Genomic DNA, 376,058 nt, shown 5'->3' with positions numbered 1-376,058 from the left:
TTCAGTTTCCATACACGGGGAATGTCCTTTGTTGATATATCATTCCTGAAAAAATCAAATATTAAGGATGATATCCTTACTTATAGAAGGAAGAAAACAGGGCAAGAGCTAAGTATCAAAATTAACACTTCCTTAAGAAAAATCATTAACAAATATGCTCGAATAACGGGAGATAGCCCATATATATTTCCTATAATCAGAAGTCAAGAGAAGAGTGCATATAATCAGTATCTGTTAGCATTAAGCAGACAAAACAGGTGTTTGAAACAAATTCAAAAACTGGCTGATATAAAAAGACGAATAACCTCACATGTGGCTCGACATACATGGGCAACAATAGCTAAAGAAGAGAACTTACCCATCTGGACTATTTCGGAAGGACTGGGGCACTCATCTGTTAAGACTACTTATATCTATCTAGCCTCTATCAATCACACACGATTGGACGAAGCAAATGAAATCGTATCCCGTGCTGTGGGCTTCTAAACGTTCAATACACTATATCCCAAAACACCAAATTTTACAAAGACATATTAAAAATATAACATTCCTGTTTCAACAAAAGTCATGGGAGATAGCCTTCTATTCCTAAATAGAAGATAATAAAAGAGATCTATTATAACCTATCCTATTATAAGTAATAAAAAACGAAAATTTGGAAGTAAATCAAAGAATTTCCCTTGATTCTAGAATAAACAGCATCACTTACTAAGTGATGTTGTTTGCTGTTAAAGATAATATCTTTTTTTTATAAATCACCAAACATTATTGATTGTTTTTTAATGCTTTACAACTCATCAAGTTTCAAATAGTCTAAAATTGAAGTCGTTTACTTTTTTTTTGTCACTACGCATTAAAAGTTTAATAAATTAAGAATCAACAAGATGAGCGCTTCACACGAAAGGTAATTTTGTAACATCATCAAATCCTTTAAGAATGCCATTATCAACAAGTTAAAAAAAAAAAAGTAAACACAGTACTTCAATTTAACATTTAATGGGATATGATTATGTAATTAGCTAACACTCAACTTGTCTTTTTTCAAAGCGTCACTTAGGAAGTGAGCCCTAAAATCTGATCTAGTGAAATCTGTACAAAAAGAGCAAGCCTATCCTATCTGATTGATTTTTAGAGCTATTCTCTAATAGATATATTCATGGTAATTAACTATATGACAGCCTTAAATTTTGACTTGATGAAAAACATTTTAACTTTTACCATATTGCGAATCAGTTATACATGCCTGAATGTCCTAACAAGAGCTAAAAGAACTATTGATTGATATACTAACTAAACACTGTATTGCGGATTTGGATTATAAAATACACTCATACCATAGAATATAATAAGAGAAGGTTTTACTATAAATTTAAAAGAATAATTAGACAATGATAAATATGCAATTGGCCATTTGTATTATCTCTCAGTTATATTTTATGCAAAATGGAAGGATCCAATTTAATTTATAAATCATCTTTCAATATATTTTTCTAACGAATCACACTTAACTTATGTTAAGCACATGAAAAGTATTTTCAAACTTAAACATGAGCCTATAAATACTCAAAACAATTATTAACCTATTAATTTCTAAATTACTAATTCTAACCTTAAGTTATTAACAAGATGAATGACAGATTAATTTTTACGGTGAAGAAGGGTGTATTTTTTGCGTTTCTTACGCTATTTGCTACAATGTTTCTCATAAACTGTAGCGATGAATATAAATCCCCTTCAGTACAAGTTGACCCTCCAATAAAAGGTGTCGAAACGAAGATTACATCCTATTTTCCAGACAGTGGAGGTGTTGCAACCAGAATTGTCTTATTTGGCGAAAATTTTGGCACAGACACTTCGTATATAAAAGTAAGCGTAAATGGCAGCGATGCGAGAGTAATTGGCTCTGATGGAAAATCTATTTTAGCTGTGGTTCCGGCTCGGGCAGATACCGGACTTGTTAAAGTATCTATAGGGAAAGGAGATGATGTAAAAACTTTCACTTACGAAAATGAATTTAAATACCATTTCAGGCGCAATGTAAGTACTACTTTTGGTGTTCAGGGAAAAGAAGGAACAAATGATGGGCCATACAGAAGTGCCGAGCTCAGACGACCTTGGTTTGTGCTAACCGACAATGATGGCGCCATATATTCAATAGACGAAGGTAGAGGAATAAATCAGGACGGGGGATTACGTAGAGCATACGATGGGCAAGTTACTACACTAAAACGGAACTTTGAAGGTCCTATGCAATCTCCGGCTGCAATGGCCTTCAATCTGGCACAAGACACATTATATCTGGTAAACAATTTGTGGAATGCTAATAATATGAAAACTGATGCAGCAGTAGCTGTATTAACGAGAGCTTCAGGATTCTCTGAGATTAGAGCCTATATTAGAACCACTTACAGTAGATGCACAGCTATAGCCGTACATCCGACTAATGGAGACATATTCTTCAATAGTAGAGAAGATGGCTACATATATAGATATAATAAAAAAACACAAGAACATGAGCCTCAGTTCCGGGTAAATAATTCCAGTGGATTTGATCTAAAACTATTATTTAGTAGGGATGGAAAAAACATGTTTATATCTATACACGATAGACATTGTATCTACAAAGCTGATTATAATGAAAGTACACGCAAGTTAGAAAATCCAACTTTATGGATTGGCGCATGGGATCAATCTGGATTTAAGAATGGACAAGGAATTAATGCCCGTTTAAAGAATCCAGGACAACCTGCTCAAGATGATAAAGGAAACTTATATGTTGCTGATAAGCACAATCATTGTATAAGAATGATAACTCCTGAAGGCATTGTTTCCACATATGCAGGAATACCTGAAAAATCAGGATATGCAGACGGTGACCCTTTAGAAAGTCAGTTTAAAGAACCAGAAGGTGTATGCTTCGGCCCTGATATGGCATTATATGTAGCCGATAGAGGCAATAATGTTATAAGACGTGTATTGGTTGAATAATGCAAGAGTAACTTTAATGAAAATAAAACAGAATATGAAAAATATACAAAAAGCAATATTCCTATTAGCTTTTCTTATCATAAATGTTTGTGCTACCTACGGACAAATACAACAGCAAAAAGAAGTAACAGGAACAGTAAAGGATGCTCAGGGAGATGCTATAATAGGGGCAACTATTACAATTAAAGATCAACCTGGATTGGGGACAATCACTGATATTGATGGGAACTTTAAAATAAAAGCAGGAACATACGAAATCTTAAGTATTTCATACCTAGGCTATGAAACAGCAGAAATTCCTGTGGTTGAGATAAAAGATCATTTACAAGTTGTTTTGAATGAACAAACTCAAAGATTAGCAGAGGTAGCTGTTACGGCGGCTGGTATAAAACAGAATAAAGTCAACTTGACCGGAGCTGTAACTGTCGTAGATGTAAACACTATGAGAGTACCAACATCTAGTATTACCAATGCACTTGTAGGAAATGTTCCTGGTATTATTGGTCGTCAGACAACAGGCGAACCTGGTTCTAATAATACCGAATTCTGGGTGCGTGGAATTAGTACTTTTGGAGCAAACTCTTCTGCTCTAGTTTTAGTCGATGGGATCGAGCGTTCTCTTAATGAATTGAATGTAGAAGACATCGAATCTTTCTCTATCCTTAAAGACGCGTCATCTACAGCCATCTATGGGTCTAGAGGTGCTAATGGTGTAATTATAGTTACGACTAAAAGAGGAAAATCAGGAAAAGTAAATATCAATGTCAAAGCAGAATATGGTTACCAAACCCGTTCTCGTACACCGAAGTACACAGACGGATATACATATGCCACAATGGCCAATGAGGCTGTACTTAGTAGATACCAGGATCCAGTATACTCTGAACAGGATCTTATTTCTATCCAAAACGGCTTAGATAACGACATAATGCCTAATGTTGATTGGTCTGACATTCTACTAAAAGATGGAGCATCTAATTATCGTGGGACTTTCTCTTTAAGTGGAGGAGCAAATGTAGCCAGATACTATGTATCCGGAAGCTATTACAACGAGCAAGGAATGTATAGAGCCGACAAAAAATTGAATAAATATGATACAAATGCAACTTATGAACGGTTCAACTATAGGGCAAATGTTGATATGGACATCACTAAAACTACATTATTAAAAATTGGAGTTGGAGGGTTTCTAATCAATCAAAATAAACCACAGATTGATTCTGATGCTATTTGGGGATCCCTATCTAGACTTACACCTCTAACAGTACCAAGGATATATTCTGATGGAAGAATTCCAACCTATAGAAGTAATGACAACTATATACAATGGAGTCCTGAAACTCAAATTAACAGAGCTGGCTACAGAACAATCTGGGAGAATAAGATGGAAACAAACGTTACCCTTGAACAAGATCTATCGTTTATCACATCAGGCCTTAATTTTACAGGTACGTTTTCCTTTGACTCCAAGAACAATAATACTATATCAAGAGCAAAGACTCCCGAGACATGGTACGCTTTGGGACGTTTAGGAACAGGAGAATTAGATCTTATAAAAATGACAGATGAGTCAATTATGGCTCAATCAGGATATTCTGAAGGAGATAAACGTTACTATACCGAGGCAAGACTATCCTATGCAAACCTCTTTAACGAGCAACATAGAGTTTCGGGGCTACTAATGTATTTCCAACAAGAAGAAAGTAGAACCGGAAATATTGTTTACACAGACACAAGATCTGCTATACCTTTCAGAAACATGGCGCTATCAGGTCGTGCAACCTATTCTTTCAAAGATAGATACTTAGCTGAGTTCAACTTTGGTTATACAGGTTCTGAAAACTTTGAAAAAGGCTCTCGTTTTGGCTTTTTCCCTGCATTCTCCGGAGCATGGATAATATCAGAAGAACCTCTTGTTAAAAACAATTTCCAAAATTGGTTGGATATGTTTAAAATAAGATATTCGTATGGGGAAACAGGTAATGATAAACTTGCGAATATGAGTGACTCAGACTATTATACTAAGAGATTCCCATATATGTCTTTCCTGGGAACATCTACATCGTACAATTGGGGTGAACTCGGGAGTAATTTTATACAAGGATATAGAATTACAACAATGGGTTCCCCTAACTTAACATGGGAAATGTCAAAGAAACATAATCGAGGACTAGATGTTGTATTATTTAACAATAAAATAGACCTTACACTTGATTACTTCAAAGACAGTCGATCCAAAATATTTATGGAGCGCAACCAAATGCCATACTCTACTGGATTACAAGACCTTAGACCATATGCAAATTTAGGTAAAATGGAAAATGAAGGTTTTGATGGTGTTCTCGCTTACTCTGATAAGATTGGAAATGTGAACTTTACCTTAAGAGGAAATATCACATATTCTAAAACAGATGTCATCGATAGAGATGAAGCAGAAAATGAGCTACCATATCGTATGCAAAAAGGATATAGATTAAATCAAACAAGAGGTCTTATAGCTTTAGGACTTTTCAAAGATCAAGAGGACATTGACACCAGCCCTGCGCAGACATTTGGTGGCACTGTACTCCCTGGAGATATCAAATATAAAGATGTAAATGGAGATGGTATAGTCAATGAAGATGATGAGGTGCCTTTTGGATATACAACTGTACCTGGAATGGTTTATGGTTTCGGATTAAGTCTTACTTGGAAAAATTGGGATATGAATATTCTATTCCAAGGAACAGGCAAATCGGATTTTTTCATTGGCGGAAGTAACATTTACCCTTTCAGAGATGGGAAAATGGGAAATATCATGTCTAATGTAGTAAATCCAGAAGATAGATGGATATCAAGAGAAATATCGGGAGACCCTTCTACCGAACGCCAAGATGCTCTATTACCTCGTCTATCCTATGGAGGAAATGAGAATAACTATAGAAACTCAACTCATTGGCTAAGAGATGGTAGCTATTTACGTCTTAAAAACCTTGAATTTGGATACACAATCCCTCGAAAAATAGTTAATGGATTATTTGCCGAAAGAGCCCGCATCGGATTTATTGGCTATAATATGCTTGTATTTAGCAAATTTAAATGGTGGGATCCGGAGATAGGAAGTAGCGATGGTGCAAAATACCCTATATCAAAAACATTTTCAGTGAATCTTACAATTGACTTCTAAACTAATAAAACATGAAAAAGAAATATATAAAATTCTTACTATCTATCGTAGTAATTACTTCTTCTATTATTCCCTTTAGCAGTTGTAGCGACTATCTGGATGTAGATAAATACTTTGATGATATACAAAACATAGACTCTGCTTTCACCAGAAGAGTATATGCTGAGGGTTTTCTTTCCAATATCTATGATATTCTTTATGTAGAAATGGCTGACATTCCCACAGGATCTGTAGGACAAGGGGGTTATTTACTTTTTGCATCAGATGATATAATCCGAAATAGCAGAGACGGGATTTGCCAAAAGTATCAAAATGGAGAATACAGTTCAGAAAATACTCTCGAAGAAGATAAATGGAAAAGGCTTTATGAACCTGTAAGAAAAGCGACAACATTTATTAAATACATTGATAATTGTAAAGAATTAACAATGAATGAACGCGCTGACCTTAAAGCTCAAGGCTATTTTATAAGAGGTTACGCCTATTGGACATTGCTTCGTCAATATGGTCCGCTACCGATGATTCCAGAAGAGGGCTTCGAGATAGACATGTCTTATGACGAGCTTTCTGTTCAAAGAAATACGTTTGACGAATGTGTTGATATAATAGAGAAGGATTTTATAATTGCAGCGCAAACCCTTCCTATGTCAAGAACAGCAACGAATATTGGACGTCCTACTAAAGGAGCAGCTCTTGCTGCTAGAGCAAGGTTGCTCAACCTGGCAGCAAGCCCTCTTTTTAATGGTAATAAAGATTTATTCTCACTTAAAAACTATGATGGGGTTCAATTAATTAATCAGGAATATGACGAGAAAAAATGGGCTAAGGCTGCGGCTGCAGCCAAATCGGTTATTGACCTAGGTGTCTATGAGCTATATACTTTCCCTTATACTACAGGTACTACTATAGCACCTCCTTACCACGAAGAATATTCAAACAAACCTTTCCCTGAAGGTTGGCAAGATATTGACCCATATGCATCATACAAGTACTTGTTCGATGGGAATGCGTATCCTTCTAAGCATAAAGAAATAATATTTCATCGTCCTAATAGAGCAAATTTAAATGATTTAACGATCTATAGTATGCCATATTCACTCGGAGGAGACAATACCATCGCTGTTACACAAAAGCAAGTAGATGCATATTATCTGAATGATGGACGCACTATAGATGAAGGTAAGTCTGATGGGTATTATAAAGAATCTGGATTTACATCATCTGCTGCGGAATATGCATATCTTCCTTCCAATGTTTCTCTTCGATATGCAAATAGAGAGCCTCGATTCTATGCTTCCATAGCATATAATGGATGTATTTGGGAGTGCCTGAGTGCATCGGAGGATGATAAGCGGAATAAACAAATATTCTATTATAAAGGGTCTGAGACAGATGGTAAAGATTTTGCTCGTATCTATAATTATCCAGTGACAGGTTATAGTTTGAAAAAATATTATAATCCACAAGATTCAAGAACTACCGGAGGCTCTATGGAAAGAAAATTTGAGCCTGCTATCAGATATGCTGAAATACTAATGTTGTATGCAGAAGCATTAAATGAACTAACTACGTCTCATACTGTTGCATCGTATTCCGAAGATGAAATGATCTTAACCCGTTCCGTTGAAGAATTAAGAACTACCATGAAACCAATAAGAATGAGAGTCGGTTTACCTGATTATAAGGATAATATTTATAAAGATCAACAGATTTTTAGAGCTACACTAAAAAAAGAAAGACAGATAGAACTATTTGCTGAAGGCAAACGCTACTATGATCTAAGAAGATGGAAAGATGCAGAAGTAGAAGAAAATTTACCTATTATGGGATGTAATGTAGAAATGCCAAATACAGGTATAGAACAAAGAGAAGCTTTCCATGTAGCTAAACCTGTTGCTTCATTTCCTAAAATATTCCTGAAAGAAAGTATGTATTTATGGCCGATCCCTAAATATGAATTAAGAAGGAATAAAAGATTAACTCAAAATCCAGGGTGGTAATAATAAAACTAAGCCGAAATGAAAAAAATTATAACAAAAATATTCTTGATACTATTCGTTGCAATCATTGCTCCTATGACCTCCTGCAACGATGAGCTTGACTATGAACTTTTTACCAAAAACGTATATCTGACCACTAATGGCTGGGAGGAACTGAGGGTAAAAATACAAGAAGGGACCAATACTGTAACAATTCCTCTATCAGTTTCTATTAATGGAACAACAGGAAACGATCAAGAAGTGAAGGTATCTTTGAAATATGATATGGATACTCTTGATAAATATAATTTCGAGAAGTACAGAGAACAACCAGAGCTTTACTATACTGCATTACCTGAGAATGTATATTCTTTCGGTGAAGATCACCTTGTCATAAAATCTGGAGAAATAAAAGCAATTACATATCTCACTATTGATTTAAATAAGGTTGATGACAAGTATGCAGATTATGTATTACCATTAAGTATAGAATCTACTTCTGGATATAGTATAGCTAAAAGTGCATATAGTAAAGTTTTATATCATCTAAATCTTGAGAATTCCTTTTCAGGAAATTATTCAGGGACTATAGATATTTTTAAAACTAAAAGCAATGGGGATAATGACAAGGATAGTAAACTCTCTATAAATAATAAAAGCTTTTATGCTATATCAGATAGAGTATGCTATTTTTATGCTGGTCAGTTTGACCGGAGCAGTGCTGTCAGAGACGATTTCATTATTACGATAAATCTAGACGATGACAACCTTGTTACTTTACACAGTCCTAATACAGAGTTGGATGTAAAACTTGAAAGTTATACCTACAAAGTTGACATAGAACCTAATTTGAATGATAAGAGATACGAAACGCATAATATCTCAATTAATCTGAAATACACTTATAAAGACCTTACCGACCTTGACAAACCGATTATGAGGGCAGAGGGAACTGTAGCTACAGTTAAGCAAATATTAAAGGAAAATACTGTAAATTAAAAAACACGATTGATGTATGTAAGCGTAGGGAATTATGCTAGCTACAAAATTATTGAAGCCTAAAAATATAAAGGTATAGTATAATAATAGAGTGTATAGTTATAAAGCTACCTCCCAAAAGTTAAATTTAATTTTTGGGAGGTAGCTTTATAAAATATAAGATTATCTGATATTATGAGGTCTTTGAATAACTCTCTTTGAAATATAAAACATCTATCACTTCTTCACAATATTATATCAGATATTCAAATTATTGGGTTATGTCAGACAAAACAAAATATTTTCACCTAGCTCAATAAAAACCTTACGCATTACAAGATATTGTGCAATAACTCTAATTGCCTTTATCCTAGGAGCCAAAGCCTATTTTCATAGTCCAACGTGGAAAGGAGGATAATTACAGGTGGTGTTGCCATAGGAATCCTAATGATTTTCATTACTATCATAATTGCCTCTGCGGCTACGATATTTGAAAAAATACTACAGAATGCATTAAATATAAAAGCTGAAAATGATTTAACAATTTAAAATGAAAGAGAATTGGCGATTATAATCAACATAGATGTGATGCTCGCAAAACATAAAATGAGCGTTACAGAACTAACCGAAAAAGTAGGAATCACTATGGCTAACATTTCCATATTGAAAAATGGAAAAGCAAAAGATCATATTAAGAAAGAGTAGAGATAGTTATTTCTTTTTAAACTCAATCAATTCAATTGCGCTTCATTATACTCAATTATTGCAATTCGGATGCCCTCAGAGGGAAGATTGGGAGGAGTAATTACATTTAAGTTTCTGTTTGCAAGTTCATAATCTAAATCATCGACTTCAAACGCTAAATGGGGTACTTTTTGTACCAAATAGGGAATAGGGCTATCTTCTTCAAATCTCATCCATTCAATGCCATATGGACTTGTAGGAAAACCTGAATGATAAAATTTCAGATGAACCAAATATTTTTCATCAGGTTTCTTCTCTGTTGTAGGTATTCCAAGATGATGATATCTCCGCCTCCACTCTACAATACATAAAGGTAATTCTTCATCTAATCTAAAATCTCTCATATTTTGTTCATTAATTAAAACCTAATTGAGATAAAACCTTCCTCTCCTCATCATTCGCATTTACAATCGAATACGCTAGAGATTCTCTTCTTAGAGGATAATTATTCCTCAGCTGTTTAAAATTAGCAGGGTTAGCTTTTAAACGAATAAAATCACTCTTTGGCGAATATGTTGCTAACAGCGCTGAGTAGATTCTATTAGAAGAGAACTTGAAATCATTCAGGTCAATTATTGAATTCTCCGGCTCTGAAGCTTTAACTAAAGCAATTGGTGTTTTGCCCAGGGAATAAAATTCTGCGACTGATTCCAACGACATACGCGTAGCATTCGCTTTACCATCGGCGGAGTAACCCGCAATATGAGGTGTAGCAATGTCTACCATATTCATATATTCCAGATCAATACTTGGCTCATTCTCCCAGCAATCGATCACCGCACCTGAGATTTTACCCTCTTGCAAAGCTTTCTTTATAGCCGTTGTGTCTACAATAGCTCCTCTAGCAGAATTTATTACGATTGGTTGCTTAGCTAATGTGGAAAAAAAATCATTATCTGCTAAATGAAATGTTTTATCTTCTTCTTCCTTAATAAGAGGAGTGTGAAATGTGATAATATCAGCCTCTTTCTTGATCGTATCTAGAGATACAAAATGACTTTCTCCCTCTAGCCGCTGACGTGGAGGATCATTCAGCAAAACTTTCATTCCGAGTATCTCACATGCTTTAGCTACTTTCTTCCCTACATTTCCTACTCCGACGATACCTATTGTTTTATCTTGCAGATCAAAACCTTTTTGTTGAGCCAGAACAATCAGAGAAGAAACAATATATTGTTGTACCGATCCTGAGTTACAACCTGGGGCGTTGTGCCATACAATCCCATTGGTATCACAATAGGCTGTATCTATATGATCATAGCCAATGGTAGCCGAACAAATCAGTTTTACATTCGACCCCGCGAGATTTGTTTCTCCAAAATGAGCTACTGTACGGACGATTAGAGTATCTGCGTCTTTTATTGCATCTTTGGTAAAGTCTGCTCCATCCAGATAAGTAACATCTCCAAAATGTTCTGCAATTCCTTTCAGGTAAGGTATATTTCTATCTGCTACTATTCTCATCTATTCCTATTTTTGTCATTTCAACTAATCTTTTCAAGACTATAAAAATAACAAATCTCTCCATCATAAGACAGAGAGATTCGCTATAATATTGTTTAGACCGAAAAAGACGTTTATTATTGTCTTCCTCTAAGTTCTTTATCGAACGTATAGATACCAAAGCCGTTGTCTTTGATCATTCTCAAAGCTTCAATATAGCCTTGTGCTGTAGATTCTTCTTCTACTTGTTCATTTACAAACCATTGAAGCATGCTTTCTGTAGCATAATCCTTCTCTTCTCTTGCAAGAGTAACAAGATCGTTGATCTTAGCTGTAACAATTTGCTCATGTTTTAATGTATCTTCGAATGCAGCTAGTGGAGATGCCCATGACTGAGTTACTTCACCAATAGCTTTCAATTCTACTTTACCTCCTCTTTCTACAACATATTCAAAAATTTTCATTGCATGTCCTTGCTCTTCGTCAAATTGAGCTTTGAACCAATGTGAGATACCTGGTTTTCCTTCAGCTGCAAAATGTGCAGACATTGATAGATAAAGATATGCTGACCATAATTCAGCATTGATTTGTGCGTTTAACGCAGCTTCCATTTTTTTACTTAACATAACGATTTTATTTTTTGATGATAATAGTTTAATCCGTTTTCAGATCTATATGCAATATTACAAATTTATTACAACCTCTTCAAGAAATATCGATATTTGTTAATACGATATTGACAACAGCTATTAAACTTACCATCCAATTATTACTTCTATTTAAGAGAACAATTTATAAATAAAGCTTGTTCATCTTAAATGTATCAATTAAGAATTTTAAGTTATCGTAAATACTTTATCTTTGCAATGGCTTAAAACACAACTTCGATTATCAATGAAGCAATACTGGAAAATTCTCAAGAAATATAAAGTCAGTTTACTCATAAGTCCTCTTCTTGTGCTGATCACCGTTGTATGCGAAACAATACAACCTTGGTTTATGGCAAGGATTATCGACGAAGGAGTCATGCTGAAAAATCTTTCTCTCATTACTGAGCTGGGTCTATACATGGTTGGTATCTCCATACTCGGACTTATCATCAGCATCCTCAACATATATGTATCCTCTCAGACTGCAATAGGTTTCGGTACCGACCTTAGAGGCACTTTATTTAAGAAAATACAGGAATTATCTTTCGCTGAGATAGACCGCTTCAACTCTGCATCTTTAATAACAAGGCTGACCAATGATATAAGCAGAATACAACAAGTCATATTAATGGGGATGCGCCTCATGTTGCGATCGCCTCTGACATTGATAATAGCTACAGTATTTGTTTTCAAGATAAATACAGACATGGCTGTTATCTTAATGGCTGCTATTCCAATACTAGGAGTGAGCGTTTTCTTGATATTACGCAAAGGTGTTCCTTTATTTATGAAGGTACAACAAAAGATAGACCAGCTCAATGCTGTTGTAAGAGAAAACCTTATCAATATACGAGTTGTGAAATCATTTGTACGCGAAGACTTCGAGGCTAAAAAATTTGAAAAGAGTAGTGATGAGCTTCGCGATATGGTGATAAAAGCATCGAATGTAGTGGTGACCGTATTTCCTGTCATGCAGCTTATCATGAACCTTTCTATCATCGTTATATTCTGGGCTGGAGGTATAAAGGTTATGAATAGCCAATTGCAAATAGGAGAACTCGTTTCTTTTGTCAACTATCTTACACAAATCCTGATGGCTCTTATGCTCCTTTCGATGGTAATAATGAATATTGCCCGTGCATCAGCTTCATCCGAACGGATTATTGAAGTATTGGATACAAATTCAAGTATCACCAACCCTGAAAACAAAACGACTAACAACTATCGAATAACTAAAGGAGATGTTACCTTTCGCGACGTATATTTCAGATACAATGGAGGAGAAAATGATGTGCTTAAGGATATCGACTTCGAAACCAAGCAGGGTGAGACGATTGCTGTTGTAGGAGCTACCGGTGCAGCCAAAAGTTCAATGCTACAACTTATACCGCGTCTGTACGATGTCACGGCAGGAGCAGTTCTGATAGATGGCATTAATGTGAAAGATTATACACTAGACGAGTTACATGCCAATGTAGGAATGGTTTTGCAGAAAAACGAATTATTTACAGGTACAATCATCGATAATCTTAGATGGGGAAAACCTGATGCCAGCATGGAAGAAATAGAAGAAGCCACAAAAGCAGCACAAGCCCATGATTTTATTATGTCTTTTTCGGATGGATACAATACAATGCTCGGACGTGGAGGCATCAACGTATCGGGAGGTCAAAAACAGCGTCTTTGTATTGCCAGAGCTTTATTGCGAAAACCTAAGATTCTGATTCTGGATGACAGTACAAGTGCAGTAGATTCAGAAACCGAACTGAAAATAAGGGAAAGTCTCAGCCGGCTGTTAAAAGATACAACAGTATTCATCATTACACAGCGAATAAACACAATGCAATCGGCTGACAAGGTCATTGTCTTGGAAGATGGAGAAATAGATGCAATGGGAGCTCCGTCTGAACTAATAGAACATTCAGAAGTGTACAAAGAAATCTATAACTCGCAACAAATAGCATTATAAGTATGGCTCACGGAGATCAATATAAACAGGATGGTAAAGCAACTGAAGGAAGAAAGACTTTCTTCAGACTGATATCGTATCTCGCTTGCGACAAAAAGCTATTAACAGTTATAGGCTTTCTTATCATTATAGGGATAGCATCCAATCTACTTGGTTCGTATATGATACGTCCTATCATTAATGATTATATTATCCCGGGTGATTTTACGGGCTTGGTCAAGACTCTCATTATCTTAGCTGCGATCTATATTATCGGAGCCGCTGCTGTATACATACAATACCGACTATTAAATAAGATAGGACAGCGTACCGTTATGCGTATGCGTACAGACCTTTTCAACAAGATGGAAAGACTTCCTCTTAAATATTTTGACACACACCAACATGGAGACTTAATGAGCCGATATACGAACGATATAGATCAGGTCAGCAATGCATTAACAGACAGTTTATCTGACTTGTTAACTAGTGCTTTGATGTTGATCGGAATATTAAGCTTGATGATTTATATCAGTCCTATTCTGACCCTTGTTACTCTCATTACAGTTCCGCTGATGTTTCTTTCCGCAAAAACAGTGGTCAAGCAAAGTAAAAAATACTTCAAGGCTCAACAGGAGACATTAGGACGAACGAATGGTTATATAGAAGAAATGATCAGTGGCCAGAAAGTCGTTAAAGTGTTCGGTCACGAAAAACAAATAGAAGAAGATTTTGATGTACTAAATCAAGACCTGAAGAATAAATCATTGAAGGCTCAGTTCTACTCAGGGCTGATGATGCCTCTTATGCAAAACCTCAACACTCTCAATTATGTTTTGGTTACAATCGTTGGAGGTTTGCTGGCTATTTTCAGAGGATTCGACGTCGGGGGATTAGCTGCCTTCTTACAATATTCAAGACAGTTTGGCCGTCCTATCAATGAGATAGCAAGTCTTTACAATAGCATACAAGCTGCCATTGCCGGTGCCGAACGTATATTTCAGGTCATTGACGAAGATACTGAGCCCAAAGATTCTCCGGAAGCAATCGTTATTAACGGTGTTAAAGGTGATCTGAAAATGACAGATGTTTATTTTGGCTATAAACCCGAAAAACTAATTCTAAAAGGAATTTCCTTACATGCAATCCCGGGTGCAAAAATAGCGCTGGTAGGGGAAACCGGAGCCGGGAAGACGACTATACTGAATATGCTTCCTCGCTTCTTTGATATCCGTTCGGGAGAAATATCCATAGATGGAGTTCCTATACAGAACATAAAAAGAGACAGCCTGCGAAAGACAATGGCTATTGTACTGCAAGAGACTCATCTGTTTACAGGAACTGTAGCCGAAAATATCCGATTTGGACGATTAGATGCTACCGACGAAGAAGTTATTCAAGCAGCCAAACTTACTGCTGCACATTCTTTTATCAGACGTTTACCGAAAGGATATGAAACTCAGCTCGAAAATGATGGAGCCAATCTCAGTCAGGGGCAACGCCAATTGCTTAATATTGCAAGGGCTGCTATTGCTGATCCGGCTATACTTCTGCTCGACGAGGCAACAAGTAATATTGATACCCGCAGTGAGTTGCTGATACAAAAAGGTTTAGATAAACTAATGAAAGGGCGCACAAGCATTATCATAGCACATCGCCTATCCACAATTAGAAATGCTGATAAAATATTGGTAATGGATCATGGGCAGATCATTGAGCAAGGAACTCACCAAGAATTATTAGAATTGAAAGGAAAATATAACTCCTTGTACCAACAACAATTCGAAGAGTTCTAATTTCGTATTTCATATAATTAACTATCCATTATATTTTTCTTGAGAAAAGAAATATACTTTTAGTGCGTTTTTCTCAAAACTAAACTATAATGGAAACAAAAAACAGAGTCCCATTTAGCGCCCTTGGGGTAGTCTTAGCCATCGGAATTGTTTTTGGAGATATTGGTACATCTCCTTTGTACGTAATGCGAGCTATCCTCAACGGATTACCAGTGGGACAACTTAACAACCCTGACTACATTTTAGGAGCAGTTTCCTGTGTCATCTGGACTTTGACAATTCAAACTACACTCAAATACGTTATTATCACCTTAAGAGCCGACAATAAAGGAGAAGGGGGTATTCTTTCTCTTTATGCGTTGATACGGCAGAAGTATCGCTGGGCATATATATTGGCCGGAATAGGCGCAGCAACCTTATTGGCTGACGGCATTATAACCCCCGCCATGACAGTCATGTCTGCAGTGGAAGGCTTAAACACCATTGCACCCAATATACCTGTTGTTCCTGTCACTATAATCATTATCCTTTTTCTATTTCTTGTACAGCCCTTTGGTACAAGTTCCCTAGGAAAATATTTCGGTCCCTTAATGATTATCTGGTTCTCAATGATGGCCACTGTTGGAATAAGCCAAATAATAACAGACTACAGTGTTTTCAGAGCTTTTAGTCCTGTGTATGCCATCCAGTTTTTAAAAGAAGTACCGCAAGCTATGATAATATTAGGGGCGATATTTCTTTGTACGACGGGAGCTGAAGCTCTATATTCAGATCTTGGACATTGCGGACTGAAGAATATCCGTGTATCATGGATATTTGTAAAGACCACTCTAATAATCAATTATTTGGGACAATCCGCTTGGGTTATAAACAGTCCAAATGTTACACCAGATGTTAATCCTTTCTTTGCTATGATGCCCGAATGGTTTAGTTTGGCTGGGGTTCTTATGGCTACCACTGCGGCAATTATAGCCAGTCAGGCATTAATAAGCGGTTCTTATACCGTAATAAGTGAGGCTATCTCTCTGAATCTATGGCCTAATGTAAAGATACGCTATACATCAAATATTAAAGGACAAATATTTATTCCTTCTATAAACTTTTTAATGATGATTTTATGTATAGTCATTATCCTTACGATGCAATCATCAATGAAACTGGAAGCAGCTTATGGCCTTGCTATCACATTAAGTATGCTGATGACAAGCGTGCTATTATTCTTATACTTTATGAAGAACAACAAGCCTCTTTGGTATAGCATACCGCTTACTTTGTTTTTTATCACTATTGAATTTAGTTTCTTCTTAGCTAATATGGAGAAATTTGCACACGGAGGATTTGTTCCTATTATAATAGCCGGCATCTTGGTTCTTCTTATGTATTCGTGGTATAATGGTAGAAGAATAAAACGACATTATACAGTCTACGATCAGGTAGACGAACACTATATCAATCAAATTCTAAAGATAAGCGAAGATACAACTGTTCCAAAAGCAGCAACACACCTAGTATATATTGTCAAGGCAAACAATAAAAATTTCTTGGAGAGTAAAATAGCATATTCTTTATTTAAAAGAACGCCTAAACGAGCCGACACCTACTGGTTTGTACGGATAAAGAGGACAGATGAACCTTATGAATTTAGATACGAAACGACAGAATACGCTCCTCAAAAAATATTCCGAATAAATATATATGCAGGTTTTAAGCTAGGCATACATACTGATAAATATGTAAACCTCATAACAAATGAGCTGGAACGACAAGGCTTAGTTGACCTATCAAGTCGCTATCCATCGATGCAGAGTGCTGCAGATAAAAGAGGTGATTTCAAATTTATAGTAGTTGACCGCATTTTCAGGAATGTGCATATGAATCCTTCTCGCCAGATTATTTTCGGTTGCTACAATGTAATAAAGAAGCTGACAACTTCCGATACTCAAATGTATGATATCGATCCATCTTTAGCCGTTGTTGAGACTGTTCCGTTAAAACAAATTGACCATACCGAAGAACAATTAAAAGAATTGCTTCTACAGTCGGAAGAAGCCTCAAATACGTAGTCCGTCCAAAAGTTTTACATATAACTCTATCGCCTCTCTTATTTCGCTCAACAATATATATTCGTCAGCAGTATGTGAACGAGCTGAATCTCCGGGTCCCATCTTCAGAGTAGGGAAAGGCATGAATGCCTGATCGGACAAGGTAGGAGAGCCATAGGGTTCTTTACCTATCATGATAGCACGTTGTACGAAAGGGTTTTCTATAGCTATTCTTGACGAGTTCAGTCGGAAAGATCTAGGCACAACTTCACATCTAGTATGCTTATCTATTATCTCGAACAGCTCCTGATTGCTGTATAGTTCATTGCTTCTCACGTCTACCACAAATTCGCATCTATCGGGGACTACATTATGCTGAGTACCTGAATTAATCATCGTAACAGACATCTTTACAGATCCTAGCAAATCGCTTACTTTCGGGAATTGATATGACTTGAACCACTCAATATCTTGCAAGGCATTGTAAATAGCATTCTCTCCTTCGTCACGAGCAGCATGTCCTGCCCTACCCTTTGCAATACAATCCAACACCATCAAACCTTTTTCTGCTATTGCCGGATGCATTTGTGTCGGTTCTCCCACAATACCAAACGTAATTGGAGGCAGTAAAGGAACTGCAGCTTCTGCTCCGTTTTTCCCTGAAACTTCTTCTTCGCAAGAAGCTAAAAAGACAAGATTATAATCCTGTTTCTTTGAACTTAGGATAAAGAATGTATGTAATAGGCAAACAAGACTTGCGCCTGCATCGTTACTCCCCAGTCCATAAAGTGTATCTTCTTCTACTTCGGGACAGAAAGGGTCTTTAGTCCACCCAGAAACCGGTTTTACGGTATCCATATGCGAGTTCAGAAGAATAGTGGGTTTCACTTCATCAAAATCCTTATTCTGAATCCAGAGATTATTCCCCAACCGTTGCGGCTCAAATCCCATTTTTCGCATTTGATTGGCTATTAATTTTGCCACAGGGTCTTCCTCTCTGCTAAAAGAAGGAGTGCTTATCATCTCCTTTAGTAAGTCAACTGCATTGTAATATAGTGCGTCGATATCGTGTTCCATCATTTCCCATTTTAACAAAAAAGTAACAAAGGTGACATTCTTGTCCATCAATTATCAGCCTCGGTTTCTTTTAATCTTCTTTATCTATAGATAATTTATTAATGCATTGCCAAAATCAGCTCGCCTATTTTCAGGTCAAGAGGAGTTGTTATTTTTATATTGGTTACCTCTCCCTTTACCAAGTGAACATGCACTCCGTCAGCCTCTACTACCGAAGCATCATCAGTAAAAGTATTATTAAATTCTACCTCATAGGCTTTCTTTAAGACTGCTGTTTTAAAGACTTGAGGAGTTTGAACTAATCGTATTTTGGAGCGATCGATAATTTTACTTCCCTCCTCGTCTATCATCTCACGCAAGCTATCTGTTGAATCAATCACCGGAATTGCTGCATCAAAGTCTGCCAAGGCATCAAAGCAACGAGCGATCATTTCTTTAGAGGCAAAAGGTCTTACACCATCTTGAACAGCTACAACTCCATCCTCAACCAAAGCCAAACCATTCTTTACCGAATGAAAGCGGGTTTCTCCTCCATCGGCTATCTGATGAGGTATATTGAACTTATATTCTACACATAACTGCTTCCAATAATCTTGATGCGAAGGGGGCAGAACAAGGATTATACGTATATCCTCATCGAAAGAATGAAAAGCTTCAAGTGTATGCATCAAAACAGGTTTACCGCTTATAGGAATAAATTGCTTTGGTAAGTCACTTCCCATGCGCAGCCCTTTACCTCCGGCTACAATGACAACATTATTCCTGCTCATTCTATCTTATCTAATATTTTCTGAATCTCAACATTTGTCTTTTGCAATTTATCTTTGCAAAATTTGATCAGATTGGCTGCTTTTTTCACTTCCTCCAACAAGACGTCCACATCCAGATCTTCGTTCTCGATGCGAGACATAATATCCTGCAATTCTTGCATTGCTTCGCCATATGATTGCTCTTTCTTTGCCATAATCTAAAATAATTTACTGATCCAATATACTGCAGCCCCAAGTACTGCAACAACTACCAATGCTGCCGTTATTTTCTCCATCGTATTATATTCCTTTGTCAACACAATATGAGCTTTGTTCTCTTTGTCGATATAATAAGACTTTCTTTTCCCTGTATTTACATAAGCCAATCCATCATTAAAGTCACTCGCTTTGATGTATTGTAGAGGGATAACTTGTTCATTATTCTTGTTTATAAATCCCCATCGTCCACTTTTCTGAGCTACAGCCAAGCCTTCCTTGAAATTGCGTAAATCATCATACTCGAAAGGGATGACAATCTCACCTCGTTCGTTTATACATCCATATTTTCTTTCATGTCTTACAACCAAAAGCCCCTCGTTAAAAACTTCCTCAACGAACTCGTAGGGTGAAGAAAAAACCTCTTCTCCTGATTTGTTCAATACAATTAACTTTCCCTCTTTTTCTACACAGATCAGTCCATTCCTACATTCGCCGACAATAGTATATTCCATAGGAATAACTATGTTTCCTAAAGCATCTACACAACCCCATTTGTTTTCTTTGCAGACCTGCCCCAGTCCTTCATTAAATGCTAGGACATCATCATATTCGAGAGGTACAACAACTTCTCCTTTTGTATTAATAAATCCGGCTTTATCATTCTTTACCACTCCACATAATCCTTCGCTAAACCAAAGAACATCATCATAGATATAAGGAATAACCTGTTCTCCTTTTTTATTAATGAATCCCCACTGTCCATCTTTTACCACAGTGGCAAAACCATCCATAAAAACATCTGCATCAGTATAATCTCCACTGAGCACTACATCCCCTGATTTATTAATAAACGCTCCTGAATCTTGCTTCTTGACAAATGCCAAACCTTCGCTAAAAGGGTAGGTCAGGTCGTATTCACATGGAATTACCAATTCCCCTTTCTTGTTGGCATAGCCCATCCCTTTTCGGGTTGCAACTTGTACCATTCCGTCACGGAAGTTGAATGGCAAGACATATTTTATCGGTTTTATTTCTGTATTCATTAATTTTATCTTATTGTACTATCGATTCTATATTTCCATCGGCAAAGTAAGTTGTTATTTTGTCTCCACTTTTCAGAAGAGAGTATTCTTTTATTACTTTACCATCTTTCATTGTCAAAGTATAACCTTTCTTTAATATATTTTCAGGAGAAGAAAATGCTAGTTGTTTTTCATACATATCCAATCTGACAGATTCTTCTTTATAGTGTTGTTGCACATTTTTTTTCAGTCCATCTTCAATAGCAAGTATGGCTGTCAACGAGTTTTTCACATTTTGATCCAATCGACGTCTTATGCTATCTTCTAACTGGATAAATTTATCGTTATTGGCTTTCATAATCCGCTGCATACTTTTACTCAATGTAGCATTTACAGATGACAGAACATTTTCCTGTTCTTTATACCACCCCCGAAGGAAGAAAGTATTTTTAGTTTCAAAAACGCTCACCTTCACAGTCTCGTCCTGCAATCGCTGTTGAACTAACGAGACTATATCCTGGGCAATATAGGACAATTCGGTCTCCGCTTCAAGTATATTGTTTATAAGGAATTCTGCTACAGCCGTTGGAGTTTTTGCTCTGGTGTGAGCAACGATATCAAGAACTGTATCGTCTCTTTCGTGCCCTATTCCAGTAATAATAGGAAGAGGAAATTGAGCACAACTGGCAGCCAGAAGGTATGAGTCGAAACTACTTAAATCGGATGTTGCTCCTCCTCCTCTGATAATAACAACTGCATCGAAACAATCCTGGTGTTCATATATTCTTTCCAGAGCTGCAATGATAGAACTCTCCGATCTTTCACCTTGCATGATAGCAGGAAACAGCTTCGTGTAGAATACAAAACCATATGAGTTCCTATTGAGTTGATCTAGAAAATCTTCATAACCTGCGGCTGTGGGAGAAGATATGACAGCAATACGATTCGTAGGCACCGGAAGTTCCAATTCTTTGTTTAGATAGAGGACTCCCTCATCCTCGAGTTGTTTTATTATGGCGGCTCTGTTCAACGCTTGATCTCCTAGCGTGTAGCTTGGGTCAATATCGTGAACTGTAAGACTAAATCCATATAATTCATGAAACTCAACGCTAACCTGCACCAGTACTTTCAGACCGGAAGCAAAAGGTTGTTTTGTCGCATTTTCGAAATAGGCTCTTAGTATATAGTAAGTATTTGCCCATATCATCCCCCGCGAACGGGCTATGAGATTCTTACCTCTTGAATCTTTCTCTATAAATTCTAAGTAGCAATGTCCATTCTGATTTACACGTACATCGCTCGTCTCAGCCCGTACCCAGAACATATCCGGAAGGGTGTCTGTTAGGACACCCTTTATCAGATTATTTAGTTCATATAGTGAGATGGCTGAGTTGTTCATCTTACTTCTATTTCTCTGCTATTATTTATTTCTGCAACCGTTATTTTTTCTTTTTATCTACTAAGCTTTGGGCTATTTCCATTGCCTTTTTCATATCGGGCAAGCCATAGCCATAGTCTTCATTAAATTCTTCGTACAGATCCGATGATTGTCTTACTACTTGTAAGACTTCTTTATTTGTCAATGTAGGGAATGCCTGCCACAGACAAGCTACCATGCCGCACATGATAGGTGAAGAGAAAGAAGTTCCACTGCTTCTACTTACAATTCCTTTATCGTTCACTACCGTAGCACCAACGCCAAGTGCCATTACATCGGGTTTTACCCTCAAATCGGCGGTCATTCCTCGTGAGCTAAATGTAGCAACTACTGAGTCTCTTTGCACAGCACCCATTGTCAACACATCAACCGCATCGGAAGGAGGTGTTATTTTTCTCCATTCAGAATTTCCCGAATTACCTGCACTGATAACGAGCAACATTCCTTTATCTGCAGCTTTATTTGCAGCTTTGGTTATGTGAGCCGTTTTGCCATCCAAATCTTTATGTTCATAACTTCCTGCAGGCTTATCAAAATTACTATACCCCAACGAAGTATTCACTACATCTACCCCAACACTGTCTGCGTATTCGATTGCCGCCGCCCAATAATCTTCTTCAACCGGAAATTCAGAGCGAGTATCTTCGGATGTAAGCAACCAAAAGTTTGCATGTGGAGCTGTTCCTACAAATTGCATCGGTTTATTTGCTCCAATACATGACAATACTTGTAAACCGTGCTGTCCTGCATTCTCGAACAGATTCTCAAATTTGTAGATAAAGCCTTTCGATCCTTTTACATTTACATTATCCAGCATCTCTACTTGAGGGAAATGATTAAAACCTCCATCAATAACAGCAATATCTATTCCTTCCCCTTTGAAACCTGCATCATGTAAATGATGTGCATTATTTAATTTTATATTAACATCACCTTTTCCATAATAATTTCCGAAAGCTATTTCTTCTTTTGCCGGATACTGTATTATACTATCTGGTTTTTGTACTTCTTTCATTTTGCCTTTCCATACCAAAACGGCATCTTCTACAAAAGGTAATTCTTTGTATTTTTCTACCATTGCACTATCTTCGCAATGAACACAAACCGATTGTAACCATTTACTTTTAGCGATGACAACTCCGCCTAAGTCTTCAATAGTTTTTATATAATCTTGAGAAATAGGAAGATCCGATTCATCAATCTTTATTCCTTGTCTTTCTCGCCTTTCAATAGCTTTCTTTGTTAAGAACTTCTCCGGTTTCTTTATCGAATAAAAAGTTTTACCCTTATCTTTTAATAAAAGACGAAACTGATAATTATAGTCTTGCGAAGAGACAAACTGTGCCACTAAAAAGAGGCTTAGGATTAAAGCTATTTTCTTCATATCGTTATGTGTTTATATAAAAACAAAGATAATAATTATTAGTTGTGGCTCTACTAAATCATTTTCAGAATAAGCATTTTTGTAAAAATTCACATCAAAAGAAAAATCTTTATCCTTTTAACAATTATATTCTGATATATTCCCCTCTTCTATTATAAAAAAAGAGGATTAATTCTTCATTAATCCTCTTTTTCTTTTTGCTACAAATTTCTATATTTCAATACAAACTGTAATTCCTTTAAACATCACGTTTCTCTACTTTTATTTTTAAAACATCATTGGACCCCGTCCGCGACCGCCAGGAGCACCACCTGGATGTCCTCCAGGGCCTCTCATACCAGGACCTCTTTCCATATCTGTACTTTTCGCTCCTCCTTTGAAGGATTGGAAACGAATCGTTAAGCCTACCATAAAGTAACTAGAGATTGTATTATAAGTATTATAACTTATGCTTCGGGCATTTGCCGAACGTGATATATTACTTCTTTCTTGTAAAATATCATACATCCTGAATTTCAAGGTTGCCGGCAGAGCATTCGATTTTAATTTAATATTAAATTCTTTTGCCAACTCGGCATTCCATATCCATGAATTTTGCTGATAACCATCTTCGTAACCCGAATTAGAAGAATAATTAAGATCACTTGACAAGATAAAATTATAAGGAAGATACCATGTAAAATCTCCATAGCCTCCGAAGTCATAAATTGCTTTATCATTCTTTGTGGAGTATGAGTTCTTTGCATCCTCGTAAGAAATATTACCTCCTATATTAAATTCGAACTTGTCGCTTGTAAATTTCAACCTCAAATTTTCTGAAATTCGATAAACATTGGCTGTGTTCTTCACAGATTCTTCGCTTCCTATCGCATATAGAAGGGTATTGTCACGAGTATAGTTTAAAAAACTGTGTGAGTTAATTGAGAAGTTTCTATTCTTTAACGGAGTATTATACATAAACATTACACGCCCCGTCATATTACCATCCATATTCTCATAATACGTATTACGGCTGTTACCTTCTCCCATTTTTTGTATCGATACAATATCATTCATCAAATAAGTAAAATTAGCAAAAGCCATAATCGTTGAAGCCTTCTCCGGATTGTATTTTTGATAACGAAGATTCATACGATGCTCGAAACTTGGTTTCAAGTTAGGATTACCCCAGGTTGTATCTGTTGCATTCTGGCTAATAATCCCATCAAACAATTGGTTTGTTGAAGCTTGTTTAGTCCTCCCACTATATCTGAGTCTCAGATTATGACGTTTATCCCATAAATAGTTAAACTCTAGCTTAGGTGCGAAGTTCATAAAATTACGAGCTTTATCTTTATCTTCTGCCAAATTTGGTTGCACCACAGTCGTTTGCGAGCGAGATGGTTCTAGTCCCATCCCTATTGTATAATTGTATTTCTCTCTACGTGCCTGAAAGTTTAACGATATATTTTGATTCAAGAAACTGTTCTTCGTATTTCTTGTATAGTCTTCAGCTAATTCTGTATAGTCCTTCGTATCCTCACTATAATTATAAGTTACCTTATCAGTCTCTGACTGTGTATTTCTTATATCATAAGCCAATTCCAAGAAATTATTCTTCCCTATAGGTTCCAAGTATGAAACACGAGCTCTCCAGTTATAACTATTGTTTTTCTGTTTATACGTCTGATCTTGAACAGACAAAGAGTCTAAGTTATAATAGTCATTTTCGGCATACTCCAACCCATTATTGTCTCCATCCGAAAGGCCTCCGGATAGTTCTAATGTCAATGATCGACCTTTATTATTCAGTTTCCTATTGATTAGCAAATTCCCATCAAATCCAAAAGTTTCACCTTCAGACATACGACTCCCTATTGACTTAAAGTTATTAGTAGTAAGGGAGCTGCTTTTTCTTTCTTTATCACTAGTTGTCAATGAGTTCGATTTTTTATACGACAAACTAGGTCTAAAAATCACATTCGTCAAACTATCTGGTGTCCATTCAAAACGGAATCGGGTATTAAAGTTTTTATTATTTGAATGCTCAACCGTAGAGCCTTCTTCCGACATATCCTGATCTAGATACTGAGTACTACTAGTCGTTTCCAATACATTATCTGGCTCATTATATTGGATATCCCCATCAAACTTCAACTTATCGGATGGTTCCATGGCAAGATTCACACCACCCATAATAGTCTCTGTCACTCCTCTATTTCCTCCCCAACGAGGACCACCCATACCTCCGGCATTAGCATTGTTATTATTATTAAAATTCCCCAGTGCCGAAATTCTATTATCATCTCTGGCTACATTGATAAAACCATTAGCCTCATATCTGTCTTTATTTCCATATCCTCCCAAAACGCTTCCCATGATTCCTTCCTTCATTCCGGGACGTGCTATCAAATTTATCACCGTCTGCTCTTCACCATCGTCAAACCCTGTCAATTGAGCCATATCCGACTTTTTATCAAGCACTTGCAATTTATCGATCATCTTAGCCGGTAAATTTTCAGAAGCAATCTTAGGATCGTTGCTAAAGAACTCTTTCCCATCAACAAGAATTTTAGTTATATCTTTCCCATTAATGGTTATTTTTCCTTCAGAATCAATCTCTGCCCCCGGAATTTTCTTTATCAAATCAGCCAGCACGGCAGTTTCTTGCACTTTGTATGCTGCCGCATTATACTCTGCGGTATCTCCTTTAATTACTATCTCAGGCGCCTTGGCCTCTACTATAGTTTCGGATAAAAAGATTCCATCTTCTTTCAATAAAATTTCTCCTAAAGCTGCATTTTTTCGCGTATCAACATCGAAGAAGCGATCGAGATACCCCAAAAAGGAAACATGCACGACATAGCTTCCTCCTTTAACAGCAATAGAGAATTTACCTTTGTCGTCTGTTACGCCTCCTGCGACATAAGCACTATCTTGTGCATTTAGTACCCGAATACTCGCAAGTTCGATACTTTCTTTACTTGCATCATCTATTACAGTACCCGTTATATTTCGGGTTTGAGACTGTGCATTCACTCCAAACATAATGCACAAAAAGAAAAGCAGAATATATTTCCGTTCCATTATTAATTTTTTGCCTAAAAAAACACTATTTACCTAATTGAAAAGATGAGACTCGAAAAAAGAGAAAAGGTTTAACTAAAATCACTTTTTTTATGAAATATTTTATTTACACTCCGTTTTTAGCTTCGAAAAGATTAAATCATAGCGAAATACTCCTTGACAAAAAAGCATTATATTTGTATCTTTAAAAGAACAATAAAAAGAGAGGTGTAATACTCTATCCTATATGGCAAAAAGAACTGTACAAAAAAAGAAAACTTCAAATACTGTATCTTCGTTTATCGAAATCATAAAAAAAGAACGAACAAAATTCTTACTGGGTGTCTGCCTTGCCTTTTTTGGCGCATATATCCTTTTGGGAGAGATATCTTTCTTTTTTACGGGAGCAGCTGATCAGAGCAAAGTCGCCAATCGATATTTCCTGGATTTAATTTCTCAGAAACAAGAAATCAGCAACTGGACTGGAGTAGCCGGAGCTTTTATTGCTGAAAAGTTTATAAACGGATGGTTTGGTATCTTCTCGATGCTGATTCCTATCTACTTTATACTGATGGGGCTTAAACTCATGAGAGTTATTAACATTTCAGCTATTCGCTCATTCCTTTTATCCATGTTTGCGATGATATGGGGATCGATTACCAGTGCATTCATACTGTCAAGACTATTTGGAGACAGTCACATCATATGGGGAGGAGCTCATGGACAGGCAATAGAAGGTTTATTAGAAGCCACACTTGGCATTCCGGGCGTTGTAATGGTTATCGTACTACTACTCATCATTTTCCTTGTTATCACCAAAAAGACATCGATGGAGTTCTTTCGTAATCTATTCAAAAACCCAATCAAATCTAAATCCCCAGATGTAGAATTTGAGGTGGAAGAGTACCCTGAAGAAGTGGAAGAAATAAAAGATGACAAGAAAGGCTTATTTAGTTTCTTAAAAAAGAAGAAAAAAGAAGGAGATGAAGCACAACAACCTGTAGAGGATAAGGAAACAGAGGATGACGGTTTCGAGCCAATAGAACCAATCCAACGGAAGCCTAAAGGAGCCATCCTCCACATGGAAGAGGACTTTGAGATAGTCGTTCCCGAAGATGAAGAGTTTATTCAACCGACAAAAACTGCTTCCCAAACAAATTCTTCGGAGGCAAACAACATTTCTGATACAGAAGAAGATATTTTACCCGAAGATGAAGAAATGGAGGAATATGATCCGACTAAAGATTTATCCAACTTTCACTTCCCTTCTATGGAACTTCTCAAAGTATATGATACTACCGGGAAAGGGGTTGATATGGATGAACAGAATGCCAATAAGAGTAAGATTATAAACACACTTCTAAATTACGGCATTGAGATCACATCCATTAAAGCTACCGTAGGACCGACAATTACTCTGTATGAGATAGTTCCAAAAGCAGGTGTAAGAATTTCTAAAATCAGAAATCTAGAAGATGACATTGCTCTTAGCCTTTCTGCTTTAGGCATACGTATTATTGCTCCCATGCCGGGTAAAGGAACAATCGGAATTGAAGTACCGAACAAAGAGCCTCAGATAGTTTCGATGCAATCTGTTATTGCTTCTCGCAAATTTCAAGAGAATACGTTCGATCTTCCTGTAGCGTTAGGTAAAACAATTACGAACGAGATCTTTATGTTCGACCTTTGCAAGATGCCTCACTTGCTTGTAGCAGGGGCAACCGGACAAGGAAAATCGGTAGGACTGAATGCTATTATCACATCGCTTTTGTACAAGAAACATCCCGCTGAAATGAAAATGGTATTGGTAGACCCTAAGATGGTTGAGTTTAATATCTATTCGCGCATAGAAAAGCATTATCTAGCAAAACTACCAGATGCCGAAAAAGCAATTATTACGGATGTATCCAAAGTAACACAGACGCTGAACTCTCTTACCAAGGAAATGGATGACCGTTATGAATTATTAATGAATGCTGGTGTTAGAAACATCAAAGAATATAACGAAAAGTTCAAAAAACGCAGGTTGAATCCATTGAAAGGACATCGCTTCCTTCCTTATCTGGTTATCATCATCGATGAGTTTGGTGACCTAATAATGACTGCCGGAAAAGAAATTGAAATGCCTATTGCTCGTATTGCTCAAAAGGCACGTGCCGTTGGTATGCATATGGTGATTGCGACACAACGTCCGACAACGAATATTATTACGGGAACAATTAAAGCGAACTTCCCTGCACGTATGGCTTTCCGCGTAACATCGCAGATAGACTCACGCACCATCCTAGATATGTCGGGAGCGAATCAGCTCATCGGACGAGGAGACTTACTTTTCTCACAAGGTAGTGACTTAGTCCGTATACAATGTGCGTTTGTCGATACTCCTGAGGTAGAAGGTATCGCTCAATATATTGGAAACCAGCAAGGTTATTCTCATGCATTCGAATTACCAGAATATGTTCCTGAGGGTGGAGAAGACAAAGTCGGTGGCATAGATCTTAACGACCGAGATCCTTTGTTCGACGAAGCAGCTCGCTTGATCGTAGTACATCAACAAGGCTCAACCTCACTTATTCAACGTAAATTTTCAATAGGATACAACCGTGCAGGACGGTTGATGGATCAGCTGGAAGCGGCCGGTATCGTGGGTCCTACTCAAGGGAGTAAAGCCAGAGAAGTTTATATCGCAGACGAATATAGCTTGGAGCAAAAATTAAGCTCTTTATAAAAAAACGATCCTTCCTATTTTCTAAATAAGCGAATTATAAGATTATATGCAGCATCTTCGTATTAATTACGTCTATACAATAAGTATTGCATATTATTAATAACAAAACTTTATAAAGTATTACCAATTATGTTTAACAAAAAATTATTCTTTGCATTGATGGCCATTAGTGCCCTTTCATTCTCTTTCATTAGTTGTAGCAACGACGATAATGAAGATAATGGTAAAAATTATTCTATTCCTTTGACTTACAAAAAGACAGAGGTTGTCGAGTTTAAAATGTATGTAGGCTCAGAAACAGGAGGAAAAGAAGTATCAACAGAGAATATTGATCCTAAAAAATTCTGGGATGGATATACTCCTGAAGATGATGATTTCTTTTTTGGTCGTGAGATCCTTTTTAAAGACAATAATAGCCTTTCTTTAAAGATAGAAGATGTAAATCGCACTCTACCTTATAAATTTGAAGACAATGGTGCTCTTTTCGTATATAACGAAAACGCGGAAAGACCTCAAGATGAAAAGTTCTTGCTTGGATATGGAAACACCCATAAGATAATAGCCTATGGACATTGTTCTAGGTTTAATAAGATTACAGGAGATGGATCCGCAGCAGGTTCGGGAATAGACGATGACGGAGAGCATACTTCTCTAAATGATTTCATTGGCAATGAAGAAGGCGACATATTTGGGTCTTTAGCAGAAATGAAACATAAAGAAGATACTATTATGTGGTATAACTTCAAAGTTATTTATACCAAATAATACGATTATTTTAAATATTAAAAAGCTGCTTTTCCTTTATGGTTAAGCAGCTTTTTTGTTGATTGTAAATAAATAATTCTAAGCCTCCTCTTATCCTCCCTCTCAATTAATTATTTTATATTTGTATCTAAAAGTAAAAAAAATGAAGATCATTACTTCTATTCCTTATCTATCGTTTATTTTATCAATAATGATCTTTGTTTCTTGTGGAAATAATAATCAAAAAGATTCTTCAGAAACACAAGAATTCCAATCAACTATAGAAGCTCAAGATCTTGTTCAAGTAAAAATTGACAGTTTTAAATACGAATATACTAAACAGAAATTTCAGTTAATCATAGACAGTTTCCCTCAATTAAGTGGAATAAATGGTATAATAGAACATCCAGACAGCGCATATTTTAAACATCCTGTATTTGTAAATGAATACACTTTTGGGAGTGAAGTGGGACAAGATGAATTTTATCTTTTATATGCTTACTTTCTAAGGCAAAAGAATGGAGATAAATATAACAAGGAAAGAGATACTCTCATAAACATATACAGAAAACTTAACGAATTTTACCAAGAACTTAATAGAGGTGGCACCTATTTTGGTCATATGTACGAAAGAATAGTCGGGTATGCCGAATATGATATATATTGCTTACCTCAAAAAAAAGGGAATATCTCTATCGGTAATTTTGTAAGGCAAAAGGAAGACTTCATTTCATCTTTTGATAAAGAGATAAACAACAAAATAGAAGAATTATCCGATCAAGGAGAAAGCATAAATAAGGAGGAATTGCAAGAATACGTTAAAGACCTGAACAATATGCTTACAAATGAGTTCTATTTATCCAAAGCTGATGATTTTAAAAAGAAACATTATAATTATTAAACCCTTAGCTAAAATAAGTGTCTAAAAGGAAACAAGCATAACAAAATATGAAAACAAAACTGACATTAATAACATTTCTTGTTGCATGTACATCTATTCTTTCGGCTCAGAATGCCCGAACTATACTAGACAATGCGTCCGAAGCATATCAGAAAGCGGGAGGGATCATTGCTACTTTCACACTGGAGAGCAGAGATACTAAGGCGAAAGATACATATAGCTATGATGGTACAGCACATATGAAAGAAGATAAATTTAAGATAGAGATCCCTGATGCTATCACATGGTTTGATGGAGCTACTCAATGGGTATATATAAAAGATACGGATGAAGTAAATATTAGCAGTCCGACAGGCGAAGAATTGCAATCTATTAGCCCATCTGTATTATTCAATATCTATAAAAAAGGTTTCAATTTATCTTATAAAGGAGAAAAAAGAAGTGCAGGAAAGCTTGTTCACGAAATAGAGCTTACCCCTCAAAAGAAAACTGGAGATTTCACTAAGATTGTTGTGCAAATCAACAAGGCAAATAATATATTTCACAGAATCACTCTTACCGATAAAAATGGATTAGAAAACACCCTTACCATTGTGAAATACCAGACAAGAAACGCTCTTGCTGATGACACTTTCAAATTCAACAAAGTAGACTATCCATCGGCTGAAATCATAGATCTTCGATGAATAGATTCTGTTTATCATTCCATAAAAAATATGAAAGGCACATGCTTTGAATCGATAAACAAGTTTTATATCTTTGTCTAAGAAATAAGTAAAATATATAATCAAGATACATTATGAATGAAAAAGTACGCTGCTTAATTATCGGTTCAGGACCTGCCGGATATACTGCTGCAATCTATGCTTCAAGAGCAAATCTTTCACCGGTTCTATACGAAGGAATTCAACCAGGTGGACAATTAACAACAACTACAGAGGTGGAAAACTTTCCTGGTTATCCTGAAGGTATTACAGGAACAGAGCTAATGGAAGATCTAAAAAAACAAGCTACTCGTTTTGGAGCCGACATCCGCTTTGGAACAGTTACAGCTGTTGATCTTAATTGCTATCCTAAGAAAATAGTTATTGACGGAGAAAAAACAATTGAATCTGACACTGTTATTATAGCAACAGGTGCTAGTGCAAAATATCTTGGACTTCCTGATGAAGCAAAATATGCAGGAATGGGAGTTTCTGCATGCGCCACATGCGACGGTTTCTTCTATCGCAAAAAGAGAGTTGCTGTAGTTGGAGGAGGAGATACTGCTTGCGAAGAAGCTATTTATTTAGCAGGGCTTGCAGAAAAAGTTTATCTGATCGTTCGTAAACCATTCTTGCGTGCATCAAAAGTAATGCAGGACAGAACTATGCAGAACCCTAAAATTGAAATACTTTTCGAATGTAATGCTGTTGGCTTGTTTGGAGAAAATGGAGTAGAAGGAGCTCATATCGTAAGACATATGGGTACAGATAAAGAAGAAAAATTTGACATCAACATTGATGGTTTCTTCCTTGCTATTGGTCATAGCCCTAATACGAAGATATTCGAAGGTCAATTAAACCTAGACTCAGTTGGATATATCATTACTGAGCCAGGAACGCCAAAGACTTGGATTGAAGGGGTATTTGCAGCAGGAGACGTTGCAGACCCTCACTATCGTCAGGCTATTACAGCTGCAGGAAGTGGTTGTCAAGCAGCCATAGAAGCTGAAAGATATTTGAGCGAAAGAGGATTATAATATAATCAAATTTAGACTTAAAAAGGTTCATACAGATATTGTATGAACCTTTTTTATTATTTTAGCACAAACCTTAAATCGGCATGGACTGGAAGAATCTTTTTTATTTTCAGAAAGGTGACAGAATAGCAATCTGCATATCACTTTGCTTAATCGTTATATTAGGAGGTTTGCTTATGTTCTCAAAGCCTCGTAAGGAAAGTAATTCAGCAATCAAAACAAATGAAGAATTCGACCAATTCTTATCTCAACTAAAAAATACAGATTCCATTGATACTAACCATAAAAAAGCGTACAATAGAAACAACAATTACACCTATATTCCTAAACTTTCTAAAGGGGAAACAATAGAAATAAACAATGCTGATACTACTCAACTAAAAAGAATACCCGGCATAGGTACTTCGTATGCAAATAGAATAATAAAATACAGAAATCTATTGGGAGGGTTCACGTCGCTAGATCAACTAAACGAAGTATGGGGTGTTGATATAGAGTTATTCAATAAAATCAGACCATATCTAAGCATCAATCCCTCTGTGTCGAAAATAAAAATAAATTCTGCCAGCATTAAGGAATTAGTAAAGCATCCCTATTTAAATTACGAACAAGCCAAGGTTATTGCAGACATGCGAGATCGGAAAGGGAAAATAGAATCAACAAACAGGTTAAGTTTACTGGATGAATTTACTCAACAAGATCTAATGCGTTTGACCCCCTATTTAGAATTCGATTAGATATAATATTCCGCCAGATCGACCAATCCCGCACGCATAGCATATTTAACCGCTTCGTGCACATTGTTCACTTCCAGCTTTCTGAAGATATTCTTTCGATGAGTTATTACTGTATGAAAGCTCAAATTCCGTGAAGCTGCAATTTCTTTAGTTGTTCTCCCAAGAGCAATTTCCTTAAGGATAGCTTTCTCTCTTGCTGTCAATCCTTTATCTACATCTTCTTTTACAGTTTTCTGAGGTTGCAGCAATTGATTAGACACACGCCCACAAATAAATCGTTCATCTCTGAATAAGTGAATCACACCTATATTTATCTCGTCCAAATCACAAGCCTTTAGTACAATACTGTACAACTCACTACTAATAACTATTCGGTGCAAGAAATCATAGCTCAATTCATCCGAGAACAGATACCAGCGCGATTGAGGGAAGCGATACCCCAGATTCAATAATTCATCCACACTCGTAAAATCAGATAATGTATAATCTAACACAACGGCAGAAGTTGGGTTCGCAATTAACAGTTTTACAAGTTCCGACTTATTTTCAACAGAAAGGACTGAAGACGCTTTTTTACTCATATTAATAAGCGTCTCCATCCCTATTCTGGTTATATCCTGATTATCGAAAAGAATAATATCTTTCATCCAGTACTTTATAGATCTACCTTTAAAGATAGTTATTTCTTATTGAAAAACTTAGAAAAGAAAAGCATTTGATAATCTATAGCATCATTCCAATAGCCATGAGTATGTCCTCCCGGACGGGTTACATATTCATGACCGATATTACGATACAACAGTTCTTTATGTAATTCTTCATTTACTTGGTAAAAGAAATCCTGCACACCACAATCTATAATTATAGCTAAGGTATTTGGCTCTATCTCATCTAAAATATTTATAACAGTATGACTTTCCCAAATCTCTTTATTTTCTTTATAAATACCGAGCCAATCTTTCATATTCCAGTTATTGGGGAAAGGACGTATATCTACTCCCCCACTTAAAGAACCACAAGCGCCAAAGACATCTGGATGATTAAAGCCTAACCACAGACCACCATGTCCTCCCATACTAAAACCTGTAACAGCACGCCCTTTAGGTGATGCTACAGTTCTATAATTATCATCTATATAACTAGTAAGCTCTGACGACACATAAGTTTCAAATTGCATTTTAGGATCAACCGGACTATCCCAATACCAACTATTCTGCCCATCAGGACATACGAAAATCATTTGCCATCTATTAGCTTCCTCTGCTAATGTCTTCTTAGTAACTTTCAGCCAAGTGTCATATGTTCCTCCATGCCCATGCAAAAGGTATAATACCGGATACTTCACATCCGAAGCTTCATCATAGCCTTCGGGAAGGACTACAAGATTCTTTATTCCTCTGTTCATCTTTGCACTGAACACTTCAATGGTATCTACTCGCTGAGCAAATGCAGTAGTTATAGAAAAGATGCTAAAGAGTAGAAATAAGATTACTATTTGTTTTCTCATGTTATTATATTATAAGGTTATTATTTTTTTGTTCCAAATGATTTCTTTACCCAACGAGGAACAATTAAAGCTCCTACAAAGAGATAATTATAATATGTAAGTAAGCGCCATAAAAGAATAATAAGAGGAACTGCACTGGCAATAGGAATAAATTCGCTCAGATATTGTTTAAATATAAATTCACTAAAACCACTTCCTCCCGGTGTTGGGCTAACCACCATAACAATCCACATGATAAATTGACGAGCAAAAATCAACAGATTATCATGCACCTCAAAAAATGCCATAAATATAGCATTAACCACTAGATAACGTGAACACCAAGATAAAATAGTGGCGATAACCAAAGGTAGCCAAAAGGAGAAAGATTTCCCTCTTATTTCGCGAGAACTTAGTATTATATCATCTCCAACCTTTACTGCTCCTCTATGCCAACGGCGTAAAAATGGCAATCTAAAAACCTTTATCAACAACCACCTTATCACCTGAGGCCTGATAAATAAGCCTATTATTAAGAAGGTACACAACAACATTTTTATGATATAGGCAACGATAAACAAGGTAAGAACACCCGTTCCAAAAGCGGATGTATCTGAGAACAATGTATCGAAAGGAATAAAAAGCAGCAGAATAGGAAAAGTGACAACAAAGAACATTTCATCAAGCAACAATGTCACAAAAACCATTGCAGAGCTTCGACCTACAGGAATGCCTTCTTTTGCAAGGAATAAGACAGCCATGCTTGACCCTCCTACAGAAGAAGGAGTTATTGCTGTACCAAATTCGGCTAGAAGTGTTACTTTAATACATTGTTTCCACGAAAGCTTTTTCTCAGTCAGGTAACGATAACGAATAATGAAACCAATATCCCGCCCCAACATAAAACAGAAAGCAATAAAAATCCAAAATACAGTGGCGCCAGTTACAGTTATCTGCTTCAACGCATTGAGATCGAACTCACGAGAAAACATATAAGCAATCACCCCTAATCCAATTAAGGTAGGGGCTATAATTTTCCAGATACTAAATCGTTGAGACTCTTTTTCCATTTACTAAATTAACATTCGTACAAAAATAAGAAAACATTTTATCATTCTATTTTCTTTCATTCAATAAAGCCTCAAGGCTATTTTCTTTTTATTACATTTGTGTGAACAAGCTTTCATCCGATTATATGCATGAATAAGCACCAACTACAAATTATAAAAACACATATTATCTCTCTCTTCGATAAATACAAGAAAAGTAAATTAAAATATCGAACAGGGATTCCTGTTTTTTTCATCTTACTTATCTGGTATATATTCAGCCTCCCTTCACCACTTTTCAATGTTCCTTATAGTACAGTTGTCTCCGACAAACACGGAGACTTACTCGGAGCCAGAATAGCAGATGATCAGCAATGGCGCTTCCCCGAAAACGATTCTATCCCCGACAAATACAAGATTTGCCTCATGGAGTTTGAGGATAAACACTTTTATAAACATTGGGGAGTTAATCCTTTAGCAATAGGACGAGCCATCAAGCAAAATGTAAGCAAGGGCTCTATCGTCAGTGGGGCAAGTACAGTTACAATGCAAGTTATCCGTATGTCTCGCAACCAAGACAGAACTTTTGGTGAGAAATTCATTGAAATGATCCTTGCTACGCGCCTTGAGTTTTCTTTATCCAAAAACGAGATACTTTCTTTATATGCATCACATGCCCCTATGGGAGGAAATGTTGTAGGCATTGAAGCTGCGTCGTGGCGTTATTTTGGGCATAGCCCTGCCACGTTATCGTGGGCAGAAGCTGCGACATTAGCCGTACTGCCAAACTCCCCTTCTCTCATGCACTTTGGGCGAAACAGGAACAAACTGCTAAATAAAAGAAATAGACTCTTAAAGAGACTTCAGGAAGAGAATATTCTCAATGAGGTAGATTATGAGTTGGCAATTTCAGAACCTCTTCCTCCCCACCCCTACGCTTTACCGCAAACAGCACCTCACTTAGTTACACGTATATATCAAGAAAACGGAGGAAAGCACATTACAACTACTATCGATAAAATTCAGCAGGAACGAACAGAAACAATCCTTAATAGATGGAATGCCGAATTTGCACAAAATGGGATAAATAACATAGCAGCCTTAATTTTCGACATCCAGAAGAATGAGGTTGTCGCTTATTGTGGAAATGTACACTTCGATAAAAATCTATCAGGCAATCAGGTCGATGTCATACAAGCACCTCGAAGTACCGGCAGTATCTTGAAGCCTTTTTTATATTGCGCTATGTTACAAGAAGGACAACTACTCCCCGAGCAATTATTACCCGACATTCCAGTCAATTTAAGCGGTTTTGCTCCAAAAAACTACAGTCTTCAATATGATGGAGCAGTACATGCATCCGAAGCTCTTGCACGCTCTCTAAATGTTCCATTTGTTGTTTCCCTCCGTCAATACAGTGTCCCCAAATTTTACAATATCTTAAAAAAGGCTGGACTCACCTCTTTAAACAGACCAGCCGAAAGCTATGGACTTTCGCTCGTGTTAGGTGGAGCAGAAGGGAAATTATGGGATATCAGCTATATGTATTTACAGATGGCTCAACAGCTAAACTTCTTCAACGAAGAGGGACGATACTTCGAAATAGAGCCTCCTTCCTACATTGCAAATGAGAATAATAATAAAAAAGGAGATAGGATATATTCTCCGCTATTTTCAGCAGGCGCAATATGGCAAACCTTCGATGCTCTAACTAATGTTAACAGACCTGAAGAAATTGATTGGAAATCTATCCCTTCAATGCAAAAGATTGCTTGGAAAACAGGTACTAGTTTTGGTTTCAGAGATGGATGGGCTGTAGGACTAAATTCAAGATATGTTGTAGGTGTATGGGTTGGGAATTCGGACGGAGAAGGACGTCCGGGTTTAACAGGCGCTCGCACAGCAGGAATGGTTATGTTTGATATATTTAATGCATTACCACGAGGAAGGTGGTTTCAAAAACCGGAAGAAGATCTGATAGCTACTGAAATATGCCGTGATAGCGGACACCTCAGAGGAATTAATTGTCCAGAATCATCGATTGATACTACATGGATTATGAGAAAAGGATTAGAAGGACAAGCTTGTTCATATCATAAGCTAGTACACCTATCCGAAGACCGAGCATATCAAGTTTATGAAAACTGTGCCGGGAAAAGAGGCATTATTCATACTTCATGGTTCATACTCCCTCCTACTTGGGAATGGTATTACAAGGCTCATCACTCTGATTACAAAACCCTTCCGCCATATTCTCCCGAATGTAAAAAGGAATTGACGATCAAACCCATGGAGTTTATTTATCCATATTACAATGCTGTCATAAATTTACCTAAACAGTTGGATGGCTCACCCGGTAAAGTTGTATTCGAGTTAGCACATCGTACTCCACATCATCGTGTATTTTGGCATCTGGATAATAAATACATTGGCGAGACTAAGGACTTTCATAAAAAGGATTACTCTCCTGCAAAGGGAGAGCATAAACTTACCGTTGTAGACGAAAGTGGAAATAGTATATCTATAAAATTCTATGTAAAATAAATTCATCAATTAGCTCGTTATAGGCGAATTACACTGTTTAACTAAATTTAACTATCCTTCTTTTAAATTCTAATGCAACGTTTTACCTAAACATACATCTTATATATACAAGTGAAAACTTACTTGTGTATGGCTTCCCAATTTTAACACAAACAACACAAACAAAACTCACAACAACGCACACACATTCAAAACCACAATGAAGCTAGCCCTTCTCTCTGAAGGGCATTTTATTAGCTATAAAACAAAAAAGTATCCTATTTTCATAGGATACTTTTTCTTTATATACAGATTCTATTATTATTCCTCTGTCTTTGGAGCTTCTTCAGTTGCTGGAGCTTTGGTTTCTACAACCTCTTCTGCTTTAGCTTCTACTTCCTCTGCTTTAGCTTTTTTTGCTGTTTCTTTAGCTTCTACAGGAGCCTCTACATCTTTTTTCTTAGATCTACGAGTTCTTCCCTTAGCTGCAGCTTTCTTCTCTTTCAACATATTCTCGTTGTAGTCTACCAACTCGATAAAACACATTGCAGCATTGTCTCCAAGACGATTACCAGTTTTGATAATACGAGTATATCCACCTGGACGATCTGCTACTTTTTGAGATACATTCTGGAACAATTCAGTTACAGCAACCTTGTTTTGCAAAGTTTGGAAAACCAAACGTCTTGAATGAGTTGTATCCTCTTTTGATTTTGTGATGATTGGCTCTACAACCTTCTTCAACGCTTTTGCCTTAGCAACCGTCGTGAAGATACGTTTGTTAGGACTAAGAATCAAAGATGCACACATGTTCGACAACATAGCATTTCTATGTGCACTCTTACGCCCTAAGTGATTAATTTTTTTATTATGTCTCATGTCGCTTACTAATCTTTATCTAATTTATATTTAGAAATATCCATTCCGAAAGATAAGCTCAAGCCATCTAATAATTCGTCAAGCTCAGTAAGAGATTTCTTACCAAAGTTTCTGAATTTAAGAAGGTCGTTCTTATTGAACTGAACTAATTCTCCTAAAGTTTCTACTTCTGCTGATTTCAAACAGTTAAGAGCACGAACTGATAGACTCATATCTGCCAGTTTAGTCTTCAACAGTTGACGCATGTGTAGAATTTCTTCGTCGAATTCTTCATTTCCATCAGACTCATTTTGTTCAAGAAGTATTTTCTCATCCGAGAACAACATGAAGTGATGTATAAGAATCTTAGCGGCTTCTTTCAAAGCTTCTTTTGGATGAATAGACCCATCGGTCGCTATTTCTATAACAAGTTTCTCATAGTCCGTTTTTTGTTCTACACGATAGTTTTCTATCGCATATTTCACATTACGGATCGGAGTATAAATAGAATCAATAGCTATAACATTAACATCGTCGGACAGATTGCGATTTTCATCAGCAGGAACATACCCACGGCCTTTGTTAATATTCAACTCGATTTGGAAGCTTGCATTCTTATCTAGATGACAAATTTCAAGATCTGGGTTCAATACTTCAAATCCTGATAGGTGTTTTCCTATATCTCCGGCTTTGAAAACTTCAGTGCCTGAGACAGTAATACTTACCTTCTCATTCTCGATCTCTTCTACGATTTGCTTAAAACGAACTTGTTTCAAGTTCAGTATGATGTTTGTAACATCTTCTATAACACCTGGTACTGTGGCAAATTCATGCTCAACACCATCGATCTTTATAGAAGTGATAGCAAAACCTTCTAGAGATGAAAGAAGAATACGGCGTAAAGCATTACCTACAGTAATACCATATCCTGGTTCTAACGGACGAAATTCGAACTTTCCGAAGAAATCATCCGCTTCTAACATCAATACTTTATCCGGTTTTTGAAATGCTAATATAGCCATGAATTTAATTAATTTTTAGAATACAACTCTACGATCAACTGTTCTTTAATATTTTCTGGGATATCTGCTCTTTCAGGGATATGAAGATATTTACCTGTCATAGCTGATTGATCCCACTCGATCCAAGGGTATTTGCTGTGATTGAAACCAGACAATGCTTCGCTAACAACTTCTAAAGATTTAGATTTTTCGCGAACTCCAATTAGTTGTCCAGGTTTTACTGAATATGAAGGTATGTTTACAACCTTTCCATCTACAACAATATGACGATGAGAAACAAGCTGACGAGCTGCTGCTCTTGTAGGAGCGATACCTAAACGGTAAACAACATTATCTAATCTTGATTCTAACATTTGTAACAACACTTCACCTGTAATTCCACGTGAAGACAATGCTTTGTCAAACATGTTGCGGAATTGTCTTTCAAGCACACCATAAGTGTATTTTGCTTTTTGCTTTTCACGCAATTGAATTCCATACTCAGATGATTTTTTCTTTCTTCCGTTACCATGTTGTCCCGGAGGATAATTCTTTTTAGAAAGAACTTTATCAGGTCCGAATATTGGCTCTCCGAATTTACGGGCGATTTTTGATTTTGGTCCAGTATATCTTGCCATTTTCTTTTCTAATTAATAATTGACGAAAGCTTAAATTGTGCAGCCGCGATTACAGAGAGGGTATACTTGTAATCAAAATCACAATCTTAGATTTCAATTTTCTAATTTAATTAAACTCTTCTGTGTTTTGGAGGACGACAGCCATTATGAGGTAGTGGCGTAACATCTACAATTTCGCTTACTTCAATTCCTGCTGCATGTATAGTACGGATAGCAGACTCACGTCCGTTTCCTGGTCCTTTCACATACACTTTTACTTTTCTTAGTCCTAGATCGAATGCAACTTTAGCGCAATCAGATGCTGCCATTTGAGCTGCATATGGGGTATTCTTTTTTGAACTTCTGAAACCCATTTTCCCTGCTGATGACCAGCTAATAACCTGGCCGTCATTATTCGTCAATGAAATAATGATGTTGTTAAAAGAAGAATGTATGTGAGCTTCGCCGATAGCGTCCACTTTTACATTTCTTTTTTTAGCTGCGACTGTTTTTTTTGCCATATCAAATTTTAATTATTTTGTAGCTTTTTTCTTGTTAGCAACAGTTTTCTTTCTTCCCTTACGTGTACGGGCATTATTCTTAGTGCTTTGACCTCTCAAAGGTAATCCTACACGGTGGCGGATACCTCTATAACAACCAATATCCATCAAACGTTTGATGTTTAGTTGTACTTCAGAACGTAGATCTCCTTCAACTTTAAATTCTGCTGCGATTATTTCACGCACGCTAGCTGCTTGATCATCAGTCCAGTCTTTCACTTTGATGTCTCTGTCAACGCCTGCTTTTTCTAGTATTGTATTAGCAGCACTACGTCCGATACCATATATATAAGTTAAAGCAATCTCGCCTCTCTTATTTTGTGGTAAATCGACCCCAACTATTCTTATTGCCATATATTATTTAGATTAATTTGCAAAATTAATAAATTATCCTTGACGTTGCTTGAACTTAGGATTTTTTTTGTTAATTACATATAAGCGACCTTTTCTTCTTACAATTTTGCAATCGGCAGTACGCTTCTTCAATGATGCTCTTACTTTCATATCTTTGTTTTTTTATTTGTATCTGAATGAAATTCGTCCCTTACTTAAATCATAAGGAGACATTTCTACACGTACCCTATCTCCTGGAAGGATCTTAATATAATGCATACGCATCTTTCCTGAGATATGTGCTGTAATTTCGTGTCCGTTTTCTAACTCTACACGAAACATTGCATTTGATAGTGCTTCTATGATTACTCCGTCTTGTTCTATTGCTGCTTGTTTAGCCATATAATTTTAATGATTTAGATTGCTTTATCTCCTAAAATAGCTTCTACATATTCGAAGGTTGATAAAATATCTGCTTTCCCTTCACGAATAGCTACTGTATGCTCGAAATGAGCTGATGGTTTACGATCTCTAGTTCTTACTGTCCATCCATCACTTTCGAAAACTACATTTTTGCTTCCCATGTTAATCATAGGTTCTATAGCAATACACATTCCCTTCTTTAACAAAGGGCCTGTTCCGCGTTTTCCATAGTTAGGTACTTCTGGCGATTCGTGCATCTTACGGCCAATACCATGACCCACTAATTCACGAACAACTGAATAACCACGTTTTTCACAATAAGTTTGAACTGCATCGCCAATATCACCAACACGATTTCCTGCTATAGCTTTCTCTATTCCTAAGTACAAAGATTCCTTTGTTGTTCTAAGCAAACTCTTAACCTCTTCTGAAACCTCACCTACACAAAATGTATATGCTGAGTCTCCACAAAAGCCATTTTTTTCGGTACCGCAATCAACAGAGATGATATCGCCATCCTTCAATACATAGTCTGAAGGAAAACCATGAACCACATTTTCATTAACCGAGATACACAGTGAATAAGGGAATCCATTATATCCTAAAAAAGATGGAATGGCTCCATGATCACGAATAAACTCTTCGGCTATTTTATCCAAAGATAATGTTGTAATTCCGGGCTTAATATGTTTAGCAAGCTCACCTTGTGTCATTCCCACAAGGCGATTTGCTTCACGCATCAATTCGATTTCTTCGTCTGTCTTTAGAAATATCATTTTTCTATTCTTTCTTAATAAGCAGCTATTGAACCTGAACGGCCTTTAATTCTTCCTGATTTTAGTAAACCATCATAATGTCTCATCAACAAGTGACTCTCGATTTGTTGTAACGTATCAAGAACAACTCCGACAAGAATTAGCAACGATGTACCTCCAAAGAATTGAGAGAACTCACGGCTTACACCGAAATAACTCGCAAATGCAGGAAGGATAGCAACTAGCGCCAAGAACAATGACCCTGGAAATGTTATACGCGACATAATAGAATCAATGTAATCTGCTGTTTTCTTCCCTGGTTTGATACCCGGAATAAAACCATTATTACGCTTCAATTCATCCGCCATTTGTACAGGGTTAATAGTCACCGCAGTATAGAACCAAGTGAAAGCTATAATCAAGATTGCAAATACAACATTATAAGCAACACTAGTATGATCCATAAAAGATCCCCAGAATCCACTTTGATCTGTAGAGAATCCTGCTATTGTAATTGGAACGAACATAATTGCCTGAGCAAAAATGATCGGCATCACGTTAGCAGCATTTACTTTTAATGGTATATACTGACGAGCACCTCCGTATTGTTTATTCCCTACAACTCTTTTTGCATATTGCACAGGAATTCTACGAGTACCTTGAACTAATAGGATTGCACCACATACAATAAGTAATAGCACTACTATTTCTAATAGGAACATGATCAGACCTCCTGCCGGATTATCAAGACGAGAGTTGAACTCTCCAATAAGGGCTAGAGGTAGACGAGCTATGATACCTACAAGAATAATAAATGAAATACCATTACCTATACCTTTATCTGTTATGCGCTCTCCTAACCATAAGACAAACATACTACCCCCTGCAAGTATTATTGTAGAAGGTACTAAAAATTGCCATGTAGTAGGAGCTGCCGGTCCAAGAGCACCTAACAAATAGGCAGGTCCTTGGAATAGCAAAATAGCTACTGTTAGATAACGTGTATATTGGTTCATCTTAGTACGTCCACTCTCTCCTTCTCTTTGCAGTTTTTGGAAGTAAGGTAATGCCATACCAAGAAGCTGCATCACAATGGATGCAGATATATATGGCATGATACCTAATGCAAAGATGGAAGCGTTAGCAAACGCACCTCCCGAGAACATATCCAAAATACCAAGTAGACCTCCGGCAGCCATAGAGTGCAAATTCTCTAGTTCTGCAGGATTTACTCCTGGTAGGATAATATGAACTCCGAAGCGATAGATCACTACGAAAAAGAAGGTTGTGAGAATCCTTTTTCTCAGATCCTCAATCTTCCATATATTTTCTAGTGTTTTTACTAATCCCATCTTACTTCAGTTTTGTTACTGTTCCACCTGCAGCTTGAATAGCAGCCTCTGCTGTTTTAGAAAAAGCATGAGCTTCTACATCAATCTTACTAGTAACAGCTCCGTTTCCAAGAATCTTAACTAGCTGATTTGTTGAAACAAATCCAGCATCAACCAATGTTTGATGGTCAATCTTTGTTAATTGTTTAGCATCAGCTAAGCGTTGCAAAACATCAAGATTAATACCTTTAAACTCGATACGGTTGATATTCTTGAATCCGAATTTAGGAAGACGACGTTGAATTGGCATCTGTCCTCCTTCAAATCCGATTTTCTTTGAATAACCAGATCTGGATTTAGCTCCTTTATGACCTCTTGTAGAAGTACCACCTAGACCAGAACCTGGACCACGTCCTATTCTTTTTCTTGTCTTAGTAGAACCTTCTGCTGGTCTCAAATTTGATAAACTCATATTTTTATATTTTTTTATCTTACTAAACTAAATTTACTCTACAATAGTAACCAAATGGTTTACTTTGTTGATCATCCCTCTGATAGCAGGTGTATCTTCGTGTTCTACAACACGATTCAATTTCTTAAGACCTAGAGCATCTAAGGTTCTCTTTTGATCTATCGGACTTTTGATTCTGCTTTTTACTTGTTTAACTTTAATTTTTGCCATAATAATTTTCTTTGCAAATTAACCTTTAAACACTTTTTCTAATGAAACACCTCTGTTTTGAGCAACAGTATAAGGGTCTCTCAACTCGCCTAAAGCTTCTATTGTAGCTTTAACCAAGTTATGAGGGTTAGATGATCCTTTAGATTTAGCTAATACATCTGTAATACCTACACTCTCAAGTACAGCACGCATCGCACCCCCTGCTTTTACTCCTGTACCCGGAGCAGCTGGACGGATCATTACTTCTGACCCTGAGAAGCGAGCTTCTTGTTCGTGAGGTACTGTTCCTTTTAACACTGGAACTTTGATAAGGTTTTTCTTTGCAGCTTCAACTCCTTTAGCAATGGCTGTAGTAACCTCACCGGCTTTTCCTAGCCCCCAGCCTACTATACCATCTTCGTTACCAACAACTACGATAGCAGCAAAGCTGAAAGTACGACCTCCTTTTGTTACTTTAGTAACACGGTTGATAGCAACAAGTCTATCTTTTAATTCGATGTCGTTAGTCGTTTTTATTTTATTGTTAACTCCTGCCATTTCTATTAAAATTTAAGTCCACCTTTACGGGCAGCATCTGCCAATTCTTTAATTCTACCATGGTATAGGAAACCATTACGGTCGAAAACCACAGCTGTAACACCAGCTTCTTGAGCCGCTTTAGCAATAAGTTCTCCAACTTTTGCAGCAATCTCTTTCTTAGGAGCTTTTTCGGTCATCTTTAGAGAAGAAGCAGCTGCTAATGTTTTGCCAGTAATATCATCTATTACTTGAGCATAGATTTGCTTATTGCTTCTGAACACAGTCAAACGAGGACGCTCTGCTGTTCCGGAAATATTTCCGCGAACACGCTTTTTTATCTTATATCTTCTATCTGTCTTTGTTAACATGATTTCTACAGTTTAAGAATTATTTACCTGCGGCCTTACCTGATTTGCGACGAATAACTTCTCCAACAAAGCGAATACCTTTACCTTTATATGGCTCAGGTTTACGGAATGAGCGAATTTTTGCACAAATTTGACCTAACAGTTGTTTATCACAAGATTCGAGAATAATTAGCGGAGCCTTATTTCTTTCTGATTTAGTTTCCAACTTCACTTCTGAAGGTAACATCATATGAATATTATGAGTAAAACCTAAAGAAAGTTCAAGTAGTTGTCCTTCGTTAGAAGCACGGTAACCAACTCCAATTAATTCTAATTCTTTGCGGTATCCTTCAGATACTCCTACAACCATATTGTTTATCAATGATCTGTATAGACCATGTAAAGCGCGGTGGTTCTTTTCATCTGATGGGCGTGTTACTGATAATACGCCATCTTCAACAGAGACTTTGATATCAGGATTAACTTCTTGCGATAGTTCTCCTTTTGGTCCTTTCACTGTAACTACGTTATCCTTGCCAACAGTAATTGTTACTCCGGCAGGAAGATTTATGGGTAATTTACCTATTCTTGACATATCTTACTATCCTCCCTCTTAATTAATAAACATAACATAATACTTCGCCACCAACTTTAAGTTCGCGAGCTTCTTTATCTGTCATTACACCTTTAGAGGTAGATAATACAGCTATACCTAGTCCGTTAAGGACACGAGGCATGTCTTTATACCCTACATATTTACGAAGACCTGGAGAAGAAACACGAATTAATTTCTTAATTGCATTTACTTTGTTTACAGGATCGTATTTCAAGGCAATTTTGATTGAGCCTTGAGGTCCTTCTTCTACAAACTTAAAGTTAAGAATGTAGCCTTTTTCAAAGAGAATTTTAGTGATCTCTTTTTTTAGATTTGACGCCGGAATTTCAACAACTCGGTGGTTAGCCATAATGGCATTTCTCACACGCGTCAAATAATCTGCTATTGGATCTGTCATGATTAAATTGATTTAAATTAATCCCGCCAATCGGGACAATATTTAAAATACTATACTAGAATAATTTCTTACCAACTTGCTTTTTTAACTCCAGGGATAAGTCCTTTAGATGCCATTTCTCTGAATTGGATACGAGAAATTCCAAATTGGCGAATAAAGCCTTTTGGACGACCTGTTAAGCTACAACGATTGTGTAGACGTACAGGTGAAGCATTCTTAGGTAGAGCTTGTAGAGCTTCATAATCGCCTTCCGCTTTTAATTGCTCTCTTTTTGCTGCATATTTAGCAACAAGTTTAGCTCTTTTTACCTCACGAGCCTTCATTGATTCTTTTGCCATCTTCTATTAGTCTTTTTTAGCGTTCTTAAATGGTAATCCGAACTCTTTTAATAGAGCATAACCTTCTTCATCTGTTTTTGCAGAAGTTACAAAGGTAATATTCATTCCCAAAATACGGCTAATGTTGTCGATATTTATTTCAGGGAAGATAATTTGTTCTTCGATACCTAGTGTATAGTTTCCTCTTCCGTCAAGTTTGCTTTCAATTCCCTTGAAGTCACGGATACGAGGTAATGCTACACGAACAAGTCTTTCTAAAAACTCATACATTTTGTCGTGACGTAAAGTAACCATCACACCGATAGGCATTTTTTTACGTAACTTAAAGTTTGAGATATCTTTTTTAGAATATGTTGCTACTGCTTTTTGACCTGTGATTGTTGTAATTTCGTTGATTGCTGTTTCGATAATTTTCTTATCAGCAACAGCAATTCCAAGACCTTGGTTAATAACAATCTTTTTCAATACAGGAACTTGCATTGGAGATTTATAACCGAATTCTTTCATCAAAGAAGCTACAATACGGTCTTTATAGTCATTTCTAAGAGTTGTTGTATTGCTCATTATTTAATTTCCTCCCCTGATTTTTTAGAATAACGTACTAACTTTCCTTCAACTTCTTTACGTCCTATACGAGTAGGTTTTCCTGTTTTAGGATCTACTACGTTAAGATTAGAAATATGAATTGGAGCTTCTTTCTTTTCTATCCCACCTTGAGGATTTTTAGCGTTAGGCTTAGTATGTTTCGATACCATGTTCAGACCTTCAACAATAGCGCGTTGTTTTTCTACTAGAACTCTCAACACACGTCCTGTCTTACCTTTATCGACACCGGTATTCACATAAACTATATCGCCTTTTTTGATATGTAATTTACTCATTGCTTTTTAGTTTTTTGAATTATAGTACCTCTGGTGCCAATGAAACGATCTTCATGTTTGTCGCACGAAGTTCACGAGCAACTGGTCCGAATATACGGCTTCCTCTAAGATCACCTGATGCATTTAATAACACACAAGCGTTATCGTCGAAACGAATATAAGAACCATCTGCACGACGGATTTCTTTTTTAGTTCTTACGATAATAGCTTTAGTTACAGCACCTTTTTTAATATCGCTCGAAGGGATCACATTCTTGATAGCAACCACAATCACATCCCCTACCGACGCATAGCGTCTTCTTGTTCCGCCCAATACGCGGATACATAAGCATTCTCTAGCTCCACTGTTATCAGCAACTACTAGTCTTGATTCTTGTTGTATCATAATTATTTAGCCCTTTCGATTATTTCTACTAATCTCCATCTTTTAGTTTTACTCAACGGACGAGTCTCCATAATACGTACTGTATCACCGATATTGCACTCGTTCTTTTCGTCGTGAGCATGATATTTCTTCGTTTTGTTAACGAATTTTCCGTACATAGGGTGTTTTTCTTTCCATTTTACAGCAACTGTAATTGTCTTGTCCATTTTGTTGCTGAAAACGACCCCGATTCTTTCTTTTCTTAAATTTCTCGTTTCCATCAGCTCTTATTTATTATTTAGTTCTCTTTGACGTAACTCTGTTAGAAAACGAGCAATATCGCGACGTTTTTCTTTGATTTTGTTAGAGTTATCGATCGGAGATACACTGTGGTTTAATACCATTTGATTTAATGCTATTCTTTCAGCATCTACTCTTTCTTTCAATTCTTTATCTGAAAGTTCTCTTACTTCTGCAATTTTCATACTTCTTAAGCGTTTTGAGTTAAGTCATAATCTCTGCGAACTACAAATTTTGTAGTTACAGGAAGCTTTTGAGCTGCAAGGCGTAAAGCTTCTTTTGCTACATCATAAGATACACCTTCGATTTCGAATAGTATTCTACCTGGTGTTACTGGAGCTACGAAACCTTCTGGAGATCCCTTACCTTTACCCATACGTACTTCGGCAGGCTTTTTAGTAATTGGTTTATCTGGGAAGATTCTTACCCAAACCTGTCCTTGACGTTGCATGTAACGGGTTACTGCAATACGAGCCGCTTCAATTTGACGTCCTGTAATCCATTTGTTTTCAAGAGTCTTGATTCCAAATGAACCGAAAGCCAATTCATGCCCTCTTTGGGCATTTCCTTTCATGCGACCTTTTTGCTGTCTTCTGAATTTTGTTTTCTTCGGTTGTAACATTTTAGTTCAAACGTTTTTAATTACTTTCTCTTATTTCTCTTGAAACCTTTTCCATCTCCGCCGCGACGGTCTCCTCTATTTCCTGCATTATTATCTCTTGCAGAAGTATTGAAGGAAGGAGCAAGGTCTTTCTTACCGTAAACTTCTCCACGGCAAATCCATACTTTAATTCCAATCAAACCAACTTTTGTTAGTGCTTCGGCATGTGCATAGTCAATATCAGCACGGAATGTATGAAGCGGAGTACGTCCTTCTTTATACATTTCTGAACGAGCCATTTCTGCTCCATTCAAACGTCCAGATACTTGAATTTTGATACCTTCAGCACCCATTCTCATTGTTGATGCAATTGCCATTTTAACAGCACGACGGTAAGCAATTTTGCCTTCTACCTGGCGAGCTACATTATTAGCTACAATAACAGCATCTAACTCTGGTTTTTTAATTTCAAAGATGTTGATTTGAATATCTTTGTCTGTAATTTTCTTAAGTTCCTCTTTCAACTTATCTACTTCTTGTCCGCCTTTACCAATAATGATACCCGGACGCGCAGTACATACTGTGATAGTTACAAGTTTAAGAGTTCTTTCAATAATAATGCGTGATACACTTGCTTTAGCCAAACGAGCATTCAAGTATTTACGGATTTTGCTATCTTCTAGCAAAGTGCTTCCGTAATTTTTACCGCCATACCAATTAGAATCCCATCCTCTGATGATTCCTAAACGATTTGCTATTGGATTTACTTTTTGTCCCATCTGCTAATTAATTTTGATTTTCTTTATTAAGTGTATCTACTTGGATAGTTACATGGTTTGAACGCTTACGAATTCTGTAACCTCTTCCTTGTGGAGCAGTACGCATTCTTTTCAGCATTGCACCACCGTCTACATTTATTATTGACACATATAGCTCTCCGCTTTCTGCTTTACGTTCGTTTTTAGCTTCCCAGTTTGCGATAGCTGAACGTAATAATTTTTCGATTCTAGCAGCAGCTTCTTTATTTGAGTATTTCAATACACCAAGCGCTCTGAATACTTCTACTCCACGAATCATATCTGCCACAAGGCGCATTTTTCGAGGAGAAGTCGGTACATTGTTCAACTTGGCCAAAGAAATAGCTTGTTTAGCTTCTTTTCTTTTTTCAGCTGTTATTCTTTTTCTAGCACCCATTTTTTAATGTTTTCTTTTTGTTAATTTAATGGCTTCTGCTCCAATTATCTTTTCTTGTTACCACCGTGTCCACGGAATGTACGAGTAAGAGCAAATTCTCCTAGTTTATGTCCAACCATATTCTCTGTAACATATACAGGAATGAATTTATTCCCGTTGTGAACAGCAATAGTATGACCTACGAAGTCAGGTGATATCATTGAAGCCCTTGCCCATGTTTTAACTACAGCTTTTTTACCTGACTCATTCATAGCCAAGACTTTTTTCTCAAGCTTAACATTAATATACGGGCCTTTTTTTAATGAACGACTCATAATATTTATTCTTTATTAATCAGGTTATTATTTTTTTCTTCTTTCAATTATATACTTAGAAGAGTGTTTTTTAGGCGCTCTTGTCTTAAGACCCTTAGCATATAATCCAGTACGTGAACGTGGGTGACCTCCAGAAGCGCGACCTTCACCACCACCCATTGGGTGATCGACTGGGTTCATCACTACTCCTCGGTTGTGAGGACGACGGCCTAACCAGCGAGAACGACCTGCTTTACCTGATTTTTCAAGTCCGTGGTCTGAGTTACCTACGCTACCGATAGTAGCTTTACAAGTAGAAAGAATCTTACGTGTTTCTCCTGAAGGCATTTTGATAATTGCGTAGTTACCTTCGCGAGAAGTCAACTGAGCAAATGCGCCTGCCGAACGAACCATTTTAGATCCTTGACCTGGACGTAATTCGATATTATGAATAACTGTACCGATTGGAATTTTTGCCAAAGGCAAACAGTTCCCTACTTCAGGAGCAGCCTCAGCTCCCGACATCACTACCTGACCTACTTCCAAACCTTGAGGAGCTATAATATAAGTTTTCGCTCCATCAGCGTAATATAACAAGGCAATACGAGCCGAACGATTCGGGTCGTATTCAATTGTTTTTACAGTAGCCGGAATTCCGTCTTTTGTTCTCTTAAAGTCAATCAATCTGTAACTTCTCTTATGACCGCCTCCGAGATAACGCATTGTCATCTTACCGGTGTTATTACGGCCACCAGATGATTTCTTACCGACTACAAGAGATTTTTCTGGTACACTTGCAGTGATCTCTTCGAATGTACCAATAATTTTGTGTCTCTGCCCCGGTGTAGTGGGCTTTAATTTTCTTACTGCCATTTTTTATTTAGATATTACTAAAAAAGTCTATACTATCACCTTCTTTCAAGGTTACTATTGCTTTCTTATAAGCAGAAGTTTTGCCGCTAATTACACCTGCTTTAGTGTAACGGCTTTTACGGTTACCAGAATACTTCATCGTATTTACTGATTCAACTTTAACACCGTAAAGTTCTTCTACAGCTTTCTTAATCTCCACCTTGTTTGCACTTGGAGCAACACGAAATCCATAGCGATTTGGAAATTTCTCTGAAATCGCTGTTTGTTTTTCTGTTAGTATTGGTTTAATTAAAATTCCCATATTCTATACCTCCTTATGCGTTTAAAAGGTTATCGATAACAGCTACCGATGACTCAGCCAATACTAAACTTGTACAGTTAAGAATTGAATAAGTATTTACATCAGAAGCCCTTACAACTTGCACTCTCTCTAAATTTCGAGCCGACAAATATACGTTTTTATTTTGATCTGGCAAAACTAGAAGTACCTTTTTATCAGCTACTTGTAAATTCTTAGCTAATGCTACGAAATCTTTAGTTTTTGGAGCGTCAAAAGTCAAATCTTCTATTACAACGATTTGACCATCTTTAGCTTTCATCGAAAGAGCCGATTTACGTGCTAATTGTTTAACTTTCTTATTTAATTTGAATCCGTAGTCTCTTGGTTGAGGACCAAATACGCGAGCTCCACCTACTAATACTGGAGATTTGATATCACCACGACGTGCACCACCACCGCCTTTTTGACGGATAAGTTTACGTGTACTACCAGATAGCTCACTTCTTTCTTTAGTCTTATGAGTACCTTGACGTTGGTTTGCCAAGTATTGTTTTACATCTAACCAAAGAACGTGTTCATTAGGCTCAATTCCATAAATAGCATCATTTAATGCTACTTTCTTTCCGGTATCTTTACCGTTTTTATCTAATACACTCAGTTCCATTACTTCTCTCAATTAATATTCAACTAATACGATTGAACCTTTACCTCCAGGAACTGATCCTTTTACTAATAAAAGGTTGTGTTCTGGAATAACTTTTATTATCTCAAGGTTTTGAACAGTTGTACGAACATTACCCATCTGACCAGCCATTCTTGTTCCTTTAAACACCTTCGCAGGGTATGAACAAGCTCCGATAGAACCTGGAGCACGAAGACGGTTGTGCTGACCTAATGTAGCCTGACCTACTCCGGCAAATCCATGGCGTTTAACAACACCTTGAAAACCTTTACCTTTTGATGTTCCGATCACGTCTACATAACCTTCACCTTCGAAGATATCTACTGTCAATACATCGCCTAATTTATGGTCTCCTAAACCTTTGAACTCGGCCAAGTGTCTTTGTAGTGCTACTCCTGCTTTTTTGAAGTGACCAATTTGAGGTTTGTTAGTATGCTTTTCTTTTGCTTCTTTAAAGCCTAACTGCAAAGCCTCATAACCGTCTTTTTCAACAGTTTTTACTTGAGTAACCACACAAGGACCAACTTCGATAACAGTGCATGGTACATTTTTACCATCGGCACTGAAAACGGATGTCATTCCGATTTTTTTTCCTAATAATCCTGGCATTTCTCTAAATTATTTATTTAAACTAATGTAAATTTTATCAAACTTTAATTTCTACTTCAACTCCGCTTGGCAACTCTAATTTCATAAGAGCGTCTACAGTTTTAGCTGTTGAGCTATAAATATCGATCAGTCTTTTATAAGAAGATAGCTCGAATTGCTCACGAGATTTCTTGTTTACGAAAGTTGAACGATTTACAGTGAAAATACGTTTGTGTGTAGGTAATGGAATTGGTCCACTAACTACAGCTCCTGTAGCTTTTACTGTTTTAACGATTTTCTCAGCAGACTTGTCTACAAGCATGTAATCGTAAGATTTCAGTTTAATTCTAATCTTTTGACTCATTGTCTTTTTTTAATTAATAATTGATATTTCTATTTAAATATTGATAAGGCTACGATTAAGAGTCATTTACTAATCGTAGCCTACAATTTTATTTTATCAAATCAACACGACCTTTAACTTCAGTCAACACTTGGCGTGCGATAGAAGGTGATACCTCTTCGTAGTGAGAGAATGTCATTGCTGATGTTGCTCTACCTGAAGTAATTGTACGTAATGCTGTCACATAACCGAACATTTCAGCTAGAGGCACTTTTGCTTTCACAATACGTGCTCCTGAACGGCTAGATTCCATACCTTCAACTTGTCCACGACGTTTGTTCAAGTCTCCGATAACATCACCCATACTTTCTTCCGGTGTTACAACTTCCAATTTCATGATTGGCTCAAGCAATACTGGATGTGCTTTTTCTGAAGCGCTCTTGAAAGCGAACTTAGCAGCAAGCTCAAATGATAATTGGTCAGAGTCTACCGGGTGATAGGATCCGTCAACAAGTACTACTTTTAGCTTATCTAGAGCATAACCTGCAAGAACACCATTCTTCATTGCAACCTCGAATCCTTTTTGAACTGAAGGGATAAATTCTTTTGGAACGTTACCTCCCTTAACTTCATCTACGAATTGCAAGCCGCCTTCGAAGTCTGCATCTGCCGGACCAACTTTAACGATGATATCAGCAAATTTACCACGACCTCCTGATTGTTTTTTGTATACTTCGCGCAACTCAACAGTATCTGTGATTGCCTCTTTGTATGACACTTGAGGACGACCTTGATTAGCTTCTACTTTAAATTCACGTTTCAAACGGTCGATAATGATCTCTAAGTGAAGCTCACCCATACCTTCGATAACAGTTTGACCTGTTTCGTCGTTAGTACTTACACGGAATGTTGGATCTTCTTCAGCTAGCTTAGCAAGACCTGTAGAAAGCTTATCTATATCTTTTTGAGTTTGAGGCTCAATTGCGATACCAATTACCGGTTCTGGGAAGTCCATTGATTCAAGAACAATAGGATTGTTCTCATCACACAATGTGTCTCCTGTACGAATATCTTTGAAACCTACTCCGGCACCTATATCACCACATCCGATAACTTCTTTCGGATTTTGTTTATTTGAGTGCATTTGGAATAGACGAGAAATACGTTCTTTCTTATCTGAACGAGTATTGTACACATAAGATCCAGCAGGAAGCTCTCCTGAATAAACACGGAAGAAACATAGACGTCCTACATAAGGGTCAGTTGCAATCTTAAACGCTAGAGCACAAAGTGGCTCTTCTGGGCTTGGATGGCGAACGATCTCTTCTCCTGTTCTTGGATCTGTACCTGTAATAGCCTCTGTATCGATAGGACTAGGCAAGTATCTACAAACAGCATCAAGAAGTGGCTGAACACCTTTATTTTTGAATGAAGACCCACAAAGCATTGGGTTAATTTGCATACTTAAAGCTCCCTTACGTAAAGCTACAAGAATTTCATCTTCTGTAATAGCAGAAGGATCATCAAAGAATTTCTCCATCAATGCCTCGTCGCATTCTGCAACCATTTCTAGCATTTTCTCTCTCCATTCATTTGCTTCTTCTAGTACATCTGCAGGAATATCACCTAGGTCATAATCTGCACCCATTGTTTCGTCATGCCAATACATAGCTTTCATACTAACCAAGTCTACAATCCCCCTAAAGCCTTCTTCTGCTCCAATTGGGATTTGAATAGGACAAGGATTAGCACCAAGCACATCTTTTACCTGACGAACAACTTCAAAGAAGTTTGCTCCTGAACGGTCCATTTTGTTCACGTAACAAATACGAGGAACATTATATTTATCAGCTTGACGCCATACTGTTTCCGATTGAGGTTCTACACCACCAACCGCACAAAATGTAGCAATGGCTCCATCAAGAATACGCAACGAACGCTCAACCTCTACTGTAAAGTCAACGTGTCCTGGAGTATCTATCAAGTTGATCTTGAAAAGCTCATTATTGTACTTCCATTGAGCTGTTGTCGCTGCAGACGTAATAGTAATACCACGTTCTTGCTCTTGCGCCATCCAGTCCATAGTAGCACTACCATCATGAGTCTCTCCGATTTTATGAGTAAGACCTGTATAGAATAGAATACGTTCAGATGTCGTTGTTTTACCAGCATCAATGTGAGCCATGATGCCTATATTTCTTGTATTTTTTAATGTTTCACTAACTTTTGCCATCGATTTTTTCTCCTAATTTTCTCTTAGCTTATTTTAAAATCTGAAGTGAGCGAATGCACGGTTAGCCTCAGCCATTCTATGCATATCTTCTTTCTTCTTAAATGCTCCTCCTTGACCGTTAAAAGCATCTGCAATCTCTGCAGCCAATTTATCAGCCATAGTTTTACCGCCTCTTTTACGTGCAAATAAGATAAGATTCTTCATTGACACTGATTCTTTACGATCTGGGCGTATTTCTGTTGGAACTTGAAATGTTGCACCACCTACACGGCGAGACTTCACTTCAACTTGAGGGGTTACGTTATCTAATGCTGCTTTCCATATTTCTAAAGCAGATTTTTCTTCGTTTGGCAGTTTCTTCTTAACAATTTCTAATGCTTCATAGAAAATACCGAATGAGATGGATTTTTTACCATCATACATTAAGTGGTTAACAAATCTTGTAACCTTTACATCACCGAAAACAGGATCTGGAAGAATCTGTCTTTTCTTTGGTTTTGTTTTTCTCATTTTGTTCTTGAAAAATTTTGTTCTTGTTTTTGGTTGCCATTCTGCTGTCTTCAACAGTTCCGCCGAACTATTTACTCAACCTATGTATAGCCTATCCAATAAACTTAAACCGTTTTAATACTTAATTAAAAAATCTCGGTTTGGGTTTCGGGGATTATTTTTTCTTACCACCCTTAGCTGCAGCTGCTGCCGCTTGACCCGGTTTAGGACGTTTAGCTCCGTATTTAGAGCGACGTTGCGTACGACCATTTACTCCTGCAGTATCCAATGTACCACGAACAATGTGATAACGAACACCTGGAAGGTCTTTAACACGACCACCTCTAACAAGTACAATAGAGTGCTCCTGCAAGTTATGTCCTTCTCCAGGAATATAAGCATTTACCTCTTTTGAGTTTGTTAAACGCACACGTGCTACCTTACGCATCGCTGAATTAGGTTTTTTAGGAGTAGTCGTATACACACGAATACACACACCTCTACGTTGAGGACATGCATCTAGTGCACGAGATTTACTCTTTTCAACCAAAACAGTCCGTCCTTTTCTTACTAATTGTTGAATTGTAGGCATCTTGTTTTACTTTAAAACTTTAATTTCAATTTAAATAATATTTTCACACTCGAAAAACGCCTGAAACGGAAACTACATTAATGTAAATCAAAGACTTAACATCAAGAAGTTTCTTTTCCACGCATCATTCGGGTTGCAAATGTAGACATAATCAATAAGATACACAAATAATTAGAAAAAAAAATAAGGATTCAAACCTTCAGACAACCAATTAGAACAGGACGTAAACTTCAAAAAAAAACGCAATGGATAAAACCATTGCGCTTAATGTAAAATTATAATTGTTCGTTAGAAAGAAAAATCAACTCCTACAGCAAACACTTTATTTGTTCTTAAAAAAACGTCTTTTCCTGAAAGATAAGTCTCTGTAGTTGGTATTTTTGCATAATTAGTATTTTCTTTACTCCAATCTGAATATGTAGTCCAAAAATACCCAATATTCAACATTACATTCTCTGACACATTCACAGCTCCTCCAAGTCCAATAGAATAGGAATTTATAGAAAAACTAAGATCAGTTAAATAATCATCCGTCACTCCATAACGCGTCATTTGCGCGCCAGCACTAACTAAAAACAAACGATTTATCCGATATTCCAATCCTGCTAAATACTCATTCGTTCCCCCGTCAAGCAATTTCTGTTTATCGTTCGCCATTTGCGCTTCTTTATCAAAGAAATGATGGTAACCTACGCTAGCAAGCAATTGAGGTGTAATTTGATAAGATGCTCCGATAGAGAAAAGAGCAGGAATATCATGAGGTGTATTCACTCCATCCTTAAACTGATCTAAGCCTCCATCTTTTCCATTTATAGTTTTGCTTTCAACATCAAGGGATGTTTTAAACTCATATTTAGCACCAATATTCAATCCTTTATAATTAAAGTTTAATCCTAATATAGGAGCAACACCCCAACCCGATTGTTTATTATCAATCTCTCTATCCGCCACCAAATCTACCAAAGCTGGTTGACCTATAGTTGTAAAGAAATCTACTGCTGACAACATATCTCCATTAGGATTTAACTGCGGATGTTTAGGGTTAATTTTAATATTTTTCAAATAGCCTTCGTAGCCATTATTCACAATATTGAGACGAAAACCAGCATAAGCTGAGAACATATCATTGATAGCATAACTACCACCAAGCTGCAATCCATAAATGAAAGATGAACCTGTCATATAAGCATCAACAGAATAATTAGACGTCTCCAACCCCATACCATTAGTCATAGCAACAGGCAACACCGCCACCATAGATTCAAATGAAGCTAGACCTCTATTAAAAGTAGCTTTACCACCGCCTCCGGTTACTGCAAAATTTCCAGACAAAACCCATTTACCTGTTTTATATGCAGCCTGGAGACTTGGAACTAGCGGAGCAGAAGCTTTCCCTTCATACAATTTTGTAGCATCTCCACCAAAACTAGCAAAGGGAACAAATGTAGATGTTATAGTTCTTGTTTGAAATGCACTCTGATTTGAAAAAGAAAAATGCAAACCATCTTTCAATTTCACCAATCCTGCAGGGTTGGTATAAGCAGCATCTATTTGTGTAGAAGCATCACGTGCTACCATTCTAATAAAATGCGCACTTTGATTTGTGTTGGTCAAGATTCCTCCTGCCGATACAAAAGAAACCTTACATAAAGTTAATAATGCGATTAACGCAATTCTATTCATTTTCATTCTTTGTATACTTTTTATAAATGTGGGCACAAATATACAAGGAATAACTTAGTTTCAAAAGAAACTATAGCAAAAATAAACTTTTACTGACCTGATTATCAATTATTTGTTGTCTATGCAACATTATTTATTAAACTCAAAACCTCACAACTAGATGCCATCTATTTGATAATCAAAACTTATATCCCATAAGTAAAGAAAAATTTTTATTGCGATAATGCGTACTATTCAACAATTTATTTAATTCATTATTTTTATCTGCTATATTAGCAAACCCAAAATTAAAACTGATTTCGAAAATCAGCCTTTCAAATTCCAGAGCAGCTCCATACCTCAATCCATAATCAATTTTCTTCATCCGATTATCACCGAAGGTATCACCTCTATCCGCACCAGCTTCGCTTTTCTCTATCAAGGAAGTGCTTCCTCCCAGGCCATAAGCAAAATAAGGTCCCGCATTGAAAACAAGCTTCATATCAGACACTGTTTCCATCTTATAGGCTGCTAACAAAGGCACCTCAATATACTTCATTGTAAAATGCTGCTTCCAACTAGGTATATCTTCTGAATAACTTGAAGAACCTTTTAAGCGAATTCCTTTAACCGAAAAATATGGACCAGACTGTAAATAAAAACTTTCTGTGACAGCATAATCGACAGATAAACCAATCTGATATCCCGCTTTTATTTTCTTAGCTCCTATATTCTTTGCTGCTGCACTGGAAAAATTAAATCCTCCTTTTACCCCAAATTGCCAAATAGGTTCATCTTGCGCCGAAGCTTTTGAAACAAATAATACTAAAAGAAATAAAAACTTTATTTTACGGATATGATTCATCATTACTATCTTTAAGTTAATATGCAAACTTTAATTTATATTTTACAAGAATACTTCTTTTTATCTATTTAAACAATTAAAGGTCTGTAAGCTGCTTCAACCAAACTGAAGCCACAGCATCACTAGGCATACGCAAATCTCCCCTAGGAGAAAGATTTATAGATCCTACTTTCGGGCCATCAGGTAAACACGAACGTTTAAACTGCTGAGAAAAAAAACGAGATACAAATACCTTCAACCATTTTAGAATCTCTCCCCTTGAATACTCTCCTTTAAAAGCATGCTGAGCCAGATAAAGTATTTTTTTAGGAGAGAAACCAAATCGCAACATATAATATATAAAGAAATCGTGCAACAAATATGGGCCTACTAAATCTTCTGTTATCTGAGACATATTACCTCCTTCTGCCGGCAGAAGTTCCGGACTAACGGGAGTAGCAACAACATCTGCCAAAACTCTCTGAACAACACCTTCCATCTGAGTAGCCCCAACCCATGACACTAACGTTTTCACTAAAGTCTTAGGAACCCCTACGTTTACAGCATACATAGACATATGATCTCCATTGTAAGTACACCAACCTAAGGCTAGCTCAGACAAGTCTCCCGTTCCTATAACCAACGCATTAACCTTATTTGCATAATCCATCAATATCTGCGTTCTTTCGCGAGCCTGAGAATTTTCATATGTTACATCGTGTATATTTTCGTCGTGGTCTATATCTGCAAAATGCTGTAGAGTTGCCTCTCTTATCGAAATTTCTTTCACAGTAACACCTAAAGCCTGCATCAACTTAATGGCATTCGCATATGTACGATCAGTAGTTCCAAATCCAGGCATGGTTATACCATAAATGCCCTTACGATCAAGACCTAACTTATCGAAAGTCTTAACCAAAACGAGCAAGGCCAAAGTTGAATCTAGCCCTCCAGAAACCCCAATTACAGCATTTTTAATCCTTGTATGCAACATCCGTTTAGCCAACCCTCCACTTTGCAATGAAAATATTTCTTCGCAATGAGCATTCAAGCTTTCATCCCCTTGGGGAATAAATGGTGTCGGAGAGATATATCGTTTTAAAAGAAAGTCACAATCCTTATCCTCTACGGACTCCGATTTCATAATAATATTACGATAGGCTATTTCGTTTATCCTATAATATTCTTGCAAAGAGAAAGATTTATTTCTTAAACGTTCATTTCTTAAGCGTTCAATATCTATATCTGCTGTTATCACAGTATTATCAAAAGAAAAACGTTCTCCTTCTGACAAGATCACTCCATTTTCAGCGATCAGAGTTTCTCCCGAAAAGACAAGATCTGTCGACGACTCTCCATTTCCGGCAGAGGCATAAACATAACCAGACAGACAACGAGCTGACTGATGACTCACAAGGCTTTTTCTGTAATGATGCTTCCCTGCTATCTCATTACTTGCAGAGAGATTAAATATTACATCTGTCCCGTTCAGAGCATATAAACTGGAAGGAGGAATCGCACTCCACAAATCTTCACAAATCTCTATTGAAAACTTAAAATCATTCACATCAAAGATAAGATCTGAGCCTACAGGAACAACTTGCCCACAAATACTAACCTCCGACTCTTTGAGCTCCGAAACTGAAGAAAACCACCTTTTTTCGTAGAATTCATTATAGTTAGGCAAAAAGGTTTTTGGTACAATTCCGTGTATGCAACCATCTTTTAGCACTACTGCAACATTGTATAACTTGTTAGATATTTCTAAAGGCAGTCCTACTACAGCCAAAACTGAAAGCTTCTTTGTTTCTTCAACAATTCTCATCAAAGAAGTCTTAGCCTCGTCTAACAACAATCTGTTAAGAAAAAGATCAGCACAGGTATAACCCGTTATACAGAGTTCGGGAAATACAATAGCTACAACATCATCTTTCTCAGCTTTGTGTAGTATATTTAATATTTCAGTTGTATTATAATCGCAATCAGCCACTCTCATTGCTGGTGATGCTGCAGCAAAACGGACAAATCCATAGTTATTCATAACCAATATATTTTTGCAAACTTACGAAAGATTTTTATGTTATATAACAATTCTATTTGAATTAAAAATCGATAACTTTGATTAAAAATAAAATAAACAACAGAATATGGAACTCCAATTTAATCTGACTCAAATTCTAAGTGCATTTGTTGTACTGTTTGTACTGATAGACGTATCCGGTTCAATCCCTATTTTTCTCAATTTTAAAGGAGAGGGTAAAGATGTAAACCCTTTGCAGGCAGCTGTATATTCTTTTATCATCATGACAGCTTTTCTATTTGTTGGGAAATGGGTTTTAGAGTTATTCAATGTAGACGTATCATCTTTTGCGGTTGCCGGAGCATTAGTCATATTCATCATTTCTGTTGAGATGATATTTGGAGTTGAAGTTTTCAAGAATGATGCACCCGGAGGATCAAGAACCTTAGTACCTATTGTATTCCCCTTGATTGCCGGCCCAGGCACATTTACAGTTTTATTATCTATGCGGGCCGAATATGCTGTAGTAAATATTATTACAGCTCTATTTCTAAACATGATTATCGTCTATCTGGTACTTAAGTACCTAAATGCTGTAGAAAAGCTATTGGGACTGGGAGGTGTTTATGTACTACGAAAATTCTTTGGAGTTATAGTTATGGCTATTGCAGTTAAGCTATTCACCGAAAATTTCAACACCCTGCTTGACAGTTTAAAATAAGGAGATAATTTATATACAAAAAGAGGCTAATATTTCTATTAGCCTCTTTTCTTTATATTAAGAATATCTTAAATTCTATTCCTTATACTCGTTCGGGTTATCCGGAATAATCTTTAACAATTTAATATTGAACCAAAGAGTTGTATAACCCGGAATACTCTGAACTCCGGTATAATAATCATATTTCCCTGCTGCTCCATAAGCCAAACGGTAAGGAATACAAACCTCTACAGCATCACCTACTTTCATATTTGTAAGCATAGTAATCCACCCGTCAATAACCCCCGTGAAGGTTCCACTTGCATCCATTCCCGAAATACGAAAACCTCTACCCGTTGTTGCATTATCTTTTTCTGTTGAATCGAAAACAACTTTAGTACCATCTTCCAAGTAGTACCAACCTTCGTATCTAGCAACAACGCTATCTGAAGAATACGGGCTTCCGGTCTCTGTGATTTTTAGAGAAGGGGTTTCATCTTTTTCGAAAAAGTCTGTATTTTTCCAGTACACAGAACCATTTCCACTCAGAGAAGCTCTTGATTTATATTCTGGATTTGCAGCAGCCTTTCTTGCTAACTCTTCATTATAAGCTTTCCATTCTTCATCTACTTCGTCATCGTCTTTGGAACATGCTCCAAATACTAACAATGTACAGAATAGAACCGCTAGAGCAAATAAATTTTTATTCATGTGATTAAATCGTTTTCAACAAATTCTTCATACTTACTTTATCAGATATAATATCTGATAGTTTATCTATAGCAACACGCTCTTGCTCCATTGTATCACGATAGCGGATAGTCACCGTATTATCTTCCAATGTCTGATGATCCACTGTTACACAGTAAGGCGTACCAATAGCATCCTGACGACGATAACGTTTACCTATACTATCTTTTTCATCATATTGACATTTAAAATCAAACTTCAATTGATCTATAATTTCGCGTGCTTTCTCAGGAAGTCCATCTTTCTTCACTAATGGAAGAACACCTAGCTTTATAGGAGCCAAAGCAGCAGGCAATTTTAATACCACTCTAGATTCTCCTCCATCCAGTTCCTCTTCGCAATAAGCTGCTGACATTATAGACAAGAACATACGATCTACGCCGATAGATGTCTCTACAACGTAAGGAACATATGATTTATTGAGTTCGGGATCGAAATATTGTATTTTTTTACCAGAAAACTTCTCATGACTACTCAAGTCAAAATCGGTACGAGAATGAATTCCTTCTACTTCTTTAAAGCCAAAAGGCATTTCAAATTCCACATCTGTCGCAGCATTTGCATAGTGAGCCAATTTATCATGATCGTGGAAACGGTATTTATGATCTCCAAAACCAAGAGCCTTATGCCATCTCATACGAGTTTCTTTCCACTTCTCGAACCAATCTAGCTCTTCTCCCGGACGAACAAAAAATTGCATTTCCATTTGTTCAAACTCACGCATACGGAACACAAACTGACGCGCAACAATCTCGTTACGGAAAGCTTTACCTATTTGTGCAATACCAAAAGGAATTTTCATTCTACCTGTTTTTTGCACATTAAGGAAGTTCACAAAGATACCTTGTGCTGTTTCGGGACGAAGATAAACTTTCATAGCCCCATCGGCAGTAGATCCCATTTCGGTAGAGAACATTAGATTGAACTGACGAACATCAGTCCAGTTACGCGTCCCACTGATAGGGTCAACTATTTCGCAATCAACAATAATCTGGCGCAATTCCTCAAGGTTATTATCATTCAGTGCTTTTGCAAATCGCTCATGCACTTCATCACGTTTCTTCTTGTTTTCCAAAACGCGCGGATTTGTTTGACGGAACATTGCTTCATCGAAACTATCTCCAAAACGTTTTGCTGCTTTTTCTACTTCTTTATCTATTTTCTCATCAATCTTTGCCAGATAATCCTCAACCAGAACATCGGCACGATAACGCTTCTTACTGTCTTTATTATCAATCAACGGATCATTAAAGGCATCAACGTGTCCTGATGCTTTCCAAATAGTAGGATGCATAAATATAGCAGAGTCGATACCGACTACATTTTCATGCAACAACACCATGCTGTCCCACCAGTATTTTTTTATATTGTTTTTAAGCTCCACCCCCATTTGTCCATAGTCGTAAACAGCGCTTAAGCCATCATAAATTTCGCTAGACTGAAAAACAAAGCCATACTCTTTACAGTGTGAAACTATTTTCTTAAAAACATCTTCTGACATATACCTTCAATTATTTTTTAACGTTCTGTTTATATGCATTTTGAATAACGCACACAAAGTAAACATTTTTTTTTGACATAAAAGTTGAATATTGTTAACGAATTCTGGCTATTTCATACTCTATATTAAAAAAACTATCTTCGTGAATCTAAAATACAATATACGGATGAAGTATTTCTATCTCATATTTCTGTCTTTAATCTCACTTTGCGGCATTGCCCAAACGACAGGACAGAAATCTGGGAAAACGATACAAGGAAAAGTTCTTTACAATGAGACAAAAGAACCTATCCCTTTTGCTTCGGTGAGACTCCTTACCGAAACAGATAGTCTTTATACACAAGGCACATCTACCACAGAAGATGGAACCTTTCGTCTTACCATAGCTAAAAAAAATAAATACATCTTGGAAGTATCTTTTATTGGATATAAAAGTTTTTTTAAGAATATTAACACCAATGACAAGGAAATCAGCTATTCATTAGGTGACATTCTGCTAGAAGAAGCCCCTATCGAACTTGAAGCTACTGTTGTTGAAGGAAAGGTTCCAGACATACAGGTAAAGGGGGACACGATCCAATACAATGCCGGAGCATTCAAAACAGAAGAACATGAGCTATTACAAGACTTAATAAAAAAAATACCGGGGATAGAGATTGAGGCGAATGGGAATATAAAGGCGAATGGAAAACCAATTCAAAAAATATTGGTAGATGGTAACGAGTTCTTTGGGGAAGATATTGCTTTCGCTCTGAACAATTTACCAGCAAACATGATCAAAAACCTTCAGTTATTTAAAGAACAGTCTGAAGAAGCGAAAACAAGTGGAGTAAAAGATCAGGATCCGCCTCAGGTATTGAATCTAGTTATCAAGGAAGAATTCAAAAAGTCGGTTTTCGGGAATGCTGAAGCTGGATATGGTAGCAACGACCGCTATCAAGGAAACTTTAGTTTGAATAGAATGCATGGCGACAACCAATACTCTTTGATAGGGCAAGGAGGAAATGCTCCTAGGAATGGAGGCATGATGGGAAACGGCGATAATGTAAATAAAGACGTCGGAGCTAACTTTAATGTAAACCCTTCGGATAAAATTAAAATAAACGGAAGTGTGGATTACACCTACAATAAAAGCAGGAACGAGAACAAAAATGAATCTTACACTTCATTGATAGACAGATACAGTTTTGGAAGTAGCAACTATAAAGATAAAAGCAACTCAGGAAATGCTCGGGTAAACTTAGATTGGAAGCCCGATTCGTTAACCACTATTTTTATAAGAAGTAGTTTCGGGCTAAGTAATAACATATCCGAGTCTTATTCTTCCGACTCTTCTTACGTAACAAATATGAATCCTACAACAGGGTTTTCATCATCCTCTACAGAGAATAAAAATTTCAACAACAATAATTACTTTATGATTAGTAGAAAATTAAATTCGAAAGGCAGAAGTATACGACTAAGCATAAATAACTCTATAAGGAATGGGAACTCGGACGGAAACAACTATTCTAGAACGACCTATCCGGACACCATACCTGACAGAATTATAGACAACATATCTACAACTAAAAACAAGTCGACAAGTTACGGTGCTTCTATCAGCTATGTAGAACCTCTGGGAAAAGACAACCTACTACAATTTCAATACTCATATAGGACGAGTAAGTCGGAAAGGGACAATGATGCCAGAAGAAAAAACGAAAACGGAGAATATACAATAGTAGATAGCACCTATACACGTGTAAGCAAAAGCACCTTCAGAGCACATAACGTAAATGTAAGATTTCAATCAACAAAAGAAAAATATAATTATTCCATAGGATTCAACATTGACCCTACATATTCAAATAATATAATAAATCTAGGAGATTCTATAATAGAGGATATTACACAAAATACAATTAATTTCTCGCCAGCTATTCAGTTCGGATTGCAGCCAAACGAAAATACAAGATGGATTTTTGATTACTCCGGCAGTACTTCTCAGCCAAGTTCTCGTCAGCTTTCAGGAGATACTATTGTCCACAATTCATTATCACGATCGGTAGGGAACCCAAACTTAAAGACAAGTTATAGTAATCGCATAGGAGCTTATTTTATGAAATCAGATTACGAATCAGGGCGCTATATAAACCTTTCGTTCAACCTAAGCTATACATTCAACAACATTGCCGACTATACAATTATTGACAAAAACGGGAATAGGTTTAGCACATACAAGAATGTAGATGGCAATATGAATGCCTTTCTGTATGCAACATACAACACCCCTTTGAAGAATAAAAAGTTCCAAATCTCATTCGATCCAAACATATATTACAATAAGAGTATAGGATATACAAATGGAGAGAAATCCGTTATTCAAACTATTTCTTTCACTCCAAGCAGCTATATTCGGTTCAACTCTGACAAATTTGAATCATCTTTACGCGTATCTGTAGGACAAAACATCTCATTTAATAATTTATCAGAAAAAGAGAGATCAAGCAATACCCGATATAGCTTCAGCAATAACATAAAATGGAAACTTCCTTATGACTTCACTGTATCAAACAATGTTAACTGGATCTTATTATCAGGATATGGAGAAGGATCTAAAAACAGTGAGTTATTATGGAGCGCCTCTATCGAAAAGCTTGTTCTAAAGAAACAAGGTACATTAAGAGCTCAGTTTGTAGATATCCTTGATGACAAGAACAATGAGATGAGAATGATAAACGGAAGCGACTACAACTATTCCTGGTCTAACAATATAGACCGATATTTCATGCTAAGCTTTTCTTACCGGTTCAAGACTAAAGGAAGTGAAAACACAAGCGATGACGACTACATGTACTAAATACAAAAAGTCAAACATTAGAATATTTTACATATTTTAGTACACAACAAGCGCAGAAAAGCTTACTTTTAAATAATTATTCCTATATTGCCGCTTCATTTTTAACATATATATAAAACTAATATCATGTCAAACAATTCTGCTAAAATTAAATTTTATAGTGGAGAGGATATTCCACTGGAATTACACAAAGTTCGTGTTGTACAAAAATTACACTTAGTTCCCATCGAACGCCGCCTAGAAGCCCTAAATGAAGCTGGCTATAACACATTCAGGCTCGACACTAAAGATGTGTTTCTAGATATGTTAACTGACAGCGGAACAAATGCTCTTAGCGACAGACAAATGGGAGCAATGATGATCGCTGACGATGCCTATGCCGGCTCTCAAAGTTTTGTCAGATATCAAAAAGCAGTAGAAGATGTTTTAGGCAAGAAGTACCTTCTTCCTGTACATCAAGGACGTGCAGCAGAAAACATTATAGCGAATGCTTATGTGCGCAAAGGAAGTATTGTTCCGATGAACTACCACTTCACAACAGCAATGGCACATATTACCCAATATGGAGGAAAAATTGATGAACTTTTGTACGATGAGGCTTATGTCATAAACAGCACTCACCCGTTCAAAGGGAACATGAACCTTGAAAAATTAGAGAAGTGTATTAACAAACATGGCCCTGCTAATATTCCATATATCCGAATGGAAGCATCTACCAACCTGATTGGAGGGCAGCCATTCTCTATCGAAAACTTAAGAGGAGTACGCGCTATAGCTGACAAATACAATATTCGCCTTGTGTTGGATGCCAGTCTGCTTGGAGAAAATGCATGGCTTGTAAAACAACGTGAAGAAGAGTTTAAGGAAGCTTCAATGAAAGAAATCATCCAGACTATGACAGGTTTGGCCGATTTAGTGTATTTCTCGGCTCGTAAACTAAGTTCTTCTCGTGGAGGAGGGATATGCACCAACGACTATACAATCTATAAGGAATTACAACCACTTATTCCTCTTTTCGAAGGGTTCCTTACTTATGGAGGAATGTCTGTTCGCGAAATTGAGGCTATTGCTGTAGGCTTATACGAAACATTAGATGAAGGTATGATTTGCCAGAGTCCTATGTTCATTGAATATCTAGTTAATTCATTAGTAAAAAAAGGTATCCCTATGGTTACCCCGGCAGGAGTATTAGGTGCGCATGTTAACGCAATGGAGATTTGCTCACACATTCCTCAATCGGAATACCCTGCAGGTTCGCTTGCTGCTGCATTCTTCTTAATCTCCGGAGTCAGAGGTATGGAGCGAGGATCTGTTTCTAACCAACGGGATGAGTACGGAAATGAAACATATGCAGACATGGAACTTCTTCGTCTGGCTATTCCTCGTAGAGTATTTACTCTTTCTCAGATAAAGTATGTGGAAGATCGCATGACATGGCTATATGAAAATCGTCACCTCATCGGTGGATTGAGATTCGTGGACGAGCCACCGGTATTACGTTTCTTTATGGGAGGATTGGAACCTGTTAGCGATTGGCCACAGCAATTGATGGCTAAATTTAAAGAAGACTTTGGCGATAGCCTTTAATTACATTTAGACATATACAAAAGGATTCCTTAAATAGGAATCCTTTTCTTTTTATAAAGAATTAAAGAATCGAAATATTAACAACTTAAAAACTCTAATTTCTTAAATGTACCACAGACAAAGACAATATACCTATATCAAATTACCAAATCCTATTTCATATTTAAAATTAGGCGGGAAAGGGGGGGGGTATTAGTTGTCTCTCCATATTTTGATAAAATTACTTACCCTTACCTATATTATCATAAGTATTGCCAGAAAAAAAATAGGGAACCTTATTTGGTTCCCTATTTTACTTTATTTAGGTCTAGAATTCATTAATTCTCTACATATCCTGGATTTTGAACTAAATTAGGATTTAATTCTCTTTGTGTTTTTGGAATAGGATACCATTCTAAGTGTTCACTTGTTATTGGCTTGTGATCCCACCAGCTTTCTGTTAAGAATTTACCAAAACGAATCAAATCTGTTCTACGTTTTCCTTCGAAGATAAATTCACGTCCTCTTTCCTCAAGCAATTCATCCAATGTCAATGTTGCAGTTGTATATTTCTCTGTTTCCCAATCTGCATCAGAGAAAGCACGTTTACGACAATCGTTGATCAATTGTACTGCCTCAGCAGTCGCTTTTCCTCCATTTTTACGCATTAAAGCTTCAGCTTTAGCAAAATAGATTTCAGTCAAACGATAAAGCACCCAGTCATTACTCCAATAGCTAGCATCATTTTCTGCACCTGGACGATATTTATTAAAGCGTGCACCACTATTTTCTTCACCTGTAGTCATAGATGATTCTGTTTTTCCTTCGCTAAATCTTTGGATTTCTTTTACGAATACCAGTGGTTTCCTATATATTCATCTGTTCCAAGAACAGGTTTAGTTGGATCGTTATAATAGTATTGAGGGCCTATTAACATCCATTCTTTCTTTCTTAAATCGTTATCTGCAAATTTATCATAAGCAGAAGGGATAACTACAACTCCGTCATTACCATTAGAAGTTCCCCCATAGATGTATTTTTGATTAAAATGATAAAAATCGCCACTCCATCCGCATCTATCATTTGTGTCTTGATAATCATATGATAGGACAAGAATATGCTCATAAGCATCTTGTGTATTCGTATTATAGTACGTTGTCAAAATGTCTTTATCTAACTTCATTACATCTTTCTGTGCACCACCTTTTCCTTGCATCAAAAGATCACAATATTTAATACAGTCATCCCAGCGAGCTTGACCATACCATTTTTCTGCATTTAGATATAACTCAACAAGCATAGCATAACCTGCAGCCTTTGTGAAACGTCCAATATTCAAGCCTTTAGCTGAAAGCAATGGAAGATCATCTATAACTGCTAATATTTCAGACTCAACAAACTCAAATACTTCTTTATGAGATTTTGTTTCTGGAAAAGAAGGTTGCACCGTTGTCGAAATAGGAAGATTTCCCCAAAGATCCAAAGCTTTCAAATAATAATAAGCTCTATTAGCTTTTAACTCAGCGATAAAAGCTGCACGCTCTTCTTCTGTAATACCCAGTTCTTCTACACTTCTTGACGATAAGTTCTCAATACCTGAGTTACAAAATCCTAATCCCATAAAAGTAAGATTCCAACAGTCTTTTATTGTATTGTGAGAATAACTCCATGTGTGATAGTGGAATTGAATCCATTTGGCATCATCATAACCGTGACGTCCTTTTTGAGGCCAAGCCAGCTGATCGGCAGACAATTCATTCAGTTTCCAATAGTTTTCTCTTGAGGTTTGCCCGAATACAGCACGGCTATGTGTATAAGGTCGCAGAACAACAGACATTGTTTCTTCTCTATTCTTATAGAAATTATCTGTTACAATTTCATTATAAACTGTCGGATTTAGATCTGTACATGAAACAGCAACAAACAGACAATATATAACTAAAGAGATTCCTGTCGTAAATATATTTTTAATTTTCATCTTTTCTTGATTTTTAGAATTTAACATTTAACCCAAACATAAATGTTCTAGTGACTGGAATACGGTTTCTATCTTCTAGACTAGGATCTAGTCCTTCTGCTTTCATTTCCGGATCGTATCCTGTGTAGTTTGTTATAGTTAGCAAGTCACGTACTGTAGCATACAATCTGAATGTAGGTATAGTCGGATTTTTATGTTTAAATGTGTATCCTACAGTTATATTATCTATCTTTAGATAGTCTCCATCTTCAAGATAATAATCAGAATACTGGTAAGAAGCATTAACTCCTTCTGTCAACACATTACTGAAAACATTATCTCCACTCTCCAGAGTCTTAAGGTTTCCATATGTCATATTCATACGATTAAAATCTGGAATCCTAGTCGAGATTTGAAGCTTATAGTAAAATCGAAATTTTTGTAATCAATCATATTGGTCAGGCTTAAGTGATGCTTAGGAACTCCATTACCAATATAGCCCAAATCTTCTTCTGTAATTTGCTTAGGCGAAACTTTAGAGCCATCTTTCTTATAGAAAAGCCATTCCCCATTTTCATCAAACCCTGCAAATTTTCTTCCATAAAACTGTCCTAGCTCTCCGCCTTCATACATTCTGATAGCTTTTCCTAGAGCTCCGTACCCACCTATATCACCTTCGTCTTTATAAGAAGTTCCTCCTTTATATTTAGTCAGTTTATTAGAGAATAAATGGCTGTAAGTAAAGAATGCTTTCCAACGTAAATCTTTTGTATTAACAGGAATTGCTTGCAGAGTTACCTCTATCCCTGTATTTTCTGTTTCCCCAATATTAAGAGTACTGCTTGAATGTACATTAGAAGGAGAAGGGACAGCTACACCCCCAATGATAAGGTCTGAAGACCCTCTTTTATAAAAATCTATTGCTCCAGTCAGTCTGTTATTTAGAACCCCAAAGTCTAAACCAAGATTCCATTCTTTTTTTGTTTCCCACTTTAGGTCTGGGTTAGGGTTTTTACCAGGTCCGTAAGTTTGAGTCCAAGTTCCATCCGGCTTCAAGTAATATCCTCCGGAACCAACAGTTACAAGGTATTCGTAACGTTTATTTGGAGCCTGTCCAGTTTCTCCATATCCAACGCGTAATTTCATATTAGAGATAGCAGGAACGGCTTTCATAAACTCTTCATTTGTTATATTCCAAGCCAAAGATGCAGAAGGGAAATTTCCCCATCTGTGATTTGCTCCAAATTTTGTAGAGCCTTCTCTACGTAAAGACACTTGTGCGATGTATCGACTATCGAAAACATAATTCAAACGACCGAAGAAAGCAATTAATTTGTCCTCTTCTTTCTTACTCTCCATCCCCATATATTCTGTACCTTTATTTAGCCCAGAACCCGATTGTAAAGAATTTTCACCTACTGCATCACTAATAAAACCAGTATTCCAAGCATTGAAAGATTCTTCTTTGTTATATCGATAAGAGTAACCTACTACAGCATCTATTCTATGAGTATCTGCAAATGTCTTAAGATAGCTTACTGTAGGTTCTGCAAAAGCAACGAACTTTTTCTCTTCACCTCTATACGCATATCCTCCTCCATTATATCTATTAACAGAAACTCTATTTGCCTTATTGTAGTATCTACCATCTGTAAACTCGTTAGAAACAACACCTCCAGTTATAGCAAATCGTAAATCTTTAATAGGTTCTAAAGTCAACCTTGCATCTAAAGATGTGTATTGTTGATCCCTTTTCATATATTGTTGCTCGTTGCAAGCTACAACGTTTTCGGGATAGCTGTCGTGTTCCCAAAATGTACCATCTTCGTTTCTAATAGGGGCAGTAGGGTTAAACTTCAATGCTGTCTCCCAAACACGATTATCTGAGTTCAATCTATCCAAATTAGAATATGTTGCCGCAAGGTTTGTTTGCAAAGTAAGCATTTCATTAAGCCCTTTAGTAATTAGAGACACTCTACCTCCATAATCTTTACGTGCATCTGACTTAGCTATACTTTCAGAATCGCTATAAAAAAGAGAAGCTCTATAGGTTGTTGAACCTGCACCTCCACTCAACGAAAGATTGTGGCTCTGAGACATATTATTTGTATTCAATAATTCTCCATACCAATCAGTATCTGCTCCCAAATCTACGATTGCTGAAGGGTTACTTATTTTGTCTTTCATAGCAAGATATTCTTTGGCATTCAGGAAGTCTAGTTTTCTTCCTTGGGCATAATGACTAACATAAGCATTATATTCTATACTTGTCTTCCCTGCTGCTCCTTGTTTAGTAGTTATTATAATAACCCCTCCACTAGCTCTAGATCCATAGATAGCCGCAGCGGAACCATCCTTCAACACCTCAATAGAAGCGATATCTTCTGGTCTTACTAGCTCTAAGCTTCCCCCAGGGATACCATCAATAATGAAGAGAGGATCATTAGATCCTTCCAAAGAGGATACTCCTCTCAATTGGACTGTAGCTGTCCGGTTTGGGCTCCCCCCCAACTCTGGTGATGCTAAGACCTGCAACTTGTCCTTCAAGAAGAGAGCGAACATCTTGTCCACCTCCTAGGTTGAAGTCTTCAGGTTTTACCGTTGCAATAGCTGTAGCTACGTCCGTTTTTTTCATACTTCCGTACCCAACAACAACTACTTCTTCTAATGCTTTAGTATCCTCTTGCAATACAACATTGAATACTGTTTTACCAGCCACACTTTCTTCATACATGCTAAAGCCTGTATATGTAATCTGCAATGTTGCACCACTCGCTACCGACAAAGAGAATGCTCCATCCAAATCTGTAACTGTTCCATTAAAGGTGCCTTTTTCTTTTATACTAGCACCAATTAACGCTTCTCCATTAGAATCTTTTACCGTCCCTGAAACGGCAATTTTCTGTGCATACAAACTTGTTGACATCACACAAAATAGTGCGAGCATGACTGTCTTACAAAGCTTGCTTAAGTTCTTTAAATGTAATCATGTGATAATTGTTTAAAATAAAGGTTAGTTATTTTTTGAACGATTAGGTTATTTGACAAAATAATTAATTACAGAGTATTAGTCTCCGAGGCATACTCCACTCAATATTAAGACTTTAAGGCTTTTACAAACACATAATAAATCATTTCTTCGGTTTTTACGCCAAATTCCAGTAAATATTACTTTACTAAAGACTCGCGAAGATAATAATTTTTAAATGAAAGAAGAGTTAAGTGTAAAAAATTGTAATAATTGTAAAATTAAGGTGGCGGAAGATAGAAAGCATGCTGCACCCCTGATGTACAAATATTATAAATAAGCCTAAAAGCTTTAAATGAGATATTTTCCTTTCAGAAAGCTGCCTTTTATGTAATAAATGACATCCTTTTTCCCAATAAAATACTCCTAACATTGTAAGTGAACTAAATTTAAGCAGAATCTAATATTTTTGTTGATTGGAATGAAATTGATAAGATAATTTCTCATTATTACCATAGTCAATATCCTTCTTATCTTTGAAGATTCCCCCAGTCCTTCAGAAATAGTCCAAATTAATAAATTTTCCTCTTTGGTTATTGTACAACATGTGTGTCAAGCTACATCTGTGCTTATTCTTCTCTTTATATTGGCTAATGTTTGGATATGCTTCAATATCTATTCTGTTTGCTCAATGCTAGCAGATATTGATTATAGGCATTCTTATCTTGATTCCTTATTATTTTTACTGGAAATAGGTATGGGCTATCATCTGTAATTTTAGCATATTTGAGGATGATTTTTTAAGGCAGTATTAATTTTTATATTTAATTCTTGCTCTGTTTTTCGTCTCCTATAGGTAAAAATATCATTCTTTATATTTGTTTTTTTAAGGTATGCCACAACAAATGACATGCCTCTTGCATGAGAACTGAACAGAAAGAGATCACGTGCCTGCTGCAGCTGTTCTTGTTTGGATAAGCCTTGAGAGAACTAAATAGACTTTGTTTCAAAAAGCTGAGTAAAATCTAAAGAATGGATCTGGCTCATTTCTTCTTTAGAAAGAGCACGTTTGAGAGTTGACTTGGCACCAGTGTAAACCTCTCCGAAAGGGTTATCCAATATTGGGATCAATAGTTTATCAGCAATAGCCTTATTATAAATAGCTCTAAGATTACGCATATAAAAAGAAATGCTATTGATACTTAGCCCTTGATGAGAGAGTAGCCTTTCAAAGTTTTCTATAAAGCCAGGTGTAATTTGGTCTAATGAAAAATCATGTCCCTGATTAAATTAGAAATTAAAGGATTTAGATTATGAAACCTTATGCTCTTACCTTATCTTTACACTTGAATTTCAAATAAAAGATGAAAGCTCTTTTTCTTGTGTTCATCAGTCTATTTTCTTTGAATCTTTTTTCTCAAACAATAAGAGGAAAAGTTCAAGATCTTTCAGCAACACCTCTGGAAGGAGCTACGATATACATCAACGAGAAGAGACAAGGACTAATAACAGACAAGAATGGAATATTTCAACTACACTTGGAAGAAGGCAGTTACAACCTTACATTCTTACTTCCCGAACACAAAAAGGTATGTAAAAAAATATATGTAACCAATAGTGATACACTATCATTAGAAGTCATACTAGAGGAGCAAAGCCTATACACCAAAGCATCCTTGAACTCTACAAATATTAGAAAGAACATTCTCTCCGAATCTAAAAAGTATCTATCTTCTCCTTCTTATTATTCAGCGACTTCTTATATCAGAGGACAATTAAAGCTTAATGAAGTTGCTGATTTTTTGGATAAAATAAGAATGAAGGTAGAAAAAAAGAGACTTTCTGATTTAAAAAATTCAGTTATAGAACAGGAGATTTATGCGCAAATAGAAAATATAGCAACAGATTCTTGCCATGTTACAATTGTGGAGCACAATGGAAAAATATCCAAGAACTGGAGCAATTATGGCGTTATCGAGTTTCTGAGTTCATCGTTGTTCCAGAACAGATTCAATGGGAAAATATCGCCTCTGAATGGAGGTTCTTCTTTTTACAATTATATATACAAGGGTTCGTACCTTGATAACAAAGAAGAAATTCATAAAATTGAGATAAAATCAAAAATTAAAGATTCTGAGTTGATCAATGGATATCTATATTTTAATGACTCTTGGGACCTATATAGTGCTGACCTGAAAGTCGCCAACAGAGGTATTGACCAAAAGGTACAAATCATATATCATGAAGTATATGAGGGTAGTCGATTGCCTATCACTGTATCTACAATTAGCTTCTTAGACCTCTTAGGCACAAAGGCCAATGCTAAATATACAGCATCATTAACCTATCAGCCTCAGCATAGATCAAGCAATCTTCCTATTCTCTCAAACGAAAAAGAGATTAACACTCTTGAAGAAAAAAATCTTTTTTGGGAATCTATCAGAACCACCCCTTTAGTAGGAGACATAAACCATGTTTCCATTCCTCAAACAGAAAAATACAAACCTTCAAATTATTGGCTAGGCAAAGTTTTATTTGGTAGTTACATGCTTGGGAATGACACTTCAAGATGGAATATAAGATACGGAGGAGTAAAGATGATATTCCGCGATTATAATTACGTTGATGGATTCTGGCTAGGACAGAGGTTAGAGATTGAAGGAAATATTGATAAAAACAAAAAATTAAAAATAACTCCTTACCTTTATTATCTGACTGCACGCCATCGTCTGGCCGGAGGTAGTGATATTGCATTACAATACGACCCCAAGAGGAGAGGAACACTCTCCCTATCACTAGGATCCAGATCCGCTGATTTCAACAGTTTATCTATCACAAGATACCAGAACTACTTCACTTCACTCTTCTTTGGCGAAAATGGCAATTTCTTTTATCAAAAAGATTATGCAACCATTAGCAATATATTAAACCTGAATAAAAAGCTTAGGATGTCAGTTTCTTTGGGAGTAGAGAAAAGATCTGGCTTATCAAACAATACCGATTTTACTCTGATCAGCAGAAACAAGATCAAACCCAACATCTATCCTGACGACCGTTTCGACCAAACCTTTTATTCTGTAGGGTTCTCCTACTCTCCTTCTAAAGAATATAATACATCAGACGCATTGGAGATATACAAAAAAGGGATTAGCCCGATCTTCAATATAGAGTATCAAGAGGGATTTTCATCGTGGCAAACAAATAACTCAAAGTACAGAAAATTAAAGGGAGGAGTGATCTATAATTTTCCTATCGATTATTTTAATGAAATCGATCTAAAACTAGAAGGAGGTGTATTCATTGACAATAGGAATACACACTTTGCCGACTTCCAACACTTTGGGGCATCGGACATGCTAGTAAACTTAAATTCATTATTTGACTCTTTTCTTTTATTAGAGAATTACGAACTGCAAACTAACAGATATTGGTTTAACGCTTTCTTTAATTATTCAGGAAAATATTTCTTACTGAAAAGGATTCCGTTTCTACAAGGAATGCCTTTTTCCGAAAACGTACACATTAAAACCTTGTTCACCCCAGATGTAGATTTATATACTGAATTAGGGTACTCTATATCATTCACTCGCTATATTGGCATAGGAGGTTTTGTTTCTCTAAATAACATACAAGGGAAAAAGGCCGGTATAAGACTATCGCTAAATTTGAGATCTTTAGGGCTATAAAAGAAGACAGACCTATGTAAAATACATAAGTCTGTCTTTCTTATCGCTTGAGGGTAGAATATTATTTGACTCCTAGCTTCTTTGCAATTGCTTTTGGAAGTGCATCTTTATGAATCACAATACTCATTGTTTTATATTTAACAAATGATTCGGATGCATACCAAATTCCTTTATAAGCACCTGTTTCTCCCCATGAATTTTTGACCATGTAGTATTTTCCTCCGTTTTGATCTTTGGCAATACCATAAATTTGCATTCCATGATCGTCTGTTGTTTCTTGATTATCGAAAGCAATTTGACGCATTTTCTGAGTGATTACTTTTTCTTTTACAGGACCTGCCTCTGCTTTACTTTTCAGGCGATTATTTTTTTCTCCCTGAGGTAATCCCAACCAATGAGCTTGATCAGATCCTACATTCTCAGGAGCTTCATCATCTGGCATTACGGCAATACCATTACGAGTAAATCCAACTTCGCTTACATCTGAAGCCCATGCTACAGTATATCCATTATTAATTGCATTATCAAACACTTCCATCAGTTCGTCGATAGGTAAGTTATAAGACAAAGACCAACGCCAGTTGTCTGGTATTTCAAGAGCAAATGGTGCATAAAAAGGATGATGAGTATAAGAAGTCAACGAGATATAATCACTGCTTTTCAAGCCTAAAGATTCAGCCAAAGACTGAGGTGTATATTTCTTCCCTTGATATTCAAATTCTGCGGGAACATCTCCGAAATAAGCATCTAACAAACCATTTAGACCATTAACCCAAGCTGTAGACAAACGTCTACTCTTCTTTTCGCTGATCCCTTTTACATAACCTGAAATACCGGCTTCTAACTCTCCATGATTATTCAATTTTTCGCCATAATTCAGACCTGTATAAAGATCCATAGGTATTACACCATAAGTATCTAATGTTTCTACAACATCTGCAAAAGAACCTCCTTGGGCAAAGTTTATATTACCACTTGTTCTTACATATTTATCTGCTTTATCCGCATAGTTACGACGTACTACATACATAGCCGATAAATCATGTTCTCCTTTACCCATTCTGATAATCTCCGACTCCAAAAAAGCGAGACCCGAATAACTCCAGCATGTTCCACTGCTGCCTTGATTTTTAATAGATGTAATCGGGTTTTCCTTTACTACCGAAAACTGATAACCTTGGGCATTTCCCATTATTGCCATCAACACTAAAGCTGACAATACAAATAATTTTCTCATATACACGTTACGTTTTTATAGGTATTAATTAGTTTATTAAGTTTCTTCTTTTTATTTCTTCTTCAGCTCTGGATAAGCAACACGCATGTGACGCATACTTACCAGCTTTTCACAAAATACTTCTTTCACATTTTCTACATCCCTGAATGTTATCGGCGCATTTCTTAGCAAACCATCATTTACCTGCGAATCAATAAGCCTATTCACTAGCTCGGTTATAGCCTCCTTACTATTATCTTTCAGACTTCTTGAGGCTGCTTCTACTGTATCTGCCATCATCAAGATCGCAGTTTCTTTCGAGAAAGGATTTGGCCCCGGATAAGTAAAATCCGCAACATCAACCTCTTCTCCTGGATGTTTGTTTACATATGAATTATAAAAGTACTTAGCTTTACCTTGTCCGTGATGCGTCTCAATAAAATCAATGATTTGTTGAGGTAGATTATGCTTCTTCGCAATTCTTACCCCCTCTGTCACGTGATCGATAATTATACGGGCACTTTCTTTCTCGGTTAGTCCGGCATGAGGATTCATTCCCTCCGATTGATTCTCTGTAAAGAATATTGGATTCACCATTTTACCTATATCATGATATAATGCACCTGTACGGACTAAAGTAGCATTAGCTCCTATACGAAGAGCTGCAGAAACAACCAATGTGGATACTTGCATCGAGTGCTGAAAAGTTCCAGGAGCGACTTCTGACAATTGTTGTAACAAGGGTCTGTTAGTGTTTGATAACTCTATCATACTTACTTCGGATATAAAACCAAATACCTTTTCACATACATACACCAATAAGTAGGCGAATGTTACAAACACAAAATTTATACAGAAGTAAATATATAAACGGGCATTATCTTTGACTAAAGACAAGTCTCCTTCTGTACACAATATCCATGCTGTGTAAGAAACGATATAAGTGAGAAGTATAAGTAATGAACAATATACCAATTGTGATCTTTCGGATAAATTTCTCAAACTGAAAATACACATATAGCCTACCAATAATTGGATCACTATAAATTGAGCCATTTGCGTAAGGGGTAGCATCATAGAACAGATGAGTACCGTTATAATATGAGTCGTCATCGCCGTACGCGAATCTATAAACGTGCGTATTAGAATAGTCGGAATAGCAAACGGTATAAGGTAGACTAAGCTAAACATCTTGGCGTCTGTTATAATTCCTGTTATGACAGGGAAAACAACAACCATAAGTAATATAAAGATCAGATTCTTCGGATTGTCATACTCCTTTCTCCGATAAAACAAGAGATATACCATCAATGCCATAATGAAGAGCGAAATCATGATCAACTCTCCAAAAATCAAAATCCCAGGACTTGATTTCGTTCCAACCTTACCTGCAATTTCTTTACTGTATGAGTCTAGGATGTTTTTCGTCCGTGCATCGACAATTTCTCCTCGATCAATTATTTTTTCTCCTGACTGGACCTCGCCTTCGTACAAAGCAATCTGTTTTAACATTTCTTCCCGCTCATTCGCAGATGTTTTTTCGTCATAGAGAATATTTACAGTTAAATAGTCATTCAGATTTAAAGTTTTCAGCATATCTACTTTAAGATAGGAAGGTACATCTCCCAGTATCTTGTCATAAGCTTGCTTGGGTGTATAAAACGAAGCTAAATGCCTTGTTGTAGCAATATTATTTTCATTCTTTAGCTGAATTTGCTTTTTGCTTTGCCTCTGTATTTTTTCATATTCTTCAGCAGACAAGACGCCTGCTTTATAGACCTCCGATAGCTTCTTATTCACATAAGATATATATTCAGTAGGTACACTCATTGCTCTGGAATTAAGCGTAAACTGAGTAGAAGACTTTTGTGCAATATCTTCGTCAACCAAGTAATAAGGCAGATAAGATTGCATTATGCTATCTTTTTCTTCCTTAAGTTGTTCATCCGATTTATGAATATGAAAATTGAAAGGAGCTGTTAACAAACCATATTGCCATGGTTTATTCTCTGTATAAGTGTATTTATATTTACCCTCCCGAGGCAGAAAATATACTATAATCAGAATAACTGCTATAAAAAATACGGGGGTAGGGATTTTAAAATCACTCCCAACAATCTTATTTATTTGTGCCATAGCGCTATGGGTTTAGAATACAAATCTACAAGATTATTTTAGATTTGAAGAAAAATATATTAATAAAAGGGGAAAGGTCAAAGTTTAAGAATATTCATAACTTTAGCTACAACACCCCCATTAGAACGGACATAGTTACCGGCATGCTTACCTGCAACATTTAATATATGCCCATAATCGAGGAATTCATCCATCAAACCTCTGAATGCTTGATAGTCGGAGATAGAATATCCTCCACCCTCTTCTATTAAATGCTGAGCTTCTCTGAATTTTTTAAAATTAGGTCCAAATATAACAGGAATATCATAAACTGCGGCTTCTAAAACATTGTGAATACCGACACCAAAACCTCCTCCAACATATGCAATTTGTCCGTAACGATAAAGAGACGATAGCAATCCAAAATTATCGATGATAATACAATCATAGTCGGCAACAGCCTCTGGAATTACTTGCGAATAACGAATATAAGGACGCTCTAGAAGACCTTCAATATATTTTAGATGAGCCTCATCTATCTCATGCGGTGCAATAATGAGTTTTACATCGGTAGTAATATTAAAGTAAGGAATAATAACATCCTCATCTTTAGGCCATGTACTACCTGCTACTATTATTTTTTCGTTTTCACTTTGAGCCTTTTGTGCAAAATACTGAGCTATTTTCAGATCTTTCGCCTGCTTTTGAATATCCAACACCCTGTCGAAACGAGTATCACCACATACTTCCACATTTGTTACATTGATACTCTTTAATAACTCTCTAGAGTTTTCATCCTGCACGCATATGCACTCATATGATCGTAACAGCTTTCTCATATTCCATCCATACCATTTGAAGAAAACCTGAGAAGGACGAAAAACAGCAGAGACCATATAAACAGGAATATTCCGCTTATGCAACGTGGTTACAAAGTTGTACCAGAATTCATATTTTATAAATACAACCTTTTTCGGCTGAATCAATTTCAAGAATTTCTTTACATTCCTTTTTTTATCAAAAGGGAGGTAACATACAATATCTGCAACAGCATAATCTTTACGAACTTCGTACCCCGAAGGAGAAAAGAAAGTGAGCAAAACCTTATATTCTGGATGCTCTCTCTTTATTTCCTCTATTATAGGACGTCCTTGCTCAAACTCGCCTAAAGAGGCTGCATGAAACCAAATATAATCGGCTTTAGGATCAACTTGCTCTCTTAATATTTTATAAGTTTGCTTATGTCCGACGATCATTTTCCTCGCCTTCTTATGAAATGGCGATATGATTCGGACAATAAAAGCGTATAAATAGATTCCTAAATTGTAAAGAATCATAGTTTATTAAGATTTTATTTCTTCAATAGCTTTATGCAGACGTTTAATAGTTTCTTCTTTTCCTATTACTGCAGTTATATCAAACATGTGAGGTCCTTTAGATTCTCCCACGATAGCCAAACGGAAGGCATTCATAATATTTCCCAAATGATAGCCTTTAGCTTCTATCCATTCTTTAATAATCGTTTCCTGATTGTGCGATGAAAAATCGTCAATACCTTGAATAACTTCTGCCAATTCATTCATTTGAGCAGGAGATTCTTCTTTCCAACGTTTTTTCACTACTTTCTCATCATAAGAAGTTGGAGCTTGAAAGAAGAAATATGATTGTTCCCAAAGTTCTTTTACAAAATTTACCCTTTCTTTTACTAGAGCTACCACAGATTCAATATAATTTACAGAAACATCAATCCCTTTTTCTTCCAGAATAGGGTAAAACATCTTTGCCAACTCAGCGTTAGGTGCCATTTGCAGGTATTGATGGTTAAACCATTTCCCTTTTTCGTAATCGAATTTAGCACCACTTTTACTACATTTTTCAAGAGAGAATAAGTCAATCAGTTCTTCTTTTGAGATAATTTCCTGATCATTACCTGGGTTCCATCCCAACAAAGCAAGGAAATTAATAACAGCCTCGGGCAAATAACCACTTTCTCTATAACCAGATGAAATTTCTCCAGTTTTCGGATCTTTCCATTCTAAAGGGAATACAGGGAAACCAAGGCGATCTCCATCACGTTTGCTTAGCTTTCCATTTCCTTCAGGTTTCAGCAGTAATGGCAAGTGTGCAAATTGAGGCATCGTATCTTCCCAACCGAAAGCACGATAGAGTAAAACATGCAAAGGCGCAGACGGCAACCATTCTTCACCACGTATAACGTGTGTTATTTCCATCAAATGGTCGTCTACTATATTGGCTAAGTGATATGTTGGCAAATTATCAGCTGATTTATACAACACTTTATCATCAAGTACCGATGAATTATATTTCACCTCTCCTCTGATTATGTCATTTACTACAACTTCTTGATTTGACTCGATCATAAAACGAACAACATACTGATTTCCTGCATCAATCAGAGATTGTACTTCTTCTTTAGACAGCGTCAGAGAGTTGCGCATCTCGCCTCTGGTAGAAGCATCATATTGAAAGTTGGAAATAGTTGAACGTTTATTCTCTAGTTCTTCCGGAGTATCAAAAGCTATATACGCTTTCCCCTCCGCAAGTAATATGTCTACATATTTCTTATAGATTTCTTTTCTGTCAGATTGTCTGTATGATTCAAAAGGGCCTCCTATGTGAGTACCTTCATCAAACTCCAAGCCTAACCATGTCAGAGCCTCTATAATATATTCTTCAGCTCCCGGCACAAATCGCTGAGAGTCGGTATCTTCGATTCGGAGTACAAAAGCTCCATTATTTTTCTTAGCAAAGAGGTAATTGTATAATGCTGTACGTACACCTCCTATGTGTAAAGGTCCTGTAGGACTAGGAGCAAAGCGTACTCTAACTTTTTGAGACATATTATTTTCGATTAAAACAAGGCTACAAAAGTATATAAAATATTGCAAGATGTAAACATAAGCTGCCAATAAAAGAGTAATCCCTGGTCTTTTAAGTCATACTCATTCGATTCAAAACAAACAATATGTATAAAAAAAGAGGAGACACTTTGTGTCTCCTCTTTCTACTCTTCAATAGAGGTAAAGTTTATTTCTTTTCTGTATTCCATCCTAATACTTCCACTTTAGGGCTTACTCCATTTTGAGGAGTGTACTCTACTGTGATAGTTTTTGAATAACCCGGAGCTACAGAAATATAGTTATCGCTATAGAATGCAGGTAATATACGTTCCCCCGTTTTGGAGTCAACCAAAGCAATTCGATTAAAGAATGCCAGTGTATTTCCTTTAGGATTAGTTATAGTTACTTCCATTTTACCTTTAGACACTTCTTTTGAAGCAACTTTTATATCAGCTTTTTGCATTTTGTTTAAACCACTATACTTACCTTCAGCATTTGGATACCAATAGAAGTTCTCGCTCAGTAGTTCTCCATGTCTATCCAGTAACTCTAAAGATAGGAAGCCCCCATCCTCTTTTAGTTTTTCTTCCAACATTGGCAGAGGAATTATTTTCTTGGCATCAGATGCATTTATATAAGCAATCTCTTGAATAAGTAACGTTTCTTTTCCTTCGCAGTCATAGAACTTAGCGACCAACATCAAGTCATTTAGTGCATCGAAACTATTATTTACAATCATAGTGCGTTTAGTTACCGGATTGCACATAATATGTACCATTTCGCTACCTTTTCTCAGTCCGAATAAGCATGCATTTGGATCTAGATAATAGTCATACATCTGACCACGCATCGAAGTCCAAGGATTCTGAGTTTTCCAGATGATAGAACCAGTATACCAGTCCCACATATGAGAGCTGAATCCTTCCATCAATGCTCTGTATTGGTCATAGTTTACTAACTGGGCTTTCATTGCAAAGTCTTTTACATCTTTTGGTTCTCCGTAAGGAACAATGTGTCCTTCATAGCCAACCCCAGTATAAGTATGATAAGTCCATACAGGATCTACTTCTTCTTTAAACTTAACATTAGGATTGTAGCGAGGAGCCACTAAATTTTCTTTAGGGATAAAGCGAAGCAATGATTCATAATCACCTACACCGACAGAACCTACCTCTGAATTGAACGGCCATGTCTGTTTCTCCCAGAACGATTCTAGTGGCTGGATAGTATAAGGGCCATCACCATTACCTCCAAGGAAGTTATAAGACCAATCGTCTGAATTAGAATAATCTATAAACCAACGTGTACCATCTAGTTTAGGAAGAATTTCGTCTCGTAACGGAATCAGAATCTCATACGGAGGCATGATTTCATTACCTCCACACCACATAGCTAAAGATGGATAGTTACGAATCATTTTTATCATATCTGTAGCAGACTCTAAAACAAGATCATGATTGTCCGGATATTTGCGTCTCGTCCATTGATCTTCTGCTTTCAACGGATCTAACCAACGCCCATTACAGTCGCCTGAGAACCAGAAATCTTGAATCACAAGCATTCCGTATTTATCGCAGGCCTCGTAAAACTCAGGGCGCTCAGTCAATGCTCCTCCCCAAATACGGATAAGGTTAAGATTCATATCTCTATGGTAACGAATTTCGGCATCATAACGTTCATTCGTGAAGCGCAACATTGCATCCGAAATAATCCAGTTACCTCCTTTAATGAAAATACGCTGTCCGTTTACATATATTTCTTTACTGCGTGTATGATCATTCCATTTAGTCTGTATTTCGCGAACACCAAACTGCACAGACTCATGATCTAATACTTTATTGCTACCATTCTCTACAAATTCGATTTTAATATTATACAGATTTTGGTCTCCATATCCTGAAGGCCACCAAAGCTTAGGATTAGATATTTGATAGTCATCCAGAGAAACCTCTACTGTAGATTTGGCATCTAGTGTTACTTGTTTAGAGACTTGCTTCCCTCCTATTTCGTAACGAAGCGTTCCTGTGAGCTTGCTGTCGCTCACATTTTCCAACTCCGCAGAAACTTTCAACACAGCATCGTCTTGCTCTCCCGCAGGTTTTCTCTGTCCCGGAACAAGAGTTACAATATGAGGATTCTTAAGATTTACGTTTCCTGTTTTTTCAATATAAACCTTATCCCAGATTCCTGTGTTACGGTCGCGAATTGGTTGAATCCAGTCCCATCCGGCAACATACTGATGACTTACGTTTTTAGCAATACGTCCATCTCCGCCTTGACCTCCGTTAGGCTCACCCACAGGGTCGGGAGGAAACACAATTACAGCCAGACGATTTTTCCCGTTTTTAGCCAATAAGTTTGTAATATTGAACGTTTTGCGAAGAAACATCCCTTCATACTTTTCCTTATTTACCTTTTGACCATTCAGATAAATATCACAGCTATAGTTAATACCTCTAAAAGTTAACCATATTTGTTCTCCATCTTGAGGAGCTTTCTCCTGAAATTCTTTAACGAACCAATAGGTATAATAATCTCTCCCCGTTTCGTAAATATCGGGAATTTCTTCATTATTCATTCCGTAGAAAGGATCAGGAATTTCCTTATTAGCCAACTGGGTAGTTAATACTGTTCCCGGAACTACTGCATTTTGCCATTTAGAAACAGAGTAAGAGGAAGAAGAGATCTTCTCTCCTCCTTCTTTAAGCTTTGTAGATGGCATGCATTTCCATCCTGAATTAAGCTCATAGCGATCTTGCGCATTAAGCAAGCCTATGCTAAACAGACATATAATAGTTAAGAATAAAATTCTATTCATACTTTATTATTTATTTTCTACTTGTAAAACGTCTACACTCGTACCCCATGTTTCGGAAGGAGTATTCCCCATTTCGAATTCGAGAAGTCCTCCGCCTTCTATATCCTTGAAGTCGATGTAATATTTATCGTAAACTTTTCCATTAAGAGTTACACTCTGAATATATTTATTTTCTACACTGTTGTTCTTAGCAACTACTCTAAATATCTTCCCATTTTTCACTTTTACAATAGCTTCATCCAGAATAGGACTACCAAAGATATATTTACCTCCGGCAGGCTCTACCTGATAGAATCCCATAGCAGACAAAACATACCATGCTGACATCTGACCTACATCCTCATTACCAGAAAGTCCGGCTGGCTGATCGTGATACAATTCTGACATTACTCGACGAGCAAGATCTGCCGATTTCCAAGGTTGTCCAACATACGGATACATATATACAACATGGTGGCTCGGTTCGTTACCATGAGCATATTGCCCGATCAAACCACTAATATCAGGAGATGCATGTTCACCCAAAGAACCTTCGACAACAAATAGAGAATCTAACTTTTGGACAAAAGCCTCTTTGCTACCAAACAGATTCATAAGCCCTTGTATATCGTGAGGCACTAACCATGTATATTGCCAAGCATTACCTTCTGTATAATCATTATCGCGATGTACTGATTCGAAAGGATTGAAGTTTGGTCTGAATTGACCTTCAGAAGAAAGACCACGAACAAATCCTGTTTCTTTATCAAAGTAATGGGTATATGCCTTACTGCGTTTCATGAAATAATCATAATCTTCAGTTTTATTCATTTGTTTTGCTACTTGAGCTAAAGCCCAATCTGCTATGGCATACTCCATACATTTAGAAAGCCCTTCACCTTCTTTGTCATATGGGATATATCCATATTCTTTGAAATACTTAAGACCTCTTTCGTCAAGCATAGCCGATGTTTTCATCGCTTCGTATGCCAATTCTTTGTCGAAACCGTCATATCCTTTCAAGATAGCATCAGCAACTACAGATATACCAGGATTACCCACCATACAGTCTGTTTCACAGCCGACCAAATGCCATACAGGCAACTTACCTTGTTCCTTATAGATTGTAAGCATTGTATTTATCATATCACTCATCTTCTCCGGGTGTATAATAGTCATCAAAGGATGAGCAGCACGATAAGTATCCCACAAAGAGAATGTTGTATAATTCGTAAACGCTCCTTGCTTATGCATTTGTCCATCAGCACCTCTATAATCCATATTTACATCACAGAATTCGGACGGAGCAATCATAGTATGATACAATGCTGTATAGAAAGTACGTTTTACACTATCATCATTAGTTGTAATCTGAATTTTGTTCAATTCTTCATTCCAAGCTTTATCAGCATCGGCAATAGTTTGATTGAAGTCCCAACCTGACAATTCAGCTTGCATATTCAGTTTTGCATTTTCTATACTCACCGGAGATAAAGCTACTTTGATGTAAATTTCTTCTTTGTCTTTTGTATCAAACAAAGCTTGTCCATATACTCCTTTAGCTTTTAGTTCCTTTACATCCTTAATATCTTTTGCTTCTTCTCCTTCCGACAATAAGAATTTCTTCATCGGTTTTGAGAATTGAGCTGTAAAGAATATTTTCTGATCATTTGCCCAACCTTTAGAATAACGATATCCTGAAATTGTTGAGTCATTTTCGTACACAAGATATGTCTCAGTTGGGTCATCCCAATTGAGTTTACTCTTCAAATCAACGACTACTTTCGATTCAGAAGACTCTGGGAAGATGTATTTATGGAAACCTACTCTTTTAGTTGCTGTTAATTCCACATCTACATTATATCTATCCAGGTGCACTGCATAATATCCGGCCTTTACTGTTTCTGTATCTCTATTAAAAAGAGAATACATACCTGAATTAGCATCGCTTATTACCCCTTTACCTAATTTCACATCTCCTACAACAGGCATAAATGCGATGTCGCATAGATCACCAATACCTGTTCCACTTAAGTGCATATGAGTGAAGCCCCATATAGTAGAGTCTGAAATATGATAACCGGAAACCCAGTCCCAGCCTTCAGTTATATTTGTTGGTCCAAGTTGCACTAATCCAAAAGGCACATTTGCACCCACAAAAACATGTCCATGATCGCCTGTCCCAATATACGGATCAACATATTGTGTCAAATTCTGTAATTGGACATTCTCTCCTGCATTCTTTGTACAAGCAGAAAACAAAACAACTGCCGAAATAACAACACCTAATATTGTTCTAAGATTCATCTTTTAAACTTTATATATTTATTATTTAATACTATTCAACAAGTCTACTTTGCCCTCATCGACCAACTTTAAAATAAGTTCCCCAAAAAGAGTATTTTGCCAAGCGAACCATTCTCTCGTAAACTTCGTAGCATCATCTTTATAGAAAGATTCGTGCATAAAACCTGTTCCGGCATCTGTATCCATTAGCATTTTAACACAAGCCTTTATTTCTTCATCATCCTGGCTTGTAAATGCTTTCATCATTATACTCATAGGCCAGATCATATTCAGACTTACATGCGATACATGCGGTCCTCCAATACCTTCACCCGCTGTTCCTTTAAAGAAATATGGATTATCTTCGCTCCAAACAAATCGTCTTGTATTTTGATAGATTGGGTCGTTCGCGTCAATGTCTCCTAAGTATGGCATTGCCAAAAGACTAGGCACATTGGCATCATCCATCAGATTTACTCCTCCAAAGCCATCAACTTCAAAAGCATAAATAGTTCCATGTTTAGGATGATTAACTGTTGCATATTTCTTCAATGCTGTTTCTACTTCTTGTGCCAGATCTGTACATTCTTTAGCTAAGCCTGATTTATTGTTTACTGCATTTAGTATTTCGGCAGCTTTTCTTAGCGAAGTCACAGCAAAGAAGTTAGATGGGATCAAGAATTGATAGATTGAAGCATCATCTGAAGGGCGAAAAGTAGAAGCAATAAGCCCCACTGGCTTAACAGGATTCCCCCAGCCATCATTAACTACTGTATCTGAGGCCTTGGGAGTTTCTCTTTGAAATTTGTATGGACCTAAACTATCTTTACGCTGCTGTTCTTTGAATGTTTTCAGGACATTCTCAATTGCCTGAAGCCATTCTTCGTCGAAGACACTTGAGTCACCTGTCGTTTTCCAATAATGATATGCTAAACGTATAGGATAACATAGTGAGTCGATCTCCCATTTACGTTCGTGCAATTCAGGTTTCATATCTGTCAAGTCTGTTTGCCACTGATGATCAGGATTAGGATCGTGAGGATCAAGGAATGCGTTTGCATAAGGGTCGATGATGATACACTTAAACTGACGACGTATTACGCCAGCCAACATGCTTTTCAGCTGAGGATCTTTGTTTGCCAGTTGTACATAAGGCCATACTTGCGCACCGGAATCTCGCAACCACATTGCATGTATATCACCCGTATAAACAACTGTATCATCTTTCCCGTCTGTTTTTCGATGACGCACAGTTGTATCCAACGTATTAGGGAAACAGTTTTCGAACATCCATGCTAACTTAGCATTAGTCAGTAATTTTTTCACTCTAACTATCTCATTCTCCACCGATTGAGACTTAAAGAGTCTTACTGATTCTTTAGGACGTTGACTCTTAAATTTAGAAGACGTATTCTTTACCACTGTATTATCTTGTAAAGAAACAATTTCAGGTCTATTATTAAATGCCGATATAGAAATCGCAGAGAATAGGCATAGGCTTACAATGCCCGTTCGTAAATACTTAATATTTGCCATATTTAAATTTGTAGTTGATTTTTTATTTCGAGGACAATAGATCAATCATCCTTTTACACATAAAGAGAATGGAACAGGATATATATATATCCCGCCACACTTCTTTTCATATACAGTCTTACCTAACGACCTTCTTCCAGCACTCAAACCTATAATTAATACTGATAGAAGTATATTTAGCTTGCAAGATATAAACTTTATCTTGCTTAATTGTAAGATCTTTTATTAATTCCTTCAATATAGTTGATAAAAGCAGTATTTACCATTCTATTTCCTCCCGGAGTTGGATAATTCCCGGAAAAATACCAATCTCCAGTATGACCGGGAGTAGCTTTGTGTAAATTTTCAATGCTTTGAAACACCAATTCGATTTCAGCCTTAGTTCCTGGAGGCGTTAACATTTCAGCCATCTTTGATGATATTTCTTCATCCGAGAATGGTGCATATATTTCTTTCACATAATTGACAATCTCCTCTTTTGGTTTATCTTTTTGAGCTACAGACTTTTTGTAAACATCTTCGATTACATAGTCCATTCCTCGCTCTTTCAATAATTCTATTGCTGCTCTGAATGCTGCAAACTCATTCATTCGCGACATATCGATACCATAACAGTCCGGATAACGAATCTGAGGTGATGAAGAAACGATTACTATTTTCTTAGGATGAAGACGATCGAGTATCTTAATAATACTTTGCTTAAGAGTTGTCCCTCTTACGATACTATCATCAATTACAACCAAGTTATCTTTTCCTGGAACGACCGAATCGTAGGTTATATCATAAACGTGGGCTGCAAGATCATCTCTACTATTTCCTTGAGCAATAAAGGTCCTAAGCTTAATATCTTTAATTACTATTTTTTCGGTACGTACTCGCATGGATAGAATTTTCTTCAATTCTTCCTGAGTAATAGAAGTCCCTTTCGTCGTAATTTTTCTTAGCTTCACCTCATTCATATACATATTGAAAGCCTCAGACATTCCAAAGAATGCGACTTCAGCAGTATTAGGAATAAAAGAAAAAACCGTATTTTGAATATCTGAGTCTATCTTCTCAAGAATTTGAGGCAACAAGAGTTTACCTAATTCCTTTCTTTCTTTGTAAATATCTGCATCTGATCCTCGAGAGAAGTATATACGTTCAAACGAGCATTGATTGATTTCTTTGGGCTCTCGAATTTGAGAGAATTGCACCTCCCCACTCTTCTTTACAATAATTGCCTGCCCTGGATTCAATTCTTTCACATCCGCAACATCTAGGTTCAGAGCAGTTTGTATAACCGGACGCTCAGAAGCAACAACTACTATCTCATCATCATGATAGTAAAATGCAGGACGAATTCCCCACGGATCTCTGTACACGAAACCATCGCCACAGCCTATCAGGCCACCTATAGCAAACCCTCCATCCCATTTTTCACTCGCTTTATTTAGCAAAAAATGTACATCAAGCGTCTGTTCTATAAGTTCATTCAATTCTTTTCCTTTAACCTTTCTGTCTTTTCCGTATTTATCATACTGATACTGTATCTCTCTATCAAGATAATGCCCTAAAGATTCTAACAACACAAATGTATCTGCATGATCGCGAGGATGTTGACCTTGAGCAACCAGATCATCAAACAACTCATCAACATTGGTCATATTAAAGTTTCCGGCAAGAGCCAATGTTCTGGATCGCCAGTTACTTCTTCTCAAAAAAGGATGAACATAAGAAATTCCAGTTTTTCCTGTAGTGCTATATCTTAAATGTCCGAGAAACAATTCTCCTGCAAAAGGCAAATTTTCAGCGGCAAAAACGGGATCATTTAATTGTTCTGGAGTATACTTTTGGTAGTTTTTATATACGTTCGAAAATATTTCAGGGATAGCGCTCGACCCTGTAGCTCTTTCTCTAAAAATAAAATCGCTCCCAGCTGGAGAGTCTAATTTCACAACAGCTAGCCCTGCTCCCTCCTGACCTCGGTTATGTTGTTTTTCCATCAAGAGATATAGTTTATTAAGACCATATTGCCATGTTCCATATTTCTCTTGATAATAACTTAATGGCTTAAGGAGACGTATCATAACGATACCACATTCATGTTTCAAAGGCTCTGTCATAGTGCAATCTTCTTTTTAAAGATGTATTTGGGAGAACAAAGATAACATGATTTTTTCAGTCATCATAAAAGCTTAGCCCCTAAAATAAAAAATCAAAAAAAACATTCCTCTATCCTATTTAAAGTGTATATTTGTAACATACACTATAAGAGGTGACCTTAAACGAGTAAAGACTGATTTTACAATTTACACACAAAATACACATTCTTCTACTACAAAGGTTCTCTTTATTTGAATTTGACACACAATTAAACACGCACACTCATGAAACTAAAAGCTTTCAACATTGGTGTATCTTATCTCTGTATGCTATTACTATGCACACAGTTAGATGCACAAGTCACGATCGGATCGGGATACTATCCTATACAAGGAAGTTTATTAGATCTTAAAGAACAGAACACTCTTAACGAAAATTCCAAAAGAGGACTTCTTTTACCCCGTGTTGCTCTCAAGGACATTGTAAAAATGGATCCATGCATTAGCTCCGATGAAGCAACAACAGAGCTTAAAAATAGCCATATAGGGCTAACTGTTTATAATGTAACAGATAGTCTTATTGTAGGTCTATGCCCTGGAGCATATGTATGGGAAGGAACTCATTGGACCAGACTTCCTGAACCTTGTGGCCCACCACCTGCTCCTCTCAATAGCTCTAACTGCTATATAGTGGCTTCTGGAAGTGAGTCCGAAGAAATTCCTGCTAGCAGAGCCTATATTGCATCCGAAAGCAGAGCAGACTTAACACCCCTAGACAGAAGCCATAAAGTATCATTACAAGTTCTTTGGCAAGACACCCCTAGCTTGATAGATAAGGTAGAACTTATAGGAGGAGACAAAGGTTATAATTCAACCTTCAAAGTAAAGACGAATAGTGGTAAAGATGGAAATGCTCTTATCGCACTACATGTTGGTCCAAACGGAAATAACAGCGATCCCATTACTTGGTCGTGGCATATATGGGTTACGGATTATGATCCAAACTCCGTTTCTCCTGACAACTACGGACCAAACACAGTAAATAATAGCACTGTTTACAAACATAAAAACGGGGACAAAGATTATGTCTTTATGGATAGGAATCTTGGGGCAACTAATACATCTTCATCTGATATAAACTCCATGGGAATGACCTATCAATGGGGAAGAAAAGATCCTTTTACGTCAGCCAACGGCAACTGGACGCAAAACGTTCGCACATTATACTCTTACCCGGACAACACCCCTTTAGAGGAAATCAACGAAGTTCTTCCTGGAGGAGGGACCCAACCTTCGGGGAATGGGATAAAACACGCTATTCCTCCTTCCGGATCATCAAACCTTGGTATATCAATACAAAATCCAATGACTTTTTACCACGGATCATACATCAAAGGGAATAATTTATTATTTGACTGGTATTCAGGCGATGATATAGGATCTATTAGCGACAATGAATTATGGGGTACAGCTTCAGAAAAATCAATTTTTGACCCTTGTCCTGCCGGGTGGAGAGTTCCAGCGTATAATGGGGACAATTCGCCATGGCATCCTTACAAAACCGAAGATGACGGCTGGGGATGGGGCGGAGGCAACGTCGCTGGCTTTAGCATTATCTCAGGAAAAGGATTCAGCTTTGACGGGAATACTTCAAGGACTCAACTTGGCTACTATCCTGCAGGCTTGAGCCGTGCTGCCCGTTCATACTTTGTTGGTGGAGGAGTGGGCGACAACGATAGCCACCCTAGCACTGTTGGCGGGGGTTTTTATATCATCGGATATGAGAATGAGAGAATTGAAGCACACTATTGGACTTCTACTTTCTCTGACAACACTAAGGCTAAACTAATGAATCTTGGCGTAGGAATAATGGGCAATTCTGAAGTAAATGAAGTTCTATCTCCTAAAGCAACAGGCGCTTCCGTTCGTTGTGTAAAAGAATAAAAAGTCTACATGTATACAAAAAAAAGAGCAACTTAAAGAAGTTGCTCTTTTTATTATATATATAATAAAAAGTTATTCCCACTCTATAGTTGCTGGTGGCTTAGACGAGATATCATAAACTACGCGGTTTACACCTTTTACTTTATTAATTATCTCATTCGACACCTTAGCCAAGAATTCATATGGAAGATGAGCCCAATCAGCAGTCATCGCATCTTTTGAAGTCACAGCACGCAAAGCAACTGTATTTTCATAAGTGCGTTCATCACCCATCACTCCTACCGAACGAATAGGAAGTAAAATAGCTCCGGCTTGCCACACTTCATTATAAAGTCCATATTCGCGAAGCATTTTGATATAAATATCATCTGCATTTTGAATAATCTCAACTTTCTCAGGAGTAATATCCCCTAATATTCTGATACCAAGACCTGGACCTGGGAACGGATGACGTTGAATCAAGTGCTCTCTCATTCCTAATTCAAGACCTACCCTGCGAACTTCATCCTTAAATAACAAACGCAAAGGTTCTACAAGTTTAAGATTCATTTTCTCAGGAAGGCCTCCTACATTATGATGAGATTTAATTACATGCCCTGTAATAGAAAGAGACTCTATTATATCAGGGTATATAGTTCCTTGCCCTAACCACTTAATATCTTTTAGCTTATGAGCCTCTTCGTCAAATACATCGATAAACCCTTTACCTATTATCTTACGTTTTTGCTCCGGATCAGTAACACCAGCTAAAGCTTTATAAAAACGATCTTTAGCATCTACACCTATCACATTCAATCCAAGATGTTCGTAATCTTTAAGAACATTCTCAAATTCATTTTTACGCAACAATCCATGATCAACAAAAACACAAGTAAGATTCTTACCTATAGCTCTGTTTAGCAATACGGCTGTAACAGAAGAATCTACTCCTCCCGAAAGAGCTAAAATTACTTTATCATCACCTAGCTGCTCTTTCAACTCAGCCACTGTTGTGTCAATAAATGAAGCAGGAGACCAATCTCTCTTCATTTTACAAATATTCAAAAAGTTGCCCAACAATTTTATACCATCTGTTGAGTGAAATACTTCAGGATGATATTGAACAGCCCAAGTTTGCTCTCCATTTATTCTATAAGCTGCTACCGATACATCTTCGGTGCTAGCTATTATCTCAAAATTTTCCGGTAATTGAGTAATTGTATCTCCATGAGACATCCATACTTGCGAACCTGCTTCTATTCCATCGTAAAGAGCTGCAGAAGCATCTATTGTCTTCAAGTGAGCACGTCCATACTCTCTTGAATTACCTTTTTCCACTTTCCCACCCGAAGAGTATGCAAGATATTGAGCTCCGTAACAAATACCCAACACTGGATAACTACCTCTAATTTTACTAATATCCGGTTTGAATGCATCAGCATCATTTACAGAGAAAGGACTTCCCGAAAGGATAACTCCTTTTACCGATTCATCACCATACGGAAATTTGTTATAAGGAACAATCTCGCAGTAAACATTGAGATCTCTAATTCTGCGACCAATAAGTTGAGTGGTTTGCGATCCGAAATCAAGGATAATAATTTTTTCTTGCATATAAGTGGCAATAAATGAGTACTATATTTTGAAGGGACAAAGATACATCATTTTTCCGAAAATTAATTTACCAAAACACCCTTTTCCTTCTTAAAAACACCCCTTAATTCTATCAATTTGCAAACTGAGGCTATTTCACTTATCTTTGGCCCGTTATTTAATTAAAAAAGAAAGAAATATGGAAGAAACTCCTAATTGCCCTGCATGTAGTATGGGAAATACTTATTTTGACGGCACGATGTTTATTTGCCCAGATTGTTTTCACGAATGGACTGGCGAAGCTGATGCCAGCACTGAAGATACTACACCTAGAGACAGTAATGGAGCCGAATTATTAGATGGTGATGCTGTAACAGTCATTAAAGATCTAAAAGTAAAAGGTTCGTCTATGGTTATAAAACGAGGCACAAAGGTAAAAAGCATTCGTCTGACAGAGGAACCGACAGAAGTTGATTGCAAAATTGACGGATCAAGCATTGTTTTGAAAACATGTTTCCTTAAGAAATAAAAAAGAATATAAAATATTGAGATGAGGTGTTTAGAACTTTAACGTTGTAAACACCTCCTTTTTTCAGAATTGTCTGTAACTTTGCAGCATTATGCAGTACGACCTTTTTAAACAAAATAAATATAAATTTTTCAGTATCGGTAGTGGAAGTAGTGGCAATTGCAGCTACCTGGGGACAGACGAATACGGCATTCTCATAGATGCAGGGGTCGGCATTCGCACTATAAAAAAAGCTCTACGCGAATATGATGTCTCTTTCGAGAAAATAATTGCAGTTATTATAACTCACGACCATGCTGACCATATCAAAACAGTTGGTTATTTTGGTGACAAGTGCAACATCCCTATTTACACAACACAGGCCGTACACGAAGGGATACAACGCAATAGAGTTGTACAGGCTGACTTATTCCAAGCAAAAAGGGTGATTGAAAAAGAGAATCCCTTTTTGATCAAAGATTTTAGAATTACAGCCTTCGAAGTTCCTCACGACAGCATCGATAATGTCGGTTATCACATAGAGCTTGACAATCAAATATTTGTATACATTACTGATGTAGGTCGCATCACTGACACTATCAAACGGTATGCATCACAAGCACACCATCTTGTTATAGAAGCCAACTACGATGATTACATGTTACAAGCAGGTCGTTACCCATACTATTTGAAGCAACGCATCGCTAACGGAATGGGGCATCTAAGCAATCGCTATTCAGCAGAATTCATTGCAAGCATTTATAATGAAAACCTTCAAAACATCTGGCTTTGCCACCTTAGCCAGGACAACAACCATCCTGAGCTGGCTTACAAAACCGTAGAGCAAGCTTTAGCCGCAAACGGTGTTGTTGCTGGGAAAAATGTAAAACTAGAGACCCTTAGCAGATATAAGGTGTCAGGGCTAAGAGAATTCTAGTTCTTATTAGCCTTTATAAAAAATCAACACACCATTTGTCGAATTGCCTTACTGTTGCAATTCCGAACTTAGAAAAACTTTTTCTTACATCATCTACACTTTTTTCCTCTCCTAAACGAGTTTTAGAAAAGAAACAATCAGCAAAGCATATTATCTGCTCTTCTATACTAATAGGTATCATATCTCGATGAGGTAAAGGCAACTTTTGTTTTACAATCTCATCCAGAGTTAATCCTGTTCCGGTATGGCGTTCACATACCAACCCATGCTTAGGGTAGCCATACTTATCCAAAAGTTCACGTCCTAAATAACCATGACATATATAAGGCGCTATTCCGTAACAATGTATAGACGGGGCATTGGTCAGAAAAATTCCTATATCGTGCAACATAGCCGCCTCTTCCACAAACTCCCGATCGGCATTCAATTCCGGATGATTATCTACCATCTCAAGAGCCTTGTCTCTAACATCCTTACTATGCTGAACAAGTATGTTATACAAATCTGAATCTTTTTTATAACTTCTCTCTATTATATCTAATGTATCTATCATTTTATTCCTTTTTGTTCGATAAAATATGTAAGTTTGTATAGGTTTCTCTACTAAAAAAACAGCTAATAAATGAAAAAGTTTTATACATCTCTCATCTTTTTTTATTTAATATCCACTACTTTTCTTTTGGGGCAAGATTTAAAACTGGGAGCTGACAGGTTAGATCAGCTACTCCCATTGCTCCAAGAAAAGAAAATCGGACTTGTTGTTAATCAAACCTCTTGTTTATCCTCCGGAGTTCACTTATTAGATACCCTATTGACTCACGAAGTTAATGTTATAAAAATATTTGCGCCAGAGCATGGCTTTAGAGGAGATGCTGATGCAGGAGAGAAAATTACTGATGGGAAAGATAGCAAAACCGGCATTCCGGTCATATCTCTTTATAGTAAAAACTACAAACCTAGACCAGATCAAATAGAAGATTTGGACATTATTATTTTCGACATTCAGGATGTAGGCACCCGCTTCTACACTTACATAAGTACAATGCACTATGTTATGGAAGCTTGTGCCGAGAATGACAAATCATGTATTATACTAGACAGACCAAATCCCAATGACTATATAGACGGCCCTATATTAGACCTTAAATACAGGTCATTCGTAGGAATGCATCCTATACCTGTTGTACATGGTCTCACTATTGGAGAACTAGCTAGAATGATCAATGGCGAACTATGGCTGAAGGACAAAAAGCAATGCAATCTTCAAGTAGTTACAATGACAGGATGGGTACACGGGCAAGAATATATTTTGCCTATAAAACCTTCCCCTAACCTACCAAATCAACAAGCTATCAAACTATACCCTTCATTATGCTTCTTTGAGGCGACAAACGTTAGTGTAGGAAGAGGAACTAATTTTCCATTTCAGGTTATTGGTGCGCCGGAAAGGAAATATGGAGATTTCTCATTTATACCTGTCTCCACTCCGGGAGCTAAGAACCCTCTTAACATGAATAAAAAATGTTATGGAATAGATTTAAGATCGTACAAGACGAAGCCAGAGATTAATCTTGACTTCTTGCTCTCATTTTACCAAAAGTCAGAAAAGGGTGCTGCTTTTTTCTCCAATCCTAAGTTTATGGATCTATTATCCGGAAGCAACAGTCTAAGATTACTCATCTCAAAGAACAAATCTGCAGAAGAAATTAAGCAAACTTGGCAAGAAGATATTGCTAAGTACAAAACTATACGAGAGAGATATTTGTTGTACCCTGATAATAAATAAATAGTATGGCTGACGATAATACACAACATAATTGTCCTCTCTGTGGCAGACCGATGAATGAGGGCGAGAAATTTTGTTCAAACTGTAAAGAGATTGCAGATACTGCTTACCCTGAAGAATTACTTTCTGATGCAAATTTAACAGAAGATCAGATAAAAGAACATATTACAGAAGAAGAACAAATTGAGGAGAATAACCTTTCTAAAGAGGAAGAAAAAAACAAGGAAAACGATGAAGCGCAAGTAAACGCAGAAGCCGACAAGAAGCCCGCAAAAAGCAATAAGGGAACACTTATCTTTTTATTTGTAGGTATCATAGTTCTGGTAATTGTTGGCGGAGTGAGTTCTTATCTGCGTGTTCAAAACAGAAATACTGAAGAAACAGAAATTAATTATTGGCAACAATGTTTGGAAGAAAACACACCTCTATCCTTCTCTAAATACCTAGCTCAATATCCCGAAGGAAAATACAGCGAGCAAGCATACGCAAACATTTTTGCACTAAAAGAAGAGGAGCGTAAGAAATGGAATGAACTTAGAAAAGCAAAGAATACAGAAGCGCTAATCTCTTTCCTGAAAGATCACCCAAACACTCCTTACGAAAGAGAAATTCGCAATTCTATCGACTCATTGACTTGGCTACGAGCAACGGAGACAGATACTAAAGAAGCATATCTTGCCTATATAGAGAATGCTAGACTGGGACATTACTCGGGAGAACATATAAATATCGCACAAGAGAAGTATGCTTATCTCGATCAACTAAAACCGATAGAAGGAGAGGAACTTAAGGAGGTAAAATTAGTTTTGACTAACTTCTTCAAAGCCCTATCTACGACAAACACAAAGGATATTCAAAGCCTTTCCGATACTGTATTAACTCAATTTTACGGATCGAAGCATATAGATAGCAAAGCAATAGGAGACTCTATAAAAGCAAGTTTTAAAAAGAATAAAATTAGAAGCGTTTCATACACGTTACTTATAGATTCTTTAAATATCATAAAAGACAACAAAGAAATATATTTCATAAAAGCTCCTGTCGAAACAACTACTACATTTACCAATAGAAAACAAAAGAAGGAGAGCGAGAAATACAATCTGACTATTCAACTAACCAAAGAGAAACGAATACAATCAGTCGAACAAGACAGTAAAAACAATAAATAATCACATAAAATTATAATATAATGAGCAATAGAATAACATCTTTATTTGGAATAAAATATCCTATCATTTCTGGAGGTATGGTTTGGTGTAGTGGTTGGAAGCTGGCTTCTGCAGTAAGTAATGCTGGAGGCCTAGGACTTATAGGTGCGGGATCGATGCACCCCGAAACATTGCGTGAACATATTCAAAAATGTAAAGCTGCCACAAATAAGCCATTCGGAGTAAATGTACCATTGATGTATCCTGAAATTGAAACGATTATGGATATCATCATTTCCGAAGGGGTAAAAATCGTATTTACTTCAGCCGGAAATCCTAAACTTTGGACAAAAAAGCTTCAAGACAATGGTATAACAGTAGCACACGTTGTTTCAAGTTCGAAATTCGCCTTAAAATGCCAAGAAGCCGGAGTTGATGCAGTTGTTGCTGAAGGATTCGAAGCCGGCGGTCACAACGGCAAAGAAGAAACTACAACAATGGTGCTTATACCACAAGTAAGAAAAGCGATTACCATCCCACTTATTGCTGCAGGAGGGATTGGCACTGGAGAAGGTATGCTTGCAGCCATGGCCCTAGGTGCAGAAGGTGTTCAAATGGGCACTAGATTTGCTCTGACTCAGGAAAGTTCGGCATCACAAGAGTTTAAAGACCTATGTATAAATCTCAAAGAGGGAGATACCATATTATCACTCAAAAAACTTAGTCCAACACGCTTGATCAAAAATGAGTTTTACAATGAAGTACAAGCCGCTGAAGACAAAGGAGCATCAGTAGAAGAGATGAGAGCTTTACTTGGACGAGGTCGCTCTAAGAAGGGTATTTTTGAAGGAGATCTTGTAAATGGAGAACTAGAAATTGGTCAAATAAGTTCTCTTATCGACAGCCTTCCTAGTGCAGAAAAGGTTGTAGAAGAGATCGTTGCAGAATACAACATTCGTATAGAAAATATCTTATCCACAAAACCTCTATTTTAGTAGTATAACGTGATAAAGGTAAGCTACATTTATATTCTACTGCTTCTCTGTACGTTTTGTGCGTGCAGTACGAAGCAAGAAAAACAGTCCTATGATTTTAAGCAAATCAAGGAAAAAGGAGAACTCACAATCATAACCATGAATACCTCTACTTCTTACTTCATATACAAGGAAGAAGCAATGGGGTATGATTTTGATCTAGCTCAGGATTTTTGTGAGCATCATAATCTCAAATTGAATGTAAAAGTAGCAGAAAATACAACAAGGCTCCTCGAAATGCTAAAGCAAGGCGAAGGAGACCTTGTTGCTTATGCTGTTCCTATACAAAACGAACTAAAAGATTCGATTACATACTGTGGTGAGGAACAGATAACTCATCAGGTTCTTGTACAAAAAGCAAACAAAGGGGATACTATTGTAAAAGACGTAACAGAACTGATAGGCAAGGAAGTGTATGTTGAGAAAGGCACCAAATACCATCAACGTCTTTTAAACCTTAATGCGGAGCTAGGTGGAGGAATAAACATCCATCCTGTCAGTGAAGACACAATCACAAGTGAAGATCTAATAGAAAAAGTATCTTCCGGCGAAATCAATTTTACAGTGGGAGATGCATACATTGCCCGATTGAATAAAACGTATTACCGCAATATAGATATATCTCTCGCAATCAGCTTCGAACAGCGCACCTCCTGGGCAGTTCGAAAAGACACACCCGAACTCGCAAAAGCACTAGACGAGTGGTTTTCATCAAAAGATAATACTCCAAACTATAGAGCCATTACTAAAAAATATTTTGAGCTTAGTAAACAGCCTTTTGGTGGAGAGTATGAGATTCCTCTAAATTTACCCAAAGGAGCAGTGTCTCCCTATGATGAATTTTTCAAAAAACATGCGGAAGGGACTAAATATGAATGGCAGCTTTTGGCAGCTATCAGTTATCATGAATCTCGTTTCAAAAACAACCTAACCTCTTGGGCAGGCGCAGCTGGCATTATGGGGCTAATGCCACGAACAGCAAAATCTATAGGATTGAGTAGTGATGATCGTATGAATCCAGATCTTAGCATTGGTGCAGGAGTTGTATTACTCGATCGACTGAATAAAATATTTTCGAAAATAGAGAACATTGAAGAAAGAAAAAAATTCATTCTTGGAGCATACAATGGAGGGAATGGGCATATAAGTGACGCTCAGGCATTAGCACGGAAATATGGAGCAAACCCTCATGTTTGGGAAAACAATGTAGAAAAGTATGTAGAGCTAAAAAGCAATCCTGAGTATTACAATGATCCTGTTTGCAAAAATGGTTACTTAAGGGGAGGAGAAACTGTGCGCTACGTAAGGAGCGTCCTTGCGACAACCGAACGCTTTAAAAGAATAAATAATAAGTAATTTTCCTAGATAAGTAAAAGGGATCTGCTCTACAGTTTGAGTTGATACTAAAAAAACAAGTCCCTCCAAAATTTGGAAGGACCAGCTAAATCATATTGTATTTAATATTACCTTTTCATTTTAGGCATTTTTCCGCCTTTCATCTGAGTCATCATCTTCATCATCTTGCGAGTCTCATCAAATTGTTTGATAAGTTTATTTACTTCTTGGATAGATGTTCCACTCCCACTTGCAATGCGTTGACGACGACTACCATTCAATATCTCAGGATTAGTTCTTTCCGCCGGAGTCATTGAATAGATGATAGCCTCGATACTCTTGAATGCATCATCGTCAATATCAAGATCTTTGATTGCTTTACCAACACCTGGGATCATAGAAGCAAGTTCTTTTAGGTTACCCATCTTTTTGATCTGCTGGATTTGTCCGATAAAATCATTAAAGTCGAACTGGTTTTTAGCAATCTTCTTCTGCAAGCGACGAGCTTCCTCTTCGTCATATTGCTCTTGAGCTCTTTCTACGAGGGAAACGATATCACCCATTCCCAAAATACGGTCGGCCATACGTTCCGGATGGAACACATCTAAAGCATCCATCTTCTCGCCCGTACCTACAAACTTGATTGGTTTATCTACAACCGAACGGATAGAAAGTGCAGCTCCACCACGAGTATCTCCATCCAATTTAGTCAAGACTACTCCGTTAAAATCTAATCTTTCGTTAAATTCTTTAGCAGTATTTACCGCATCCTGACCAGTCATAGAGTCTACAACGAATAAAATCTCATCCGGTTTCACAGCATCTTTTATCGCTGTAATTTCCTTCATCATTTCTTCGTCTATAGCCAAACGTCCGGCTGTATCTATAATGACAAGGTCATTTCCTTTTTGTTTTGCTTCTTTAATTGCATTTTGAGCAATTTCAACAGGATTCTTGTTATCCTCTTCCCAATATACAGGAACTCCGATTTGCTCTCCTAATATTTTCAACTGCTCCACAGCAGCAGGACGATACACGTCTCCTGCAACCAAAAGCGGATTTTTACCTTTTTTTGATTTTAGCAAATTTGCTAATTTACCAGAGAAAGTTGTTTTACCCGAACCCTGAAGTCCCGACATAAGGATAATAGCAGGGGAACCTTTCAAGTTAATATCGGATGCTGTACCTCCCATTAAAGCAGCTAGTTCATCGTGAACTATTTTCACCATCAACTGCTGAGGCTTAACGGCTGTAAGTACGTTTTGTCCTAGTGCTTTTTCTTTTACTGTTTCTGTAAACTGTTTTGCTGTTTTATAGTTTACGTCGGCATCTAACAAGGCACGACGCACCTCCTTCAACGTTTCTGCAACATTAATCTCGGTGATTTGACCCTCACCTTTCAGTATCTTGAACGATCGTTCTAATCTATTACTAAGACTTTCAAACATATTATATTATCCTTTTTATTTTCTTTTTATATGGGTCACAAAGATATAAACTTTTCATAGAAAGAGAAAAACTCATAGTTGTTTTCTTATTATTGTTTTACTGAACATTAACTTCTTATAAGTATGCTCATTCTACAAGTCTTAAATTATAGAAATAGGATAAGATTATTTATCACGATTAACCTCCCGTTGCTCTTTTAGTCTGGCAGATTGGCGAATAACCAAATAAACACCGAATATTATCAATATTATTCCCAGAAATGTATAACCTGTAAAAGCCTCTGAGAAATACAACACCCCGATAAATACAGCAACTAACGGCTCCATTGAGCCTAATATAGACGTAATGGTTGACCCTATATATTTAATAGCCAAAACAAGAGTCAAGTCTGATATGACTGTAGAAAGAACAGCCAAGGCTGATAAACGGGCAAAGGCCGAAACACTTGGAATAGGCTGTATACCCTCTGTCATTAATGCATAACCCAGAAACATGATGGAACTAAAAAATAAAATATAAAAAGTCAATGGTTCTGCCTGCATTTGCTGACCTGTCTTTGTTTGATTAACCCCTACAATATAGAGAGCATAAGTTAAAATGGTCAATGAAGCCGTTATCAGTCCGACTAAATGGATATTTCCCGTATCGGACCAACATAAGAAAACAACTCCTATTAACGAAATAACAGCTGCAATAAACAGTATCCATGAGCCTCTCTCTTTAAAGAAGACTACCATTATAATACTCACTAAAACAGGGTATAAAAAATGTATCGTCGTAACAATTCCACTAGGTACCCATTCGTAAGAATGAATAAGTAGCAAAGATGTAGCAGCATATAACATCCCCAAGAAAACCAATGGGATAAATTGCTGTTTAGCGATCTTGAAACTTTGCTTTCTGTACAGACAAATTGCACCCATCACAATAGATGAGATCAGAAAACGATAAAACAAAATAGATCCTATCCCCAATCCTTCTTCCATCAACGGAATAGAAAACAAAGCTATCATACCGAATGTAGCGGATGAAATAATAGCAAGTGTAATTCCTTTAATATTCTTCATTTTACTTCTTCCTTTTTCGGGCACAAAAATAACAAAAAGACAGCAAAACTTATCATAAAAAGCAGACACCCTTCTAGAAGACTCTTCAAAAAGCTGATCGAACCTACAATCTATATACAATTGACATCACCTATAATAATCGACGCATCTATATAAATTATCATTTTTCTAAATAAAAACACAGATTATATTTAATCTCACGCATAAAAGTCAGATCCTTTTAGTTATTTAATAAATAAACCTATAAATTTGCTATTACATTAAAGCAAGAGACAATGACAGATCATTTAAAAGAAATTGTATATTCAAAAGATTCAATAGAGTTTGTTACTGTAGCCGTTCAATATTGTGCTTTTCTCGAAAACACAGGGACAGTTACAGAGTTTGATTTCACAGACAAGTTGACCAAACTACTACCTTTATTATACTTAAAAGCTTCCCTTATTCCCGAAACGGATACTGTGAATGATGAAGAACCAGAAATAACCGTTACGGAGGAAGACTATCATTACATTTCATCCAAGCTATACAATATTTTTTCAAGTAATGATACTTATCTGGAGGTGTTTTTACAAGATATGAAATATAGCGAAACACCAATTTCCGCCAGTATAAGTGAAGATCTAGCAGATATATATCAAGATTTGAAAAACTTTATCACAATATTTGAAAGGGGCATAACAGAAAACATGAATGATGCTTTATATGTATGCAACGAAAACTTCAAAACATACTGGGGGCAAAAGCTAGTCAATGTACTGAGAGCATTACATTCTCTAAAATACTCAGAAGGAAATGCCAATCTTGACGACGAAAATGATTATTCTGAAGAAACGGAAGAACTATGGTAAGTACAATATCAAAGGAAGAATTAGCTGTACTACCTCAAGAAGTTTTTCCGGGTAGAATTATTGTTATACAAAGCGAAAGTGAAGCTGAAAAAGCGGTATCTTATTTAGAACAATTTAAAGAGATAGGCTTCGACACCGAGACACGCCCTGCCTTCAGAAAAGGAGTTTCTAACCAAATTGCACTAATGCAATTATCAACAGAAGATACCTGCTTCTTATTCAGACTGAATCATATAGGTTTGCCAAATTGTCTGGCAAACATACTCATCAATCCGGGAATTAAAAAAATAGGACTTTCTCTCAAAGATGATTTTTCAGCCATTCACAAACGGCAAGCCCTGGTACCATTAAGCTTTATCGATTTACAACCTTTTGTAAAACAATATGGCATCGAAGATAATGGACTACAGCGTATCTATGGCATACTTTTTGGAAAAAGAATATCTAAAGGACAACGCTTATCAAATTGGGAAGCCGATACACTTTCTGAAGCACAGAAAATGTATGCGGCCATTGATGCATGGGCATGTCTGAAAATATTTAACGAACTAAAGTATAGAGAAAAAGTAAACCTATAAGATATGGCATTTATAGATTATTATAGCATATTGGGGGTGCAGAAGACTGCAAGCGCCGATGATATTAAAAAGGCTTATCGAAAACTAGCCCGAAAATATCACCCCGACGTCAATCCTGATAATGAAGAAGCAAAGAGAAAGTTTCAACAAGTAAATGAGGCTAATGAAGTTCTTTCCGATCCTGAAAAAAGAAAAAAATACGACGAGTATGGGGAGAATTGGAAACATGCTGAAGAATACGAAAAAGCCAAACAGCAACAAGCTCAGAATGGAGGCTTTGCTGACTATGGTAATTTCGGGGGCTTTAGTGGTGGTTCGTATAGCTTTAATGGAGACGAAGAAGGCTTTTCCGACTTCTTTGAATCCTTATTCGGTGGAGGGCGAGCATCGTCCGGACGTCGCAGCAGAGGATATAGAGGACAAGACTTCACTTCTGAATTACATCTTGACCTAAGAGATGCATACGAAACACATAAACGAACAATCACCGTCAACGGAAAAAACCTTCGTATCACTATTCCTGCTGGGATCGCCGATGGGCAGGTTATCAAGTTGGCTGGACAGGGAGGTACAGGAGCAAATGGAGGCCCTAACGGAGATTTGTATATAACCTTTGTTATAGCAGACGACCCTAAATTCAAACGTGTTGGGGACGATCTGTACAGTACAGCAAACATAAATCTGTACACAGCTGTACTAGGAGGAGAAGAGACTATTGATACTTACACAGGAAAAGTAAAGCTTAAGATTACGGCTGGTACTCAAAGCGGAACCAAAGTCAGATTGAAAGGAAAAGGATTTCCTGTCTATAAGCAAGATGGGAAGTATGGCGATCTGATCATTACTTACAATGTAGGAATACCTACCAGCTTAACGGCAGAACAAAGAGAGTTGTTCGAAAAGTTATCAAAGTCTTAATTTAAAATTTACGATTATGAATACAGAATTGATAATAATACGCGAATATTGCACAAGAAGTCAAATAGATTTTGATTTCATTGAACAACTCGAAAATGAAGGACTGATCGAATTAACCATAGTTGATAATGAACAGTATATTGACATTGCTCAGCTTAGTAGATTAGAGCAATACGTACGTTGGTATTACGATCTATCAATCAATGTAGAAGGGATAGATGTTATCAGAAATTTACTGGATAAGATAGATGACATGCAACAAGAAATTCAGCAACTAAAACAGATGTTACGCCTTATTGAATAAACTTATAATTATGAAAAACACCTTTAAACTACTACTGATTACTGTTGTTTTACTTTCATTGAATGCTTGCAAACAAGCTGAACCAACCACTCTGAAAGTTATGAGTTTCAACATATGGATGGGTGGAGGTAAATCAATACAAGAAACTGCGAATGTATTCGTTACTAGCGGCGCTGACATAATAGGAATACAAGAAGCCTGGGGCCACGAAAAGGATGTAGCTATCCATATAGCAGACAGCCTTGGCTGGCACTCTTATAATCGATCCAGAAGCGAAGTCATTATCAGTAGATACCCAATTATAGATACTTCCGCGAGCAAGAATGGTGTAAAAATCAAAATAGACGACAAGCGTTTTGTCTGGATTTTTAATCATCATTTAATGTATTGCCCCTACGAGCCCTACCAACTCAACGGCATAGAGTACTGTGGTGCCCCTCTACTCACCACTAGCGAAGAGGCTGTAGCATCAGCAACAGCAAGTAGAGGTGAAGCTGTGCATACTAGCATAAACGATATCCTGCAAGTACAAAAAGAAGGTTATCCTATTTTTGTTACCGGAGATTTCAATGAACCTTCTTTCCTAGACTGGACAGATAAAGCAGCTGAAGCCGGATTGCACAAAATGGCTGTTCTATGGCCATCAGCAAAGGCATTCCATGATAAGGCAGGTTTTAATGATTCATATCGCACGAAATATCCCGAGGAAGTTAAATATCCCGGTTATACATGGACTTCCATCCCTCCTGCTTCCAATCAGCAAGAAATCATGGATCGAATAGATTTTGTCTTATTCTGGGGAAATAAGAATATAGAATTAACTGACTCTCAAATTATAGGAGAGGAAAGTCCAAATAGTGATATTAGAATAAAGAATTACCCTTCGGATCATAGAGCTGTGCTTAGCACATTCTTGCTAAAATAGGAGTAATTAAGAGACCTAAATATAAGAAAACGACTGTCGAGTAAACTCAGACAGTCGTTTTTTATTATTTCATCCAACTATAAACAATGATGTCGCCCGCATCTACACCTATAGTTGAGCTATAGGTATCAGCAGGAAGTAAAGAGCCATCTTTCATTACTCGTTCTACTTTAGCATCTAAATCTATCGTCAGCATCATTTTATTGTGAATATCCCGATTCACTACAACAAGGAACTCCCTATCTCCATTTTCCAAATGGGAAACGATTGCCCCTTCCGAACCTTCACTTTTCAAAGATTTAACAACAGAAGGTAGGGTCTCCAATCTTGTAGTTCCAGAAGGGATTACCTCACCGGTATGTTTTACAGAAAGGACTTTAGCACCTAAAAACACAGGGCTCAATCCTTGTATCTCTTGGTTAAGAGTCTTCACATCATCATAAACCTCTGTACGCTTACCATCTCTTGTTATAGGGCCATGATGGAAATCGAAACTATCTGTTTCGGGTGTCCAATAAGTAAAATACTGCAATCCTTGCGCTCCGTATGCCAAATTGCTATACATCTGGAAACGCATATGAGCCAACACCGGTATTGGATACGTCCAATGAGCAACAGCAAGAGAAAAAGCCCAGAATGGTTTATTTACTTCTTGACTCTTCTTTAAGAAAACTTCCAGATTTTCATGGAAGTTGTCACGCACCATTGTTGTTCCTTTTTCTTTATCCTCATAGATTATAGGATAATTGTCAAATGACAGAATAGGCAGATTTACTTCTTTATCAAATCGATCTACATATTCCGAGTAACTCCCAACCTTGATCGCATTAGGATCAACATAGATAGGAAATAAATTCAAGTAACAAGGATGAGTAGTATCTACCGATTCAATTCTCCTCGCCCATTTTGCCAACATTTCGAACTGATCAGCATTTGGTTCATCCATCAAGAAGTAACCACCGGTTGCAGGGTGATTCATAAAGCGTTTTACTGTTTCTTCTGGCTCTGAGGATAATTCCGGTGTTCTAATAATCAGTTTCACCCCTACTTCCTCTGCCAAGTCAAGAGCATTTTCCATCATATCATTATCAGTATAATGATGCGAAAAACTATGGGTAAACCCACAATCTCTAAGTTCGCGAAAACGCTCCAGAGTCATTTCTGCATTAGGAAGACTATACCAGGCTAGAATCGTCATTTCTCCTTTAGACGGCAAAGACTTTGCTTCAGTTTCCTTCTTTTCTTTCACATCAGGTTTTTCCCTATTACAAGATGTAATAAGCAAAATCAAACAAATTAAGTACAATAGTTTCTTCATAGTTAAATATTATTTGGGCATTGATAATAGAGAGACTAGCTTATACATTAGCAGATCTCTTTCGATAGGTGGGCATATTTTTCAGAATGAGGCAAAATCTATACCTTTGCCCCACTAAATTAAAGAAAATATATGAGAAATTATAAAGTTCTATTTGTTTGTTTGGGAAATATATGTCGCTCTCCAGCCGGAGAAGGAATTCTGAAACGAATGATTAAAGAGCAGAAGTTAGACAACTATATATCAGTAGATTCAGCAGGGACTTCGGGCTATCACGATGGAGAACTCCCCGACTCTCGCATGCGTCACCATGGGTCTCGTAGAGGTTATAAATTCGACTCTATATCACGGCGTTTCACCAGAAACGACTTTGACGACTTCGATGTCATTCTGGCCATGGACGACAGCAATTATCACAATATAATGCGACTGGCTCCAGATCTGGATTCAGAAAGAAAAGTATATCGAATGGTTGAGTTTTCCCAAAAGTACAATCACGACCATATCCCCGATCCTTACTATTCTGGAGCAGATGGCTTCGAATTGGTACTTGATTTACTTGAGGATGCTTGCGAAGGCTTACTAAACAGAATAAAAGAAGGTGAATTGTAATCAATTCACCTTATCTATTGCACCACCTTCAAAGAAGTTAATTATATTTTTTGCAACCTCCCGCTCCATTTCTATCCTAGCCTGGTAAGTGCTAGTGCCAGCATGAGGACAAACTATAGCATTGTCCAACTCCAGCAATTCGGGTAGTATTTTAGGCTCATTTTCAAAAACATCTAAGCCAGCCGCCCATATTTCACCCGACTTTAAGGCTTCGGCAAGCGCTTTTTCGTCCACCAGCTGACCACGTGCGGTATTAATAAGAATAGCAGAATTCTTCATTTTCTCAAATTCTTTGTGCCCCATAAGATGATATGTCTCTGCTGTAGCCGGAGCATTCAATGAGATAATATCAGATTCTTTCAGCAAGGTGTCGAAGTCCACATAGCGTGCATTATACCTACGTTCTATATCTTCAGACAATCTATGTCTGTTATGATACAAAACTTTCATTCCGGATGCTACTGCTCTGCGGGCAACAGCCTGCCCTATTCTACCCATACCATAGATTCCCAGTGTTTGACCATATAAAGGCATCCCTAAATCGCCAAATATTCCCCAGTCGAGTCGCACTCCATTATGCAGCTTATGATTATAATAAGCAACCTTTCGTGCTGTTGCCGATATCAGGGCAAAACAGAGTTCGGCAGTTGGTTCCAAAACCGATTGGGGGGCGTTGGTCACTATAATTCCTCTTTTTGAAGCATAATCAACATCAATATTATTATACCCGACCCCGTAATTAGAAATCAGTTTCAGATTTTTGCCTGCATCGATAATCTCTGCATTTGTCTGAAAAGAGAAGTTAGGAACCAATACATCAACATCTACGATACGTTCCAATATTTCCTCTTTCGAAAATATTTTTTCTTCGGGATAGATTACTTCAAATTTACCTTCCAAGGAAGAAAAGCCTTCTCTTTTGAAGTTATGTCCCATTAATATTTTTTTCATAACAACTGTTTTAGTTTACAAGACGCTCTCTTACTATATCTAACAACAATTCAGGCTCATCTGTTGTAATATAATCAAAGTTTTTTTCAATAAACCAAATCATATCTTCTTTCTCGTTTATAGTCCAAGCATTTAGATGAATGTTCTCTTCTTGAAACTTTGATATCCATTCCGGATGCTTTTTATAATGTACATCTTGATAGTCGAGGTATTTTACACCATACTGCAATATAGAATCGGGATACATTACTGGCAGTTCATTTTTCCAGCGCCCTAGATAAGCTACCGGGATAGTCGTCTCTGATATAAGATACTCAAGAGCTTCCAGATCACCAACCAAAAACTCGACAAGAGTTTCAGCACGTAATTCTTTCACTAACTTCAGAACCTGCTGCGCATTCTCCTTTGCTCTAGGCGTATAATGAGGTGTTTTTATATCAATTATCAATTTGGTTCCTACTTGCTTTTTAGCCTCCAAAATACAATCTCGAAGAGTAGGGATTCTCTCTCCATTTGCTAACGGGACAGTAATCAAATCGGTGTATTTCATCGAGTCTATCGCCATACCCCTGACTCTTATATCATGAAAAACTATTAAAGAGTCCTCCTTCGTTAGTTGCACATCAATTTCCGATCCATGACATTTCAAGGCTATCGCTGCCTTTAATGAGGCTATCGAGTTCTGGGGATATCCTGTATTCTTCCAAGCTCCCCGATGAGCGATAACAGGATTGTCGTGATAGTTCGCCTCTAGACTATTTTTCTTCTGCGATGTACAAGATATTACAATAAAAAAAATAAATATATAAAATAAAGTGTCTTTCATATTCAAGTATTTAGATATTAAGATAGAAGGTCTTACAAGATACCTCTCTCCATTAGAATCAGTTTAACCTTTGCCCAGTCAACATAAGGTCTCTCCGACTCCGGATCATCACTTATCAATGGGCAACCCAAATTTGCGTCATCTATATACAGATGTCCATAAGCCTTGGGAGAGGAAGTCCAGAAACGTTGCGTTGGGTTTTTCTGAACCCCATATAAAGGGATCTCATTCTCTTCGAACCATTGAACAGCTTCTGTCAATACATTCTCCTCTACAATTACCTCTTGTCCGTCAACCTTTTTTTTCTTCTTGCGGTCGCTACGCATAGTGAATAAAATCAGGCGATGCCCTTTATCTACAAGTTCTTTAAGCACTGGAATAGCTCCAATATCTTTCCCTATCTTAGGAAATTCGTGAGACACGCATGTCCCGTCAAAGTCAATACATATATCCATCTTATCTTCGATGATTTTTTACAGGTCAAATACTATAAAACAAAAACTCAGACACGCCGCGCCTGAGTTTTATTTACCTAATAATCAGATAATTATAATTATTTATCTTCTTCTACTCCTTTAATATCATTCTCGATGCCGCTAACTCCATCTTTAAAGTTCTTAACGCCTTTACCAATACCTTTCATTAGTTCCGGTATTTTCTTTCCTCCGAACAATAATAAAACGATAATAGCTATAATGATAATCTCTGGGGTACCTAAATTCCCTAAAAATAAAAGTGTGTTCATCTGGTCTGTTTTTTATTAATTATTTTATGCTGCTAAAATAGTCAGAATAAAATTATTCTCAGTATTTTTCACATATTTTTATATTTTGTTATAACATAATTGCATGATTAGTTGACAATTGTTGTTTAGTAAACGAAATTATTTTCTTATTGTACAACAAATAAGGTAGATTTGCAGTAGAATAATCAAATAAGAAGATTGAAGAAAGATAATTCATCATATAACCAGATTATCAAGTCAACATCCATATTTGGAGGTTCGCAAGTGGTGGTAATACTTATAGGCGTAATCCGTACTAAGGTTATCGCTCTGTTGCTTGGTCCCATAGGGGTCGGTTTGTTGGGGATATACCAGTCCATAATCGACATGGTTCGCACAAGCAGTATGCTTGGAATGGATACTTCCTCCGTAAAGGAAATAGCCGAAGCTAATAGCCAAGAAGATGATACAATTTTGAATAAGGCTATCGTCAGCTTCAACAAATGGATTTTCTTTTCAATCCTGCTCTCTACCGCCTTATGCATTCTGTTCTGTATTCCTATTAGCGGATGGCTATTCGAAGACGACAGTTACGCCATCTACATTGCTTTGCTATCTGTTGCGACTGCTCTCTTTATTCTGACAACGGGAAGATCTGTCATACTTCAGGGCATGAGAAAAATACCTGAATTGGCCAAGTCTACAATCTGGGGTAGTCTATTAGGACTCATTATCACCCTTCCCCTCTATTACATATGGCGAATAGACGCTATTGTTCCGGCATTAATTCTTAATGCTCTGATAGGTTTTGTTTTCGTCGAATTCTACTACCGAAGGCTTAAGATTAAAAATATTCCTATATCTAACAAGGAAGCTTTCAGGAGAGGGCTATCCAGTCTGAAATTGGGGTTATATATTGTCACTGCCGGTTTTTTAGGTACATTAAGCATGTTTCTGATACGCGCTTTCATCTCTCGATATATAGACTTGGATGCGGCAGGGCTTTTTCAGTCTTCGTGGGTGATAACGAATGTTTACCTCGGGCTTATTCTCAAATCGATGGGTGCTGATTTTTTTCCTCGTCTATCTGCAATATCGGGCAACGATAGCAAAGCCAGATCGCTCGTCAATGAGCAAACTTATATCATCTTAGTGATTGCTAGCCCTATCATAATCGGTCTTCTACTATTTTCTGACTTTGCTCTTTCCGTACTCTATTCGTCCGAGTTTATATACGCAAGCACTATCTTGAAATGGCAGATATTGGGAACTTATTTCAAGGTTTTAAGCTGGCCCATTGCATTCATTTTATTGGCAAAAGGTAAGGGGAAACTCTTCCTCATTTCCGAAGTTATATTTTATGCTGCGTATCTACTGGCAGCCTATTTACTCTATCCATCGTATGGATTAGATGCTACAGGTATTGGATATTTCATAGCCTATTGCGTCTATTTACCAACTGTGTATTTTATGGTGAGGAAAGTATCTTCCTTCAGCTGGGATAGCAATATCATCAGAATGGGGATAGTCAACCTATGTGCTATTATCTGCGTATTTGTAATATCTGTATACTACAAACAGTTTCAGACTTTGGGAGGAGGAGCAATTCTTATATTATCACTTATATATGCCTATATAAATCTAAAAAAGGTCTTCACATTGGAAGACCTTAAAAAGTGGTTTATAAAAAAGTAGATTTATCTTATTTCTTATTTATTCTTGCTTCTTCCATTTCCTTTACACGAGGAATCACAAGATTGTCTTCGATAAAGGTATGTGCCTCCAACTCTTCTTCTGACATATACAACTCCATGAGGATATTTACCATCAACATCTGATCTGTTGTACCCGACACATATTTCATCAAAATCTGCTTCAAGTCACTCATTTTAGCCTCAATGTCATTGTGACGTTCTTCAAATATATTGATCGAATACTGATCGGGACATGTCTTCTCCATCAATGTACGGACATACGGAAAAACCACATCATCTTCATATTCCATATGCTCTGCCACTTCCTTTGTATAATTATCGAAGAAATCGAAAACGATATGCTGCAGTCCTTTATCACTGCTGGCAAAGACAAGCTCAAGCTTACGTCTGATATTCGGCAATCTTTTTTCCAGAAAATAGCTATGCGAATTCTTCAAATATTGAAGAAAAGGTTCCAGTGGAAGAGTTGCAAACGTTTCGTGTATATTGGTTATCGACCTGTTTGATTGGTAGTTTGCCAAAAAGAGGAAACAGTCTGTGTCAAAATTATTTTCTTTACATACTGCATCTACACTCTTTTCTCCAAACCCTAATGATATTTTCAGGCGATTTAACAACAGTAAAAGGCGATAGTCGGCATCAATGAGCTCCGACATCTTCATGTTCTTTTTGAATACTATAGTAACATTCTTCATAATATTACTTTTATTTATTCATCCTGATATTTGATATCAGAAATGTCTATAAGTTTATTTATTATTGCGTAAATAGTAAGTCCGGAGATACTGTGCACCTTCAATTTTCGGGTCATATTTCTCCTGTGCGTGATAACTGTATGTATCGAGATATTATGATGATCGGCAATTTCTTTATTACTCATCCCTTTAACTACACTTACCAAGATTTCTTTCTCTCTGTCGCTCAGCTCTTCCTGATCTGTCTGCGTGCTTTGATTCTTGTTCAGGCAAGCATTAAGAGTTTCTTCTATCTTAGATTCTGAGTCATTTATCCGTATCACGGCATCATAGCTACGGTAAAATTGCTCGTCGATCAGATTATATACTAACGCTATGATTGCTATATTTTTGTCGAGATTCAATTGTTGGCGAATATCTTGTCTGGAAGCATGTCCGAGAAGCATCGGATTAATAAGGAGGGCATCAGGCTGCAATCGTTCCAGCTGATGACTTATATCATCCATTTCTTTCAGCTCTACAACCTTACTCACGCTAGACAATTCAGATAAGGCATACACCAGTCCTTTCCGGATGATGTATGATATTTCGGCAACTGCCAATACTTTTTTGCTATTTGTCATTTTTCTAATAGCTTATTATCTAGAATCATTCTTTATTAGCCACAAATTTCGCGATAAAATATTTCATATACAAATCATTGACTATAAAGTATTAGAAACGTAATAAGATTAAAACAGTTAGTTATAATTGGTGAGAAGTATTCGTTTTAATTTTTCTTTCTTTTCGGGAGTTATCTTCAACTCTTTTGTCATATAATTATCTATACTTCCATATTTCTCTTTTATACAAGAGAGCCCATATTTAAGAAAGGAAATATCGGTTTGCGTAAGTATTGTAAAAGCCTCTTGACGCGATTCGGAGAGGCTGTCGGCATTTTTCACTGATTTTATTCTGTCTATTCCTATATGAGAAGCCATGTAATCTTCCTCTATAACATCTGTAGGAATATCAAGCGCCTTGAGTAGGAAATAAGTCGCCAACCCCGACTGATCTTTACCTAAGAAGCAATAATACACGATCGGATAGTTAGCCTCATCGCAAAAATAGTCGAAAAGTTCTGCATACTCTTTGGTGAAATTAGTCACCATATCCTTATAAGTATCTTGCGTATATATCACAGCGTCTCCTCTCAAGAACTGCCCATCCAACACCTTCTGAGCCATCGCATTATATCCATTGGTAGAAACAGGAAGGCGTACTTGGTTTACATCTTCAATTTTTAAAGGACGTACATTCTTCACATCTTTTGATCTCAAATCGATAACCGTTTTAATCGCAAGCTTTTCTAACTCTTCACTGTCATGATTCGTCATTCGGGTAAAGCTTCCCGAACGGAATATTTTTCCCCAGCGAATGCGGTGCTTATCAGAAGACACATATCCCCCAAGATCTCTAAAGTTTTGAATACTATCAAATTCAAAAAAACGATTAGATACTGTGGGAGAAATAGTATTACCTATTTTCAGACGAAAGAATTTACGCGTTTCATTATTTTCAGGAGTATTTTCTATTACGGCAATATAATCATTCGATTTAGCTGTGTAAACTACATTCGAGGAAAATATACTATCATTCTCGGACATGAATATTTCAACCAAAGCATTATCCTCCTCCGGAAACATTTCCCATTTCAGAAGATAATTACCCTTAGCATCCTGTTCGCATAAAACCGTTATAGAAGATGTTTGTTTCGAACAATTACAGAATAATATTAAAATAAAAATGCAAGTAATAAATTGAATCCTCATATTTCATTCTCTCTTTTTTATCCCGCTATTAATTAAACATACAAGTTACATCTGCTTTTTGATATTACATCCCCTTTTTGCAAAGTTTTACCTTTTTTTAGACTTTACAATCAATTTCTATACAATAAGGATTGGGAACGCTCTTCAAAAAAAAACTGCGAATTCACATAGAACACGCAGCATAGAATATAATTATCTGTATTTATCGCACAATGACCTTTTTGGCTACCTTTCCTGCTTTCAGTATGTACAATCCCTTATTAAGATCTAAAGAACATCTATTATCAACACATTTCTTCAGATTTACACTTGTAACCTTTACGCCTAAAAGATTATATACATCTAGATAGTTGGTTGTTTTAAGTACATTCTCCAACTCTATTTCCGTATCTTCATTTATCGTAACCTTTAGTGTCAGAACCGTATCATCAGTCTCAGCAAAAGATGTATTGATAGGAAAATCCGCATTCTCCGCACTAACGACAGAAGCAGATCCTATAAGCAATAAGGAAAGTAATATGCTCTTACATCTAATCATATCTATAGTTCTAACAGTCACAAATATAGATATTAAAGCTTATAAAAAAACAAAAAAAACAAAAAAAACGGGGAGTTTCACAATTTTTCACGCAAACCTTCGTTAGCTAAAATTGTGTTAGGAAAAATTACCTTTGCTTCGTCTAAAAGAATATTATTATCTGTATATCGAGCCGAAAAATGACCTAACATCAACTTCTTTACATTCGCCAACTTTGCGATCTCAGCAGCTTGCTTTGCAGTTGAATGACCGGTAGTTTTTGCCCTCGAAGCATCCTCTTGAGTAAACGTTGCCTCATGATAAAGCAAATCGACTCCTTCAATAATGGGAATTATTTTTTCGGAATAAGCGGTATCTGAACAATAGGCATACGAACGCGACGGCGTAGCTGGTCTTGTCAGTCTTGCATTCGGGACAATTGCTCCATCCTCAGTAACAAAATCTGCCCCTTGTTTAATTTTAGCCAACTCTTTTATCGGGATGTTATAAAACTTAATCATCTCAGCAACTAGATGGGCTTCTTTCTCCTGCTCCCTAAATAAAAAGCCGGCACAAGGTACTCGATGACGCAACGGAATTGTTTTGACCTGAACAGACTTATCTTCATATATCACCTCACTATTGACCGGATCAAAAGTTTCGATCTTCACCTCAAATGGATTATCCTTACAGAAAAAGTCTAATTGTGGACGTAATATTTCTTCCAATCCCGCAACTGAATGGATAAACAAATCTCCAGTTCTGCCAAGCAAGGCCAGCGTAGATATCAACCCAAGCAGTCCAAAACAATGATCGCCATGCAAATGAGAGATAAATATCCGATTAAGTCTGCCGAAACGAAGTCTACTGTGCCGCATCTGAAGCTGCGTACCCTCTCCACAGTCAACCATAAAGAGCTTTTCTCTTACGTTCACTACCTGCGACGAAGGGTTATGCTGAATTGTAGGTGTTGCCGATCCACAGCCCAGAATATCAACTTCAAATTTTTCCATTATAGATTTATTCGATGTGTATCAGTTTATGAATCTGCAAACTAAGTCTCCATTCCGGATTACTCTTGATGAGTTCTATACAATAGCTTACATTCTCCATGTTTATTTTATCCCCATCAAAAATAGGACTTAAAAAATAGTTATCTGCTTTAGGAAATATAGAGATATTCGGCACTTCATCGCCCACAGTAATAGGCATACGAATTTCATTCACTGCAGGTATACGTTCTTTTATCGTTTCATAATGCTGCTTAGGGCTACAAGAGATATAGTCAATCAACGAAGGCACCCTCCTTGTTCCATTCGTTTCTATTGCCTGCTTATAACCTCGCTCTTTGAAGAATGCCAGATATTCGTCTTTCAACTGAATGGTTGGCTCTCCTCCTGTCCAAATAATCCATTTGCAAGGATAACGCTCTATAACCTCCAAAATCTCCTCTAAGGTCATTTCATCTCCATTCGCAAAATCTGTATCGCAAAAAGAGCATGATAGATTGCATTTTGTCAACCGTATAAATATAGATGGTTCTCCGCTACGTCCACCCTCTCCCTGAAGAGAGTAAAAAATCTCATTTACTGTCAGCTTCATATATGGCGGTTGTTTTAGGAGTTTCAGACACCTCTACAGCATACACTTCGGATATTTCTTTTTTAAATAAATCATACAAGTATTTAGCCATATTTTCCGCAGTAGGATTGAATGGAAAAATATCATTCAGATGCCTGTGATCTAATTCTCTATCTATATATTGTTTTATAGAATCAAGTTCTCTATAATCTTTTACAAACCCAACAGCATTTAATTGCTCCGATTTCAGATGCACTGTTACAACATAGTTATGTCCGTGCAGTCGGGAGCAAGGATGATCTTGCGACAACCCTTCTAATATATGCGACGCTGAAAATGCAAATTGTTTACTTATCTTATACATGTTTAGCTTACTTCTTTATTTTTCACTTACCCACCTATATAACCAACAAGTAGGGATATTGTTGGTTGCCATTACTTCAAAAAGTCATCAAAATATCTGGTGATATGCTCGTGAAGATGAATTCTGTCTCTTCCTATCATGTTATGTTCTTGCCCTGGATAAATAAATAAGTCGGGGTGAGTTCCTTTTTTTATTGCCGAAGCTATAAAGCTCAAGTTGTGCTGCATAACTACTACCGGATCTTCATCTCCATGAATCAGCAAAAGTCTGCCTTTCAGATCACCCGCTCTGTCCACCATACTTGTTTCTTTATACCCTTCTGGATTCTCCTGAGGTGAATCCATATAACGCTCACCATACATTATCTCATAGTATTTCCAGTCCGTAACCGGACCTCCGGCAACTCCCACTTTGAATGTCTCCGGATGACGAAGCATCAGATTCAGCGTCATAAAACCACCATAACTCCATCCATGAACACCAATCCTTTCTGTATCTACAAATGGCAAGGTTTTCAGGTATTCTACACCCGACATCTGATCTTGTGTTTCTACTACTCCCAATTGACGGTGTGTAATATTCTCAAATTCAAGACCTCTGTACAAAGTACCTCTGTTATCAAGAGTGAATACTATATAACCTTTTTGAGCCATGAAGATATCCCAGCCTCGCGCTTGTGCCATCCATGAGTTATCCACCATCTGAGAATGAGGACCTCCATAAACATAAACAATCACCGGATATTTTTCGTTCGGATCAAATTTTGTAGGCTTCACCATACGATAATAAAGATCAGTTTCTCCATCATTTGCTTTCACCGAACCAAGTGTAATTTCGGGAAGAACAACATTGCCATAAGGATTCTTTGCTGTATGCGACACATAAGTTTTATTCGATTTAGTCTCTGTCACAGCAACTTTACCCGGATTATGCTGAGATGTATACATATCCGATATGTATTTACCACTTGCACTCAATGCTGCATAATGCACTCCTTCTTCTTTCGATAGCTGCTCTCTTTTTCCGCTTTTCAGATTAAGTTTATAGATTTGCTTCTCTACCGGGCTTACTTCTGTTGACAAATAGAACAAATTCTCTCCCTTTTCATCAAACCCTATAATTGATGTTACATCCCATTGCCCCGAAGTTACTTGTTTCAGTAAATTCCCATCCGTATCATATAGGTATAGATGGTTAAACCCATCTCTTTCGCTCAGCCAAAGAAATTTATTTTTATCGTTTTTCAAGAAGAAAACCGGATTTTCGGGTTCAACGTATTTCGGATGTGTTTCGGTAAATAGAGTCTTCTCCAATTTACCCGTTTCTACATTATAACGATTCACGACACAAGTATCTTGCCCTCTATTCAGTTCTGCAATATAAACACTCTTCTCATCCGGGCTCCAAGCTATATTTGTAAGAAATTTTTCTTTAGGAGTTCCGGTTTTCAGATATACAGTTTTCTTTGTCGAAACATTATATACTCCCACTGTCACATGATGGCTTTTCATACCCGCCATAGGGTATTTCTGGTTTTTCAGTTTTGCAACTCTGGCAGACACATCAACCAGTGGATAATCTGTCACCATACTTTCGTCCATTCGGTAGAAGGCAAGACTTTGCCCTGACGGAGACCAAAATGTTCCTTTCTTTATACCAAATTCGTTTCGGTGAACCGACTGTCCATAAACAATTTCTTTATTTTCATCCTCGGATACAGCAAACTCCTCACCTTTGGCTGTTTGGATATACAGATTATTATCTTTTGTATATGCTACAACTTTATTTTCGGCGGCAAAATCCAAGTTATCCATTTTTGGCAGAATATTAAATTCTGCTGTTTTATTCTTTGCTTTAAAATCGTACAGGTATATGTTTTTATTCCCGTAAATCAGTAATTCGCTAGATTCTGCTGACACAGGATATACCTTTGTCATACTTTTCAAACCTTGATCTTCAGACAATCCCAGATTAGCATTTATTTCAACCAGCCTCAAAAACACTTCTGATTTCTGTTTCTCTGAGATAGGAACTGTCATTATACAGTCTCCTTTGACAAAGGTAAGTTTGTCACCATACCACGCTAACTGTCGTGGCATCTCGGCACGATACTTGCTGAATGTTTTACCTCCTGGAATTAAATCTTCGAGGGTTAAAGAAATATCTTGACTAAATGTTTTCATTGGCATCAAAGCACTGAATACGATAAGAATAGAATATATAAATCTCATTTTTGATAGATAATTTATTTTAGCGCACAAAGATAACGATTTTAGGTCGGGTAGTTTTACTAAATATTGATTAATTAGTAATTTGCAATTTATTTTGCAACAACAGATAAAGACAGGAAATACATAAATTAATTTTTTTTAAAACAATTTCATTTTTTTAAACGTTTAAAAATAAAACGTATATTTGCACGTTATATAATATAACTGTGATAGTTTTTATCTTAAAATAACGGATACAACGATGACAAAACATCCTTTAATTTCAGTTTTGACACTATTTTTCCTCTCTATAATCTTATTTGCTTCATGCAATAGGACTTCTGATTCGTTTCAAATTTCAGGAAAACTAGAGAATGTGATAGGAAACTACTTCTTTATATCTTACGAAAAAGGAGATTCTGTGTTTTTAGACACAGTGGCTATAGACCAAAAAGGAGAGTTTTCTTACAAAAAAGAAATAGACCATCTTACTGTCTTATCTTTATATTTCAACGACAACACCAGAAACACATTCGTTTTAGCCGACAAAGGTTGGAATGTTAAAATAAAAGGCGACCTACTCTTTTCAGATTTACTTGAAATAAAAGGAGGAGACGTGAATGATAACATTACAGAGTTTAAGAACAAGAATAAAGAGCTATTAAGTTCCCGCGCAAAGATCTTAAACGCCACCGAGAAAAGGATTAACGACAACGATAGTATAATCCCAAAAGATTATGTCGCTGATTTAAAAAACATCAATTTTGAATTATCGAATGTAGCTGAGGCGTATATCCAAAGTCATCCTGACCAAATAGCCAGTGCAATGCTATTGAATATCTTCTTCAAGGATGAAACATCCATTCCTCGCTTGGAAGAGAATTTGGCTCTATTACGGGGAAAGGCTGCAGACTTTTCTATTACGCATGAATTAAATGAATACGTCAAAAAAATAAAAAGTTCCTCTGCAGGAGCGACAGCTCCTCTCTTTTCTTTAAAAAACAACAAAGGAGAAACAGTTAATATCTCGACCTTTAGAGGAAAGTATGTTCTACTGACATTTGCTTCTACGACGTGCAGCGTCTGCATAGATGAAAAGAAAGACGCAGTAAGCGTATATGAGCAACTAAAAAAAGAAAAACGAAATATAGAATTCATCACAATAGTAAAAGATATAGAACAGGAACCTTTATCTAAAGCAATTACGGATTCTGTAAAATGGGATCTTCTGCCGGTCGAAGGCGGATGGGCTGCTAAACCTTTTGTAGAATACAATATCAACGAAATGCCATACAACATTTTAATATCACCTTCAAATCAAATTTTGGAAAGAGATATTCACATATTGGCATTACCAAAGAAAATGGAGGAACTTTCAAAATAAAATACAAACTAATATATAGTAGAGAAAAGCAAAACTTAAGCTAATCTCTACCCAATACAGATTTACACATACAGAATGCTAGTAAAAGTTTTTGGAGCTGCTGTACAAGGAATAACTGCGACACAAATAACAATAGAAGTCAATTGTTCCAAAGGCATAAAATTTATGCTTGTCGGGCTTCCTGACGCTTCTGTAAAAGAAAGTCACGAAAGAATAATATCTGCTCTACAGGAGAACGGCTATAAATTCCCTCGCCAGCAAGTTGTTATAAACATGTCCCCGGCAGACATACGTAAAGAAGGAACAGCCTACGATCTTCCGCTAGCTATAGGCATTCTGGCTGCATCCGAAAGTATTACTCCCGACAAACTATCTGACTATATGATTATGGGAGAACTTTCTTTAGACGGAAGTATTCTGCCCATCAAAGGTGTACTCCCCATAGCAATAAAAGCACGGGAGCTCGGCTTTAAAGGCATTATTCTTCCAAGCAAGAATGCAAAAGAAGCAGCAGTTGTCAACAACCTCGATGTATATGGAGTTGAAAACATAAGCGAAGTTATAGATTTCTTCAATTCAAAGGCAGAACTAACTCCCACTATTGTAAATACAAGAGAAGAATTCAGCAAAGCTCAGAACTCTTTCGAATTTGACTTTTCGGATGTTAAAGGACAAGAAAATGTAAAACGGGCTCTTGAAGTAGCAGCCGCAGGGGGGCATAATCTCATTATGATAGGCCCTCCCGGAGCTGGGAAATCGATGATGGCCAAACGAATTCCTTCTATACTGCCACCTTTTACGCTTCACGAAGCTCTGGAAACGACTAAGATACACAGCGTTGCTGGAAAGATAGGTTCTGAAACATCTCTGATGACTCAGCGTCCGTTCCGCAACCCTCACCATACTATTTCAGATGTTGCATTGGTTGGAGGAGGGGCATTTCCTCAACCCGGAGAAATAAGTCTATCCCACAATGGAGTTCTTTTCCTGGACGAACTTCCTGAATTTAGCCGAAGTGTTTTGGAAGTAATGAGGCAACCTTTGGAAGACCGACGAATAACAATTTCCCGCTCGAAGTTCTCTGTCGAATATCCAGCAAGTTTTATGCTCGTTTCATCGATGAACCCATGCCCTTGCGGATACTACAATCATCCTACCAAGGAGTGCGTTTGTCCTCATGGAGCAGTACAACGATACCTGAACAAAATATCAGGCCCTCTGCTCGATCGTATAGATATACACATCGAAATTGTTCCGGTGCCTTTCGAAAAGATTTCAGATAAACAACCTGCAGAATCAAGCCTTGCTATCCGAGAGAGAGTGATTAAGGCTAGAGAGATTCAAGAGAAACGCTTCGAAAATGAAGAAGGTATATATTGTAATGCTCAGATGACTCCGAAATTATTAGCTAAATATGCAACACCGGATGATGCAGGTCTTAGCTTGTTAAAGACAGCAATGGACAGATTCAACCTCTCGGCAAGAGCATATGATCGCATATTGAAAGTAGCGAGAACAATAGCTGATTTAGACAATTCTGAAAAATTAATGCCAAAACATTTGGCAGAAGCAATAAATTATCGAAATTTGGATAGGGAAACCTGGACTAATCATTAGAATATTAATAAAAATAGCATACACCATGACTTTTACTGAGTTAAGCAACAGCATATTCGACAAAACAATAGCGGATTACCACATATCGGATAACGTTGACACACCTATCAACAACCCTTATCCAGAAAAAACTATTGAGTATTATCTATATCTAAAAAATTGGATCGACACAGTACAGTGGCATTTCGAGGACATCATCCGCGATCCGGAAATTGACCCTGTCGATGCCTTGACATTGAAAAGAAGAATAGACAAATCAAATCAAGATAGAACTGACTTGGTAGAACTTATAGACAGTTATTTCCTCGATAAATACAAAGACGTGGAGGTACAGCCTTTGGCTAAGATAAACACAGAGAGTCCGGCATGGGCTATCGATCGCCTCTCCATCTTGGCTCTTAAGATTTATCACATGCGACAAGAAGCAGAGAGGACAAACACTTCTAAAGAACACCAAGAACAGTCCGCTAAAAAATTAAAAGTATTATTAACACAACGCGAAGACTTATCTACAGCTATAGAAGAATTATTACAGGATATAGAAAGCGGTAGAAAATACATGAAAGTTTATAAACAAATGAAAATGTACAACGACCCTAATTTGAACCCTGTTCTATATGGAAAGTCTTCAAACTAAACACACTACACTTAACTATGTCAAAGGTTCTAGTAATACGCCTCTCCTCTTTCGGAGATGTTGCCATGCTTGTACCAGTAATTTTCTCGGTTGCGGCTAAATACCCGCAAGACCGGTTTTCGGTAATGACTCGCAAAGCGTTTGCGCCTCTCTTCGAAAACCTAGGTTTTAATGTTAATGTCATTCCTCTTGATGTCAAGAAAAAACACAAGGGAATACGAGGCTTCTTTAAAGTTATAAGACGAATCTCTACTATGGGCTTTTCTCATGTAGCTGATGAACACAATGTTTTACGCTCTAAAGGGATCAGATACTTTATGAAAATGAGCGGACGAAAAGTTGCTTATATTGATAAAGGAAGGAAAGAAAAAGAGAATATTATTGCAACAAAAAATTTAGCAGTGCCACTAAAAAGTACAGTCCAACGTTATCAGGAAGTTTTTGATAAATTAGGCTTCCCTGCTGAAATGGTCTTTAATAATTATTTCGATTTTATCCCCAGAGACTTCTCTAGCTTAAGATCTATTGTTACAGAAAAAAGAGGGAGATGGATCGGTATAGCTCCTTTTTCCAAGCATAAGGGGAAAATATATCCTATGGATAAAATGGAACAAGTCGTAGCCAGCCTTAGCAAAGAGCAAGATACGACAATAATACTTTTGGGTTCGGGTAAAGAAGAACAAAGAATATTATCTGCATGGGCAGAGAAATACCCGAATATCATCAATCCTACAGGAAAACTTAACCTAGAAAAAGAGCTACTACTTATTTCGTACATGGACGTTGTTCTATCTATGGATTCGGCCAATATGCACTTAGCATCTTTAGTCCAAGTACCTGTTGTATCTATTTGGGGAGCAACACATCCTAACCTAGGGTTCTTTGGGTTCAGACAGGACATGAAAAATGCAGTTCAAATAGATTTGGAATGTCGCCCTTGTGCCGTTTTTGGTGAGCTCCCTTGCCAAAGAGGAGATTATGCATGTTTAGAAAGAATAACTCCCGATTCAATCATACAAAGAATAAACAATGTCTTAGACAAAAAGAATTAATGAAAATAGCCATACTTTCACCTTTTTACCCATACAGGGGGGGGCTTGCTCAACTCAATGCTCGCCTATACACCGAACTGTCGAAGCGTAACGAGGTGAAGGCTTTTACATTTACAACTCTTTATCCGAACTTCTTATTTCCGGGAAAAACTCAGTATGTTTCGGAAGGCGATTCAGCTACAGTTATCGATAGCGATCGCGTACTTAATAGTGTAAACCCTTTTTCGTACATAAGTACAGCGAGAAAAATCAACAAATACGCTCCTGATATTCTGATTATTCCCTATTGGATGTCTTTCCTCTCTCCTGCGTTTGGTTCGGTTTGTTTATTTCTGAACAAGAAAATAAAAATAGTATCGCTTGTTCATAATGCCATATCGCATGAGCGTACGCTACTGGAAAAGCCTTTAGCTAAATTCTTTTTCAACAGATGCGATGCTTTTATTGTGATGAGTGAACCTGTAAAACAAGATCTACTCACTTTGAAAAAAGGTGCAAATGTAGTTCTTCAACCGCATCCTATATATGACCATTACGCCGAACGTACAGACAAACAATCGGCTTGTAGTAAATTAGGAGTTAAAACAGATAAGAAGAATTTGCTATTCTTTGGACTGATTCGCGATTACAAAGGACTAGACATCCTCATTGAAGCAATGTCTGAACTAGACGACAGCTATCAGCTAATTATTTCGGGCGAGAGCTATGGCAGCTTCGACAAATACACCGAATTGATAAACAGATCTCCTCTAAAAGATAATATTGTAGTCTTTGAACAATATATTCCAGACGAGATGGTAACAACACTCTTTTCGGCAGCAGACCTACTAGTCCTCCCATACCGATCAGCAACGCAGAGTGGAGTAGTAGCATTAGCCTATCAGCTGGAACTGCCAATGGTTTCTACCAACGTTGGTGCTTTAGGCAGTACAATCAAATCATCAGAGACAGGCCTTGTCGTTTCGAACATCTCACCCAAGGGTATTGCTGATGGAATCAAAGACTTCTTCGAGTCAAACAACCTTGCATTATACAAGACTAACTTAAAAAAAGAAAAAGAACGACTGTCATGGAATAACTTTGCAGTTTCCATCGAATCGTTCTTTTCTAAACTCTAAACCTCTACCTTACGGAGTAACGCCTATCTCAACAAATCGGGCTGCTGCATTCAGAAAGTGAGCTGTAATCCAAAATACCGTCCAACTCTCCGAATAACCTCCACGAAGTTTATGCACATTCGACATATCTCCATGTTGGGCAAAATTTGTTTGTTGTAACTGTTCCCCTTGACTTCCAAAAGGATCTGTTAACTGAAAACAGCTACGATACATAACAGATGCAACTTGCTTTAATCGTTCATCCTTTAGATGCATTCCCATTTTATACACTTCGGGTGCAAACAAGACTCCATATACATCTATATGTTGATTTTGCGGCGAAACAACAGTCCACCCCGTCGTTTTAAAATTATAATCAGCCATACGACCTGCCGGTAGCGGGATATCCCATATTACCAAATAACTCAGGCATACATCCATTGCATGTTTTGCCCAATCTAAATATTTCTTATCGCCAAAACGTTCGTACAATTCCAAAAAGCCTTGAAAAGCAGCCCACGAACCTTCTTTGTCTTCACAGGTTGCATCAAGAGTCCCCCCCCAATAACAACCACTCATAGTCAGGTGTCTCTCAGCAAATTCTTCTCCTGCTTTTATTGCTGCTTTTTGATATGTCTCATTATTAAATAACTTTGAGGCTATAGCCAATGGCGCTATATAAAAACCTTCGGCTGTAGAATAAGGATTCCAGTCCGGATTTAAAATTCTTTCACTCTGCTTGTCACAAATTACTTGAAGAAATTCTTCCCATTTCTTTGTATTATACTTCCCATTTTTATGGGCAGTTTCTATTGCTTTAGCAAAATTATACATTGCCTGTCCGCACGAAACATGATCTCCTCCATGATACTTCTTTTCTTTTACATTAAAACCAACGGGGAAAGTCCCATCCTCATTTATAGGATAAGTAGTCAAGTAATCTAAAGAAGCTTGAACTCGCTGCTGAATAGCACTATCCTCTAATTTATCTTCCAATACCTGCAGAGCAAAACCCGGAGAATCAGCCTGACCGCACCATCCCATTACAATATCTTTCAGGCGACTTAAGTCATACATACCAAAGCCTACGGCCCCATCATCTTCAATCCAACGACTCTTGGCAAACTTATATTTACTTTCGATTATATCTTGAAAATCAGTAAATCTATTGGCATCATAAGGTTTATATAGATCAAGGCTCGTATAAAGAGGTTGCTGAAAACCGCTTCCTTCTCTCTCGATAGGATACAATTCGATAAAAAATTCTTTTTCTATTATTCTTCCCGGCTCAATATTAAGGTAAGTATCTGTGTAGCGCATAGGCGTCTTCTGAAGTGCTTTTGCAACACTATGCTGATTATTATAGCCTATAGGACCTGAATATAAAACAAACTCGGTGTGCCCATCCTTAGCTTCAACTCCCATCGACCACCATTGATCACTCAACACTGCACCACGCACAGGGCTAGGAGTTGTATGCACCGCAGCAGCAAGTTTATCAGTAGCATTTTCAAGCATTACAAAAGGCATTGGGTAACGATGGTCTTCAAATATGGCAAACTCTCCCTCTTGCCCCGTATACACCGGTATAATGTTCGGGTTAACCTTTGCTCCCATCGAGTTTCCATAATATAATACTCCCGGAATCAGAGGTTTTAACTCACTTCCTTTCATCTTAAAACGAACAGATAAGGTAGCGTGTCGTAAAGTATCTTTTCCTAACCATTCGAAACGACGAATACATTGTATAAGTCCATTTTCCGTTTCTCTATATGAATCTCGGAGTAGCATATCTCCTTCGGGAAAAGAGATTTTCCCTTTTAGGACAGTCCATTCACCAGACTGAATTTGCTCTGTAGGGTTGGCATGAGACCAATTGGTCATCCAGTCGTTTTCCCATCCCGAAGCGATAGACCAAAGACCTTCTTCGGACGCACTGATAATTAACTGATTGTCTATAGAAAATTCAGGACGATTATTTTTAATCGAAAACTGAGAGAAGACTAATAGATAGCAAAAAGTAAAGAAGGATACAATAATTATTCTTTTCATCATTTAAGGTTATAGTGTAATAATATATAAGGCATTGATATTGATTTAGCATACAATGGTTGCTAATTTAAGAATTATTTTAATCGAATACATATTTATATGCTTTAATGGCTATATTTGTAAACCATAAAACCATTACATATTTACCATCAGACAAGTAAAAATTAATTAAGAACGCAGTTTATAAATCATTGAATGATAGAACAAATAATAATATTAGAGCATATAGATCCAGTCGTTTTTTTCGGCGTAAACAATTCTAATATTCAATTACTAAAGACTCTTTTCCCTAAACTTCGTATCGTAGCACGAGGAAACGCAATAAAGGTGACCGGGAACGCAGAAGATGTCCCATTATTTGAAGAAAAAATAGGAGAGCTTGAAAAGTTTTCAACCGAGCGAAACAAACTTACAGAAGAGGATATTATAGATATAGTAAAAGGGAAATCGCCAAATGTTGTAAAACAAGAAAATCTTATCATATACGGAGTCAATGGCAAATCAATCTTTGCCCGTACTCCTAACCAACAAAAGTTAGTAGATGATTTCAACAAAAATGATATGGTTTTTGGGATTGGTCCTGCCGGATCGGGAAAAACATACACAGCTATAGCATTGGCCGTAAAGGCTCTAAAAAGCAAACAGGTAAAGAAGATTATACTCAGTCGCCCTGCTGTAGAAGCCGGAGAAAAACTCGGATTCCTTCCGGGAGACATGAAAGACAAAATAGATCCTTATCTTCAACCCCTGTATGATGCCTTGGAAGACATGATTGCTCCTGCAAGATTGAAAGACTATATCGAAAACAAAGTTATTCAGATAGCTCCACTTGCCTTTATGCGGGGACGAACATTGAGTGACGCAGTCATCATTCTTGACGAAGCTCAGAATACGACTGTACATCAAATCAAGATGTTCCTTACAAGGCTCGGAATGAATGCTAAAATGATCATTACGGGTGATATTACACAGATAGACCTCCCCCCTTCGCAAGAGTCGGGACTAAAACATGCCTTACGCGTCTTGAAAGGAGTAAAAGGAATATCGCATGTAGAATTTGACAAGGCTGACATTGTCCGACACAAGCTTGTACAAAGTATCGTAGAAGCATACGAGAAAGAAGACAAACGAGTAAAAAAAATAAAACTAGAAAAAGAGCCGAAGTAAAATTCGGCTTTTATTTTTCTTAAATCACACACCTATTCCGATCAATAAGACTCCTATCCCTGAATCTTTCCTGTTATTTTATCGCATATTACCTCCATTTTTGTATTTTTGCTATTTAACGAGTAATTAACTATGAAATATTACAGTACAAACAAGCAAGCTCCTCTGGCAAATTTGCAGGAGGCTGTCGTGAAAGGATTAGCTCCCGACAAAGGGCTCTATATGCCGGAAGAGATAAAAGAATTGCCTCAATCATTCTTTGACAGTATTGCGGATATGTCTTTTCAGAAAATTGCATACACCGTTGCTAAAGCTTTCTTTGGTGATGACATAGAGAACAACACCTTAAAAGAGATCGTATACGACACCCTAAACTTTGACACACCGGTTGTGCATGTTGCAGACAATATATATAGCCTCGAACTATTTCATGGTCCTACTCTAGCTTTCAAAGATGTAGGTGGTAGATTCATGGCTCGCCTTTTGAGCTATTTCATTAAAAAGCAAGGACAAAAAGATGTAAAAGTTCTTGTCGCAACATCGGGTGATACGGGGAGTGCTGTTGCAAATGGCTTCCTTGGTGTAGACGGCATACATGTATATGTACTGTACCCAAAAGGGAAAGTCAGCCATATACAAGAAAGCCAGTTTACAACTTTAGGGCAAAACATTACAGCACTGGAAGTAGATGGTACTTTCGACGACTGTCAGGCATTAGTAAAGAAAGCTTTTCTTGATCAGAAATTGACCTCTAAACTAAACCTAACTTCGGCAAACTCAATTAATGTAGCTCGCTTCTTACCGCAATCGCTTTATTACTTCTATGCTTACGCTCAATTAGCCAAACTAGGGAAAGCGAAGAATGTAGTATTCTCTGTACCTAGCGGAAACTTTGGCAATATCACAGCCGGGCTTATCGCGAAGAAAATGGGGCTACCTATCAAACGATTTATTGCTGCAAATAATAGCAACAATATATTTTTCGAGTTCCTTCAAACGAATGAATATAATCCTCGTCCATCCATACAAACTATTGCAAACGCAATGGATGTTGGTGACCCTAGTAATTTTGCAAGAGTTATGGACCTTTACAAAAACTCTCTAGATGAAATCAAAAAGGATATTTCAAGCAAATGGTATACTGACGAAGCAATCAAAGAAGTAGTTAAGGATACATATAACAAGACTAATTACCTTCTAGATCCACATGGGGCATGTGGGTATCAAGCTTTAGTAGAAGATTTGAAAAAGGATGAAATTGGTATTTTTCTGGAGACTGCACATCCTGCCAAGTTTACCGAAACGGTAGAAGACATAATAAAAGAACCTGTATCAATCCCAGAGAGGTTACAAGCCTTTATGAAAGGGGAAAAATTGAGTATAGAACTAAGTAAGGAGTTTGATGATTTTAAGAATTTCTTATTAAGCTAAATAAAGAAAGCCCGAACTATTCGGGCTTTCTTTATTATTTTATCGTCGTTATCAAAATTTATAACCTAGAGAAAGAGAAGCTGTTCTCACCTTAACATTTTCATATCTTGAGATATCTTGCAATCCAAAATCATAGTTAAATCCAAGGCTCACTCGTTGATATTCCACAAGAAGACCTAATCCAAGTCCCCAGTCAAATCGATGAAATCCTTTTTCGTGGCGCCCTTTGATATCATTTTCGAATGTATATAGGACTCTCTTAAATCCGGGAACATTTTTCACAAAGTCATTCAAGTGTACAGGATTTTGCACTCCCTCTATATGAACCCAATCTCCCATTTCCATTCTACCTCCTACTCCATAGGCAGCATAAGGTCCTCCATGAATAGCAATATTCACATCTCTGGACACTTCAAACTTATAGCCTACATGCAAAGGAATCTGTATATACATAGCTTTAGCTACTGCATCAGGAACAGTAAATAACATTCCTGTTGTTTCGTTGTTATCTTCATATTCGAACTTCATTTTCTTATTATAAAATTCTACTCCTGAAGACAAATAAACATTTTTGTTTATTGCATAATCGATAACAATACCTGCATTAAATCCAACCTGATTCCCATTATATTCTACATAATCGGTAAAATCGGATAAGTTTAAGCCTGCTTTCACCCCTACTGTTACTTTTGGTCTAGAGTTACCATAGTAGTAGTTATTGTCATAGTAATTTAATTGTGCATTAGCTAAGAGTCCAAAAGAAAGAGATAGCAATAATAAGCTGACTCTGATTATACTTTTCATATTCGTTTTTGTTAAAGTTTAAGTGTAGAAATACTTATTTGTGTTATAAAAACTTGATGCAAAGATATATAAATTTATTCATTTTTAGCATTATTGGCTTATTTTTACTCAAATAGTCAATCATAAAAAAAGAAAAGCCTGAATAGTCAAGCTTTTCTTATATCTTATTTTATGCTATCAGAACTTATATCCCACTGTAAGGTATGCGTTCATATTGCGTATTTTCGCATTGTTATCCTTAGAGATATTTATAAGCCCCAGGTCATATCCTAATCCTACTCCGATTTTCCCAAATTCAGCACCAACACCTAAGCCTAAGCCAAAATCGAATCTGCCTGCACCATGCTTCCCAAAGAAATCATATTCACTTTTAGCTGGATCTATATCTATCAACACTATTCCTGTAGGATTGTCTTCTATTTTTGTTTTTCCTTTTCCTCCTATACCGTAAGCAATATATGGACCTGCATGCATATTCAGTTTTACATTTTCCGATATATCAAATTTATAACCTACATGCACTGGAAGTTGAAGATACATCGCATTCATTGTTAATCTCATACCAACCTCTGCACTTACAACATCTTCCAGATAACTAAGTTTTGCTCCTTTAGTTGTAAACTCTAGCCCAGACAATAAGAACACATCTGGAGCAAGAGTATATTCAACAGTTACACCCACATTAAAACCTACTTTAGCATCAGTATCCTCTGCTCCGCTTCCACTAAAGTTAGAAAGATTCACACCTGCTTTTACTCCAAAAGTTGGAGATGTTTCCTGAGCGTTAACACCTACTCCTATTAGCAAAGCAACAGCTAAAAAGCTAATTTTTAAAATTGTTTTCATATGTGTAATTTTTTAAATCGGATAAGTTTAATCCAGCTTTCACCCCCACTATTACTCTTGATCTAGAGTTCCCATAGTAGTAGTTATTGTCATAGTAATTTAATTGTGCATTAGCTAAGAGTCCAAAAGAAAGAGATAGCAATAATAAGCTGACTCTGATTACATTTTTCATATTCGTTTTTGTTAAAGTTTAAGTATAGAAATACTTATTTGTGTTACAAAAACTTAAAGCAAAGATATATAAATTTATTCATTTTTAGCATTATTGGCTTATTTTCACTTAAATAGTCAATCATAAAAATAAGAAAAGCCTGAATAGTCAAGCTTTTCTTATATCTTATTTATGCTATCAGAACTTATATCCCACTGTAAGATATGCGTTCATATTGCGTATTTTCGCATTGTTATCCTTAGAGATATTTATAAGTCCCAGATCATACCCTAATCCTACTCCGATTTTTCCAAATTCAGCACCAACACCTAAGCCTAAGCCAAAATCGAATTTTTTCATTCTCTTTTCACTAAAAGAAAGATAGCCTTCTTCAATACCAGTTGCATCAGAATCGAAACAGGAAGATATTTCTTCTATTTTAGCTTTCCCTTTTCCTCCTATATCATATGCAATATATGGTCCTAAATGAAGATTCAATTTCATACCTTCCGATACATACAACTTATATCCTATATGCAAAGGTAACTGAAGATACTTCGGATTCATTGTTAATGTTGCGTCAACAGCTACACTTCCATAAGCTTCTACAAATCTAAGTTTTGCTCCTTTAGTTGTAAATTCCAGCCCAGACAGTAAAAATACATCCTGATTAAGAGCATAATCGACAGTTACTCCTACATTAAATCCGATTTTAGCATCAGATCCCTCTATACCTTTCCCGCTATAGTTAGATAAATTCACACCTGCTTTCACGCCAAATGTCAATGGTTTTTCTTGAGCATTTGCGACTACACCTATCAGCAAAGCAACTGCTAAAAAGCTAATTTTTAAAATTGTTTTCATATGTGTAATTTTTAAAGTTAGTATTCTACTTAACACTACTTTATTAAAGTTTCATTAATAATATCGGAGGCGACATCTTTCTTCGATTTCAATTCAAAATCTTTTCGAACACCATTTTTATTTATTATCGACACCTTATTTGTGTCATATTGAAATCCTGCACCTGAGTCGTTCAACGAATTGAGTACAATATAGTCTAAATTTTTCTTTTCTATCTTCTTTATTGCATTTGCTTCTTCATTATTTGTCTCTAATGCAAAACCGACAAGCAATTGTCCTTCTTTTTTCATTTTGCCCAAAGAAGCTGCAATATCTTTGTTTGGCACAAGAGTTAAGCTTAAATCTCCTTTTTCTCTTTTTACCTTTTCATTATATTGCTCTGCAGGACGATAATCTGCTACTGCTGCACAAAGGATCGCAGCATCTGTAGTTGGGAATTCCTCTACCGAAGCTTGATACATTTCTTCAGCCGATTCTACATCTATTCTCTTTATGTTCGGATGTGCTGTTTTTAACGAAACCGGACCTACTACCAATATAACCTCAGCCCCTCTGCTTGCACACTCTTCGGCAAGAGCAAAACCCATTTTGCCGGAAGAATAATTACCTATAAAGCGAACAGGGTCTATTTTTTCGTGAGTAGGGCCCGCAGTGATTAGAATCTTCTTCCCTGCCAAAGTCTGTTTCTCTGCAAAGAACTCTTTGACTACTTTCAATATGTTTTCAGGCTCCTCCATTCTTCCTTTTCCTATCAAATGACTAGCCAATTCTCCTGCTGCCGGTTCTATAATTATATTACCATAAGAGCGAAGCAAATCTAAATTTCGATGAGTAGACGGATGAGCAAACATATCTAAGTCCATTGCCGGAGCAATCATCACGGGAGCTTTCATCGACATATAAGTCGTTATTAACATATTGTCTGCCACTCCATTTGCCATTTTACCCAACGAAGAGGCTGTTGCAGGAGCAATCAACATCAGATCCGCCCATTGCCCTAAATCAACATGACTATGCCATGTGCCATCATTTGCTGTAAAAAACTCACTTACAACAGGCTTACCTGTCAATGCCGAAAGTGTTACAGGAGTTATAAATTCTTTACCTGAGGGTGTCATCACAATCTGCACCTCTGCTCCTGACTTTATCAACAAACGGGCTAATGAAGCTGCTTTATATGCCGCTATACTCCCTGAAATTCCTAATACTATATGTTTCCCTTGCAGTGTCATACTTTAATATTTTGAACAAATATACAGCTAAACAGCATACAGCCGAAGAAAAATCCTCAAAATCTTCTTTCTTTCATTTTAACTAAAAAGTAACAGAAGTAACAGATTCTGTTGTATTTATTCAAAGTTACATTTTAAATAGTGCTATACTCATCTATTTATAGATAAAGATTGAAATCTGTTATTTTTCATATCATATATCTACCTTTTAAGGTTTTAAATAAGACATTCTTAATTCTTTTCCCTACTTTTGCCTAGCAAAAAAATAAAACAAACATTTTTTAATATACTATAAACGATTTATGACTGAGATTATAAGACAAAAATTAAACGACTCGCCAGCTGCCAGATGGACAGTATTGGTGATAGTTGCATTCACCATGTTCTGTGCCTATTATATCAATGATGTGATGGCACCTCTAATGGGAGAGCTTGGCTCTGAATTCGGATGGACTTCCCAAGATTTTGGAATATTCAATTTCTCATACGGCTGGCTCAATGTATTCCTATTCATGCTCATTTTCAGCGGTATCATTCTGGATAAAATTGGACCTCGCCTTACCGGAATCGGAGCATGTATACTTATGGTTATCGGGTGTTTAATAAAATACTATGCCGTATCTACCGACACTTTCGAAGGAGAGGTTTTCGGCATCAAGATGCAGGTTTTTATCGCTTGTGTGGGTTTCGCTATTTTTGCTTTAGGACTCGAAACTATTGGTATCACAGTTACGAAAATTATTGCACGTTGGTTTAACGGTTACGAAACAGCATTGGCAATGGGACTTCAAGTTGCTATTGCACGTTTAGGCTCCGCACTTGCTATTGGAACAACGCTACCTTTAGCAAAATCATTGGGTAGCCTTTCTGCTCCAATACTGATTGGACTAATGGCCATCTGTATAGGCTTAATCGCTTTCATCTTCTTCTGTACAATGGATAAAAAACTTGACGCGTCTATTGGAATAGAAGCAGCAAGTAGTGAAGATTCGTTCAAAGTATCGGATATCTTATCCATTGCGAAAAACAAAGGCTTCTGGCTAATTGCTATCCTGTGTGTACTTTTCTATTCGGCAGTATTCCCTTTCTTAAAATTCGGTACATCGCTTATGATCAATAAGTTTGGCATGGCTGAAGATTGGGCAGGAACAATTCCGGCAATGCTTCCATTCGGAACAGTATTATTAACTCCAATTTTCGGAGGTATTTACGATAAGAAAGGAAAAGGAGCTACCATCATGCTTATTGGTGCAGCATTGCTTACAATAGTACACTTATTATTCTCCATCCAAGCTATAAATGTTTGGTGGATGGCAGCCATATTGATGGTATTGCTAGGAATTGCCTTTTCACTTGTGCCTTCTGCAATGTGGCCAACTGTTCCAAAAATCATTCCTCAAAACCAGTTAGGAACAGCTTACGGTATGATCTTCTGGGTACAAAACATTGGGCTTAGTGGCGTTCCATTCCTTATCGGTTGGATATTGGATAAATACTGTATAGTGGGAGAAGTAATAGGCGACGGCGGTAAGGTCACAACGCTTTACGATTATACCATCCCGATGCTGATTTTTGCCTGTTTTGGTGTATTAGCTGTACTTACGGCCTTTCTACTGAAACGAGAAGATAAAATAAAAGGATACGGTATAGAGCAGCCGAACTTAAAAAAATAACAGATTAAATACAAAGTCCGGATTTCTGCTAGTAAGAGTCCGGACTTTTTTAATAAAATACTTAGACAATAAGACAGATAATGACAGAAGGAGTTGACACAGTAAAAAAAGGACATCCAAAAGGAATATATCTACTTTTCGTCACCGAAATGTGGGAGCGATTCAGTTACTATGGCATGAGGGCACTATTCGTGCTTTATATGACAAAAGCACTGTTTTTCGACAAAGCATACAGTTCGCAGATATATGGTAGCTACACCGGGCTGGTTTACCTTACTCCACTTATCGGAGGATATGTTGCCGATCGCTATTGGGGAAACCGCCGCTCCATCATGGCGGGCGCTCTACTGATGGCTATAGGTCAATTTTTCATGTTCCTTTCGGGAACATTCTTCGAGGATGTACAACTGGCAACAACCCTCATGTTTACGGGTCTAGGCTTTTTAATATTCGGGAACGGTTTCTTCAAACCTAACATTTCTACCATGGTAGGTCAATTGTACTTGCCAGACGATAAACGAAAAGATTCGGCTTATACCATCTTCTATATGGGCGTAAACACAGGTTCCTTCATTGCTCCTTTGATCTGTGGTTTTGTTGGCGATACGGGACATCCTGCCGATTTCAGATGGGGTTTCCTAGCTGCTTGCATCGGAATGATACTCGGTCTGATCGTATTCTCAGTATTTAAAGACAAATATTTGCAAACTCCTAGCGGAGAGGCTATCGGTGTTATCCCTAGCAGTAAAGACGAAAAACGCAATCGGGTAGAAGCAGAACAATTAGACGATAGCAACAATGAACAACAAACGCAATCGAAAACAAAAATTGGCTTCATTTGGGGAGTAGTTCTTGCATCATTGTTTGCGCTACTACATTTTGTAGCTGATATGGACATTATCAGTTCTATTGTTTTCTCGTTAGCTGTTGCAGCTCCGGGTTATGTTATTTCCGACCCATCTTTGACCAAGATTGAACGGTCACGCATCTGGGTAATATATATTATTGCATTTTTTGTTATTTTCTTCTGGTCAGCCTTCGAACAAGCAGGAGCATCTTTGACATACTTTGCCGAAGAACAGACCAATAGAGATATTAACTTTTTCAATTTCTTCCATTGGACAATCCCTACTTCTTATTTCCAATCGGTAAATGCCGTGTTCATTATCCTTTTTGCTCCTCTATTTGTAGCTATGTGGACAAGACTAAGCAAGAAAGGGAAAGAACCTGCTTCACCATACAAACAATCGATAGGTTTATTTTTACTGGCAATGGGCTATCTAGTTATCGCTTTCGGAGTTAAAGGTTTAGAGCCGGGGGTAAAAGTGAGTATGCTATGGCTACTAAGCTTATACATGATACATACTTTCGGAGAATTATGTCTATCACCCATAGGTTTATCGATGGTAAACAAACTAGCTCCGGTACGTTTTGCCTCCCTTCTTATGGCTATCTGGTATCTGAGTACCGCCGCTGCCAATATTTTTGCAGGAACATTGAGCAGTTATTATCCACAGCCAATAGTAGAACTGGCTTCTGTACTATCAGCCGAGAAAGAATACTCACTAACCCTACTTCCTGAAGATTTTAACGAATCGGTAACCGAAAAAGAAGGGACAAAAGTAATTCCTTTCGATAGAATCATATTTTCTAAAATAGAAGACAAATCGGTAAAGACTCAGCTTCAAAACAGTCTGGAAAAACAGCAGCTCGAAAACCCGAAATCGTTTATGGGATACACTATCTCGTCGCTCTACGATTTCTTCATGCTATTCGTCTTCATGGCAGGAATTGCTTCTATCATTTTATTCTTCCTTTCTAAGAGATTGCTAAAAATGATGCACGGTGTAAGGTAAAATAAAAAATACAGAGGATGAAAAAACAAGGTTTTGCTCCTATCGTAAACGAGAATTCAACAGTTCTTATACTTGGCACTATCCCTAGTCTTGAATCACTACGCAAGCAGGAACGATACGGACATAAATATAACCAGTTTTGGAAGATTCTTTTCACATTATTTGGCAAGCCACTCCCTGACAATTACAGTGAAAAGAACGCTCTTTTAATCGAGAACAATATTGCCATATGGGATGTTCTTGACTCCTGTGAAGGAGAAGGGAGTTTAGACTCTAACATAAGAAACGAGAAACCGAACGACTTTGAAACATTCTTCAAAGAATATCCTCGGATAAAACATATATTCTTTACTGGTCAAAAGGCAGCACAGTTATACAAAAAACATATTGGGTTCAATAGCGATAAGACATATACAACATTACCTTCGCCAAGCCCGGCAAATGCCAGAATGACTTTAGAGAAGAAAACGGAAGAATGGAAAGTTATTTTACAAGCAGTTAAAAATCAACAATGAGTCCCCTTGCCTTTTAAATATAGTTTTACTTAATTTGATCTTGAAAAGTATTATTATCTTTGTCTTAACCGAAAATATCGATACACTATATGGCTCTAAAACAACAGTTACAACTCAAACAGCAACAGAAATTATCACCGTTGCAAATGCAGGTTATAAAACTAACCGAGTTGCCTGTCATTGAATTAGAAGAACGTATAAAACAAGAACTGGAAGATAATCCCGCTTTAGAAGAAGGTTTAGAACCCCTAGAGGGCTCTTCTGAATACGATGACGACTTTTCTCCCGAAGAGGATACTAATATAAGTCAGGAAGATATTGCTCTGGGCGATTACATGAATGATGAAGATATACCCGATTATCAGATTCGCAGCGGAAATAAACAAGCATCCGGAGTACAAGAAGAAATACCTTTTTCTGTAGCATCTTCTTTACACGAATTTTTACTAGAGCAACTCGGTGTTTGTTCTTTGAACGAAAAAGACAAAAAAATAGGAGAATATATCATCGGGAATATTGATGAGAGTGGCTACCTAGACCGATCTCTGCCTGCAATATCGGACGATCTTATTTTCCAACAAAATATAGACGTATCTGTTCCCAAACTGGAAGAGGTACTCCTTGTTATCCAAGATTTCGAACCAGCCGGAATAGGCGCTCGTAATCTGCAAGAATGCCTGCTGCTTCAACTTAAGAGAAAAAATATTTCGACTACTGTAAGTAATGCAATAGAGATTATTTCAAATTATTTTGACGAATTTTCCAAAAGACATTACGACAAAATAATGAAGCAAGTGGGTTTAGACGAAGCTCAGCTCAAAGACGTAATACAGGAAATTACGACACTGAATCCAAAACCGGGAAACAGCTGGGGCGACTCGCTGTCAACCACCCTCAATACGATTATTCCCGACTTCATTGTAGAATCATATAATGGAGAATTATTTTTAAGCCTCAACAATAGAAATGTTCCTGACCTTAGAGTTAGTCGCGAATACGCAGATCTACTGAAAGGATATGCCGGAAATAAGAGCAGTATGTCTTCGGACAGTAAGAATGCGGCAATATTCGTCAAACAGAAACTAGATTCTGCACGCTGGTTCATTGATGCAATCAAGCAACGTCAAGACACCCTTCAGCGAACAATGCAGGCAATATTGGATATGCAATATGACTTTTTCCTTACCGGAGATGAAGCACAATTGCGCCCCATGATATTGAAAGATGTTGCCGAACGTACCGGATATGATATTTCCACAATATCGAGAGTTAGCAACAGTAAATACGTACAAACCAATTTTGGCATATATCCATTAAAATATTTCTTCTCAGAATCGATGCAAACAGATAGTGGTGAAGAAATCTCATCCCGAGAGGTAAAAGCCATTCTCAAAGAATGTATCGACAACGAGGACAAAAGAAAACCTTTGACTGATGACAAGCTTTCCGATATACTAAAGGAAAAAGGATATATTATTGCTCGCAGGACGGTAGCCAAATACAGAGAACAACTGAATATCCCCGTTGCCCGTCTAAGAAAAGAAATATAATGGAAGAATTACAAGATATAAACCCCTATAAAGAAGTCGAAATCTCTGCTCAACAAGAAGGAAATCCGGCTGTAACAGAAGAGCCTATTCTGGCTAAAATAATTTCAGTCCTACTTCACCCTTTTCTTATGGGCGTATATGGAGTCTCACTCCTGTTCATTTATACAGATTTCAACATCTTGTTTGCCGGACAATTCTTTCGCTTCCTATCGCCGGTTTTCTTCCTTACCTGCTTTATCCCGATGAGTAGTATATACCTGCTAAAGCGAGCCGGATTGATAAAAGATTTTAGTCTATCAGAGAGGCAAGATCGCTTCACGCCCTATCTGGTCGCATTCTTTTCCTACTGTTTGCTTATATACTATTTCTATACAGCAAAGCTGTTTATTTGGTTTCTTGCCATATTAGTTGCCCCTGTTTTATTGATCGCTATTGGCGGAATTATCAACTCTTTCTGGAAGATTAGCGCTCATATGATGGGAATTGGCGGGCTAATTGGTGCCACTTTATCAGTTTGCTACAATATTAAAGGGGCTAACCCATATGTTTTGTTCATCATTTTGTTTATCTTAGCAGGGTGTTTAGGAGTAGCCCGCTTGATACTTAAGCGAAACACTCCGGCTCAGGTATATATAGGATTCCTAGTAGGAGCAATAGTCTCATACATATGCGTTTGGGGTGGAACTTACTGGGGGATATATTTAATCATGAGAAACCTATAACTAAAACCAATTATAATTAAAGATTATGAACTTTCCTGAAAACCTAAAGTATTCAAAAGATCACGAATGGATCAAAGTAGATGGTGATACTGCTCTTGTTGGTATTACTGAGTTTGCACAAAGCGAGTTGGGCGAGATCGTTTATGTAGATGTAACTACAGAAGGCGAAACGATCAACCAAGACGAAGTTTTTGGTAGTATCGAAGCTGTAAAAACAGTATCGGATCTAATGATGCCTGCTTCGGGTGAAGTATTAGAAGTAAATGCTGAATTAGAAGACAAACCGGAGCTAATCAACGAAGACCCATACGGAAAAGGATGGATTATCAAAGTTGCATTAAGCGATGCTTCTGAACTAGACTCTCTACTTTCTGCTGAAGAATATAGAAAACTAATAGGAAAATAACAGATAAGAATGAAACCGATTGTAAGTATCATAATGGGAAGTACCTCTGACCTTCCTGTAATGGAAAAAGCAGCTAAATTCTTCGATGAGATGGAGATCCCTTTCGAGATAAATGCTTTATCCGCACACCGCACACCCGAAAGAGTAGAAGTCTTTGCTAAAGGTGCGCACGACAGAGGAATAAAAGTGATCATAGCTGCTGCCGGAATGGCTGCACACCTACCAGGTGTAATTGCATCTATGACTACAATTCCGGTAATAGGAGTTCCTATAGATGCTTCTCTCGACGGAATGGATGCTCTTTTGGCCATCGTACAAATGCCTCCGGGAATACCTGTGGCAACGGTTGGCATCAACGGATCACTCAACGCCGCTATTCTTGCACTGCAAATGATTGCTACCGGAGACGAAGATCTTCAGCAAAAGCTTAGTGCATACAAAGAATCGCTAAAAAGCAAAATTGAGAAAGCCAACGAAGATTTAGCCAAAGTGCAATACAAGTACAAAACAAACTAAAGCTGGCTTTAGTAAGCAATAGCGGACTTGGATAGCAATCTATTCCAAGTCCGTTTTTTTATTATATAAAACAAAAAATAGTATCTTTGCCCCATCAAAAAAGAAGAAACATCTATGAATTCCGAAGAAATACGTTCGATATTAGCTCACGAAGCCGAAGCAATAATGAATATCCCTATCACCGATGCTTACAGCAAAGCTATAGACCTGATAGTAGAGCAAGTACACGCAAAAAGGGGAAAGCTTGTGACTAGTGGCATGGGGAAGGCAGGGCAAGTAGCTCAAAATATGGCTACCACGTTCAGTTCGAGCGGAACTCCGGCTATTTTCCTGCACCCAAGTGAAGCTCAACACGGCGATTTAGGAATTTTACAAGAAAATGATGTTATCCTTGCAATTTCCAACTCAGGTAAAACAAGAGAGATAATAGAACTCAACACCCTTGCTAAAAACCTGATCCCTAATATCCAGTTTATTGTTATCACCAGCGATCCGGAAAGCTTGTTGGCTCACAATGCTGACATATGTATTCTTACCGGAAATCCGGCTGAGGTTTGTGCACTGGGCTTAACACCAACTACTTCTACGACTGTGATGACTGTTATCGGAGATATTTTAGTAGTAGGAACAATGAAAAAAATAAATTTCTCGGCTGCAGATTACACCAAGCGTCACCATGGTGGCTATCTGGGTGATAAATCGAGAGAAATGAGTAATGGAAAGTAAGAATGGGCTATACACATTACCCTGTGGCGCATTATTCATCGTATTTATTTTCATTTCCCTGTAAAAAGGTCTTATTATTTTGGAATAATCTTTTTTTGTAGTAATTATGTATAAATCTTTCTCAATATATTAAAGCAAAAGATTTCCAATACACAAATTATGCATTTAAAGACTTTATCCGCAATATGTACTATCATTCTCCTCATTGCTTCTTGTAGTAATTCTGCAAAAACGAATTTATCAGAACATCAAACAGAAGCTGAAAGCAACAACGAGCAAAATTCGACACCTCTTTTCAATAAGACCTGCTGTGCAGAAGATATATTCAAGCTAAATTTAACCCAAATTCAGATAGATTCGATTTTTACTCAATAGAGAAAGAGTTTGTCAATGATTCTATTTTTGGAGGTGTAACTCAAACGCTCTTGAATGATTTTTTCAGCAACATTGATAAAAACACTTTTGTCCATAATTTAGAGTATTCTAAGGAGTACGAATTCGATAGATATCCAACCAACTACAAAAGCGATATTAATTGCATAGATGAAATATCGTTACAATTCTTTGAAGATCAATGCGAATATCGTTTAAATATCACAAACAGCTTTTATGTAATAGATTTTGGATGCTCCGAACATACTACCATTTACACTTTCAAGATTACTGATAACCAGATAGAACTAATTGACCGTATCATGGCAGGATAAACCCCTAAAAAAGCTTAGTTCTGTATCACTAGATAGAATTTACTTAATATAAATCCTATCTCCTATTCTGTTTTTATTAATATCTCAACAAGAATGCAATAAGACTACTAATCACCAGCATTTTCCTATCGTTTTTTGAACAACTTTCCGTAACTTTGAGGCAACTTAGTTGTTATATAGAAAACAAAAACAAATTAAAGATGAAGGATACTTTAGTAAGAACAGATTTCAATTTCAAAGGTCAAACAAATGTTTACCACGGCAAAGTAAGAGACGTTTATTCTATAGGACAAGACCTACTAGTGATGATAGCAACAGATCGAATTTCGGCATTCGATGTTGTTCTACCACAGGGAATACCTTACAAAGGACAAGTATTGAATCAAATAGCAGCTAAGTTCTTAGATGCAACATCCGACATCATCCCTAACTGGAAACTAGCAACTCCAGACCCTATGGTTACAGTAGGTGTACGTTGCGAAACATACAGAGTAGAGATGGTTATTCGTGGCTACCTTACAGGAAGCGCATGGAGAGAATACAAAGCCGGAGCAAGAACTCTTTGCGGAGTACCTCTTCCTGAGGGCATGAAGGAAAATGAGAAATTCCCAACTCCTATCATTACGCCTACAACAAAAGAAGATGAAGGTCACGATGAAAATATTTCTAAAGAAGAAATAATTGCTCAAGGATTGGTTAGCAAAGAAGAATACGAGCAATTGGAACAATATACTTATGCACTATTCCAACGCGGGACAGAAATGGCTGCTCAAAAAGGATTGATTCTGGTAGACACAAAATACGAGTTTGGAAAAAATAATGGCAAAATCTACTTGATAGACGAAATCCATACACCAGACTCATCCCGTTATTTCTATGCTGACACTTACCAAGAGCTGTTCGAAAAAGGAGAAGAACAAAGACAACTATCAAAAGAATTTGTTCGCAAATGGCTTATGGAAAATGGATTTCAAGGAAAAGAAGGACAACAGGTTCCTGAAATGACTGAGGAATATTGCAATAGTGTATCAGATCGCTATATTGAACTATATGAGAAGATCGTTGGTGAGAAGTTTGTAAAAGCAGACATCAGTAATGTTCCACAACGCATCGAAAACAATATTAACGAATACTTAAATAAGATAGGGTAACATTAAATGCCAAATCTATACATAATATCAGGCTGTAATGGTGCGGGGAAAACGACCGCATCATACGCCATGTTTCCTAAACTATTAGACTGTAAGGAATTTATCAATGCAGACGAGATAGCGAAGGGGCTCTCTCCTTTTCAGCCCGAATCGGTTTCTATCGAGGCAGGACGTCTTATGATCATGCGCATGAACGAAATGCTCAGGATGAAAGAAGACTTTGCCATAGAAACAACATTGGCTACAAAGTCCTATGCAAACTTTATCAGACGTGCGCAAGAAGAGGGATACTTTGTTACACTGATCTACTTTTGGCTGGAATCTCCTGAATTAGCCATCAAACGTGTTGAACAAAGGGTTCGTTTTGGAGGACATCACGTAAAAGACGAAGTGGTAGTAAGACGTTACTTTGCTGGAATGAGAAACTTATTTTCGCTGTTCATCCCCATCTCCGATTATTGGATAATGGTCGACAATTCAACCGATCCTTTTCGCGTGATAGCAGAAGGGAACAGAACAAAAATTATCGATATTCAGGACGAAGACATATTCTTCTACATTAAAAATGTATGACCCAGCAAGAATTATCTATAAGAGAGAAACTTTTGATGGGAATACAAATTTCCTATAACAATTTATTAGAGAGAAAACAAGCTGAAAATGGAGAACTGTATTTTTCCAAAAATGGAAAAGTGATAGCAGTACAAGCTCGTCAGCTGAAACCAATAGATATAAATAACTTCCATATAAAATGACTTACGACGCTGAAAAGATAGTCCCTTATTCCGATTCTGAAAAGAAAGGTGTTCAGGTAGAACGTATGTTCGATTCTATTGCAGAACATTACGATACATTAAACCATACCTTATCGATGGGAATTGACAAAGGATGGAGAAAGAAGGGCTTGTCGATACTAAAAAAACAAAACCCAAAAACGATTCTTGATATTGCAACAGGGACAGGAGATCTTGCTATCCAAGCTTATGACATACTCAAGCCTGAATCTGTTTTAGGCATCGATATTTCGGAGGGAATGATGGAAGTGGGAAGAAAAAAGGTAGCAAAGGTCGGTCTTACATCTATTATTTCGTTCGAAAAGCAAGATTGCATGGCTCTTGATTTGGCAGACAACTCATTCGATGCTGCAATGGTGGCTTTTGGTGTTCGCAATTTTGAGAATCTAGATAAAGGATTGCAAGAAATCTTACGAATACTTAAACCCGGAGGAGAGTTAATGATTTTAGAATTAAGTACGCCCAATCATTTCCCCATGAAACAAGGCTATTGGTTATACTCTAAACTCTTTATTCCTACAATTGGACGCCTTATATCCAAAGACAAAACTGCTTATACATACTTACCTAAATCTATTGAGGCTTTTATCCAAGGAAAGGATATGGTAAATACTCTCCTAAAGAATGGCTTTAAATCAGCATATTACAAAAGTTATACTTTCGGCATATGCAGTATGTATTTAGCGAAGAAACAAGGATAAACTAGCTCTGACACAGAGCAATTGCACAATAAACTCTTTTCTTAGAGGATAAAAACATATTTGTTTTATCCCTATTTCACATTCTTTTATAGAATATTATGTATATTTGCGCCTAAATGAAATCAAAAGGAAGAAAAAACTTTCAAATACACATTATTTAAATACAAATTTATTTCATAACTACAAAAATTATAATCATGACTAAAAAATTATTCTTTGCTACGGCATTGGTAGCAATCATGTGCGCATTTTCACTTCCTGCAAACGCACAATTCGGAAAAGCATTAAAAAAAGTAGGTAAATCTGTCGCAAAATCGGTTGGTGATGCTGCTGGAGATATGGCTGCAGATGTTGCTGCTAACAAAGTATCTGTAAAGATCGTTGAGTTTATGGATAAAAACAACACTATCGCTGGCGAAGATTCTGAATATTACACAAGATTAGCCGGACTAGTAGGAACAGATTATATTTCTGTTGATGGACTAAACCTGAACTACAAAGTGTATGAAAATCCAGAAGCTAACATTATTGCAACTGCTGACGGAAGTATCCGTATTTACTCAGGAATGATGGATCTACTTAGCGACGAAGAGCTAGTTGCTGTTATTGCTACTCAAATAGGACATATTGCAAATAAAGATGTTCGCGATGCTTTGATGAAAGTAGCTTCTGAAGACAATGCTACAAAAGCAGGCGGAGCTCAACTTGAGAAATTATTATCTTTCTCTGGAGATAAAATAGGCTCTGTTATTAACGAACTATTGCAAGTACCATACACAGATGATCAAAATAAGAAAGCAGACCTTTATGCTTACGAACTATTAAAACAAAATGGAGCGGATTCAGAAGGATTAGTATCTGCTTTAAGAAAGTTTGCTGAATTAGAATCTACAGATGCTGAGGCTGCTGAAGCCGACGGAGAAGTTAGTGCAGCTGCAAAATTCATCGGAGTTAATTCAAACAACTCTATGCGTGCATCTCTTATCTCTTCTAAATATTAAATTTAGATTAACTTATTATAGGAACGAGCAGCGGAATAAGTTTCGCTGCTCGTTTTCATTTCGGGGCTGATAAACAATTATTAACCCTTTTCTGAATACGCATTTAAACATAATCACAGCAACTTTGTTTATCTTTGACATACTTCAAACCATCTTTTATGATAAACTTTAAGCAAATAACATTATCTGACAAAAAAGAGATTGATGCTGCTTTAGCAGGTAATACATACCGAGCCTGCGATTTTTCGTTTGCAAACCTTTACACATGGAATGCCCGTTTCAAAACCATGTATGCAATAGAACATAGAACCATCTTTCTACGCTTTCAGGATATAGACGGACAGCTTTATTACATGATGCCTATTGGAAAAATGCCTTTAAAAAACGCTTTTGACCTTATCATGCAAGATGCCGTCGAGAATAAAACTCCTTTTCAGATGAAGTGTATCACCACAAGCATGTGGGAGTATATACAAGCTGAAATGCCGGGAAAATTCCGTTATCTGCCAGATAAGAACAATTACGAATATATATACACTTCCGAAAAGCTAATAAAACTATCGGGTAAAAAACTCCAAAGCAAACGTAATCATATCAACCGCTTCAAAGCAGACAATCCCGATTGGGTATACTTTCCTCTTACATCACGCGCAGATCTGGATGAATGTTCCAGAATGCTTGACGAATGGGAAGAAGTAAGCATATCAAAAGTTGACTTCTCGAAAAGGTATGACTATATAGCTACGAAAATGATGTTGGAGCAGTTTGAAGAACTCCAGTTGCAAGGAGGAGCCATAAGAGTAAATGGACAAATTGTAGCATTTACAATAGGCGAACCTCTTACCGAAGATACATTCGTTGTACACGTTGAGAAAGCCTTTGGCGAAATAAATGGAGCTTATACAATAATCAATCAGCAGTTTATTGAACATACTGCCTCTGAATTTACCTATATCAATCGAGAAGAAGATATGGGTATTGAAAACCTGAGAAAAGCGAAAATGTCTTACTATCCTGATATTTTATTAGAGGAAGGTATTTTAATCCCAATGAAATAATAAATATGATCCAATTTGCCAACGAAAACACAGCTTCATTAGTCCGCCAGATGTGGAAAATCTCATTTGGTGATACTGATGAGTATCTAGATATTCTTTTCTCCTATAAATATGAAAATGAGAATACTTTAATTTATTTTGAAGGAGACAAGGCTGTCGCTTCGTTGCAAATGCTGCCCTATACTGTCAATTTTTATAGAACGCAAATTCCATTTGCATATTTAGCCGGCTTATGTACATTGCCTGAGTATAGAAACAGAGGCTATATGACTCAGCTCATCCATGAAGCACATAAGGTATTGGAAGAAAGGAATATTCCTCTTGCAATTCTCATTCCGGCAGAAGACTCTCTATATGATTATTATAGAAGGTTCAATTATGAGCAGGTCTTCGAAAAAGACGATTACATCATTCCCTTGAAAGAGATTGTAGATACCTACGAAAATGAGGACGATGCTTATGTTGCTTTTGACTCATTATTTCGTTATAAAGATTTTTGTGTTCAAAAAAGCAAGACCGATTTCAGAGCAATCATCGAAGATTATAAATTAGACAACTTCCCTGATAAGACAAATCTGTCGGGCATGGCTCGTATCACCGATCCGTGGTTATTACTAAATATCTATGCCAAAGACAATCTGCAAAAAGAGTTCAGAATTAAGGTAATAGATAAAGAAAACAATAAGGCAGAAACCTACGACATTTGTAGAGGAAATGTTGAACTAATACTAACTTCGGATAAAGAAGCTGATATTGAAGTGGACTCTCTTTTATTATGTCGCCTCCTTTTTGGATTCAAGATAGACGAACTAGATCCATCTTTTTCTTATTTCTTCGATAAGCATCACCCTATAATGAACCTAATGCTAGAGTAAAGTTCTCGTAAATACAAGAACTATATTCTTTGAGTAACTCTAAAAATAAATTATCTTTGGCTATTAATTTTCTGATTTAGCTTCTAGTATGGAAAATTTCACAATAAAAGATATCATTGACATCCTGCTCGTTGCGGCAGTGATGTATAAGATCTATCGAATGGTGTCTAAATCAGGAACTGCTGTTATTTTCAACGGGGTCTTAGCTTTCATTATTTTATGGGTTCTTATTTCGCAGGTACTTCAAATGCGTTTGATGGGAGCTATATTAGACAAATTTGCCAGCTTTGGCATCTTCGTTCTTATCATTATCTTTCAGGATGACATAAAACGTTTTTTGATTTCATTAGGGTCAAACCAGACTTTTCGTTTCTTTGCCCGGCTTTTCAAATCAAAAGACACTCGAGATTTAACCGATGCAGATGTTACCTCTGTTGTTTTAGCATGTATGAATATGGCTAAAACCCACACAGGTGCACTTATCGTTATCGAACAAGAAATGAAGCTCGGGCAGTTTATGGATACCGGAGATATTATCGATGCTGATATCAGCACTCGATTAATAGAAAATATATTCTTCAAGAATTCCCCTCTACACGATGGGGCGATGATCATCGGAAATAAGAAAATAAAAGCAGCCGGATGTATTCTTCCCATATCTCAGAACCAAGACCTTCCCAAATTTTTTGGTTTGAGACACAGAGCAGCATTAGGAGTCTCTCAAGAAACAGATGCAAAAGTGATTGTAGTATCCGAAGAAAGAGGTAAAATATCTTTTGTTAGCGATGGAAATATTGAAGCAAACATTACTCCCGAAAGATTGCAAGAGCTACTGACAAAGTCAATGAATAATAAAAAATAAAACCTCAGCTAAAATGCTAAGGTTTTTTCTTTATATGAAAGGGGATCATTCCCCACTAAATAAGACTTCCATAAACTCTTTTCCTTTCAACAGTCCATACGCCCCCTTTGGAGACTCAAATTCATCATATACCTTTACAGTATCAGCCTCTCCATTCGAACGATAAATCAAGAAAGGGATAGGTTTATTTGTATGAGTTCGTATAGCACAAGGTGTTGGATGATCGGGCAGAATTGCAATCGTTACTGGTTCTTCCCAATCTTTTGTTGCTTCGTAAATGTATCTTACTACACGATTATCCAAATATTCTATTGTTTTTGTTTTCAATTCGTAGTCGCCTTCATGCCCAGCCTCGTCACTAGCTTCAATATGCAAGTAGACAAAATCATCATTCCTTAGAGCTTCTATAGCAGCCTCGGCTTTTCCTTCATAGTTGGTATCGTAAAGACCTGTTGCTCCCTCTACATGGATAAGTTTAAGCCCTGCATAAACACCTATCCCCATAATCAAGTCAACTGCTGAAATTACCGATCCACTTTTTATTCCAAATAGCGTTTGCAGAGTATCCATCTGAGGACGATAGCCCGGAGACCAAGGCCAAATACTATTAGCAGGATCTTTCCCCTCTGTTATGCGCTTCTTGTTTACGGGATGATCTTTTAATAATTCCTGAGACTTTAAGATCAGTGCATTTAAATAGTTAGCAGTTTCCTCTGCCTCACCAAGCTCAGCCTTAATCATCACGTCCTTAAAAGGAGTCCCCACAACATCATGCGGAGCTGTGCAGTCGAGGCGTTTATCGCCATTTTTTAATTTTAACAAATGTCGATAGGATACACCGGGATAGAAACTTACTTTTCCATCATTCAATTCCTTATCCAAGAAAAGAATCAGTTCAGCCGCCTCTTCATTAGAAATATGCCCAGCCGAGTGATTTTTTATTTTACCATCTTCGATACAGATAAGGTTACACCTCATCGCCATTTCGTCAGGTAAAATATCAACTCCCATACTAGCCGCTTCTAAAGCTCCCCTGCCCTCAAATACTTTTGGCACATCATAGCCCAAAACCGATAAGTTAGCGATTTCGCTTCCGGGCTTGAAACCAACAGGGATCGTATCTAATTCTCCGCTTTTACCTTTAGCAGCCAACATATCTATATAAGGCTTCTTTGCTGCCTGCAAAGGTGTTTTATTCCCTAATGCAGCAATAGGTTCGTCTGCAGCCCCATCGGCAAGAATTACTATTGTTTTCATTTTGTTTTGTTTTTATCTCTGCTTAGTATAATCCTCTCCTATAATAAAGGATTATCTAACGTTTGCAATACTTATAATATCAGAGAATACTCCTGCAGCCGTTACACTAGCTCCTGCACCATATCCTTTTATAATCATCGGATATTCATTGTATCTCTCTGTTGTTATTTGTATTATATTATTGCTCCCTTCCAAGTCATAAAACGGATGGCTTTGACCAACTTCCTGAAGTCCGACTTCACATTGCCCGTTTTCGTATTTAGCCACAAAACGCAGATGCTTATGCTCTTGTTCTAATTTTGTACGTTGAGCCTCAAATCCTGCATCAAGCTTATCTATATTTGCCCAAAACTCTTCGATTGTTCCATCAAAATATTTCTGAGGAACAAATAGGTTTTTCTTCACATCAGACTGCTCTACTTCATAACCAGCTTCACGCGTAAGAATAACAAGTTTACGCACTACATCCATCCCACTCAGGTCGATACGAGGATCGGGTTCCGCAAAGCCATTTTCTTTAGCTAAATGAATCGCTTTACTGAAAGGTATTTCTGCGTTGATTGTATTGAATATAAAGTTCAGAGTTCCTGACAATACAGCCTCTATCTTCACAATCTTATCTCCCGAGTTAACCAGAGAATTCATCGTATTGATAACCGGCAATCCTGCCCCAACATTTGTTTCGAACAAGAATTTTATATTACGTTCTCGAGCTGTATTCTTCAATTTTATATACTTATCATAGCTGGAAGATGCCGCAATCTTATTTGCCGTAACGACAGATATATTCTTAGATAAAATATCTTCATAGATAGTTGCAATAGACTCACTTGCAGTACAGTCTACAAATACAGCGTTAAAGATATTCATATTAATTATAGCTTCTTTCAGTATTTCAGGAGAGCTATCAATTCCGTTTTCTTCCAATTCATCTCTATAGTTATCCAGATTGATCCCTTCCCTTGTCAATAAGGCTTTGCATCCTCTGGCAATACCTACTACATTTAACTTCAGAGCATATTGTTCCATCAACTTCGGTTGTTGTTGCCTGATTTGCTCTATTAGGTTACTACCCACTGTCCCTATACCAACAATGAAAAGATTCAATACCTTATAATCGGACAAGAAGAATGAGTCGTGTATAGAGTTTAGTGCCTTACGTAAGTATTTATTCTTAATTACAAATGAGATATTTACCTCCGAAGCACCTTGAGCACAAGCGATCACACTAATACCACTCTTACCCAATGTCTCAAATAGTTTTCCGGCAATACCCGGAGTATATTTCATGTTTTCGCCAACGATAGCGACTGTAGCCAAGTCTGTTTCTAAAAGAACACGATTGATACTTCCCAGTGCAATTTCTTTTTCAAACTCTTCCTCAAGTACCTGTACTGCCAAATCCGCATCTACGGTACGAATACCAATAGAAGTACTATTTTCGGATGAAGCCTGAGATACTAAGAATACACTAATGCCATTCTTTGCCAGTGTTTTAAAAATACGGAAATTGACACCAATGACGCCAACCATTCCAAGTCCTTGCACTGTTATCAAACACGAATCGGAAATAGACGATATACCCTTGATTAGAGCTTTACTCTTTTTAGGGTTTCCGTTATGCGAAATAAAAGTACCCGGAGCATCGGGTTTGAATGTGTTCTTTATCCGAATTGGAATATTCTTGTGATAGACAGGAAATATTGTTGGTGGATAAATTACTTTAGCACCGAAGTTACAAAGCTCTGTTGCCTCCGTAAAACTCATATTCTCTATCACGTGAGCATTATTGATCACCTTAGGATCTGCTGACATAAAACCATCCACGTCAGACCATATTTCGAGGATATTGGCATCCAATGCCGAAGCAAAAATAGCCGCTGTATAGTCTGATCCTCCACGACCAAGATTAGTTATCTCGCCTGTTGTCTTACATGTAGAAATAAACCCTGCAACCAACACTTTTCGCGATGAATTGGCAAAGGCTTCTGCAATAAGTTTATGGGATAGATCCATGTCCGGAGTGTGTTTTCCGAAAGCAGAATCAGTCTTTATCAGTTGGGTAGCATTCAATACTTCGAAATCAGATAATGCATAACTAATAATCAGTAATGACAAGCGCTCTCCATAGCTAACTATTTTATCAGACGTTTTAGGAGAAAGATCATTGATTAGGAAAACACCCTTAAAGATGTTTCTTAACTCGTCTAACAATCGGTTTACCTCCTTACTCAGCTCTTCGCGTTTAGGCTCAGGAATATCAAGCTTAGCAACAACCGTTTCGTGCTGCTCCACAATCTCATTAAATTCCCGTTCGTAAGAGTAATCACCTGATGCTGCCATCTGAGAGGTCAGTAGAAGCTTGTCGGTTATCCCTTTAAAGGCTGAAACTACAACAACAGTAGGTTCCTCAACGGAACCTATTATTTTATTTACATTGGCTATGTTAGTAGCGGAACCGACTGAAGTTCCGCCAAATTTCATTACTTTCATTCGTGTTATTATCCTTTCTTTTTATTTCTGTCTCAATCTGTCAAACTTATCACTATCTATTATAGTCTTAAAGCGACTTTCGTCCCATTTAATATCAGGTACTTGTTTAGTTACAGATTGAGTTGTTTTAATACGAGTTCGTTTCTCAGGGAATGCTCCTGTTGAAATATGACTAATGGCCGCAGCCAACAATGGTTCAGATTTATCACCCAATGGTTTGAAGCCCCCTTTCCAAGGAGAGGCTAATGGCACACTTACCCTTTCTCCTGTTGTAGTATTCGTCCCTGTGACCATCTCAAAAGACTCTTCCCATTCAGAGATTTCATATTGAGGCTCTAGACCATGGATATAGTTCCCTTCTCCTTTAGAGTTTGTCAATCGGGAAACTAATGGCTGAAGCTGCCATAAGATACGTTTATCATCCGACTTCACAGTTATCGAAGCTTTATCTTTTCCGACTGTAGTCAACCCAATATGATACAGATCTTTTATATAAGGTCTTAGCCCATGAATGACAGCCTCACTCGCCGAAGCACTATTTTCTGTAGCTATTACATATAAACGCTGCAAATCCAAACTTGGGATATCAATATTTGTTTCATAAAGTTTATTTATGAAATACTCGTTAAACCCATCTTGTCCATATTTATTTACAAGAGAATCTTGAAAATAAGGATTGTACTCTTCTTTTAGAAACACCTTTCTCGTCGTTCTCTGAGGAACCAAAGCACTTGCTAAAGCGATTGCAGATGATAAATATCCTCCTGGATTATACCTCAGATCAAGGATAAATTCACTAGCTCCTTTATTCTTCAAATCTTGAATACTTTGAAGTAATTCTATATCATATTTGAATTGCTCTTTAAGAGTTGTTGCATCCTCAATTCCTCTCTCAAAGGCATTGTAAACCAAATATCCGATGTTTACTCCATTTTCGGTAAGTAGTTTACTTAATATCACTGGTGAATTATCCGATGCGTTAGCAGCTATCTCTTTCAGTTTTCTTCGTTCTCCTGATTCATTGTCATAGATAGAGAAAATCAAAGGATTCTCGTCCAATATATTTAAATAGTTTTTACCTGTAATTGCAATTTCATTTACTCGATAAATTATCTGCCCTCTCTTTAAGCCTTTTGCTTCTGCATCCGAGCCTTCCTTTACCGATGTCACAAAAAGACCTACAGATGAATATTCTACATCCATAGTGGCGAAATACATACCCGGAATATATGTAAAACCTAGATATCCAGAAGCTTCACTCTTCGTATTCTTTGATTTATCTTCCTCTATCCAAGAAAACTGATCTCCTTCAACTTTACCATAGTCAAACAATATACTTTTGAAAAAGTCCTCTGGGTTATCAGTATAATCTGGTGAAGGATTTAGCTTATCATTCCATAGATAAACTCTTTTCATCTGATCGTATATCCATTCATTCGTTATCTGGGTATCAGTCTTATCCTCCGGTATTATTACTTCAACATCTTCTTTATCTTCACATGCTGTAAATATAAATGAGACTGAAAACACAAGTATCAATAGATAAAGTAAAGATTTTATATTCATTATGTTTATTTATTAGAGTGCATATTATATCAAAAGATTGGCTATTGATATCTTATTAAGCGGTATACAAATATATATATTAATTGGTTTTTATAAAACCAGTTCTCCTTTTCCTTGTCTTACTATTTCTGGTTCATCTCCGGTACAATCCACAACGGTCGAACCCTCTACACCGCCATAACCACCATCTATTACAACGTCTACGACATCTCTGTATTTTTCATAGATCAATTCCGGGTCGGTAGTATATTCTATTACCTCATCATCATCTTTCACCGAGGTAGTTAATATAGGATTACCCAAACGATGAACAAGTTCTCTGATTATATTATTGTCAGGAACACGAATACCTACAGTCTTCTTGTTCTTATATATTTTTGGCAGAGACGATGTTGTATTCAGAATAAAAGTAAATGGTCCCGGCAAGTTCTTCTTCATCAGCTTAAACGTCGCATTGTCTACTCTCGCATATTCGCTGATATTACTCAGATCGTAACATATAATGGACAGATTGCTTTTGGCCGGATTAATATCCTTCATCCGGCATATTGATTCTACTGCACGTACGTTTAAGGCATCACAACCTATAGCATATACCGTATCGGTTGGATATATGATAAGTCCCCCATCCTGCAAAATATTTACAAGCTTGTCGATTTCCTTGGGATTCGGATTTTCTTCGTATAGTTTTATAAGCATACTTTCTGTTTTAGCTTATTCTTTTAGAAAATCAAAATTAATGATTTAAATGAAAGAACGGCTCATAAATAATTAATTATGAGCCGCTCCTTTAAATTATTGTAAGATTTATCTTATTTCTTCTGAATATAATCTTCAACAACGGCTTGAGTCAGTCCCATATTGGAGAAACCTCCATCGTGGAATAGGTTTTGCATCGTTACCATACGCGTAAGGTCTGAGAACATTACGATACAGTAGTCTGCACAAGATTCAGCACTTGCGTTTCCTAGAGGAGACATTTTTTCTGCAAAATCGAAGAATGCATCCATTCCCCCAATACCTTGTCCCGCTGTAGTCAATGTAGGAGATTGAGAAATTGTATTTACACGCACTTTCTTGTCACGTCCGTAAACGTATCCAAAGCTACGACCAATAGACTCAAGCAATGCTTTAGCATCTGCCATATCGTTGTAACCTGTAAATGTACGTTGTGCTGCAATATGAGTCAGAGCAAGAATAGAACCACCTTCAGCAATAGCATCAAGTTTCTTTGCAACTTGCATCATCTTATGAAAAGATAGAGCAGAAACGTCTAATGTTTTGTCATAAAATCCGTAATCAAGGCCATCATATGGTTTTCCTTTGCGCACGTTTGGAGACATACCAATAGAGTGAAGAACGAAATCAATTTTACCACCCAAGATTTCCATCGATTGAGTAAATACTTGCTCAAGATCTTCTACACTTGTTGCATCTGCAGCAATAACCTTAGTGTTTAGTTTTTCGCTCAAAGCATTTGTTTCTCCCATTCTTACAGCCATAGGAGTATTTGACAGTGTAATTATAGCTCCTTGTTCTACTGCTTTTTCTGCTACTTTCCAGGCAATTGATTTATCGTTCAAAGCACCGAATACAATACCTCTTTTACCTTTTAATAAATTGTTACTCATATTTTCATTATTTAAATGATTATTAGCACTATAAAGGAACAAGCACATTTTGTAAAGCTTGTCTACCGCACAAAATTAGCAAAAATGTGCAATAATAGATATAAAAACGAGAAAAAAGCGCATATAATCGCCAAAAAGAGGCTATAAACTTGCGACTGCACCTTCTGCTTGCACCGGCATTTCGGCTTCCATTACGCTAAAGGTATCCTCTATTGTTTTATACTTATCGTGCTTTAGATCATAATCTTTCTCGCTTTGCTTAATCACAAGTACACTTTTTCCTCCGGCATTGAAAGCATAAGTTTCCCCATAGAATTTACTCAGGCGTTTAGACAATTGGTATTTGTGTCCTACACACTCATACCGACCAAACTTCCCATACGCTCTATCTTCTTTAGCTAGTTCAAAGTCTTCTAAATTATTAAAATAACTATCCAGTAAAACTTCTGGAGCGACCTCTTCGCTATAGAAAGAAACAAGAAAAATGGTTTCCTTGTCGAATCGTTCCTGACACTGAATAGAAATGAGTTTCATCTAACTGTTCTGTTTCAGCCTTCCAATAGGATGCATAACTGAAAGATATTCCTTCGTAATTTAGAATTTTATCCGGCTGTTTCTTACATGAAACTGACAGACAGATTAGCAAAATGCTTCCTGCAATAAGTGTTAGGTTGTGTAGTTTCTTCATAATCAAGTTGTGTTTAAACAAAAGGAGAGTCACTCTATTTAAGAACTAAGCAACCCTCCTTTCTATATTTGAGTTAATTCGTCTATTCTATTTATTCCATACTCGAGGAGCAGGAACTGGTTTAAGAGGCTCTCGATTTTTTAGATCTTTCATCACTTCTTCTATAGCGCGATCTAGCTGTTGATCCTCCCCATTCCATTCTTTTATCGGGTCATTATCGACTACAATGTCCGGATCTACTCCATGATTTTCAACTATCCATTGTCCCGTTTTAGCATCATAGCTAGTAAAGAAAGGCACACGAATATCAGTTCCGTCGATAAATGGCATCGACCCCGAAATACCAACAATACCTCCCCAAGTCCGTGTCCCGATCAACTTTCCTAAGCCTAATGCACGGAATCCCCAAGGGAATAAATCTCCGTCCGAAGCAGAATATTTATTTATCAGACATACTTTCGGACCAACTTGCACTGCATCCGGGACTGTTCCTATACGGTTAGATCCACGTCTCATTGTCAGGCGATAAGGTTCGCGAGCAAGGCGTTCCAAAATCATAGGAGAAACATTTCCGCCTCCATTTGCGCGATCGTCTACAATAAGACCTTCTTTATCTAACTGAGGATAGAAAAGACGAGCAAATTCATTCAACCCATCAGGTCCCATATCAGGTATATAAATATAACCGATCTTGCCATTAGAAGCCTCGTCCACTTTCTTGATATTATTCTGAACCCATTCGTTATGATAAAGTGAATATTCTTCAACTATAGGACTAATCACAATCTTGCGCGCTCCCGAAAGATCAGCCTTACTGTTTAGCATAATCTCGGTAGGGACTTCAGCCTTTCCTACTAAAAGAGAATACATATCTTTTACACTATTGGTAGGCACACCGTCGATAGCAACAATGAATTCTCCAACTTTTGCTTCAATACCAGGCTCTGTTAGTGGCGAACGTAGTTTTTTATTCCATGAAGCGCCTTGAAGAATTTTCTCTATACGGAAGAATCCACTTTTATCGCGAGAAATCTCTGCCCCTAATAAACCTGTATTAATGCGCTTCGCTCGATCTACTTCTCCCGGATTAACATAGGCATGACCACAATTCAATTCGCCAATCATCTCTCCTATTATGTAATTAAGGTCCAAACGGTTTTTCACATAAGGAAGAAAAGCTTCATATTTTGTTTTGACTGCATTCCAATCTACTCCATGCATATTTTCTACATAGAAACCATCGCGATAGACACGCCATGCTTCATTAAATATCTGCGCCCATTCTTGAGGATAATCAGTCGTTATCTTCATATTAGAAAGGTTTACTTCCTTGCTAAGATCTGCTTTTCCTGTAGGGATATTCGTTACAAATAACTGTCTGCCTTTAGAGAATAATGCTTTCTTGTAATGGAATCCCACAAACATAGAAGCCCCTTCGGCAACAGTCTCTTCTTTTTGAGCTTTTAAGTCGTACACAAAAGTAGAGCCTGATCTATTGTAATAGACTTTTGAACCATCAGAATAAAAGTTCCAATAATAAGAAGCAGGAAGAGGAAGTTTAACAATACGATCTGCTATACCGTCGAAATCTATTTTAACCGTGTTGCCTTCTTCTTTTTTCTTCTCACCTTCCTTTTTAGGCTCTTCTTTTTTGTCCGCATCCTCTACTTTTACCTCAGCATCCTCTTCCAAAAACGGAGATGGAGTGTCTTTAGACAACAAGGCCAGGTAAACGCCGTTTGATGCCTGATAGATATGATTCCATTCTTTCGATCCGTACATTGGATTAAAGTCACGTGCAGAAGTAAAGATCAAATATTTCCCATCCTTGCTGAAAGCCGGACTATATGATTCGTACCATTTGTCTGTTACAGCATATTCTTTCTTTGCTGCAATATCAAATACATATACTACATTAAATTCATTCGACTCCATACGGCTATAAGTCAACCATTTGCTATCGGGAGAAAAAGTTACTCCACGTGGTTCTCCTGCCGGATCTTGCAGCAAAGTTGTTTTAGACTTAGAGGCAACATCAAGCAAATTTATCCTATTCTCTCTATCGGTATAAACTATTGATTTAGAATTGGGGCTCCATTCGAAAGAACGGATATAAGTATCGTTATTCTTTGTTAATTGAATAGGCTCTCCTCCTGTTGCATCTTGCATATAAAGCTCGGTCTCTCCTGTTACATCAGAAATATAAGCAATATATTTTCCATTAGGAGACCACGATGCTTCACGATCATGCGCTCCTGGCGAACGGGTTATATTTTTAGTCACACCTTTATCTGCTGGTATATTAAAAACTTCCCCGCGTGTTGTTATAGCTAGGCGTTCTCCATCAGGAGATAAGCTAGCGGCAGAAACATATTTATTCCCATCTTTAATCTCGCTACGTGCATAAATATTGTCCGAAGATAGACTAATGGATACCTTTACAGCTTGCTTGGTTGCTGCATCTAATTTATAGATATATCCTCCTTTTTCGAAAACAATCGTATTGCCATTATGACTAGGAAACTTCACATCATAATCGGTAAAATTCGTTACTTTACTTGTCTGTTTTGTCTTGGTATCGTAAACAAAGATATTCATTGTACGATCGCGGTCTGAGATAAAATAAATTTCATCACCAATCCACATTGGCATAATGTCCTGAGCATCGTTATACGTAATATTTTCTACCTTCTGCGCACTTGAGTCGTATATCCAAACGTCATCAGCCATTCCTCCTTTATAGTATTTCCATGTACGGAACTCACGCATCACCCTATTATATGCAAGCTTTTTCCCATCTGGCGAATAACTACAAAATCCACCTTCAGGCAATGGAATAACTTTAGACAAACCTCCCTCATTATTAACCAAATACAGTTTTCCTGTAAAGCCATCACCTATACGGTTACGGTATACAATATCATTACCATCGGGAGTCCACCCCATAACAATATTGTTTGGTCCCATACGATCGCCAATATCATCACGGCTGTTGGTTGGAGTATAGGTTATACGAAGAGGTTCTCCTCCGCTGGAGGGGATAGTATAAACCTCCGTATTTCCATCATATTGTCCGGTGAAAGCTATAGTTTTACCATCTGGTGAAAATTTAGGGAACATCTCATATCCTACATGCGAAGTCAATCGCTTAGCCTCACCCCCATTAATAGAGATTTTGTATAAGTCGCCAGCATAAGCAAAAACAATCTCCTGCCCATTGACAGAAGGGAAACGCAATAGCCGAGCTTCCTGCTGTGCTTTTATTCCTGAAAAAGCTCCTGCCAAAGCAAGAAAAAACAGAACCACTTTTTTCATACTTAATCTTATTTTATTGTTTTTTGAGTTAAATATAGAAAATAAAGATAAGTCATTATCCTCAATGATAAATAAGAAGAGACTTAAATAAGAAATTTTATTTTGGTACAATAGAGATGTCGGCTTTGATTTATGCTAAAATGATTTAATTATATGATTTTACAAAGCCAATAAAATGGAAGATGTTTAAAAAAAACATCTTCCATCAGTATATTTGGATATATAATTGTATAATCAAGTATTATTAAATCTAATTGAATATGAAAATATTAAAAACAATATTTGTATTCATATCCGCCATCCTTTCAACTGGCTGTTTCAATTCTTCTACACCAACTATAGAAGATAAAATAGAAGCCTTTTATTTCAATGTGAAAAAATATGGAGCAAAAGGGGATGGTTTTACCGACGATACTCAAGCCATACAAAAAGCAATAAATGTAGCAGCAAAGGACGGAGGAACTGTATTTTTCCCAAAGGGCATATACAACATCTCAGGTCCCATAATTGATTCGGTGAACGGATATGAGTGTATGTCTCAACTATACATTCCTCATGTAGCAATAGACAACTCCAAGAATATCATTTTCAGAGGAGAATTTGCTCCTGAGTTTGAAATGCAAGCTATTACCTATATGAATCCTTCTCGAAATGGGGCAATTCTTTATTCATCTCTCATTTCCGATAATCCTCAACATGCTGTTATTGCTATGCAAAAAGGACCTGAAGGAGATTGGACTCAATGGAATTATTTAACCCCAAGTTTTAAAGATATTGGCATTAGAACTTGCACTATGACAGATTCAATTCCTCTCATAAATAGCTTAAACGCTATTAATTTAAGTCTAGCGACAAAATGTCTTTTAGACAATGTTCTTATTGATACCAACTGCCCCCTAAGCGTTTCAATCAACCCTGAACCTGCAAAGAGCATTGGTCTTATTACCCCTAGAGTCAATAACCATGCATTAATTTCCATTGGGTTAGTCAGGGTATCCGGGTATGCGTGCGGTATAAAGTTCAGTGAACATTTTGTAGGAAAAGACGTCCAAGTTGTGGGTTGCCACATAGGGATGTTATCAGAATCTTGCCACCACAGCAGTTCAATTCAAACTCTAGAAATAGAATGTTGTAATTATCCGATTGTCTTTGATGCTGGGCACAATCTTTTTGTAGCTAATTATAACACCGAACACTTTACTGAAGATAAGTGGTTTAAAATCAAACAAGATATAACCTTTAAGGGAGAATATTATTATCCTGCAAAAATCGTCATAGGACTCTGTCATCCAGTTGTCTCTTATATCGGATATGATTTCAATTCTTTTAGCACCAATGATTGGAGTCGAGTTGTTCTTCTTGAGAAAATATCAACTAAGCTATAATACAAGAAGGGCAGAGATCGATCTCTGCCCTTTTACCCCTATATAAAGAAAGACATTAATATCTGTAATGTTCTGGTTTGAAAGGCCCCTCTACCGGCACTCCTAAATAATCGGCTTGCTCTTGAGTCAACTTACTCAACTTCACACCTATTCTCTCTAGATGCAGACGAGCAACTTCTTCATCTAAATGCTTAGGCAAACGGTATACACCAACAGCATAATCGCGTTCCCATAACTCTATCTGAGCCAATGTCTGATTTGTAAATGAATTACTCATCACAAATGAAGGGTGACCTGTCGCGCATCCTAGATTTACTAAACGACCTTCTGCCAACAAGAAGATAGCATGCCCATCAGGGAAGATATATTTATCTACCTGAGGCTTGATGTTCACATGTTGAATACTTGGGAAATTTACCAGTTTTTCAACCTGAATCTCATTATCAAAGTGACCAATATTACACACGATCGCTTGATCTTTCATCCGGGCCATATGCTCTATTGTGATAATATCTTTATTACCTGTAGTAGTAACGAAAATATTTCCTTCCTTAACAGCTTCTTCCATTGTTGTTACTTCAAAACCTTCCATCGCTGCTTGCAAAGCACAGATTGGGTCTATTTCCGTAACAATTACTCTTGCTCCGTACGAACGCATCGAATGTGCACAACCCTTACCCACGTCTCCGTATCCGGCAATAACTGCAACTTTACCTGCAATCATCACATCGGTTGCACGTTTGATTCCATCAGCCAAAGACTCGCGACAACCATACAAGTTATCAAACTTAGATTTAGTAACCGAATCATTTACATTTATGGCAGGGATTAACAATTCTCCACGTTCCATCATCTGATACAAACGATGAACACCTGTAGTTGTCTCTTCCGAAACTCCCTTCCACTCTGCTACTGTACGATGCCAGCGATTATTATCTTCTTTCAAGATACGAGAAATGGTATCTAATATCACTTGCTCTTCGTGACTAGAAGCTTTCTTATCTAAGAAATTGGCATCCTCTTCTGCTTTATACCCCCAATGAATAAGCAAAGTAGCATCTCCACCATCATCTACAATCAGATTTGGACCTTTTCCCCCAGGAAAAGAAAGAGCTTGCTCTGTACACCACCAATATTCTTCCAGGGTTTCGCCCTTCCACGCGAAAACAGGAATACCCGAAGCGGCAATAGCTGCTGCTGCATGATCTTGCGTAGAAAAAATATTACAGCTACACCAACGTATATCTGCTCCTAGTTCTTTCAGTGTTTCTATCAATACTGCTGTCTGGATCGTCATATGTAAAGACCCCATTATACGAGCACCCTTCAACGGTTTCGAATTTCCGTATTTTTCACGAAGTGCCATTAGTCCTGGCATTTCGTGTTCTGCTATTTCGATCTCTTTTCTACCAAAATCAGCTAAACTTATATCTGCTACCAAATAAGGTAGATTGGGTTTTAATTCTTTTGACATCAATTTATTATTATTTCTATTTAAATATATTTTTCTCCGTATTTCAGTTTCACGTCTGTGACAAACTGTTTAATACGTTGCTCTTCATCCTTCTTACAAACAAGAAGAACTCCGTCTGCCTCTGCGACGATATAACCTTCCAACCCCTGTATAACAGCTAGCTTTCCGGTAGGAAGTGTTACTATATTTTCTGAACTATCAAAAAACATAGATTCTGAAATGAGGGAAGCATTTGCATCTTGATCTTTATCTGATATTTCATACAAAGACCCCCAAGTTCCTAAGTCTGACCAGCCAAAATCTGCTGCCTGCACATATACATTCGAAGCTTTTTCCATTATGCCATAATCAATAGAGATATTAGGACAGAATGGGAAATTTTCGTCAATAAAGGCTTTTTCTTTATCCGTTCCAAAAGCATCTTTGCCAATATCGAAACGATTTGTGATCTCAGGAAGATGATCACGAAAAGCTTTAAGGATTGTTTTATTATTCCAAATGAAGATTCCTGAGTTCCACAAGAACTCTTCGCTTTCATAAAACACCTTTGCCAGTTCAATATTTGGTTTTTCGGTAAAGACTTTAACCTTAGTTATTCCATCTAGTTTTTCTTCACTCATCTGAATATATCCATAGCCTGTTTCAGGTCGGCTAGGACGGATACCAAGAGTTAATAAGGTGTCATGCTTCTCTACAAAAGCCAAAGATTTCTCTATGATAGACAAAAACTCATTTTCTTTCAATATCAAATGATCGGAAGGAGCAACAACAATATTCGCATTCGGGTTGAACGAATTTATGTGATATGTAGCAAATGCAATACATGGCGCTGTATTTCTACGCATCGGCTCCAATAAAATTTGGTTTGGAGACAATTCAGGCAAAGCCTCAGCCACCATTCCAGCATATTCATTATTTGTGACAATAAATATATTTTCAACTGGTAAGATCTTCTTAAATCGATCAACAGTCATCTGCAAAAGAGAACGACCTGTTCCGAAGAAGTCTAAGAATTGCTTTGGACGAGCTTCACGACTAAAAGGCCAAAAGCGGCTACCTATACCGCCACTCATTATCACACAATAATTGTTGTTTGTATTATCCATATCTATTTATTTTATGCAAAGTTACATCATACTAATATACAAACAAAAAAAAAACAGACAATAGCAATAAGAAATAAGTATCGCTTTTTTTGAAAAAATTAAGCAAGTCTTTTTGATATATAAAAAATATGTGTACTTTTGCACCTCACAAGCCCAGATGGCGGAATCGGTAGACGCGCTGGTCTCAAACACCAGTGGATTCACTTCCATGCCGGTTCGATCCCGGCTCTGGGTACTAAGTGGGAAAAACTCGAATTATTTGAGTTTTTCCCATTTTTATTTCCCCGCAATTCGTTGGTTTGCTGATATATTAAATCTAAAACTTTATTCAAAGAATTGGTTCGATATGCTTTTCCATCAAATACAACTTTTTCGGGAAAAATTGAACTTATCAGCTTACATTTCACCTCTACTTTAGCATCTCGAATATAGTAATCCATATTGTTTATCAGGTCAATAGAGTATGTTAGTTTAGGTTCGATATTTGCACGGTTAGGGTTTTCAAGAATATCTATCTTTTCTTCAAGTGTAGATATGTTTTTGTTGTACCTTTCTTTTGCATTATGGTAGGTTTCCTTATCTATTTCACCATCTAAATATTTATCTTCGAGATTATACAAACGTTCTTTTATCTTTATCTTCTCACCTTCATGCCCTTCTATTTGTTTTTGGATATCTTGCTTGCCGTCTTGTCTAATATCCTTTAAAACCTCTTTATATAGCCTTAAAATAGGCTCGTTTGGTTTTAAAGAGGATAGGTATTTAGCAAACAATTCATTTGCTTCTTCTGCTCTACATCTAAAATGTTTAGCATCACTACTACAGTTGTAATAAGTATATTTGCCACCATTGCCTGAACTTATTGCTCCTGTAATTGATTTACCGCAAATAGGACAACATATATATTTTCTTAGGAATAAATCAGGATTTTTTTTTAGATAGCTTTGGAGACCCTTTCTTTTACCATCTATAACCTCTTGTACCTTCTCGAAAGTTATTTTATCTATGATTGCATCATGTCTTCCATCTACATAATATTCAGGAACACCTTTGTATTCAGGAACACGTACCTTTCCCATATAGAATTGGTTTCTTAGCATATCCATGAATGAGTTTTTATTGATTTTCCAATTATGCTTTCTTTCGACCAACTTTCTTATATAGTTTGGGGTTTGAGTTCCTTTTGCAACTTCTGAAAACACCCATTGTATTATTGGTGCTTTTTCATTGTCTATTTCTACGTACTTATTATAGTCATCAATTTTTATATTCTTATACCCTCGTGATGCTTTATTTGAGCATTTACCTTCTGACAAAGCTTGATTGATACCATCCCTTGTTCCAATACTCCTTTTATCATTATCTACTTCTGCCATCGCCAAATACATCGCCAAAAGCATTTTTGACTCAGGTACAGAATAGTCCACATATTGCTCTGCTGCATTCACCTCAATATCTAGGCTCTTAAAATAATCAAGATTCGTATAGGCCAATCTCTGACATCGAGAGTATCTGTCCCACCTCAATACCATTATTAAATCAACTTTTCGCTTATTAGATTTACAGTATTTCATTACTTCATTGATTTTGGGGCGGTGCTTAAAATCCTTACCACTTGCATCTTCTCTATAAACATCAACAATATTATAACCGTTTTTCCTACAGTATTCTCTTAATGTTTTTCTTGAAAGTCTAAACTTCCACCTTTAGCTTGTTCATCACTACTAACTCTACAATATATTACTACATTCATATTTTCTTAATTTAATTCATTATTTTTCAAATGAAGAAATTAAAGAAATAAGAGAAAAACTATATGAGTTGGCACATATAGAATTAAATATAAGAGAAAATAAATTAATAAGCTATGAAAAATATTGTGGGTTTAAGAATTATAATATTCTAAAACATTATGAGTAAGACTACTCAGCTAAGACCTTTGTTAAAAGAAAGGTGTATCAAGAAATGAAGCAATATATAAAAACTAATCACAAGAAGATTGATGCTTTACTATTTGTGAAGTGGGATAGATTTTCAAGAAATCTAGAGTTTGCTTTGACTGAAATGCGGTCTTTAGCATCATTGGATATTGAAGTGGAATGTATGGAACAACCATTAGATTTAAGTGTCCCCGAAAATTTGGCTATTCTTGCAACATATCTTGCATTTCCTGAGATAGAGAATAAGAAAATATCAAAACGAGTAAAAGATGGAATGGTCACAGCAGCACAACAGGGATGTTATATGGGGTCAAGTCCCATTGGATATACAAATGGTCGTGATTTATTAGAGAATGCAGTATTGCAACCAAATGAAAGAGCTGACGAGATAAAAATGCTATTCAAAGAAATGACTACAGGAACAAAGTCAGTAAAACAGGTAAAAGAATATCTAAAAATAAAAGAAAGTACTTCTACATGCCAAAGGATACTTAGAAATAAAGTCTATATAGGTCAGGTTAAAGTGCCTGAATATGAAAACACACCTGAATATTGGGTAAAGGGACTGCATGAACCGCTTATAGATGAAGCCACATTTTATAGAGTGCAAGATGTTCTAGATAAAAGAATAGTAAAAACTAATCCCAAATATAGTAAAAAGCGAAATGAACTATATCTTAGAGATTTTCTTAAGTGTCCTATTTGTGGCAACAAACTATCAGGAAGTGCATGTAAAGGAAATGGTGGAGTGTATCACTACTACTATTGCCAAAGTGCAGGGCATATTTCAATCAGAGCAGAAGAAGCACATAATGAGTTTATAAAGATGTTATGCACATTTAAGCCTAAACAACAGGTTGCAGATTTGTATGCAGAGATATTGAAGGATGTATCAAAGGAACGTAAAGGTGGTTTTAAAGTAAAAGCAAAGTCCATATCACCGCAAATAGAAAATCTAGAAACTAAACTCATCACATTGCAAGATAAATGGCTTGAGGGAAAAACAAACGATGGAGATTACCATGCAATGAAAGAACGTATAGAAAAACAGATGCTAGAATTAAAGCTTGAACAAGAACAAATACTATCCATAGATACCAACTTTGATAGTAAATTAGATTTTGGGGTTGAATCTACTGTCAAACCTTGACAAGTTCTTTGATTTAATGGATATTGAAACTAAATATTATTTGATTGGTTTGATATTTCCTGAAAAACTGCAATTTCAAGAAAATAAATATCAAACCACGAAAATCAATGAATTTGTAAATACAATCCTTTGTGACAATGCGGGATACAGGGAGAAAATAAAACGACTGACTTCCATTTCTGAAAGTCAGTCACATTTCGTGATCCTGCTGGGACTCAAACTATATTGTTTTGTATTGTAAACCTTCGTCCACCTATGTACGTGTAAATGACTTATAACCCACAAATATAAGAATAATGCGTAAATTATTGTAAACCTATGTAAAATTTTACAGCCACAAAATAACCACAAACAAAATATTACATTATCTTTGTCATATCAATTAATTCATATTAAAATTTTCCTTGTTATGGCAACAGTTAATTTTTTATTAAGATCAACAAAAAAAGAAGCCTCTATAAATGTAAATATATTAGGCAGTAATTGGCGTGTCAGGCTTTCCACCGGTGTAAAAATTCCTACCGATATATGGAACACCAAAAAAGGTTGGTTTACTTCATACTACAATAAACCACAAGCCGAGACGGTCAGATATGACATATTGAAAAGCCAATTAGAGGAAATAAAAAATAACATAGAATTACACTTAGCTAAATACGGAAAAATAGAGGATGAAGATGTTAGAATAATAATATCGCAGGCTAAAACTAAAAAAGTATCAAAAGCCAATATCCCAACACGGATGCACGAATATCTGCCCTTTCTCATGGAGCAAATGAAAACAGGAATAAGAAAGACCGATCGAGGGACAAACTATAGTCATGGCACGTTAAAGAATTGGAAATCATTTTCAGGTAATTGGAACGAGTTTCAAGAAGAAGTATATAATAGAAAATTAACCTTTACGGAGGTGGATAATGATGTTTACAGCCGATTTGTAGACTATCTCACGATTGAGAAAAATTTCACCTCAGAGACATTGAAAACACGTATATCTACACTTAAAGCATTCTTAAACTATGCATGTGAAGACAAGGTGCATGACAATAGAGACTTTATCAAATTTTCGAAGAACTTTCCAACTGCAAAAGGTAAAAGACCGTATTTAGATAGGCAGGAATTGGATGCCTTATATAATTTAGAGTTATCCGATGATATGTTATTAAAAGTGCGTGATATATTCTTGATCGGCTGTTATACGGCACAACGTGTCTCAGATTATAACCGAATAACCAAAGAGGATATTGTTACATTGAAGAATGGGAAATTAGCACTATGGATTTATCAGCAAAAGACCAAAAAAGAAGTTGAAGTTCCATTTATAGACGGGGATAAAGCTACTGCAATATTAGAGCGATGGAATTATGATCTACCAAAACTAGGGAGCAATTCCGATGTTCTTATAAATAGACACATTAAGACCATTTGCCGTATGGCTGGCATAGTAGAGCCATTTACAACTGAAACCGTGAGAGGGGGTAAAATTATTAAAGAAACTACAGAGAAATGCAATCTCATAACAACACACACGGCAAGAAGATCGGCATTGACTATATTATATCGTACAGGGAAATTTACAACAAGCGAGCTGATGTACTATTCGGGACATACGAGCGAGAAAACATTCAGGAGGTATATTTGTCTTTCGGATAATGAGCAAGCAATAATGATTTCGGAAAAACTTTAAAATAAGATAGTTATGGGAGTAAATGGGAAAAATTCAAAAATGTTGAAAACTTTATTTGACAAGTATTGCACAGTATGGAAATTTTTATTATACTTGTACTTATGTGGACATGCGAAAAAGGGCACCACTCTACCAAAGTTTTGCTCTTCTTCGTTGTTTCATTAATTAACGTGTAGCCAAGAGAGGCTATCTTGAAATATATCCGCTTTAGTAAAGGCAAAAAAACGGATACAAAAAGAATGCTATCACTAACACTTCTATTTCAGAAACAAATATACAACCTATATTTTAATCTGCAATATAAAAAGTGTTAAATCTTATATGTATAAGTTGTAATATACTGATAAGTAGTGTCTTTTTATTTTCAAAACCTCTCTGAAGCTGCTTTTTATTCACTGCTTAAAAAAAATGAATATGGCAGAAAAAAACTACTTACAGTCAAAGAAGTATGTGCGATCTATCGCATTAGTAGAACAACTTTATCCGAATACCGAAAGAGCGGTAAAGTTACAGCTATCCACTTATGGGGTGGAAAACACATTCGTTTCAATGAAGAAACATTAGCGAGGGAGATTGAAGTATTAACAGGAAAAACACAAACACAAACAGCATGATGCAAAACACAACAAGCCCCGCAGGGATTGCAGGGCAAAAGGTAATTAATGTAGATGGGGATATGTTATTGAGTATGAATAAATGTAGTGATTTTGAGGCAGATAGGCAAGTGATGAAAGGTTTGTTTGATCTGGAAAATGCCCCAAATAACATAACCGATGAAGAGCCTAACGATAAAGGTGATGTGCTTACTCTTAATAAGGAGTTTTACACCGCATCTGAACTTCTTAACATGGGAATAACCGAAATACCCATGTTGGTTGATGGATTGATACACAAAGTAGGCTTAGCAGCTATTGCGGGGAGTTCTGACACTGGAAAAAGTACATTCCTTAGAAATCTATGTTTAAATGTATGTGCGGGCAATGATGAGTTTCTAGGCTTTAAATTAAATACAGAGCATAAATCTGCAATATATGTAAGCACAGAGGATGACGGCTATGCCACGGCTATATCTCCAAAGAAACAAAACAAAAGATTAGGAATAAGCCCTGAAAAAGCGGATAATTTACGATTTGTATTTGATAGCTATAATCTTATCAGCAAGCTTGAGGCTATGCTATCTGATAAAAGAGCGGACATTATCGTTATAGATGCCTTTAGTGATATTTACGACGGAGGAATAAACGACGTTAACCAAGTGCGATGTTTTTTAGATACCTACTATCGGTTAGCAAATAAATACAAGTGTTTGGTAATGTTCCTACATCATTGCGGGAAACACACAGACGATAAGATACCAAGTAAGCACAATCTTATCGGTTCACAAGGATTTGAAGGGAAAATGCGACTAGTTTTGGAATTGCGTAATGATTTGGCTGATACAAATTACAAACATCTATGTTGCGTAAAAGGTAACTATCTTCCTGCTGACTCCAAAAATGAATCTTACAAGTTAAAATTTACCGAAGACCTCACCTTTGAATATACCGGCGAAAGAGTTCCATTTGGGCATCTAAAAAAGAATGATGACGACGACTCTGACAGGCAGAAATATGAACTAGTAAAGCAATTACAGACGGACGGCAAATCTACAAGAGAGATAGCTGAAATAATTGGGTACAAGAGTGCTGGTAGTGTTTCTAAATTGATTCAGAGGATGGAAACAAAAGAGAGTGCTTAGGAAACACTTAACATGTTGATACTCTGAAAGTATAACTATGTTTCCCTGTTTCCTGACCCTAGTGTCAGGAAACGAGGAAACACTTTAAAAAAGTAGATTTATATGAGATATTTAGATAAGATAGTTTCCGTTTATTGGAATTGTAAAGATACGAAAGGTGTAGATGCTTCGATCAGAGCTTTTTTACAATCAGTCAAACATAAAGAGACAGTAGAAAAGATCAGACAAGCCGACAGCAAAGAAGAACGCACCAAATTAAAAGAAACGTTACCCGCTATAACTATATCGGGAAGATTCAGCGAGCGTGCATCAAACAAACTAATAGAGCATAGCGGTCTAATCTGCATAGATGTGGACGGCTCGGACAATCCACATATAACGGATTGGGAGTATTTCAAAAAATTAGTAGCTAAGTTTTCGGAGGTTCTTTATTGCTCACTATCTGTGAGTGGCAACGGAGTATTCTGTATAGTTCCAATTAAATACCCGAGTAAGCACAAAGAGCACTATAAAGCATTTGCACAATATTTTAAAAGGTACGATATTTTTGTAGATGAAAAATGCTCGAACACAGACCGTTTGCGGTATTACTCCTATGATGCTAGCCCTTACATTAATGAGAACGCAAAAGTGTACACAAGGCTTTATAATGAGCCTATAAGGGAGTATAAAACAGGCATCAATCACACCTTTAGTGAAGATTATTTGCCTCTGGAGATATGTGTTGAGAAATGCGAAAAACAAGGCATCGACATCACAAGTGATGAGGGAGACTGGTATAAAATCGCTAGTGCGTTGGCTAGTGAAATGGGCGAATCTGGTAGATCATATTTTCACAGACTTAGTGCGTTATATCCTAACTACAAACAGAGTGAAACAGACAGTAAGTATGATTATTGTTTAAGGCATGGGAAAACGGCTTTTGAGTGGCTTTTCACGCACTTTGGCGATTATGGAATAACTTATGCAGATGAGGTGAAAGAACGCAGAAGAAGTGAGCAGAGAGAGATAGAACAACCTCCTAAGGTGCTTACTCAAAAAGAAAAGGATTTGCAAGCAATGGAACAACTTAACCCTGCATTAACTGAACTGATAAAAACATTTGACTTAACCTTAGTTTAGTACTAAAATCCTCTATTGTGCAATTTAAGGAAATAAGGTATATTTAAGTATAATCATAGAGGTATTAAACCCGATGTATAGCAGTTAATCTGTTGTATGTCGGGTTTCTCTTTAACACAAATAACATGGAATACTTAACTACAAAAGAGGTCTGTAAAAGACTAAAAATCACAAAACGAACCCTTTACACGTGGGTTAATAATGGCAAGATTAAGAGGTATAAGGCGGGTAATAGGTCTTTATATCGAGTTGAGGATGTGAACAGCTTAATACAACCCGCATGAGTACAGTCTACCTCAAAGATGTTGAATCGTCTGCGGTCTTAGAAGCCCAGCGAGATCGAGAGCGATTAGATGAATTAGGCATCAAATCACCTGATATTTCTAAGATGTATAAGTTGAAAATAGATAGCCAAACTATGTTCTATTTCGGCAACAAACAGAAAAGGGAAGCATTTATTTCTAAATACTACAATAGACGAAAAAAGATATTTGAATTTGAAAAAGATAAAAATATAAATGATGATGAATAGCAATAACACTTTCGCTGAATATAAGGAGCGCAAACAAAGAGAAGGCAAACTACCAATGATCAATGATGCTGAATTGTCACCAGAAGAAATAGTTAAAAGGAAATACAATGAATACAAACAAAAAAAACGCAGAGAAAATGAAAAACAAGATCACATTTAAAAGAGTTGAATTACCACAACAATGGATAGATGAAGCAAAGAGGTCATCTTACAGAGAGAGGCTTACAGATATTGAAACTAAGCTAAATAACGACGTAAAGGAACAGATAGAGACTGAAGGACTTGAATTTAGCTTAACCCTTGTAAATAAGATTAGAGGCTCAAAGGACGCTATTAGAGTCGAAATGAATAAGGCTTATCTTGATTATACTAAGACTTTGAAGTTTATTCCAAAAGCAGAAATGCAACGAGTAAAGCAATCATTTGATGATATAGCCAACAGACTAGAAAATATCAATATCTGGCTGTTTAATCAATTACAGTCTATCCCGATTAGATTGGTTGAGGTTAAAAATCGTATAATATTCGATTTAAAAGAAGTAGAACAACATATCGAAACTATCGGAATCAGAACCTTCACAGACACAGATAGAGAGTATGTGAAGCTATTGAATGAAGCAACAGAAACACTTGTAAAGGTCAGAAACTTTGAGATCGAAAACGGCTTTGCAGAATACAGTACTAAAGCACAGCATGTTATCCCTAGCTTAATGAATGGAATCGAACCTCTGTTTGTTGCTTGCGGATTGAGTACAGACTCGAAACAGGGAATTGTGAACTTGCAGTATATCATAAATAATACACACCGCATATTAGTAGATCAATAGCAATCGTATAGGTGGGGGTGATCCCATTTTCACCTCCTCCTATATCGCCATTTCTACTGAGAAATAGATTTTTTACTAAAACCTATATTAACACGACATGACCGAAAAAGAAACACTTATATCTAAACTATCCGACTTAGAGAAGTTTGCCTTGATAGGCTATATCTATACCAATGATCGACTTAATGCGTACCTAGCCAGTAGAGGCAAAAAACTCACAGCCAACAAAAGCAGTCTAAATGTGCAGTCTAGTAGGTGGATCAATAGCCCTGATGTTCAAGCTTTTTTAGACGTAGAAAGAGCAAGAAGGTTCACAGCTATAGAACAAAGTACGGCTGAATCAGATACACGCAGCAAGGATGATGTTATTCGAGAGTTGAATCTATTAGCTAATCAAGAAACTGAGCCTAGAAGGAAGTCAGAGATATTGATGAAACTTGCAGACCTTCAGCAGATGAAAAAGCAAGATGAAGAAACAGAAGAATCTAAAGTCAGCTTCTACAGACCGCTAAAATGCAGTGAGTGTGTACTATATCAAAAAGCTAAAAACGAATTAAATAAAAAGAAATGAGTAAGAACTATTTTGAAGCAGCTCTGGACTTTTCAGAGGATTATAAGCCGGTTAAATATTGGGAAAACGAAGAAATAGAGATGATATGGTTTACACGTAGGCAGTTAAATCAATTTATAAAACACATAGTAGAATCCGAAAAAACTAAAACAGAAAAATAATATGAGAATATTAGACGAAAAAATATATCATGGCCTTAAGATGGAAGTCTCAGAACTTGACGACAGCACTATAGTTTTATTGATTAATGGTGAGCAAAAAGAAACCTTATCCGAAATAAGGCAGCCTGTAGTATTGAGAAGTTCTTTCATTGCTCAGAGAAAGATAGCAGATTGTCCTTGCGAGGAGTGTAAGTGGCTAGTAGAAAATGAGGACGGTTCTGTAGGTGTCAGAGTAGAAAGACTTTCGGAAGATGGTATTCCCTTAAAATCACTAGACGCACTTACTTATGCCTATGGAGGAGGAGTCCAGATTTGCGAAAATATGGATGATCTTAACCCTATTTGGCGAAAAGTAGCAACAGTCTAGACCTTAGCGTTTTTAGTTTGTAGGTGCTATCTGTAATAGGTAGCACCTTTTTTGCTATACACACGCTTTAATGATCAATACTAAAAGAACAATGATTACAAGTCCTTTCCATGCTCCTTTGAGGAATGCTGCTAATAATTTATCCATGATTATTTTTTTATGATAAATATTCTATTTAATTTCAGGGTGTTATAACTAAAACTCTAAATTATGAAAAAATTAATTCTCTTAGCGTTCCTTTTTCTTGGATATTTGTCTATTAATGCTCAAAAAATAAAATAGATGAGGTTGATAAATTTACAAAAGAAAGAATAGTCGAGACTTCTTTTGAAAAGATAGTATCAGACAAGAATGTTCTAAATAAAATGAGTGGAGCTAATAGTGGGCAGTTGCATAAGAATATTTGGCTCGCTTTTCGTAAGGTCGGTGATATCGATCTCCTAAGAATAAAATGGAGCACTAATAAGATTTTGTCTTTATCAAGCAATGCAGATATTATTTTTTTAGATGAAGAAGGAAATACATACACATTTAAAAATACGGAATATACCATGGCAGGAAAAGGAGAAGGAACTATCGGTTTTGTTGGGTCAGCGATATATGGATTAGATATCTATATGACAGGTGACGTTTCAGCTCTTAAAGATAAGATTATTACTGATATGAGAATACATACAACTGATGGATATATTGATTTTACAATAAGTAAAAAAGCCTCTGATAAAATAAATAAACTATGTTCCCTGTTCTCTTCCAAAGAGAAGTGACCTCAAAATAACAATTATGCACATTAAGAAATATTGTATAACACTGATTCTCTTACTGTTTGGTGTGGGTGTTGCACATTCGCAAGAGAGCCGCACGGAAATCTGTGTCGATTTCCGTGTGAACAGTACTGTCATAGATTCCGCATACTCGGACAATGCCGCCCGTATGCAGGAAATCATCGAGTTCCTACGGAATATCCGTCAGGACAGTACAATCAACATCGTGGAAATATCCTTCTGTGGAGCGGCATCCCCCGAAGGCAGTGACCAACTCAACCGCAAGCTGGCACGAGGTCGCCTTACCGCACTCGAAAGACTTGTCCGCAAGGAGGTGGATATTCCCGACAGCCTCATTACCCGTAATGACAGCTACATTCCGTGGGATTATCTGAAATCACAGATTGAGGATTCGGGATTGATACATAAGGATGAAGTAATCTCCATATTGGAGGAAGAATCCCTATTGGTGGATTATCATCATCCGAATACCCATATTGACAACCGCATCGTAAAGTTGAAGCAGTTGGATAACGGTAAGGTGTGGCAGCAGATGAACAAACTCTTCTTCGGGCGTATGCGAAATGCCTGTGCCGTATTCGTAACATACAAGCAGGAACTTCCACCCGTTCAGGAGCCTGTGATTGTACCCGATACCATTAAGGAGGAGCCAATTGTTGAAGTCGTTGAAATCAAACCAGACACAACGTCAATTGTGGCCCCCGTTGTTCCCGATGTGGAGGAATGGACTCATAAACTACATATCAAGACCAATGCCATCGGCTTGGGAATGGGCATTGCCAATGTTGCAGCAGAAATCGACTTGGCAAAGCACTGGTCGTTCACATTGCCCGTTTATTATTCGGCTTGGGACTATTTCAAGACCACCATCAAGTTCAGAACATTCAGCGTACAGCCCGAGTTCCGCTATTGGCTATCGGAAAACAACGACGGCTTCTTTGCAGGAGCACATTTCGGACTGGCATCTTACAATTTCTCCTTTGACGGCGACTACCGCTACCAGGACCACAACCGTAAGACACCGTCCATCGGAGGTGGTGTGAGTGTCGGCTATCGCTTGCCTGTCAGCAGGAACAACCGTTGGTGGATGGAGTTCTCATTCGGTGCAGGTGTCTATTCCCGTCATTATGACAAGTTCCACAATACACCTATTACAAAGGACGGATTGATGATTGAGAGCATCAAGAAGACCTATTGGGGTATAGACCAAGCTGCGGTATCGTTCTCATATTCGTTTGACCTAAAGAAGAAAGGAGGCAAGCGATGAGAAAGATTCTATACCTTATTATATGTATGCCTCTGTTGCTGTTCTCAGCCTGTGATGTCCACGAATGGCCAGAAACACCGGAGTTTGTGAAAATGCATCTTCGCCTCAATTATGAAACGGATATGACCGAATGGGAGCATATCTACGATGGCACATCGGTCATCGAGCAAGGCTTGGGTGACACATACGACAACCATCAGGACTACGGTAAGATACGCTACATCGTCCGCACCTATCCCGTATCGGATAAACAACGCACGATGCAGGACTATACGCAGGAGTTCGTGTTCACAAAGAACATTGCCGAAGGTTACGACCACGAAGTGACGCTTGATGTACTGCCGGGTAACTACAATGTGATGGTGTGTTCTGACTTGGTGAAGACAAGCGGTGATACCCATTTCCACAATGCCGACAATTTCGCTGAGATTATGTTGCAGGGCGACCACAAGGGAAATACTGACCATCGTGACGCTTTCAGAGGCACGAACAGCATTGAACTCGTAGCGGATGATATAGAGCGTCTGCCCGACACGCTCAGTGTTGCGATGCAACGACCTCTTGCCAAGTTCGAATTCGTCACTAACGATGTGGTGGAGTTCATCGACAAGGAAGCAACCCGTATTGCCTCCAAAGCCAACGCCAACAAGTCGGCATCGGCAGATGACACCCCGACAAGAGCCGTAAATATCGAGGATTACAAGGTGGTGTTCTACTATGTAGGATTTATGCCACACGCATACAGTATGTACACTGACAAGCCCGTGGATTCATCTACGGGAGTGATGTTCGAGTCCACCTTGCAGAGACTTTCCGATACGGAAACCTCGATAGGTTTTGACTATGTGTTTGTGAACGGCAAGAAGTCGGCTGTGACGGTACAGATTGGCATTTACGACAATGAGGGAACACAGCTCTCCCTGACCGAGCCGATAGAAGTGCCGTTGAAGCGAAGCCACCATACCATCATGACGGGTATGTTCCTGATGTCGGAAGCATCGGGAGGTGTAACCATCAATCCCGACTTTGACGGAGACCATAACCTGATTTTCCCCTAACAGCAAAGAACAATGAAGAATCTACTGCATAACATACAGATATTGATGATGCTTGCCCTTACGGTGGTGGGCATACAGTCCTGTTCCGATGACTTACAGGAAACGGGCGATGTAGAAGTAAACTTTACCGCAACGCTGCCGACTGACACCCGTACACGCTCTTTCGGCAAGGCAGAACAGGTGAATACCCTTGTGGTGGGTGTGTTCAACACCCAAAAGGAGGAACTTGAGAGAAAGGAGTTTGCCATTAACGGCACTTCTGTAAATATCACCCTTGCATTGGCTCAGAATCAGACATACAGTTTTATCTTTTGGGCGTATAACAGCAATCGGAACATCTACGACATAGATGATCTGACCGCTATCAAGATGAACACTCTGCCAAATCCGATAACATTCTCCAAGGCAGAAGCATCAGATGCATTCTTTGCGACAAAAGAAGATATTATCATAACAGGAAGCAGCAGTTACTCCATTGAACTTGTCCGCCCGTTGGCTCAAATCAATGTGGGAACTATGGGAAAAGTGATGCAGGCATCATTTACGGCAAAGTCCGCTCCCGACACATTCCACCCATTTACCAATACTGTAAGCGGAACAGTTGATTTCACTTGGAATTTCAGCAACACCACCACCGAAACATTCTCGGCTGATGGTACAGCATATAATTATCTCGCTATGGGCTATCTGTTTGCTTCGACAACAGCGATGCAGATTGTAGCGGAATTGACATTGACCGATGATGAACAAACATCAAAGACAGTGGTGTTCCCACAGGTTGAGATTGAAGCCAACCAACGAAGCAACATAGCAGGAGGATTTACAGTGGAATAAGAGAATTTCAAAATATGTATAACCCTAATAACAAGTTAAAAAGCCGAACAAGAGACAGAAAACCAACTAACAGTCACAAAGGGATGGAGCTATTCCAAGACCTTTCATTCTGCAACTCGCAGGATACGACAGATTGATGATGAATCCCCGTTCTGAATAAGTGGAACAGCCCTCGACAATGGTTTCGGCAATCCGAGTGAATGCGGAAAACATTAAAAACAAGAAATTAAAGTAAAACTATTTTGTATAATAATTAAAATTTTCAGAAATGAACAAGAAATTATTGTTAGGTATGTTCGCAGCAGCCGGTATGCTGTTCGCAACATCGTGTTCGAATGACGAACAGGATGTAGTTCAGTCAGGGAATGAGGCTCAGGTGACGTTCTCGCTTGCAGCCGAAGGTGGTTTCGCTACCCGTGCCATCAGTGGTGGTATCGCTACCCGTGCCATCAGTGACGGTACAGGTGCAAAGAAGTTGGTATATGCAGTTTATAATGCCAGTGGTGAACTCATTGAAACAATTGCAAATACAGATGTAAATGGACAGATTGTTAATAATAGTGCTTTCGAAAATGGTCTTACTGAAAAAGTAGCCATTACCTTAGCTAAAGGTCAGCAATATACAGTAGCATTTTGGGCTCAGAATCCAAACTGTACAGCTTACGACACAGAAGAATTGACAAATGTAACTATTGATTATAACGGCCTTAATAACGATGAAACTCGTGATGCATTCTTCAAAGCCGAAACATTTACTGTTACAGGTAATACTGAAATTGATGTTGTATTGAAACGTCCTTTTGCTCAGATTAACGTAGGTGTTTACCAGACAGATTGGGATGCAGCTAAGGCTTCAGGAATTGAGATAGAAAAATCAATGGTAACTATTAAAAATGCTGCAACATCTATCAATTTGCTTACAGGTGAAGTTGGAGGAGAACAAAATGTCGAGTATGGTTTTGATATTATTCCTGCACAGTTCGCAACTCCTGAAACATTGAATGTTGATTTTGATAAGGACGGCACAAAGGAGAATTATGTTTACCTCTCAATGAGTTACATACTGGCCAATGATAAAACTACAGGTTACGACAAGGCTACGTTGGAAAAATTGGATTTCACTTTTGCTCCTAAAAGTGGTAATTCTATCAACTTTAGCGAAGGTCTTAACGCTGTTCCCGTTCAGCGTAACTGGCGTACTAACATTATTGGTAAGATTTTGACAGGTAATGTTACATTCAATATCACAATCGACCCGATTTATGATGGTGAATACAATAATGGTGGTGTAAAAGCAAATAATACATATTACGAAACGATAGAAGCTGCTATTAATGCGGGCGCAACAGAAATCGAATTGGCTGCAGGTTTGTGGAAGATGCCTTCTGTAAGTGATAAGACTTTGAAAATTTCTGGTGTAAACAAAGATGCGAAGATTGACTTGTCAGATGGCGTAGCTCTTCATAATACATCTGTTGATTTCAGAAATGTTACCATCATGAAAGAGAATGAAGACTACGTTGGATTCCCGCACGCAAATGTCTTAAATTACACCGATTGCGTTTTTGAAAACGTATATTGGGCTTATGGCATTGAAGAAACATTCACCAATTGCGTCTTCAATCAAGAATCGAACGATAACTATAACGTATGGACATACGGAGCCAAAACAGCCACATTTACAAACTGCATGTTCAATTCAGCAGGTAGATCCGTTTTGGTATACAAAGAAAATGGTTCAGAATGGTATACGGTAAACTTTAAAGATTGTGTATTCAAGGCAACAGAACCCGTAACAGGTAAGGCTGCCATTGAAATTGATTCCAATTTGAATCCTTACAACGTGAACATTGAAAACTGTACAGCAAGCGGCTTTGATGCAGGCAGTGAAAGCGGTAATATTCTATACAACCTAAAAAATGGTGAACTTGGTAAAAATTGCAAAATCACTATCAATGGCAATTATATTGCTTCAAGCGAAGAAGGTATTACAAATGCAATTTCTGATGGAGCGACTAAAATAAAATTGACACGAGGTGAATATGTAATACCATCATCAGCAAAAGGAAAGACTCTGACATTTATAGGTACAGGTAATCCTGAAGATGTAAAAGTCGCTGTAACTGGTGGTTCTGGTTATGAAAATAGTGACTACAGCTTGGATGGTTCTACAGTCACTTTCGAAAGCATTACTATAACAACAAACAGCTCAACTTATATTGGCTATGCTCGTTGCAACGGTACTTACAAGAATTGTGTTATCAATGGTACATACACACTTTATGGTGACAGCAAGTTTGAGAACTGTACTTTTAATGTGTCTGGCGATGTTTACAATATTTGGACTTGGGGAGCAAAAAAGATAGAATTTGACAGATGTAAATTTAACTCAGATGGTAAAGCACTCCTTCTTTACCAAGAAGGAGCTAACACTGTCAATTTGACTGTGAAAAGTTGCATTTTCAACGATAAGGGAGGTTTGACAAGCAAGAAAGCCGCTATTGAAATAGGTGATGCTCCATATGGCAATACTCCAACATACAATGTAATAGTCTCTGGAACAACTGTTAATGGTTATGAGATTAATAACGAGGGTATCAATACAGGAACTACTCTTTGGGGAAATAAAAATTCAATGCCAGCAGAAAGATTGAATGTAACAGTTGATGGTGTAAAGGTTTATTAAAGCAATTATTATGTTCTACACCCTTTATTCGGTTGTAGAACTATAATGAAATTCTATCATCCCTTTGATAGATATATACACATAAAACATTAGCTAAGAAGCTTTGCCGTTCGTGAGAATAGCAAAGCTTCGACTTTATAGATTGAAATTCAACTCATTTGAGGTGAGATTTGCTGTCCTATACCTTGCAATGATATAAGCAGACTAATCCCATTCTCTTCCCGCTGGCATAAACTTTTCACCACCTTTTGCCTTATCTAGCTTGCCTCGTATGTGTTCAACCTAAACGCAAGGGCAATAATCATCTCAAGATTATAGAATGTAGCCCAACTCTTAGGAGTGGCTAAATCACATCGTTGGGTTGTAGTAGCAGATAGTGTTCCACTCTTGTATATTGCTTTGATAACGGCTCGGAGTGTCGGGGCTATCACCCCGAACAACTCCACCAACTCCATTTCGAACATCCACACATTACCGCTTGGGATATTCACTTTGCCGCTTTCGCTGATTGTTATGATTCCCTGTTTTTAGAAACAACAAAATGAAATTTTTCTAAACACTTTTTTCCATACCATAATCCAATACAAAATATCAGTATTGGATTTTTTTATTCTTTTTTCTTAACCTCCAACTCAGTACCACAATTAGGACATTTAATTATGTTACTGGGGTGTGCTTCATCGAATAGAGCCGATATGGGTACATTTAAGGCGGTTGCTATCTTTTGGAGGGTATCAGTTGAGGTATTGTTACCTCCGATAATACGGCTTATACTTTCCCGTGCAATTCCTACCTTATCCGATAATTCCCCGATTGTTATTCCTTTTTCCTTACATAAGTCTTTAATTCTATAATTCATATTTGTGATCTATAATGTTACAATGCAAAGATATAATAATTAACTCGAAGGATCACAATTTGAGATTAAAATAACATGATAAGTCAAAATAAGTACTGAAAAATTCGTTAGACGTGACTCCTAGTGTTATATTTGCGGCATTATTTAACATCACGGATCAAATAACAATCACATGAAACCACTATCAGCAATCTATTTTATGCTGTGCTTACTGTTAATGACAGCAGAGTACACAGGCGAATTGGTCAGCACTATGCTGCTATATTACGGCTTTATCGGAGCTAACCTATACAATGCGAGTAGATTAATCAATAAACACTTTAAAATTAAATAATTATGGAACAGAAATTTACAGCAAAAAATAAGAATCTAACACGTTCGCAAATAGCAAAAATATTAGGTATCGAATTGAGTGATATTAAAGAGGCAACTGTAGCACATACGTACGATGTATCGAATATACTAGAGATCGGTAGCGTGTACGAGTATTCAACTTATGAAATAACAACTAAATAACATGGCAGATTTAACAAAAAACTCAGAGGACTGGATAAACGAGTATTACACCTCACATTTCGAAGGGCATCCAGTAACGTTCATAAAAAACAAACTTACCGGCGAAATTCGCATCAATGCAGATGATATGGTGCGAGCCTTAGGCATTGCAGGCTCTTTTGAAGAGTTCTTAGGCACTGACGAAGGGTTAGACCTTATCAACGAATGGAAGCAGAAACACCCAGATATGCCGTTCTTTGGCGGTGCAGTAATAACAAATAAATAATCTAAATAATAATAACTGAATAATTATAGCCGTCTAATTAAGTTTAGGCGGTTTTTTTGATATGAGGCATTTTAAAGCGATTTAAGACGCTTTCTTTGTTTTTTTGATATAAGGGTATAGGAAAATAGAGATATAAGCCTAGAGAGGATGTATTCGTCTCAAAATCTGCAAAAACGCTCATTTAATCATTTTTGGCATCAGAGTTAGCACGAAAAACTATATAGTTGTGATTGAAACTACTTTAGAGATAGTAAGTGTACTTATTATATTCTCTACTCATAGTGCGTTTGTGCTTACTTTTGACTTAACAAAAATCCATTTAAAGCCATAACAGCCACAAATACAGCCACAAATCATTAAAAACAAAAAAGCTAAATAACTGTTATCTAGTTACTTAGCTAATTTGCTTCGTGATCCCGCTGGGGCTCGAACCCAGGACCCCATCATTAAAAGTGATGTGCTCTACCTGCTGAGCTACGGAATCTCCTTGTTGCTTTATCAAAGCGAGTGCAAAGGTAATTGAAAAATTTTAGTTTCCAAATTTAGGAGCAAAAAAAATGACAAAAATTTAATTTTTTCTAAAAAAACAATCTCACAAGCATTCTGTGCAATGTGTTTTTTTAGAAAAAATTAGAAATTGAAACAAAACTCAGCAATTATAAAAACAAACAAGTGTGTAAAAAAACGCAAAAAAATTATTTATTCGGAAAAGCTAGACTCTTTAAAATGATTTATCTACTTTTGATCTATTAGTATAATCTTTAAAAATTTCTATCGATGAATATTGGAAAACACTTTTCTTTCGAAGGTACTGTGAAAGAAATTAGACCTTTTGGTGATGGGTTAATTAATGACACTTTCTTTGTAGAGACTGAAGGCAACAGTCCGAACTATATTTTGCAAAGAAAAAACAAGAATATATTTACAGATATTCCTGCCATGATGGACAACATCCAAAAAGTGACAACCCACCTTAAAAACAAAATTATAGCTCAAGGGGAAGACCCTCTAAGAAGAGCGCTTACTGTAACTCCTACTACTGACAATAAGCTATGCTATCAGGACGAGAATGGTGATTATTGGGCTGCATGTCTATTCATCGAAGACACAATCGCTTACCAAGCTGCCGATTCTCCAGAATTGGCTTTCCAAGGAGGAAAAGGCATTGGTCAATTTCAAGCCATGTTGGCTGATATGAAAGACCCTTTAGCCAATATCCTTCCTGGATTTCACGATATGAGATTCCGTTTTCAACAATGGGACGAGATATTAGGAAAAGACCCTGTGGGCAGAAAAGCTGCTGTTGCCGAAGAAATTAAATGGGTAGAAGACAGGCGGAATAAGATAATGGAAGTGTGGGAAAAAGTAGAATCAGGCGAAATCCCAACACGAGTAACACATAATGACACGAAAATCAACAACATTTTATTCTCCAAAGAAGGAGAAGTTCTTTGTGTCATCGACTTAGACACGGTATTAAGCAGCACCATACTAAACGACTTTGGTGATGCCATCCGCTATTATACAAATGCAGGAAAAGAAGACGAAAAAGATTTGGACAAGGTTTATGTCAGAATGAATATTTTCGAAGGCTTTACCAAAGGCTATCTATCCGAAGCAAAAGCATTTTTAAGTCCATCCGAAATCGAATACCTGGCTTTTTCGGCTATATATATTACCGTAGAACAAGTTTTACGTTTCCTTATGGATTACATAGATGGAGACAACTATTATAAAACTCAATATGAGGATCATAATCTTGTTCGCACTCGGGCTCAAATAAAACTTTGCGACTCGATGGAAGAAAATTATGAAACAATGAAAGCCTTGGTAGAAAAATTAGCCAAGTAAGGTAGGACTACAACATTAATACAAAGCGAAATAATCCTCTAAGTAGAATTATTTCGCTTCTTTTATTCTCCATATTCGATTTCTTTGTACGTTTGCAAAAACTTATATTTATTCATTCTTAATTAATACAAACTATGAGACTTGGAGGCAGAAAAATGAGTGATAATGTTGAAGATCGTCGAGGTAAAAGATCTTCCGGGAAAATGTCTTTAGGAATTGGAGGAACAATCATATTAGGTATAATCATTTGGGTATTGGGAGGAGACCCTGCTAGTTTCCTTTCTCAACAGATAGCAAATGGAGTAACTTCAGAACAGACTTATACTCCAACGGACGAAGAAGAAGCTATGACCGTATTTGCCAAACAAGTCTTAAAAGGAACTGAAGAAACATGGACTAAAATATTTGAGCAAAAAGGATTAAAATACATTCCTCCTAAAATGGTACTTTTTAGCGGAGCCACTTATTCAGGATGCGGAAATGCATCTTCAGCTACAGGTCCCTTCTATTGTCCTGCCGACCAAACAGTCTATATCGACCTCTCTTTTTTCAAAGAAATGGAAACTCAACTAGATGCAGGAGGAGACTTTGCTTATGCCTACGTTATTGCTCACGAGGTTGGGCATCATGTACAATATCTACTAGGCACATTAAGCAAGGTTCAGCAGGCACAGCAAAAGATGAGTCAAAAAGAGAGCAATCAACTCAATATCCGCCTAGAACTACAGGCCGATTTCTATGCCGGCATATGGGCATATCATGACAACAAAGACTATGCTTCACTAGAAGAGGGAGACATCGAAGAGGGACTAAATGCAGCTTCTCAGATTGGAGATGACAGACTGCAAATGAAATCTCAGGGATACACCGTTCCCGACTCTTTCAACCACGGTACTTCCGCACAAAGATCTCGCTGGCTAAAGAAAGGATTAGAGACAGGTGATGTTAGCCATGGAGACACTTTTGCTATCCCATATTCGCAACTGTAAGAGCAACATAATAGACAAAATGACACTGTTCTAAAAGCTGGCTTTATGTTAAAGCTCTTTTTTTAGCAAAATATCGTTCTCAAAACAGCTTTTGTTTTATATATTTGTTTGTTTATTACTCACGTAATAGACTTTTCCTATACAATAAAGTTATGAGCGAACAACAAAATAATATATCCATACTCGATAAAGTAAATTATCCCTCAGACCTCAAAAACTTATCTATAGAGGAATTAGAGATTCTTTGTGCTGATTTACGCAACTTCATTATAGACCAGCTTAGTTGCAATCCGGGACACTTCGGATCCAGCTTAGGTACAGTAGAACTTACCGTCGCTCTACACTATGTATACGATACTCCTTACGACCGCATCGTATGGGACGTAGGACATCAGGCATACAGCCACAAAATACTAACGGGCAGAAAAGAGAAGTTTCATACCAACAGACAATTCGGAGGTCTCACAGGATTTCCCAATCCAGAGGAAAGTGAATATGACGCTTTTATCGCAGGACACGCCTCAAACTCCATTTCTGCAGCTCTGGGTATGGCTGTAGCTTCTTCTCTTAAGAAAGAGAACCGCCGTGTTGTTGCCGTTATCGGGGACGGGTCTATGACCGGAGGACTAGCGTATGAAGCTTTAAACAATGCCAATTCTCAGCCAAATGACATGCTCATCATTCTGAATGATAACGATATGGCTATCGATGACAATGTTGGTGGTATAAGAGACTATTTGGTGAAAATGACCACATCCCCTACCTACAATAGAGTAAGGAATGATGTATATCAGAAGTTTAAGAAAGGCAATTTAATATCGGACAAAGGGAAGAATTTCATCCTTAGATTCAACAATAGCTTAAAGTCGTTATTAACAAAGCAACAGAATCTGTTCGAAGGTTTTAATATCAGATATTTCGGCCCGGTAGATGGACATGATCTAAAAGGTCTTATTCGTATTCTTCAAAACATAAAGGATATGAAAGGTCCTAAGATGCTCCACATCCACACAATCAAAGGGAAAGGCTTCAAGCCGGCAGAGGTTTCTGCTACAGTATGGCATGCTCCCGGAAAATTTGACAAAGAAACGGGCGAACGCATTGTCACAAAATCGAAAGATCAACCACAACTGTTCCAAGATGTATTTGGACATACACTAGTAGAGCTTGCAGGAAAAGATCAGCGAATAGTGGGTATAACACCAGCTATGCCTACCGGATCTTCGATGTCTTTTATGATGAAAGAATTCCCGGGAAGAGCATTTGACGTAGGCATTGCTGAAGCACATGCTGTAACATATTCTGCGGGGTTGGCAAAAGAAGGACTTCTTCCTTTCTGCAATATATATTCATCTTTTATGCAACGCGCTTACGATCAGGTTATACACGATGTAGCTTTGCAAAAGCTTCATGTTATAATATGTCTTGATCGTGCAGGGCTAGTAGGCGAAGATGGTCCTACACACCATGGAGCCTTCGACCTAGCATACATGCGTTGTGTGCCTAATCTAACAATAGCTTCTCCTTTTGATGAGCATTACTTACGTCATTTGATGTACACAGCCACCTATGGCAACGAAGGGCCTTTCGTTATTCGTTATCCTCGAGGACAAGGAGTTTTAGTAAATTGGGAATGCGAGATGCAAACCTTAGAAATAGGAAAAGGGCGTAAGCTTAAAGAAGGGAAAGATCTGGCAGTTTTGTCTATAGGCCCTATAGGCAATGCGGTTCGCGATGCAATCAGTATAGTCGAAGAGCAGGGATTCTCCATTGCACACTATGACATGATATTCCTAAAACCTATTGATACAGAATTATTGGATGAAGTAGCTAAAAACTACAAACATGTTATCACTGTTGAAAATGGGGTAATTACCGGAGGATTGGGAAGTGCTGTTTTAGAATATTTCTCAGAGAAAGACTATAACGACATCGACGTTACCAGAGTCGGACTTCCTGACGAATTTATCACTCATGGTTCTATCAAAGACCTAAACAGGCTTTGTGAAATAGACATACAAGGTTTAACCAAAAGAATACAAGCTGTTTTAAACAATGCAAATATAAAGCAGCCAGAACAAACTAAAATAATAAATTAACAGACCAAGAATGAAGGTAGTTATCGCAGGAGCTGGAGCTGTTGGAACTCACCTGGCAAAACTATTATCTGCCGAGAATCAGGATATCATCTTAATGGATCCTGATAAAGAAAAGTTAAATTTTTCGAGAAGCAACTTGGAGATGATAACAATGGTGGGCTCATGTACATCTTTAAGAGACCTTACCGAAATCGGAACTAAAGAAGCTGACCTGTTCATAGCCGTTACACCCGAAGAGTCTATTAATATAACCGCATGCATGCTTGCCTCTAAAATGGGGGCAAAAAGGACATTTGCTCGTATCGACAATTACGAATACCTACTACCTAAGAATAAAGAGTTTTTCGATAAACTCGGAATCGGCTCAATGGTTTATCCTGAAATGCTAGCAGCAAAAGAAATCGTATCTGCCCTTAAACGTCCCTGGGCACGACAATGGATTGAACTATGCGGAGGCTCTATTATTTTGGTCGGAATCAAGATCAGAGACAATGCTGAGCTAGTAAATAAGTATTTGTATGACTTAGGTTCTACGAATAAGAAATTTCACATTGTAGCAATCAAAAGACGCAGCATAACAATCATACCTACAGGGAAAGATCAAATATTAGCAGATGATATCGTGTTCTTCACGACCACAAAAGAATATGTAGAAGAACTTCCTAAATTAGCAGGGAAACTTATTTTTGATGTAAAAAACGTCATGATAATGGGAGGAAGCCGTATCGCTATACGAACATCCCAATACCTGCCTGATAATACCAAGATAAAACTTCTGGAAGCTGACAAAGAAAAATCATACAAGCTATTGGAGAATCTTCCGAAAAACGCCACTGTTTTTCATAATGATGGAAGAAATGCAGACTTCCTTTTGGAAGAGGGCATCAAGGATATGGATGCTTTCATTGCTGTGACGGGAAACTCTGAAGCTAACATTTTAGCTTGCTTGGCAGCTAAACGATTTGGTGTCAAAAAGACTGTTGCCGAAGTAGAAAATATGGACTACATCTCTATGGCCGAAAGCATGGACATAGGGACCATCATAAACAAAAAGCTAATTACCGTAAACAACATCTATCGTTATCTTCTAAATGCCGATGTATCCAATGTTAAGTCGCTAACAATTGCGAACGCAGATGTTGCAGAAATTATAGCTAGACCAAATTCTATAATAACAAAGAAAGAAGTAAAAAAGATAACATTCCCTAAAAATGTTACCTTAGGGGGATTGATACGTAACGGAGAGCCCATCCTGATAGAGGGAGACACCCTGATAGAGCCATACGACCACGTAGTAGTATTCTGTCTGGACGATGCCCTTAGAGATGCAGAAAAGCTTTTCAATTAAGACCTGATCATGAGTAATTTTAACTATCGTTTTCTCTTCAAAACAATCGGCTTTATGCTCATCATCGAATCTTTATTCATGATGCTGGCAACGGTTGTTTCGTTCTACTTCAGAGAAGCCGCCGGAGATGCGATGTTAATCAGCTCAACTATAACTTTTCTTTCAGGTGTTTTGATCAGACTCATAGGAACAGACGATTACGAAAAACCAATAGGTAAGAGAGAAAGTTTCTTAGCTGTCTCTCTCATCTGGGTTATTCTTTCCGCCTTCGGAATGCTTCCATTTTATCTTAGTGGAGCCATCCCTGATATAAGCAATGCATACTTTGAGACAATGTCCGGATTTACCACTACCGGAGCTACTATTTTGACAGATGTAGACTCTATGTCTAAAGGCTTGCTCTTCTGGAGAAGTATTACTCAGTGGATAGGCGGTATCGGTATTATTGTGTTTGCTCTAGCTGTTTTACCTATGCTGGGAGGTAATGCGTCGGTTCTCTACGATGCGGAAGCAACAGGTATTACACACGAACGTTTCAGACCAAGAATAACCCAAGTAGCTAAACGTTTGTGGATAATGTATATCGTCGTCACAGCTATACTATTCATCCTCTTATGCTTAGGACCAATGAATACCTTCGACTCGGCCTGCCATGCACTTACAACGATGTCAACAGGGGGATATTCGACAAAACAGGCAAGTATAGCATACTGGAATTCGCCTTATTTAGAATACGTTCTCACCCTCTTTATGTTTATAGGTGGAGTTAACTTCTCTCTTATATTCTTTCTTCTAAAAGGCGTTCCAAGTAGACTTATTAAAGATGAAGAATTCAGATGGTATGCCATTATATGTATACTTTTTGCGACAGTAATAGCCACTTCTTTACTTATTTCTGGAGAATTCAGCAATATTGAATCATCCTTTAGAACATCTTTCTTCCATGTGGTTTCTGTTATAACAACAACGGGATTTACCTCTGTAAATTTTCTGGAGTGGGGGGCTTTTTACATTTTCATGCTATCTGTATTAATGTTGTTTTGCGCTTGTGCCGGATCCACATCAGGAGGGATGAAAATAGTTCGGATTATTGTCTTATTCAAAAATACCATCAACGAGTTTAAACGCCAAGTACATCCCAACGCAATACTTCCTGTTCGTCTGAATGGACAAGTTGTATCGATTGAGGTTGTTACAAAAGTTTTGGCCTTTATGTTCCTTTACTTAGGAATCCTTGTAATAAGCTTTCTTCTCCTCTCATTAATTGGTCTTGAATTTGAGGAATCTATTGGTGCAGCAATTTCCTGCATGGGTAATATCGGGGGGGGACTAGGAGATATTGGATATAACGGTCACTTCAATGAGGTTCCTGTAGCAGCTAAATGGTATTTATGTTTTCTTATGTTAACAGGACGCCTTGAACTATTCACAGTTCTGTCTCTATTTATGCCTGCTTTCTGGAAGCGCTGACATGCTTTTAAATCTTCAATAACAATAAAATAAAACAGGAGAAGTAACCATTACCTCTCCTGTTTTTGTATTTCTTTTTACGGATATTCTTCTTAGATGAAATTAACAGATAAATTTTTACGTCTGTCTTTCTTTTTCTTTTGTACATACGCATATACTGTAACACTTGCTATAGCGGCCACTAAGGTTACGGCTAAAACTCTATTTGTCATATCATTATATTTTTTCATTGTATTTATATAGAAGTAAAGGTAATAACAAAATTGCAATAATAGACGCTCTAAAAATAATTATTAACAAAATACCAAGGTCTCCTTAAAACAAAAATAAAACCCGATTCTTTAGAATCGGGTTTTATAGAAATTATATTAAGATTAAGCATCTTTCTTATCTTCTTTATTTGGTCTTTCCGGTCTAGGAGGACGAGGAAGTAGAACCTTTCTTGACAGTTTTAGTTTACCTGTTTTAGGATCAATGTCAATTAATTTAACTTCTATCTCATCACCTTCTTTTACGCCAGCCTTTTCCATATCCTCTATTCTTTCCCAAGATATTTCGGAAATGTGTAGTAAACCATCTTTACCCGGAAGAATTTCACAAAATGCACCATAAGGCATTACTGAACGAACTTTTGCCATATAAACTTCACCAACTTCAGGAACTGTTACAATTCCCTTAATCTTGGCAAGAGCAGCATCTATAGACTGTTTATTTGTAGCAGAAATTTCAACCCTTCCGTGACCATCAATTTCCTCAATAGTAACAGTTGCTCCTGTTTCTTCTTGAATTCCTTGGATAATCTTACCTCCAGGTCCGATTACTGCACCAATAAAGTCTTTAGCGATATTCAATACTTCAATTCGAGGAGCATTGTCTTTCAAATCTTGACGTGGCTCTGCTAATGTCTCAAGGATTTTACCCATGATATGCAAACGCCCTTCACGAGCTTGATTCAATGCTTTTTCAAGAATTTCGTAAGATAGTCCGTCTACTTTTATATCCATCTGAGTAGCAGTGATACCATCTTTAGTACCACATACTTTAAAGTCCATATCTCCTAAGTGATCTTCATCTCCTAAAATATCAGAAAGAACAGCAAAATTTGTTCCTTTATTCTCAGAGATAAGCCCCATAGCAATACCAGTAACCGGTTTTTTGATTTGAACTCCGGCATCCATCAACGCCAATGTTCCTGCACAAACAGTTGCCATTGACGATGAACCATTTGATTCAAGAATATCAGAAACCACACGTATCACATAAGGATAATTAGCAGGTATCATTGGTTTTAATGCACGATGTGCTAGATTTCCATGTCCAATTTCGCGACGACCTACGCCACGTTGTGGGCGAGCATCTCCGGTTGAGAATGGAGGGAAATTATAATGAAGAAGGAATCTTTCTCTTCCATTGTTAAGAACATCATCGATGATTTTTTCATCCAGTTTAGTTCCTAAAGTAACAGTTGTTAATGATTGAGTCTCTCCACGAGTGAAGACTGCCGAACCATGAGCTCCCGGAAGATAATCCACTTCGCTCCAGATGGGACGAATCTCTGTTGTTTTACGACCATCAAGGCGTTTACCTTCATCTAAGATAGAACGACGCATAGCCTCTTTCTCTACATCGTGATAATAACGAGAAATCAAAGCCCCTTTTTCTGCAAGCTCTTCTTCTGTAAGGTTAGCCTTATATTCTTCTACGATAGCCGCAAAATTATTAACACGCTCGTGTTTATTTGTATTTCCAGATGCAGCTACTGCATAAGCTTTATCATAGCATTTAGCCCAAACATCTTTACGAAGCTCTTCGTCATTTTCTTCATGGCAGTATTCACGTTTTACCGTTGTTCCTACCATTTCCATCAATTCGATTTGAGCCTGACATTGTACTTTGATGGCTTCGTGAGCAACCTTGATAGCTTCAAGCATCTCTGCTTCCGAAACCTCTTTAAACTCACCTTCTACCATCATAATATTGTCCATAGTAGCACCTACCATGATATCCATATCTGCTTGCTCTAGCTGTTGGAATGTAGGGTTAACAACGAATTTACCATCAATGCGGGCAACTCTTACTTCCGAGATAGGACCATGGAATGGTATATCTGAAACCGCTAAAGCAGCAGAAGCAGCAAGTCCGGCTAATGCATCTGGCATATCTTCTCCGTCTGCAGAGAAAAGAATGATGTTTACAAAAACTTCAGCGTGATAATCGTCTGGGAATAGCGGACGAAGCGCACGGTCTACCAAGCGGCAGATCAATATTTCGTAGTCTGAAGCACGACCTTCTCGGCGAGTAAATCCACCGGGAAAACGGCCATATGCTGCAAATTTTTCTTTGTACTCTACCTGTAAAGGCATAAAATCAACTCCCGGATTTGCATCTTTAGCCGCACAAACTGTGGCTAACATCATAGTGTTACCCATGCGTAACATAACTGAACCATCGGCTTGTTTTGCTAATTTTCCGGTTTCAAGGGTGATAGTCCTTCCATCACCTAAATCGATACTCTTTGTAATCGGATTCATCATAAATATTTTTCTTAACTTCTTAAAATCGAACAAATGTACGCAAAGTTTTTGAAAATTAAGGGGATGAAAGAATGGAAATCCCTTATTTCATTAATTTTAAGAAGTCAATATGCGTCAGAAAAGCACAAGATGGAGCCGAAGTTGAAATCTTGAATAAAAAATACTACTACAGAAAAAAGGAATCATTACCTTTACTGCTTAATAAGCAGCTATCGAATAGAAACAATAAATTACCAAATATTCACCCTATGAAAAAGACCATTTCGAAAAATCTACTACTTACTTGTTGCATTCTTTGTGTTTCTTTTTTTATTATTCAATGTACACCAAGCAGAGCTCCAAAAACATGTGACACATTTAAAGAGCTACCTGATCCTACTAATGATACATTATCCGATTGGTCTAACGTAAAGCCAGGACTACATGTATCGTTTACCGACATTGATACCAAACACCCTAAATCTGTAGCGCCTGACATTGAAGATAAATCTACAGTTCAACTGACAGGATGGAAAGGAGAAACTGTTTCTGCCCAAGTTGTTGTATGGAGCAGTGAAGCCACAAAACAAATAGAATATGAACTCTCTGAATTCAAATCAGACAAAGGCATTCTTGATTCAAATATAGCTCAAGCCCGTTTTGTACGTTATGTTATGACAGATGCCTTTGAGGATGGCTGTGGACATCGTAAGCCTGAAGATTATCCGGCATCCCTATCTGCTGACATGCTGGACAATATAGAATGTATGAACATCGAGGCAAAGACAGTTCGTCCTATATGGGTTACTGTTAATATCCCAGCCTCTGCTATTGCCGGTGACTATAAAGGAAAACTATCCATTTTTTCAGAAGGCAAAAAAAATAGAGATCTGGAGATAGAATTAACAGTACAAGACAAAGTCCTGCCCCCTGCATCTGAATGGAATTATCACCTCGATCTTTGGCAACACCCTTCTGCTGTAGCCCGTGTACAAAATCTAGAACTATGGAGCGACGAACACTTTGAAGCAATGAAGCCTTTATACAAAAAGCTTGCAAATGCAGGACAAAAGGTGATCACAGCAAATGTGAACAAAGATCCTTGGAACAATCAATGTTTTGACAAGTATGAAGATATGATCATATGGACCAAAAACAGTGATGGTTCATGGACATATGATTATACAATCTTCGATAAATGGGTAACATTTATGATGGGTGAGATTGGTATCAAAAAGATGATAAACTGCTATTCTATTGTTCCATGGAATAATGAACTTTGCTACAGAGATGGCGCAACCGGAGAAATTGTTACAGTAAAAGCAGATCCCGGAACAAAAGTATTTGACGAGATGTGGACTCCGTTTCTTTCAGACTTTGTAAAACATCTAAAAGAAAAAGGATGGCTAGAAATTACAAACATTGCTATGGACGAACGTAATCCTAAAGACATGGACATAGCCATAGCGATGATACAAAAAGCCGGAAAGGGACTAGGCATCTCTATGGCAGATAACCATCAAAGTTACCAGAAGTATCCTTTTATCAAAGATATAAGTGTAGGTGCAAGACATTCTAAAGCTTCTTTAGAAGAAATAGAAATGCGTAGAGAAAAGGGATTAAATACGACATACTATGTATGTTGCTCTAGTAAGTTCCCCAATGTATTCACTTTTTCGGCTCCGGCAGAAGCTACATATAGCGGATGGTATGCTGCTGCTGTTGGCTATGATGGCAGTTTACGTTGGGCATATAATTCATGGGTAGAAAATCCTTTGACTGATTCCAGATTCAGAACTTGGCCTGCTGGTGACACCTATTTAGTCTATCCGGAAGCTCGTAGCTCTATTCGATTCGAACGTTTACTAGAAGGAATTCAAGATGTTGAGAAAATCCGTATTTTGTGTGAAGAGTTCGCTAAAGACGGAAGCGCAGAAGCATTGAGAAAGTTGAAAACATTAAACAATGAAGTAGCGAAGTTTGGCACAACGGATCCTTCCGAGCCTGCTCATAAAATGCTCAATCAAGCAAAGCAACTTTTGAAAGAATTATCTGAATAAAAGAGAGGCCGCAACAGCGGCCTTTTTCTTTAAACTTCTTCTCATAACACCACACGAGCAGTTCAATATTTACTACATTTGTAAGATAAAATAAAGCTATGCTGAATAAGGTAAAATCTTACATGATGCCTATCGCTATGATTATAGGCGGATGTTTTCATCAATATGTTAGCCCTCTAAACATATTTACACCTTACCTTATTGCAACGATGCTTCTTATTACCTATTGCAACATTTCATTGAAAGATATCCGCTTTAGCCGATTGCACCTTTGGCTCATACTGATCCAGGTTATTGGCAGCATTGGTATTTATCTGGCGCTATCTCCATTCAATGTTACTGTCGCCCAAGCGGCTATGATCTGCGTTTTTGCCCCTACTGCAACTTCCGCACCGGTTATCACAGGTATGTTGGGCGGCAATGTAGAAAGTCTTACAGCGTATAGTCTTTTGAGCAATATGATGGTCATTATTGCAGCTCCTATCCTATTCTCCTTTACGGGAGAGATTGACGCTGATTCTTTTACTGATTCTCTTTGGATTGTATTCCAAAAGGTTTCTGTTCTACTTTTCTTACCATTCTTCGGAGCACTACTTTTACAAAAGTTTCTGCCTAGAGTTCATTTTGAAATTAAGAAGAATAAAGGTCTGTCATTCTATCTGTGGTCTATTGCTTTGATCATTATAACAGGAAAAACTGTCCAGTTTATTATAGATCAAGAAAACCCTAATTACATAATAGAATTATCCATTGCCTTGATAGCCCTTATTGTGTGTGTATCTCAATTCCTGATCGGGAGAAAGTTGGGAAAGCTTTGCAACAATACTATCGCAGGGGGACAAGGGTTAGGACAGAAAAACACAATCCTCGCTATATGGATGGCTCAAACATACTTAAATCCTATATCATCACTTGGACCAGGAGCTTATGTATTGTGGCAAAACTTGGTGAATTCGTATCAGGTATGGAGAAATCGGAAAAACCTATAGGTATTTCGATTTACTAAAACCCTCTTTGTCTCATTGCCTCAAATGTAAGTACGGCTGTAGAAACAGATACATTTAAAGAATCAATTTTTCCTCTCATCGGAATTTTAATACGAGCATCCGCGTTGTTGAGCCAGAAGTCTGTCAATCCATCAGCTTCTGTTCCCATAACTATTGCAGAAGCTTCGGTAAAATCTGTTTCTTGGTACCACTGAGAGGCTTGCAATTCCGCTGCAAACGATTTTATTTGCTTTTGATGAAGAAATTCTAAAGCTTCCTGAGATGAACAAACTGCCGTTTTCACCGTAAAAATACAACCTACACTTGATCTGATTGCATTTGGATTATATAAGTCTGTAGAAGGATCACAAATAATAACTGCATCTACTTGAGCTGCATCTGCGGTGCGAAGAATAGCACCTAAATTACCGGGCTTTTCCACAGCTTCGAGAATAATGACAAAAGGATTATCTGAAAGGTCAAGATTTTCCAGTGTATGATTCTTGGGTATCGACAAGGTCAACAAACCATCAGAACCCTCCCTATAGGCCATTTTTTCAAAAACGACTTCTGACACTTCATAGATTTTATCAGGAGAAATATTGTCTAAAACAGTAGGATAATCAGTTTTGGCAAACAATTCAGGACAGACAAAAACAGAGTCTATTTCATAATTTGCTGATAAGGCAAGGCTCAGTTCCCGAGCTCCCTCTATAATAAATAGATTCTGAGACTTACGCTCCTTACTCTTTGATAATTTAACAATGTTTTTTATCCTCGAATTTTGCAAACTTACTATTTTCTCCATAATACAGCTATATAAATCAAAATGCAAAAATAAGGATTAATCATAGATAAAAGCTTCTTATTTTGTACCTTTGTCGCTAAAAATTTAAATATAGTAGGTATATGAAATATATTTGGATGCTTTCTATAAGTGTTCTTTCTTTATTGGGGTGTGTATCGAGTAGTGCAGAAGATATTGAGACAAAACCTGTCGAAGCAAAAAAGTATACCCGATTCAACGGAAGATATGCAACTACATTTAATGATCTTCCCGACTTGCATAACATAGGCGCAACCAATTATGGTGTAGGTCCCCTTACATCAAGAGCCGACACTGCCTTATATGAAGATAAAATTGTGCGCATTCCTCAAGAATTAGAGATTTACAGAGTAGATAAGCTTACACATTCTATCCCTTTTCTCGTACCAGAGGCTGCTAACTTACTATCAGATATTTGTCTAAATTTCAGAGATTCTCTTATCAGTAAAAATATGCCATTATACAGACCAATAGTGACAAGTATAATGCGTACCGACGAAGATGTAAAAAGTCTATCGAGAAGAAATAGAAATGCAAGTGAAAACTCTGTTCATTGTTATGGAACAACATTCGATATAGCTTGGACTCGCTTCGACAAGATGAATCCTGCTGACGAAAGGACTCTGGATGACGGGAGACTAAAAGCTGTATTAGGACAGGTTTTACATGATTTACGTCAGCGTAACAGATGTTACGTTAAACATGAACGGAAGCAATCTTGTTTTCATATAACAGTACAATAACCTAAAAATCAAGAGGTGCGGTATTTTATTTATTTGGCATATAACGGAAAAGACTATTGTGGTTGGCAAATACAACCAAATGGAGCTTCTGTGCAGGAAACTATAGAGAAAGCTTTGCATACTCTACTCCGTACTCCTACACCCATTGTTGGAGCGGGACGAACAGATGCAGGAGTGCATGCACGAATGATGACTGCCCATTTCGATTGTGATACAGAAAGTCTGGATACAACAGCTCTGACAAACAGACTAAATAGTATCCTTCCAAAAGATATTGTTATATATCAAATAAAACGAGTAAAAGACGATGCTCACGCTCGTTTCGATGCTACTACAAGATTGTATAAATACTATATTACAACCCAAAAAGATCCTTTTTTACATTTACTCAAATATAAAGTTTTCGGTACGCTGGACATAGACAATATGAATGCTTGTGCAAAAGTACTGTTCGAGTACGAAGACTTTACCAGCTTCAGCAAATTGCACACCGACGTAAAAACCAATAATTGCACGATAATGCAGGCGTATTGGGAAAAACAAGAAGAGGACTACATATTTACAATACAAGCTAACCGCTTTCTTCGTAATATGGTTCGCTCCATCGTCGGCACATTGCTAGAGGCTGGCAGAGGTAAAATAGATGTGAACGGGATGCGTAAAATCATAGAGGCGAAAGACAGAGGAAAGGCGGGCACATCAGTCCCGGCTCAAGCTCTTTTCCTTGAAGATGTTGAATACAACGAAAATATTTTTATAGAAAATGAAGATAAGTAATATCCTTAGCGGAAGAACTCTGAGAGGATTCATGGAGAGTGAAAAGTCGGGAGGGCTAACGCTTATTGTTTGTACATTAATATCAATACTACTGGCAAATTCAGCTTTTATAGGCAATGAATACAGAACTTTCTGGGAGACAGACCTAGACAGTCATTCCATCGCCGACTGGATTAACGATGGGCTTATGGCCATCTTCTTCCTTTTGGTCGGGCTAGAATTGATACAAGAGATTTATGAAGGAGAGCTATCGAATGTAAAACGTGCAATGCTACCTATATCTGCAGCTTTAGGAGGAATGTTAATCCCTGCTGCGATATACATGTCACTCAACTTTGGTACCGACACACATGCCGGTTTTGGTATCCCTATGGCTACCGATATAGCCTTTGCACTAGGAGTATTGTCCCTGTTAGGCAATCGTGTACCAATATCTTTAAAAGTATTCCTTACAGCACTTGCAGTCATTGACGACCTCGGAGCTATCATTGTTATAGCTATATTCTATACATCAAATCTAGCTTGGGTATATCTACTTATCGCTTTAAGTATTTTTGCTATACTTCTTCTGTTAAATAAGAAATTTAAGATTCACAATCTAGCGATCTATATTGTCGGAGGGATTGTAATGTGGTACTGCATGCTACACTCTGGTGTACACGCTACAATAGCCGGTGTTTTATTGGCTATAACAATTCCTTTTAAGAAGAAAGACCCAAATTGTTTATCTAACAAAATGCAATCAGCCCTACACTACCCTGTAGCATTTGCTATTCTACCAATATTTGCACTGGCAAATACGGCTATGCTAATAGAAGGGAATTGGGATCAGTCGATAGGAGAACCTTTTGCTCTGGGTATCATTTTAGGTTTAATTGTAGGCAAACCTATAGGCATCACCCTTTTTAGCTTTTTATCAGTGAAGTCTGGCTTATGTGCATTGCCTAGAGGCGTAAACTGGAAAGCTCTGCTTGGTGCCGGCATGCTCGGAGGGATTGGTTTTACAATGTCTATTTTTATCACCCTGCTAGCCTTCAAAGGGAATATGCATTATATAAATGAATCGAAACTAATGATACTTCTAGCGTCATTAGCCTCTGGAATCATAGGCTACACCTGGTTGAATTACATACTAAGAAAGAGCAAGAGTAACGAATTAACAGAAAAATAAAAATTTAAAATGAAGGCTGCTATCTTAAAGTAGCCTTTTATCTTTTACAATATGTGGTTAATATTCGCTTTTGTCTCGGCATTCTTTCTAGGGTGCTATGATATTTGCAAGAAGAAATCGGTAAATAAAAATGCTGTTATACCCGTACTCTTCTTAAATACGTTGTTTTGTTCTTTATTATTATTACCATTGGTTCTTATATCCCGCTTTTCTCCCGATACTTTATACGGAACAGTAGGCTATGTACCTTCGGTATCGATAGAAACGCACGGATATATCTTTATAAAGTCAGTAATTGTACTTACTTCGTGGATTTTTGGCTATTTTGCCATAAAGCACCTGCCCCTCACCATAACCGGACCAATAAATGCAACTCGTCCTGTGATGACACTTTTAGGGGCTCTGTTTATTTTTGGTGAGCGACTTAATCTCTATCAATGGATAGGTGTTATCATTACAATTATTTCATTCTTTCTCCTCTCACTTTCAGGCAAAAAAGAAGGTATCAGTTTTCACAAAAACAAGTGGATCCTATTTATGATCTTCGCCTCTATCGCCGGGGCTGCCAGTGGTCTGTATGATAAATTTCTGATGCAGCAATTTAGCTCGACAGCAGTACAGTTTTGGTTCAACAGTTACCAGTGTTTATTGATGCTGATCATCCTCCTCGTATTATGGTATCCAAAACGGAAAAACACATCTCCTTTCGAATGGAGGTGGAGTATTATACTTGTTTCTGTCTTTCTTACTATTGCAGACTTTGTCTATTTCTATGCCCTTACCGATCCTGATGCCATGATTTCTATCGTTTCGATGGTAAGACGTAGCAGCGTTTTGGTTTCGTTTGCCGGAGGCGTGTTGTTATTCCATGAAAAAAACTTAAAAGGGAAGGCTATAGATCTTGCTTTAATAATTATAGCAATGTTTTTCCTATATTTGGGAACAAAATAAAAATCATGTGATGAAAAAAATAGTATTAATTATAGCCCTTATCTCAACCTCTCTTTATATTTCGGCTCAAGAATTACAGAGCATTTTCCTTTCTATGCCCGAAAATCTCATTCTTGGACTTGAGGCTACCGAAAGAGATAAACTAACTGCAAATACAAGTGACACTACTCAGATTTCAGTTATCAGAAGCAAAGGGTCGAATATAAAAAGACTAGCTATTTCACCGGATTATATTTCTTTGCAAACTTCAGAAGCAGGAACAATACAGATAAAACTCCTCCCCCTGATTAATGAGTCAAAAATCATCTGTGTTGTCAGAACTGTATGTGGGAAAATTTGTGATAGTCAATTGCAGTTTTATACTACAAAATGGATTCCTATTGAGCAGAACCTTTTCCCTAGAATAAACAAAGACTGGTTTATTAAGGCTGATGCAGACAGAGATGGTCAGGACTTCAAAAATGCGTACGCGGCTTTGGATATGACCCCAACAAAGATAGAACTATCTCCAAGCAGTACAGAAGCAAAGGTGTTTTATGACATTAAGAGCTATTTATCTGAAGATGATTATAAAAAAATACAGCCATTCTTAACAGAAGAGCCAAAAATATTAGAATGGGATAAGGTATCTTTCAAGGAATAAAATTCTCTTCCTTTTTTATTCCTCTTTCTTTCTAAAATATTTAAACGGCATTACAACCGCGAGTATAATAACAGAGACAAAAAGTAGGGAGCCAAATAATAGCATCTTTATACCCTCTGTATCTCCTACAGGGAATTCATAATATTCGGACAAAACAGCTAATAGCATATATGCACTCCCTAGTGCAATTACGGAAGAAATTAAGATAGCAATATATTTATTCTTTAAGAATATCATTCCTGAGATTAAACCTATCAATGCTAGCACAATATAGTTAACCGAAGAAGACTTCAAAAGATCTGCGATCAGCATAAATAACGTCATAGACAAAAGTATTGCTTCCGGTAGAAAAGATAGAACGTTTTTTAATCGTTGTGTTTTCATAATAAGTAGTTTTTAGAAAGTATTAGTTCTCAAATATATACAAAAAAAATCGGGAGCAAACAATTTACTCCCGATCATATTACTCTAATTTTAATTACTTCAATTCTCTATAATATCGTCATATTCAGGATGTCGCTTAACATATGCTTTTGTATATGGACAAATAGGTCGCACCTTTAGCCCATTTGCACGGACATAGTCCAATAATGCCTTTGTTATAGCACTAGCAATACCTCTCCCTTCCAACGGCGTAGGGACTCCCGTATGAGTTACAAGCAAAAGGTTGTCTCTTTTGCGATAATCTACTACTGACAAAAGTCCATCTACTGTAGTTTCGAAACGACTTTCCTCTTCATTGTGTACTACATTATATTCCATATCTCACTCTGTTATAGTTTATATTATAACAGTCATAGCAACTATTTGTTCCCTCCGAAACTAAAGTTAACCGGAATATAGATAGGCGAGGCTACCATTGTATTATCCACTTTGAACGAAGGCTTCAACTGCAAGCTAACTTGTGACTTTTTAGAGCCTATACCTAAAAAGTTTTTTGCTATGTCTACAACCGCATCTTTCGACTCGTTTTTCATTAACGAAGCAAGATCAACACCTATAGTCAACGGCAGAGTCTGAGTCTGTCCGGCAGCAATATTCAGAGATTGATTTAGTGAGCCTGTTGTAAATTGCACGCCATCGATACTAATAATGTATTGCAATCCATGTAGCAGTGCATTTGACTGATTCGGGTTCTTCACATCAAGATTTAATGTAAAATCCAGCGGAATGCTTTTAGCCGAACCTGTCAAAATAGATGTAACTTTTGGTATAGCCGCCAAAGATAGCCCATTTGACATATTGACACCACCAATACTTAATCCCGATATCGATCTATAGTTATACTCACAATTCACCATATTGTAAGTACTCATCAAACCTTGTTGAAGGCTTTCGCAGCTAACCAATGTTGCTGCTACAAATAATAAAGTAAGAATTCTTTTTTTCATACCAATTTAGTCTGTGCTAATAGTTATTTAATTGTTACCATTGTTGCTCCATATCCGTATTCGCGAAATGAAGCGTCTTGAAAATAAACCGATTTATAATTTGTTTTTAATTCTTTTAATATCGAATTTCTTAATATCCCATCACCTTTTCCGTGAATAAATACAATCTTTTTCCCTTTACTTCGAATATTCTCATCCATAACTTCTTTAAATTTTCCGATTTGATACTCAAGAATATCGGCAGGAGACAACCCGTTCGTATTATCAAGAAGTTCATGTATATGCAGATCTATTTCAAGAATTTCTTTTTTCGGTTTCTTTACGATTGCCTCTTTACGAGGTCGTTGTGTCGTTTTCTCCTTCATCGCCATTTCAATCTCCTGAGAAGAAACCGCCAATTCTTTAGTTGCTAAATCTCGTTTAACAACCGTGTACATTATTGCCTCGTCATCGAAATAGTCATTTTCCTTGAAGCTATGCAATTTATAGAATTTCACTGTATCTATTCGTAAATCTACAGAATATGAGTTTTTAAGTTGAAATGCCTTTCCTTGTTTATAGGCTATAAATTGTAAACAAACTTGCTCTATGTCATTAAGCACTTCTTTCCCAAACTCTTCAAGAAAAATTTTCGTATTAGGTTCTATCTGCCCAACACTACGACTAAGCCAGCCTCCTTCCGAACGGCTCATATAGTTAAAAGACAAGTAATAGTTACTGTCATTTACCAAATAACATTCAAATGAAGTAGTGCTTAAACTTTTTATATCGACAGGCAGATAAGCCAAATAAACAGACAACACCTCTCCTTCTCTTGTTTCTACAACCTCTTCTGGCTCTTCTATAGCAGAGGAAACGATATTTTGTTGAAATTGAGGGGTAGGAACAACAGTTTGCCTAACTTGAATATCGTGTGCTGGCTCTATAACAACTACTTCTCTTATCAAAACAGGAATATCAAACCCGTCTGTGTCTTCAACAAGAACAATATCCTTTCCCTGAAAGCCTTTTACCACTCCACCCCCTATTGTATTCAGAAAGCGAACTTTATCTCCAATTTTCATATTTTTATTATTAATCGGTATTCATTCTTAATTAATCTTGTCTATATACCGATATGCTTTTTTATTACCGCAAAGTTGCTTATTTTTGCCGGATAAAAAAAATAATGAAAAGTGAAAATATCTGATCCAAAGGAGATTCGAATCGAAGACTTCAACTATAATTTACCGGATGAGCGTATCGCAAAATATCCCTTAAAAGAACGTGATGCCTCCAAATTACTTGTATACAGAAACGGAGCAATCACCGACTCGAATTTCTACGATCTGACAAGCTTCTTACCTCAAAAAAGTCTCTTAATATTTAATAATACGAAAGTTATACAAGCTCGTCTACATTTTCAAAAAACGACAGGGGCTCAGATAGAGATATTCTGCCTAGAGCCATACGAGCCAAACGATTATTTATTAAGCTTTCAGCAAAAAAGCACTTGTTCTTGGCTATGCCTAATTGGGAATCTAAAAAAATGGAAAGAAGGAACTCTTTCCAAAGAGATCATTATCAACAACGAGATTATTCATTTTTCAGCAGAGCGTATTGAAACAAAAGGGGATTCTCATATTGTAAAGTTCAGCTGGGATAATCAGGATTATACGTTTTCCGAATTATTGGAAGCGATTGGAGAGTTGCCAATACCCCCCTATTTGAATCGGGACACAGAGGAAGAGGATAAACAAACTTACCAAACTGTTTATTCAAAAATAGATGGTTCTGTTGCAGCACCAACAGCAGGACTACATTTTACTCCAAAGGTATTTGAGTCTTTTAGCCAACAAGGAATAAAAACAACCGAAGTCACACTTCATGTTGGAGCAGGGACTTTCCGACCAGTCAAATCTGAGCAAATTAAAGGGCATACGATGCATTCTGAATTTATCTCAATAAAAAGAGGGACTATTCAAACCCTATTGGATCACGATGGAGCTATTATAGCCGTGGGAACTACATCTGTTCGGACTCTCGAGAGTCTATACTATATAGGATCGAAGATAGGAAAAGATCCAAACAATGATCTGAACGTTACTCAATGGGAAGCTTACGAAAGAGAAAATAATGCACTTTCAAAACAAGAAGCACTAACATCTATCTTGAATTATCTTGATTCTCATAAACTAGATACACTAATAGCACATACACAAATAATTATTGCACCTGGATATCAATTCAAAATAGTAGAAGGAATAGTAACTAATTTCCACCAACCACAAAGCACCTTATTGCTGCTTGTTTCTGCTTTCATCGGAGATAAAGATTGGAAAGTTATTTACAACCATGCTTTAGAAAATAATTACAGATTCCTTAGTTACGGCGATAGTTCTCTATTACTAAACTCATAACCTCATGAAAAAAGCAATTCTGTACATTTTATTAATCCTTATAGTGACACTTTCGGGTATTGCACTATATGGCTACAGTATTATAAATACAGGTTTTAATATAGATAAACCTATATCTATTTATATTGATGATAATCGAGATTACAATCGTTTAAAGAACGATATTAGAGATAGTGCTAAAGTTGAAAACATAGCTAATTTTGACAAACTATGTACAATACTTTCTTATAAAGAAAATATCAAGACTGGACGCTATATCATAAAACCAGAAATGACTATTTACGAGGTTATAAAAGATCTTCGTAGTGGACATCAAGCCCCGATAAAATTGAAGTTTAACAATATTAGAACGAAAGTTGATCTTGCAGACAGGGTTGGACAACAGATGATGTTCGACTCAAAAGATCTTTTAGTTCTTCTTAATGATAGCGTAGCGTGTAAAGAACTTGGCTTCTCCACTCAAGATATACCAGCTATGTTTATCCCCAATACCTATGAAATATATTGGGATATCAGCATAAAAAACTTCATCCAAAGAATGAAAAAAGAATATACCGTTTTCTGGAACGAGGAAAGAAAAAATAAAGCAAAAGAGATTAACCTAACTCCAATAGAGGTTTCTACATTAGCTTCCATAGTAGAAGAAGAATGTACATATAGCGATGAGTATCCTATTGTGGCAGGACTATATATAAATCGTCTGAATAGAGGGCAAGCCTTGCAAGCAGATCCGACTGTTAAATTTGCTGTTGGAGATTTCGGTTTAAAAAGAATCTTAAATAAACACCTAGAGGTAGACTCCCCATATAACACCTATCAGCACACTGGGTTACCTCCCGGACCAATACGCATCCCCTCTATAAAAGGAATTGATGCCGTTTTAAATTATGCAAAACATGACTATTTATACATGTGTGCCAAAGATGATTTCTCCGGATATCACGAGTTTGCAAAAACGTTCAGTGAACATCAAAGGAATGCTGTAAGATACAGACAGGCTTTAGACAAGAGAGGGATAAGATAAAAGAGGATCAATAAGCTTTCTTCTCTCCTCTTATTGCATTTTTTATGGTCAAGTATATAATTTTAAGATCTAAGAAGAAAGTCCAGTTTTCTAAGTACCAAACATCTTTTTTTACACGGCCTTCCATTTCTTCTATCGTCTTAGTTTCTCCCCGAAATCCTGTAACCTGTGCCCACCCTGTTATTCCGGGTTTAACAAGATGACGCACCATAAATTTATCTATAATAGAAGAATACAATTCAGTATGTTGAAGCATATGCGGTCGTGGACCTACTACAGACATGTCATTTTTTAGCACATTTATGAATTGAGGAAGTTCATCAAGGCTTGTCTTTCTCATAAATGCACCTATTCTTGTAACTCGAGGATCATCCTTTACTGCTTGTCGGCTATTAGCTTCCTTGTTAGGTCTCATTGATCTAAACTTATAGCAATTAAACTCTTTCCCTTTTATCCCTGTCCGTTTTTGAGTAAAAAACACAGGTCCTGGCGAAGTTAGTTTTATTATCGCCCCTAAGATTATATAGATGATAGGAAAAAGCGTTATAAGGAATACTCCTGAGAATAACACATCAAAACTTCTCTTCAAAAGTCTATTCGAAAAGTTCTGCAAAGGTTCATAGCGCAAACTCAGTACTGGAGTAGTCTCAATGAATTGCAATGAGAATTTTCGCCTAAAGAATTTATAAAATTGAGGAACTATATGAAAACGGATCATATTCTTTTCTGAAAAAAGAACAAGTTCCGATATCAACTCATCTTTATCGCCATATATTGTACAAAATATATCATCAATTTTATGGATCTGCGCATATTCTGCTATATCAGAAAGGTTACCTAAATACTTAGCAGGTAGTTCTATGCCTGGAGCAATTTCATCATCAAAGAAACCCAATACTTTGTAGCCAAAATCGCTAGAGACAAGAGAATCATAAACCATTAAAGCATTTGCGTTTGCCCCTATAATTACTACCTGCCTATAATTATATCCCTTCCTTCTATAAGCCTTCAACATAAGTCTAAAAACGATATGCCATCCGACAAAGACTCCTCCTAGAATTAAGAATCCTATAATCCAAGGAATAATTGGAATGGAAAGAATATGGAAAATAGAGAATGCTGCCGTAATAAATATTGCATAAATAGTAATAAAGGCTGTTGACCTCTGAACTATCTTCTCTAGATGTATTACATTTGATGATATCTGGAAACGAATGAAAGTTGATACTACAAAGTAGCCTAGATTCACCAAAAGAAAAGCTATTATCTTCTCTCTGTAAGGCAACTCGTCCCCAAGATGAAGGCCAAAGAATACTATGAAGAAGAAAACATTTATCAAAAAAAGATCTCCAAAATGGATAACCCAATCTATAAAATGTCCGTGCCCTCCTTTTCTTCCAACTGTATCCATACCTACTTAGTGTAAAATGCAAAGTTAATATTAATTATCTTATCAAAGTGTTATTTTAGTGCATCTCTTTTTATGAAGAAGAACTAAAATTAAGATTGTCAAAGACAGGCTCACTAAGATCACTAATGAATTATTCTCAAAATTTAAGTTATTGATTGTTTCATAAGTTGCAGTATCTATATATAAATAAGTGAAAATAACAGTCATTGCATTATGCAATACATGCACAACTATAGGAATTAGAATATTCCCGCTCCAGACAAACAAATAACCTAAAAGTGCCCCAAGCAATAACCTTGGGAAAAAACCATAAAATTGAAAATGTATTGTACTAAAGATAAATGCAGTTATCCAAACCATAAAATGTTTATTAGAAACAATCTTTCCTATAATTTGCTGCAAGCATCCTCTAAAAAATATTTCCTCTGTAATCCCTGCAACAACTCCGAGTACTAAGACATTAAGCAATAGACTGAGAACTGTTTTATCCCCCAAAAGCAACTTTAAAGACTCCTCTGCACTAGATTCACTCTGTTTCATCCACCTTTCAATAGATGACATGGATTCGGGCAATGTCATTTGTTGATTATAATAACCGATAGAGCCAACCAACGGTTGTATGACAATAATCAAAAGAACAGCTAATAATAAAAAGTATATATTCTTTTCTTTGTTAGGAATTAGGTAGGATTGGGAACTTCTCTCACATAAAGCCACAAAGGCCAAAGATGGCACAAGGAAAAGGCATATTGATTGAATAACCATTGCCATTCTCATTTCTGTAGAAGAAGACTGCATAAGCTCTATATCTACAAACGAAAATATCAGCAGAAAAGCTAAAATATAGCTAGACGAAAAAAGAAAAAGAAAAAAGAAAAGTTGGGACCATCCGCCCATACCATACAACAAATCTCTTTTCAACATATATATTCATTATTTAACGTTCAAAACACTTATTCCTAAACACGTCTTTGACTGCTTACAATATAACGGCAGAGGTTTTTCATCAACAATCACTTTCTTTTCCTTACTAGAAGCATGAATAAGACATAGTTCTCCTTCTCGCCAGTATGCAATTCCAATATGTGAATAATCCAAGCCATCTATCTTAGTTGCAAAAGCTATAACATTCCCACTTTTAATATTTTCTTGTGCATCTGATATATAAGAAGAGAGTAAAACCACATAGCGATGACGTTTATTTAGATTCTTCTCTATCTCTTTCATTTCTGAAATACAGCTAGAATCATTTGCCAAGTGCTTATATAAATGAGCGTTTTTTGTCATAAAGCTTACTCCCTTGATCATCTTTACTCCCCCACACTTTCCACTAACATCTTCAAAAAAACCATTTCTTTCATTCTCATAAATCCAATCACTCGTATAGTGCAAACGGGAAGTATAACCTTTTATAATTCCATTACGATAACGTATAGTTTGTAACGTATGACAGAATTTCTCAAAAGATGGATTTTCAGCTTTCAGAGTTAAGACCAGTGCCAGACAACTTTCAACAAATGTAACACAATCAAACTCTCGTAAATTAACAACTAAAGATTCAGTCTTGTTCTGATCTAAAGTAGAAGCTACATACGGTTTATCTAAGAAGAATAGGGCTGTATTTGCCAATAGTTCTGAATTTGAAAGATTTTTTTTAGACACAAATTCTTCCATGTAAGATTCATATATCAATGAATCCTCCTTTTCATATGCTATCTGCCCTTTCAGAAAGGGGATAAATATAAAGTAACAGATTACAGTAATACAAATCTTCTTCAAAATACAAATTAGCTTAATCCCTCAATGAAGCCATCTACAATATCAATATAATTTGCTTGAGGAACAGCAGGTAAACCAGGCATACGCATAATATCTCCTGCTATAGCAACTATAAATTCAGCTCCATTGTTAATCACAATATCATTCACTGTTATAGAGAACCCACTAGGCGTACCATATTCATGAGCATTATCAGAGAACGAATATTGTGTTTTTGCAATACAAACCGGGTAATGACTAATATTTAGTTTATTTATCATCCCGATCTTCTTCTTCGCCTTATTACTCAATTCTACAGAGGCTGCTCCATAAATCTTCTGGGCTATCTTCTGTATTTTCACTTCAATTGAGTCCGTATCGTCATAAGTAAACTCTAACTTTTGGGAAGGAGACTCTTCTACCAAGCGTACAACTTCTCTTGCTGACTCTATAGCCCCATCTCCTCCTTTCACAAAAGACTCGTTCACAGCAAAGCTTACATTAACCTTACTGCAATGGTCTTTTATTAGAGCCACTTCTTCTTCTGAATCAATGTAGTGTTTGTTCAAAACTACTAATACATTCTGTCCAAAAGATTTCATATTACTAATATGCTTATCCAGATTAGCGAAGCCTTTCTTCAATCCTTCTGCATTCTGTTCTTTAATGTTTTCTACCGGAACACCTCCATGCATTTTAAGAGCCTGAGTTGTCACTACTATTACTGTTAGTTTTGGAGACAGACCTGCCTTACGGCATTTTATATTAAAAAACTTCTCTGCACCCAAGTCTGCCCCAAATCCGGCTTCTGTAATAACATAATCAGCATGAGACATTGCCATTTTAGTAGCAATAATAGAATTACATCCATGAGCAATATTTGCAAACGGTCCTCCATGTACAAAGGCAGGAGTATGTTCTGTTGTCTGCACAAGGTTTGGATTAATCGCATCTTTTAACAAGACAGTAATAGCTCCTGTCACTCCAAGATCATTAACAGTAAAAGGCTCTCCTTTCATGGTATAGCCTAGTATAATATTTCCTATACGTCTTTTCAGATCATCAAGGTCTTTAGACAAGCAAAGGATTGCCATTATTTCCGAAGCAGGAGTTATTTCAAAACCCGATTCGCTTGGAATACCATTAGCAGATCCATGTAATCCAGACACTATATATCTTAAGCTTCTATCATTTACATCTAGTACTCTTTTCCAAAGAACTTCTTTTAGATCTTTTTCAGTTCCTTTAGCTCTATAGACATAATTATCCAATAAAGCCGTTATCATATTATGAGCAGAAGTGATAGCATGAAAATCGCCAGTAAAGTGAAGATTAATGTCTTCCATCGGCAGAACTTGAGCATAGCCACCTCCAGCAGCACCGCCTTTCATACCGAAGCAAGGGCCTAAAGATGGCTCACGTAATGCGACTACTGCTTTTTTACCTAGCTTATTCAAGCCAAGAATCAAACCTATTGACATTGTTGTTTTACCAACCCCTGCCTTTGTCGGTGTAATTGCTGTAACAAGAATAAGATTACTTTTTTTCACTTTCTCTTCATCAATCAAAGAGATAGGTACTTTTGCGATATATTTACCATAATTATGGACTACTTCGGAATCAATCCCAATCTGACTCGCAATATCTGCTATTTTGTTAAGTTCTATGCTTCTAGCAATTTCAATGTCGCTCTTCATATCTCAATCTTTTGGCTTACTTTTATTAGTAAACAAAGATATTAATTTTTTTGACTTATAGAAATCCACATAGAACTATCTGAAGCTTGTAATCGCAAAGGATTTATATTCTAAATTATTAACACATCTCTCTTCTCAACCCCTAGACTTCGAATTGTTTTTAATTCCTATATTTGCCTAATAAAAAGACAGAGGCAGATGAAAAAACATAAAAATCTGATATTCTATATAACCACAATAGGAATTTTCCTATTGCTTATTATATTCACGCTTGATGCCGGCAAGGAAAACATTGAGGACATCTCGAAACAGATCGTACTGAACAATCATACCGAAGGATCATCATGGACTATTTTTCTTGACAATCTGCTTGAGAATATTGCAACTCCTACCATTGTATTATTAGCCCAATTAATTGTTATCCTTCTTGCAGTAAAGTTATTTGGATGGTTATGCAAACTGATAGGACAAGCCGCTGTAGTAGGTGAAATAATAGCCGGAGTTATACTAGGGCCTTCTTTTTTAGGATATTATTTCCCTGAAATATCGGCAATGCTATTCCCTGAAACGTCCTTAGGGAACATCGGTTTATTGAGTCAAATAGGACTAATATTGTTCATGTTTATAATAGGAATGGAACTTGACCTGAGGACAATAAAAAATAAGGCCGAAAATGCTGTTGTCATCAGTCATGCAAGCATTATATTCCCTTTTGCACTAGGTGTCATTTTAGCATATTTTATCTACGAAGAATTTACTCATTCTCATGTAAGTTTCCTTTCTTTTGCTCTATTTATGGGTATAGCCATGAGTATCACCGCATTCCCCGTACTAGCTCGTATAATTCACGAGAAAGGTATCAATAAACAACCAATAGGACCAATGGTTATCACTTGTGCCGCAATAGATGATGTAACAGCGTGGTGTCTTTTGGCTGCGGTTATAGCAATTGTTAAAGCCGGATCATTCTCCAGTTCCCTATTCGTTATAGCAGCGGCAATAACCTACATTGTGATCATGTTCAAAGTAGTGAGACCCGTTCTAAAACGGATTGTCGAGTTTCAACAATCACGCAGAGACATATCCAAATCAATGGCTGCTTTGTTCTTCATCATCCTCTTTATCTCTGCATACATAACAGAATTAATTGGCATTCATGCTCTATTCGGAGCTTTTCTGGCTGGAGTGATGATGCCTACAAATATGAAGTTTAGAAACCAGCTGATAGAAAAAATAGAGTATGTTGCTTTAATCATACTACTCCCTCTTTTCTTCGTATATACAGGATTAAGAACAGAAATTGGATTACTCAACACCACTCATCTATGGCTCATCTGCGGTTTAATTATAACTGTAGCAATCACTGGGAAATTCTTCGGCAGTGCATTAGCAGCACGCTTTGTTGGTATAAAATGGAAGGACAGTCTGATCATCGGTGCCCTTATGAATACAAGGGGATTAATGGAACTGGTTGTTCTTAATATAGGATTAGACCTAGGTATTTTAAGTCCGGAGATCTTTGCCATGATGGTCATTATGGCACTGACAACAACATTCATGACCTCTCCTAGTCTCAGCTTAATAAATAAACTATTCAAGAAAAAAGAGTCTTCAGAGATTCCTGTTAGCAAGAAAAAACAGGTACTTATCCCTTTTGCCAGTAGCCAGAGTGGAAAGAAATTATTAAATATGGCGAACTTCATCTCCAAAAAGCAACAATCTTCCATCGAATTAACAATGCTGCATGCTACCGAAGGAAATGTATTGAATCAGTACAATGTGGAAGATGAAGAGAAGTCGCTATTCAAACCAATTATAAAGGAAGCAGAGGAACTAAACACAGAAATAAAAACAATATTCGACATTTCCAGCCATTCAGAAAAAAGTATAGTAAAAATAGCAAATAAAGGAGAATATGACTTTGTACTGATAGGCAGCAGAGGTAACTTCTACACAGATAGCGTAGTCTTAGGAGGTTTTATGAGAATCATTCGAACTATAACCAGCCCTTTTAATAGCACGAGAAGAAAAAACTCTATTTCTCCGTTTGAAGACAAAACCCGCTATATACTTTCAAAGCTTGATGCACCTGTGGGAATATTTATTGATCGTAAGCTAAAAGACATACAGAATATTTTTGTACCCTTATTAGATGACGACGATGCTTTTATCGGAGAATTTATAGAAAAAAATATACAAGGAGTACGCATTACATTCTGGGATAATATTGAACTTTCCGACAATTCTTTAGACTTTGTCAAATCGCTGAAGGAACTAAAGAAAGATGAGCTTAATAGCATCGAATATTGGGATGAAACGAGCCTTATCAACGAGAAACTTCTTCGCCAATACGATCTGGTTATCATTAGCCTAAGAGGATGGAAAGACTTGAAAAAGAAAAATCCAAAGTTGGTAAATACAATGCCTTCAACTTTAATACTAGCTACGCCATAAAACAAAAGCTTATTTGCTTGAAATACATCAAGCAAATAAGCTTTCTTCATATTAATCTAGAGATAGAGTTATTCAGGCTTATCGATTACTTTTCCAAACTGATAGCTTGCAAAACGCCCTTTATCTTTATCCACTATTATATCAGATTCCTTTTCTCCCCAAGGCCATCCGCCAAACTCAGTTTTCCTGAAATCATCAAAGGCCTCTTGGAGCTCTGCATTCGTATTCATAACGAAAGGTCCATATGCAGCTACTGGCTCATTGATAGGCTCACCTTCAAGCAAAAATAGCTTAGCTGAGGAATCCCCTGATTTGATTACAATCTCTTGATCACCATACAAATCTGCCATCTGATCCTTCATTAATGGAGTACCACCAATCGTCACTGCCACATCTGACTCATAGTTCAGCAAGAAACGATTCATAGAAGCTGATACATTATTCAACTTAAATTCTGAATTTGGTTCCATTTCGATAAGAGCAATGCCCATATGATTTTTTTCATCTGCAGCCCATGAGTTCTTTAATGCGCCCAGAGCTTTTACCCCATAATATTCTCCTAGTATCACTTTTATTCGCGTACGCCCTCCAGAAGGAGATTCTACTTCAGCAACGGGGATATTCTCTCTCCACAACATTTTATAGTCAGGATCGGTCATCTTACTTTTTGCCGGTAGATTTATCCAAATTTGAAATAAATTCAATTTATTCTCTTTATCATCATTCAATAAAGGGAACATTTCGGAGTGCATAACGCCAGAGCCTGCGCTCATCAATTGCACATCACCTCCTCCATAGCGACCATGTGTCCCTTTTGAGTCGAAGTGATCTGCATATCCTTCCGGTATAATTGTCGCTATTTCGAAACCGCGGTGTGGGTGCTGTGGAAATCCCGGAACTTTATCGCCATGATACATTCGCCAAGGAGCCGAAGCATCGAAGTCACTGCCTTTTTGTCTGCCTTCTATATAATACTTAGGAGCCATTTCGCCATTTCCTTCCGGATAGCTATCATAATGATGTGCTGCCAATATAAATGGATCTCTTACATCTAATCTAAATACTACATCTGAGATTTTTTTAATTTTCATGTTATTTACCTTTCTTTTATTGTGTATTAATTTGTGTACTTTATCAATATCCTATACAAAAGGATTGTATATATAAATTATCAAAAATAAGACCAAAGTCCCATTTTGAAGCTTAAGGTTACTTACCGGTAACTAATTACACGAGGGTAACTACCACTAAATCTGGGTCTCTTTCTCAATAAAGACTCCTGCTATAAATTTAAACAAGTAAAGAAAAGTATTTGTTTTTGAGCTCGAACTTGCTCGAAAAGAAAAGTTTGGATATAAAAAAATCCGATGTCACAAGAGAACCTTACGACATCGGACTTAAACTATCATCAAAGTTAAGTAATTCTATAAACTATCATCACTACAAAGATCTTGCTTATTTTCGGAGTGTACAATCGCAATAAATAATGATATTTACACTCTCTTCTAATAACTTATAGTGATGCGTTAATACAAAAACGACTTAACTTCCTGTTTTTTATTAAAAAACAATCGATTTACGCACTGTATTACAGCTTCTTAAAACCCATTATTTCACGTACTTCTTTCAAAGTTTTAGCAGCATTCTCTCGTGCTTTTTCAGCTCCTTCTTCTAAGACTTTGTTCAAATACGCATCATCTCCTCTTAGATCGAGAATCCTTTCTCTTAGAGGAGTTGTCACCTTTATAATATCTTCGGCAATCTGTTTCTTAAGGTCACCATAGCGGATAGAACAGTCATTCCATGCTTCTTCGAAGTGTTTGTTCACCTCTTCGTCTGATACCAATCGTAAGAAAGTGAACAGATTTTCTATAATTTCCGGTTTCTCCGAATTAGGTTCAGTCGGACCACTATCAGTAACTGCGCGTTTTACTTTCTTTTCTATAGCTTTTGGTTCATCACCAAGATAAATACAATTACCTTCCGATTTTCCCATCTTTCCACTACCATCAAGCCCTGGTATTCTGATCAATTTATGACCAAAATTGAAAGGAACAGGCTCTTTGAAATAATCTACATTATAGAAATGGTTAAAACGGCGAGCAAATACTCTCGTCATTTCCAAGTGCTGCTCTTGATCTTCTCCCACCGGAACCATATCTGCATTGTGAATCAAGATATCGGCAGCCATCAATGTAGGATAAGTCAACAAACCAGCATTTACATTATCAGGATTCTTTCTTGCCTTGTCTTTGAACGATGCTGTTTTTGCTAACTCTCCCATGCGGGCATGCATATTTAAATATAAATAAAGCTCTGCAACTTCAGGCACATCACTCTGACGATATATAGTCGATACTTCCGGATTTATTCCGGCAGCCAAATATTCAGCAATTACATTTTTGACATTTACATTGATCATTGTCGGATCAGGATGTGTAGTCAGCGAATGCCAATCGGCGATAAAGAAATAACATTTATTTTCTTGTTGCATTCTTACGAAATTCAACAAAGCCCCATAATAGTTACCCAGGTGTAAATTTCCTGTGGGTCTGATACCACTTAATACAGTTTTCATAATTATCTTTATTTTCGAGGGAACAAATATACTTAAAAATCCAAACAAATAGAGCATTGTCTCTCTTTATGTAGCTTTGATATAAGACTCAAAATATTTATCTTTGATGAATAACCATTAATTCATCACAATATGAATAACTTTATGCCCAAGAAAACAATATTATTAAGCTTAGCTCTTCTATTTATGAGTGCAACCGCAAATGCTCAGAAAATCGTAAAATTATGGGAAGGCAATCCTCCTTCGGAGAATGGTATTACTGCACCCGAAAACCACAATGAAAACAGCGAGTGGGTCACAAATGTATCCAATGCAGAAATAGCAATATATCTGCCTAACAGATCGACAAATACGAGAATGGCCGTTCTTATTTGCCCCGGAGGTGGATATGGGGGACTTGCTTACAATCATGAAGGCGTTCAGTTTGCAGAATGGTTGAATTCAAAAGGGATTGCAGGCGTTATTCTCAAATACCGCATGCCAAACAAGCACAAAGAGATACCTTTGGATGATGCTCAACAAGCAATGCGTTACATCAGAGACAATGCTAAAGAGCTAAATATTGACGCAAATAAGATCGGTGTCGCCGGCTTCTCTGCCGGAGGTCATCTAGCCTCAACAGTATCTACGCATTATGCAATAAAAGGAACAAGTACAAGACCCGATTTCTCTATACTGTTCTACCCTGTAGTAACGATGAGCCTATCTACACACGGAGGATCTAGAACCAATCTATTAGGAGATAATCCAGAAGCACATGATATAAACATGTTTTCTAACGAGAAACAAGTGAATTCGAATACCCCTCCTGCTATACTATTACTCAGCGACGATGACAAAGTGGTGCTACCTATCAACAGTATAGAATATTACAACGCCTTAAAAGACAATAATATTCCCGCCACAATGTACATCTTCCCAGAAGGGGCACACGGATGGGGAATGAGAACCAATTTCAAATATTATGACCAGATGACAACTCTTTTGGAGATGTGGTTAAAAGATATAAACGGTAAATTATAAAAGATATACACAATCAAGAACTGATAGATATATGCAAAAAATAAAAGTAATAAATCCGGTTGTAGAAATGGACGGGGACGAAATGACCCGCATAATCTGGAAATATATAAAAGACAAACTTATACTTCCCTATGTGGATGTTGACCTGAAGTATTACGACTTAAGTGTTGAAAATCGTGATGCGACAGACGATCAGGTAACAATAGATAGCGCCGAAGCTACAAAGAAATATAATGTAGCAATCAAATGTGCTACAATCACTCCGGATGAAGCTAGGGTTGAGGAATTTGGGTTGAAAAAGATGTGGAAATCTCCGAATGGTACAATCCGAAATATTATTGGTGGTACAGTCTTTAGAGAACCTATCATCATAAAAAACATTCCCCGACTTGTTAATACATGGACAAAACCTATTATTATCGGACGTCATGCTCATGCCGATCAATATAAGGCTACCGACTTTGTTACAAAAGGAAAAGGTACATTAACCTTAACATTCACTCCGGAAGATGGAGTACCTCAATCTTACACTGTTTATAACTACAGTGGTGATGGGGTTGCTATGGGGATGTACAATACGGACGAGTCTATTTATGGCTTTGCTCACTCTTGTTTCAGATTGGCTTTGCAAAAGAAATATCCTCTATATCTTTCTACAAAGAATACTATCCTGAAAGCTTATGACGGACGTTTCAAAGATATCTTTCAGGAAGTTTACGTAAATGAATATAAAGCTGAGTTTGAAAAAGCCGGAATTACATACGAGCATCGTTTGATCGACGACATGGTAGCAGCTGCCTTGAAGTGGAACGGAGGTTTTGTATGGGCATGTAAAAATTATGACGGCGACGTACAGTCCGACACCGTTGCTCAAGGCTTTGGCTCTCTTGGGCTGATGACATCTGTTCTATTAACTCCTGATGGGAAAACAATGGAAGCAGAGGCTGCTCATGGAACAGTAACTCGTCACTACAGACAGCACCAACAAGGAAAAGAGACATCGACAAATCCTATCGCCTCCATTTTTGCATGGACAAGAGGGCTTGCTCATCGCGGAAAATTGGATAGCAACCAAGAACTTATAGACTTCGCCTCTAAGTTGGAAGCAACTTGTATAGAAACTGTAGAGAATGGAAAAATGACAAAAGACCTTGCTCTCTTAGTTCATGGAGATAAAATGCAACGTTCGGATTATTTAAATACCGAAGATTTTCTGGATGCAATAGCCGAAGGCTTAAAAGAGAAACTTGCTTAAAAAAAGCGAGTTCAACATAAATTAAGAAGCTTTAATCGTAGATTAAAGCTTCTTTTTTATTTTTTAAATACCAGATATACTGCTGCTATGATAAAGAAAAATGCAAGAAGATGGTTCCACCTGAAAGTTTCTGTTTTAAAGGCAAGCGTACTAAACAGAACGAAAACTATCAAGGTTATTACCTCTTGTATTATCTTCAATTGCATCAGCGAAAAAGGGCCTCCATTTCCTTGAAAACCAATTCTATTTGCAGGGACTTGAAAACAGTATTCAAAAAAGGCTATTATCCAGCTAATGCAGATTACTCCAATAATAGGAAGCGCCGCAAACCAAGAGTATTCTTTCATCTTGAGATGACCATACCAGGCAAAAGTCATAAAGACATTTGACACTACAAGTAGAAGAACCGTATAAAAGGCTGAAAGATTCATATTTACCTTAATAAATCCATTAAATATTTTGCGGTGCAAATGTAATTTAAATTTCAGATATAAAATCAAATACAAATATGAATTAACAGCACTAGAACGCAATATTTTTTAATAAAAACATCCAGAATCAAATGTAACCCTTAGCAGCTTATATAAAAAATACCTATATTTGCTTTATTAAAGTATATAGAAAACAATCAAACTAAAATAGAAATAAAAATATGAAATTCGTTGTTTCCAGTACTGCGTTGCTCAGTCACTTACAAGCTATAAGCAAAGTGATCAATTCTAAAAACACATTACCGATTTTAGACTGTTTCTTATTAGAGCTGGAAGGCACAACCTTGTCATTGACAGCTGCTGACTCCGAAACGCGTCTTGTTACCTCTATAGAGGTTAATGAAGCTGAAGGACATGGTAAATTTGCAGTAAATGCAAAAAACCTTCTTGACCCATTGAAGGAACTGCCTGAGCAACCCCTTACATTCGAAATCAACAACGACAACCTTGAAACATTTATATTTTTCCATAATGGAAAATATAATTTCATCGGACAAAGTGGAGAGGACTACCCTCAACCAAAAGAATTGAAAGAAACTGCTGTTAGCCTAACAATAGAACCTCAGGTTTTATTCTCTGGACTTAACCGCACCTTGTTTGCCAGTGCAGATGATGAACTTCGTCCGGTAATGAATGGTATATTTTTCGACATCACTCCGGAAGACCTTACATTCGTTGCTTCTGACGGACATAAATTGGTTCGTTGCAAAACCATTGCCGCTAAAGGAACAGAAAGAGCATCTTTCATACTTCCTAAGAAACCAGCAAACTTACTTAGAGCGATATTACCGAAGGAAGCTGACACAGTTGAAATTAAATTTGACGAAAACAACGCCTATATCAAAATGGCTAGCTACACAATGACATGCCGTTTTATAGAGGGACGCTATCCTAATTACAATTCTGTAATTCCTCAAAACAATTCGAACAAGGTTATACTTGACCGCCAAGCTTTCTTGAATGCATTGAAACGTGTATCCGTTTTCTCAAACCAAGCAAGCAACTTAGTACGTTTACAATTATCGGAAAGCAGCATTGTGGTTTCGGCTCAGGACATAGACTTTTCTACTGCAGCTGAAGAAACAATACCATGCCAATATGTAGGAACTCCAATGAATATTGGATTTAAATCGAGTTTTCTGATTGATATACTCAACAATATTCCTTCTCCTGAAGTCTCTCTTGAACTTTCAGATCCTTCCCGTGCAGGACTAATCATACCTACAGAGAATGAAGAGAATGAAGATCTGTTGATGCTACTCATGCCTATGATGTTAAACGATTAGTAATCGTCCGAAAGAATACAAATACCTAAAACGATAAATATAGAAACTTTATCATTCTTCTTTTAACTTTAAAGGGATGATAAAGTTTCTTGCATTAAATATTATGGAACTAAATCTTAAGAACCCTATCATCTTTTTCGACTTAGAAACAACAGGAACCGATACTGTCAAAGACAGAATTGTAGAAATAGCCTATCTAAAAGTTTTTCCTAATGGAAAGGAAGAAGTAAAAACCAGACGAATCAATCCTGAAATGCCGATTCCTCCGGGAGCAACCGCTGTGCATGGGATATCGGATGAGGATGTTAAAGATTGCCCGACATTTAAACAAGTGGCGAAGTCTCTAGCCGATCAGATGGAAGGTTGTGATCTGGCAGGATTCAATTCGAGCCGTTTCGATATTCCTCTCTTAGCTGAAGAATTTCTTCGTGCAGGGGTTGATATAGATTTCAGCAAACGCAAAATGATCGATGTACAGATCATTTTCCATAAAAAAGAGCAACGCACACTAGAGGCTGCATATAAATTCTATTGTGACAAAACTCTCGATAACGCTCACTCTGCGGAAGCTGATACACTAGCTACTTACGAAGTATTGAAGGCTCAACTAGACAAATATGACGATCTGGAAAATGACATGGAAAAACTTGCTGAAGAGTTCTCTTTCTTCAACAATAACGTTGATCTTGCCGGACGCATCATTAAAGATGAAAACGGAGTAGAAGTTTTCAATTTCGGGAAACATAAAGGAAAAGCTGTTGCCGAAGTATTAAAAAAAGAACCTAGTTTTTATGCTTGGATGATGGATGCTGATTTCCCTCTCAACACAAAACAGGTTTTAACTAAGATAAAGCTAAGAGAAATGCAGAAATAATCAGAATCATCACCCTATCACTTTACAACTATGGACAATAATGAAAAATACGAACTACTGTCAGATGGCGAAACTGGACTAGCCTCTGTTATGGGAATTTATCCAACAGACAAGAATTTTATCTTTGAAGCAAAACAAATAGAGAAATCCTTATCTGAAAATAAAGACTTCAAGCTTAAATCATTCAACAAGGCTGAAGTAGACACAGAATACTCCATAATGAGTTTTAATGCTGAAGTTGAATATCAAGAAACCAACTTTAATGTAGAATTGTATGTTTGTCCAACTCGCAACATAAATCTTAAAGATTATGCTTTAGCTAATTTGATAGACGAGAATTCTTTAAACAAAGCATTGGAACAAGAATATTATCTGGAAGTATCAATGTATTTCGAACTGGAACCTCTAGAATCGTTTCATTTACAATTGAAAATATTGGATACCATCGTTCCTAATGCTAGTGTCTTAGTTGATTTTATGTCATACCGTTTATTATCCCCTAAATGGCTGAAAATGACTGCTAAATCACAGATTCCTCCATCACCGGATTATCTATATACGATACATGGTGTATATGACGACAATGGAGTAGATGGAACACGTAGATATTGGTTCCACACTCACGGCTTACATCGTTGTTCTTCTGTTGAACTAGAAATTCTTAACGTAAGTCAAGGTGCAGAACAGATGAACACTTTACTGAATATGACAGTAAAGAAATTCTTATCGAATCCTACCAAAGAACGAGAGAAATTCGAAATTGGCTATGACGGAATGGGCATCAACCTATGTTGGCTGAGATGGGAAGAGGCACTTAAAGATTTACAAAAAAATGTATTAGGTGGTTTTGCCGATAGAGATGAGGTTGATAATGTACACGCCGAACCATCCGGAATTTTGTTTGCTGTAGAAGAAGGAGACATGATTTCTCCGGAAATATATGCAAAGACTTTGGCTGACAATCCCATATACTATATTACAACAAGCGAGACCGAAAGGATGAGCGCACTAACAAAAGAACGTTTCCCTTCTTTTGAAAAGGTATTTAGAAAAGAATATAAAGAACCTGAAAAGAAATCATTTCTAAAAAACTTATTCGGATCGAAGAAAGAAGAAGATGAACAATCTTGGACCTTCTTAGTCAAACTGGGTTTAACTGTAGACGACCCTAATTCCGGAAGCGAAAAGGAACATTTATGGTTTGATGTTTCAGCTATAGACAATGGTAGGGTTACTGGTAAACTACTAAACCAGCCTTATTGGATTTCGGGTCTTAATGAAGGAGATGTAAACACTTATCCCCTAGAAGTGCTCACCGATTGGCTGATATATTCTCCTGATAGTTCTTACACTACAGATAGTATATATGTACTAGAAGAATAAGAAAGATATTTCTCAAATTAAAAAAAGTTGCAAGAGTGCTTGCAACTTTTTTATTATCAGATCATTCTCTTTTCTTAGTTTGGACTATAATTAGGAGCTTCACTTGTAATAGATACATCATGAGGGTGGCTTTCTGCAACACCTGCATTTGTAATTCTAGTGAATTTGGCATCATGCAAAGCTTCAATATTCTTAGCTCCACAATATCCCATTCCTGCACGTAAACCTCCGGTCATTTGGTAAATCACTTCGTAAAGAGTTCCTTTATATGGAACTCTGGCAGCAATACCTTCCGGCACTAGCTTCTTAATATCTGCCTCCATATCTTGGAAGTAACGATCTTTAGAGCCTTTTTCCATTGCTTCTAAAGAGCCCATACCTCTATATGATTTAAATTTACGTCCGTTGAATATAATAGTTTCGCCCGGAGATTCTTCCACTCCGGCCAATAGAGAACCCATCATTACAGAATATCCTCCGGCTGCTAATGCCTTAACTATATCACCAGAATAGCGCAATCCTCCGTCTGCAATTAAAGGTACACCTGTACCCTTTAAGGCTTTGGCGACATCATAAATTGCTGACAGCTGAGGAACACCAATTCCTGCAATCACGCGAGTTGTACAAATAGAACCAGGCCCGATTCCTACTTTAACTGCGTCTGCTCCTGCATCTGCAAGATATTTAGCAGCATCGCCAGTAGCAATATTTCCTACAACTACGTCTACACCCGGATAAGCAGCTTTTACACGCTTCAACATATCAACTACTCCTTTAGAATGTCCGTGAGCAGTATCTATAACAATAGCATCAGCTCCAGCTTCGACTAACGCAGCTACACGCTCAAGAGTATCGTGTGTAACACCAACTCCGGCAGCTACTCTCAAGCGACCATTTTCATCTTTACATGCAAATGGTTTATCTTTCGCTTTAGTGATATCTTTATAAGTGATAAGTCCAATCAATTTATTATCTCCGTCCACCACAGGAAGTTTCTCAATCTTGTGATGTTGAAGAATATCTGCTGCAGCCTCTAAGTCTGTTGTTTGTCTTGTTGTAATGATATTTTCCTTAGTCATTACATCATCAATCAACTGGCTCATATCGCGACGGAAACGCAGATCTCTATTTGTAACAATACCTACGAGCTTATTATCTGTATCAACAACCGGAATACCTCCAATTTTGAATTCAGCCATCATAGCCAAAGCTTGCCCAACGGTTTTGTCTCGCAAAATACTTACAGGATTGGATATCATACCATTCTCTGCACGTTTAACGAATCTTACTTGTTGAGCTTGGGCATCAATAGACATGTTTTTGTGTATAACACCAATACCTCCTTCTCTAGCTATAGCTATAGCTAATTTAGCTTCGGTAACAGTATCCATTGCAGCCGAAACCATCGGGATATTTAACTTGATATTGCGTGAGAAATTTGTCGAGAGGTCGACTTCGCGGGGTAGCACTTCTGAATAAGCGGGGATCAACAATACATCATCGAATGTTAATCCATCCATTACGATTTTATCTGCAATAAACGACATATATAAAAGATCTTTGAAATTTATTGCGTGCAAATATACTCATTTTCTCCGAAACAGGAATCATAAAAACCTATAAAAAGATTTATAGCTTGGTATATTTATCATTTTAAATATAAAATCGAATCTGCTTATAAGTTCTTGCTTAATATACACTTTCATGATGTGTTAATTTTGATAAGATATTGATATTTTTCTATTAACTTTTTTCTATTAGAAATTAAGGTCGTACTTTTGTGTGCAAACTATAATTATATTTCGTAGAATAAATTAAACTAATTCGATGAATTTTGTTAAAGAACTAAGATGGAGAGGTATGATCCAAGATGTCATGCCGGGTACGGAAGAACAACTGCAAAAAGAGTTGACTTCAGGTTATGTAGGTATTGACCCTACTGCAGATTCATTACACATCGGTCACTTAGTGAGTGTGATGATATTGAAGCACTTTCAACGTGCAGGACATCGTCCAGTAGCCCTTATTGGCGGAGCAACAGGTATGATTGGCGACCCTTCGATGAAGTCTGCCGAACGCAATCTGTTGGATGAAGCAACACTTCGCCACAATCAGGAATCGATAAAGAAACAACTTGCTAAATTTCTCGATTTCGAGTCTGACAAACCAAATGCAGCTGTATTGGTGAACAACTACGACTGGATGAAAGATTTTTCTTTCCTAAGCTTTATCCGCGATGTAGGTAAACATATTACCGTAAACTACATGATGGCTAAAGATTCGGTAAAGAAACGCCTTAATGGTGAAGCTTCGGAAGGTATGTCGTTCACTGAATTTTCTTATCAGTTGATGCAGGCTTACGATTTTCTTCATCTATACGAAACAATGGGAGTTCGCATCCAAATGGGAGGCTCTGACCAATGGGGAAATATTACTACGGGTACAGAATTGATACGTCGAAAAGTTGGAGGAGAAGCTTTTGCTCTTGTTTGCCCTCTAATAAAGAAAGCTGACGGTACTAAATTCGGAAAAACAGAATCGGGCAATGTTTGGCTTGATAGAAGATATACCTCTCCTTACAAATTCTACCAATTCTGGTTGAATGTAAGCGATGAAGATGCTGATAAGTATATTAAAATATTCACAGCTCTGAGCAAGGAGGAGATAGAAGGGCTTGTTGCCGAACAAAAAGAGGCTCCGCACTTACGTCCTTTACAAAAACGTTTAGCTAAAGAGGTTACTATCATGGTACACTCTGAAGAGGATTATGAACAAGCGCTGGAAGCTTCGAATATTTTATTCGGAAATGCAACAGCTGACGCTTTCAAGAAATTGGATGAAGAAACTTTCTTGCAAGTTTTTGAAGGGGTTCCTACATTCGATATTTCTAAGGAAGAGCTTACTGCAGGAATCAAAGCTGTTGATCTTTTAACAGAAAAAGCGAGTGTATTCCCTTCGAAAGGAGAAATGAGAAAAACGGTGCAAGCCGGAGGGGTAATGATTAATAAAGCCAAAGTAGAAAACTTTGATGATGTAGTCGATGCTTCTTCCCTTATTGCTGATAAATACATTATTGCACAAAAAGGAAAGAAAAATTACTTCCTTCTGATTGCAAAATAAAGATATTCCTGCTTTTGTAGCTTATATGGATGTCTCATGGTGTAATGGTAGCACTGCAGATTCTGGCTCTGCCAGTTTAGGTTCGAATCCTAATGAGACAACAAATAATTTTCTCAAACGACTAATTATCAACATGAATAACTTGTCATTTATATTTGAAATTATAAAGATTAGTATAGAGAAGACACATTCGTTAATCCTTCGTCTAGTCTTCTTCCAGCTCAATCTTAGCTTGCCTGAGTTCATTAGGTGACATCCCGAATCTTTCTTTAAAAAGCTTATAAAAAGTAGAACTAGATGCGAAGCCAGCATCATACATAATTTGATTTACCGGAGTAGATTCGTTGACTATGAGTTGGTATCGAGCATAGTCTAAACGATAATGATTGATGTATTCAAGAAAAGTTTTTCCCGTTTCGGACTTAATGGCATCTGTCAAATAACCACGATTAGTATTGAGATGCTCGGCCAACTCTTCTCTTGTTAAATCCGAGTTTTTAAATATTTGAGTTTCATTTACGTAGACTTCTATCCTTTTAAAGAGCTGTAACTCCTTACTATCAGATTCTTGGATATCTTCACTCTCGACAAAGAATTTCCTTTCTCGAACAATATACTTATCCAACTCTGCATATTGTTTGAAAAGGTTTTTATTTTTTTCTTTTATTTTCTTGCTATTCCTTCTTATTATATAAATAATTGTACAAAGCAGAACTAGGACAACAGCTAGAGCGATATTAATTGTTCTACTTTTCTCCAATTCTGCTCTATCTTTTTCTCGTTCTATTTCCACTTTATCTAGTTCATACGCCTTTGATAATTGTGACACTTGCAATGGAAAGTTTATCTGATTAACAGAATCTTTATAATGAATCCAATCCTTTTGCAGAATAAGAGCTTCTTTTAACTTCCCCAACCCTTCTAAAGCAGTTATCATCATCTCTGTAATATAATCATATATATATCGTTGAGGATGCTCTTCTTTAAAGTATCTCGAAAGTGGATTCAAGTATTTTAGAGCCATATTATAATCCTTCTGTAAGAGATAATATTCTCCCCAAGTACAATTTACAGATGGATATATTGGATTTACTGATTCTACATAATTAATTTGGTTTATTTTATCTAGATAAGATTTAGCTTCCAGAGGCTTCTCTAATTTTATATATATAGATGCGTAATTTGTATAGTTTTGAATTCTCAATTCACTAACCAAAAGTTCCTCCAATATCTCTTCATCTTGATTTATCAGGGTATCTACTGTCGCACAGGTTTCGAGAGCCTTCTCATATTCTTTATTGTTGGTATAAGCCAATATCAGATAGTAATAACACATCAGCCTACTATATGAATTAAGCTTTTCGTTTGGGCTCAAGGAGACTTTCTGCGACTGTTCTATAGCCTGTAAAATTGTTTCTTTTGCAAGATCATATTTATTCAAGGCCAAATAAGCCTCTGTCAACAAGATATAATCATTATAACTATAAGAACTACTCCGATTTTCCAAATAGGTCTTAATATTACGGATTGCTAATTCATAATAGCCATGAAAGAGATATATCCTTCCAATATAGAGATATGTCTGATTAGGGTTCTTTATATCATTTTCGGCATATATCCTATTCGCCAACTCCCCATAGTAAACTGTACTATCCATATTATTTTGGAGCATGAAATGCCTAGACTTCAAAGCCATACTTCCTGCCAGATATCTCATGTTTTTTTGTCTAGAAGCTTCAGATTCTACTTGTTTAGCTATATTAAACATCTCATCCGTATCTAAGCAAAAATTGGCAAGTTCAAATAACAATTCTAGTTTTCTCTCTCCTTCGGCATTTTTGACTTCCTGACTTAAACTGTCAATCTTATTTATTTGAGAAAACAACTGTGTACTAAATAAAAAAACGATAATTATCGTCAATGTAAGTTTCAAAGTATAAACATTCATTATGTGTGCTTATTTGGAATTGCTAATATCGTAAAAAAAAAGCAGACAAGTGATTCTACTTCACATTTTTATAACTCTAGTAATCAATAAGATGCTTTATTAGGATAACTTATTGCATAATTAGGACACTATATTTCATTAGATGGAAGCCTTTTTGCAGCACTCGGAGTCTCATCATTTTTACAATTAATATGTTTGATACCTAATAAAACAAACATTACAAACACACAATATACAACAAAAACAAACATGAAAATGAGAAACTTGAGTTACTTAGCAATACTTCTTTATTGCTTTTTGCCTGCAAATATAGAGGCACAGGTTACTATTGGTTCGGGGCTTACGCCTAAGGAAGGCGCTATCCTTGATATAAAAGAATTCGACTCTACAGTGACAGATTATGCGACAGCTACAAGAGGACTTATGTTACCACGTGTTGAACTTACTGACATGACCAACTTATATCCCATGTTTTCTGAAGACGAAGATTATATAAACAATAATCAAGGAAAGAAAGACGCAGAAGACGCAATACATACAGGTCTCACTGTGTACAACATAGGCAAAGATTATTGTTTCGATTTATATCCAGGAGTATATATATGGGATGGTAAACAATGGGTTTTATTAGGCAAAGGAACTTTCCCTGCAGAAGTAGACATATTAGTTGATGATCGTGACCCTAACAATATCGAAAAATACCAAATAGGCAAGTTTGGAGATGCAGGTTGGTGGATGTTAGAAAATTTAAGAGCGACAAAATGGCCTAACAATAATACAGAAGGGGCAGATGTTGAGGATTTGATTCTTGCAAAACCCGTAATGGTTGATACTGACCCAGTAGCCAGACCTACATATTATTATCCTAAAGGAGATCCTGCCGATTTAGCAGCAAACCCTCATCATGGTTATATGTATAGCCTGCATGCTGCACTGAGGATTACTCAGGACAATCTCGCAGACAATACCTTCGAACTTTCGGGAAGGCAGGGAATTTGCCCAGACGGATGGAGAATTCCTACATGGAATGACTGGCAAAAGCTTGCTTTTTCGAAAGAGAAGAACAATCAGGACTTTGACGGAGAAATATATTTGAACCCATGTAAGTATGCTCATAGCAATATAAATGTTAATACTGGTGTTAATATGATATCAATGGAAGATTCTCCTAAAGGGAAAAGTCGTATTAAAGAGCATGGTGGATTCAATGCCAATCTTTTAGGAAGAATGACTTCGGCAGCAGGCCTTGTTGAGTCTGGTACTTTAGCCTATTTCTGGATTGGTCATAGAGATACTAAATTAGCTAATCCTTTTGCCGGTGCATTGGCTGAATATCTTGATTTTGCTGCATATTATCAACCTATGGCGAGCCGCACGCAGATTTCAGTTCGGTGTGTACGAAATGACTAAATCTTTTTGATAAGAAAACTATTAAAATCATATAGGTCTCTTAAACTAAACTATTTCTATATAAGACAACATGAATGTCATATAATTGTATGTGTGTGCGTAAATTTTATTGTGCATTCAAGAGGAGTGTTTATCGGGAGATAAGCACTTCTACATTTTCAAGCGAAAACAAACAACATACAGATATTAAATCAACACATTTCTTTTAGTATGACTCATTATTACCTCTTTTAAATATATTTTACTCAGATATAGAATACTTTTTGCGCACATAGGAATTACCATTGCATACCAATCGATATATTTACTGCCGTATAATAAACAGACCCTCCGACCACACACACTTTATTCTCTAAGTCACTCTAAGTATAAAGAATAGCCTAATGCTATTCTTTAACTGGAGAGAACATGCTTTCAAAAAACAAAGGCTCTGATAACAGCGGTTATCAGAGCCTTCTAACTTTACAGTAAGTAACCAAACATTACCTTAAAGTGAACTTTATACCATTATTAACACGGCTATCTGTTCCAATCATCAATTCAAATTCTCCTGGTTCTGCCACAAAATTCAAATCATGATTATAATATTTAAGGTCTTCAACCGATATTTCAAATTTTACTTCTTTTGTTTCACCTGCTTTTATGAACACTTTTTCGAATGCTTTCAATTCTTTTACAGGACGGGTAGAAGTAGCTACAATATCTTTAATATACAATTGAACAACCTCAGCTCCATCAACGGTGCTGGTATTAGTAACCTTTACTGTTGCTATAAGCTTATTTGCTGGTGTCATCTCTGTGGCTGACAATGACACATCTCCATAACTAAATGAAGAGTAGCTCAATCCATAGCCAAACGGATAAAGAGGAACATTCGGAATATCCTGATAATTACTCCTATATTTTATATAAGACATATTAGGAGGCATAGGACGACCCGTATTTTTATGGTTGTAATATACCGGTATTTGCCCAACATGATAAGGGAAAGACATTGGAAGTTTTCCCGATGGATTCGTACTTCCTACCAACACATCAGCAATAGCTCCTCCTGCCTCACTTCCTGCAAACCAAACATTCAGTATAGCCGGTACATTCTCATGCTCCCAAGTTAAAACAAGCGGACGTCCTGTAAACAGCACCAACACAACCGGTTTACCTGTATTTAACAACTCTTTCAACAGCGTTTTCTGAGGTTCCGGGATATCCAAATTTGCGCGCGAAGCTCCTTCTCCTGACATTTCAGAACTTTCGCCTAATGCTGCAACTATTACATCTGCATTCTGCGCTGTAACTAAAGCCTCTTTCAACATTTCCGCATCAGATCTACCATCACGCTCAGATATATTCTTATAGGACAGTTTCTTTTCCAATTCGGCATCAGACAAGAAGTTACTTCCTTTAGCATAATTTACAACAGCATTAGTTCCCATCACTTCTTTCAAGCCTTCAAGCAATGTTACTGGTTTAACAAAATCAGAATGAAAACTCCACATGCCGGGCATATTAATTGCCGAATTTGCAAGAGGACCAATTAATGCCACCTTACCTGCACGCTTCAAAGGAAGTGTTTGATTATCATTCTTCAGCAACACCATACATTCTGTCGCTATCTGGCGAGCTTCTTTTCTATTTTCTGCTGTATAAATATCACGTTTGCTTCTTGCTACATCACAATATTTATAAGGATCGTCAAACAAGCCTAGCTTGTATTTTGCTTCAAGGATATGACGACATGCTGCATCTACTGACTCAACCGAAGCTTTCCCTTCTTCAATCGATTTAACTAATGTACTATTAAAAGCTTCACTTACCATATCCATCTCTACTCCCGCCTCTAATGCTCGCGCCGCAACAGTGGCATAATCGCCAATGCCATGCATGATCATTTCTGAAATTCCTGTATAATCCGAAACAACTAATCCATCAAATTTCCACTGATTGCGCAGAACATCTTTAATCAGGTATTTATTGGCTGTAACAGGTATTCCTTCGAAGTCATTGAAAGCTGTCATAAAACTACCCGCATTCGCCTCTACTGAAGCTTTAAAAGGATGCATATATTCATTGAACATACGCTGACGACTCATATCTACCGTATTATAATCACGTCCCCCGTCAGGAGCGCCATACAGAGCAAAATGCTTCACACAAGCCATGATATTTTCAGCTTTAGAAAAATCACCTTGATATCCTCTGATCATAGCTTTTGCTATTTCTCCTCCCAGATAAGGATCTTCTCCTGCGCTTTCCGCCACACGTCCCCAACGAGGATCTCGCGTTATATCAACCATCGGACTAAAAGCCCAACCGATACCATCGGCACTCGCCTCCTTTGCTGCTATACGAGCCGATTTTTCGATCAAATCCATATTCCAAGAAGAAGCTAACGCTAAAGGAATAGGAAATACAGTCTCGTAACCATGAATAACATCCAAGCCAAACAGCAAAGGAATCTTCAAGCGGCTTTCCTGCATAGCTATATCTTGATACTTCTTGCATTCTGCTGCACCCTTTATACCAAACAAAGCTCCTACTTTCCCGTTTCTTATCTTGTCATAAACTCCTTCACTTTTTGCATCTCCAGTCATAATACCGGAAACCGGCAGATTCAGTTGTCCTATCTTTTCCTCAAGCGTCATTTTGCTCATCAGGTCAGTAATAAACTGATCCATTTTCTCCTCGTTCTTTTCTTGTGCAAAAGCCAAAAAAGAGAAGCTTAATAATAGAACAGACAATAAGACTTTTTTCATATTTATCTTTTATTTAATAATCACTCTTCGAAACACTATTCAGGGTTTCACCCTCCTCTTAAAAGCTTATTGAAATTTAAAAGAAGCTTTTCCTTTAATATCTGAAGCTGAAGCACCAATAATTGCTTCAAAATCTCCTTCTTCTACTACCCATTCATGTTTAACCGGATCAAAGAAGCTTAAAGCAGACTTATCTATTGTTATAGATACAGTTTTTGTTTCACCTGCCTTCAAGCTTACCTTATCAAATCCTTTCAACTCTTTCTCCGGACGAGGAAGAGAAGACTTCATATCCTTAATATATAGTTGCACAATCTCTGATCCTGCTCGATTCCCTGTATTGGTGACAGACACAGACACAGTTAATTTGTCAGTTGCTCCCATATTAGATTTATCAACAGATACCTTTCCATATTTAAATGTTGTATAACTCAACCCATGACCGAAAGGGAATAGAGGTTTGATTTTCTCTTTATCCAACCAACGATAGCCAACAAAGATTCCTTCCTTATAGGTTACTTCTTTATCTACACCTGGATAACATTCTGTATCGAAACTATGCGCTCCTATATCTGTTAGCCTTACAGGAAAACTAAACGGTAATTTTCCCGATGGATTGGCATCTCCGACAAGTATAGACGCTAATGCGTTGCCAGACTCCGAACCATTGTACCATGATTGTACAATAGCAGGAACAGCTTTAGTCCAAGGCATAGCTACTGCATTACCCGAAATATTTACGACTACTAGATTTTTGTTTGCTTTCGAAAGCTCAGTAATCACTTTGTCCTGACTGTAAGGTAAATCGTATGATTTACGATCATTACCTTCGCTATCTTGGAAATCACTTTTGTTTAAGCCCCCTATAAAAACTACAACATCAACCCCTTTTGCCAAGTTAACGGCCTCAGCAATCAACTCGTCGGCTGAACGTGATTCTGACAGATCTTGCCCCGAAACTACACCATTATATTCACCACTGGCATCTCCGACATATCCTCTGGCATAGATAACCTCTGCCTGATTTCCAATACGAGCTTTTAATCCATCTAAGGGTGAGACTTCATATTTTGCTTTCAGAGAAGAAGATCCTCCTCCGACAGTCATTGCCTTAATAGCATTCTCTCCCACTACTAGAATTTTCTTTGTTTTGGTAAGATCGATCGGTAATAGATTATTGTTGTTCTGGAGAAGAACGATGCCTTCTTCAGCTATTTTGCGACCTGCATCACCATGAGCCTGAGTAGCAAATGAACCCCAAGGGCGATTTTTATCCATCGTTGTACGGAAAGCAAGACGAAGAATATTTCTCGCCTTTTTATTTACTTCCTCGACATCCACTTCGCCCGATTGCAATAAACGAAGAAATGGTTTAGAAAGATAGTAGTTATCATAAGCATTGCTCGCACCTTCGCTCAACCCGTCTGTCCAAGAGCCAAATTCCATATCAAGGCCGTGATAAATAGCTTCTTTTGTATTATTCACTCCACCCCAATCGGAAACAACTACTCCATCGAAGTTCCACTCATCACGCAGAATCTTATTTAGCAGATAGTCGTTATGGCAAGCCCATTGTTCTTTGTAGCGATTATAGGCTCCCATAATAGCCCATGCTTTACCTTCTTGCACAGCTGCCTTAAATGCAGGTAAGTATATCTCATAAAGTGTGCGATCGTCTACATTTACATTTACAGTGTGACGATCAATTTCCTGGTTGTTCAAAGCGTAATGTTTCACACATGCAGCGACACCATTACTTTGTACCCCTTGTATGTATGGAACTACTATTTGCGAAGTAAGAAACGGATCCTCTCCCATGTATTCGAAGTTACGCCCGTTAAGAGGAGTACGATATATGTTTACTCCCGGCCCTAACAAGATATTCTTGTTGCGATAACGAGCTTCTTCACCAATCGATTTTCCATACAACAGAGACATTTCTGGATTCCATGTCGCAGCCAGACAAGTCAGTGCAGGGAAAGCTATACATGAATCATTCGTCCATTCTGCTTGCTCCCACTCATCCCACATCACTTCGGGACGTATGCCATGAGGACCATCTGTTGCCCAATTTTCGGGAATACCTAAGCTAGGTACACCTGCAGAACTAAATTTAGATTGAGCATGGCACAAAGCTACTTTCTCTTCCAATGTCATCCTTGAAAGAGCATCTTCTACCCTCTCTTCAATTGGTTTATTTTCATCCAGATAAATAGGCTTTTCGTTTTGTGCATTCATCCAACTGATGCTTCCAGATAAGATAATGCACAGTAGCAATAATGTTTTTTTCATTTTTATTTCGTTTTACTTTTAGAGTAATATTTCATTAAAACATCTTATAATGTTATGGCTCCATTCCCATAGCTTTGATATAACCTTCGTTAGGGACACAATGTTGGAATTTCATATTTTCAATCAGATCCATCATTGCTTTCTTCACTTCCTCCTGATTAGGTCTTACCGATCTAATCTTAGCGAAAGAGCTTCTATCTTCTTTTGTGTAAGCTACTATTTTACCCCAATTTTCGGGAGTCGGGATTGTCATCATACAACTGCGAGGTACCATTTTCTTGTAAGGCCAGTAATGCCACCCAATATTGTTTTTCTCCATCAATCTTGTCCATCCTGCAACCCATTGATCTGTATTTTCTCCAGTTTCACCCATATAAATAGGAAGATTTACACTGTCTCGGAATTGCACGAAATCTTGAATATCAGACTGAAGTGTATCGCACCAATACCTATGACAAGTGTACATCATATTACTATCATATTTAGAGTCTGAGAAAACTTTAAAATTGCTGTTCCATTGAGCTCCTCCTAATAAAACAATATGATTTTCGTCAACTGTACGGATAGAATCAATACATCTTTTGTAAAGAGGCTCTAACCTCTCGTTTAGGAAGCTGTCGTTTTCCATAAAATAGTGAGCAATAGGTTCATTTAGCAAATCGTATCCTAAGACGATTGTATCATTTGCATAATGCTCTGCTATATTCTTCCATATATGACAAAATAGATCTTGGCTTCTCTCATCCACAAACAGCCACGGGTATCCATAACTATCATCAATATTATCTCCTGTTTGTCCTCCAGGAGCATCATGCATATCAAGAATAACATAAAGTCCTTCTTCGCGACACCATTCTATTACTTGATCTATTCTTTTCAAGCCATCATGATCAGCATCTTGCCCCATGAAGTCTTCATTGGTGAATAATTTGTAATGGAATGGAATACGTATAGAATTCATTCCCGTACGTTTGATATACTTTATATCCTCCTGAGTTATATAATTATCTTTAAATTTTTGCCAGAACTCTCGCGTAAAATCGGGACCTACCATCTCACAAAAGGCTTCGTTAATTTGCCTGTATGATGCTGCCTGATCGCTAAAGTGGAACATATAGCCTTCCGGATTCAGCCAATTACCCAGATTAATCCCTTGAATAAAGAATTTCTCACCATTTTCTTTTACTATATCGGGACCGCTAACTCGCAGAAAACCTCGGGTTACCACCTCCTCTGTATCTGTACTTTTAGGCGAACAAGCCCCTATTCCCAGCAGTATAATGACTATTATAGCCGGAATAAACAATATTTTATTCATTAGTATACTATGTAAAAACATAGGTTATCATCCCTCTAAAAAGAGAGTCTGACAACCTATGCTATAATTAAAAAATACTTCTATTTATTTTTCAATTAATTGAAAATTGTCAAAGTAAAAAATACCTTTTTGATCTCCTTCTCCACCAAATTGGATTACAATTTTGTCAAATGATTCTACTGCAGCCGAATCGCTGAAGTCAAACTCAACAGCAACCCATTTGTCCAGATCGCCAGTTGATAATGTTATTTCTTTATTCGCTTCCGTTGCAGCTGGATCGCTTGCCATAGAATCTTGCAGCTTAACAACAACTTTCGCCTCTAAGCCCGCATTAACTGTAGCAGTAGAAATCAAGACTTGCATTCTAACTTTATTTTGTTTTTTAAGGTCGAATGTGTAATCAGGAGTCACATATGACAAATTTCCTACTTTTCCTTCAGCTTTCTCATATGCAAAGGCTTTTTGAGAAGAGTTCAAGGCATCGTAGGCAAGATAGTTGCTTGCAACACCAGTTCTTTCTCCTAAATCTGCTGGAGAGAAAGCTACAGATAGTTCCTGTCCTTCAAAATCTTCGCTAAGAGCTTTTACTGCCGGACGCTTACCAATGTTTAGCTCTTCTCTACAGTATACCAATACCCAGTCTTGACCTTCGGTCGGATTAGCAGTTCTTAAAGCTAAAACATCTCCTGTTTGATAGATGATTTCATAATCTTGCGTTCCACAATAATAACCTAGGAAAGCATTTCCGGAAAGAGTTAATACTGGATATTCGCCTGATTCTTCTATAGCAAAGGTATAATCACCTCCAGCATATTTGAATACTGCATCTTCAGCTTGTTGATCTATCAATGTATAACCCCCTTGTTTATATGTAGCGAAACGTCCATATCCAACACCTTCATTTGCAATATTAAGTTTAAGACCATCTTGAATGAATGTGAATTTAGAACTATATAAACTCCAGCCTGCTTTTGCATTAGCTGCAGCACCCCACCATTCTTGTCCATAGCTATTGAGAGGTCCTAATCCCATATGACCGGTTATTCCAAAGCCCGTTGCCGCTGCAACTTCTGCTGTGTAGTTGTTGAATTGGTCAATTACCCAAGTAGTACCTTCTGGTTTTTCCATCCCTCCAGTCAAGTCTACAAACGCTTTAGAAGCTAACAGACTAGGGTCATCTTCTTTTATAACTAACACTTCACTCTTTTGAGCCGTCCCACCGTCAGCAGTATATATAGTCAACGTTACTGTATATTCTCCTGCATATGGGTAAGAAGCTGTTGCAGACTTATTCTTACTTGTCGAATTGTTGCCAAAATCCCATAGAATAGAATAAGGAGTTTTAGATTCGGTAGTATTCGTAAATGTAAACACATTAGGGCTCTTATCCGACACGACTTTAGTATAGCTCACCTGATCGTCTGTAATCGGAATAATCTCACCTAAGTTGTGGTCGTCGTTATCCTGAGGATCGCAGGCAAAGAAGCCAAACGACAATAACACAAATAGCAATGATTTTATTATATTTTTCATATTCTTCTTTTTTAGAGGTTACTACATTAATTCCACTGACCAACTTGTTTCAAAGGGAATTCAGTACCATTTGTTTTATCTATCTCTTCTTGAGGGATAGGAAGGTGTTTCATCCAATCTTGGAAAGTGCGTTTTGTACTGTATTCATCTATATCTTCAGTCAAAACTTTCTCTGCATCACCCCAACGAACCAGATCCCAGAATCTCATACCCTCACCAACAAATTCGCGACGGCGTTCCAACTTAATATTTTCTGCAGTTGCAGGAATACTCTTGCTAGCTCCAAAAGCACGACTACGTACTTTGTCTAAACAAGCCTGAGCTGTTACTCCATCAACTTCCCCTTGTCCATGCATTTTCACCAATTCTGCATAGTTTAACAAAGTCTCTGCATAACGGAATATTCTCAAGTTATTAGAATAGTTTAGTTCCGGATCTATAGTAGTTTCGTTATAACCTTCACGTGCTGCATATTTTCCTAAGAAATAGCCAGTATTCTGGAATCTAGGATTATAAGTACCCGGTTCCCAATATTTAACAGATGCATCACGACGAGTATCTCCATTCTCGAATATCTCATAAGTCGATTTACGTACTGGAGCAAATCCCCATCCACCTTTATAAACCTTTGCAGGGTCTTTCAACTCATTCGGAGAAATAAATGCAGGGAAATTTGTTCCAAATCCACTCCAAGCATTACCCCATGTTTTACCTTCCGGAAGATGATTAGCCTCGAAAATAGACTCACTACAGAATTCATTATCATTATTCCACATAGCATCAAAATCATTAAAGAGCTGGAAATCTCCACTATTAATAATTTCTGCCATATCTTTAGTTACTTCAGCATAGCGAGACTCATCTTTCTGATAAAAAACAACTCTAGCTTTTAACATCAACACAGCAGCATGAGATGCACGTGACTGATATTTGGAACTACCCATTGTGTTCATATCTAAAACTTTATCTTTTTCAGCTTCTGCTATATCTTTCATAATGAAATTATAAATTTCATCTGCACTATATTGAGGAGCTACGTAAGGATCTTCAAGAGGATCTTCGTAATACACAACATTTCCAAAGAACTTCCACAATAGGTGCATATAATATGCTCTTAAGAAATGCCCCTCTGCTTTATATTTAGCTAAATCACTCTCATTTACGTCTACAGCTTTGCTACATGACAGCAATAGATTATTTGCACGGGTCAAACCATTATAGTAGATACTCCACAGACCAGAAACAGTCTCACGAGAGTTGGATGTAAATTGAGATATCTTATAAAGTACAGCCTGGTCGGTCAAGTCTCCCCCGCCCTTTAGAATATCATCGGAACGAAGATCTGACATCAGAAGAATTGAATTATAATTTCCTCCAGCATAGTTATCAAATAGAAGAACCTGATAAGTTCCAGCGAGGTTTGAAAGTATTGCTCCCTCTGTAGCTGGTTTTCCTGCCTCTTGTTTGTCTGTTGTGGCATTTTCTAAGAAATCGTCCCCACAAGAGAACAACATCGAACAGCCCATAAAAAGAGATATTATTTTTATGTATATATTTTTTTTCATAATTACCTTATTTTAGAAAGAAATATTAGCTCCAATTGAAATTGTTCGTGATTGAGGATAAATACCTCTGTCTACACCAATTCTGTTGTAATCACCAGCTGCAATTTCCGGATCGAATCCGTCATAACCGGTAAATGTAAATAAGTTTTCAGCTGATACATATATTCTAAGGTTTTCGATAGAAGCCTTGCTTACCAAATTTCGAGGAAGCGTATATCCTATCTGAGCAGTCTTAAGGCGAAGGTATGAACCATCTTTAATATATAAATCAGAAGATTGCCAGTTACTATTAGGATTCAGATTTGTCATACGAGGAATATTATTAGATGTCCCTTCGCCATGCCAACGATCCATAAACCATGCTGCACGATTGACTGCTGATATATCTCCACGATGCGAGAAGTCGAAAATATCGTTTCCTGTTGTTCCTTGGAAGAATAAGTTTAGGTCGAACCCTTTCCAGTCTGCTCCAAGAGTAAATCCATACGACCAATCAGGCATACCTTTACCTATTTTTGTTCTATCATTTCCATCTATTACTCCGTCGCCGTTAAAATCTACCCAACGTACGTCTCCAGGTTTTGCATTTGCTTGATATTTTGCTCCTTCTGCATTTACATAAGCATCTACTTCTGCTTGATTTTGGAATACACCATCTGTTTTGTATCCATAGAAATAAGGCCACACATATCCATCTTTAGCTTTGATAAATGTACCCAATCCGGAAGCTCCGGCTGTTTCTATATCCATTTCTCCGCTAGCATTCCCTAATTTGATTAGTTTATTCTTCATGAATGTAGCGTTTGCCGAAATATTATAAGAGAAATCACCAATACTATGTCTCCAGCCTGCTTCAAACTCAACGCCCCAGTTTTCCATTTCACCTACGTTTCCATATGGTGCACTTTGTCCTGTATATGAAGGAGTTTGTACTTCCATCAACATACCATTTGTCTTCTTATTGTAATAGTCGAACTCAAAACGTAGAGCACCACCCAAGAAACGAGACTCGAAACCAAGGTCAATTTGTTCTGATTCTTCCCATCTCAAATTTGGATTTGGAATACGTCCAGGAGATGTTCCATATTGCATATTACCATACACTTGCTCTCCTGTTGTTCCGAAGTAGTAGTTATTACCTCCGTTCATCAAGTTTGCATATCCGAAGTTTCCTATGTTTTCATTACCATTCTTACCCCAGCTGAAACGCAATTTAAATGTATCAAACCAACTTGGTTTTACGTTTTCCATATATGGTTCGCTCATCAAGTTCCATCCCAAAGAAAGGGCAGGGAAAGTACCCCACTTGTTATTACCTCCAAATCGAGAAGAGCCATCGCGACGAAGTGTGAACTGCAACATATAGCGTCCTGCAAAGTCATAGTTTATTCTTCCGAAATAAGAAGCTAAGCTTGTAAAGTTATATCCGCTAGTACCTCCGGTTACTCTTTCTTCCGATCTGTCAGCGGTTCCTGAGTCTATATTTGCTTTATCTCCATTATTCTCCATCAGGTCGAAATCTTCTCCTCTCAGATTTCTAACTTGATATTTCTGAGCTGATTGTCCAAAAACTAGACCAAGGTTATGAACATCAGAGAAAGTCTTGTCATAACTAAGTACGTTTTCTACTTGCCATTTGTAGCCTCTGTGCATTTCGCTCCATACAGAACTTTTATCTGCATATCTTATTGAAGATTGGTAATATGGGAATACATAGCCGTCTTGTCCCCAGAAAGCAAGGTCGAAACCATAACTACTTCTAAACTTAAGGCCTTCGTATACATCAACTTCACCCCAGAAAGATCCTACAAATTTATCGTCATTATTTGCTGTCAACTCATCGCGATGCAACATACCTAATGGGTTTTGAAGCTCTTGATATCCTGCCGGAGGAAGAGAAAATACTTGACCTGTATATCTATCAACTATAGCTGTAGGATGATCTTTTAAGATTTGTTCACCTGTAGCTTCATCTGCATAAACTGGAATAGTTGGATTGAAACCAACAGCACTACCTAATACTGATCCATATTCGGTGTTAGGGTCAATACCTGTTGTTTTAGATCTTGCGTAAGATATATTTACACCTACTCTTACTTTGTTTAAAAATTTGCGACTTTTGTCTTCTAGAACAGTATATGATGAATTTGTTCTTAAACTCCATCTATCATAATTAGATTTACCAAAGTTTCCACCAACAATACCTTCTTGATCATAGTAACCCAACGACACAAAATAATTAGCTTTTTCATTTCCTCCGCTAACGCTCAGTTGGTGATTTTGAACAGGAGCATCGTAGTTGAAAATTTCATCTTGCCAGTCTGTGCCTTTTCCTGCACTAGCAATTTGTTCTTTTGTATAGATAGGAAGATTTCCGTCATTGATGTAACTTTCGTTCATCAATGTCATATACTCTGTAGCATCGAGTACCGCTTTTTTCTTCCAAGGATTTTGCCATCCATAGCTAAAGTTATAATTAATTTTAGCTTTGCCTTCCTTACCGCTTTTTGTTGTAACCAATATTACTCCATTAGCTGCACGCGCTCCATATATTGCAGCAGAAGCCGCATCTTTTAAGATCTCTACAGATTCAATATCCACAGGATTCAAGTAAGCAATTCCGCCATCTACCGCCATTCCATCGACAATATAGAGAGGATCACTGTTGTTAATTGTTCCAATACCGCGGATACGTACTTTAGAGTCAGATCCCGGTTGTCCTGAACTTTGAGTAATTTGCACACCTGAAACTTTTCCTTTCAGCGCATCTTCTATTCTAGAAGGTTTAGCTGTATTAAGCTCTTCGGCTGTTACTCTACTAATGGCTGCTGTAACGACACTCTTGCGTTGGATACCGTAACCCACTACAACTACTTCATCCAATAACTCTTGAACTAATTGTAGCTCTACGTTTAAAATTTCTCCGGTAACAACGACTTCTTTTGATTCGAATCCGACATAGGAGAATACTAAAGTATTCCCCGGAGCTATACTCAATGTATAGTTCCCATCAATGTCTGTTACACTTCCGTTTAATGTTCCTTTTTCCAGAACTGATACTCCAATTAGAGTTTCTCCTGTTGATGCATCCCTTACTGCTCCTTTCACCTTAATAGGATCCGACTGCCCAAAAAGGACAACGGTCGATAGAAAAAAGAGGAATAAAGAAAGTGACATCTTTCTTATGAAAAGGTCTTTCTTCATGATTAAATGTTTTAAATGGTTAAATTAGGTCACTAAAATTAACATTAATTAATTTCTGTAATGGCAAATATAGCACTTCGCTAAATAGGGAAATAGATTATCCATACATAATAGATACATCATATTTAAAAAAATAATACATCTTTAATACTATATATAATAATTAAATATCTTATAATTAACTATTTATTTATTTTAATAGTATACATAATTAAATAAATAAATAATTATATTTGCTTTTACTATTTTATAATACAAAATGAAAAAAACATTAATCTTATATCTTATACTTATAACCAATCAGCTCTCTTATAGTTCAAATATTTGGCAAAGAGAAATTATCAACTATGACCGAAAAACATATGGTGCAGCTGCCCAAAATTGGATGATAGAACAATCAAACAAAGGATGGATATATTCTGCAAACTCGGAAGGATTACTAGAGTTTGATGGGATAAGGTGGAACTTATATGAAATAGAAAATAGAATGGTTCGGTCTATCAAAGTCATCGATGATCGCATCTATGTTGGAGGCAGCATGGAATTCGGATACTTTGAAGCAGATGAAATCGGAAAGCTGAATTATACTTCATTGTCGAAAGATGTTCCTTCATGGGGTGGTGATATCTGGAACATCCTAATGCTTGATAATCAAATTTATTTTATCAGCGATTGGGATGTGTTCAGATACAATCTAACAGACAAGACCACAACTAAAATAAAATGCAACTATAAGATCAATAGCTCTGCCATATACAAAGAAGCAGTGGTGCTGAGCACCGAAAACGGAATTGGCAGGATAGATAAAACCAAAAGCGATATATCATATTCAAACTCAACAGCAGGACTCCCCTCATATAAGGTAGTAAAACTATTACCATATAAAGAAGGCTTAATGCTCGTGACTTCCAGACATGGAGTATATTATACAAAAGAGGGAGAAAAACCAATAAAGCTTCATTTGAAAGAAGAAGATTTTATCAACAAAAATCAAATTTTTAGTGCAGCAATTGTAAACTCTCAACTCATTTTAGGTTCTGTACAAAGTGGAATCCTGATTATTGATATAGAAGGGAAACATCCATCAGAGAAGTTAGATCTTAATAAGGGATTAAGAACAAATACGGTTCTCAATATATGTGTTGATCGCTCGAACAACTTATGGCTTGCTCTAGACAATGGAATAAGTTTCGTAGATATAAACTCTCCGGTTTGGCCTTTATTTGCCAATGTTTCTCCTATAGGATCTGGCTATTGTTCTATACTGTACAATGATCGATTATACTTCGGAACCAATCAAGGCGTTTACACATTTGACACACAAAATAAAGCAAATCTCATAAATGGAACAGAAGGTCAAATATGGTCTTTCAACATAATAGACGATGAGCTATTTTGCTCTGGGGATAATGGAATCACTGTAATATCTAAAAACGGACAATATAAAATAAACATTCTCGGAGTATGGGAAACTCATCAACCTGACAATAACAAGAATACTATTATAGCAGGATTATATTCAGGTATAGCTATCTTAGAGAGAAAAAATAGTAAATGGGAATTCGTCCGAAGAATAGAAACACGAGGTTTCATGCGAGGTTTTGTAAAAGGAGATGATGCAAACACCTTTTTCTTTTTAAGAGACAACAAGTGTATAGTAAAATGCACGCTAAATTCGGAATGGACAGCAATATTACATGAAAAGGAATACCCCATAGAGGGAGGATTAGTTTTTGAGAATAGATATCTAAGCAAAATAAACAATCAGGTAACTATATGTACCCTGAATGGAATATATGTATATGATAGCCTTTCTGATTCTTTTCACAAATACCATCAATTGGAGGAAAAACTTGAAGGATCTCAGGTATATTACCATCTATCAACTGACAGATTCAATAATATCTGGTATAGTACAGATAAATCTTTAAAAATGCTATCATATACTCAATCTGGATATGAAGAGAAAGGGAAGATAAAAGGACCTATAATAGAAGAAATGATTGATACTCCTGGAAGTATTTATGCTTTAGACTCAAGCAATTTTATAATTGGTACAGAGAATGGATTCTCTAACTTAAATATGACATATGGAAATATCGCGTCTAATGCAGATCTCGAAGTATATATAAGAAGACTTTCTTGCGGAAAACAGGATAGTATAATCAGTTATGGAAAGAACATAAAACCTTTAGAAATAAAGCACATAGACAATTCTATAAAGATAGAATATAGTGCCACACAGATTTCTAAAAATTCAAATATAAAATATCTGTTTAGATTGAATAATTCGGAATGGAGCAAACCTGTCAGTAGCACTAGCAAAGAGTATACAAATTTATATGAAGGAGATTATGAATTTCAGGTAATGGCAGTAGATAACCTAAACGGAGAAACATCTGAAATTACATCTATAAATTTCGCTGTACTGCCCCCTTGGTATAGGACCAATATAGCTTACCTTTCTTATTTTCTGATACTCTGTATAATCTTATATATATCCTACAAACTTACCATTAGCAGACAGGGCAAGATAATACATCAGCAAAAGCTGGAGAGTGAAATGAAAGACCAAGAGATATATAAGCTACAAAACAAAGGTTTAAAAGATGAACTTCAATACAAAACTCAAGAATTGTCTGGATATATCCTAAATCTTATACGAAAAAATGAGATGCTTGAAGAAGTAAGGAGGAAAGCATACAACATCATTCAGGCTATTGATAACAACAAAACCAGTAATGACATTAAACAACAGACACAGCAACTCATAAAGCTCATCAACAACAACCTAGAGAAGGATTCGGACTTTGACGTATTTCAATCAAACTTCAATATCGTGCATCAGGACTTTTTCAATTTATTAAATAAGGAAAACCCTAATCTCACCAGAGGAGAGAAAATACTCTGTGCCTATTTAAGCATGGGACTTTCGACAAAGGAGATTGCACAACTGCTGAATATTTCTGTACGTGGAGTAGAAGTTAACAGGTATAGGTTAAGAAAAAAAATCGGGCTATCACGAGATGAAAACTTAACTGAATATCTTCAAAAAATCAAAGACACTGATAAATAGATTATATTTAAATATTATTTTTCCCCGAATAAAAAAACGTAAACAGTCAAAGTCAAATATGGGTGCGGTGACATACATAACGCCGTTCACAATAAATTTGAGCTGCTATTGAACGATTTAAAGCAAAGCTTGAAGTTCGTGAAATAAAATTATCGAACTCCAAAGCACAATTCATCCTTTCACTTAATCAGCACAGAAACAGCAACTTATGAAAATAAAAAAAAAGCGACAAAAAGAAGAAATCTTCAATTTGTCGCTCTCAGTGCGGATGAAGGGACTCGAACCCCCACGCCTCTCGGCACTAGATCCTAAGTCTAGCGCGGCTACCAATTACGCCACATCCGCGTGTGCTTTATTGTTAGCGGGTACAAAGATATAATTATTTTGATTGACTACAATAAAATAACAAAAAAAAATAAAATATTTTTCAAAATATAGCCACACAGGGTATCAATGCTCTGTATGGCTATATCTTTACACTGTTTTTTTTAATCTTTAAAGCCTATCTTAACATGCGACCCATCGCAATACGGCTTATTCTTCGATGCCCCACAACGGCAAAAATGAGGATTTTCTTTTTCAATAACTGTCCCATCTGCCAAGGTTAGCTCTACTGTTCCATCTACGAGGATCGGTCCGTTAGGATACACTTTTACTTTTAACAATGATTCTTTTTTGTCCATGATGATAGTTTTTAAAGATTGATCATAGTTATAACGCATAGCATCTGAAAAGGTTGCCTTTTAGCTCTCGTTTCTCATTTTTTCTTTCCGTTTTTTTTCATAGCTTTGTATTGCTAAAAGAGGGAAGAAAGAATGGACAATTATATAGTTTCGGCTCGCAAATACAGACCAATGACATTTAACTCTGTCGTTGGGCAAAGAGCACTTACCACTACACTAAAGAATGCCATAGCATCGGGGAAATTAGCCCATGCCTATCTATTCTGTGGTCCACGTGGAGTAGGTAAAACTACTTGTGCCCGCATTTTTGCCAAAACAATCAACTGTCTGTCCCCCGCACAAGATGGAGAAGCCTGTAATCAGTGCGAATCGTGTGTGGCCTTTAACGAGCAACGATCATTTAATATACATGAGCTGGATGCTGCATCAAACAACTCGGTTGATGACATTCGCTCCCTGATAGAGCAAGTGCGGATCCCTCCTCAAATCGGGAAATATAAAGTATATATCATTGACGAGGTTCATATGCTCTCACAAGCAGCTTTCAATGCTTTCTTGAAGACATTGGAAGAGCCACCTCACCATGCCATTTTTATACTTGCAACAACAGAGAAGCATAAGATTCTTCCTACAATTCTTTCGCGTTGTCAGATCTACGATTTTAGTCGTATCACAATCAAAGATACTGTAGATCATCTTCAATATGTAGCAAATCAGGAACATGTAACTGTAGAGCCAGAAGCCCTAAACGTACTTGCACAAAAGGCCGATGGAGGGATGCGCGATGCATTATCTATTTTCGATCAGGTTGTAAGTTTTACAGGAGGTAACGTTACATACAAAGCGGTAATAGACAATCTGAATGTTCTCGATTATGAATATTACTTCAAACTGACTGACTCTATACTTACCAACAATGTTGTAGAAGGACTACTTATATTAAATGAAATCTTAAGCAAAGGCTTTGACGGAAACAATGTCATTACAGGCATTGCCTCACACCTCAGAGACTTATTATTGTGTAAAGATCCCAAAACAGCAGAACTATTCGAGGTTGGAGCCTCAATACGAGACAGATATATTCAAACTGCACAAAAATGCAGCAATGAATTTCTATATAAAGCTATTGAGATAATAAATGAGGCAGACCTCAATTATCGGTTGAGTAGAAACAAGCGCCTACTCTCCGATCTGACCATCATAAAACTATGTCAATTATCTTCCCCTCAAGCAGGCTCGGAAGATCAAAAAAAAAAGCAGGTAATTGATCCCATCTTTACAAAAGAGTCAGCACCTGCTCAAAATGTCGTTCAACCAAGTCGACCTGTTCAGCAAACAGCCAATTTGACAAGAAGCGAAACGAGTCCAAGAATAGCTGTCAGCTCTGGACCATCTACACAAGCTAAACAACCGGCTTCTTCCACTCAGCAATCTCAGGCTGTCAATGTTGGAGGATTAGGTTTTTCCATATCTGCTTTTTCGCAAAAGAAAGAAGAAAAAGAAGTCAAGCATGAAGCGACAATGGAAGCTATGAACGAGTGCTTCTCTCCTCTTCAACTTATCAATGAATGGAAAGCATATGCCGAAGACTTAGTAGAGGAGCACCATCTAAAGAACACTATGATAAACTGCCTACCCAATCTTTTGGACAATGGCGTTGGCAATACATTCGAGGTTGTTGTAAATAATCCTGTACAAGAGCAACGCTTGCTCGAAAATAAAATGGAAATTCTTTACCGACTCCGCGCAAAGCTACGCAACACGCAGCTACAGATGCAAGTCAGGATAAGTCAGGATAACGAAAAGAAATTAGCTTTTACTCCTTCCGAGAAGTTCAATCTAATGATGGAGGAAAATGAAAGCTTACGTAGGTTAAAAGACGAATTTGGATTAGAACTATCATAATCTTTTTTTCAAATACATTAAAAAAACTTACACCCCTCTCCTCTTTACAAGATAGAATATTCTTCCTATTTTACAAAATAATTATTCGAAGTTGTAACACTCCTTTTTTTTATTCGTTACTATAATTGAAAGGGTAACTGAATTGAATGATCGAAATTGAGTCTAACATAGTAGAATTGTGCAAAAAAGGCGATCACAAAGCACAAATGAAGATGTATTCTGTTTTTTACAAAAGGATATACAACACGTGCTATCGTATACTACGCGACTCTTTTGAAGCTGAAGACACAATGCAGGAAAGTTTCTTGAAAGCATTCTCTAAGCTAGATCAATATGTAGATTCAATACCCCTTGAGGCTTGGCTTGTCAGAATTGCAATCAATACATCAATAGATAAACTAAGAAAAAAAGAATTGGACATTATAACTCTAAACGAGAATATAGCTTATGACAACATAGCAGAAACAGATGATGATTTGGATTGGGAGCTAATACAGAATAAGGTAGAACAAGTAAAAACAGCCATTGAAAAACTTCCGGAAAGCAGTAGATTAATTATCAATCTATACTTGATAGAGGGTTATGACCATGAGGAAATAGCTGAAATACTGAACATCGCACCTGGAACAGCTCGAATTCAATACATGAGAGCAAAACAAAAGCTAGTAGCACTTATATGAAAGGAGGAGAACATGAAAGATAGAAAAGAATATATAGAAAAAAATAGACATTTGTTTGATGACAAAGAACCATCAACAGATCATATAAAGCGATTTGAAGCACTGTTAAACAAGCAGGAGAATATTATCAATAACAAGAAAGAGACGAATAGTAAGAGAAGAATTCTATTCATCAAGATTGCTTCTGCTGCTGCATCTATTGCTCTAATTGTAGGTGTCGGAATAAAATTCTATGCACCTAAGAGTATTGGTACAACAACACCAGATATAGAAAACGTAAACAGCATAGACGAATTCCAAGCGACGAATGATTATTACAACCAACAGATGGAAGAATACATTGCAGACATCATGTGCAAGCTATCCAATACAGAAACTGATAACCAAGCGCAGCTATCAGAAGATTTACAGAAAATTGTAGAAAACAACAATGTCTTTGTACAAGAAATGAAACAAAACGAGAATAAAGAAATTGCAATTCGCTATCTTGTAAAACACTATAAGGCGAACATTGAAGCTCTTGAAAATATAAATAAGAAATTAGGAAAAGTTACAAATTGCTAAATACATCCACGATGAAAAAATATATAACACTTTTAATTTTAATATGCTTCACAACCTTTCAGGTAAAAGCTGAGAACTATGAAAAGGCTCAGGATAGCATAAAATTTGACTTCAGCCTTGACATGAAGCAATTGAAGAAAGATATCCAAAAGATGCAGAAGGATATCAAATCTAAAGATTTGGCCGATCTAAATTCACTTATCGATTCTGACCAACTAAAAGCGATGAAAGAGGATCTTAAGAAGAATCTTGGGGACATGAAAAACAATCTGAGAAATGATTTAAACATCTCTGTTTTTAATAACAATTCTCAGCAAGACAGAAACCCTACTCGTACAGAGAAGAGGACATTCTCAAATGTCTCAGAAATAGAGTTTTTTCATAGCTATGGCAATATTATAGTAAAAGAAACAAATTCAAATCAGATTGATTTAGAGATACAATATTTCGACACTAAAAATCAACAGGCTGTATGTAACACGAAAATTACCAACAAGCTACTGACAATAAGTACAGCATCATCCGGAAGAAATAATACCAGAGCAAAAATAAATTATATTGTTTCCATTCCTAAAAACACAACACTCAACATAGATTTGAAATATGGAAGTGCAAAATTAGATCGATTCAGTGGATTGTTTAACGGAGATCTGGCATATAGTAACCTATCAGCCGAAGCTTTTACAAGCAACGCTATTCCCATCAAGATGAAATATAGCGAACTAAAGATTGAAGAAGCTAAAAATATCAACTTGAATGCATCTTACTCGGATATTCGCATAAGGAAAGCCAATAGCATAGAGGTGGAAGGTAACTACAATGATTACAACCTCGGCGACATACAATCTTTGACCACTACCAAGAGCTCTGCCTATGGAGATATAAGAATAAAATCGGTAGGTACAATGAATGCAAACATTAAATATATTGATGTCTCAATAGATAATCTAATCAACGATTTGGATATCACCACAGCATATGGCGATATCTCGATACGAGATGCATCAACTAAGCTAAAGAATATAAAAGTAAAGGCGAGCTATGCTGATGTGAAAATCACATTGCCACAAGATCTGTCTGCCTCTTTCGAAACCGACCTTTCGTATGGAGATATGAGCATCTCGAAACAATACAAAGTAAGCTATACAGAACAACTTGATAAGAATAATAAGGTGAGAAAGAAAGGGAAAATAGGCTCGAAGAGCCCAACTGCCACAATCTATGTCACAAACAGTTATGCCGATTTTAAAATCAGATAAATTATACAATATGAAAACAAAAATCTTTATCATCTGCACCTTAGTAGCCTCTATAATGGGCTCTTGCAGTACTTCTGCTCAAACAAATAAAGGGAAGTACAATGTCGAAAACTTCACCAAAATAGATGCATCGTCTGGCATTGATATTTATTATACACAAGGAAATAAACATTATGTAGAGGTAGATGCCAACGAAGATATCCTCAAAGACATTTCTGTCACTGTTAAAAACGGACTTCTTGAAATAAAAAGAATAAAGAATAACATGTTCAAAAAAGGCTCCCCTATTAAAGCATATATAACATCTAAAGACCTGCAAGCAATCGATCTGTCTGGAGGTGTCGATTTCTATGCAAAAGAGATCAAGACAAAAAACTCTTTCAAGATAGCTGCTTCGGGAGGAGCTGATATAGAAATCACAAAAATAAAGGCTGACGAATCTTCTATCAGTATATCGGGAGGTGCAGATTGCGACATCTCTGAACTTGATGTTCAGACATTAAATATAACAACATCTGGAGGAAGTGATGCGGAGATAAATGTTAGAGATGCAGATCGGATAAATGCATCAGCAAGTGGAGGCTCTGACCTTACCTTATCGGGCAAAACAAAAGACATAAACGTCAAAGCAAGCGGTGGGGCAGATGCTTACATCAGCAACCTAAGCTATCAAACAATTGACTCTAAAAAATCAGGAGGAGGCAGTATAAATAAATAGTTGATGAGAAGCAAACATTGCCATTAGAACAAAGAAGAAGGCCCTTAAACTTGCGGAGTTTAAGGGCTCTTATCTCTTTTATTTATAAAGTCTGAACTCAGATCTTCAAATTGTTTAAAAAGTACACATTAACAATTTTTTATTCAATTTTATTCATCATCACTATAAGCAAGCTCCCCATGTTCCATAATATCAAGACCCATTGATTCATTTTCTTTCGAAACACGAAGACCGACCAATTTGTCCACAATTTTGAATAAAACAAGTGTTAGAACAGCACTATATACTACAGCGGCAGCATTGCATACAAACTGTATCCATAATTGATTGTAATCGCCAAATAATGCTCCTTGTACTCTTCCTTCTCCGGATACCAATTGCGTTGCAAACACACCGGTTAAGATTGCTCCGACAAAACCTCCTACACCATGAACTCCGAAAGCATCTAAAGCGTCGTCATACTTCAATTTTGGTTTTACCCATGCAACCATAAAAAAGCAAACTAGAGAAGATGCTATTCCGATAAAGAATGCTCCTATTACATCTACAGTTCCGGCAGCAGGAGTGATAGCCACTAACCCAGCTACACTCCCAGTACAAATGCCTACTATAGTTGGTTTCTTGTTTATAATCCATTCTAACGCCATCCAAACGAAAGCAGCAACTGCTGTTGCCAAGTGAGTAACGAAAAGAGCGTTAGCTGCTAATCCATTCGCTGCTAACCCGCTGCCTGCATTAAATCCGAACCAGCCCAACCAAAGCAAGGCAGTACCTAATACTACAAAAGGAATATTATGAGGAGGTATCGGATGACCAACTGTCCGGTATCCTTTTCTACGTCCAAGCATTATCGCCATAACTAAAGCCGATACTCCGGCATTAACATGAACTACAGTTCCTCCGGCAAAGTCAATAGCTCCCATCTGTTGCATCCATCCACCGCCCCATACCCAATGAGCCATAGGGTTGTAAACAATTATTGCCCATAAAACACTAAACAAAAGGAACCCCGAGAATTTAATCCTTTCAGCAAAAGCCCCAATCATAAGAGCAGGTGTTATAATTGCAAATTTACACTGAAACATAGCAAATAGTATTTCAGGAATATTGACACCTTCTATTAACGAGTGAATACTTACTCCTTTAAGAAATATTTTATCGAAACCTCCAATAAAGAATCTTAAAGGATTATCAGTATCCATAAAACTTTTTCCAAAAACCCAACTATAGCCAAATGCAACCCAAATAATGCTAATTATCGCTGTCAGAGCAAGACATTGCATCATAATACTTAATACATTTTTACGACGGACTAATCCACCATAAAAAAATGCTAACCCTGGAATAGTCATTAACATGACAAGTATGGTTGCAACCAGCATCCATGCCGTATTGCCAACATTTAACTCTTCAGGTGCGATTTTTACTACTTCCGCTTCTTTGATAGTAGCCGGAGACGTTCCCGGCACAATTTGAGATATAGAATCTTGTGATAAGACAATTACTTCCTGAGAAGATAAATCTGGCAAGAAGCAAAATAGACTTATAAAAATAACCAAAATCGTTTTCATACCTTATTAACTCTGTTTTGTTTGTTTTTACATTTCTTCGCTCTCATTGTATAAAGATTCATCATCTCTATCTCCTGTGCGTATCCTTATAGACTGCTCTACACTCGATATAAAGATTCTTCCATCTCCACTTTCACCTGTATATGCAGATTTCTGTATTGCTTCAATTGACTTTTCAAGATTTTTATCACGCACTACAAACGAAATAAATATTCGGTCAATAGCGCTTATATCATATGCCACACCTCTAAATATAAGCCCCTGCTTTGCATCTCCTTTCCCTTTTACATCCCACCATGACAAGAAGTTAATGTCGGCATCATGCAATGCCTCTTGTACCTCCTGAAATCTGGATTTACGAATAATCGCTTCAATCTTTTTCATACATTCAATTAATTAATTATTTGATACTTAACCCAAACATAAAATCATACTAGAAATATTATTATTAAACACATATAGATTCACAAACGCTTCATTTTATATATTTATGATTGATTATTGCTATAAATAAAATCATATATCTATTTATTTTTGCAAAAATAAAACATATTGAAAAAAATCAACAAACATAACTATAGTTAAAATTTAAATATGTTTATCAAATACTAGGAAGATGTGTAGAAATATTAATGATGTGATTTTTAGAATAGCTCAAAACGCTCATTATGTCATATTATAACAATTAGCAATATAGTATCAAAAAACACTTATGAAAATAGGATGAACAATATTGGGGTATTATTTCTTAGAATCGTTTTGACAAGTAGTCGTTCAGTTTGTGTTTTGATAATAAAAAAAGGACATCCGCCCAAAGCTAGATGTCCTTTTCTATATTTTCTGTTCTTTTTAGCAAATATAAGTCCCTTTTCCTGTACCTATCTGAGTTGCCTTTGTTATTACAACTTCTTTCACCCCGAGATCGACAGCCTCGAAAGCATTTTCTAGTTTTGGAATCATCCCTCCTTGAATAACACCTTTATCTACAAGCTGTTTAAAATCCTCTTTCCTCAGCTCTGGAATAACGCTTTCATCGTCATTTTCATCCATCAGCACACCATTCTTTTCGAAACAAAAAATAAGGCTTACATCAAATTTTTTAGCCAAAGCTTTTGCCGTTTCTCCTGCAATTGTATCGGCATTTGTATTCAATATATTTCCTTGCTTATCATGTGTCAGCGGAGCTAAGATCGGCACAATACCTTGAGCGATCAACATTGCCAATATATCGGCATTCACCTCTTTTACATCGCCAACATATCCATAGTCTATTTCCTTCACAGGACGCTTCTCCGAACGTATCAGATTAAGATCTACACCTGTCAATCCTAGCGCATTTACACCCAATGCCTGCAATCCTGCTACAATATTCTTATTAACGAGACCACCATAAACCATTGTTACAACATTGAGAGTTTCCCGGTCGGTAATGCGTCGCCCATTCACCATCCGGCTCTCTATACCTAATTGCTCAGCCAGTTTTGTTGCCGAACGTCCTCCTCCGTGTACAAGAAGCTTATATCCTTCGATCTTGGAAAAGTCTTCAAGCAATTGTTTCAAAGAAGATTCTTCTTCTACAATTTTCCCTCCGACTTTTATTATTGTTAGTTTTTTCATCCTATAAAAATCAATTATATACAAAGAAAAAGAGATTGTTTCTAATAAAGAAACAATCCCTTCATAAATCTTCTCACGAAAGATTACTTTCTGATTCCTAGTTCTTTGATAATAGAACGATATCTTTCAATATCTGTTGCTATTAGATAGTCTAGCAAACGACGACGTTTACCAACTAGACGTCTTAGAGATCTTTCTGTGTTATAGTCCTTCTTATTTAACTTCAAGTGTTCAGTTAAATGCGAAATACGGTATGAAAACAATGCTATCTGCGCTTCTGGTGAGCCAGTATCAGTGTTAGACTTTCCGTACTTAGCGAAGAGTTCTTGCTTTTTAGCTGAATCTAAATACATAAGTTGTTATTTATAATTTGTAAAACGAGGTGCAAATATATAACTTATTTTTTGAGCTACAAACAATTAAGTGATATTTATTCTCTTAGAAAGGAAGATCATCTCCATCGTCACCACTCGTAAAATCTACCGGAGCAGCAGGTGCAGCTGGTTGATTAGGTGCTCCATAGGCAGGTGGAGTTTGTCCTCCCGCAGCAGCTTGGTCTATCTTCCAAGCTCTTAAGTCTGTATACCAGTTACCATTGTATTCGCGGCTCTCTATATCGAAAGAAACATCAAGAATATTTCCTACTTGAAGAACTGATTCGTTTATTTTATCTCCCCACAAAGTGATACACACTTTTTTAGGATACATACCGTCTGTTTCTAGTATAATGTTCTGTTTTCTCCATTCACCATTCTTTCCCATACCTGTTTGCATAGGAAGCACTTGAATTAGTTTTGCTGTTAATTCCATATCTATATTATTTTATATTTTCAAAAAGGTGTGTAAAGGTACAAAAAATAATTATTCTTTAAGTTCATCTCCCCCACTGCCTTGCTCTGCTTTTTCGGCAGCTAGCATTTTTTCGGCAGATGTAATAAACTCTTTATAGTAAGATAAAAGCAATGTAGTTAACGGAATAGCTATGATCATCCCCACAATCCCCAATAATGAACCCCATACAGAAAGAGATAAAAGAATAATAGCAGGATTCAAGCCCATTGCCTTACCCATGATGCGAGGGACTAGAAATAGATCCATAATACATTGTACCACAACATAGACTAAGGCTACCAGTCCCAGCATTGCCCAGAAACTAGTATGGCTCTGAGATGCTCCAAGCCAGCAAAGCAGAATAGCCGGAGGAAAAGTGATGACTTGCAAGTATGGTATCATATGAACAAGTCCGACAATAATACCAAACATTATTGCCAAAGGAAGACCTATTACCTGAAAACCAATAGCATAAAGAGCTGCTAAGATAAGGCATATAAATGCCTGATGACGGAAATACCTGTTCATGCTGTACTCTACGTCTAAAGTTATTCGACCTACAGTATCACGATATTTAGGAGGTATAAGGAAACGCCACAATTCATTTATCTTATCATAATCTAACAAGATAAAAATAAGGTAAAGAAGAACAATAAAGACTACAGTCAATCCGAATAAGAATGAAATGGTATTTGAGAAAAGTGATTCTACAGCGGGCCCTACAAACTGAAAGATTTCTACCAGATTTTCCCTTGACAATGTTTCCTGCAATTCCTTAAAATCAATATAGCGGCTTATTGCATCAGCTAAACTTACAGGGATACCATTGGCACTAATAGACGACAGATTGTAATTTGCAATAAGAGTATTTATTTGCCATATCTCGTTTTCGATAAGAGGGACCAATACGAAGCCTAACAAAGTCAGCATCCCTGCAACTGAAAGCAATGTCAACACTACTGCTATGGAATGTGCCAGCCGTAACTTGCGTTGATAAAAGCGCACCAATGGGTTCAACATATAGGCTAATAGCCAAGCTACTAAGAATGGTAGCAATACTCCTCTAAGTTTATAAAGGAAAAAGAGGCCTAAAGCCAAAGCGAAAAAGCTAATTATAAGCCGGATAGTACGATCAAAAGTAAAAGGTTTGTTGAATGTTTGGCCCATCAGAGTATAACTTTTAGCTAGTCAAAAAAAGAATTTTATATCTTTACAAAGATATTCTATTTTTCGAATTTCCTGTAACTTTTTGCTCATGAAGAAAGCTTATTTTGTTCAAACACTGACTATTCTCCTCATATTAACTACAAGTTGGTCTTATGCCCAAACAAAGCAAACAGCCATTCAACAATTTATAAATAACCCAACGTTACAGCATGCTTCTATTGGCATTTGTGTAAAAGATTATTCCGGAAAAACAATCATTGCGCACAACGAGCAGAAGTCCCTTACTCCGGCATCTATATTGAAAGTTGTAACCACAGCAACTGCACTTGAAATTCTTGGAGAAAATTATAGATATGCTACAACTCTGGCAAAGGACAGTGACCACCCTAACAGACTTATTGTTCATGGATATGGAGACCCAACATTAGGCACTGAGTTTTTAGACAACACGCCAAACATATTTATCGACCAGTGGTGCGATCAAATCGGACAGAATATGAACCTCGCAAAAGACTTAGATATTTTAGTTGTGGATGACTATTTTGGATATGACGGGATCTCTCACCGATGGATATATCAAGACATAGGGAATTACTATGCATCAGGGACTTATGGCATCAGTCTTTTTGACAACACTTATAAACTCTACCTTAATACAATGCGGAATGATACCTGCCCTGTAATAGTAAGAACGGAACCTTCTATTGACATAAACTTCAGAAATACACTTCAAACCAACACATCGGGACAAGACAATGCTTATATCCACGGAATACCTTTCTCGAAAGAACGACTGATTACGGGAGACGTACCCTCTAACAGGTCATCTTTCAGGATAAAAGGAGACATCCCTGATCCGGGTTTACTTCTTGGTGAAACTTTAGCCAAACATCTTTCAGAGAAAAACTTTACGATAAAAAATGTTGAGACAACCCGTGAAAAATTCTACCAACATTCTCCAAAGAAGGAGAAATATTCTTTTTCGGAAAAGGTCTTCTATCAACACCGCTCATTTCCCATAAGAGACATCATAAAAGACACCAATGTAAGAAGCAATAATCATTATGCCGAGCACTTGATCAGAACAGTAGGACGAGCAAAAAATCAAGATATATACGCTTCGGCCTTAGATGAAGGGATAGACAAGACCTTAGCTTTTTGGAAAGAGAAAGGATTAACAACCGAAGCTCTATTCATGTACGATGGAAGCGGACTTTCTCCCGCTAATGCAGTAAGTCCTTTGTTCATGTGCGATCTGTTGACCTATATGCAAACAAAAAGCGAATATGCTAATACCTTTTTGGAGTCATTTCCCAGAGCAGGGGTTGATGGCACTGTAAAGAACAGATTGAAAGGAACCCGCCTTGCAGGCAAAGTATATATGAAAAGCGGAAGTATAAATGGAGTGCAATGCTTCTCCGGTTATTACATAGAGGGAGAAAAGAAATACGCTTTTACTGTCATGGTGAATAAATTTACAGGATCACGCAACCAACTCGTAAAGGCGATAGATAAATTGTTGCTTTCTTTACTAAAATAATCTGCCTTGATAAGTATTTCGCTCACTAAATCTTTTTAGAACTTTAGCGGTGAATTCGAAGTTTTTCAACCCCCAATCCGGAGCAATGAGCAAATTCTTAGGGGACTGCGACACAAATCTCTCAATAATAAAATCAGGATTTAAACGCTCTGCAAAATCGATGCACAAATCGATATAGTCATCCACTTCAAACAGGTTGAACCATTCAGGATGCTCTCTATGCTGTTTTGCCATCACTGTTCCTTTTATTAGTTGTAGCTGATGCAGCTTGACAGTAGTAAGAGGTAGTTTTGATATTTCAACAGCATGGTTTAGTATTTGCTCTCTGCTTTCGTGAGGCAATCCTAATATCAGATGCGCTCCGGTATATATACCACGAGCAGCCGTTTTCTCGATAGCCTCAACACTTTCGGCATGCGTATGACCTCTATTAATAAACTCCAAAGTAGAATCCAGAGTCGACTCTAAACCATATTCGATAACAAGGAATGTTTTCTTATTCAGCTCGGCAAAATATTCCAACAATTCATCCGGCATACAGTCGGGACGAGTACCAATAATTAATCCTACAACATCTGGATAGCTTAATGCTTCTTCGTACAGAGCAATCAGCTTATCGATACTATCGTAAGTATTGGTATAGGACTGGAAATATGCCAGGTATTTCATGCTTGGGTACTTGTGAGAGAAGAAAGCTATTCCATCCCTCAACTGATCGCTGACAGTACGATGTCTGCCTCCATAACCCGGACTGAAACTCTGATTGTTGCAATAGGTACATCCTCCTACAGCCTTTGAACCATCCCTATTGGGACAAGTAAAGCCTGCATTGATAGAAATCTTTTGTACTTTATAAGGGAAATGCTTCGAGATAAGTTCCCCGAACTCTTTATAGAATTTATTTTCCATTCAATAATTTTCGCCTGTTGGATAAAAAATTACAATGCTACAATGAGATTAAAAATCGACTGCAACATCTCTGCTACCATCCTCCAATACTGTAATAGTCACATTTACTGTATCGTGAGGGAGAATACTTTCTATCTTTTCGGGCCATTCTATAAAGCAAAGACTTCCGCTAAAGAAATAGTCTTCGTAACCGAAATCGTAGGCTTCTTCTATTTTGTTTATTCTATAAAAGTCGAAATGATAGATCAATTCAGCGCTATCGGAGCGATACTCGTTCACAATGGCAAATGTAGGGCTATTGATAGTATCGGAAACACCAAGATTTTCACAAATTGCTTTTATAAAAGTAGTCTTTCCTGCTCCCATTTCTCCATGAAAAGCAAAGACCGTGTTGTCTCCCATTCCTTTTATAAATTCTTTGGCTGTTTCATCTATTTTATCCAGCGATTCTATTTTCAAATTCATTTTTATTTGTTTTTGTTGCAAAGATATAATTTGTGAGGCATTCGATATGAAATCTTAACTTAAAAAAGAAGATGCCCCTGATATTAAACATTGACTGGCTGCTTTATCTTACTTTCCTGTCAGGGTTATAAAAGGAACAATCATTTCTTCCATAGAGATGCCTCCATGCTGAAACGTGTTGCTGAAATAAGAGGCGTAGTGGTTGAAATTATTAGGATAGGCAAAGAAATCATCCCCACTTGCGAAGATATACTTTGTACTCAGATTGGGCGAAGGCAAACCTACCTTATCAGGGTTGTGTATATCATATACTTTTTTTCTATCATATTCCAGATTGCGTCCTTTCTTATACCTGATATTTGAGTTTACAGACTTATCGCTGATCACTTTCAAAGGGTTCTTTACTCTTATAGTACCATGATCGGTAGTAAGAATGATCTTATAACCTGCTCCCTTTGCTTTTCGGAGGATATCCATCGTGCTCGAATGCTTGAACCACGAACTTGTCAGCGATCGGTAGGCGGCTTCGTCCGAAGCCAATTCCCTAATCATTTTAGAGTCGGTACGGGCATGAGAGAGCATATCTACAAAGTTGATAACAACAACATTCAGTTGCTTATCTTTTAATACATGAAAGTCCTGCAATAATTTTTCGCCCGAAGAAGATGCTATCAATTTATTATAAGAGAATGAGTACTCTTTCTTTTTTCGCTCTATCTGAAGTTTCAGCAATGCTTCTTCATGTATATTTTTCCCTTCATCATCGTCTTCTTCCATCCAAAGATCTGGATACATCTTCTCTATCTGGGCAGGCATCAATCCTGAAAAGATCGCATTACGAGCATACTGTGTTGCTGTTGGGAGGATACTTATAAACTCTTCCTCGATAATAGAAAACTCATTAACTAGAAAATTCTTTATCTCAATCCATTGATCGAACCTAAAATTATCGATAAGTACAAAGAAAACTTTCTCGTTATTATCTAAGAGCGGAAATACTTTTTTAGGAAGAAGATCAGGACTTATTAATGGACGACCCTCGGGATTTTGAATCCAAGATTCATAATTCTTCTTTACAAATTTCGAGAAACCAACATTTGCCTCCTGCTGCTGTGTATGCAAAAGATCAATCAACGGATTGTGAGAAGCCGTTAATTCTATATCCCATCTAAGTATTTTTTTATATACATCTTTCCAAGCATCAAAGTCTGACGATTCATTGATTTGATCGCTAATTTTTACATATTCCTGACGATATTCTTCGAGTATTGCTTCCGATACAATTGCGTCTTTATGAAGATTTTTTTTCAGAGAAAGAAGAATTTGATTCGGGTTTACCGGCTTGATGAGATAATCGGCTATCTTCTTACCTATTGCATTGGTCATAATGCCTTCATCTTCACTCTTGGTAATCATTACCACCGGAACCGAGGGGTTTATCTCTTTTAGTTCGACAAGGGTTTCGATACCCGACAACCCGGGCATATGCTCGTCGAGAAAAACTATATCAAAAGCTCCCTGCATAAAGCTTTCAATCGCATCCTGTCCACTATTTACAGGTACTACTTCATAGCCTTTTGCCTCCAGAAATAATATATGAGAACGCAGTATCTCTATTTCATCATCGGCCCAAAGAATTCGTTTTTTTCTCATATCAAGATCTTCACATAAAAAGTCACTTTATGATATCACAAAGTGGCTTCTGTTTTTTAGCACTTTAGTATATATTCCAAAAATACTAAGAGTGATGCAATAGCAGACAATCAGCAAGGTTAAAAATTATTATTTCGGTATATGAAATATTACTTAGCAAAAGCATAGGATATTGCATATTTACCACTCTGTATTTTTACTGTTGAATCCTTTTTATCTTTGTCCTTACTATTGATTCTATACTTTGTAATGTTATCAGGTAAAGCGACAGAAGCTGTACAACCTACAGGCAATGTAATATCCATCATCATTTGCGATCCATCCAACTTCCAGTTTACTGACACAAGTCCGTATGGTGTTTCTTTTTCTGTTTTTGCCCATGTAACTCCTTCAGGCACCTGAGGTTCGATAAGAACATGTTTATAGCCCGGCATATTTTCGTCGATGCGTATTCCTCCAACAGCCTGATAAAACCACGCTCCTATTCCATTGTAACAATTGTGGATATGACTTCTATCTCCACCCCATTCTTCCCATGTAGTGGTCGCCCCTTGATCTATCATATACAAATATCCGGGGTAGTCTCTTTTTTTTAACATTGAGTAAACAAAGTCAACGGCCTTCTCTCTTACAGCCCAATCTGTTAGTGTATTTACACCAACCAGTCCGGTTGCAATATGTCCTTTATACTTGTTTTGAGCATCCAGAAACAATTTCTTCTTAACATCTTTCTTTATATTCTGAGGAGTAGCCCCAACCAACATTGGAATCATCATATCGATCTGAGAAGCTGTAGCGTAAGTTTTCTCTTGCGGGTTGTAAAATGTTTCATGAATTTTTGTGTTCAATGCATCCCGCTTCTCTGCATAGAGTCTGGCATCGTCTTCTTTGTTAAGAATTGTTGCAATCTTAGACATATAATCTAAACACTCGCTAATGAAGCTATTGTTTACAATATCAACAGATGCTTCTTCTTGAGGATTTACCCCTTTGGGAGGAAGCCAGTCTCCAAGATACCAATTTCGATAGTCTGTATCAGGCCATCTTTTCAGTAAACCGTCAACCGAGTATTTATCTACATATCCTAACCAACGTTGCATGAAAGGATAATATCTTTCAATCAGTCTTTTATCATTATTGTTGATATATGTTTTCCAAGAACTATATATGATAAAAGCACACCAAGAGGGTCCTCCTCCTGCCTTAGTCGGGCTTGGCGCCGTATGAGGCAGTCCTCCATCGGAACGCATACAGTCTTCCCACGACTGCATCCAATTATATAGCAATGGGGAAACATTATACATGGTCTGAAGTGTTTGAGCCGATGTATTTCCATCTCCTCCATATCCCAAACGTTCGATATGTGGACAATCAACAGTATATCCCCCCAACGTTAAGCAACGGAAAGTATATTGAATCATATCGTGAATAGCATTCAGGTCTGCATCTGAACTTTGAAATGATGATGCCTGATCAAAAGTCGGGTAGATGAGGTAACCTAAAATATCCTCTTTTTTTATCTCCTGAGGCAAATTGCTAATCCTAATATATCTGAATGCATGATAATTAAATCTATTGCAAAATACCTCCTCACCTTTTCCTGAGGCAATATAAATATCTTTATGTCCTAAAAGAGTTGGAAAAACTCCGTCTTTTTCCAAATGATCAGCATACTCCATCAGTATTTCTTGTCCTTCATTTAGGTTCGGGAATTTGATTTTAGCCCATCCCGTCAGGTTTTTCCCCATATCAACAATCCATGTTGTATCATTAATACGCTTAACACCTTTGGTATAAATCGTTTCTTGAATCTGGTTAGGTTCACACATCTGAGGAGAAACTTTGTGTTCAGTATTTACAACCTCTATTGCGGGAGACCATGTATGCTTGCGTATCTCATCAGCATCCAGAGAAGCAAAAACTCTTCTTGCATCTATCTTTTCTCCGCCAAATTGGTGTGGATTCCAATTGCCAATGCCTTCGTAGCCGCTTTCAGTTCCTTTCCATGATCCATCAGTGACAACTAAAACACGATTTTCTTTCTTTTTCAGTTGATTTAATTGCGCTCTTACGATAGGTCCTTCGTGTGCTACTTTATATAAGTTGCTCTTATACCACCCTTGGCTTAACCATAAGATAATATCATTCTTCCCCTTCTGCAATAGCTTTGTAACATCATATGTTACCGATAGGGATCTCTTATCCAGCTGCGAAACAGCAGGAGATAACACATCCTCGTTTACCTTTTCCCCATTTATATATACTTCATGATAACCTAGAGAGTTTACATGAAAGAGATATTTTCCTTGCTTATTATCAATATTAATTTCTTTCCAAAGGATCGGGCTGTTTACTGCCTTTCCTTCCAGTGTCAGACCAATGTATTCTCCAGCCCACTCTTTCGCATCAAGAAGACCAATGCCAAAGCTTGCAACCGAACTCCACGAAGAAGCTTTCCCTTTCTCATCCCACACCCTCACTTTCCAGTAATAAAGAGAAGATGGGCTCAGCCTATTTCCCCCATAGGGAACCATCACTGAAGCATCAGAATCAACCTTCCCACTATCCCAGATGTCTCCTTTGCTTTTTTTAGCAAGAGTAACACTGTCAGAAGCTACAATTATTTGATAGGCAATTTGTCGAGTTCCGTTCTCTTTAGAAGTCAACTTCCAACTGAAGTGCGGACTTCGATTGTCAATGGCTAGCGGATTTTTCAAATTCTCGCAACGCAAGTCTTCGATTTCTATCGATTTTATAGAATTACTTATAAATAAGCAAAACAAGATAAAAGGGATTATCTTAAGTAATCTCATGGTACAATAATTTTATTTAGGTTAATCAAGTTTTTATATAGATATATCACAGGTTTCGTCCTTGTGTCATCTCCCTATAGGCAATAGGCGTCATCCCCGTCTTTTTTCGAAAGACTGTACAGAAGTAATCCGAATTCTCGAAGCCAACTTCAAAAGCAACCTCCTGACTCGTCATGGCTGTATTTGTCAACAACTCTTTACTCCGTTGCAGTTTGAGTTCTAATAAATATTGAGACGGGGGAAATCCTGTATATTGCTTAAAGATACGGCGAAACCAAGAATAGCTCATATGTACTTCCTGAGCAACCTCTTCCGGACTCATATCCAAATGGAAGTTCTCCTGCATTATTATCTTGGCTTTATTTATTTGTTTAATTACTTTCAGCTCCTCAAAAGAGGCATGCTTGTTCTGCGAATAAGCCAGACCTAAGAGGTGATTCACAACTCCGGCAAGCATTGGTTGAAAGCCAGTATTTTGTTCTTTAGCGATTTCTATTGCTTGCTTATACAGCTGAACAATATCGTCTCTGATGCCAACATTGAAAAGAGGTTTCTCCTTATTAAAGAAGCCATGCTGAATACGATTATCTATATTTATCCCTTTAAAACCAATCCAATATTCATCCCAGCCTGTCGCCAAATCGGGACGATAGCTATGCCATTCTCCCGGAAACAATAAAAACATATGCCCCTCTTTTATTGTTATCCGTTTTTGAGAATCGGAGGTGAAGGTCCCTCTTCCTCGGGTAATATACAAGAGTTGATATTCATCTAATACTCTCCCTTTTTCGGTAGAAAACAAATAACGGGTAGGGTGATTTCTAGGTGGATAAGGAGAGTCTTTTTCAATCCTTTGGTATCCCACCGAATTAATAGTTAGCCCCCAAAGAATATCCTGATCACTCGCAATCAAATATTTAACTCGAACTGTCTTTTCCATGTAATAAAATAGATCAACTTTCTAAGTACAAATTTCAACCACAAAGGACACATTGTACTATATAACAAACAGATACAAATATAATCATTAATTAATGATCTCATAACAATTGTATCAATAAACAAAGAGATTAAATCAAAATATGAAATAGAGCAGATGAAATAGAATGTACTTTTGTTAACGTGAAACTGAATACAATTCGAAATGAAAAACACTTACAACTTCCTCGCTTTTGATATAGGGGCTACAAGTGGACGCTCTATTATTGGAAAACTAGAAAACGGCAAATTGACTTTAGAAGAGTTAACCCGTTTCGATAATAAAATACAATTTATTCAAGACAAGTATTATTGGAATATTTTCTCTCTTTTCGAAGAATTGAAAAACAGTCTTAAGAAGACATCAAGTTTAGGTGTCGAGATAGATTCTGTAGGGATAGATACATGGGGAGTAGATTTTGTTTATGTAGCAGAAGATGGTAGCATTCTGAATCTTCCTCGATCGTACCGTGACCCATATACGGACGGAATACCAGAAGAGTACTTCTCTCTGATATCTAAGAAAGAAGTATATGACTTAACCGGAATTCAGACAATGAATTTCAATAGTCTTTTTCAACTGTATGCAGCAAAAAAGGAAAACTCATCGGCTCTGGCTCATGCTAAAAATATTCTTTTTGTACCGGATGCATTATCTTATTTGTTGACTGGCAAAAAAGTTATTGAATATACAATCGCCTCTACTTCTCAGCTATTAAACGCAAGAACAAAGGAATTTGAACCTGCTCTATTTGAAAAAGCAGATATCAGCTCATCTTTAGTGAATAAGGTTACCATGCCGGGAAGCATTATAGGCAATACAGCTCAATATATTACCAAAGAATGTAATATTAAAGACACGCCTGTTGTTGCTGTTGCCGGACACGACACTGCTTCGGCTGTCGTTGCTGTACCTGCCAAAGATGAAAACTTCGCATACTTGAGTTCCGGCACATGGTCTTTGATGGGAATAGAGACAAAAGAGCCAATCATAAACGAAGAGTCATTCAACCTCAACTTCACAAATGAGGGTGGTGTTGATGGAACAATCCGTTTTTTGAAGAACATCACCGGCATGTGGCTGCTTGAACAATGCCGCAAAGAATGGGAAGCACAAGGCAAGCCATACTCTTACCCGGAAATAGTAGAGATGGCTAAATCTGAAAAAGAATTACAATTTATCATAGATCCTGACGACGCATCGTTCGCCAACCCAGATTGTATGGAAAAAGCAATATCGGAGTTTTGTATAAAAACAAATCAAGAATGCCCAAAAGATCACGCCCAATATGTCCGATGTATTTTCGACAGTCTTGCTATCAAGTACAGGTATGTGTTAGCTAAGCTGCAAGAAGTAGCTCCATTTTCTATCAACAAATTACACGTTATAGGAGGTGGTGCGCAGAACAAGCTGCTTAATCAACTAACGGCTGACGCCATAGGCATACCAGTTGTAGCAGGACCTGTCGAAGCTACAGCCATCGGGAATATTATGATGCAAGCAAAAGGATTAGGCGTTGTAAATTCATTACAAGAAATCAGAACTGTAATAAACAACAGCGTGAGTACGGAGACATTTCTGCCTAAAACTTCCGATGAATGGAAGAAACAAATTGAACAAGCAACATCATTTTTAAGTAATATCATAAACAAATAATAATGCCAATATGAAAACTGATTTAGTACAAAAGTCTTACGAAATAGCAAAGGAACGCTATGCCGCAATAGGAGTAAACATTGATACAGCTCTTGAACAATTACAGAAAATAGCAATTTCGATACATTGCTGGCAAGCTGATGATGTTGTTGGGTTTGAAAACCTAAGCAACATGGGTGGTGGTGGAATACAAGCCACTGGTAATTATCCTGGCAGGGCAAGAAACATTGCTGAACTAAGATCTGATATAGAAAAGGTATTGACCCTTATTGGAGGAAGTCATCGTTTTAGCCTTCACGAAATTTATGGAGATTTTGGAGACAAAGTTGTTGACAGAGACCAAGTAGGACCAGAACACTTTGCTAGTTGGATGCAATGGGCAAAAGAAGTTGGATTAAAACTGGATTTCAACTCTACTTCATTTGGTCATCCAAAGAGCGGCGATCTGACTTTAGCTAACCCTGATAAAGAAATACGTGACTTCTGGATTGAGCATACTAAACGTTGTAGAGCAGTAGCTGAAGCAATGGGTAAATTCCAAGATGATCCGTGTATTATGAACCTTTGGATACATGATGGCTCGAAAGACTTGACTGTAAACAAATATCAATATCGTTCTCTTTTAGAAAAATCGCTTGACGAGATATTTGCAACAGAATACAAAAACATGAAAGACTGTATCGAATCTAAGCTATTCGGTATTGCGCTTGAAAGCTTCACTGTTGGTTCTCATGATTTCTATCTGGGATATGGAGCGAAAAAACAAAAAATGGTTACACTAGACATGGGACACTTCCATTTGTCAGAAAGTGTTGCTGATAAGATTTCATCACTGTTATTATTCACCCCTGAAATCATGCTACATGTAAGCCGTCCGGTTCGCTGGGACTCTGACCATGTTGTAATCCTCAACGATGAAGTAACCGATTTGACAAAAGAAATTATTCGTGCCAATGCTCTAAATAAAGTACATATCGGCTTAGACTTCTTTGATGCATCTATCAATCGTGTGGGAGCTTATGTTGTAGGTATCCGTTCTACTCAGAAAGCATTGTTGCAAGCACTACTAGAACCTCTGGCTAAACTTCGCGAATACGAAGCTAACGGACAATATTTCGAGCGTCTTGCTCTATTGGAAGAAGCGAAGAGCCTTCCTTGGAATGCCGTTTGGGATTATTTCTGCCTGAAAAATGATATTGCTGTTGGAGAAGATTACATCACAGAGATACAACAGTACGAAAAAGATGTAACATCCAAAAGAGGATAAAATGACATTATGAATACTATCATAGGTTTAATTATTATAGCAATAGGGAGCTTGGGTCAATCAAGCTCCTATGTGCCAATAAATAAGATTAAAAACTGGTCGTGGGAATGTTTTTGGTTGGTCCAAGGAGTATTCGCATGGCTAGTTTTCCCTCTTCTAGGGGCTATGCTGGCACTACCTTCAGGGGTATCTCTTCTGGACGTATGGCAAGCAGCGGGCAGCGATGTGTGGAAAAGCATTGGTTACGGTATACTATGGGGCATCGGAGGATTAACTTTCGGCCTGAGTATGCGTTACCTTGGAATAGCTCTGGGACAATCGCTAGCTCTTGGAACTTGTTCTGCTTTTGGGACTCTTATTCCTGCCATACTCAAAGGAGATGACTTGTTTTCGGGAGACGGACTAATATTGCTCATCGGTGTATCGATTGCCATTGCTGGCATCGCCATTATTGGTTACGCGGGAGCTTTAAAGTCTAAGAACATGTCGGAGGAGGAGAAGAAAAAAGCAGTGAAAGACTTTGCTCTGAAAAAAGGGCTTCTTATTGCGCTTCTGGCGGGTGTGATGAGCGCTTGTTTCAATCTAGGACTAGAAGCTGGTGCACCAATCAAAGCACAGTTATTTCAACTAGGAGCAAATGAACTTCTTGTTTTAAATCCTGTTATATTCTTAGTTACAATCGGAGGGTTTATAACAAATGCTTGTTATTGTCTTTTCCAAAATTATAAGAATGGTACATTCAAAGATTACACAACTGCATCTGCAAACGTATGGATGAACAACCTCGTATTCTGTGCCTTGGCAGGGTTGCTGTGGTACTCTCAATTTTTCGGATTAGGAGTCGGACAAAGTTTCTTTGAACCGGGAAGCGTAATGATGGCTTTCTCGTGGAGTATCCTAATGTCTTTGAATGTGTTGTTCAGTAATATGTGGGGAATCATCCTTAAAGAGTGGAAAGGATCGGGACAGAAAACAATTATCGTTCTTGTATCGGGATTAGCAGTACTCATTATTTCGATAATTTTCCCTCAGCTAATGAAATAATTCAAACTGTTGTTTGTATATAATAATAAATAAAAATGAAATCAATTTTAGACAATAGACCTCAATTATCGAAACAAGTCTATGAAGTTGCAGAAGTAGCCGGCTACCTGTGGCAAAAAGGATGGGCTGAACGTAATGGAGGGAACATCACAATCAATATAACTGACGAGATCGACGATGAAATCAGGAAAATGCCTGCGATCAGCGATAGAGTAGAAATAGGCAAGAAACTTCCTAACTTAAAAGGTTGTTACTTCTATTGTAAAGGGACAAACAAACGCATGAGAGACCTTGCCCGAAACCCAATGGACAATGGTTCTGTCATACGTATTCTTGACGATTGCAGCAGCTATGAAATCATTGCTGACAATCCGGTAAAGCCGACATCTGAACTTCCTTCACACTTATCGATGCACAATTTTCTGATAGGAAAAGGATCTACTTATAAAGCTGCCCTACATACGCATCCTATTGATTTGATTGCCATGACCCACAACCCTGAGTTCTTGGCAAAGGATAAACTAACGTATTTGCTTTGGAGCATGATCCCAGAGACCAGAGCTTTCTGCCCTAAAGGATTAGGAATCATTCCTTACAAGATGCCCGGATCTATAGATTTGGCGGAAGCCACTATCAAAGAATTAGAGGATTATGATGTGGTAATGTGGGAAAAACACGGAGTATGCTCTGTGGGTGAGAACATCATGGAAGCTTTTGATATGGTAGATACTTTATCTAAATCGGCTCAGATATACCTGACAGCTAAATCGATGGGATTTGAACCGGAAGGCACATCAAAGGAAGACATGGATGCGCTGAAAATAGCTTTTAACCTACCCAAATAATATAATATCACTACCTAGATGATGAGGGGGCTGCACATTCTGTAGCTCCCTTGTTTTATTTAGTATTGTCATGATTCAGGCTAGAGCATTCATTCCCTATCTGACATAAAAAATCAAGAGTAGCTAGAAAACTCCAACTACTCTTGACCCATCGTATTATTAAATCTAATTGAAAATTATAATCTTAACAGATTAACTTAAGACTATATTTATTCTCCTGTCCATTCTTCTGGATCACCTTCCAAGTGAGACCATTCTGATTTATACACTGTTTCGTTAAAGATAAGTTCATCATCAAACAGAGATTCTGTTAAGAACTCTAATACCTCCAATTGACTAGGTAATTCTCCAAACCAACGACTGTTTGTGCGTTCTTTGAAGCTTACTTCTGTAGGATCTACATCATATGTCATATTTGCCCCATAGCCATTATCTCTTAATTCCTTTAGGTAAGGGAGAGGTAGTTTCAATGAAGCCAAGTTAGAAAAATTCATTGAAAATTGGCCAGTCCTGCTTTTCGGCAATTTATAATAGTTTTGAGAGAAATCACCTGTTATACCATAATCTGGAAGGATATAATCTACGAATTCGCCAGGATACTTACCTTCTACTGCAACCATATCTATAAGATCTCTATATGCATATACAGTCACCCATTTATCAGGCATAATCTTATCTATTTCATATGCCAGACGAGAACTTGCTTTATTATCAGCCATCGGTAATAAAACGCTTGGATCTCCTGTTCCTTTATATCCATACTCATCGTCAAGGAATACTCCATCTAATCCATAGGTATCATTAAATTTCTTTATTTCCTGAGCGAATTGTTTACATCCAGCATCAGTCATATTAGCAAGACCTGCTGCTGTATGGTGAGGCAATATACCGAAAACAACTTTCATCCCTGCATCCTGTAATGGTTTTATATACTTGTCAGCATTATCGAACAAATATTTATTCTTAGGATTTAAAGAAAGATGAAGCTTCTTGGTTTTATCGTTATACTGCATATTCGCCGAGAATAGAATAACAGCATCAAACAGATACTTATCACTATTCTTTAGCTTGAAATTCAACGAATTCAACGGATTAATTCGATTAATTTCTACACAATTGAATATTTTAATATCTGTAGATTTTTTAGTACTGTTTAATGGAACCTTTACAATAAAAGCTAAATATGAATCTTTTTCAGGTATAGATATATTCCCTTTTAACACTGTTGCTTTTAGAGGAATAATATATTCTACGTTCTCCTCCAAGCCTTTCCCATATTTGATATTCAATTCTACTGAGTCTGACAAGGTTTTACCCGGCAAAATAGACACTTCTTCTTTAGAGAGGGTGTAGAGTTCTTTAGGGAACACTTTATAGTTCTTGTTGGCTTTTTTGTTTATTACATCAATTAGCGTCTCATCATATTTATATGAAACTTGCACTTCCTCTACTGCTTCTCGTCTCAATACAAAATTGAAAGACTTATCAATGGTCTTCTCTTCTTCGAGCTCCATATTAATTTTCTGAGCAATGGCTTCTTGAGAATAAGCAAAACCATAATTCTCTCCCAGATCAACTTTATCGTCTTCGCAACTCGTAACACATAGTATTACGAGAGCAGACATCAATAAAGATTTTAAGGATAATATATAATTTGTTTTTTTCATTTCTAATATCATTTTTAGTATCAATATTATCTACTATTTGTTCTTGTTAGGCTTCTTATCCCACCAAAGTTTTGTGCTATAGTTATCCTCGCCTCCTAAAGATTCTTTCACCTTAGGATAAGTTGGCTTATTTTTTTCGATAGTAGGATATGGAATTCTGGATGCTACTCCATCTGCCAAAAGAGGGTCTCCGCTCATATTAACCAACACTGGGAAAAACTTAGGATAACCGGTACGTCTATGTTCGCTCCATGCTTCTTGGCCATTAGGATATATTGCGATCCATTTTTGAGTAATGATTTTTTCTAATTTTTTCTCTAGGTCTGCACCCTCATCCCATTTTATTAAGGCCTTAGATTGGTTCTTCACTGCATAATTAACCTTAGGGTCGATTAGAAGCTTATTTTCAGGTTGCGGATAATCAGCCGGCACATTTTTATTGTTAGATATATACGCATTTATTGCTTCTTCGTCAACGACTCCCCATTGAGCAAAAGAAATACGAATACCTTCTTCATAAAACTGTTGTGCTGTCCCCTTCATATTCCAGCCTAACAAAGCTCCTTCGGCACGAAGAAAATAAGACTCAGAAGCTGGCATAATCAGATTTAAGTCATCTGCACTAGTATTTGCAGTAGAATATCGTCTTGTGATATCCTGAGATGCAATTGTAATACCAGAACGAACTCCTACATATTCTTCTGTCGGTGTAGCATCAGGACCAAGATTTACTTTTGTAAAGTACTGGCTCAATCTAGGGTCTGCATAACCTTTCATATAGCTAACAATATCAGCACATACTCTAGAATCGCTCCACTCTACAGCAACCTTGTACAAACCGTTCGGGTTGAATGCATTATTTGCATTATCTTCGTTTGAGTTCATTACTCCAAATTCATGTGCAACTGCAGCTTCGGCTTTCTCTTTTGCCAACTCAGGGTTAGCATAGCGAATTCTCATCGCCATTCTTAGCTTCAATGTATTAGCATAAATAACCCATTTCTTATAGTCATTACCATATATGGCATCAAAAACATCGCTATCTCCTTTGTAATTAGGATTGTCTTTATAATGCTGAGTCAGGACAGCTATTGCTTCATCCAATTCATTAAACATTGTTTTATAAATTGTTTCCTGATCGTCGTACTCAGCCAGCAAATTCCCTGCACTTAGCTGAGAATAAGGAAGAGGTCCATACATATCTGTTAAACGCTGGAAAGCTGTCACTTTCAATATTCTAGCAAAATTATATAGATGCTGGTACTCTTCTTTATCTACTGAGATCTTTTCTACTTCATAGAAACTACGAGCAATATATTTATAAGTATCTTCTATTGGAGTATAGAGCCAATTGTCTTGAGCGTTGAACGTTTGGAAATGATTTCTCCAATTTGAATTAGCAATATTGAAATAACGTCCATAAACAGCTCCGATAAAGTTCTCGGTCAACTGATAACTATTTTCCTGTACAGGAAATGCATAATTAATCAATGTAGGGAATTGCAATTTGATTAGATAGTGCCCTTCCATCAAGTCTTCAACAGTAGGTTCTCCCGGATTTCTATTGTATTCTTCAAATTTATCCGTACACGAGCTTACCAATGCAACGATCATTACAGCCCAAAGCAGTTTCAGACTGTTTTTTAATGTTCTATATTTTATAAAATCTTTCATTTTTTCCTCCTTTATTAAAATTCAGCTTTCACACTAAAACCAATGTTTCTTGTAGTAGGTTGCATAAAGAAATCTACTCCTTGATAGAAAGTACCAGTACTTCCTGTTACTTCAGGATCGAAAGGAGCATCTTTATAAAGAATAAACAGATTGCTTGCAACAAGAGACAGGTTTAATTTCAGTTTGTCATTAAACACTTTTTTAGGGATTGTATATCCTAAGCTGATTTCTTGTAGTCGAATATTATCTGCTTTATAAACATAGTCTGATAATAATCCGTCTTTTGACCCTACGGTTTCATAATAGTCTTTAGGGTCGAAAACCACATTACCTACTTTTACATAACCTCTGTCGCGTGCAATAGCTGTTTTTTCAGTTACTCCGTATCCATCAAGAGTAGCTTCTGTTGGAGACATTACGATACCACCAAAGCGTCCTGAAATCATAAAGCCGAAATTAAAGTCTTTCCAAGTGAAAGAATTTCTGAAACCGAGATTCCATTTAGGTAATACTGTTCCTAGATATTCTTCTGTATCTTCTAGGATCGGATATTTTTCCGTAGCATCTAGTACAGGGTTACCATTTTCGTCTAATTTCATGCGTTTCTGAGCATACAAATCACCCATAGTACCACCTACATTCAAGCGATAAATAGAAGTACCAATAGCCTCTCTTTCACCGTTAAACATATTCCCTACAGCAATTTTTTCTCCATCTACATCTACTGTTGCATTTTCATCTATCAGTTTCAGTATCTTATTATTGTTGTATCCTGCTGTAAAGCTTGAGTTCCAATTTACATTTCCAAGCTTAAGGTCAGTACCTATTGCCAACTCTATACCATCATTACGCACATCTCCTGCTTGTACATACATTTTATTATACAAAGACATAGCAGATATATTCAGTGCTAGAGTTTGGTTAATCGTATTTGAATGATAATATGTGAAATCAAAGTTTAATTTGTTTCCGAACAATTTAGAAGACACCCCAAGTTCCCAAGAGTTTGTTCTCTCCGGCTTCATATCCGACAGAGGTAAGAAACTACTTGATTCAAAGTGACGATTACTCTCGTTGTAAGGATAAGTAACAATAGAAAGATTTCTAGGAATAGGAGAACCTACTGATGAATAAGAAGCTTTAAGTTGTAGATACGAAATTTGCTCCGGAAGTTTTACTGCTTCTGACATTAGGAATGACAAACCTACTGATGGATAGAAGAAAGATAAATTTTTTGTTCTAGCCAATGGAGAAGACCAGTCGTTACGTCCTGTCAGAGTTAGATATAGCATATTCTTATAACCTGCTTCAAAACTAGCAAATACAGATTGGTCTTGTTGATGCCATCCAGTATATACAGGCACGGTTTTAGAAGCTTTCATATCTATATTTGTCATTGCAAAATAGTTAGGAACCATTAGAGGACCTTTCAATCCTTTAGAGATTGACTTCATATCAGAATAACTTCCTCCAACAATAGCATTAATTGAGAACTTATCAAAAGACTTATTAATACTCATAATAACGTCAGCATAAGTTTGCTTGTCGTCATCTGTAATTGTCTTCAGTTTACCTGTTTTAGGATTATCACTAAATTTAGAGTCTGTGCTTGCATAGAGTCTGCTCTCTTGCTCATTACGCGAGTTATCCATTCTTACACGCCCTGCAACATTCAACCAGTCTGTTATTTTATATTTCAAATTCACATTCACCATATAACGATCTCTGTCGTTAGTTCTTGGCATTCTGTTTAATAACCAATATGGATTTTGAGAATCTAAGATTCCGGCATATTCTTGTGGCCAGTTTTGGACATTATATCCTTTACCCGAATCGTAAGTCTCGAAATTTTTGTACGAAAGCAAATCTCCTCCTACAGGGAATGCATATACAATAGGTATAGGATTATAGTACAAACCTTGTCCGACGATATTTTCGTCAGATTGTTTGATATAACTGAATCCATAATCGAGAGTCAATTTATCGTCAAGGAAGTTTGTTGTATTACGTACTGTCAAATTACTCTTATTATATTTATTCTCAGGGATAACACCTTCCGAGAAAGAGTGAGAGAATGAAGCATAAGTCTGATTCTTTTCACTACCCACCGATAAACTAACTGATGTTTGATTTATCAAGCCGGTTTTAAAGAAATCCAATCTGTTATCTGTCAATCCATCAGCTCTGTTACCCCAGCTTCTAAATTGGTTCTCAGCAGCTCCATATCTGTTTTGGAAATCATAATATGTAATAGGATCGGAGAAAGTAAGCTGATTAGACACTGTGATCTTAGGTTTTCCCGCTTCTCCTTTTTTAGTTGTAATAATTATAGCACCATTAGCAGCACTAGATCCATACAATGCAGCAGCAGCTGGTCCTGTTAGTACTGATAAGCTTTCTATATCATCAGGGTTAAGGTCAGAAATACCTTCTCCTCTTGGTTGATCTGCATAAGTGTAATTTTTATCAATAGCACCACCACTAGTATTATAGATAGGCACACCATCGATAACATAAAGAGCGTTATTGTCTTTGGTAATAGATTTCACACCACGCATTACAACACGTGTTGCACCTCCTGCACCGGCAGATGAGTTGATGTTTACTCCGGCAACTTTACCTGCTAAAGAGTTCATGAAGTTTACATCTTTCACGGTTGTCAGGTCATCATTCGTAATTTCCTGAACATTGTAGCTCAACGCTTTTTCGGCACGAGTGATACCTAATGCTGTTACAACTACAGCATCTAGCTGTTTTGTATCAACACTCATTGTAACATCAATCGTTGTATTGTTGCCTACTTTTACTTCTTTGGGTTGGAAACCTAGATAAGAAAACTGTAAAACATCATTTTCACTAGCAGCAATTGTATAATTACCATCTATATCTGTGATAGTTCCTGTTTTTGTTCCTTTAACCATCACAGTGGCTCCAATTATTGGTTCCCCTTGATCGTCCACAACAGTTCCTTTTATAGTCTTTGTGTCAGGAGTTTGAGCTTTTTTAGGAGTAACGATCATGATTTGATCATCTGCTATTTGATAGCTAAACCCGGTTTTCGATAGTATTTGATCTAGAACATCGCTTAATGGTTTGTCCGACACATTAAGGTCAACTAATTCGGTATCATTCAGTTTAGATTGGTTGTATGCAACCGACATCTTCGATTGTCTTTCTACTTCTCTTAGAGCCTCCTTTATCGTCATTTTATTTTTATTGATAGAGATCCTTACATTACCATTTTGAGCAAAAACTGCTCCAAAGGAAAACATAAGTACGAGGCATAGTAGCGTAAGACGTGACTTAACACGAAAAATAGTCATAAGTTATTACATTTAAAGTTAATAATTTAGGTTTGAGTACTTGAATAAAATCAAGTTAGGTTTGATTAGACTGTGTAATTTTTTCCGTTCATTCAATTTTCTTCATAGGCTCTTAGATTTTAATTTTTTTATTAATAGATATAACATATGTCGTTTACTAGTTTGTATTTGAAATTTTCAGCCACATTCTTCACCACTTCTAATACTTTCTCCAAGGGAGCATCATCTTGGAATCTGAAGTTGTAGACATCTTTATTTTTTGAGTTATTATGGAAAACAACTTCGTATCTCCTTTCTAAAACTTTCACTATATCTGCGATCGTCGCTTCTCTAAAGACAAGTTCCCCTCTTTGCCATGCAGTAACATCATCTACATTCGTTTCTAGTATAGAATACTGAGATGTTTCTCTGTTATAGGAGAATTGTTCATTAACGGCAAGGATGCGTTCTACATCTGCTTCCGGATTTTCGATCTTGATACTTCCTTGAATTAGGGTAGTTTTATAAAAATTGTCATTTGGATAAGAAGCCACATTAAATTCAGTACCTAAGGCAGTAACAGCAAAGTCTTTAGACTTTACGATGAAAGGTACTTTTTCGTTTTTCTTTACCTTGAAATTAGCTTCTCCTGTCAAATAGATTGTTCTATTTGTTTTCCCGAAATCTTCGGGATAAACTAGGATAGATGTAGAGTTTGTAGTAACAACACTTCCATCCGGGAGTTCTATTGTATTCACTTTTCCTACAGATGAGTAGTTTTCGACAAAAACAACATCGACATCTGGTTTTTGGGTAAAGATATATGCTGTAGAAATACAAATGAGGGCGACGATAGCCGCGGCATAACGCCACACTATTAATCGTTTATTATTAGATTGTTTTGGAAGATACTTTTCTTTAAAAGAATTATATGCAACTAAAGAATCCTCTTTTGAGATAGAATTAGGTTCTTCCCATAGTTGACGCAAGGTTTCTTCTTTTACTTCAGCTTGATCGTTATCGATTAACCAATCGTGAAAATCTTCAATTGAAGACTTTGATCCTGCGCTTTTCCTAAAAAGGTCTATTAGTTTATTGATATTTCCTTTCATTTATCCCTATATATTAGATGGCTCTATATATATAAGACAATCGAAAGGCTTCAACTACTCAATAGAAAACTAATAAAAATAAAACTTTTTTAAGTTCGCTTAATGCTAAATAGATGTGACGCTCTACGGTCCTTACCGAAAGTTCCAGATTTTCAGATATTTCCTTATTTGTCTTACCTTCAAAACGACTCATCTTAAAAATCTTTTTTCTTTGCTCCGGCATTTTTTCAATGGTATCCATAGCCAAAACTTCTAATTCCTTAGCATGAATATTCTCCTCCAAGCCGAATTCTTCAATAAGTAGTCCCTTCTCAAACAAACTTTCTTGATGTCTGCGTTCTAAGGATCTTCTTTTTAGCAAGTTGAAAATATGATTTCGTGTTATTGTATAGAGAAAACCCGGATTGATAGAAGCTTCTTCTTCCCATAGCTCGGGCATGTCTAAGATTCTCAAAAATACATCTTGAGTTATATCTTCTGCATCCTGTTCTGACAAAAGAATACGTATTGCAAAAGATTTCACTTTTGGGTAGTTTTCTATAAAATAAGTCTCGAACCGTTTATTCATGCCACGTTACTTAAGCCCTAGCATTTAGTCAGCAAAAACAACAATAAGCGAATGCAATTGAGGATATTGTATGTGCAAAACACCTAGATTTTACCACTAAGGAAAACTATATGCAAAAATAACAATTTTAGCCATCCAAATGTTTACTAAACAAAAATATAATTTGAGTTTCGTCGTTTTTAACACTTAAGAGACTATCCCTCTTTCAAAATAAGCACATATATTCGACTGATATACTTCGACATGCAACAATACTCCTTCGTACGTAAAGAAGGAGTATCCTGACTAAATATTATTATATAGTGTAAATGTAAATTTGGCGATAATCAACAAAAGCTAGTCTTCATCATTAGCCAACTCAATCATTTTATAATATTCGGAAGGTGTAGTATTCATATGCAGCTTAAAAGCCCGATTAAAAGAAGACTGGCTCTTAAAGCCCGACGAAAGGTATATATTCTATTGTATATTTTGATCCATTGCCTGCAATCAACTTTTTCACCTTCTCAATCCTATAATGATTGATCAGATTATTGAAGTTCATATCTTTCTTATAACGGATAGCCTTTGCCAAATAGACGACATTTACACCAAGTTCAAATGCCATCTGAGAGATTCTAAAATCAGGACTAAGATAGGGTTCTTTGGATTCTAAGTAGTTTTCTATCTGCTCGTAAATCTGTTCATACTTTTTATTGTCGTATTCTTCATCCTCCAAGCCAAAAGCTACGGTAGAGACTCTCTCTCCTATATGGGAAGATGAAGAAAGCAGACTATCCATCTCAATTTGATGAAATTTGTGTATATAATACAAGCTATAACAAATCATTATAAGAGCAAAAAAACTATTCACTAACTCGGTCAGTAGAGCTTGATAAAGCGACAGTGAATAATAAACCACAAGTTCGTTGTCGTACAATACATATTGCAAGATGAAGGCTAAAACAACACTGGATAATACGAAACCTACATATATTATTAACCATCTAAGTATTTTACCCGAAGGAAATACTGCATATATATAGATAGGCAATGCCATAAACCAAAACAGAGGAGTAACAACAGCCTTTAGCAAGCAAATTACAGTTATTATGTAGATAGGAATAATAATAATTGCCAGAAATGCCTTTATTACTTTCCGTAGATAAACCATAGGTACTGTAAATACTACAATAATAGGGGCAATATTAAGAATTCCCCCTATCAGAAAAAAATAATTTATAGGATAAGGGAGAGGATAAAGAAACCCTCCAACGACATAAGACGCTATTATAATAAATAAGACTCCTAGTGTAAATTTCCTAAAGGCATCCTCATAAGAAAGGACATTAGTTTGTTTCATTGTGTATATGTGTGTGTATGTAATCAAGAACAATAAGCAAAAATACTCCTTTTTTGGTGTAGCTCCATGATTAAAGTAAAAAAAGAACAGACAATAATAATCCAAATAGCAAATTTGACACAAACAGACAAACTTCTTATTATAAGCAGATTAATACACACATATTATTAATATGACTTATTCTAAACAGGCTAGAGTCCTTGGGGTAGGAAGCGAAAAAATGAATTAAAAAGACGAAGAAGTACCTTTGCAATAATGCCTAAACACAAAACTACCCTCCGGGCAGATAGACAAAGGATCTTTCTACAAACACAATATAAGCACACATTACATAAGAGAAAACATTAATAGCAAAATCACACAATGAAAAATTTAAAAAAATCAGTTTATTTACTTACCCTAGTCTTCTCATTGTACTCATTCGAAAAGACCAATGCACAAGTGACGATTGGTTCTGGAATAGAACCAAACAAAGGGGTTCTGTTGGAAATCAAAGAACATACACCTCAGAACCCTTCTAATGACAACTCCACAGCAGAAAAAGGGCTATTACATCCTAGAGTTAACCTAACTGACAATAATAATCTCTTTCCTATGTTTGAAGACGATGGAAATGGAGGTTATAAAATAGGTAATGTTGCGTACTCTAAGTCGGAAGAGGATAAAGAACATATTGGACTAATTGTATATAATGTCAATGCATCAAGTGTCTTCCTTCAAGGCTTACATATTTGGGATGGAAAAGAGTGGAGAAAAATAGATAATAGTCCGGTTATCCAACCAGAGATATCTTCTCTAATGTGTAAAAGTAAGACAATGTCTCCAAACGAATATAAAGAGAACCAATTTTTCGAAGGACTTCTTACTGTTCCTTATCTAGGAGGTAATGGAGGATCGTACACCGGAACAGATCCTGTTTCTATAGGAAATGGATTGTATATGGAAAGAGTGGAAGGTAAGTTATCCCTAGGTGGAGGACAGGTAACTTACCGCATATTTGGGACTCCATCAGTGTCAACTCCAACAACAACAAATTTTAATATTAATTTTTTAGGAGAAACATGTAGCAATATTTCAATCGGAAGTGGAGATATTGTTTCTGTATATGTGAAAAATTTAACAAAGGATCAAGAAATTTCAGCAACAAGACCCAGCAATGGCGACCCGTCCGGAGCTACAAAGGTTCCCTTCGAAGAAATTGAGATAAACGAAACAGGGAGTTATGCTTTTTCTATACGCTTGTATGGGCGAATAAATGTAAATGATCAATATAGACTTCCTTTTTACATCTATTTACAAAAGGATGGCAACCTTAGCAAGATAGAAGATTCTGCAGAATTAGATCTAGTCGTTGTCAAACAATATGATGCTAATTGGCAAGATTACAGTTACAGCGTTACCCTTGCAGGCTTTTTCTTGGAAGGAGAAAAAGTAATAATCTCAATGCATAGACCGAACATTACCAGCTGGACTCTAAAAAAGGGAGACTCTAGGAATAGTCCAATCCGGACTAGTTTAGTTTACTGGAAGCTCTAATATTAACACAAATTCAATATATTCGAAAAAAAGACAGCAGCCTATCCTTGTAGATGACTGCTGTCTTTCTCTATATTATTCGAGTTATAACAAGTCTTGGAAAGAATAAGGGTACTGATCTCCCATTGTCTTTCTGTATTCAATAATAAAGGTTTGATATCTCAACTGTGCCTCATCTAAAAGCTTTAAAGCCAGCAATGACTTTATTTGATAAGACAGAGCATTATCATTAAGAGGGTCTATATTAAAAATTGCCTTAGAAAGCTTAATTGTTGTTTCATGAGCTTGAGCTGTAAAGCTTTTTTCCATTTCCGTTAGCAAAGTGGGCTCTAAAATTCTTTCTACAGAAGACTTAAAAGAGTCAAATATTGCCTGATTAGAGAAACTTAGGAATTTCCCTTGATTCAGAATCTCTAGCAATTCCTCCATATCATCATTGATGCCTCCTGATAAAATCTCAATACATCGAGTATAGTCGCAATAACATTCTGGGGTTTGAACAATCTTAAAGCACCCCTTACTATGAATCAGCTCAATACCATCAACATCACTCAAAGCTTTCCTTAGGTGATTTATCGTTACTCCTCTAGAGTTCTTCACTTTATCTTCTGGCTTTCCTGGCCACAATTTATCACTCAATCGCTGAGAAGTAATGCCTTCCTTATCACTATACTTTAGTATTAAACAAAAAGCTTGTTTTAATCTTAAGCTGAATAGATGGGAAATATCCCTATTGCGTTTATCAAACACTTTAAATTCTCCGAATAAATAGACTGCATTTGACCTGTAATTAATCTTCTGCTGATCGAGAAGACTTTGCTTAATCTTATTTTTAGATTTAACCTCTCGTTTAGATATTTTACGATATATCAAGAGGCAACCTCCAGTACAAACAATACCAACAATTCCTATCATCAAAAAGACTTTCCATGATGTACTTGTTTTAGAATAGTTCTCCAAATCTTCCGCTGATATAGGAGGTGATGCCAAGGCGTATAGCTTGATAGAAGAAGAAATGTCATCTTTGGACTCTTGTACAAGAGCAAACAAAGTATTTAAATGATCGTCAAAATACAGCTTCGCTCTAGTGGTTATTTTGTCAGAATAGATAGGGATAGAGTCGCCTAATATCTTACAATCTCCATCACCTATAGAAAACTGATATAGTTTAAGAAACGACTTGGACATATGCTCCGGATAACATAACGCATAGAAAGACGCACTATCTGACAAGACTAGCCCTCTAGCGGGAACTACATTATAGCCATTCCATGGGATTTCCCACTTCTTTGTTATCTCTTTACTGTTAAGGTCAATCTTGTAAAAATCATAGAAATATTTTCGACCTACAATAAACTCCCCTGACTCATTCCCCATTCCACCGAATAAATAAGCTGCATTTTGAGTCTCTGAATATCCTATAGAAGAGAAATATCTTGGAAATATCTTATCTCCTTTAAATTGTGTCAGGGGCTTCCATGTTTGAGAAGTAAGACTATATGAATAGAATGTTCCATTATAAATCATATTACCAAATCCCCCGAAAATGACAAACTCTTTTTTTGATGGCTCAAAGAAATAACTATGATGATGCAGTTCTTTACCTAGATTATTATAACTTTCAACAGTCCAACGCATTGATCCAAGATCAAGACTAGCTATAGTCGGCCCTTCATATGGCCTATTATAATAAACTTCATATACAAACAACTTATTATTTACAACATCAACGAAGCTTGTTGCAAGGTTTAGCTCTACTGGGCATTGGTTCTCAAAAACAAGGGTTCGCCTTTCACTTGTCTTTGTATTATATATAAAGATTGAGTCTCTATTAAAGTAATACATTTCATTCTTCGCCTTATTATAATCTGATCCTGCATGAGTTCTAGATGTATATGATGCCTTAAAACTCCAGTTATAAGAATCATTAATCAGCCATTCGGGATTAGATACATCTCCTACCACATTCTTTTCACTATCATGCACTTCATCTCCGGAACTCTCTCTTAAGGGGAAAGAATATCGTCTATTGTTACCTATCGATAGATCTCTTATTGCAAAAGATGGAACATCAATAATATAATCACTCTTTCCAAAGAATATTTCCGATTCAAACTCTTTGGGTAAGCTGACTTTATCAGCTTTAAAAGCATTATCATGAATAGTTAGTATAATACAATCGTTTGTAAGATCAAAGGCAATATTTACATCAAGCCAGTTTGTACTCGCAAGCTTATTTTTATCAATCTCTGCGATGATCAGGCTACTTTTCCCTTCTTCATTTAATCTAAAGACACAATGATCACCCTGACCATCGTAAAAAAGATTATATATTTTATTATTATTTTTATCCTTAATTCGGGTAATATGACCTATCTGTCCCGGAGAATATATAATAAGTTTAAAGTTAATATCAAACTCTCCTGTAAAAGATACTGACCTACGACTAAAAACATTATAAGAAGTACGCTTATCTATAGATTCCTCTCCTCCAATGAATTTTAATCCTTGAGAAAAAGAAATCTGAGGAACAAAAAAGCATAAAATTATAAATGCACAAAATAATCTCATAAATATGCTACTAACCACTAACCTAGATAAAACTTCAATCGTCTCCTAATCATGCCCATAAGCGAACTCTTCAACACAAAAAAGAAAAATACTTTATGTGCCTTCGCAAAAATACACAAAATATAGGTGAATATAGGTTAATAAACGAACAAAAACACCTGAAAAGCTTATTTACAAATGATATAGTCCATCGGGTTAAAATTAATCAGGTTAATAAGATTTTTATATTTATAACCCATTTTTAACCCAAGATTTAACCCTCAACATACAATCTTTGAAAGATTTATTAAAGTAAGCCATGAAGAATATCTCCCAATATCGTATACAGATATTCACTAAACAAGTTTTAATATAAAATAATTTTAACATCTATGTTCTTTTTAATTTCTAACCAATTAAATCCTCAAATGTGATAGTATGGAATTGATTAAAAAAATGCGGGTATTTTTATTCGCGACCTTATTAGGAACGATGGTATCCTTCATTACTACATCTTGTGATGATGACAATGACGAATCAGCAAATTACAAGTATGGGACCGTTACAGGTACTGTAACAGATGAAGTAGGTACTCCAATCTCCGGTGTAACTGTAACCATTTCTGGTCTTGAGGAAACAGTTGCAACTGATGCCAACGGAAAATATTCTGTAGAGAATGTTTCTGTAGAAACTCACAGTGTTACTTTTAGTAAAGCAGGATGGGAAACGATTAGTGTAACGGTAACTGCTAAAAGCTTTGGAACAGATCTTATTGCCAATGCGAGCGCATCAATGCTAGATGCGTCTGCGAAGATAGTAGGTACAGTACTTGATGCTAGAAATCAGAATGCTCCTTTTGAAGGTGTTACTGTAAGTATCAGTCCAACTATTCAGGTTACTACAGGTAATGATGGTAAATATGTAATCGAAAATCTAAGAGAAGCTGACTATACTGTGACTTTCTCTAAAGAGGGATATACATCTATTACCAGACAAGTATCTAAAGACAGTTTTGTTGAAGGAACTTTCTCCATTGCTGATGTTATGATGGGACGAGTAGAACTACTACGCAACCTCACAGCTGATGATTTAGCCACAGCCGACAAATGGTACTATAACGAATATCGCGGTGGCCGCAATGCAGATGCTTATCCTCATTGGGATTGGGCATGTGATTACATGTGTACATTAAGCTTCATGGGGGCTTGGGATGAGCAAAATGAAGGAACAACGCTACAAATACGTAATTCTGGAAATGATCAGAAAAACCCGGCAGATCTTGATGTCTTCGACTCTTATGTATACGGAAGTAAATTAATTTCCGAAGACAATAAGATCATGTCTCTAAGAGTACGTACACATAGTGCTAGTGCAGAATCTCCTGCTTATTTCGGGGTACAAGTAGTTGATCTAACCGAAGCAGAACCTTCTGCTGTCAAAATTGGCGACACTAAGACATTGGCTTCTGAAAATTATACAGACTTTGATTTCGATTTAAGCCAATACGTAGGCAAAGAAGTTATTATTGCAATTGGTACATACCGCCAAGCGACAGGTGATTATTGGAAACAATTGGTACTTCGTTCTATACGATTTGCAAACGCTAAAATTGAAGAATGGAACTGGCTTCCAGGAACTGAAGTTGTAGAAGGATGGAAACTAACTCAAGAAACAGTTAGATCAACAATGCCTCATACAAAAAAATCATTTACAGGAATTAGCCCTATAAGTGGAAATAGAGATAACTATAAAGATGCATATCGTGCTTGGCGCAACGTTGCACATATCGCATCAGAATGGTCTTTGATTCCTTTGAAAAAAGACCCTGAAGTATTCCCTTCTGAAGGTTATATTCTCAAGACAAATGACAAGCCAGAAGTAAGCTCAGAGGTCCCAGAAGCATATTTGTATTCTAAATTTTCGATTATGCCTGGCAGTAATAAGCTTACATTCAAAACACGTAATTTCAGCAGTAACTATACTTACTTTAAGTTGACCGCTATTGAAAACAACGGAACTGTTACCCACTTGTCTCCTTTATCTAACACTGCACAAGATGCAAAAGCTGCAGAAAATGGCTGTTGGAAATTCAAACATGAAGCAGGAGGATCTGGAGAACCTGAAAAATACGCCTCTTTTGTATATGACCTCTCAAAATTCAATGGCAAAGATGTAACTATTGTTATAGGGGTTTATAATGTAGAGCCTAATTCTGGCGAAAATAAGTTAGTATTTTACAGTGTAGATCTAAAATAATCAGTAGATAATGAAAAAAATATTATTCCTACTTATTTCTTGTTTCTTCATAACTGCAGCTTGCAGCGACAACTCGAATGAAGAAGGAGGAGAAGGAAATGATCAGGGAACGATCGTATCAGACAACCTGGCTGAACAAAATATATTGCGTGCTATTCAACTAATGGACAAAGCTGTCTCCTGTCATTTTACAGGAGATGGCATGGCCATGGGCAGATACTACAACCCATACACTAATGTTTTGTCTGACGAAAAAGGAAGTGTATGGATGTATACAAGCTCCATTGAGGCAGTCAATGCTATTCTTAGTAGCCTACAAGCTCATAAAGAGAGTGGCAACACTGCTATTTACGACAAGCACTTCAATCGTTACTCTGATTTATTAAGCAAATTATACGACAATGCAGATTACTATCTGGGAACATTTGAGTTGGTATCATTCACTCAGACAAAAAAATGGTCAGTATATGCAGTCGATCGTGTTAATGACAAAGGAGGAGCTAACGTTACAGGTGTATTAAATGTATACGATGACCAAATGTGGCTTGTTCGCGAACTCCTACATTCATATAAACTGACAGGCAATAGTAAGTTTCTTGAAAAAGCAGAGTATTTGGCAGAATATGTCCTTGATGGTTGGGATTCAACTCGTGATTCTGAAGGTAATGAGAATGGCGGTATTCCTTGGGGACCCGGATATGTTACAAAGCACTCTTGCAGCAATGGTCCTATGGTGAGTCCTTTGGTATGGCTACACGAGCTATACAAAGGGAAATCTGATGTAATTGATCATAGATATATTGATGCTACCGACAAAAAGACGCGCAAAGTTAAGACTGAGAAGAAAAGTGATTACTACCTAGACTTCGCTAAAAAAGTATACGACTGGCAAAAGGAACACCTTTTGAGAAATGACGGAATATACAATGATATGCTAGGCGGTTGCGACCCGAATTGTGATATAGTATATGAAACTGTGGACGGAGTAACATATCGTGCTAACACGAGACTAACCAGAAGCGAAAACCCTCCATATTCATACAATAGTGGAACTATGATTTCGGGTGCAGCAGACCTATACAAAGCAACAGGAAACAGCACTTATCTTGATGATGCAAAACGTTTATCGGATGCTAGTTTCAACTATTTTGCAAAATTAGGTGCGACTCATGCAGGATATTACTCATACGAAGTAAGTGGATTCAACAACTGGTTTAACGGGGTTTTGATGCGTAGTTATGTAGATGTATACTCTTCTCATAATACTGCCGCTAAATACATCGACAGTTTCCAAAAGAATCTGGATTATGGGTATAGCAATCACCTATACGATGCAACTCTTCCAACGAACTTACTTGTAGGATGGAATCGCGATAAAGGTAAAAATGATACAGAAGGGATGTTCTCGTTCACTTTTGCTGCAGAATATGCAATCCTTTCTCAATACGAATTAGAGAAATAAAAAGTAAATTAAAATAAATACGGTTATGATAAAAACACAATGTACAAAAGGCTTAAGAATTAGCATTTTGTTGATGTTATTGGCCTTTTTTGCTCCGTTTTCCATTTTCGCGCAAAAAAGCTCCGTATCGGGCGTAGTAGTCGATAACAACAATGAGCCTCTAATTGGGGTAGCTGTAACAGTAAAAGGGGCTGGAACATCTACCGGAACAATCACTGGTATTGATGGAGATTACTCTATCAGTGCACCAACCGATGCAACACTCGTTTTTAGTTACATCGGATTTGTGACTAAAGAAGAAAAAATAGGTGGTCGCTCTACAATCAACGTAACTTTAGAAACGGACAATATCGCTCTAGAAGATGTTGTGGTTGTGGGATACGGTACACAAAAGAAAGTAACTCTTTCTGGAGCTGTTGCCGGAGTAAAAGGCTCTGAAATGCTACAAACAAGAAACGAGAACCCTCAGAACATGCTTGCAGGTAGAATTGCCGGAGTGCGTGTATGGCAAAAAAGTGCTGAGCCTGGAGCTTATAGCGCTAATTTTGACATTCGTGGTATGGGTGCTCCACTGGTTATTATTGACGGAATACCTCGTACAACTGAAGATTTTCAACGTTTGAATCCAAATGATATTGAAGATGTATCTGTTCTGAAAGATGGATCCGCTGCTATCTACGGTGTGCGTTCTGCAAACGGGGTTGTTTTGGTAACAACGAAGAAGGGACAAGAAGGTAAGATGACTGTTAGTTACAATGGAACATACACTTTCCAAAAACCTTCTGGAATGCCTGTCCTTGCAAATGCTTTTGATGCAATGACGATCTACAACGAGAAATCAATGAACAACATCAATGGAGGTAGTATCATCTATGGAGAAGATGATTTCGAAGCCTTCCGCAACGGAACTCGCCGATCTTCAGACTGGACTTCATTAATATTCTCTGATTATTCTCCTCAGACTCAGCATGACTTCAGTTTCTCTGGTGGTAGCGAAAAAGTAAAATATTATGTTGGTTTTGGTTATTTCTCTCAAGAAGGATTCTTCAAGACTGGAGACCTGAACTACAACAAATATAATCTTCGCTCTAATATCAGCGCTGAAATCACAAAAGGGTTGAGCATCGACGTTAACCTTAGCGGTATGGCCGATGAGCAAAACAATCCTTACAACAGTTCTGTTGATATTATCAGAAACTATTGGAAGCAAGGAGTATTGTTTCCTGCTTATGCTGACCCTGAAAATACAATGCTTAACTATGATGGTCTCGATCTAGAGCAAAATACTGTAGCAATGATCGATTCAGATGTTTCTGGGTATCGTAAGTATAAGAAAAAAACATTCCAAACTTCGGCTTCGATTAATTTCGACTTCGGGAAATATGTAGATCAATTGAAAGGATTATCTGCTAAAGCTTTAGTAGGATACGACTATCGTGCTGATAACAATACAATCTTCAGAAAAGAATACTATCAGTATGCATATAATAGCAATACTGGAGGGTACGATCAAAAATTATTTGATTTGAGTTCTCCAAATCAATTGAAAAGAGAATTCTTTGACAAACAACAGTTGCTAAGCCAGTTCATACTAAACTATGACCGTACTTTCAACAAAGTACACAAAGTAAGTGGATTGATCGGCTGGGAAACTCAAAAGAATGATGGAGACAACTTCTATGCTCGCAGTAACCTTGCTTATGGCTCAGACCAATTAATGGCTGGTGTAGAAGATGGTCAAATGGGTTCAATGTATACAGGAAATAACGATTTCTATGAAGAGGCTAAATCGGCTCTGATTGGTAGACTTAACTATGATTTCGCAGGAAGATACATTGCTGAAGTTCAATTCAGATATGACGGATCTTCTAGATTTGCCAAAGGACACAAATGGGGTTTCTTTCCTTCTGCATCAGCAGCATGGCGTATCTCCGAAGAACCTTTCTTCAAATCAATCACAGCTCTTTCGTTTGTTGATCAATTAAAGGTAAGAGCCAGCTATGGTATCTTGGGAGACGACTTGGCAAACGACTGGAACTACGAATGGGTTCCCGGATATGTATATCCTGCGACTAGTGGAAACAAAGAAAATGGATATTACAACCAATATGCACCCGGATATATGTTCGGCGATAAATTCATAACAGGTATATCAACCAAAGGAATTCCGAACGATCTTATTTCTTGGTACAAATCTAAATCTTTCAATATCGGTGTAGACTTTGACGGATGGAATGGTTTATTTGGCTTCACTTTCGATTATTTCGACAGACGTCGCTCTGGCCTATTTGCTCGTAACAATGCAGAATTCCCATCCGTGATTGGTGCTACAGCACCTCTTGAAAACCTAAATAGTGACCGTCACTTCGGATTGGAGCTTGAATTAAGACACAAAAACAAGATCAATGATTTCTCTTATAACATAAAAGGAATTACTACCGTAACTCGTAATAAATACGTTACTGCTGTACAAAACGGACCTTATAAGAACTCTTATGACAGATGGCGTCATGACAACTTGAATCAACGTTATCAAGGTGTTCAATTTGGTTATGAGTCGGCTGGACGTTATACAAACTGGAAAGATATTTGGTATTATCCAATATTTAAGGAGCGTGATGTATTGCCTGGTGATTATAAGTACGTAGATTGGAACGGTGACGGTGAAATCAGCGGACTAGACGAACATCCTTTTGCTTTCGACCAGACTCCATGGTTAAATTTCAGCTTAAACCTGGAAGCTCAATACAAGAATTTTGACCTAAGTGTATTATTTCAAGGAACTGCACTAGGATCAATGGAGTATAAAGAGCCTCTTTACGCTATCTGGGGTACAAACGGAGGAGGTACTCTTGAGCAATACTTAGATCGCTGGCATCCTGTTAATCCAACTGCCGATCCATACGATCCGGCTACTGAATGGGTTTCAGGGTACTATGGATACACTGGAAGATATCCTAAAGGGAACTCCGAATTCAACCGTGTAAGTACAGCTTATTTACGTCTTAAGAGTGTAGAATTAGGTTATACCCTACCAAAGGTAAAGGCTTTGTCCTCAATGAACTTGCGTGTATTCTTAAATGCATATAACTTATTTACTTTAACAGGAGTTAAATTCGTAGACCCTGAACATCCAGATGATGACTTAGGTAGAATGTATCCTCTAAACAAAACTTATTCGTTAGGCTTATCTCTTTCGTTCTAAGTATCTATAAACTGTAAATAAACAAACTAAGTATATGAAAAAGTTATTAATTATATTATCCTTATTCGGGCTTCTAAGTTTCCCTGCTTGTGTGGACTTAGATATTACTCCGAAAAACGTGGTGACAGATGATGATCTTCTTACTAACCAGTCGGGGATGGACATTTATATGGCAAGAATGTATAGCTACATGCCATTCGAAGATTTTAAATACATGGGAGAATGGGGCATCGAATACAATGGCTGGCTTGCCGCTACTGGTATTGATGGCACAGGAGAAGCACTAACTCGCGACGGTATATGTAGAGCATTCACTAGCGAAAGAACTCCATATTGGGGACGTGCATTCTCTTTGCTACGCGATGCGAACCACCTTATAGAGACATTACCGAATTACAAAGACAATCATGCTGAAGTTGCTTACAACCACTATTTAGGTGAAGCCTATTATGTCCGTGCAACTGTGTTTTATGCTATGGCTCGTCGTTTTGGAGGTATCCCTTTGGTTACTAAAGTAATTCAATATCCCGCAGATGCAGAGACCTTAGAAGTTCCTCGTTCAAGCGAAGAAGAAACATGGGATCAAATCTTAGCAGATTTTGATAAGGCTATAGAACTAATGCAACCGAAAAGTCCTAAAAGCGGTTACTCAAACAAATACGTTGCTTTAGCTTTCAAATCTCAAGCGATGCTATATGCAGGTAGTGTAGCAAAATACAACGAAACAGTATCTGGTCGTCTTACAGGATTAGGCAAGAAAACTGGAGTGCGTGTTATCGGCTTCGATAGCGACAGATGGGAAGCAGCTTCTAAGAAATATTTTACAGAAGCCTATAAAGCTGCTCGTCAGGTAATGACAGAAGGAGGATATTCTTTATACAAGAAGAAATGGTCTGCAACAGACAAAGATGCTCAATACCAAAACATGGTTGATATGTTTGGCGACCTAAGCAGCCCTGAAAACATTTATGTAAAAGAATATAGATATCCAACATCAACACATGGATACGATGCTTACAGTTCTCCATTCATTTTCAGATCGCCACTAGCTTCAGGCACATGTGCTACCCTAGACTTTGTCGAGTTATTCGATGGATTCGATCGTTACCCTAATGGAACAATCAAAGTAACTACTGGATCTTCTAACACAGAAGGAAATTATATAATGTATGATAAACCAATGGATTTCTTCAAAAATGCAGAGCCTCGTTTACGTGCTTATGTAATCTTCCCTGGAGATAACTTCAAAGGTAAAGAAATTGAAATTCGTGCCGGTGTATATACAGGTTCTACACCTATCAAACCTCTATTCAACGATTATTCTTACGCTACTGCAGAAACTCGTTATCAACAACTTGATGCATACACTAAGAAGCCTAAGACATTATACCTTAGCCCAAGGGAAGGTTCTAGCCAAGAAATTGTTGAGTACAATGGATCAAATATGACCGCAGCCGGGGCAAATGGGCCATTCTATGACAATGGGGAAGGCTGTATTTCAGGTCTTTATGGACGTAAATGGCTAAACGAAGATCCTTCTGCTGAAATTGGAGAGGGTAAATCGGCACAACCATTTATACTGATGCGTTATGCTGAAGTTTTATTGAGTGCAGCAGAAGCAGCTGTTGAACTATCAATGGCAGGCGTAGCTTCTCCTGATGGTTCAAACCTATTAAAAGTAGCTACAGATGCAGTAAACGAAGTTCGCGAACGTGCAGGTGCAACTCTACTAACTTCTACACTAGGTGGAAATGAAAAAGGACGCGATATCGTACGTAAAGAGCGCCGTAAAGAGCTTGCTTTCGAACATAAAACGAAATGGGATGTGCGTCGTTGGCGTGTTTCTCACTACGACGGACGCGATGGCTTCTGGGGTGAACAAAAAGATAAAAACACGTATAGTAACAACGAAAACTTCCGTTTCCGCGGGCTGTACCCTTTCTTCTCTACCGAGTCTGGCAAGTATTTCTTCGACGCTCGCTTCCAATGGGTAAGCATGAAAACATTCTCTTATACACCAATTGACTACTATTTTGAGATACCTAGTGGAGAAGTGGCTAAGAGTATGGTAATAGATCAACAACCAAACAGATAATAAAATAAAAAATATACAGAATATGAAAAAAATAGCTTTTTGTACGTTAATAAGCATGCTGTTTTCATTCAGTTCTTGCGACTTTTTCGAAGTAGACAATTATGATGAACCCAAAGAAACTCTGCAAGGAGAGGTTGTAGATATTGCTACTGGAGAAAGAGTATTGACAGACCAAGGAAGTGAAGGAATTCGTGTCCGCCTGACAGAACTTAGTTGGGGTGAAAATGTTGAGCATAATCCGGATTTTTATTGCATGCCTGATGGTTCTTTTCAAAATACGAAGTTATTCAAAGGCAATTACCACATTACAGTTGATGGACCATTCATTCCGTTAATTCGTGAGGATGAAAAAGGAACTCCTATTGCGGACGAGAGTAAGACAATGGATATATCTGGCGTTACAAAAGTGAAGTTCGAAGTACAACCATTCTTAAAAGTAGAATGGGTTGGAGAACCAACGGTAACAAACGGAAAAGTAACAGCAAAGGTTCGCGTAACCAGAGCTGTATCTGAAGATATATTCCGTGAAAAAGTTGAGCCGATGGGCGGTTATAGCGATAGTTTCCTTAACGTAATGGATATACAATTCTTTGTTAGCTATTCATCAACAGTAGGATACAGAAACCGCGATGAGCGCTGGTCTAGCAAAATAGAATATAAAGGCAGTGAATTTAACTCTCTTTTAGGCGAAGTGATCACAATCGAATCAACAGGGACAATTCCTTCAGGCAGAACAGTCTTCGTGCGTGCTGCTTCTCGTATCAACTACGATACACCTAGAGGAAGTGGAACTAAACGATGGAATTATAATGAAGCAAAAGAGATAATGATTCCATAAGACAAATTCAATATGGTTAGGATTTAGAATCTAGATTCTAAATCCTAACTTTTTATTTAGTAAAACTAAATAAACTTTAAGAATTAATAAAACAAGCATTCTGTTTGCCAAAGTAAGATTATAAGCAGAAAATGTATGTTTTATTTTATTTATCTTGCAATACAAACCTAATTAGTATACACATGAAAAAAAACATTTTATTTATATGTCTGATTGGACTCGGTCTACAAGTTGGGGCTCAAACAAAAGACAATGTAAAAACTACATTCCAAACATCACGAGAGTGGAGACCTACAATTGATAACAGAGCCGATGCTGTTATGATATACGGAGTTGGAGGAAATCCTTCCGATAAATCGAAAAAAGTCTCTTTAGAAGATCGTATAAAATCGTGGAAAGATCGAGGATATATAACTCATTTCATGACTGGAATAGCTTGGGGAGAGTATCAGGACTATTTCACCGGTGAATGGGATGGGAAAATGCATCTGGATGAAGGTCAAGTCCAACAAAATGGAGATACAATATGGCATGGGCATATGGTTCCTTATATTGTACCTACTAAAAATTACCTGAAATACATTAAAGAGAACCATGTGAAAAGGGTTATCGATGCCGGCATAGATGCTATATTCATGGAAGAGCCTGAGTTCTGGGCGAGAGCTGGATATAGCGAAGCATTCAAGAATGAATGGAAGAATTTCTACGGTTTCGACTGGAGACCTCAACACGAATCGCCAGAAAACACCTATCTATCGAACAAATTAAAATACTGGCTATATTACAACGCTCTGAACGAAGTGTTTACATACGCTAAAGAATACGGTAAAAGCAAAGGAATGGATATAAAATGCTATGTGCCAACACACTCTTTAGTGAATTATTCTCAGTGGAAAATTGTTAGCCCCGAGGCAAGCCTAGCATCGCTACCTTGCGTAGATGGATATATTGCTCAGGTTTGGACAGGTACATCACGCGAACCAAACTTTTTTAACGGAAAAGAAAAAGAAAGGGTTTTCGAAACTGCATATCTGGAGTATGGATCGATGGAGTCGATGACTGCTCCGACAGGGCGTAAAATGTTTTTCCTTACAGATCCTATTGAAGACTGGCCTAGAGACTGGGTAGATTACAAAAAGAACTATCAAGCTACTTTTGTAGCACAATTATTATATCCAAACATAGATGATTATGAGGTTATGCCTTGGCCAGAACGCATCTACGAAGGATTGTACAAAACCAGTGCAGATAGTGACGTAAAAGAGAAAATACCAAGGCACTATTCTACACAAATGCAAGTCATGATCAATTCATTAAACCATATGCCATTGTCCGATAATAAACTTTCCGGATCGGAAGGTATAAGTGTTTTGATGGCAAATTCTTTAATGTTTCAACGCTACCCTACACATAAAGGATACGAAGATCCTCAATTAGCAAATTTCTATGGACAAGCTCTTCCTTTCCTGAAACAAGGTGTCCCTGTAAAAACAGTACACATCGAAAACCTTGGCTATGAAAAAGCTTTAACCGATACGAAAGTATTACTTATGTCCTATTCAAACATGAAACCTCTAAGTCCGGAGGCGCATATACATTTAGCAAGATGGGTAGAGTCCGGAGGAGTTTTAGTATACAGCGGAAGAGATAATGATCCATTCCAAACCGTGCAAGAATGGTGGAATACAGGTGACAATGATTACAAAAGCCCATCTGATCATCTATTTGAACAAATGAATATTGCTGCTTCCCCTAAGGGAGGCGAGTATAGTTACGGCAAAGGGGTTGTATTTATCTTACGTGCCGATCCTAAAGAGTTTGTTATTACAGAAAACAACAGTCAGAAATTTATGGATATTGTAAAAGGACTATATGAAGGGAAAGCTAAAGGAGGAAAGCTTCGTTTCAAGAATAATTTCTACCTGCAACGAGGGGTCTATGACCTGGTTGCTGTACTGGATGAAAGTGTAAGCAATGAACCATATCTTATAGAAGGAACCTTGATAGACCTGTTCGATCCTAAACTACCAATATATAAATCAAAAAATATTCTACCAGGAGAACAAGCCTTATTTGTAAATATTGACAGAGTAGAGAATAAACAAAAGCCTCAGGTTCTTGCCGCAGCTTCGAGAATATATGATGAAAAGGCAGATCAAAAGTCATATTCATTTATCTCAAAAAGCCCGATTAATACGACAAATATTTCAAGAATACTATTACCAAGGAAACCAAAAAGTGTAATAGTTGACAGTAAAAATGTATATTTGGAGTTAAATTGGGACAAACCATCTAAAACCTACCTACTCGAGTTCGAAAACAACCCTGAAGGTGTAGCAGTCTCTTTTAAATGGTAATCACAACAGGTAATAAACAGTTAATGTATAGCATAAACTAAAACCATAATTAATTATTAAGAGTAAAAGAATGAAAAAAATTGGAACTTTATTTTTGAGTGTTATCTGTTTTCTTGGGACTATAAACGCCCAAAAAGCAGAGCTTGTGGACTATGTCAGCCCGCTGGTTGGGACACAATCAAAACATGCCCTTTCAACTGGGAATACTTACCCGGCTATAGCAATGCCTTGGGGTATGAATTTCTGGATGCCACAAACAGGTAAAATGGGAGATGGTTGGGCATATACATATGACTCCGACAAAATCCGCGGATTTAAACAAACTCACCAACCTAGTCCTTGGATCAATGACTATGGTCAGTTTGCTATTATGCCCGTAACCGGCAAAGCAGTCTTTGATCAAGATGAACGTGCAAGCTGGTTCGCACACAAAGCAGAAGTGGCTAAGCCATACTATTACAAAGTATATCTTGCTGACCATGATGTAGTAACAGAAATGGCTCCGACAGAAAGAGCTGTTATGTTCCGCTTCACATTCCCTGAAAATGAGAATTCATATGTAGTAGTAGACGCTTTCGACAAGGGATCATATGTAAAAATTATCCCTAGCGAAAACAAGATCATAGGATATACAACCAAAAACAGTGGAGGTGTTCCTGAAAACTTTAAAAACTATTTTGTAATCGTTTTTGATAAACCTTTTACATATACAGCATCAGTTACAACTGAATATCAAGATAAAAAAGGAACCAGCTCTATAAAAGAAGGTGGCTTGGAAGCAAACCACAATCATGCAGGAGGTATTATCGGTTTCTCTACAAAAAAAGGAGAATTTGTACATGCTAAAGTAGCATCTTCTTTCATCAGCCACGAGCAGGCTGAGCTAAACTTGAAGGAACTGGGAAACAATTCTTTCGATCAAATCGCACAAAAAGGAAGAGACAGATGGAACGAAGTATTAGGACGTATTGTTATAGAAGATGACAATATTGACAATCTTCGCACATTCTATTCTTGTCTATACCGCTCAGTATTATTCCCTCGTAGCTTCTTCGAATATGATGCTGCAGGCAATGTAGTGCATTATAGCCCATACAACGGGGAAGTTCTTCCTGGACACATGTTTACAGATACAGGCTTTTGGGATACATTCCGTTGTCTATTCCCATTCCTAAACCTTATGTACCCAGAAATGAATGTGAAGATGCAAGAAGGTCTCGCAAACACATACAAAGAAAGTGGATTCTTACCAGAATGGGCTAGCCCTGGCCACAGAGGCTGTATGGTTGGAAACAACTCTGCTTCTGTAGTTGCCGACGCTTACCTAAAAGGTCTTCGCGGATACGATATCGAAACGTTATGGGAAGGTGTAGTACATGGAGCAAATGCGGTGCACCCTACTGTAAGTTCAACAGGTCGTCTAGGCTGGGAATACTACAACAAACTAGGGTATGTTCCTTATGATGTTAAAATTAACGAGAATGCAGCTCGTACTCTAGAGTATGCATACGATGACTGGACAATCTACAAATTAGGACAAGCTCTAGGAAAACCGAAGAAAGAAATTGAGATCTTCGCTAAACGTGCGATGAACTATAAAAATCTATTCGACCCTGAGCATAAATTAATGCGTGGTAAAAATCAAGATGGCACATTCCAATCTCCTTTCAATCCGTTGAAATGGGGTGATGCATTCACTGAAGGAAATAGCTGGCACTACACGTGGTCTGTATTCCACGATCCTCAAGGACTGATTGACTTGATGGGTGGTAAAAACGACTTCAACATGATGATGGACTCTGTATTTAGCGTACCTCCATTATTTGACGATAGCTATTACGGAGGTGTAATCCACGAAATACGCGAAATGCAAATCATGAATATGGGTAACTATGCTCATGGTAACCAACCTATTCAGCACATGATTTATCTTTACAACTACTCAGGTGAACCATGGAAAGCTCAATACTGGTTGCGTGAAGTAATGGATAAGCTATACTCTGCGGCTCCTGACGGATACTGTGGAGACGAGGATAATGGACAAACTTCGGCTTGGTATGTACTTTCTGCTCTAGGGTTCTATACTGTATGTCCGGGAACAGACGAATATGTATTAGGCTCCCCTCTATTCAAGAAAGCAACGTTAAACTTTGAGAATGGTAATAAAGTTGTGATCAATGCTGACAACAATTGCAAATCGAAAAGATATGTGGAGAGTATGCATGTAAATGGTCAGAACTATACTAAGAACTACCTGACTCACGATCTTCTTAGAAATGGTGCTGTGATCGACTTCAAAATGTCGTCAACACCAAATAAGAACAGAGGGATCAATGACAATGACTTCCCTTACTCATTCTCTAAGGAATTGAAAGAAGTAAATGCTAAGGCTAAAAAGAAATAAAGTAAATTTAGCATAAGACAAAAAAGAGAGGCATATGCCTCTCTTTTTTGTTTACAATCTATAATCTATTTTATAATCTCAGTTTCTAATTCATTCTTAGCCTGTCTGAGTTCACTTGGTGTCATTCCAAACTTCTCTTTAAATAGTCTGTAAAATGTTGCATTAGAAATGAAACCTGCTTCTTGTATAATATTATTCACAGGGACAGATTCATCTATAATGAGTTGATTCCGAGCAAAGTTTAGCCTATATCCATTCACATAGTCCATAAAAGTCATATTCATCTCAGCTTTAATCGCATCAGCCAAATATTGTCTGTTAGTGTTAAGAGCCTTAGCTACAACCTCTCTTGTTATATCTGAATCTTTATAGATTTCACTTTCTTGCATATAGGCGTCTAACTGTTCAAATAAAGAAGTTTTCTTCTCAAAATCTTCTGTTTCTTTCGTTCTTTCCAGTCTATACTCTTTTATGAAATCAATGTATTTCTTTACATCTAAAGATTGCTTATACAACACCTTATTTTTTATTTTAAGTGTTTTCATATTGCGCCTGTTCATATAAAAAAGGAAGCCCCCAAAGCAAATAATAAATACCAATCCGATATTAATTAATCTGCTTTTGCTCAACTGCGTTTTATGATTTTGCTGTTCAAGCTGAGCTTTTTTCAATTCATAATTCATCGAAAGTTGTGCCAATTGTAAAGGCACATTCTTTTGGTAAATAGAATCCTTATAATTCAGAAATTTTTGCTGCTCAAAAAAAGCCTCATCATATCTCTTCAGTTTATGCAGTGTCTCAATTTTTAGTTCTGTAAGATCTTCAATAAAAGAAGTACCAAAATCTGATTCTTTAAGTTGCTCTAATGCTGACTGAACATAATTTAAAGCTCTACTATAATCTTTTCCCTGTGAATAATAATATGCATAAACGGCCTTCTTTTCTGATAGAAATATATCATGAATCCCATCTAGGGGCAACTCTTCTACCATATCCAAATACTTTTTAGCATTAGGCGCATCTTCCAAAGCAACATAGATATGAACATGTTGTACATAAAATCTATACAAAAAAAGATCTAATGAGGATTGAGGCAATTTCTCTGTATTTTCTTTTATCATACTCTCCACCCTCTGACATATATCTAGTGCCTCTTCGTATTGTTCTAATTGAATCAACACACCTATAAGCCCATAGTAAATAGGATAAGTATTAGATGAAATCTCAGATTCTTGCTCCATTATTTCCAATGACTTTCGATAATTAATCTCTGCTAAATCAATCCTCTTGGAAGCAAAATAAGCAAAACCCAAACATTGATATGCAATAGCTTCATACCTATCATTTTTTTCCCTACTATTCAGAAGTTCGTTCAATTCATATATAGCTAGATCATAATACCCCTTGCTGATATACATCGTCGCTATGTAATAATGAACCAAAAACCTCGAGTCTTCAATCTGTTCATCTTTTTTAGAGAGGGCATCTATCTTATTAGAATAATACAAAACACTGTCTAAATTCGATTCAAACAAGAAAAATCTTACCTTATGTGAATAACTCTTTACTTTGTATATATCATTATCTTCATCTATAGCTTCTCTTTCCAACCAGTTAGCAATTTCTAATAACTTCTTATCCTCTTCATACAGTAAAGAATATTGATAGATCAGTTCGAGTCTTTTTTCACCTTTAGCTTTATCAATTTCATTTAATAAACTATCAGCCTCTGTTGATGACTGAGATAAGATATTAGTGCTTATAGTAAATAGAAGAAAAGGAAGAATAATAAATTTGATCTGTTCCATAAATTCTGCGTGTGTGTGCATATATCTAAATAAACAAGGCATAAAGATCGCAAATTAATAACAACATAAACACTAAACACGAAAAAAACAAACCTCTGACAATAAGCATTTTGCCTGAATGATATGTTAAATTGCACAGAGAATACTATTACTGCCCTCATGAGACCTTCTTTTGAACGAACAAGACTCCCCCTTGTTTTTTATCATTTAATTTTGATCCAAATTTTACAATCTAATTTTCAGCAGCAGGCACCTCAGCTAAACAGAGCAAACTTTACAAACAGAAAATGTATAATGCAGTAATATTATTAGTAACACAAATGAACGCACAATTATTATTTAAAGCTCTATCAATAGTAGCTATTTCTTTTCTATGTTCAACAATGTTGAACGCTCAGGTAACAGTTGGCTCCGGGAATACTCCTAACAAAGGAGCTTTATTAGACATCAAGCAGTATGATGCAGAAGATCCTGAAACGAGCAATACTACTGCCACCAAAGGGTTAATGCTTCCCCGGGTAAATCTCACCGAGATGAATAATTTGTATCCTATGTTTATCGAGAACGAAGACTATAAGAACAACACAGGAAACAAGAAAACGGACGATGACGCCATGCACACGGGCTTAGTCGTTTATAATATAAACATGGACCTTTGTGAAGAAATATATCCGGGAGTTCATACTTGGGATGGAAATGAATGGCAACGTATAGGAGAAGATTATCCGTTCCCTAGCGAGACCGATATTCTAATAGACAATAGAAATCCAGATAAACCGGAACGATATAGAGTAGGGAGATTTAAAGCAGTAGATCCTAGTGGAAGTGGTAAGGTAGCAGATGCTGGTTGGTGGATGCTTGAGAATTTACGGGCAGACAGATGGCCTGATGGCACGACAGACGACTTTTCGTTGAGAAAGGGTGTAGCTTATGGACATGAAGATTATGATGTAAAAGCGAGGTATTGGTATCCATTAAATGACCAGAATGAGCTTATCGAAAACCCTCATTATGGATATATTTATAATTGGGTTGCAGCTGCGCGAATAAAATCGACTGACCCTGATTATCCTCCAAACGAATTGGGGGATGGTGATGACAAACAAGGGATTTGTCCAGAAGGCTGGCATATACCATCTTATGCAGAGTTTCAACTTTTAGTGGCGGTACTACAAGCAAACCCTTGCCCATATGCTCATAGCAAGATAGGAGCAAATACTAGCTATAATATGCAGTCTTCGAAAACTACACCTAATGGAAAAAGCCGTTCGAGAGAGCAAGGGGGATTCGATGCTCATTTATTAGGAAGGCATACAGATGGCACAGTACTTGAGGTAGGTAAAAGAGCTTATTTCCATATGTCTGATTGGGGGCAGGGCACAAATTCAAAGCGAGTTATCACATTCGATGCTGGTGTATATGCTGCTACTATATTTCCAATTCCTTTATTTAGTCAAATACCAGTGCGTTGCAAAAAAGACTAACAAAGATAGGCAACCACTACAAACTTAAGATTAGAGAACAAAAGGGATTATCTACACTTGGGACAAACACCCCCAAATAGATAATCCCTTATATTTTTTATATATTTTATACAGCCTCCCTAAAAGATTTCAAGGGCTGCCGCATTATAGAATTCAATGCATTTCTTAATATCAGGGACAGAATTATCCCAATTATATTCATACTCTATGGATAGATACCCTTTAAATTGCTGATCTTTTAGTTCTCTTAGCATTTCTTTAACACCGAGAATACCTGTCCCCCAAATAACATCATGCTGCTCAATGCCCCCCTCTTCTTTTTCCGCTATATCCTTAAAATGGAAAGACATTAGGCGACCTTTAAGTTTCTTCAAACAATCGAGTTGATCCAATCCTTCTCGTCTCCAATGCCCTACATCGGCACAAGAACCGATATTTTCACTTCGCTCGGATATTGCCTTAAGTAACAGATCAGGATTCCAATAGTCCGAAGGTTGTGGATGATTATGTACAGCTACTTTAATTGCATATTTATTGGATAAATATTCGACCAAGTCCCAGTCTTGCAGTCTTGGTTCGCAAGTGATAAATTCCATCTCCATATCTTTAGCAAAAAGGAACATTTTCTCCCAATCCTCCGCGTTTTCTGTAACAAACACTCCTGTTGCCACTATTTTTATGTCCTTAGATCTCGCTAATTCTTTAATCTCTTTTCGAGTCTCAGCATCCATATTAAAATCAAAAACTTTATCTCCCCATTTTCCGCCCAATTTATGTCCGGGGAATATTTCGATGTAGTTAATACCTAATTCATTCGTTTTGTCTAAGGCTTCTACTAAAGAGAAACGATGAAAAGAATACGATTGTATAGCAAGATATATTCCATGCTTCTCTGCTTTTTTGATTCCTTCTTCGGCATTTTCTGATTCACCTTGTTTTGTAGTCTGAGGTTTATTCGAACAAGAAAAGCCTGCCATTACAAAACAGAGAATGATTATAAAAATCTTAGATAAGTATTTCATATTTTCATGTATTGATAAGTTAGACCTGCAAATATAATATTAATTGGAAAATAAATTGATAACAAATTTAGTCCATCCACCTTCACTATAAAAATCAAATTTGCAGCCATGATTTAAAAGAACCTCTCTAACAAACATTAAACCAACTCCCTGCCCTTCGGACTTTGTTGTATAAAATGGGGTAAATAAATTTTGCACTAATTCTTCTGACAAACTAGGTCCATCATTTGCTATTATAAGCTTAGCAGGATTTTCTTCTATCGTTATTCTTATCGTTCCATCATGGTCAATTGCTTCATATGCATTCTTTATAATATTAAGCAGTATATATTCAAACTGAATCCCATCTATTTTCACCAATATATCTCTAGAAGGTAAATTTAAATCCAAAGCTATATTTCGTTTAGAGCATTCGGAATATACAAAATTAGAAACTGTTTTTACTAGCTCATTCAGGTTTACTTTAGATATGTAGGGTTTGGGTATCTTAACAACATCGGCAAGGTTACTTACAAACTCTGCTAAGTGTTTTCCTCTTTCATATGAGGCTTTTACTGCAAGAGATATATCTTCGAATTGATCGTTTTCATCGCTGATATCCGCAACAACTTCCAGTGTGGAGTTTATTGCCCCTATTGAATTATTTACCTCATGAGACATCATCCTTATAACATTCTCATACGATTTTTTCTCAATTGTAAACAATTCATGAGTTAACTCCTCAATTAAAATAAATGGATGAGGAAAACCTCTGTCAATAAAAGAGGATAGAGTACATCTGTATAAATTGGCTCCACTCGTTTTTATAATCGTCTCCTTCTGAGGAGTTAGATTGGCAAGCTGATGACAGAGACGAATGGATGTCTCAACAAATCTCTTGCCTTTTATCTCTTCTAAACTCTTTATATCCAGAATACGTTCTCCAGCGGGGTTTATAGAAGTTACACGATAATCAAAATCAAGAATAATTACTCCCTGAGGGGATGCATTGATGAGCAAATCGAGAAAGTGATTTTTTTCTCTTACACTTAATCTTTCATTCTTTAATTGCGCCATCATTTGATTAAAAATATCGATAAGATTGTTTGCTTCATCATTTTTTACCGGACGCAATCTGCTAGAGAAATCCTGACCTTGCAACATATCTATACTATCAACCAAAATCTGATATGGCCTTACCAATCTTTTATAAACTAACACAAACAGTATGATTGACAAAACTGTACCCCCTTCTATAAGATAAAATATTGTCCTATTTGTATCAAAAAAAAGGAAACCACAATAAACCAATATACCGCAGACTATAATGAATGGAAGAATAAAGAATAATTTAGATTTCATACATTCAGTTGTTTGTATCTAAATTATACTTTTCGATACGACGATATAGAGCTTGCCTTGTCAAACCTAGGGCAACAGCTACTTTTGTAAGGTTTCCCCCGTATTTCCTCATTGTCTTTATTATCATTTGCCGTTCCATATCTTCCAAAGAATTCGCTCCTACTCTATCAGAAATCACATTGGGTAATTCAATATATTGACTTTTAAAATCAATGTCAGTCAACACCTTCTTATTATTGATAAGAACAGTTCGATCAACTATATTTTTAAGCTCTCTTATGTTCCCCGGATAAGGCAGAGACTTTAGGAACTGTATTGCTTCTGCCGATACCTCTATATTGGGCAAGTGATTCAGTAAAACTTGTTTACGCATAAAATGATCTACAAGTAATGGTATATCTTCAATTCTTTCCCGAAGGGCAGGTAGATGAATTGTTATCAGATTCACGCGATAAAACAAATCTTCGCGAAAAGATCCATCAACAACCATTTCTGCGAGATTTCGATTTGTTGCACTTATAATTCTTACATCAACTTGTTTCTGCTTACTTTCGCCGAGTCTTTCGAACGTCTGGTCTTGTAATACCCTCAATAACTTAACCTGGCAAACGGAATCTAATTCTCCTAATTCATCGAGGAAAATACTCCCTTTATCTGCAAGTTCAAATCTCCCTATGCGATCATATTGCGCATCAGTAAATGCTCCTTTCTTGTGTCCAAACATTTCACTTTCGAAGAGGGATTGAGAGATTCCTCCTAAGTTTACCTTTACAAAAGCCTCCTTATTACGATTACTGTTCTCATGAATTGCTTCTGCGATTAATTCCTTACCCGTCCCACTCTCTCCGGTAATTAGAACCGGAGCATTGGTCTTAGCAATACGCTCAATTGTTGTAAAGAGATCTTTCAGAAGAGGAGAATTTCCGATTATTTTATCTGAAATAATTCGTGTAGAGAGACAATCTTTTGATGCTTTACTATGGTGTATATCATCCTTTTCATTCAATTCAAGGGCTGTGCTTACTGACTTTAATAAAGCAAGATTATTCCAAGGTTTTGTGATGAAGTCGAAAGCACCAGCTTGTATTCCTTTAACAGCCAAGTTGATTGATCCCCATGCTGTTATTAAAATAACTGGCACATCAGGCTTAAATATCTTCACTTGCTTCAATAAAGTCAAGCCTTCCAATCCATCTGTCCTCGATGTATAGTTCATATCCATCAATATCAACTGAATATTGTCAGCACGAACAATATCAATAGCCTCCTCAGGGGTAGAAGCATGTACGACATCATATCCAGCACGCTTTAGTACCAACTCTAAAGAAGAACGTACTGCTTTATCATCATCACAAATCAGAATCATATCATTTCTTTATTACGATAAAAATAATCAATAATACCGTATTATTAATTTAAATAATCATTATAATTGACAGTCAAAGCCCTGCCCTCAATAAAATCATATAAGGTCAAACCTCGTATTTGATAATGATACGACCAAAGAGCATAAACCTGTTCTATATAATTCCTTCGAGCAATGTCCTTTGACGTTTGTGCATCATTAAGATTCAAAACATCTATTTTTCCCAAGATAAAAGCCTCAACCGATGTATCATAACGTTGTCTCGCAATTTTATCAGCTTCTTCTGCTATTTTTAATTGTTTCCATTGGTTATTAAAATTCTGAACAGCAAGAAAGATATTTTGTTTAAAATCCATTTGTTCTTTATCCAATCTGGACTGCACAACATCCCTATTTGCTTCTGCTATTTTTACCTTTCCCTTTCTCTTTCCCCAGTCCAATATAGGAAGTTTCACCCCTACTTCTACAATCTGGTTACTACGCATATTGTGTGATTCATATGCGTGTAAAACTTTATCTTCCTGTCCTGAAACACCCAACGATGCAAAAAGAGTAAAATTCCACCGATCAGCTTTCGCCTGACTCACTCCCTGTGAAGCCTGCAACATTCTTCTCTGTACATTCAGCGTAAAGGAGTTATTAGCCAAGGCCTCAGTCAACACCTTTGGATAATATAACTCTGGAACTTTGTCTGTACTAAACTCTGGCAAAATTGCATCCAGAACAACGTCTTCTCCATATCCCAGAAACGACCTTAACTGAAACATGCGTGCATTTAAAGATAACTGAGCATCTGTAAAGGCAGATTCTGCATTCAACAAAGAAACCCTCAGTTGCAAAAGTTCATTTTCTGAGATTTGTCCTATTGTTCGTCTTGCTTCAGCAATACTATACACTTTTGAACTATTTGCAAGATTCTGAACAGCTATATCTAAATTTACTTTCCCCAGTATCAGATCGAAATAGTATTCTACAACTGTATGTGCAATATCTTCTATATCAGCAATTAATTTTTGCTCTGATTCTTTTTTCTTTATTGGTTCTATCTTTCGCATCCATCCTACACGATTAAAGCCAAAAATGGGCTGCTCTAATGTAATAGCTCCAGGAATACTTTTGTATCGAGTAAATGAATTATCCCCATATTGTTCCAACCGTTGTATGCTACTCTCTACCGATATTTTTCCACCTGTAAGCGGAATATTCTGAGTGATGAATAAACCTAAATCTATCTGGCTATAATCGTTACTAACATATTTATAACTTCCATCCTCTGACTGATACGGATTATACGATTTGGAATAGTAGGGCAATGTCCCTGTCATTGTTACCTCGGGCAACAGTTCGGATTTATAAGTACGGTATTGCCAATAGCTAGAAATGTATTCACTACGCACACCTACTGCATCCACCGACTCTTGTGAAGCTCGTATAATCGCATCCTTCAATGTTATACGAATTGTGTCCTGAGCTTGAGACAGCACCGATATTCCAACAAGAAGCACAAAAATATATAACCTATTTAATAACATAAGTACCTCCTTTCTTCTACTCATCACGCAATGCTATAGCTGGCTGTGTTTCCGAAGCCTGATTTGCCGGATACCATACTGCTAAGGAACTTACAACAACCAATATAAAAAAGGTAACGCATAGGTTAATAACATATTGTAACCAATCTTTCTGAACAAGCCTCTCAGGCACAGGAACCCCTATGTCCTTTAAGACATCAGCCATTCCAACATTTAAGCTTATAATAAACCCAAAAACGGATGCGATTGTTCCTAATAATAAAGTCTCTCCAATAAATATTCCAATCATACTTCTTTTACTTGCGCCAATAGCCATACGAAGCCCTATTTCATTCCTCCGTTCGCGAGTTCGAAACCAAAATGTCCCAATAATTCCCAGAAAAATATTTATTAATAAAAATAAGGAAATAGCACCTATACTTTTGAAGTTATTATCATAATTTTCCCAAAGCATATACTTCTTTTTAATAATATCAAAAGGAGTAACTTTTTTTAGGTACAATGGTCCTATACTTAACTGATCAGACATATCTTTTGAAAATGTTTCAATAAAAGCATCTTTATCGATCCCTTCTTTTATCCGCACAAAAATATTGACACTTCCAAGCCCTAAGTATTTCATCATATTTCTATCGAATAATGTATAAACTTCGTTTTCGTAAGGATAGAAAGGGTCTCTTTTTATTTTATTTACTATCCCAACAACATTATATATCACATCTTCTTCTGCTCTATTTTTATATACTATTTTATCCACATCATTAACATGATGTCCCCCAATATAATCCCTTTCATCTCCATTTATTATTGCAATTTTACGTTCCGAATCGCTCCACGCAAACGCCTGACCTTCTTCAAATTTAATTTTAAAAACATCAAAATACTCTGGGGAAACTGAGCGATCTGCCACTGTACCCTTTACGGGTATAGTGTCATCATTTACGAAAGTTTCGGACATATTCATCCCTGTATTGTAAGGAAATGCATTATTACTTACCGCTATTTTATCTATACTTGCATTATTCTTAATTCTGTCATAAGCAATCCATCCAAAATCAATAGCCAATTCGTCTCGGGTTTTACCTGTTTCGTTCATAAGTTCTGCGACTTTCCTCTCATTCTGAGAAAATTCTATCATATATGTATTCTCTATATCAAAACCAACCGGTTTAATATAACGCCGAAACATAAAAGTCAGATAATCTGAACAAAACCAGATAATGCAAAATATCAACATAAGTTCGATGAGAATCCAAAAATTTATTTGGCGTTCAGCCCAAATTATTTTAAAAAGATGTCGTATCATAACAGTCTATTTTTTACGATTAAGAGAATCTACAATATTCATATTGGCTGCACGCCAGGCGGGTATACCTGATGAAAGTAAATTAAGAATAAAACTCACTATTAAGACAGCAAAGACTACAGGTACAGAAATCAATGCATTTAAGGGAATCCCATTTGTATCAGTAGCATCTAGAAGCCATTCTTTCATATATGAGACAACAAAAAAGGATAGAATAAGACCAATAATTCCCCCCAATACAGAAGTAATGAAATTCTCATATAATACCTGAATAAGGATTGTATGCCTTTTTGCTCCAAACGATTTACGAATTCCTATTTCTTCCATACGACGTCTCACTCTGGAAAGACTTATACTCGATAAATTAATAGCAGGAATAAGCAATAATATGGAGAATAAGAAAGCGATGCGTCTATTTGTTATCTTCTTATCGCTCTCGAACTCCCATACATTCAACAGAGACTCTCTATTATTAAATGGACCTATAAAAGTGATATTTGAATCTTCGTTAGTTTGATCCCATTCTTTTTCTATGTTCCTTACTTCTTTTTTAACATCTTCAACCTTCGAGGGATTCACCAGAAAAAAGCATTGAAAGTTTAATCTTTCCTCAAAATTTTCAACACTGGTATAAGGAATCCATGCTTGAGCATATGCATTTTTGAAAGCTTTGGATACATCCTTAACTACACCGATTACTGTATATTCGTCAACATCTATCCGAATCTTTTGCCCAATAGCCTCTTCCTTTTTAAAAATTTCTTTAGCCATACTTTCATTTAGAACAACCTTTTTAAGACCCGAATTAAAATCTGCTTGAGTAAATGGCTTTCCTGCTAAGAATTTGAAAGAAAAAAAATCCCAATAATTGGCATCTGAACTCCTCACATCCATAGAGATTCTTAGTTTAGAATCTTTTGTCCGAACAGTCTTTCCTATATAGTTCATAATTATTCCATCTGTAGCTGTTATATTATCAGCAGATTTAATTTCCTCTCTTAATATTCTGACATGATCGAAAAGGGGAGGACCAGCACTCATTGAATTATATTTTTTCTTCTTTATCTTTCTAAAATCAATCTGTAAAAACTCACTACGCTTACTTTCGGGAGCTATATCTGCATTTTTAACCTAATCAACAACAATCAACACCATTACCATCATAATAGCCAAAGCTGTTCCTGCTATGGAAATAGTACTTATAAATTTGTTTTGCTTCAGTAGTTCTATTGCTTGTTTAAAATATACTTTATACATAATATGATCTGTTTAAAGTTATTCTATACGCCTTCCGTCGAAGAAACGAATGATACGTTCTGTAGTTCGGGCAATATGTTCATCATGGGTTACCATTACTATGGTTGTTCCCTCTTTGTTCAAATCAAAAAGTAAATCAATAATCTCAGTACCCATCTTACTATCCAAATTCCCGGTGGGTTCATCCGCTAAAATAATCTGAGGATTCCCTATCAATGCACGAGCTATGGCTACGCGCTGACATTGACCTCCCGACAGCTGAGATGGATAGTGTTTCATGCGATGCGACAACCCAACTTTCTCAAGGACCTCTTTTGCTCTTTTAGTTCGTTCCGAACTACTGGATTTTCTATAAAGTAGGGGTAGCTCCACATTGTCTAATACACTCAGAGAATTAATTAAATGAAAGCTCTGGAAAATGAATCCCAAAGTCCTATTTCGGAACTCAGCCATTTCACCATCTTTCATATTACTCGTCAGAGTATTGTTGATAAGCACCTGCCCTTCCGTCGGAGTATCTAACAACCCCATCACATTCAACATTGTACTTTTACCACAACCTGAAGGTCCCATGACAGAAATGAATTCTCCTTTCTCTACTTCCAGATTTACGTTTTCGAGAGCTACTGTTTCTATATCCTTTGTGCGGTATATCTTTGTTATACCGTCCATTTTAATGATTGCCATAGTTTATTTTATTTTTATCGATTCTTTATTTTTATAATTATCCATTAGCATTAAGATGACCTCTTCTCCTTCTTGCAAACCTCTTTTCACTTCTACATAATCATAGCTACTCTCACCTAACACAACCTTCCGTTTTGCAGCATTGTCCTTGTTTACAACCCATAGATCGTATTCACCGGGAGAGCTATAGTATGATCCATTAGGAATACGCAGGATATTATCTTTTATTCCATACTCTACAAAAACATCAACACTAAGACCACTTCTTAGCTTCAGGTCTTGCCCTTCCAAGAGAATTACATAGAAGCTGATTGTCCCATTTTTTACTGACGGAACAATATTTACAACAGTTCCTAAGATTTCTGTTTGTCCGGTTTTTATAATAGCTTTAGCTCCCGTCCTTAGTTTGTTGGCATAACTATCTGCTATCTCTGCTTCAATTTTATAATGAGATAAGTCTGATACAACAGCGATTTGAGATCCGATAGAAACCTGCGAGCCTATTTGATTATTTATATATGTCAATGTTGCCTTTTGAGGCGAGAGGATACGGGCATCTTTCAATAAACGCTCATTTTCTGAAAGCCCTTTCTCGAAAATACTATATTCCAATTGTTGAACTCTTATTTCAGCATCAGCCTTCTCTTTTTCATTCTTAATCTTTTGCTTCAACTGTTCATATTCTAACTTTGATACATCGTAATTAAGCGCTATCTCGCGAATCTTATCTGTGGTGCTTGCTCCAATGCTATCTAAGTATTTTTCGTTTTGTAGTTCTGTAAACATTTTTTTGAGCTGCATCTCCTTTACTTTCTCTTGCATCTCTAACTCAGACTGGCTACTCATAAGTGTAATACGAGTTTGTTCAAGTTTCCTTTTTTTCATTTCTCGCTCATCAAGCTTCTGCTTGTACTCCGTCTCGATAGAAGCCAATTCTAATTTCAGAAGGGGTTCGCCTATATTCACCATATCTCCTGCATGTTTATAAACTTCCAGAATACGTGAATTTATAGGCGCTACAATAATTTCTTCAGAGAATGGAATCACTTTACCCGAAGCATTTACTGTTATATTAAGAGAGCCCCTATCACTCTTACCCAATAGCAAACTCTTTTTATCTAGAGAGGCGTTCAACATATTGGATAATAAAACGATTAGGATCAATATCACAAGTGATGACAATCCATATTTCACTATCCTTTTATTCCTCTCTTTGTTTCTTACGTCTTTAGATATTTCTCTATCCATACACTTTTTATTTATTCCCCTTCTTATAAGCAAACGACGGACCAAAAACATAAACTGCTTATAATTTGAGAAATACATCAAACACAGATGTCCGATAGCGGACAATAACGTCCGCCTTTGATAAATGAATTCCTTTGATCGTAAAAAATAGATATGAAAAAACGATGACTATAAAACCACAAGTTCCGCCCTTCAATAGAAGAAAAGCGGAACTTGGCTCATCACACACACTTTAGATGAGAGACCCTCCAGATGCGCTACCTGGCGGATCGAAGCACACACACAACACTTAACACAAATTTCCTATCTCAATAATCTAAGCTAAAGTTGCTTATAAATTATTTTTATTTTTCTTAATCTCTCTTACACCTAACAGAACCGAAGGACGAAGCCGGCCCATCAACTCGTAAGACTCCATAAGCCTCTGATTTGTCTATAGCTCGGTTCCAAACTCGTCCTTCGTTTACATCAGAGATACTACTTGTAATGAAAGAAGAAACCTGAGTATATGAATCTTTAGGATCAGAGATGCTCCCAAATGTAATACCTCCAACTAATAGGACGTTGAATCCTCCGGCTAAAGAGGACTTGCTCTTCCCCACAGAGGTATCTCTATCTATCTGTCCATTATTTATAACAAGGGGACTACATGGACTAAGCATAGCTATTCCTAATCCTATTTTATTCTCACCATCTGCAACTCCCTGGAATGTAGGGTCATTTGGTTCTCCGACTTCTAAGTCTGAATCCCATTGCACACTATTGGCGTCTAATCCGAACGAAGGGGCATAACTGCTGTATTTTTCAGGATTATTGAAAATAACTTTTGCCAACATATTCCATTCCCGGTCGGTAGGGACGTGCCAACCCTCTGGACATACTCCCTGAATTATTGGAGTAGTTTCTATCGGTCCTGCTTCCTGACCTTGCGATCCTATTTCTTCTTTCTGCCAAATAGCATCTTGTGCTCCTAGTGTAGCAGCCGAGTAGGTATATAGCAACCCTTGGTTTGGTCTCCACGTTTCAGGTTTAACTCCTGTGGTGTTTTCCCAAGAGTCATTGGGATACATATAATATCTGTCCTTGAGTTCTGGCGCTTCGAGATCTCCTTCTGCTCTTTTTATAACAAAATTAGCTATACTATTATTAATATAGCGTGCATTTTCAAGAGTCCAATATCCTGCAAAATTGTCAGGGTCGCTAGGGCTTCCAAATGCTCTGTATGGGTACTTTTCTCCATCACGATCATCTTCTACATATTCAACAACATTCTCTCCGCCTGATGTATTACCTTGTGTCATACCCAGATATTGCCATTCATTTCCATCCCATACATACGGACCTTCGGCAATTAGCTCGTCAAAGATAGGATCGACAGGACAAAGCTCAACCTCACCCTTTGGCTGAACATTATAAATCACCAACCCGATGTGATCTTCGGGATCCCAATCACCGGTAGCCTGATCTATAGTAGAAGCCAAACTTGTTTTTTCCCCCGATAGGGTCAATGTCTTTAATATAACACGCGGAAGTCCTAAACCCTTTGTTGAATTAACGGAACCATCTGGTTTATCCTCTTGTTTAAGATCAAGGATTGCTCCTTTTTCTGGTATCACCTCGCTACCAATAGTAACCTGAGCACTACAAACCACTGCAAAAATACTGGTCAGTATGCACATTGAGAATATTCGTTTCATAGATATATAGTTCATAAAGCTTTAATCGATATATGTTTATTATTTATTATAGTTATAAAGATCCTTCACGCAACGAACGGCTGCTCCACTGGCAGTATCTTCATAAGTACCTCCTTCTAGACCTGTTTCGGCATGAGTATGAGTCCCCAGTATAAGTTCACCGGCAGTATTGATTGACTCCACAGGTCCAATCGTCATTGTTTCTCCGAATATAGTGCTTCTTCCCACAATCGGTAATGACAATGATCTGCCATAGGCACTCCAATAAGTACCGGTATTATTATCAACTGTAATGTTTCCAGAACCTCCATTTGCAGAATATTCAATCTTACCATCTTCTTTACTCAATTGCCCGGTATGAGAATAATACGAATTGATTGAATTCATGTCACTGTATTCAAAACCATAGGCTGCCTTAGGCGATCCGTAGGTTAGCGCTTTAGCATACCCACTAGTTGCTCCAACAGGCTTCGCCCCTGAAAATGTTCCCCATGGGGATATTATCGTACCTAAGCCAATTAACGTTTCTGCTACCGGATACGGTACTCGCCAACCATCAGGACATGGATCCATTGCCGCCTTAGCTGGAAGATTTGTATTACTCCTATTGACTCTTTCCCCTGCCCAACGATCTGTCCATACATTCATTTTATAGCTCAAAGTTCCTTGAGGAAGTGCATACCAGTCAGATCCACTGGCATTTGTTAAATAAGTTATCGGATTTTGTATAGAGTAAATCAGACGTTGAGCATCCTGATCATCCCCTTTCCCAAAATCTGTAGCTGCTTTTGTAGGGTATGTCTGAGACATGGAAGGATAACTACTTCCCGACCAAATAGAGATAGGCACACGGCTAGAGTTTGTGCTTCCCGGAACTGTATTGCTAGAACCCGGGAATGGGTCTTTTCTTCCCCACTGATACAGAAGTCCTTTATGTTTATAACTATTTCCATTCGTTGTTGTTGTGGTTTCTGTTGCTCCCAGATTTCTATCTAGCCAGACAAGATTATTCTGTTGAGTGAACCTCTCTTCTTTAGGTTGATCTGTTACCCATATATGCCAGCTCCAAAGAACATTTCCATTTTCCTTATCATAGAGTGCAATAACAGCATTACCTTTGGTTGTACTTCCTGTACTAGACCGGGTAAACTCTATCTCCTGCTTCTCGGCATTATATTTTACCGAAGATGTATTTAATACATTCGCATTATCATACCATAATACTTTTGCATTCAATGTTTCTATATTATCCACATTTTGGGCATTGGCTGTTGGTATAAGAGCTGATTTTACCTCATCCTTATTTAAGCCTTGCCATACACCTTGTTTCCACACAGCAACGGCTTTAGCTATAGGAAATGAAAATTGGGTCTGATCGGGAGTAACTATATAGCAGTTAGGCAAGCTAAGATCTGCAGTATAGTCTACCGGTGCTGCTTTATGAGTTAGTGTTATTGTTACTTCTCGTTCCACATTCTCCAGTCTTCCTCTAGCTGTCAGAGTAGTTACTATATCCTCTCCTGATGTATTTAATTCTTTAGGAGTTATATATATAGCATAACTTCCCTCTCCGGAACCGGATGTTTGGCTTATATCCCAATGAGGATGAGTGTCCAATGTCCATTCGACTGCACTACTTGATGTTGCTACAATGAATTTAAATGTTTCTTTCTTATTTCCCTCATAAGTTTGAGATAGAGGAGAAATACCAAATGTAAAATCAGCTGTTTTTTGTATTGCAGACACCTTTGCACTGACAGTTTCAGCTCCAGGCATTGATGCATATACGTTAACATCTATCGTTTTATCTGATGTAAGACTACCATTGGGAGCCACAGGATTTATAGCTATTGTACCATTCTGCTCCGAAGCAACTACTTTCCACTCCGGGTCATTTATTACGGTCATCGTCCATCTAGCCCCATCTGTTACTTTTACGGTATAGTATCTTACATCTGTTTCATAAGCGCCAAAAGTTATCAGCTGGGGAGTAACGATAAGCTCTATAACAGGCTTTTCGGCTTCTCCTCCATAGCGTCCCCATTTTTCTCCATCCCAGTAGTAAACACCTGCCGGAATATCCTGACGTTGGCTAAGATCAGAATCTGCAATCGGAGTAGATTTTGTCTGCTCTGAAGATTTTGTAGTTGGAGGAATATGGTACACGGTTAGTCCTGTATGTTTCAATTTCTCATCAGGATCTGTGATTTCAAATTCTCCCATCTTCAGTCTTTGTAGATGGTATAATTCGACTCTTGGAAGCAATAGTCCTTTTGATGAATTTACTCCTTTTATTTCACTCAATCCTTGAGTTAGATCCAATAGAGCACCTTTGTTTGGCTCCTCAAGAGAGCCCATCGTTACCTGAGCTGTAACAAAAACAGATAACAATAATGAAATTGTTAATAGAAATGTTTTAAGATAGTTCATGTGTGAATTTATTGTTTCGTTATGTAAATTTGCTGTGTTATAACAAAAAAGCTGTTATTTTAATTGATATTGAAAAGTTTCATGTGCTAAAAAATGTGTAATTGTGTATTTATTAAGAACTATACTTAAAGTAGGACAATTAGGATATAGTTCTAAAGTGTGCGTTGCTTAATGTATAGTCACGTTTTGATAATTTGGCGCAATTACGCAAAAAATGGCAGAAGAGATAGTATAAAAATGCAAAAAGGGAGTATTCAGAGCGCAAAAAAATATTTACATCTGGTTATCTGACTATTACGAGCAATCAAGAAACTGCTAATTCTTTCAAAAGAGTACGAAATATCAAAACTACAGATGCAATTATCCGCAAAAAAGATGTTTTTATTTCGCAATTACCAATTTACAATACAGAAATATCATATTTAATATTAATTTTGCAGTATCACACATATTTTAAAAATCAAAGGCACAATTCCAACTACATTGAAAAATTTCCTTTAAGTTTTCTTAAAAGAGATATTTCAATAAGTCTTGACTCTATCTTAAAAAAATCAGACTATACAATTTTATGACAAAGTATTATTTCTCTCTATTCTTAATCACTTTTTTAGGAATTACTTCTCCTGTCGTTTCTACAAACAAGGACAGATCTACAGCTGATAGCATTATGAATATAATCAACAAATCGGAAGGGAAGGAGAAATTGGAACTTCTTGATCATTATAGTGGAATATATCAGACAGATGTTTACTTAAACAAGGAGCTAGAAAAAGAAGCTCAAAAACAAAATAACTATTTATATCTAGCTAATGCATATAGAAGGAGAATCTATCATTCGGCAACAAAGGGTGATCGAGATTCCATGAAGTTCCATATTAAACAAACGACGAAATATCTTGATCTATATATACAAGAAGACAGATACAAGAACAGCACCAAAGAAGAACAAAAAGTATACCTCACGAGCAGAGTGATGGCAGTAGCCACCAGAGCAACCTTATGCATTGATGAAGGTAAATATAACATTGCCTTAAGCGAGATACAAAATGCTTTGGAAGATTCTATTATAGGGAAAACGGAACACTTTAAGAGTCAAGCTCATAGTCTAATAGCCATAGCGTATCTATATACCAAGAAGCCGACAGAGGCTCTTGAAAACTTCAGAGAAGCGATGAATATAGAGGCTGAAATTGCGTCTAAAAAAGGCTCTGAAGAATATTATTCAGGAGCATATCGTTATTATTCCTCTATGGAAGGAGCTACTATAGCATATGACCAGATGGGCAAATATAAAGAAGCCCTTGCTATTTCAGATAGTCTGATAAATAAAATAGAAAACGAATATCAACTTTCAAGAAAACTGCGAGGAGACAATGCTGATGACGACTTCAAATATAACTTCTTCAAGAACAGAATTTCATGCTATAAAGCAAAAGCATACATTGGTCTTAAGGAGAAAGCAAAAGCGCGAGAAGAGCTAGATAAGATAAAACCATATATACAAAAGATGAATGCTGATAAATTCCATCAGGATTTTGACATCTATTATTTTATTGAAGTCGAATATTATCTGCTTATTGGCGATAATAAAAGAGCAATAGAGTATGCTAAATCAATAACAAACAGAATCACTCTTGACCAACAACCTTATTCCTATTTGCTTTCGAATTTGGCATTGTCTAAAGCTCTAAATGCTGGAGGGAACAATAAGGAAGCTTTTGACTTACTCTATAAAACATACAATACGAATGATTCCATAAATGCTATCCATTTTTCGAATGAATTTGCAGAAATGCAAACGACGCACGAACTTAAAGAGGCTGAATTCTTAATAAATGAGACTAATCTGAAATTAAAGAATACTCAGATGGTACTTCTAATATTTGCTATATCATTTATTCTTTTACTCCTTGTTATCTATATTATATGGAGAAATAAGAAGAATTTAAAAAGAAAGAATATCCAGCTTTACAATCAATATAAAGAAATAGAGCTTAGAAATAAACAGATAACAGAACTTCAATCAGCTTATAAAAATATAACCAATGAAGAAAATCAACCTGAAGATACAGATGGAGCTATAATGGATAAGCTGATACAATATTTATCCAATACTAAGATTTATTTAGATCCCAAAATTACTCGAGAAGAAATAGCCCAATCTATTGGTACCAACAGACAGTACCTAATAAAAGCTATAAAAGAGAAAACAGGTAAAACTTTTAATGAATTTATATATTCATACCGATTAAAATACGCCTATGAACTTATAATAAGTAATCAGAACCAAACAATCACTGATATCCTGGAAGAATCGGGATTTCATTCAAAAGCTACTTTCTATAATGCTTTTAAAGAAGCTTATGGCATGACTCCAAACGAGTTAAGAAATATTATAAGCTGAATCAAAAGACCTGATAAAGAAACAATTAAAAATTAATATATAAATAAAAAAGCGAGAGATCATACTATTGATCTTTCGCTTTTACGTTTGTAGTGTGTTAAGTGAATGGGAGTATTTGCTTTTATACCTCTATAATACTAATCCTCCTTATTGTTATCAAAAATATACTAATCATCTTTTTTACAACGCACCGAATTCATATACTCACGTTTATAGGCTGCACGATAAATTTGCCCTTTATCTCGTCGAAAATTACGACATATCGCCACATAGCTAGTTTCGGTTGCATTATCTGTTTTACCTACATAAGTACTAGATGACCATGGCATAGATAAGGAGCTATAACCTGCAGCTCTTGGCAAATCTATAATAATACGCCCTGTTAGGAATAAATTAAATCCCCCTTTATGAGAAACTGAAGATTTACCTTCGGCAGAGTAAGTTGATCCCGGAATAGGGCAAACTCCTTTCATAGCAGTTCCATGAGTAGATCCTCTAAACAATTCAGGAACAGCTGGTGTAGTTTCGTCTATAGCTAACGGATCCTCTCCAATAGGACTTCCCGGATTAGGCGGTTGTTGAACTTTTGCTAATTCAGTACCATCCCCATTGTCTATATTATCCATGTCTGCATAAAGACTCGTATTCCTTATCATTTCTCGTTCCAGCTCGGTCCATTCATAGTCACTAGGGACATGCCAGCCTTTCGGACAAATCCCCTGACGGCGCTTTTGGGTCTTTGCTGGTTGTACTCCCATGCCATCCCACTCGGGCAGGCCATTTTCGTAAGCTTCACCACTTGGATCAGGATAGTCGACATTTAATGTACCATCTTGCCCTCCTTTTCCTGCTGTAGCGGCATCCCATGTATAAAGTAGGCCAATGTATGGATTTTCTAAAAATTGCTCGGAGGCGGCTTCTCCATCTACAACAACGGAGCCTGATAATCTTGGATATGCCCAATAGGCAACATCTAATTTGTTATCAGGATTTCCACTGGCACCCCATAAAAAACGTCCTGCCGAATGATATTGATCCTGAGGGAGATCTGTATCGTATTGGAAAGCGGCTATATTTGTTGTCATCCAACGTCCTGCCTGACCAAAATCTCCAGAAATAAACTCTTTGTAAATTATTTTTCCTGCAGCATCTTTTTTTTCTCCATGTATAATAACTTTGTCTCCCCAAGCAGACCTCCAGTCGCTACGGTCAGAATTTCCTGCCATCTCAGTCTTATAGCTTTTAGGTATCCCTAACGGCTGCCATTCTACGCCATCAAACACATGTACTCCTGTCTCAATTGGGGTCAATGCACATTGATCAGCTACAGCACTATAAACAACGAGTCCTATATGATCTTTCAGCACCCATTCTCCTGTATTGCCAATGGAAGCTGCCAGTTCTGTAGAAGTTTGCGGTTTGATTTTACTTAATTTTACTCTTGGTAATCCTAATCCACCTAAAGCTGATCGCCCTCCTTTTTTTGATTCTTCGTCTCCATATTCTTTCAGATCAAGCAGAGAACCTTCATTGGGCTCATTATTTGATCCGATCGTGACTTGAGCTCCTAAATCTATCTTTATAAAAAAAGCTACAGTAAGAAGTAGCAGCAATAAACGATTTCTTTTCATTAATATGTTAGCTTAAGTTTGTAAATATTGTGTATGCATAATTTTTATAAAGCAGCAAGATTAAATATAATAATGACTGCTTTACTGTTTCGTGCTTTATCGAACTATGTTCATTAACGGAAGCGAATGTATAGTTTTATGGCCTTCGTCAGAACCCTCTTTTGCAAAATCAAATACTTATACAGCAATAACCTTACAATCAAAATATTATATAAAATAATAGATTAACAAGTCTCCTGGAAATATTTTATATCAGATAGAGCAACATCTAGTTATTTCCTAAAACCCTTCCTAAAAAAAGGACTTATTTGAAAAATATTTAATGTTAGAGAACTCTCCTTACTCCAGAGATCTTTTTCAACTAAAAAGTTAAAAGATTGAAATATTTTTTCACACTAATCGACGCTATAACCTTGTCATTTTTCGAAAAAAGAGAATTGTCCCTTCCATGCAAGTGCCATATATGCAAAAAAAAGACCTTTTATTGCAATTTCGCTCATTTATAAAAAGAATAAAGAGACTATGCAAAATCCTTATTCTTACTTTGTACTCGAATATGAATAAATAGACTACATGGGTATGAAATAATCTCTATCCCTATATTTTCTTTCTATTTATTAATATGTAATAAGTATCTTTACACACGCAAATCACACAACATGAGCAATATTTTATTTAGATTCTTAATTATTTTCGTGTTCTTCATAGCAAGCGATAATATTATTTGCAGCAACACTGATAAGCTAGATAAACTAAAAGAACAAATAGACACAAAAGATTTATCAACAATTGTTGCCTTGGAAAAAGAAGCTATAAAACAATCTAATCATCTCTATCTGGCATTTGCATATTATTGTAAAAGTGGATATTATCAAATCAATTATTCTGAGGATTCCATAGCTCATTATATTCATTTAGGCTTTAACGAACTCAACTTATTAAAAAATGAATTTAATAGGTTTTCCAAAAGTCAAACTGAATTATATCAATTTTTAAAAATTAAGTTTACTAATTCGATTGTACACAAATATCTATCAGACAATAAGTATGATTTAGCATTAATATATATAGATAGAATTTTAAAAGAGGGAGACTTAGGGACCTTTCCAATCTTCGAATACGAAGCTTATTATCTGTTAGGCGTCTGCTATTTGCATGTAAAGAAAGGAAAAGAGGCCTTGGAAAGCTTCAGAAAAGCCTATTCTCTTTATGACAACAACACAGACAAAAAGCCTTTTTCGTACCACAACCCATTTAGAGGGATGGCTCATGCATTTATTTTATTAAAAGACTATGACAGTGTTATTGTCATTAATGACAGTGTTAAACGTAAGATCGAAAAGGATTATGCTATTTCCAAATCAAATACTTTCTTTTATTACCTTTCTAAGTATGTAATAAACAATGAAAAGGCATTAGCATATGTAAAAAAAGGAGAACTTGAAAATGCCAGGAAAATACTTGATGAATCAAAAAAGATTTACTCTGAACATCTAAAAGATTCTCCCCTTATACACGCTTATTATGAAGTAGAAGCACAATATTACTCTGCAAAAAAAGATCATAATAAAGCTAAAATGTATATAAATCATACTCTAGACTCTGTTCATTCTAAAGTGATCTATAAGAATTCTTATAACTATATCATTGGTAATTTAATCAAAGCTGACATCTTACATGAAGCCGGTGATAATAGTGAAGCCTACAGTCTTCTTCGCGATTTGTACCAGCTAAATGATTCTATTAGCGCAGAAAGCTTTTCTAACCAGATAGCAGAGATACAAACATTATACAATGTTGATAAGTTAAAATTAGAATCTGAAAGAGATAAAATAAAACTGAGATCTATGCAAAACGCTCTATTCGGTTTTTTTCTAGTATTATTATTATTTACTTATATAATATATGTATCTCGAAGGAATGCTAAAATATTGAAGAAAAAGAATAAACAATTAGTTAATCAGTTTTCGGAAATAGAAAAAGGCAATAAGCAGATACAAGACTTACAGCTGCAGAAAGATAAAGAATCAGAAGAAGATCTACCAGTCACCTCTCCAAGTCAGAAATTGGTAAATAAGCTTGACTTATATTTGAAAGAATCTCAAGTATACCGTAATCCGGACCTTACTCGCGAAGAATTAGCTCTCGAAATGGGAACTAACAGACAATACTTAATCGAAGCAGTAAAAGGACAAACAGGAAAAACGTACAATGAATACATCTACACTTTTCGCTTAAAATATGCCTATAGTTTAATAGTTAAAGATAAAACTAAGCCTATTTCAGAGGTTTATCTTGAAGCCGGATTTCATACAAAAGGGACATTTAACAGAGCTTTCAAAGATACCTTTGGGATGACTCCTACTGAATTAAAGAATGCTGTTGATTAGCAAATATTTTTATTTTTCTATACTTCAGTAAAAGATCGCTCCCATTATAAGTCCTTTATTCGCAAAATAGCATCTCTTTTATTGCATAAAGCAAGACACGTAAATTCCAGTCCAACCCTTAACACCTCATAATCTGATATTTGCCATTACGATACTATTTTATGCTAATGTAAGACCCTCCTTGTATTTATATTATATACTTTTGAATGTGGATAATACTAAACGTCTGATCAAGTTGGTAGAAGATAAAGCAATGCTATAGAGATCAGAAAAATAATATAAATGAAATAAATTGTGTGTGAGGTACAATTCTGTACTTAAATTTGGAATGCATCTGCCGTTGAGGCAGGTGCATTTTGCTTATCTAAAAAGGGGTAAAATAAGACTCTCTCGTAATGTTAACTAGGATAACATTTATGGTATCTAACAGTCTTAACTGTAACACTATTAACCTTACAATTTATTTTTGCATATTTTAAATTACAAAAATGAAACAACTATAAGAAGGAAAAATAATCGACTTGTCTTTACATGATTTACCTTTGACCACTATTCTGCTTTTACTACAGAAACAACTTTATTAATAATAGTGATTATATATAAACTTATAATTTGTGTGTGAAGTACAATTTGTACTGCATTTAAGAATGTATCTGCCGTTGAGGCAGGTGCATTCTTGTTTTTTAAGGCGAATTACATCATTACGATGCGGAGAAGCAAGATAGTCCTATATCCTTTAGAATAAGAATGTATCAACCCTATATCCGCAAGATTGCTAATTTTAAACACTGCGCGTTTCCTCCTAATGCTTCACGCTAGCAGAGAAAACCCTCAAATACGCAATACCCTTAAAACAAGATCATTATATAATTAAGAAAGATACATATTATCCACATATTTTACGATATTTGCATCCATATTACACACATAAACACACTACTATGCAAAAGAAAAGATTTCTCACAGTAGCAATACTTTGCTGCACTATCTGCTTACAAGTACTCAGCAACACAAGTCCAACTGACAGCTTATTGAATAAGATAGAACAAGCACACGGGAGAAAAAAACTCCAACTAATGGAAATTTATGCTAAACAGGAAGAAAACAAAGAGCTAACTGCGAAGAAATCTGCTAAAGATTTAATAAATGAGGCCCAGAAACAAAATGATGTTAAATATTTGACCAAGGGATATGAAATCCTGTCAAGAGCCTATGCTAACGAAAGGAATGTAGATAGTCTTCTATACTGCATAAGTGTCTTAAATGATTTGGGTGATGAGTTTCAAAGTGGTGATCCTTATATGTATCTAACTCATATATATATGAATCATGGCTACTATGGTCTGGCAATGTATAATTTGAAAATTATGCAAAAAAAAGCTGAAAAACATGGACATCCTTTCAAAGACATCAACATAAATCTATTATTCTCTCAGGCTTATCGACTAACAGGGAAATTAGATTTGGGAGAAGAATATGCAATGAAAATGATAGAACAGACTCGAAAACTAATGTCTGATCAAGCCCCCAATAAGGTTATTGGATTATATGAAAGTGCAATAGGAGCTTTGGATCAAAATAAAAAATATGATCAAGCCCTTGAAATTTGCAAAGAATTTGAAGAATGGATTGAAAGACACTCAACCGATACAGAGCAGTACGAAGATTGTAGATATCTAATCTACTCCGAATACGCATTGATATATATCAAAATGGAGGACAAAGATAAAGCAAAACTCTATATCGATAAGATGAAAGCGTTGCCAACTGATAATATAAAAAGAACAGCAATTCCTCTAATTCATATAGTTCAGTCTAATTACTACACTCTTATTGGGGATTATAGCTTAGCACTAAAACACCTAGAGACAGCAATGGAATACTATAACGGAATAGGTATGAGAGACACTGCATCTGGGCTAAAATATGATAAAATAAATATTTTAGAGAAGCAAAACAAGTATAAGGAAGCCTTACTCTTACATAAAGAACTTTCTCAAAGAAATGATTCTATGTATCAGGAGAATGTCCCTTTACAGATAGAAAAACTGACAGCCGGATTTGAATTAGAAAAAGTAAAAATGCAAGAGGCTAAGGCTAAGGCTGAATTAGAGAGCAAACAGCTCTTAGTCGCCGGACTGGCTATTTTTATTATTACTTATCTGTTTTATTTTGTTCATGCAAAGACGCAACAACAGAAAGCTAAAAGAGAAGAACATGGTTCTTTTCAAACAAAACAAAGATCTTTCGAAGCAACACAAGGAATCAACAAAATTAGTAGTCTTGGCAAAAGAGATTATAGGAGAAGAGACAGAAAAGTTAGGACAAGAACCATCTTTATTTAGCAGAATTGAAGCATACATGCGGGAAGAAGAGCCATTTCGGAATCCTAATCTCACTAGAGAAGACCTAGCTAGAGATTTGAACACAAATAGACAATACCTTACAGAAGAAATTAAAGCAGCAACGGGAAAAACCTTCTTCGACTATATAAATAGCTACAGATTGCATTATGCTCATCGACAAGTTGTAGTAGATGAATCTCTTCGTGTTAGCACAATTATAATACAATCGGGGTTCTCTTCTGATTCCACTTTCTACCGCCTGTTTAAAGAAGAGTTTGGGATGAGTCCTAGCGAACTAAGACAAGTAAAGAAAGAATTGGAAAAAGGAGTAGGACAAGCAGATGATAACGAAATAAAAGAAGATTAGAATATCACCTGCCCAATAGAAGTAACAAGCAGGGATATTCTGTTCTGTGCTTATTTATACGTTCTTATAATATAAAAAGGTCATGGGCTTTCTATCACTCATGACCTTTTATTATTGTTTATATTTAACCTATACCCTTCTGCAATTATGGTTTAGGCATACAGGCATCGAAATTGTTGAATGGCTTGTTATTCGAGCCACCTGTGCCTGTAGTATAAAGTTGTGGACAGATCTGTACCCTGATAGGATTAGTCTCTGTTGACTGACTTTCTGATGGCTGCCTGTTGACTGCAGTAATAATATTGGTAGGCACATCTCCTCCCGAAAGGTAGTTATTTTGTATTTGCAGAGTAAACTGGCTAGCATTGATTCTCGGAAAGTTGTTATAAGATGCCGGAATTTCTCCTGTAAAATTATTCTCAAACAATGTGAGTGCGTAAAGCTTGGGAAAGCTTGTAAAGAAAGTAGGTAGTGTACCTTCCAGTCTATTCCTATCTGCATTAAACACTTCTAATGTAGCTGAAAGGTTTGCATAGGATTCTGGGATAGTTCCGGTCAATCCACATTGGCCAATATTAAGCGTTCCAATCTTTCCCATATTGGCTAACGAAGCGGGCAGTTGTCCCCCTAGATTCATATTGGTTTCTAAATTCAGATAAACAATTGATTGCGAATTTCCCAACTCTTCGGGAATTCCACCTGTCAACTGATTGAAACTAAGGTCGAGATCGTACATACTGGGCGATGAACCAAACTCAGCAGGAATGGGACCATATATTTTATTATGATGTAAATATAAATATTTAAGCTTGTCCATCTGCGCTATCTCTACTGGAATATTCTGATTTATCTCATTCTTACTTAATGAAATAGTTGTCAGTTCTGGCATAAGCGCTAGTTCTTTAGGTAAATTAGTGATTTTACAATTTGCTGCTAAAAAATCTATAATATTAGGAGCATTTGTAGCTGCATTTATTCCCAATTGAGGAGATATACTAGTAAAGTTATTAGTAGAGAGTGCTATACTAGTTAAAGAGGTCATATTCCCTATCTCTGCCGGTATTTCACCGCTCAGTTGGTTCTTGATCATTTCTATTTTTAATAATTTAACTAATTTTCCTATCGAACTAGGTATACTTCCGGTTAATTTATTATTGTCTAAATCCAAGGTTTTTAGATTAACCAGGTTTCCTATATCATCAGGGATAGAGCCGCCCAAATCATTGCTATATAATTCTACCACCTCCAAGCTTGTCATAGAAGTTAAAGATGCCGGTATATGGCTATCTTCCAAACCTTTGCATGAGCTTATATCCAATTTTTTTAAATTAATCAACTCTCCTATCGAATTCGGAATACCCGATGTTATATTAATGTTGCGAACCATAAAGTCCTCCAATTTCTTCAGTTTATGGACATCTGTTATATCTACATATCCATTGTCTTTCTCGGTACTACCTATCCTAAGCTCTCTCAACTCACTCAGGTTAAAAATATCAGTAGGGATAGTACTACCATTTCTAGCGGCACTGACCTGTCTTAGTTGTGTCACACGACCACACAGTTTTGGAGTTCCGTCAGCATTTGTTTCCACACTCACTCCGGTCCATTCGTGCAGAGGTTTCTCCGATTTCCAGTTTCTTCGGTTTTTTTCAACCCAGTTATCTCCTCCACAAACATCATAGAATTTTACCAAAATAAGGCTATCTGCTCTTCGTGTGGCTATATCCCCTTGATATTCTCCTTGATGATTCAAAATATTCTCCCAACCACCATCTCCGGTCCATACCATTACGCCTGATTGAGCTGTAGAACATTGGTCAGGTCTAAAGGGATTCATATTATATACTACCAATCCTATATGAGATGCTGAGAGGTCTTCTTTATCCTTATCTGCTAACGATTCATAGCCTTCAATAACATCTTTAAGACTATATTTTTCTGTTATTTTTACTCTAGGTAGACCAAGCCCTCTTCTAGAGTTTGCTTCCCCTCCTGAAGTATGTTCTTCTTTTAGATCGAGCAAGGCTCCATTATTGGGAGTAATATTACTTCCTATTGTAACTTGTGCATTTGAATTAATTGATGTAGTAAATAGAGCTAATACTATAATAAAGCTCAAAGTGTGTAATTTTGCATTCATAAAGTTCCAGTTCTAGGTTAGAGAATCTGTGTTATAATGTAGTTTATTCTTGACAAAATTATTCAACTTTATTAAACACAAAGAATCTCCCCCCCCGCGTCAGCAGAAAAACGCCCCTAAATAGCAAATTACTACATACCAACCATTTACAGTATAAGGCTATCCATTAAAATAAAAGAAAAAATCGAGAAACGAATTAATGGATAAACAATTTTAGCACCCTAAACCGAAAAAAAACAGCTACATTGTATCTCTCTAATTACCTATTTTATTATTACAAATTGAATGGTGACTCCTGAATGGAAGGATAAGGTCTTATAGTATTGCTATACATATTGAGAAAATTTATCAGCTATTCTTTTTCTAAACATTGAACAACAAGGTTCACCATAAATAAGAAGGGTTGGAATATTTATTCCAACCCTTCTATAATTATTTAATGAAGCTTTTTATCACCAATTTCCAGTCTTGTTTGTTCTTGCCATCAGCAGCTGTAACCTTATAGGACATGTCTGCCTTACTGAAATCTCCAGCTTTCCCTAGCATGGGGGAAGATCCATTAGGAGCGATTGAAGCTCCCGGAGAGATGGTAACATAAGCAATTAGATTATCAAGAGACACTTTACTCCTCACTTCCTCTGTAAAAGTACCAGATGCGGCAGGGACAGTAATTTCACATTCGATAACTCCATCTGCAAAATTCGCTTTGGTAGTTAAAGTTTTTACCTGCATTTTTTCACCAGCCCATGGATCATAAACATTCTCGGGAATGGCCCATCTATATTCAAAGTTGATGGCCTTAACCTCTGTTTCTGAATATGTAGGTAAATCATCTAAACCTGATTCTAGACAAGAGGGGAAACATGCCACCATTATTACTAAAATTAAACTAAGGATACTATTCTTTTTCATAATCATCTTACATTAATAATGTTTAAATCAAACTATTCCCATCCTGGGTTTTGATCATTTGCTAATGCATTGTTTGTTAATATTTCGTTTTTGGGAATAGGTAAAAAATATCTTCTTGATGTAAATGCTCTGTTGTTTGCAGATGCAACAACTGGTACGTCAATAAATTTATAATTCTTCCCATCTTCTGATATCTCGATTGCAGTTGGAGGAGTATTCAATTCTGGAATTGTCGATAAACCTTCTTCTTTTCCCCAACGAAGTAAAGACCAATATCTGTCATTCTCAAGGACTAACTCTACTCTTCTTTCGTTTTTATATTCTTCCCATGCTTCTGCTAAAGATAGACCTGTAGATAATGCTGGGAGATTTCCATGCGTTTCTCTGGTCTTGTTCACATATTCTATTGCCTTGGAAGTCTCTCCTAATCTTAGCAATACCTCTGCATAATTCAAATACGATCGACCTAGTCTTAAAGGTGTTAAATGATAATTCATTTTTACGTTCCACGCTAAAAGTAAATCCTTATCTACATAACATCCTTTACGATACAAATAACCTGACTTTGTCATATGCTGATCTTTCTCCAGATTGTTTTTATAATACATATTTCCTCCTACCCTCATTGTCAGAATAGAGTTCATATATGAACATTTATCGTAAACAATAGTAGAATAGAACCTAGTATCTCTATTTGCATATAACATATCGCCAACCTCCTCTACTCCAGGCTTGAAGTTATTGTAATATGACGTTTCGTTCCATTTCTTAGCTTTTCCATCAGTATCAATAACTCTATAAGCGTCTACAATTTCTTGAGATGGAGATTTTTCTAACCACCCCTCCATATTATCATTCATAGGCCAAACTTCGGCAACACTTGGAGGTAGTTTATTAGAGGCTCCCTGATTTGGTCCAAACTTTATAGCCCAGGTACCGCTAAGGGTTGTATTGTCTGATAGCCAATATGAGCCTAAAATAATTTCTTTTGAATTAAGACCAGTATTATAATCATTAAATAATTTATCATAGTCACTCTCCAGTTCATATTTTCCTAAAGCCAATAAGTCTTCACTTGCTTTTTTAGAGATATTGTAATATTCTTTCTTATCATTATCATTTTCCATATAGGCAGCTCCGTGTAGTGCAGCCTCAGCTAGTAATGCATAGGCAGCACCTTTTGTTAAAGCTCCGGATTCAGCTGTCTCTGGTAAATTAGCAGCAGCGTCTTTTAGATCGTTAAGTACAAAATCGTAAGTTTCCTTTATTGTTTTGGTGCGTGGTAACATTAATTCATCTTCAGGAGTCAACACCTTATCAATTATGATAAGACGTCCAAACTTGCGAGCTTGAGTGAAATTAATTATTCCTCTTAACATCTTTGCTTGAGCTATAAGATGAATCTTATCATTTTCATTGATTGATGTAGATGCTGTAACTTTCTCTATAATCAGATTACAACGTCTTAAATCGCCGAATTTGTCCCACCCATAAGTACTATTATTATGATCGCTAGTTAAAATCTCTCTAACCATATTTTGAGCGTTCCCCATTTGAGAGTTGATAACCATATCATCAGACCAGTCATCAGACAAGTTATCACTTTTATTCATCAAAAGATCTTTTACATAAAAAGTCCCATTAACAAACAGCTGTGCACTGGCAGCACTATTCCACACCTTATCTTCTGAGTGGTCAGCCAAAGGGTAATTGTTTAAGTCATCGTGGCAAGAAAATAATGATACGATAAACAGTATCGCCACTCCAATATTTATTTTTTTCATGATTCTATTATTTTCAAATTCCGATATTTAAAACTATTGAATAAGTCTTTTGAACAGGATATGCTTCTCCATAGTTATATGACTCAGGATCGAAATAGTCCATAGCGTCAGAAATAGTGAATATATTTGTTCCCATCAAAGACAGTTTAAATTTAGAAATCTTAGAGTCGTTTTTGAACAAAACTTTTTTGAAGTCATATCCAAATTGCAAACTCTTCAGTCTGAAGTAAGATGCATTTAACAACCAAAAGTCTGATGCTTGTGTATTATTCCCACTATTAGGAGATTGCTGAGTAGATGATCTAGGATATGTTGCAGATGTGTTGTCCGGAGACCACGAATCCATCTGGTATGCATAGTTAGAACTAACGATGTTACCCCCTTTATAGAGAACATTCAGCTCAGTATATCGATTTCCTGTTCCTTGGAAGAGTCCATACAAGAAAAATCCTTTATAATCAAGATTAAAATCAATACCATAGTCGAAAGAAGGGAAGAAAGGTTTTCCTACTTTGATTTGGTCATCAGAATCAATTTTTCCGTCACCATTTATATCCTGATACGCTAAATCTCCCATTTTTAGTTCAGATGCACTAAGTCTTCGTGGAGAATCTAAAATCTCAGCCATACTCTGATAAATACCATTATTTACAAAGTATGATGATCCGTAAACGTTTTTCCGATGAGTAAGACGTTTCCTTGGATCCATTAAATCAGTAAGAGCTTCGTCTGCTTTTGTTTCCCATAATTCATCATATGTTGTGAATTGAAAACCAATCTCATAATTAAGATCTCTATATTTATTTTTGTATCTTATAGAAGCTTCGTAGCCTGCACGTCTATGTATACTATTTGATTTTATTTGCGGCAATGCCTTCCCTAAGGTAGTAGAGTATCTGTCTGTAGGAGAAACAAGATAACCTTTAGTCTTATAATAGAAATAGTCTAAAGAAGCAGACAAAGTGTTATCTAAGAATGAAAGGTCTATACCCACATCAAATACATCTTTGGTATACCAACTTAAGTTTTCTGGCGAAACCAAGTTCCCTTCACTGAAGCCTGGTACAAACTTTCCACCTATAACTGTAGACTGAGAATTGTAACTATATACTGGAATGTAGCCAAACCTACTTACTCCGTCTTCTAATCCAACTTGCCCATAAGAAGCTCTCACCTTCGCAAAACTTAATATATTGTTTTCCATAAGAGGTTTCATAAAGCCTTCTTCGGATACAGCCCAAGCAACAGCTCCTGATGGGAAGAAACCCCAACGTTTATTCTTAGTGAAATTATCAGATCCATCGTAACGGAAATTTCCCTCTAAGAAATATTTATTATCAAATGCATATCTTAAGCGTCCCACATAACCAATACGTGTTCTTTTTCCGGCACCTCCAGAATTATCTTTAGTAGAGGCATCTCCAGACGATAATTGATCAAAGTCATTCGAAATAAAACCTACTCTACTAGCATTAAACCATTCATTATATTCATCATAGTAAGTGTATACACCTTGTGCTTCGATAAAATGCTTATCTATTTCCTTAGCATAATTCAACCCAAGTTCTACAGTGTTCCCTCTTGTCCAAGATCTATCCATATACATTTCTTTTGGCTTGTCATCTCCAACAAGACTTCCATTTGAATACTGAGGGGCCCTTGACTTGAATGTCTTTTTATCATACGAAGCATAATTTGTATTCGCAGTCAATTTTGCGCTTAAACCTTTTACCCATGGAAGATCCCAGTTTACATATGCTTGAGCATTAATTGTATTATTATACTGGTTGGTATATCCCGAAGCTTTATCTAAATACACTATTGGATGTACATCCATTGCGCTATAGGTTCCATCTTCATTATAAATTCGATCAATAGCTTTATTATAACCCGTCAGATTACGCCAGATATCTCCTTGACCATACGGATTAGGCGTACGCTTTGTATATGTTCCATCCAGATTTACTCCAACTTCTAAGCCATATTCTTCAAATGTTGTAGATACGTTACTTCTTACATTATATCGTTGAAAATGATTATTATGACTTTCTTTGTAGATTGCTTTTTGGTCAAGCATACCAAGTGAAGTAAAGTGTCTGATGCCACTTTTGCTCTTACCTGAAATTGTTAAAGTATGTCTATGCTGAGGTGCAAAATTGCGAGTAGCAGCTTCGTACCAATCTTGATTGCCATACAAAGTGCTTGTTCCATTTCTGATTGCATCAACATTTTCTCTCGAATAGAGCGAATATTCACCTTGTCCATCGTATCTGGCTGCCGCATTTGCTGCTAATACATAGTCTAGTGCACCAACACGATCAGCCATAGTGGTTGGTTTGCTAAAGTCAATTCCTCCAGTATAATCAATATTCAGTCCATCTGCACCTTTCTTTGTAGTAACAAGCACAATCCCATTACCGGCTTGTGCACCATAGACAGCAGTCGCACTCGCATCCTTCAAAATACTCATCGATTCTATATCTGAGGAAGTTAAAGCATTGAAATCTTCTCCATCTCGAATAATACCATCAATAACATAAAGCGGAGTCCCTCCCCCGCGAATAGATACTTTTGGCGCTGATCCTCCGGGTTCTCCTCCTTCTTGTTGGATAATTACCCCGGCAACACGTCCCTGGAGAGAAGCAGCAGTACTGGTATAAGGGAGCTCATCGATCTTGTCTGTCTTAAGAGTTCCTACAGCGCTTACAGTCTTTCTAGCCGAAGTAGTACCATAACCTACAACAATAACTTCATCCAAAAGAGCAACATCTTCTTTCAGAACAATATTTAATGTTGTCTGATCTTTTATCTCAATTTGTTGAGGGATAAAACCAATATAGGTAACCTCCAGAATATCTCCGGTAGACACTTCTAAAGTAAACTTCCCATCAAAATCTGTAATTGTCCCTTTGGTTGAATTCTTAATAGTAATAGATGCCCCAATAATCGGCTCATCTGAAACATCGGTGACAATACCTGTTAACGTTCTTTGGTTCTGCATATCAACAGAAGAAGCCTTAGCCGTGGATAGACCAAGAAAGAAAACAGATGTTATCATCAAAAACACATACATGCTTTTCCTGTATATAGAATTCCTTTGAAGAGGATAATCTAAACAGGAAAAATTCTTTACATTTTCTTTACATTTCATGTTTTCAAAAATCTAAGATTAATAATAAATTAAGTTGGTAGAATAATTAAGGTTTAGCCGTCCAATCTTCAAATAAGGTGCTTTTGGATTTATGTTTTTACAGTATCTAAAAACAGCAGGTTTTAACCTCCTTTAACCAATTGTAAATTTAAGGTATAAACTCCGATATTTTATAGTGTATTAATATGTAAAGTAGATGTAAGCAGAGGATATAAACACATAATAAAATATAAATCAATCGATTAAACTACATACGTAATATATTTCAAGTATACTAAAGTTGATAATAAATTAAGAGAGAGGCATCAATCTAGGTAGATCAAGGCAAAGATAAAAGGACAAACTTATGTTGGAACATCCTGAAAAGCTGTAGAGAGAAAAAAGAGCAATAGTATTTTAATGAATATATAATGGATATTTATAAAATCTTTGGCTCTTTATGATTCATACCATACTTATTATCGCGTATTTTAAGCAAATTGCTCCTAGAATATAATTCCTTTAATTTTCATATTCTTTGAAAGTGGAGATCCTAATTCTTTTCGAACAAAAAGTTAAGCGACATCTTTTATATTCTGCATTGGTCATTAAATTCTTAGATAGTTTGATAGTTCAGAGATGAATATCTTCCTTGCCTTCTGTCCCAGACTTCTATGTACTCAAAGACAGCTAACACTACCTGTTTTTATCCATCGACTCACAATTATATAACAACTTCATTTTCAATTATTTAAAAAGAACTCTACTATTACATTACCCCAACAGTTGCCCTTCTACTCATAGATTGGATGATGTTATATGACTTCAGGGTATTAATCCTAGCCTTGGCTGCATATTGTACTCCTCTGTTTGAATGAAAGATTATATTCTCTTGAAAAGGTATTGGCTGCAGCCTTGTTGATTGCTGCTATAACAGTATTTTGTGCTGTCATTCTATAGCTTAATGTCCAACCTGAATGTCACATTTGAATAAGTTCATGATAATAGTCAGATATAATAATCCGTCCTTGGTTAGCAAATAAGTGGTATCTGAAACACACTTGCAGGAGGGTGAAAAGAAGAAAATTACGATCCAAGATATTGTCAGCAACAGATCCTTTATGCGAAGAATCTGTCGTCGGTTTGTTTTTACATGAATATTTACTCTTTAATCCTATAGGTCTCATATATTTTACAACTGTAGGCAATGATACATCAGTCCCGCTCTTACAAAGCTCTTCCCTGATACGAGGACTGCCATAACGTCTCTTATAAAATAGGCAGTCAGAATCCGATCTTTCATATATAGCGGTACTTATGTATAAACTTATAAATCACAGGTCATTTTTGGAGATGATCTGATAGCTTTTTTAGAATCTCATGCTCCTGCTGTAGACATGCAGACTCTTTTTTTAACTTAGCTAAAACTTTAGCTTCAACTGCTGTATTACCTTTGCCGGGGAAACTCTCAGAACCTCTCTGCTTGTGCTGGCTACGCCAGTTGTAATGTTTCTTAGTTATGACACCTGGCTCTCGGGCAAACAAACTTAGATTACTGCGTTCATAACTCAACTTGAGGGCATTCGCTTTGAACTCTCGGTCATAAACTACTCTTTGTTTCATAGGATAAATGTATTGAATTTTATCCCTTAACTATCTGTACAAACAAAGTTCGCAAGTCCATTTGTTAAAGAACAAAAGATTAGAATATTTTTATGTTTAAGAAGTGAATCAAATATTTGGGAATTTATCTATAAGAACAAATCTAAGATATCTCAAATAATATGAAAGCAGTACAAACATTTTGGAGTGGACGCAAAGATCCATTAATAAACAGCTTTGGATGGATGCATCCACAATATCATCTAATGTCATGGGCATTAAGTTGCTTGACTTTAAAGAAAAACTTCGAAGAGGTGGTGATGTATACAGATTCAGTCGGCTATACTTTATTCAAAGACAAACTACAACTACCCTATACTAAAATTATTAAACAGTACGACAATTTAGAGTGTCATGAATACCATTGGGCATATGCCAAATTACTAACTTACTATTTTCAAGAAGAACCTTTTATTCATGTAGACGGAGATGTTTATCTGCCTAATGGGCTTAATAAGAATTTGCAATATACAGAATTAATTGCCCAAAACAAAGAGAGTGGAACCTCTTACTATAGAACATTCATGGACAGAATCCTTCAAAGAGGGATTAATATTAAACCATATTTGCGAAGCTGTTTAGAAAGAGAATCTATACCATCATATAATGCAGGGGTATTCGGAGGAAATGATATTGAATTTATAAAAAAATATTGCCAAGAGGCTTTTGATTTTATTGAAGGGAACAATATAGATAAAGCCTATTGCCAAAATATAGATGGAAATCACAATATATTATTCGAGCAAATACTATTTGCATGTCTTGCAGAAAAAGAGGGGGAAAGAGTGGATACAATTATTGATCGAAATATCCATGATAATGGCTACACTTATAATGACTTCTGTGATTTCTACTCTTTCGAAAACAGTCAAATAATGCATATAATAGGAGGGCACAAAAGGAACGATAGAATATGTGAATTGCTAAGTCGAACCTTATTAAATAAGTATCCGGAATACTATAATAGAATTGTAGCTCTATTCCCGCAGGATCATATTCGTATAAATAATTCTAGTCAAAATGTATTTTTTTATGGTAATAATCTATTACTAAGAAGCATGAAAAAGTATAATCTTTTTCTGAGAGATTTATCTATAGAGTGGAAGGGGCTAGAGAATAAGGAATTATTAAATATGGACCAAAAACTATGCCATTATCTCAGCTTTATGAATAAGGACAGAAATGAGAAGTTATCTACAAGAATAAAACGAAATCCCCACTTATCAATTTACGAGGACACTAAAGAATGGCCTCAGGAATTAAAAGAGTTTACAAAAAACAGGTTGAAGCAAAATCAGTTTTCTAATCACTTTAACATTGTTTGCATCCCTGTTCTTCTCAATGAAGGGTATAAGGAAGTTCTTATAGATGATTTGAGCTACAATCTACTTATCCTCTTAGATAAAGAAAAGACACTTGAATCTTTATTAGAACAAATTAGAGTATCTATTCCTCCCAAAATAACAAATGAGAGTAAAATCGTATACAATATGTTGCTAAACGCATTGGAGTATCTTTTCTATAATAAATTGATATATACAGATTAATTAAACTTTATTACTATGATTAAAATTCCGAAGATTATCCATCAAATATGGGGTGGGGAAAAAGAGTTACCAGAACATTTTCAGATTTTAAGTGAAACCTGGAAGAACGACTATCCAAATTGGAAGTATGAATTTTGGGATGACAAACGAATAAATGATTTTGTCCTTAACAACTATCCTGAATATTATAAGCAATTTATTGAATTCCCATACGATATGCAACGTTGGGATGCTGTTAGATATTTTATTTTAGACAAAATAGGAGGGATGCATGTCGATTTTGATTATGAATCAATTCTATCTATAGAACCTTTAATTAAAAATAAAGAGTGCTGTTTCGCTCTTGATCCGATTAGTCACCGCAGCAGAGAAGAACAAGAGTTTATGCTCAATGGTGCTCTTATGCTTAGTACTCCTGATCATTGGTTTATGAAAAAAATAATACAAACTATTTTTTCTAAAAAGAACAAGCACAACAACAAACCCAAAGACATAGAAATATTCACATCGGCTGGTCCATGGATGCTCATTGATTTGTATAATAGTTTAAGTCAAAAAGAAAAAGAAGAGATCTTTTTGATTTCTGATAAGCTTGTCAGTCCTTTTGACTGCAGGGAATCTCAAAAATATTTAAGAGGAGAGATGAATAATAAAGAATTACAAAGCAAAATTAAAAATGCTTATGCTGTCCATTATTTTTTTGGGGATTGGCGGTAAAAAGGAAAAGAATAAAACGAATTTAAATTAAGATTAACAAAATTATGAATATAGATAATTTAAACAAACCATTGCATCAGAAATTTAAAGATATTAAGAATAACATTCCCAATCTTGCCAAAAGAAATAATACGGAAATTGACGGTATTACATCTCACAAAGTTATACCATCCATAGGTATTGGAATTACAACCCACAACAGATACGACATTTTCAAAAGAGTCTACGAAGAGATACAACGTTTTGCCCCTGCCAATGCAAAAATTGTAGTGGTAGATGATGCCAGCGACAAACCTGTACCGGAAGCTACATATAGATTCAATCAGAATGTGGGAATAGCGAGGGCTAAGAATAAGTGTTTTGAATTGTTGTACAATGCAGGATGTGAACACTTTTTTATGTTTGATGATGATTGTTGCCCAGTGGTAGAAGATTGGTACAAGCCTTATATTGAAAGCCGTGAATCTCATCTTAACTATATATTTGAAGAATATAGAGGCTTAAACAAACCTAAATTGAACGATACTCTTTTGATATATTCAGATAGTAATATCAGAGCCTATTCCCACACACGTGGATGTATGTGTTATTATAAACGCATTTGTTTAGATATGTGTGGAGGGATGTCTCCTCTTTTTGGTCGGCGGGGGTTTGAACATCCCGATCTATCTAATAGGATATATAATGCTGGACTTACTTCCTTTCCCTACATGGATGTTCCTGACAGTAACAAGCTATTCTACTCAAGGGATGAACATACTGGAAATGCAGACAGCACTGTACAAGGTGAAACTAGAAAAGAGTATATAAACACCAACATTAGGATTTACAACAGCCGAAAAAATATAGTTGAATATGTAGAATTCCGAGACATATGAGAAGCTTATACCTTAAGTGTGCTACTATATCATAATGAAATAGGCCGTCATTCTGGAAACTACATCGCCCTCCTACACATGGGAACTTGGAAAGACGATATTCCTGCATAATTTTTTTTTGAATTTATCTATATAGAAGAATGAAAAATAAACATTAATACCAGAATCATGAATATTAAAAACAAAGAAATTCTTGAACTCTATTTAAAAAAGTTAGGAGTCAAGTATACCCAGATGAACATCAATAAGCTTTACTCTCAAAACCCTGACCCAAATAGCCTATTCGAATTCACGAAAATGTTATCTGAGTATAACCTTGAGAATGTAACCTTAAAGATGAATGATAAGAATGAGATCTACTCACTCGAGCTCCCTTGCATTATAACCCTCTATGGGGAAATTACTTTAGTCCATAAATTGACAGATAAGAAAATATATTGTATACAAAAAGGGAAAAGGAGAGAATTCGCAATCTCCGAATTTATGAATGTATGGAATGGAATAGTTCTCTTATCTGAAAAAACTGAAAAAACGTTCGAACTCAATTACAAAGAAAACTATATTCAACAAACTTTTAATCTGCTACGAAAAAATCTACTAGCTGTATGTATAGCAGCATTGGCTCTGATTGGATTTCTTACAAATGAAATTTATGCCAATTTGGGGCTATTATCTTTAACAACGATTAGTGTAATTGGCATATATATAGGATATCTGCTTATACAAAAACAAATGTATATACCCAATAGTAATGCAGATAAAATATGCTCATTGTTTAAGAAAGGAGGCTGCAATGATGTGTTAAATTCTCCCGCAGCAAAGTTTATGGGAGTAATCGGTTGGAGCGAAGTAGGACTTAGTTACTTTATTTCTAATCTATTGATTGTACTGCTATTCCCTCAGTTCGTAAGCTACTTGGCTTTAATCAACCTCTGTGCTCTTCCTTACAGCTTTTGGAGTGTTTGGTATCAGCGATTCAAAGCTAAACAATGGTGTCCTCTGTGCCTTATAGTACAAATATTATTATGGATAACCTTTATCGTTAACCTAGCGTTCAACTATATTTCTGTACCTACAATTATCATATCTGAATTTTTTCTTTTGGGAATTATCTATATAGTACCATTCCTCATTATTAGCCTTTATCTTCCCAAAGCCATCAGTGATAAGAAATATGAATACTTACTTAAGGATGTAAACAAGCTAAGGATGAAGCCTGCAGTATTTGAGGCATTACTAAAGAAACAACCTCGTTATAATGTTGATTTATATACTTCTAAAATCATTTTGGGAAATAAAGAAGCAAAAATGCTCATTTCCATTGTAACCAATCCTCATTGTTCACCTTGTGCAGAGATACATAAACAAATTGAAAAATTATTAAGAATAGCAAGAAACGACATTTGTGTACAATACATTTTTACTTCGTTCAATCCTAATCTGGAATCAAGTGCAAAATTTTTAACTGCAGCTTATTTAGCTGACATTACTTTAGAAAAGAAAAAAGAAATCTTCAATGAATGGTTCAACGAGGGGAAATATAATAAAGAGCAGTTTTTCAATAAATATGATTTTAATATTACGAATAAGGTAGTAGAAGAAGAATACTACAAACATAAAGAATGGAATGAACAAAATGGAATAGACGCAACTCCGACAGTTCTGATTAACGGTCATGAACTTCCTTATTATTATAAACTCGAAGAAACATTATACTTTGTAAAATAAACTTTTAAAGATTATCAAGAATATCATTTTGTTAAATTGTAGGGCAAAAGTGATAGCACGTGCAAACAAAATCTACAATATCATTAATCAAAAATCAAAAATGAGTAAATTAAGAGAATTAAAATTAAAAGATGTTGAAACATTAAGCAGTATGCAACTAATGTCAGCTAGTGGATCTGCCAGTGGATCTGCCAGTGGATCAGCCAGTGGATCGGAAGCTTGGCCATGTCCTGATGAGTGTACCAGTGATGCAGATTGTGCTAAGAGCCTTGGATTAACGGGTGATAGGAGTGAGAGAGCTTCTTGTTATACATATGCTTGTCTTGGGGGAGCCGGCCAGAATTATCTTCGATGTATCGAAATGAATGATTATGAATATCCGTGTAAAGGTAAAGATGTAAATGATAGTTGTGTAATGCCAGATGGTGGAATAGGGCAATGCAAACAATTTAATATGCCTTTTAATTCATGGAGAACAAAGCAATGTACAAAACTTAATATGTGATGACAATAAAAGAATTAGCAGTAGGTCTATTCTTGCTGCTAATTTACTGCTTAGGAGTAATAAAAAACTCGATACAATCCTCATTAAAAGTATCCCAATCAAGCTCCATTTGGTTGGGATATCTTTGATAAAGATTCTCATTTATATTATTTATTATTTCCTCAAAATTTAGTCCATAAATTTCCTCAAAGTCTTTCATTCCTGTCTGCCACAGTTTTTTCAGTTTTTTTATCCCGAATTTCTCAATTAGATATTTGACAATATAACCTGCTTGGGTATATTCAGTTCTGGTCCATGAAGAAGTAAACAGATGATTTACATCCCATAATTTGTTCTGTTGTAAAAGGTAAACATATCTTTCCTCCAAAGTATAGCCTGTACATTCTTCTGCTTCTGGAGCCGCAAAAACAGCTAAGCCTTCAGCCACCCATAACAAATCAGGACTTTGTTTTCCCCATTTTTCAATAGATATTGCATGCATCAATTCGTGCTTAAGAGCACTCGGAAACAGATCATTATATACTGCAACAATTGAATGTATTTTTTCTTCTGCATTAAATTGAGCCAGCCCTGCTTGCTTACCTCCTAATACCTTTTCTACCTCCTCTCTACTATCCACGAGAACCAGATGCATAGAAGATTCTAATCCAGATTCATTGATTAATTCTAAATTTTGGGCAATGTAGGCTTTTGTCTTTTCAACGATTTCATCTCCTTTGCCTACATCTATGTCTAAAGATATAATAAATTGTATACTATCAACCTCTTTGGACATTAATTTCCCAAGACCGTTTTGATCATATATAAATAACCAGTCGTCAGGTTGTGGATAGATACAGTCACTTGTTAGTGTTTGCCAATCTATAGGGATAAGTATTTTATATTTTTGCTCAAAATTTTTATTCAATTTTTGAATTATTGAATTAAGGCTTTCTTCAAATATTGTTTCAAAATTATCCATTCCGCCAAGCCATAGTTTTTTAAACTTTTCTATTCCATATTTCTCTAAAAGAAGAGAAACAATATAAGCGGCTTGTATACGGGCTGCTTTATAATCAGGAGAAATCTCATTTACAGGAAATTCTTCCAGATCAATTAATTTATTATTTTGTAATAGATAAGCATATTTATCCTCAAGGGTATAACTATTACAGTCATCAGCTTCGGGGGTAGCATAAGTCGACAAGCCTTCTCTAAGCCAAATGAGTTTACTATCTTTCATATCCCCCCATTTAGTAGAGATGATCATCTTAATTAATTCCCTGTTTAATGGACAATGTAAAGAGTCATATACAACATTTATAGAGTACACAGGGTTCCCACTATTTTTAAGCATACTAAAACTAGATACTCTCTTACCTGTTTTTAGATGCATTTCCTCCCTGCTACCAAAAAATAAGATTGATAGAGGTTCTGTTAAATCATCCCCTTGCAGTAACTCCAAGTCTTTTTGTATATATGTTTTAGTCTTATCTACTATTTCCTCCCTTTCGATACTGTTAATAGTAGAATCTACAATAAAGAAAATATTATTTTCTTTATTAAAGAATATTGATTCTTTCTGCTGCCACTCTTGAGCTACAAGGTTGATAGAGAATAAGACCAAGAAACAGAGTAATGCAAATATTTTTTTCATATTATCGAGAATATGAAGATTTCAATTAACTAAGATAAGAAATTATATTATCATATCAATTTAACTATCCGAATAAAAAAGAGAGATCTGCCTATTATCCTCATATAGAGATTAAAGAACATTATACGTTTGTAATATAGGTATAGGTAGTCATATTTATCCTATAAGTGGGCATTAGTAAGATTAATTTAAACTAAATTGAAAGCAAATATGAGAGTCGAAGATTTTTTATTCGGCTTTTTATTTACCCTAAAATAAAAATAACTAACTTGCAATGGTTAGATTATGTTTTAAGTTGACTTTGGTGTGTGATTTTAAAAGAATATTTGCATTTTTTATTGCACTAATCTTTATTAGTTGCAGTACCATTCCTGACAACAATGGTTGGAAGAATATGCAAGAACCCATTTTTGAAGGGAAAATTTATAAACAACATCGAAATGTCAGATTCATAATCAGCTCAGACATAGAACCTAAAAAAAGGGAAATATTGATAACTAAGTGTGACACTTATATAGAAGACAATCTCAAAATAATTAAAGAAACAGAATTTATAGATTCTCTTGACATAATACTTGTTCAAGACCTTGACGAAATGTATAAGTATACTCGGGAACACGTTGCTGGTAAAATTTCTTTAATTGAAGACAATGAGAATAGAAATATGATTTTCTGTCTGTATCGAGGGAAGAAATCTCCTTTGAAACATGAATTGATGCATATGATAGCAATGTGCAAATGGGGAATACCAGAAGGTGGGCTACCCCTTCAATGGTTGAATGAAGGTTTGGCTACCTATGCTGATCCTAAGGCTGAGTGTGATGGGTATCTTTTTGAAGAAAAATATACTGCTTTTCTATATTCTAATAAGCTAATAAATAGCACTTCATTAATGACTGATTTTACATATAGTAAGATTAGTTATAACCAAACAGCTTATATGGTGGAATTCCTAATACAAAACTATGGAGTGGAAAAAATAAAACTTCTATGGCAGAGTGGCATGGGAAAGTTTGAAGAAATAATCGGACTCACATTTGAGGAACTGATTTTGCAGATTAACAATGAGCTAAGTCAAAAATATCCAAATCCTATTGACTTTAATTGGCCCAAATTTGAAGAGGGATGTTATTAGATTCTGTTTTAATTTAACATTCTAGAAATGTTATTGACATCAAAAAGAGTTATGTTCAGAGTTTATATGGCCTATCTAAATGAAGAATGATGGTATCTCCATCCTCTACCCAATAATTGAAAAGTAATCGAATAACTCTTGAGGTAATAATAATTCATAACCTCTTTGCATAAAACAAAACTAGAGAAAAAGGTTAAGACCCCACAGATTATAAACATTCACATTGTTGCACTCCTGTTGCACACATAGCATAAAGCAACAAAGTTAAACATCTCACAAATAGATGCTTAACTTTTATTTAAGTGGTGCCACCAGGAATCGAACCATAAATATATAATGCTTTAATTCAAGCTTATATCATTCCTCCTTCTGGTGGTAATCCCTAAAAAATCACCTAAATTTCGCAGTATTTTGCAAGGAATTGCTTTGGGAAATTCCTATTCATTCAAAGATACAAAAAGAGACTCATTTGTCAATGAATCTCTTTATACATTTATTTTATCAAATACTTATTCCGATACCTGAATAATCAAAACCAAGATCTTTGAGCTCATTTTTGTTATATATATTTCGTCCGTCAAAAACTACAGGTTTTTTCATTGTCTTCTTTATAACACTCCATGATGGAAGCCTGAACTCATTCCATTCGGTCACCAATAATATGGCATCAGCATCAACTGTAGCATCGTACGCATCCTTGGCATACTCGATAGTATCACCTATGCGTCTCTTAGTCTCTTCAATAGCAATAGGATCGTATGCTTTCACTTTACCTCCTGCTTTTAGTATTTGATCTATTAATACTAAAGAAGGAGCTTCACGCATATCATCTGTTTTTGGCTTAAAAGATAGTCCCCACAAAGCGATTGTTTTTCCCTTTATATTCCCGTCATAATAATCCATCAGTTTCTGAAAAAGAATATGCTTTTGACGTTCGTTTACATTTTCAACAGCTTCAAGCAGCTCTAATTTATAACCATATTTTTCTCCAGTCTTGATAATCGCCTTGACATCTTTAGGAAAACAACTTCCACCATATCCACATCCTGCATAAAGAAACTTTGTTCCGATACGAGTATCAGTACCTATACCTTTGCGCACCATATTGACATCTGCCCCTACTATCTCACAAAGGTTAGCAATATCGTTCATAAAGCTTATCCTAGTTGCAAGCATAGCATTAGCAGCGTATTTAATCATTTCTGCTGATGGAATATCTGTAAATATAATTCTGTAGTTATTCAGCATAAAAGGGCTGTAGAGTTTTTCCATCATTTTTTTTGCCTTTTCTGATTCGGTACCAACGACTACACGATCTGGTCTCATGAAATCCTGAACAGCAGCACCTTCTTTCAGGAATTCAGGGTTAGAAGCAACATCAAACTCAATATCTGTTTTACCTCTTTTGTCAAGTTCCTCTCGTATTACCGACTTGACTTTTTGAGCTGTTCCTACAGGTACAGTACTTTTCGTCACTACAACGATATATTTATTTATATTCTGTCCTATAGTTCGTGCCACATCTAATACGTAACGTAGATCAGCACTTCCATCTTCATCAGGAGGAGTTCCTACTGCAGAGAAAATTATATCTACATCATTTACAACAGACGAAAGATCGGTAGCGAATTTTAGCCGCCCTGACTTATAATTACTTTTCACTAAATCTTCTAGTCCGGGTTCATATATTGGAATAATTCCATTTCGGAGGTTCTCTATTTTTTTTTCATCTATATCAACACAAGTAACATCTGTTCCCATTTCTGCAAAACAAGTCCCTGTTACTAATCCGACATAGCCTGTTCCTACTATTACTATTTTCATTATTATATTAATTTTTATTTATGGTAACCTAAACAATATATCGAAGTATTTATTCTTTCTAAATTTAATCGCAATAAGGCAAGGAATTACAATTCCTATGATTGTCCCTAGTATTACATGGATATAAACATTTGTTACATCAATCCTAATTAAAAATATTCTTATCCCTGCTGTTATCAATATATGCATAATATATATGTACATTGTATTTTCGCCAAGAAGTTTAATTCCCCTAGCAAAAATATTTCTCATATAGCTTGATAAAACAAGTGACCCTATGATGCAGAAAAGACTGCTTATAATAGCAATAATAAACTTAAATACTGTATAATAAGTAAGACTGCTAGATAAATTCAAACTTTGAATTATAATAAACATAAGTAGAGATAAAATTAAATATTTTTTCTTAGATAGTATTGTTACTGTTTTAGTGTCAAATATCGTTGTAGAAACAATTATCCCAATATTAAAAAATAAGAGGAATTTGAATGTTGCCGTGAAAATAGATAAATCTAAAGAAAGAAAATAACATATCCCCCCCATCACAGAAGAGAGAATAAGCCAATGACTCCTGAATAAAGTATAAAAGATTATATTAATTAAATTAATAAAAAATAACGCAAAAAGAAACCAAAAATGTGCTCTAGGAATAAAAACACATGTTAGAAGTGTATCGGGTTGAATATTCCCATTTGTAAAATTTGACAAAACTACTTCTATAGCTGTGTGAAGAATTGACCATACAATATAAGGGTATAAAACTGTCTTTGTTTTATTTTTCAGAAGTCCTATCGGCTCATATTTATGTATGCTTTTGACAAAAAAAAGTCCAGACAATATCATAAACAGATGCATATGAAAACTATATATTATTCTATCAATATCAATGTTCCATGTAGCTTGGTCATTAATAAGATTAGCAGAATCTAATCCTCTTAGTACATGTCCAAGAACAACTAAAAGTATTGTTATACCTTTAGCTAAGTCAACCCACTCTACACGAGTAGTATTATCCTGAGTCATAATTCAAATATTTTATTATTCATCTTTTATCATAAAACCCTTAGTAATCATACTTTAGAAATCAACAAAGCTTTCTATTTTGAACTACTACTTCACATTAGATGATAGCTATTCACGCAATTGCATAATTCGTACTTTTTAATCCGTACTACAAGAGAAAAATAAAAGTTGTCACATTAATAACCATCTTTATAGTTTATCTCAGACTGTTAAGCAATTTGACAAACTCATTTTCAGTATCTTGTGCATACAATTTCATTCCATATACGTTTACATGATTCACATCATAATATATCAGCGTATCATTATAAAATGGAGCATTGTCAAAGACCTTAGTATATGATAAATCCAAGTAAACGCATTAGGACTAGATGCTATATAATTAATCACTTTTTCCGTTGGTTTATGCCAAGTCACTTTATATTTGTTTTCTCTACTCTTGTCCTTTATATAATTTCTGTTTTCTCTAACAGGATTTTTATCTAATTCAGGAAAATCGGAAACTAATATAAGATACTGATCGTTTTTAAGGTTATCAATAAGGGAACAAACTTCATCTTCCCATTTTTCACTATGTTTCGCAAAATATTGCAAAAAGATAATCTTGCTATTGGCTATCTCTTTATTGGCATATTCAATTAATTTAAGATAGTTCGTATAGCCTCCTTGTTCTTTTTTTCCAAATATTTCGCTCTCTATTTCTGGAATTAAAGGATAGGAGTTATTGCTTATTTTTCTGAATGCAAAGTGATTCTTTTTACCAAGATAATCCATGTAACATGAGAAATTTGAAGCATGGCTATCTCCAATTAACAGTATGCTATCATTACTTGCTGTTGAATCACCATATATCCCTACTCCTTTAAAAGTATGCCCATGCGATTCCAAACCAAAAGAAGGCATAATATATGTTAGTGGAATTGGTGAAATTTTCTTACTTGCTTTGGGTATAGTTAGGATTAACCCACAACAAAGAATAGCCATACCTCCTAGATATATAATAAACTTCCTATCTTTTTTCTTTCTCAGAGGTGTTTCTATTGTATAATAAGAGAATAGAGATAATAAAATAGTTAGTACAATGACAATCCCATATTGTAAAAAGGATAATGATATTGTATTATAATAGTATCTTATAAATGCCATAATTGGCCAATGCCACAAATACATTGAATACGATAGCTCTCCTATATATACAATATACTTTTGGGATAGAATCTTTTGAATGTAATTGCTAGGGTAAGCGATCAGCAAACCTGCACCCAAACAAGGAACAATGGCATATAAACCTGGAAAATCTGATTCTCCATTCAAAATAAAGGCACTGCTAAATAATAACACTAGCCCAACCAAGCTTAAAGGGAATGAGTATTTTTCAGGTTTCTTTGTTTTAAAAGCAGGAATCAGACTAATAAGTACCCCCATGAAAAATTCGGGAGTACGTGATAATAAAGAATAATACATAGTCTGTTGATTATTATTAAGGAATATTTCAACAGAGGAATATGCAAATAAAGCTATTGTAAATACAGTAATTAAAGGGAGTAACCATTTTCTTTTTACCCAAAATAAAATTAAAGGTAAAAATAAGTAAAACTGCATTTCCACAGCTAATGTCCAGGTGTGCAGAAGTGGATTCTCTATGTTTGCAGTACCAAAATAGGTGTCTAGTGTAGCAAAATAGTTATTTGAATTGAAAAGTAATGACCAAAATAGCGATTTTCTAAAAGAGCCAACCTCTGGTGGGATTATGGCAAAGAGTCCTATGACAGCCACTATAAGTAATAGAAAATAGTATGCCGGAATGATTCTTTTTATTCTACTTTTATAAAAGTCTATAAACGTGAATTTGTTTCTATCTAACTTCGATAAAATAATGGAGGATATCAGGTAGCCAGATATTACAAAGAAAATATCAACTCCAATAAATCCACCGGGTAACCAGTTTGAATTAAGATGAAAAATGAAGACGAATAAAACAGCAATTGTTCTAAGTCCTTGGATATCTTTTCTATATTCCATAGTTTGTCATATATTAATTGGCCTAAAAGGGATTCCGATATAATTTTAACTTTTGCTGAATTAAATACTTAAAGAAAATCACATCATCAACTAAATATCGACTTATCAACCTTTTAGGATCTTGACATATTCGATATAGCCACTCCAAAGCTAACTTTTGAAATATTATAGGAGCTCTTTTTACATAACCAGCTTCAAAATCAATTGTAGCGCCTAATGGCAAAAATATTTTAATATTATGTAGTTTGTCTTTATACTTATATATCCATTTTTCTTGTTTAGGAGCACCCACGCCTACAAGTAATACTGTAGCCGACGAAGAGTTTATTATATCGATTATCTGCATACATTCTTCTTCATTTTTCTCGAAACCATAGGATGGAGAGTGCGCTCCAACAATAATATCCCTACCTACCTTTTTATTAATATTTTCTTGAGCCTTTAGTGCTACTCCTTCTGCAGCTCCCAATAAAAAAACTTTTAGATTTTCATTATCCTTATGATATTCATAAAAATGAGAAAAAAAAGATGAACCAGGTATAGCTTCTTTTATTGGAGTACCTAAAAATTTAAAAGCCAATGCTAAGATTTTACTATCACAAATAACTATATCTGCTGATTCATATACATCATAGAACTCTTTGTCTTTTTGCAACTTCACGAGATGATCAACATTTGGAGTCACAACAAAACCTTCTGTTAATTTCTCAAGAAGTTCTTGTTCTGATATATTATCTATACTAATATTTAAAATTCTCTTCCTGTCCATAGAACATTAACTCTTTACTAAATATTTTCTATTTTCTCTCTCTTTCAATACTGATTTATATTTAAAAAACTTAGAGAATCCGACAAAAATATTTGATCTATGTTGTATTAATCTTTTAAATACACTAAGAGAATATCCTAATCCGAATTTAGGACACTTTGCTATAAAGTACAAAACAGATTGCTGATATTTCTTTTTCCCAATTTTACGCAAAAAACAATTCGCTTTTAAAGCTGTTTCTAATCGAGCATCGAAATGTTTTAGACTAAATGTATTAGTTAGACTTCCAGCAGTGACTGTGATTATATATAGGACATTTGAACAGGCCGCAATACTCCCTGCTCTGAATGCCGATGTAAGAGAAAAATAGATATCATTCGATGTTATCACTTCGTCAAATACAAGTTTATTATCAGAAACGATTTTTCGTCGTATCATTTTTCCCCAAGGTGGAGTATAATAATACCTTAATGCATCTTCCTCGCCTTTATTAATAAAATCATGTACTAAATTCGAATATCTTTGATGCCTATATGCTTCATTCCCAGACTCATTATAAATACTATAAGTATCAAAATATATTATATCATATTTCGTATCTTTATACTTATTTATTAATGAATACATGTCTGAAGAGAAATAGTCATCTGCATCAGCAAAGATTATCCATTCTCCTTTCGCTCTTTCTAATCCTACATTTCGTGCTTTACCAGCACCTAGTCCTGAATCATCTTCAAGAAGAATAACATTCCCTCGGGTCTCTATACTACGAAGTTTCTCCTTTTCTTCTTTAGTACTATTATTGTCGATTACAATAACTTCAATATCATCAACATCGGGGATAGAACTTAATAATCTATCCAACAACTTCGTGGAATTCTTATGAGGAATTATTATTGAAAATGTCACCATAGTTATTATCAATCAATATATATATTTGGTTCATTCCATACATCAATATTCCTATCAGGAAGAGTTAGCCAAGAACCCATCTCAGCATGAAAAGAATTTGGTGAAAAATGAGTATATATACCACCACCAGGGAAGAAAGTTAATTCTCCAAAATATATTATATTATTAATGTAGTAAAGATCAACTCTCACAAAGTTGAAGTCCTCTGATAATTTTCGCGAGATCTCAAGCATCTCTTCCCATTTCTCAGGCTTTTTATATTCCCTAGTGAAATCCTGCTCCATTGTCGTTCTGACATTCTTGATCTGCTTCCAATCCGTATCATAAATATTGTGTTTTTGTTCACCTTCATACCGATCAATACATAACTGAACAAATTTAACAACACCATTAAAACAATAGAACTTATAGTCTAATGGAGGAGTTCCGGATTCTTCACCAATAAATTCTTCACATATCACCCTTGGTTCAATATATTTATAATTCCATTCCCTATTCTTAACATAGTAGTTTGTAGACAACCAATAATTTATCTCATTCCTACAATCCTTTATATTTAATCTTGCTTTATCAGGGCAAAGAAAGTTCCAACCTGATCCATGTGTAGCTTTTAACACAAAAGATTTTGGCAATGAATCCAGATTAATCTCTTCCCATTTACGATAAATTCCTAAACATTTTATGAGATACTTCTCTCCAACTTTCTCTTGTACATAAGCTCTAACCGCATACTTATCTGCACATCTGGCATATAGATCGTCTCTGTAATTCAACTGAGTCCATAGTAATTTTTCATTAAATAGCTTAGGGCATTCTATGTTGGGTAAATATCCATAGGTTTGTCTATATTTTTTAAACAAAAATTCTTTATCAGTATAGAGTAGGCGGCTCAACATAGCCTTCGTTTTCCATACTAGATGTTTAATCGTTACATTATTTTTAAGCTTCTTCTTTAATATTGCAAACATTACTTTTATTTCAAAATTTCATTAAACAGATTAAGCCATTGGTGACCAATACTCTCTATATTAAACTCTAAACTTTTAGCTTTAGCTGACTTTGCCATTTCATTCCTCAAGCTATCATCTTTCATTATTTTTTTTAATTTTTCTGCATACTCATCCAGATCAAAAGGCATTACGAGATAACCATTTTTTTGATCGTCGATAATATCTACGACGTTTGGGTAACTATTAAAAGCAATAGGGACTACCCCATACGCCATTGCTTCTACTAGAGCTAGCCCAAAACCCTCATAGGCTGAAGTCAGACAAAAAGCAGAAGCCTTTTCATAATATTTCTCTGGTTGTTGAAAACCTAAAAGTTCTATATTCTTTACTTCTAACTTTGATATTAAATTTTTGATTTCTGAATATTTACTTCCATTGCCTAAAATTTTCAGATTCCAATCTGGGAAATCTTTATATATTTTATTCCAAATATTAACCAATATATCAACTTGTTTCTCAGTGCACAAACGTCCAACGAAGAGTAATGTCTTTTCCTTCTCCATATCAATTTCTGGATATTTAATTGTTACGGGATTAGGAATAGCTCTAACCTTGTCAACCTCACTTTTTGTGAAGATTGAAACTTCATCTCTAAATTTATCAGATAAAGTAACTATAGCATCGCTATTTCTTCCTATTTTCTCATATTGTTCAGAATACTTGTACTTAAAAAAATGTATTAGCATTAAATCCGCAATTTTAGCCATAAAGCTACCGTAAGGCAGTATTGTTTTTATAAAATTCAAATGGCCACCTCTAACTCCATACATTCCATCTAAAGTACTGTGGAATACTGAGATTGTTTTTACATCTAACTGTTTTGTCCAAAATACAATATCAGCACTTTCTCTAGGGTTAATTGAAGACTGATTTATTACTAAATCAATCTTTTTTCCTCGAATAAGAGATTTAAAGAATACTTCATTCTGAGTTATATTCACCCTTGTTTCTATGGGAAGATGATATTGATTAGATAATATTACATCGCCTTTTTTCCTCGCAGAAAGGAAAAAAGTACTAATCCCATTAGCTTCAAAGAATTTACTAAGAAAATAAGTAATTCTCTGAACACCACCAAGAACAGGGTTAATAGTTGTTTCAAAGTAAAATAAAATATTCATTTAATATTTCTCAATAAAAAATTTATCGAATTGGCTTGCTGATTGTCTAATAAAGTTTCAGCTTCCGAATAATTAACCTCTTGAAAGGTTGGACGATCTGATTTCTCTATTAACCGGTTTGATAAACCTAAAGAGTTGAGTAAATCACTCGCTCTGGCATCAATTCCTTCTCCCATTTTTACTGTATAAAAAGGTTTTCTGTTAATTATGCTAAATGCAGTACCATGAAAAGAGGTCGTAACAACACATTCTGCATACCTAAAATATGCCAAAAATTGCTCAACAGATACATTCTCTTTCTTACTCTTCTTTGTGTATATATCGACCTTCGACGAGAGCTCTATAACTTTTGCGCCTCTTTCATTAGCTAGTTTATTAGCAATTGCTATGACATTCTTATTTGAATAAATTTGATATACTAGCACATATTTTTCATTTATAGAATCTGTAATTAATCTATCCCACTTTTCTTGTCCAAGAAGCAAAACTGGATCTAATACATTTGAAATCTTTTTATGTGAAATATTCTCGAAGATTTCAACCAAAGAATATTCTCGAACAGATACATCATCAAAATTATTTAAATATTTATTCCAACTTTGACAATTCGAAGCATTAATAGGACAATGACCAATGCTAGCCGCATATGAGATCAAACGATTTCGAGATATTTTATTTGTCTCACCCCCATAAAATGGATCCTCTCCTTCAGTTAAATTTAGATTCCAAACTTGATCACTACCAACAATTACAAGGTCATATATAATATTTGAGTCAATATCTTTCACTTCTAAGTTTTTATTTGAAAATAACGCAAATATTCTAGCCCTTGCTATTTTTTTCGAATAAGTAAGAGGGGAGACGATTAATTGTTTTATCTTTCCCAGCATAGATCTATCCTTGAAAGTTTTCTTTGAATATAGCTTACGATCTAATTGAAGAAAGGAGGGGGTATAATTAATTATATCAACCTCATTATTCTGTGATTTAAGGAACTCTTGCAATGCATATGTTTGCAAAACAGCACCATAATTACGCGCACAGTGAAATGTTAGTATCCCTATTCTTTTTCTAGTTGTCTGTTCCATTTATATTTTTTATTTCATTTGTATGTTTATCAATAATATAAAGAGCAAAAGCCTGAATTACAAAATTTCCTGTCCTGAAAAATTCAGACGATAATATTGAGCTCAATATTAGGAATAAGAAAAAGAGACTTAAATATTTATATTCTATCATCTTTTTTAACCTTATTGCCTTTATACTATATAGTAACATCGCAAAGATAGGTATAATTCCCATAACCCAACTTAACCCCCACAAGCCTATATCTTCATAAATATACCCGTCATTTTTTGCTATATTTTTCATATATATTCCATACTCTGATGAATCATTCGGAGTTCCTGAGCCAAAGAACATTTCCCATCCAGAATGAAAATGTTCATTTAAATAGTAATTAATATTAAGGATTCTGACATAATCCTCATTGTCAAAATTATCTTTTTCTTGCCTTTCTAAAATTGCTAATACTTTGTCCTGAAATTCTGGGATTTGCAATAATATAAATACACATATCCCTGCTAAAAAAATATACAATAGGCTTCTTAGGGTCAAACCATTAATTTTATATATTAAAAATAGACTTAGAATAAATAAAAGAAATAACATAACCCTAAAGCCCATCAATAAAACTACTATACCCGATAGAATAATCAATACTGCATATTTAATATTTGGCTTTATAAGAAATTTATTTAATGCATAAAAATATGAGAGGAATAAGATTGCTTGACCAGTCAAACGTATTCGAACATCTTCTGTATAAGAAAATGTAGCCCCATCAAATAATGGAAAAGGATAAACTATATATTGTATAATGTAGCAAAAACAAAAGACATAGCCTAAGATTAAAATAATTTTCTCACAGTCCTTTAAAGAGCAATCTATCTTCAAAAAGAAGAAATACAGTAAAATATAGAAAACATTACCTGTTGCAGATAGTGTTTGAAGCATATCTTGATCTCTGAAATATTTGGCCGAGATAGCATTTATAATAATGCCGATGAAAAGCAGAGTAATCCCCTTTTTAAACAAAGCTTTCTTCTTAAACACATTCAATGAATATACCAAAGCAACAGCTAGCGTAAGTAAGTTGATTGGAGCAGGAAGTGCCCCATAAAATTTAGTACATAAGATTATTACTAATATGTTTATAATTACTTTCATAAAGCTATCCTAAAAAAGAGATATACTATTTTTCCAATAAACAGCTTGTAATTTTTCTAAGAAATGACCTACCCCTTTCTTTAAAAGAGGGTTTTGTATATTTATTCAATAATGTAATAATATCTAAAGAATTCAATTCATTGAAAAATTTATCTCTATTCTTATTTGGGAGGCATGATTGTTCTATTGAAGGATTCTTTGCTAATGCTATTTTATATTCTGAAGATATTATGTCTAAATTAAGTATATTGAATATTTGCTCTCCTTTTTTTGAATTGACTAAAACTAAGCTGACACCTTTTTCATCATTAAATTCTGAATGAAAAGATGATATCCCCCAAAAATCACCTATAGTTATATCACTTTGAGATTTCAACGATTTACTTGGGCAAGAATGACAAGATGGTCTTAAATATAAGTGCCTATAAAAACCTTTTAGAAATAAACTTGTTCCACTTGGCTCTTTTATGCAAGAATCGCTATTATCATTAGTTAAAATTTTGAATGAAGACGAACTCCAACCGAAATCTTTATTTCGAAAAGAGATACATACTATATTTTGTAAATTCCCATTTTGTCTTGCTTTTAAATATTTACTCCATATTTTCGAACTCGGAACCCCATGACATATAATATCAACAGTAATTAAGTTCTCAAAAGGTTTTCTTAAAAAGGTATTAAGTCCTGCAATCTGACATGGTGTACCTGTAAATAAAACGAGTTTTCCGCTTTTCAAAAAAAGTTGGACTGTTTCATACGATCTACCTATTTTGCTCTCTACATATTTACTACCATAGAACAAAGATAAATCAGATATATCCGTTATGTAGTCATGTACAACATTCCAATCTTTATCATATTTAGCTCCAAAAACGATACCCTCATTACTCAATACATATTCTGCAATACTAGAAAAAGCACCGCCAGAAGTACTCTGTAACCTAATTTTATTATTTTTATTTTTAGCGGCATATACCATAAGTGGCAAACGCGACTGTCCTTGATTAATAACTGGACATACTTTTTCACATCTATTGCAATCTATACATAAAGATATATTCACATTCGGATACAAAAAGCCTTCCTTATCCTCTTCCATTTCAATACATTCCGTTGGACAAGATTGTAAACAAGCATTACATCCGCAACAATTTTCTTTATTAGTTATTGTTATCATACGCTCACATTTTTCTTTTTCTTAATATCTTTTGAATTAAAGACAACAGAAATATTTTTTCCTCTTTGTCCAGACCGAACAAGAAAATACTTATACCATATACCATAGCAGAAAATAGGACTGTGATTAATATTCGATATTCTACTGTCGTGGAACTAACCACTAACAGACAGCAGGAAATATTTATTATAACTGGTATAGTAATTTTTTTTAGGACTAGGCTGTAATACCCATATATTGATAATCCAACATTTTTTTTTGCAAAATATATTCTGAATAATGCTGCGACAATTTCTACAAACATCATACCGACAAGAACAAAAATCGGATCTAAGCCAACAGCTAATAATATATAGGCAAGGGGTACATTTAATAACAATATGGATCCTACGATACTTTGATATCCTTTGATTCGCCCTGTAGCTTGAATAGCTGAAGGTAAGCCTACTGTCAGTTGATTTATTATTGTCGTTATTAGTGTAAGAGAACAGAATGAAATTGCATAATCAGGTATATTCTTTAACCAAATATAGAGTACAGTATTTATCTCAAATAAGCATGGTATGGCAAAAAATGATAATAAGAAAAAACCAAACTTGCATGAAGTCATAGATAATCTAAGTGTCTGTTTCCTATCACCAGCTCCTTCGCTCTTCATTATTTGAGGATTTACAGCTCTCATCATCATTCCAGAGAAGGAATACATTTGTCCTGATACTTGATTAGATATTGCATAAGCAGCGTTAATTGTTGTTCCTTTGAACACATTTAGTACAACCGCTACACCTTGCAACCTCCCAACTGCACATAGCGAACCAAAAAGATTCCACCCAGCAAAAGAAGACATTTTCGCTAAAGTCATCCTGTCTATATATCCTTTAATTCTCAAAGAGCATTCGTTATATAAACTTAGACTAATAATCATATACAGAACTAATGCAATTAAGCTAATAGCCATTGTTGTTGATCCATAGAAAATCAGTTTATCAAAATCGATTATATCCCACATTAACATTAATGCGACAATAAATTTAAGCATGACTTCTACAATGTCTACTATAGCAATCCAATGCATTTGTTCATGTGCATTTATTGAGGCAATAAAAGGTACAGAGAGTATATTCAGAAATACAGCAACACACATACATTGGTATACAACTTTAGCAGCAAATATTCTATTGGACTCTATGTTTAATACTTCTTCAAATAATAATAAGCCAATAATTTGCATTGTAAGTAAAAGACATATACCTATGCTTATATGCAAAAAAAGGCTATTCCCAAATATTTTTTTCTGTAATTCCAGATCATCCTTCCCTTGATAAAAGGATAAGTATCTCTGAGTAGACACAGTCATAGCAGTATTCAAAAAAGACAATATAGCGATGACTCCTGCAACTAAATTATATGTGCCAAAATCTGAACTACCTAGCGCATTTAATACTATTCTAACCGTAAAAAGAGAAATAATGATTGTTACAATCATTTTCCCATATAATACAGAAGTATTCAATAAAATTTTTTTCGCTCCTGACACTTCTTTATTTTCAATTAATCTGAATATCTTACTAGCAAAGGATTTTAGCTACCCTAAGATTTTATTACATTAGTTTTACTTTAGGCACATCTAACTTTTTATAATGTTTAATAGATCCTTTCTTAAAATAAATACGCAAGATGTCAATGCAGCTAAAAAAGCAACAGCAATTAGGATCATTTTTTTTGATGGCCCTGATGGGTAAATTGATTGAATAGCAGGTTGTAATATAGTAAATACAGGAGTGTAGTCTTGTACCCTTATTTTATCTACTTGAAGTTGTTGCGCCATCTGTGTATAAACAGAATAAGAAATAGCAACCTCATTCTGAAGCTTTTCTTGATTTAGTCTATATCTAGCAGATATAAGATTTTTGTTTGCATCAATAAAGGATGTCAAATTTTGTTGGGCAAAGTAGTAGTCATTTTTTGCTTGATTATATAATCTTTGCGTATTTGTAAAATCGGCTTTAGCTTTCTTCGTCCTTTCTTCAATAATATATGATTGTAAGTAAGATGTTAGAGTGTCTGCTAAGAACGCTGCTATAATAGGACTTTGCATTTTTGTTTCAAGCTTAGTAATTCCTGTTTTCTTTTCTGTGCTAATCTCAAAACTACTTCTTAGTTTCTCTATAACATTCATCTCTTCATCTGAAATAAGATAGTTGTTATTTTCTGCGGAAACAAGTTCTTCGTTTTTACCCTTAAAACTCTTCAAAAAAGCATTAGGCATATCCATTACATATGTCCACCAAGCTTTTTTCTGCTTATCGGATAAATAACCATATAAAGTTGTATCTACACCTAAATTTTTATCACTCACATTAATATCATACAATCCTTGTATAAATGGTGTTGAACTTACTATATTGGGATATAGTTCGGGAGAAAAAGCATCGGATGCCCCCATATTACTAAAATTTATTCCTGCCAAAGAGGCTAAAGCCCCCATATTACCAGTTTTAGCATCATTAGATTTTGTAGTAAAAACAACAGTTGAAGTATACTCCTTCGGTATACTAAAAGCAATAATCAACCCTACAATAGCCCCTATCAAAGTTACCTTAATAATGAATTTTTTGTTATCCCATAGCTTACGAGCTAACTCTAACAAATCTATTTCTTTTTCCTCTTTATTGTCAATCATAACTTATTTCGTTAGAGAGTTAATTAATAAAGCAATAACAGAAGCCATAGAAGTTATACTAGAACCGAGAGCGATAGTTTGTCCCAGAGACATTTTTTCTTTTTCTTCTTTAGTTGGAACAATTATCTCGCACCCTGGTTTTATCAAATCTTTACTCGAACCTTTAGCTTTTGCAGTCATTCCATTCATATATACGATATAAGCTCTCTTCTTTTCAGCAAGATCACTATAGCCCCCAGCTTGTTCTATATAGTATTTAAGAGGTTCCCCTTTTTTATATAAAACGGTATTCGGATGCATAACCGCTCCATTTATCTTAATCGTATTATTAAACTCTGGGATAATTAATCTATCGTTTTCTCTTAAAACGATATCATATTCTGATTTAGGATTTTTTATAGCTTGTTCGAGTTCAATCCCTACAGTATATTGCCTGCTTGTTTCTAATGATTCTGTTGAAATTGAATCTTTCATTGTACCTCTGGCTAACATTGCTAGAGATTGTTTTTGTCTAGCTATTTCATCATCCGTCATTGTTCTAATCAAACGAGCACCTTCTGCATAAGCATTGTTTGAGAGGCCTCCAGCAAGCTTAATAATCTCCGATACTCTTTGTTCTTTCTCAACCAATGTATATGCCCCAGGGAATAGGACTTCTCCGTCAATTCGGACATTACGTTGTTCTTGAAAACCTGGGCTTTTTCTTACATACACTTGATCATAAGGCTCTAACACAAAATTAGCTTTACCATCTGCAATTAACCCATCTTCAATAGAAAAAGAAAACGTCTCTGCTATAATCGTTGCATTAGTAGTACTAGCAGGATCAATGATTCTACGGGAAACATCTACTCTGGCTGTAGAAGCTGAACTAAGCAAACCTCCGGCTCTTACTATAAGGTCTTTTATAGTCGTATTTTCGGCAAAGCTATATTGCCCTGGATTCGCAATCATTCCTGCAATTGTGAAATCCCCTAAATCTTCATCAATTGTATTTGCAGCAATATACAAGATATCATTTTTCTTCAACTGAGTATTTCCAGAAGCACTAGATTCTAAATTATTCAGATTCAAAGCTAATGTTTCAAAAGTCAAGTCATCCTTTTCTCTAGTAAGAACGGCTCGATCAAGAAACGCATCTTCTTTTAGGCCTCCGGCTTTTTTTATCAAATCAGCAACAGTTCTTATATCACCCCCTATTTCATAATAGCCTGGGAATAAAACACTACCATCTATCTGAACCCTATTATCGTATCGGTCCAAGCCTTTACCGATAGCAATACTGTCACCATCTGCCAGAGTAAAAGAGAGCATTGTCTCAGGGTCAAGCGTATACATCTGCCTATACTTACCTGTTTTTCTACTTAAGCTAATATTTTCAACATTAGCTTCTCCAGTAAATCCTCCAGCATAGTTAATCAAATCACTAGCATGCTCATCGCTAGTGATTTCATACCACATCGGACGCTTGATCTCTCCTGTGATATTTACCAGTGATTGATAAGCTGGAACTACAATAACATCGCCATCAGATAACCTAATATCATCTGGAGTTTGCCCACGAAGAATAAAGTCATAAATATCAACCGAAGCGACTTTCTTGCCTCCTCTGTACAAGTTAACAGTACGCAAAGATCCTATATCGTTTATTCCTCCCGCTAAATATAGAGCGTGAAACACAGAAGATAATGAGGATACAGTATAAGTACCAGGAGTAACAACTTCACCCATTACATTAACCTGTATACTACGAATTTGGCCTAATGTCAAACTTATGTATGAAGCACCACCTTCCTCATCTACACCAGCATACAGATTTGAAAGTTTTCTACGGACAATTTCGTTAGCCTGCTCAATAGTCATTCCACTTAGGAAGACTGGTCCTAAGCTCTCAATATTAACACTTCCTTCGGGAGTTATTGTTTTTCTTATTGTTGTTTGTGATGCACCCCAAATATCAATGACTACTTCGTCCCCAGCACCTAATTTGTAATTAGTAGGAGTAGGAATATTCATTGTTGGAGCAAAAGTCAAATCTTTCTGACTAAAAACATCTTTACCAAATATTTTGCGCTTAGAAGAGCGTATTGAATCTTTCATCCTTTGAGGGTAATATTCCTCAGCACTTTCTCTCAATACAGACTCAGAAGACGCTCTTTGGGAAGTAGAAGTGCTTGCTCGCTTTTCTTGCTCTACCTGACTTTTGATTTTTAAAAGTTGAGCCTGAGTCACTCCTCTTTGGAGTAATGCTTTCCCTATTGCATCTTGACTTGTTCCTTTTGCATGTTCTGACTTAACATATTCGATTACCTGACTATCCGACATCTGCGCAGAAAGACATAAAGGCATAATTAAAATTAGAAGAAAAAATATCTTTTTTATCATACTGTAGATATTGTGCTTTAAATTAACAGTTTACTGCTGCAAACATTTCGATCCAACTATCGCGCCTGCAAAATTAAAGATTAATTACCAACCGACCAACATTTTATATACAAACCTTTTAATTATTACATTCCTATATTACACACTTAAAGAGCATATGATATATCCAATTATCAGATTTGATAATACATTATAAACCTCGACCTTTGTTTTTCCTCTTTCTGATTTCTTCCTCCTTTTGCTTTTCTTTTGCAAAATTCTCAGCCTCATAATCTGTGCTGTGCTGCTCAAATAGTGATGGGAATAAAGGAACTATAAAATCCGGCTCAAATTCAATCTTGTTCTTTGTTTGCTCTGCTAATATAGTCAAAACTTTATTTTCATCCGCAAACTTTTCATGAAATGCGTTTGCCGCAAACTCTTTCCCTATTCGTGAGCCATTAAGAATCGTTTTGTTTTGATAATCTATAAAGCTAACACCATAGATTTGTCCTTCCTCATTCTGACGGAATATCGGCTCTATGTTTTTCTCTTTCAATAGCAATTTGAACTCATCCATTGATCCTGATTGTTGCATCGCTTTAACGAGTATCGGTTTGAGGTATTCTTTTGTCTTGCTGTCCTGTATCTGTTGCTTCGACTTCTCAAAGTGTTTTTCAAGAGTTTGCATATTAATAGATTTACCAAAGAGTGAAGACTTAAAAGGAGTACCGATCTTCTCTTTTTTCATTATTGTTGAATTGTCTGTTAAAGCTGAATACACAAGTCCGTGATAAGGTTTTCCATTTTTTAAGCCTTTGACTTCTTCCACACTTACATTAATTTTTTCTAAAAGTGTTCGGAATTCTCCTATGGATTGGAATTTGTAGTTATTCAATACTGCTTTGGCAATATTGCCCACTTGTTGTTTTACATTGCCTTCTTTGTAATTGAGCGGTTTGGTTGGAATGCTATAAGCTTGCTGTTCCTGTTTGGTAGCCGGATGAAGATTAAAATATTTCTCTATTTGCCTGCATATCTTCATCGAACGCATATTCTCAAAGTTAGAATCCAACTTCTTGCCAGCTTCATCTATCCTGATGGAAACAATGTGAAGATGAATTCTGTCTATATCCGTATGTTTAAATACCACATAGGGCTGATTCCCATAACCCATGTCTTCCATATAGCGGTCGGCTATGTCTTGGTAATGTTCATCTGAGAGTATATCTTTTGCATTCGGATTTAGCGATACATGAAAGATCGGTTTTTCAGTTCTCTTATTGGCTATCAAGTAAGGCTCAAACGACTTGATCGTTGTCTGCATAGAGAATAATCTGTCTGCTCTTTCATATACATTTTTAGAAGAAAGCAATTTCGCTTCCTCCTTATCCATCTTATTTTTATTGTACAGAAGTGTACCAAAAAGGGAGGTATTCGAGCTTATTTTTGCAACCATTTTATCTCCAGTATTTGTAACTGTTGTTCTACTTCTTTGTAGGTGTGTACCAATTCGATCATGGCTTTCTCCAATTTATAGAGATAAGCCAATGCTTTTCGCTCACCTAACTGTTCTTTAAGTAAGCGTAAAACCTGATTGTAATTATTGCCAATTCCTCTCATTTGACTCCTGATTTGAGATAGTTTGATGATATAATCGTTGATTGTCTTATCTATCTCTATAATTTTCATAGGAGTATTCAGTACTTTATCTTTAATGAAATGTCCTCTGTATTTAAATCCTGATAATTCGAATAATGTTTCAAACTTACAGTTATCCGTTTCGTTCAATCGGACATCACAGCGAAAGATCGCAGGATTGGCTTTGGGCTTCCTGCCTACCTTGGACTTTCGTCCAATATTCTGATTCTCTTTTTTCATTGTAAAAAGTCTTTAAGTTTTTATTCTATCATAAACTTATCATTCGGACGGCGACTTGGGAGCTGTCCTTCCCCGAATCGACAGATGAGTGGGCGAGTTATTTTGAGTGGCTGGAATTTATTTCCGGTGGCTCAAAATACAACTCGCCTTAGACCAGTGTCTAAGAAAATCCGCTGTGAGGCGGATTCATTCAATTGAAAGATTGAGTAGCATATAACAATCAATCGCTTTCTTCAGGATCTTCGTCAAGATCCTCGTTATTCGTTGAATAACCTGAACCGTTCAAGAATCTATTGTCGGCTTCTTCTTTCAGTTGAGTCAGAAGCTCCCCATAGGTTTCAATATGATGATCTAGAATCCGATCAGCTAAAGAAGACAAGCTGGTATAATGCTCGAATCGGAATAAAGCAGCTATCCTTTTCAGTCTTCTGTGTACTTCGGGACTGACGTAGATCGCATTGCGCCCCCGAACACGCTTATCCCGACAGAACAGAGCGATGTATTTCTCTTTGGAGATCTTTTTGTGTTTCATTATTTAAAGAATTAATGAGTGAATAAAAGATGGACTTAGTAATTCCTCTACTTCGTTCATTTCTGAAATAAAAACCTGAATACGTAAAGAATCATCCCCAAGAAACTAAAAAGATTTTAGACTCTAGTTATCAACACATTATCAGAGAGTCTTATTCGCTGTATTGCTGTAATTTTCATTTTCAATCGTATAGCAAAGAGGGTTGGAGTGCCGGATTCTGCTGTATGGATAATTCCCGATTGACACAGAAGTATATCTCAAATAGTACTGTATGAGTACATAATAATGATGGACTTTGTGAATGCAGTATTGAAATAAATATAGGAGGCTGTTTTAACATCAAATCAATAGAATAATTGAACAACTATTTGTGGGATTGATTAATTGTAAAATTAGATTATGAAGCAATCTATCTTTTATAATTTAGAGTTATCTCGTCCGAACGTGTTTTTTATAGCGAAGCCAATCGCTGCCAACCACTACAACTTTATTTTGATTTTGCTATCTGTTACAAGCAAATACAGATCTTTGTTTTTGCGAATAATATTCATGTCATAGATCTCAGACATAGGCAGACACAAGCTGCCAGTAACTAAAAACAAGGGGATACTATGAAAATTAATCTATTTATTTGCAGAAGTGTATAACGATAAATAAAAAGGAAAAAGATATGATGGAATTGAAAATTATAGATAGAAAAGCCTTAGACAAGGTGACGGAGCGTATTAAGCTTTTACTTGAAAAGAGCAGGGGTTTGGCTCGTTATGGAAATAGTGAAGAATGGCTGGACAATCAGGATGTCTGTCAGCTACTGAATATCTCACTTCGTACCTTGCAAAGCTATCGGGAAAGAGGAGTCCTTGCTTATTCGATGATCGGTCATAAATGCTACTACAAGGCAAGTGATGTGCACGCATTTGTTGAGAAATCAAAAAGATAGTATAAAAATATTGAGGTAAAAATATGGAATCAAACGATTTTCTAAACTCCAATTCGGAAGAGATAAAAGAACTATTGACTGCTATTGATGAAGTAGCCGAGAATCTGGAAGCAGGCTTGGATTGTTTATCTTCTTCTCACAGTCAAGAGCGTTATTTGAACAATAATCAGGTTTGCGAGATGCTCCATATAAGTCAACGTACTTTGCAGGATTACAGGGATAAGGGAAGAATTGCTTTCTACAAACTGGAAGGCAAGATTCTCTACAAACTATCGGATATAGAAAAAATGTTGGAGGATAACTATTACAAAGCATGGGAGCAAGATTAGCTGATACAGCCAAATCTCACTCCCATATAAACCAATAAATATTATTTTCTTTTTTTCTTTTCTGTAACCTTCCCCTTACAGGAAGTGGAATAAATTAGACAAACTTTTCGATCAGAAATCCGCAAGGACTAGAGTTTGGCGTTTTATTCGCTTCCTGTTCTTTTGTGAGAAGAGAAGAAAAAAGCTGGTACTTACATCTCCCCATATTTACCCTCAATCCGATTAGCCAAAGCATCCATATCCTTGCTGATTTTTGTATCAATCACTTTAGCATACAATTGTGTCATTTTCAGACTGGAGTGTCCAAGCATTTTAGAAACTGTTTCCATAGGAACATCATTTGAAAGGCAAATTTGGGTAGCAAATGTATGTCGGGCTGTATGAGTGCTAATATTTTTCTCAATTCCACACAAATCAGAAATTTCCTTTAGGTAAGAATTCATCTTTTGATTTGCCATAACTGGCAAGCATACACCTTTCTTTTTACAGATAGGATGGTCTTTATATTTATCCAAAATAATTTGAGGTATCTCTAGTAAAGGGATGTTACAAATATTTTTTGTCTTTTGCCGATGTTTTCTTATCCATAGCTTACCTTTAGTATCCTTTACAACATGCTCTGGTTTTAGTTGACTGACATCCACAAAAGCCAAACCCGTAAAAGTGCAAAATATAAACACATCGCGAACGAGTTCCAGTCTTGGTACAGAAAGCTCTTTCTGAATCATAATTTGAAGCTCTTCTTTTGTCAACACTTCTTTAACTACTTCTTTTTCGTGGAATCTAATTCCTGCAAAAGGATTGCAAGAAATCCAATCATTGGCGATAGCCAAATTGATGACTTTCTTAAAAGCTTTCATATAACGAATGACAGTATTTTGAGCACAGCCTCTTTCTGTTTTCAAATACAGTTCGAATTTTCTGATAAATTCATTATCTATTTCTTTCAATGGAAGGTCCTCAAGATGATATTCTTTGCTGATCAATTCGCCAAGGTAGCGACAACACAAATCATAACGATTGACAGTTATAGCGACGTAGTCAATACCTATCAACTGACGGCATTGCTCATTATGTTCCTTGAATACTCCAAGTAATGTTCGCTGACTATTCTCAGTCTTACCATTGAAGATATCTAGGACGATCTTTGCTGAAACAGGCTTTTCTTCCCTTTCCAGTTTTTCAAAAATCTGATAAAGCCTTACTCGTGAGATTTCGATGTAATGGTTAAGGTCTTGCGATAGTCTGTCACGCCCTCTTGAACGTTCTTTAGCCTGACACCATAGTTTTGGGTCAATGCTTCTGCGTGTTCTGATTTCAACACGTTGCCTATTCACATTAATTCTTAAGCAAACGGGCATTTCTCCGTTTTTCATTGGCTGTCCTTTTTTCAAAAAGAACAAAATGCTAAATACATTTCTTTTCATTTCTCCTTAATTTAAGTAATACAAAATTAAGGAATTAGCCCGACACAACAGCTACGCAAAACACTGTGTAACAATGCAATAAATTCAATTAGGTGATTTTTTTGAGAGCTCTAAAAAATAGTCACCATTTCGTCCCATTTTATTGCTTTAAACCGCTATTTTTTGCTTTACGCCTAAAACAAAAAACTCCCGAATTTACTTGAAACTCAGGAGTTTACTTGATTTTACTTTCTTTTTCAGTGGTGCCACCAGGAATCGAACCGGGGACACAAGGATTTTCAGTCCTTTGCTCTACCAACTGAGCTATGGCACCATTGCCTTATTGCGAGTGCAAAGATAGGACATATTTCTAATTCACCAAAAATATCAGAAAAAAAAATGCAAAAAGGGATAAAATAGACTAATACCTATCCCTCAATAGAGTCCCAACCCTGAGCTTTTAGTTCGATCTCGCCTCCATCGCGTGTTTCCAACAATAGACCATAATCTTCTTTCGTTATATGTCCTATTACATGAATCCCCTTTAGTTTAGAGACTTTCTCGTGCATATACAGAGGAACTGTGAATAGTAGTTCATAGTCTTCACCTCCATTCATAGCAACAGTAGTCACATTCATATTGAATTGTTCTGCCATCATCGCAGTTTGGTAATCGATAGGGATACGCTCTTCATAGATTCGGCATCCTACCCCACTCTGCTTGCAGATATGCTTCAATTCTGAAGATAATCCGTCGGAAACATCAATCATAGACGTGGGTACAATACCTCCTCCTGCTAAAAATTTGACAATATCTTTTCTTGCCTCGGGTTTCAATTGACGCTCGAGCAGATATTCTTTACCTGTAAAATCGGGTTGAAAATCTTCTTTCCCATCATAAACAGCTTTTTCTCTCTCAAGCAGTTGTAAGCCCATAAAAGCAGCACCCAGATCGCCTGAAACACAAACAAGGTCTGTATCTTTGGCTCCGTTACGATATACAATTTTGCTTTCTTCGCCTTCTCCAATACAAGTGACACTTATTGTTAAACCTGTCAACGAAGCAGAAGTATCTCCACCTACCACATCAACTCCATATTCTTGGCAAGCGAGGTATACTCCTTCATAGAACAACTCTAAATCTTCAACCGAAAAGCGTTTCGATATACCTAGCGAAACCGTTATTTGTTTCGGTTGCCCATTCATTGCATATATATCCGAAAAATTAACGACAGCAGATTTATAACCTAAATGTTTCAAAGGAACATACATCAGGTCGAAATGTATACCTTCGAGTAGTAGGTCGGTAGTTACAAGTGTTTTCTTATCGCCGTACGACAATACTGCAGCATCATCTCCTACTCCCTTTTCTGAACTAGAATTCTTCAATTCAATACTCTTGGTAAGATGATCAATCAACTTGAACTCACCCAAACTAGAAATCTCTGTTCGTTTCATTTATTTTCATTTTTAATATCGAAAGGCAAATTTAGTCAATTTTATTTTAAACATTATAGTCTTTTCCCACACTCTGCATATGGAATTCATATACCCTATCTACTCTATTTAATACTACCGCTTAAAACAAGAAAAAGATGAAATACATAACATATACATTGATTCTTTTAGCTGCGATCTTAATAATGGGTTGTAAACCTAGTGCAAAAAATAAACTGGACAATAAGACCGAAACTATTACCACAGAGAATAGTCTCTCTTTTTATATGAAGTTAGACTCCGCAACCCTATACAACAATGAAAATGAAATAGGGTTAACCCTATACAACAATTCCTCTCAGGATGCTGAATATGGATCCCATTTCAAAATATACTTTTATAAAGACTCTGCTTGGAAAGAAATTCTACCTGCTTCTAATGTCGGATTCAACTATCTTGCTTATCATCTACAAGCGGGAGAAAACAAACACTATAAGCATTGGTTTACATCTGACAACCCTATAGAGCGAGGAAGATATAAAATATCGACCGAGTTAAGGATCAAGCTCGAAAGCGAATTTTATGTAGCTGAAAATGATTTATCTAAAAAGAATGCTTTTTACAAAAAAGAGAATCAGGTAGTAATGGCTATGAATAATGACACCATAAGTACAGAAACAAATTGGATTTCTTTTTCTATTATAAACAATAGCAGCAACATTGCTTTCGCTCTGGAACACTACTTTTTATCATATTATGATGACAAAACTGATAACTGGCTAGACTATTATTCTTTACCCTATGATGATTCAGAAAGGAGAGAAATACAATCTGGAGAGTCAACCGAATTTACTATAAAGCCTAATAATCCTCAATGGTTTCGTTACCAAAATAAGAGTAAATACAAGGAGAATCAATTTTTTATACCAGGTAAACACCGAATACGCAAATATGTAAAAACACCAGTATCAGCTGAATTTACCCTACAATAATATTAATCTTTATAACTTAATTTAAATCCTTTTTCTGCTACATACACACCGCAGAGTATAAGAACAGACCCGAACAATGCAATCATCGTTATATGTTCGTCTATCACGATAGCAGATGTAATCAGAGTTACTATTGGCACAAAATAGAGATAGTTAGATATTTCAACTACTCCTAGTTCTTTTACAGCAGTATTCCAAGCGACAAAACATATCAATGATGCTACAATCCCGAGGAATAATACATTAGCTAATGTAGCTGGATTGACAAGCAAATGAGGATTAATCTCATCTTGTCCGAAAAGAATAAAAGGCAATAGTGTAACAATACCGTAAAAGAATACTTTACGCGTAATAAATGAAATGGAATAGTCCTTGTTCAATCGTTTTAGAATAACCCCATAAAAAGCCCACGACAAGGCAGCCAATATGGTAAGAATATCTCCCAAAGGATTAATCTGAAGGACAAAACTTCCGTTGAAAACGACTAAAGCTACCCCACAGAGGGCAATTAATGATCCTATAATCAAAGCTTTTCTTATTTTCTCTTTTCTGTAAACCAAAAAGGAAAGAAATGCAGTAAAAATAGGAGTAGTGCATATTATAAGAGAAACATTAGAAGCTAATGTTATACCCAAAGCCGTATTTTCGAAAACAAAGTACAACGATCCTCCACTCAGACTGGCAGCAAGGCACAATAACTCATCTTTTATGTTCTTTGCAAACAATCTTCGCGAACAAAAGAACCATATACCCACATAAGCTAGTATAAAACGGTAAAGAAAAATCTCAATAGGAGAAAGACCATTATTGATAAGTACCTTGGTAGAAACGAATGTTGTACCCCAAACAATAATTGTAAATATGGTTATGAAATGATACCAATATTTGGACGATGTAAGCATTAAAGCCTATGAAGATTAGTTAAATATGAAACAACTAAATAAATATTACTTTTACGCTTAACTTATTCGCTTGATGATCTCTTTCATTATAAGAGCCATCTTTGGTTGAGCAACTTGTGCAGCTTCTTGTACATCTTCGTGTGTTACCTCAACAATCTTACCGATAACACCAAGATCTGTGATAATAGAAAAGGCCAATACTTTCATCTTAGCATGATTGGCAACTATAACTTCAGGTACTGTTGACATTCCTACAGCATCCCCTCCAATTACGCGGAACCAATTATATTCAGCGGGAGTTTCAAAAGTTGGACCTTGTGTTCCCACATAAACTCCATATTGCAGTTTTATATTGTTTTCTTTAGCTATCTCTGCAGCCATTCTCCTGAGGTCTTTATCGTATGCGTTGCTCATATCAGGGAAGCGCACTCCTAGTTCTTTATAATTCTTACCTCGTAGCGGATGCTCTGGGAAAGTATTGATATGATCTTCAATCAGCATGATATCTCCTATCTCGAAGCTGTTGTTCATACCTCCGGCAGCATTAGAAACAAACAAATACTGAATACCCAGCGCTTGGAAAACACGTATAGGAAATGTTACTTCTTGCATGCTATAGCCTTCATAGTAATGAAAACGTCCCTGCATGGCTATCACATCTTTCCCTCCCAGTTTCCCAAAAATTAATTTTCCACTATGTCCTTCAACTGTTGATAGTGGGAAATTGGGAATATCTTCATACGATATTTCTTTTTTATCTTCTATTTCATGCACCAATTCACCAAGACCAGTGCCAAGAATAATAGCTATATTAGGGATTACCTCTGCTCTATTTCTTAAGTAATCGGCGGTTTCGTATATTTTCTCTAACATGTTTATATATTTTTTCGTCAAAATCTCGCGCTTCACCAACAAAAGTGACTTCGATAGGGATGTAGAATAAACGTTGTCTTAAATCTTCATCTATATCGTCTCTTGATACAAATCGTGCTGCATCTTTTTCTGTGACAAGGATTAATTTATCTTCCGACTTTATGCCTCTGAAAGTATTTGTTATATGCTTAATATCTTTCGACCCGAAATTGTGATGATCCGGATAAGTCAGCGTATCTATTTTTTCTGTGTATTTAGAAAGTTCTTTCAATAATGCTTTAGGTGAAGCAATACCGGTGACCAACAAAATATGTTTATTTCTTAATGCTGCTAAAGAATCGGACTGATTCGCTCCCGAGAATACAGGTTCTATATTCTTATATGTGAAAGAAGTGAAATACAATCCTTGATATGGGAATACATTTATATCATGTGATATAATCCTAAAGTCGATTGGCTGTAGATCATCCGGACATTTCGTCACAATTATCATATTCGCATTTCGCATGCTAGAAAAAGGTTCTCTCAACCTTCCAGCAGGAAGCAATCTATCTTCATACACTGGGCGATTATAGTCCGAAAGAATTATTGTATAAGAAGGTTTCACATAACGATGTTGAAAGGCATCATCCAATAAGATTATCTCAGGAGGATTCTCTAAAGCAAGAAGCTTACGAATACCTCTTCTCCTGTCAGCATCTACAGCAACAATTGTATCAGGATATTTCTTCTTTATTTGAAATGACTCATCTCCTATCATAGCACTCGTAGAAGAATCTGTAGCTAAAACAAAACCTTTAGAACTTCTTTTGTATCCACGGCTCAATACTGCAACCCTATATTGTTTTGATAGTAAACGGACTAAGTATTCTGTATGAGGTGTTTTCCCAGTTCCACCTACAGTTATATTTCCAACACAGATAACAGGGACTTCAAATTCTTCATGCTTTAGCAATCCCCAATCAAAGAACTTGTTTCGTATATACACAACAAACCCATACAGCCACGAAAATGGCAGTAACCATTTGCTGATACGTACAGGTTCTGTTCTAATCATCCGCTAAATATAAGTATTTTATTTCAAAAGTTTGTAAATACAAACATAAGTAAAGCAAAACTACATAAAAAGTATAACATAGCGAGCAATAGAAGATATTTGCAAAAATGAATGCACATAGAAAATATTGACAAACACCAAATTATACATATTTTAACCCAGTTTTTGTTTTTTTATATCAAAACAACACCTAATTTTGTACTTTCATTCGACACGACAGTTATTTAACACACAATATTTTTACATAAAAGCCACACACAATGAAAAAATTCTTAAGCATAGCGTGCTTAATATTGCTATGTACTAACCTATTATCTCAGGTAACTATTGGGAGTAATGAGAATCCAAATGCAGGAGCATTATTAGACCTCAAAATGAATGGGGATATGGGAGTCAACTCTACTAAAGGATTGGGTCTACCTCGTGTAGAACTAAAAAACATCAGGACTGAAAAAGATCTTGGAAAGACAATGGGAGCTACTCAAGGTAATACTCTTGAACATTTAGATCACATCGGACTTGTAGTGTATAATACCGGTATGAATATAGAATCGGAGGAAACCCGTTTTTGCCCGGGTATACACGTTTGGGATGGAGAAAAATGGCAGCCTTTTGTTCCATACCCTGAAATAAAAACTCAAAAAGGAGATTATATATCCTACAAACGAGGCTTTGAATTCTTAGATCCAAACAATCCTAAAGGATGGCCAAAAAATAAGGAAGAAGCTAGAGCAAATGGTTATTACCAACTTGGACGAATAGTAAACACAGATAAATCTTCTCCAAATGGTACTGAAGATATAAGCGATCAGCGACCGGGAGAAAGCTCTGTCAATACATACACGACCTCTCGTTTCTATGTAGGTTATAAGCTATTGATGGAAGGATATCAGATCAAAAGAAGCCTTTCTTGTAGTACAGATGAACCTAATTGGGACGAAATAGCTTTCCTTCCGGAAGTCTACATTGATACTACAAAGGTGTTTGATGAAGGAGTATGGATGACACAAAATCTTCGCACATTAAGATTACCTAATGGGACATCTCTTATCAAACAAACATCATCAAACTATACAAAACTATCAGAACCTCATTATTATATACCTAATAATGCTAGCTCGGTAACAACCAATTACGGGGTATTGTATAATAGAGCAGCAGCTATAGGTGTAGGAACCTCAACCGGACCAGCAACATTGCCTATAAATGTAGAAGAGGGAGGAAGTACAAACAGAGATGTTATGTATCAAGGAATCTGTCCTGACGGATGGTATCTCCCTAGCGATCAGGAATGGACTGACTTGGCCAATGGAGTAGTAAATAATGTCAGTATGTTTTCGGGTGTGTCAAAAGGTTCTGTTTCAAATGTAGATTTTGACTCAGGCATGGATGTAACTGTAGGAGGGAGTATAGGTCAAGCAATGAAAAGTAGAACAGCTGTATCTTCATCTACAGGAGGATTATCTAATACATTTAGTGCAAGTGGATTCGATGCTTACCTTGTAGGGACTAGTGGAAGTACAGCTACTGTCTATGAATACGGAACAGCTGCATATTTTTGGTCCAGTTCGTCCAAATTATCTAGTGTAAATTACCCTTTAGGATATATGAGAAGATTCTATAGGGGTCATGGTAATTATAGTAGAAGTTATCATGATGCAGAACAAACGTTCTCTGTTCGCTGTAAAAAAGATACTAAATAAACGATAAAACTTAGATAGATAAAAGCCGATTAATCACGTATTAATCGGCTTTGTTTATTAAAAATATATGACACATTATTATACAAAACTAGGGTTACAAGCTATATGGCTACAAAGATATACATACATCCTATCCAACATTAAACATATTAATATTAAACCTCTTAGCCTTAAACTTAACTTTTATTAGTACAGATACAACTAAATTATGCTTAACTTGAGAAGATTAATAATTCCAAAATCAAATAAATTATGAAAAAACTAATTTTTATAGGAGTTATACTTGTCGGGCTATTTGCTTGCCAACCATCGAATAAAAATGAACAGGGCACACAGACGGTAGAGAAAACTAAACAAGAAAAGAAAGAGGTCGTTCTTAAAGACTATGGAGCCGATCCTCTTGTGATTAATATTGAAGATTATACGTTAGAGAACAATACTTTCCGCACAGCAATATGGACTGGCCAGAATCTGCAGTTGACGGTAATGTCTATACCTGTAGGCGGCGAAGTTGGGTTATAAATGCATAAAGATATTGAGCAATTTCTGCGAATAGAAGAAGGAGACGCTGAAGTTTTGATGGGAGACAGTGAAGATAAATTGATATTTGTTCGCCAAGCAAGCGATGACGATGCTATTTTCGTTCCATCGGGAAAGTGGCATAATATTATAAACAAGGGCAATAAACCTTTAAAGTTATACTCAATCTATGCCAAACCCGAACACCCGCATGGAACTGTACATAAAGACAAGGCTGAATCAGATATGGCTCATCACGATCATGAATAACAAAATTTTGAAATAGAGATATTAGCTTGACCTTTATCAAGTAAACACATAAGGATCAAGATAATGCATCTTAATCAATTATCATATTCGTCAAAATGGATATCCTATCCCAAAATGCCATGCCATTTTATGGATAGTTGGCTTAAACATAACAAATTTACCAGTATCCCTTGACGGATCGTATATCTGTGCACCCACGTCAAAACGGAGCAACAAGAAGCTTAAATCGAAACGAAGACCTATACCATAAGAAGCTGCAATCTCTTTATAGAAACTATCGAAAGCAAATTGTCCTCCCGGCTGACTCTCATATTTCTTTAGTGTCCATATGTTACCGGCATCTATAAATTGAGCAAATTCAAAAAGATCGGTCACTTTAAACCTATTCTCGATGCTGAACTCTAGTTTCATATCTCCGGTTTGATTTACAAAGTCTAAGTCATCTTGTCGCTTATATGCTCCCGGACCAAGCGATCTGGTACTCCAGCCCCTGATACTGTTAGCTCCTCCTGCAAAAAACCTTCTTTCAAAAGGTAATACATTCGAGTTACCATAAGGATAAGCTAATCCAAGACCTATTCGATAGGCTAATGAATGTCTTTTGGAAAAGAAAAACGTTCTTGAATAATCTATACTTCCTTTTACATACTCTGCATATGCAACACCTAGAATTTGCTTTTGCCCGTTTTCATTCTCTTTAGCACCTCTTATAGTGCTTACCAAACGAGGCAGCAATCCGGAAACTTCAAACGAGCCACGTAGTGTATAAGTAGGATATAGAGGGTTTAATTTGCGTCCATTTACCAATGAAAATGTATATGCAGTACGAGCTACTAACTGATCCTGATAACTTTCTCGCAACATCGGATTCTTTACATTATCTATATACAAGCTATCAAACCGTTCCGATCGGTAAGGCATACGGATATAGTTAACATCCAACAGATCGAGACTATGCCCTAATCTGAAGTTATAAGTCAGCCAGTCATAGTTGATAGTCGTATTGAAGAATTGCCGCGTATATTCAGGTCTATGTTGATTCGTCAAGCCAATCTTAAAATTAGTCTCTGCAAAAGGTTGTTCTCTCCAACTCCTTTTTAGCCAAGGGAAAAGAATCATTGGAAACTTCAGACCAGTTTCGATACCATATTCATAATAACTTTGTCCTAACAAATCACCTTGTTTACTCTTAGGAATAAATTCATATGCTCCTTTCAATCGAATACTTAGTTCTTCCCCTCCATTAAACAAGTTTTGATGCTGGTAAGAAATACTTGGAGCAACCCCGATGTCTCCGGCTGAGTTTGTACCATCCAATCCGGCTTTGAATTTATGGAAGTTGGCCGGTAACAAAACAACTGTAGCATCCAGCAATGTACTATCTTCAGCAGACGGAGTTGTTGATATATTCACCTGATTCACAGCTCCTATCCTACTAAATGACTGATAGGTCCAGTTTTGCAACATATCGGAATAGTAGTTTCCTTTACGAATATAATTATTACGTCTTATCGTAGAATTACGCAGAAAGTTGTTACGACCTCTGATAATTGTCATATTATGATACTCTGTAGTATCCGCATTCCTAAAAAACCAACTTCCTGGACCAGGTCTTCCATCGCTCCCGGCTTCTGCAAAATCACTGGTGTTTATTCCCGAAATTACTTTTACTTTATTGATTTTATAGCGGGTATATGGAAGACTATCCCTTCTTGGATACACATTCAAGAAAAGATCTACCTGATGAGAATTTAATGTAGAATCTGCCTTGAAATAAACGTATTCTTTCGAGAAATTATAATAACCCACATTTCTCATTATTTCATTTACTCTAAGCCTCTCTTCTTCAAGCATGGCCATATCGTACATATCACCTCCTGCTATTACAGGATTGGAAGGGATACGAGTCATTATTCTCGCCATCGTTGTATCTTCAATGGCATATGTATAATCTCTTATCAAATAAGGTTCGCCTCCTTTGATATCGTATGTTACAGAAATTTTATTACCATCTTTTTTGAGTAATGTATCTACTTGTGCATTCAGATATCCTTGATTATTCAATTGCTTCTTAAGCTGATTGGCTGAAATCAATGTCTGAGAGTTACTGAATATGACAGGCGGCTGACCAAGTTTCTGAATAGTTCGGTTGATCCATTTACTGGTATCTCCAGCCATATTATAGATCTTCAAACGGACTTTTCCCAACAGCGGAAAACTTGTATTTGGCTGTTGACGTACAAAATCTTCTAAGTCGGAAGTTGCATTTTTAGTATCATGCTTCACCTCCATATTATCCAATAGGTAACTCCCTTCCGGAATGTTTTTTGTAGTTGTACAAGCCGCAAGGGTAAGGATAAAAGCAATTGGTATGATTTTAATCTTCCTCATTTAAAGAAAATAACAGTTAGCAAATATACAATGTTTAGATTTAGATCATGTAAAAATGTTAAGAATAAGTGCATGATCAACAACATAGCAGAAAAAAGCAATACCTTTGTACCTTGATTATGAAAGAGTATCGTTTAACAGATTGGCAACCTACCACAAAAAAAGAGGTAGAGTTGAGAGGATGGGATCAATTGGATGTAATTCTATTCTCAGGAGACGCATATATAGACCATCCGGCTTTCGGAGCAGCCGTTATTGGCAGAATGCTCGAAGCTGAAGGTCTGAAAGTAGCTATTGTACCGCAACCAAACTGGAGAGACGATCTGAGAGACTTCAAGAAACTTGGTACTCCTCGCCGTTTCTTCGGTGTAACAGCCGGAGCAATGGACTCCATGATCAATCATTACACCGCCAATAAACGATTACGTTCCGATGATGCTTATACTGCTGAAGGAAAAGCAGGGATGCGTCCGGATAGAACTTCTATTGTTTACACCAACATTTTAAAAGAGCTTTTCCCCGATGTACCCGT

At 36.5% G+C, this 376,058-nt stretch carries 320 protein-coding genes, 4 tRNA genes and 3 pseudogenes (1 of these 327 running past the window's edge); 142 read left to right on the top strand and 185 right to left on the bottom strand.

All coding sequences use genetic code 11. From position 1 onward, the window contains the following. From DHU68_RS03775 to DHU68_RS03740, 8 genes and pseudogenes are all read left to right on the top strand, one after another. Positions 1-486 (top strand): site-specific integrase (locus DHU68_RS03775; RefSeq protein WP_160111069.1); only part of this gene is annotated, 486 nt, incomplete at its 5' end. 1,140 nt (positions 487-1,626) lie between these two features. Next, positions 1,627-2,988 (top strand): IPT/TIG domain-containing protein, encoded by a 1,362-nt coding sequence (locus DHU68_RS03770; RefSeq protein ID WP_108821602.1) that lies wholly within the window; start codon positions 1,627-1,629, stop codon positions 2,986-2,988. A gap of 34 nt (positions 2,989-3,022) precedes the next feature. Beyond that, positions 3,023-6,154, top strand: a complete 3,132-nt coding sequence (locus DHU68_RS03765; RefSeq protein ID WP_108821656.1) for a TonB-dependent receptor — start codon at positions 3,023-3,025, stop codon at positions 6,152-6,154. 11 nt (positions 6,155-6,165) lie between these two features. Next, positions 6,166-8,154 (top strand): RagB/SusD family nutrient uptake outer membrane protein, encoded by a 1,989-nt coding sequence (locus DHU68_RS03760; protein WP_255412430.1) that lies wholly within the window; start codon positions 6,166-6,168, stop codon positions 8,152-8,154. 18 nt (positions 8,155-8,172) lie between these two features. After that, positions 8,173-9,132, top strand: a complete 960-nt coding sequence (locus tag DHU68_RS03755; protein WP_108821601.1) for a BT_3987 domain-containing protein — start codon at positions 8,173-8,175, stop codon at positions 9,130-9,132. 211 nt (positions 9,133-9,343) lie between these two features. Continuing rightward, the gene (locus tag DHU68_RS14440) at positions 9,344-9,529 is read left to right on the top strand and encodes a DUF2975 domain-containing protein (RefSeq protein WP_108821600.1); all 186 of its coding nucleotides are present in this window, start codon (positions 9,344-9,346) and stop codon (positions 9,527-9,529) included. Beyond that, positions 9,514-9,660 carry a DUF2975 domain-containing protein gene (locus tag DHU68_RS14435; protein ID WP_108821599.1) on the top strand — a complete coding sequence of 49 codons (147 nt, stop codon included), beginning with the start codon at positions 9,514-9,516 and terminating at the stop codon, positions 9,658-9,660. The genes DHU68_RS14440 and DHU68_RS14435 overlap by 16 nt, the downstream gene beginning before the upstream one ends. Positions 9,661-9,699: 39 nt before the next feature. Next, positions 9,700-9,795: pseudogene (locus DHU68_RS03740) on the top strand (helix-turn-helix domain-containing protein); the annotation flags it as partial. A 47-nt stretch (positions 9,796-9,842) separates the two neighbouring features. Here the strand turns inward: DHU68_RS03740 and DHU68_RS03735 are convergent. The 3 genes from DHU68_RS03735 to DHU68_RS03725 all read right to left on the bottom strand — a co-directional run bounded on the left by DHU68_RS03735 (position 9,843) and on the right by DHU68_RS03725 (position 11,924). Continuing rightward, positions 9,843-10,199 (bottom strand): VOC family protein, encoded by a 357-nt coding sequence (locus DHU68_RS03735; RefSeq protein ID WP_108821598.1) that lies wholly within the window; start codon positions 10,197-10,199, stop codon positions 9,843-9,845. 10 nt (positions 10,200-10,209) lie between these two features. Then, a complete protein-coding gene (gene pdxB, locus DHU68_RS03730) occupies positions 10,210-11,319 on the bottom strand; it encodes a 4-phosphoerythronate dehydrogenase PdxB (RefSeq protein ID WP_108821597.1) in 1,110 nt (369 codons plus the stop codon). A 116-nt stretch (positions 11,320-11,435) separates the two neighbouring features. Next, positions 11,436-11,924, bottom strand: coding sequence for a ferritin (locus tag DHU68_RS03725; protein WP_108821596.1), 489 nt, complete (start codon positions 11,922-11,924; stop codon positions 11,436-11,438). Positions 11,925-12,192: 268 nt separating this feature from the next. Here DHU68_RS03725 and DHU68_RS03720 point away from each other — a divergent pair, with 268 nt between their 5' ends. The 3 genes from DHU68_RS03720 (at position 12,193) to DHU68_RS03710 (ending at position 17,755) form a co-directional block, all read left to right on the top strand. Further along, complete coding sequence (locus DHU68_RS03720; RefSeq protein ID WP_108821595.1) at positions 12,193-13,917, top strand: ABC transporter ATP-binding protein; 1,725 nt, start codon at positions 12,193-12,195, stop codon at positions 13,915-13,917. Positions 13,918-13,919: 2 nt separating this feature from the next. Beyond that, complete coding sequence (locus DHU68_RS03715; RefSeq protein WP_108821594.1) at positions 13,920-15,692, top strand: ABC transporter ATP-binding protein; 1,773 nt, start codon at positions 13,920-13,922, stop codon at positions 15,690-15,692. Between the two features lie 89 nt (positions 15,693-15,781). Continuing rightward, a complete protein-coding gene (locus tag DHU68_RS03710; RefSeq protein ID WP_108821593.1) occupies positions 15,782-17,755 on the top strand; it encodes a KUP/HAK/KT family potassium transporter in 1,974 nt (657 codons plus the stop codon). Here the strand turns inward: DHU68_RS03710 and DHU68_RS03705 are convergent. The 7 genes from DHU68_RS03705 to DHU68_RS03675 form a co-directional block, all read right to left on the bottom strand. Continuing rightward, positions 17,744-18,811, bottom strand: a complete 1,068-nt coding sequence (locus DHU68_RS03705; protein ID WP_108821592.1) for a M20 family metallo-hydrolase — start codon at positions 18,809-18,811, stop codon at positions 17,744-17,746. The genes DHU68_RS03710 and DHU68_RS03705 overlap by 12 nt on opposite strands. Before the next feature lie 98 nt (positions 18,812-18,909). Further along, positions 18,910-19,581, bottom strand: a complete 672-nt coding sequence (locus tag DHU68_RS03700) for a 2-C-methyl-D-erythritol 4-phosphate cytidylyltransferase (protein ID WP_108821591.1) — start codon at positions 19,579-19,581, stop codon at positions 18,910-18,912. Beyond that, entirely contained in the window at positions 19,578-19,775 is a 198-nt protein-coding gene (gene xseB / locus DHU68_RS03695; RefSeq protein ID WP_108821590.1) for an exodeoxyribonuclease VII small subunit, read from the bottom strand. The genes DHU68_RS03700 and xseB overlap by 4 nt, the downstream gene beginning before the upstream one ends. A 3-nt stretch (positions 19,776-19,778) precedes the next feature. Beyond that, positions 19,779-20,822 carry a WG repeat-containing protein gene (locus tag DHU68_RS03690; RefSeq protein WP_108821589.1) on the bottom strand — a complete coding sequence of 348 codons (1,044 nt, stop codon included), beginning with the start codon at positions 20,820-20,822 and terminating at the stop codon, positions 19,779-19,781. 10 nt (positions 20,823-20,832) lie between these two features. Continuing rightward, a complete protein-coding gene (gene xseA, locus DHU68_RS03685) occupies positions 20,833-22,200 on the bottom strand; it encodes an exodeoxyribonuclease VII large subunit (RefSeq protein ID WP_108821588.1) in 1,368 nt (455 codons plus the stop codon). Between the two features lie 40 nt (positions 22,201-22,240). Next, positions 22,241-23,623 (bottom strand): S8 family serine peptidase, encoded by a 1,383-nt coding sequence (locus tag DHU68_RS03680; RefSeq protein WP_108821587.1) that lies wholly within the window; start codon positions 23,621-23,623, stop codon positions 22,241-22,243. Between the two features lie 267 nt (positions 23,624-23,890). Beyond that, the gene (locus tag DHU68_RS03675) at positions 23,891-26,689 is read right to left on the bottom strand and encodes a TonB-dependent receptor (RefSeq protein WP_108821586.1); all 2,799 of its coding nucleotides are present in this window, start codon (positions 26,687-26,689) and stop codon (positions 23,891-23,893) included. 226 nt (positions 26,690-26,915) lie between these two features. Here DHU68_RS03675 and DHU68_RS03670 point away from each other — a divergent pair, with 226 nt between their 5' ends. The 6 genes from DHU68_RS03670 to DHU68_RS03645 all read left to right on the top strand — a co-directional run bounded on the left by DHU68_RS03670 (position 26,916) and on the right by DHU68_RS03645 (position 33,519). Continuing rightward, a complete protein-coding gene (locus tag DHU68_RS03670; RefSeq protein ID WP_108821585.1) occupies positions 26,916-29,396 on the top strand; it encodes a DNA translocase FtsK in 2,481 nt (826 codons plus the stop codon). A gap of 129 nt (positions 29,397-29,525) precedes the next feature. Continuing rightward, positions 29,526-30,161 (top strand): hypothetical protein, encoded by a 636-nt coding sequence (locus DHU68_RS03665; protein WP_108821584.1) that lies wholly within the window; start codon positions 29,526-29,528, stop codon positions 30,159-30,161. A 142-nt stretch (positions 30,162-30,303) separates the two neighbouring features. Next, on the top strand, positions 30,304-31,041 hold the full coding sequence (locus DHU68_RS03660; RefSeq protein WP_108821583.1) for a hypothetical protein: 738 nt from the start codon (positions 30,304-30,306) through the stop codon (positions 31,039-31,041). Between the two features lie 47 nt (positions 31,042-31,088). Further along, positions 31,089-31,727, top strand: coding sequence for an outer membrane lipoprotein carrier protein LolA (locus tag DHU68_RS03655; protein ID WP_108821582.1), 639 nt, complete (start codon positions 31,089-31,091; stop codon positions 31,725-31,727). Positions 31,728-31,840: 113 nt separating this feature from the next. Then, positions 31,841-32,782 carry a thioredoxin-disulfide reductase gene (gene trxB / locus DHU68_RS03650; protein WP_108821581.1) on the top strand — a complete coding sequence of 314 codons (942 nt, stop codon included), beginning with the start codon at positions 31,841-31,843 and terminating at the stop codon, positions 32,780-32,782. 83 nt (positions 32,783-32,865) lie between these two features. Continuing rightward, positions 32,866-33,519, top strand: coding sequence for a helix-hairpin-helix domain-containing protein (locus DHU68_RS03645; RefSeq protein ID WP_108821580.1), 654 nt, complete (start codon positions 32,866-32,868; stop codon positions 33,517-33,519). Here the strand turns inward: DHU68_RS03645 and DHU68_RS03640 are convergent. Genes DHU68_RS03640 through DHU68_RS03630 form a run of 3 tightly spaced genes read right to left on the bottom strand, consistent with a single transcriptional unit; the run spans position 33,516 to position 36,075 of the window. Further along, positions 33,516-34,166 (bottom strand): response regulator transcription factor, encoded by a 651-nt coding sequence (locus DHU68_RS03640; protein WP_108821579.1) that lies wholly within the window; start codon positions 34,164-34,166, stop codon positions 33,516-33,518. The genes DHU68_RS03645 and DHU68_RS03640 overlap by 4 nt on opposite strands. 32 nt (positions 34,167-34,198) lie before the next feature. After that, positions 34,199-35,026 (bottom strand): alpha/beta hydrolase family protein, encoded by an 828-nt coding sequence (locus DHU68_RS03635; protein WP_108821578.1) that lies wholly within the window; start codon positions 35,024-35,026, stop codon positions 34,199-34,201. 20 nt (positions 35,027-35,046) lie between these two features. Then, the gene (locus DHU68_RS03630) at positions 35,047-36,075 is read right to left on the bottom strand and encodes a lysylphosphatidylglycerol synthase transmembrane domain-containing protein (RefSeq protein WP_108821577.1); all 1,029 of its coding nucleotides are present in this window, start codon (positions 36,073-36,075) and stop codon (positions 35,047-35,049) included. Positions 36,076-36,204: 129 nt separating this feature from the next. Here DHU68_RS03630 and pbpC point away from each other — a divergent pair, with 129 nt between their 5' ends. Next, a complete protein-coding gene (gene pbpC / locus DHU68_RS03625) occupies positions 36,205-38,598 on the top strand; it encodes a penicillin-binding protein 1C (protein ID WP_108821576.1) in 2,394 nt (797 codons plus the stop codon). A gap of 300 nt (positions 38,599-38,898) precedes the next feature. Here the strand turns inward: pbpC and rplQ are convergent, their stop codons facing one another. From rplQ to DHU68_RS03445, 36 genes are all read right to left on the bottom strand, one after another. Continuing rightward, a complete protein-coding gene (rplQ, locus tag DHU68_RS03620; RefSeq protein WP_108821575.1) occupies positions 38,899-39,456 on the bottom strand; it encodes a 50S ribosomal protein L17 in 558 nt (185 codons plus the stop codon). An 8-nt stretch (positions 39,457-39,464) separates the two neighbouring features. Next, positions 39,465-40,457 (bottom strand): DNA-directed RNA polymerase subunit alpha, encoded by a 993-nt coding sequence (locus DHU68_RS03615; protein ID WP_108821574.1) that lies wholly within the window; start codon positions 40,455-40,457, stop codon positions 39,465-39,467. An 8-nt stretch (positions 40,458-40,465) separates the two neighbouring features. Next, positions 40,466-41,074, bottom strand: coding sequence for a 30S ribosomal protein S4 (gene rpsD, locus DHU68_RS03610; RefSeq protein ID WP_108821573.1), 609 nt, complete (start codon positions 41,072-41,074; stop codon positions 40,466-40,468). 110 nt (positions 41,075-41,184) lie between these two features. Then, positions 41,185-41,574 (bottom strand): 30S ribosomal protein S11, encoded by a 390-nt coding sequence (gene rpsK, locus DHU68_RS03605; protein WP_108821572.1) that lies wholly within the window; start codon positions 41,572-41,574, stop codon positions 41,185-41,187. Positions 41,575-41,586: 12 nt separating this feature from the next. After that, positions 41,587-41,967, bottom strand: coding sequence for a 30S ribosomal protein S13 (rpsM, locus tag DHU68_RS03600; RefSeq protein WP_108821571.1), 381 nt, complete (start codon positions 41,965-41,967; stop codon positions 41,587-41,589). 33 nt (positions 41,968-42,000) lie between these two features. After that, positions 42,001-42,117 carry a type B 50S ribosomal protein L36 gene (gene ykgO, locus DHU68_RS03595; RefSeq protein ID WP_009433293.1) on the bottom strand — a complete coding sequence of 39 codons (117 nt, stop codon included), beginning with the start codon at positions 42,115-42,117 and terminating at the stop codon, positions 42,001-42,003. A 12-nt stretch (positions 42,118-42,129) separates the two neighbouring features. Next, on the bottom strand, positions 42,130-42,348 hold the full coding sequence (gene infA / locus DHU68_RS03590) for a translation initiation factor IF-1 (RefSeq protein WP_029903284.1): 219 nt from the start codon (positions 42,346-42,348) through the stop codon (positions 42,130-42,132). A 14-nt stretch (positions 42,349-42,362) separates the two neighbouring features. Continuing rightward, entirely contained in the window at positions 42,363-43,145 is a 783-nt protein-coding gene (gene map, locus DHU68_RS03585; RefSeq protein ID WP_108821570.1) for a type I methionyl aminopeptidase, read from the bottom strand. Positions 43,146-43,159: 14 nt separating this feature from the next. Then, positions 43,160-44,476, bottom strand: a complete 1,317-nt coding sequence (gene secY, locus DHU68_RS03580; protein ID WP_108821569.1) for a preprotein translocase subunit SecY — start codon at positions 44,474-44,476, stop codon at positions 43,160-43,162. A 1-nt stretch (position 44,477) separates the two neighbouring features. Then, positions 44,478-44,927, bottom strand: a complete 450-nt coding sequence (rplO, locus tag DHU68_RS03575) for a 50S ribosomal protein L15 (RefSeq protein WP_108821568.1) — start codon at positions 44,925-44,927, stop codon at positions 44,478-44,480. A 33-nt stretch (positions 44,928-44,960) separates the two neighbouring features. After that, positions 44,961-45,137, bottom strand: coding sequence for a 50S ribosomal protein L30 (gene rpmD / locus DHU68_RS03570; protein WP_108821567.1), 177 nt, complete (start codon positions 45,135-45,137; stop codon positions 44,961-44,963). Positions 45,138-45,155: 18 nt separating this feature from the next. After that, positions 45,156-45,674, bottom strand: coding sequence for a 30S ribosomal protein S5 (gene rpsE, locus DHU68_RS03565; protein WP_108821566.1), 519 nt, complete (start codon positions 45,672-45,674; stop codon positions 45,156-45,158). 5 nt (positions 45,675-45,679) lie between these two features. Next, positions 45,680-46,024, bottom strand: a complete 345-nt coding sequence (rplR, locus tag DHU68_RS03560) for a 50S ribosomal protein L18 (RefSeq protein ID WP_108821565.1) — start codon at positions 46,022-46,024, stop codon at positions 45,680-45,682. A 19-nt stretch (positions 46,025-46,043) separates the two neighbouring features. After that, the gene (rplF, locus tag DHU68_RS03555) at positions 46,044-46,598 is read right to left on the bottom strand and encodes a 50S ribosomal protein L6 (protein ID WP_108821564.1); all 555 of its coding nucleotides are present in this window, start codon (positions 46,596-46,598) and stop codon (positions 46,044-46,046) included. Positions 46,599-46,620: 22 nt separating this feature from the next. After that, positions 46,621-47,016, bottom strand: a complete 396-nt coding sequence (gene rpsH, locus DHU68_RS03550) for a 30S ribosomal protein S8 (RefSeq protein WP_108821563.1) — start codon at positions 47,014-47,016, stop codon at positions 46,621-46,623. 68 nt (positions 47,017-47,084) lie between these two features. Next, positions 47,085-47,354 carry a 30S ribosomal protein S14 gene (gene rpsN, locus DHU68_RS03545; protein WP_108821562.1) on the bottom strand — a complete coding sequence of 90 codons (270 nt, stop codon included), beginning with the start codon at positions 47,352-47,354 and terminating at the stop codon, positions 47,085-47,087. A gap of 6 nt (positions 47,355-47,360) precedes the next feature. Beyond that, positions 47,361-47,918, bottom strand: coding sequence for a 50S ribosomal protein L5 (gene rplE, locus DHU68_RS03540; protein WP_108821561.1), 558 nt, complete (start codon positions 47,916-47,918; stop codon positions 47,361-47,363). Further along, positions 47,918-48,235: a 50S ribosomal protein L24 gene (gene rplX / locus DHU68_RS03535; protein WP_108821560.1), complete on the bottom strand. Its 318-nt coding sequence runs from the start codon at positions 48,233-48,235 to the stop codon at positions 47,918-47,920. The genes rplE and rplX overlap by 1 nt, the downstream gene beginning before the upstream one ends. A 19-nt stretch (positions 48,236-48,254) precedes the next feature. Further along, positions 48,255-48,620 carry a 50S ribosomal protein L14 gene (rplN, locus tag DHU68_RS03530; protein ID WP_108821559.1) on the bottom strand — a complete coding sequence of 122 codons (366 nt, stop codon included), beginning with the start codon at positions 48,618-48,620 and terminating at the stop codon, positions 48,255-48,257. Positions 48,621-48,622: 2 nt separating this feature from the next. Beyond that, a complete protein-coding gene (rpsQ, locus tag DHU68_RS03525; protein WP_108821558.1) occupies positions 48,623-48,880 on the bottom strand; it encodes a 30S ribosomal protein S17 in 258 nt (85 codons plus the stop codon). Between the two features lie 6 nt (positions 48,881-48,886). Then, entirely contained in the window at positions 48,887-49,084 is a 198-nt protein-coding gene (gene rpmC, locus DHU68_RS03520; RefSeq protein ID WP_108821557.1) for a 50S ribosomal protein L29, read from the bottom strand. A 5-nt stretch (positions 49,085-49,089) separates the two neighbouring features. Further along, positions 49,090-49,521 (bottom strand): 50S ribosomal protein L16, encoded by a 432-nt coding sequence (rplP, locus tag DHU68_RS03515; RefSeq protein WP_108821556.1) that lies wholly within the window; start codon positions 49,519-49,521, stop codon positions 49,090-49,092. Positions 49,522-49,541: 20 nt separating this feature from the next. After that, positions 49,542-50,279, bottom strand: a complete 738-nt coding sequence (rpsC, locus tag DHU68_RS03510; RefSeq protein ID WP_108821555.1) for a 30S ribosomal protein S3 — start codon at positions 50,277-50,279, stop codon at positions 49,542-49,544. 7 nt (positions 50,280-50,286) lie between these two features. After that, positions 50,287-50,694 carry a 50S ribosomal protein L22 gene (gene rplV, locus DHU68_RS03505; RefSeq protein ID WP_108821554.1) on the bottom strand — a complete coding sequence of 136 codons (408 nt, stop codon included), beginning with the start codon at positions 50,692-50,694 and terminating at the stop codon, positions 50,287-50,289. A gap of 44 nt (positions 50,695-50,738) precedes the next feature. Continuing rightward, a complete protein-coding gene (gene rpsS / locus DHU68_RS03500; protein ID WP_029903251.1) occupies positions 50,739-51,008 on the bottom strand; it encodes a 30S ribosomal protein S19 in 270 nt (89 codons plus the stop codon). A gap of 27 nt (positions 51,009-51,035) precedes the next feature. Next, positions 51,036-51,860, bottom strand: coding sequence for a 50S ribosomal protein L2 (rplB, locus tag DHU68_RS03495; protein ID WP_108821553.1), 825 nt, complete (start codon positions 51,858-51,860; stop codon positions 51,036-51,038). Between the two features lie 7 nt (positions 51,861-51,867). Next, entirely contained in the window at positions 51,868-52,161 is a 294-nt protein-coding gene (rplW, locus tag DHU68_RS03490; protein ID WP_108821552.1) for a 50S ribosomal protein L23, read from the bottom strand. A 13-nt stretch (positions 52,162-52,174) separates the two neighbouring features. Continuing rightward, positions 52,175-52,804: a 50S ribosomal protein L4 gene (gene rplD / locus DHU68_RS03485; protein ID WP_108821551.1), complete on the bottom strand. Its 630-nt coding sequence runs from the start codon at positions 52,802-52,804 to the stop codon at positions 52,175-52,177. Positions 52,805-52,816: 12 nt separating this feature from the next. Further along, entirely contained in the window at positions 52,817-53,431 is a 615-nt protein-coding gene (gene rplC, locus DHU68_RS03480; RefSeq protein WP_108821550.1) for a 50S ribosomal protein L3, read from the bottom strand. A 37-nt stretch (positions 53,432-53,468) separates the two neighbouring features. Further along, positions 53,469-53,774 (bottom strand): 30S ribosomal protein S10, encoded by a 306-nt coding sequence (gene rpsJ / locus DHU68_RS03475; protein ID WP_006800262.1) that lies wholly within the window; start codon positions 53,772-53,774, stop codon positions 53,469-53,471. 88 nt (positions 53,775-53,862) lie between these two features. Further along, positions 53,863-55,986, bottom strand: coding sequence for an elongation factor G (gene fusA, locus DHU68_RS03470; RefSeq protein ID WP_108821549.1), 2,124 nt, complete (start codon positions 55,984-55,986; stop codon positions 53,863-53,865). 33 nt (positions 55,987-56,019) lie between these two features. Next, a complete protein-coding gene (rpsG, locus tag DHU68_RS03465; RefSeq protein ID WP_108821548.1) occupies positions 56,020-56,496 on the bottom strand; it encodes a 30S ribosomal protein S7 in 477 nt (158 codons plus the stop codon). A gap of 154 nt (positions 56,497-56,650) precedes the next feature. Then, complete coding sequence (gene rpsL / locus DHU68_RS03460) at positions 56,651-57,067, bottom strand: 30S ribosomal protein S12 (protein WP_108821547.1); 417 nt, start codon at positions 57,065-57,067, stop codon at positions 56,651-56,653. Between the two features lie 288 nt (positions 57,068-57,355). Then, the gene (locus DHU68_RS03455) at positions 57,356-58,750 is read right to left on the bottom strand and encodes an OmpP1/FadL family transporter (protein ID WP_108821654.1); all 1,395 of its coding nucleotides are present in this window, start codon (positions 58,748-58,750) and stop codon (positions 57,356-57,358) included. A gap of 178 nt (positions 58,751-58,928) precedes the next feature. Further along, positions 58,929-59,597 carry a porin family protein gene (locus tag DHU68_RS03450; RefSeq protein WP_108821546.1) on the bottom strand — a complete coding sequence of 223 codons (669 nt, stop codon included), beginning with the start codon at positions 59,595-59,597 and terminating at the stop codon, positions 58,929-58,931. 73 nt (positions 59,598-59,670) lie between these two features. Next, positions 59,671-61,614 carry an NAD(+) synthase gene (locus DHU68_RS03445; protein WP_108821545.1) on the bottom strand — a complete coding sequence of 648 codons (1,944 nt, stop codon included), beginning with the start codon at positions 61,612-61,614 and terminating at the stop codon, positions 59,671-59,673. A 106-nt stretch (positions 61,615-61,720) separates the two neighbouring features. Between DHU68_RS03445 and DHU68_RS03440 the strand changes: the two genes are divergently transcribed. Then, positions 61,721-62,314 (top strand): MarC family protein, encoded by a 594-nt coding sequence (locus DHU68_RS03440; protein WP_108821544.1) that lies wholly within the window; start codon positions 61,721-61,723, stop codon positions 62,312-62,314. A gap of 75 nt (positions 62,315-62,389) precedes the next feature. Here the strand turns inward: DHU68_RS03440 and DHU68_RS03435 are convergent, their stop codons facing one another. Further along, positions 62,390-63,004, bottom strand: a complete 615-nt coding sequence (locus DHU68_RS03435; RefSeq protein ID WP_108821543.1) for an FKBP-type peptidyl-prolyl cis-trans isomerase — start codon at positions 63,002-63,004, stop codon at positions 62,390-62,392. A 4-nt stretch (positions 63,005-63,008) separates the two neighbouring features. Next, on the bottom strand, positions 63,009-64,544 hold the full coding sequence (locus tag DHU68_RS03430; RefSeq protein ID WP_108821542.1) for a glycine--tRNA ligase: 1,536 nt from the start codon (positions 64,542-64,544) through the stop codon (positions 63,009-63,011). A gap of 166 nt (positions 64,545-64,710) precedes the next feature. Here DHU68_RS03430 and DHU68_RS03425 point away from each other — a divergent pair, with 166 nt between their 5' ends. Both DHU68_RS03425 and DHU68_RS03420 read left to right on the top strand, forming a co-directional pair. Then, positions 64,711-67,386, top strand: coding sequence for a TonB-dependent receptor (locus DHU68_RS03425; protein ID WP_108821541.1), 2,676 nt, complete (start codon positions 64,711-64,713; stop codon positions 67,384-67,386). Positions 67,387-67,512: 126 nt separating this feature from the next. Then, complete coding sequence (locus DHU68_RS03420; RefSeq protein WP_108821540.1) at positions 67,513-68,973, top strand: tryptophanase; 1,461 nt, start codon at positions 67,513-67,515, stop codon at positions 68,971-68,973. Between the two features lie 317 nt (positions 68,974-69,290). Here DHU68_RS03420 and DHU68_RS14330 read toward each other — a convergent pair whose 3' ends face one another. The 6 genes and pseudogenes from DHU68_RS14330 to DHU68_RS03395 form a co-directional block, all read right to left on the bottom strand. Beyond that, positions 69,291-69,758 (bottom strand): RagB/SusD family nutrient uptake outer membrane protein, encoded by a 468-nt coding sequence (locus DHU68_RS14330; RefSeq protein ID WP_255412428.1) that lies wholly within the window; start codon positions 69,756-69,758, stop codon positions 69,291-69,293. A gap of 41 nt (positions 69,759-69,799) precedes the next feature. Next, a complete protein-coding gene (locus DHU68_RS03415; protein ID WP_255412427.1) occupies positions 69,800-70,930 on the bottom strand; it encodes a RagB/SusD family nutrient uptake outer membrane protein in 1,131 nt (376 codons plus the stop codon). Positions 70,931-70,943: 13 nt separating this feature from the next. Further along, positions 70,944-71,285 (bottom strand): hypothetical protein, encoded by a 342-nt coding sequence (locus tag DHU68_RS03410; protein WP_160111067.1) that lies wholly within the window; start codon positions 71,283-71,285, stop codon positions 70,944-70,946. A gap of 2 nt (positions 71,286-71,287) precedes the next feature. Next, a complete protein-coding gene (locus tag DHU68_RS03405) occupies positions 71,288-73,471 on the bottom strand; it encodes a SusC/RagA family TonB-linked outer membrane protein (RefSeq protein WP_108821538.1) in 2,184 nt (727 codons plus the stop codon). After that, a complete protein-coding gene (locus DHU68_RS03400; RefSeq protein WP_160111066.1) occupies positions 73,353-73,835 on the bottom strand; it encodes a carboxypeptidase-like regulatory domain-containing protein in 483 nt (160 codons plus the stop codon). Before DHU68_RS03400 ends, DHU68_RS03405 begins: the two co-directional genes overlap by 119 nt. 1,032 nt (positions 73,836-74,867) lie before the next feature. Next, positions 74,868-75,155: pseudogene (locus DHU68_RS03395) on the bottom strand (phage integrase SAM-like domain-containing protein); the annotation flags it as partial. 86 nt (positions 75,156-75,241) lie between these two features. Between DHU68_RS03395 and DHU68_RS03390 the strand changes: the two are divergent. Then, positions 75,242-77,563: a DUF5686 family protein gene (locus tag DHU68_RS03390; RefSeq protein WP_108821535.1), complete on the top strand. Its 2,322-nt coding sequence runs from the start codon at positions 75,242-75,244 to the stop codon at positions 77,561-77,563. A 61-nt stretch (positions 77,564-77,624) separates the two neighbouring features. Here DHU68_RS03390 and DHU68_RS03385 read toward each other — a convergent pair whose 3' ends face one another. The 8 genes from DHU68_RS03385 to DHU68_RS03350 all read right to left on the bottom strand — a co-directional run bounded on the left by DHU68_RS03385 (position 77,625) and on the right by DHU68_RS03350 (position 92,479). After that, positions 77,625-78,800 (bottom strand): aminopeptidase C, encoded by a 1,176-nt coding sequence (locus DHU68_RS03385; protein WP_108821534.1) that lies wholly within the window; start codon positions 78,798-78,800, stop codon positions 77,625-77,627. A 51-nt stretch (positions 78,801-78,851) separates the two neighbouring features. Continuing rightward, positions 78,852-80,915 (bottom strand): HD family phosphohydrolase, encoded by a 2,064-nt coding sequence (locus tag DHU68_RS03380; protein WP_108821533.1) that lies wholly within the window; start codon positions 80,913-80,915, stop codon positions 78,852-78,854. Between the two features lie 77 nt (positions 80,916-80,992). Beyond that, positions 80,993-82,231 (bottom strand): 3-deoxy-D-manno-octulosonic acid transferase, encoded by a 1,239-nt coding sequence (locus DHU68_RS03375; protein WP_108821532.1) that lies wholly within the window; start codon positions 82,229-82,231, stop codon positions 80,993-80,995. A gap of 6 nt (positions 82,232-82,237) precedes the next feature. Beyond that, positions 82,238-83,755: a glutamate--tRNA ligase gene (gene gltX, locus DHU68_RS03370; RefSeq protein ID WP_108821531.1), complete on the bottom strand. Its 1,518-nt coding sequence runs from the start codon at positions 83,753-83,755 to the stop codon at positions 82,238-82,240. Between the two features lie 187 nt (positions 83,756-83,942). After that, entirely contained in the window at positions 83,943-86,573 is a 2,631-nt protein-coding gene (locus tag DHU68_RS03365) for a glycoside hydrolase family 2 TIM barrel-domain containing protein (protein ID WP_108821530.1), read from the bottom strand. A gap of 6 nt (positions 86,574-86,579) precedes the next feature. Continuing rightward, positions 86,580-88,859 carry a GH92 family glycosyl hydrolase gene (locus DHU68_RS03360; RefSeq protein ID WP_108821529.1) on the bottom strand — a complete coding sequence of 760 codons (2,280 nt, stop codon included), beginning with the start codon at positions 88,857-88,859 and terminating at the stop codon, positions 86,580-86,582. A 21-nt stretch (positions 88,860-88,880) separates the two neighbouring features. Next, entirely contained in the window at positions 88,881-90,374 is a 1,494-nt protein-coding gene (locus DHU68_RS03355) for a glycoside hydrolase family 125 protein (RefSeq protein WP_108821528.1), read from the bottom strand. Between the two features lie 206 nt (positions 90,375-90,580). Further along, positions 90,581-92,479: an amidophosphoribosyltransferase gene (locus tag DHU68_RS03350; RefSeq protein ID WP_108821527.1), complete on the bottom strand. Its 1,899-nt coding sequence runs from the start codon at positions 92,477-92,479 to the stop codon at positions 90,581-90,583. Between the two features lie 264 nt (positions 92,480-92,743). Between DHU68_RS03350 and DHU68_RS03345 the strand changes: the two genes are divergently transcribed. Further along, positions 92,744-94,402 (top strand): hypothetical protein, encoded by a 1,659-nt coding sequence (locus DHU68_RS03345; protein WP_108821526.1) that lies wholly within the window; start codon positions 92,744-92,746, stop codon positions 94,400-94,402. A 72-nt stretch (positions 94,403-94,474) separates the two neighbouring features. Here DHU68_RS03345 and guaA read toward each other — a convergent pair whose 3' ends face one another. Beyond that, the gene (guaA, locus tag DHU68_RS03340; protein ID WP_108821525.1) at positions 94,475-95,995 is read right to left on the bottom strand and encodes a glutamine-hydrolyzing GMP synthase; all 1,521 of its coding nucleotides are present in this window, start codon (positions 95,993-95,995) and stop codon (positions 94,475-94,477) included. A 178-nt stretch (positions 95,996-96,173) separates the two neighbouring features. Here guaA and DHU68_RS03335 point away from each other — a divergent pair, with 178 nt between their 5' ends. Continuing rightward, on the top strand, positions 96,174-96,503 hold the full coding sequence (locus DHU68_RS03335) for a zinc ribbon domain-containing protein YjdM (RefSeq protein WP_108821653.1): 330 nt from the start codon (positions 96,174-96,176) through the stop codon (positions 96,501-96,503). Positions 96,504-96,594: 91 nt separating this feature from the next. Continuing rightward, entirely contained in the window at positions 96,595-97,419 is an 825-nt protein-coding gene (locus tag DHU68_RS03330; protein WP_108821524.1) for an MBL fold metallo-hydrolase, read from the top strand. 13 nt (positions 97,420-97,432) lie between these two features. Here the strand turns inward: DHU68_RS03330 and DHU68_RS03325 are convergent, their stop codons facing one another. After that, positions 97,433-97,969, bottom strand: coding sequence for an HDIG domain-containing metalloprotein (locus DHU68_RS03325; RefSeq protein WP_108821652.1), 537 nt, complete (start codon positions 97,967-97,969; stop codon positions 97,433-97,435). 72 nt (positions 97,970-98,041) lie between these two features. On the opposite strand from DHU68_RS03325, the gene DHU68_RS03320 reads away from it, so the two are divergent. Genes DHU68_RS03320 through DHU68_RS03305 form a run of 4 tightly spaced genes read left to right on the top strand, consistent with a single transcriptional unit; the run spans position 98,042 to position 102,743 of the window. Then, positions 98,042-99,205 (top strand): exo-beta-N-acetylmuramidase NamZ domain-containing protein, encoded by a 1,164-nt coding sequence (locus DHU68_RS03320; RefSeq protein ID WP_108821523.1) that lies wholly within the window; start codon positions 98,042-98,044, stop codon positions 99,203-99,205. 5 nt (positions 99,206-99,210) lie between these two features. Continuing rightward, a complete protein-coding gene (locus tag DHU68_RS03315) occupies positions 99,211-100,374 on the top strand; it encodes a zinc ribbon domain-containing protein (RefSeq protein WP_108821522.1) in 1,164 nt (387 codons plus the stop codon). Positions 100,375-100,394: 20 nt separating this feature from the next. Further along, a complete protein-coding gene (locus DHU68_RS03310; RefSeq protein WP_108821521.1) occupies positions 100,395-101,348 on the top strand; it encodes a nitronate monooxygenase family protein in 954 nt (317 codons plus the stop codon). Positions 101,349-101,357: 9 nt separating this feature from the next. Then, positions 101,358-102,743, top strand: a complete 1,386-nt coding sequence (locus tag DHU68_RS03305; protein ID WP_369831327.1) for a transporter substrate-binding domain-containing protein — start codon at positions 101,358-101,360, stop codon at positions 102,741-102,743. 107 nt (positions 102,744-102,850) lie between these two features. Here DHU68_RS03305 and ffh read toward each other — a convergent pair whose 3' ends face one another. Beyond that, positions 102,851-104,170 (bottom strand): signal recognition particle protein, encoded by a 1,320-nt coding sequence (gene ffh / locus DHU68_RS03300; RefSeq protein WP_108821519.1) that lies wholly within the window; start codon positions 104,168-104,170, stop codon positions 102,851-102,853. 165 nt (positions 104,171-104,335) lie between these two features. Continuing rightward, complete coding sequence (locus tag DHU68_RS03295) at positions 104,336-105,238, bottom strand: DMT family transporter (RefSeq protein ID WP_108821518.1); 903 nt, start codon at positions 105,236-105,238, stop codon at positions 104,336-104,338. A 275-nt stretch (positions 105,239-105,513) separates the two neighbouring features. On the opposite strand from DHU68_RS03295, the gene DHU68_RS03290 reads away from it, so the two are divergent. The 5 genes from DHU68_RS03290 to DHU68_RS03270 are packed head-to-tail and all read left to right on the top strand — an operon-like array spanning position 105,514 to position 108,814. Continuing rightward, positions 105,514-106,089, top strand: coding sequence for a DUF5063 domain-containing protein (locus DHU68_RS03290; RefSeq protein WP_108821517.1), 576 nt, complete (start codon positions 105,514-105,516; stop codon positions 106,087-106,089). Further along, positions 106,083-106,667: a 3'-5' exonuclease gene (locus DHU68_RS03285; protein ID WP_108821516.1), complete on the top strand. Its 585-nt coding sequence runs from the start codon at positions 106,083-106,085 to the stop codon at positions 106,665-106,667. The genes DHU68_RS03290 and DHU68_RS03285 overlap by 7 nt, the downstream gene beginning before the upstream one ends. A 3-nt stretch (positions 106,668-106,670) precedes the next feature. Continuing rightward, a complete protein-coding gene (locus DHU68_RS03280) occupies positions 106,671-107,585 on the top strand; it encodes a DnaJ C-terminal domain-containing protein (RefSeq protein WP_108821515.1) in 915 nt (304 codons plus the stop codon). Between the two features lie 16 nt (positions 107,586-107,601). Further along, positions 107,602-107,889: a chaperone modulator CbpM gene (locus tag DHU68_RS03275; RefSeq protein WP_108821514.1), complete on the top strand. Its 288-nt coding sequence runs from the start codon at positions 107,602-107,604 to the stop codon at positions 107,887-107,889. A gap of 10 nt (positions 107,890-107,899) precedes the next feature. Further along, positions 107,900-108,814: an endonuclease/exonuclease/phosphatase family protein gene (locus tag DHU68_RS03270; RefSeq protein ID WP_108821513.1), complete on the top strand. Its 915-nt coding sequence runs from the start codon at positions 107,900-107,902 to the stop codon at positions 108,812-108,814. 64 nt (positions 108,815-108,878) lie between these two features. Here DHU68_RS03270 and DHU68_RS03265 read toward each other — a convergent pair whose 3' ends face one another. Beyond that, positions 108,879-110,132: a beta-galactosidase gene (locus DHU68_RS03265; RefSeq protein ID WP_255412426.1), complete on the bottom strand. Its 1,254-nt coding sequence runs from the start codon at positions 110,130-110,132 to the stop codon at positions 108,879-108,881. Positions 110,133-110,264: 132 nt separating this feature from the next. On the opposite strand from DHU68_RS03265, the gene DHU68_RS03260 reads away from it, so the two are divergent. After that, entirely contained in the window at positions 110,265-110,744 is a 480-nt protein-coding gene (locus DHU68_RS03260) for a low molecular weight protein-tyrosine-phosphatase (protein WP_108821512.1), read from the top strand. Here DHU68_RS03260 and DHU68_RS03255 read toward each other — a convergent pair whose 3' ends face one another. From DHU68_RS03255 to DHU68_RS03240, 4 genes are all read right to left on the bottom strand, one after another. Further along, the gene (locus DHU68_RS03255) at positions 110,745-111,695 is read right to left on the bottom strand and encodes an NAD(P)-dependent oxidoreductase (protein ID WP_108821511.1); all 951 of its coding nucleotides are present in this window, start codon (positions 111,693-111,695) and stop codon (positions 110,745-110,747) included. It lies immediately after the preceding gene. Positions 111,696-111,705: 10 nt separating this feature from the next. Then, positions 111,706-112,521, bottom strand: coding sequence for a glycerophosphodiester phosphodiesterase family protein (locus DHU68_RS03250; RefSeq protein WP_108821510.1), 816 nt, complete (start codon positions 112,519-112,521; stop codon positions 111,706-111,708). A gap of 32 nt (positions 112,522-112,553) precedes the next feature. Then, the gene (locus DHU68_RS03245) at positions 112,554-112,976 is read right to left on the bottom strand and encodes a hypothetical protein (RefSeq protein WP_108821509.1); all 423 of its coding nucleotides are present in this window, start codon (positions 112,974-112,976) and stop codon (positions 112,554-112,556) included. Positions 112,977-113,074: 98 nt separating this feature from the next. Further along, positions 113,075-113,266, bottom strand: coding sequence for a twin-arginine translocase TatA/TatE family subunit (locus DHU68_RS03240; RefSeq protein WP_108821508.1), 192 nt, complete (start codon positions 113,264-113,266; stop codon positions 113,075-113,077). 198 nt (positions 113,267-113,464) lie between these two features. On the opposite strand from DHU68_RS03240, the gene DHU68_RS03235 reads away from it, so the two are divergent. After that, positions 113,465-114,940 carry an O-antigen translocase gene (locus tag DHU68_RS03235; RefSeq protein WP_108821507.1) on the top strand — a complete coding sequence of 492 codons (1,476 nt, stop codon included), beginning with the start codon at positions 113,465-113,467 and terminating at the stop codon, positions 114,938-114,940. Positions 114,941-114,947: 7 nt separating this feature from the next. Here DHU68_RS03235 and DHU68_RS03230 read toward each other — a convergent pair whose 3' ends face one another. The 8 genes from DHU68_RS03230 to DHU68_RS03195 all read right to left on the bottom strand — a co-directional run bounded on the left by DHU68_RS03230 (position 114,948) and on the right by DHU68_RS03195 (position 122,159). Next, positions 114,948-115,655, bottom strand: coding sequence for a hemerythrin domain-containing protein (locus DHU68_RS03230; RefSeq protein WP_108821506.1), 708 nt, complete (start codon positions 115,653-115,655; stop codon positions 114,948-114,950). Between the two features lie 14 nt (positions 115,656-115,669). Beyond that, positions 115,670-116,278: a LuxR C-terminal-related transcriptional regulator gene (locus DHU68_RS03225; RefSeq protein WP_108821505.1), complete on the bottom strand. Its 609-nt coding sequence runs from the start codon at positions 116,276-116,278 to the stop codon at positions 115,670-115,672. Positions 116,279-116,395: 117 nt separating this feature from the next. Then, positions 116,396-117,466, bottom strand: coding sequence for a tyrosine-protein phosphatase (locus tag DHU68_RS03220; protein WP_108821504.1), 1,071 nt, complete (start codon positions 117,464-117,466; stop codon positions 116,396-116,398). Positions 117,467-117,668: 202 nt separating this feature from the next. Beyond that, positions 117,669-118,004 (bottom strand): hypothetical protein, encoded by a 336-nt coding sequence (locus tag DHU68_RS03215; RefSeq protein WP_108821503.1) that lies wholly within the window; start codon positions 118,002-118,004, stop codon positions 117,669-117,671. Positions 118,005-118,081: 77 nt separating this feature from the next. Next, positions 118,082-118,996, bottom strand: coding sequence for a ribonuclease Z (locus DHU68_RS03210; RefSeq protein ID WP_108821502.1), 915 nt, complete (start codon positions 118,994-118,996; stop codon positions 118,082-118,084). A 7-nt stretch (positions 118,997-119,003) separates the two neighbouring features. Next, positions 119,004-119,585, bottom strand: coding sequence for a 7-carboxy-7-deazaguanine synthase QueE (locus tag DHU68_RS03205; protein ID WP_108821501.1), 582 nt, complete (start codon positions 119,583-119,585; stop codon positions 119,004-119,006). Continuing rightward, a complete protein-coding gene (queD, locus tag DHU68_RS03200) occupies positions 119,566-119,928 on the bottom strand; it encodes a 6-carboxytetrahydropterin synthase QueD (RefSeq protein WP_108821500.1) in 363 nt (120 codons plus the stop codon). The genes DHU68_RS03205 and queD overlap by 20 nt, the downstream gene beginning before the upstream one ends. 71 nt (positions 119,929-119,999) lie before the next feature. Continuing rightward, entirely contained in the window at positions 120,000-122,159 is a 2,160-nt protein-coding gene (locus DHU68_RS03195; RefSeq protein WP_108821499.1) for a S9 family peptidase, read from the bottom strand. Positions 122,160-122,400: 241 nt separating this feature from the next. Between DHU68_RS03195 and DHU68_RS03190 the strand changes: the two genes are divergently transcribed. The 5 genes from DHU68_RS03190 to DHU68_RS03170 all read left to right on the top strand — a co-directional run bounded on the left by DHU68_RS03190 (position 122,401) and on the right by DHU68_RS03170 (position 127,946). Next, positions 122,401-123,522, top strand: coding sequence for a DUF4369 domain-containing protein (locus tag DHU68_RS03190; protein ID WP_108821498.1), 1,122 nt, complete (start codon positions 122,401-122,403; stop codon positions 123,520-123,522). 75 nt (positions 123,523-123,597) lie between these two features. Next, positions 123,598-125,139 (top strand): YifB family Mg chelatase-like AAA ATPase, encoded by a 1,542-nt coding sequence (locus DHU68_RS03185; protein ID WP_108821497.1) that lies wholly within the window; start codon positions 123,598-123,600, stop codon positions 125,137-125,139. 25 nt (positions 125,140-125,164) lie between these two features. Beyond that, positions 125,165-125,776 carry a DUF4254 domain-containing protein gene (locus tag DHU68_RS03180; protein WP_108821496.1) on the top strand — a complete coding sequence of 204 codons (612 nt, stop codon included), beginning with the start codon at positions 125,165-125,167 and terminating at the stop codon, positions 125,774-125,776. Between the two features lie 17 nt (positions 125,777-125,793). Next, positions 125,794-126,828, top strand: a complete 1,035-nt coding sequence (locus DHU68_RS03175; RefSeq protein WP_108821495.1) for a glycosyltransferase family 9 protein — start codon at positions 125,794-125,796, stop codon at positions 126,826-126,828. Continuing rightward, positions 126,828-127,946 (top strand): glycosyltransferase, encoded by a 1,119-nt coding sequence (locus tag DHU68_RS03170; protein WP_108821494.1) that lies wholly within the window; start codon positions 126,828-126,830, stop codon positions 127,944-127,946. The genes DHU68_RS03175 and DHU68_RS03170 overlap by 1 nt, the downstream gene beginning before the upstream one ends. 9 nt (positions 127,947-127,955) lie before the next feature. Here DHU68_RS03170 and DHU68_RS03165 read toward each other — a convergent pair whose 3' ends face one another. Beyond that, entirely contained in the window at positions 127,956-129,977 is a 2,022-nt protein-coding gene (locus DHU68_RS03165) for a hypothetical protein (RefSeq protein ID WP_160111065.1), read from the bottom strand. A 195-nt stretch (positions 129,978-130,172) separates the two neighbouring features. Between DHU68_RS03165 and DHU68_RS03160 the strand changes: the two genes are divergently transcribed. Next, entirely contained in the window at positions 130,173-131,144 is a 972-nt protein-coding gene (locus DHU68_RS03160) for a PhoH family protein (RefSeq protein WP_108821492.1), read from the top strand. Between the two features lie 132 nt (positions 131,145-131,276). Beyond that, positions 131,277-132,575, top strand: a complete 1,299-nt coding sequence (gene thrC / locus DHU68_RS03155; RefSeq protein WP_108821491.1) for a threonine synthase — start codon at positions 131,277-131,279, stop codon at positions 132,573-132,575. A 51-nt stretch (positions 132,576-132,626) separates the two neighbouring features. On the opposite strand, the gene DHU68_RS03150 is transcribed toward thrC, so the two are convergent. From DHU68_RS03150 to coaBC, 4 genes are all read right to left on the bottom strand, one after another. Further along, complete coding sequence (locus tag DHU68_RS03150) at positions 132,627-133,379, bottom strand: porin family protein (protein ID WP_108821490.1); 753 nt, start codon at positions 133,377-133,379, stop codon at positions 132,627-132,629. A 177-nt stretch (positions 133,380-133,556) separates the two neighbouring features. Beyond that, entirely contained in the window at positions 133,557-134,225 is a 669-nt protein-coding gene (locus tag DHU68_RS03145) for a porin family protein (RefSeq protein ID WP_108821489.1), read from the bottom strand. Between the two features lie 349 nt (positions 134,226-134,574). Then, on the bottom strand, positions 134,575-135,240 hold the full coding sequence (locus DHU68_RS03135; protein WP_108821487.1) for a porin family protein: 666 nt from the start codon (positions 135,238-135,240) through the stop codon (positions 134,575-134,577). A gap of 35 nt (positions 135,241-135,275) precedes the next feature. Further along, positions 135,276-136,472 carry a bifunctional phosphopantothenoylcysteine decarboxylase/phosphopantothenate--cysteine ligase CoaBC gene (gene coaBC, locus DHU68_RS03130; RefSeq protein WP_108821486.1) on the bottom strand — a complete coding sequence of 399 codons (1,197 nt, stop codon included), beginning with the start codon at positions 136,470-136,472 and terminating at the stop codon, positions 135,276-135,278. 302 nt (positions 136,473-136,774) lie between these two features. Between coaBC and DHU68_RS03125 the strand changes: the two genes are divergently transcribed. The 17 genes from DHU68_RS03125 to cdaA all read left to right on the top strand — a co-directional run bounded on the left by DHU68_RS03125 (position 136,775) and on the right by cdaA (position 151,585). After that, complete coding sequence (locus tag DHU68_RS03125; protein WP_108821485.1) at positions 136,775-138,145, top strand: MFS transporter; 1,371 nt, start codon at positions 136,775-136,777, stop codon at positions 138,143-138,145. A gap of 80 nt (positions 138,146-138,225) precedes the next feature. Then, complete coding sequence (locus DHU68_RS03120) at positions 138,226-140,001, top strand: peptide MFS transporter (protein ID WP_108821484.1); 1,776 nt, start codon at positions 138,226-138,228, stop codon at positions 139,999-140,001. A gap of 17 nt (positions 140,002-140,018) precedes the next feature. Continuing rightward, positions 140,019-140,516, top strand: a complete 498-nt coding sequence (locus tag DHU68_RS03115) for a DNA-deoxyinosine glycosylase (RefSeq protein WP_108821483.1) — start codon at positions 140,019-140,021, stop codon at positions 140,514-140,516. A gap of 89 nt (positions 140,517-140,605) precedes the next feature. Further along, positions 140,606-142,066 (top strand): RNA polymerase factor sigma-54, encoded by a 1,461-nt coding sequence (gene rpoN, locus DHU68_RS03110; protein ID WP_108821482.1) that lies wholly within the window; start codon positions 140,606-140,608, stop codon positions 142,064-142,066. After that, the gene (locus DHU68_RS03105) at positions 142,066-142,788 is read left to right on the top strand and encodes a hypothetical protein (RefSeq protein WP_108821481.1); all 723 of its coding nucleotides are present in this window, start codon (positions 142,066-142,068) and stop codon (positions 142,786-142,788) included. The genes rpoN and DHU68_RS03105 overlap by 1 nt, the downstream gene beginning before the upstream one ends. A 25-nt stretch (positions 142,789-142,813) precedes the next feature. Further along, a complete protein-coding gene (gene gcvH / locus DHU68_RS03100) occupies positions 142,814-143,194 on the top strand; it encodes a glycine cleavage system protein GcvH (protein ID WP_108821480.1) in 381 nt (126 codons plus the stop codon). A 9-nt stretch (positions 143,195-143,203) separates the two neighbouring features. Further along, positions 143,204-143,710, top strand: a complete 507-nt coding sequence (purE, locus tag DHU68_RS03095) for a 5-(carboxyamino)imidazole ribonucleotide mutase (RefSeq protein WP_108821479.1) — start codon at positions 143,204-143,206, stop codon at positions 143,708-143,710. A gap of 114 nt (positions 143,711-143,824) precedes the next feature. Further along, a complete protein-coding gene (locus DHU68_RS03090; RefSeq protein WP_108821478.1) occupies positions 143,825-144,436 on the top strand; it encodes an SIS domain-containing protein in 612 nt (203 codons plus the stop codon). A 425-nt stretch (positions 144,437-144,861) separates the two neighbouring features. After that, complete coding sequence (locus DHU68_RS03085) at positions 144,862-145,143, top strand: hypothetical protein (RefSeq protein ID WP_108821477.1); 282 nt, start codon at positions 144,862-144,864, stop codon at positions 145,141-145,143. 200 nt (positions 145,144-145,343) lie between these two features. Next, the gene (locus tag DHU68_RS03080; RefSeq protein WP_108821476.1) at positions 145,344-146,294 is read left to right on the top strand and encodes a phosphoribosylaminoimidazolesuccinocarboxamide synthase; all 951 of its coding nucleotides are present in this window, start codon (positions 145,344-145,346) and stop codon (positions 146,292-146,294) included. Between the two features lie 6 nt (positions 146,295-146,300). Further along, complete coding sequence (locus DHU68_RS03075) at positions 146,301-146,867, top strand: zeta toxin family protein (RefSeq protein WP_108821475.1); 567 nt, start codon at positions 146,301-146,303, stop codon at positions 146,865-146,867. Then, complete coding sequence (locus DHU68_RS03070; RefSeq protein ID WP_108821474.1) at positions 146,864-147,049, top strand: hypothetical protein; 186 nt, start codon at positions 146,864-146,866, stop codon at positions 147,047-147,049. The genes DHU68_RS03075 and DHU68_RS03070 overlap by 4 nt, the downstream gene beginning before the upstream one ends. After that, on the top strand, positions 147,046-147,789 hold the full coding sequence (ubiE, locus tag DHU68_RS03065) for a bifunctional demethylmenaquinone methyltransferase/2-methoxy-6-polyprenyl-1,4-benzoquinol methylase UbiE (RefSeq protein ID WP_108821473.1): 744 nt from the start codon (positions 147,046-147,048) through the stop codon (positions 147,787-147,789). The genes DHU68_RS03070 and ubiE overlap by 4 nt, the downstream gene beginning before the upstream one ends. Before the next feature lie 197 nt (positions 147,790-147,986). Further along, positions 147,987-148,790 (top strand): M48 family metalloprotease, encoded by an 804-nt coding sequence (locus DHU68_RS03060; RefSeq protein WP_108821472.1) that lies wholly within the window; start codon positions 147,987-147,989, stop codon positions 148,788-148,790. 158 nt (positions 148,791-148,948) lie between these two features. Continuing rightward, entirely contained in the window at positions 148,949-149,848 is a 900-nt protein-coding gene (locus tag DHU68_RS03055) for a DUF2156 domain-containing protein (RefSeq protein WP_108821471.1), read from the top strand. 5 nt (positions 149,849-149,853) lie between these two features. Beyond that, positions 149,854-150,723: a GNAT family N-acetyltransferase gene (locus DHU68_RS03050; protein WP_108821470.1), complete on the top strand. Its 870-nt coding sequence runs from the start codon at positions 149,854-149,856 to the stop codon at positions 150,721-150,723. An 88-nt stretch (positions 150,724-150,811) separates the two neighbouring features. Further along, the gene (gene cdaA, locus DHU68_RS03045; protein ID WP_108821469.1) at positions 150,812-151,585 is read left to right on the top strand and encodes a diadenylate cyclase CdaA; all 774 of its coding nucleotides are present in this window, start codon (positions 150,812-150,814) and stop codon (positions 151,583-151,585) included. A gap of 45 nt (positions 151,586-151,630) precedes the next feature. Here the strand turns inward: cdaA and DHU68_RS03040 are convergent, their stop codons facing one another. From DHU68_RS03040 to DHU68_RS03010, 8 genes are all read right to left on the bottom strand, one after another. Then, positions 151,631-152,842 (bottom strand): cofactor-independent phosphoglycerate mutase, encoded by a 1,212-nt coding sequence (locus DHU68_RS03040; RefSeq protein WP_108821468.1) that lies wholly within the window; start codon positions 152,840-152,842, stop codon positions 151,631-151,633. A 51-nt stretch (positions 152,843-152,893) separates the two neighbouring features. After that, positions 152,894-155,335: a bifunctional aspartate kinase/homoserine dehydrogenase I gene (gene thrA / locus DHU68_RS03035; RefSeq protein ID WP_108821467.1), complete on the bottom strand. Its 2,442-nt coding sequence runs from the start codon at positions 155,333-155,335 to the stop codon at positions 152,894-152,896. A gap of 21 nt (positions 155,336-155,356) precedes the next feature. After that, positions 155,357-156,901 carry a S41 family peptidase gene (locus DHU68_RS03030; RefSeq protein WP_108821466.1) on the bottom strand — a complete coding sequence of 515 codons (1,545 nt, stop codon included), beginning with the start codon at positions 156,899-156,901 and terminating at the stop codon, positions 155,357-155,359. 90 nt (positions 156,902-156,991) lie between these two features. Further along, a complete protein-coding gene (locus DHU68_RS03025; RefSeq protein WP_108821465.1) occupies positions 156,992-157,600 on the bottom strand; it encodes an L-threonylcarbamoyladenylate synthase in 609 nt (202 codons plus the stop codon). Positions 157,601-157,713: 113 nt separating this feature from the next. After that, a complete protein-coding gene (locus DHU68_RS03020; protein ID WP_108821650.1) occupies positions 157,714-158,532 on the bottom strand; it encodes an enoyl-ACP reductase in 819 nt (272 codons plus the stop codon). A 141-nt stretch (positions 158,533-158,673) separates the two neighbouring features. Further along, on the bottom strand, positions 158,674-159,066 hold the full coding sequence (locus DHU68_RS03015) for a hypothetical protein (protein WP_108821464.1): 393 nt from the start codon (positions 159,064-159,066) through the stop codon (positions 158,674-158,676). Further along, complete coding sequence (locus DHU68_RS14145) at positions 158,996-159,220, bottom strand: hypothetical protein (protein WP_160111064.1); 225 nt, start codon at positions 159,218-159,220, stop codon at positions 158,996-158,998. The genes DHU68_RS03015 and DHU68_RS14145 overlap by 71 nt, the downstream gene beginning before the upstream one ends. 87 nt (positions 159,221-159,307) lie before the next feature. After that, positions 159,308-162,535 (bottom strand): S41 family peptidase, encoded by a 3,228-nt coding sequence (locus tag DHU68_RS03010; protein ID WP_108821463.1) that lies wholly within the window; start codon positions 162,533-162,535, stop codon positions 159,308-159,310. Between the two features lie 260 nt (positions 162,536-162,795). On the opposite strand from DHU68_RS03010, the gene DHU68_RS03005 reads away from it, so the two are divergent. Next, the gene (locus DHU68_RS03005; RefSeq protein WP_108821462.1) at positions 162,796-163,920 is read left to right on the top strand and encodes a glycosyl hydrolase family 28-related protein; all 1,125 of its coding nucleotides are present in this window, start codon (positions 162,796-162,798) and stop codon (positions 163,918-163,920) included. Positions 163,921-163,975: 55 nt separating this feature from the next. On the opposite strand, the gene ahcY is transcribed toward DHU68_RS03005, so the two are convergent. Then, the gene (gene ahcY, locus DHU68_RS03000) at positions 163,976-165,394 is read right to left on the bottom strand and encodes an adenosylhomocysteinase (RefSeq protein WP_108821461.1); all 1,419 of its coding nucleotides are present in this window, start codon (positions 165,392-165,394) and stop codon (positions 163,976-163,978) included. A gap of 20 nt (positions 165,395-165,414) precedes the next feature. After that, a complete protein-coding gene (locus DHU68_RS02995; RefSeq protein ID WP_108821460.1) occupies positions 165,415-166,500 on the bottom strand; it encodes a mannose-1-phosphate guanylyltransferase in 1,086 nt (361 codons plus the stop codon). A 151-nt stretch (positions 166,501-166,651) separates the two neighbouring features. On the opposite strand from DHU68_RS02995, the gene DHU68_RS02990 reads away from it, so the two are divergent. Continuing rightward, a tRNA-Leu gene (locus DHU68_RS02990) sits at positions 166,652-166,735 on the top strand. On the opposite strand, the gene DHU68_RS02985 is transcribed toward DHU68_RS02990, so the two are convergent. Next, a complete protein-coding gene (locus tag DHU68_RS02985) occupies positions 166,701-168,143 on the bottom strand; it encodes a recombinase family protein (protein ID WP_255412440.1) in 1,443 nt (480 codons plus the stop codon). The genes DHU68_RS02990 and DHU68_RS02985 overlap by 35 nt on opposite strands. 295 nt (positions 168,144-168,438) lie before the next feature. Between DHU68_RS02985 and DHU68_RS14325 the strand changes: the two are divergent. The 18 genes and pseudogenes from DHU68_RS14325 to DHU68_RS02905 form a co-directional block, all read left to right on the top strand. Further along, positions 168,439-168,726: pseudogene (locus tag DHU68_RS14325) on the top strand (recombinase family protein); the annotation flags it as partial. Then, positions 168,715-169,590, top strand: a complete 876-nt coding sequence (locus DHU68_RS02980) for a recombinase family protein (protein WP_369831331.1) — start codon at positions 168,715-168,717, stop codon at positions 169,588-169,590. The pseudogene DHU68_RS14325 and the gene DHU68_RS02980, both read left to right, overlap by 12 nt. 409 nt (positions 169,591-169,999) lie before the next feature. Then, positions 170,000-171,277, top strand: coding sequence for a tyrosine-type recombinase/integrase (locus DHU68_RS02970; RefSeq protein WP_108821457.1), 1,278 nt, complete (start codon positions 170,000-170,002; stop codon positions 171,275-171,277). Between the two features lie 350 nt (positions 171,278-171,627). Further along, on the top strand, positions 171,628-171,891 hold the full coding sequence (locus tag DHU68_RS14430; RefSeq protein WP_108821456.1) for a helix-turn-helix domain-containing protein: 264 nt from the start codon (positions 171,628-171,630) through the stop codon (positions 171,889-171,891). Then, a complete protein-coding gene (locus DHU68_RS02960; RefSeq protein WP_108821455.1) occupies positions 171,888-173,015 on the top strand; it encodes an AAA family ATPase in 1,128 nt (375 codons plus the stop codon). Before DHU68_RS14430 ends, DHU68_RS02960 begins: the two co-directional genes overlap by 4 nt. Positions 173,016-173,117: 102 nt before the next feature. Further along, positions 173,118-174,137, top strand: coding sequence for a BT4734/BF3469 family protein (locus tag DHU68_RS02955; protein WP_108821454.1), 1,020 nt, complete (start codon positions 173,118-173,120; stop codon positions 174,135-174,137). A gap of 125 nt (positions 174,138-174,262) precedes the next feature. Further along, positions 174,263-174,421: a helix-turn-helix domain-containing protein gene (locus tag DHU68_RS14425; RefSeq protein WP_108821453.1), complete on the top strand. Its 159-nt coding sequence runs from the start codon at positions 174,263-174,265 to the stop codon at positions 174,419-174,421. Next, positions 174,418-174,669: a hypothetical protein gene (locus tag DHU68_RS02945; RefSeq protein WP_108821452.1), complete on the top strand. Its 252-nt coding sequence runs from the start codon at positions 174,418-174,420 to the stop codon at positions 174,667-174,669. Before DHU68_RS14425 ends, DHU68_RS02945 begins: the two co-directional genes overlap by 4 nt. Next, on the top strand, positions 174,659-174,829 hold the full coding sequence (locus DHU68_RS14140) for a hypothetical protein (RefSeq protein WP_160111063.1): 171 nt from the start codon (positions 174,659-174,661) through the stop codon (positions 174,827-174,829). Before DHU68_RS02945 ends, DHU68_RS14140 begins: the two co-directional genes overlap by 11 nt. Continuing rightward, entirely contained in the window at positions 174,807-175,496 is a 690-nt protein-coding gene (locus DHU68_RS02940; protein WP_160111062.1) for a hypothetical protein, read from the top strand. Before DHU68_RS14140 ends, DHU68_RS02940 begins: the two co-directional genes overlap by 23 nt. A gap of 97 nt (positions 175,497-175,593) precedes the next feature. Next, positions 175,594-176,067 carry a hypothetical protein gene (locus DHU68_RS02935; RefSeq protein ID WP_108821450.1) on the top strand — a complete coding sequence of 158 codons (474 nt, stop codon included), beginning with the start codon at positions 175,594-175,596 and terminating at the stop codon, positions 176,065-176,067. Continuing rightward, a complete protein-coding gene (locus DHU68_RS14135; RefSeq protein WP_160111061.1) occupies positions 176,064-176,228 on the top strand; it encodes a hypothetical protein in 165 nt (54 codons plus the stop codon). Before DHU68_RS02935 ends, DHU68_RS14135 begins: the two co-directional genes overlap by 4 nt. A gap of 1 nt (position 176,229) precedes the next feature. Then, positions 176,230-176,595: a hypothetical protein gene (locus tag DHU68_RS02930; protein ID WP_108821449.1), complete on the top strand. Its 366-nt coding sequence runs from the start codon at positions 176,230-176,232 to the stop codon at positions 176,593-176,595. 365 nt (positions 176,596-176,960) lie between these two features. Beyond that, positions 176,961-177,362, top strand: coding sequence for a hypothetical protein (locus DHU68_RS02925; RefSeq protein ID WP_108821448.1), 402 nt, complete (start codon positions 176,961-176,963; stop codon positions 177,360-177,362). Positions 177,363-177,378: 16 nt separating this feature from the next. Beyond that, complete coding sequence (locus DHU68_RS02920; protein ID WP_108821447.1) at positions 177,379-178,647, top strand: DUF3575 domain-containing protein; 1,269 nt, start codon at positions 177,379-177,381, stop codon at positions 178,645-178,647. Further along, the gene (locus DHU68_RS02915; protein WP_108821446.1) at positions 178,644-179,705 is read left to right on the top strand and encodes a DUF6562 domain-containing protein; all 1,062 of its coding nucleotides are present in this window, start codon (positions 178,644-178,646) and stop codon (positions 179,703-179,705) included. Before DHU68_RS02920 ends, DHU68_RS02915 begins: the two co-directional genes overlap by 4 nt. A 180-nt stretch (positions 179,706-179,885) precedes the next feature. Beyond that, positions 179,886-180,539, top strand: a complete 654-nt coding sequence (locus DHU68_RS02910; protein ID WP_160111060.1) for a hypothetical protein — start codon at positions 179,886-179,888, stop codon at positions 180,537-180,539. Between the two features lie 268 nt (positions 180,540-180,807). Next, positions 180,808-183,225 (top strand): DUF6562 domain-containing protein, encoded by a 2,418-nt coding sequence (locus DHU68_RS02905; protein WP_108821444.1) that lies wholly within the window; start codon positions 180,808-180,810, stop codon positions 183,223-183,225. A 257-nt stretch (positions 183,226-183,482) separates the two neighbouring features. On the opposite strand, the gene DHU68_RS02900 is transcribed toward DHU68_RS02905, so the two are convergent. Continuing rightward, complete coding sequence (locus DHU68_RS02900; protein ID WP_255412424.1) at positions 183,483-183,716, bottom strand: hypothetical protein; 234 nt, start codon at positions 183,714-183,716, stop codon at positions 183,483-183,485. 116 nt (positions 183,717-183,832) lie between these two features. Then, on the bottom strand, positions 183,833-184,084 hold the full coding sequence (locus tag DHU68_RS02895; protein ID WP_108821443.1) for a helix-turn-helix domain-containing protein: 252 nt from the start codon (positions 184,082-184,084) through the stop codon (positions 183,833-183,835). Between the two features lie 172 nt (positions 184,085-184,256). Between DHU68_RS02895 and DHU68_RS14130 the strand changes: the two genes are divergently transcribed. The 3 genes from DHU68_RS14130 to DHU68_RS02885 are packed head-to-tail and all read left to right on the top strand — an operon-like array spanning position 184,257 to position 184,865. Beyond that, positions 184,257-184,418 carry a hypothetical protein gene (locus tag DHU68_RS14130; RefSeq protein ID WP_160111059.1) on the top strand — a complete coding sequence of 54 codons (162 nt, stop codon included), beginning with the start codon at positions 184,257-184,259 and terminating at the stop codon, positions 184,416-184,418. Positions 184,419-184,420: 2 nt separating this feature from the next. Then, positions 184,421-184,600: a hypothetical protein gene (locus DHU68_RS02890; protein ID WP_108821442.1), complete on the top strand. Its 180-nt coding sequence runs from the start codon at positions 184,421-184,423 to the stop codon at positions 184,598-184,600. Position 184,601: 1 nt separating this feature from the next. Continuing rightward, positions 184,602-184,865, top strand: a complete 264-nt coding sequence (locus DHU68_RS02885) for a hypothetical protein (RefSeq protein ID WP_108821441.1) — start codon at positions 184,602-184,604, stop codon at positions 184,863-184,865. Between the two features lie 411 nt (positions 184,866-185,276). Here DHU68_RS02885 and DHU68_RS02880 read toward each other — a convergent pair. Then, a tRNA-Lys gene (locus DHU68_RS02880) sits at positions 185,277-185,349 on the bottom strand. Between the two features lie 293 nt (positions 185,350-185,642). On the opposite strand from DHU68_RS02880, the gene DHU68_RS02875 reads away from it, so the two are divergent. From DHU68_RS02875 to DHU68_RS02855, 5 genes are all read left to right on the top strand, one after another. Next, positions 185,643-186,716, top strand: coding sequence for a phosphotransferase enzyme family protein (locus DHU68_RS02875; protein ID WP_108821440.1), 1,074 nt, complete (start codon positions 185,643-185,645; stop codon positions 186,714-186,716). A 134-nt stretch (positions 186,717-186,850) separates the two neighbouring features. After that, a complete protein-coding gene (locus DHU68_RS02870; RefSeq protein WP_108821439.1) occupies positions 186,851-187,705 on the top strand; it encodes a neutral zinc metallopeptidase in 855 nt (284 codons plus the stop codon). 152 nt (positions 187,706-187,857) lie between these two features. Beyond that, the gene (gene dxs, locus DHU68_RS02865; protein ID WP_108821438.1) at positions 187,858-189,804 is read left to right on the top strand and encodes a 1-deoxy-D-xylulose-5-phosphate synthase; all 1,947 of its coding nucleotides are present in this window, start codon (positions 187,858-187,860) and stop codon (positions 189,802-189,804) included. Positions 189,805-189,814: 10 nt separating this feature from the next. Next, positions 189,815-191,152: a Trk system potassium transporter TrkA gene (trkA, locus tag DHU68_RS02860; RefSeq protein ID WP_108821437.1), complete on the top strand. Its 1,338-nt coding sequence runs from the start codon at positions 189,815-189,817 to the stop codon at positions 191,150-191,152. Between the two features lie 9 nt (positions 191,153-191,161). After that, entirely contained in the window at positions 191,162-192,622 is a 1,461-nt protein-coding gene (locus DHU68_RS02855; RefSeq protein WP_108821436.1) for a TrkH family potassium uptake protein, read from the top strand. Between the two features lie 374 nt (positions 192,623-192,996). On the opposite strand, the gene pnp is transcribed toward DHU68_RS02855, so the two are convergent. After that, positions 192,997-195,156, bottom strand: coding sequence for a polyribonucleotide nucleotidyltransferase (gene pnp, locus DHU68_RS02850; protein ID WP_108821435.1), 2,160 nt, complete (start codon positions 195,154-195,156; stop codon positions 192,997-192,999). A gap of 248 nt (positions 195,157-195,404) precedes the next feature. On the opposite strand from pnp, the gene DHU68_RS02845 reads away from it, so the two are divergent. Together DHU68_RS02845 and DHU68_RS02840 are read left to right on the top strand one after the other, a co-directional pair. Beyond that, complete coding sequence (locus tag DHU68_RS02845; RefSeq protein WP_108821649.1) at positions 195,405-197,195, top strand: DUF4091 domain-containing protein; 1,791 nt, start codon at positions 195,405-195,407, stop codon at positions 197,193-197,195. 98 nt (positions 197,196-197,293) lie between these two features. Continuing rightward, positions 197,294-198,184, top strand: coding sequence for a bile acid:sodium symporter family protein (locus DHU68_RS02840; RefSeq protein WP_108821434.1), 891 nt, complete (start codon positions 197,294-197,296; stop codon positions 198,182-198,184). Between the two features lie 13 nt (positions 198,185-198,197). Here the strand turns inward: DHU68_RS02840 and DHU68_RS02835 are convergent, their stop codons facing one another. After that, complete coding sequence (locus DHU68_RS02835; protein WP_108821433.1) at positions 198,198-198,989, bottom strand: RNA methyltransferase; 792 nt, start codon at positions 198,987-198,989, stop codon at positions 198,198-198,200. Between the two features lie 101 nt (positions 198,990-199,090). Between DHU68_RS02835 and DHU68_RS02830 the strand changes: the two genes are divergently transcribed. Genes DHU68_RS02830 through DHU68_RS02810 form a run of 5 tightly spaced genes read left to right on the top strand, consistent with a single transcriptional unit; the run spans position 199,091 to position 203,292 of the window. Then, positions 199,091-199,750 (top strand): DUF5715 family protein, encoded by a 660-nt coding sequence (locus tag DHU68_RS02830; RefSeq protein WP_108821432.1) that lies wholly within the window; start codon positions 199,091-199,093, stop codon positions 199,748-199,750. Positions 199,751-199,765: 15 nt separating this feature from the next. Continuing rightward, positions 199,766-200,527: a tRNA pseudouridine(38-40) synthase TruA gene (gene truA, locus DHU68_RS02825; RefSeq protein ID WP_108821431.1), complete on the top strand. Its 762-nt coding sequence runs from the start codon at positions 199,766-199,768 to the stop codon at positions 200,525-200,527. Further along, positions 200,514-201,698, top strand: a complete 1,185-nt coding sequence (gene nhaA, locus DHU68_RS02820) for a Na+/H+ antiporter NhaA (RefSeq protein WP_108821430.1) — start codon at positions 200,514-200,516, stop codon at positions 201,696-201,698. The genes truA and nhaA overlap by 14 nt, the downstream gene beginning before the upstream one ends. Positions 201,699-201,749: 51 nt before the next feature. Next, complete coding sequence (locus tag DHU68_RS02815; RefSeq protein WP_108821429.1) at positions 201,750-202,649, top strand: DMT family transporter; 900 nt, start codon at positions 201,750-201,752, stop codon at positions 202,647-202,649. A 10-nt stretch (positions 202,650-202,659) separates the two neighbouring features. Then, positions 202,660-203,292 (top strand): DUF3256 family protein, encoded by a 633-nt coding sequence (locus DHU68_RS02810; protein ID WP_108821428.1) that lies wholly within the window; start codon positions 202,660-202,662, stop codon positions 203,290-203,292. A gap of 15 nt (positions 203,293-203,307) precedes the next feature. Here the strand turns inward: DHU68_RS02810 and DHU68_RS02805 are convergent, their stop codons facing one another. The 4 genes from DHU68_RS02805 to DHU68_RS02790 form a co-directional block, all read right to left on the bottom strand. After that, entirely contained in the window at positions 203,308-203,676 is a 369-nt protein-coding gene (locus tag DHU68_RS02805) for a hypothetical protein (protein WP_108821427.1), read from the bottom strand. Positions 203,677-203,775: 99 nt separating this feature from the next. Beyond that, positions 203,776-204,054 (bottom strand): GNAT family N-acetyltransferase, encoded by a 279-nt coding sequence (locus DHU68_RS02800; RefSeq protein ID WP_108821426.1) that lies wholly within the window; start codon positions 204,052-204,054, stop codon positions 203,776-203,778. Between the two features lie 41 nt (positions 204,055-204,095). Further along, on the bottom strand, positions 204,096-204,683 hold the full coding sequence (locus DHU68_RS02795) for an LEA type 2 family protein (protein WP_108821425.1): 588 nt from the start codon (positions 204,681-204,683) through the stop codon (positions 204,096-204,098). 23 nt (positions 204,684-204,706) lie between these two features. Beyond that, on the bottom strand, positions 204,707-205,747 hold the full coding sequence (locus DHU68_RS02790; protein WP_108821424.1) for a DUF2027 domain-containing protein: 1,041 nt from the start codon (positions 205,745-205,747) through the stop codon (positions 204,707-204,709). A 111-nt stretch (positions 205,748-205,858) separates the two neighbouring features. Between DHU68_RS02790 and DHU68_RS02785 the strand changes: the two genes are divergently transcribed. Continuing rightward, entirely contained in the window at positions 205,859-207,082 is a 1,224-nt protein-coding gene (locus DHU68_RS02785; RefSeq protein ID WP_108821423.1) for an S-adenosylmethionine:tRNA ribosyltransferase-isomerase, read from the top strand. Between the two features lie 4 nt (positions 207,083-207,086). Continuing rightward, positions 207,087-208,106: an endolytic transglycosylase MltG gene (gene mltG, locus DHU68_RS02780; RefSeq protein ID WP_108821422.1), complete on the top strand. Its 1,020-nt coding sequence runs from the start codon at positions 207,087-207,089 to the stop codon at positions 208,104-208,106. A 7-nt stretch (positions 208,107-208,113) separates the two neighbouring features. On the opposite strand, the gene DHU68_RS02775 is transcribed toward mltG, so the two are convergent. From DHU68_RS02775 to DHU68_RS02760, 4 genes are read right to left on the bottom strand one after another with little or no spacing between them, the layout of a single operon-like run. Continuing rightward, the gene (locus tag DHU68_RS02775) at positions 208,114-209,517 is read right to left on the bottom strand and encodes an undecaprenyl-phosphate glucose phosphotransferase (protein ID WP_108821421.1); all 1,404 of its coding nucleotides are present in this window, start codon (positions 209,515-209,517) and stop codon (positions 208,114-208,116) included. A gap of 42 nt (positions 209,518-209,559) precedes the next feature. Then, on the bottom strand, positions 209,560-210,441 hold the full coding sequence (locus tag DHU68_RS02770) for a CPBP family intramembrane glutamic endopeptidase (protein ID WP_108821420.1): 882 nt from the start codon (positions 210,439-210,441) through the stop codon (positions 209,560-209,562). Between the two features lie 9 nt (positions 210,442-210,450). Then, the gene (locus tag DHU68_RS02765; RefSeq protein ID WP_255412423.1) at positions 210,451-211,296 is read right to left on the bottom strand and encodes an N-acetylmuramoyl-L-alanine amidase-like domain-containing protein; all 846 of its coding nucleotides are present in this window, start codon (positions 211,294-211,296) and stop codon (positions 210,451-210,453) included. A gap of 8 nt (positions 211,297-211,304) precedes the next feature. Further along, positions 211,305-212,972, bottom strand: coding sequence for a formate--tetrahydrofolate ligase (locus DHU68_RS02760; RefSeq protein WP_108821419.1), 1,668 nt, complete (start codon positions 212,970-212,972; stop codon positions 211,305-211,307). Between the two features lie 198 nt (positions 212,973-213,170). Here DHU68_RS02760 and DHU68_RS02755 point away from each other — a divergent pair, with 198 nt between their 5' ends. Next, the gene (locus DHU68_RS02755; RefSeq protein ID WP_108821418.1) at positions 213,171-215,426 is read left to right on the top strand and encodes a cation:proton antiporter; all 2,256 of its coding nucleotides are present in this window, start codon (positions 213,171-213,173) and stop codon (positions 215,424-215,426) included. A 68-nt stretch (positions 215,427-215,494) separates the two neighbouring features. On the opposite strand, the gene DHU68_RS02750 is transcribed toward DHU68_RS02755, so the two are convergent. Both DHU68_RS02750 and trpS read right to left on the bottom strand, forming a co-directional pair. Then, positions 215,495-216,517, bottom strand: coding sequence for a pirin family protein (locus DHU68_RS02750; RefSeq protein WP_108821417.1), 1,023 nt, complete (start codon positions 216,515-216,517; stop codon positions 215,495-215,497). Between the two features lie 497 nt (positions 216,518-217,014). After that, the gene (trpS, locus tag DHU68_RS02745) at positions 217,015-218,004 is read right to left on the bottom strand and encodes a tryptophan--tRNA ligase (protein WP_108821416.1); all 990 of its coding nucleotides are present in this window, start codon (positions 218,002-218,004) and stop codon (positions 217,015-217,017) included. 186 nt (positions 218,005-218,190) lie between these two features. Here trpS and DHU68_RS02740 point away from each other — a divergent pair, with 186 nt between their 5' ends. Both DHU68_RS02740 and DHU68_RS02735 read left to right on the top strand, forming a co-directional pair. Then, complete coding sequence (locus DHU68_RS02740; RefSeq protein WP_255412422.1) at positions 218,191-219,027, top strand: alpha/beta hydrolase; 837 nt, start codon at positions 218,191-218,193, stop codon at positions 219,025-219,027. Positions 219,028-219,058: 31 nt separating this feature from the next. Continuing rightward, the gene (locus DHU68_RS02735) at positions 219,059-220,282 is read left to right on the top strand and encodes an isocitrate dehydrogenase (NADP(+)) (protein WP_108821415.1); all 1,224 of its coding nucleotides are present in this window, start codon (positions 219,059-219,061) and stop codon (positions 220,280-220,282) included. A gap of 56 nt (positions 220,283-220,338) precedes the next feature. Here the strand turns inward: DHU68_RS02735 and DHU68_RS02730 are convergent, their stop codons facing one another. After that, positions 220,339-220,713: a DMT family protein gene (locus DHU68_RS02730; protein WP_108821414.1), complete on the bottom strand. Its 375-nt coding sequence runs from the start codon at positions 220,711-220,713 to the stop codon at positions 220,339-220,341. A gap of 221 nt (positions 220,714-220,934) precedes the next feature. On the opposite strand from DHU68_RS02730, the gene dnaN reads away from it, so the two are divergent. From dnaN to DHU68_RS02715, 3 genes are all read left to right on the top strand, one after another. Then, entirely contained in the window at positions 220,935-222,059 is a 1,125-nt protein-coding gene (dnaN, locus tag DHU68_RS02725) for a DNA polymerase III subunit beta (RefSeq protein ID WP_108821413.1), read from the top strand. A gap of 103 nt (positions 222,060-222,162) precedes the next feature. Further along, positions 222,163-222,933, top strand: a complete 771-nt coding sequence (locus DHU68_RS02720) for a 3'-5' exonuclease (RefSeq protein WP_108821646.1) — start codon at positions 222,163-222,165, stop codon at positions 222,931-222,933. 30 nt (positions 222,934-222,963) lie between these two features. After that, complete coding sequence (locus DHU68_RS02715; protein ID WP_108821412.1) at positions 222,964-224,316, top strand: DUF4026 domain-containing protein; 1,353 nt, start codon at positions 222,964-222,966, stop codon at positions 224,314-224,316. Between the two features lie 74 nt (positions 224,317-224,390). Here DHU68_RS02715 and guaB read toward each other — a convergent pair whose 3' ends face one another. Then, positions 224,391-225,863 (bottom strand): IMP dehydrogenase, encoded by a 1,473-nt coding sequence (gene guaB, locus DHU68_RS02710; RefSeq protein ID WP_108821411.1) that lies wholly within the window; start codon positions 225,861-225,863, stop codon positions 224,391-224,393. Positions 225,864-226,143: 280 nt separating this feature from the next. On the opposite strand from guaB, the gene tyrS reads away from it, so the two are divergent. Then, positions 226,144-227,436: a tyrosine--tRNA ligase gene (tyrS, locus tag DHU68_RS02705; RefSeq protein ID WP_108821410.1), complete on the top strand. Its 1,293-nt coding sequence runs from the start codon at positions 226,144-226,146 to the stop codon at positions 227,434-227,436. 205 nt (positions 227,437-227,641) lie between these two features. Here tyrS and DHU68_RS02695 read toward each other — a convergent pair whose 3' ends face one another. Continuing rightward, a complete protein-coding gene (locus tag DHU68_RS02695) occupies positions 227,642-229,384 on the bottom strand; it encodes a helix-turn-helix domain-containing protein (RefSeq protein ID WP_108821409.1) in 1,743 nt (580 codons plus the stop codon). Positions 229,385-229,639: 255 nt separating this feature from the next. Here DHU68_RS02695 and DHU68_RS02690 point away from each other — a divergent pair, with 255 nt between their 5' ends. Then, a complete protein-coding gene (locus tag DHU68_RS02690) occupies positions 229,640-230,794 on the top strand; it encodes an FISUMP domain-containing protein (RefSeq protein WP_160111057.1) in 1,155 nt (384 codons plus the stop codon). 482 nt (positions 230,795-231,276) lie between these two features. On the opposite strand, the gene bglX is transcribed toward DHU68_RS02690, so the two are convergent. The 6 genes from bglX to DHU68_RS02660 form a co-directional block, all read right to left on the bottom strand. Further along, a complete protein-coding gene (bglX, locus tag DHU68_RS02685; protein WP_108821407.1) occupies positions 231,277-233,547 on the bottom strand; it encodes a beta-glucosidase BglX in 2,271 nt (756 codons plus the stop codon). A gap of 66 nt (positions 233,548-233,613) precedes the next feature. Further along, positions 233,614-235,845 (bottom strand): glycoside hydrolase family 3 C-terminal domain-containing protein, encoded by a 2,232-nt coding sequence (locus DHU68_RS02680; protein WP_369831330.1) that lies wholly within the window; start codon positions 235,843-235,845, stop codon positions 233,614-233,616. A 46-nt stretch (positions 235,846-235,891) separates the two neighbouring features. Next, positions 235,892-237,157 (bottom strand): glycoside hydrolase family 5 protein, encoded by a 1,266-nt coding sequence (locus DHU68_RS02675; protein WP_108821405.1) that lies wholly within the window; start codon positions 237,155-237,157, stop codon positions 235,892-235,894. 84 nt (positions 237,158-237,241) lie between these two features. Continuing rightward, on the bottom strand, positions 237,242-238,690 hold the full coding sequence (locus DHU68_RS02670; protein WP_108821404.1) for a PKD domain-containing protein: 1,449 nt from the start codon (positions 238,688-238,690) through the stop codon (positions 237,242-237,244). A gap of 26 nt (positions 238,691-238,716) precedes the next feature. Continuing rightward, positions 238,717-240,255 carry a RagB/SusD family nutrient uptake outer membrane protein gene (locus DHU68_RS02665; protein WP_108821403.1) on the bottom strand — a complete coding sequence of 513 codons (1,539 nt, stop codon included), beginning with the start codon at positions 240,253-240,255 and terminating at the stop codon, positions 238,717-238,719. Between the two features lie 12 nt (positions 240,256-240,267). Beyond that, complete coding sequence (locus DHU68_RS02660; protein ID WP_108821402.1) at positions 240,268-243,459, bottom strand: TonB-dependent receptor; 3,192 nt, start codon at positions 243,457-243,459, stop codon at positions 240,268-240,270. A gap of 259 nt (positions 243,460-243,718) precedes the next feature. Between DHU68_RS02660 and DHU68_RS02655 the strand changes: the two genes are divergently transcribed. Beyond that, complete coding sequence (locus tag DHU68_RS02655) at positions 243,719-246,535, top strand: triple tyrosine motif-containing protein (RefSeq protein WP_108821401.1); 2,817 nt, start codon at positions 243,719-243,721, stop codon at positions 246,533-246,535. A gap of 263 nt (positions 246,536-246,798) precedes the next feature. Here the strand turns inward: DHU68_RS02655 and DHU68_RS02650 are convergent. Both DHU68_RS02650 and DHU68_RS02645 read right to left on the bottom strand, forming a co-directional pair. Then, a tRNA-Leu gene (locus DHU68_RS02650) sits at positions 246,799-246,880 on the bottom strand. A gap of 143 nt (positions 246,881-247,023) precedes the next feature. Next, positions 247,024-247,218 carry a CDGSH iron-sulfur domain-containing protein gene (locus DHU68_RS02645; RefSeq protein ID WP_108821645.1) on the bottom strand — a complete coding sequence of 65 codons (195 nt, stop codon included), beginning with the start codon at positions 247,216-247,218 and terminating at the stop codon, positions 247,024-247,026. Between the two features lie 132 nt (positions 247,219-247,350). Here DHU68_RS02645 and DHU68_RS02640 point away from each other — a divergent pair, with 132 nt between their 5' ends. The 5 genes from DHU68_RS02640 (at position 247,351) to DHU68_RS02620 (ending at position 252,344) form a co-directional block, all read left to right on the top strand. After that, on the top strand, positions 247,351-249,123 hold the full coding sequence (locus tag DHU68_RS02640; protein WP_108821400.1) for a DNA polymerase III subunit gamma/tau: 1,773 nt from the start codon (positions 247,351-247,353) through the stop codon (positions 249,121-249,123). A 146-nt stretch (positions 249,124-249,269) separates the two neighbouring features. After that, on the top strand, positions 249,270-249,803 hold the full coding sequence (locus DHU68_RS02635; protein ID WP_108821399.1) for an RNA polymerase sigma factor: 534 nt from the start codon (positions 249,270-249,272) through the stop codon (positions 249,801-249,803). Positions 249,804-249,815: 12 nt separating this feature from the next. Continuing rightward, the gene (locus DHU68_RS02630) at positions 249,816-250,367 is read left to right on the top strand and encodes a hypothetical protein (RefSeq protein ID WP_108821398.1); all 552 of its coding nucleotides are present in this window, start codon (positions 249,816-249,818) and stop codon (positions 250,365-250,367) included. Between the two features lie 11 nt (positions 250,368-250,378). Beyond that, a complete protein-coding gene (locus tag DHU68_RS02625) occupies positions 250,379-251,626 on the top strand; it encodes a DUF4097 family beta strand repeat-containing protein (protein WP_108821397.1) in 1,248 nt (415 codons plus the stop codon). A 10-nt stretch (positions 251,627-251,636) separates the two neighbouring features. Beyond that, the gene (locus DHU68_RS02620) at positions 251,637-252,344 is read left to right on the top strand and encodes a head GIN domain-containing protein (protein WP_160111056.1); all 708 of its coding nucleotides are present in this window, start codon (positions 251,637-251,639) and stop codon (positions 252,342-252,344) included. A 149-nt stretch (positions 252,345-252,493) separates the two neighbouring features. On the opposite strand, the gene DHU68_RS02615 is transcribed toward DHU68_RS02620, so the two are convergent. From DHU68_RS02615 to DHU68_RS02590, 6 genes are all read right to left on the bottom strand, one after another. After that, positions 252,494-253,915: an ammonium transporter gene (locus DHU68_RS02615; RefSeq protein ID WP_108821395.1), complete on the bottom strand. Its 1,422-nt coding sequence runs from the start codon at positions 253,913-253,915 to the stop codon at positions 252,494-252,496. Between the two features lie 27 nt (positions 253,916-253,942). After that, the gene (locus tag DHU68_RS02610) at positions 253,943-254,299 is read right to left on the bottom strand and encodes a P-II family nitrogen regulator (RefSeq protein WP_108821394.1); all 357 of its coding nucleotides are present in this window, start codon (positions 254,297-254,299) and stop codon (positions 253,943-253,945) included. Positions 254,300-254,764: 465 nt separating this feature from the next. Then, positions 254,765-255,532 (bottom strand): acetylglutamate kinase, encoded by a 768-nt coding sequence (gene argB / locus DHU68_RS02605; RefSeq protein WP_108821393.1) that lies wholly within the window; start codon positions 255,530-255,532, stop codon positions 254,765-254,767. 83 nt (positions 255,533-255,615) lie between these two features. Further along, positions 255,616-255,885 carry a 30S ribosomal protein S15 gene (gene rpsO, locus DHU68_RS02600; protein ID WP_108821392.1) on the bottom strand — a complete coding sequence of 90 codons (270 nt, stop codon included), beginning with the start codon at positions 255,883-255,885 and terminating at the stop codon, positions 255,616-255,618. Between the two features lie 85 nt (positions 255,886-255,970). Next, positions 255,971-256,342, bottom strand: coding sequence for a DUF3127 domain-containing protein (locus DHU68_RS02595; RefSeq protein ID WP_108821391.1), 372 nt, complete (start codon positions 256,340-256,342; stop codon positions 255,971-255,973). A 51-nt stretch (positions 256,343-256,393) separates the two neighbouring features. Continuing rightward, positions 256,394-257,530: an AI-2E family transporter gene (locus tag DHU68_RS02590; RefSeq protein WP_108821390.1), complete on the bottom strand. Its 1,137-nt coding sequence runs from the start codon at positions 257,528-257,530 to the stop codon at positions 256,394-256,396. Between the two features lie 88 nt (positions 257,531-257,618). Here DHU68_RS02590 and dacB point away from each other — a divergent pair, with 88 nt between their 5' ends. Beyond that, complete coding sequence (gene dacB / locus DHU68_RS02585) at positions 257,619-259,070, top strand: D-alanyl-D-alanine carboxypeptidase/D-alanyl-D-alanine-endopeptidase (protein ID WP_108821389.1); 1,452 nt, start codon at positions 257,619-257,621, stop codon at positions 259,068-259,070. Here dacB and DHU68_RS02580 read toward each other — a convergent pair. The 5 genes from DHU68_RS02580 to DHU68_RS02560 form a co-directional block, all read right to left on the bottom strand. Then, a complete protein-coding gene (locus DHU68_RS02580; RefSeq protein ID WP_108821388.1) occupies positions 259,062-259,979 on the bottom strand; it encodes a TIGR01212 family radical SAM protein in 918 nt (305 codons plus the stop codon). The two genes, dacB and DHU68_RS02580, sit on opposite strands and share 9 nt — an antisense overlap. 48 nt (positions 259,980-260,027) lie before the next feature. Continuing rightward, the gene (gene tsaE / locus DHU68_RS02575; protein ID WP_108821387.1) at positions 260,028-260,444 is read right to left on the bottom strand and encodes a tRNA (adenosine(37)-N6)-threonylcarbamoyltransferase complex ATPase subunit type 1 TsaE; all 417 of its coding nucleotides are present in this window, start codon (positions 260,442-260,444) and stop codon (positions 260,028-260,030) included. A gap of 108 nt (positions 260,445-260,552) precedes the next feature. Continuing rightward, the gene (locus tag DHU68_RS02570; RefSeq protein ID WP_108821386.1) at positions 260,553-262,097 is read right to left on the bottom strand and encodes a bifunctional response regulator/alkaline phosphatase family protein; all 1,545 of its coding nucleotides are present in this window, start codon (positions 262,095-262,097) and stop codon (positions 260,553-260,555) included. A 149-nt stretch (positions 262,098-262,246) separates the two neighbouring features. Further along, on the bottom strand, positions 262,247-264,910 hold the full coding sequence (locus tag DHU68_RS02565) for an alpha-L-rhamnosidase (protein ID WP_108821385.1): 2,664 nt from the start codon (positions 264,908-264,910) through the stop codon (positions 262,247-262,249). Between the two features lie 46 nt (positions 264,911-264,956). Continuing rightward, positions 264,957-265,850 (bottom strand): AraC family transcriptional regulator, encoded by an 894-nt coding sequence (locus DHU68_RS02560; RefSeq protein WP_108821384.1) that lies wholly within the window; start codon positions 265,848-265,850, stop codon positions 264,957-264,959. A 204-nt stretch (positions 265,851-266,054) separates the two neighbouring features. Here DHU68_RS02560 and DHU68_RS02555 point away from each other — a divergent pair, with 204 nt between their 5' ends. The 4 genes from DHU68_RS02555 to rhaD are packed head-to-tail and all read left to right on the top strand — an operon-like array spanning position 266,055 to position 270,701. Continuing rightward, the gene (locus tag DHU68_RS02555) at positions 266,055-267,545 is read left to right on the top strand and encodes a rhamnulokinase family protein (RefSeq protein WP_108821383.1); all 1,491 of its coding nucleotides are present in this window, start codon (positions 266,055-266,057) and stop codon (positions 267,543-267,545) included. Positions 267,546-267,555: 10 nt separating this feature from the next. Then, the gene (locus DHU68_RS02550; RefSeq protein WP_108821382.1) at positions 267,556-268,812 is read left to right on the top strand and encodes an L-rhamnose isomerase; all 1,257 of its coding nucleotides are present in this window, start codon (positions 267,556-267,558) and stop codon (positions 268,810-268,812) included. Positions 268,813-268,821: 9 nt separating this feature from the next. Further along, positions 268,822-269,856, top strand: coding sequence for an L-rhamnose/proton symporter RhaT (gene rhaT / locus DHU68_RS02545; RefSeq protein WP_108821381.1), 1,035 nt, complete (start codon positions 268,822-268,824; stop codon positions 269,854-269,856). 35 nt (positions 269,857-269,891) lie between these two features. Then, positions 269,892-270,701 carry a rhamnulose-1-phosphate aldolase gene (rhaD, locus tag DHU68_RS02540; protein ID WP_108821380.1) on the top strand — a complete coding sequence of 270 codons (810 nt, stop codon included), beginning with the start codon at positions 269,892-269,894 and terminating at the stop codon, positions 270,699-270,701. A gap of 209 nt (positions 270,702-270,910) precedes the next feature. On the opposite strand, the gene DHU68_RS02535 is transcribed toward rhaD, so the two are convergent. The 7 genes from DHU68_RS02535 to DHU68_RS02505 form a co-directional block, all read right to left on the bottom strand. Continuing rightward, on the bottom strand, positions 270,911-272,368 hold the full coding sequence (locus DHU68_RS02535) for a BT_3987 domain-containing protein (protein ID WP_160111055.1): 1,458 nt from the start codon (positions 272,366-272,368) through the stop codon (positions 270,911-270,913). Positions 272,369-272,401: 33 nt separating this feature from the next. Next, positions 272,402-274,042 carry a SusD/RagB family nutrient-binding outer membrane lipoprotein gene (locus DHU68_RS02530; RefSeq protein WP_108821378.1) on the bottom strand — a complete coding sequence of 547 codons (1,641 nt, stop codon included), beginning with the start codon at positions 274,040-274,042 and terminating at the stop codon, positions 272,402-272,404. Positions 274,043-274,056: 14 nt separating this feature from the next. Beyond that, positions 274,057-277,365: a SusC/RagA family TonB-linked outer membrane protein gene (locus tag DHU68_RS02525; protein WP_108821377.1), complete on the bottom strand. Its 3,309-nt coding sequence runs from the start codon at positions 277,363-277,365 to the stop codon at positions 274,057-274,059. 131 nt (positions 277,366-277,496) lie between these two features. Continuing rightward, positions 277,497-278,456 (bottom strand): FecR family protein, encoded by a 960-nt coding sequence (locus tag DHU68_RS02520; RefSeq protein WP_108821376.1) that lies wholly within the window; start codon positions 278,454-278,456, stop codon positions 277,497-277,499. Positions 278,457-278,514: 58 nt separating this feature from the next. Next, positions 278,515-279,024 carry an RNA polymerase sigma-70 factor gene (locus DHU68_RS02515; RefSeq protein ID WP_108821375.1) on the bottom strand — a complete coding sequence of 170 codons (510 nt, stop codon included), beginning with the start codon at positions 279,022-279,024 and terminating at the stop codon, positions 278,515-278,517. 336 nt (positions 279,025-279,360) lie between these two features. Further along, positions 279,361-279,480 (bottom strand): AraC family transcriptional regulator, encoded by a 120-nt coding sequence (locus DHU68_RS14420; RefSeq protein WP_108821644.1) that lies wholly within the window; start codon positions 279,478-279,480, stop codon positions 279,361-279,363. Then, the gene (locus tag DHU68_RS02505; RefSeq protein WP_108821374.1) at positions 279,458-280,366 is read right to left on the bottom strand and encodes a hypothetical protein; all 909 of its coding nucleotides are present in this window, start codon (positions 280,364-280,366) and stop codon (positions 279,458-279,460) included. Before DHU68_RS02505 ends, DHU68_RS14420 begins: the two co-directional genes overlap by 23 nt. A gap of 363 nt (positions 280,367-280,729) precedes the next feature. Here DHU68_RS02505 and DHU68_RS02500 point away from each other — a divergent pair, with 363 nt between their 5' ends. Continuing rightward, entirely contained in the window at positions 280,730-281,902 is a 1,173-nt protein-coding gene (locus tag DHU68_RS02500; protein WP_108821373.1) for a hypothetical protein, read from the top strand. A gap of 84 nt (positions 281,903-281,986) precedes the next feature. Here the strand turns inward: DHU68_RS02500 and DHU68_RS02495 are convergent, their stop codons facing one another. Beyond that, on the bottom strand, positions 281,987-284,473 hold the full coding sequence (locus DHU68_RS02495) for a kelch repeat-containing protein (RefSeq protein ID WP_255412421.1): 2,487 nt from the start codon (positions 284,471-284,473) through the stop codon (positions 281,987-281,989). A 417-nt stretch (positions 284,474-284,890) separates the two neighbouring features. Here DHU68_RS02495 and DHU68_RS02490 point away from each other — a divergent pair, with 417 nt between their 5' ends. From DHU68_RS02490 to DHU68_RS02460, 7 genes are all read left to right on the top strand, one after another. Continuing rightward, the gene (locus DHU68_RS02490) at positions 284,891-286,708 is read left to right on the top strand and encodes a carboxypeptidase-like regulatory domain-containing protein (protein ID WP_108821372.1); all 1,818 of its coding nucleotides are present in this window, start codon (positions 284,891-284,893) and stop codon (positions 286,706-286,708) included. Positions 286,709-286,718: 10 nt separating this feature from the next. Further along, a complete protein-coding gene (locus tag DHU68_RS02485) occupies positions 286,719-288,170 on the top strand; it encodes a glycoside hydrolase family 76 protein (RefSeq protein WP_108821371.1) in 1,452 nt (483 codons plus the stop codon). Between the two features lie 25 nt (positions 288,171-288,195). Then, complete coding sequence (locus tag DHU68_RS02480; RefSeq protein ID WP_108821370.1) at positions 288,196-291,375, top strand: TonB-dependent receptor; 3,180 nt, start codon at positions 288,196-288,198, stop codon at positions 291,373-291,375. A gap of 34 nt (positions 291,376-291,409) precedes the next feature. Beyond that, a complete protein-coding gene (locus DHU68_RS02475) occupies positions 291,410-293,470 on the top strand; it encodes a RagB/SusD family nutrient uptake outer membrane protein (protein ID WP_108821369.1) in 2,061 nt (686 codons plus the stop codon). A 22-nt stretch (positions 293,471-293,492) separates the two neighbouring features. Beyond that, positions 293,493-294,308 (top strand): DUF3823 domain-containing protein, encoded by an 816-nt coding sequence (locus DHU68_RS02470; protein ID WP_108821368.1) that lies wholly within the window; start codon positions 293,493-293,495, stop codon positions 294,306-294,308. Between the two features lie 182 nt (positions 294,309-294,490). Beyond that, positions 294,491-296,665 carry a hypothetical protein gene (locus DHU68_RS02465; RefSeq protein ID WP_108821367.1) on the top strand — a complete coding sequence of 725 codons (2,175 nt, stop codon included), beginning with the start codon at positions 294,491-294,493 and terminating at the stop codon, positions 296,663-296,665. Between the two features lie 70 nt (positions 296,666-296,735). Then, on the top strand, positions 296,736-299,069 hold the full coding sequence (locus tag DHU68_RS02460; RefSeq protein ID WP_108821366.1) for a GH92 family glycosyl hydrolase: 2,334 nt from the start codon (positions 296,736-296,738) through the stop codon (positions 299,067-299,069). Positions 299,070-299,134: 65 nt separating this feature from the next. Here DHU68_RS02460 and DHU68_RS02455 read toward each other — a convergent pair whose 3' ends face one another. Continuing rightward, on the bottom strand, positions 299,135-300,877 hold the full coding sequence (locus DHU68_RS02455) for a helix-turn-helix domain-containing protein (RefSeq protein ID WP_160111054.1): 1,743 nt from the start codon (positions 300,875-300,877) through the stop codon (positions 299,135-299,137). A gap of 320 nt (positions 300,878-301,197) precedes the next feature. Here DHU68_RS02455 and DHU68_RS02450 point away from each other — a divergent pair, with 320 nt between their 5' ends. After that, positions 301,198-302,361: an FISUMP domain-containing protein gene (locus DHU68_RS02450; RefSeq protein ID WP_160111053.1), complete on the top strand. Its 1,164-nt coding sequence runs from the start codon at positions 301,198-301,200 to the stop codon at positions 302,359-302,361. Positions 302,362-302,480: 119 nt separating this feature from the next. On the opposite strand, the gene DHU68_RS02445 is transcribed toward DHU68_RS02450, so the two are convergent. From DHU68_RS02445 to DHU68_RS02400, 11 genes are all read right to left on the bottom strand, one after another. Then, positions 302,481-303,383 carry a sugar phosphate isomerase/epimerase gene (locus DHU68_RS02445; protein ID WP_108821363.1) on the bottom strand — a complete coding sequence of 301 codons (903 nt, stop codon included), beginning with the start codon at positions 303,381-303,383 and terminating at the stop codon, positions 302,481-302,483. Positions 303,384-303,422: 39 nt separating this feature from the next. Further along, a complete protein-coding gene (locus DHU68_RS02440) occupies positions 303,423-304,724 on the bottom strand; it encodes a PAS domain-containing sensor histidine kinase (RefSeq protein WP_108821362.1) in 1,302 nt (433 codons plus the stop codon). A gap of 4 nt (positions 304,725-304,728) precedes the next feature. Then, complete coding sequence (locus DHU68_RS02435; RefSeq protein WP_108821361.1) at positions 304,729-306,090, bottom strand: sigma-54 dependent transcriptional regulator; 1,362 nt, start codon at positions 306,088-306,090, stop codon at positions 304,729-304,731. A 44-nt stretch (positions 306,091-306,134) separates the two neighbouring features. Continuing rightward, positions 306,135-307,646, bottom strand: coding sequence for a TolC family protein (locus DHU68_RS02430; RefSeq protein ID WP_255412420.1), 1,512 nt, complete (start codon positions 307,644-307,646; stop codon positions 306,135-306,137). Then, a complete protein-coding gene (locus DHU68_RS02425; protein ID WP_160111052.1) occupies positions 307,639-308,760 on the bottom strand; it encodes an ABC transporter permease in 1,122 nt (373 codons plus the stop codon). The genes DHU68_RS02430 and DHU68_RS02425 overlap by 8 nt, the downstream gene beginning before the upstream one ends. Before the next feature lie 174 nt (positions 308,761-308,934). Next, entirely contained in the window at positions 308,935-309,969 is a 1,035-nt protein-coding gene (locus DHU68_RS02420; protein WP_108821359.1) for an ABC transporter permease, read from the bottom strand. Positions 309,970-310,059: 90 nt separating this feature from the next. Continuing rightward, positions 310,060-310,185, bottom strand: coding sequence for a hypothetical protein (locus tag DHU68_RS14315; protein ID WP_255412419.1), 126 nt, complete (start codon positions 310,183-310,185; stop codon positions 310,060-310,062). An 18-nt stretch (positions 310,186-310,203) separates the two neighbouring features. Beyond that, complete coding sequence (locus DHU68_RS02415) at positions 310,204-310,872, bottom strand: ABC transporter ATP-binding protein (RefSeq protein WP_108821358.1); 669 nt, start codon at positions 310,870-310,872, stop codon at positions 310,204-310,206. A 3-nt stretch (positions 310,873-310,875) separates the two neighbouring features. After that, positions 310,876-312,120 carry an efflux RND transporter periplasmic adaptor subunit gene (locus tag DHU68_RS02410; RefSeq protein ID WP_108821357.1) on the bottom strand — a complete coding sequence of 415 codons (1,245 nt, stop codon included), beginning with the start codon at positions 312,118-312,120 and terminating at the stop codon, positions 310,876-310,878. 353 nt (positions 312,121-312,473) lie between these two features. Then, positions 312,474-313,817 carry an FISUMP domain-containing protein gene (locus tag DHU68_RS02405; RefSeq protein WP_160111051.1) on the bottom strand — a complete coding sequence of 448 codons (1,344 nt, stop codon included), beginning with the start codon at positions 313,815-313,817 and terminating at the stop codon, positions 312,474-312,476. Between the two features lie 39 nt (positions 313,818-313,856). Then, entirely contained in the window at positions 313,857-316,247 is a 2,391-nt protein-coding gene (locus tag DHU68_RS02400; protein ID WP_108821355.1) for a hypothetical protein, read from the bottom strand. A gap of 568 nt (positions 316,248-316,815) precedes the next feature. Here DHU68_RS02400 and DHU68_RS02395 point away from each other — a divergent pair. After that, entirely contained in the window at positions 316,816-318,651 is a 1,836-nt protein-coding gene (locus DHU68_RS02395) for a helix-turn-helix domain-containing protein (RefSeq protein WP_108821354.1), read from the top strand. 167 nt (positions 318,652-318,818) lie between these two features. Here the strand turns inward: DHU68_RS02395 and DHU68_RS02390 are convergent, their stop codons facing one another. Continuing rightward, the gene (locus DHU68_RS02390) at positions 318,819-320,282 is read right to left on the bottom strand and encodes an FISUMP domain-containing protein (protein ID WP_108821353.1); all 1,464 of its coding nucleotides are present in this window, start codon (positions 320,280-320,282) and stop codon (positions 318,819-318,821) included. A gap of 659 nt (positions 320,283-320,941) precedes the next feature. On the opposite strand from DHU68_RS02390, the gene DHU68_RS02385 reads away from it, so the two are divergent. The 3 genes from DHU68_RS02385 (at position 320,942) to DHU68_RS02380 (ending at position 325,384) form a co-directional block, all read left to right on the top strand. Next, entirely contained in the window at positions 320,942-322,672 is a 1,731-nt protein-coding gene (locus DHU68_RS02385) for a helix-turn-helix domain-containing protein (protein ID WP_108821352.1), read from the top strand. Positions 322,673-323,613: 941 nt separating this feature from the next. Next, entirely contained in the window at positions 323,614-325,017 is a 1,404-nt protein-coding gene (locus DHU68_RS14120) for a hypothetical protein (RefSeq protein WP_160111050.1), read from the top strand. Beyond that, a complete protein-coding gene (locus tag DHU68_RS02380; protein ID WP_160111049.1) occupies positions 324,956-325,384 on the top strand; it encodes a helix-turn-helix transcriptional regulator in 429 nt (142 codons plus the stop codon). Before DHU68_RS14120 ends, DHU68_RS02380 begins: the two co-directional genes overlap by 62 nt. Positions 325,385-325,529: 145 nt before the next feature. Here the strand turns inward: DHU68_RS02380 and DHU68_RS02375 are convergent, their stop codons facing one another. The 5 genes from DHU68_RS02375 to DHU68_RS02350 form a co-directional block, all read right to left on the bottom strand. Beyond that, positions 325,530-327,527 (bottom strand): hypothetical protein, encoded by a 1,998-nt coding sequence (locus DHU68_RS02375; RefSeq protein ID WP_108821350.1) that lies wholly within the window; start codon positions 327,525-327,527, stop codon positions 325,530-325,532. A gap of 432 nt (positions 327,528-327,959) precedes the next feature. Continuing rightward, entirely contained in the window at positions 327,960-328,439 is a 480-nt protein-coding gene (locus DHU68_RS02370; protein WP_108821641.1) for a hypothetical protein, read from the bottom strand. A gap of 32 nt (positions 328,440-328,471) precedes the next feature. Continuing rightward, complete coding sequence (locus DHU68_RS02365; protein WP_108821349.1) at positions 328,472-330,223, bottom strand: RagB/SusD family nutrient uptake outer membrane protein; 1,752 nt, start codon at positions 330,221-330,223, stop codon at positions 328,472-328,474. 13 nt (positions 330,224-330,236) lie between these two features. After that, positions 330,237-333,281: a TonB-dependent receptor gene (locus DHU68_RS02360; RefSeq protein ID WP_255412418.1), complete on the bottom strand. Its 3,045-nt coding sequence runs from the start codon at positions 333,279-333,281 to the stop codon at positions 330,237-330,239. A gap of 1,413 nt (positions 333,282-334,694) precedes the next feature. Beyond that, a complete protein-coding gene (locus DHU68_RS02350) occupies positions 334,695-334,976 on the bottom strand; it encodes a transposase (RefSeq protein ID WP_108821346.1) in 282 nt (93 codons plus the stop codon). A 161-nt stretch (positions 334,977-335,137) separates the two neighbouring features. On the opposite strand from DHU68_RS02350, the gene DHU68_RS02345 reads away from it, so the two are divergent. From DHU68_RS02345 to DHU68_RS02325, 5 genes are all read left to right on the top strand, one after another. After that, positions 335,138-336,562, top strand: a complete 1,425-nt coding sequence (locus DHU68_RS02345) for a DUF6734 family protein (RefSeq protein ID WP_108821345.1) — start codon at positions 335,138-335,140, stop codon at positions 336,560-336,562. Positions 336,563-336,577: 15 nt separating this feature from the next. After that, positions 336,578-337,279 carry a glycosyltransferase family 32 protein gene (locus tag DHU68_RS02340; protein WP_255412417.1) on the top strand — a complete coding sequence of 234 codons (702 nt, stop codon included), beginning with the start codon at positions 336,578-336,580 and terminating at the stop codon, positions 337,277-337,279. A 44-nt stretch (positions 337,280-337,323) separates the two neighbouring features. After that, positions 337,324-338,157: a glycosyltransferase family 2 protein gene (locus tag DHU68_RS02335; RefSeq protein WP_108821344.1), complete on the top strand. Its 834-nt coding sequence runs from the start codon at positions 337,324-337,326 to the stop codon at positions 338,155-338,157. A gap of 168 nt (positions 338,158-338,325) precedes the next feature. Continuing rightward, the gene (locus DHU68_RS02330; RefSeq protein WP_108821343.1) at positions 338,326-339,885 is read left to right on the top strand and encodes a vitamin K epoxide reductase family protein; all 1,560 of its coding nucleotides are present in this window, start codon (positions 338,326-338,328) and stop codon (positions 339,883-339,885) included. 100 nt (positions 339,886-339,985) lie between these two features. Beyond that, the gene (locus DHU68_RS02325) at positions 339,986-340,390 is read left to right on the top strand and encodes a hypothetical protein (RefSeq protein WP_160111048.1); all 405 of its coding nucleotides are present in this window, start codon (positions 339,986-339,988) and stop codon (positions 340,388-340,390) included. A 43-nt stretch (positions 340,391-340,433) separates the two neighbouring features. Here DHU68_RS02325 and DHU68_RS02320 read toward each other — a convergent pair whose 3' ends face one another. Continuing rightward, the gene (locus DHU68_RS02320; protein ID WP_108821341.1) at positions 340,434-342,026 is read right to left on the bottom strand and encodes a hypothetical protein; all 1,593 of its coding nucleotides are present in this window, start codon (positions 342,024-342,026) and stop codon (positions 340,434-340,436) included. Positions 342,027-342,516: 490 nt separating this feature from the next. Between DHU68_RS02320 and DHU68_RS02315 the strand changes: the two genes are divergently transcribed. Beyond that, positions 342,517-343,161 carry a peptidase MA family metallohydrolase gene (locus DHU68_RS02315; RefSeq protein ID WP_160111047.1) on the top strand — a complete coding sequence of 215 codons (645 nt, stop codon included), beginning with the start codon at positions 342,517-342,519 and terminating at the stop codon, positions 343,159-343,161. A 501-nt stretch (positions 343,162-343,662) separates the two neighbouring features. Here the strand turns inward: DHU68_RS02315 and DHU68_RS02310 are convergent. The 16 genes from DHU68_RS02310 to DHU68_RS02235 all read right to left on the bottom strand — a co-directional run bounded on the left by DHU68_RS02310 (position 343,663) and on the right by DHU68_RS02235 (position 362,708). Further along, entirely contained in the window at positions 343,663-344,985 is a 1,323-nt protein-coding gene (locus DHU68_RS02310) for a UDP-glucose/GDP-mannose dehydrogenase family protein (RefSeq protein WP_108821339.1), read from the bottom strand. Positions 344,986-345,003: 18 nt separating this feature from the next. Beyond that, positions 345,004-346,008, bottom strand: a complete 1,005-nt coding sequence (locus DHU68_RS02305; protein ID WP_108821338.1) for an acyltransferase family protein — start codon at positions 346,006-346,008, stop codon at positions 345,004-345,006. Between the two features lie 294 nt (positions 346,009-346,302). After that, positions 346,303-348,030, bottom strand: a complete 1,728-nt coding sequence (locus DHU68_RS02300; protein ID WP_108821337.1) for an acyltransferase family protein — start codon at positions 348,028-348,030, stop codon at positions 346,303-346,305. 22 nt (positions 348,031-348,052) lie between these two features. Then, complete coding sequence (locus tag DHU68_RS02295; protein ID WP_108821336.1) at positions 348,053-348,799, bottom strand: WecB/TagA/CpsF family glycosyltransferase; 747 nt, start codon at positions 348,797-348,799, stop codon at positions 348,053-348,055. Between the two features lie 6 nt (positions 348,800-348,805). Beyond that, positions 348,806-349,711, bottom strand: coding sequence for a glycosyltransferase family 2 protein (locus tag DHU68_RS02290; protein ID WP_108821335.1), 906 nt, complete (start codon positions 349,709-349,711; stop codon positions 348,806-348,808). A gap of 8 nt (positions 349,712-349,719) precedes the next feature. Beyond that, positions 349,720-350,679 carry an ATP-grasp fold amidoligase family protein gene (locus tag DHU68_RS02285; RefSeq protein ID WP_108821334.1) on the bottom strand — a complete coding sequence of 320 codons (960 nt, stop codon included), beginning with the start codon at positions 350,677-350,679 and terminating at the stop codon, positions 349,720-349,722. Between the two features lie 5 nt (positions 350,680-350,684). Next, on the bottom strand, positions 350,685-351,842 hold the full coding sequence (locus DHU68_RS02280; protein ID WP_108821333.1) for a glycosyltransferase: 1,158 nt from the start codon (positions 351,840-351,842) through the stop codon (positions 350,685-350,687). Further along, positions 351,839-352,930, bottom strand: coding sequence for a polysaccharide pyruvyl transferase family protein (locus DHU68_RS02275; RefSeq protein ID WP_108821332.1), 1,092 nt, complete (start codon positions 352,928-352,930; stop codon positions 351,839-351,841). Before DHU68_RS02275 ends, DHU68_RS02280 begins: the two co-directional genes overlap by 4 nt. Next, on the bottom strand, positions 352,914-354,071 hold the full coding sequence (locus DHU68_RS02270; RefSeq protein WP_108821331.1) for a hypothetical protein: 1,158 nt from the start codon (positions 354,069-354,071) through the stop codon (positions 352,914-352,916). Before DHU68_RS02270 ends, DHU68_RS02275 begins: the two co-directional genes overlap by 17 nt. Before the next feature lie 25 nt (positions 354,072-354,096). Continuing rightward, positions 354,097-355,248 carry a Coenzyme F420 hydrogenase/dehydrogenase, beta subunit C-terminal domain gene (locus DHU68_RS02265; RefSeq protein ID WP_108821330.1) on the bottom strand — a complete coding sequence of 384 codons (1,152 nt, stop codon included), beginning with the start codon at positions 355,246-355,248 and terminating at the stop codon, positions 354,097-354,099. Between the two features lie 4 nt (positions 355,249-355,252). After that, positions 355,253-356,761, bottom strand: coding sequence for a hypothetical protein (locus tag DHU68_RS02260; protein ID WP_255412416.1), 1,509 nt, complete (start codon positions 356,759-356,761; stop codon positions 355,253-355,255). A 114-nt stretch (positions 356,762-356,875) separates the two neighbouring features. Beyond that, complete coding sequence (locus DHU68_RS02255; protein ID WP_108821329.1) at positions 356,876-357,931, bottom strand: Wzz/FepE/Etk N-terminal domain-containing protein; 1,056 nt, start codon at positions 357,929-357,931, stop codon at positions 356,876-356,878. Between the two features lie 3 nt (positions 357,932-357,934). Further along, positions 357,935-360,316 carry an SLBB domain-containing protein gene (locus tag DHU68_RS02250; protein WP_185117486.1) on the bottom strand — a complete coding sequence of 794 codons (2,382 nt, stop codon included), beginning with the start codon at positions 360,314-360,316 and terminating at the stop codon, positions 357,935-357,937. A 190-nt stretch (positions 360,317-360,506) separates the two neighbouring features. Further along, entirely contained in the window at positions 360,507-361,754 is a 1,248-nt protein-coding gene (gene mobB, locus DHU68_RS02245; RefSeq protein WP_108821328.1) for a conjugal transfer protein MobB, read from the bottom strand. Further along, entirely contained in the window at positions 361,739-362,176 is a 438-nt protein-coding gene (locus tag DHU68_RS02240; RefSeq protein ID WP_108821327.1) for a hypothetical protein, read from the bottom strand. Before DHU68_RS02240 ends, mobB begins: the two co-directional genes overlap by 16 nt. Positions 362,177-362,396: 220 nt before the next feature. Beyond that, positions 362,397-362,708 (bottom strand): DUF3408 domain-containing protein, encoded by a 312-nt coding sequence (locus tag DHU68_RS02235; RefSeq protein WP_108821326.1) that lies wholly within the window; start codon positions 362,706-362,708, stop codon positions 362,397-362,399. Between the two features lie 670 nt (positions 362,709-363,378). Between DHU68_RS02235 and DHU68_RS02230 the strand changes: the two genes are divergently transcribed. Next, entirely contained in the window at positions 363,379-363,648 is a 270-nt protein-coding gene (locus DHU68_RS02230) for a helix-turn-helix domain-containing protein (RefSeq protein ID WP_255412415.1), read from the top strand. Between the two features lie 23 nt (positions 363,649-363,671). Next, positions 363,672-363,977, top strand: coding sequence for a helix-turn-helix domain-containing protein (locus DHU68_RS02225; protein WP_108821325.1), 306 nt, complete (start codon positions 363,672-363,674; stop codon positions 363,975-363,977). Between the two features lie 191 nt (positions 363,978-364,168). On the opposite strand, the gene DHU68_RS02220 is transcribed toward DHU68_RS02225, so the two are convergent. From DHU68_RS02220 to thiL, 3 genes are all read right to left on the bottom strand, one after another. Then, positions 364,169-365,404, bottom strand: a complete 1,236-nt coding sequence (locus tag DHU68_RS02220) for a site-specific integrase (protein WP_108821324.1) — start codon at positions 365,402-365,404, stop codon at positions 364,169-364,171. A gap of 240 nt (positions 365,405-365,644) precedes the next feature. Beyond that, positions 365,645-365,717: transfer RNA gene (locus tag DHU68_RS02215), tRNA-Phe, on the bottom strand. A 94-nt stretch (positions 365,718-365,811) separates the two neighbouring features. After that, positions 365,812-366,840 carry a thiamine-phosphate kinase gene (thiL, locus tag DHU68_RS02210; protein ID WP_108821323.1) on the bottom strand — a complete coding sequence of 343 codons (1,029 nt, stop codon included), beginning with the start codon at positions 366,838-366,840 and terminating at the stop codon, positions 365,812-365,814. Positions 366,841-366,977: 137 nt separating this feature from the next. On the opposite strand from thiL, the gene DHU68_RS02205 reads away from it, so the two are divergent. Then, complete coding sequence (locus tag DHU68_RS02205) at positions 366,978-367,811, top strand: immunoglobulin-like domain-containing protein (RefSeq protein WP_108821322.1); 834 nt, start codon at positions 366,978-366,980, stop codon at positions 367,809-367,811. A 2-nt stretch (positions 367,812-367,813) separates the two neighbouring features. Here the strand turns inward: DHU68_RS02205 and DHU68_RS02200 are convergent, their stop codons facing one another. The 3 genes from DHU68_RS02200 to lpxK are packed head-to-tail and all read right to left on the bottom strand — an operon-like array spanning position 367,814 to position 370,643. After that, positions 367,814-368,713, bottom strand: a complete 900-nt coding sequence (locus tag DHU68_RS02200) for a DMT family transporter (RefSeq protein ID WP_108821321.1) — start codon at positions 368,711-368,713, stop codon at positions 367,814-367,816. Positions 368,714-368,770: 57 nt separating this feature from the next. Further along, positions 368,771-369,586, bottom strand: coding sequence for a purine-nucleoside phosphorylase (locus tag DHU68_RS02195; protein ID WP_108821320.1), 816 nt, complete (start codon positions 369,584-369,586; stop codon positions 368,771-368,773). Further along, positions 369,543-370,643, bottom strand: coding sequence for a tetraacyldisaccharide 4'-kinase (gene lpxK / locus DHU68_RS02190; RefSeq protein WP_108821319.1), 1,101 nt, complete (start codon positions 370,641-370,643; stop codon positions 369,543-369,545). Before lpxK ends, DHU68_RS02195 begins: the two co-directional genes overlap by 44 nt. Before the next feature lie 260 nt (positions 370,644-370,903). Here lpxK and DHU68_RS02185 point away from each other — a divergent pair, with 260 nt between their 5' ends. The 3 genes from DHU68_RS02185 (at position 370,904) to DHU68_RS14410 (ending at position 373,135) form a co-directional block, all read left to right on the top strand. After that, positions 370,904-372,346, top strand: a complete 1,443-nt coding sequence (locus DHU68_RS02185) for an FISUMP domain-containing protein (protein ID WP_108821318.1) — start codon at positions 370,904-370,906, stop codon at positions 372,344-372,346. A 252-nt stretch (positions 372,347-372,598) separates the two neighbouring features. Then, the gene (locus DHU68_RS14415; protein ID WP_369831326.1) at positions 372,599-372,868 is read left to right on the top strand and encodes a hypothetical protein; all 270 of its coding nucleotides are present in this window, start codon (positions 372,599-372,601) and stop codon (positions 372,866-372,868) included. Further along, complete coding sequence (locus tag DHU68_RS14410; protein WP_369831325.1) at positions 372,869-373,135, top strand: cupin domain-containing protein; 267 nt, start codon at positions 372,869-372,871, stop codon at positions 373,133-373,135. A gap of 90 nt (positions 373,136-373,225) precedes the next feature. On the opposite strand, the gene DHU68_RS02175 is transcribed toward DHU68_RS14410, so the two are convergent. Beyond that, positions 373,226-375,526 carry a BamA/TamA family outer membrane protein gene (locus DHU68_RS02175; RefSeq protein WP_108821317.1) on the bottom strand — a complete coding sequence of 767 codons (2,301 nt, stop codon included), beginning with the start codon at positions 375,524-375,526 and terminating at the stop codon, positions 373,226-373,228. Between the two features lie 119 nt (positions 375,527-375,645). Between DHU68_RS02175 and DHU68_RS02170 the strand changes: the two genes are divergently transcribed. After that, positions 375,646-376,058 carry the 5' end (the start) of a YgiQ family radical SAM protein gene (locus DHU68_RS02170; protein WP_108821316.1) on the top strand. Its footprint extends 1,414 nt past the window's final position, so the window shows 413 of its 1,827 coding nt (coding positions 1-413); it begins with the start codon at positions 375,646-375,648; the stop codon falls past the right edge of the window.

The organism is Dysgonomonas sp. Marseille-P4361 (assembly GCF_900343125.1).
Classification (GTDB): domain Bacteria; phylum Bacteroidota; class Bacteroidia; order Bacteroidales; family Dysgonomonadaceae; genus Dysgonomonas.
The sequence above is the reverse complement of the archived record's forward strand: the minus strand, read 5'-3'. Positions and strand labels throughout refer to the sequence as shown.

Coding starts and splice junctions, on each gene's coding strand:
- rplV (WP_108821554.1), bottom strand. CDS start 50,694: ATGGGTGCTAGAAAAAGAATAACAGCTGAAAAAAGAAAAGAAGCTAAA.
- DHU68_RS03210 (WP_108821502.1), bottom strand. CDS start 118,996: ATGGAAAAATTTGAAGTTGATATTCTGGGCTGTGGATCGGCAACACCT.
- ahcY (WP_108821461.1), bottom strand. CDS start 165,394: ATGTCAAAAGAATTAAAACCCAATCTACCTTATTTGGTAGCAGATATA.
- DHU68_RS02670 (WP_108821404.1), bottom strand. CDS start 238,690: ATGAAAAATATAATAAAATCATTGCTATTTGTGTTATTGTCGTTTGGC.
- DHU68_RS14425 (WP_108821453.1), top strand. CDS start 174,263: ATGGAATACTTAACTACAAAAGAGGTCTGTAAAAGACTAAAAATCACA.
- DHU68_RS03030 (WP_108821466.1), bottom strand. CDS start 156,901: ATGAATATAAAATCTTTACTTTATCTATTGATACTTGTGTTTTCAGTC.
- DHU68_RS03420 (WP_108821540.1), top strand. CDS start 67,513: ATGTCAAACAATTCTGCTAAAATTAAATTTTATAGTGGAGAGGATATT.
- rpsQ (WP_108821558.1), bottom strand. CDS start 48,880: ATGGAAACGAGAAATTTAAGAAAAGAAAGAATCGGGGTCGTTTTCAGC.
- DHU68_RS02920 (WP_108821447.1), top strand. CDS start 177,379: ATGCACATTAAGAAATATTGTATAACACTGATTCTCTTACTGTTTGGT.
- DHU68_RS03755 (WP_108821601.1), top strand. CDS start 8,173: ATGAAAAAAATTATAACAAAAATATTCTTGATACTATTCGTTGCAATC.
- dnaN (WP_108821413.1), top strand. CDS start 220,935: ATGAAATTCGTTGTTTCCAGTACTGCGTTGCTCAGTCACTTACAAGCT.
- DHU68_RS02625 (WP_108821397.1), top strand. CDS start 250,379: ATGAAAAAATATATAACACTTTTAATTTTAATATGCTTCACAACCTTT.
- rpsE (WP_108821566.1), bottom strand. CDS start 45,674: ATGGCAGGAGTTAACAATAAAATAAAAACGACTAACGACATCGAATTA.
- DHU68_RS03680 (WP_108821587.1), bottom strand. CDS start 23,623: ATGAAGAAAATAGCTTTAATCCTAAGCCTCTTTTTAGTGGCACAGTTT.
- DHU68_RS03115 (WP_108821483.1), top strand. CDS start 140,019: ATGAAAAAACAAGGTTTTGCTCCTATCGTAAACGAGAATTCAACAGTT.
- DHU68_RS02675 (WP_108821405.1), bottom strand. CDS start 237,157: ATGAATAAAATATTGTTTATTCCGGCTATAATAGTCATTATACTGCTG.
- DHU68_RS02290 (WP_108821335.1), bottom strand. CDS start 349,711: ATGGTGACATTTTCAATAATAATTCCTCATAAGAATTCCACGAAGTTG.
- DHU68_RS02445 (WP_108821363.1), bottom strand. CDS start 303,383: ATGAAATACTTATCTAAGATTTTTATAATCATTCTCTGTTTTGTAATG.
- DHU68_RS02565 (WP_108821385.1), bottom strand. CDS start 264,910: ATGAGATTACTTAAGATAATCCCTTTTATCTTGTTTTGCTTATTTATA.
- DHU68_RS03710 (WP_108821593.1), top strand. CDS start 15,782: ATGGAAACAAAAAACAGAGTCCCATTTAGCGCCCTTGGGGTAGTCTTA.
- DHU68_RS03050 (WP_108821470.1), top strand. CDS start 149,854: ATGATCCAATTTGCCAACGAAAACACAGCTTCATTAGTCCGCCAGATG.
- DHU68_RS02840 (WP_108821434.1), top strand. CDS start 197,294: ATGCTGAATAAGGTAAAATCTTACATGATGCCTATCGCTATGATTATA.
- DHU68_RS02635 (WP_108821399.1), top strand. CDS start 249,270: ATGATCGAAATTGAGTCTAACATAGTAGAATTGTGCAAAAAAGGCGAT.
- infA (WP_029903284.1), bottom strand. CDS start 42,348: ATGGCTAAACAAGCAGCAATAGAACAAGACGGAGTAATCATAGAAGCA.
- queD (WP_108821500.1), bottom strand. CDS start 119,928: ATGTATAAGATAAGTAAACAATTTGCATTTTCAGCGTCGCATATATTA.
- DHU68_RS02495 (WP_255412421.1), bottom strand. CDS start 284,473: ATGAGATTATTTTGTGCATTTATAATTTTATGCTTTTTTGTTCCTCAG.
- rplD (WP_108821551.1), bottom strand. CDS start 52,804: ATGGAACTGAGTGTATTAGATAAAAACGGTAAAGATACCGGAAAGAAA.
- rpmC (WP_108821557.1), bottom strand. CDS start 49,084: ATGAAAATTGCAGAAGTAAGAGAACTTTCAGATAAAGAATTGAAAGAA.
- DHU68_RS02720 (WP_108821646.1), top strand. CDS start 222,163: ATGGAACTAAATCTTAAGAACCCTATCATCTTTTTCGACTTAGAAACA.
- DHU68_RS02470 (WP_108821368.1), top strand. CDS start 293,493: ATGAAAAAAATAGCTTTTTGTACGTTAATAAGCATGCTGTTTTCATTC.
- DHU68_RS02620 (WP_160111056.1), top strand. CDS start 251,637: ATGAAAACAAAAATCTTTATCATCTGCACCTTAGTAGCCTCTATAATG.
- DHU68_RS02195 (WP_108821320.1), bottom strand. CDS start 369,586: ATGTTAGAGAAAATATACGAAACCGCCGATTACTTAAGAAATAGAGCA.
- DHU68_RS03660 (WP_108821583.1), top strand. CDS start 30,304: ATGAAGATCATTACTTCTATTCCTTATCTATCGTTTATTTTATCAATA.
- DHU68_RS02795 (WP_108821425.1), bottom strand. CDS start 204,683: ATGAAAAAAAGAATTCTTACTTTATTATTTGTAGCAGCAACATTGGTT.
- thrC (WP_108821491.1), top strand. CDS start 131,277: ATGAAATATTACAGTACAAACAAGCAAGCTCCTCTGGCAAATTTGCAG.
- DHU68_RS03400 (WP_160111066.1), bottom strand. CDS start 73,835: ATGTCAACAAGTTTGTATGCACAGAAAATTGCCGTTTCAGGGACGGTA.
- rpmD (WP_108821567.1), bottom strand. CDS start 45,137: ATGGCAAAAATTAAAGTTAAACAAGTAAAAAGCAGAATCAAAAGTCCG.
- DHU68_RS02360 (WP_255412418.1), bottom strand. CDS start 333,281: ATGATAACATCTGTTTTCTTTCTTGGTCTATCCACGGCTAAGGCTTCT.
- DHU68_RS02550 (WP_108821382.1), top strand. CDS start 267,556: ATGAAAACTGATTTAGTACAAAAGTCTTACGAAATAGCAAAGGAACGC.
- rpsJ (WP_006800262.1), bottom strand. CDS start 53,774: ATGAGTCAAAAGATTAGAATTAAACTGAAATCTTACGATTACATGCTT.
- DHU68_RS14330 (WP_255412428.1), bottom strand. CDS start 69,758: ATGACTACAGGTGAAGAAAATAGTGGTGCACGCTTTAATAAATATCGT.
- DHU68_RS03250 (WP_108821510.1), bottom strand. CDS start 112,521: ATGAAAGACACTTTATTTTATATATTTATTTTTTTTATTGTAATATCT.
- trxB (WP_108821581.1), top strand. CDS start 31,841: ATGAATGAAAAAGTACGCTGCTTAATTATCGGTTCAGGACCTGCCGGA.
- DHU68_RS03770 (WP_108821602.1), top strand. CDS start 1,627: ATGAATGACAGATTAATTTTTACGGTGAAGAAGGGTGTATTTTTTGCG.
- DHU68_RS02460 (WP_108821366.1), top strand. CDS start 296,736: ATGAAAAAAATTGGAACTTTATTTTTGAGTGTTATCTGTTTTCTTGGG.
- DHU68_RS02610 (WP_108821394.1), bottom strand. CDS start 254,299: ATGAAAAAGATTGAAGCGATTATTCGTAAATCCAGATTTCAGGAGGTA.
- DHU68_RS02915 (WP_108821446.1), top strand. CDS start 178,644: ATGAGAAAGATTCTATACCTTATTATATGTATGCCTCTGTTGCTGTTC.
- DHU68_RS02750 (WP_108821417.1), bottom strand. CDS start 216,517: ATGAAAATTAAAAAAATCTCAGATGTAGTATTTAGATTAGATGTAAGA.
- DHU68_RS03640 (WP_108821579.1), bottom strand. CDS start 34,166: ATGAAAGATATTATTCTTTTCGATAATCAGGATATAACCAGAATAGGG.
- DHU68_RS03245 (WP_108821509.1), bottom strand. CDS start 112,976: ATGGATATATGTATTGACTTTGACGGGACATGCGTGTCTCACGAATTT.
- DHU68_RS03175 (WP_108821495.1), top strand. CDS start 125,794: ATGTCAAAGGTTCTAGTAATACGCCTCTCCTCTTTCGGAGATGTTGCC.
- DHU68_RS02375 (WP_108821350.1), bottom strand. CDS start 327,527: ATGAATGCAAAATTACACACTTTGAGCTTTATTATAGTATTAGCTCTA.
- DHU68_RS03380 (WP_108821533.1), bottom strand. CDS start 80,915: ATGGCACAAATAAATAAGATTGTTGGGAGTGATTTTAAAATCCCTACC.
- DHU68_RS03260 (WP_108821512.1), top strand. CDS start 110,265: ATGAGAAATTATAAAGTTCTATTTGTTTGTTTGGGAAATATATGTCGC.
- DHU68_RS02665 (WP_108821403.1), bottom strand. CDS start 240,255: ATGAAAAAAAATATATACATAAAAATAATATCTCTTTTTATGGGCTGT.
- DHU68_RS14130 (WP_160111059.1), top strand. CDS start 184,257: ATGAAACCACTATCAGCAATCTATTTTATGCTGTGCTTACTGTTAATG.
- purE (WP_108821479.1), top strand. CDS start 143,204: ATGAAACCGATTGTAAGTATCATAATGGGAAGTACCTCTGACCTTCCT.
- DHU68_RS03280 (WP_108821515.1), top strand. CDS start 106,671: ATGGCATTTATAGATTATTATAGCATATTGGGGGTGCAGAAGACTGCA.
- DHU68_RS02770 (WP_108821420.1), bottom strand. CDS start 210,441: ATGTTGAAAAGAGATTTGTTGTATGGTATGGGCGGATGGTCCCAACTT.
- DHU68_RS02935 (WP_108821450.1), top strand. CDS start 175,594: ATGACCGAAAAAGAAACACTTATATCTAAACTATCCGACTTAGAGAAG.
- DHU68_RS02285 (WP_108821334.1), bottom strand. CDS start 350,679: ATGTTTGCAATATTAAAGAAGAAGCTTAAAAATAATGTAACGATTAAA.
- DHU68_RS03275 (WP_108821514.1), top strand. CDS start 107,602: ATGAATACAGAATTGATAATAATACGCGAATATTGCACAAGAAGTCAA.
- DHU68_RS02945 (WP_108821452.1), top strand. CDS start 174,418: ATGAGTACAGTCTACCTCAAAGATGTTGAATCGTCTGCGGTCTTAGAA.
- DHU68_RS14120 (WP_160111050.1), top strand. CDS start 323,614: ATGCAAAAGAAAAGATTTCTCACAGTAGCAATACTTTGCTGCACTATC.
- DHU68_RS03665 (WP_108821584.1), top strand. CDS start 29,526: ATGTTTAACAAAAAATTATTCTTTGCATTGATGGCCATTAGTGCCCTT.
- rpsD (WP_108821573.1), bottom strand. CDS start 41,074: ATGGCAAGATATACTGGACCAAAATCAAAAATCGCCCGTAAATTCGGA.
- DHU68_RS03285 (WP_108821516.1), top strand. CDS start 106,083: ATGGTAAGTACAATATCAAAGGAAGAATTAGCTGTACTACCTCAAGAA.
- DHU68_RS02225 (WP_108821325.1), top strand. CDS start 363,672: ATGGAATCAAACGATTTTCTAAACTCCAATTCGGAAGAGATAAAAGAA.
- DHU68_RS02255 (WP_108821329.1), bottom strand. CDS start 357,931: ATGATTGACAATAAAGAGGAAAAAGAAATAGATTTGTTAGAGTTAGCT.
- dxs (WP_108821438.1), top strand. CDS start 187,858: ATGAGCGAACAACAAAATAATATATCCATACTCGATAAAGTAAATTAT.
- rpsN (WP_108821562.1), bottom strand. CDS start 47,354: ATGGCAAAAGAATCAATGAAGGCTCGTGAGGTAAAAAGAGCTAAACTT.
- DHU68_RS03195 (WP_108821499.1), bottom strand. CDS start 122,159: ATGAGATTTATATATTCTATTCTTATCGTATTCAGTGCTTTGATGCCA.
- DHU68_RS03170 (WP_108821494.1), top strand. CDS start 126,828: ATGAAAATAGCCATACTTTCACCTTTTTACCCATACAGGGGGGGGCTT.
- DHU68_RS03135 (WP_108821487.1), bottom strand. CDS start 135,240: ATGAAAACAATTTTAAAAATTAGCTTTTTAGCAGTTGCTTTGCTGATA.
- DHU68_RS02320 (WP_108821341.1), bottom strand. CDS start 342,026: ATGAAAAAAATATTTGCATTACTCTGTTTCTTGGTCTTATTCTCTATC.
- nhaA (WP_108821430.1), top strand. CDS start 200,514: ATGAAGATAAGTAATATCCTTAGCGGAAGAACTCTGAGAGGATTCATG.
- rpsH (WP_108821563.1), bottom strand. CDS start 47,016: ATGACAGATCCAATAGCAGATTATTTGACGCGTGTGAGAAATGCCATT.
- DHU68_RS03145 (WP_108821489.1), bottom strand. CDS start 134,225: ATGAAAACAATTTTAAAAATTAGCTTTTTAGCTGTTGCTTTGCTAATA.
- DHU68_RS02330 (WP_108821343.1), top strand. CDS start 338,326: ATGAATATTAAAAACAAAGAAATTCTTGAACTCTATTTAAAAAAGTTA.
- DHU68_RS02905 (WP_108821444.1), top strand. CDS start 180,808: ATGAACAAGAAATTATTGTTAGGTATGTTCGCAGCAGCCGGTATGCTG.
- DHU68_RS02640 (WP_108821400.1), top strand. CDS start 247,351: ATGGACAATTATATAGTTTCGGCTCGCAAATACAGACCAATGACATTT.
- DHU68_RS02560 (WP_108821384.1), bottom strand. CDS start 265,850: ATGGAAAAGACAGTTCGAGTTAAATATTTGATTGCGAGTGATCAGGAT.
- DHU68_RS02845 (WP_108821649.1), top strand. CDS start 195,405: ATGAAAAAGACCATTTCGAAAAATCTACTACTTACTTGTTGCATTCTT.
- DHU68_RS02570 (WP_108821386.1), bottom strand. CDS start 262,097: ATGAGAAAAAAACGAATTCTTTGGGCCGATGATGAAATAGAGATACTG.
- DHU68_RS03690 (WP_108821589.1), bottom strand. CDS start 20,822: ATGAATACAGAAATAAAACCGATAAAATATGTCTTGCCATTCAACTTC.
- DHU68_RS02835 (WP_108821433.1), bottom strand. CDS start 198,989: ATGGAGAAAATAGTAAGTTTGCAAAATTCGAGGATAAAAAACATTGTT.
- guaB (WP_108821411.1), bottom strand. CDS start 225,863: ATGTCGTTTATTGCAGATAAAATCGTAATGGATGGATTAACATTCGAT.
- DHU68_RS03360 (WP_108821529.1), bottom strand. CDS start 88,859: ATGAATCTTAGAACAATATTAGGTGTTGTTATTTCGGCAGTTGTTTTG.
- DHU68_RS03080 (WP_108821476.1), top strand. CDS start 145,344: ATGAAGGATACTTTAGTAAGAACAGATTTCAATTTCAAAGGTCAAACA.
- DHU68_RS03330 (WP_108821524.1), top strand. CDS start 96,595: ATGCAGTACGACCTTTTTAAACAAAATAAATATAAATTTTTCAGTATC.
- thiL (WP_108821323.1), bottom strand. CDS start 366,840: ATGAAACGAACAGAGATTTCTAGTTTGGGTGAGTTCAAGTTGATTGAT.
- DHU68_RS03040 (WP_108821468.1), bottom strand. CDS start 152,842: ATGAAAACAATAGTAATTCTTGCCGATGGGGCTGCAGACGAACCTATT.
- DHU68_RS03180 (WP_108821496.1), top strand. CDS start 125,165: ATGACTTTTACTGAGTTAAGCAACAGCATATTCGACAAAACAATAGCG.
- DHU68_RS02800 (WP_108821426.1), bottom strand. CDS start 204,054: ATGGAATATAATGTAGTACACAATGAAGAGGAAAGTCGTTTCGAAACT.
- cdaA (WP_108821469.1), top strand. CDS start 150,812: ATGGAAAATTTCACAATAAAAGATATCATTGACATCCTGCTCGTTGCG.
- gltX (WP_108821531.1), bottom strand. CDS start 83,755: ATGTCTCAAAAAGTTAGAGTACGCTTTGCTCCTAGTCCTACAGGACCT.
- DHU68_RS02265 (WP_108821330.1), bottom strand. CDS start 355,248: ATGATAACAATAACTAATAAAGAAAATTGTTGCGGATGTAATGCTTGT.
- xseA (WP_108821588.1), bottom strand. CDS start 22,200: ATGAACAACTCAGCCATCTCACTATATGAACTAAATAATCTGATAAAG.
- DHU68_RS02515 (WP_108821375.1), bottom strand. CDS start 279,024: ATGAATAAACGGTTCGAGACTTATTTTATAGAAAACTACCCAAAAGTG.
- DHU68_RS02220 (WP_108821324.1), bottom strand. CDS start 365,404: ATGAAAAGAAATGTATTTAGCATTTTGTTCTTTTTGAAAAAAGGACAG.
- DHU68_RS02695 (WP_108821409.1), bottom strand. CDS start 229,384: ATGAATGTTTATACTTTGAAACTTACATTGACGATAATTATCGTTTTT.
- DHU68_RS02875 (WP_108821440.1), top strand. CDS start 185,643: ATGAATATTGGAAAACACTTTTCTTTCGAAGGTACTGTGAAAGAAATT.
- DHU68_RS02590 (WP_108821390.1), bottom strand. CDS start 257,530: ATGGGCCAAACATTCAACAAACCTTTTACTTTTGATCGTACTATCCGG.
- pnp (WP_108821435.1), bottom strand. CDS start 195,156: ATGATGAATCCGATTACAAAGAGTATCGATTTAGGTGATGGAAGGACT.
- ykgO (WP_009433293.1), bottom strand. CDS start 42,117: ATGAAAGTAAGAGCATCATTGAAGAAGCGTACTGCCGATTGCAAAATT.
- DHU68_RS02925 (WP_108821448.1), top strand. CDS start 176,961: ATGAGTGGAGCTAATAGTGGGCAGTTGCATAAGAATATTTGGCTCGCT.
- DHU68_RS03765 (WP_108821656.1), top strand. CDS start 3,023: ATGAAAAATATACAAAAAGCAATATTCCTATTAGCTTTTCTTATCATA.
- rplN (WP_108821559.1), bottom strand. CDS start 48,620: ATGATACAACAAGAATCAAGACTAGTAGTTGCTGATAACAGTGGAGCT.
- DHU68_RS02660 (WP_108821402.1), bottom strand. CDS start 243,459: ATGAAGAAAGACCTTTTCATAAGAAAGATGTCACTTTCTTTATTCCTC.
- DHU68_RS03160 (WP_108821492.1), top strand. CDS start 130,173: ATGATAGAACAAATAATAATATTAGAGCATATAGATCCAGTCGTTTTT.
- DHU68_RS03435 (WP_108821543.1), bottom strand. CDS start 63,004: ATGAATAAAAATTTATTTGCTCTAGCGGTTCTATTCTGTACATTGTTA.
- trpS (WP_108821416.1), bottom strand. CDS start 218,004: ATGAAAACTGTATTAAGTGGTATCAGACCCACAGGAAATTTACACCTG.
- ubiE (WP_108821473.1), top strand. CDS start 147,046: ATGACTTACGACGCTGAAAAGATAGTCCCTTATTCCGATTCTGAAAAG.
- DHU68_RS02730 (WP_108821414.1), bottom strand. CDS start 220,713: ATGAATCTTTCAGCCTTTTATACGGTTCTTCTACTTGTAGTGTCAAAT.
- DHU68_RS03735 (WP_108821598.1), bottom strand. CDS start 10,199: ATGAGAGATTTTAGATTAGATGAAGAATTACCTTTATGTATTGTAGAG.
- DHU68_RS14135 (WP_160111061.1), top strand. CDS start 176,064: ATGAGTAAGAACTATTTTGAAGCAGCTCTGGACTTTTCAGAGGATTAT.
- rpsK (WP_108821572.1), bottom strand. CDS start 41,574: ATGGCAAAAAAAACAGTCGCAGCTAAAAAAAGAAATGTAAAAGTGGAC.
- DHU68_RS03715 (WP_108821594.1), top strand. CDS start 13,920: ATGGCTCACGGAGATCAATATAAACAGGATGGTAAAGCAACTGAAGGA.
- DHU68_RS02715 (WP_108821412.1), top strand. CDS start 222,964: ATGGACAATAATGAAAAATACGAACTACTGTCAGATGGCGAAACTGGA.
- DHU68_RS03010 (WP_108821463.1), bottom strand. CDS start 162,535: ATGAAAAAAGTGGTTCTGTTTTTTCTTGCTTTGGCAGGAGCTTTTTCA.
- DHU68_RS03455 (WP_108821654.1), bottom strand. CDS start 58,750: ATGAATAGAATTGCGTTAATCGCATTATTAACTTTATGTAAGGTTTCT.
- DHU68_RS02440 (WP_108821362.1), bottom strand. CDS start 304,724: ATGAAATCTAAATTATTCTTTATTCTTCCATTCATTATAGTCTGCGGT.
- DHU68_RS03270 (WP_108821513.1), top strand. CDS start 107,900: ATGAAAAACACCTTTAAACTACTACTGATTACTGTTGTTTTACTTTCA.
- map (WP_108821570.1), bottom strand. CDS start 43,145: ATGATATTTCTAAAGACAGACGAAGAAATCGAATTGATGCGTGAAGCA.
- rpoN (WP_108821482.1), top strand. CDS start 140,606: ATGGCTCTAAAACAACAGTTACAACTCAAACAGCAACAGAAATTATCA.
- tsaE (WP_108821387.1), bottom strand. CDS start 260,444: ATGAATTTGAAAATAGAATCGCTGGATAAAATAGATGAAACAGCCAAA.
- DHU68_RS02870 (WP_108821439.1), top strand. CDS start 186,851: ATGAGACTTGGAGGCAGAAAAATGAGTGATAATGTTGAAGATCGTCGA.
- DHU68_RS03365 (WP_108821530.1), bottom strand. CDS start 86,573: ATGAATAGAATTTTATTCTTAACTATTATATGTCTGTTTAGCATAGGC.
- DHU68_RS03215 (WP_108821503.1), bottom strand. CDS start 118,004: ATGATTAGATGTAAGAGCATATTACTTTCCTTATTGCTTATAGGATCT.
- DHU68_RS02340 (WP_255412417.1), top strand. CDS start 336,578: ATGATTAAAATTCCGAAGATTATCCATCAAATATGGGGTGGGGAAAAA.
- trkA (WP_108821437.1), top strand. CDS start 189,815: ATGAAGGTAGTTATCGCAGGAGCTGGAGCTGTTGGAACTCACCTGGCA.
- pdxB (WP_108821597.1), bottom strand. CDS start 11,319: ATGAGAATAGTAGCAGATAGAAATATACCTTACCTGAAAGGAATTGCA.
- DHU68_RS02270 (WP_108821331.1), bottom strand. CDS start 354,071: ATGAAAGTAATTATAAACATATTAGTAATAATCTTATGTACTAAATTT.
- DHU68_RS03675 (WP_108821586.1), bottom strand. CDS start 26,689: ATGGAACGGAAATATATTCTGCTTTTCTTTTTGTGCATTATGTTTGGA.
- DHU68_RS03615 (WP_108821574.1), bottom strand. CDS start 40,457: ATGGCTATATTAGCATTTCAAAAACCGGATAAAGTATTGATGTTAGAA.
- DHU68_RS03150 (WP_108821490.1), bottom strand. CDS start 133,379: ATGAAAAGTATAATCAGAGTCAGCTTATTATTGCTATCTCTTTCTTTT.
- mltG (WP_108821422.1), top strand. CDS start 207,087: ATGAAAAAAGCAATTCTGTACATTTTATTAATCCTTATAGTGACACTT.
- DHU68_RS02630 (WP_108821398.1), top strand. CDS start 249,816: ATGAAAGATAGAAAAGAATATATAGAAAAAAATAGACATTTGTTTGAT.
- DHU68_RS02815 (WP_108821429.1), top strand. CDS start 201,750: ATGTGGTTAATATTCGCTTTTGTCTCGGCATTCTTTCTAGGGTGCTAT.
- DHU68_RS03005 (WP_108821462.1), top strand. CDS start 162,796: ATGAAAATATTAAAAACAATATTTGTATTCATATCCGCCATCCTTTCA.
- DHU68_RS02530 (WP_108821378.1), bottom strand. CDS start 274,042: ATGAAAGATTTTATAAAATATAGAACATTAAAAAACAGTCTGAAACTG.
- tyrS (WP_108821410.1), top strand. CDS start 226,144: ATGAATTTTGTTAAAGAACTAAGATGGAGAGGTATGATCCAAGATGTC.
- DHU68_RS02995 (WP_108821460.1), bottom strand. CDS start 166,500: ATGGATAATACAAACAACAATTATTGTGTGATAATGAGTGGCGGTATA.
- mobB (WP_108821328.1), bottom strand. CDS start 361,754: ATGGTTGCAAAAATAAGCTCGAATACCTCCCTTTTTGGTACACTTCTG.
- DHU68_RS02405 (WP_160111051.1), bottom strand. CDS start 313,817: ATGAAACGAATATTCTCAATGTGCATACTGACCAGTATTTTTGCAGTG.
- DHU68_RS14140 (WP_160111063.1), top strand. CDS start 174,659: ATGATGAATAGCAATAACACTTTCGCTGAATATAAGGAGCGCAAACAA.
- DHU68_RS02480 (WP_108821370.1), top strand. CDS start 288,196: ATGATAAAAACACAATGTACAAAAGGCTTAAGAATTAGCATTTTGTTG.
- DHU68_RS03255 (WP_108821511.1), bottom strand. CDS start 111,695: ATGAAAAAAATATTAATGGGACATAACTTCAAAAGAGAAGGCTTTTCT.
- DHU68_RS02430 (WP_255412420.1), bottom strand. CDS start 307,646: ATGAGTAGAAGAAAGGAGGTACTTATGTTATTAAATAGGTTATATATT.
- DHU68_RS02415 (WP_108821358.1), bottom strand. CDS start 310,872: ATGGCAATCATTAAAATGGACGGTATAACAAAGATATACCGCACAAAG.
- DHU68_RS02525 (WP_108821377.1), bottom strand. CDS start 277,365: ATGACTATTTTTCGTGTTAAGTCACGTCTTACGCTACTATGCCTCGTA.
- DHU68_RS02350 (WP_108821346.1), bottom strand. CDS start 334,976: ATGAAACAAAGAGTAGTTTATGACCGAGAGTTCAAAGCGAATGCCCTC.
- DHU68_RS03220 (WP_108821504.1), bottom strand. CDS start 117,466: ATGAGGATTCAATTTATTACTTGCATTTTTATTTTAATATTATTCTGT.
- DHU68_RS02735 (WP_108821415.1), top strand. CDS start 219,059: ATGCAAAAAATAAAAGTAATAAATCCGGTTGTAGAAATGGACGGGGAC.
- DHU68_RS03295 (WP_108821518.1), bottom strand. CDS start 105,238: ATGAAGAATATTAAAGGAATTACACTTGCTATTATTTCATCCGCTACA.
- DHU68_RS02855 (WP_108821436.1), top strand. CDS start 191,162: ATGAGTAATTTTAACTATCGTTTTCTCTTCAAAACAATCGGCTTTATG.
- DHU68_RS03725 (WP_108821596.1), bottom strand. CDS start 11,924: ATGTTAAGTAAAAAAATGGAAGCTGCGTTAAACGCACAAATCAATGCT.
- rpsO (WP_108821392.1), bottom strand. CDS start 255,885: ATGTATTTAGATTCAGCTAAAAAGCAAGAACTCTTCGCTAAGTACGGA.
- rpsL (WP_108821547.1), bottom strand. CDS start 57,067: ATGCCTACAATTCAACAATTAGTAAGAAAAGGACGGACTGTTTTGGTT.
- DHU68_RS03185 (WP_108821497.1), top strand. CDS start 123,598: ATGCTAGTAAAAGTTTTTGGAGCTGCTGTACAAGGAATAACTGCGACA.
- DHU68_RS02365 (WP_108821349.1), bottom strand. CDS start 330,223: ATGAAAAAAATAAATATTGGAGTGGCGATACTGTTTATCGTATCATTA.
- DHU68_RS02490 (WP_108821372.1), top strand. CDS start 284,891: ATGGAATTGATTAAAAAAATGCGGGTATTTTTATTCGCGACCTTATTA.
- rhaD (WP_108821380.1), top strand. CDS start 269,892: ATGAAATCAATTTTAGACAATAGACCTCAATTATCGAAACAAGTCTAT.
- DHU68_RS02505 (WP_108821374.1), bottom strand. CDS start 280,366: ATGAAACAAACTAATGTCCTTTCTTATGAGGATGCCTTTAGGAAATTT.
- DHU68_RS03060 (WP_108821472.1), top strand. CDS start 147,987: ATGACTAAAAAATTATTCTTTGCTACGGCATTGGTAGCAATCATGTGC.
- DHU68_RS02955 (WP_108821454.1), top strand. CDS start 173,118: ATGAGATATTTAGATAAGATAGTTTCCGTTTATTGGAATTGTAAAGAT.
- DHU68_RS02895 (WP_108821443.1), bottom strand. CDS start 184,084: ATGAATTATAGAATTAAAGACTTATGTAAGGAAAAAGGAATAACAATC.
- lpxK (WP_108821319.1), bottom strand. CDS start 370,643: ATGATTAGAACAGAACCTGTACGTATCAGCAAATGGTTACTGCCATTT.
- DHU68_RS02300 (WP_108821337.1), bottom strand. CDS start 348,030: ATGGAATATAGAAAAGATATCCAAGGACTTAGAACAATTGCTGTTTTA.
- DHU68_RS03205 (WP_108821501.1), bottom strand. CDS start 119,585: ATGAAGCTGACAGTAAATGAGATTTTTTACTCTCTTCAGGGAGAGGGT.
- DHU68_RS03290 (WP_108821517.1), top strand. CDS start 105,514: ATGACAGATCATTTAAAAGAAATTGTATATTCAAAAGATTCAATAGAG.
- DHU68_RS02420 (WP_108821359.1), bottom strand. CDS start 309,969: ATGAGTGCTGGTCCTCCCCTTTTCGATCATGTCAGAATATTAAGAGAG.
- DHU68_RS03760 (WP_255412430.1), top strand. CDS start 6,166: ATGAAAAAGAAATATATAAAATTCTTACTATCTATCGTAGTAATTACT.
- DHU68_RS02230 (WP_255412415.1), top strand. CDS start 363,379: ATGATGGAATTGAAAATTATAGATAGAAAAGCCTTAGACAAGGTGACG.
- DHU68_RS03105 (WP_108821481.1), top strand. CDS start 142,066: ATGGAAGAATTACAAGATATAAACCCCTATAAAGAAGTCGAAATCTCT.
- DHU68_RS02970 (WP_108821457.1), top strand. CDS start 170,000: ATGGCAACAGTTAATTTTTTATTAAGATCAACAAAAAAAGAAGCCTCT.
- DHU68_RS03190 (WP_108821498.1), top strand. CDS start 122,401: ATGACAAAACATCCTTTAATTTCAGTTTTGACACTATTTTTCCTCTCT.
- rplO (WP_108821568.1), bottom strand. CDS start 44,927: ATGAGTTTATCAAATTTGAGACCAGCAGAAGGTTCTACTAAGACAAGA.
- DHU68_RS02345 (WP_108821345.1), top strand. CDS start 335,138: ATGAAAGCAGTACAAACATTTTGGAGTGGACGCAAAGATCCATTAATA.
- DHU68_RS02400 (WP_108821355.1), bottom strand. CDS start 316,247: ATGAACTATCTTAAAACATTTCTATTAACAATTTCATTATTGTTATCT.
- secY (WP_108821569.1), bottom strand. CDS start 44,476: ATGGGATTAGTAAAAACACTAGAAAATATATGGAAGATTGAGGATCTG.
- DHU68_RS02185 (WP_108821318.1), top strand. CDS start 370,904: ATGAAAAAATTCTTAAGCATAGCGTGCTTAATATTGCTATGTACTAAC.
- DHU68_RS03025 (WP_108821465.1), bottom strand. CDS start 157,600: ATGCTTATAAAACTATACGAAGAAAATCCGAATCCCAAGGAAATCGAC.
- DHU68_RS02760 (WP_108821419.1), bottom strand. CDS start 212,972: ATGAAGAGCGACATTGAAATTGCTAGAAGCATAGAACTTAACAAAATA.
- rplC (WP_108821550.1), bottom strand. CDS start 53,431: ATGCCAGGATTATTAGGAAAAAAAATCGGAATGACATCCGTTTTCAGT.
- DHU68_RS03385 (WP_108821534.1), bottom strand. CDS start 78,800: ATGAGAAAATTATTTGTATTGTCAGCTTTAGTGTTGATGGCAATAATG.
- DHU68_RS03415 (WP_255412427.1), bottom strand. CDS start 70,930: ATGAAAATTAAAAATATATTTACGACAGGAATCTCTTTAGTTATATAT.
- DHU68_RS14315 (WP_255412419.1), bottom strand. CDS start 310,185: ATGTATAAAGTATATTTTAAACAAGCAATAGAACTACTGAAGCAAAAC.
- bglX (WP_108821407.1), bottom strand. CDS start 233,547: ATGAAAAAAGTCTTATTGTCTGTTCTATTATTAAGCTTCTCTTTTTTG.
- DHU68_RS02740 (WP_255412422.1), top strand. CDS start 218,191: ATGAGTGCAACCGCAAATGCTCAGAAAATCGTAAAATTATGGGAAGGC.
- DHU68_RS02775 (WP_108821421.1), bottom strand. CDS start 209,517: ATGGATACAGTTGGAAGAAAAGGAGGGCACGGACATTTTATAGATTGG.
- DHU68_RS02305 (WP_108821338.1), bottom strand. CDS start 346,008: ATGACTCAGGATAATACTACTCGTGTAGAGTGGGTTGACTTAGCTAAA.
- DHU68_RS03230 (WP_108821506.1), bottom strand. CDS start 115,655: ATGAAGAATGTTACTATAGTATTCAAAAAGAACATGAAGATGTCGGAG.
- DHU68_RS02335 (WP_108821344.1), top strand. CDS start 337,324: ATGAATATAGATAATTTAAACAAACCATTGCATCAGAAATTTAAAGAT.
- DHU68_RS03700 (WP_108821591.1), bottom strand. CDS start 19,581: ATGAGCAGGAATAATGTTGTCATTGTAGCCGGAGGTAAAGGGCTGCGC.
- DHU68_RS02240 (WP_108821327.1), bottom strand. CDS start 362,176: ATGAAAAAAGAGAATCAGAATATTGGACGAAAGTCCAAGGTAGGCAGG.
- DHU68_RS02390 (WP_108821353.1), bottom strand. CDS start 320,282: ATGAAAAGAAATCGTTTATTGCTGCTACTTCTTACTGTAGCTTTTTTT.
- rpsC (WP_108821555.1), bottom strand. CDS start 50,279: ATGGGACAAAAAGTAAATCCAATAGCAAATCGTTTAGGAATCATCAGA.
- rplQ (WP_108821575.1), bottom strand. CDS start 39,456: ATGAGACATAATAAAAAAATTAATCACTTAGGGCGTAAGAGTGCACAT.
- DHU68_RS02810 (WP_108821428.1), top strand. CDS start 202,660: ATGAAAAAAATAGTATTAATTATAGCCCTTATCTCAACCTCTCTTTAT.
- rplF (WP_108821564.1), bottom strand. CDS start 46,598: ATGTCAAGAATAGGTAAATTACCCATAAATCTTCCTGCCGGAGTAACA.
- DHU68_RS03430 (WP_108821542.1), bottom strand. CDS start 64,544: ATGTCAGAAGATGTTTTTAAGAAAATAGTTTCACACTGTAAAGAGTAT.
- DHU68_RS02960 (WP_108821455.1), top strand. CDS start 171,888: ATGATGCAAAACACAACAAGCCCCGCAGGGATTGCAGGGCAAAAGGTA.
- DHU68_RS02310 (WP_108821339.1), bottom strand. CDS start 344,985: ATGAAAATAGTAATAGTAGGAACAGGCTATGTCGGATTAGTAACAGGG.
- DHU68_RS02885 (WP_108821441.1), top strand. CDS start 184,602: ATGGCAGATTTAACAAAAAACTCAGAGGACTGGATAAACGAGTATTAC.
- DHU68_RS03090 (WP_108821478.1), top strand. CDS start 143,825: ATGAATTCCGAAGAAATACGTTCGATATTAGCTCACGAAGCCGAAGCA.
- DHU68_RS03440 (WP_108821544.1), top strand. CDS start 61,721: ATGGAACTCCAATTTAATCTGACTCAAATTCTAAGTGCATTTGTTGTA.
- DHU68_RS02450 (WP_160111053.1), top strand. CDS start 301,198: ATGAACGCACAATTATTATTTAAAGCTCTATCAATAGTAGCTATTTCT.
- DHU68_RS02930 (WP_108821449.1), top strand. CDS start 176,230: ATGAGAATATTAGACGAAAAAATATATCATGGCCTTAAGATGGAAGTC.
- argB (WP_108821393.1), bottom strand. CDS start 255,532: ATGAAAAAACTAACAATAATAAAAGTCGGAGGGAAAATTGTAGAAGAA.
- DHU68_RS02755 (WP_108821418.1), top strand. CDS start 213,171: ATGAAAAAACATAAAAATCTGATATTCTATATAACCACAATAGGAATT.
- DHU68_RS03165 (WP_160111065.1), bottom strand. CDS start 129,977: ATGAAAAGAATAATTATTGTATCCTTCTTTACTTTTTGCTATCTATTA.
- rplW (WP_108821552.1), bottom strand. CDS start 52,161: ATGGGAATTTTAATTAAACCAATACTAACAGAAAAACAAACAGCGATT.
- DHU68_RS02235 (WP_108821326.1), bottom strand. CDS start 362,708: ATGAAACACAAAAAGATCTCCAAAGAGAAATACATCGCTCTGTTCTGT.
- DHU68_RS02485 (WP_108821371.1), top strand. CDS start 286,719: ATGAAAAAAATATTATTCCTACTTATTTCTTGTTTCTTCATAACTGCA.
- DHU68_RS03630 (WP_108821577.1), bottom strand. CDS start 36,075: ATGGAAAAAGAGTCTCAACGATTTAGTATCTGGAAAATTATAGCCCCT.
- fusA (WP_108821549.1), bottom strand. CDS start 55,986: ATGGCAAAAGTTAGTGAAACATTAAAAAATACAAGAAATATAGGCATC.
- DHU68_RS03445 (WP_108821545.1), bottom strand. CDS start 61,614: ATGAATAACTATGGATTTGTCCGTTTTGCTGCAGCATCACCAGCAATG.
- DHU68_RS03350 (WP_108821527.1), bottom strand. CDS start 92,479: ATGACAGAGCCTTTGAAACATGAATGTGGTATCGTTATGATACGTCTC.
- DHU68_RS14410 (WP_369831325.1), top strand. CDS start 372,869: ATGCATAAAGATATTGAGCAATTTCTGCGAATAGAAGAAGGAGACGCT.
- rpsS (WP_029903251.1), bottom strand. CDS start 51,008: ATGAGTCGTTCATTAAAAAAAGGCCCGTATATTAATGTTAAGCTTGAG.
- DHU68_RS02690 (WP_160111057.1), top strand. CDS start 229,640: ATGAGAAACTTGAGTTACTTAGCAATACTTCTTTATTGCTTTTTGCCT.
- DHU68_RS02805 (WP_108821427.1), bottom strand. CDS start 203,676: ATGAAAACACAACGATTAAAAAACGTTCTATCTTTTCTACCGGAAGCA.
- DHU68_RS02250 (WP_185117486.1), bottom strand. CDS start 360,316: ATGATAAAAAAGATATTTTTTCTTCTAATTTTAATTATGCCTTTATGT.
- rplR (WP_108821565.1), bottom strand. CDS start 46,024: ATGTTAACAAAGACAGATAGAAGATATAAGATAAAAAAGCGTGTTCGC.
- DHU68_RS02520 (WP_108821376.1), bottom strand. CDS start 278,456: ATGAAAGGAAATATCAATAAACTAATAGACCTTTTTAGGAAAAGCGCA.
- gcvH (WP_108821480.1), top strand. CDS start 142,814: ATGAACTTTCCTGAAAACCTAAAGTATTCAAAAGATCACGAATGGATC.
- DHU68_RS02475 (WP_108821369.1), top strand. CDS start 291,410: ATGAAAAAGTTATTAATTATATTATCCTTATTCGGGCTTCTAAGTTTC.
- DHU68_RS02175 (WP_108821317.1), bottom strand. CDS start 375,526: ATGAGGAAGATTAAAATCATACCAATTGCTTTTATCCTTACCCTTGCG.
- DHU68_RS03410 (WP_160111067.1), bottom strand. CDS start 71,285: ATGACATATGGAAACCTTAAGACTCTGGAGAGTGGAGATAATGTTTTC.
- DHU68_RS02370 (WP_108821641.1), bottom strand. CDS start 328,439: ATGAAAAAGAATAGTATCCTTAGTTTAATTTTAGTAATAATGGTGGCA.
- DHU68_RS03310 (WP_108821521.1), top strand. CDS start 100,395: ATGAGCAATAGAATAACATCTTTATTTGGAATAAAATATCCTATCATT.
- DHU68_RS03450 (WP_108821546.1), bottom strand. CDS start 59,597: ATGATGAATCATATCCGTAAAATAAAGTTTTTATTTCTTTTAGTATTA.
- DHU68_RS02500 (WP_108821373.1), top strand. CDS start 280,730: ATGAAAAATTTAAAAAAATCAGTTTATTTACTTACCCTAGTCTTCTCA.
- coaBC (WP_108821486.1), bottom strand. CDS start 136,472: ATGACACTGCAAGGGAAACATATAGTATTAGGAATTTCAGGGAGTATA.
- DHU68_RS03265 (WP_255412426.1), bottom strand. CDS start 110,132: ATGAAGAAACTATTGTACTTAATTTGTTTGATTTTGCTTATTACATCT.
- DHU68_RS03120 (WP_108821484.1), top strand. CDS start 138,226: ATGACAGAAGGAGTTGACACAGTAAAAAAAGGACATCCAAAAGGAATA.
- DHU68_RS02425 (WP_160111052.1), bottom strand. CDS start 308,760: ATGATAGAATTTTCTCAGAATGAGAGGAAAGTCGCAGAACTTATGAAC.
- DHU68_RS02410 (WP_108821357.1), bottom strand. CDS start 312,120: ATGGATAGAGAAATATCTAAAGACGTAAGAAACAAAGAGAGGAATAAA.
- DHU68_RS02385 (WP_108821352.1), top strand. CDS start 320,942: ATGAGCAATATTTTATTTAGATTCTTAATTATTTTCGTGTTCTTCATA.
- DHU68_RS02655 (WP_108821401.1), top strand. CDS start 243,719: ATGAAAAAAACATTAATCTTATATCTTATACTTATAACCAATCAGCTC.
- pbpC (WP_108821576.1), top strand. CDS start 36,205: ATGAATAAGCACCAACTACAAATTATAAAAACACATATTATCTCTCTC.
- DHU68_RS02295 (WP_108821336.1), bottom strand. CDS start 348,799: ATGGACAGGAAGAGAATTTTAAATATTAGTATAGATAATATATCAGAA.
- DHU68_RS03645 (WP_108821580.1), top strand. CDS start 32,866: ATGGACTGGAAGAATCTTTTTTATTTTCAGAAAGGTGACAGAATAGCA.
- DHU68_RS03320 (WP_108821523.1), top strand. CDS start 98,042: ATGAAAAAGTTTTATACATCTCTCATCTTTTTTTATTTAATATCCACT.
- DHU68_RS03335 (WP_108821653.1), top strand. CDS start 96,174: ATGGAAGAAACTCCTAATTGCCCTGCATGTAGTATGGGAAATACTTAT.
- DHU68_RS02595 (WP_108821391.1), bottom strand. CDS start 256,342: ATGGAATTAACAGCAAAACTAATTCAAGTGCTTCCTATGCAAACAGGT.
- DHU68_RS02465 (WP_108821367.1), top strand. CDS start 294,491: ATGAAAAAAAACATTTTATTTATATGTCTGATTGGACTCGGTCTACAA.
- DHU68_RS03020 (WP_108821650.1), bottom strand. CDS start 158,532: ATGAGTAACAATTTATTAAAAGGTAAAAGAGGTATTGTATTCGGTGCT.
- DHU68_RS02435 (WP_108821361.1), bottom strand. CDS start 306,090: ATGATTCTGATTTGTGATGATGATAAAGCAGTACGTTCTTCTTTAGAG.
- DHU68_RS02790 (WP_108821424.1), bottom strand. CDS start 205,747: ATGAAAATTGGAGATAAAGTTCGCTTTCTGAATACAATAGGGGGTGGA.
- rpsM (WP_108821571.1), bottom strand. CDS start 41,967: ATGGCAATAAGAATAGTTGGGGTCGATTTACCACAAAATAAGAGAGGC.
- DHU68_RS02325 (WP_160111048.1), top strand. CDS start 339,986: ATGAGTAAATTAAGAGAATTAAAATTAAAAGATGTTGAAACATTAAGC.
- rplE (WP_108821561.1), bottom strand. CDS start 47,918: ATGAGCAATACAACAACTCTTAGAAATGACTATAAAGACCGTATTGTA.
- guaA (WP_108821525.1), bottom strand. CDS start 95,995: ATGCAAGAAAAAATTATTATCCTTGATTTCGGATCGCAAACCACTCAA.
- DHU68_RS14145 (WP_160111064.1), bottom strand. CDS start 159,220: ATGAAGAAACTACACAACCTAACACTTATTGCAGGAAGCATTTTGCTA.
- dacB (WP_108821389.1), top strand. CDS start 257,619: ATGAAGAAAGCTTATTTTGTTCAAACACTGACTATTCTCCTCATATTA.
- DHU68_RS02200 (WP_108821321.1), bottom strand. CDS start 368,713: ATGCTTACATCGTCCAAATATTGGTATCATTTCATAACCATATTTACA.
- DHU68_RS03315 (WP_108821522.1), top strand. CDS start 99,211: ATGGCTGACGATAATACACAACATAATTGTCCTCTCTGTGGCAGACCG.
- DHU68_RS02395 (WP_108821354.1), top strand. CDS start 316,816: ATGACAAAGTATTATTTCTCTCTATTCTTAATCACTTTTTTAGGAATT.
- DHU68_RS02890 (WP_108821442.1), top strand. CDS start 184,421: ATGGAACAGAAATTTACAGCAAAAAATAAGAATCTAACACGTTCGCAA.
- rplB (WP_108821553.1), bottom strand. CDS start 51,860: ATGGCAGTAAGAAAATTAAAGCCCACTACACCGGGGCAGAGACACAAA.
- DHU68_RS14415 (WP_369831326.1), top strand. CDS start 372,599: ATGAAAAAACTAATTTTTATAGGAGTTATACTTGTCGGGCTATTTGCT.
- thrA (WP_108821467.1), bottom strand. CDS start 155,335: ATGAAAGTAATGAAATTTGGCGGAACTTCAGTCGGTTCCGCTACTAAC.
- DHU68_RS02205 (WP_108821322.1), top strand. CDS start 366,978: ATGAAATACATAACATATACATTGATTCTTTTAGCTGCGATCTTAATA.
- rhaT (WP_108821381.1), top strand. CDS start 268,822: ATGAATACTATCATAGGTTTAATTATTATAGCAATAGGGAGCTTGGGT.
- DHU68_RS03240 (WP_108821508.1), bottom strand. CDS start 113,266: ATGAACACACTTTTATTTTTAGGGAATTTAGGTACCCCAGAGATTATC.
- DHU68_RS03425 (WP_108821541.1), top strand. CDS start 64,711: ATGAAGTATTTCTATCTCATATTTCTGTCTTTAATCTCACTTTGCGGC.
- rpsG (WP_108821548.1), bottom strand. CDS start 56,496: ATGAGAAAAACAAAACCAAAGAAAAGACAGATTCTTCCAGATCCTGTT.
- DHU68_RS03720 (WP_108821595.1), top strand. CDS start 12,193: ATGAAGCAATACTGGAAAATTCTCAAGAAATATAAAGTCAGTTTACTC.
- DHU68_RS03225 (WP_108821505.1), bottom strand. CDS start 116,278: ATGACAAATAGCAAAAAAGTATTGGCAGTTGCCGAAATATCATACATC.
- DHU68_RS02275 (WP_108821332.1), bottom strand. CDS start 352,930: ATGGAACAGACAACTAGAAAAAGAATAGGGATACTAACATTTCACTGT.
- DHU68_RS03375 (WP_108821532.1), bottom strand. CDS start 82,231: ATGATTCTTTACAATTTAGGAATCTATTTATACGCTTTTATTGTCCGA.
- DHU68_RS03635 (WP_108821578.1), bottom strand. CDS start 35,026: ATGAGAAAACAAATAGTAATCTTATTTCTACTCTTTAGCATCTTTTCT.
- DHU68_RS03015 (WP_108821464.1), bottom strand. CDS start 159,066: ATGAAACTCATTTCTATTCAGTGTCAGGAACGATTCGACAAGGAAACC.
- DHU68_RS03055 (WP_108821471.1), top strand. CDS start 148,949: ATGATAAACTTTAAGCAAATAACATTATCTGACAAAAAAGAGATTGAT.
- DHU68_RS02580 (WP_108821388.1), bottom strand. CDS start 259,979: ATGGAAAATAAATTCTATAAAGAGTTCGGGGAACTTATCTCGAAGCAT.
- DHU68_RS03670 (WP_108821585.1), top strand. CDS start 26,916: ATGGCAAAAAGAACTGTACAAAAAAAGAAAACTTCAAATACTGTATCT.
- rplX (WP_108821560.1), bottom strand. CDS start 48,235: ATGAGTAAATTACATATCAAAAAAGGCGATATAGTTTATGTGAATACC.
- rplP (WP_108821556.1), bottom strand. CDS start 49,521: ATGTTACAACCGAAGAAAACAAAATTCAGAAGACAGCAAAAAGGTCGC.
- DHU68_RS02455 (WP_160111054.1), bottom strand. CDS start 300,877: ATGGAACAGATCAAATTTATTATTCTTCCTTTTCTTCTATTTACTATA.
- DHU68_RS03070 (WP_108821474.1), top strand. CDS start 146,864: ATGACCCAGCAAGAATTATCTATAAGAGAGAAACTTTTGATGGGAATA.
- DHU68_RS02615 (WP_108821395.1), bottom strand. CDS start 253,915: ATGAAAACGATTTTGGTTATTTTTATAAGTCTATTTTGCTTCTTGCCA.
- DHU68_RS02555 (WP_108821383.1), top strand. CDS start 266,055: ATGAAAAACACTTACAACTTCCTCGCTTTTGATATAGGGGCTACAAGT.
- DHU68_RS02280 (WP_108821333.1), bottom strand. CDS start 351,842: ATGAATATTTTATTTTACTTTGAAACAACTATTAACCCTGTTCTTGGT.
- DHU68_RS02980 (WP_369831331.1), top strand. CDS start 168,715: ATGGTCACAGCAGCACAACAGGGATGTTATATGGGGTCAAGTCCCATT.
- DHU68_RS03125 (WP_108821485.1), top strand. CDS start 136,775: ATGACTGAGATTATAAGACAAAAATTAAACGACTCGCCAGCTGCCAGA.
- DHU68_RS03355 (WP_108821528.1), bottom strand. CDS start 90,374: ATGGCAAATATTAAGTATTTACGAACGGGCATTGTAAGCCTATGCCTA.
- DHU68_RS03390 (WP_108821535.1), top strand. CDS start 75,242: ATGAAAGCTCTTTTTCTTGTGTTCATCAGTCTATTTTCTTTGAATCTT.
- DHU68_RS03705 (WP_108821592.1), bottom strand. CDS start 18,811: ATGGAACACGATATCGACGCACTATATTACAATGCAGTTGACTTACTA.
- DHU68_RS02830 (WP_108821432.1), top strand. CDS start 199,091: ATGAAATATATTTGGATGCTTTCTATAAGTGTTCTTTCTTTATTGGGG.
- xseB (WP_108821590.1), bottom strand. CDS start 19,775: ATGGCAAAGAAAGAGCAATCATATGGCGAAGCAATGCAAGAATTGCAG.
- DHU68_RS03405 (WP_108821538.1), bottom strand. CDS start 73,471: ATGTTCGCTCTCTTCTTGAAGGACAAGTTGCAGGTCTTAGCATCACCA.
- DHU68_RS03075 (WP_108821475.1), top strand. CDS start 146,301: ATGCCAAATCTATACATAATATCAGGCTGTAATGGTGCGGGGAAAACG.
- DHU68_RS02940 (WP_160111062.1), top strand. CDS start 174,807: ATGAAAAACAAGATCACATTTAAAAGAGTTGAATTACCACAACAATGG.
- DHU68_RS02645 (WP_108821645.1), bottom strand. CDS start 247,218: ATGGACAAAAAAGAATCATTGTTAAAAGTAAAAGTGTATCCTAACGGA.
- DHU68_RS03655 (WP_108821582.1), top strand. CDS start 31,089: ATGAAAACAAAACTGACATTAATAACATTTCTTGTTGCATGTACATCT.
- DHU68_RS02535 (WP_160111055.1), bottom strand. CDS start 272,368: ATGAAAAAAACAAATTATATATTATCCTTAAAATCTTTATTGATGTCT.
- DHU68_RS03345 (WP_108821526.1), top strand. CDS start 92,744: ATGAAACTAAAAGCTTTCAACATTGGTGTATCTTATCTCTGTATGCTA.
- ffh (WP_108821519.1), bottom strand. CDS start 104,170: ATGTTTGAAAGTCTTAGTAATAGATTAGAACGATCGTTCAAGATACTG.